Genomic DNA, 452,712 nt, shown 5'->3' with positions numbered 1-452,712 from the left:
CGATGGCGCCGGCCGGTACATCGTAGTGCCAGGTTTCGCCGAGCAAGGCGCGCAACACGCGTTGCTTGAGGTCGCGCAGATCGTTGGCGCGTTCGGCCAGTAACGGGCTGCCGAGTCGCTGGAGAATCTCGCATTGAGTGTCGATCGATTGGCTCCAGGCGTGGGTCGCCGCTGTGCCCTGTTCGATGGAAGCTTGCGCCGTGTCCAGCAGCGCCGGGTCTTCGAGCAAGGCAAGGTGCGCGGCGAAGATCGCTTCTTCGTCCGCGTTCCTGTGCTTTTTGGCTTGGGAGAGGGTGTGGTCGATTTCACTGCGCACCACGCTCAGCGCGGCATCTAGCGCCTGCAGTTGTTGCGCCGGATCGTGGTGCCCGGCATCCACCGGCAGGCTGATGGCGCTCAAGCGAAACAACGGCCCGGCCACCAGACCGGGTGCTGCACAAACACCGTGCAGCACGCCCGCTTCGGCCGTTCGATGGTGGCGGGTCATAAGGGCTGGCGCGGCTGCGTGCTTGTCCTCGGCCAGCGCTGTGGATAAGGCGATCAGCAATGCTTGCAGCGCCGCTTCGGCATCCGGGCCCTGGCAACTGACCTGAACGTCGTCCTGCTCGCCGATGGCCAGGCCCATTAGCCCGATCAGGCTGTTACAGGTCGCCGACTTGCCAGCGAAATGCAGCTGCGATGTGCTTTTGAAGCCTTGAGCGGTCTGGCGAATCAGCGCTGCTGGTCGAGCGTGCAGGCCACCACGGTGGGCGACGCGAACGTGGCCGACATGTTCTTCCCCTAAAAGCTCCACTTCGGCCTGCGCCCCCGAGCCCTGGCGACGAATGATGTGCAGCAACGGCTCGCCGACCTTTACCGACTTCAGCGTAATGGGCCGCGCCTGAAAGTCCTGGCTGTTGGTCAGGATCATCAGGCTGACCAGGCTTTTACACTGCTGCGCGACCTTGTCCAGGTCGTAGCGCAACAGCGGCTGACCATTGCTGACGCGCGCGCCTTCCTTGACCAGCATCGAGAAGCCTTCACCCTGCAATTCGACTGTATCCAGGCCAAGGTGCAACAGTAATTCGGCGCCGTTATCGGCGCGCAAAGTGACGGCGTGGCCGGTGCGAGCGACGTGCACCACCACCCCCGCGCACGGTGCATGGAGCGTGTCGTTGAGCGGGTCGATGGCGATCCCGTCGCCCATGGCGCCGCTGGCGAACACCGGGTCCGGAACTTTGGCGAGCGTCAGCACCGGGCCGCTGAGCGGGGCGCTGAGGGTCAGCTCTTTATTATTGTTGTGCATGGCTCGGTCTCATCAGAAAAACTACGGTTCGGATCAACTCGCCCCTGTAGGAGCTGTCGAGTGAAACGAGGCTGCGATCTTTGGATCTTGTTTTTTAAAATCTAAAATCAAAAGATCGCAGCCTCGTTTCACTCGACAGCTCCTACAGGGTTGCTCGTTCGGCCTTCGAGTTAGTGCGTGCGCGTCACTTTGCTCAAATGACGCGGCTGGTCCGGGTCCAGGCCGCGGGCCACCGCTAAACCGGCGGCCATGACGTAGAAACTCTGGATCGCCAGAATCGGATCAAGGGCCGGGTGTTCTGCGCGGGTCAGGGTGAGGTCGCGTTCGGCAATGTCATCCGGTGCGGCGAGCAGAACCCGGGCGCCGCGCTGGCGCATGTCGGCGGCGAGGCTCAGCAAACCAGCCTGCTCGGCACCGCGTGGGGCGAAGATCAGCAACGGGTAGTTTTCATCGATCAATGCCATCGGCCCGTGACGGACCTCGGCGCTGCTGAAGGCTTCGGCCTGAATCGCCGAGGTTTCCTTGAACTTCAGTGCTGCCTCCTGGGCGATGGCGAAACCGGCGCCGCGACCGATGACCATCAAGCGTTGGCAATCGCGCAGGGCGTCGATGGCCAGGCTCCAGTCCTGTTTCGCCGCCTCGCGCAAACCTTCGGGCAGGGCATTGCCGGCCTCCAGCAACTCCATGTCGTCTTTCCAATGAGCGATCAACCGGGCACTGGCGCTGAGGGTTGCGATAAAACTCTTGGTGGCGGCGACGCTGCTTTCGGTGCCGGCCAGCAGGGGCAAGCTGAATTCACAGGCAGCTTCCAGCGGTGAACTCTCGGCGTTGACCATCGAGATGCTCAGGGCGCCACGCTTGCGCAGCAAACGCAGGCTGTTCACCAGATCGGGGCTTTGCCCGGATTGCGAAAAGGCGAAGGCCACCTGGCCGCTGACCTTCAACGGCGCTTGCAGCATGGTTACCACCGACATCGGCAACGACGCCACCGGAAATCCCAATTGCTGCATGGTCAGGTAGGCGAAGTAACTGGCGGCATGATCGGAGCTCCCGCGAGCGACCGTCATCACCACTTGCGGTGGCTGGCGACGCAGGCGTGCGGCGATCTCGATCATCTGCGGGTCGAGTTGTTCCAGTTGGGCTTGCACGGCCTCGAACGAGGACAGCGCCTCTTCAAGCATTTTTGAAGTCAATGTCTTCTCCTTCGACCATGACGGCGGTCAGTGTGAGTGAGCGATCCAGCCGCACGCTGTCGGCCCAGCTGCCTGGCGCAAGGCGGCCACGTTCCTGGAGGCCGAGGTAGTCGGCGGGGAATTGCGAAAGACGTTGCGAGGCTTCGGCGACCGACAACCCGACTTTCACCAGATTGCGCAGCGCCTGATCCATGGTCAGGGTACTGCCGGCCAGCGTGCCATCGGGCAAGCGCACGCCACCCAGGCACTTGGTGACCGTGTGGCTGCCGAGCTTGTATTCACCGTCCGGCATGCCGGCGGCGGCGGTGGAGTCGGTGACGCAATACAGGCAGGGAATGGCGCGCAGGGCGACGCGGATGGCGCCGGGATGCACGTGCAGCAAGTCCGGGATCAGTTCGGCGTACTTGGCGTGAGCCAGTGCGGCGCCGACGATGCCCGGCTCGCGGTGGTGCAACGGACTCATGGCGTTGTAGAGGTGGGTGAAACTGCTGGCGCCGGCCGCCAGCGCGGCAACGCCTTCCTCATAACTGCCGAGGGTGTGGCCGATTTGCATGCGGATACCGCGCGCACTGAGGTCGCGGATCAAGGCGTCGTGGCCGGCGATTTCCGGGGCAATGGTGATCACCCGGATCGGTGCCAGGGCCAAATATTCTTCGACTTCGGCCATCAGCGCGGTGTGGGCGAAATTCGGTTGGGCGCCGAGTTTTCCGGGGTTGATGTAGGGACCTTCCAGGTGCACGCCGAGCACGCGGGCGCAGCCTTTCGGGCGTTGCTCGGAAAACTCGCCGATGGCCTTGAGCACGCTGGAAATCTCTTCGCTCGGCGCGGTCATGGTGGTGGCCAGCAGCGCGGTGGTGCCGAAACGTACGTGGGTTTTGCTGATGGTTTCGAAGGCGCTGGCGCCTTCCATGATGTCTTTGCCGCCACCGCCGTGAACGTGCAGGTCGATGAAGCCGGGCAGCAGGTAGGGCAAGTCGTTGTCGGCCGGATCGCACGGCACGCCTTCAATGGACACGACCTTGCCATGTTCGTGAATCAGCCGGCCGCGAACCCAGCCGTGGGCGGTGAGGATGTTGTCTTCGGACATGATCGGTTCTCGTTGCTCGATGAGCGGCAAAGCCTTTTAGTGGCGCAGCCTTTTATCTACGAAGCTCTTTATCTGCGAAGCTCTGCGACAAAGTCGTAGTAGTCGTTGCGGCAATAGGTGTCGGTGACTTCAATTGGCGTGTTGTCTTCCAGGTAGCCGACCCGGGTCATCAGCAGCATGGCGGTGCCGGGGGCGATGCCGACCAGGGCGGCGAATTCGTCCGAGGCGTTGATCGCCTGGATGTGTTGCAGGGCGCGGACGATCGGCTTGCCGATGCCGTCGAGGTATTCATAAAGGGAGTCGCCCACCGCTTGTGGTTTGGGAATGATCGAGGCGGGCAGGGTGCTCATCTCGATCGCCATGACGGTGTCGTCGGCTTTGCGCAGGCGTTTGAGCCGCGCGACCTTGTCGTTCGGTGAAAGACCGAGGCGGATCAGTTCTTCGTGGGTCGGCGGGGTGATTTCGCGCTCCAGCCATTGCGAGCCGGGGACGAAGCCCTTGAGGCGCAGCATCTCGCTGAACCCGGAAAGGCGCGACAGCGGTTGTTCGAGGCGTGGCGTGATGAACGTGCCGGAGCCTTGGTTGCGGCGGATCAGGCCTTGCTCGAACAGCACTTCCAGCGCCTTGCGCGCGGTGACGCGCGAAATGCCCAGCACTTCGCTGAGATTGCGCTCTGACGGCATGGCCTGTTCGGCTTTCCACTGGCCGGCATGAATCGCCGTTTCCAGATTGCGCGCCAGTTGCAAGTACAGCGGCGTTGGCTGTGTGTCGTCGGGACGTAAGGCCTGGAGGTCATTCATGTTGGGGTGTCCGATGCGGATATTGGAGTGTTGTTTCCCGCGAATGGCCGAAAAATTAATACCACTTGAATACCATGTCAATGCCAGTATTTTGCTGCAGGTGCAGCAAAGCATGGCCTGCCGGACAAGCTGGAGGCGGTGAGGTTTTAAGTGGTATTAGCGGTGGGGATTTTGAATGCAAAGATCGCAGCCTGCGGCAGCGCCTGGAGGGGGAATTGGTATCTCCCCGTCAGGCGCTGATGCGGCTGCGATCTTTTGAATTTATTTTTCGAGGGGCGACGGAAGGTCGTCGTTACGGGCGAATCTCGATCATCGTGCCATCGGGCACCAGGCCCCAGACTTCGCGCATGTCCATGTTGCGCATGGCGATGCAGCCGTCGGTCCAGTCCAGCGTGTGGAACAGGTCTTCGGGGGTGTCTTCGGTGTCTGGTGTGCCATGGATCATGATCATGCTCCCCGGCGCGACGCCTTCACGCCGGGCGCGGGCAGAGTCGCTGATGTTCGGGTAGGAAATGTGCATCGCCAGATTGAATTTGTCGCTGACCTTGCGCCAGTCCAGCCAATAGAAGCCTTCAGGCGTGCGTTTGTCGCCTTCCATCAGCTTCGGCCCCCTGGGGCTTTTGCCCAGGGAGATGCGATAGGTCTTGATCGGCTTGCCGTCGTTGATCAGCTGCAATTGATGGGCGGATTTCAAAACCAGAACTTTCTCGATGACTCTGCCGTTCAGGGTCTCCGCTACGGAAGCCTGTGACAGGGCAACGAAAGTCAAACAAAACACGGCAAGCAACCAGCGCATTGAAACGATATCCCTGAAAGGTGTCGCGACTATTTAGTTAGTTATAGGTGATTTTGGAGCCAGGAGCTTTAGGTGTTGGCAGGCTGAGCAAGCGGCGGGATCGATTCGGACCGCACAGGGTAGACCTCGGTCCGCCGGTCAGCGAAGAAGCATTCTAGGGTACGGCCCACCGTGCGGAAAGCCAGCTCGGACCACGGGATGTCGGCTTCGTCGAAAAGCTGCACCTCCAGGCTCTCGGGACCCGCGGAAAAATCCAGGTCCACCAGTTCGGCGCGAAAGAATACATGCACCTGACTGATGTGCGGTACATCGATCAACGTATAGATGCTCAGGTTGCGCACCCGGGCGCAGGCCTCTTCGGCCGTTTCGCGAATAGCCGCCTGCTCGATGGTTTCACCGTTCTCCATGAACCCGGCGGGCAGGGTCCAGTAACCGAGCCGAGGCTCGATGGCGCGTCGGCACAGCAACACTTTCGAGCCCCAGGTCGCCACGCAGCCGGCGACGATGTTGGGGTTTTGATAGTGAATCGTCTGACAGTTGTCGCAGACAAAACGCAGGCGCGAATCGCCTTCGGGAATGCGCTGGGTGACCGGGTTGCCGCACTGACTGCAAAATTTCATGCTTGGGTTCCTGAATGCTGCGCCTATCTTGGCGTGCGTCGGTGTCTGTCGGCAAGTTGTCGTTTAGCGACATGCAGCGGTTATGGGGTTGGGCGACAGGTTCGATTGGTGCATGATGCAAGGTAGCTAACAAGTCGAGAAGTCTCATGCTGGACGAGCTACTGCATCGAGTAAGCAACCACATCCCACGCACACTGGAAACCGACAAGCGTTTCCCCGAGGCCGCGGTATTGGTGCCCATCACTCGCAGTGACGAACCGGAACTGGTTCTGACCCTGCGCGCCAGCGGGCTCTCGACCCATGGCGGTGAAGTGGCCTTTCCCGGTGGTCGTCGCGATCCCGAAGATCCCGACCTGATTTTCACCGCGCTGCGCGAAGCCGAAGAAGAAATCGGTCTACCGCCAGGGCTGGTCGAAGTCATTGGCCCGTTAAGCCCGTTGATTTCCCTGCATGGCATCAAGGTCACACCGTATGTCGGCGTCATTCCGGACTTTGTCGAATACCTGGCCAACGATGCCGAAATCGCAGCGGTGTTCAGTGTGCCTCTGGAGTTCTTCCGCGAAGATCCCCGGGAACACACTCACCGCATCGATTACCAGGGGCGCAGTTGGTACGTGCCGAGTTATCGTTACGGCGAGTACAAGATCTGGGGCCTGACCGCGATCATGATCGTGGAGTTGATCAACCTGCTTTATGACGCTGACATCAGCCTGCACCACCCACCCAAAAGTTTTATCAATAGTTGAAGCCATCGTTCGTATGGCGAGAAACGCGGCTGCCTGAGCCTTGAGGAAAACAAGATGAAATACCGCCTGGGCGATGCCCGCGTCGAAACCCATCCGCAGAGTTGGGTTGCGCCCAATGCCGTGCTGGTGGGCAAGGTCAAACTGGAAGAGGGTGCCAACGTCTGGTTCAACGCCGTGCTGCGTGGCGACAACGAGCTGATCCTGATCGGCAAGAACAGCAACGTCCAGGACGGCACAGTGATGCACACCGACATGGGCTACCCGCTGACCATCGGTACCGGCGTGACCATCGGCCACAACGCCATGCTTCACGGCTGCACCGTGGGCGATTACAGCCTGATCGGCATCAACGCGGTGATTCTCAACGGCGCGAAGATCGGCAAGAACTGCATCATCGGCGCCAACTCGCTGATCGGAGAGGGCAAGGAAATTCCGGACGGCTCGCTGGTCATGGGCTCGCCGGGCAAGGTGGTTCGAGAACTGACCGAGCCGCAGAAAAAGATGCTGGAGGCCAGTGCCGCGCACTATGTGCACAACTCGCAGCGTTATGCCCGCGATCTGGTCGAGCAGGACGAATGAGTGCCAGTGAACGACCGGTCCTGTCGCCCTGCGTGAACATTTGCGCGCTGGACGAGGATGATATTTGCACCGGGTGCCAGCGCACGGTGGAGGAAATCACCCGTTGGAGTCGGATGGATAATGAAGAGCGCCGCAAGGTGCTGGGGTTGTGTCATGAGCGGGCAAAATCCAGCGGCCTTCTCTGGATGCTGGGCAAAACGCCTGATCTGTAGGAGCTGTGGAGGAGCTGTCGAGTGCAACGAGGCTGCGATCTTTTGACTTGGTTTCTTAAAAGACAAGATCAAAAGATCGCAGCCTCGTTGCACTCCTCAGCTCCTACGCTACTCTGTGCGCCAAATTGACAGGTATCCCACGTCCCCATGTTCTTCCTGATCGCCTACATCAGCAGCGTTGTGCTGATCAACTTCGCCTTTTCCACCGCCCCGCACCTGGACATCATCTGGTCCGCGTGGGGCGGGTTGGTGTTTGTCTTGCGCGATATGGTGCAAACACGCTTCGGCCACGGCGCGATTGCCGCAATGCTCGCTGCATTGGTCCTGTCCTACGTCACGTCCGATCCGTCCATTGCGTTGGCCAGCGCCACGGCGTTCGCGGTGTCCGAGTGCATTGACTGGCTGGTATTCAGCGTCACCAAGCGGCCCTTGCACGATCGCCTGTGGATAAGTTCGGCCCTGAGCATTCCCCTCGACACCTTCATCTTCTTCGGCATGATCGACGCGTTTACGCCAGGCGTGATCCTCACCGCCATGGGCTCGAAGTTCGTCGGTGTCACCGCCGTGTGGCTGATCATGGCCTGGCGCCTGCGCAAACAGGCCGTCGTCAGCTGAAGCCAAACCCTGCGGTTCATGTAAAATGCCGCGCTTTGGGGACGCGCGCACGTTGCTGCATCCCTCGATGATCCGCTTCTTGAGGACCTGAGATGACCCGTATCGGAACTCCATTGTCGCCAACCGCGACCCGCGTATTGCTGTGTGGCTGTGGTGAGTTGGGCAAGGAAGTGGTGATCGAGCTGCAACGCCTGGGCGTTGAAGTGATTGCCGTGGATCGCTACGCCAATGCGCCGGCCATGCAGGTCGCGCATCGCAGCCACGTAATCAACATGCTCGACGGCGCCGCCCTGCGTGCGGTGATCGAAGCCGAGAAGCCGCACTTCATCGTGCCGGAAATCGAAGCCATCGCCACCGCAACCCTCGTGGAACTGGAAGCCGAAGGCTTCACCGTGATCCCGACCGCGCGTGCCGCACAGCTGACCATGAACCGCGAAGGCATCCGTCGCCTGGCCGCTGAAGAGCTGGACCTGCCGACCTCGCCTTATCACTTCGCCGACACCTTCGAGGATTACAGCAAGGCCGTCGAGGACCTGGGCTTCCCGTGCGTGGTCAAGCCGGTGATGAGTTCGTCGGGTAAAGGCCAGAGCCTGCTGCGCAGCGCCGATGACGTGAAAACCGCTTGGGATTACGCGCAGGAAGGCGGTCGTGCCGGTAAAGGCCGCGTGATCATCGAAGGCTTCATCGATTTTGATTACGAAATTACCTTGCTGACCGTGCGTCACATTGGCGGCACGACGTTCTGTGCGCCAGTCGGCCATCGTCAGGAGAAGGGCGACTATCAGGAATCCTGGCAGCCACAAGCCATGAGCCCGATTGCCCTGGCAGAATCCGAGCGCGTTGCCAAAGCGGTCACCGAAGCCCTGGGCGGTCGCGGTCTGTTTGGTGTCGAGCTGTTCATCAAAGGTGATCAGGTGTGGTTCAGCGAAGTGTCGCCGCGTCCGCATGACACCGGTCTGGTGACGTTGATTTCTCAGGATCTGTCGCAGTTCGCGCTGCACGCACGGGCAATTCTCGGCCTGCCGATTCCATTGGTCCGTCAGTTCGGGCCTTCGGCTTCGGCGGTGATTCTGGTGGAGGGGCAATCGACCCAGACAGCTTTTGCCAATCTGGGGGCTGCATTGAGCGAGCCAGATACGGCGTTGCGTCTGTTCGGCAAGCCTGAAGTGAATGGTCAGCGCCGGATGGGCGTGGCGTTGGCGCGGGATGAGTCGATTGAGGCCGCTCGTGCCAAAGCGACCCGTGCTGCTCAGGCTGTTGTAGTCGAGCTGTAAACCGAGGCGCGCCTATCGCCAGCAGGCTAGCTCCCACAGGGTTATTGATTGGTCACAGATTTTGTGTACACCCAATTTCCATGTGGGAGCCAGCCTGCTGGCGATGCTTCTGCTTCAGGCCACCCGATTCAGGTCGTTATTTCGCGTTTCCTTCAGGCACAGCACAGCAATCAAGCTCAGCACCGCCGCCCCCGACACATACCCGCCGACATAACTCAAACCGCCCATTGCCACCAGTTTCTGTGCGAAGAACGGCGCCGCCGAGGCCCCGACGATGCCGCCCAGGTTGTAGGCTGCCGATGCGCCGGTATAGCGAACGTGGGTCGGAAACAGCTCCGGCAGCAACGCGCCCATTGGCGCGAACGTCACGCCCATCAGAAACAGCTCAATGCACAGGAACAGCGCAACGCCCCAGGTCGACCCCTGAGTCAGCAGCGGTTCCATCAGAAATCCGGACAGAATCGCCAGCACGCCGCCGATGATCAGCACCGGCTTGCGCCCGTAACGATCACTGGCCCAGGCCGATAACGGTGTGGCCGCCGCCATGAACAGGACGGCGAAGCACAGCAGGGCAAGGAAGGTTTCGCGCGTGTAACCAAGCGTCGACACGCCATAACTCAACGAAAACACCGTCGAAATGTAAAACAGCGCGTAGCACACCACCATCGAACCGGCACCCAACATCATCGGCGCCCAGTACTGGCTGAACAGCTCGATCAGCGGGATCTTCACTCGTTCCTGACGGGCCATGGCGTTGGCGAACACCGGGGTCTCGTGGAGTTTGAGGCGTACGTACAAACCCACCATCACCAACACGGCGCTGAGCAGGAACGGAATCCGCCAGCCCCACGAGCGGAACTGCTCGTCATTCAAGGTCATGGCCAATGTCAGGAACAGGCCGTTGGCGGCTAGAAAACCGATGGAAGGGCCGAGCTGCGGAAACATGCCGAACCAGGCACGTTTGCCCTTGGGCGCGTTCTCCGTCGCCAGCAACGCTGCGCCACCCCATTCGCCACCGAGCCCCAGGCCTTGGCCAAAACGCAGTACGCACAACAGAACCGGCGCCCAGGCCCCAATGCTGTCGTAACCCGGCAATACGCCGATTAACGTGGTGCACACGCCCATTAACAGGAGGGAGGCAACCAGTGTCGATTTGCGCCCGATACGGTCGCCGAAGTGACCGAACAGGGCCGAACCCAGCGGTCGGGCCAGAAAAGCGATGCCAAAGGTGAGGAACGCCGAGAGCATCTGCGCGGTGCCGGAAGTCTGCGGAAAGAACACCGGACCGATCACCAGCGCGGCGGCTGTGGCGTAGACGTAGAAGTCGTAGAACTCGATGGCAGTGCCGATAAAACTCGCCGTCGCTACGCGGGTGGCGGAGTTGGTCGGTTGCGCAGGTGTGGTGTCGCTGAAAGCGGTGCTGGTCGTCATGCAATGATCCCTGACAGTCATGCTCCAGTGGAGCGAATTATTATGGTCGAACACCCAGGGATGTGGGTTTGGAGCGGTGTGCGGGTAGCACGGGGGTAGGGCGAGGCTTGGGTAAGCGGCTCGATTATAGGAAGGCGGCTAACGATTCAACAAGGGGCTTGGGGTGCAAGGGCGCTCCCACAGGTTCTGGGCCTTGAACAACGGGATTGCGTCAGACCTGAGGGAGTGCCGGAACCGAACTGGTATGCCAGATCAGCACGCGCGTGACGCGGTTGTCCTCGGTCTCAAGAATCTCGAGGCGATAGCGCCCGATTTTCAGGCACACCGCGCTGTCGGGAATGGTCTCCAGCGCTTCGGTGACCAAACCGTTGAGGGTTTTCGGGCCGTCGCTGGGCAGGTGCCAGCCCAGGGTCTTGTTCAGTTCGCGAATCGACGCCGCGCCTTCGATCACCAGTCGCCCGTCAGGCTGCGGATGGATGTGCGGGTTGTCCAGGCTGTGCTGGCTCTCGAACTCACCGACGATTTCTTCAAGGATGTCTTCAAGCGTCACGATGCCCAGCACTTCGCCGTATTCGTCGACCACCATGCCCAAGCGCCGCTGCTGCTTGTGGAAATTCAGGAGTTGCAATTGCAACGGCGTGCTTTCAGGCACGAAGTACGGTTCGTGACTGGCGGCCAGCAGCGCCTCGAATGTCAGGCTGCCGTCGGGTAGCAAGTGCCGGATCTGTCGGGTGTTCAGCACCGCTTCGACCTGGTTGATGTCGCTGTGGAACACCGGAAGACGTGTGCGCTTGTTGTTGCGCAGCTGTTCGATGATTTCTTCAATCGGGTCGTCGAGGTTGATCCCGTCGACGTCACTGCGCGGCACCAGGATGTCGTTGACCGTGATGTTGTCGAGCGCGTGGATGCCCGCGAGCGGGTGTGGGCGGCAGACGGGCTGCTCGTGGTTGTCGTGCCGTTCGTTCGGCGACTCGTCTTCGCTCTGCTGCACGACTTTGGGTTTGCGGGCAAACGGCCGCATCAACAACTGGGCGATGGCATTGAGCAGCCAGGCGGCCGGATAGATGATTTTCAACGGCGCGCCGAGCAACGTGTTGCCCAAGGCGAGGATGGCGTCCGGATAGCGCACGGCCAGGCTGCGGGGCAGGTAGTCGGCGAACACCAGAAGCACGGCGCCGGCGACCGCGCAGGCAATCCAGGGGCCGTTTTGCGCCCAGGTGAAGATCGCCAGCAATGTACTGATGACCATGACCAGCGCACGGCACAGCGTATTGCACAAAATCAGGCTATTGATCGGGAAGCTCAGCTTCGCCACCGGTTTGTCGCTCGAACGCGAGGCGGTGCGCTGGGCCAGCAGGTGTTGTTGTGCCGTTTCGATGGCGGTAAACAACCCAGACCACAAAATCAGCAGGGCCAATACCGCGAGCATCGGCCCTATGGGCAAGTCGTCCATTATTGCCGCCCGTCAGATGTGCAAAATGTATTCACGGACCAGTTTGCTGCCGAAATACGCCAGCATCAGCAGGCAGAAACCGGCGAGGGTCCAGCGAATGGCCTTGTGTCCGCGCCAGCCGAGACGGTTACGGCCCCACAGTAGAACACTGAAGACGATCCAGGCCAGGCAGGCCAGCAAGGTCTTGTGCACCAGATGCTGGGCGAACAGGTTCTCGACGAACAGCCAGCCTGAAATCAGCGACAGCGACAGCAGGGTCCAGCCAGCCCAGAGGAAACCGAACAGCAGGCTTTCCATGGTTTGCAGCGGCGGGAAGTTCTTGATCAGGCCGGACGGATGCTTATGTTTGAGCTGGTGATCTTGCACCAGCAACAGCAACGCCTGGAAGACGGCGATGGTGAACATGCCGTAAGCGAGGATCGACAAGAGGATATGCGCAAGAATGCCGGGCTCTTCGTCGATGATCTGCACCGTGCCCGCAGGGGCGAACTGTGCCAGCAGTGCCGTGGCGGCACCGAGCGGGAACAGCAATACAAGCAGGTTTTCCACCGGGATTCGCGAGCAGGCCAGCAGGGTCAAGGCGATGACCGCCGCGGCAATCAGGCTGGCGGCACTGAAAAAGTCCAGGCCCAGGCCAATTGGCGTCAACAGGTGGGTAAACAGGCTGGCGCTGTGAGCCAGCACGGCCAGAACGCCGAGCGTGACCAGCAGACGCTTGTTCGCCTTGGCGCCAGTGGCCAGGCGAGTGCCTTGATAGAGGGTCGCAGCGGCATATAAGCAGGCGGCGGCGAGGGTAGTGAGCAAACTGGGTGACAAGGGGAGCATAAATCCTGTTAGGCAAGCCCGAAAGGCGCTGAGTTTGGCATAGAACCCCCGCAGCACGAAAGTGCGAGGTGTCCGCCAGACGCAGTCTTCGCTATAATCCGCGACCTGCCCACGCCGCAGGCTCGCCGAGCACATGTTTATTCCGGTCTGGGCCGCCATTATCCCGGTCTACACAGGGCCTGAAAGGATCGCGCAATGTTTGAAAACTTAACCGACCGTCTCTCGCAGACGCTGCGCCATGTCACCGGCAAAGCCAAGCTGACCGAGGACAACATTAAAGACACCCTGCGTGAAGTGCGCATGGCGTTGCTCGAGGCCGATGTCGCCTTGCCGGTGGTCAAAGACTTCGTCAGTTCGGTCAAGGACCGTGCCGTCGGCACCGAGGTGTCGCGCAGCCTGACGCCGGGCCAGGCCTTCGTGAAGATCGTCCAGGCCGAACTCGAAAGCCTGATGGGTGCGGCCAACGAAGATTTGAACCTGAGCGCCGTTCCGCCTGCCGTCGTGCTGATGGCCGGTCTGCAGGGCGCGGGTAAAACCACCACCGCCGGCAAACTCGCGCGCTTTCTTAAAGAGCGCAAGAAGAAGTCGGTCATGGTCGTGTCGGCGGACGTTTACCGTCCAGCGGCGATCAAGCAGCTGGAAATGCTCGCGGGTGAAGTCGGTGTTACCTTCTTCCCGTCCGACCTGAGCCAGAAGCCGGTCGACATCGCTCAAGCAGCTATAAAAGAAGCAAAGCTTAAGTTTATTGATGTGGTCATCGTCGATACCGCCGGTCGACTGCACATCGACGAAGAGATGATGGGCGAAATCAAGGCGCTGCACGCCGCGATCAACCCGGTCGAAACGCTGTTCGTGGTCGACGCCATGACCGGCCAGGACGCCGCCAACACGGCCAAGGCCTTTGGCGATGCGCTGCCACTGACCGGTGTGATTCTGACCAAGGTCGACGGCGACGCCCGTGGTGGTGCCGCATTGTCGGTTCGTGCCATTACCGGCAAGCCGATCAAGTTCATCGGTATGGGCGAGAAGAGCGAAGCGCTCGAGCCGTTCCACCCTGAGCGTATTGCTTCGCGCATCCTCGGCATGGGTGACGTGCTCAGCCTGATCGAACAGGCCGAAGCGACCCTCGACAAGGACAAGGCCGACAAACTGGCCAAGAAGCTGAAGAAGGGCAAGGGCTTCGACCTCGAAGACTTCCGCGATCAGCTGCAACAGATGAAGAACATGGGCGGCCTTGGCGGCCTCATGGACAAACTGCCGAACATCGGCGGTGTGAACCTGGCGCAAATGGGCAACGCCCAGGGCGCGGCAGAGAAACAATTCAAACAGATGGAAGCCATCATCAACTCCATGACCCCGGCCGAGCGCCGCGACCCTGAGCTGATCAGCGGTTCGCGCAAGCGCCGGATCGCCATGGGCTCGGGCACTCAGGTGCAGGACATCGGTCGCTTGATCAAGCAGCACAAGCAGATGCAGAAGATGATGAAGAAATTCTCCGCCAAAGGCGGGATGGCCAAAATGATGCGCGGCATGGGCGGTATGTTGCCCGGCGGCGGCATGCCGAAAATGTAAAAAATTCGCGCAAGGGCTTGCTCTTGCGCACCCCACACGGAAGTGGGATCTCCAGCAAACCCGCACTTGGCGGGAGCTGACTGGCCGTTTTCAACGACGGCTCTATAGCAAATCTGGATGGCGTCCGATAGGCCGCCGGAAAAAGTCATTTGCAAAAGTCCGGATATTCCTTAGAATATGCGGCCTTTCGGGCACCTATGCCCGCTGTGCCTTTAGATTTGCAGCACCGACTACAGGAACGATGTTCACATGCTAACAATCCGTCTTGCCCTTGGCGGCTCCAAAAAGCGCCCGTTTTACCACTTGACCGTAACCGACAGCCGCAACCCGCGCGACGGTTCGCACAAGGAACAGGTTGGTTTCTTCAACCCTGTTGCTCGTGGTCAAGAAGTCCGTCTGTCCGTGAACCAAGAGCGCGTAGCCTACTGGCTGAGCGTTGGTGCACAGCCTTCTGAGCGCGTTGCTCAGTTGTTGAAGGACGCTTCTAAGGCTGCGGCCTGAGCAATATGAACGCGACGCCAGCTGTTGCTGATGATTTGATCGTTATCGGCAAGATTTATTCTGTTCATGGCGTTCGCGGCGAAGTGAAGGTTTATTCCTTTACTGATCCGACTGAAAACCTGTTGCAGTACAAAACCTGGACGCTCAAGCGCGAAGGCAATGTCAAACAGGTCGAGCTGGTCAGCGGACGTGGGAACGACAAGTTCCTGGTCGCAAAGCTCAAGGGTCTTGATGATCGTGAAGAAGCTCGTCTTCTGGCCGGTTATGAGATCTGCGTGCCGCGCAACCTGTTCCCTGAATTGACCGACGGCGAGTACTACTGGTACCAGCTGGAAGGTCTGAAGGTAATTGATCAACTCGGGCAATTGCTCGGGAAAATCGACCACCTTCTGGAAACCGGCGCCAATGATGTAATGGTGGTCAAGCCTTGCGCTGGCAGCCTGGATGATCGCGAACGCCTGTTGCCCTATACGGAGCAATGCGTGTTGGCCGTCGACCTTGCCGCAGGCGAGATGAAGGTGGATTGGGACGCGGACTTCTAAGCGTGGCTAACTTGCGCGTAGAAGTGATCAGTTTGTTTCCCGAGATGTTCTCCGCCATCAGCGAGTACGGCATCACCAGTCGTGCGGTGAAACAGGGGCTCTTGCAGCTCACCTGTTGGAATCCGCGAGACTACACGACGGATCGACATCACACTGTGGACGATCGCCCATTTGGCGGTGGCCCGGGCATGGTGATGAAGATCAAGCCCCTGGAAGACGCTCTGGTTCAGGCCAAGGCAGCAGCCGGGGAGGCGGCGAAGGTGATTTACCTGTCCCCCCAAGGCCGTCAACTGAATCAGTCGGCGGTACGCGAGTTGGCGAATCTGGATGCATTGATCCTGATTGCCGGTCGTTATGAAGGCATTGACGAGCGTTTTATTGAAGCTCATGTCGATGAAGAGTGGTCGATTGGCGACTATGTACTGTCTGGCGGCGAGCTGCCGGCGATGGTCCTGATCGATGCGGTTACACGACTGCTGCCTGGAGCTTTAGGGCATGCGGACTCCGCCGAGGAAGATTCCTTTACGGATGGTTTGCTGGATTGCCCGCACTACACCCGACCGGAGGTGTATGCGGATCAGCGTGTTCCCGACGTATTGCTAAGTGGCAATCACGCGCATATCCGGCGTTGGCGTTTACAGCAGTCCCTTGGTAGGACCTTTGAACGACGCGCCGATCTTCTGGAAAGCCGCTCGCTTTCTGGAGAAGAGAAGAAGCTGCTCGAGGAATACATCCGCGAGCGGGACGATAGTTAACAACGTATCGATGGTAGATCCGACGATTTACCTTAGGAGCACAGCATGACTAACAAAATCATCCTTGCACTCGAAGCAGAGCAGATGACCAAAGAGATCCCTACCTTTGCCCCGGGCGACACTATTGTCGTTCAGGTGAAAGTGAAGGAAGGCGACCGTTCGCGTCTGCAAGCGTTCGAAGGTGTTGTTATCGCCAAGCGTAACCGCGGCGTAAACAGTGCTTTCACCGTTCGTAAAATCTCCAACGGTGTTGGCGTAGAGCGTACTTTCCAGACCTACAGCCCGCAAATCGACAGCATGGCCGTTAAACGTCGCGGTGACGTACGTAAAGCCAAGCTGTACTACCTGCGTGACCTGTCCGGTAAAGCAGCTCGCATCAAGGAAAAACTGGCTTAAGTCCAGCTTCCGATGCAGAAAAAAGCAGCCTACGGGCTGCTTTTTTGTTGGCTGCGATTTATGCGCGCAATGGTTCCGCAGCTGGGCGGGCTATGAAAGACTGTCCCATCGTTACTTGTCTTGCCTGAGCCTTTATGCCCGCCATCGATCACCCTCTGATAGACCAATTCCTTGATGCTCTCTGGCTGGAAAAAGGTCTTTCCGACAATACCCGCGATGCCTATCGCAGCGACCTGGCCTTGTTCAATGGCTGGTTGCAGGAAAAAGGCCTGGAGCTGATCAACGCCGGGCGCGAACTGATCCTCGATCACCTGGCCTGGCGCCTGGAGCAAAACTACAAACCCCGATCCACCGCGCGATTTCTTTCCGGCGTGCGTGGCTTTTATCGCTATCTGCTGCGGGAAAAGCTGATCGCCGTCGACCCGACGTTGCGTGTCGACATGCCGCAACTCGGTAGGCCGTTGCCCAAATCGTTGTCGGAAGCGGATGTGGAAGCGCTGTTGAAGGCGCCGGACTTGAGCGAAGCCATCGGCCAGCGTGATCGCGCCATGCTTGAGGTGCTTTACGCCTGTGGCTTGCGCGTGACCGAGCTGATCAGCCTGACGCTGGAACAGGTCAACCTGCGCCAGGGCGTATTGCGAGTGATGGGCAAGGGCAGCAAGGAACGACTGGTGCCGATGGGCGAGGAGGCGATTGTCTGGGTCGAGCGTTACATGCGCGATGCCCGTGGTGAGCTGCTCGGTGGGCGGCCCAGTGATGTGCTGTTCCCCAGCTTGCGTGGTGAGCAGATGACCCGCCAGACCTTCTGGCATCGCATCAAGCACCAGGCCAAGGTCGCCGGGATCGGCAAGTCGCTGTCGCCGCATACCCTGCGTCACGCTTTCGCCACGCACTTGCTCAACCACGGCGCCGACCTGCGCGTGGTGCAAATGCTGCTCGGCCACAGCGATCTGTCGACCACCCAGATCTACACTCACGTTGCCCGCGCACGCCTGCAAGACCTGCACGCCAAGCACCACCCGCGCGGCTGAATGTCATCCCTGTGGGAGCGGGCTTGCCCGCGAAGGCGATGTAACAGTCAACATCTTCTTCGAATGTTACGGCCTCTTCGCGGGCAAGCCCGCTCCCACAAGGGTCTAAGTCTCCCTCTATGTCTTGCGTCAGGCGCATTCGGCCACGCGGGCCTTATGTGGTAGGCTTTGCCGGTTTGCACGATGGGCGATTATGACCCGGTGTTTCGGCACGGGCGTTCTGATCGTCCCATTTGTCCGCCTTCAGGAGTTCTCATGCGTCTGACCCATATTTTCGCCGCCGCAGCCATTGCGTTGGTCAGTACCTTTGCCGTCGCCGATGACGCGGCCGACAAAGCCATCCGTAAGAGCCTGGAAAACCTCCAGCTCGATGTGCCTGTCGAAACCATCACCGCCAGTCCGCTGCCAGGCCTGTATGAAGTCAAACTCAAAGGCAGTCGTGTGCTTTACGCCAGCGCCGACGGCCAATATGTGGTTCAGGGCTATATGTTCCAGCTCAAGGACGGCAAGCCGGTCAACCTGACCGAGAAGACCGAACGCCTGGGCGTCTCGAAACTGATCAATGAGATTCCGGTCGCTGAAACCGTGGTCTACCCGGCCATCGGCGAAACCAAATCGCACATCACCGTGTTCACCGACACCACGTGCCCGTATTGCCACAAACTGCACGCCGAAGTGCCCGAGCTGAACAAGCGCGGCATCGAAGTGCGTTACGTCGCGTTCCCGCGCCAGGGCCTGGGCTCGCCGGGTGACGAACAGCTGCAAGCGGTCTGGTGCTCGAAAGACAAGAAAGCCGCCATGGACAAAATGGTCGATGGCAAGGAAATCAAGGCCGCCAAGTGCGATAACCCGGTTTCCAAGCAGTTTGCCCTCGGTCAGTCGATTGGCGTGAACGGCACACCGGCCATCGTTTTGGCTGACGGTCAGGTCATTCCGGGCTACCAGCCTGCGCCACAAGTCGCCAAACTGGCGCTGGGCGCGAAGTAAATTCGCATCGTCATGGCCAGCCCTTGACGATCATGGCCCGGCAGCAACATTTACCGGGTCATTAATAGAGAGTCGCGAACGTGCGGCTGTTTTCACGGCCGGCCTTGAGTCGGCCGTTTTATGGGGAGTTCACAGTGAAACCGGTCAAAGTAGGCATCTGTGGGTTAGGGACCGTCGGTGGCGGTACCTTCAACGTACTTCAGCGTAACGCCGAGGAAATTGCTCGTCGTGCCGGGCGTGGGATCGAAGTGGCACAAATTGCCATGCGCACGCCAAAGCCTCAGTTCCAAACGACCGGTATTGCGATTACCAACGATGTCTTCGAAGTGGCCACGAACCCTGAGATCGACATCGTCATAGAGCTGATGGGCGGCTACACCGTTGCCCGCGAGCTGGTACTCAAGGCCATCGAGAATGGCAAGCATGTGGTCACCGCGAACAAGGCACTGATCGCCGTTCACGGTAATGAAATTTTCGCCAAGGCTCGCGAGAAAGGCGTGATCGTGGCGTTCGAAGCGGCTGTTGCTGGCGGCATTCCGGTGATCAAGGCGATCCGTGAAGGCCTGTCCGCCAACCGTATCAACTGGGTCGCCGGGATCATCAACGGCACCGGCAACTTCATCCTCACCGAGATGCGCGAGAAGGGTCGCACCTTCGAAGACGTACTCGCCGAGGCGCAGGCCCTGGGTTACGCCGAAGCCGATCCGACTTTCGACGTTGAAGGCATCGATGCAGCCCACAAGCTGACGATCCTGGCGTCCATCGCCTTTGGCATCCCGCTGCAGTTCGACAAGGCTTACACCGAAGGCATCACCAAGCTGACCACCGCTGACGTGAACTACGCCGAAGCGCTGGGCTATCGCATCAAGCACCTCGGTGTCGCTCGCAGCACGGCAGCGGGCATCGAACTGCGCGTACACCCGACGCTGATCCCGGCTGATCGCCTGATCGCCAACGTCAACGGCGTGATGAACGCGGTGATGGTCAACGGTGACGCCGCCGGTTCGACGCTGTTCTACGGCGCTGGCGCTGGCATGGAGCCAACAGCTTCGTCGGTGATCGCCGACCTGGTGGACGTGGTTCGCGCCATGACCTCCGACCCGGAAAACCGCGTGCCGCACCTGGCCTTCCAGCCGGATTCGCTGTCCGCGCACCCGATTCTGCCGATCGAAGCCTGCGAAAGCTCGTACTACCTGCGCATCCAGGCCAAGGACCATCCGGGCGTATTGGCCCAAGTGGCGAGCATCCTGTCGGAGCGCGGCATCAACATCGAATCGATCATGCAGAAAGAAGTCGAAGAGCATGACGGATTGGTGCCGATGATCCTGCTGACGCACCGTGTGCTGGAACAGCGCATGAACGATGCGATCGCCGCTCTGGAAGCCCTGACGGGTGTGGTCGGTCCGGTTGTACGGATCCGCGTCGAACACCTGAATTAACAGCAGCTGCAAGCTTCAGGCTTCAAGCTGCAAGTGAGAGCAAAGCGCTGTTCACTTGTAGCTTTTAGCTTGCGGCTTGAAGCCAAAACCGAAGGTTTGCTCTTATGCGCTATATCAGTACCCGCGGCCAGGCACCGGCCCTGAATTTCGAAGACGTCCTGCTGGCCGGTCTGGCCACCGACGGCGGCCTGTACGTGCCGGAAAACCTGCCACGCTTCACCCAGGAAGAAATCGCTTCCTGGGCCGGCCTGCCGTATCACGAGCTGGCCTTCCGGGTGATGCGCCCGTTCGTGACCGGCAGCATTCCCGATGCCGATTTCAAAAAGATTCTTGAAGAAACCTACGGCGTGTTCTCGCACAACGCCATCGCACCGCTGCGTCAGCTGAACAGCAATGAATGGGTGCTGGAGCTGTTCCACGGCCCGACCCTGGCGTTCAAGGACTTCGCCCTGCAACTGCTCGGTCGCTTGCTCGACTACGTGCTGGCTAAACGCGGCGAGCGCGTAGTGATCGTTGGCGCTACCTCCGGCGATACCGGTTCGGCCGCCATCGAAGGCTGCAAGCACTGCGAAAACGTCGACATTTTCATCCTGCACCCGCACAACCGCGTGTCCGAAGTGCAGCGTCGCCAGATGACCACCATCTTCGGCGAGAACATCCACAACATCGCCATCGAAGGCAACTTCGATGACTGCCAGGAAATGGTCAAGAACAGCTTCGCCGACCAGAGCTTCCTCAAAGGCACGCGTCTGGTGGCGGTGAACTCGATCAACTGGGCGCGGATCATGGCCCAGATCGTTTACTACTTCCACGCAGCCCTGCAGTTGGGCGGCCCGGCGCGCTCAGTGTCGTTCTCGGTGCCGACCGGCAACTTCGGCGACATCTTCGCCGGTTACCTGGCGCGCAACATGGGCCTGCCGATCAACCAGTTGATCGTCGCGACCAACCGCAACGACATCCTGCACCGCTTCATGAGCGGCAACCAGTACGTCAAGGAAACCCTGCACGCCACGCTGTCGCCGTCGATGGACATCATGGTGTCGTCAAACTTCGAACGCCTGCTGTTCGACCTGCACGGTCGCAACGGCGCAGCCATTGCCGGCCTGATGGACACCTTCAAGCAGGGTGGCGGTTTCAGCGTCGAACAGGAACGCTGGACTGAAGCTCGCAAGTTGTTCGACTCGCTGGCCGTGGACGACGCGCAAACCTGCGAAACCATCGCCGAAGTCTACGAGCAAACCGGTGAGCTGCTGGATCCGCACACCGCCATCGGCGTGAAAGCAGCGCGCGAATGCCGCCGCAGCCTGGATATTCCGATGGTGATCCTGGGCACCGCCCATCCGGTCAAATTCCCGGATGCAGTGGAGAAAGCCGGTGTAGGAAAAGCGCTTGAGCTACCTGCACATCTTTCTGATTTGTTTGAGCGAGATGAGCGTTGCACCGTGTTGCCGAATGATCTGAAAGCCGTGCAGGCCTTTGTCAGTCAGCATGGCAACCGCGGCAAGCCTCTGTAACCGGCAAACGCTGTCACATTTTGAAGCCCGTCTCCTGACGGGCTTTCTCATTTCTGCATGCCACACTTGTCGGGTTTTCGCCCCAGGAAGGACGGGCGATCTGATCGCGAAGGAAGTGGCAATGCTGTTTTTCAGAGGGTTCAAACCAGCCGCGTGCTGGATGTTTTTGATCGCTGTCCTGGGCGTTGCTCATGGGGCGGCGGCAGCGCAACTGACGACTGCCGAGCCCAAGGGCGCGAGAGTCGGTGCATCCATCGAGCTGGATGCCGATGAATTGGCATGGCTCGCCGAGCACCCGCGAGTCGTTGTCGCATCGGTGCAGTATCCGTTGTATCTGTTCAAGGATGAGCACGGTCGATGGAGTGGTCTGAACAACGATTTGCTCAATCACATCACGGCCATGACCGGCTTGCAGTTTGTACACGAAGAGTCGTTTTCCACCGATCAATTGCTCGGGCGTCTGGAGAGTGGCGAAGCCGACATGAGTACCACGCTTGCAATGAATGACGATCGCAAGACGTTTCTGGATTTCAGCCATGCCTTCGGTGGCGCCGGGTGGGTATTTGTCGGGCGGGCTGATGCGCCTGTCGTGCGTTCCCTGGATCAGTTGGCGGAAAAAGTGCTGGTGTTACCCACTCGTCACGCACTCGAAAGCACTATTCGCCGCGACTACCCGACGATCGAATTGCGCGCGGTCAAAACCTACGCCGAAGCCAGGGCGCTGGTTGAAAGCGGTGACGCCTACGCCACCATCGAAAATGAAATCGGTGCGCAGCTCTATCCCTTGGGGCAACTGAAGGTCGGGCGTGCGGTGGAGGGTAAGTGGGAGGCTGATCACCTTGCGGTACGCCATGGTCAGCCGCTGTTGTTGAGCATTCTCAACAAGGCGCTTGAGGCTTTTCCTGCGGCAGAACTGCGTGCCATTCGCCTGAAATGGCTTAGAGGGGTAGCCCCTGTCGAGCCGACCTCTCGCTGGCCGCAGATATCTCAATGGTTCTGTTGGGGCATGTTCGTCATCAGCCTGTTCGGCCTGCTGTCCTTGCTCTGGAATCGCCGACTCGCGGCGTTGATCAAGCAGCGTGCCGACGCGGAAAAAAGCCTCGGTGATCAACTGTCTTTCCAGCATGCATTGATGGACGCCATGCCCGATCCAATGTTCGTGCGTGATCTGGAAGGGCGTTTGATCATGTGCAACAAGAGTTACGAGGAGGGGCTCGGTACCCGTTTCGATCAGATTCAGGGAAGGCAGCTGATTGAACTCGATGTGTTGCCCAAGGCAACCGCAGCGCTGCTGCACGCCGAGTTCATGGCTCAGCTTGAGACGCGAAAGCCGCGCTTCAGTGAACGTCAATTGATGTTCAACAACGGGGTCCGGGATATTTACCAATGGACGGTGCCGTTCTATGGTGCCGACGGCCAATTGCGCGGGTTGCTCGGGGGATGGACCGATATCGGTCGGCGCACAACATCAATGTGACGCGCTGTTTTTGCTCTGTCATCTTTGGCGTGCATGCTCTTTCGACCAGAGACGCTGTTGCGCCTGGAGCTGGAATTCAGAACTTTCTTCTCGGGCCAGTGGTCACTTATTGTAGACAGGCCCCAGGCACTTTGTTTTCGGACTATTGAGTGGTGATCGAGATGGAAAGTATCAGTCTATTGCTTGGTGAGGCGCTGAGCCCGTATCAGGTCACGCTGACTCCCTCGGGCGCGCATGGCGAATGCCTGGTGACGCTGAAGAGTACGACCGGCGCGATCATGGTCGAACGGCTGTTCAACCAGGCCCAGCTGGCCGATAAACGCCAGCTGACCGATGTGGTCGATGGTTTGCACCGCGATCTGCTGATTGCCGAAGGGCGACTGGAGCCCTGTGTGATTGCGGCGTTGCGCAATGCGGCTCAGGACAAGATCCTGGCCAGCCGCAATTGAATTGCGTTTTTGTGGGAACCTTCCTGCGCCCACGTCAGTCAGAGCATGTAACAGCAGGATCAAGCATTGTGCTCCGGTGCTTGTCGCTTGCTGCCACTGGTCTTTATGTAGGCCACGTTTAACCCCGAGTCGTCTCCCCACTTCTCGGGGTTTCTTTTGCCTGCGATTTGTCACTGCCCGGCTTGATGCTCGAAAAACGCCTTGGTTTCTTCCAGGTAATCCTTACGCCTTGGCGGATCGAGCCAGTCGGCATACAACCGGTCCAGTCCCTCGTGAGGCAAGGTGCGCAACAGCTGATTTATTTCGCTGATAGCCTGTCGGCCCTGGGGTGTACTGGAGCAACCGATGTGCCCGGACAGGTACTTGCCCGTACCCTTGATCGGATAAAACGCCAGCTCGTCATCGGCGATGTTCGCTTGTTGGGCCAGGTAGCGGATTTCTGGCCAGTAACCCAGCACCACCTGCAATCGGCCCAGACGCTGCATCTGCAACAGACTGCTCAGGGCATCGTTGCCGTAGTGAGGCATCAGGGCACCGTCCGGTGCCTGTTTGAGCAATGTGTCGAGCACCTCACCGTAACTGCGCTCGGCCACCACGCCGACTTTCTTTTGCCCATTGATCAGCAGCGCCGCCAGATCGACTTCTCCGTCGATCAAGAACGGCTCAAGCACCGATCGATCTTCCATGCGCACGACAAGCCCGTTGCTCACGGCACGGAAGGCCGGAATCGAGAACGTAATCCACTGTTCCCGCTCCTTGGTCCAGACCAGGGAGGGGTCGCAGGTAAACGATTCTTCGTGGAGCATTTGCATGGCCCGGGCGCGATTGACCCGCATCAGCGTGTGCTCGTATTGCGGCAAGCCGGCGATCAACAGCGGCAACATGTGATCGATAATCCCCTGACCTTTTTTTGGTCCTTCAAGGATCATCGTTGGCGGCAAATCGCGCAGCAACCAAATCAGCGTCTCTTTAGGCTGTGCCCAGACCGGAGATGCCAACCCGGCCGATAGCCCGACAGCCGCCACTGCGCACCAGTGGCGGGTGTTGTGACTGGCTGATGAGAGCAGGCGCCTCAGCTTAGATGGCCCCGTCTTCACGCAGCTTTGCGATCTGTTCCTTGTCATAACCAAGATCGTTCAGTACCTGCGCATTGTGTTCGCCCAACTGCGGCCCGACCCATTCCGATGTGCCGGGTGTCTCTGAGAGTTTCGGCACGATTCCCGGCATCTTGAAGTCTTTGCCATCCGGCAGCTTGGCCTGGAGGAACATTTCCCGGGCCAGGTATTGTGGATCGCTGAACATGTCTTCGGCGCTGAAGATCCGGCTGGCCGGCACATCGGCCTGATTCAACTGGGCAAGTACCGTGTCCAGCGGCAGCGAATTGACCCAGCGATCGATCACGCCATAAATCTCGTCACGACGACTGTCGCGCCCGTCATTGCTGGCCAGCACCGGGTCATTGGCCAGGTCTTCACGACCGATGATCAGCATGAAACGCTTGAAGATTGCATCGCCATTGGCGCCGATCTGCACATGTTTGCCGTCGGCGCTGGTGTGGATCGAGGAGGGCGTGATGCCCGGCATGATGTTGCCGGTGCGTTCACGGATAAAGCCGAAGACGTCAAACTCCGGGACCATGCTTTCCATCATGGCGAAGATCGCTTCATACAACGCAACGTCGACCACTTGGCCCTCGCCACCGTTAACCTCGCGATGACGCAGCGCCATCAGCGCGCCAATGACGCCCCACAGCGCGGCAATCGAGTCGCCGATGGAAATCCCGGTGCGCACCGGTGGCCGGTCTTCGAAACCGGTGATGTAGCGCAGACCGCCCATGGATTCGCCGACGGCGCCAAAACCCGGCTGGTCTTTCATCGGCCCGGTCTGGCCGAAGCCCGAGAGCCGCACCATCACCAGTTTCGGGTTCAGCGCGTGCAAGACTTCCCAGCCCAGGCCGAGTTTTTCCAAGACGCCAGGGCGAAAATTCTCGATGAGGATGTCCGCTTCGCTCAGCAGCTTTTTCAGAATCGCCAGACCGTCCGGGTGTTTCAGGTTCAGCGTCAGCGACTTCTTGTTGCGTGCCTGGACAAACCACCACAACGAGGTGCCTTCATACAGCTTGCGCCATTTGCGCAACGGATCACCGCCGTCGGGAGACTCGATCTTGATCACCTCGGCGCCAAACTCACCGCAGATGCGCGAGGCAAAAGGCCCGGCGATCAAGGTGCCCAATTCGATGACTTTAAGACCTGAAAGCGGTTTGGCGGTGAACGGCATGCTGGAACCTGTAGGACAAACGGTAAAGGGATATAGCCTTTTAACATAGCCCAACGTCAGACAAGCATGGTTGATCGCCTTCAATTCGTTGATTGCCTACCGCATCGGTTAGACTTGCCGCCTTTCCTCGTATCAAGAAGCCCGTTCATGGCCCAGCCGTCCACGACCTACAAGTTTGAACTGAACCTCACCGACCTCGACCGCAGCGTCTACGAGTCTGTGAAGCAGACCATTGCCCGTCACCCGTCGGAAACCGAAGAGCGCATGACCGTGCGGCTGCTGGCCTACGCCTTCTGGTACAACGAGCAGCTGTCGTTCGGTCGCGGTCTGTCGGACGTGGATGAACCAGCCCTGTGGGAAAAAAGCCTGGATGACCGTGTCCTGCACTGGATCGAAGTCGGTCAGCCAGACGCTGATCGCCTGACCTGGTGCTCGCGCCGCACCGAGCGCACAAGTCTGTTGGCCTACGGCAGCTTGCGTGTCTGGGAAACCAAAGTGATCCCGGCGATCAAGAACCTGAAAAACGTGCACATCGCCGCCGTGCCGCAAGACGTGCTGGAAACCCTGGCTAAAGACATGCCGCGCGTTATCAAGTGGGACGTGATGATCAGCGAAGGGACTATTTTCGTCACCGACGACCGTGGTCAGCACGAAGTCCAATTGCAATGGCTGAGCGGCGAACGCGGCTGATTATTCGTCGCTGGACCGCTTTGTCCGGTTTTATCCTACGTATTCAAGAGAAGCACCTGTCACCCCATGCGCATCGAACCTCGCCTGTTGCCCGACACCCTGCCATTCCTCGGTGATCTGCCGCCGCTGCTGACCCGCTTGTACGCGGCGCGTGGCGTGCAGTCGGAGGCTGAACTGGACAAAAGCCTGGCGCGGCTGATCCCGTTCCAGCAGCTCAAAGGCATCGATGCAGCGGTGGATTTGCTGGTCGTGGCGCTGGAACAGCGTCAGCGAATTCTGATCGTCGGCGACTTTGACGCCGATGGCGCCACCGCCAGTACCGTAGGCGTGTTGGGGTTGCGCCTGCTGGGTGCGGCGCATGTCGATTACCTGGTGCCAAACCGGTTCGAATACGGCTACGGCCTGACCCCGGAAATCGTCGAAGTCGCGTTGACGCGCACGCCACAGTTGCTCATCACCGTGGACAACGGCATTTCCAGTGTTGAAGGCGTCGCTGCGGCGAAAAAGGCCGGGCTCAAAGTCTTGGTCACCGACCACCACTTACCGGGCGATGAGCTGCCGCTGGCCGATGCCATCGTCAATCCCAACCAGCCGGGTTGCGGGTTTCCAAGCAAGGCGCTGGCCGGCGTCGGGGTGATTTTCTATGTGTTGATGGCGCTGCGCGCGCGTTTGCGCAGCCTCGGCTGGTACGAAAGCAAGCCGCAGCCGAACATCGGCGAATTGCTGGACCTGGTGGCGCTCGGTAGCGTGGCCGACGTGGTGCCGCTGGATGCCAACAACCGGATTCTGGTGCACCAGGGCCTGGAGCGCATTCGTGCCGGGCGCGCACGGCCGGGGATCAAGGCGATCCTCGAAGTCGCCAAGCGTGAGCCTGCGCGGATCACCTCGACTGATCTGGGCTTCATTGTCGGCCCGCGCCTGAATGCGGCGGGGCGCCTGGATGACATGAGCCTTGGCATCGAATGCCTGCTCACCGACGACGCAGGATTGGCCCGGGAAATGGCCGTGCAGCTCGACGGCATGAACCAGGACCGCAAATCCATCGAGCAGGGCATGCAGCGTGAAGCGCTGGCTCAGCTCAAGGACCTGCCGGTCGAGTCGATGCCGTTTGGCTTGTGCCTGTTCGATCCAGAGTGGCACCAAGGTGTCATCGGAATCCTCGCCTCGCGTATGAAAGAACGCTATTTCCGTCCGACGATTGCCTTTGCCGATGCAGGCGATGGCTTGCTCAAGGGCTCGGGACGTTCGGTCCAGGGTTTCCATATTCGCGACGCCCTGAGCGTGGTGGCGGCGCAGCATCCGAACCTGATCAGCAAATACGGCGGCCACGCGATGGCGGCCGGCTTGACGCTGCCGGAAGCAAATTTTCCGTTGTTCGCCGAGGCCTTCGACGCCGAAGTGCGCAGGCAATTGCGCGAAGAAGACCTGACCGGACGGCTGCTGTCGGACGGGGTGTTGGCGGTCGAAGAATTCCACCTCGAACTGGCCCGCGCCTTGCGCCATGCCGGGCCTTGGGGGCAGCACTTTCCGGAACCGTTGTTTCATGGCGTGTTCCAGTTGGTCGAGCAGCGCGTGGTCGGCGAGCGGCACCTCAAAGTGGTGCTGAAAAGCGAATGCGGCTCGGTGAAACTGGATGGCATTGCGTTCGGTATCGACCGTGATATCTGGCCGAATCCCACCATCAAGTGGGTAGAGCTGGCGTACAAACTCGACCTCAACGAGTTTCGCGGGAACGAGACGGTGCAATTGATGATTGCCCATATCGAACCTCGTTGAGCTCGTCGCGGGCAAACCCTGTGGAAGCGGGGTTGCCCGCGATAACGATCTACCTGACGCCAAATATCCCCGGAACCCTCCCTCATCCCGCGATGTCGACTAGGCTCTAAGCACTGCTTGATAATCCTTGTGACGTCTTGTCGAATTTTTTGCCCGCGGGGGCGGGTGCTCTACCTTTTTCCTGTCACTCGTCGACTTTTCAAACAGAACCCTGGAGCCTGCCCACTGATTCGAGAGGTGCCCCATGAGTCTGCTGCTTGAACCCTATACCCTTCGTCAATTGACCCTGCTCAACCGCATCGCGGTATCGCCAATGTGCCAGTACTCCTGCGTCGATGGACTGGCCAATGACTGGCACCTGGTCCACCTCGGCAGCCGCGCTGTCGGCGGTGCCGGGCTGGTGTTCACCGAAGCCACGGCGGTCACGGCCGACGGGCGCATCACCGCCGAAGACCTCGGTCTTTGGAACGATGATCAAATCGAACCGTTGCAACGCATCACCCGCTTCATCACCGCTCAAGGCGCGGTGGCCGGTATTCAATTGGCACACGCCGGACGCAAGGCCAGTACCCATCGGCCGTGGCTCGGCAAGCATGGCAGCGTCAAACCCGACGACGGTGGCTGGGTCCCGGTCGGTCCTTCACCGATTGCTTTCGACCCGCAGCACACACCGCCCAAGCAACTCGATGAGGGCCAGATTGCTGAGGTCATCCAGGCCTTTGTCGCCTCGGCCAAGCGAGCGTTGACCGCCGGTTTCAAAGTTGTCGAAATCCACGCTGCCCACGGTTACCTGTTGCATCAGTTTCTTTCGCCGCTGAGCAATCAGCGCCGCGACCAGTATGGCGGCTCGTTCGAGAACCGGATCCGGCTGGTGCTGCAAGTTACCGAAGCAGTGCGTGCGGTGTGGCCTGAAGAACTGCCGTTGTTCGTGCGGGTGTCGGCCACCGACTGGGTGGAAGACGGCTGGAACCCGGATGAAACCGTCGAGCTGGCGCGTCGTCTCAAGGATCTGGGCGTGGACTTGATCGATGTGTCGTCCGGTGGCACAGCGGCCAATGCCGAGATTCCTACAGGACCTGGTTATCAGACCCGCTTCGCCGAACGGGTGCGCAAGGAGTCAGGCATTGCCACCGGCACGGTAGGAATGATTACCGAGCCTGCGCAGGCCGAGCACATTCTGCGCACCTGCCAAGCCGACATCATCTTCCTCGCGCGTGAGCTGCTGCGCGACCCGTACTGGCCGCTGCATGCCGATGATGACCTGGGTGGCCGCAAGGCCACCTGGCCGGCGCAGTATCAGCGGGCGACGCATCGCGATCAGCCGATTCATGAGTCTGATTTGCGTGACTGAGTGATGCTGTAGAAGCAAAAAGCCCCGATCGAGTTGATCGGGGCTTTTTTTTTTGCGAAAGGGATATTCAGCGCTTGGGCTGGCCTCATCGCGAGCAGGCTCGCTCCCACACTGGATTTTCATAAGACACAGATTTTGTATCCAACGAAGATCACCTGTGGGAACGGGCTTGCTCGCGATAGGGCCGGCCCAGACACCGACTGACGATCAGCTGTACTTACGCTTATCCGGTGCCGGCGGGAAATACTGGTACAACCAGGTCTCACTCAACGTGCGGTCATTGGTGCGGATGAACAACCGCAGTTCCACTGGCGCCACGCTGTCATTGGTCGGGTACCAGTCGAAAGTGATCCGGTAACCCTTGATGTCATCGAGCAGCAGCACATTGAAGTCCTTGACCTCGCCGTTGGAGCACGTCACCACCGGCTCGATCCCCGCGCCTTCCGGCAAGCGGTCCAGACCGCCGCCTGTGAAGTCCACAGCAAACCGGCGCGCCCAGACCTCTGGGTAATGCTCGCCCGGCGCCCAGCCCTCGATGAAGCCGCCCATGCCCGAACGAGTCGCATTGACCCGCGCCAGCGGTGTGCCGACCGGCGGCAACGCGCTCCAGTAGAGCTTGTAGCCGTAGTTCAGGGAGTCACCGGCTGCGACCGGTTTTTTCGGGGTCCAGAACGCGACGATGTTGTCCAGGGTTTCGCCGGTTGTAGGAATTTCCAACAGATCGATAGAGCCTTCGCCCCACGCCGTCGTAGGTTCTACCCACAGGCTCGGGCGCTTGCTGTACCAGTCGACGGTGTCCTGATAGCTGGCGAACTCGTGATCGGTCTGCACCAGGCCGAAACCTTTCGGGTCGGTGTCGGCGAAGGCGTTGAATTGCAGGGTCGCCGGGTTGTTCAGTGGACGGCAGATCCACTCGCCGTTGCCACGCCACATCGCCAGGCGATCCGAATCGTGGATCTGCGGGTGAATGGTGTCGCACATGCGGCGCTCGTGGGTGCCGCAGCTGAACATACTGGTCATCGGTGCGATGCCCAATTGTTCGATGGCGGTCCGCGCATTGATGTGCGCGTCGATGCCCATGACCACCTGGCCGGCCTGGCAGTCAATGTCAAAACGGTACGCGCCGGTGGCACTCGGCGAATCCAGCAGGGCGTAGACCACAAAGCGGGTGCTGTCCTTGTCCGGCGTCTCGAACCAGAACTTGGTGAAGTCCGGGAATTCCTCACGCTTCTTGGCGTAGGTATCAACCGCCAGTCCGCGGGCCGACAAACCGTACTGGCCCGTGGCATCTACCGCACGGAAATAGCTGGCGCCGAGGAAGGACAGCACATCGTGGCGGTCCAGTTCCGGTGCCTTGAACAACTTGAACCCGGAAAACCCCAGATCGCCCGTGAGCTGCTTGGTGTCGACCGTGGTTTTTTCGTAGTTGAACAGGGAAGGGCGGAAATGCACTTCACGGGCCTGCCGCGTCTTTGGATCGACGCTGTACATGCGCACCGGTTGCTTGAAACCCATGCCGACGTGGAAAAACTGCACGTCCAGCTGACCGTTCAAGTCTTTCCACAACGAGTGGTTGCCGTCGTAGCGGATCGCATTGAAATTCTGCGGCGTCATGGTCGCCAGTGTCGGCGGCAGAACTTGCTTGGTGTCCTGATAGCGGTTGCCGGCGAGTTGCTTGGCCTGGATCTTCAGCGCCTCGAAATCGAACGCCTGGGCGTCGCCATCAGCGGTGCCATTGCTTGCCCAGGCACGCGCGGCCATCAGGCCAGAGGCCGATAAACCGGTGTAAGCCGCAATGGCCATGGACGCTTTGAGCAAATTCCTGCGATGCATAAGTACAACCTGTCGTGAACAATCCCGCGCCGTTCCTGGCACGTGCTGGATCAAAAATATCGGTTCGGACATGCCTTCGGCCAAACGCAACGGACTCTACACAGATAACAAATAGCTTAAACGGTTCGGTTACCGAGAAAAAATGATTGGTAGCACTTTGGACACACGGCAATGAAACAAGAGATGTCGGTGAAGTTTTCCCACAGTACTTTCTGATTCATAGGGCATTTCTGCTTTTTTTGACTAATTACTCTAAAAACCGCTTTTCAGCGCCGCGAATGTTCCTATTCTGTGTTCATGACCGGTTTCTGCCCTTCAGGCCGGCGACAAACAAAAAGGAGAGGGCGATGCGGTTTTTGAAGTTTTCTCGGGCTTATAGAAGGACATCGTCCATGACGAAAGTACAAGGCATCACCCAATTGCTGGGAATCTTTCCTTGCCTGGCGACCGAACGGCGAAGGCGCCGGCTCAGTACGGACGAAATGAAATTGTTGGAAAGGTATCGCGAGTTATCGGAGAGCGACCGGATTGCGATGCGGTATCTGGTGGATGCGATGCGGACTGTTTCGCGGTTTTGACTGTCGATGGTTACCGTGAAAGCCATTTGGCTTTTACGGTGGCCAGACTGATCAGTTTTCCTGCGTCGGCATCGGAGATACCTTCGTGGATTGTTTGGCGGCGAGCAGTGACGTTTTTTTGCTCGATGGTTTGTTGCAGATAGTTTTCTGTAAAGACTCCATCGCTTGGAATCATTTGGACGACGCTTTGGCTGAGGATGTGTAGCTTGCTCATGGCTGCGGATTACTCTTTCAGGAGATTGAGAAGGTGTACTCAAACCAAAGGGGGCGGACGGTGAGGTCCGCCCCCTTTTCATTTTTTCACTGCGTTCACATAAAGGTGCCCACGATCGTGAACGGTCGCTGTGCCTGCATCAGATCAGGCATGTCCCGCCACTTGATCCAGGCCTGATGCTGCCAATGCAGCAGCGGCACCGAGATCCCGGCCCACTGCAATGAACTCAGGCTTGGAATGTTATCCACAGACGTCGCTTTCGACTCGCGCAGCGTGGGTATGACTTCATTGCTCAGCCACTGACGCAGATTTCGGTTTTCCGGGACGAAATGATGGACTAGCAAGGCATACATTCCCGATTCGCTGACCATCAGTGATTCGACGGTTTTGCCATTCTTGAGTAGCCAGACGTAACGGCGTTGATCGGGGTCGAGTTTCAGGGTGAGGCGTTGGTCCAGCGGACGGCCCATCAAGCGACCGAGATCCTGGACGCAGAACCAGGCTTGGTTGTCTTGCATGAAAGCGTGTAGGAAGCGGTTGTGGCGGGTGAAGACTGATGGGATGAAATGAGGATGGGTATCAGACGGATTTAGCGTGTGCTTGAGCATTTTTCGACTCCATGTTGAAAAGGGAGCCGCCACTAATCCTTCGACAGATTATGGGTGGCGGACCGTGCGGCGTTCGAAGTCGGAACATTCTCGATCAACACGGAAAAGCCGAGAGGCCCGCGCCACACGGCCCACCATAAAGTGAAGCTGAAAGGCAAAAATTGCCCCAGTTCTTATGGGGGCGCGGATGCGCCATGTTGATGATTTACCGGCTTCGACCCCGGGTCGCTGATTTGGCAGCGACGAGGTAAAGCCTATCGTTCAGGCGCTCGCGGCGCCAAGTCTACTCTGGCGCCGCGTGTTGTAGGAATTGGAGCCTTTATCGGAAGGCTCGATCTGTAGGAATTTCCTGTTTTTGCTTGAAGTGCAGTGAAGCAGCGTTGCAGCCTTGGTTTTTCCTATAGTTTTTTCCGTATTCAGGAACGAACTGCAGGTTTGCTACATGTTGATTGAGTTTTCAGTTTCCAATTATCGCTCCTTCCGTGACAGGCAAACCCTGTCAATGGCTGCTACACCGCGCTTGAGCAAAAAGCGCAACATTTTCAAGTCGGTGGCAAATGGAGAGAAGCTGCCGGATTTGCTGAAGGTGGCTGCGATATATGGGCCGAATGCATCGGGTAAATCTTCGCTGATCAGGGCGATGGGCGTCATGGGGACGCTGCTTGCCTCACCGCCAACGTCAAATGATGAACCGCTACCTGTCTCACCGTTTCGGTTTGATCCGCAACTTCATGACGAGCCGAGCTGTTTCGAATACAACTTTATTCAAGGCTCACTTCGATATCGGTTTGTGTTGCGCATGACGGCACAACGAATACTTGAGGAGCACCTCGTTTCATACCCGAAAGGGAAGGAAACACTGTTGTATCGGCGTTTTTTGAGTAAGGAAGGCGAGGAGTATGTATTTGGCTCAAACCTTGAGGGAGGCAAAGAGGTTCACAATGCCTGGCGGCGTTTAACCAGCCCCAAGATGTTGTTCATTGCGCAAGCCATCGCGAACAGCAGCGAAGAGCTGACGCAACTGCGACAGCCATTTGCCTGGTTTCAGTCCGGTCTTCTCGTTATTGAGCAGAACAATTTGATGGGGTTGTCGGCGGCATCGATCAGGTTTCTTCAAATGGCATCCGACTACACGAGCGACTTGAGAGACTTTCTGAAGGCCGTTGATATTCCAGTCTCGCAAATTCAGCTCAATACGGATGCGGACGTTTTACCGGTCAGTAAAAAACTGACGCTTAAAGAGTTCTTTGCCGCAGCGCAAAAAGACAAGATAACCCTGACGCATACGAGTCATTTGGGGCGAGCGGAGTTTGATTTTTCAGAGGAGTCCGGGGGTACGAAAAACCTGATTGGATTTTGGTTGCCCTGGTTCATGATCAATCACACCGACGGTAGCGGAATACTGTCTGTCGATGAATTGGACAGTAGTCTTCACCCAACCATAGTTGCCGATTTGATTGAAAAACATTTGGACAGCGGGCTGAACACTCAGCTGATTTTTACGACTCACGATACGCATCTAATGAACGCTCGAACACTGCGGCGCGATCAGTTCTGGATCACTGAACGTGATACCAACGGCGCAACGTGCCTTTTCTCCGTTCACGACTTTGAAGGGCGCGAGGGCGAGGATGTTGAAAGGCGCTACTTCGAAGGCCGTTATCGTGGTTTGCCGCTGATCAAGAGGAGGTGATCATGGGGCGCTCGGTACGGTTATTTGATCGAAAAAAATCCCGATTCAAGCAGCAACCCAAGGTGCTCGTTCTCTGTGAGGACAGCAAGTCAGGAAAGCGATACCTGGAGGATGCGGCATTTCACTTTCGAGCGAATGCTCAGGTTGAAGTTGCCCATTGTGGCGTGACTCATCCAAGCGGAATTGTTGAAAGAGCCATTGCACGGCAAAAGGCTTTCGACAAAGTTTTTTGCGCCTTGGACCGCGATACTCACTTTTGCTTCAATCGGGCGATCGACTTGGCGAAGCCGCATCCCAAGATAAAAGTGATAGCGTCTTTTCCCTGTTTCGAATTTTGGTTACTGCTGCACTTTGGCTATAACAGGAAACCGTTCGCTGCTGTGGGTGGGAAGTCACCGGGTGAACTCGTGGCCAAGAGTCTTAGGTCTCAGCTTCTGATGGAAGGGTATGAGAAGGGTGAAAATGTCAGTCATTTTGATCTTTTAAAGGGAGTGCCTTTCAATACAGCAAGAACACTTTCCCCTCGAGTGCTTACCGATGCCGCTAACAGTGGCGAGCCCAATCCCAGTACTGAAATTCATCTGCTGATGAATGAGTTCGAAGCCCTTTCAGTACCTCAGTCGATTTAACGTCCTCACATTTCGCCCCGGTGCTGCAACCAACACCAGGGCGAAACTCAATTAGCGACTAACCTTCCAAGCATCCCCCGCAGGCGCCTTCCCGTGATCATACGGTTTGGCAATCCACATGTAGATCAACCCCAACCCGATAACGATCGCGGTACTCAACACCATCGCGTAGTTGATGTACCACGCCGCATCCGGCGTGCGTGGCCAGGCCATGTTGATGATGGCGCCGACGCCGTAGATCAGCGCTCCGATGTTGACCACCCAGCCCCAGGCGCCGAGGGTGAATTTGCCGCTGGGTTTCCAGCCTTTCAGGCGCGCATACAGCGCCGCGAGAACGATCATCTGGAAGGCCAGGTAGATGCCGATGGCTGCGAAGCTGACGATGGTTGCCACGGCATCTTGCAGGAAGAAGCCCAGGATGATGATCAGCGCCGGCAGGACGCCGGAGACGAACAGTGCCGCCACCGGAACCTGGGTTGTAGGCGAAATCTTCTTGAGCAGTGAACTGCCGATGACCATTTCGTCGCGAGCGTAGGAGTAGAGCAGACGACTCGCCGCCGCTTGCAGGCTGATAACGCAGGAGATGAACGAAATCATCACTACGCCCATCACCACTTTCGAACCGACCGGGCCGAACGCGTTGTTAAGGATGGTGGTGACCGGGTCCTTGTCGGTGCCGTTGATCACGGCTTGCATGTCCGGTACGGCGAGGATCAGCGCCAGGCAGGCGAACATCGCCGCGATGCCGCCGATGTAGATGGTCATGCGCATGGCCACTGGAATCTGCTTGCTCGGATTCGGGGTTTCTTCGGCGACATCGCCGCAGGCCTCGAAGCCGTAGTACAGGAACATCCCCGCCAGCGAGGCGGTGAGGAAGGCTGGCAGATACGAGCCATCAACGCTGATATCGAAGGTGTTGAACAGCACGCTGATTGACTGGTGACGCTCGAAGATCAGCAGGTACACGCCAACGATCACCGCGCCGACCAGCTCGCAGATGAAGCCGAACATGGCGATCCGCGCGAGTACTTTGGTGCCGCTGAGGTTGACCAGGGTGGCGAACAACGTCAGGAACAGCGCGATGACGATGTTGGTGTTGTTGCTTGGCTCAAAGCCCATCATCGCGGCCAGGTAAGGACCGGCACCGACGGCAACGGCGGCAATGGTCACGCACAATGCGATGGAGTAGATCCAGCCGACCATCCACGCCCAGCGTTTGCCCACTAAACGGCGAGCCCATGGGTAGACGCCACCGGAAATCGGGAATTGCGAAACCACTTCACCGAAGATCAGGCACACCAGCAACTGGCCGCAACCGACCAGCAAATAGGCCCAGAACATCGGTGGCCCACCGGCGGCCAGGCACAGGCCGAAGAGGGTATACACCCCGACGACCGGGGAGAGGTAAGTGAAGCCCAGGGCGAAGTTTTCCCACAGGCTCATGCTGCGATTGAAGTTGGAGGTGTAACCCAGTTTGCGTAGCTGCTCGGCATCGCTGTCGGCGACGGCTGCAGAGAGTTCGGGTAGTGCACTCATGGTGTGTAAGCTCCGGAAAATCGGCAGATTTCGGATGTCCGAAACCGTGGCGGGGCCGTGAGGCGCTGCCCGGATCGGTGGTTATTGTTTTGGTTTTCTGGCTTTGAAACCTGGTGGTGCGTGGTGCCGGTTTCTACCTTGAAACCGAAGTGACACCTTCGCGAGCAAGCCCGCTCCCACATGGAATGCATTTCAAATGTGGGAGCGGGCTTGCTCCGGGCGGCGTTCCGACGAAGCTTTAGTGTTTGAACATCACATGCCGAACGACGGTGTAGTCCTCCAGCCCGTACATCGACATGTCCTTCCCGTAACCGGACAGTTTCTGACCGCCATGGGGCATTTCACTGACCAGCATGAAGTGCGTATTCACCCAGGTGCAGCCGTACTGCAAGCGTGCCGAAAGGCGATGTGCGCGGCCGACATCCGAGGTCCAGACCGACGACGCCAAGCCGTAGTCCGAATCGTTGGCCCAACCCAATACCTGCGCTTCATCGGTGAATTTGGTCACCGAAACCACGGGTCCGAATACTTCGCGGCGTACGATCTCGTCGTCCTGCTGCGCGTCGGCCAACACCGTTGGTTCGAAGAAAAAACCATTGCCGTCGACAGCCTTGCCGCCAGTGATCAAGCGGATGTGCGGCTGAGCCACGGCGCGCTCGACGAAGCCGGCCACGCGGTCGCGATGTTGCGCAGTGATCAGCGGACCCAATTCGGTCGACGGATCATCCTGCAAACCGTACTTGATGCTGCTGACGGCCTCGCCAAGCTTCTCGACGAACTTGTCGTAGATGCCTTTCTGCGCGTAGATGCGGCAGGCGGCGGTGCAGTCCTGGCCGGCGTTGTAGAAGCCGAAGGTGCGAATGCCTTCCACGGCGGCGTCGATGTCGGCGTCGTCGAAGATGATCACCGGAGCCTTGCCGCCCAGTTCCATGTGCATGCGTTTGACGCTGTCGGCGGTGCTGGAAATGATGTTCGAACCCGTGGCAATCGAACCGGTGAGCGAGACCATGCGCACCTTCGGATGGGTGACCAGTGGGCTACCGACGGTAGGACCACGACCAAACACCAGGTTAAGCACGCCGGCCGGGAAAATTTCCGACGCCAGTTCGGCCAGGCGCAACGCGGTCAGCGGGGTTTGTTCCGACGGCTTGAGCACCACGGTATTACCGGCGGCCAAGGCTGGGGCGATTTTCCACGCGACCATCATCAGCGGGTAGTTCCACGGCGCAATCGAGGCGATCACGCCGACCGGGTCGCGGCGGATCATCGAGGTGTGGCCCGGCAGGTATTCGCCGCCTGCCGAACCGCTCATGCAGCGACTGGCCCCGGCGAAGAAACGGAACACGTCGGCGATCGCCGGGATCTCGTCATTGAGCGCTGCGCTGTAAGGCTTGCCGCAGTTGTCCGATTCCAGTTTGGCCAGCTCTTCACCGTGGGCTTCGATGGCGTCGGCGAGTTTGAGCAGCAGCAGCGAGCGCTCTTTCGGGGTGGTTTGCGACCAACTTTCGAAGGCGCTGTCGGCGGCGCGCACGGCGGCATCGACCTGGGCTTCGCTGGCTTCGTTGACTTCCACCAACACACGGCCCAGCGCCGGGTTGAATACGGGTTGGGCGGGGCCGTCGCCGTCGATCAGTTGGCCGTTGATCAAGAGTTTGGTTTGCATTGTCTTGTCCTCTTCAAAACTATTGTTGTTCTTCTGTGGAAACCAGGCCCTGTGGGAGCGGGCTTGCCCGCGATAGCGGTTTTACAGTCGACACATGTGTCGAATGTCAGTCAGTCATCGCGGGCAAGCCCGCTCCCACAGGGATAATTGTTGTCTGTGAGTTGTTTACTTCCCGCCACTGCCCGCCACGCTTTCACCGCCACGGGTCAGGTAATAGGCGCCGAGAATCGGCAGCATGGTCACCATCATCACCAGCATCGCGACGACGTTGGTCACCGGCACGTCCCTTGGGCGGCTGAGCTGGTTGAGCAGCCACAGCGGCAGGGTGCGTTCATGGCCGGCAGTGAAGGTAGTGACGATGATTTCGTCGAACGACAGCGCAAACGCGAGCATGCCCCCGGCCAGCAGCGCCGAGCCGAGGTTCGGCAGGACGATGTAGCGAAAGGTCTGCCAGCCATCGGCACCGAGGTCCATCGATGCTTCGATCAGGCTGTGGGACGTGCGGCGCAAGCGGGCGATGACGTTGTTGTAGACGATCACCACGCAGAAGGTCGCGTGACCAACGATGATGGTGAACATCCCGGGCTCGATGCCCAGTGTCTTGAAGGTCGCCAGCAACGCGATCCCGGTGATGATCCCGGGCAACGCAATCGGCAGGATCAGCATCAGCGAAATGCCTTGCTTGCCGAAGAAATCACGTCGGTACAACGCCGCTGACGCCAGCGTGCCGAGGACCAGCGCAATCATGGTGGCGACGGCCGCAATCTGCAGTGACAACTTGATCGCTTCCAGTACGTCCGGCCGCGCGAACGCCACGCCGATCCACTTCAGGGTGAAACCCTTGGGCGGAAAGCTGAAGGCCGCGTCTTCGGTGTTGAAGGCGTACATGAAGATGATCAGGATCGGAAAGTGCAGAAACACCAACCCGCCCCATGCTGCGATCCGCAAGCCCAGTGAAGCTTGATCTCCCTGCTTTTCAGGCTTTTGTTTTTTCACATCAGAGCGCATCGAAGGCCCCCAGTCGTTTGACGATGGTCAGGTAGATGGCGATCAACACGATCGGCACCAACGTGAAGGCCGCGGCCATCGGCATGTTGCCGATCGCGCCTTGCTGGGCATACACCATGCTGCCGACGAAGTAGCCCGGCGGGCCCACCAGTTGCGGCACGATGAAGTCGCCCAGGGTCAAGGAAAAGGTAAAGATGGAACCGGCGGCAATGCCCGGAATCGACAACGGCAGAATCACCTGCATGAAGGTCTGGCGCGGTTTCGCGCCTAGGTCGGCCGAGGCTTGCAGCAGCGACGGCGGCAAGCGTTCCAGCGACGCCTGGATTGGCAGGATCATGAACGGCAGCCAGATGTAGACGAACACCATGAAGCGGCCCAGGTGCGAGGTCGACAAGGTGCTGCCGCCCACGCCCGGAATACCCAGCACGAACTGCAACACCGGCTCCAGGCCGAGGTGTTGAACGAACCACTGCGCCACGCCACCCTTGGCCAGCAGCAAGGTCCAGGCGTACGCCTTGACGATGTAACTGGCCCACATCGGCATCATGACCGCGATGTAGAAAAACGCTTTGGTTTTGCCCGTGGTGTAACGCGCCATGTAATAGGCGATCGGGAACGCGACGATGGCGCTGGCGATGGAAACGACAATGGCCATGCTCAAGGTGCGCAGAATGATGTCGAAGTTTGACGGCTGGAACAGTGCGGTGAAATTCGCCAGGGTCAGTTCTGGCGAGACCGTCATGGTGAAGTCATCGAAGGTATAGAAACCCTGCCACAGCAGCACCAAAAGCGAACCGAGGTAGATCGCGCCGAACCATAGCAGCGGCGGCACCAGCAGCAGCGACAGGTAAAAGTTCGGCCGGCGATACAGCAGGTTGGAAAACCTGCGCAACGGCGAGCCGCTGGCCGGGGTTTGAGGGATAGCCACGCTGGTCATCTCACACCCCGCCGACAACGGTGTCGTGCAGTGGGATCATCGCTTCGCGCGCCCAGCGAGCATTGATGCGCTGCCCGGTCTGGTGCTGGGCGCTGACGTCCAGCCACTGCACGTTGGCCTGACTGATATTGAGGGTCTGGCCGTTTTCCAGCTTCAGTTCATAGCGCGTGGCGCTGCCTTGGTACTGAATGTCATGCAGCACGCCGCTGACTTCAATCTCATGACTGGCCAGCGGACCTTCGGCGAAACGCACGTGTTCCGGGCGAATCGAAAACGGCTGTGGATTGCCGCTCAGTTGCTTCGCCAGATCACCGCGAATCACGTTGGAGGTGCCGACGAATTCAGCGACGAAGGTGGTCGCCGGTTTCATGTACAGGTTGCGCGGTGTGTCGACCTGTTCAATGCGGCCCTTGTTGAACACGGCCACGCGGTCTGACATCGACAGCGCTTCGGTCTGGTCGTGGGTGACGAAGATAAAGGTGATGCCCAGTTGGCGTTGCAGCTTTTTCAGTTCGCTCTGCATTTGTTCGCGCAGCTTCAAATCGAGCGCGCCCAATGGCTCGTCGAGCAGCAGCACTCGGGGGCGATTGACCAGGGCGCGGGCCAGTGCCACACGCTGGCGCTGACCGCCGGACAGTTGCACCGGTTTGCGCTCGCCGTAGCCGCCGAGGGCAACCATGTCGAGGGCTTCTTCGGCGCGTTTCTGGCGTTCGGCTTTGCCAACGCCTTTGACTTTCAAACCGTAGGCGACGTTGTCGAGCACGTTCATGTGCGGGAACAGGGCGTAATCCTGAAACACCGTGTTGACGTCACGCTCATACGGCGGCAATCCAGCGGCCTCTTCGCCGTGGATTCGGATGGAGCCTGCGCTCGGTTGTTCAAACCCGGCGATCAGGCGCAAGCAGGTTGTTTTACCGGACCCGGAAGGGCCCAGCATGGAAAAAAACTCGCCGTCCTGGATGTCGATGGAAACCCGGTCTACGGCTTTCACTTCGCCGAATAGACGGGAAACGTTGGTGAACTGGACTGCAAGTGTCATGTTGCGGAACTCCGAAAATCTGAATCTTTAAAAGCATCGCGAGCAGTCTCGCTCCCACATTGGAATGCGTTTACATCTGGGAGTGAGCCTGCTCGCGATGAGGGCTTAGCGGCCGCCCATGATCGCGATGTAGTCTTGGGTCCAGCGGCTGTATGGCACGAACTTGCCGCCTTCGGCCTGTGGGGTTTTCCAGAAGGCGATCTTCTCGAACTGGTCGAAACCGTTGGTTTTGCAGCCTTCGGCACCGAGCAATTCGCTGCCGGTGCATGCCGCCGGTACCGCAGGCAATGAGCCGAACCACGCCGCCACGTCACCCTGGACTTTCGGGGTCAACGACCAGTCCATCCACTTGTAAGCGCAATTCGGGTGCTTGGCCTCGGCGTGCAACATCGTGGTGTCCGCCCAACCGGTGGCGCCTTCTTTTGGAATGGTCGAAGCAATCGGCTGCTTCTCGTTCATCAGGCCATTGACCTGATACGGCCAGGCACCGGAGGCAACCACGCCTTCGTTTTTGAAGTCGCTCATCTGCACGGTGGTGTCATGCCAGTAGCGGTGGATCAGCGGCTGCTGGGCGCGCAGCAGATCGAGCACCGCTTTGTACTGCGCTTCCGTCAGTTCATACGGGTTCTGGATACCCAATTCCGGCTTGGCGGTTTTCAGGTACAGCGCGGCGTCGGCGATGTAGATCGGGCCGTCATAGGCCTGCACGCGTCCCTTGTTCGGCTTGCCATCCGGCAGGTTCTGCGCGTTGAACACCACGCCCCAGCTGGTGGGCGCGGTCTTGAACACGTTGGTGTTGTACATCAACACGTTCGGGCCCCACTGGTAAGGGGTGCCATAGGTCTGCTTATTAACCACGTACCAAGGCGCATCTTTCAGACGCGGATCGATGTTTTTCCAGTTCGGAATCAACGCCGTATTGATCGGCTGCACACGCTTGCCGACGATCAACCGCAACGAGGCGTCCCCCGAGGCGGTCACCAGGTCGTAACCACCCTTGGCCATCAGGCTGACCATCTCATCGGAAGTCGCCGCGGTTTTCACATTGACCTTGCAGCCGGTTTCTTTCTCGAAACCGGTCACCCAGTCGTAAGCCTTGTCGCTTTCGCCACGTTCGATGTAGCCGGGCCATGCCACGATATCCAGCTGACCTTCGCCGGCACCGACCGCTTTCAGCGGTTCGGCGGCCTGCAGACTGGCGCTGGCCAGCAGCGCGGTGGTGATTGCACTGAACAGTGCGGTCTTGTGCACGAACATGGGATTTCCCTCTTCTTTAATTATGGTCGGGGCAGTTGTGAACGTGGTGAAGCATGCCGTTAGCGGCTTGTTATTAGCGTAGTCAGAGATGCTGTCCGTGGCGCGCCATGATGTGCCGCACCACGCTGTAGTCCTGGAGCGAATCGCTGGATAAGTCTTTGCCGTAGCCCGAACGTTTCAGGCCGCCGTGGGGCATTTCGCTGACCAGCATGAAATGGCTGTTGATCCAGGTGCAGCCGTACTGCAAGCGAGCCGCGACCTGCATCGCCTTGTCCAGGTTCTGGGTCCAGATGGAGGAGGCGAGGCCGTATTCGGAGTCGTTGGCCCAGTCCACTGCTTGTTCGAGTTCGTCGAAACGGGTCACGGTGACCACCGGCCCGAACACTTCGCGCTGGACGATTTCATCGCTCTGCTTGCAACCGGCCAGCAAGGTGGGCTGATAAAAGAACCCGGCACCGGAATGCACCGCCGCGCCGGTCACCCGTTCAATGTGTGGCTGGCCTAGGGCGCGTTCGACAAAACTGGCCACACGGTCGCGCTGGCGGGTGCTGATCAGCGGGCCGATCTCATTGTCGGCATCGCGTTTGCCGGCAAAGCGCAGGCTGCTGACCGCCGCGCCGAGTTCGGCCACCAGGCGGTCGTGAATCCCGGCTTGTGCATAAATCCGGCACGCGGCAGTGCAATCCTGGCCGGCGTTGTAATAGCCGTAAGTGCGCACGCCTTCGACCACTGCCTGAATGTCCGCATCGTTGCAGACGATCACCGGCGCTTTGCCGCCGAGCTCAAGGTGGGTGCGTTTAAGGGTTTTCGCAGCGGCCTGGAGGATTTTCTGCCCGGTAACGATATCGCCGGTCAAGGAGACCATGCGCACTTTGGGATGACTGACCAAATGGCTGCCGACGCCTTCACCGCCGCCGCAGACAATGTTGATCACCCCGCGCGGCAGGATTTCGGCCAGCGCGGGCGCCAGGGCCAGAATCGACAGTGGCGTGTGTTCCGAAGGTTTGAACACCAGCGTGTTGCCAGCGGCGAGGGCCGGGGCGATTTTCCACGCGGCCATCATGATCGGGTAGTTCCATGGCGCAATCGATGCGACCACACCAATCGGATCGCGACGGACCATGCTGGTGTAGCCCGGCAGATACTCGCCACTGAGCTGGCCGGTCTGGCAGCGTACGGCTCCGGCGAAGAAGCGGAACACGTCGACCGTCGCGCTCAAATCATCCTGACGGGCCAGGTGCAACGGCTTGCCACAGTTCAGGGATTCGAGGCGGGCAAGGAGGTCGGCTTGTTTTTCGATGGCGTTGGCGATGTCCAGCAACAGGTTCGAACGTTGTTGCGGCGTGGTCCGCGACCAACCGGCGAAGGCGCGGTGAGCGGCGTGAATCGCGGCTTCGACTTGCTCGGTGCTGGCTTCGGCAATGTGCGTCAGCACTTCACCGGTGGCCGGGTTGAGGATCGGCTCGACAAAACCCTGGCCTGCGACCAATTCGCCATCGATCAACAACGCGGTGAACAACGGGGTCTGCGCGCCAGCCATTTTTCGGGTTCTCTTTTCTTGTGTGGCCATGCTGCTCCCTGTGACTGGGGCGCGGCCGTCTTATAGATGTATCAAGACTAGTGCGCGGGCCCGAGGTCGACAAATTCTAAATACTGAAGGTGGCGTTCGATTAAATAGATGGCTTACGCCCGCCGTGAGGCTGCTCGCGAGCGACCGTCAGGAACGGGTCCACCAACGCCGGTCGCGCGGTGCCGCGACGCCAGGCCAGACCGACGTCGAGGGTCTGGCTCAGGTCGGCAATCGGCCGCGCTTCGATGATGTCGCCCTCCAGCGACCAAGGGCGGTAGGTCATGTCGGGCTGGATCGACACACCCAGACCGGCTGCCACCAGACTTCGCACGGCCTCCGTCGAGGCGGTTCTCAGGGTGATGCGTGGCTGCAGCGAGGCGGCGGACCACATGCGTTGGGCATTGCGGTCCATTTCATCGACGTTCAGCTGAATCAGCGGCTCGCGGGCCACATCGGCGAGATTGATGCTGTCGTGTTCCAGCAATGGATGCTGGGCCGGCAGCCATAGCCGATGAGGTGAGTGGGTGAGCACTTCAGTCTGCAAAGCGTGGCGGTCTTCGAGGTTGGAGAGGATCAACACACCAACATCGATCTCACCGCTGACCAGCAAATGCTCGATGTATGGCCGCTCGTCTTCCATCACGCGGATCTCGACGTTGGGGTAGGCGCGCTGGAAGCGGGTGAGCAGATCGGCGAGGTAATAACCTGCCACCAGGCTGGTTACGCCGATGATCAATTGGCCGGCGACCTGATCGGTGCTCTGTTGCAGGCTGCGTTTGGCGTTGTCCACGGTGGCCAGAATCAGGTGTGCCTGGCGCAGGAACTGATGGCCCTGGTGGGTCAGGCTCATGCCTTTGGCGTGTCGGTTGAACAGGCTGACGCCGATCTCCTCTTCCAGTTGCTGGATCGCCAGGGTCAAGGTCGACTGGGAAATGAATGCGGTTTGCGCAGCGGCAGAGATCGAGCCGGTCTCGGCCACAGCGATGAAATGGCGGATTTGACGCAGGGTCATCATGGGCAATACCCGGTGGGCGGTTTTTATAGATTTAATCGAGTGTATATCTTTTTAATCGATAGCCAGTTTTGACAAGGCAACATCCAGAAGCACTCTCGCCGGGAGAGGCGGGGCACTTTCGATCTAGGCTGGTGGCCTCAAGTGTCCGGTTAACCCGTTTCGTGGAGGCGGCAAAAATGAATACGCGTGGATTGCTCGATCAGCTCCTCAAGTCCGGCCAGGACCTGTTGCAGAACAAGGCCGGCGGCGCACAGAACAAGGTGTCCAGCGGTGGCCTGGGCGGATTGCTCGGTGGCAACGGTGGTTCGGGCGGCCTCGGCAGCTTGCTCTCGGGCGCGGGCGGTGGGGCGCTGGCGGCCGGCGCCATGGGGCTTCTGCTGGGTAACAAGAAGGTCCGCAAAGTTGGCGGCAAAGTCGCCATTTACGGCGGCCTCGCGGCCTTGGGCGTGATTGCCTACAAGGCGTATGGCAACTGGCAGGCCCAGCAGGGCACAGCCCCTCAAACCGAACCGCAAACGCTTGATCGGTTGCCGGCGGCACAAGTCGAACTGCACAGTCAGGCAATTCTCAAAGCGTTAGTGGCCGCCGCCAAAGCCGATGGCCATGTCGATGACCGCGAACGTGCGTTGATCGAAGGCGAATTCACCAAACTCGACAGCGATCAGCAATTACAGCAGTGGCTGCATGCCGAACTCGGCAAGCCACTCGACCCGGCCGAAGTCGCCCGCGCTGCCAGCACGCCGGAAATGGCCGCCGAAATGTACATCGCCAGTGTGATGCTGGTGGATGAAGAGAGCTTCATGGAGAAGTCCTACCTCGATGAGCTGGCGCGGCAGCTGAAGCTGGAGCCGGGGTTGAAGGTTGAACTGGAGAAGCAGGTACGTCAGGCGTTGACTTGAACCCTGTGGGTGCAACGGCTGGCACAGGGGTACTGAACGGGGTTTCGTCAGATTGAACAGTGGCATGACACCTGTCTTATAAACGCAACACCCTCGGCTATACTGCGCAGCATTTGAATTGTTCCGAGGACTGACTGTGAAGAACTGGACGTTGCGCCAACGCATCTTGGCGAGCTTTGCGGTAATCATCGCCATCATGCTGTTGATGGTCGTCGTCTCGTATTCCCGGTTGCTGAAGATCGAGACCAGCGAAGCCAGTGTTCGTGAGGACGCGCTGCCCGGGGTGTATTACAGCGCCATGATTCGTGGTGCCTGGGTCGACAGTTTCATCCAGACCCAGGAAATGCTTGGTTTCAGGGAAGGGCAGGGCATCAGCACTCAAGATGCCGCAGACTTCAAAACCTTTGAGGCGCGTCTGCACGAGCAGATGAGTAACTATCGCGGCACCATCACCACGGATGAAGACAAGGTCGAGTACGCCGAATTTGAAAAGCTCTATGACAATTACAACAAGGTCCTGGCCGCGGTGCTCGACTTGCGCAAGCGTAATCAGGACGCTGACGCCATTAAGATGTTCAACGAGCAATTGACCCCGGCCTGGACCGCAGGTCGCATGAAACTCAATGACATCATTCGGGAAAACAAAGTGGTGGCCGACCAGGACATCGCCAACATCGATGCCGCCGTCGTCACCGCGAAAGTCATCATGGGCATTTCCCTGTTGGTCGCGGTTCTGGCGGCGGGCTTCTGCGGGTTGTTGTTGATGCGCGCAATCATGGCGCCGATGAACCGGATCGTGGAGATCCTTGAAATCATGCGCACCGGCGACCTCAGTGGCCGCCTCAACCTGGAACGCAAAGACGAATTCGGTGCGGTGGAAACCGGCTTCAACGACATGATGACCGAGCTCACCTCGCTCGTGTCCCAGGCCCAGCGCTCGTCGGTGCAAGTCACCACCTCGGTGACGGAAATCGCCGCCACCTCCAAACAACAGCAAGCCACCGCCACGGAAACCGCCGCCACCACCACTGAAATCGGTGCGACGTCCCGTGAAATCGCGGCCACTTCCCGTGACCTGGTGCGCACCATGACCGAAGTCTCCACCGCCGCCGATCAGGCCTCGGTGGCGGCCGGTTCCGGGCAGCAAGGGCTGGCGCGTATGGAAGAGACCATGCACGCGGTGATGGGGGCGGCGGATCTGGTCAACGCCAAACTGGCGATCCTCAATGAGAAGGCCGGCAACATCAATCAGGTGGTCGTGACCATCGTCAAGGTCGCTGACCAGACCAATCTGCTGTCCCTGAACGCCGCCATCGAAGCCGAGAAGGCCGGCGAATACGGGCGCGGGTTTGCCGTGGTCGCCACTGAAGTACGGCGACTGGCGGACCAGACCGCCGTCGCCACGTACGACATCGAACAGATGGTGCGTGAGATTCAATCGGCGGTGTCGGCCGGGGTCATGGGCATGGACAAGTTCTCCGAGGAAGTGCGGCGCGGCATGTCCGAAGTGCAGCAGGTCGGCGAGCAGCTGTCGCAGATCATCCATCAGGTCCAGGCGCTGGCGCCGCGGGTGTTGATGGTCAACGAAGGCATGCAGGCGCAGGCCACCGGCGCGGAACAGATCAACCATGCGCTGGTGCAGTTGGGCGATGCCAGCAGCCAGACCGTCGAGTCCCTGCGTCAGGCCAGTTTCGCGATCGATGAGTTGAGCCAGGTCGCCATTGGGCTGCGTGGCGGCGTTTCGCGATTCAAAGTCTGATGAGCGAACTGGCGCTCAAGCGTGGCGCGGTGATGCCCGCGAAGCAGGTGTTGTTCCTGGTGTTTCGCATCGCCAGCGAGCGTTTTGCCTTGCAGGCGATCGAGGTGGCTGAAGTGTTGCCGCGCCTGCCATTGAAACCGATTGCCAAAGCGCCCGCCTGGGTCGCAGGGGTCTTTGCCTATCGCGGCGCAGTGGTGCCAGTGATCGACCTCAGTGCGCTGACGTTCGGCCAACCGGCGCAGCCCCGTACCAGCACGCGTTTGGTGCTGGTGCACTATCGGCCGGACGATGTGACGCCTTCGACCTTGCTCGGGCTGATCCTGGAGCAGGCGACCGATACCTTGCGCTGCAACCCGGCGGACTTTAAGCCCTACGGCCTGGACAATCGCCAGGCACCTTATCTGGGGCCGGTGCGTGAAGACGCGCAGGGTTTGATGCAGTGGGTGCGGGTGGCCGATTTGCTTGATGAACAGGTGCGCGCGCTATTGTTTCCCTCGCCACCGATGGACCTGGCGTTGCTTGAGGGGCGGCCATGAGCAGCGACCAGCGCTTTTTCGACTTCCTCAAAGAACGAATTGGCCTGGACGTGACGTCGGTGGGCCCGGCGATCATCGAGCGCGCGGTGCGCCAGCGCTGCACCGCGTCCCAGGCGCTGACGGCCGACGATTACTGGCACACGCTGCAAGGTTCGCAAGACGAGCAGCAGGCGTTGATCGAGGCCGTGATCGTCCCCGAGACCTGGTTTTTCCGTTACCCGGAATCCTTCGCCACCTTGGCGAAACTCGCGATCAAGCGGTTGGCCGAGATCAATCACATGCGCGCGCTGCGGATTCTCAGCCTGCCGTGTTCCACCGGCGAAGAACCGTATTCGATCGCCATGGCCTTGCTCGATGCCGGGCTAAAGCCGCATCAGTTCAAAGTCGAAGGCATGGACGTCAGTCCGCTGTCGGTGGAAAAAGCCAAGCGCGCGCTGTACGGTAAAAATTCATTTCGTGGTCATGACCTCGCGTTTCGCGAGCGGCATTTCACCGTGGAAAGCGACGGTTATCGCCTCAGCGAGCGAGTGCTGGAACAGGTGCGTCTGCAAGTCGGCAACCTGCTCGATCCGGCGTTGCTGACCAGCGAGCCGCCTTATGATTTTGTGTTTTGCCGAAACCTGCTGATCTATTTCGACCAGCCGACCCAGCAGCAAGTCTTTGAAGTCCTCAAGCGCCTGACCCATGTCGACGGCGTGCTGTTTATCGGACCGGCCGAAGGCAGTTTGCTGGGGCGTTTTGGCATGCGCTCGATTGGCATTGCGCAGTCGTTTGCCTTCAGTCGCCAAAACACGCCGGTGCGGGAGTCGCTGCCTGTTTTCGTTCCGACGCCATTGCCGGTGCGCCAACCCGTACGCAGCGTGACACCCGCGCCGGTGCGCAATCGTCCGTTCACCACCCTCACACCGCCGACCGTCACCCCGAAAGCCTCGGACGCTGCCGCGTTGCTGGCGAACATCGCCGCCCTGGCCAACGAAGGTAAAAGTGCCGAAGCACGTGATGCCTGTGAACGCTATCTGGATCAACATGAACCCGTGGCCCAGGTGTTTTACTGGCTGGGGCTGCTCAGCGATGTCGCCGGTAATGTCCTGCAGGCCCAAGGGTTTTATCGCAAAGCGTTGTACCTCGAACCGCAACATCCCGACGCGTTGATGCACCTGGCTGCCTTGCTGCAGTCATTGGGCGACACGGCGGGTGCCCGACGATTGCAGGACCGCGCCGCCAGAAACGGACGCGCCGACAGTGAGCGTAAACGATGAGCGCCTCCGACACCTTGAGCCTCACCCATGAAGATGCCCAGGCCATCGACGACTGCTGGAACCGCATCGGTATCCACGGTGACAAGTCCTGCCCGCTGCTGATCGAACACATTCACTGCCGTAATTGTGCGGTGTATTCCGCCGCGGCCACCCGCTTGCTGGATCGCTACGCCTTGCAGCAGGACGACCGCGAGCAGGTCCGGGCAGTGGTCGAAACCGACGTGAAAACCCGCTCGCTGTTGATGTTTCGTCTCGGCGAAGAATGGCTGGGCCTGACCACGCGCACGCTGGTGGAAGTCGCGCCGCTGCAAGCGATTCACTCCTTGCCGCACCAGCGCTCCCGAGCGTTGCTCGGCGTGGCGAACGTGCGCGGCGCGTTGGTCGCGTGCTTGTCGCTGGTGGAGTTGCTGGGGCTCGACGGCACCGGCATCGTCAACGTGGCGTCCGGCACGCGGGTGATGCCGAGGATGCTGATCATTGCCGCTCACGGCGGGCCCGTTGTGGTGCCGGTGGATGAAGTGGACGGGATTCACGCCATCGACGAGCGCATCCTTGATGCCGCGTCGGAGTCCGGCACCCAGGCCAGCGGCAAATACACGCGAGGCGTGTTGCCATTCAAGGGGCGCAGCCTGCGATGGCTGGATGAAGAACAGCTGTTGTCCGCCGTGACCCGGAGCCTCGCATGACCCCCGAGCAAATGCGTGATTCCTCTTTGCTGGAATTGTTCAGCCTCGAAGCTGAGGCCCAGACCCAGGTGTTGAGCGCGGGCCTGCTGGCGCTTGAACGCGATCCGACCCAGGCCGCTCACCTGGAATCGTGCATGCGCGCCGCCCACTCGCTCAAAGGCGCGGCACGGATTGTCGGCGTCGATGCCGGGGTCAGCGTCTCCCATGTGATGGAGGATTGTCTGGTCAGTGCGCAGGAAGGGCGCCTGTACCTGCGTCCCGAGCACATTGACGCCTTGCTGCAAGGCACCGATTTACTAATGCGGATTGCGACGCCGGCCCAGGCGCCCACCCCGGCGGAAATCGACGTGTACGTGACGCTGATGGCGGCATTGCTGGATCCGCTGGCGCTGGCTGCGCCCATGAGCACGCCAATCGCACCGTTCATGGCCGCGCCTGAGCCGCAAGCGGCCGCCGTCGAGGTGTTCGTTCCGGTCGTCGAGCCTGCATCGGTTGCCCCCGTCGATCCGCCGCGCAAGAACAGACGTACCACTGACAATGGCGAGCGCGTGCTGCGGGTCACCGCGGAACGGTTGAACAGCCTGCTCGACCTGTCGAGCAAATCCCTGGTCGAAACCCAGCGTCTCAAGCCGCACCTGGCCACGATGCAGCGCCTCAAACGCCTGCAGAACAACGGCCTGCGCGCCCTGGAAAGCCTGAATGTCCACCTCAAGGAGCATTCCTTGAGCCTCCAGGCCCAGGAAGCCTTGGATGATGCCCGTCGACTGCTGGCCGAGTCCCAGCAACTGCTGGTGGAAAAAAACGCCGAGCTGGATGAATTCGCCTGGCAGGCCAGTCAGCGTGCGCAGGTGCTGTACGACACCGCGCTGGCCTGTCGCATGCGGCCATTCGCTGACGTATTGGGCGGACAAGCGCGCATGGTCCGCGACCTCGGTCGCAGTCTTGGCAAGCAGGTACGACTGGAGATCGAGGGCGAGAAAACCCAGGTCGACCGTGATGTGCTGGAAAAACTTGAAGCGCCGCTGACGCATCTGCTGCGCAACGCCGTCGACCACGGCATCGAATCTCCCGAGCAACGCTTGCTGGCCGGTAAGCCGCCAGAAGGTTTGATTCGTCTGCGCGCCTCCCATCAAGCCGGTCTGTTGGTGCTGGAATTGAGCGACGACGGTCACGGCGTCGATCTGGAGAAGGTCCGGCGCAGCATCATCGAGCGTCAGCTATCTCCCGCTGAAACTGCCGCGCAATTGAGCGAGGAAGAGCTGCTGACGTTCCTCTTCCTGCCGGGTTTCAGCCTGCGCGACACGGTCACCGAAGTGTCCGGGCGCGGCGTTGGCCTGGACGCGGTTCAGCACATGGTCCGTCAGTTGCGCGGCGCAGTGGTCCTAGAACAGACCGCGGGCGAGGGCAGCCGTTTTCACCTTGAAGTGCCGTTGACGTTGTCGGTGGTGCGCAGTCTGGTGGTGGAGGTCGGCGACGAGGCCTACGCATTTCCGCTGGCGCACATCGAACGCATGTGCGACCTGGAGCCTTCGGACATTGTTCAGATCGAGGGGCGCCAGCATTTTTGGCATGACGGTCGGCACGTTGGGCTGGTCGCGGCCAGTCAACTGCTGCAGCGCCCGGCGAACCAAAACAGTCAGCAGACCGTCAAAGTGGTGGTGATTCGCGAGCGCGATGCGATTTACGGTGTGGCGGTCGAACGGTTCATTGGCGAGCGGACATTGGTTGTACTGCCGCTGGATGAGCGTCTGGGCAAGGTTCAGGATATTTCCGCCGGCGCCTTGCTGGATGACGGGTCGGTGGTGCTGATCGTCGATGTCGAGGACATGTTGCGTTCGGTGGACAAACTGCTCAACACCGGGCGTCTGGAGCGTATTGCCCGCCACGGCAGTCAAGCTGTCGAAGCGGCACGCAAACGGATCCTGGTGGTCGACGATTCGCTGACCGTTCGCGAATTGCAGCGCAAGCTGTTGCTCAATCGTGGATACGACGTGGCCGTTGCGGTCGACGGTATGGATGGCTGGAACGCCTTGCGTTCGGAGGATTTCGATCTGCTGATCACCGACATTGACATGCCACGCATGGACGGCATCGAACTGGTGTCTTTGTTGCGCCGGGATAACCGTCTGCAATCTCTGCCGGTGATGGTGGTGTCCTATAAGGACCGAGAAGAAGACCGGCGTCGTGGTCTGGACGCCGGAGCTGACTATTATCTAGCCAAAGCCAGTTTTCATGATGACGCCCTGCTTGATGCGGTGGTTGAGCTCATCGGAGGAGCGCGGGCATGAAAATAGCCATCGTCAACGACATGCCCATGGCCGTAGAGGCCCTGCGCCGGGCCTTGGCGTTTGAACCGGCGCACGAGGTGGTGTGGGTCGCCAGCAACGGGGCGGAAGCGGTGCAGCGTTGCGCCGAGAATACCCCCGACCTGATTCTGATGGACCTGATCATGCCGGTCATGGACGGCGTCGAGGCCACACGGCAAATCATGGCGCAGACCCCGTGCGCCATCGTCATCGTCACGGTCGACCGCCAGCAGAACGTGCACCGGGTGTTCGAGGCCATGGGCCATGGCGCGCTGGACGTGGTCGACACCCCGGCCCTCGGCGCCGGCAATGCGCAAGAGGCGGCGGCGCCGTTGTTGCGCAAGATCATGAACATTGGCTGGCTGATTGGTGACAAGGGCAATCGGGAGCGATCGGCTCCTAGCCCGTTGCGCAGTTCCGCCTCCCGCCAGCGCCTGATTGCCATCGGCTCGTCCGCTGGCGGGCCGGCGGCGCTGGAAGTGTTGCTCAAGGGCTTGCCGCGCGATTTTCCGGCGGCGATTGTCCTGGTCCAACACGTCGACCAGGTTTTTGCCGCCGGCATGGCCGAGTGGCTCGCCCGTTCCAGCGGCCTGAACGTCCGCCTGGCCCAGGAAGGTGAGCCGCCGCAGGCCGGCACCGTACTGCTGGCCGGCACCAACCACCATATCCGCTTGTTGAAAAACGGCACGCTGGCCTACACCGCCGAGCCGGTCAACGAGATCTATCGCCCCTCGATCGATGTGTTTTTCGAGAGTGTGGCCAATTACTGGAACGGTGACGCCGTAGGCGTTTTGCTCACCGGAATGGGGCGCGACGGCGCACAAGGGCTTAAACTCATGCGCCAACAGGGTTACCTGACAATCGCTCAGGACCAGAACAGCAGTGCGGTGTACGGGATGCCGAAGGCGGCAGCGGCCATCGAGGCGGCGATGGAAATTCGCCCACTGGAAAAGATAGCGCCCCGATTGCTGGAGGTTTTCTCGAAATGACGGCTTTTCACAGCAATCCTGGCCCAAGTAGTAATCAGGTGACTGCACATGACTGACTTACAGCTCGACGACTTCAAAACCGACGAAAACGCCGCCATGGTGCTGTTGGTAGACGACCAGGCGATGATCGGTGAGGCGGTGCGCCGAGGGTTGTCGAGCGAGGACAATATCGACTTCCACTTCTGCGCCGACCCGCATCAAGCCATCTCGCAGGCGGTCCGCATCAAGCCGACGGTGATTCTGCAGGACCTGGTAATGCCCGGCCTCGACGGCCTGAGCCTGGTGCGCGAATACCGCAATCACCCGGCGACCAAGGACATTCCGATCATTGTCCTGTCGACCAAGGAAGACCCGCTGATCAAAAGCGCGGCGTTTGCCGCCGGGGCCAATGATTACCTGGTCAAGCTGCCGGACAACATCGAGCTGGTGGCGCGTATCCGCTACCACTCGCGTTCCTACATGATGCTGTTGCAGCGCGACGCGGCTTACCGCGCCCTGCGGGTCAGCCAGCAGCAGTTGCTCGACACCAATCTGGTGTTGCAGCGGTTGATGAACTCCGACGGCTTGACTGGACTGTCGAACCGCCGGCACTTCGATGAATACCTGGAACTGGAATGGCGCCGTTCGTTGCGCGACCAGACGCAACTGTCGTTACTGATGATCGACGTTGACTATTTCAAATCCTACAACGATAGCTTTGGCCACCTGGAAGGCGACGAAGCCTTGCGCAAAGTCGCCACGGCGATCCGCGATGCCAGTGCGCGACCTTCGGACCTGCCGGCGCGTTATGGGGGTGAAGAGTTCGCCCTGGTGCTGCCCAATACCACGCCGGGCGGTGCACGACTGGTGGCGGAAAAACTGCGCCTGACCGTGGCCGGGCTGAAGATTCCACACATTGCCCCCACCGAAGGCTCAAGCCTGACTATCAGCATCGGCCTGTCGACCATGATCCCGCAGCCGGGCAGCGATTGCCGGCAACTGATTTCGGCGGCGGACAAGGGGCTGTATCGGGCCAAGAACAATGGGCGTAATCAGGTGGGGATCGAATAAGGATCGACTTGGTTCGAATTGTGGGAGCGGTACAAACCATTCGCCCCTAAAGCCGCCAGGCGGGCTGCTGTTACAGCCTGATTACGTTATACTCGCCGGCTTTCAAAAGTTCGCCAACGAGTGCTGCCCGCCATGGAAATCAACCCGATCCTTAACAGTATCAAGGACCTGTCCGAGCGCTCCGAAACTATTCGGGGGTATCTTTGACTACGATCAAAAGCATGAGCGTCTGACTGAAGTCAATCGCGAGCTTGAAGATCCGTCTGTCTGGAACAACCCGTCGTACGCTCAGGAACTGGGTCGCGAGCGATCGCTGCTGGCCCAGATCGTCGAAACCCTCGACGAAATGCATTCAGGCCTGGCCGACGCCAAAGACCTGCTGCTGATGTCCGCCGAAGAAGAAGACCAGGCCGCCGTCGATGACGTCGCTGCCGAAGTCGAGCGCCTGCGCGAGTCGCTGGAAAAACTCGAATTCCGTCGCATGTTCAGCGGTGAAATGGACGCCAACAACGCCTACCTGGACATCCAGGCCGGCTCCGGCGGCACCGAGGCCCAGGACTGGGCCAACATCCTGCTGCGCATGTACCTGCGCTGGGCCGACAAACGCGGTTTCGACGCCACCATCATGGAGCTGTCGGCCGGTGAAGTCGCCGGGATCAAGGGCGCCACGGTGCACATCAAGGGCGAATACGCCTTTGGCTGGTTGCGCACCGAGATCGGCGTGCACCGTCTGGTGCGCAAGAGCCCGTTCGACTCCGGCAACCGCCGCCACACCTCGTTCTCGGCTGTGTTCGTGTCGCCGGAAATCGATGACAACATCGAAATCGACATCAACCCGTCGGACCTGCGCATCGACACCTACCGCTCCTCCGGTGCCGGTGGTCAGCACGTAAACACCACCGACTCGGCCGTACGGATTACCCACGTACCGACCAACACCGTGGTCAGCTGCCAGAACGAACGCTCCCAGCACGCCAACAAAGACACCGCGATGAAAATGTTGCGGGCGCGCTTGTACGAGCAGGAAGTGCAGAAACGCAATGCCGCCTCCCAGGCCCTGGAAGACACCAAGTCGGACATCGGCTGGGGTCACCAGATTCGCTCTTACGTGCTCGATGCGTCGCGAATCAAGGATTTGCGCACTAACATCGAACGCAGTGACTGCGACAAGGTGCTCGACGGCGATATCGACGAATACCTGGTGGCGAGCCTCAAACAAGGGCTGTAAACCGTCAGTCAAGACCCTAAGTCCCCCACCATCGGTGGGGGCAACGAACCTGTGATGGAATTTTTAAAGACATGAGCGACCTAGAACTCGACCCGCAAGCCCTGCAACAGGAAGAAAACTCCCTGATCGCCCTGCGCAAGGAAAAGCTTGCTGCCGAGCGCGCCAAGGGCAATGCCTTCCCCAACGACTTCCGCCGCGACAACTACTGCCAAGACTTGCAGAAACAGTACGCGGACAAGACCAAGGAAGAGCTGGCAGAGGCTGCGATCCCGGTCAAGGTTGCCGGTCGCATCATGCTCAACCGTGGCTCGTTCATGGTGATCCAGGACATGACCGGTCGCATCCAGGTCTACGTCAACCGTAAAACCCTGTCCGAAGAAACCCTGGCCGCGGTAAAAACCTGGGACATGGGCGACATCATTGCAGCCGTTGGCACCCTGGCCCGTTCCGGCAAGGGCGACCTGTACGTTGAAATGACCGAGGTGCGCCTGCTGACCAAGTCGCTGCGCCCGCTGCCGGACAAGCACCACGGCCTGACCGACACCGAACAACGCTACCGTCAGCGCTACGTTGACCTGATCGTCAACGAAGACGTGCGCCAGACGTTCCGCGTGCGTTCGCAAGTGATTGCGCACATCCGCAGCTTCCTGATGAAGCGCGACTTCCTCGAAGTCGAAACGCCGATGCTGCAAACCATTCCTGGCGGCGCTGCGGCCAAGCCATTCGAAACTCACCACAACGCGCTGGACATGGAAATGTTCCTGCGGATCGCGCCTGAGCTTTACCTCAAGCGTCTGGTTGTCGGCGGCTTCGAGAAAGTATTCGAGATCAACCGCAACTTCCGTAACGAAGGTGTCTCGACGCGTCACAACCCTGAATTCACCATGTTGGAGTTCTACCAGGCTTACGCCGACTACGAAGACAACATGGACCTGACCGAAGAACTGTTCCGCGAGTTGGCGCAGCTGGTTCTGGGCAGCACCGACGTGCCTTACGGCGACAAGGTGTTCCATTTCGGCGAACCGTTCGTGCGTCTGTCGGTGTTCGACTCGATCCTCAAGTACAACCCCGAGCTGACCGCTGACGACCTGACCGACATCGAGAAGGCTCGCGCCATCGCCAAGAAGGCCGGCGCCAAGGTGCTGGGCTTCGAAGGTCTGGGCAAGTTGCAGGTGATGATTTTCGAAGAGCTGGTCGAGCACAAGCTGGAACAGCCGCACTTCATTACCCAGTACCCGTTCGAAGTTTCGCCGCTGGCCCGTCGTAACGACGAAAACCCAAGCGTCACCGACCGTTTCGAGCTGTTCATCGGCGGCCGTGAAATCGCCAACGCCTATTCCGAGTTGAACGACGCGGAAGACCAGGCCGAGCGCTTCATGGCGCAGGTGGCGGACAAGGACGCGGGCGACGACGAAGCCATGCACTACGACGCCGACTTCGTTCGCGCGCTGGAGTACGGCATGCCGCCAACGGCGGGTGAAGGCATCGGCATCGATCGCCTGGTGATGTTGTTGACCAACTCACCGTCGATCCGCGACGTGATCCTGTTCCCGCACATGCGGCCGCAAGCGTAAACGTTTCATTTAAAAAGCCGCCTAAAACAGGCGGCTTTTTATTGCCTGTCTGGTACAAACGTATCAAATGGTTACTTTTGAAATAAGTGAGGAATACCTGTCGTGAACCGTGCAATGGCTCAAGAGGGTGCAGCGGATGTCGCCACTGCAGTCGCTGAAAGTGTTCAGTACCAAGGCCGCAAGGCCAGCCGACAGGGCAGCGAGCAGCGTCGACAGGAGATTCTCGATGCGGCAATGCGCATTGTCGTGCGCGATGGCGTGCGGGCTGTGCGTCACCGCGCAGTGGCGGCCGAGGCCAATGTGCCGTTGTCGGCCACCACTTACTACTTCAAGGATATCGATGACTTGCTCACCGATACCTTCGCGCAATACGTGGAACGCAGCGCCGCGTTCATGGCCAAGCTGTGGGTGAACAATGAAGGCCTGCTGCGTGAGATGGTGGTCAGCGGCGACGGCAGCCCCGAGTCCCGCTCGCAATTGGCGGACGACATCGCACGGTTGATGGCGGACTATGTTCACCGGCAACTGATCAACCGACGCGAACACTTGATGGCCGAACAGGCCTTCCGCCAGGAAGCGCTGCTGAACCCGCGCCTGGCGCTGTTGGTGCGCTCGCATCAGCAAATTCTGTTGCAGGGAACGTGTCAGCTTTTCGAAGTATTGGGATCCCGTGAGCCACAACAGGATGCCAAAGTGTTGACGGCCATTATCGGACGGATGGAATATCAGGGCCTGCTCAACGACGCCGAGCCTGTGGCCGAAGCCGAAATGCTCGGTATCCTCACCCGGTACATGCACTTGGTATTGGCATCGGTGTAGGCAACTGATCGTTCCCACGCTCTGCGTGGGAATGCATCCCGTGACGCTCCGCGTCACGTCCAAAGCGGACGCAGAGCGTCCATGGCGGCATTCCCACGCAGAGCGTGGGAACGATCGCAGGGCGATGTGTGTTCATAGGGAGTGTTGAATGAAAGCCTGGCGCGTCGTAGTGATCGCCTTGTCGTTCCTGCTGCTCAGTGGCTGTCTGGTGACCTTCAAGGAGCCTGCGCCCACGAGCGAACCCGCGCCCAAAGGTCTGCTCGGCAAATGGACCAGCACCAACGCCTGGGGCGAGCCGATGAATCTGGAATTGACGCGCCTGGGCGACAATCGCTATCAGGCGGTGAGCTATTTCAAGGCCAAACCCAGTGAGCGCGAAGCCTATCCCTTCACCGTGACTCGCCATGGCAGCCGCTGGTACCTGTCGGCGAAGGTCCCGGCGCAGTTCGGCGGTCATTTCACGATTGCGGGTTTCGAGCTCAACGATAAGCACGAACTGGTGGTCTATAACCTCGACCTCGAGCAGATCAACCAGGCCCTCGGACAAAAAGTCCTGAGTGGCGAAGGCTTCCAGACCGACGACGGCGACGGCGTATTGATCGACAACAGCATGGACCAGGTCTTTGCTTACCTCGATGATCCGGCCAATTCCGATGTGTTCGTCGAGGCCGTGCGCTATCAGCGCCTGGCCAAAGCTAAAGTTAAATAAAACCAGCACGTAACGGTTTTTCTACAGGAGTTTCGGGTGGACGATTACCAGCAGACGATACGCATTTTGTCCGATCGCATTGTGCTGGCGCAGACACCGATTCGTGTCCTCGATGCGGTGAAGTGGGATGACAGCATCCGCAAGGGTTTCCTCAAGGCCAAGGGCAAGGAAATGCCGGCCGTGGATCGCGACTATTACCTCAACCGGCCGCTGACGTTCGATTCCAGCAAAGTGAAACTGGAATTCCAGAACATCGAACGCGACATCACCCGCCAGCTCGGCCAGTTCAACCCGGTCGGCCAGATCATGCGTCGCATGTGCAAGGAATACCGGATGGTGGTGCGCATGCTCGAAGCGCGCGGCACCGAGGATTTCGGCCTGATCTCACAAGAGTTGTACGGCGCTGCGTCCGACGCGTTCCACGCCGGTGACCCGACGCTGTCCGACCTTGGCCTGATGCTCTCCGACTACCTGAACAACATTGATGGCCGTGGAGACCTGAAGGACGAGCCGAAAATCCTCACCGCCAAGGACGCCGTGCAATTACTGCAAACCCGGTTGAGCAAGGTGTTTGGCGAGGCCGAGGAAACCATTCGGGTGTTCGAGTCCGATGGCATTGTTGCCGACGCGGCGGCCGGCGCCGACTACATCAAGATCCGCACCGACGCGATGTTCAACGAGCGTGACGTGCGCGCCCTGGAGGTTCACGAAGGGCTGGTGCATGTCGGCACGACGCTCAACGGACTGAACCAGCCGATCTGCACGTTCCTGTCCAAGGGCCCGCCGTCGTCGACGGTGACCCAGGAAGGCCTAGCGATCCTGATGGAAATCATCACCTTCGCTTCCTACCCGAGCCGCCTGCGCAAACTGACCAACCGCACCCGCGCCATTCACATGGTGGAGGAGGGCGCGGACTTCCTGCAGGTCTTCGAATTCTTCCGCGAGCAAGGCTTCGAAATGCCCGAAAGCTACGGCAACGCCAGCCGGGTTTTCCGTGGTTCGGTGCCCAATGGGCTGCCATTTACCAAAGACTTGTCCTACCTCAAGGGCTTTATCATGGTTTACAACTACATTCAGTTGGCCGTGCGTAAAGGCAAGCTTGAGCAGATACCGTTGCTGTTTTGCGGCAAGACTACGCTGGAAGACATGCGCACCTTGCGTCAGTTGGTGGATGAAGGGCTGGTAGTGCCGCCCAAATACTTGCCTGAGCAGTTTCGCGATATGAACGCGCTGTCGGCCTGGATGTGCTTCTCCAACTTCCTCAACCACCTGAGCCTGGACCGGATCGAAGCGGATTACTCGAACATCCTGTAACGATCACGCGGTCAATGTGGGAGCGGGCTTGCTCGCGAAAGCGGTTTAACATTCAACATTTCAGTTGTCTGACACACTGCATTCGCGAGCAAGCCCGCTCCCACATTTGGTCCGTATTCCAACCACACTTCGCGAGGTTTCAACGGATGAGAATCCTCGGCATTGTCTGCCTTATTCTGACCTTGAGCGGTTGCAGCTCCTTGCTGTTCTACCCCGAACCCGGCCAGCTGTTCACTCCGGAAAAAGCCAAGCTCGACTACCGCGAAGTGACCCTGACCACGGCTGATGGCCTCAAGCTGAACGCCTGGTGGCTGCCGGCGAAAAAAGGTGTCGAGGTCAAGGGCACCGTGCTGCATCTGCACGGCAACGGCGGCAATCTGCCGATGCACCTCGGCGGGAGTTGGTGGTTGCCCAAACAAGGCTATCAAGTGCTGCTGGTGGACTATCGCGGCTACGGTTTGTCCGAAGGGAAGCCGAGCTTGCCGGCGATCTATCAGGACATCGATGCTGCGTTCAAATGGCTCGATCAGGCGCCGGAGGTCAAAGGCAAGCCGGTGATCCTGCTCGGCCAGAGCCTCGGTGGTTCGATGGCGGTGCACTATCTGGTCCAGCATCCCGAACGTCAGAAACAACTCAAGGCGCTGGTCCTGGACGGCGTTCCCGCCAGTTATCGCGATATCGGCCAGTTCGCCCTGAGCCACTCCTGGCTGACCTGGGCTTTCCAGGTGCCGTTATCCTGGCTGGTGCCGGACGGCGACAGCGCGATCAACTCGGCGGCGCAGCTCAACGGCGTGCCAAAACTGATCTACCACAGCATCGACGATCCAATCGTGCCCCTTTCAAACGGCATCCGTCTGTATCAAGCTGCGCCGCCGCCGCGAGTGCTGCAGCTGACCCGTGGCGGTCATGTGCAGACGTTCGCCGACCCGGTCTGGCGCAAAGTCATGCTGCGCTATCTTGACGACCCGCAGCATTTCAACGGCCTGCGCCGCCTGGGTGAAGTTCCCAATTACCCGGCCACCCCGAATTCAGAAGATGAACCACCAGAGAGTCCGCAATGAGTGAAGAACGTAACGCCATCCCGCTGATCATCACCGGCATCTGCAGCATCCTCGGCACCGTCGGGGCCTTGTGGTTCTACGGTTATTTGCACTTCGCCAAACCCGAAGACGCGTTGCTGCTCAGCGATTTCACCATGCTCAAGACCGTGCCCGGCGAAGACTACAAGGTCTCCCTGGAACCGGCGGCGCAAATGGCCCAGTGCATCGATGGCGTGCTGGTGATGTTTGATACCGAACAGAAAGGCCTGACCGGCGTACTGGTCAACAATCAGAAAAAAGCCGTGCGCTGCATGGGCCAGGAAAAGCCGCAGCAACTTGAGCAGTAACCAGTCTGACTGCAACAGCGATCAATGTGGGAGCGGGCTTGCTCGCGAAAGCGGTGGGTCAGTCGACATCATCATTGACTGACACACCGCTTTCGCGAGCAAGCCGCTCCCACAGGATTTGGTGATCACCAGACATAAAAAGCCCCGCCTGATCGACTCAGGCGGGGCTTTTGTGTTTCAGCGGGTGACGCTTAGTTCGAGCTGACTGCCGAACGCGGGATCACTGGCTGGTTGTCGTTGGAAATGGTCACTTCCACCCGACGGTTCATCGCACGACCTGAGGTGCTGGTGTTTTCAGCAACCGGGTATTCCTTGCCATAACCCTGGGCAACGATGCGCGCTGGATCAACGCCCATTTTCACCAGGGCCATGCGCACCGAACCGGCACGACGTTCGGACAGCGACTGGTTGTGGTCAGCGGTGCCGGTGCTGTCGGTGTAACCCTCGACGATCACTTTGCGATCAGGGTTTTCCGAGAGGAACTGCGCCAGTTTGTTGATGTTCACCAGACCGCTGGATTTCAGGTCAGCACGGTCGGTGGCAAACAGCACGTCACCGAAGGTCACCACGGTGCCGCGATCGGTTTGCTTAGCGTTCAGGCTGTCCTGCAACTGCTTGATCTGCGCATCGCGGGCATCCAGGCGAGCCTGGGCACGTTGGGCCGATGCGTTTTTCAGGTTGGCTTCAGCGGTGCGCAGGGCGATGGTCTGCTTGGCCACTTCAACACGCTGATTGGTCAGGTAAGCCAGTTGGTCAACCTTGGCCTGGTCTTGCTTGTCCTGATAAGCCTTGTCGGCCTTATCCAGGTAATCGCTGGCGTCTTTGGTTTCCAGCGCCGCAACCTTGCTCGCTTGCGGATTGGCCTGCAGGCCGCTGTAGTTGGTGCGGGCCTGTTCCAGGTTCGGGTTAGGCGGGGTGGAGCAGGCAGCCAGTGCAACGCTTGCGGCCAGGAGTGCGGGGATCATCAGTTGCTTACGCATAATCATTCGTCCTTTTCTATCGATAAGAGCTTCAGTCTTTGGTCCGGATGCGCGCTTATTGCACAGTGCGCTGGCTTTCCTGACGCAGTTCCTGAACGCCTTTCTGAGAGTCCTTCACAGCTTGATCGGCTTTGACCGCCTGGGCTTTGCGTTCGGCTACACGAGCGTCCCACTCAGCCTGTTCGGCCAGAATTCTGGCTTCGTCATACTTTTTGTCGTGCATGGCGATTTCGGACTGTTTGAGCTTGTCTTGCGCGGATTTCATTTCCACAGCAGCGAACTCGGTGCCGCCGGCGCTGACCGCGCTATTCACGGCCGATTGCGTCACGGCGAATTGCTCGGTCGGTGGATTGCCGGCGCAGCCAGCCAGAACGAAGCTGGTGCCGATTGCCAGGGCAGCCAGTTTCAGACTGCGCAAATGATTGAACGAGGACTTGGCAGTGCTGATCTTCATGGTCTTCAACTCCATTGGTAAAACTCCTGAAAAACTGAAAAATCCATGCTGGGCAAGGAGCCGTAACCGTCAATTTCCGGGGTGTTTTGAAACGGCCGTCCCAGGCGTGGTTAATGGGTGTGACCCGAGTGGTTTTTTTAAAGTTCAGAAAAGATGGCCAATCGCCGAAAAAAACTTTGACCGATCGGACAAGGCTCTAGGTCGGGAACTTTGGCGAGATGCAGAGGTATCCCCGACCCTTTGCAAGCCTGGGAATACTCAATTTCTGGAGGGGATGACAACTCATGTGGGAGCAAATGTGCTCCCACATGTTCGGCGCAAAACTCAGTGTTTCTGCTTCTCGCTACCGGCCGATAAATCGTGCAGGTGCCGACGTGACAACGCGAGGAAACGCGGGGTCGGACCAATGTCTTCGTACAGCGGATCACCCTCTTCGTCAGTAGCCACCACGGTCGAGCCTTTCACATAGGGAAAGCTCTTTTCCAACTCTTCAAGCGCGGCGCCGATCAGCTCGCCAAGCAGTTCTTCGGGTTGGCGTTTGGGGTACATCTCGATAATGGCCGCCAGCCGTGCGGCGGCCTCCACATCCAGATGAATTCTGTAACCGGTATCGGTCAGTCGACCCTTGGCGTTTTCTTCCCAATGCTGAGCCAATTCACGGATTTTCATAAAAACCTCATTGCGCTCCTGCTCGTGGCAGGCTGTGTCAGTGTCCGGCAAAGGCCGGCCGAAGCCGTTGTGCGGCTTACACTTGAGACTAGCTTCTGCGCCCAAGGTTTAAAGTCCCTTCGTCGATTGCTTGTAAGAACCGCTTTAGAGCGGCACTCTTTAGGCTCTAGGCCGCCCGGAATTTTTGCTGGAGAACTGCTGATGACCGATATTGATGCACGCTTGCGCGAGGACGTTCACCTGCTGGGTGAGCTGTTGGGCAACACCATTCGTGACCAGTACGGGGACGGCTTTCTCGACAAGATCGAGCAGATTCGCAAAGGCGCCAAAGCTGACCGTCGCGGCTCGATGGATGCTGAACTGAGCGCCAGTCTCAACCAGTTGAGCGAAGCAGAGTTGCTGCCTGTAGCCCGAGCGTTCAACCAGTTTCTCAACCTCGCCAATATCGCCGAGCAATACCAGCTGATTCATCGCCGCGAAGAGTCGCAACCCGCACCGTTCGAAGCGCGCGTGTTGCCGGAATTGCTCGCGCGTCTGCGCGCCGAAGGCCACAGCGCCGAATCCCTGGCCCGTCAGTTGGGACGGCTGGAAATCGAACTGGTCCTCACCGCGCACCCGACCGAAGTGGCGCGGCGCACGCTGATCCAGAAATACGACGCCATCGCCGCGCAACTGGCAGCCCAAGACCACCGTGACCTGACCACCGCCGAGCGCGAGCAGATCAAGACGAAGTTGCAGCGCCTGATCGCCGAGGCCTGGCACACCGAAGAAATTCGCCGCACCCGGCCGACGCCCGTGGACGAGGCCAAATGGGGTTTCGCGGTGATCGAGCATTCGCTGTGGCAGGCGATCCCCAACTATTTGCGCAAGGCCGATAAAGCCCTGCATGACGCCACCGGCCTGCATCTGCCGCTGGAAGGCGCACCGATTCGCTTTGCTTCCTGGATGGGTGGCGACCGCGACGGCAACCCGAATGTGACGGCCGCCGTGACCCGTGAAGTCTTGCTGCTGGCACGCTGGATGGCGGCCGATTTGTACGTGCGCGATGTCGATCATCTTGCTGCAGAGTTGTCGATGCAGCAGGCCAGCGATGCGTTGAAAGCCAAGGCCGGGGACAGTGCCGAACCTTACCGTGCGGTACTCAAACAATTGCGCGAACGTCTGCGCGCGACGCGCAACTGGGCTCACGCCTCCTTGACCGCGACGACGCCTGCTCCCGCCGATGTATTGCAAAACAACCGCGACCTGCTCGATCCGCTGGAGCTTTGCTACCACTCGCTGCATGAGTGCGGCATGGGTGTGATTGCTGACGGTCCCTTGCTCGATTGCTTGCGCCGGGCGGTGACGTTCGGGTTGTTCCTGGTGCGCCTGGATGTGCGTCAGGACTCGTCGCGGCACGCCGCCGCCATGACGGAAATCACCGATTACCTGGGGCTTGGTCGTTACGAAGACTGGAGCGAGGAAGAGCGCATCACCTTCCTGATGAATGAGTTGAATAACCGTCGGCCGCTGCTGCCGGCGTACTTCAAACCGTCGGCCGACACCGCAGAAGTACTCGCGACCTGTCGGGAAATCGCTGCCGCACCGGCCGCTTCCCTCGGCTCTTATGTGATCTCCATGGCCGGCGCCGCTTCCGATGTACTGGCTGTGCAACTGCTGCTCAAAGAGTCCGGCGTGTTGCGGCCGATGCGTGTAGTGCCGCTGTTCGAAACCCTCGCCGACCTGGACAACGCCGGGCCGGTGATCGAAAAGCTGTTGCTGCTGCCGGGCTATCGCTCGCGCCTGCAAGGGCCGCAGGAAGTGATGATCGGCTATTCCGATTCGGCCAAGGACGCCGGCACTACCGCCGCAGCCTGGGCGCAATATCGGGCACAGGAACGTCTGGTCAATATCTGCCGCGAGCAGCAAGTGGAGCTGCTGCTGTTCCACGGTCGCGGTGGCACCGTGGGTCGCGGCGGCGGCCCGGCACACGCGGCGATCCTGTCGCAACCACCGGGTTCGGTGGCGGGGCGTTTCCGCACCACCGAACAGGGGGAAATGATTCGTTTCAAATTCGGCCTGCCGGACATCGCCGAGCAAAACCTCAATCTGTACCTGGCGGCGGTGCTGGAAGCGACGTTGTTGCCGCCGCCACCCCCGGAACCGGCCTGGCGCCATCTGATGGACGAACTGGCTGCGGACGGGGTCAAGGCCTACCGCGCCGTGGTGCGGGAAAATCCCCAGTTCGTCGAGTACTTCCGCCAGTCCACCCCGGAGCAGGAGTTGGGCCGTTTGCCGCTGGGCAGCCGCCCGGCCAAGCGCCGCGCGGGCGGTATCGAAAGCCTGCGCGCCATTCCGTGGATCTTCGGCTGGACGCAGACGCGCCTGATGTTGCCGGCCTGGCTGGGCTGGGAAGCGGCGCTGAGCAAGGCGCTGGAGCGCGGCGAGGGCGAATTGCTGGGGCAGATGCGCGAACAATGGCCGTTCTTTCGCACGCGCATCGATATGTTGGAAATGGTCCTGGCCAAAGCCGATGCCGACATCGCCCGATCCTACGATGAGCGTCTGGTCGAGCCGGATTTGCTCCCGTTGGGTGCGCATTTACGCGACCTATTGTCGCAGGCATGCGCTGTTGTCCTTGGGTTGACCGGTCAGTCTCAGCTACTGGCACATAGCCCAGACACCCTGGAATTCATCCGCTTGCGCAACACCTACCTCGACCCGCTTCATCTATTGCAGGCCGAACTGTTGGCGCGCTCGCGGCAACAGGACGTGGCCCAGGGCAGCCCGGTAGAACAGGCGCTGCTGGTGTCTGTGGCGGGGATTGCCGCCGGTTTGCGAAATACCGGCTAAGGTTTTCGTCGTGGGGCGAGGTCCTCGGCGCGAGCGTCGAGGGCCTGTGGGCGAGGGGCAAAAACGTGCGGCCAGGCGACAGTTAGTGATGGGGTTGCGACTTGGGGCACCCCGTCCCAGGGTCTCGTTGGGCGGGGGTTTCTCCGACTTTCGGCGGCTTGTGTGGTCCGGGCCTGCTGTGTATCTTGATCAGCCTCTGGCCGTTTGGGCGGCCACGACCCTATTTTTGAGATTGGCCCCACGAGGCGAATCTGACGTTATCCATATAAAAAATTGAGGAGCACATCGATGCGCGTCATTCTGCTGGGAGCTCCCGGGGCCGGTAAAGGTACTCAGGCTAAGTTCATCACCGAGAAATTCGGCATTCCGCAAATCTCCACTGGCGACATGCTGCGTGCAGCGGTCAAGGCCGGCACCGAGCTGGGCCTGATCGCCAAGAGCGTCATGGACAGCGGTGGTCTGGTTTCCGATGACCTGATCATCAATCTGGTCAAGGAACGGATTAGCCAGGCCGATTGCGCCAACGGTTTCCTGTTCGACGGTTTCCCGCGCACCATTCCCCAGGCTGAAGCCCTGGTGAAAGCCGGCGTCGAGCTGGACCACGTGTTGGAAATCGACGTTAAAGACGAAGACATCGTTCAGCGTATCGCTGGCCGTCGTGTTCACGAGGCCAGCGGTCGCGTGTACCACATCGTCTACAACCCGCCGAAAATTGCCGGTAAAGACGACATCACCGGTGACGAGCTGGTGCAGCGCAAAGACGACACCGAAGAAACCGTGCGTCATCGTCTGTCGGTCTACCACGCCCAGACCGAGCCTCTGGTGAAGTTTTACCAGGAGCTGTCCGCCGCTCAAGGCAAACCGAAGTACAGCCACGTCGAAGGCGTTGGCTCGGTAGAAGCGATCACCGGCAAGGTGCTTGAAGCACTGAGCTGAAAAGTCTGAATCGCTTCATCTTCTACGGCCCGCTTGCGGGCCGTAGTTGTTTATACTGGCGCACTTTTTCTGACCTCTCTTACGGATACATCGATGAGCACCTTGCTGGCCCTGGACACCGCGACTGAAGCTTGCTCCGTTGCCTTGCTGCATGAAGGCAAAGTCACGAGCCATTACGAGGTGATCCCGCGCCTGCATGCGCAGAAGCTGTTGCCGATGATCCAGCAATTGCTGGCCGATGCCGGGACCACGCTGCAAGCGGTCGATGCCATTGCATTCGGTCGCGGGCCAGGCGCGTTCACCGGCGTGCGGATCGCCATTGGCGTGGTGCAAGGCCTGGCGTTTGCGCTGGATCGCCCGGTGCTGCCGGTGTCCAACCTGGCGGTGCTGGCACAGCGGGCGTACCGCGAACACGGCGTGAGCCAGGTCGTGGCCGCCATCGATGCGCGGATGGATGAGGTGTATTGGGGTTGCTACCGCGAAACGGCCGGGGAGATGCGGCTGGTCGGCAAGGAAGCGGTATTGGCGCCGGAAGCAGCGGCATTGCCTGCCGACGCTAGTGGCGATTGGTTTGGCGCGGGCACTGGTTGGGGTTATGCCGAGCGCATTGCCGTCAACCTTACCGGGCAGGACGCGGGCATGCTGCCTCACGCCGAAGACCTGCTGACGCTGGCGCGGTTTGCCTGGGAACGCGGTGAAGCGATTGTGGCGGATCAGGCGCAGCCGGTTTATCTGCGCGATAAAGTGGCGACGCCCAAGGCGCGTTGATCCCTGAGATCCGTGTGGGAGCGGGCTTGCTCGCGAAGGCGGTGGGTCAGCCAATATCAATGTTGGCTGACCCACCGCCTTCGCGAGCAAGCCCGCTCCCACAGGTCAGTGTTCTGCCCACAATCAGCGTTTCAATTCAGCCAATCGTCGATTTTCTCTCCGGCGTTTAAACCTTTTTGTCTTTATGTGTTCTAGTTATCACTCGGCGGTTTGCGAAGTGGGTCATGCGCCACTAAACTGCCATCACTGATACCGGACATGTACTCATGCGTATAGACGGCCTTTCCTCCCAGTCGTACCCCATCAAGCGCAAACCCCGCAAAGGGCCAGTGGCGGATGACGACAACGTCGATATCGACGGCGAGCTGGAGATTCCGTCCGAAGAGCAACTGGCCGCCCGTGCTGCCAAAGCTTCCGCGCAACGCCTGAGCAATCTCCCGGCTCGTCAACAAGACATGATCTACCATCGCGCCATGAGCAAAAGCGTCGCCACGGCACTCGCCAGCTACCTGAGCACTGCCGGGTTCGTCGATTGGGATTCAGGTGTGCTGGGCCTCGACCTTTACATCTGATGCTGCTGCCTTACTACCTCGGCTGCCCGTCCTGGAGTGAAAACGCCTGGCGCGACTCTCTTTATCCGCCCGACGCCAAACCCGCCGAGTTTCTGAATCTTTATTCCCAAGTATTTAACGCCGTAGAGGGCAACACGACCTTCTACGCGAGCCCGGCTGCCAGCACCGTGCAGCGTTGGGCCGAGATTCTGCCCGAACACTTTCGCTTCACCGCCAAGTTCCCCGGCGACATCAGCCACGGCGGTGACCTGCGCGAACAACTGACCGCCACCGAAACCTTCCTGCAATTGCTCAGCCCGTTGGGCGAGCGGGTTTCGCCGCTGTGGCTGCAATTATCGAAAAGCTTCACGCCGCACCGATTGCCCGAACTCGCCGCCTTCATCGATGCCGTGGAGCGACCGTTGGCCGTGGAAGTGCGCCACAGCGAATTTTTCGCCAAAGGTGACAGCGAGCGAATGCTCAACCGCCTGTTGCGCGACCGTGGCGTCGAGCGAATTTGCCTTGATCCGCGCGCGTTGTTCAGTTGCACCTCAACCGATCCCTCGGTGCTGCACGCGCAATCGAAAAAGCCCAACGTGCCGCCGCGCCCGGCAGCGTTCACCCAATTCCCGCAGGTGCGCTTCATCGGCCATCCGCAGCTTGAAGCCAACGATCCGTTTCTGGTGCCGTGGGTCGAGAAAATCGCCCTGTGGATCGAAGAGGGCCGTACGCCCTACATCTTCCTGCACACCGCCGATAACCTGCTGGCGGCCAGGCTGGCGCAACGTTTCCACGCACAACTGATGCTGCGTTTGCCTGGCTTGGCGCCGCTGCCTGAGCTATACAGAGAACCCGCCGCCGAGCAACTTGGCCTGCTCTGAGGCGGATTCGTTCCCCTTTTCAGGAGCCTGCCAATGGATGCGCAAACCCTTCGAGCCCAGGCGTTCAAAGCACTGCACGAACGCGAGGGCGCTTTTGTCATTCCCAACCCGTGGGACGCCGGCTCGGCGAAAATGCTCGCCAGCCTGGGTTTCGAGGCGCTGGCGACCACCAGTGCCGGTTATGCCTTTTCCAATGCACGGCCCGATGGCGGATTGTCGCTGGAGGACACCTTGGCTAACGTTCGGGCGATTGTTGCGGCGACGGATCTGCCAGTAGCCGTGGACCTGGAAAACGGCTTCGCGGACGACCCGGCCGAATGCGCACAGAGCATTTTGCGGGCAGCCGAGGCCGGTGCCGTCGGTGGCTCGATCGAAGACGCCACGGGCCGCGAAGAGGCGCCGATCTACTGCTTCGAACATGCCGTGGCGCGTATCGAAGCGGCTGTCGCTGCGGCGCGCAGCTTGCCTTTCCCGTTCATGCTGACCGCTCGCGCGGAGAACTTCCTGCACGGCAATCCTGACCTCACCGACACCATTCGCCGCTTACAGGCCTTCGCCGAGGCCGGCGCCGACGTGTTGTACGCGCCGGGTTTGCGCAGTGCTGAGGATGTGTTGGCGGTGGTTCGCGCCGTGGCACCGAAACCGGTCAACGTGTTGATGTCCGGCGGGCTCAAGCTGACAGTCGAGCAGTTGCGCGAGATGGGCGTAAAACGCATCAGCGTCGGCTCGGCGCTGGCGTTGGCTGCCTATGGCGAGTTTTTCCGCGCAGCTGAAGAGATCAAGACGTCGGGTACGTTCGGGTTCACGTCGAGGTCCATGCCGTATGCGAAGGCCAATCAATTGTTCAAAGGCTGACGGTGCGGTTTCGGTGGTGACCTGCTCAGCGTGGTGTTGAGCCTAGACTGCAACGCCGCCCATCGCCTAACGGCTTGTCATTGAAAGTCAGGCGGCGATGCGCAGGTTCTGCAGCACGATCGGGCGAGCCCAGCCTATATCGAAATCGAAGTTTTTTTGTTGCTCGACCAGTTCTTCGGGCGAGAACGGCGGGAATGGCTTGTCCAGCAGGTCCATCTCGAATTCGGCGATTGGCAAGTGCAGCGGACGCGGTTGTGGCGCCGGGCCGGCTTCCGGGGCTTGCTGGCTGGCGGTGAGCACGATCGGACGAACCCAGCTGCTTTCGAAGTCTTGCTGTTTTTGCTGGGCGACGATTTCTTGTGGTGGGAACGGTGGGAAAGGCTTGTCGGCCAAGTCCATTTCGAACTCGGCAATCGGCAGGAACAGCGGCTCGGGTGGCTTGACCTCGGTTTCTTTCACATCGCATTCGCGCTGGCTGACGATGTGCGCCAGCAGTTCGCTGCCGACGGTCGGCTCGACCGGGCTCTCGAGGTCAACCGGTGGGAAGGTGCCACACGCTGGCACCACATCACTCGACTGATCGGCCAGGGCCTGGGCAAAAAAATCCTGCCACAGGTGACTGACGCCGCTCAGTGCTTGAGAGTTTCGCAGACCATAATCGCCATGACGCGAAATGTAGCCTACGGATGTGGATTGAATGCCTGACATTTTTCTCGGTCGACGCTCAGCTCTGGCAAAATGCTCGTTAGTTTTGTTATCGGCCGTTTTTGCCGATCATTAATTTTTTGAGCGTGTTTTCCCATGATTGAGCAACCTGCGGCCTGCCGCATCCATGTCGAGGCCTCGGCCCCGGCATTTCAGCCACAAGCCGAGCAATGGGCCGAACGCCTGGGCTTGCCTTTGCAAGTGGATGACGGCGAGTTCGTCTTGCAGGTGGGCGAGCAGGGATTGCAGCTGCAACAGCTCGGGCCGGACGCGCCGGGGCCGGTGCGGGTGGACTTCGTCGAAGGTGGCGCCGCGCATCGGCGGTTGTTCGGCGGGGGCACCGGGCAGATGATCGCCAAGGCGGTGGGCATCGCCCAAGGCGTGCGTCCACGGGTGCTGGATGCCACGGCGGGGCTGGGCAAGGATGCGTTTGTGCTGGCGAGCCTGGGCTGCGAGATGAGCCTGATCGAGCGCCAGCCGCTGATTGGTGCGTTGCTCGAAGACGGTCTGGCCCGTGGCGCGGAAGATTTCGACGTGGCACCGATCGTGGCGCGGATGAAGTTGCTCAAGGGCAATTCGATCGAGGTGATGCGCAATTGGGAAGGGGAGCCGCCCCAGGTGATCTACCTCGACCCGATGTTTCCGCACCGTGAGAAAACGGCGTTGGTGAAGAAGGAAATGCGCCTGTTCCGGCCATTGGTGGGCGATGACCCGGATGCGCCGGCACTGCTGGAAGCTGCGTTGGCACTGGCCAGCCATCGGGTGGTGGTCAAGCGTCCGCGCAAGGCGCCGTGCATTGAAGGGCCGAAACCGAGCCATGCGCTGGATGGCAAATCGAGCCGGTATGACATTTACCCGAAGAAAGCGCTCAAGCCCTGATTCAACACTGATCGTTCCCACGCTCTGCGTGGGAATGCCTCAACGGACGCTCCGCGTTCTGCTGTTGAAGGGACGCGGAGCGTCCCGGGCTGCATTCCCACGCAGAGCGTGGGAACGATCATCGCTAGGGTCGATAAGCCCGCATAAACAACCCCACCACTTCCCGCACATGTTCCTCGGCCGCATCCCCGGTCAACCGATCGCCGCAGCCATACAACAAGCGAAAATTCGCCGCGCCCTTGAGCAGGCAGAAAAAGTGTTCTGCCGCATTGCGCGGTTTATCGATGCGTAATGCGCCGCTCTGATCAACCTTGCTCAGTAACCGCTCCATGCCATGCAGCATGCGCTGCGGCCCGGCTTCGAAAAAGATCAGCGAGAGTTTCGGGTCCTGGCTGCCCAGGGCCATCATCAGCCGATGCAGGTTCACCGATTCATCGCTGTTGATCAGCTGATGAAAACCGCGCGCGATATTCAACAGCACCGTTTCCACGGCGATGCCATCCGGCAATTCGAAAAACAGCGTCGGCAGCTGCTCTTCGCACTTGGCCATCACGGCGGCTGAGAACAACGTCTCCTTATCGTTGAAATGGCTGTAGACCGTCAGTTTGGACACGCCGGCCTCAGCCGCCACGGCGTCCATGCTGGTATTGGCGTACCCCTTGCTCAGAAACAGAGTTTTCGCCGCGTCGAGGATGGCCTGGCGTTTGGCCAGATCCTTGGGGCGGCCCGGACCATTGGGTGCTGAAAGATTGTTCGACATTCTTCGCTTTAATACTGGACTGGTGAGTTTGCTATTAATAACATACTGGCAAGTATAATTATTCCAAGCACCATTAGCGAAAGGTCCTTCACCATGTTCCGCTATGCCTTGCCCCTCGCGTTGCCAGTCGCTCTGGCGTTTTTATTGTCTGCGTGTGGCCATGAAGAGGCGCCTCAAGTCACCATCCGCCCGGCCATGGTGGTGCAGCCGGAGCCTTCGGCCCAGGCAATGGAAAGTTATCCGGGTGAAGTGCGGGCTCGTTACGAGCCGGACCTGGCGTTTCGCATTGGCGGCAAAGTCAGCCGACGACTGGTCGAAGAGGGGCAGCGGGTCAAGGCCGACCAGCCGTTGGCGGAACTCGATCCACAGGACGTACGCCTGCAGCTGGAAGCCACCCGTGCCCAGGTCGCCGCCGCCGAGGCCAATCTGAATATGGTGCGTGCCGAGCGTGATCGCTACAAAACGCTGATGGACCGCCAGATGGTCAGTCGCTCGCAGTACGACAATGCCGAAAACCTTTACCGATCCGGTGAAGCGCGTCTCAAACAAATCAAAGCCGAATTCAACGTGTCGACCAATCAGGCCAGTTACGCGGTGTTGCGTGCGCCTCAGGATGGCGTGGTTGCCAAGCGCGCGGTGGAAGTCGGGCAAGTGGTGGCCGCCGGGCAAACCGTGTTTACCCTCGCTACCGATGGCGAGCGGGACGTGTTGATCAGCCTGCCGGAGCAGAGCTTTGGACGCTTCAAGGTCGGCCAGCCGGTATCGGTTGAGCTCTGGACCCAGCCTGATCAGCGTTTCGCCGGGCGCATCCGTGAATTGTCGCCAGCGGCCGACCCGAAATCGCGCACTTTCGCCGCGCGCATTGCCTTTACCGCCGGCAAGGTTCCGGCCGAACTTGGCCAGAGTGCCCGGGTGTATATCCAGGCCGCCGAGGCGGTGTCGCTGTCGGTCCCGCTGTCAGCCGTCACCGCAGAAAACGGTGCGACCTACGTCTGGGTGCTCGGCGCCAACAATACCCTGAAAAAAGCCCCGGTCCGGGTTGGCGCATTCGGTGAGAAAACCGTGCCGGTCCTCGAAGGCCTGAACGCCAGCGATTGGGTGGTGGCCGCCGGTGTCCATGTGCTTCATGACGGGCAGCAGGTGCGCCCTGTGGATCGCTCCAACCGCGTGGTCAAACTGGCGGACAAGGAGTAATCCCCGATGGGTTTCAATCTTTCCGAATGGGCGCTGCGTAATCGCCAGATCGTACTGTTCCTGATGATCCTGCTGGCGGTCGTTGGCGCACTTTCCTACACCAAGCTCGGCCAAAGCGAAGACCCGCCGTTCACCTTCAAAGCCATGGTCATTCGGACCAACTGGCCGGGCGCCACCGCGCAGGAGGTCTCGCGCCAGGTCACCGAGCGCATTGAAAAGAAGCTGATGGAAACCGGTGAGTACGAACGCATCGTCTCGTTCTCCCGTCCGGGTGAATCCCAGGTCACTTTCGTTGCTCGTGACTCCATGCACTCGGTGGAAATACCGGACCTCTGGTATCAGGTTCGCAAGAAGATCAGCGATATTCGCCAGACCCTGCCGCCCGGTATTCAAGGGCCGTTTTTCAACGATGAGTTCGGCACCACCTTCGGCAATATCTACGCGCTGACCGGCGACGGCTTTGATTACGCGGTGCTCAAGGATTACGCCGACCGCATCCAGATCCAGCTGCAACGGGTCAAGGATGTCGGCAAGGTCGACCTGCTCGGTTTGCAGGACGAGAAGATCTGGATCGAGCTTTCCAACGTCAAGCTCGCGACCCTCGGATTGCCATTGGCTGCGGTACAGCAAGCGCTCGAAGAGCAGAATGCGGTGTCCACGGCCGGGTTCTTTGAAACCACCAGCGAGCGATTGCAGCTACGGGTGTCGGGGAATTTTCAGACAGTCGACCAGATCAAGAATTTCCCGATCCGCGTAGGAGATCGCACCTTCCGCATTTCCGATGTCGCTGACGTGCGTCGCGGGTTCAACGATCCGCCAGCACCGCGCATGCGTTTCATGGCGGAGAACGCCATTGGTCTGGCCGTGGCGATGAAGGATGGCGGCGATATTCTGGTGCTGGGCAAGGCGCTGGAAATCGAGTTCGACCGTATCCAGAAAAACCTCCCGGCCGGCATGCAGCTACGCAAGGTGTCCGATCAGCCCGCCGCGGTGAAAACCGGGGTTGGCGAGTTCGTTCAGGTGCTGGTGGAAGCCTTGGCGATTGTGTTGCTGGTGAGCTTTTTCTCGCTCGGTGTGCGCACCGGCATGGTGGTGGCGCTGGCGATTCCGCTGGTGTTGGCGATGACCTTCGCGTGCATGTATTACCTGGGGATCGGCCTGCACAAGATTTCCCTCGGCGCGTTGGTGCTGGCGCTGGGCTTGCTGGTAGACGATGCGATCATCGCTGTGGAAATGATGGCGATCAAAATGGAGCAGGGCTTCGACCGCATCAAGGCGGCCAGTTATGCCTGGACCAGCACCGCGTTCCCGATGCTCACCGGCACGCTGATCACCGCTGCCGGTTTCTTACCGATTGCCACCGCGCAATCGGGCACCGGCGAATACACCCGATCGATCTTTCAGGTGGTGACCATTGCGCTGTTGGCCTCGTGGATTGCCGCGGTGGTTTTTGTACCGTACCTGGGGGAAAAACTCCTGCCGGACCTGGCGAAGATTCATGCCGCCAAACATGGCACCGATCAACCCGATCCGTACGGCACGCCGTTCTATCAGCGTGTCAGGCGCCTGGTGGAGTGGTGCGTACGGCGGCGCAAAACAGTGATCGTCTTGACCGTGGTGATGTTTGTCGCATCGGTGGTGCTGTTCCGTTTTGTGCCGCAACAGTTTTTCCCTGCCTCGGGCCGACTGGAATTGATGGTCGACCTGAAACTGGCGGAAGGCGCGTCACTGAGCAACACCGCCGACGAGGTTAAACGCCTTGAAGGTTTGTTGAAGGATCACGCCGGCATCGATAACTACGTGGCCTACGTCGGCACCGGATCGCCACGCTTTTACCTGCCGCTGGATCAGCAACTGCCAGCGGCGAGCTTTGCCCAGTTTGTGGTCCTGGCCAAGACCATCGAGGAGCGCGAAACCCTGCGCACCTGGCTGATCGAAACCCTCAACGAACAATTCCCGGCCCTGCGTTCACGGGTCACGCGTCTTGAAAACGGTCCGCCGGTTGGCTATCCGGTGCAGTTCCGGGTGACCGGCGAACACATCGAGGAAGTCCGGGCATTGGCTCGTAAAGTCGCGGCCAAGGTCCGTGAGAATCCGCACGTGGCCAACGTCCATCTGGACTGGGAAGAGCCGAGCAAAGTCGTTTATCTGAACGTCGATCAGGACCGCGCCCGGGCGCTGGGCGTGAGCACGGCGAACCTGTCGAAGTTCCTGCAAAGCTCCCTTACCGGTTCCAGCGTCAGTCAGTATCGCGAAGACAACGAATTGATCGAGATTCTGTTGCGCGGCACCGTGCATGAACGCACCGAGCTGTCCTTGCTGCCAAGCCTGGCGGTGCCGACCGACAACGGCCGCAGCGTGGCGCTGTCGCAGATTGCGACCCTTGAGTACGGTTTCGAGGAAGGCATCATCTGGCACCGAAATCGCCTGCCGAACGTGACCGTTCGCGCCGACATCTATGGCAAGGAACAACCGGCGACCCTGGTGCAACAAATCCTGCCGACCCTCGATCCGGTGCGTGCTGAATTGCCTGATGGCTACTTGCTGGAAGTCGGCGGCACCGTGGAAGATTCGGCCCGCGGGCAGAACTCGGTGAAGGCCGGCGTGCCGTTGTTCATCGTGGTGGTGCTGACCTTGCTGATGCTGCAATTGCGCAGTTTCTCACGCACGGTGATGGTGTTTCTGACCGCGCCGCTGGGCTTGATCGGCGTGACGCTGTTCCTGATGGTGTTTCGTCAGCCGTTCGGTTTCGTGGCGATGCTTGGGACCATCGCGTTGTCCGGCATGATCATGCGCAACTCGGTGATTCTGGTCGACCAGATCGAGCAGGACATCGCGGCCGGGCTCAAGCCGTGGCAGGCAATCATCGAAGCCACCGTGCGGCGCTTCCGGCCCATTGTGCTGACGGCACTCGCGGCGGTGCTGGCAATGATCCCGCTGTCGCGCAGTGTGTTCTTCGGGCCGATGGCGGTGGCGATCATGGGCGGGTTGATCGTGGCGACAGCGCTGACGTTGCTGTTTTTGCCGGCGTTGTATGCGGCCTGGTTCAGGGTCAAGAAAGAGCCGGTCTGATTTCCTACGATAATCTCGGACCTCTCTGATATTGAGTCAGCGAGGTCCGAGTGCTGTACTCAAGACTCGGTTTTATGAGTGTTTGAGACATCAATGATGAAAAAGCCACCCGTGCTGACTGGGAGGTCGGACCGGGTATTCGACCTGTTGGCACAAACACCCCATAGAGAGCGCCTCTCTGACTACCTCGCCTTGCTCAAACCGCTGGATGATCAGGGACGGTATCTGCCATTCGACGAGTTACGCTATCGCTGGGCGCCAGGAATGAATTCGGGTCTGTGCTGGGCGCTGGTGAAGAAGGCCCGGACCGCACAATATTCAAGCCTTCTTCCACTTGGCGAGCCGGTACAGTGGGGCAACTTTGTGCTGACGCCCTTGGCGCAAAAAACCATTTCGGCCGTCGACCGACAAGCCACCACGGCTTCGCTGGAGTACATGACCAGCCAGATTGGTGAGCATGCGCATTTCAGTTATCTGCTCAACGACCTGATCGAAGACGAAGCCATCAGCAGCAGTCAGCTGGAAGGCGCGGCAACCACCACCCGGGTGGCCAAGGACATGCTTAAGCGCAAACGTCTGCCGCGCACTCCGGATGAGCGAATGGTCGTGGGCAACTACAAAATGATGAACTTCGCTTGGGAAAAGCGCTATGAGCCGTTAAGTGCTGAACTGATGACGGCAATGCACCGGGTCGGTGTCGAGGGTATCGACGATGCGCAGTACTCGCCGGGGGCGTTCAGAAACAATGACGATGTGGTCGTGCAGGACGGTGAAGGCAACACCGTTCATACGCCGCCACCTGCGGCTGGGCTGGAGGCGCGATTACAAGTGCTGGCGAACTGGCTCAACCAGTCGCACGACGATCCCGAACGCGAGGGTTACGTCCATCCTTTGATCAAAGGCATCGCACTGCATTTCGCTCTGGGTTATGAGCATCCTTTTCGTGATGGCAACGGCCGAGTCGCGCGAGCGCTGTTCTACTGGTTCATGTTCAAGAATGATTTTTCGGCGTTTCGCTACATAGCGATCAGCATTTTGCTCAGGAATGCGCCGGTGAAGTATGGCCGGTCTTATCTTAATACCGAGGCTGATGATTTAGACCTGACGTATTTCATCGACTTTCAGTGTTCAGTGATTCTGCGCGCTGTCAGTGGTTTTACTGAGGCCTATCGGAAAAGTCTGGCGTATACGGAGCTTTTTGATCGCTGGCTGACCGAATCCGGATTTTTCGATCGATTGACCGAAAAGCAGCGCGCTATTTACCACGTAGCCAAGAGCGGGATGGCGAAGGAGTTTACGGCCTTCAACGTGAAGGAAAATCTGGACTGCTCGTATGGCGCCGCGTCAGCCACGTTAAACGGACTGGTTGAGTTGAACGTGTTTGAGAAAAGGAAGATGGGGCGTGAATGGGTATTCTTTCTACGGGTTGCGTCGACGACCTGATTTCTGTGGGAACAGGCTCGTTCCCACAGAAATCAGGTTTGAAGATTACAGCGTACCAAACACTTTCTTCGCCAAACTCGTCGCCGCAGCAGCCGGGTTCTCTCGGATGGTTTGTTCCTGTTTGCCGATCATCTTGAACAAACCATTCAGCGCCTGCTCGGTAACGTAGCCCTCGATATTGGCGTTCTTGGTATCCAGCACGCCCATGGTCGCTGCCTGGCCGGCAAACGTGTTGTATTGCTTGGCCAGGCCAACCTGGTCGGTGGCTTGCTTCACGATCGGCAGGAATTTCAGGCGGATCTGTTCGCGGCTGGTCTTGCTCAGGTACTGAGTTGCTGAGTCGTTGCCACCACTGAGAATGCCTTTGGCGTCCTCGACGCTCATTTTCTTGACCGCGTCCACCAGGATCGGCTGCGCCTGGGTCACAGCGGTTTCAGCTGCTTTGTTCATGCTGGTTTCCAGCTCAGTGACCTGATCGCCCATGCCGAATTGCTTCATTTTGCTGGCGACTTTGCCCAGTTTGCCCGGCAGTTCGATTTTCACGTCCGGGTTGTTGCTGAATCCGCCCGGCTTACCAAGTTGTTTGACGGCCAATTGCGCGCCTTGGGTCAGGGCATCCTTGAGGCCGCCGGTGGCGTCTTTTTGCGACAGGTCAGTGAGCGACAGCGCCAGGGCGCTGGCGGAAATCATCAAGCCTGCGCAGAGGCCGGTAAAGCGAAGGGTAGGGCGGAGCATGGCAGCTTCCTTGTACGAAAGAGGAAATTAGCGGACGGCGTCGATGCGAATTATCAGTGGTCACGGGTCGCTGTCGTCAAGCAGTACGGCATGAAGGGTTTTAATACTACGGCACGAGGATAGACTTCGATCGTATTGAGATAGTGGTTTTCAATGCCGGTCAGGGTATAGCGTTTTCCGGGGATGACAGTGTCCGGATCGTATTCCAGATAAAACGCCTCAGCCATCTGTTCGCTGATGTGTATTCGGGTCAGTTGCGCATTCGTGTCGTCGTGCTCATGCGCCACAATCGTCACCGCTTGTTCAGGCTTAACTTCCTGTGGCGTTTGCGCCTGAATGTAGAGGCGTCCGACAGGACTCAGATGCACGGTTTGTCGGTGCGGCGCAGCATGGACGATCACGAAGTAGTCCAGGTCAATCAGCAGTGGAATACCGTTGTGAGTCATGTTTACTGTAATGAGGTATTTAACGCTGATATCGGAATACTTATGTGCAAAAGAAAAATTCCAGCGTCCACTGCGCAAGGCGGGAATGCTTGATGTTGCCACACGGATGGGGAGCTTGGTGTTTGCGGTATAGATGCTTATCCGGGTTTCGCCTTCGCCACCTTCAGGGGGGAAATAGTCATCGGGCAAACTAAACGTCAGCGTGACATATTGATCGGTATTTTGGGCAGTGTTCATCGCGATGTCCTTATCGTGATTGTTTAAGTGGGGCTGTATTAGTTCATATCTGCACAACTAAAAGAACAAGGGTGTTCTTTTAGTTGTTGTCTGGAAGTGACAGGCAGATTAACTAAGCCTGATCCGCCGCATCTTCACTGCGGTGCAACGCCACTTGACGGATCGACAGCCGGATCTCCGCTGGCAGCACCCGTTTGGCCGCGCCTTCTGCCAGTTCACCGAGCAGTTCGTGATAGCTCAACTTGCCGGCCTCGTCACGCTTGAGCACGTCGAGGTCCAGCATCGTTTGAATGAAGTGTCTGAACAGGCTCTTGTCGAAGAACTCCGGGGCGTTCAAGCCATGCAGGATCGACAGGCGCTGGGCCATGACGGTGCACAGGTCTTCCAGTTCTTCGGCGCTGATACTGTTCTGACCGCTGTTGAGCAACAGCGAAACCGTCATGTAGAAACGCTGCAAGGTCTGGGCGATGCTTTTCGACAGTAAGGTCAGCAACACGAAATGTCGCGAGCTTGGCGCAGGACGCAGGTAGACGTCTTTCTCGAAACGCAGCAGGCCTTGTTCGACGAACGCTTCAAGCCATTGATCGATTACGCCATCCAGTTCGTCCAGCGACCAACGAATGAACAGTTCCGATTGCAGGTACGGATACAGCGCGCGGGCGTAGCGCAGGATTTGCTCGCGGCTCATGCGCGACGCGCTCTGGAAGAAACTCGCCAGTAGCGACGGCAGGGCGAAGATGTGCAGCACGTTGTTGCGGTAGTACGTCATGAGGACGGCGTTCTGCTCGCCCAGGTACAGGATTTTGCCCAGGGCATCACTCTGTTCCGACAGCAGGTCCATGTCCTTCACATGCTCGATCAGCGCGCGACCGTCACCTTCCGGCAACGTGGTGTGCGGCGAATAAGGGACTTTGCGCAATAGCGCCAGATACAGGTCGAGCACCCGCGCCATGGCGCGATCATCCAGCGCCAGGCGGCTGGTGGACAGCAAGGCCAGCGCCACGAGGTTGACCGGGTTGATCGCCGCCGCTTCGTTAAGGTGCTGCGCGACTTTCTCGCCGAGGCGGTTGGTGGTTTCGTTGAGCCACGCCGGTTTGAACTGCGGACCCAGTTCCTGTTGGCGCCAGTCTGGCTGTTCGCTGTCGAGGAATTCCGCCAGTTTGATCGGCTCACCGAAGTTCACCGCCACTTGGCCGAAGCGCTGCTTGAGGGCGCCGATGACTTTGAAGATGTCGAAGATCGATTCTTTCTTCTTGGTCGCCCCGCGCAGTTCGCCGAGGTAAGTCCGGCCTTCAAGCACTCGTTCGTAGCCGATGTACACCGGAATGAACACGATCGGCACGCGCGACGAACGCAGGAAGCTGCGCAGGGTGATCGCCAGCATCCCTGTTTTTGGTTGCAGCATGCGCCCGGTCCGCGAGCGGCCGCCCTCGACGAAATATTCGACCGGGAAACCTTTGGTGAACAAAGTGTGCAGGTATTCGTTGAACACCGAGGTGTACAGCGGATTGCCCTTGAATGTGCGGCGCATGAAGAACGCACCGCCACGGCGCAGCAGGCTGCCGATCACCGGCATGTTGAGGTTGATCCCGGCGGCGACATGCGGTGGGGTCAGGCCGTTGCGGAACAGCAGGTACGAGAGCAGCAAGTAGTCAATGTGGCTGCGGTGACACGGCACGTAGATCACTTCGTGACCTTGGGCGACGTTCTGCACGCCTTCGATGTGGTTGACCTTGATGCCGTCGTAGATTTTGTTCCAGAACCAGCTCAGCACCACTTCCAGGAAGCGGATCGCGGTGTAGGTGTAGTCCGAGGCGATTTCGTTGCCGTAGCGCAAGGCCTGGGCCTTGGCTTTGTCCAGGGAGATGTTTTCGCGCTCGGCTTCTTCGAGGATTGCCTGTTTGACCAGCGGTTGGTTGAGCAGGCCTTTGACCAGGTTGCGACGGTGGGAAATGTCCGGCCCGATCACTGCGGCTTTGAGGTTGCGGAAGTGGACCCGCAGGATCCGCTGGGCCATGCGCACTGTGCGCTCGTGGCCTTTGTTGTGATCGATCAGCTCACGCAGATTAATCGGCGCTGAGAACTGCACGCGGGTCTTGCGCCCCAGGACGATGATGCTCAGCAACCGGCGCAGGCGCCCGGTCACCGCCCAACTGTCGGCGAACAGCAGCTTCCACGGGCTGGATTCGCTGTCCGGCGATTGGCCCCAAAACACGCTGACCGGAATGATCTGTGCGTCCTCGGCAGCGTTCTGGCTCAGGGCACTGACCAGTCGGGTCAAGGTCGGAGGCGCGCCGCGTTTGTCCTGACGGCCGAGCCAGTCGGGTTCCGGTGTCAGGTAAAAGAATGCGGCGGGCTCCACCAGGTTCCCCACCGAGACCGGCAGTACCGGGCGAGGCAGGCCCGCTTTGGTGCATTCGGTGTCGACCACGGCCAGGTCAGTCAGCGAAGGGTTTTGCAGGACGTAAAACACCGGACGGCTGCGGTCGAGGTTGAGGGTGAACGACGACTGATTGATCGTCTCCGAGCGAACCCAGAGGTACAGCAGTCGGCGCAGGGTGCCAAACACAAGACGGCGGAACGGGGAGCGGGTCATACGGCTTCTGCTTGAGTGAGTAAAACCGAGCAATTGCTCGGGCGGCCGATAGTGTGCCGTATTCGCTTAAAATCGGCAAAAAAGCGCCTAAGTAAACTTGAGTTGAGAGTTTCGGCGGCTGTCATATACTCGCCCGTTCAAAATAAAAACAAGGGGGTACTGACATGGCAACGCGCGAAACCGGCAATGTGAAGTGGTTCAACGACGCCAAGGGCTACGGCTTTATTCAACGCGAGGACGGTGTGGACGTGTTCGTGCATTACCGCGCGATCCGCGGTGAGGGGCATCGTTCGTTGGCTGAAGGCCAGCAGGTTGAATATGCGGTGGTGACCGGCGAGAAGGGGTTGCAGGCTGAGGATGTGGTGGGGCTGTAACCTATTAAGGATCGTTCCCACGCTCTGCGTGGGAATGCAGCCCGGGACGCTCCGCGTCCGAGAAGCGGACGCAGAGCGTCCGTTGAGGCATTCCCACGCAGAGCGTGGGAACGATCAGTGTCTCAGGTGGTTTTCCAGGTGATTTCTTCTTCGCCGTCGGCGCTGATACGCATCCAGCGGTCCGCCGTTTCTTCACCTTCTTCCTCGATCCACGTCCCCGGCGCGCAGCGCACTTCAACGTTCAATGCGGCAAAGGCTGCGCGGGCACAGGCGATGTCGTCGTCCCACGGCGTTTGATCGCTGTCCAGGAACAGGCTGTTCCATTTGCCCACGGCTTTCGGCAGCCAGGTCACCGGCACGTTGCCGGCCTTGCACTTGTAAGTCTGACCTTTCTGGACCCAGTCGGTGCACGGGCCCAACGCTTGGCCGAGCCAGGCGGCAATGGCCTTGTAGTCGACGTCGGCGTCTTTAAGGTAAATCTCGATATCGGGTTGGCGCATGGATGTCCTCACTGCGGTCTTGAAAAATCCATTCGCGGATTTAGCCGGCCTCGAGCGTTTGCTCGACACCAAAAATTATTGAAGTACGAAATAATCGTAGCGCATCGAAACAGTGACCTCGAACGGCTCGGCCTGTTCGATCACCGCCGCCCGGCGTTCGGCACTGGCGCGCCAGCCGTGAGGCGTCATAGCCAAAAGGTTCGCCCGGTCCTGACCCTTTTCCAGCGTCAGTTTGAACGCCAGGGTTTCGCTGTGTTGCAGCGTCATGCCTTCGGGCACCAAGGCCAGGTGCTTGTCGTCGGTGTACTCGCGGACTTCGTCGTAAAGCCGCTCGCGCAACTCCATCAGATGACCGCTGGTAGGCCCGACTTTCATCAAGCCGCCCCCCGGGCTTAGCAAGCGCTTGGCTTCTTCCCAGTCCAACGGGCTGAAGACGCTGGCCAGGAACTGGCAACTGCCGGACGCCAATGGCACCCGCGCCATGCTGGCGATCAACCAGGTCAGCTGCGGATTGCGCTTGCAGGCACGTTTGACTGCTTCCCGGGAGATGTCCAGCGCGTAACCGTCAGCGTTGGGCAAGGCCTCGGCAATTTGCGCGGTGTAGTAACCCTCGCCACAACCGATGTCGAGCCAGCGCTGCGGCGCGTACTGCGCCGCCAATTCCGCCAGACGCTTGGCCACCGGCGCGTAATGGCCGGCATTCAAGAAGTCGCGGCGCGCTTCGACCATCGCCAGGTTATCCCCAGGGTCGCGGCTGTTTTTGTGCTGCACTGGCAACAGGTTCAGGTAACCCTGGCGCGCACGGTCGAAACGATGCCCGGCGGGGCAGGCCACGCCGTTGTCCACCGCGTTCAGCGGTTCGCTGCAGATCGGGCAGGCGAGCATCAGGCGAGCAACTTGATCAGGGTCTGGTAATAGATTTCGGTCAGCACATCGAGGTCGGCGGCCAGTACACGTTCGTTGACCTGGTGAATCGTCGCGTTGACCGGGCCCAGCTCAACCACCTGTGTGCCCATGGTCGCGATGAAGCGACCGTCGGAGGTGCCACCGCTGGTGGACGCCTTGGTTTCGCGACCGGTGACGTCCTTGATGCTCGAGGCCACGGCATCGAGCAGCGCGCCCGGCTCGGTCAGGAACGGCAGGCCGGACAGCGCCCAGTCGATGTGCCAGTCCAGGCCATGCTTGTCGAGGATGTCGGCCACGCGCTTTTGCAGGCCTTCAACGGTGGATTCGGTGGAGAAGCGGAAGTTGAACACTGCCACCAGATCGCCCGGGATGACGTTGGTCGCGCCGGTGCCGGAATTGACATTGGAGATCTGGAAGCTGGTCGGCGGGAAGAAATCGTTGCCGTGATCCCAGTGCTCGGCAGCCAGTTCGGCCAGCGCCGGCGCCGCGAGGTGGATCGGGTTCTTGGCGAGGTGTGGGTACGCCACGTGACCTTGCACACCGCGTACGGTCAGCTTGGCGCCGAGGGAACCACGACGACCGTTCTTGACCACATCGCCCACCAGCGTGGTGCTCGACGGTTCGCCGACGATGCACCAGTCCAGACGTTCCTTGCGCGCCGCGAGGCGTTCGACCACAGCCTTGGTGCCGTGGTGCGCCGGGCCTTCTTCGTCGCTGGTGATCAGGAACGCGACCTTGCCCTTGTGGTCCGGGTAGTCGGCGACAAAGCGCTCGGCGGCCACGGTCATCGAGGCCAGGCTGCCTTTCATGTCCGCGGCGCCACGGCCGCAAAGCATGCCGTGTTCATCGATCAGCGCGTTGAACGGGTCGATCTGCCAGGCGGTCACCGGACCGGTCGGCACCACATCGGTGTGACCCGCGAAGCACAGCACCGGGCCGTCGTGTTTGCCGTGAGTCGCCCAGAAGTTATCCACATCTTCGATGCGCATCGGTTCCAGCTTGAAACCGGCATCGCCCAGGCGCTGCATCATCTGCTTCTGGCAATCGGCGTCGACCGGGGTCACGGACGGACGGCGGATCAGGTCGATGGCGAGTTGAAGGGTCGGCGAAAGGTCGGCGTGGGCCGTCATGGAAAACTCCGGAGATCATGAATGTGGGCGCGGACTAAATGTGGGAGCCAGCCAGCTGGCGATGGCGGTGTGGCAGTCAACATAAACTGTGATTGTTACATTGCCATCGCCAGCAGGCTGGCTCCCACAGGGATGGAGATCACGCCAAGCCCTGCAAAATGGCGGTTATCTTAAAGCAAAACGGCGGCCATTGGCCGCCGTTTAGTGCATCTGCAAAGATTTAGACCGCTGGCGCCGTCTCTGTTTCGACTGCCGGTTTGGGCAGCGAAGACAGGAACGCCATGATCAGCGCCGCCAGGTACGGCAGCGATTGCACCAGCAACATGGTCACCCAGAAACGCATGTCGTTGCTCGGCAACCCGTTCACCAGGAAGATCCCCAGCGCCGCGCCCCACAACAGCAGCATGATGAACACCTCTTCACGCGCTTCCGAAATCGCCACCCAGAAACCGTGGTTGTCGGCATTTTTTGGTGTGCGGAAGAACGGAATGCTGCTGGTGAAGAAGCCGTACAGCACCGCTTTGGCGATGGTGTGCGACAACGCCAGCCCGGCCAGTGCCGCGCAGAATGCATCCTTGAGGTTGACCCCGACCGCGCGACGGTAGAGGAAGATGATCTTGCCGACCTTGAACACGAACAGCGCCAATGGCGGGATCGCGAAAATCAGCAACGGCGGATCGACCCGCTGCGGCACGATGATCATCGCCGCCGACCACAACAACGCGCCGACAGTGAAGAAGATGTTCATGCCGTCCGCGACCCACGGCAACCAGCCCGCGAGGAAGTGGTAACGCTGGCCACGGGTCAGCTCGGTGCCCTTGCCGCGCAGCAAGCTGGCGGTGTGACGCTTGATGATCTGAATCGCACCATAGGCCCAGCGGAAACGCTGTTTCTTGAAGTCGATAAAGGTATCGGGCATCAGGCCTTTGCCGTAGCTGGTGTGGTAATACGCCGCCGACAGACCTTTCTCGAACACGCGCAGACCCAACTCGGCATCTTCACAGATGCACCAGTCGGCCCAGCCGAGCTCTTCGAGCACCGAGCGCCGGGTCATGGTCATGGTGCCGTGCTGGATGATCGCGTCACGGTCGTTGCGGGTGACCATGCCAATGTGGAAGAAGCCTTTGTATTCCGCGTAGCAGAGCTTCTTGAAGGTGCTTTCGTTCTGGTCGCGATAATCCTGTGGCGACTGCACCACGGCGATTTTCGGGTCGGCGAAGTGCGGCACCATGTGCTTGAGCCAGTTCGGGTCGACGCAGTAGTCCGAGTCGATTACCGCGATGACTTCGGCATCCTTGGCAGTGTGCGGAATCAGGTAATTGAGCGCGCCGCCCTTGAAACCGGCCAGCGGTGCAACGTGGAAGAACTTGAAGCGCGGGCCGAGGGTTTCGCAGTAATCGCGAACAGGTTCCCAGACCGCCGGGTCCTTGGTGTTGTTGTCGATGATCAGGACTTCGAAGTCCGGATAGTCGAGATTGGCCAGGGCGTTGAGGGTCTGTTTGACCATCTCCGGCGGCTCGTTGTAGCACGGCACGTGAATCGAGACTTTCGGTCGGTAGTTCGACTCGCCGACCACCGGCAGGAATTCGCGCCGACGCTTGTGAGTCCAGACCGCTTCGGCCAGTTCATGCGCCTCGGTCAGCAGCACGATAAAGACCCCGAGTGCGCCCAGGGCGAGCAGGAAACCCACCGTCAGGCTGAACCAGGTGCTGTATTGCTGGCTGTAGTCGTAACCGATCCACACCAATACCGAACCGCAAAGGAACGCGATAAAGGTCAGGAAGGTGCGACCGCGTTGACGCAGGGCCGAGCCGTCGATCATCAGCAGCGTCAGGGACAGCAAGGCCAACACCGCCGAACCGATGGCCAGCACGCGCCATTGCGGGATCGCGACCACCGGGCCTTCGAAGTTGAATTTCTGCTGGCGGGCCGCGTTGAACACGCCCCAATAAGCGCCCACAGAACCTTCGTCGCTGGCTTTCCACGGCTGGTCAAACGCTTCGATCACGAAGTAGTTGAAGCCCTGGCGATTGAGTTTGTTAACCAATGTGCGCAGGTAGATCGCCTGATCCGCCGGGCTTGCATCGGTGCCGCCACGCATGCGGCCGTTGCTCGGCCAGCCAACCTCCGAGAGCAGCAGCGGTTTTTTAGGGAACATTTTTTTCAGGTCGCGGGCGCGGTCGAGGACGAATTGGCCGGCCTTGTCCACCGGGATAAATTCCCAGTAGGGCAGTACGTGGGCGGCGATCAGGTCGACGTGCTTGGCCAGTTCCGGGTGTTCTTCCCAGACGTGCCACTGCTCGGACGTGGTTACCGGCACCTTCACGGCTGCGCGGACGCGATCGAGGATCACGCTCAGGTCCTTGGCGGTGATTTCCTTACGGAAGATCGCCTCGTTACCGACTACCACGCGAACCACGCTGCGAGACGAGTTGGCAATTTCGATCGCGCGGGTGATCTCGCGTTCGTTGCGCTCCTGGTCCGGACTGATCCAGATCCCCAGTGTTACCCGCAAACCGAACTCTTCGGCCAGTTTGGGAATGTCTTGCAGGGTGCCGTCGACCGAGTACGTACGGATGTTGTCCGTCAGCTTACTCATGATCTCCAGGTCACGACGCATTTCATCGTCGGTCGGGTATTGGTCTTTCTGTGGGTACTGGCCTTGTTGGAACGGCGAGTACGAAAAACCGGAGATCTGTTCGGGCCAGTTGGGGGCGGTGACCGGGCGGTTGATCAGCGCCCAGAAGCCAGTAAACAAGGCTGCGATGGCGAGCACCACGACCAGGTTGAGTCCAAATTTACGCGATGACATAGCTATTTCAGGTTCCAAAGGCAGTGGAACGAAGGAACGGTCGGCTGTTGGCCAAGGGGCGCGCATCCTACACCGTGCTTTCACTTACCGTACAGCAGGCAGGGAAAAGCCTGACGTTGGGCAACCGGCTTTCACATAAGTTCTTACACTTGTCGCTTGTAGCTTAGAACTTGTGGCTGCGTAGCCCTATAATGCGCGCCGGTTTTTGGGGTAATGGTCATGAGTACAGAAGATCCGCGGTTTGCCGGCATCGCCCGCTTGTATGGCATCGAAGGCCTTGAGCGCCTGCGCGCCGCCCATGTGGCGATTGTCGGCGTCGGTGGCGTCGGTTCCTGGGCGGCGGAAGCGGTTGCGCGGTGTGGCGTTGGCGAAATTTCGCTGTTTGACCTGGATGACGTCTGCGTCAGCAACGCCAACCGTCAGTTGCATGCGCTGGACAGCACCGTCGGCAAGCCCAAGGTCGAGGTGATGGCCGAACGTTTGCGCGGGATCAACCCGGACTGCACGGTGCACGCGGTGGCCGATTTCGTCACCCGCGACACCATGGCCGAGTACATCACGCCGAACATCGATTGCGTGATCGACTGCATCGACAGTGTGAATGCCAAGGCTGCGCTCATCGCCTGGTGCAAGCGCCGCAAGATTCAGATTATTACCACCGGTGGCGCGGGCGGTCAGATCGACCCGACGCTGATCCAGGTCTGCGACCTGAACCGCACGTTCAACGATCCGCTGGCCTCGAAAGTGCGTTCGACGTTGCGCCGCGATTACAACTTCTCCCGCACCGTGACGCGCCATTACAGCGTGCCGTGCGTGTTTTCCACCGAACAACTGCGCTACCCGAAACCTGACGGCAGCATCTGTTTGCAGAAGAGTTTTGTCGGAGACGGCGTGAAGCTCGACTGCGCGGGCGGGTTTGGCGCGGTAATGATGGTCACGGCGACGTTTGGCATGGTCGCGGCGACCAAGGCTGTGGATAAGATTGTGGCGGGTGTGCGGCGCCCTTCGGATCGCGTGAAACCGGCTTGATCGATCGTTCCCACGCTCCGCGTGGGAATGCAGCCCGGGACGCTCCGCGTCCCTTCAACAGCCGAACGCGGAGCGTCCGTTGAGGCATTCCCACGCGGACGGTTCGACGCCTCGACGTGGGAACGATCATCGGTCACGTGGCGAGTTCTCGCATCCGCTGTAACACGGCATTGAGGCCATTACTGCGCGAAGGCGACAGTTGCCGCGAAAGCCCCAGCTGATTGAACCAGTCCGGCAAATCCACTTCTCGCAGCTCAGCCGCCGACAAGCCGTTGACCCGCGCCAGCAGCAACGCCACCAACCCGCGAATCAACCGCGCATCGCTGCTCGCCGCGAACTGCCAGTGATCATCCTCCAGCGAGCCCACCAGCCACACCTGGCTTTCACAGCCGTGCACACGGTTGGCGTCGACTTTATCCACAGCGCTCAACGCCGGCAGGCGCTCGCCCCATTGCATCAGCAATCGTGCGCGTTGCTCCCAGCTGGCGGCACTCTGAAAGGTTTTCAGCGCTGTAACGGCCTCGGCGGGTAGGCTCATCGCAGCAACTCCAGGGCCTGATCCAGCGCCTCGAAGAAGCGTTCCAGGTCTTCGGAGTCGTTGTACAGCGCCAACGACACCCGGATCGCTCCGGCCAGTTCAAAGCTTTTCAGCAGCGGCATGGCACAGTGATGACCGGCACGAACGGCGATCCCCTGTTCGGTGAGCAAATGCGCCAGATCAGAGTTATGCACACCCTCGACGACAAAACTGGCCAGTGCCAGCTGCGGTTTGCCGAGCAGTCGAATGCCTTTACGGGCTTTAAGACCTTTCAATAAATAGTCATGCAGCGCCGCCTCATGGGCGCACACCGCGTCCTGATCGAGCCCCGCCAGATAATCCAGCGTCGCTCCCAGGCCAATCACACTGGCAATCGGCGGCGTACCGGCCTCGAAACCCAGCGGGGCAGGGCGAAAGCGTGCGCTTTGGTAATCCGCATCCATCACCATTTCGCCGCCGAACTGCCAGTGACGCAGTTGTTTCAGCGCTTCATTGCGCCCGAACAACACGCCTAAACCGTCAGGGCCATACAGCTTGTGGCTGGAAAACACATAGAAGTCGCAACCCAGCGCCTGCACGTCATGGCGGCCATGAACCACGCCTTGAGCGCCATCGACCACGGTCAAGGCGTCATGCGCCTTGGCTATCGCCAGCAACGCCGGCAACGGTTGCCAGGCGCCGAGCACGTTGGACAGCTGACTGACTGCGAGCAAGCGGGTACGTGGATTGATCAAGTGCGTGGCGGCATCGAGGTCAATCAAACCGTCGTCGTCCAGAGGCAGAATCACCAGTTTCAAATCGCGACGGTGCGCCAGTTGCTGCCACGGCAGCAGGTTGGCGTGATGCTCCAGGGCGCTGATGACAATTTCATCGCCTGGATTGAATAAGTGCTCGAGGCCATAAGCCAGGAGGTTCAGCGCGGAAGTCGCGCCGTGGGTGAAGATGATTTGCCCGCAGTCGCCGGCATTCAGCCAGTGGGCGACCTTGTTGCGGCTGGCCTCGAACGCCTGGGTGGCGTGGGCGCCGGGCAAATGTTGCGCCCGATGCACGTTGGCCGCGCCATTGGCGTAGTAATGCGCCAGGGCATCCAGCAGGGCTTGAGGTTTTTGCGTGGTGGCGGCGTTGTCCAGATACGTCTGGTCTTGCCGTTGCAGAGCGGCGATGGCCGGGAAATCGGCGCGCCAGGGAGAGCGAATCAACATGCTATCGGGCCCTGTTAAACATGGGCGGATGTACGCCAAACCCTGTGGGAGCGAGCCGGGTCGCTCCCACAGTGGGTCATTCGACGCTTAGTTGTGAGCGTGCAGCGCTTCGTTCAGTTCGATCGCCGATTTGTGGGTTTTGCATTCCACTGCGCCGGTTTCCGAGTTGCGGCGGAACAGCAGGTCAGGTTGACCGGCCAGTTCACGGGCCTTCACGACCTTGACCAGCTGATTTTTTTCGTCCAGCAGCGCCACTTTGGTGCCAGCGGTCACGTACAGGCCCGACTCAACGGTATTGCGGTCGCCCAACGGGATACCGATACCGGCGTTGGCGCCGATCAGGCAGCCTTCGCCGACCTTGATCACGATGTTGCCGCCGCCCGACAGGGTGCCCATGGTCGAGCAACCGCCGCCCAGGTCCGAACCCTTGCCAACGAACACGCCAGCCGACACACGGCCTTCGATCATGCCCGGGCCTTCAGTGCCGGCGTTGAAGTTGACGAAACCTTCGTGCATCACGGTGGTGCCTTCACCCACGTAAGCGCCCAGACGAATACGCGCCGCGTCAGCGATACGCACGCCGGCCGGTACCACGTAGTCGGTCATTTTCGGGAACTTGTCTACCGAGAACACTTCCAGCAGCTCGCCGCGCAGGCGGGCTTCCAGTTGATGCTCGGCCAGTTCGGCCAAATCGATCGCGCCCTGGCTGGTCCAGGCCACGTTCGGCAGCAGCGGGAACACACCGGCCAGGTTCAGGCCGTGTGGCTTGACCAGACGATGGGACAGCAGGTGCAGCTTGAGGTAAGCCTCAGGCGTGGAGGTCAGTTGCGCGTCTTCGGCCAGGATCGTGGCGACCAGCGGCTTGTGGCTTTCGGCCAGGCGGGTCAGCAGCGCGGCTTGTGCAGCGTCGACGCTCTTCAGCGCTTCAGCCAGTTGCGAAGCCTGGGCTGTGCTGAATGCGATGGCCTGATTGCCTTCGGTGTAACCCAGGACCGGCGCGATAGCAGCAACCAGTTCAGCCGATGGATTGAGCAGCGGCTGCGCGTAAAACACTTCCAGCCATGCGCCTTGACGGTTTTGAGTGCCGACACCAAAGGCCAGGCTGAACGGAGTAGTGGACATGTTGATACCTCTAACAAAATGGAACGGGCTGCTTACTTGAGCGCGGCCGCGTAGATATCTGGCTTGAAGCCAATCAGGGTTCGGTCACCGAGATCAAGCACCGGGCGCTTGATCATCGAGGGTTGTGCGAGCATCAGTTCGATGGCCTTGCGCTGGTCGAGATCGGCTTTGCGTTCGTCGTCGAGCTTGCGAAAGGTCGTGCCTGCACGGTTCAACACCACTTGCCAACCGTGCTCGTCGCACCATTGGGTCAGGTGTTCACGGTCGATTCCGACCGTCTTGTAATCATGAAAGTCATAGCTGACAGCGTGTTCATCGAGCCAGGTGCGCGCCTTTTTCATGGTGTCGCAGGCTTTGATGCCGAAAAGGTGCAACGTTTTGCTTGAAACGGTCAAGGAATTGCCCCCCTTGCAGGTGCTGGAAATTAAAGGTGACGGATTATGCCATGACCCTTGAGTTAAAACCCAAAACCCTGTGGGCAGGAGCCTGCTCCCACAGGGATGTCATGTGGATCATGAGAACGTGCGACATTAGTGCAACGGTCAGCCCGCAGTCTAAGCGGCTAATATGGCACTTCGATGCTGTCGATTGCCTGGGAACCCACGCTTTATGCAAACCGCCTACACCGTCCTGATCCTGTTGATGCTGGTTAGCGTTTCACGCCTGATCGGACGGGTAATCCCGCTGCCATTGCCACTGGTACAGATTGGCGCGGGTGCGTTGCTGGCCTGGCCGACGCTGGGTTTGCATGTGGCCCTGGATCCCGAGTTGTTCCTCTTCCTGTTTCTGCCGCCGTTGTTGTTTTCCGATGGCTGGCGGATGCCCAAGCGTGAACTTTGGCGCCTGCGCGGGCCGATCCTGACACTGGCGGTGGGGTTGGTGTTGTTCACCGTGGTCGGTGCAGGCTATTTCATTCACTGGTTGTTACCCAGCATTCCATTGCCGGTGGCGTTTGCCTTGGCGGCGGTGCTGTCGCCCACGGATGCCGTGGCCGTCTCGGCCATCTCCCGGGATCGTCTGCCCACGCCGTTGATGCACATGCTGCAGGGCGAGGCGTTGATGAACGATGCCTCGGGCCTTGTGACGTTCAAATTTGCGTTGGCGGCAGCGGTGACAGGCGTGTTCTCGCTGACCAACGCCGGCGTGATCTTCGTGTTGGTGGCGGTCGGCGGCCTGGCCGTTGGCGTCGCATTGAGCTGGCTGGTGGGACGATTGCGTACATGGATGATCGCTCGCGGCTGGGATGATCCGGCGACTCATGTGGTGTTCATGTTGTTGCTGCCGTTCGCCGCTTATGTGGTGGCGGAACGTCTCGGTGCATCCGGCATTTTGTCCGCCGTGGCGGCGGGGATGATGCAGAGCTGGCTCGATCTGCTGCCGCGCCAGACCAGCACCCGATTGCTCAATCGCAGTGTCTGGTCGCTGCTGGAGTTTGCCTTCAACGGTTTGATCTTCCTGCTGCTGGGCTTGCAGCTACCGGACATCATCAAGGCCGTGGCCAGCCATGAAACGTCATTGTGGCCGACGCTGCTTTACCGTTGCCTGGACGTGGTCGCCATCTTTCTGGTGCTGCTGGTGTTGCGCTTCGTCTGGGTGCAGAGCATCTGGCGCCTGTCCGTTCTGCTGCGACGCTGGCGCGGAAGGGGCGAGATGACACAAGTGCCGACCGCGCGTTCCTGCTGGTTGCTGACGGTCGGTGGGGTACGCGGAGCCGTGACGCTGGCGGGCATACTGTCGGTACCGTTGCTGCTGGAAGGCAATGCGTTTCCCGAGCGCGATCTGCTGATCTTCATCGCCGCCGGCGTGATTCTGCTGTCGTTGATCTCCGCGTGCATCGCCTTGCCTCTGTTGCTGCGCGGCATCGAGAAAAGTCCCGACGACAAGCGCCGTAACGAAGTGCGTGACGCCTGGCGCAAGACTGCCGAAGCGGCGATCCATGCGCTGGAAATCGAGGAAGCCAAGCCTGTGGATGCGGCAGAGGCGGCGCTGGCGGCGGAACTGAAAGCGCGGATCATGTCCGAGTATCGGCATCAGCTGGAAGTGTTCAACGATTCGGCGGAAGCCCAGGCGCTGGCGTTTCAGATGGACTTGCTGGAGCGACGATTGCGCTTGAAGGCGCTGCGGGCGCAGCGCCTTGAACTGTACAGCTTGAGCCGTCATCACCAGATTGGTGATGACGTATTGCGCGAAGTGCTGGGGGAGCTGGATCTAAGCGAAGCGAACCTGGGCCAGGTGAAATAACAGCGCTGGCGCAGGGTTAAATCACTTGTGACGCTGGATGAAAGCGCGAATCCGCTCGGCCGCTTCCACACATTCCGCCAGCGGCGCAACCAATGCCATGCGTACGCGCCCGGCGCCCGGATTGAAGCCATCAACTTCGCGAGACAGGTAAGAACCCGGCACCACGGTCACGTGTTCCTCTACAAACAGATCACGGCAGAAGGCTTCATCGTCGCCTTCTACGTTCGGCCACAGGTAGAAGCCGCCATCCGGGCGCTGCACGTCCATCAACGGGGCAAGGATTTCCAGCACCGCATCGTATTTCTCGCGATACAGCGCGCGGTTGGCGCGTACATGCACTTCGTCGTTCCACGCGGCAACGCTGGCCAACTGGGTCTGAACCGGCATGGCGCAGCCATGGTAGGTGCGATAGAGCAGGAAGCCCTTGAGGATCTCGGCATCACCGGCCACGAAGCCCGACCGCAGGCCCGGCAGGTTCGAGCGCTTGGAGAGGCTATGAAACACCACGCAACGCTTGAAATCCTTGCGGCCCAGCTCGACGCAGGCGCTGAGCAAGCCGGCTGGCGGCGTTTGCTCGTCGAAGTACAGTTCGCTGTAGCACTCGTCCGCTGCGATAACGAAATCGTATTCGTCGGCCAGGGCGATCAGCTTCTTCAAGGTGTCGACCGGAATCAGTGCGCCGGTCGGATTGCCCGGGGAGCACAGGAACAGGATCTGGCAGCGTTTCCAGATGTCTGGCGATACGGCATCGAAATCCGGGTTGAAACCGTTTTCGTCCAGGCACGGCAGGTAGTGCGGCTTGGCCCCGGCGAGGAACGCCGCGCCTTCATAAATCTGATAGAACGGATTCGGGCTGACCACAAGGGCGTCGTCGCCACGGTTGACCACGGTCTGGGTGAAGGCGAACAGCGCTTCACGGGTGCCATTGACCGGCAGCACGTTGCGCGCCGGGTCGAGCCAGCCGCTCGGAACGCTGAAACGGCGCTCGCACCAGGCAGCAATGGCTTCTCGCAGAGCGGGAATTCCAAGAGTGGTCGGGTACACGGCCATCTGATCCAGATTGCTGGCCAGGGCTTCGGCGACAAAGCTTGGCGAACGGTGCTTCGGCTCGCCAATGGACAGCGCGATGGCGCGCTTGTCCGGGTTTGGCGTGACGCTGCCGAGCAGGGCGCGGAGCTTTTCGAACGGGTAGGGCTGCAACTGGTTCAAAGCGTTGTTCATGCGGGGCCTCGTTCAATGTGGGAGCGAGCTTTGTGTGGGCGTCGGGCTTGCCCGCGATTCAGGCGCCTCGGTGTGTCAGATGCACCGAGGTGATGCTATCGCAGGCAAGCCAGCTCCCACAGGGGCGCGTTCCCACAGGGGGAAATTTGTTAATTCAGATACTGAGTCGTGACAGCTTGATCTCGGGTTCGTTACTGACGGTCAGCTGTTCGACGATTGCATCCTGCAAACGGGTGCACAGCAGCGGGTCGGACAACGGCTGGTTGTTCGCGTCGGTAATAAAGAACACGTCTTCCACGCGCTCGCCAAGGGTCGCAATCTTGGCGTTTTGCAGCGACAGATCGAACTCAAGGAAGATCGTGCCAATGCGCGCCAACAAGCCCGGGCGGTCCGGCGCACTGAGTTCCAGCACGGTCACCGGACGCTGGGCGTCATTGTGGATGGTCACCTGTGGCGCGAACGCGAAATGCTTGAGCTGGCGCGGTACGCGGCGCTGGATGATCGTCGGGTAATCGTCGGGGTTGCGCAGGGCTTCAGTCAGGCCTTCACGGATCTGTTTGACCCGCGCCGGGTTGTCGCCGATCGAGTCGCCGTCGGTGTCGAGCACGATGTAGGTGTCGAGGGTGAACTGGCTGCTGGACGTGATGACCCGGGCGTCGTGAATGTTCAGGTTGAGCTGGTCCATCGCGGCCACGGTCACGGCGAAGAAGTCGTGTTGATCGGGGGCATAAATGAAGATCTGCGTGCCGCCCTCGAATTCGCGCTGGGTGGTTTCCTTGATCAGCACCAACGGCCCGCCACCGGCGGGTTGCTGGAGGATCGCATCGGTGTGCCAGGCCACGTCGCCGGCGGTATGACGCAGGAAGTAGTCATCGCCCAGTTGCGACCACAGCTGTTCGACATCGTCCGGGTCGGTCCCGCCACGTACCAGGATGTCCAGGGCCGCGCTCTGGGTCTGGCGGATCTGCATTTCCCGATCCACCGGGTTTTCCAGGCCACGGCGCAAGGCACGCTTGGTTTCGGTGTAGAGCTGGCGCAACAGGCTGGCGCGCCAGGAATTCCACAAGGTCGGGTTGGTGGCATTGATGTCGGCGACAGTCAGTACGTACAGGTAATCAAGACGGGTTTCGTCGCCAACAATCTGGGCGAAGTCGTGGATGACCTGCGGGTCGGACAAGTCCTTGCGCTGGGCGGTGGTCGACATCACCAGGTGGTTCTGCACCAGCCAGACGATCAGGCGGCTGTCCCACACTGGCAGCTGGTGGCGTTGGCAAAAGGCTTCGGCATCCACCGCGCCGATTTCCGAGTGATCGCCATGCCGGCCTTTGCCGATGTCGTGGTAAAGACCAGCAAGGTAAATCAGCTCGGGCTTGGGCAGTTTGCCCATGAGCTTGCTGGCCAGCGGGAATTTTTCCGACACCTGCGTGTACTGCAATTTACGCAGGTGCTTGATCAGATTCAGGGTGTGAGCGTCGACCGTATAGATGTGGAACAGGTCGTGTTGCATCTGCCCGACAATGAAGCCGAACTCCGGCAGGTAACGGCCGAGGATGCCGTAACGGTTCATTCGGCGCAGGTTGCGGTGGATGCCGATTTTGCACTTGAACAGCTCGATGAACAGGCTGGTATTGCGAATATCGTTGCGAAAATCGTCGTCGATCAGGTAGCGATGCTCGCGCAGCAGACGAATGGTGTCAGCGCGCACACCTTTGATTTCCGGCTGCTGGGCCATCAGCACGAAAATCTCGAGCATGGCGAACGGCGTGCGGCGGAATACGTTTTCGTTGCGTGCCTCGATGTAACCGTCGTGCAGCTGGAATCGCGAGTTGATCGGCTGCGGTGGCGTCTGATCTTCCGGGGCAAGAATGACTTCTTCGAAGTGCTGGATGATCAGGTCGCTGAGCTGGGCAATGCTCATGACCACCCGGTAATACTGCTGCATGAAGTTTTCGATGGCGTGCTTGGCGTCATCGCCCTCGAACCCCAACAGCCCGGCGATCGAGCGCTGGTGGTCGAACAGCAAGCGGTCTTCCGAGCGGCCTGCGAGCATGTGCAGCGCGTAGCGAACCTTCCACAAGAACTCCTGGGACGAGGCCAGCAGGGCGTTTTCGCTCTCCACCAGGAAGCCTTCGCCCGCCAGGGCTCGCAGGTTCAGAGTGCCGTACTCGCGACGGGCCACCCACAGAATCGTCTGGATATCGCGCAGGCCGCCGGGCGAGCCTTTGACGTTGGGTTCCAGGTTGTATTCGGTGTCGTTGTATTTGTGGTGACGAGCCTTTTGCTCGGCGCGTTTTGCCAGGAAAAAGTCCTTGCTCGGCCACATGTGCGCCGTGCTGGTGACGTCGAGCATGCGCTGGCGCAAACGCTCGGGACCGCAGATGGTGCGGCTTTCCATCAGGTTGGTGACGACGGTCAGGTCGGCGCGGGCCTCAACGGCGCATTCGTCCACGGAGCGCACGCTCTGACCGACTTCCAGGCCGATGTCCCACAACAGCGTCAGGAAACGCTCGATGGAATCACGGAAGATTTCGTGATCGGCGCTGTCGAGCAGGATCAGCAGGTCGATGTCGGAATAAGGGTGCAACTCGCCGCGACCGTAGCCGCCGACCGCGACCAGCGCGATGTCGGCGTCTTCGCTCCAGTTGAACTGCTCCCAGGCCTTTTGCAGGATGTTGTCGATGAACCAGGCGCGATCCTCGATCAACCGGCGAATGTCGCGGCCGCTGCGAAAGCGCCCGTCGAGCACCTCGCGGGCCTGACGGATCGCCTTCTTGAAGGCCGCGATCGGGCTTGCCTTCAGGGCCAGTTCAGCCTGGAACTGGCCGCGGTCGAAGAGTTCGGGATCCACCTGCGGCATCGATTGGCATTCCTGTCTATAAAGCTGAGAGCTGCGCGGTTCGGATCAGGCCGAAACGCGCGGGATGGTGTCGTCGGCGCGCAGGGTGAAGATCTCGTAACCGGTTTCGGTCACCAGCAGGGTGTGTTCCCACTGCGCGGAGAGCTTGCGGTCCTTGGTGATCGCGGTCCAGCCGTCGCCCAGTACCTTGGTGTCCGCCTTGCCCTGGTTGATCATCGGCTCGATGGTGAAGGTCATGCCCGCCTTGAGCTCCATGCCGGTACCGGCGCGGCCGTAGTGCAGGATCTGCGGCTCTTCGTGGAAAACTTTGCCGATGCCGTGGCCGCAGAACTCGCGAACCACCGAGAAACCGTTCTTTTCAGCGTGTTTCTGGATGACTTCGCCGATGTCGCCCAGGCGGCAGCCAGGCTTGACCAGTTCGATCGCCTTGTACATGCATTCCTGGGTGACCTGCGACAGGCGCTCGGCCCAGACCGGCACGTTGCCGACGTGGAACATGCGGCTGGTGTCACCGTGGTAGCCGTCTTTGATAACGGTGACATCGATGTTCAGCGTGTCGCCATCCTTGAGCGGCTTGTCGTTGGGGATGCCGTGGCAGACCACGTGGTTGATCGAGGTGCAGATCGACTTGGGGAAGCCTTTGTAATTGAGCGGGGCAGGGATGGCTTTCTGCTCGTTGACGATGTAGTCGTGGCAGATGCGGTCCAGTTCATCAGTGGTGATGCCCGGCTTGACGTATTCGGCAATCATTTCCAGCACATCGGCGGCCAGTTTGCCGGCGACACGCATCTTTGCGATGTCCTCGGGAGTTTTGAGGGTGACGGTCATACAGGCTCTCTCTGCGCTCGATGGCGCTCGTTAAAACGAAATGGGCAATGCGCGATCGATCTTCGCGACCCTTAAAAACGCAATTCTAACAGACGATCAGTGCAAATCTGAGCCTCTGTACGTCGCTTCTCTCTATAGTTTGGTGCAATCTTGAGCGATTCCAAGGGCGCGCATGAAGCTGCGCGTCACGAATTGAGAATCCGGGTTCCGTTTTTTGCTGCCCTGTGATATAAAATGCGCCGCTTTCCGGGGATACCCCGAAAGGCTTAAATCCACACACGTGTCGACACGATGACCTGGGTGCCTTCAGCTGATGCTGCTGGTTGGTCATTGGGATACGTGGAGGCCAAACCCGACTTATTAAGGAACTATCATGTCCCAAGTCAACATGCGCGATATGCTGAAGGCCGGTGTGCACTTCGGTCACCAGACCCGTTACTGGAACCCGAAAATGGGTAAGTACATTTTCGGCGCTCGTAACAAGATTCACATCATCAACCTTGAAAAAACCCTGCCAATGTTCAACGAAGCTCTGACTTTCGTAGAACGCCTGGCCCAGGGCAAAAACAAGATTCTGTTCGTCGGCACCAAGCGTTCCGCTGGCAAGATCGTTGCTGAAGAAGCAGCACGTTGCGGTTCGCCGTACGTCGATCACCGCTGGTTGGGCGGCATGCTGACCAACTTCAAAACCATCCGTGCTTCCATCAAGCGTCTGCGTGACCTTGAAGTGCAAGCCGAAGACGGTACTTTCGCCAAGCTGACCAAGAAAGAAGCGCTGATGCGCACTCGCGATCTTGAGAAGCTCGATCGTTCCCTGGGTGGTATCAAGGACATGGGCGGTCTGCCAGACGCACTGTTCGTTATCGACGTTGATCACGAGCGCATCGCGATCACCGAAGCCAACAAGCTGGGTATCCCGGTTATCGGCGTAGTCGATACCAACAGCAGCCCGGAAGGCGTTGACTACATCATCCCAGGCAACGATGACGCAATCCGCGCTATCCAGCTGTACATGGGTTCGATGGCTGACGCTGTTATCCGCGGTCGCAACCACGTTGCTGGCGGCACCGAGCAGTTCGCTGAAGAAGCTCCGGCAGCTGCAGCTGAGTAATTAGCGCCTAGGCGTTGACTCAGTAAGCAAAAAGGGGGCTTGGCCCCCTTTTTGCCACCTCGAAAACCGTTTGTCGGTAGCGCAGCTACAGCTTCTGTAACGTGCAGCGACTTACAAAGGTGTTTCGGGAAGAATTGATCGCCCGTTCGATCGGGTGGAATGGTTGAAAACCTATCCAAGAGGAATTTTGAAATGGCAGAGATTACTGCAGCGTTGGTCAAAGAACTGCGCGAGCGTACTGGCGAAGGCATGATGGACTGCAAAAAGGCCTTGACCAAGGCTGGCGGCGACATCGAGAAAGCCATTGATGACATGCGTGCTTCGGGCGCCATCAAGGCTGCCAAGAAAGCAGGCAACGTTGCTGCTGAAGGCGCTATCGCTCTGAAAGAAGACGGTAAGTCCGCTGTTCTGCTGGAAGTGAACTCGCAGACCGACTTCCTGGCTCTGCAGGATGACTTCAAGGCATTCGTTGCTGCCAGCGTTGAAAAAGCATTCGCTGACAAGCTGACTACCGTTGAGCCTCTGATCGAAGCTCAAGAAGCTGCTCGCCTGGTACTGGTCGGCAAGGTTGGCGAAAACGTCAACATCCGTCGCCTGGTTCGCGTTGAAGGTGATGTTGTTGGTGGTTACCTGCACGGCAACAAAATCGGTGTAGCGGTTGTTCTGAAAGGCGGCAACGTAGAGCTGGCCAAAGACATCGCCATGCACGTAGCGGCCAGCAACCCTGAGTTCCTGCTGCCTTCGGAAGTTTCGGCTGAAGCGATCGAGCGTGAAAAAGCTGTGTTCCTGCAGCTGAACGAAGAAAAAATCAAAGGCAAGCCAGAAAACATTGTTGAGAACATGGTCAAAGGCCGTATCAGCAAGTTCCTGGCCGAAGCAAGCCTGGTTGAGCAGGCGTTCGTCAAGAACCCTGAAATCAAGGTTGGCGAACTGGCCAAGAAAGCCGGTGCAGAAATCGTTTCTTTCACCTACTTCAAAGTAGGCGAAGGCATCGAGAAGCCGGTCGACAACTTCGCTGAAGAAGTTGCTGCCCAGCTGGCTGCCGCCAAGCAATAAGACAGTTTTCAACTGTCGCCCTGAAGAGGCTGCCCGCTTACGCGCGCAGCCTCTTTTCAGATGGGGCACCAATTTTTAATTGGTTTCCGTTTGGAACTGGCTTACAAAGCCATGTTCCGATGGCGCTGAAGCAGCGCCAAGCTAGAGTGAACGCCAGCTGTAAACAGCTCGCAAAGAATTTTTAAAATACGCCGCAGGAGAGATTCGCAATGGCTCAGCAGGGCAGTGGTTATCAGGCTCGCTATAAACGCATTCTACTCAAGCTTAGCGGCGAGGCCCTGATGGGGTCCGAAGAGTTCGGGATCGATCCCAAGGTGCTGGATCGCATGGCACTTGAAGTCGGCCAACTGGTCGGTATCGGTGTTCAGGTCGGCCTGGTGATTGGCGGCGGCAACCTGTTTCGCGGTGCAGCGCTGAGCGCGGCCGGCATGGATCGGGTGACTGGCGACCACATGGGCATGCTGGCCACTGTGATGAACGCCTTGGCCATGCGCGACGCGCTGGAACGTGCCAATATCTCGGCTATCGTGATGTCGGCCATTTCCATGGTGGGTGTGACCGATCACTATGATCGCCGCAAAGCGATGCGTCACCTGAACGCCAAGGAAGTTGTTATTTTCGCGGCCGGTACCGGCAACCCGTTCTTCACTACGGATTCGGCAGCCTGCCTGCGTGCAATCGAAATCGACGCCGACGTTGTGCTCAAGGCGACCAAGGTCGATGGCGTTTACACTGCAGATCCATTCAAAGACCCGCATGCCGAGAAGTTCGATCATCTGACTTACGATGAAGTGCTGGATCGCAAGCTGGGCGTGATGGATCTGACGGCCATTTGCCTGTGCCGAGACCACAAGATGCCGTTGCGCGTCTTTAACATGAACAAGCCCGGCGCCCTGCTGAACATCGTGCATGGCGGCGCTGAAGGGGCCCTGATCGAGGAAGGCCAACAATGATCAATGAAATCAAGAAAGACGCTCAAGAGCGTATGAAGAAATCCGTCGAATCGCTGCTGCACAACTTCGGCCGCATTCGTACCGGCCAGGCGCACCCAAGCATTCTTGAAGGCGTGATGGTGCCATATTACGGTTCCGACACCCCGATCAAGCAAGTGGCGAACATCACCGTCAAGGACGCCCGTACCCTGCAAGTCGTTGCCTTTGAGCGCAACATGCTGGGCGCCGTCGACAAGGCCATCGGTAGCGCTGGTCTGAACCTCAACCCGACCAACCTGGGCGAGTTGTTGCTGATCTCCATGCCGGCCCTGACTGAAGAAACCCGCAAGGGCTTCACCAAGCAGGCGCGTGATGTTGCAGAAGATGCCCGTGTTGCTGTGCGCAACATCCGTCGCGATGCAAACAGCTCGTTGAAGGATCTGGTCAAGGAAAAGGAAATCAGCGAAGACGAAGAGCGTCGTGCAGCTGGCGAGATCGACGATTTGACCAAGAAGTATGTGGCTGAAATCGATGCGAATCTGGCGCAGAAAGAAAAAGACCTGATGGCCGTATAAGGGTCTCGTTTTCATGGAAAAGACTAAGCAGACTGCACCGTCCGCGGTGCCGCGCCATGTCGCGATCATCATGGATGGGAACAATCGCTGGGCGAAAAAACGCTTTATGCCTGGTGTTGCCGGTCATAAAGCGGGCGTGGATGCCGTTCGTGCGGTGATTGAGGTGTGCGCCGAGGCCAAGGTCGAGGTGTTGACGCTGTTCGCGTTCTCCAGCGAGAACTGGCAGCGCCCCGCCGATGAAGTCAGTGCCTTGATGGATCTGTTCTTCAAGGCGTTGCGTCGCGAGGCCAAGCGCCTCAACGACAACAACATCAGTCTGCGCATCATCGGTGATCGCTCGCGTTTCCATCCAGAGCTTCAGGCTGCCATGCGTGAAGCTGAAGCGATGACCGCCGGAACCAACCGCTTTGTCTTGCAGATCGCCGCCAACTACGGCGGTCAGTGGGATATTGCGCAAGCTGCGCAGCGTCTGGCGCGCGAGGTTCAGGCCGGACATCTGCGTCCGGAGGACATCACTCCCGAGTTGTTGCAGACCTGTCTGGCCACCGGCGACTTGCCGTTGCCGGACTTGTGCATCCGTACCGGGGGCGAGCACCGCATCAGTAACTTCCTGCTGTGGCAACTGGCCTACGCCGAGTTGTATTTCTCCGACCTGTTCTGGCCGGACTTCAAACACGAAGCCATGCGTAACGCACTGGCCGATTACGCTTCTCGTCAGCGCCGCTTCGGTAAAACGAGCGAGCAGATCGAGGCTGGGGCCCGCGTTTAATGCTTAAACAACGAATCATCACCGCGCTGATCCTGCTGCCGATCGCTTTGTGCGGGTTTTTCCTGCTCGAAGGCACAGGCTTTGCGCTGTTCATCGGGCTGGTCGTGACCCTCGGCGCGTGGGAGTGGGCTCGCCTGGCAGGCTTCACCGCCCAGCCGATGCGCATCGCCTACGCGGTCGTGGTCGCATTCATCCTGTTTATCATGCACATCCTGCCGGGGCTCGCGCCCTGGGTCCTGGGCGCTTCGGTGCTTTGGTGGGGTGTTGCGACGTATCTGGTGCTGACTTACCCGCATTCCAGCGAGCATTGGGCCAGTGCCGCCTGCAAACTGGTGATCGGTTTGTTGATCCTGTTGCCGGCCTGGCAAGGTCTGGTCCAGATCAAGCAGGAGCCTTTGGGTAACTGGTTGATCATGGCGGTGATGGTGCTCGTCTGGGGGGCTGATATCGGCGCGTATTTCTCCGGTCGGGCCTTCGGCAAGCGCAAGCTGGCGCCGCAGGTCAGTCCCGGCAAGAGCTGGGAAGGTGTGTACGGTGGCTTGCTGCTGAGTCTGGTGTTGGCAGCGATCGTTGGCATAGCGCGGGATTGGAGTTTCGTACAGATACTGCTGGGTCTTTTGGGTGCGGCGGTAATTGTGTTCATCTCGGTGGTGGGCGACCTCACCGAGAGCATGTTCAAGCGTCAGTCGGGGATCAAGGACAGCAGTAATCTGCTGCCAGGGCACGGCGGCGTGCTGGATCGAATCGACAGCCTGACGGCCGCGATCCCGGTATTCGCCGTGCTGTTGTGGATGGCCGCACCGTGAGCCGCCCACAGCAGATTACCGTTCTGGGGGCCACGGGCTCGATTGGTCTGAGCACGCTTGATGTGATCGCTCGCCATCCGGAGCGCTATCAGGTTTTCGCCTTGAGCGGGTTCTCCCGCCTGAGTGAGTTGCTGGCCTTGTGCGTGCGTCATACGCCGCGATTTGCCGTCGTGCCGCAAGCGGATGCTGCCCGAATCCTGCAGGACGACTTGCGCGCTGCCGGTCTTTCGACCCGCGTGCTGGTGGGGGAGGAAGGCCTGTGTCAGGTCGCTGCCGATCCCGAGGTCGATGCGGTCATGGCGGCCATCGTCGGTGCGGCGGGCTTGCGTCCGACCCTGGCGGCGGTCGAGGCTGGCAAGAAGATCTTGCTGGCCAACAAAGAAGCGCTGGTGATGTCCGGTGCTCTGTTCATGCAGGCCGTGCGCAAAAGCGGTTCGGTGCTGCTGCCGATCGACAGTGAACACAACGCGATTTTCCAGTGCATGCCGCAGGATTTCGCCCGTGGGCTTGGCGCAGTCGGTGTGCGTCGGATTCTGCTGACAGCCTCTGGCGGTCCGTTCCGACAGACGCCGTTGGCCGAACTGGCGCATGTTTCCCCTGAGCAAGCGTGCGCTCACCCGAACTGGTCCATGGGGCGCAAGATTTCGGTCGATTCGGCCAGCATGATGAACAAAGGGCTCGAACTGATCGAAGCCTGCTGGTTGTTTGATGCCAGGCCATCCCAGGTCGAGGTCGTCATTCACCCTCAAAGCGTGATTCATTCTCTGGTCGACTATATCGATGGTTCGGTGCTGGCGCAGTTGGGCAACCCTGACATGCGCACACCGATTGCCAATGCCCTGGCCTGGCCTGAGCGGATCGATTCGGGTGTAGCGCCGCTGGATCTGTTCGCCATCGCTCGCCTGGACTTCCAGGCCCCCGATGAAGTGCGTTTCCCTTGCCTGCGCCTTGCGCGTCAGGCGGCCGAGGCTGGCAACAGCGCTCCGGCGATGCTTAATGCAGCCAATGAAGTGGCTGTGGCGGCGTTTCTCGACGGACGGGTTCGCTATCCGGAAATCGCGAGTATCATCGAAGAAGTGTTAAACCTCGAACCTGTTGTGGCGGTGAATGATCTCGAGGCAGTGTTCACGGCGGACGCGAAAGCGCGAGAGCTCGCCGGGCAATGGTTGAGTCGTCACGGGCGATAAGTGCTGAAATACGTTGCCCCATGCAGCACTGGATAGGATTGCGGAGAAAGTAGATGAGCGCGCTCTATATGATTGTCGGCACCCTGGTAGCCTTGGGCGTGCTGGTCACCTTCCACGAGTTCGGCCATTTCTGGGTCGCGCGTCGCTGTGGGGTCAAAGTGCTGCGTTTCTCCGTGGGTTTTGGCCTTCCACTGCTGCGCTGGCACGACAAGAAAGGCACCGAGTTCGTGGTGGCTGCCATTCCTCTGGGCGGCTACGTCAAGATGCTCGACGAGCGCGAAGGCGAAGTGCCGGCTGATCAGCTCGATCAAGCCTTCAATCGCAAATCCGTCCGGCAGCGCATTGCCATCGTGGCGGCTGGCCCGATTGCCAACTTTCTGTTGGCAATGGTGTTTTTCTGGGTGCTGGCCATGCTCGGCAGCCAGCAGGTGCGTCCGGTCATTGGCGCGGTCGAGTCGGGTAGCATTGCCGCGCAGGCCGGTTTGAGCGCGGGTCAGGAAATCATTGCCATCGACGGCGAGCCGACTTCCGGCTGGGCTGCGGTGAATCTGCAACTGGTTCGGCGCCTGGGCGAAAGCGGCTCTCTTCAATTGTTGGTGCGCGAGCAGGGCTCCACAGCGGATTCGCCTCGTGAGCTGATGCTGAACAAATGGCTCAAGGGCGCAGACGAGCCGGATCCCATCCGCTCGTTGGGTATTCGTCCTTGGCGTCCGGCGTTGCCGCCGGTGTTGGCCGAGCTGGATCCGAAAGGACCGGCGCAGGCAGCGGGCCTGAAAACCGGTGATCGGCTGCTGAGCCTTGATGGCAAGGCCCTCGATGACTGGCAGCAAGTGGTGGATACGGTGCGTATGCATCCTGATACCAAAATCATGCTGCGCGTCGACCGTGATGGTGCTCAAATCGACGTCCCAGTGACTCTGGCCGCTCGCGGCGAGAGCAAGGCACCCACCGGTTATATGGGCGCCGGGGTCAAAGCAGTCGATTGGCCACCAGAGATGATCCGCGAAGTCAGTTTCGGTCCTGTGGCCGCGATTGGGGAGGGCGCTCGGCGTACCTGGACCATGAGCGTACTGACCCTCGATTCACTCAAGAAAATGTTGTTCGGTGAGCTCTCGGTAAAAAACTTGAGTGGACCGATAACCATTGCTAAAGTGGCGGGCGCTTCTGCCCAGTCGGGCGTCGCTGATTTCCTGAATTTCCTTGCTTATCTGAGTATTAGCCTGGGGGTTCTGAATTTGTTGCCTATTCCTGTACTGGATGGGGGGCATTTGTTGTTTTATCTGATCGAGTGGACGCGTGGTCGTCCCTTGTCGGATCGGGTGCAGGGTTGGGGGATACAGATCGGTATCAGTTTAGTGGTCGGGGTGATGTTGCTTGCTCTGGTCAATGATTTGGGCCGTCTGTAACACTTCGCTGAATTGCGAATCTGCCGCATTTTGCGGCAGTTTGTTTATTGCCAGTTGGAATAAGAAAGGACTTCATGAAACGTCTGCTGCTAACTGCGGTTCTCACCGTATTGATGATCGCCGAAGTTCACGCCGAGTCCTTCACTATCTCTGATATTCGCGTCAATGGCCTCCAGCGGGTCTCCGCGGGTAGCGTCTTTGGTGCTTTGCCGTTAAACGTCGGTGAACAGGCGGATGATCGTCGCCTGGTGGAATCCACTCGTGCGCTGTTCAAAACCGGGTTCTTTCAAGATATCCAGCTGGGCCGTGAAGGCAACGTCCTGGTCATCACTGTAGTCGAGCGTCCATCGGTCGCCAGTATCGAGATCGAGGGTAACAAGGCGATCTCCACTGAAGACCTGATGAAGGGCCTCAAACAATCCGGTCTGGCCGAAGGCGAGATCTTCCAGCGAGCCACCCTCGAAGGTGTTCGTAACGAGCTGCAGCGCCAATATGTCGCCCAGGGGCGCTACTCGGCTACCGTCGACACCGAAGTGGTGCCGCAGCCGCGTAACCGCGTTGCCCTGAAGGTCAATATCAACGAAGGCACCGTTGCTGCTATCCAGCACATCAACGTGGTGGGTAACACGGTCTTCCCTGATGAGGACCTGATCGACCTGTTCGAACTCAAGACCACCAACTGGTTGTCGTTCTTCAAGAACGACGACAAGTACGCTCGTGAAAAACTCTCCGGTGACCTGGAGCGTCTGCGCTCCTACTATCTGGACCGTGGCTATATCAACATGGATATCGCTTCGACCCAGGTGTCCATCACCCCGGACAAGAAACACGTCTACATCACTGTCAACGTCAACGAAGGCGAGAAATACACCGTTCGTGACGTCAAGCTGAGCGGCGACCTGAAAGTCCCTGAAGACCAGGTCAAGTCGCTGTTGCTGGTTCAGAAAGGCCAGGTGTTCTCGCGCAAGCTGATGACCACCACGTCCGAACTGATCACCCGTCGCCTGGGTAACGAGGGCTACACCTTCGCCAACGTCAGCGGCGTGCCTCAGCCTCACGATGAAGACCACACAGTTGACATCACTTTCGCTGTCGATCCGGGCAAGCGTGCTTACGTCAACCGTATCAACTTCCGTGGCAACACCAAGTCCGAAGACGAAGTGCTGCGCCGCGAAATGCGTCAGATGGAAGGCGGCTGGGCTTCGACCTACCTGATCGACCAATCCAAGACCCGTCTTGAACGCCTGGGCTTCTTCAAGGAAGTCAACGTCGAAACCCCAGCGGTACCGGGCGTCGATGACCAGGTTGACGTGAACTACAGCGTTGAAGAACAAGCTTCCGGTTCGATCACTGCCAGCGTCGGCTTTGCCCAGAGCGCCGGTCTGATCCTCGGCGGTTCGATCACCCAGAACAACTTCCTGGGTACGGGTAACAAGGTCAGTATCGGCTTGACCCGCAGCCAATACCAAAGCCGTTATAACTTCGGTTATGTCGACCCGTACTGGACTGCCGATGGCGTCAGCCTGGGTTACAACGCGTTCTATCGCACCACCGACTACAAAGACCTTGATGTCAACGTAGCGAGCTACGCCGTAGACAGCCTGGGTGCAGGTGTCAGCGTTGGTTACCCGATCAGCGAGACGTCGCGTCTGACGTTTGGTTTGTCTGCACAACAAGACAAGATCAAGACCGGTCTCTACACCGTCGACGAAATCTTCGACTTCGTTAACCAGCAAGGTGATCAGTACCTCAACTTCAAGGCATCGGCCGGTTGGTCTGAATCCACCTTGAACAAAGGTGTACTGGCAACTCGTGGTCACTCCCAGAGCTTGACCGCGGAAGCCACGACGCCGGGCAGCGATTTGTCGTTCTTCAAACTCGATTACCGCGGTCAGTTGTTCCAGCCACTGTCTGAAAACTACACCATGCGCCTCCATACCGAGCTGGGTTATGGCGATGGTTATGGTGATACCGACGGCTTGCCATTCTATGAAAACTACTATGCTGGTGGTTTCAACTCGGTTCGTGGTTTCAAGGACAGTACCCTTGGGCCTCGTAGTACGCCGAGCCGGGGCGTGAACCCGGGCACCGCAGTCGACCCGGACCAGAAGCCACTGCCGTTTGGTGGTAACGTTCTGATTCAAGGTGGGGTAGAAGTTCTGTTCCCGATGCCGTTCGTGAAAGATCAGCGTTCCTTGCGCACTTCGGTATTCTGGGACGTAGGTAACGTGTTCGATTCGACTTGCAAGCAGAGCACTAACGCCGATGGCTCGAAGTCCAACACTCAGTGTAATGACGTCAGCTTGAGCAATATGGCCAGTTCGGTGGGTGTCGGTGTGACATGGGTTACCGCCCTTGGTCCGTTGAGCTTCGCCTTGGCGATGCCAGTCAAGAAGCCGGACAGCAATGCCGAGACTCAAGTGTTCCAATTCTCCCTCGGCCAGACGTTCTAAGCGTCTGACCCAAGATAACGACAATGGATTTTGTAGGAGTGCATCGTGCGTAAGTTGACTCAGTTGGTTCTCTTGGCAACCGTATTGGTAGCAGGTCCGGCTTTTGCCGACATGAAAATCGCCGTTCTGAACTATCAGATGGCGCTGCTGGAATCCGATGCTGCCAAGAAGTACGCAGTGGATGCCGAGAAGAAGTTTGGTCCGCAATTGACCAAGCTCAAGACGTTGGAAAGCAGTGCCAAGGGCATTCAGGATCGTCTGATGGCCGGTGGCGACAAGATGCAGCAAGGCGAGCGTGAACGCCTTGAACTCGAGTTCAAGCAAAAGGCCCGTGACTTCCAGTTCCAGTCCAAGGAACTGAACGAAGCCAAAGCCGTTGCCGACCGTGAAATGCTGAAGCAGCTCAAGCCGAAACTGGACAGTGCTGTGGAAGAAGTCATCAAGAAAGGTGCTTTTGACCTGGTCTTCGAGCGTGGCGCAGTGATTGATGTCAAACCTCAGTACGACATCACTCGCCAGGTTATCGAGCGCATGAATCAGCTGAAGTAATCCATGACAGCGACTATAAAGCTCGGCCAGTTGGCCGAGTTCCTTGGCGCCACGCTACGTGGCGACCCGGAGAAAGAAATTACTGGGCTAGCCACTTTGCAAGAGGCTGGCCCAGCTCAGTTGAGCTTTCTCGCAAATCCCCAATACCGTAAATACCTGGTGGACTGCCGGGCCGCAGCCCTGTTGCTGAAGGCCGCTGACGCAGAAGGTTTTGTCGGTGATGCCCTGGTGGTGCCTGATCCGTATCTGGCCTACGCGCGAATTTCCCATCTGTTCGATCCCAAGCCCAAGGCGCCTGCCGGTATTCACCCGACAGCCGTCGTGGCCACGGACGCAGTGGTTGATCCGGCGGCGAGCATCGGTGCTTTTGCCGTAATCGAAAGCCAGGCGCGTATCGCTGCGGGTGTGACCATCGGAGCGCATTGCTTCATTGGTGCCCGTTGCGAAATTGGCGAAGGCGGCTGGCTGGCTCCGCGGGTCACGCTGTACCACGACGTTCGTATCGGCAAACGGGTCGTGATTCAGTCCGGTGCCGTGCTCGGTGGCGAAGGCTTCGGCTTTGCCAACGAAAAAGGTGTCTGGCAGAAAATCGCTCAGATTGGCGGCGTTCTGGTCGGTGATGACGTGGAGATTGGCGTGAATACCGCTATCGACCGCGGCGCACTGGCCGATACCGTTCTGGGTAATGGCGTGAAGCTCGACAACCAGATTCAGATCGCTCACAACGTGCAGGTCGGTGATCACACTGCAATGGCGGCGTGCGTCGGGATTTCCGGCAGCACCAAAATCGGCAAGCACTGCATGCTTGCCGGTGGTGTCGGGCTGGTGGGGCATATCGAAATTTGCGACAACGTTTTTATCACCGGGATGACCATGGTGACCCACTCGATTACCGAAAAGGGTTCCTACTCTTCCGGTACGGCGATGCAACCAGCGGCCGAATGGCGCAAAAGCGCGGCCCGTATCCGTCAGCTCGACGACATCGCGCGACGTTTGCGACAGCTGGAAAAGCGTGTGGGGGAAGTGACCCCTGACGGTAATGCTTCATCAGATGGCTGATACCATTTCCATATCAAGTGTGCACAGCCGCTAGACTGCCTCCTTGATTTGCTAGAGGGGCGCGCGTCAGTCGCGCGCTTCCAATCTTTACATAGGCTTCCCCCCGAAATGATGGACATCAACGAGATTCGCGAATACCTGCCCCACCGTTACCCGTTCCTGCTGGTGGACCGAGTCGTGGAACTGGATGTGGAAGGCAAGCGCATTCGCGCCTACAAGAATGTCAGCATCAACGAACCGTTCTTCAATGGTCACTTTCCTGCGCATCCAATCATGCCGGGCGTGTTGATCATCGAAGCGATGGCTCAGGCTGCCGGTATCCTTGGCTTCAAAATGCTCGACGTGAAGCCCGCCGACGGTACGCTTTACTACTTCGTCGGTTCCGACAAGCTGCGTTTTCGCCAGCCCGTCACCCCAGGCGATCAGTTGATCCTCGAAGCCCGCTTCATCAGCTGCAAGCGTCAGATCTGGAAGTTCGAGTGCCAGGCTTCGGTCGATGGCAAGCCAGTCTGCTCCGCTGAAATCATCTGCGCGGAACGCAAACTATGAGTTTGATTGACCCTCGCGCAATCATCGATCCGACGGCCATTCTGGCCGACGACGTTGAGGTCGGCCCTTGGTCGATCGTCGGCGCAGGTGTGGAAATCGGCGAGGGTACGGTGATCGGGCCGCATGTAATTCTCAAGGGCCCGACCCGAATCGGTAAGCACAACCGCATCTACCAGTTTTCTTCGGTAGGTGAGGACACGCCCGATTTGAAATACAAAGGTGAAGAAACCCGCCTGGTCATCGGTGACCACAACGTCATCCGTGAAGGCGTGACGATTCACCGCGGAACCATTCAAGACCGCTCGGAAACGACACTGGGTGATCACAACCTGATCATGGCCTATGCCCATATCGGTCACGACAGCGTTATCGGCAATCACTGCATCCTGGTCAACAACACCGCGTTGGCAGGTCATGTGCACGTCGAAGACTGGGCGATCCTGTCCGGTTTTACCCTGGTTCACCAGTATTGCCACATTGGCGCCCACAGCTTTTCCGGCATGGGCACCGCCATCGGCAAGGACGTTCCCGCCTATGTCACGGTGTTTGGCAACCCCGCCGAAGCCCGCAGCATGAACTTTGAAGGCATGCGCCGTCGTGGTTTCAGCGAAGACGCGATCCATGCCCTGCGTCGTGCCTATAAGGTGGTTTACCGCCAGGGCCTGACGGTCGAGCAGGCGCTCGCCGAGCTGGCCGAGCCTTCGGATCAATTCCCGGAAGTCGCGGTGTTCCGTGATTCCATCCAGTCTTCGACCCGCGGCATCACTCGTTAATCATGGCCAATCTGCGTATTGCACTGGTGGCGGGTGAGGCTTCCGGTGACATTCTGGGCGCCGGTCTCATGCGCGCGCTCAAAGCTCGGCATCCGGCCGTGGAATTCATCGGTGTCGGTGGTCCGCTGATGCAGGCCGAAGGCCTGGTCTCGTATTTCCCGATGGAACGGCTTTCGGTCATGGGGCTGGTGGAAGTGCTCGGCCGGCTTCGCGAATTGCTCAAGCGTCGCAAGCAGCTGATCGCCGACCTGATCGCCGAGAAACCGGACGTGTTCATCGGTATCGATGCCCCGGATTTCAACCTCAATATCGAACTCAAGCTGCGTCAGGCCGGGATCAAGACCGTGCATTACGTCAGCCCGTCGGTCTGGGCCTGGCGGCAGAAGCGGGTGCTGAAGATTCGCGAAGGTTGCGACCTGATGCTGACGCTGTTCCCGTTCGAAGCCAAATTCTACGAAGAGAAGGGCGTACCGGTGCGATTTGTCGGGCATTCGCTCGCCGACGCCATCCCGCTGCAAGCCGATCGCGCCGCCGCACGGGCAGAACTCGGTCTGCCGGACGGGCCGCTGGTCGCGTTGATGCCGGGCAGCCGTGGCGGTGAGGTTGGCCGTCTCGGTGCGTTGTTCCTCGATACCGCCCAGCGCCTGCGTGCGATGCGTCCCGGCGTTCGGTTCGTCATGCCGTGCGCCAGTCCTGAGCGCCGCGCGCAGCTGGAAGCGTTGCTGGTTGGCCGCGATTTGCCGTTGACCTTGCTTGACGGCAAATCCCATCTGGCCCTGGCTGCGTGCGATGCGGTGTTGATCGCTTCCGGAACCGCGACCCTTGAAGCGTTGTTGTACAAGCGGCCGATGGTGGTTGCCTATCGTCTGGCGCCGCTGACGTTCTGGATTCTCAAACGCATGGTGAAAAGCCCTTATGTTTCCCTGCCGAACTTGCTGGCCCAGCGTCTGTTGGTGCCCGAGTTGTTGCAGGACGATGCGACGGTCGAAGCGTTGGCCCAGACCCTTTCGCCATTGATCGACGGCGGTGAAGAGCAGACGCGCGGCTTCGACGAAATTCACCGGACCTTGCGTCTGGATGCCTCCAACCAGGCTGCGGATGCAGTGCTGAAATTGATTGGCCAAGTACAATGAGTAAGACAAGCATGCAGATGGGGCTGGATTTCAACTTGGTCGCTGAAGTGGAAGATTTGGTTGCCGGTGTCGACGAAGTCGGTCGCGGTCCGCTCTGCGGTGCTGTGGTCACGGCTGCGGTGATTCTTGATCCGAATCGGCCGATTCTCGGCTTGAACGATTCGAAGAAGCTCACCGAAGCCCGTCGCGAAAAGCTCTACGACGAGATCTGCGAAAAAGCCCTGAGCTGGTGCATCGCCCGGGCCGAAGTCGAAGAAATTGACCAGTTGAATATCCTCCACGCCACCATGCTGGCCATGCAGCGCGCCATCGAAGGCCTGCACATTCAGCCGAAGCTGGCGATGATTGATGGCAACCGTTGCCCGAAACTGTCCATGCGCGCTGAAGCGGTGGTGCAGGGCGACGGCAAGGTGCCGGCCATCGCGGCGGCATCAATTCTGGCCAAGGTCAGCCGCGACCGTGAAATGGCGGCGTTCGAACTGATTTACCCGGGTTACGGGATCGGCGGCCACAAAGGCTACCCGACGCCCGTTCATCTGGAAGCGCTGGCCCGATTGGGGCCGACGCCGATTCACCGTCGCTCGTTCGCCCCGGTACGCCTGGCTTACGAAGCCCGTGAAAACCTGATCGAGAGTTAGTCGCAAGGCTGATGTTTTTGCCAAGGCCCGGTACAATCCGGGCCTTGTTGTTTTCACGTTACTGGACAGGATCACTATGCCGGCTTCATTCGTTCACCTACGCCTGCACACTGAATACTCCCTGGTCGACGGTCTGGTGCGGATCAAACCGCTGGTCAAGACCCTGGTCGGCATGAACATGCCTGCCGTGGCCGTTACCGACCAGAACAACATGTGTTCCCTGGTCAAATTCTACAAAGCAGCCATGGGCGCCGGCATCAAGCCGATTTGCGGCGCCGACCTGTGGCTGTCGAACAAGGATCCGGACAATGCCCTGAGCCGAATCAGCCTGTTGGCGATGAACGCTGTCGGCTACCGCAATCTCACCGAACTGATCTCCCGTGGTTTCATCGATGGCCAGCGCAATGGCTCGGTCATCATTGAGCGCGAGTGGGTGGCTGAAGCCAGTGAAGGCTTGATCATGCTGTCGGCGGCAAAAGAAGGCGAGATCGGTCTGGCCATGCTCAGCGGCAACCCCGCTGAAGCAGAAAAACTGGCGCGCGAATGGATGGAGGTGTTCCCGGATCGTTTCTACCTGGAGATCCAGCGCACCAATCGCCCCAACGATGAAGAACAGTTGCACGGCGCCGTGGCCCTGGCCGCGAAGATTGGTGCGCCGCTGGTGGCGACCAACGATGTGCGCTTCATCAAGCAGGAAGACTTTGCCGCTCACGAAACCCGCGTATGCATCGGTGAGGGCCGCGCCCTCGACGATCCGCGGCGTTCGAAGAACTACAGCGATCAGCAATACCTCAAAAGCGCCGAAGAAATGGCGGAGTTGTTCAGCGACATTCCCGAGGCGCTGGAAAACACCGTCGAGATCGCCAAGCGCTGCAACATTGAAGTGAAGCTGGGCACTCACTTCCTGCCCAACTTCCCGATCCCTGATGGCATGACCATCGACGAGTATTTCCGCAAGGTTTCGTTCGATGGTCTGGAAGAGCGCCTCAGTGTTCTGCTGCCCAAAGACACCACCGAAGACTACGAAGCCAAGCGCCAGGTCTACGTTGACCGGCTGAATTTCGAACTGGATATCATCATCCAGATGGGCTTCCCCGGTTACTTCCTGATCGTGATGGACTTCATCCAGTGGGCCAAGAGCAACGGCGTGCCGGTGGGTCCTGGCCGGGGGTCGGGTGCCGGCTCGCTGGTGGCCTATGTGCAGAAGATTACCGACCTCGACCCGCTTGAATATGACCTGCTCTTCGAACGTTTCCTTAACCCGGAACGGGTATCCATGCCCGACTTCGACGTCGACTTCTGCATGGACGGGCGTGACCGGGTGATCGATTACGTGGCCGAAAAATACGGTCGCAACGCGGTAAGCCAGATCATCACCTTCGGTTCCATGGCCGCCAAGGCTGTGGTCCGTGACGTGGCGCGGGTACAGGGCAAGTCCTACGGGCTGGCGGATCGTCTGTCGAAGATGATTCCGTTCGAAGTCGGCATGACCCTGGAAAAAGCCTACGAGCAGGAAGAGATCCTGCGTGACTTCATCAAGGTCGATGAAGAAGCCGCCGAAATCTGGGAAATGGCGCGCAAGCTGGAAGGCGTGGTGCGTAACGTCGGTAAACACGCTGGTGGCGTGGTTATCGCGCCGACCAAGCTGACGGACTTCTCGCCGATTTATTGCGATGAGGCCGGTGACGGCCTGGTGACCCAGTTCGACAAGGACGACGTTGAGGCTGCCGGTCTGGTGAAGTTCGACTTCCTGGGTCTGCGGACCCTGACGGTCATCGACTGGGCACTCAAAACCATCAACCGCGATCGCGCCAAGGTGGATGAGCCGCCACTGGACATCGCGTTCATCCCGCTGGATGACAAACCGACTTATCAACTGCTGCAAAAAGCTGAAACCACTGCGGTGTTCCAGCTCGAGTCGCGCGGCATGAAAGAGCTGATCAAAAAGCTCAAGCCCGACTGCCTGGAAGACTTGATCGCACTGGTGGCCCTGTTCCGTCCGGGCCCGTTGCAATCGGGCATGGTGGACGACTTCATCAACCGTAAGCACGGTCGCGCCGAACTTGCGTACCCGCACTCGGACTACCAGTACGAAGGCCTCAAGCCGGTTCTGGCACCGACTTACGGCATCATCCTGTATCAGGAACAGGTGATGCAGATTGCCCAGGTCATGGCCGGCTACACCCTCGGCGGCGCGGACATGCTGCGTCGAGCCATGGGTAAGAAAAAACCGGAAGAAATGGCCAAGCAGCGCGGCGGTTTCATTGAAGGTTGCAAGACCAACAATATCGACGCCGACCTTGCCGGTAACATTTTCGACCTGGTAGAGAAATTCGCCGGTTACGGCTTCAACAAATCCCACTCCGCCGCTTACGGCCTGGTGTCGTACCAGACGGCATGGCTGAAAACGCACTATCCGGCGCCATTCATGGCCGCGGTGCTTTCTGCGGATATGCACAACACCGACAAGGTCGTGACCTTGATCGAAGAAATTCGCACCATGAAGCTGCGTCTCGACGCGCCGGATGTGAATACCTCGGAGTTCAAGTTCACGGTGAACGACGAAGGCCGCATCATTTACGGCCTCGGCGCGATCAAGGGTGTGGGTGAAGGGCCGGTCGAGGCGATCACTGAGGCGCGTCAGGACGGGCCGTTCAAGGATCTGTTCGATTTCTGCGCCCGTGTCGACCTCAAGCGGATCAACAAGCGCACCCTGGACGGTTTGATCCGCAGCGGTGCACTGGATCGTCTGGGCCCGTGCTTCCACGACGAACCCAAAGCCTATCAAGCCAGCATCGACCAGAACCGCGCGATCCTGCTGAACGCGATGGAAGGGGCGATCAAGGCTGCCGAACAAACCGCTCGCACCCACGACAGCGGCCATGCCGACCTGTTCGGCGGACTGTTTGTCGAGGAAGACGCCGACGTCTACGCCAGTCACCGCAAGGCCAAGGAGTTGACGCTCAAGGAACGCCTGAAAGGGGAGAAAGACACCCTGGGCCTATACCTGACCGGTCACCCGATCGACGAATACGAGGGCGAAATCCGCCGCTTCGCCCGTCAGCGCATCATTGACCTGAAGCCGGCTCGCGATACGCAGACTGTCGCGGGGATGATCATCGCCCTGCGGGTGATGAAGAACAAAAAGGGCGACAAGATGGGCTTCATCACCCTTGATGACCGCTCCGGACGAATTGAAGCTTCGCTGTTCGCCGACGCGTTCCATTCGGCACAATCGCTGTTGCAGACCGATGCGATGGTGGTGGTCGAGGGCGAGGTCAGCAACGACGACTTTTCCGGCGGCTTGCGCCTGCGGGTCAAGCGGGTGATGAGCATGGAAGATGCGCGCACCAATCTTGCTGAAAGCCTGCGCCTGAAGCTGCAGACCAAGGATTTGAAGGGCGATCAGCTACGCTGGCTGGGTGAGCTGTTCAAGCGTCACCGCGGTGCGTGCCCGATCACCATGGAGTACACGAGCCCCGAAGCGAAGGCCTTGCTGCAGTTCGGCGAGACCTGGCGAATCGATCCGGCGGATGCGTTGATTCAAGCCCTGCGTGACCAGTTCGGGCGAGACAACGTCTTCCTCCAATACCGTTGACGGTCAGGTGCCGCTCTCCCGAAAAGGAGCCGCTCTGATCTCGACCCAATTTTTAATCTCGACCTGAACGCGCCTGTCCCTTAAGGTAGGGCGCGAATAGACAACCGGCCGGCCCAAGCTCACTTGGACGTCGACCCAAGACGGACGCCTATGAACCCGAATTTTCTAGATTTCGAACAGCCGATCGCCGACCTGCAAGCCAAGATCGAAGAGTTGCGCTTGGTCGGTAACGACAATTCGCTGAATATCGGCGATGAGATCTCCCGCCTGCAGGACAAAAGCAGCACGCTGACCGAAGACATTTTCGGCAAGCTGACCAGCTGGCAGATCGCACGTCTGGCGCGTCACCCGAAACGTCCATATACCCTGGACTACATCGAACACATCTTCACCGAGTTCGACGAATTGCACGGCGACCGTCACTTCTCCGACGACGCTGCAATCGTGGGCGGCATTGCCCGTCTGGACGATCAGCCGGTGATGATCATCGGTCACCAGAAAGGCCGTGAAGTGCGCGAGAAGGTTCGCCGCAACTTCGGCATGCCGCGTCCGGAAGGCTACCGCAAGGCGTGCCGCCTGATGGAAATGGCTGAACGCTTCAAAATGCCGATTCTGACCTTCATCGACACCCCGGGTGCCTATCCGGGTATTGACGCTGAAGAACGCAACCAGAGCGAAGCGATTGCCTGGAACCTGCGCGTCATGGCTCGCCTGAAAACCCCAATCATCGCCACCGTTATCGGTGAGGGTGGTTCTGGTGGCGCTCTGGCGATCGGCGTTTGCGATCAGTTGAACATGCTGCAGTATTCGACCTACGCGGTGATCTCGCCGGAAGGTTGCGCCTCCATTCTGTGGAAAACCGCGGAGAAGGCGCCGGATGCAGCGGAAGCGATGGGCATCACCGCCGAGCGCCTGAAAGGCCTGGGTATCGTGGACAAAGTGATCGGTGAACCTCTGGGTGGCGCGCACCGCGACCCGGCCGCCGCCGCTGCATCGATCCGTGCCGAACTGAGCTCGCAACTGGCGATGCTGAAGAAGTTCGACAACGAGGCGCTGCTGGCCCGTCGTTACGAGCGTCTGATGAGCTACGGTCTCTGATCTGACCTTGGCTTCAATGTGGGAGCGGGCTTGCTCGCGAAAGCGGTATAACAGGCAACTGAAATGTTGAATGTTTAATCGCTTTCGCGAGCAAGCCCGCTCCCACATTTGTTTTGTGCAAAGTGATCGATATGAGTCAGCCCATGATTGATCTTCCTGCCAGAGTTCTGATGAATCTTGCTGTGTGGCGCACCGCTCCGGCCTGGCACATCGCCTTCTCCGGCGGCCTCGACTCCACCGTCCTGCTGCACCTGCTCGCCCATCTCGCAAAATCTCAATCCCTGCCGGCGCTGAGCGCCCTCCATGTTCATCACGGCCTTCAGGCTGCGGCTGATGCGTGGCCGCAACATTGCCAATCCGTCTGTGATGCCCTGGGGGTGCCGTTACAGGTGGTTCATGTTCAGGTGCAACACGGCGCCAGTCTCGAGCGTGCCGCGCGGGATGCGCGATATGGCGCGTTCCTGGGGGCTACTCAAGCCAATGAGGTGATGCTGACCGCTCAGCATCGTGACGATCAGGCGGAAACCCTGTTGTTCCGGTTGTTACGCGGGGCAGGGGTGAGAGGTTTGTCGGGGATGCCTCGCGAGCGCGTGCTGGGCCGCGGGCACCTTGTTCGTCCATTGCTGGATGTGGCGCGCGCCGAGCTTGAGGCTTACGCGACCGAGCATCGACTGAGCTGGATCGAGGACCCTTCGAATCAGGATCGGCATTTCTCGCGCAATTACCTGCGGCATCAGGTGTTTCCGGTGCTGACCGAGCGCTGGCCGCAAGCGGTGACGACGATGGCGCGCAGCGCTGCGCACTTGAGCGAAGCACAGGGCTTGCTCGATGAGCTGGCAAATATCGACCTGGCCAGCGCCAGCACTGTCAGCGATTTCGATTGGCTGGGTTTACCGTCTCTGGAGCTGGCGCCGCTTGCTGCACTTTCCGCGGCGCGCCAACGCAATGCCCTGAGTCACTGGCTCGCCGCGCTCACGCAGATGCCGGATAGCGACCATTGGTCGGGTTGGGAAAATTTGCGCGATGCGACCGGCGATGCGTGTCCGATCTGGCGGCTGGGGCAGGGTGAGCTGCATCGGTCCGGCGGGCGGATCTGGTGGCTGTCGGGCTGCTGGCTTGGCCATCTGTCCTCTGCGGTCGAGTGGACTGATCCTTCAGCCGCACTGGATTTGCCGAATAACGGCACGGTGATGTTCACCGGTCTGAGCCCCGATGGCCCGCTGCAAATCCGCTATCGTAAAGGAGGTGAGGTCATGCACCTGCCCGAACGTGGGCACCGGGATCTCAAGCGTTTGCTCAACGAACGAGGTGTTCCGGCCTTCGTCCGTGGCAGATTGCCGCTGGTCTTTCGCGCCGGGCAATTGCTGGCGGTGGCCGGCGTGCCGGGCTTGAATGGCAGCGTGCAAGACGGCTGGGATTTGCATTGGCAGCCACCGCACGAAGATCAAGGTTTGAGCTGAAAGGGGCTTTCCGGTAGACTACGCTCCCTTCTTGATACAACTTCTGTGGATTCGCCTGAATTGCAGGAGTTGCCGATTACCAAGCAGTCTTTGCTGGGCGATTCCAAAAAATGTGTAGCGAGCAACGAACCGGTGTTTCATCTGCCGGTCTGTCCCAACGCGGCGGTTTTTTTGAAAGGTGCACTGTGATTAATGCAGGTGATCGGGGGCTTCGGCCTTCCTTCGCTTTCCCCGGCGGCTCGGACCGCTTTAACGCAGACTTCTAGGGTTTTTCATGACGCGCTACATATTCGTCACGGGCGGTGTTGTTTCTTCATTGGGGAAAGGCATTGCCTCGGCTTCATTGGCGGCCATCCTGGAGGCGCGGGGACTTAAGGTCACCATGCTGAAGCTGGACCCGTACATCAACGTTGACCCGGGCACCATGAGCCCGTTCCAGCACGGTGAAGTGTTCGTCACCCACGACGGCGCCGAGACCGACCTGGACCTGGGCCACTACGAGCGGTTCATCCGCACGACCATGACCCAGAACAACAACTTCACCACTGGCCGTGTCTACGAACACGTCCTGCGCAAAGAGCGCCGTGGTGATTACCTGGGCGCCACCATTCAGGTGATCCCGCACATTACCGATGAAATCAAGCGCCGGATCATCAAGGGCGCCGGCGATGCCGACGTGGCCATGGTCGAAATCGGTGGCACCGTGGGTGACATCGAGTCGCAACCGTTCCTTGAAGCCATCCGCCAATTGCGTTTCGAAGTCGGCGCCAAGCGCGCGATGCTGATGCACCTGACGCTGGTGCCGTACATCGCCACTGCCGGCGAAACCAAGACCAAGCCGACCCAGCATTCGGTCAAGGAACTGCGTTCCATCGGCCTGCAGCCAGACGTGCTGGTGTGCCGTTCCGATCACCCGATCGACATCTCGTCGCGTCGCAAGATCGCGCAATTCACCAACGTTGAAGAACGTGCGGTGATCGCGCTGGAAGACGCCGACACCATCTACAAGATCCCGGGCATCCTGCATTCCCAGGGCCTGGATGATTTCGTCGTCGAGCGTTTCGGCCTGCAATGCGGCAGCGCCGATCTGTCCGAGTGGGAAGCTGTGGTTGACGCCAAGCTGAACCCGGAACACGAAGTCACCATCGCGATGGTCGGCAAGTACATGGAGCTGCTGGACGCTTACAAATCGCTGATCGAAGCGATGAGTCACGCCGGTATCAGCAACCGTACCAAGGTCAACCTGCGCTACATCGATTCCGAAGACATCGAAAACCAGGGCACCGCGCTGCTCGAAGGTGTTGACGCGATCCTCGTACCGGGCGGCTTCGGTCTGCGTGGCGTTGAAGGCAAGATCACTGCCGTTCAATACGCTCGCGAAAACAAGGTTCCGTACCTGGGCATCTGCCTGGGCATGCAAGTGGCCGTGATCGAGTTCGCTCGTAACGTGCTGGGCTGGAAAGACGCGAACTCCACCGAGTTCGATCGTGCCAGCGGTCACCCGGTCGTGGGTCTGATCACCGAGTGGGAAGATGCCACCGGCGCCGTCGAGACCCGTACCGAATCGTCCGACCTGGGCGGCACCATGCGCCTCGGCGCACAGGATTGCCTGCTTGAGCAGGGCTCTCTGGTGCACGATTGCTACGCCAAGGACGTGATCGTCGAACGTCACCGTCACCGCTACGAAGTAAACAACAACCTGCTGCCGCAGATCATGGCTGCCGGTCTGAAAATCTCCGGTCGTTCCGGCGATGGTGCGTTGGTTGAAGTGGTTGAAGCACCGGATCATCCATGGTTCGTCGCTTGCCAGTTCCACCCTGAGTTCACTTCGACACCTCGTGACGGTCACCCGTTGTTCAGCGGTTTCGTTAAAGCAGCTTTGGTTCAACACCAGAAGAAGGCGTAAATACGATGGCGCAGAAGATCATCCGTGTAGGCGATATCGAGATTGCCAACGACAAGCCAATGGTGCTGTTCGGTGGCATGAACGTGCTGGAAAGCCGCGACATGGCGATGCAGGTCTGCGAAGAGTACGTAAAGGTTACCGAGAAACTCGGTATCCCTTATGTGTTCAAGGCCAGCTTCGACAAGGCCAACCGTTCCTCCGTGACTTCTTACCGTGGCCCCGGCCTGGAAGAGGGCATGCGGATCTTCCAGGACATCAAGCAAGCCTTCGGCGTGCCGATCATCACCGACGTCCACGAGCCTTACCAGGCCGCGGTCGTCGCTGAAGTCTGCGACATCATCCAGCTGCCGGCCTTCCTGTCGCGCCAGACCGACCTTGTGGTCGCGATGGCCAAGACTGGCGCGGTGATCAACATCAAGAAAGCCCAGTTCCTCGCGCCTCAGGAAATGAAACACATCCTGAACAAGTGCGTGGAAGCGGGTAACGATCAGTTGATCCTCTGCGAACGCGGTTCGAGCTTCGGCTACAACAACCTGGTCGTCGACATGCTTGGCTTCGGTATCATGAAGCAGTTCGAATACCCGGTATTCTTCGACGTGACCCACGCGCTGCAAATGCCTGGCGGTCGCTCCGATTCCGCTGGCGGCCGTCGCGCCCAGGTCCTCGATCTGGCCAAGGCTGGCATGAGCCAGTCCCTGGCCGGTCTGTTCCTCGAAGCGCACCCGGACCCGGACAACGCCAAATGCGACGGCCCATGCGCCTTGCGTCTGGACAAACTGGAGCCATTCCTGGCCCAGCTCAAAGCTCTGGACGAACTGGTGAAGAGTTTTCCGACGGTAGAGACCGCGTAAACCTCATTTCTCCGGTAAAGTACCGCACGATTTGTTGCTCAGGCCCTCGGGCCTGAGCCTTATCGTCCGCAAGTCTGCCCGCTGCACATCACTTGCCGACGGTAAAAGATTTCCTCTAGCTGCGTCGTTTTCGTCAACTTTGGAGTGTTTACAACAATGGCAAAAATCGTCGACATCAAAGGTCGTGAAGTTCTCGACTCCCGTGGCAATCCCACCGTGGAAGCGGACGTGCTTCTCGATAACGGCATCATCGGTAGCGCTTGCGCGCCGTCCGGTGCTTCCACTGGCTCGCGTGAAGCGCTCGAGCTGCGTGATGGCGACAAGAGCCGTTACCTGGGCAAAGGCGTGCTCAAAGCCGTCGCCAACATCAACGGTCCGATCCGCGACCTGTTGAAAGGTACAGACCCAAGCGACCAGAAAGCGCTGGATCACGCGATGATCAAGCTCGACGGTACTGAAAACAAAGGCTCCCTGGGCGCCAACGCGATCCTCGCCGTTTCCCTGGCCGCGGCCAAGGCAGCAGCACAGGACCAGGACCTGCCGCTGTACGCGCACATCGCCAACCTGAACGGCACCCCGGGTGTCTACTCGATGCCGGTTCCGATGATGAACATCATCAACGGTGGCGAGCACGCCGATAACAACGTCGACATCCAGGAATTCATGGTTCAGCCGGTTGGCGCCAAGTCTTTCTCGGAAGGTCTGCGCATGGGCACCGAGATTTTCCATCACCTCAAAGCTGTGCTGAAGGCCCGTGGCCTGAGCACTGCAGTTGGCGACGAAGGCGGTTTCGCACCGAACCTGGCCTCCAACGAAGACGCTTTGAAAGTGATTTCGGAAGCGGTGGCCAACGCTGGTTACAAGCTGGGCACCGACGTGACCCTGGCGCTGGACTGCGCGGCGAGCGAGTTCTACGAAGACGGTAAATACAATCTGTCCGGCGAAGGTCAGGTGTTCACCGCTGAAGGTTTCGCCGACTACCTCAAAGGCCTGACCGAGCGTTACCCGATCATCTCCATCGAAGATGGCCTGGACGAGTCCGATTGGGCTGGCTGGAAAATCCTCACCGACAAGATCGGCGAGAAAACCCAGCTGGTGGGCGACGACCTGTTCGTGACCAACACCAAGATCCTGAAAGAAGGCATCGATAAAAAGATCGCCAACTCGATCCTGATCAAGTTCAACCAGATCGGCACCCTGACCGAAACCCTGGAAGCCATCCAGATGGCCAAGGCTGCTGGTTACACTGCCGTCATCTCGCACCGCTCCGGCGAAACCGAAGATTCGACCATTGCCGACCTGGCCGTGGGCACCTCGGCTGGCCAGATCAAGACCGGCTCCCTGTGCCGTTCCGACCGCGTTTCCAAGTACAACCAACTGCTGCGTATCGAAGAGCAGTTGCAGGGTAAAGCCAAGTACAACGGCCGCAGCGAGTTCCGCGGTTAATTGCTACATGGTAAAAAGACAAAGGATTGTGTCGGAAATATCGCGACAGCGATGGATTTGCCACTAATCTGATGCCTTAAGAGCACAAGCCTGGTTCTTCCAGGCTTCGTGCTATCAGATGCTTCAAAGTTTTGGCATGGCTGTCTTTTTTCACTGGATACCCGATATTCGATGCGCAGTCCCAATTGGTTGTTCCTCGTCTTGCTCCTGCTGCTGGCTGGCCTGCAATACCGCCTGTGGGTGGGTAATGGCAGTCTGGCGCAAGTGGCCGAGCTGACTCAGCAGATCGCGGATCAACACGCTGAGAACGAAGGCTTGCTGGAGCGCAATCGGGTCATGGACGCCGAAGTCAGTGAGTTGAAAAAAGGCATGGAGACCGTTGAAGAGCGGGCCCGTCATGAGTTGGGCATGGTCAAGGACGGCGAAACCCTTTACCAGTTGGCCCAATGAACAACTCGTTACCGGCCTTCTGGGCCGTGATTCCTGCCGCGGGCGTTGGTGCCCGTATGGCCGCGGACCGTCCCAAGCAATACTTGCAACTGGGCGGGCGCACTATTCTCGAACACAGCCTTGGCTGTTTCCTTGATCATCCTTGCCTCAAGGGCTTGGTGGTCAGTCTTGCTGCAGATGATCCTTACTGGCCGAACCTGGCGTGTGCCTCCGATTCGCGCATTCAGCGTGTCGACGGTGGCGACGAGCGTTCCGGGTCGGTACTCAATGCGTTGCTGCATTTGAACGCCTTGGGCGCTGACGATGACGATTGGGTGCTGGTGCACGATGCGGCGCGGCCGAATCTTTCGCGTGATGATCTGGATAAATTGCTGCATGAGTTGGCGGACGATCCTGTTGGCGGACTGCTGGCAGTGCCTGCCCGCGATACGCTCAAGCGGGTCGACAGGCACGGTCGTGTCGTCGAAACCGTAGATCGCAGCGTGATCTGGCAGGCCTATACACCGCAGATGTTTCGCCTTGGCGCGCTGCATCGGGCGCTTGCTGACAGTCTGGTGGCCGACGCCGTCATCACTGACGAAGCATCGGCGATGGAGTGGGCAGGTCTTGCGCCACGCCTGATTGAAGGCCGGTCCGATAACCTTAAAGTCACGCGCCCTGAAGATCTGGAATGGCTTCGTCAGCGTTGGGTTAACCGCCGCTAAAAGATCGCAGCCTCGTTTCACTCGACAGCTCCAACATTGCCCGCGTTCACCGCAATAGCTTGTAGGAGCTGTCGAGTGAAACGAGGCTGCGATCTTTTGATCTTCAACCAAGGTACTCCGGCCTCAACGCCAACCCCTCTTTCAAATAGTCCACCAATTTGCGCACCTTGGGCGACAGATGCCGCTGCTGTGGATAAAGCGCCCAAACGGCCGTGTTCGGCGGTTGATGGGCTTCCAGCAACGAAATCAGCTCACCGTTTTTCAAGTGCTCCAGCACGTAGTAGTCGGGCAGCTGGCATAAACCGACACCTTGCAGCGCCGCGTCCAGCACCGCTTGCCCACTGTTGCAGCGCCAGTTTCCCTGGACCCGCTGGGAAAATTCCCGCCCGTTCTGTTCCAGTTGCCACATGTCCGAACTGCCGATGAGGCAGTTGTGGCGACTCAGCTCCGACAAACTGTGTGGGCGACCATACCGTTCGATGTAGGACGGAGATGCACACAGATACATGCGCCGTGGTGCCAGGCGTGTGGCGACCAACCTTGAATCCTGCAAGCGACCGAGACGGATCGCCAGATCCAGGCCTTCATGCACCAGGTCCAGCGGGCGGTTACTCAGTTCAATGTCTATACTGAGTTGCGGATAGAGCCCCATGTACCGCGTAACCAGCGGCACAATGAAGCGTTCGCCATAGGCCACGGCGCAGGTCATGCGCAACATGCCTTTGGGCTCGCTGGTCAGGTCGCCCACCGCACGCAAGGCTTCTTCGCGGCCATCCTGCAAACGCTGGCAATGTTGCAGAAAGGTTTGCCCGGCTTCGGTCAGCGTGACCCGGCGGGTGCTGCGGTACAGCAGCCGCGTCTGAAGTCGCTCTTCGAGGCGTACGATTTGTCTACTGATATGTGAGGACGAGACCCCGAGTCGTTCTGCGGCGGCGGTGAATTGGCTGCATTCGGCGACGGCGACGAACTCGTCTATCCCTTCCCAGCGGTTCTCGGACATCGATGATTATCCCTGTACAGCAATAATGTTTTGCTTTTGTCCGGATTATTCACCGTCAAGCGGTGTATTACACTCCCTGTCTCGTTTTTATTCACTGGAGAATCCACATGATCAAGTCGCGCGCTGCCGTAGCCTTCGAGGCCAAGAAACCCCTTGAGATCGTTGAAGTCGATGTCGCCATGCCCAAGGCCGGTGAAGTGTTGTTGCGAGTGGTGGCCTCCGGTGTCTGTCATACCGATGCCTACACGCTGTCGGGCGCAGACCCGGAAGGTATCTTTCCGTCGATCCTCGGTCACGAAGGCGGTGCAGTGGTCGAGGCGATCGGCGAAGGCGTGACCTCTGTCGCCGTCGGCGACCATGTGATCCCGCTGTACACCCCGGAATGCCGTCAATGCAAATTCTGCCTGTCGGGCAAAACCAACCTGTGCCAGGCGATTCGCGTGACGCAAGGCAAAGGCCTGATGCCGGATGGCACCACGCGTTTTTCCTACAAGGGCCAACCGATTTTCCACTACATGGGCACCTCGACCTTTTCCGAGTACACCGTGTTGCCGGAAATCTCCGTCGCCAAAATTCCAAAAGAAGCGCCACTGGAAAAAGTCTGCCTGCTGGGCTGCGGTGTCACCACCGGCATCGGTGCAGTCCTCAATACCGCCAAGGTAAAACCAGGTGATACCGTGGCCATTTTCGGCCTCGGCGGCATTGGTTTGTCAGCCATCATCGGTGCGGCCAAGGCCAAGGCCGGTCGCATCATCGCCATCGACATCAACCCGGCCAAATTCGAAATCGCCAAGCAGCTGGGTGCAACCGACTGCGTGAACCCGAAAGATTTTGATCGTCCAATCCAGGAAGTCATCGTCGACATGACTGACGGCGGCGTCGACTTTTCCTTCGAGTGCATCGGCAACGTCCAGTTGATGCGTGCCGCGCTTGAGTGCTGCCACAAGGGCTGGGGCGAGTCGGTGATCATCGGCGTCGCCGGTGCCGGCCAGGAAATTTCGACCCGTCCGTTCCAGTTGGTCACCGGTCGCGTCTGGCGCGGTTCGGCGTTCGGTGGCGTACGTGGCCGCACCGAGTTGCCAAGCTACGTCGAAATGGCCGAAACCGGCGAGATCCCGCTGGATACCTTCATCACCCACACCATGGGCCTGGAAGATATCAACAAGGCTTTCGACTTGATGCATGAAGGCAAAAGCATCCGCAGCGTCATCCATTTCTGAGGTCGCTCATGAGCCTGGAAAATATCTCCTGTCAGAAAAGCTTCGGCGGCTGGCACAAACGCTATAAGCACCGCTCCGATGTGCTCGGCTGCGACATGGTGTTCGCCGTGTACCTGCCGCCGCAAGCGGAGCAGGGCGGCAAGCTGCCAGTGCTGTATTGGTTGTCCGGCCTGACCTGCACCGATGAAAACTTCATGCAAAAGGCCGGCGCCATGCGCATGGCCGCCGAGCTGGGGCTGATCATTGTCGCACCGGACACCAGCCCTCGCGGTCCTGATGTGCCGGGTGATCCGGAGGGTGCCTGGGACTTCGGCCTCGGTGCCGGGTTTTACCTAAATGCCACGCAGGAACCGTGGTCGCGGCACTATCGGATGCATGACTATGTCGTGCAGGAATTGCCGGCATTGGTCGAAGCTCATTTCCCTGCTTCGGACAAACGCGGCATCAGCGGCCACTCAATGGGTGGCCATGGGGCGCTGGTCTGCGCCTTGCGCAACCCGGGGCGCTATCAGTCGGTATCGGCGTTCTCGCCGATCAACAATCCGATGGATTGCCCGTGGGGCCAGAAGGCCTTTTCTCGGTACCTGGGCGAAGACCGTTCGAAATGGCGCGAATGGGATGCCTGCGCATTGATCGCCGAGGCCGATGAGAAGTTGCCGCTGCTGGTCGACCAAGGTGATCGTGATGATTTTCTCGCTACCCAGCTCAAGCCTGAGGCGTTGCAACAGGCGGCCAAACTGGCCGGTCATCCGCTGACGTTGCGCCTGCAACCGGGCTACGATCACAGCTATTTCTTCATTGCCAGCTTCATTGACGACCACTTGCAGCATCATGGGCGTGCGCTAAGCGCCTAATGTCTGACAAAGCAGGTAGAATCACGCCCTGACAAAAATCGGGGCGTTTTTTTATGCGTATTGGCCACGGCTATGATGTGCATCGTTTCGCTGAAGGCGATTTCATTACTCTGGGTGGTGTGCGTATTGCACACGGCTTCGGGCTGCTCGCTCACTCCGACGGTGACGTCCTGCTGCACGCCTTGAGCGATGCCTTGCTTGGCGCGGCTGCGCTGGGTGATATCGGCAAGCACTTCCCGGACACCGACCCGACGTACAAGGGCGCCGACAGCCGGGTGCTGTTGCGTCACGTCGTCGCACTGATCCATGCCAAGGGCTGGAAGGTCGGCAATGTCGATAACACCATTGTTGCCCAGGCGCCGAAAATGGCCCCGCATATCGAATCGATGCGCGCGTTGATTGCCGCCGATCTTCAAGTTGAGTTGGATCAAGTGAACGTGAAAGCTACCACCACCGAAAAGCTCGGCTTTGTCGGTCGCGAAGAAGGCATCGCCGTGCATTCCGTTGCCTTGTTGCTGCGCGCATGAACGAGGTGCAATTGCTCGGCCCACGGGCTTACGGTGATGCCCTCGGCACCGCGGTATTGAAAGCCACGGCAGAAGATTTCCAGGTCGATGAGGTGCTCAACATCCCCCTCAGCGGCGATGGCGAACACCTGTGGATCTGGGTGGAAAAACGTGGCCTGAATACCGAAGAAGCGGCACGACGGATTGCCAAGGCCGCGGGTGTGCCATTGCGCACCGTCAGCTACGCGGGCTTGAAGGATCGTCAGGCGCTGACTCGCCAGTGGTTCAGCGTTCAGCTACCGGGCAAGGCCGATCCTGATCTGTCGGCGGCGGAAAACGACACACTGAAAATCCTCAAGACCGGTCGACACAAGCGCAAGTTGCAACGCGGTGCTCACTCGGCCAACGGCTTCACCTTGCGCCTGACGCAATTCGCGGGTGATAAAGACGCGATCGACGCGCGGCTGCAACTGATCGCCAAACAAGGCGTTCCCAATTATTTCGGCACCCAGCGTTTTGGCTTTGATGGCGGTAACGTCGTCGATGCCCGCGCCTGGGCTGCTCGTAAGGCCTTGCCGGAGCAGCGCAATGTGCGTTCGCGCCTGTTGTCCACCGCGCGCAGTTTTCTGTTCAACCAAGTGTTGGCGGCGCGCGTGGCCGATGGCAGTTGGCAGCGTGCCCAGGTCGGCGATCTGTTGGCCTTCACCGACAGCCGCAGCTTTTTCCCGGCAGGTGAAGCTGAATGCAGCGATCCGCGCCTGGCGATTCTCGACCTGCACCCGACCGGTCCTCAATGGGGCGAAGGTGACTCGCCGGCGACCGGCGCTGTCCATGTACTGGAGCAGGCAATCGCCGAGCGCGAAGCGGATCTGCGCGATTGGTTGATTAACGCCGGAATGAGCCACGAACGTCGCATCCTGCGGCTGCCCATTGGTGGGTTGACGTGGCATTATCCCGAGCCTGACATTCTGCAACTGGAATTCGTCCTCCCGGCCGGATGCTTTGCCACCGTATTGGTGCGCGAGCTTGTTGATCTGGTGCCGGTGGGGCAGACGGACAGCCCATGCGTATTCTGATTTCTAACGACGATGGGGTAGCCGCACCCGGTCTCGCCGCGCTTTATGCTGCGTTGGCGAATTACACCGAATGCGTGGTTATCGCCCCGGACCAGGACAAAAGCGGCGCCAGCAGTTCGCTGACGCTCGACCGTCCATTGCACCCGCAAACCCTGTCCAACGGCTTTATCAGCCTGAACGGCACACCTACCGATTGCGTGCACCTGGGCCTTAACGGCTTGCTGGAGTCCGAGCCGGATATGGTGGTTTCCGGTATCAACCTGGGCGCCAACCTGGGGGACGACGTGTTGTATTCCGGCACCGTCGCGGCAGCCCTCGAGGGACGATTCCTTGAGCGCCCCTCGTTCGCCTTTTCGTTGGTCTCACGGCAAGTGGAGAACCTTCCCACAGCCGCTTACTTTGCGCGCAAACTGGTCGAAGCCCACGCTGACCTCGATCTGCCGCCGCGCACGGTATTGAACGTGAACATTCCCAATCTGCCGCTGGATCACATTCGAGGCATTCAGCTGACCCGCCTGGGGCACCGCGCCCGTGCTGCGGCGCCGATGAAGGTGGTCGATCCGCGTGGCAAATCCGGTTACTGGATCGCCGCAGCGGGCGACGCTGAAGACGGCGGCCCGGGGACTGATTTCCATGCGGTGATGCAAGGCTATGTATCCATCACGCCGTTGCAACTGGATCGCACCTTCAATGATGCCTTTAGAAGTATCGATGGCTGGCTGGAGGGGTTGCGCTAATGGCTCGTGAACAAGACGATATTTTGCGTCGCGGCATCGGGATGACCTCTCAACGCACTCGCGAACGCCTTATTCAGCGCCTGTATGAAGAGGGCGTTTCCAACGCCAAGGTGCTCGAAGTCATCCGCCGTACACCGCGTCATCTGTTCGTCGACGAGGCGCTGGCGCACCGCGCTTATGAAGACACTGCACTGCCGATCGGACACAACCAGACCATCTCCCAGCCTTATATGGTGGCGCGCATGAGCGAGCTGCTGCTTGAGGCGGGGCCGCTCGACAAGGTGATGGAAATCGGTACCGGCTCCGGCTACCAGACAGCGGTACTGTCGCAGTTGGTCGAGCGGGTGTTCTCCGTGGAGCGCATCAAGGTTTTGCAGGACCGGGCCAAGGAACGCCTGGTCGAGCTGAACCTGCGCAACGTGGTTTTTCGCTGGGGTGACGGTTGGGAAGGCTGGCCGGCGCTGGCGCCGTATAACGGCATTATCGTCACGGCGGTAGCCACTGATGTGCCACAGGCATTGCTCGATCAATTGGCGCCGGGCGGAAGACTGGTCATACCGGTCGGTTCGGGCGAGGTGCAGCAATTGATGCTGATCATTCGTGAAGAAAACGGCTTTTCCCGACGCGTTTTAGGGTCGGTGCGCTTCGTACCATTGCTCAATGGACCACTGGCCTGAGCATTTATTCAGGAGCGCTGAATTCTCTTCGATTGCCCGGGTCTTACAGCGGCATCGAAATATTAAACGGAATTCAACGGCAGGCAGCAAACGTGTGCGCGAAGCCATTTCGCTTCATTAAAGGTAAAGCCTGTCGGGCCCGTTATACTTGCGATATTTCGTGCCGGAACACGGCAATCCACATTTTCAGCCACCACAAAGGGAGCGGCGGGTGAGTCTCACAGTCATTGCGCAGCGTATGGGTACAAAGAGCTTTCAGCGCCTGGTGACTGGCCTCGTCTTGAGCACCTTGCTGGTCGGTTGCTCCAGTTCCAAAACGAGTGATGTTCGCGTGGTCGATCGCAACAATGCCGTGCCTCAGCGTCCGGCAGTGACCACGGGGCAGTACGTCGTTCGACCGAAAGACACGCTGTTCTCGATCGCTTTTCGCTACGGCTGGGACTACAAAGCCCTCGCCGCACGGAACAATATTCCTACGCCGTATACGATCCATCCAGGTCAGACAATTCGCTTTGATGGTCGTACCGGTTCAACCCCGACGCCGGTAGAGAGTGCAACCGATTCAACGCCTTCGTCGTCGTTGAAAACCACGGTAATCCGACGTCAGGCTAACGGCACAACGACCAGCACAGCGGTGGTTGCACCGTCCGTCGCCACCAAGCCAGCCCCCGCTCCGATGCCTCCTGCCGGCCCGGCCCCGACCGGCTGGGGATGGCCATCTAATGGCATTCTGATTGGAAAGTTCTCCTCAAACGGTAGTTTGAATAAAGGAATTGATATCGCCGGAGATTTGGGACAGCCTGTTTTAGCTGCGTCTGATGGGACGGTGGTATACGCCGGGAGTGGCTTAAGGGGCTACGGCGAATTAGTCATCATCAAACACAGCGACACCTACGTCAGTGCCTACGGACATAACCGCAGGCTGTTGGTTCGGGAGGGGCAGCAGGTCAAAGTCGGACAGACAATTGCCGAAATGGGGTCAACGGGTACAGACCGGGTGAAGCTGCATTTTGAGATTCGCCGACAAGGTAAACCTGTAGATCCGCTGCAGTTCCTGCCACGCCGTTGATTTGTTGCCAGCCTGTTCCGTCACGTAGAGGGGACAGGCTCCAGCGTTGCCAAGGATAAAGGCGCCGCTTGAGCTTGGGGTCGAACTCACCAAAGGACTATAACAATGGCTCTCAGTAAAGAAGTGCCGGAGTTTGACATCGACGATGAGGTTCTCCTTATGGAGACCGGCATCGGTACGGATTCGATGTCGAATGATGAAGGGGCTGCTCCACCTTCCGTTCGTGCCAAATCCAAACACTCCGCTTCGTTAAAGCAACACAAGTACATCGATTACACTCGGGCACTCGATGCCACGCAGCTGTACCTCAACGAAATCGGCTTTTCCCCATTGCTCTCTCCGGAAGAAGAAGTTCATTTTGCGCGCTTGTCGCAAAGTGGTGATCCGGCCGGGCGCAAGCGCATGATTGAAAGCAACCTGCGGCTGGTGGTGAAAATCGCCCGGCGCTACGTCAATCGTGGGCTTTCACTGCTGGACCTGATCGAAGAGGGCAACCTCGGTCTGATCCGCGCAGTGGAGAAGTTCGATCCCGAACGAGGCTTCCGCTTTTCGACCTACGCAACCTGGTGGATTCGTCAGACCATCGAGCGCGCGATCATGAATCAGACCCGGACCATCCGGTTGCCGATCCATGTGGTCAAAGAGCTTAACGTGTACCTGCGGGCCGCACGGGAGTTGACTCAAAAACTCGACCATGAACCCTCACCCGAAGAAATCGCCAACCTGCTGGAAAAACCAGTGGCAGAGGTCAAGCGCATGCTCGGCTTGAACGAGCGGGTTTCTTCGGTCGACGTCTCGCTGGGTCCGGATTCGGATAAAACCCTGCTGGACACCCTTACCGATGATCGTCCAACCGATCCATGTGAACTGCTGCAGGACGACGACCTGTCTCAGAGCATCGATCAATGGCTTTCGGAGCTTACCGACAAGCAACGCGAAGTGGTGGTACGTCGCTTCGGCTTGCGTGGCCACGAGAGCAGCACACTTGAAGATGTAGGCCTGGAGATTGGCCTGACCCGGGAGCGGGTCAGACAAATTCAGGTGGAAGGCCTCAAGCGTCTTCGTGAGATTCTTGAGAAGAACGGCTTGTCGAGCGAGTCGCTGTTTCAATAAGCAATTGGCTTATATGGTCATAAAAGGCCCCGACTGGCTCGGGGTTTTTTATTGCCTGGAAGATGAGCGTGATCGCCTCTGCTTTGTAGTATCGCGTTGTAAGTTTTCGCTTACTCTTTCGTAAGTGTTCACTATTTTTACAGGTTGGAAGTCGCCCATGTTCCTACGTGAGTAAATTTATCTAATTGATTTGTATAGATATTTTATTGTGTTAACAGCATGTGACAGTCGATTTTGGCGATCTGGGTCAATTGCGCTTGGCAGGGATTTCTCTAGTATCTGAATTGTGTCGACGGATCGACACGCCCTTCAAGGAAGGGGGGAATGGACATCGCAGGAAGCGATTCATCAGGACGATGAAAAGGAATACAGGGAATAGGGAAAAAATGTGGGCGGGTCAAACCGCCCCTTTTTTTGTCTGCAGAAAAGCAAAAAGGCCCACGAGGGGCCTTTTCCAGAACGCGCGGGAAAATCAGCGTTCGAGTTCTTTAATCTTGTCTTTCTTGCCATCCCACTCTTCAGCGTCTGGCAGCGGATCTTTCTTCTCGGTGATGTTGGGCCAGATTTCGGCCAACTCAACGTTCAGCTGAATGAATTGCTGCATATCTTCCGGGACTTCATCTTCAGAGAAGATGGCCACGGCAGGGCATTCTGGTTCGCACAGTGCGCAGTCGATGCACTCATCCGGGTGAATCACCAGGAAGTTCGGGCCTTCGTAAAAGCAGTCCACCGGACAGACTTCTACGCAGTCGGTGTACTTGCACTTGATGCAGTTGTCGGTGACGACGAAGGTCATTCTAATTTTCTCCTCAGGCGGCGGCAGCGGAGCCCCTTCACGTTGGGGTCGCCAGGTTTGGGAGCGATAATCTGCAGGCCAGGCTATTAGCCAGCAGCATCCCAAACCGCGCGAGATTCTAACAGCTTGCAGGCAAGTGCGTTAGACCCGTGTCTTTAGTGTATAGAGCATTTCTAGTGCGCGACGCGGCGTCATGTCGTCCAGATCAAGTTTAGCCAGTTCATCGAGCACCGGATGCGGCAGACTGGCGAACATATCGCTTTGCTGCGGCGCGGCCGGTTTGCCTTTGGCGGGCTTGGGCACTTCGTGGGGCAGTGCGGTGGCTTCCAGGCGGCCCAAATGCTCACGAGCGCGCACAATCACTTCACTTGGCACGCCTGCCAGCTGCGCAACCGCCAGGCCGTAGCTCTGGCTGGCAGGGCCGGGCAGAACGTGGTGCAGGAACACGATGCGCTCGTTGTGCTCGGTGGCATTGAGGTGAACGTTGGCCACCAGTGGTTGCGCCTCTGGTAGCACCGTCAGCTCGAAGTAGTGGGTGGCGAACAGTGTGTAAGCGCGCAGATGCGCCAGACGTTCCGCCGCGGCCCAGGCTAGCGAAAGGCCGTCGAAGGTGCTGGTGCCGCGACCGACTTCGTCCATCAGCACCAGGCTGCGTTCGGTGGCGTTGTGCAGAATGTTCGCGGTTTCGCTCATTTCGACCATGAAAGTCGACCGTCCACCGGCCAGGTCATCGCTGGAGCCGATCCGGGTAAAGATCCGGTCCACCAGGGACAATTCGCAACTGGCCGCCGGCACGAAACTGCCGATGTGCGCCAGCAACACGATCAACGCGGTCTGGCGCATGTAAGTGGATTTACCGCCCATGTTCGGACCGGTAATCACAAGCATGCGCGTGTTGTCGTCGAGGCTCAGGTCGTTGGCCACGAACGGCGTGGTCAGTACTTGCTCGACCACCGGGTGACGACCCTGGGTGATACGCATGCACGGCTCATCAACGAAGCGCGGGCAGTTCAGGTCCAGGTTCAGCGCGCGCTCAGCCAGGTTGCTCAGCACGTCCAGTTCAGCCAGTGCCGCGGCAGTGTCCTGCAACGGTGGCAGTTGGGCGATCAAGTCTTCGAGCAGCGCTTCGTACAGCATCTTCTCGCGGGCCAGCGCACGGCTTTTGGCTGACAATGCCTTGTCTTCGAACGCTTTGAGTTCCGGCGTAATGAAGCGCTCGGCACCTTTGAGCGTCTGGCGGCGAATGTAATCGGCCGGTGCCGACTCGGCCTGCTTGCTCGGCAGTTCGATGAAGTAGCCGTGAATGCGGTTGTACCCGACCTTCAAGTGCGACAGACCGGTGCGAGCTTTCTCGCGTGCCTCCAGATCAATCAGGAACTGCCCGGCGTTCTCGCTGAGCGATTGCAGATCGTCGAGTTCGCTGTCGTAACCGGTCTTCAACACGCCGCCATCACGGATGACCGCAGGTGGATTGTCGATGATGGCTTTTTCCAGCAGCGCCGCGAGTTCCGGGTAGGTGCTGGTGGTCTTCGCCAGTTGAATGATGTGCGGCGCTTCGAGCTCGGTCATCGCCGCTTGCAGCTCTGGCAGTGCGCCGAGTGCATCGCGCAGACGCGCCAGGTCCCGGGGACGGGCGTTACGCAAACCGATCCGCGCCAGAATCCGCTCGATGTCGCCGATTTCCTTGAGCTGCGGTTGCAGTTTTTCGAAACGGTAACCGTCGAGCAGGCACGTGATCGACGTCTGGCGCGCCAGCAATACAGTGAGATCGCGCAGCGGACGGTTCAGCCAGCGAGTCAGCAAACGACTGCCCATGGCCGTCTGGCAGCGATCGACCACCGATTGCAGCGTATTGTCGCGACCACCGGCCAGGTTGGTGTCCAGCTCCAGGTTGCGACGGCTCGCGCCGTCCAGCACCACGGTGTCATCCAGGCGTTCATGGCGCAGGCTACGAAGGTGGGGCAGGGCGGTGCGCTGGGTTTCCTTGGCGTAACTGAGCAAGCAACCGGCCGCGCCGATGGCCAGGGTCAGGTTCTCGCAGCCGAAACCTTTCAGGTCCTGGGTGGAGAACTGTTGGCAAAGACTTTTCAACGCCGAGTCGCGCTCGAAATCCCACGGCGCACGGCGACGAACCCCACGACGTTTTTCCGCCGGCAAATCTTTCGGCCAGTCATCCGGGATCATCAGCTCCACCGGATTGACCCGCTCCAGCTCTGCCAGCAGGTTTTCCCAGCCTTTGATCTCCAGCACCGTAAAGTTGCCGCTGGTGATATCGAGCACAGCCAGGCCGAACAGACGCTCGTCACCCAGTACCGCCGCGATCAGGTTATCCCGGCGCTCATCGAGCAGCGCTTCATCACTGACCGTACCCGGCGTGATGATCCGCACCACCTGACGATCTACCGGCCCTTTGCTGGTGGCCGGGTCGCCGACCTGCTCACAGATCACCACCGATTCGCCCAGCTTGACCAGTTTCGCCAGGTAACCTTCAGCCGCGTGGTAAGGAATCCCACACATAGGAATTGCCTGCCCCGCCGATTGCCCACGGGCCGTCAGGGTGATGTCCAGCAACTTGGCGGCCTTCTTCGCGTCTTCGTAGAAGATCTCGTAGAAGTCGCCCATGCGATAGAACATCAGCTGATCGGGGTGCTGGTTCTTCAGGCGCCAGTATTGCTGCATCATTGGCGTGTGGGAGGACAGGTCGGAGAGGGCTTTATTCATCGGGAATTCAGGAAAACTCGTTCAAAGGTGTAGGGCAAAGGAAGAGGCATCGGCCGGCTTTTGCGCAATGGGCGCAAGATTAACATGGGCAGTCCGCTCGACGCAGGCATGAACGCTTTGCCTGTCTTTTCGGTTGGCTATGCATGATTTATGCAAAACAGCATTTGTCTTCGTAAAAAAGATCAAGCACTATGCGCGTTATGCAAAAACGCAATGTTTCTACCGTCTTAAGAGCGCTGCTCGATCAGCACGGGATCTCCCCCACGGAGCTTCACCGTCGCACCGGCGTGCCTCAATCCACGCTCTCGCGGATCCTCAGCGGGAAGATCGTCGATCCTTCGGATAAACACATCTCGAAAATCGCCGAGTACTTCGCCGTGAGCACCGATCAGTTGCGCGGGCGCGCGGATGTCGCGACCACCGCCAATGCCGGGCGCGATCAATTGCATTCCGAACTCAAGGACATAAGTCTGTGGGACGACGATACGCCCGTCGATGACGACGAAGTGTCCGTCCCCTTTCTTCGCGAGGTTGAATTGGCTGCTGGATCAGGAAGATTCGTCATCGAAGAGAGCGAGCGCTCTAGCCTGCGCTTCGGCAAGCGCAGTCTGCGTCACAACGGTGTGCAGTTCGACCAGGCCAAATGCGTGACGGTGCGTGGCAACAGTATGCTGCCGGTGTTGCGCGATGGTGCCACTGTCGGGGTGAATGCCGGCAAGTGCGCGATTGGCGACATCGTCGACGGCGATCTTTATGCCATCAACCACAACGGCCAGTTGCGGGTTAAGCAGCTGTATCGCCTGCCGACCGGCATTCGCCTGCGCAGCTTCAATCGCGATGAACACCCGGACGAGGACTACACCTTCCAGGAAATCCAGGAAGAGCAAATCGTCATCCTCGGTCACGTCTTCTGGTGGGGCATGTACGCCCGTTAACCTCATCACTGTCAGATAAACCCGCCATCGAGCGGGTTTTTTTTCGCCTTCCGAAAGCAATCAGTGCCTTTGTTTGCAGGCTTGTCATGCATCAACGCAATTCAAATGCATAAATAAATGCATTTGTGCATTGACTGTATATGCATCCATGCATATTCTTTGTCTCAAGCCGCTCAACAAAGCAGCTCGAAACGAAGCTCTTTAGTTCCACCAAAAAGGCAGCGATGAACCGGCCTCAACGGTTCAGAGGGTTGGCAACTGACCCGGGTGTGCAGCGTAAAGCACCAGAAGCAGTTATCCGGCGGGCAGGGACCGCGGTCGGAAAAACAATTCGAATGGACTCGTACCGCGCCAGTAGCGCCGAAAGGTCAGCAGGACCGCATTACTGAAAAGCCCGGAGTAATACCGGGCTTTTTGGAATGCCTACCTGTCGCCGATTTCTCAATCGGCACCGGTTCAAACACAAACACAACACTCATCAATCACCCCAGGAGGCGTGACATGACAAACGAGCAACAAGCGTTGCTGGACATGCCGATCTGGCTTGTCATCGTCCTCGCCCTGGTGGGCGGGGTGTCCGGCGAAATGTGGCGCGCCGACAAGGACGGCGCCCGAGGCTGGGCGCTGCTGCGGCGCCTGGCCCTGCGTTCCGGGGCCTGCGTCATCTGCGGGGTCTCGGCAATCATGCTGCTGTACGCCGCCGGCGTGTCGATCTGGGCTGCCTGCGCGTTTGGTTGCCTGACGGCGATGGCCGGGGCGGACGTTGCGATTGGCCTTTATGAGCGCTGGGCGGCCAAGCGGATTGGTGTTTGCGAAGTGCCGCCGCGCGAATCTCGCCCTGATCAACAGTGAGGCGACATCTCGAACCCTCACATTCAACTCTGACAGGAGGCCATTAATGCCGGTCGTCATTGAAAAACCTTCACAGCTGTTTTCCGCCATTGCCGAGGCATTGCGCATCGCCGTTCCCGGTTTGAATGTCGGGAGCCCTCAAGATTTCGACAACACAGATAATCTCGCTTGGGTTTTGATTGCACTCCAGCACGATGCGCCGGGCAGTCGGGCCAATGACGGGCGCATTGCTCATGCGCTGACGGTTTCGCTGCAAGTCGTGTCGCCCGTTTCCGGCCTGGCAGCCTGCGATCTGGGCAGCGAATTGAAAAACCTGGTCACTGATAACCGCTGGAAACTGCCCGGCGATCAGTGCGATCTGCCGTTGAACATCGATGGCATTGCCTCGACGTTCATCAGCGGCGCCCGGGAATACAACACCTGGACCGTTTCATTTACCCAGACTTTGTACCTCGGGCCATTGCTGCAGGACGACCCCGTGGGCACGCCTAAATTTGCCCGTACCTGGGAGGTGTCGAACATCGACGATCCAGACCAATACCAGGCACTGGAGGGGTAATCCATGTTCGATGTCCTTATCAGTCAGCACCTGGGCCCGATCATCGAACGTCTGGCGCAGATGCAAACCGAGATTGAAGACCTGAATCGGCGTACCGACAGTCTCTGCCGGATTGGCGTGTGCGAGGAAGTCGATGCGGCCAGCAACACGTGCAAGGTTCGCCACGGTGAACTACTGAGCCCCGCTATCAGATTCTTTAACCCGAGCGCCGGCTCACAAAGCGAGTCACGCATTCCCTCCATCGGTGAACAGTGCGTGCTGCTGAACCATGGCGGCGGCGATAGCAGCGGTCAGTCCGTTGCACTGTTCGGTCTCAATGGTGGTCAGTTTCCGCCGGCCTCAACGCAGGCTTCGCTGACGCGACGCCGCTATCAGGACGGCACCGAAAGTGGCTACGACGACGCCAGTCATGCTCTGCACTGGCAAAACGGCCCGACAACCTTCACCGGCTCTCGCGAATCGCTCGAACTTAGCATCGGCCCAGCCCGGTTGGTCATGACGCCTAAGGCGATCCAACTGCAACTGGGCGCGAGCGGTTTACTGCTCGACGCATCCGGTGTGCACCTGAGCGGCCCCTTGGTGGATCACCAGGGTCGAGTCATTAGCACTGCCTAAAGAGTTTTCCATGATAGGAATCGATAGAAACACCGGCGCATCAGTCGATGACTGGCCGCAATTTGTGCAGCGCGCGACCCGAGCGCTGACCACGCCTTTGGGCACTCGTCAGAAGCGTCCTTTGTACGGCTCGTTGATCCCGAATCTCTTGGGCCAAAACCTCGGCGACGACGTGCTGATGCTTGCCCAGAGCCATGCGGCGCAAGCGTTTTACAACAAGCAGAACGGCATCGGCGATTTTCAACCGCAAGTCATTGTGGCCAGCCGGCAGGGGGCGGGATTGTTGCTGCGCTTCGCAGGCACCTGGAAAAACCGTCAACAAACCTTCGAGGTGGTGACATGAGTATGTTGATCCCCGGCCAGAATCAGTTGGCCGAGCCGGCCATCGTCACCGTCGAGGCGTTTGAGGACCTGCTCGCAGAGTTCAAGACCTTCGTCGTTGAATACGTCGGCGCCCGTTCTCCCGAGAGCGCGGCGAAGCTCAAGGACAGTCTGGAAAATGAAAGCGAATTGCTGACACTGGCCCTCGAGGCCTTTTGTGTGCGGCTGCAGACCCACGAGCGCAAATACAACGCCCGGATCAAGCAAATGCTGGCGTGGTGGGCCACCGGCAGCAACCTGGATGCACGCTTGGCGGACATGGGGCTTGAGCGTCAATTGCTGGACCCGGGCGATCCGGCGGCGTTCCCGCCCGTCCCCGCGGTTTTTGAAAGCGATGACGACGCCCGGTTGCGTTATTACCTGGCACCCCATGCCCCGGCGGCCGGTTCACGGATGCAGTATCGCCGGGAAGTTTTCACCCTGGGTGAACGGCCTGCGGTGAAGGTCGAAACGGCGGCGGCGGGCGTGGTGACGGTCACGTACACCTTCAACCCGGACGACTATGCCGCGCAGGTCAAGGATGGCAACGGGCGTCGCACCGCGCCTGGCGAAGTGATGGTCACTGTGTTGGCGCGTGAGGGCGATGGCACGCCGTCCGGCGATCTGCTCAACGGCGTTCGCCAGCATTTCGCCCGGCCTGATGTGCGGCCTGAAACAGACTTGGTGACCGTCCAGGGCGCGCAAATCAAGACCTACAAAATTCGTGTGGTGGCGAAAATCAACGCCGGTCCCGATTCCGGGCTGACCAAGGTCGCCGTGCAGCAACAGTTGCAGGCCTATGCCGATTCCTGTCATCGCCTCGAAGGGCGAGTCGATCCGAGCTGGATCGACTACACGCTGCACAACGCCGGTGCGGTTCAGTTGCAAATCCTTGAACCGCTGGCGCCAATTGTGACGACAGCTTTCCAGGCGCCCTTTTGCACGGGGGTCGAGGTCGAGGTGGATACGTTATGAGTGACGACACACCTGGGCCGAGTCTGCTCCCGGCCAACAGTTCACCGCTGGAGAGGGCGCTGGATCTCGGGTTCGGCAAACTACTTGAGCGCATAACGCCGCCGTTTCCAGCGTTGATGAACCCCGGCGAAACACCATCGGCGTTCTTGCCGTACCTCGGCGCGGATCGCGGTGTCAGCGAGTGGAGCTCCGAAGCACCCGAAGCGGAAAAGCGTTTAACGGTAGAGCTCGCCTGGGCAACCGCGCGGCAGGCAGGTACTCGCAAAGCACTGGAAAACGCCGCCAAAGGTTTGCAGCTGCAGCCCGACGTGCGTGCCTGGTACGAGCAATCGCCACCCGGTCAGCCTTACAGCTTTTCCGTCAGGGCTTTTACCGAACAGCCTTACAGCGAAGAAATCGATGCGCGTCTTGATCGACGCCTGGCGGACGCCAAAAGCGAACGCGACACTTTGAAAATCTCTGTCGGCCTGAGCGCCTTCGGTCAACACGTCATCGGTGCCACCACTGTGTGCGGCGAGCTGGCCACGATTTATCCGATTGTCATCGAAGGGCTGGAAGCCTCAGGTCAGGTCTTTATGGCGGCCGGGCTCTACGCCGTCGAAACCTCCACTATTTATCCTCAGGGGTCCTAAATGGCCGACTATTACACCCTGCTTACCAATGCGGGGATTGCCTACGAAACTGCCTGCAAGGCGGCGGGCACACCGATCAAGCTGTCGCAGATTTCCGTCGGTGACGGCGGTGGTGCAGTTTACAACCCGGCGGCAACCGACACTGCGCTCAAGCGCGAAGTCTGGCGCGGGCCACTCAATGCACTGTTCCAGGATGAGAAGAATCCGAGCTGGTTGCTGGCTGAAGTGACCATCCCACCGGATGTTGGCGGCTGGTATGTGCGCGAGGCCGGAATCTGGACGGATACCGGGATTCTGTATGCCATCGTCAAATACCCGGAATCGTTCAAACCGGTTTTGGCGACGTCGGGTTCGGGGAAAGAGTTTTACATTCGCTCGATTTTCGAGACCAGTAATGCGTCGTTGGTGACGTTGTTGATTGATGACACGGTGGTGAAGGCGACGCGTGCGTGGGTGACTTCCTATGTCGCTGACGAACTCGCGAAGCTGGACACAAAGCAGTCGGTTCGAGTCGCGACCTCTGCGAATATCGTTTTAAGCAGCGCCCAAACTATTGATGCTGTTGCTGTAGTTTCTGGCGATCGGGTGTTGGTCAAGAACCAGACCTTAGCGAAAGATAACGGCATCTATATTGCCTCGGACGGTGTGTGGGTTCGTGCCAAGGATGCCGATACTGGTGTGAAAGTAACTTCCGGGCTGATTGTTTCAGTCGAGCAGGGGAGTTCGCAGGCAGATACGCGGTGGCAACTAGTCACGGATGGTTTGATTGTGCTCGGGAAGACAAATCTGGAGTTTCAGAATGTCAGCAACGGATTTGCCCCTCTTGCATCGCCTGTATTCGTTGACCGGCCTACAGCTCCGACGCCGAATGTGTTTAGCAATGACACAACTTTGGCAACCACCGAATATGTACAGCGGGCATTAGGCAGCTACGCAGGGCAAACCAATTACGGTGGTGATAAGCAACTTACTGTTTCAGATGTTGGCAAGCTTACTATCTTCACAGTGCCCGCTACTGCGACGCTTCCTGATTGGACAACGGTCCCTCCTGGTGGGGTAGTCACCATCTTCAGTACTGACGGAGTTACTGTAAAAGCCAGGAGCGGTGAAACGCTTGGTACTCAAAACGGTACACAGGGGGTTCTTCCAATAGCGGCACAAACGATGGCTGTCTTTAGACGTTTACTGCTTGCCCCAGGCTGGAGCCTGGATACCGGGGATGCAGCACTCAAATATTCGCCACTGTTCAAATCGAGTCTCAAGGCTAGTGGGTATCAAGCAAATCCTAGTGGAATGCTAGACCAGTGGGGAATAGGTCAATCTGATGCCAGTGGGAATGTTTATGTCACATTTCCCATTTCATTTCCTGTCGGGTTCAGTTCAATAGTCTGTACCCATGAAGGCGGTGACATCGCTGTCGTCATTCTAGTCTCGGGAAGTCAGACGAAGCAGGGGTGCACTTTAAAAATAAGAAACCTAGCCAACCAGCCGGGTGCTGTCTGGGCCGTTCATTGGCGTGCAGTGGGGTATTAAATGAGTGATCAAGTGATTTTTTTCAGTCCGAGTACCTGTGGCGCTTATCAACCAGGTCTTAATGGCGAAGATATTCCGGATGATGTTTTAGAAGTTCCTTTGGAATATTGGCAGGGCATCCTTCATGGCTTATCGATCAGTCCCAAGAAGGTAGCTGCACGTCAATCTGATGGTTACCCGATTTTGGTCGATCCGCCACTGCTGTCTGCTGAAGAGCTGTCAGGCTACGAACGAATTTGGCGAGATGCCCAGTTGACGAGAACTGACTCACTGGTTGTGCGGCACCGTGACGAACAAGAGGAAGGCATCGGGACCACACTTTCTACGACGCAGTATGCGGAGCTGCAAACCTATCGCCGTACGCTTCGAAATTGGCCGGAAGCTGGAGGGTTTCCATTGAGCGAGCACCGTCCTGCGGTTCCGTCGTGGCTTTGCGAACAAATCCAATAAACGCCCCGCACCGTCGGGGCGTTTTCTTATCCGCTATTTACACCCAACAGCCCCTTCTTAAAACCAAGGGGCTTTTTCGTTTATGGAGAAACCCAAAATGGCAGAACGCCAAACCTACACCGTCCTCGTCCCGTTCCCTGTCGGGCGTGGTCACTGGTCGACCGCTGGCCAGGAACTCGACCTGCTCGATGTCGAAGCCAACGCGCTGCTAAGTGCCGGTCGCCTGGAGCTGAAATCCACATCCACTCAGGCCGAACCGGCCGCTGCCAAGAAGGCTGAATAACCATGGCTGAGGTTTTGAACTTCGAGCACAACGGCATTACCGTCAAAGCTTCCGAATCCCCCGAGGCCATGGGTGGTCTCGGTGACAACGTCATTGGCTTGATCGGCACCGCGCCGAAGGCCGATCCGCTGATTCCGCGTAACTCCCCGTTCCGCATTAACAGCTTCACCACCCAGGCGCTGCTCGATCCGACCGGCACTGAATCGGGCACCTTGTTCCACGCGGTGTTCCAGATTCTGAAAGTGGTCAAGGTGCCGGTCTACGTGGTCATCGTCGAAGAGGGCGCGGCCCCGGCTGACACCATCAACAACGTGATTGGCGGCATCGAGCCAGTGACCGGTCGCAAACTCGGCCTGGCCGCACTGAGCGGTGTGCCGGAAGACCTGACCATCATCGGCGCACCAGGCTTCACCGGCACCAAAGCCGTGGCCAGCGAGTTCGCCTCGTTCGGCAAGCGCATCAAGGCGCGGGTGGTGCTCGACGGCAAGGACGCCTCGGTCGCTGATCAAGTGACTTACAGCCAGGAACTGGGCGGTGCAGACCTCGGTTTCGACCGCTGCCTGGTCGTGCACAACATGCCGGCCGTTTACTCCAAGGCGGCGAAGAAAAACGTCTTCCTGTCGCCATCGAGCCTGGCCATTGCCGCGCTTGCCAAGGTCAAGCAGTGGGAGAGCCCGGGCAACCAGGTGACCTACGCCGAAGACGTGTCGCGAGTCGTGGAATACAACATTCTCGACACCTCCACCGAAGGCGATCTGCTCAACCGCTACGGCATCAGCTACTACGCCCGCACTGTCCTCGGTGGCTTCTCGCTGCTGGGTAACCGCTCCATCACCGGCAAGTTTATCAGCTACGTCGGCCTTGAAGACGCGATCAGCCGCAAGCTGGTGAAGGCCGGCCAGAAAGCCATGGCGAAGAACCTGACCAAGTCGTTCATGGATCAGGAGGTCAAGCGCATCAACGACTGGCTGCAAACCCTGGTCGCCGACGAAACCATCCCTGGCGGCAGCGTGTACCTGCACCCGGAATTGAACAGCGTTGAGAAGTACAAAAACGGCACCTGGTTCATCGTCATCGACTACGGCCGCTACGCGCCGAACGAACACATGGTTTATCAACTCAACGCCCGCGATGAAATCATCGAGCAGTTCCTGGAGGATGTTCTCTAATGTTTACCAACCGTGTAAGACAGGCCATCGCGGCCACCCTGCAAGGCCTGCCGTTGTCGGCGACCGTGGAAGAGTTCACCCCGCCGAAGATCGAGTTCGATATGGAACCAATGACCGGCGGACGCTTCATCGCCGAGGAAATGGCCAAGAGCGGCAAAGTGCTGGGCGCGACCCTCATTCTGCAAGGCGCCGGTCCGGAAATCATGCTTGCCCTGGGAGTGAAACTGGGCGACGACATTCTGCTGAATGTGCGTGAAGCGGGACAGGATCAGGACGGCAACACCTGGTTCACCTATCACACCGTCGGCGGCAAGTTGAAATCTCTTGGAGAAGCTGCGCTGAAAATGGGCGATAAACCCAAGACCACCCTCGAACTCTCCTGCCGCACCTACAACCGTCTCGAAAACGGCATCCCGGTGATCGACATCGACGTGCGTACCCAGAAGTTCATGCTCAACGGCGTGGATATTCTCGGTGATGCCCGCCGCGCAGTGCTGATCACATAACCCCTCGCACTACCTCAATACAACTCGGTTAAACGCAGTCCCTGTGGGAGCCGGCTCGTTCCCATAGGTTGCACACCCAAGGAATTCATTTCATGTCCTGGACACCTCCCGTTCATGCCCTGTTGTCGCCGATCACCGGCGACGATCAGTCGGCCATCGAACAGATTCAACTCAAGCCGTTGTACTACGCCGCACAGAAAGAGGCCCTGGCCCGTGCCGGCGACGATGAGGACGACCAGTTTTTCGAACTGGCCAAATTAGCCACCGGTCTTTCGGTCAAGGAACTCGACCAGCTCAAACGCCCGGACTACGTGAGCATCGCGCAGTACGTGCATGAGATGTCGACCCGTCCGGCGTCATATTTTTTACAGCCGGATATCGAAGCCGTAGCCGTGGACGATCCCGATCAAGTTCAACTGCTGCAACCGCTCAATGCAGCGGGACGCAGCCTGACTTCGCTCACCCTGGAAATGCCGGTCCTGCGCGCCACCAAGGCGATGAAAAAACTGAAAACGGCCAAGGAACGCGCCGAGTTCATCACCGCCCATTGCACCGGCTTGATGCTTCCCGACCTGGATCTGTTGACCGTGCCTGACTGGACACAGCTTCAGGTACGCATCGACGATTTTTTAAACAAACCGGCGGACTTCTTTCGGAGCGCGACATCGAAGTAATCCTCGATGTCGTGCCGCTCATTTACTCGATAAGTGAGGCGGAAATTCTGGAATGGGACGCCGGCAAGGCATTGCGCCGATACGACATAGCGATCACTCGCCTTGGCGTGAAAAAGGAGTAGAGCGGGATGGCCGAGAGCAAATATTCGCCGCCCGGTGCGGAAATAAATCGAATTGAGCTGCCGCAACTCGGCAGTGCATCACAAATGTCGGGGCTTGCTGGTAGCGCAGATCCTTTGTCAGGTCTGAACGTGGCACTCACCACAGCGAGCCTCGACATCCATCTGTTGGTAGACGCGCAGGAAAAGCTGCGCGAAACCTTGGCATCGTTGAACAGCACCCTTTCGTCGCAGCAGTCGCTGCTCAAAACGAACGCATCGGCCCCTGCGTCACCCAGCGAGGCGAAGTCGAAGCTCAAGGCCGAGGTCGACCAGCGAGCCCCGCCAGCCATGCTCAAGTCTGCGATGGCGACAGAGTTCGCGATGGTCGAGCTTAATCAGGTACTGAAACTGGACGATGCCCAGTTACAGAATTTGTCGAAAGCCACTCAAGATATGGCCACTGACAAGCAGGTCGCCCCGAGTGGGGCAACGGCGGTTCAACTGGCTCAGGTCGAATTGGCGGCGGCGAAGTCGGGGGGCGGGCGTGGGCTTGAGCCATCCCAAAAACAGGAGGCATTGCTGAACTTCACTCGCGATAGCGCGGTGATGGCGTCGGCATTCAACCTCGATATCAAGGCCGCCAGCGAGATGCTGCTGGGTTGGCGCTCTTCGATGAAGCTGGATCGGGTCCAAAGCCAGAATCTGGCAGATGCGACCAACCACCTCGGCAACAGTGGTTTGAATGTCAATGCAGCCGATATCGGCTCAGTCGTGCAACAGAGTGGTGAAGCTGGCATTGCTTCGGGCTTGTTGCCTGAACAAGTAGCGGCCCTCGCTGCAGCGTTCTTGAATAGCGGTGTGGACAAGGCCGGCGCCGGTGTGGCTTTGAAGAGCTTCACCACCGGGTTGGCCAAAGGGGACACGGCTTCACCGGAGCAACGTAAGGCCTGGGCGGAACTTAACCCAAAATTCAGTCCCGCAATGATAGCGGACGGCCTGCGCACTGACGCCCTCGGAACGATCAATCAGGTACTTGAAGCTCTGAGCAGCAAATCCCCAAAAGAACAGCAGTCGCTGACTAAAACACTGTTCGACGATAACACGGGGATTCTTGAGCTGTTGAAGAAGCCGGAAGATGCCCGGAATGCTCTTTTGCTGGTGTCCGAGAGAACCAAAGACGGGACACTGCCAACGTTCACAGGCTCCGTCGCGAAAACCGCCGAAGCGCTGGGAGAAACCTCTCAAGGGCGGTGGAACGCACTCGATGCGAGTAACAACCGGATGTTGGCGGCGGGAGGCAATGCTCTCGCACCGTTGACCGACGGCTTGATGGTATCGCTAGGCGCGTTGGCCGATGGCTTGAGTAGCGTTGCTGAAGCACAGCCTAAAACCACAGCAGGATTGCTGGTGCTAGCCGGGGTGCTCGCAGTGGCGCGCGGCGCTGAAATCAAGGTCGCGATGGCCTCCGCCATCACCGCCGCGGCGACCAGGCTTTTGGCTCTGGCCGGTGCGCGACCGATTCCCGAGGTGTCTGACGCAACGATTGACGTGAAGGAGCGAGCTCGCAAGGGCAAAAGGAAGAATCTGGGTGCCAGTCAAGAAAAAGGCGGCACCCCAGGTAAAAGCTCGAGCAAACCTGCGCCAAAACTGCCACGCATGTCGACAAGAAGTCGCTTGCTGAGCGCCGCTAAAATGGGTTCGGCGGTCACTAAACGGATCGCACCACTGAGGCTACTCAGCGCTGGCTACGATGTCGTCAAAGGCCTGGAGGAGGGAAACACCAAAGCTGTCGGCGGGGCCCTGGGCTCCGCAGGTGGCGGGCTAGCGGGGACGTATGCCGGTGCCGCTGCCGGTGCAATGATCGGCAGCGTCGTGCCCATTCTGGGCACGGCAGTCGGTGGAGTGATTGGTGGTTTGTTGGGCGGCATGGCAGGCAGTTGGGGAGGGGAATGGCTGGGCGAAAAACTTGCCGCACCTGCCGACCAACTCGCCGCACCGGACCAGGTCAGCAAAGACCTGACTAGTGCCCAAACGAGCAGTCAGCAGAACTCGATGACGGCGAACATTTACATCAATGGCCAGGATCAGGCCAGCGCCAGTCAGTTGGCGAATCTGGTTGTGCAACAGATCACGGGCCAATTCGGACTTATGACCATGCCCAACTCACTCGCCATGCGAAGTGACGCGGCCCTGACCGATGGAGGTAGCTGATGCGTCAGCAAATGGTGTTGGGCAATTTCATTTTCGGCCTGTCCAGAAACTTCGCGTACCACAACTTGATACGTAATTCGGACGGTGGCTGGAAGGTTATCGAAACTGCCAGCAGTAAGCCCCTATCCAGTCAGACCGGCGAAGGCCTGCAAAAACTGAAGATAACGGGCAAATCGATGTACGCGACGGCCATGGAACGGCTTGACGAATTGCGTGCTATGCAGGCGCTGCACGCCGCGGTGCCATTGGTTGACGGCACCGGCCAAAATTGGGGGCAATGGCTGATCGTCTTGGTGTCCGAAACCCAGTCGTACGTGATTGATGACGGCACCGCGATGGTGGTCGATTGGGTCATCGATTTGATGGAGTACGCCAATGCGTAATGTTCGAAGTATCGCCGGTGATTCGGTGAATCTGCTGCTCTACCGTGCGCTTGAGCGCTGTGACGATGCCGCCGAAGAGTCGCTTTGGCGCCTCAATCCGGGGCTCGCCGAATATGGTCCGGTATTGCCGGCGGGTGTGCGGGTGCTCTTGCCCGAGCTGGACTCAAAACCCATTGCACCCAAGCTGGCTTCGGCCTGGGATTAAGGAGGCTGCATGTCACTTGGTTTCACACCCTCGGTGGAGATTTACGGCGCGAATGCTGCGCTGCTCAACGAGCGCTTGATTTCATGGCAGCACATCGATGCGGCGGGGATAGAGTCCGATCAACTGACGCTGACCATTAATCTGGATGGACTCGAAGGATTGCCGAGCCTGGGCGGAAAAATCGGCTTGCGAGTGGGCTATGTGGAGTCGGGCCTGGTTGATAAAGGCGAATTCGTGATCACCCGGCGCACGCCGACGCTGTTTCCCTTGCGTATGACGCTGGTGGCCACGGCGGCACCGTTCAGTGCTGCGGATGAAACCGGCTTCAAGCAACGGCGATCCGTCAGCCATGGTCCGACCACCGTGGGGACGCTGTTTCGCCAGTTGACGTCCAGGCACGGATTTTCACCGCGCGTCGCCCCTGAACTGGCGCAGATCCAGATTGAACACATCGACCAGTCCAACGAGACGGACATGGGGTTTCTGACCCGGTTGGCCACTCTCCATGACGGTGTCGCCAAGCCGATCAACGATTTGTATGTGCTGGCGCGACGTGGTCAGGCGAAGTCGCTGTCGGGCAATGTCATGCCGGACATAAAGCTCTCCGTGACGACTGACAATCGTCCGGGCGAGGAGGCTTTTATCGCGGCAACTCTCGAAGAAACCGCTCGGGCGAAATACCAGGGCTGCAAAACCAGTTGGTGGGATGCAGCCGCCGGGAAAGTGCGTGTCGAGGAAAGCGGCATCGCGCCGTTCAAGACCCTTCGTCAACGCTATCAAAGTGCAAACGACGCCCGGGCCGCCGCTGAGGGCGAGGTGCGCCGGATGATGCGTGAAGCATTGAAGGTGAAGATCGACTGTCCCGGCAATCCAGGTTTGTCCGCCGAAGGTCTGGTGCTGCTGGACAGTACGTGGCCCGATTTCATGCGCGGTCGCTGGTCAATCGACAAGGTTACGGCCAGTGGCAGTCGTCAGAACAGCTATCGCTGTTCAATCGAGGCGACCTGCCTGGACGCTCGGTCCTTGGCGCACTGAGTGCTTTGTGCCAATGGCGGCTGAGTAACTTTCCATCCTTTCCATGGAGGTCACCATGACTGTTACGCAACAAATGCTGGAAACCATCATGCCCAACGCCCGCCCCCAAGCGGGCGTTTTCATTTGCGCACTCAACAACGCAATGGCTCGCTTCAATATCAACACCCCGAAACGCATTGCCGCTTTCCTCGCGCAAGTCGGCCATGAATCCGGGCAGTTGCAGTACGTGCGCGAGCTTGGCAGCGAGCAATATCTAAGCAAATACGACACCGGCGCGTTGGCCGCCCGTTTGGGCAATACGCCCGCACCCGACGGTGACGGTCAAAAGTACCGCGGCAGGGGCCTGATCCAGATTACCGGCCGCGACAATTATCGTGAATGCAGTCTCGGACTGTTCGGCGACGACCGTTTGCTGTTTCTGCCAGAACTCCTGGAAAAACCCCAATGGGCCGCCGAATCCGCCGCGTGGTTCTGGCAAAAAAATGGCCTCAACGAACTGGCCGACCGCGACCAGTTCAACAGCATCACTCGTCGCATCAACGGTGGGCTTAACGGCCTGCAGGATCGTCTGTTGTTGTGGGCGCGGGCGAGGGCGGTGCTATGCCAGTCTTCGGTCTGACGCCGGTTTCCTGCCGGGCAATTGGTCTTGTTGTGTTTCTGGCTGTGTTGGCCGCAAGCTCGGCGGCGCTGGCCTGGCACTTCCAGGATTGGCGGTATGGCCGGCAACTGGCGGAACAGGCTCGCGTGCACGCCGAGGCGTTGAATCGGCTGGCGCAGGCTGCGGCAATGCAGCAACAGGCCGAGCAGGACAAGCGTCTGGCGCTTGAACAGCGTCTTTCAAACAGTGAACAAACCCATTTTCGAGCGCTTAGCGATGCCCAACGTGATCAAGGTCGCTTGCGCGATCGTCTTGCCACTGCTGATGTGCGCTTGTCAGTCCTCCTCGATGCCGATGACGCCGTCTCAGGCTGTTCAATGCCAGCCACCTCCCGCGCCAGCGGCGTGGATCATGGCGGTGCGCGAGCCCGACTTGACCCGGCGCATGCTCAACGAATTATCGCCATCACCGACGCCGGTGACAGCGGATTGATTGCCCTGCAAGCGTGTCAGGCTTATATCAGAGCCGTCACTCGCTAACATTTTGATCAACCCTGCGCCTTGCAAGCGCGATCTGCTCGTGTACGGTAGTTCCCATTCCGCTCGATCAGGAGAAGCCCGTGAAAGAAATCACCCAGCTGGCCGCTGAGCTTGGCAGGCGCATGCAGGTTCTCAATGCCCACGTCACCACCGCCGAGTCCTGCACCGGCGGCGGCATCGCCGAGGCGATCACCCGTATCCCGGGGAGCTCGGCGTGGTTCGAGGCCGGCTATGTGACGTACTCCAATCGCCAGAAAACCCAGCAGTTGAATGTGCCGACCGAGTTGTTCAATACGGTCGGTGCGGTCAGTCGCGAGGTGGTAGAGGCGATGGTCCGCGGTGCACAGGACAAAAGCCAGGCGCATTTTGCCGTGGCGGTCAGCGGCGTGGCAGGGCCGGATGGCGGTTCTCCAAGTAAACCGGTGGGCACCGTGTGGCTGGCCTGGGGCGTTGGCGAGCGGGTCTTCAGCGAGGAGCAACACTTCGCCGGTAACCGCGATGAGGTCCGCCGACAAACGGTTAAGGCCGCGCTAGAGGGGCTGCTGCGCCATGCCGCGGGAGAAATCTCAAATCAGGGGTAGGCGATCCTGAAACGCTGTGGAATAATACTGGCTACTTATACAGGTGTTGGCCGTCAGGCCTTATTGATTACGTGAGGACTTTAATGGACGACAACAAGAAGAAAGCCTTGGCTGCGGCCCTGGGTCAGATCGAACGTCAATTCGGCAAGGGTGCCGTAATGCGTATGGGCGATCAGGACCGTCAGGCGATCCCGGCTATCTCCACTGGCTCTCTGGGTCTGGACATCGCGCTCGGCATTGGCGGTCTGCCAAAAGGTCGTATCGTTGAAATCTACGGTCCTGAATCCTCCGGTAAAACCACGCTGACGCTGTCGGTGATCGCCCAGGCTCAAAAAGCCGGCGCGACCTGCGCATTCGTCGACGCCGAACACGCACTCGATCCTGAATACGCCGGCAAACTGGGCGTCAACGTCGACGACCTGCTGGTCTCCCAACCGGACACCGGCGAGCAAGCCCTGGAAATCACCGACATGCTGGTGCGTTCCAACGCGGTTGACGTGATCATCGTCGACTCCGTGGCCGCGCTGGTTCCGAAGGCTGAAATCGAAGGCGAAATGGGCGACATGCACGTGGGCCTGCAAGCCCGTCTGATGTCCCAGGCGCTGCGTAAAATCACCGGTAACATCAAGAACGCCAACTGCCTGGTGATCTTCATCAACCAGATCCGTATGAAGATCGGCGTGATGTTCGGCAGCCCGGAAACCACCACCGGTGGTAACGCGCTGAAGTTCTACGCCTCGGTACGTCTGGACATCCGTCGTACTGGCGCGGTGAAAGAAGGTGATGAAGTCGTCGGTAGCGAAACCCGCGTCAAAGTCGTGAAGAACAAGGTAGCTTCGCCGTTCCGTCAGGCCGAGTTCCAGATTCTCTACGGCAAGGGCATCTACCTCAATGGCGAGATGATCGACCTGGGCGTGCTGCACGGTTTCGTTGAGAAGTCCGGCGCCTGGTATGCCTATGAAGGCACCAAGATCGGTCAGGGCAAGGCCAACTCGGCCAAGTTCCTGGCAGACAATCCGGAAATCGCCGCCAAGCTCGAGAAGCAACTGCGTGAAAAGTTGCTGACTCCTGCGCCGGACGTCAAAGCATCGCCAGTCAAAGAGACTGCTGATGACCTGGCTGACGCTGATATCTGATTGATCCGATGACCGCCGTACTCGATACACTCGTCGCGGTGCGGCGAACCGCAATGGACCTGCTCGCGCGACGCGAGCACGGTCGAGTCGAGCTGACGCGTAAGTTGCGTCAGCGCGGCGCTCTCCCTGAAATGATCGACACCGCACTCGATCGTTTGACGGAAGAGGGTTTGCTCTCCGAATCCCGTTACCTCGAAAGTTTCGTTTCCTACCGCGCCCGCTCCGGCTATGGCCCTTTGCGTATTCGTGAAGAACTCAGCCAACGCGGCCTGCAGCGTGCAGATATTGAACTCGCTTTGCGCGAAAGCGGTATCAGCTGGCAGGAGCAACTGGAAGATACCTGGCGGCGCAAATTTGCCGGGCATCTGCCGATAGACGCCCGGGAACGTGCCAAGCAAGGGCGTTTCCTCAGTTATCGGGGATACTCCATGGAAATGATCAGCCGCTTATTCAGTGGTCGAGGAATGGATGATTAATAAAAACGGCCCGCTATTTCGATAGCGGGCCGTTTTTTTTTTGCCTCACGTCACCTTGGACGGTTCGCGCGTGCGCTGTTGCGGCTGGGGTTTTGAATGGGCCCAGTTTTCCGGCAGGTTGATGTAATCCACCAGTGCCCGCAGGCGGCCATGATCCCGAGCGTTGAAGTTGAAGGCCAGTCGCGCCAGATGACTGAACTGCGGTTCGTCATGCTCCTCGCCGCTATAAGCGTGCTGATGGAAATGATCGCTCAGGCACAGGTCGGCAAAGGCTTCCTGCATGTGTTCGAGCGCCCGGTCGCTGAGCTTATGGTTCATGCGAATCACGAACTGATGCTTGAGCCAGCGGCTGGAGTGGAAGTTGCTGTAGAACTGGTTGATCTGCTCCACCGCTTCTTCGGCGCTGTAGACCAGGCTCACCAGCTTCATGTCGGTTGGCAGGATGTAGCGATTTTCCTCCAGTTGATGGTGAATGAAGTCCAGCGCGCCTTGCCAGAAGGTGCCGCCCGGCGAGTCCAGCAGTACCACAGGCACCAGCGGGCTTTTACCGGTCTGAATCAGCGTCAACACTTCGAGCGCTTCATCCAGGGTGCCAAAACCACCGGGGCACAGAACCAGCGCATCGGCCTCTTTGACGAAGAACAACTTGCGGGTAAAGAAAAAGTGGAATGGCAGCAGGTTGGCGGTGCCCTGGACAGTGGGATTGGCGTGCTGCTCGAAGGGCAGGGTGATATTGAATCCCAGACTGTGTTCAAGGCCCGCACCTTCGTGGGCGGCGGCCATGATGCCGCCTCCTGCACCGGTAATGACCATCAGGTCCGAGCGCGCGAGTGCCGCGCCGAGTTCCCGGGCCAAGGCATACAGTGGATGTTCGATCGGTGTACGGGCCGAGCCAAAAACGGTGACCTTGCGCCGTCCCCGAAACTGCTCGAGCACCCGAAAAGCATGTTCCAGTTCGCGCAGGGTTTGCAGGGTGATCTTGGCATTCCAGCGGTTGTGATCTTCCTGGGCCATGCGCAGCACGGTCAGGATCATGTCGCGGTAAATCGGGGTGTTGGGGCTGTTGGGTGAAACCAGGTTGAGTTGTTCTTCGACCTTGCTGATGAGGTCGTGGCCGCTTTCTTCAAAATGACGGCTCAGGAGGTCATTCGGTTGGTAAGGCATTCAACTTCTCCTTCCATACAGGCTTTGTTGTTCCCTTGGAGAAAGAAACATTCGCACAATTTAGACGCAGGTCGGGCAGCCCCTTTTCTGCCACAAAAGATGATCGTTAATACTCTGAATCTAGACCCTTGCAGAGATTCTCGCTGGCTTGATGATTGCGCCGCAAAGTCTTTCCTGGCAACCGCTTATTGACGATTTGCAAAGTGATTTCACCGTTCGTCTGAACGTAAGCCAAGCGTCTGGCGCTCTGATTTACTAAATTACAGGCGTGACACGACAGCTTTGCGTCAAAGGCACGACGCATCGGTTGATGCAGTTCAAGGAATTTTTCGCTCGAAGGGGCGAGGTGCAGGGAGGCTGGAAGCGATGGCCAGAGTCATTCTGGAGATCGATACGCAACTGTATCGATTGTTGAAGGCATCCGCCGAGACCAATCATTTGAGTCTCGAGGAAGAGTGCTGCCGGCGTCTGGAAGGGGCCGACCGGCGCTCACGTTATCTGCAAGCGCTGTTGGCAGAACTGCGCGCCGAGGATGAACAACGGCGCGCCAATTCCCGATGATTACTTCTTCTTGGCCGGGGTCGCTTTCGGGCAATCCGATTCCTGATAACTGGCGGAGCCGACGGCGCGGTTGGTCTTCACTTCAGTGAAGTCGTAACGCATGACTGCGCCCTTGGCCATCAGTTTGCGGTACGAGGGGTTGTTGCACACAGAGGCGCCAAGCTGGAAATACACCGCTTTTGGGTCTGCGCGCATCTTGTCGGCGTGGCTGCTTTGCACGCTCAAGTGATTGATCAGCGTCTTGCCTTCAACGGTGTAGCCCTGATCAAGAATGTCTTCGTTGATCGCCCGTGGAGTGCCAACACTGCTTTGTACGGCGACATTTTGCAGCTCTCTGTTGAGATTCTGCTCACTCAAGGATGCAGCCTGAGCGCTAAAGGACGACGCCAGCAAAATGGCAGCGGTGGGAACGATAAGGCGCAGCATGAAACTCTCCTGGTTCAGTGACTGGTGATTCGACCCGTCACATGACTGTGCGTTCAGTGGCGCAGAATTATAGGGGAGGAGGCCTGGGCGGTACAGGCTTGCACCGGCTGCTCTGATAAACTGCCGCGACTTTTTGCCCTTGCGAGTGTTTTTCGTGTCGATTTTCCATCCCCAGCGGTTTTGCCTGCGATGAACACTGTCACCCTGCGCTTTGCCGCAAACGCCGTCGCCCGCTTGCGCGACCAGCGAGAGGAGGAGGGCATCAAGCCGATCCAGGCTCGAGGCTGGAGGGCGCCGCGATGCCGTGATTGCCGCGTGATTGAAAGTCATTGCCTGTGTGCCTGGCGCCCGTTGGTCGAAGCCCGCTCGGGCGTGTGCCTGATCATGACCAACAAAGAAGTGTTCAAGCCAAGCAACACTGGTTGGCTGATTGCCGATGTGGTGCGCGATAACCATGCGTTCATCTGGTCGCGTACTGAAGTCGATCAGCAACTGTTGGCGCTGTTGTCCGATCCGCAATGGCAGCCGTATCTGGTCTTTCCGGGGGAATACGTTGAACCCGAACGCGTCACCAACAGCGTCGAGACCGATAGCACCAAGCGTCCGCTGTTCATTCTGCTGGACGCCACCTGGACCGAAGCCCGCAAGATTTTTCGCAAGAGCCCGTATTTTGATCGCTTGCCGATCTTGAGCCTGCTGCCCGAGAAGCTGTCACGCTATCGACTGCGCCGTTCCACCCGCAGCGAACATTTGTGCACCGCTGAAGTGGCTGCACTGTGTCTCGATCTGGCCGGTGATACCGAGGCCGCGTCAGCGCTGGACGCTTATTTCGACGTGTTCAGCCAGCATTATCTGGACGCGAAAAACCAGCTGGACATGAACCTCGCCACACCGGCCCACGCCGAGCTGATGCCGTTTATTCATAACGACGTCCCCGCCGTGTCCTGATTGTCGCCCATACTGCAAAGAACTGTACCGGTTATGCATCTTGACCACCCCGGTTTCGCTGGGCATGCTTGGCGCCGATTAGGGCGCGGCCATCGTTTGATACGCCGTATTTTTACGTGAATAGCCATGTGATTGGCGTTGAACGTGCCCTGTTGGTGCATCTGCGTGGCTGCACCTGGAGTTGTTTGAAAAACAGGATCATTTGAAAAATGGCCACATACGAAATCCTGATTGCCGATGACCACCCTCTTTTTCGTAGCGCGCTGCATCAAGCGTTGACCCTGGGCCTAGGCCCGGATGTCCGTCTGGTGGAAGTGGCGAGCATTGCCGAGCTGGAAACCCGTCTGGATGAAAAGGCCGATTGGGATCTGGTGCTGCTGGACCTCAACATGCCGGGGGCTTACGGTTTTTCCGGGCTGGTGCTGTTGCGCGGCCAGTACCCGCAGATTCCGGTGGTCATGGTCTCGGCCCAGGAAGAGGCCTCGATCATGGTGAAATCCCGCGAATTTGGCGCCAGTGGCTTCATTCCCAAGTCCAGTGACCTGAGCGTCATCCAGAAAGCCGTTCGCGCGGTGCTCGACGGCGATGTGTTCTGGCCGCCTCAAGCGTTCGAAGCGGTGAGTGTTTCCGCAGAAGCCAAGGCCGCCAGTGAAGGCCTCGCCAGCCTGACGCCCCAGCAATTCCGGGTGTTGACCATGGTCTGTGAGGGCTTGCTGAACAAGCAGATTGCTTACGAGCTGAGCGTTTCCGAAGCGACGATCAAGGCGCATGTCACGGCGATTTTTCGTAAGCTGAATGTGCGTACCCGCACCCAGGCCGCGCTGCTTCTGCAACAACTTGAGTCAATTTCGAGCCACTAAGTATTGGCTTATTCACGCTTTTTTGACTTTGGTTGATCTAGTTTCCCCACTCTTTTTTTGGTCAGTTGCCCACCCTATGTCACCTTTCAAAGGCCAAACCGGCCTAAAACGTATCCTTAACGCCTCCGGTTACTCGCTGGACGGTTTGCGCGCAGCCTTCACCGGCGAAGCGGCTTTTCGGCAACTGGTGCTGCTGAATGCCATCCTGATCCCGCTTTCGTTCTTTCTGAACGTCAGCCGTGTCGAACAGGCGTTGCTGATCGCGGTCTGCCTGTTGGCGTTGATTGTCGAATTGCTCAATTCGGCGGTGGAAGCGGCCATCGACCGCATTTCCCTTGAGTTGCACCCGCTGTCCAAGAACGCCAAGGACATGGGCAGCGCCGCTCAGCTCGTGGCGTTGAGCATGATCGCGCTGGTGTGGGCGGTGATTCTGCTTTAAGCGATAGTGGGCAGGACGATCTCGTCGCTGCGCTGAACCCCGGCGGTGAACGCGCGGCACAGGTCGAGAAACTCGCGCATCGCCGAGGTCTGATATTTCTGTTTGTGCCAGATGAAGTAGAACTGTCGCGCCAGGTCCAGATCCGGCGTTTCCACCGGCACCAGGCTGCCACGGCGGAAGGCATCGCGCAGTGCCAATCTCGAAATACAGCCAATCCCCAATCCCGACTCTACCGCGCGTTTGATCGCTTCGGTGTGTTCCAGCTCGAGTCGGATATTGAGTGTGCTGCGATGGTGACGCATCGCCTGGTCGAAGGTCAGCCGTGTGCCAGAGCCTTGCTCGCGCAGGATCCACGCCTCGTGGGTCAGCTCCTCCATGCTCGCCTTCCCGCGCTTGGCCAATGGATGCTGAGGCGCACAAAAAACCACCAGTTCGTCCTCGACCCAACTTTGCACTTCGATGTCCGGGTGGCTGCAGTCGCCTTCGATTAGACCCAGATCAATTTCGTAGTGAGCGACTTGTTGCACGATATTGGCTGTGTTTTGTACATGCAGCTTCACCTGGCTTTCGGGATGGCGTTGCATGAAGCTGCCGATCAGCAAGGTCGCCAGGTAATTGCCAATGGTCAGGGTCGCGCCGACCGCCAGGGAGCCGAAACCGGACTTGCCGTTGAGCAAGTCTTCGATTTCCTTGGCCTGGTCGAGCAGCGCCACGGCTTGTGGCAATAGCTGCTTGCCCAAGGCGTTAAGGCTCAGCCGTTTGCCGGCGCGGTCGAACAGCTGGCAGCTGGACTGGCGCTCTAGCTCGGTGATCGAGGTGCTCGCCGCCGATTGCGAGAGGTTGAGCAAGCCCGCGGCACGGGATACGCTTTCCTGCTGGGCGACAGCGACGAATACTTGAAGTTGACGGAGAGTAAATCGCATATCTATATAACCGATAACCCTTATCTTAATAATCCATTTAACAGATATTGTCGCTGCCATTAGAATGCGATGCAATTGCGCACATCATCGGCGCAGGCAAATCTCCAGGAGTCCCACGTACATGAGCAACATGAACCACGAGCGTGTCCTCAGTGTTCACCACTGGAACGACACTCTGTTCAGCTTCAAGTGCACCCGCGATCCGGGCCTGCGCTTCGAGAACGGTCAGTTCGTGATGATCGGCCTGCAGCAGCCCAACGGCCGGCCACTCATGCGCGCGTACTCGATTGCCAGCCCGAACTGGGAAGAGCATCTCGAGTTCTTCAGCATCAAGGTGCCTGATGGCCCGCTGACTTCCCAGTTGCAGCATCTGAAGGAAGGCGACGAGATCATCATCAGCAAGAAGCCTACCGGCACCCTGGTGCTGGATGACTTGAAGCCTGGCAAACATTTGTACCTGCTCAGCACCGGTACCGGTCTGGCGCCGTTCATGAGCGTCATCCAGGACCCGGAAACCTACGAGCGTTTCGAAAAAGTGATCCTGTGCCACGGCGTACGGTACGTCAATGAAGTCGCTTACCGCGAGTTCATCACCGAGCACCTGCCGCAGAACGAGTTCTTCGGCGAAGCGCTGCGTGACAAGTTGATCTACTACCCGACCGTGACCCGCGAGCCGTTCGAGAACGAAGGTCGCCTGACCGACCTGATGCGCAGCGGCAAGCTGTTCAGCGACATCGGTCTGCCACCGATCAACCCGCAGGACGACCGCGCCATGCTGTGCGGCAGCCCGAGCATGCTCGACGAGACCAGCGAAGTGCTGAACAGCTTCGGTTTGAAGGTTTCGCCACGGATGCGCGAGCCGGGTGACTACCTGATCGAGCGTGCGTTCGTCGAGAAGTAAGCACAACGCCTGACGGCTTTGCTTTCCCTGTGGGAGCGAGCCTGCTCGCGATAGCGGTGTCTCAGTCAGCATTACTGTCGACTGACACACCGCTATCGCGAGCAGGCTCGCTCCCACAGTGGTTTCTGGCATTCAGGTGTTTGCGGGAATGACTTCCAGGACGCGGATCACGCCGGCTTCGGGATAATGCCAGCGCACATCCAGATCCCAGAATTGCGCCCCGTATTCGCGCTCCGGCGCAGGAATCTGGTACGCCGGTCGCGGGTCTTGCGCCAGACATTGCTCGATCAGTGCCACCAACGGCTCTTCAAGGCGCTGAGCATGGCTATGAGCCTGTTGCAGCGCTGAGTCCGTCCACTGCACGGGAATCAACGATGGTGCGGCGCTGGCGATGCTATTGGACGCTGTGTCGATGATGTCCGCGTAAGGCACATACGGTTTGATGTCCAGAATCGGCGTGCCGTCGAGCAGGTCTATTCCCGATATCCACAGTCGATTGGCTTCAACCTTGTCCAGCTTCACCACGGATTGACCGATGCCATTGGGTCGGTGTGTCGCGCGGGTGGCAAACACGCCCATGGATTTGTTGCCGCCCAGACGAGGCGGGCGGACTTTCAGGCGGGGTTTTTCTTCAAGGGCTTGATGAAACAGGAACAACAGCCAGACATGGCTGACCTGCTCCAGGCCATGCACCGCATCACCCTGATCGAACGGCGCTACCAGCTCCAGAACGCCGCGAGCGGCCGGGGCCAGTTGCGGCTGGCGCGGTATGGCGAATTTCTCCTTGAAACAGGAGCGCACGAAGCCGATAGGGGAAACGCTGTAGGTCATGGTCTGGGGTCGAGACGGGTAAGAGGCGGGCATGATAACCCACGCATTGATCGTTCCCATGCTCCGCGTGGGAATGCCTCATTGGACGCTCTGCGTCCGCCTTGGGACGCGGAGCGTCCCGGGCTGCATTCCCACGCAGAGCGTGGGAACGATCATTGGGGGAGATCAGAGACTAAACCCACCATCCAACGGAATGATATTCCCGGTCATATACGCGCCCGCCGTACTCGCCAGGCTGATCGCCAGTGCCGCCATCTCTTCCTCCCGGCCCCAGCGCTTCATCGGTATCAGTGCCGTATCGTCCGCCAGCGCCTGCTCGTCATTGCCAATGTGCTGGGTCATCTTGCTCGGGAAACGCCCCGGGGCAATGACGTTGACGTTGATGTGCTGGCTCACCAGTTCCCGGGCCAGGATTCGCGACAGTTGATGCAGGGCCGCTTTACTCGGGCCGTAGGCATACGCCTCTTCACCAAAGGAAGAAATCCCGGCGACCGAGCCGATATTGATGATTCGTGCGGGGTTCGCTGGCGAACCGGCCTTTCGCAGCAGCGGCAAAAACTGCTGGATGCAGTTGAACACCGACGTCACGTTGAGCTGCATGACCTTCTCCCAGCCCTTGACCGGGTAACTTTCAAGCGGCGCGCCCCATGTGGTGCCGGCATTGTTCACCAGAATGTCCAGCTGACCGATCTGCTCACTCAGGTGCGCCGCCAATTGCTGGACGCCTTCCTCATGAGCCAGATTGGCCGCTACCGCATGACACACCCCGAAGGCGCTCAGCTCATCGGCGGTTTGCCGGCAGGCCTCGGCATCACGGGCACACACATAAACGCTGGCGCCGGCCTCGACATAGGCCTTGGCGATCATTTTGCCGATACCGCGGGTGCCGCCGGTCACCAGAGCGGTGCGGCCTTGCAGGGAAAAATACGGGTGCATGGCGAGTCCTGAGAGCTGAGGGTCATAACACCCTAGTCGTCAGCCGCCGGAAGCGGAGCCACTATTTTTGCGAGGAATGGGGGGCCATTCGGCCCAGCTGCAAGCTACAAGCTTGCAGCTTGCAGCTTGCAGCTTGCGGCTGCCTTTAGGCTCTCACTCGAAGAGTGAGCCCCTTGAGGAAGTTGCGCAGCAACTGGTCGCCGCACGCCCGGTAATTGCTGTGGCCGACCTTGCGGAACAGCGCGCTCAGCTCGGGCTTGGACACCGGAAACTCGGAAGCCTTGAGGATGGCGTGCATATCGTCTTCTTTGAGTTCGAAGGCCACGCGCAGCTTTTTCAGGATGATGTTGTTGGTCACCGGCACTTCAATCGGTTGCGGCGGACGGCTTTCGTCCTTGCCGCGCTTGAAGATCACCAGGCCGTCGAGGAAATGCGCCATGACTTCGTCCGGGCAACGTACGAAGCCTTCTTCGTCTTCCTCTTTCTTGTCCAGGTATGTCAGCAGGTCTGCCAGGGTGACGTCCATGCCGCCGAGCTTGATGATCTCGATGACTTTCTTGTCGCTGATGTCGAGCATGTAGCGCACGCTGCGCAGTACGTCGTTATGGATCATGGTGTGCAGTCCTGATATTCAGCAGTGGGCGCCGCATAAACAGCGGCGCCGAAATGTATGGCGGCGTGAAAAGTCTTAGAACTTCTCTTTACCGGACAGGTAGCGCCATTGCCCCAGCGGCACTTTGCCGATGGACACTCCGCCAATGCGGATGCGGCGGATGGCGACGACCTTCAGGCCGACGGCCTGGCAAAACAGGGCGATCACGCCCGGTTGTGGGTTCTTCATCGCAAAGCGCAGGCGATTTTCGTTCTGCCAGCTGGCCTTGACCGGCGGCAGTTCCTTGCCCTTGTAAGTCAGGCCGTGGTTCAGGCGGTTGAGGCCGTGAGCCACCATGTCGCCTTCAACCTCGACCACATACTCTTGCTCGATCTTGGCGGAATCGGCAGTGAGTTTGCGCAAGATCTTCCAGTCCTGAGTGAACACCAGCAGACCGCTGGCGTTGGCTTGCAGGTCGGTGCTGGCGGTCAGTCGCAGGAAGTGGCCCTTGAGCGGACGTTTGCTGAAGCGGTGTTCTTCGCTCAGGGTCTCGGCGCTGATGGTGGCCATCGCCGTTTCCGCGTCCATCCCGGCCGGCACGTTGAACAGGATAGTCACCGGCTCTGGCGCGGTGGCCTTGGCTTCCGGGTCGAGCTCGACTTTCTGGGTGTCGACCTTGAACTGCGGCTCGTCGATGACTTCGCCGTCCACGGTGACCCAGCCGCCCTCGATGAACAGCTCAGCCTCCCGACGGGAACAGCCGACGAGTTCGATGAGGCGTTTGGAGAGACGAATCGGGTCAGTCATGACAGGGCCGTAACAAAAAAGGGGTGGGCATTGTACCTGCGTGGCGCCGGTTAATCCCGGCTCCATTTGCCGCATGTGCTTTTAATGTTGTGTCAGCCATTGCGCGTCAATGGGTGCGCCTGGCGCAAGCGCATATGCAACAACGGATAGGGCTGGCCCATGCCATCGAGTTCCGAACGACCGATCACCTCAAAGCCTTGCTTGAAGTAAAACCCCAGCGCCTGCGGGTTCTGTTCGTTGACGTCCAGCTCATCGGCGTTCAAATGTTCCATGGCATAGCGCAGCAACTGCTTGCCCAAACCCTGGCCGCGATGGGCCGGGTCAATGAAGAGCATTTCGATCTTGCCCGCTGCGACCCCGGCAAATCCGGTGATGCGCTGGCGCGTGTCCCTGGTGCAGATCAGCATCACTGCGTCGAGGTAGCGGGTCAGCACCAGGTTCCTCAGCAGTTCGATGTAGCTGTTTGGCAGGAAGTCATGGGTCGCGCGCACCGAGGCTTCCCAGACGCGCGTGAGTTCTTCGTAGTCGCTCTGTTTCGGCGTGTGGATGACCGAGTGTTGGCGCATGGCCGGCTGCCCCTTTTACCGTTGATTGTGCGAGTCCTTTCTTCCACAAAACGATAGACGTAAAAAAGCCCCGCATCTCGTGAAAAGAGCGGGGCTCTGTGTGTTTTTTACGTTTAGATCTGTTCAGCCCACAGGTCGTATTCGTCGGCGTCGGTCACTTTGCACCAGACCTTGTCACCCGGCTTGAGGTTGCTGCCGTTGTCGATGAACACGTTGCCGTCGATTTCCGGGGCATCGAAGAAGCAGCGGCCGACCGCGCCTTGCTCGTCGACTTCATCGACCAGCACTTCGATCTCGCGGCCGATGCGCAGTTGCAGGCGCGCCGAGCTGATGGCTTGCTGGTGCGCCATGAAGCGGTCCCAACGGTCTTGCTTGACGTCGTCCGGCACGATGGCCGCGTCCAGCAGGTTGGCCGGGGCGCCTTCGACTGGCGAGTACTGGAAGCAGCCGACGCGGTCCAGCTGCGCTTCGGTCAGCCAGTCCAGCAGGTACTGGAAGTCTTCTTCGGTTTCGCCGGGGAAGCCGACGATGAAGGTCGAACGGATGATCAGGTCCGGGCAGATCTCGCGCCAGTTCTTGATGCGCGCCAGGGTCTTGTCTTCGAAGGCGGGGCGTTTCATCGCCTTCAGGACTTTCGGGCTGGCATGCTGGAACGGGATGTCCAGGTACGGCAGGATTTTACCGGCGGCCATCAGCGGGATCAGCTCGTCGACGTGCGGGTACGGGTAAACGTAGTGCAGGCGAACCCAGACGCCGAGTGTGCTCAGGGCTTCGCAGAGTTCGGTCATGCGGGTTTTCACCGGCGCGCCGTTCCAGAAACCGGTGCGGTATTTCACATCGACACCGTAGGCGCTGGTGTCTTGCGAGATCACCAACAGCTCTTTGACGCCAGCCTTGACCAAGCGCTGGGCTTCGTCGAGCACGTCACCGACCGGACGGCTGACCAGTTTGCCGCGCATCGAAGGAATGATGCAGAAGCTGCAGCTGTGGTTGCAGCCTTCGGAAATCTTCAGGTAGGCATAGTGGCGCGGGGTCAGTTTGATCCCTTGCGGCGGCACCAGGTCGATCAGCGGGTTGTGATCCTGGCGCGGCGGCACGGCGTCATGCACCGCGTTGACCACTTGCTCGTACTGCTGCGGACCGGTTACGGCCAGCACGCTTGGGTGTACCTTGCGAATATTGCCTTCTTCGACGCCCATGCAGCCGGTCACGATGACCTTGCCGTTTTCCTTGATGGCTTCGCCGATCACTTCCAGGGACTCAGCCTTGGCCGAGTCGATGAAACCGCAGGTGTTGACCACCACGACGTCGGCGTCCTCGTAGGTGGACACGACGTCATAGCCTTCCATGCGCAGCTGGGTAAGGATGCGCTCGGAGTCGACCAGTGCTTTGGGGCAACCCAGGGATACGAAGCCAACTTTTGGATTGGCCGGCGCGGGAGTGGTGGACATGTCTAACCTCGGTATTTGGGACGCCTCCAGCCGAAGACGGCAAGGCGACAGACGGGCGCTATGTTGCGCCTCTGGTCAAAAAGTGCGCAATTCTAGCGATGAGAGGCGCACTTGACCAGCTTTATGCAGGGAAATACGACGAGTGCTGCGCTATGCTTCGCGCCGTTACGCTTTACCGAATTTTTACAGTCAATAAATCGTCTGTAACCTTAAGTAAAACAGCGCATGCTGCACGGCAAAGCATAGTGCTTCTTATAAGAAGTCCGGGTCTGAGTAGTAGGAGTTTTGGATGGGGCAGGCAAGTAGTCAGGCTGCAAGCGCTGAGCATTCGGCGGCAAAGCCGATCGGCATGCTGGTCGCGGCGGTGGGTGTGGTTTACGGCGATATCGGCACAAGCCCGCTGTACACCCTCAAGGAAGTGTTCTCCGGCGGCTATGGCGTACCCGTCAACCATGACGGCGTGCTGGGCATCCTGGCGCTGATTTTCTGGTCACTGATCTGGGTTGTGTCGTTCAAGTACATGATGTTCGTGCTGCGTGCCGACAACCAGGGCGAAGGCGGGATCATGGCCTTGACCGCGCTGGCGCGGCGGGCGGCGTCGGGGTATCCGAGACTGCGCACCTTGCTGGTGGTCTGCGGACTGATCGGCGCGGCGCTGTTTTATGGCGACAGCATGATCACCCCGGCGATTTCCGTGCTCTCGGCCATTGAAGGCCTGGGCCTGGCGTTCGATGGCATCGACCATTGGGTGGTGCCGCTGTCGTTGATCGTGCTCGTAGCGCTGTTTTTGATCCAGAGTCACGGCACCGCGCGCATCGGCATTCTGTTCGGGCCGATCATGGTGACGTGGTTTGTGGTCCTGGGTGCCCTGGGTGTCCATGGCATCTTCCAGCACCCGGAAGTGTTACAAGCGATAAACCCGGTCTGGGGCGTGCGCTTCTTCTTCGACCACCCGGGCATGGGCGTGGCCATTCTTGGCGCAGTAGTACTGGCGCTGACCGGCGCCGAGGCCCTGTACGCCGACATGGGCCACTTCGGCCGCAAGCCGATTGCCCGTGCCTGGTTCATCCTGGTATTGCCGGCGCTGGTGCTGAACTACTTCGGCCAAGGCGCGTTGCTGCTGGGTGATCCGGAAGCCGCTCGCAACCCGTTCTACCTGTTGGCACCGAGTTGGGCGTTGATTCCGCTGGTCGGCCTGTCGACCCTGGCCACGGTGATTGCCTCCCAGGCGGTGATTTCCGGTGCGTTCTCCCTGACCCGTCAGGCGATCCAGCTCGGTTACATTCCTCGCATGCACATCCAGCACACTTCCAGTGCCGAACAGGGCCAGATCTACATTGGCGCGGTGAACTGGTCGCTGATGGTCGGGGTGATCCTGCTGGTGCTCGGCTTCGGATCCTCCGGCGCCCTGGCGTCGGCCTACGGCGTGGCGGTGACCGGTACGATGCTGATGACCACCGTGCTGGTGTCGGCGGTGATGTTGCTGCTGTGGAAGTGGCCGCCGCTCATCGCGGTGCCGCTGTCGATTGGTTTCCTGTTGGTCGACGGCCTGTACTTCGCCGCCAACGTGCCGAAAATCGTTCAGGGCGGGGCCTTCCCGGTGATCGCCGGTATTGCGCTGTTTGTGTTGATGACCACCTGGAAGCGCGGCAAGCAACTGCTGGTCGAGCGTCTCGACGAGGGCGGATTGCCGCTGCCGATCTTCATCAGCAGTATCGCCGTGCAACCGCCGCACCGCGTCCAGGGCACCGCCGTGTTCCTGACCGCCCGCCCGGACGCCGTACCCCACGCGTTGTTGCACAATCTGCTGCATAACCAGGTGCTGCACGAGCAAGTGGTGTTGCTGACGGTGGTGTACGAAGACATCCCGCGGGTGCCGGCATCACGGCGTTTCGAGGTCGATTCCTACGGCGAAGGCTTCTTCCGGGTGATACTGCACTTCGGTTTCGTCGACGAACCGGACGTGCCGCAAGCGCTGAAACTGTGCCACCTCGAGGACCTGGACTTCAGCCCGATGCGCACCACCTACTTCCTCAGCCGCGAAACGGTCATCGCCTCCAAACTCGAAGGCATGGCGCGCTGGCGCGAGGCGTTGTTCGCGTTCATGCTCAAGAACGCCAACGGCAACCTGCGCTTCTTCAATCTGCCGCTGAACCGGGTGATTGAGCTGGGTACACAGGTCGAGATGTAAGCGACATCAAAAAGCCCCCGTTGCCGTGAAGGTAGCGGGGGCTTTTTTGTGCTCGAGTGCAAACCTTGATAGCAGGGAGAACCAATGTGGGAGCGGGCTTGCTCGCGAATGCAACCTTTCAGGCGGCATCGATGTTGAATGTGAAACCGCTTTCGCGAGCAAGCCCGCTCCCACAGGGGATTTGCGGTGTTATTTACTTTCGGGCTGCTCTTCTTCTGATTCAGTCTTCGTCCGCGCCGGTCGCGGCGTCAGCACCTTCACCACGTCATCAATCACGGCCTTACCCATCGCCGTCAGGTAATGCGCAGCCCAGGCGTGGCGGTCGGTGTCTTTTGCATAGGCGGCGTCCTCGGTAAACGATTTGGCGAGGAACAGCAGGTCGGAGGCTTGTGACAAGGCATCAACGATGGGCACGCCGGCGCGGACGTTGAATAACGCCTGATCCGAGCAGTAGATGAGTGGGGTGTAGCCTATGGTTTTTAATTCCGAAATCGCGGAAACATCAATTTTAGTCATGTTGTAATTCCTTGGTTTGAGGAGCCGCCACGTTCGTTTCCAAGCGAATGGGTGGCAGCTGTACGCAGGTTGGAAAACCGGGAACCAAGGAACCGGCACGCCCAAAGGCGTCCCACGCACAGCCGCCGTAACTCAGGATCGCAGGCGTAAAAACCTCTGCATTCATGATAGGGCGCTGGTGCGCTTTTGATTCGACGGGTTTCCAAGCCCGATCGCTGAATGGTCAGCGACGTCCGGAGACTATCCCGTCGAAGAAACGCGCAACAAGGCGGCAAAGTGCCCAAACACGAGATTCGGAGTTTGCCTACAAGGTGTGCGGGCGTCATCCGATATTGCGACACCAGAAGTAAACGAAACTAAACACTTGCCGTGTGCGAGAAAAGAACAGGGCGATAGAATCCAGTTTTTTTGCTGCTTGCTGTATGTCGAATTCAACGCAATACTCTGCGTAGAACTGTGTGTTCAAATTTGCACGAGTAGGTAGAGAGGTGAGTATGACGGCATTGTTAGAGCGTGCTGACCAAGCAATATCGGTGACTGCGATGGTCAGGGGGTTTAGTGCGAGGCTTAAAGAAATCTCCAGCCGAGCCACCGAGCGGCTGGTCATTTTCAAAGACAACCAACCCGCAGCGGTCATCATCAATGTCGAGGCGTATCAGGAAATGCTCGATGAGCTTGAGGACCTTCGCGTTGAAGCTGCTGCGCGGGAGCGATTGATCGGTTTTGATCAGGCCAAGGCCGTCAGTCACGACGATATGCGGGCACGGTACGCCAGGAAAGACTAAAGGAGCTGTGGATGGTTTGGGGCGTTATCTATCATCCGGAGGTCCAGAAGGATCTGGATCTGCTGGGAGCCGTGGCGGCGAACCGCATTCTTGATGTTATCGAAGAGCGGATTATCAATGGTGAGCCGGACAAGAGCGGCAAGCCCCTAAGAGCCAGTCTTGCAGGCTGTAGACGTATTCGGACAGGCGACACGCGCATTGTTTATCGAGTCGATGGCAAGGCTATTCAAGTATTGATCGTTGCAGTCGGGGCTCGACGTGACGAAGAGGTATACGGCGCCGCAGAACGTCGCCTCTAAGTAGGAAGCCCCCGTTGCCGTGAAGGCAGCGGGGGCTTTTTTGTGCCCAATGATTTTGAATCCACTGACCATCCCCTGTGGGAGCGAGCTTGCTCGCGATAGCGGTCTGACAGTCGATATCAATGATGGCTGCTCGTCCGTCATCGCGAGCAAGCTCGCTCCCACAGAGGAGCGTCGGTATTACCTTGTTCTTTCAGGTAGTTCTTCTTCAGATTCGGCCTTTGTCTCGGCTGGCCGAGAGGTCAGGACCTACCGAACGTTCTTGACGGCTCAATATTTCCAATGAAAAAAGTGTCCACGTTTTATGGAATGTGGACACTTGGAGTTTCTAACTTGATGAAGAGTCAAGACATTTTGGTTTTGTTCAGCAGCCTGCATGCCAAAAAAAACGGTTTAGGGGAAATGGAATCTGAGTCGAATTCGGCATAACGTCCGGCTAGCTGGAAGCGCTTCATATTTGCTCATATGAAAAAGCCCCCGCAACCAAACGGCTGCGGGGGCTTTTTCGTGGCTTAATTCAGATCACTCCTGAGCCGTCGCTCCGTCCTTGGCCTGCCGCTTGACGATGATGTCCACCAACCGCTGTGCCAGCGCCGGGTAGTTCTCGTCGAAGTGATGGCCTCCAGGCAGTTTCATCGCTTCGCCCACGGCGGTCTTGTCGGTGCAGCCGCTTTCGTCGACTTCTTCTGCACCGTAGATGCACACCACTTTCTCTGGAGGCAGCTTGGCCATTTCCGGGCCGGTGGCGGCTTCTTTGCCGGCGTTGCCGAGCCAGCCTTCGACTTCGATCTCGAAGCTGCCGGTGCGGGCGAAGGCGAGCAGGATGATTGCGTCGACGCGCTGCTGTTCCGATTCGGCCAAGCGGTTGTAGATCGCCGGCAGGACGTCGGCGCCAAACGAATAACCGGTCAGGATGAAGCGCTTGGTGCCCCATTTCTGCCGGTAGTGCTGCATCAGTTCGGCGAGGTCCAGCGCGCTTTGCTCCGGGCTCTTGTGCTGCCAGTAGTAGCGCAGGGTGTCGATGCCGACGACCGGGTAGCCGATCTTGGCCATTTCGCCCGCGACGTCGCGGTCCAGGTCGCGCCAGCCGCCGTCACCGGAAAGGAACAGGGTGACGGTGTCCTTGGCTTGACCTGCCGGCACTTCGACCACTGGAATCTGCAAGCCGCCAGCGGCTTTGTCGCCGCCGACGAGAATTTTGCGCAGTTCGTTATTCAGCACTTGCGGCAAGTTGATGTCGTAGTCGCTGATGCTGGTTTCGGCATTCGGTTGGTCGCGCACGAAGCCGGCACTGGTGTCATCCGGGTTGTCGTTCCACGCCACCAGCCAATGGCCGTGTGCAGCACTTTTCGGCAGCAGGTGCGTGCAGCCCGGTTTCTCCAGGGCCAGGTCCACCGAAACGGCCTGGGCCTTGTCGTTCTTCTGTTCGGACAACCAGCGCCAGGCCAGCACGGCACCAGGACCGATACCACTGACCAGGGTCGCCGGGCCTTTGAGTTCTCTAAGGCCCGATTGCAATGCGCGACTTTGCAGCAAGCAGTCCTTGGGCAAAATGACCTGAACAATCTGTGCCGACGCGGTGCGGCTCAAGGTCAGCAATTGCTGGTCGCTGAGCTTTTGTTCGTCGTTGACCGCTACCAACACCTGGGCGCGTGGCGTTTTCCCGGGAATGACGCGCGTGATCGCGGCGCCATCGGCGGGTGTCAGCCGTTCGAGAGTCGGTTCCGGTGCCGGACGTTTGAGGTACCAGTAACCGCCACCCAGAATCAGGGCCAGCACTACCAGTGTGGCCAGTACGTACCGCAAGGAGCGTCGAATCATCAGCGTTTCACCAATCCAGTCAAGCCGCCCGCAATCAGGGCAGCAGTATCGGCCAAGGCAACCAGCGGATCGAGTCCGGCGGGCACGGCCATATAACGGGGTTCCCAGTCTGGCTGGAATTTGTCTTTGAAGCGGCGCAAGCCTTGGAAGTTGTAGAGCTGCTCACCACGGCGGAATACCATCGAACCCAGGCGCTGGGTCAGAGGTGCGCCACGCCGGGGTTGCAACCCCGACAGCGGCACCATGCCCAGGCTGAAACGCGCGTATCCATGATTTTTATAATGTTGAATCAAGCCGATCATCATGAATTCCATGGTCAGCTTGGGGGCGTCCGGGTGCGCGCGCATCAGGTCGAGGCTGGCCAATTCATGGCCGTACGTCTCGAGCAGGTTGGCGAACGCCACCGGGCGTCCTTCGAAACGAATCACTGCCACCCGGAAATGCTTCAGGTAGTCGTCGCTGAAGCGGCCGAGCGAGAAACCTTTCTCGCGCACGTTCTTGCCGGTCAGCCAGGCGTCGGAAATCACCTTGAGCTCGTCCATCGGCGCTTGGCCCGGCTCGAAGATCTCCAGCGACAGGCCATCACGGGTGCCCCGGTTCCAGGTGTAGCGCAGGTCTTTCATCTCTTTGCCCTTGGCCTCGAGATCAAAGCGCTTGAGATCGACCCGGGCTTCTTCGCCCAGTTTGATTGCGGTCAGGCCGATGTCCATGTAGTACGGCAGGTTCTCGGCGCGTACTTGATAGAACACGGGGCGCGCATGGTGGAGGTCGCACAGGTCGCGGAACTGCCAGATCATCTCCGCCCGTTGCTGGGTCGGGCCGATCGGGTCGTACAAGGCCACCAGGCTGCGCCCACGGCGGGCGTACATTAGAAACGCCTGATCGTTAGGGTGGAACAGCAACGCCTTGTCGCCGGTCAGGGCCAGGCCGCCGTCCGGTTGCGCGGAAGCCATGAGGATTTTTACCGCGCGGTCCAGTTCATCCGGTGTCGGCAGATGGATCACCGGACGCGCGGTGCGCAGCAGCCAGGTCAGGGACACCACGACCAGCAGCACCGCGGCACCGAGCAGCGAGCGCAAGCCGCGCGGGGCGTCGGCGTCGAGGGTGAACTGCCACCAGAGTTGATGACTGTACGGAACGTCCTGATAGGCAAACAGCAGCAACCAGATCGACGCACCGAGCACGCACAGGCTGGACACCAGGTACAGCGGCGAGAATGGCAGTTCGGTCAGACGGCTTGGGCGATAGAACGAGCGGCGAAAGACCCCGAGCAGGCTCGCGATGAGGGTCATCAGGCAAGCTTCTTCCCAGTCGAAGCCTTTGAGCAGGGAGAGCAGGGCGCCCACCAGCAATAGAACGGTGGTCAGCATCCATGCGGCCGACAGTCGGCGGCGCAAGCCTTGGGCCAGCAACAGGCAGAGAACACCGACCAGGCTGGCGCCGAAGTGCGAGGCGTCGACCAATCGGTGCGGAATCAGAAAGCCGATATGTTCCAGGCGGGTGTCGATTTCCGGGGTCACGCCGGAGAACAGCAACACCACGCCCGACAGGAACACCAGCACCGACAGGATCGGCGCGGCCAGGCCGGAGGCGGCGCGCAATGATTGGCGCGTCTGGAACAGGCGCTGACCTTCATTGATCAGCAGCATCAGGCAAGCCACCAACAGCGGCAGAATCACGTAGATCAAGCGATACAGCAGCAGTGCGGCCGCCAGTGGCGCCGCGCCGAGTTTGTCGGCGAAGGCTGCCAGCAGAATCGCTTCGAACACGCCGACCCCACCGGGTACATGACTGAGCACACCGGCGGCCAGGGCCAGCAGGTACACCAGCATGAAGGCGCCGAACGGTGGGGCTTCCGGCAGCAACAGATACAGCACGGTGGCGGCGGCAGCCACGTCCAGGGCGGTAATGACCAGTTGCAGGAACGTCAGGCGACGGCCGGGAAGGCGCAAGGTGCGCCGGCCGACCTTGACCAACAAGTTGTCCGGATAGGGTTGTTCCGGCAGTCGACGGCGGTATATGCCGATGGCCAACACCGAAAAGAGCAGCAGCACGGCAGCGGCAATTGTCCCCAGTAACAGTTCGGACAGACCCAGGGCGGTAGAAGCGGCAGGAAGGTTGCTCAGCGTCGCCAAGGCCGCCAGCGGTGGCAGGGCGCAACCCAGCGAGAGGCTGGCGAACAAGGTCATGTGAGCGACGTCAGATGCCCCCAGACCATGACGCGCATATAAACGGTAGCGCACCGAGCCACCCGAGAGCATGGACAGGCCGATGGCATTGCCGATGGCGAACGCGGTAAAGCCGCCGAGCGCCAGGATGCGCGGCGCCAATTTCACACCGGCGTAGCGACTGGCCGACCATTCATATCCCAGCAGAATAATGAAGCCGGCCACGGTCGCACCCAGTGCCCCCAGCAGTGCAGGCTTGGGAACTTCAAGGATCGAGTCGTGCAAAGCGTACAGGTCGAGCTCGCTCAGCAGATGACGACAGGCAATCAGCGCGATAGCGAACAACAGCAGAGTGACCGCCAGACCAATGGGCTGACGATATTTGCTGACCAGATCCAGCAAGCGCAAACGCTCGGCCTTGATCGGTTGTGTCGCTGTGACGGTGTCTTGTGGATCAGACGAGTTGGCGCGCATCAATCACCTCTTGGATTGTGCGCGACAGGATGGAGGTATCGAGCCAAGTTACCAATCCCTGTAGAAAAAAATAATCACAAATATTAACGCCTCTCACCGGGTAGCGGTGATGGCATGTCATCAGTGGTAGAGGGTTCTGTCTGCGATTCAGCATAGTCTGGTCTCAGAGCTTCGTTGATCCGGAACGCTTCACTACACAGTGACAGGTCATTGTTGCGAAAGGGCTTTTTCAATAGATACAAAAAAGGCCACTCTTTCGAGCAGCCTTTTTTGATGTTTGGTTGCGGGAGCCGGATTTGAACCGACGACCTTCGGGTTATGAGCCCGACGAGCTACCAGACTGCTCCATCCCGCGTCTGTGTGGCGGCATTCTACAGGCGAACGCGTGGGTGTCAACCGTTAATCCCCAGAAGGGTCAAATAAGCGTAAATGAGCGGCGAACGGTCGCTGGCGAGCCTTAAGTTTCGGAATCAGAACGATTTCCTGGTTTCACCCGCGAAAGGAGGTTCCGTTCATTTAAGCGCTCAATTCACAAAATAGACGCGCACAAAAAAGGCCACTCTTTCGAGTAGCCTTTCTTGATGTTTGGTTGCGGGAGCCGGATTTGAACCGACGACCTTCGGGTTATGAGCCCGACGAGCTACCAGACTGCTCCATCCCGCGTCTGTGTGTCGGCATTCTACAGAGGAACGCCGGGGTGTCAACCTCAATCTGGAAAAAACCTGTGCATGTTCAATCGCTTAGCGGTTGAAACGGCCAGTTGGATCAGCCCGCAAGGCAGGTATCACAAGGCTTTCAGCTCTATTGGGTGATGCTTTTCGATTGAGAAAATAAATTCATCGGCACTTTTCCTACGTGTGGAAAAGAACATTCAGACTACTGGTGCTATATACAGGTGCCAGTGAGATACTGCCGGTCTGACGCGGCAACACTCCATTTCTTCACATGAACACCGCTTTTATATGACGCAGCGAAAAATCATCCACGTCGATTGTGATTGCTTCTACGCCGCCATCGAGATGCGTGACGACCCGCGCCTGGCGGGTAAACCGTTGGCAGTGGGTGGTTCGGCGGACAGACGTGGGGTTATCGCCACCTGCAACTACGAAGCGCGGGCCTACGGCGTGCGTTCGGCGATGTCCTCCGGGCATGCCTTGAAGCTGTGCCCGGACCTGACCATCGTCAAGCCGCGCATGGAAGCTTATAGAGAAGCATCGAAGGAAATTCACACGATCTTTCGCGATTACACCGACCTGATCGAGCCGCTTTCCCTCGATGAGGCCTACCTTGACGTGTCGGACAGTGCACATTTCGGCGGCAGCGCCACACGCATTGCTCAGGACATTCGCCGTCGTGTCTCTAATCAACTGCATATCACCGTTTCGGCGGGCGTGGCGCCGAACAAGTTTCTCGCCAAAATCGCCAGTGACTGGAAGAAGCCCAATGGTTTGTTCGTCATTACGCCGGATCAGGTCGAGGACTTTGTCAGCGGTTTACCAGTCAGCAAGCTGCACGGCGTCGGCAAAGTGACTGCCGACAAGCTGGGCCGACTCGGCATTGTCGATTGTTCGCACCTTCGGGAATGGGACAAGTTGGCGCTGGTGCGTGAATTCGGCAGTTTCGGCGAACGACTCTGGAGCCTGGCCCGTGGGATCGATGACCGGCTGGTGCACAACGACAGTCGTCGACAGTCAATCAGTGTTGAAAACACCTACGACGTGGATCTCCCGGATCTGGTGAGTTGCCTGGACAAGCTGCCCGAGCTGCTGGAAACCCTGGCGGGTCGCATGGCGCGTATCGATAGCAGCTATCGGCCCGGCAAGCCGTTCGTCAAAGTAAAATTCCATGATTTTACCCAGACGACACTGGAGCAGGCCGGGGCAGGGCGGACCTTGGGAAGTTATCAGTTGCTGCTGACGCAGGCGTTCAATCGTGGCGGCAAACCGGTTCGATTGCTGGGCGTTGGGGTGAGGCTGGAGGATTTGCGGGGCGGGTTTGAGCAGATGGAGTTGTTTGAGCGGTAGTGGCAGGGTTTTGGTGCTGTTGTGAATGTCGGGCCGCTTTCGCGAGCAAGCCCGCTCCCACATTAGACCGCATTCATCTGAACAACTCGGTCAACTGTGGGAGCGGGCTTGCTCGCGAAGCTTTTTGCTTTTAATTCGGTCCCGGATCCGCCACCAGACGCCCGCCATCCTTGGTCAAAGACTTGAGGAATTCGGTCTGCAACTCGGGATCGTTGCGAGTCAGTTCGATCAGGCTTTGTTCCAGCTCGCTGGCTTCTTCTTCCAGACCCAGGTCCGACAGGCGTTTGACCCGGTGCACCCACTGACTCACTTCGTCGTCTTCCAGGTCGTCGTAAATCAACCCGTGGGCTTCGAGCAACTTGCCGCGCAAGCCGCTGCTGACCGCCAGTGACGAGTCGGTGTGCACATCGTCCTGACCGTCTTCGACACTGATCAGCAGTCGAGTCAGATGATTGATGTCATGTTCGGCGAAAGGAGTGTCCAGCAGGTTCAGGCGCAAAACACCGTTTTTATCGGTGGTCAGCTCGAACGTTTCCTTGCCGGCCTTGACCTGCACCGGGCGCTCGCTCCAGGGCAGGCTTGAGTATTCGGTGCGCTTGTCGCGCTGAACCTCGTCGATACCCGCCAGGTTCTGCTGCGCTCGACCATGGGATGGCATGTTCATGAACGGGTTGAGCCCGGCGATACCGTAGCTCAGCCAGTCTTTCGTCACGCTGTCCGGTAGATTGCCGAGGGCGAACACGTTGACCACGTTCGCGCCGACGCCTGCGACCACGGCCACCGCGCCCAGCGGAATCTCGTAAACCTCCCGCCAGGGTTGATAAGGCGTATAGCGATCGTAGTGACGGGTGACTTCGAATTCCGTGACTTCGAACGTCTTCTGCTCGTGGATTTTCACCCGACGTTGCGGCAATTCGAGCACCTTGGGCTCGCCGACATCGATCTGCAGGCTGTGATCGAGCAACTTGCGCTCGACACGTTCCTCGTGCTCGCTGCGTTGTGACATGTGATTGGCACAGCCACTGACCAGCAGGGTGCCGCACAGGGCGGCACCACCGAGGCCTAAGGTGTTTCGCTTGAACATGACTTCTCTATCTGGTGTCAGCGGCGGATGCGGGCCTGGAGGAACGACAGCACTTCAGCGACCGGCAGCGCTTGCGCTTCAGGTTCGGTGCGGCTCTTGTATTCCAGATTGCCTTCGGCGAGGCCGCGGTCACTGACCACGATCCGGTGAGGAATGCCGATCAGCTCCATGTCCGCGAACTTGATGCCCGGGCTGGTTTTCTTGTCGCGGTCGTCGAGCAGCACTTCGAAGCCTGCGCCGGTCAGCTGCGCATACAGCTTGTCGGTGGCTTCGCGAACCTGTTCGGTTTCGTAGCGCAGTGGCACCAGAGCAACCTGGAACGGGGCCAGGGTGTCGCTCCAGATGATCCCGTTGGCGTCGTTGTTCTGCTCGATGGCCGCAGCCACCACGCGGGAAACGCCAATGCCGTAGCAACCCATTTCCAGGGTGACCGGCTTGCCGTTCTCGCCCAGCACTTCGCACTTCATCGCCTTGCTGTACTTGTTGCCCAGCTGGAAGATGTGCCCGACTTCGATGCCGCGCTTGATTTCCAGGGTGCCCTTGCCATCCGGACTTGGATCGCCAGCGACGACGTTGCGCAGGTCGGCAACGGTCGGAACAGGCAGATCACGTTCCCAGTTCACGCCGAAGTAGTGCTTGTCGTCGATGTTGGCGCCGATGCCGAAGTCGCTCATCAGTTCGACGGAGCGGTCGATGATGATTGGCAGTGGCAGGTTCAACGGACCGAGGGAGCCGGCACCGGCGCCAATGGCGTCGCGCAGTTCGCTTTCGGAGGCCATGACCAGCGGGCTGGCAACGCCAGGCTGGTTGGCGGCCTTGATTTCGTTCAGTTCGTGGTCGCCACGGATGATCAGGGCAATCAGCTTGCCTTTCTCTTCAGCGTGAACAACCAGGGTCTTGATGGTCTTCTCGATCGGCAGGTTGAAGCCTTCGACCAGTTGCGCGATGGTCTTGGCGTTCGGGGTGTCGACCAGGCGCAGCTCTTCGGCTGGCGCAGGGCGAGACGTTTCACGCGGTACGGCTTCTGCCTTCTCGATGTTCGCGGCGTAGTCGGAACCGTTGCTGAAGACGATATCGTCTTCACCGGATTCGGCCAGTACGTGGAACTCGTGGGAGCCAGCGCCACCGATCGAGCCGTTGTCGGCTTCAACCGGACGGAACTTCAGGCCCAGGCGGGTGAAGACGTTGCAGTAAGCCTGGTGCATGCGGTCGTAAGTGACCTGCAGCGATGCCTGGTCGGCGTGGAACGAGTACGCATCCTTCATGATGAATTCGCGGCCGCGCATCAAGCCGAAACGTGGGCGGATTTCGTCGCGGAACTTGGTCTGGATCTGATACAGGTTGATTGGCAGCTGTTTGTAGCTGCTCAATTCATTGCGCATCAGATCGGTGATCACTTCTTCGTGGGTCGGGCCGGCGCAGAAATCGCGACCGTGGCGATCCTTGAAGCGCAGCAATTCAGGGCCGTACTCTTCCCAGCGACCGGATTCCTGCCACAGCTCAGCCGGTTGGGTGCTCGGCATCAACACTTCGAGAGAGCCGGCGGCGTTCATTTCTTCACGAACGATGGCTTCGACCTTGCGCATCACTCGCAAGCCCATCGGCAGCCAGGTGTAGAGGCCCGAGGCGAGTTTGCGGATCATGCCGGCGCGCAGCATCAGCTGATGGCTGACTACAACCGCGTCGGAAGGCGTTTCTTTCTGTGTGGCGAGCAAAAATTGACTGGTGCGCATGGTTGGCCGTTGTCGGTTGCTGATGACGAGAAATGACGGAGCATTGTACGGGCGAGATCCGCTGGCGTACAGGCGTGCGGTCGGCGGTGTGGCAGGAGGGCGGGTTTCTCCGCGCCCTCTGCGAAATGTCTTACGATTCTTCGGCGACCTGAGTCGGCACCGGTTCGGGTGTCGGTGTCGGACCTGCGCGGCGGCTCTCCTGGAACCAGTGCAGGGCGATCAGCAGCACCGTCGGCACGCCCAGCAGGGCCGTGATCATGAAGAAATTGTGATAGCCGAATTTCTCCACCATGACGCCTGAGTAACCGCCGATCAGGCGAGGCAGCAGCAACATGATCGAGCTGAGCAGGGCGTACTGAGTGGCGGAGAATTTGAGGTTGGTCAGGCTCGACAGGTAAGCGACGAAGGCTGAGGTCGCCAGGCCCGAACTGAAGTTGTCCAGGGAAATGGTGAAGATCAGCATGTTCAGATTCGCGCCCATGTCGGCGAGCATCAGGAACAGCAGGTTGGTCCCGGCCGACGTAATACCGCCGATGAGCAGGATCGGCAAGATACCGAAGCGCACGATCAGCAGGCCGCCCATGCCGGCGCCGAGTAGCGTCATGATCAGGCCAAAGACCTTACTGACGCTGGCTATCTGGTCCTTGGTGAAACCCTGGTCGATGTAGAACACGTTGGCCATCACGCCCATGACCGTATCGGACATCCGATAGGTGGCGATCAGCCCGAGCAGCAGGAACGCTTGCCAGCGGTAACGCAAAATGAAGTCGTTGACCGGGGTCAGCACCGGCGCCAGACCGCGCCGGCCCATGGCTGAAAGGCACATCATCGTCAGAGTGGTGTAGAGGATTGCCCGCAGGAATGCACGGTCTTCAAGCAGCAGGTCGAGCAGGCTGACGCCTTTGAACAGCACGCTGGCGAAGTCGGTGTTGTAGAGTTGGGTGAACATGGCCGGTACCGAGACCAGCAACACAATCAGCACGAACACCGACACCAGTTGATGCACAAAGCTGTAGCGCCCGGCCTGGAGTTGGGTGCGCAGAGGTACGGGTGGCTCACGCATGAACAGGCTGGTCAGCAAGGCCGGAACCATCAGGGCACCAAACAGCACGTAAGTGCCGGTCCAGGCCGAGTGCTTGTAGTTGAAGCCGGTGGAGCCGAAGCCTTCAGCGAAGAACAGTGCGCCGGCCGTGGCCAACAAGGCGGCAATCCGGTAGCCAGACATATAGCTGGCAGCGAGCGCGGCCTGGCGAGTGTCGTCGGCGATTTCCAGGCGATAGGCGTCAACCGCGATGTCTTGTGTCGCCGAGGCGAAGGCGACGACCACGGCGATAGCGATCAGCCAGGACAGGTGTTTTTGCGGGTCGCAGAAACCCATCCCGATCAGGCCGAGGATGACCAGCGTCTGGGACAGTACCAGCCAGGAGCGTCGTCGACCGAGTTTGCCGAGAAATGGCAGGCGCCATTGGTCCAGCAGCGGAGACCACACCCATTTGAAGGCATAGGCCAAGCCGATCAGGCTTGCATAGCCAATGGTTTCGCGGGCCACACCAGCCTCACGCAGCCAGACGGAAAGCGTCGAAAACACCAGCATGTAGGGCATGCCGGCGGCGAAACCAAGCAACAACAACACAAGCGTCGAGGGGCTGGCATAGGCGGCGAGCGCGGCGCGCCAGGTTTTACGGGGCATGGGTTGGAGTCTGCCTCAAGAGTTACGGAAACAAAGCGCGCACTCTAACCGCTGTGCTCTACCGGACGCCAGCCATGGCGCAGAATATCAACACGATTATTCAGGACACTGATGCCTTCAGAGCGCAATCGCGCCCGCTGTTCGTCCCCTGAAGGACTGCCAACGGGCAAGCTGATCCGACCGCCGGCACCGAGCACCCGGTGCCAGGGCAACTTCGTGTCGCCGGGCAATTGGCTCAGTGTGCGTCCAACCCATCGGGCGGCTCGACCCAATCCAGCCAGCTCGGCCAATTGACCATAGCTCACCACTTTGCCCTCCGGTACCTGTGCAAGAGTCAGGTAGAGCGCCGTGCGTCGGATTTGCGCCGCGCTTTCGGTTTCAGTGGTTGAGTCGGTCACGTCCATGGTTCCTGAAAAAGTTCGTATTACCGGCTGTAGAGTAAATCCTGGATCGCCTGTTGAGAAATGAACTCATGAGAAATAGTTGGGTCAGTCGTTGTTGGGGTCTTATTCCAACGGATAATGCCGACTTTTTTCGCAATCTTGAGCCTATCTCTGCTTATGGTGTCCAGAACTCTGTTGTGCCTTGCTGTCTTGAGTGCTTCCTCACCCTTGCTCGCCGATACCGTCTGGTTGAAGAACGGTGACAAGCTGAGCGGCAAGATCACGCTGTTCGACGGCGGCAAATTGCTGATCCAGACCGAGTACGCTGGCGCGGTGCCGATTGACTGGAAGCAGGTCAAAACCCTGGAAAGTGATCAGGAGTTGCTGGTCAAGCAAGATGCCTACACCGGCGAAAAAGCCAAGTCGTTGCATCCGGCGGAAGACGGCAAGGTGACGCTGGAAAATGGCGAGGCGCCGAAGACAGTCGAGCTGGCCAGCATCCAGCAGATCCTCAAGCCCAGGCCGGTGGTCGAAGACCTGGTGTGGAAGGGCAATATCGACGCGGCTCTGGATTACCAGCGGGCGGAAAAAGACACCGATGACTATGACATCGACTTCAAGACTACCGCGCGCCATGGCAGATGGCGTCACATCGCGGAAGGCGAGTACAACCGCGAATTCCAGGATGACGTGGTCACCACCGATAACTGGCGCGCCGAGTACTCACTCGACCGCTTCTTGACCGAGAAATGGTACTGGGAAGGTCGAGCGGTCTATAAGCGTGACCATGTCGAAGACCTCTCTCGTCAGCGCACGGTCGGTACCGGTCCGGGTTACCAGTTCTGGGATGACGAGTTGGGCGCGTTCTCCCTGGGTTCGCTGCTTAACCGCACGGACTATGAATTCTCCGACGGCAGCAAGGAGAACTTCTATTCCTTGGCGATGAAGTGGGACTACAACCGCTACCTGATCGGCAAGAAGGTGGAATTCTTCACCAATGGCGAAGTGAGTAAGCCGTTGTCGGGCGTCGCCGATTACGCGCTCGATGCCGAAATGGGCTTGCGCTACAAAGTCACCGAATGGGCATCGCTCAACCTCAAGGCTGAGCGAGACATCATCAGCGGCACCAGCGAGGCTGACCTGGACAAGACGCGCTACACCGCAGGGTTTGGCGTGGCCTGGTAAGACATAAAAAAATCGCAGCCGGTGGCTGCGATTTTTTTTGCCTGCAAAACAGTCAGGCACAAAAAAGCCCCGCTTTTGAGGGCGGGGCTTTTTACTAAAGCAAGTACAAGTTAGATAACTTGAACTTCTTCAGCTTGCATGCCTTTCTGACCGCGGGTAGCGATGAAAGAAACCTGTTGGCCTTCTTTCAGGCTTTTGAAGCCGTCGGATTGGATAGCTTTGAAGTGAACGAACAGGTCGTCACCGGATTGTGGAGTGATGAAGCCGAAGCCTTTTTCATCGTTGAACCACTTAACGGTACCGGTTTGGCGATTAGACATGGTGTAACTCCTTGAACAAAGATAACTGCGACTCAGGAAGAACCCTGGCCGAGACTGAGTGCAAAGAGCAGGAAAAATTCTTGTAGATGGTTGGATCGAAATTCAACATATCGTGTAGAGATTCTCAGTGACACAAGCAGCACAGTGGCGCCACCTTAACCCTTTTTCAGGGACGTGCCAATGCTTCTTGCGAAGGTTTCTATGTTTTCGTGACTGACGGTGCAGCTTATTACGGCCAAAGCTCAATATTCACGGGGGATCGGCGAGAATTGCGCCCTGGACTTTGAACCCGGAGCGCGCGCCCGGTAAGATGCCGGACAGAATTTTTCCACCTCGCTATTCAGGACACCCGCCATGAGCATCAAATCGGACAAGTGGATTCGCCGCATGGCGCAAGAGCACGGCATGATCGAGCCCTTCGTTGAGCGCCAGATGCGCGGCGAAGGCGCCGAGCGCGTCATTTCCTACGGTGTTTCGAGCTATGGCTACGACGTTCGCTGCGCCGACGAATTCAAGGTGTTCACCAACATCAACTCGGCGACCGTCGATCCGAAGAACTTCGACGAGAAGAGCTTCGTTGACGTTAAAAGCGATGTCTGCATCATTCCGCCGAACTCGTTCGCCCTGGCACGCACCGTGGAATTTTTCCGCATTCCGCGCAACGTACTGACCATCTGCCTGGGTAAAAGCACCTACGCGCGTTGCGGCATTATCGTCAACGTGACGCCGCTTGAACCCGAGTGGGAAGGCCATGTGACCCTGGAGTTCTCCAACACCACCACCTTGCCGGCGAAAATCTACGCCAATGAAGGCGTGGCGCAGATGCTGTTCTTCGAATCCGACGAAGAATGCGAAGTCTCCTACAAGGACCGTGGCGGCAAGTATCAGGGCCAGCTCGGCGTCACCCTCCCGCGCACTTGATTGATTCATCTGAGAGGTAGCGGGAATTCTTGAGCGAGTAGACACTCTATTGGGTGTACTGCCCGGTTCGCGCACAGCGAACAGGGCCTTCGCTCAGGAGTGCTTTATGAAGATCGATCCGCGAATAAGTGCCGAACTGGCAAGGCTTGAGCCCAATCAGGTTGGCGTTTTGGCCTGGTCGTTGTTGGCACATCCACCCATCAGCATGGCAGGGGGCATCCCCGGTCAGCCTGATCCAGATACCCCCAATGAACAACCGACGGAACCCGGCGAGCCGACTTTGCCGGATGAGCCGCCTCCCGCGCCTGTTGCCTGACCTGCGCTGAAAAATGAATGGCCAGTCAGCTGATGTCCTTGAAGACGTCAGCTGACTGGCCATATTTCGTTGTCGCCAATGACAAAAATCCTGCAGCGCTCGTCCTGCTCGACCTGATACCCGCCGGTAAACGCGCCAAAGGCCGGTAACAGGCTTATCTCCACGCCCAGCTTGAAGCAGGCCAGTCGCAAGGTCTGCCGACCTCTGCCATTGAGTCGATACACCGGATGGACGTGTCCGGCGAGCACGTGCCGATCAGGATGTGGCTCAGGTTCGTGCTGCAAGGCGAATGGCCCCATCAGCAACGGCTCCGGCACGACTCGAATGTTTAACGAGGCCGGCGGGTCCCCCGCACGTTTGTCGTGGTTGCCGCGAATCAGCGTCATCGGCAAATCCGGGTGACGCATTCGCCATTCGGCCAGGGCGCTTAAGGTGGCTGTTGCGTGAGAGCCGGGCCCGTGTAGAAAATCTCCGAGGAAAATCAGCTGACGGCAGGGCAGGGCTGTCAGCAACCCGTCCAGCACCGCGACATTGCTCGCGGTGGTGCCATGAGGCACTGGCTGGCCAAGGGTGCGATAGGCCGCCGCCTTGCCGAAATGCACATCGGCGATCAGCAGCGCTTGTTGTGCTGGCCAGTAGATGGCTTTTTCGGGCAGTAGCCACAGTTCTTCTCCAGCCAATCGCACGGGATAGGGCGTGTTCATCAGCGTTTCCCGGTTTCGGCGGTTTTCTCAAGGTCGCTGACCATGCGGCGGATGCGATCAGCGAGTTTTTCCGAACTCATGCTCTCCCGCATGCGTTCGACCAGCAGCGGAAACCCCAGCGGGGTAGGACGTTTGATCTGATGCAGGTCCGCTGTCAGGCGGTTGATGCGCTCCAGTGTCTGCTCCAGGCGATGAATATCCAGTTCTTCGCGCAGGACTTCTTCCCCTGCCTGCGCCAGCAGCAAATTGCCGGCGTCGTACTGCTTGAATACTTCGAAGAACAACCCACTCGACGCTTGAACCTGGCGCGTGCTTTTCGGCGCGCCGGGGTAGCCGGCGAAGACCAGCCCGGCGATCCGCGCGATTTCCCGAAACCGGCGACGCGCCAGCTCGCCGGCATTCAAACTGGCGAGCACGTCTCGCAACAGATTGCCGGGACTCAGTAATTCGGCGTTCAGAGCCCGCGACCAATCCAGGTGAGTGGCGCTGAGCAACTCCAGCCCATAGTCGTTTACCGCAATGGAAAACGTCACTGGCTGAAGTTGGCTGACGCGCCAGGCCAGCAGGCTCGCGAGGCCCAGATGCACTTGGCGCCCGGCAAAGGGGTAAAGGAACAGATGCCAGCCTTCGCGGGATTTCAGTGTTTCGGCCAGCAATTTTGTCGAGGTTGGCAGGCCGGACCAGCGTTGTTGCAGCTCGAGCAGGGGCTGCAACGCCTGCATTTCCGGACCGACGAACTCACCATTCGCGGCCGCACTGAAACGCTCGACCACCGCCTGTGCCAGCTCGTTGGAGAGGGGCATCCGGCCACCATTCCAGCGCGGCACCGCCGCTTTTTTCACGGTGCTGCGTTTGACATAAGCAGTCATGTTTTCCACCCGCACAAATTCCAACAGGCGCCCCGCAAACAGAAAACCGTCCCCCGGCTTGAGTCGCGCGATGAACCCTTCCTCGACACTGCCCAATTGTTTACCGCCACCACCCTTGCTCCAGAACTTCAGCTGGATGCTCGCGTCGCTGACGATCGTGCCGATGCTCATGCGATGGCGCCGCGCGAGTCGCGCATCCGGCACGCGCCACACCCCGTGTTCATCCGGTTCGACCCTGCGGTAATCCGGGTAAGCCGTCAGAGAAAGTCCGCCATGGCGTACGAAAGCCAGCGCCCAGGTCCAGTCCGCCTCGGTGAGATCGCGATATGCCCAGGCGCCGCGGACTTCTTCGTACAACTCATCGGGCAAAAAACCACCGCCCAGCGCCATGCTGACCAGATGCTGGACCAACACATCCAGCGGTTTATGCGGTGACTCACGGGGCTCGATGCGTTGCGCCGCCACGGCGTCTTGCGCAGCGGCCGCTTCGATCAGTTCCAGGCTGTGAGTGGGCACCAGGGTCACCCGTGAAACCCGTCCCGGCGCGTGACCTGAGCGACCTGCGCGTTGCATCAGCCGCGCCACGCCCTTGGCCGAGCCGATTTGCAGCACCCGTTCGACCGGCAGGAAGTCCACGCCCAAATCCAGGCTGGATGTGCAAACCACCGCTTTGAGCTGACCGTCTTTCAATGCCCGCTCGACCCAGTCGCGGGTTTCTCGCGACAGTGAGCTGTGATGCAAAGCGATCAAGCCGGCCCAATCGGGTCGTGCCTCCAGCAAGGCTTGATACCAGATCTCCGATTGCGCACGGGTATTGGTGAAGACCAGGCTGCTGGGGCTGGAATCGAGTTCCGCGACGACTTGCGGCAACATCTTCAAACCGATATGCCCGGCCCAGGGAAACCGTTCGATGGCAGGGGGTAACAAGGTGTCGACGAGCAATGCCTTAGCGTTCTGGCCCTGCACGCTTATGCCGCCACCTTGTGGGATCAAGACCTGTTCAGCGTGGGCCTGATTACCCAGCGTCGCAGAAACGCCCCACACGATCAGTTCCGGGGTCCACCGGCGCAGACGCGCCAGGGCCAGTTGCAGTTGCACGCCGCGTTTGTTGCCGAGCAATTCATGCCATTCGTCGACCACCACCATGCGCAGGGTCGCCAGCGCCGTGTGCGCATCGGAACGGGCGAGCATCAGGGTCAGGCTTTCGGGGGTGGTGATCAGGGTGGTGGGCAGACGTCGACTCTGGCGGGCGCGCTCGCTGCTGCTGGTGTCGCCGGTACGCAGGCCGACGCTCCATGGTATGTGCAAATCAAGCAGCGGCGCTTCCAGGGCTCGGGCCGTGTCGGCGGCCAGAGCGCGCATGGGCGTGATCCACAACACGGCCAGTGGTTGGGCGAGCGGTTTTCGTTTGCGTGGTGTTTCAACAGGCGCGACAGACGCGGCGAAGCGATTGAGCGCGGCAAACCAGAGCGCGTAGGTTTTACCCGCGCCAGTGCTGGCGTGCAGTAATCCGGACTCACCGCGTTTAACTGCCGTCCACACCTGTTTCTGAAAGGCGAATGGCTTCCAGCCGCGGGCGGTGAACCATTGTTTTGCGAAGTCGGGGGAGGTTCCCATGCCGGCGATGTGCGCTCTGAAAGTGTTCTTTCAGTGACCGCGCCGCCATGGCAAAGGTTTAATGACACTGAGTAATCCGAGCGAACCGGAGCCTACTGTAGGAGCTGTCGAGTGAAACGAGGCTGCGATCTTTTGATTTGCTTTGAAAAAACAAGATCAAAAGATCGCAGCCTCGTTTCTCTCGACAGCTCCTACGGGGTTTTGTGTCCTGCCGTGGGTTATTTGAGGTTGCCGCTCAGGAACTGCTTCAACCGTTCACTCTTCGGATTGCCCAGCACGTCTTCCGGCGCGCCTTCCTCTTCCACCAGGCCCTGGTGCAAGAACAACACCTGGCTCGAGACCTTGCGGGCGAAGCTCATTTCGTGGGTCACCATGATCATGGTCCGGCCTTCCTCGGCCAGGCCCTGGATCACTCGGAGCACTTCGCCGACCAGTTCCGGGTCGAGCGCCGACGTCGGTTCGTCGAACAGCATGACTTCCGGTTCCATCGCCAGCGCGCGGGCAATGGCGACCCGCTGCTGCTGACCGCCGGACAGGAATGCCGGGTACTGATCCGCCACACGGGAGGCCAGGCCGACCTTGTCGAGGTAGCGTCGAGCGCGGTCTTCGGCTTCCTCTTTGCTGCAACCCAACACCCGGCGCGGCGCCATGGTGATGTTTTCCAGCACGGTCATGTGGCTCCACAGGTTGAAATGCTGGAACACCATGGCCAGGCGCGTGCGGATCTTTTGCAGCTCATTGGCGTCGGCCACGTGCATGCCGTGGCGATCCTTGACCATGCGGATATTCTGGCCGTCCAGGGTCATCGCACCGTCGTTGGGTTGCTCCAGAAAGTTGATGCAACGCAGGAAGGTACTTTTGCCCGAGCCGCTGGCGCCGATCAGGCTGATGACGTCGCCCGTGTTGGCCTTGAGTGAAACGCCTTTGAGCACATGATGATCGCCATAGCTTTTATGCAGGCCTTCAATGGTCAGTTTGTACATGGGGCATGCATCCTCAAGGCGAAAGTAGGTAGCCGCTGCGATAGGCTTCGGTGCCCGCGACGTGCGCGATCACCATGCCGGCAGTGGCCATGCGTCGCAGCGAACGGGCGTACATCAGCCCGGCGGCGGTGCAATGAACGGGAGTGACGAGATCGCTGATCGGATCAATGATTTCGGCGATCTGCTGCCCGGCTTCGAGGTATTCCCCCGGTAGCGCGGTGAACACCAGCAGCCCGCCCACCGGCGTCGCCACAGGTTCAACGCCGGCCAGCGGCGTGGCAGGGTAGGGCAGTTCAGGCAGCGGCGCCGGTTCGCCGGCAATGGCCCCGAAGTGAATCAGGTAATCGATCAGCGCCTGGCAATCGAGACTGGCCAGCGGGTGATTGACGTCACCCTGGCCGCGCAATTCGACGGTGACCGAAAAGCTGCCCAGCGGAATGTCGAATTGCTCGCCGAAGCGTTCTTTCAACTGCCACCAGAGCAGGGTGAAGCATTCATCGAACGACTGACCGCCGGAATCGGTGGCCAGCAGGCTCGCTTCGGCACCGATGTAACGGGCCAGCGGCTCGACCTGCGGCCAGGCTTCGGGCGTAGTGTAGAGGTGCGCCACGGCTTCGAAATCGCAATGCAGGTCCAGCACCATGTCCGCATCACAGGCCAGCCGTTGCAGGGTCAGGCGCTGGGATTGCAGTTGGGTGCCGGCAGTCTGTGTCGCCAGCGCATTGCGCAGGCTGCTGCGGATCAGTTCGAGGTTGTGCTGCGGATCATCGCCAAGCTTGCCGTCGATCTCGTTGCCGACGGCCTCGCTCAAATCGACGAACCAGCGGTTGAAGTTCTGCCCGCTTTCGAGCTCGTAGCGGCCCAGCGGCACATCCATCAACACTTGTTCCAGGCCAGCCGGGTTGGCTACCGGCACCAGCACGATCTCACTGCGCAGGTGGCCGGCGGCTTCCAGTTCCGCCAGGCGTTGCTTGAGGTGCCAGGCCACCAGCATGCCGGGCAATTCATCGGCGTGCAGGGATGACTGGATGTAAATCTTGCCTTTGGCCGACGAGGGGCCGAAGTGGAAGCTGTGAATCTGTCGCGCGGTCCCCGGCAGCGGGGCCAGCAGGTCATGAATCTGGTGGCGCATGTTTGTCTCTTTATCCCTAAAGCGGGTCCTAGTGGGTAGGCCCGAGGAAGGCCAGCCAGCGGCGTTCGGCGAGGCGGAACAGGCCGACGAGCGCGAAGGTCACGGTCAGGTAGATCAGCGCGGCGATGCCGAACGACTGGAAGGTCAGGAAGGTCGCCGAGTTGGCGTCCCGCGCGACTTTCAGGATGTCCGGGATGGTCGCCGTGAACGCCACGGTGGTCGAGTGCAGCATCAGAATCACTTCGTTGCTGTAATAAGGCAGCGAACGACGCAGGGCTGAGGGCATGATCACGTAGGCATACAGCTTCCAGCCTGTCAGGCCATAAGCCTTGGCGGCCTCGACTTCACCGTGATTCATGCTGCGGATCGCCCCGGCGAAAATCTCCGTGGTGTAGGCGCAGGTGTTCAGGGCGAATGCCAGGATGGTGCAGTTCATCGCATCGCGAAAGAATGCATCGAGTACGGGTTGCGCGCGCACGGCGGCCAGGCTGTAGATCCCGGTGTAGCAGATCAGCAGCTGGATATACAGCGGCGTGCCACGGAACAGGTAGGTGTAGAACTGCACCGGCCAGCGGACGTAGAAGTGCGGCGAGACCCGGGCGATGGACAGCGGGATCGAGACCAGGAAACCGAAGAAGATCGAGGCGCTGAGCAACCACATGGTCATGGCCAGGCCGGTGATGTTGTTGCCGTCGCTATAAAGGAAGGGCTTCCAGTATTCCTGCAGGAGTTCGATCATCGTACGGCCTCCCGGGAACCGGCGGCGTAGCGGCGTTCGAGCCAGCGCAGGACGACGTTGGAAGCACTGGTGATCGCCAGGTAAATCAGCGCGGCAAGCACCAGGAAGTAGAACAGTTGATAGGTGCTTTTGCCGGCGTCCTGCGCGGCCTTGACCAGGTCGGCGAGGCCGATGATCGAGACCAGTGCGGTGGCCTTGAGCATCACCATCCAGTTGTTACCGATACCCGGCAATGCAAAGCGCATCATCTGCGGAAACACCACGATCCAGAAGCGCTGGCCACGTTTGAGGCCATACGCGGTGGCGGCTTCGACCTGACCCCGGGGCACTGCGAGGATCGCGCCGCGGAAGGTTTCGGTGAAATACGCGCCGTAAATGAAGCCCAGGGTGATGACCCCGGCGCTGAATGGGTTGATCTCGATGTATTCCCATTCCATGAAGTCGGTAAACGTCGTCAACCAGGTTTGCAGGCTGTAGAAAATCAGCAGCATCAGCACCAGGTCCGGCACACCGCGAATCAGCGTGGTGTAGACCTGCGCGGGTATGCGCGCCAGTTTGACTTTTGACAGCTTGGCACTAGCGCCGAGCAGGCCGAGCAGAACGGCCACCAGCAGCGACAATGCCGATAATTTGATGGTCATCCAGGTGCCTTCCATCAGCAACGGGCCAAAGCCCTTGAGGCTGAAGGCTGAGAGCCCCAGATTTTGTAGTAGGTTTTCGAACATAAATCAGCAACCTGATCGGATGAAAAAAGCGCCCATCACGAGATGGGCGCCGGGCATTATTTGCCGCTGTACAGATTCAGATCGCCAAAGTGTTTCTTTTGAATCTCGGCGTATTTGCCATCATCGTGTAACGCTTTGATACCTTTATCCAAAAGCGCTTTCAGCTCGGTGTTACCTTTCTTAATACCGACAGCCGTTTTGGCCGGCAGCAATTCGTTGTCGACCGGCTTGCTGACTTCGTAATTGGCACCTTGTGGCGACTTCAAAAAGCCCAGTTCGGCCTGCAGCATGTCCTGGATGCCGGCGTCGAGACGACCGGAAGTCAGGTCGGAATACACCTGGTCCTGGTTGGCGTAGGCCTGGGTTTTCACGCCCGCCTTGTCCAGAACGGCTTTGGCATAGGCTTCCTGGATGGTGCCTTGTTCGTAGCCGACGGTTTTGCCCTTGAGCGAAGCGACGTCTGAGGTTATGCCAGAACCTTTTTTGGACACATAAGCGGTAGGGCCGGAGAACAGCTCGCTGGAGAAGTCGATGACTTTTTCGCGGGCCGGGGTGACGGTCATCGAAGAGATCACACCGTCGAATTTATTGGCCTTGAGGCCCGGAATCATGCCGTCGAAATCGCTTTCGACCCATTTGCACTTGACCTTCAGCTCGGCGCAGATCGCGTTCCCCAGATCGATGTCAAAGCCCACCAGGCTTCCGTCGGCCGCTTTGGACTCGAACGGAGCATAAGAAGGGTCAACGCCAAAACGCAGTTCTTTGTATTCCTTTGCCATGGCGGAGCCAGCAGCCATGCACAACGCCAGTGCAGAAAGGGTCAGCAATGCTTTTTTCATTATTCAATCCCTAAGAACCAATATGAGCGCTTGTGGCGCAGAATTATTGTTACTGGAAAGCGTAAGACCAAGTGAAAGTAGCAATTTCCGAACCAGAGTCCCGAACAAGCGTTTTAAAAGGTGATTCAAGAAATGGCAACAGGAGATTTATGCACGAAATCGGGCGTAGTGAAATAGCTGCACCAAGTTAGTTCGGATTGGCACAAAACCTTGTAGGAGCGAGCTTGCTCGCGATAGCGGAATGTCAGGAGAATTTATACCAACTGATACACCCTAATCGCGAGCAGGCTCACTCCCACAGGGGATAGGGGTTAGCCCAACAGGTCTTGCAAAGTTGCGAGGTTGTCGGCCTCTTCGACGGACTTGTCCTGGCGCCAGCGCAGCATTCTTGGAAACCGCACGGCGATCCCGCTCTTGTGGCGTTTGGACAGGGCAATGCCCTCGAACCCCAGTTCAAACACCAGACTCGGCCTGACGCTGCTGACCGGCCCGAATTTTTCTACCGTGGTCTTGCGCACGATGCTGTCGACCTGGCGCATTTCCTCGTCGGTCAGCCCTGAATAGGCTTTGGCGAAGGGCACCAGCGTTCGTTCGCGGGCATCGGGCGGGCCGTCCCAGACCGCGAAGGTGTAATCGCTGTAGAGACTGGCCCGACGGCCATGGCCGCGCTGCGCGTAAATCAACACCGCATCGACACTGAAAGGGTCGACTTTCCATTTCCACCAAGTGCCCATGTCCTTGGTCCGGCCGACGCCATACAGCGCATCCCGGGCCTTGAGCATCATGCCTTCGACGCCGCGGCTGCGCGAAGACTCGCGTTGTCGGGCGAGGTCGAACCAGTTTTCACCGGTGAGCACCGGCGAGGCCAGCAATACCCGGTTGTTGCAGGTGGCGATGACTTGCTCCAGCTGAGTGCGGCGCTTGTACTGAGGTTGATTGCGCCAATCATCGCCAGCCCATTCCAGCAGGTCGTAGGCGAGGATGGCCACCGGCACTTCTTCCAGGATTTTCCTGTCGAGGGTTTTGCGGCCAATCCGCTGTTGTAGCAGGGCGAAAGGTTGCACCGCAGGCGAGGCGGGTGATTGTGGATCGAAGGCATCCTGTGTGCCGGATTGCGCGGGTTTCCAGACAACGATTTCACCGTCGATGACCGTGCCGTCCGGCAGGCCATGCACCAGGCTGTCGAGTTCGGGAAACCGCTCGGTGACCAGCTCTTCGCCCCGGGACCAGATCCACAGGCGCCCCTCGCGCTTGACCACTTGGGCGCGAATCCCGTCCCACTTCCATTCCACCTGCCAGTTGCTGGCCGGACCCAACAGGCCTTCGAATTGCTCGACCGGTTGCGACAAGGCATGCGCCAGGAAAAACGGATACGGCTGACCGCCCCGTTGGGCATGTTCGTCGCTGGATTCGGCCGCGATCAGCTTCAGGTAACTGGCAGCACTCGGACGGTTGGACAGATCGGTGTAACCGACCAGCCGCTGGGCCACGCGTTTGCTGTCGAGCCCGGCCATGGATGCCAAGGCGCGAGTGACCAGCAGCTTGGACACACCGACGCGAAAACTGCCGGTGATGAGCTTGATGCAGAGCATCAGGCTATGACGGTCCAACTGCGCCCATAGCGCAGGCAAGCGTTGAGCGAGAACTTCCGGCGATTCGCCGCGCAGGGGCAGCAGTTTGTCTTCGATCCATACCGCCAGCCCGTCAGTGGAGCTGTGCAAGGCTTCCGGCAGGACCAGCGAAATGGTTTCTGCCAGGTCGCCAACCGCCTGGTAACTTTCTTCGAACAACCAGGGCTGGAGACCTGAAAACTCCACCGCCAACTCTCGCAGCACCCGCACTGGCACCAATTGCCGAGGCCGTCCGCCGGACAGGAAATACACCGCCCATGCTGCATCCTGTGGCGCAGCCTGAGCGAAGTAGGATTGCATCGCGGCCAGTTTGGCGTTGCTTGAAGTGGTCGCGTCGAGTTCGGCATACAGCTCGGCGAAGTCTTTCATGGCTGCACCTCGGCGGTGTCGGGTTCGGTTAACGCAGCGTCTTCCTCATCATCGCCGTACTCGGTGCTGAAGCTTTGAGCATCCAGGCCCTGTTCGCGCAGATGACGCACCAGCACGCCGACCGAACCGTGGGTGACCATCACCCGTTCCGCTCCGGTCTGTTCGATGGCCCAGAGCAGGCCGGGCCAGTCGGCGTGGTCGGAGAGTACGAAGCCACGGTCAACACCGCGTCGCCGGCGCGTGCCGCGCAAACGCATCCAGCCGCTGGCGAAGCCGTCGCTGTAGTCGCCAAAACGCCGCATCCAGGTGCTGGCACCCGCCGATGGCGGGGCGATGACTAGCGCCTTGCGCATGATCGGGTCGCTTTTTTGGACGTCGCCGGCATAGATCGTGGGCGGTATATAAACGCCGCTTTCACGATAAACCCGGTTCAGCGGCTCGACCGCGCCGTGCACCAGAATGGGGCCGAGGCTGGCGTCGATGCCGTGCAAGATTCGCTGGGCCTTGCCGAAGGAATAGCACAACAGCACGCTGGTTCTGTCGGCCGCCGCATTGGCCTGCCACCACTGATTGATCTCGGAAAAAACCTGCGCCTGAGGCTGCCAGCGATAAATCGGCAGGCCGAACGTCGATTCGGTGATGAATGTGTGGCAACGCACCGGTTCGAACGGCGCACAAGTGCCATCCGGTTCGATCTTGTAATCCCCGGAAGCGACCCAGACTTCACCGCCGTATTCCAGGCGCACTTGTGCCGAACCGAGTACATGGCCCGCCGGATGAAAACTCAAGGTGACGCCGTGGTGCAGCAACCGCTGGCCATAGGGCAGGGTTTGCAGGTTGATGTCCTGTCCCAGTCGCGCACGCAATATCCCTTCGCCGGGTGCGGCCGCCAGGTAATGCTGATTGCCACCGCGGGCGTGGTCGCCGTGGGCGTGGGTGATGACGGCACGCTCGACCGGCCGCCACGGGTCGATATAGAAATCGCCGGCGGGGCAGTACAAACCTTCAGGACGCGCGATAACAAGATCCATGTTGTTACCAAAATGGAGGGACTTGTTAGCTATGAGGTTTGCGCGAAGCCAGAAGTTCTATCGAAATTTCATGGGCGATGAAATGATCGTTCCCACGCTCTGCGTGGGAATGCCTCAAGGGACGCTCTGCGTCCAGTGACGCGGAGCGTCACGGGCTGCATTCCCACGCAGAGCGTGGGAACGATCAGTGGCAGGGGGAGGGGTTATTTCCCGGGTGTCAGGGTCAACCGGGTATTGCCGTAAACCTTGTCGAAGTTCTGCGGCTGCATCGGCAGGCTCATGTATTGCCCTTTGAGCCAAGGATCAACGCTGTTCAGGTAATTCGGGCTCGCCGGGTTGCCGGATTGCCCCGTGCCGTTCTGCCCCATCAACGGTTCGGCCTGGGCGAAATCGACGATAAAGCGCATGGCGGGCGCCAGCGTCGTATTGAAATCCTGGCCCCAAGCGAACGCCGACGTGTTCAGCGTGGTGTGATCGCCACCCGCTGCGAGAGGACCGCGTACGGTCTGGCCGCTGGCATTCTTCCATTCATAGCGGTGCAATTTGCCCCATTGCCAGGCCTTGTGATCGCCACCCAGTTGACTGTCACCGGCGCTGATCACCGCTGCCAGACTGCGGGCGAGGATGGTCGGCTTGTCTTCTTTTTGTGGCGTGCGCACGTCATCCCAGAACGGGCTGTCTTCACGCCCCAACAGGTGATCGGCCTGTGCCGCGTAGGACAACTTGCCGTTGGCGATAAAAGCTTTCCACGCCGGGCTGGTTTCCGGGCCCAGTTCGTCGAGGAAGATCTGCTTGGCGCTTTCCTGCAGGAACAGCTCGTAAATCGCCGCGTCGGCGGAGGTCTGGCTGAGTTTGCCGTCAAACGCAATCAGGCGCGTATAAGCCTCGTGCGCCTTGGCGCGATCGGCAACGGGCAACGCTTCGATGGCCTGTTTGAGCGGCTGGGCCATGCCCGGGGCTTCAAACATCTTTTTCAGTTTGGTGGCGAAGGTGGTGGTCTGGTCGTATTGCATCGCGATCATGCTGCGCGTGTCGTGTTTGCCCACGCCGGCCAGTTCGGCCATGCGTTCGCCACGCTCCGGCGCCGACCATGAATTGGACAGCTGCATGCCATAGCCATGGGGAATGACCCGCTGGTTGGCGGTGCCGAGCCAGCCTTGGGCCGGGTCCTGATCATACGGGTGCAGCATCGGGTCGGCGTAACCGTCCCAGTCGTAACGGCCTTCCCAGCCCGGCGACGGCAGCAGGCCTTCGCCTTCGCGACGGTTCGGGTAGCGACCGGTGACCTGCCAGCCGATGTTGCTGGCGTCGGCGAACACCAGGTTCAGGGCGATGGCGCGGATTTCCCGACTGGCGTCCGAGGCTTTCTCGACGGTTTGGGCGCGCGACAGATCGAAAAACGCGTCCAGGGTCTTGTCGTCAGTGAAGCTTGGCGTCTGCAGGGCCAGGCCCAGACCATTGGCCAGCGTTGTGCCTTGGGCGCTGTTGAGCAACGGCCCGTGGCGGGTTTCATACACCGCTTCGCGAATCGGCTGCCGGCCTTTGACGAAGTAGGTTTCGTTGCGCACGACCACTGGTTGCCATTTGCCGTTGACCTCATAGGTGAGGCCATTGCCCTGGCGTTTGATTTTTTCCAGGAACAGGTCCTGGTTGTCGCCCATGACTGCCGTCATGCTCCACGCCACTTTGCCGTTGAAACCGCCGAGGACCATCGGCAAACCGGCAACGGTCACGCCAGAGGCCTGGTATTTAGGGGCGCGAATCTGCACGTAACTGAATAATGACGGCACGCCCAACGGGCCATGAATGTCGCTGGCCAGCAGGCTTTTGCCACTGCGGCTGCGTTGCGGGCCGATGGCCCAGTTGTTCGACGAGGCGGCGCCCAGCAGGTTCAGGTCGGACAGTTGGCCGGTGGCTTTGCTGATCTCGGTCAGCCCTGGAATGGCGCTATTGAGTTTGATGCCTTGAAGTTTTTCGGCCTCAGCGACCGGCAGTTTTTCATCGGGCGCGGACGGCGTCAGCCACGGGAGCTTGTCGGTGGTGACCTTCTGGGCCAGCACCAGCGAGGCGATTTCTTCTGGCAGGTTGGCGGACTGGCTGAAGTTCAGCAGGCAAAAAATCAGCGCCGAGTCTTCCGGTTTCCAGTACTCAGGCTTGTAGCCCGTGGCCGCGAGGTCGGCTGGCAGCTTGTCGCGGTAGCGGAACAGGTAAGCGTTGACACCGCGGGCATAGACTTCAAAGAAGCGTTTCAGGCGCGGCGAAGAAGCCTTGTACAACTCACCGGCGCTTTTCTTCAGATTGACTGCACGCATGTAGCGGTCGGCATCGAGCAGGTCGGCACCGGACATTTCCGCCAGACGGCCTTCGGCCAGCAGGCGCAAGGTGACCATCTGCGTGATGCGGTCGCTGGCGTGGACGTAACCGAGGCTGAACAGCGCGTCGTGGAAGCTGTTGCTTTCGATCAACGGCATGCCCATGGCATTTCGGCGCACCGAGACGTTCTGTGCCAGGCCCTTGAGCGGTTGCACGCCGGTGGTCGGCGGGAGGGTGTCCTGAGTGTTCCAGGTCTGACAACCGGTCAGGCTCAAAACACTGGCTACTGCTGCGGCAACGCCGAACCGGGGAATGAAATGTGTAAGGGCTGGCGAGGCCATGGCAAAGCTCCTGCGGGGGTAGAGGCGCAATAAAGCCGCTACGTTAGTGAGCAGGAGGGGACCGCGCAAGCGGCGGCAGGGTTATTTCTTCACGATGATCGTTCCCACGCTCTGCGTGGGAATTCAGCTCGGGACGCTCTGCGTCCCAAAAGCGGACGCGGAGCGTCCGTTGCGGCATTCCCACGCAGAGCGTGGGAACGATCCTGGGTCAGGGTTTTGGTGGATTCACCTTGGCAGCCAGCGCGTAGGCCTTCACCGTCGCCGGACGATCCTGGATGTGGTTGAACCAGCGCAACACATTCGGGAAGTCTTCCAGGTTCTGGCTCTGCCATTTGTGGGAAACGATCCAGGGGTAAATCGCCATGTCGGCAATGCTGTATTCGCTGCCGGCAACAAACGCGTTGTTCGCCAGTTGCTTGTCCAGAACCCCATACAGGCGAGCGGTTTCGTCTACGTAGCGTTTGATCGCGTAGGGGATTTTCTCCGGCGCGAACTGGCTGAAGTGATGATTTTGCCCGGCCATCGGCCCCAGACCGCCCATTTGCCAGAACAACCACTGCAGCGCTAGCTGGCGACCACGCAAGTCTTTGGGCAGGAACTGGCCGGTTTTCTCTGCCAGGTACAGCAAAATTGCTCCCGATTCGAACACCGACAACGGTTCGCCGCCATCGACTGGCTCATGGTCGACGATGGCCGGGATCCGGTTGTTCGGGGAGATTTTAAGAAAATGCGGCTGGAACTGCTCATTTTTGCTGATGTTGATCGGGTGCACGTTGTACGGCAGGCCGGCTTCTTCCAGGAAAATCGAAATTTTGTGGCCGTTGGGGGTAGTCCAGTAATACAGGTCGATCATGCAGTACTCCAAATCAAGAGACGTCATTAGGGTCGGACAGCGACCGCGGGCATCAGGTCGTCCTGTTTGCGTTCGAGGGCTTGCCTGTAAGAGGAGGTGATGCTCAAGTGCGTGAAATTCAATGACCTTGTGTGAGAAAAGTCGGCATGGAGCTCAAGACCAACGCAGCGTTGATCATCATCGACCAGCAAAAAGGCATCCTGCAGCCCAGATTGGGTCGTCGAAATAATCTTCAGGCTGAGGAACGAATTCTCGATTTGCTCGCGTATTGGCGGCGCACCGGGCGCCCGGTGATTCATGTGCAGCACCTGTCCCGTTCACCGGATTCAGTATTCTGGCCTGAGCAATCGGGTGTGGAGTTTCAGGAGCGGTTCACCCCACAGAGTGGCGAGCAACTGATTCAGAAGCAGGTGCCGGATGCGTTTTGTGCCACAGGGTTTGCAGCGAGTTTGCGCGAGGCGGGGATCGATCAGTTGGTGATTGTCGGTGTTGCAACCAACAACTCGGTCGAGTCCACGGCGCGAACGGCCGGTAACCTGGGGTTTGACGCCTGGGTGGCGGAGGATGCGTGCTTCACGTTCGACAAGGCGGATTATTTTGGTCAGCTGCGATCAGCCGAGGACGTGCATGCGATGTCGCTGGGGAATTTGCATGGGGAGTATGCGACGGTCGTCAGCAGCACGCAGATTTTGATGGCTGGCTGAAAACCTGTGGGAGCGAGATTGATAGTGAGTGTGCCGACGTCATCGCGAGAAGGCTCGCTCCCACAGGGATCTTCGTCGTTCACAGAACCAGTGTGGGAGCGGGCTTGCCCGCGATAGCGATTCAACAGGCGAAAAAGAATTTCGCCCCAAGCATTACGCGCCGTGGCACTTCTTGAATTTCTTGCCGTTGCCGCAAGGGCAAGGGTCGTTGCGGCCAACGTCTTTCAGGGCGTTGCGCACCGGTTCCTGGTGAGCGTGGCCGCAGTTCGGGCCGTGGACATGGCCATGGTCGTGATCATGGTGGTCGTGATGGTCATGATCGTGGTTGCAGTCAGGACCATGGACATGGGGTTGCTGGGTCATCGGGTTTTCTCCGGAATTAAATCGGCGGGGATTATCACGCCATTGCGCGCCAGGTGCACGTAGTGCGCGATGAATAAGCCGGTTTCCAGTTCACCTTCCAGACGATAGGGGATCGGTTGATCGGGTTTTTTCAGCATTTTCACCAGATCCCGGACCTTGGGCCACAAGTTGGTGCGGATCGGCACCTTGAAGTAAGCGCTGTGTTTGGGGCCGACCGTGAACCAGTGTTCGTGTTCGCCTTCGGTCAGCAGCATGTCGCCCAAGTGAATGCGGTACTCAAGGCTGCGCACGGTCAGGTCGCTGTCGTTGGGGTTGTCGACGCGAAAGTGCAGGATGAATTTCTGCTCCAGCAGCTTGGCCCGCACGACTTCGACCTGGACAAGATGCACTTGCGGGTCCGGCTCATCGTTGCTGAACCACGACGCGCAGCCGCTGAGTCCTGACAGCAGGAACAAGGTGAACAGATAGCGTGCGAGTCGCTGGGTCATCATGGCGGTATTTCTCCCTTGAGCCCCAGTCTAGACGGAAAAGATCACCGCCTTCACCGCTGCTGAATGGGGCGGCGCACTACTGGCGATGCGCAGCGATCCTTTTAGCTCACCTCATGCGCCGAAATACCCTGCGCAACACTTCTTGAATTTCTGCCCGCTGGCGCACGGACAGGCGTCATTGCGCCCGGCCTTGAGTGGCACGGTGGGGTCGATGAAGTACCAGTGGCCGGCGTTCTGCACGAACGAAGAGCGCTCGCGATGGCTGTGTTCGCCAGTGCCGTCGTGCCAGCGCGCGGTAAAGGTCACGAACGCATGTTCCGGCTGGCCGCCAAATACCTCGGAGCTTTCCACCTCAAGACCCAGCCAGGTGCTTTGCGCGCTCCAGTCACTGATGGATTTGCGATCCAGGCCTGCCTGCTGCGCGGGCAGGGTGGTCGCCACCAGATAGTCGATCAGCCCCAGCACATAAGCGCTGTAGCGCGAGCGCATCAAGGCTTCGGCACACGGCGCCGGATGCCCGGCGTGGTAATGGCCGCAGCAGGCGTCGAGCAGGGTGCCGCTGCCGCAAGGGCAAATGGATGTACTCATTGCGGTTACCACCAGTATTTCCCGAAGTTTTCCGGATTGGCCCAGAACCTTGAATTGAGCCAGTCGGGCACCTGTTTGTAGTCAAGCAGATCGTAAGTAAACAGCGTCAACACTTGTTCGTCGCGCTGGAAGCGTTCGCTGGCTTGCAGGGCCAGGGAAAAAAAGTCCGTCTCCTGCCAGCCACTGGCCGGCAAATCCGCCAGCACTGCAATACGGCTGGCGTTGAGGTTGCGGATCCCTCCCAGCAAGTTCAGACCGTCGCGCTTGGGCAAGTGTTCGAGGCAATCGACCACCAGCGCAAGATCAAACCGTTGCGCCGCCAACTCGGTCGGCAACGGGCCGGGCGTGGCGTGCGCGACGCAACTTTCAGGGTGCGCCAGCTTGAAGGCTTCCAGGGCGGGGAACTCGCTGGCGCCAATCAACAGCAGACGCGCAGGGGCGTAACGATCAAGCAAAGCGGCCAACGCCTGCTGGGGCGTGCGCGAAGAAATACCTGCAATCATCGAAGATCCTCATTCAGAGTCGCCAAGACTAGCCTGCCCAAACGTCCGGGCCTAGAGCGGGTTTGCCCTAAAAGCTGTCATCTGACGTGAACACGGGGCGAAAAGAGCAATGGCCTATTGCTGGCGGAGATTAAAACTCCGGTCTTTACTCCCTGAATCGGTTCTAAGCCGATCCTTCAGGAGAAAACTAGATGAGCATAGTTCGGACAGCATTACCCTTGGTTCTGCTAACCAGTGTGTTAACTGGTTGCGCAGGTTTGCAGAAAACCGACTGGCCGACCTGTGCGGCGGTCGGCGGTGTCGTGGGTGCTGGTCTCGGCGCGACCGAGAGCTCGGCATGGGCTGGGTATGGTGCACTGCTGGTCGGTGGCACGGCAGCAGCCTATTGCTGGGTTCACGGTGATGGCGACGAAGACGGCGATGGTGTGCCGGATAGCCGCGACAAGTGCCCGGGTACTCCTCGTGGCGTTAAGGTCGATGCCAACGGCTGCCCTCCACCGGCACCTGCACCTGTGGTCGAAGAGGCAGCGGTGGTCAAGGAAGAAGTCATTGTCATCCGCGATGTTCACTTCCAGTTCGACAAGGCCACGCTCACGCCTTCCGATAAACAAGTCCTCGATAAAATCGCCACCCGCCTGAAACAGGAGGCACCTACCGCCAGATTGACCGTGACCGGCCATACCGACAGCGTGGGCAGCGATGCCTACAACCAGAAACTGTCGGATAAGCGTGCTCACTCGGTGGTTGAATACCTCATCCAGCAAGGCGTGCCACGCAGCAGCTTCGTATCGGTAACCGGTGCCGGTGAAAGCCAGCCGGTGGCTGATAACAAAACGGCTGACGGCCGTGCCATGAACCGTCGCACTGAAATCAAGATCGACCGCTAGGCCCCTTCCGCTCCGCGGCTTGTGCAGTCGCGGATGCGGGTCTTTACTCCTGTGTAACCGGTATGGACCGGTGACACAGGAGCTTTCAATATGAGCGTTCTCACAAGGACCGTCTTGCCGGTTCTGCTACTGGGTAGCCTGTTGACCGGTTGCGCAACTCACAGCGATGGCACCGCCCCCCTCAATCAACGTACCTGGCCGATCTGCAGCGTCATTGGCGGACTGGTCGGCGGAGGATTGGGCGCGCTTGAAAGTGGCGGCTGGGCAGGCGGTGGTGCGGCGCTCGGGATCTTGACCGGTGGCTTGATCTGTTACGCCCAGGATGGCGATGAGGACGGTGATGGTGTCTTCGATCGACGTGATCGTTGCCCCGATACGCCCGCCAACACACCTGTTGAACACCATGGTTGTCCGCTGCCGCAGTACCCGGCCAGCGTGAAACCTGTCGAAGTTGTGCAACCCGAAGTCATCACCCTGCCCAGCGATGTGCTGTTTGCCTTCAACAAATCTGACCTGAGTCCCTCTGCGAAGAGTCAGCTGGATTCAGTGATGTTTAAACTGCAACTTGCCGATGTGGTGAGCATCAAGGTAGTCGGTCACACCGACAGCGTCGGCTCAGCTGAATACAATCAGGCACTTTCGGAGCGTCGCGCCAGCAGTGTGGCGGCTTATCTGTTGAGCCAGGGCATTGCGCCGAGCAAGCTCACCAGTGAAGGCAAGGGCAAAAGCCAGCCGGTGGCCGATAACGATACTGACGAAGGGCGTGCGAAAAACCGTCGCGTGGAGTTGCACATTAATCGCTAAGCCGCGAAGTAGAGCCGTCGGGTGACAATGACAGTAAATCCGACGGCCATTCGGCGGCCTTCATGAAGAATTATCCGTTGCCCACTGGCGTATTCCTCGCGGAAGCCGTTACTGTGCGCGCAAAGAATAATTCTCAACGGGGGAGCGTATGAAGGTGTTTTGGGGCCTGGGGAAGTTATTGACCCTGCTGTTCTGGCTGGTGGTGCTGGTCAATCTGCTGACGCCGTTTGTCAATCCGCTGCACCTGTTGGTCAATATGGCCGGCAGTCTGTTGGCGGGACTTCATCTTCTTGAGGCGGTGTTCTGTTTCCGCAGCCTCAGGGGACGCGCTCATCCTTGGGGCGATCGCCTGCAGATCCTGTTTTTCGGCGTATTCCACCTGCAAACCCTCCCGGCTCCGACCGCATCGAAGGCTTCCCATGCGTAAACTCTGTCTGCTCGCCGCTCTCATCAGTCCATTGGCCTGCGCTCAGGTGGTCAGTGTCCAGACCAACTCGCTGATGCGCTTGCCCAACACCGCCAGCACCTTGCAGCTGGAGCGGCTGGAAGTCGCCGATTACGGCACTTTGCTGATTCCTTCAAACGTGACCGAGTTGACGGTTGGCGATTTGCATCTGGGGCGTGAAGCGCGGATCGCGATCGTGCCCAGTGAGCAGGCGCTGGAATTGAAAGTCAGTCGTGCCGAGCTGTCTGAGGGCAGCCAGATCACCGCGCGTGGCGCGCCGGGGACTTATCTCAAGGCCGCCCGCGCGGGACGTAACCTGAATTTGCAGATCAAGGCACTGAATGCGCCGCTCCTGTCGGTGGATGCTCGCGGTGGTGCGGGCGCGCCAGGGTTTGTCGGCCTTGACGGCGCCAACGGCGAGGCACCGGGATGCACCTGGGGCCAGGCAGGTCGCGGTGCCGATGGCAGCGACGGCAGTGATGGCCAGCCAGGAGCGCCGGGTGCGTTGGTCAGGCTGGAAGTGCCACGCGATTACCCGGCGCAACAGATCAAGGTTCAGGTGGCTGGCGGTGCCGGTGGCCTCGCCGGTCCCGGCGGCAAGCCGGGCGCTGGCGGCAAGGCCAAGGGCTGCTTCGTTTACAAGACCGATGGCGGCAAGAACGGGCATCCTGGCGTCGATGGACAACCAGGGCCTGCTGGCGCGGCGGGTTCGGTGACGGTTCAGCGGTTGTAAGCGCTGGCCGATAGTTCCCACGCTCTGCGTGGGAAATCAGTCCGTGACGCTCCGCGTCACTGGACGCGGAGCGTCCCTTGAGGCATTCCCACGCGGAGCATGGGAACGATCACGGCCGCGCGGCCGCGATCGCCACCAACGCCAGCCCGACGATCAGATTGATCCCCACCAGCTTGCGAATCTGCCCCAGCGTCGCTGCCCCGGCCGGCCAGTCCTGCGCCACGACCGCCGTGCGCAACTGCGGCAGCAGTAACGCCTGAATACGGATGAACAGCGCCGTCATCACCACGTACAACCCCATCATCACCTGCACATACCGTGGTGCTGTCTCAAACCCGGCGAACTGCAGATGAATCATGCTCACTCCGCTGATGGGCAAAAGCACCACCGCAACCCAGACCCAGCGAAAAAAACCTTGAAACACTTCTACCCACAGCTTCAACCGGGCAGGGCCCTCCAGCGCCTTCATTGCCGCGGGCCGCAGGACCATCCAGGCGAAAAACATGCCGCCGACCCACACCAGGGCGGACAGGACATGCAGGGTGTAAACGATGCCAAAAAGTGTCATTGGGGTACTCCGTTCTGCGCGGGATTAATTAGCGAGGTATGATAGCCGCCGAACCGAACCACTGAAAATTTATCCAGCGTTTTTTGCGCCCGACAATCCATGATCAGCACCGAACTCAAAACCACGATCCAGGGCGCCTATTCGCGTTTTCTTGAAGCCAAGAGCCTCAAGCCGCGCTACGGCCAACGCCTGATGATCGCCGAAATTGCCAAGGTCCTCGGTGACATCGACACCGACGATGAAGGCCGGCGCAGTGGCGACCCCGCGATTGTCGCGGTGGAAGCCGGCACCGGTACCGGCAAAACCGTGGCCTACAGCCTGGCGGCGATCCCCACCGCCAAGGCTGCCGGCAAACGCCTGGTGATCGCCACGGCCACCGTGGCCCTGCAAGAGCAGATCGTCTACAAGGATCTGCCCGACCTGATGCGCAACAGCGGGCTGAACTTCACCTTCGCGCTGGCCAAGGGGCGCGGGCGCTACATGTGCCTGTCCAAGCTCGATATGTTGCTCCAGGAAGGCCACGCACAAACCGCCACGGCGCAGTTGTTCGAAGAAGAAGGCTTCAAGATCGAAGTCGACGAGGCCAGTCAAAAGCTGTTCACCAGCATGATCGAAAAGCTCGCCGGCAATAAATGGGACGGTGACCGCGACAGTTGGTCGACGGCCCTCGAGGACGCCGACTGGGCGCGCCTGACCACCGATCACAGTCAGTGCACCAACCGTCATTGCCCGAACTTCGGCCAGTGCGCCTTCTACAAGGCCCGCGAAGGCATGGGCAAGGTCGACGTCATCGTCACCAACCACGACATGGTCCTGGCCGACCTGGCCCTCGGCGGCGGCGCGGTATTGCCCGATCCGCGCGACACCATCTACGTCTTCGACGAAGGCCATCACCTGCCGGACAAGGCCATCGGCCACTTCGCCCATTACACGCGCCTGCGTTCCACTGCCGACTGGCTGGAAACCACGGCCAAGAACCTCACCAAACTGCTCGCCCAGCACCCGCTGCCCGGCGACCTGGGCAAGTTGATCGAGCAAGTGCCGGAGCTGGCCCGTGAGATCAAGACCCAGCAGCAATTCATGTTCACTGCCTGCGAACAGGTCGCCGATTTCAAACCCGGCGAAGACGTCGAGGGCCGCGAGCGGCCGCGTCACCGATTCGTCGGCGGGGTAATTCCCGAGCACATGCGCGAGATGGGCGTCGAGTTGAAGAAGGGCTTTGCCCGTTTGACCGACCTGTTCACCCGACTGACCGAGCTGCTCAAGGAAGGCATGGACGGCGAGGTCAACATCGGCATCGCCAGCAATCAGGCCGAAGAGTGGTATCCGCTGTTCGGCAGCCTGTTGTCTCGTTCTTCGGGCAACTGGGAGTTGTGGGTCGCGTTCACCGCCGAAGACCCGGAAGACAACCCGCCCATGGCGCGTTGGCTGACCCTGGCCGAAAGCGGTTCGTTGTTCGACATCGAGGTCAACGCCAGCCCGATCCTTGCGGCGGAAATGCTCCGCCGCAATTTGTGGAACGTGGCCTACGGCGCTTTGGTGACGTCCGCGACCCTGACCGCGCTGGGCACCTTCGACCGCTATCGCATGCGCGCCGGGCTGCCGAAAAAAGCCGTGACCGCCGTGGTCCCAAGCCCGTTCCATCACGCCGATGCGGGCGTGTTGCGGGTGCCGGACCTCAAGGCCGATCCGCGTGACGCGCCGGCCCACACGGCGGCGATCATTCGTGATCTGCCGCAACTGGTCGAAGGTTCGCGCGGCACCCTGGTGCTGTTTTCCTCGCGCAAACAGATGCAGGACGTGTTCGACGGACTGGACCGCGACTGGCGCAAGCAAGTGTTCATTCAAGGCAACTTGTCCAAACAGGAAACCCTGAACAAGCACAAGGCGCGCGTTGATGGCGGGGACTCCAGCGTGCTGTTCGGCCTGGCGAGTTTTGCCGAAGGGGTCGACTTGCCCGGTGCTTATTGCGAGCACGTCGTCATCGCCAAGATTCCATTCTCGGTGCCGGACGATCCGGTTGAAGCGGCCCTGGCCGAATGGATTGAAGCCCGTGGCGGTAATCCGTTCATGGAAATCTCCGTGCCGGATGCTTCGCTGAAACTGGTCCAGGCCTGCGGCCGCCTGCTGCGTACCGAAGAAGACCGCGGCACCATCACCTTGCTCGACAGACGCCTGGTCACCCAGCGTTACGGCAAAGCGATCCTCAATGCGTTGCCACCATTCCGTCGTGAAATTTCCTGATACAGGGCTGGGCAATTTTGCCCAACCTGTTGTCTATCTCTCTACCATCGCTTTTCCACTGGCCATCGTTGGCCGTTAGGGAGAACCTCGTTCTTATGATCCGCCGTTCGTTGCCCGCTGTTTTTGCCCTGATGTTCGCAACCCCTTTGCTGGCGGCTCCGGCCGGCCAACAGACGTTGTTCAACTTTGTGCGCCCTGCCGATGTGGTTCAGGTGACGACTCAGGATGCCAGCCTGCCGCAGTCCAATGCTGAGCAAACAGCCGACGGAGAAGTGTTGCGTCGGGTGACATTCAACCCGGTCGCACAACCAAATGTGCGTCTGACCCCGCAAACGGGTGCCTGGGACTGGTCGCAGTCGGGCTTCATGAGCTTGCGGGTCCAGAGCGCAATGAGCTGGGCCTTGACCCTGTACGTGAAGATCCAGAGCAACGATGGCAAGACACTGATCAGCCGTGTCGACTTGCCGGCCGGGCCCGCGCAAACCCTGTTGGTGCCGCTGCAGCCGTTCTCGCCATTGAACCTGGGCATGAAAGCCGGTCCGCCGATGCCGATGACCTTCGACGGTCAACGCGTGTTGCTGGCCAGCAGCAGCGGTGAGCTGGATCGCAGTCAGGTGGTCTCTGTGACCCTCTCGATGGATCAGCCCAACGTGGCCCAAAGCATCCTGCTTGAGCGCTTCGGCGTGCAGGACGGTGACGCCGTGACCAAGGCCGCTTACGGCGGTCTGGTGGACGCTTACGGTCAATCGACCCGGGCCAAATGGCCGGAGAAGGTCAGCAGTGACGAGCAACTCAAAAGTGCCACCGCCAAAGAACAGCAACAAACCAAAACCTGGCTCGCCGAGCGCGAGAAGTCGTCGCTGGACAAGTTCGGCGGCTTGAACAAAGGCCCGACGTTCAAGGCCAGCGGTTTTTTCCGCACGGAAAAGCGTGACGGTCGCTGGTACCTGGTGACCCCTGAAGGCCATCCGTTCTATTCGCTGGGGGTCAATACGGTGACCCCGGACATCGATCAGACCTACGTCGAGGGTCGCGAGTGGATGTTCGAATCCCTGCCAAAACCCGGCGAAACGCTGGCCAGCCACTTTGGCGAAGGCGACAACCGTGGCGGCAATGGAGTTGATCAGGGCCGAGGCTACAACGCCGGTCGCTGGTACGACTTCTATGGCGCCAACTTGCAGCGCCTGTATGGTGAACCGTGCAAGCCGGGCCATGACACCAAGGCGGGTGTCGCAGAAGCCGCCAAGGCTGAAGCGGTTGAGGCGACGGCCGAGAAAGCTGCTGAGCCACCGGTCGTTCCGGCAACCACTGAATCCGGTGTCGCCGAAGCGGCCAAGAGCAGCGCGGTTGAAGCGAGCGCCGCGAACACGGCTGAACAGAAACCTGCCGAACCCTGCAAAGCCGTGGTTGATGAGCAGCGCTGGGCCGGCCACACGCTGGACCGTCTGCAAGCCTGGGGCTTCAACACCATCGGTAACTGGAGCGACCCGGTTCTGGCCAACGCTGATCGCGTGCCATACACCTTGCCGTTGTCGATCGTCGGCGATTACGCCAGCATCAGCACCGGCACCGACTGGTGGGGCGGCATGCCCGATCCGTTCGATCCGCGTTTCGCCATGGCGACCGAACGTGCCGTGGCCATCGCAGCCCGGGACCATCGCGACGATCCATGGCTGATCGGTTATTTCGCCGACAACGAACTGGCCTGGGCCGGTCCCGGCGACGATCCCAAGGCTCGCTACGCGTTGGCTTACGGCACCTTGAAAATGACCACTGACGTGCCAGCCAAACGCGCGTTCCTCAAGCAATTGCGCGACAAATACCGCAACCAGGCGGGCCTGTCCAAAGCCTGGGGCATTGACTTGCCGGCTTGGGAATTGATGGAAGACCCGGGTTTCGTGGCGCCGCTGCCAAGTGCCGATCACCCGGAAATCGAGGCCGACTTCAAATACTTCCAGAAGGTCTTCGCCGACACTTACTTCAAGACCATCTCCGATTCGCTCAAGTGGCATGCACCGAACCAGCTGTTGCTGGGCGGTCGTTTCGCCCTCAGCACCCCAGAAGCCGTCGAATCCTGCGCGCAGTATTGCGATGTGTTGAGTTTCAACATGTACACCCTGCAACCGCAGGACGGTTACGACTTTGCCCGGTTGCGCAGCCTCGACAAACCGGTATTGATCACCGAATTCAACTTCGGCTCGGCGGATCGCGGTCCATTCTGGGGCGGCGTGACGCAACTGGCGAAGGAAGAAGACCGTGGCCCGGCGTACGCCAACTTCCTCAAACAGGCGATGAGCGAGCCGTCGATTGTCGGGGTGCACTGGTTCCAGTACCTCGATCAACCGGTGACCGGTCGTCTGCTGGATGGCGAGAACGGTCACTTTGGCCTGGTCGGCATCACCGATCTGCCGTTCCAGGGCTTCGTCGACAGCGTGCGCAAGAGCAACCTGGCGATCGTCGATCAGTTGGGCAAAGAAGCCGAGAAGGCCAAGGCCGAGGCGGATAAAGCCAGTCACGATTCCGAAGGCGGCAGAAAAGGTGATGCCGGCAAAGGGGCGGGGCAGGGCGCTGGCCATGCGGGCGGGCATTCGGCGAACGGTCACTGAGTTCCGTCAGGTCGCGTTACCGTTCTTTGCAGCCTGACAGCCACATCAATGGTTGCCCACTCCATGGGCAACCGACCGCCGAGCCCGACCCTGTTCCCAAAACCCTCAAGGGCTGGAACAATGCGGACCACTTTGTAGAGCGTAAATCCAGGAGCGTTGCGGGTGCAGATTCAGGGTCATTACGAACTCCAGTTCGAAGCGGTGCGCGAAGCTTTCGCGGCGCTGTTCGACGATCCTCAGGAACGTGGTGCGGCGTTGTGCATCAAGGTAGGTGGTGAAACCGTCCTTGATCTCTGGTCCGGGACTGCCGATAAGGATGGCCTGGAGGCCTGGCATAGCGACACCATCGCCAACCTGTTCTCCTGCACCAAGACCTTCACCGCCGTCACCGCGCTGCAGTTGGTGGCCGAAGGCAAGCTGCAGCTGGACGCCCCGGTTGCGCGTTACTGGCCTGAGTTCGCCGCCGCCGGCAAAGCTTCGGTGACCCTGCGACAGTTGCTCTGCCATCAGGCTGGTCTGCCAGCGTTGCGCGAGTTGCTGCCACCTGAAGCGCTTTACGACTGGCAGACCATGGTCGATGCCTTGGCCGCCGAAGAACCGTGGTGGACGCCGGGCGAAGGCCACGGCTATGCGGCCATCACTTACGGCTGGCTGGTGGGCGAGTTGTTGCGCCGTATTGACGGTCGTGGGCCGGGCGAGTCGATCGTGGCCCGGGTCGCGAAGCCGTTGGGGCTGGATTTTCATGTCGGCCTGGCCGACGAAGAATTCCATCGCGTGGCACACATCGCCCGTGGCAAAGGCAACGTCGGCGATGCCGCGGCCCAGCGCCTGCTGCAAGTGACCATGCGCGAACCGACGGCCATGACGACCCGTGCCTTCACCAATCCGCCGTCGATCATGACCAGCACCAACAAACCCGAGTGGCGCCGCATGCAACAACCCGCCGCCAATGGCCACGGCAACGCCCGCAGCCTGGCCGGGTTCTACGCCGGTCTGCTGGACGGCAGCCTGCTGGAAAGCGAAATGCTCGATGAGCTGACTCGCGAACACAGCCTCGGTGAAGACAAGACTTTGTTGACCCGGACCCGTTTCGGTCTGGGTTGCATGCTCGATCAACCAGATGTCCCGAATGCAACCTATGGCCTCGGCCCACGGGCATTCGGCCATCCGGGCGCTGGTGGCTCCATCGGTTTCGCTGACCCGGAACACGATGTTGCCTTCGGCTTTGTGACCAATACCTTAGGGCCGTACGTCTTGATGGATCCGCGAGCGCAGAAACTTGTGCGAGTACTGGCCACTTGTCTGTAAATCCCGCTGAAGGGTTCCAGCGTCGGAACCTGAAAGCCTTTTCAGTTTCAAATCATCAGTTTATGCGGGCCGATCCGGTCAGATTTTTTCATTACTTCATTTTGCGGATATCCAATGTCATCCAATAAAACCCTCGCCTTGGCCCTGTGCTTCGCTATCACCGGTTGTGCACAGACTCCAAAAAATGATTCGGATGGCAGTAGCTGGTGGCCGTTCGGGTCTTCCGACAAAGTCGCCGCAAAAGACCCGGCTGCCCCGGCCCCGGCTCCAGCGCCGGTTCCCTTGAAGCCTGGCGCTACTGCACCGGTCGCCAAAACGGAAAGCGCCAGCCCTTGGTACTGGCCGTTCGGCTCTGATGACACTGCTGTCAAGACGCCAGCCAAGCCAGAAGTGAAACCTGAAGCCAAGCCTGTCGACGCCGCCAAGGCTCAAGCCGATGCGGGTGGCAAATGGTGGTGGCCGTTCGGTGGCAAAGAACAACCGACTGCCAAAGTCGTGCCGATGCCAGACCCTAAAATAACCCAGGCCTGGCTCGACGATTACGAGCCGCGCCTGCGCGAGGCCATCAAGGACAGCAACCTGCAACTCGAACGCCGTGAAAACGTGTTGGTCGTCACCGCGCCGGTAGAAGGCTCGTTCAACCCGGATCGCCCGGCCATGCTGCTGCCGGTGACCCTCGGTCCTTTCACTCGCGTCGCAAAAATCCTTGAAGCCGATCCGAAAACTGCCGTGTTGGTACTTGGTCACAGCGATACCTCGGGTGCCGCGCCAGCCAACGTCAAACTGAGCCAGGAGCGTGCGCAAGCCGTGGCTGCGATCTTCCGTCTCAGCGGCCTGCAGCGTGATCGTCTGATGTTGCGCGGTATGGGCGGTGAAGCGCCGCGTGCCGCCAACGACAGCAATGAGGGGCGTGCACTGAACCGTCGTGTGGAAATGCTGGTAACGCCGCAAAACACCATGGTAGCGCTGCTGAGCAAGTACAACATGCCAGCGCCAGCGCCTGTGACGATGGTTGCGTCCAAGGACATCAAGCCAGTAGTTGCGCCGGTCACTCCTGCGCCAGCGGCGAAGAAGGCTGCTGTGCCTGCGGCGAAAAAAGCGCCGGCCAAAAAAGCCACCGCGAAGAAAACACCGGCTAAAACTGCAACACCGGCGAAAAAAACGGCTCCCGCCAAAGCCGCGGCAGCTGACAAGAAAGTCGTTGCAGCCGATGCTGACAAGAAGTGATTCGTTAACTAAAAGGAATGCGCCATGACACAGGGCCTGGCTGATATGCGTCGTGACTACACCCGTGATGGCCTGACCGAGGCGCAAGCCCCGGCCGAGCCGTTCGGGCTGTTCCATCAGTGGTTTGGCGATGCGGTGAAAACCGAGCAACCGCCGGTGGAGGCCAACGCCATGACGCTGGCCACGGTCGATCAGGACGGTCGACCGCATTGCCGCATTCTGCTGCTCAAGGGGCTGGATGAGGAGGGCTTTACCTTCTTCACCAACTACGACAGCGCCAAGGGCCAGCATCTGGCGGCGAACCCGTTCGCCGCCATGACTTTTTTCTGGCCAACCCTGGAGCGTCAGGTGCGCATCGAAGGGCGGGTCGTGAAGGTCACACCTGAAGAGTCCGACGCCTATTTCCAGGTCCGGCCGCTGGGCAGTCGCCTTGGTGCCTGGGCATCGCCTCAGAGCCAGGTGATCGCCGACCGTGCCGAGCTGGAAGCGCTGCTCAAGACCACCGAGCAACGTTTCAGTGACACTCAGCCACACTGCCCGGAACACTGGGGCGGTTATCGCTTGCTACCCGAGCGCATCGAGTTCTGGCAGGGTCGTCCGAGCCGCCTGCACGATCGCCTCAACTATCGCTTGCATGACTCCCACTGGACACTTGAACGTCTGGCACCTTAAACAGTCTATCGATCGGGATAGCCTGCCGCAGCGGCCTCAAGCCACTGAGGCAGGTCCCGGCGCCTGATTTTCTGTGCATGCGCGTCTGCCAGTTGCTGGAGCATGAAGGCCCGTTTCTTCTCGTCTTTGCCCGCCAGGGCCAACGCCAGGTCGCGGTCCATCCAGCGTTTGATCCGCACGTATAGCCACCAGTGGAAGTACAAACCGGCGGCAGTGGTGACGACAATGATGAAATAATCCATGAAAATCCTAGGGGCTGCGGCGCAGTTTTTTCGATTTGCCGCTACTGTGTGGTGGGTTCCGGGGCGCCTGTACCGGGCCTGAATGAAACCAATTTTATCCGGGCGATGCCGTGACAGGCGTCAAGCTGCGGAGTTTAATGAATACCTGTCCTTTGGAGTTGATGCTATGCGTAAGTCTGTTCTGCTGGTTGCTTCCTTTTCCACGATGGCGATGTTGCTCACTGGCTGCCAATCGAGCCTGACCGGTGACTCCTACTCCCGTGACGAAGCGCGTCGTGTACAGACCGTTCGCATGGGCACCATCGAATCGCTGCGTCCGGTCAAAATCGAAGGCACCAAGACACCAATCGGCGGTGCTGCAGGCGCTGTTGTGGGTGGAGTTGGTGGTAGCTCCATCGGTGGCGGTAAAGGCAGCATCGTCGCTGCAGTGATCGGCGCCGTCGCCGGTGGCCTTGTGGGCTCGGCTGCCGAAGAAGGCCTGACCCGTACTCAAGGCGTCGAAATCACCGTTCGCGAAGACGATGGCAGCATGCGCGCCTACGTTCAGGAAGTTCAGCCAAACGAAGTGTTCCGTGTGGGCGAACGGGTGCGGATTGCCACTGTTAATGGGACTAGCCGCGTTTCGCACTAAGCGGGAACGAGCGGTAAAAGAAAACCCCGATCAGGTGACTGGTCGGGGTTTTGTTTTTTGAAGTGAGGATCAAACGGCGCTATTTCTAGACGTTGCAGGTGAGTTGAAATAGAAATGATGGGTTATAAATTTTCTTTCCGAGTATTTCTTCCAAGGAATTAAGCTGCTCGTTCGTGAGGTTGTATCCCTCCCAGCCTTGTTGATCCGCTTTCCATCCCATAATTGCTTTTAATTCTTTTTCGTAGCCGTTCGGTAACTCTTCTTCGAATGCGAGGAGTTCGGTTTTTTTATCAAATGCCTCTATAACGTAAATCATGGTTCTACTTTCCTAGTGTTATCCGCTGGTTTGGTCTGCTCGCCAGTAGTCGGATCATATTCACCGAGATGACGGCCACGTTTGTCGTACATCTCGACAGCCCCATGCTGTGCGTCCCATTCAAAAATTTTCCCATTTGGAGTTTTCCAGCGTTTTCTAAGGCCGCCACCACCTTTAATTGGGGTCTTACGAGTTGCTCTCGTAGCATCGGGAAAAGCGGTCAGTCCCTTTGGCGCCGGATAATATTTGTGGTTAGGAACACTGACCACAATATAAACCGGCAAAATCCCCGACCCCACCGGAAACACAAGAATGAAATCTTTGTAATCAGGCGGATAAACCGGATCGACGATCATGCTGTCAGCCTGTTTCGTCGGCGGATAAACCCAAACATGCGGCGCTTGCGGTGCAGCTTCCAGTGCTGGAATACCGAGGATGTCCGAACCATCCACTGCCGGTGTCCAGATCAGTTCAACGCCATCTCCCAGATCCGCCACCTGCTGACTGCCGCGCAATGTGAACTGCACAACATCAACCATTTCCCAGTCGCGGTTCTTGCCGGTATAGAAGCCGTAACCCTTGAGACTGCCGTCAGCGTGTTGCTCGACCTGTAGACGAACGCGGGTTCTGGCCTGTTTCAGGGCGCGTAGTTGATCTTCGTTATAGAGCGCGCTGTCGCCCAGGCCAGGCGTCCAGAACAGTGCGACCACGGTGGCCAATGCGGCGGTTCCAGCAGCGCCAATTGCGGCGACTGGAGCAGAGAGCACGGGGGCGCTCAGTGCAAGTCGGCCAATGCCGAGCGAGAGGGTGCTGCCGCTGATGGTTTCGAGGTTCAGCAGCCCGGCATTGTCTTTTTCGCGGGCGCCGAGCCAGGCGATTTCGCCGTAGTCCTTGAGGCTGTCGGTGGGCACCATGCCCGAAGGGTTCGAGTAGTCAATGATGGCGTCCGGCAGATTGCAGGACTTGGCGAAGACACAGCCCGCGCGAACGGGCTCAGGCTTTTTCGCGGAGACTCCGCGACTGCGCTCGAAGGCGTCTTGCCTGGCGAGCATGGCCTCGTAAGCGTTCTGTCGGGCCTCTCGCCCGGCCAGTTCGGTGGCCGTCATGAAGCGGTGAGTGACGTGATGTCCGTCGCCGGACGGTGGGTTCTGAACCCTGGGGACTTCCTTGTTGCCAGCCACTGATCTTCCTTGCGTTTCGTACGTCGACAGCCCTTTGAAAATGGGCTGTGCGACGTTAACGAACGAGGCTAATCGTGGCTGTAAGACGAATCCTGAATGTCGTTAGGAGTGTTCTCTAACGCTCAGGATTGCAGCGCAGTGCGCTTGCGGCTCGCCGCCGCCGTTACCGCATAACCGATCAGGGCGGCCAGAATCGAACCGGTCAAAATCCCCATCCGGTCCATCCCGGCGTACTCGCTGACGCCCGGCTCAAACGCCAGGGAGCCGACGAACAGGCTCATGGTGAAACCGATCCCGCAAAGGATCGCCACACCCAGGACCTGGCCCCAATTGGCGCCTTGGGGCAGGGCGGCGATGCCGATTTTCACCGCCAGCCAGGTCAGGCCGAACACACCCAGCGTCTTGCCCAACAGCAGGCCAACCGCGATGCCCATCGGCACATGGTGCGTGAAGCTCTCAGCGGTCACGCCGCTCAGGGACAGGCCGGCGTTGGCAAAGGCGAACAGCGGCAGGATGCCGTAGGCCACCCAAGGATGCAGGGCGTGCTCGAGGGTCAGCAGCGGCGACGGCTCGGCGTTTTTCGTGCGCAATGGAATGCAGAACGCCAGAGTCACGCCGGCCAGTGTCGCGTGGACACCGCTCTTGAGCACGCAGACCCAGAGGATCAAACCGATGATCATGTACGGTCCGAGCTTGACCACGCCGAGCCGGTTCATCGCGATCAACGCCACGATGCACGCCGCGGCCAATGACAGTGAAAGGGTCGATAGCGCGCCGGAATAGAAGATCGCAATGACGATGATGGCGCCCAGGTCGTCGATGATCGCCAGCGTCATCAGGAACAGTTTCAGCGATACCGGCACGCGCTTGCCCAGCAGGGCGAGGACGCCGAGGGCAAAGGCGATGTCGGTGGCCATCGGGATGGCCCAGCCACTCAGGGCGGCAGGATTGTCACGGTTGAGAAACCAGTACAGCAACGCCGGCACCACCATGCCGCCAATCGCTGCCGCGCCGGGCAGGACGATTTGCGAAGGTTTCGACAGCTGGCCGTCGAGGACTTCGCGCTTCACTTCGAGGCCGATCAGCAGGAAGAACAAGGCCATCAGGCCGTCGTTGATCCACAGCAGCGCCGGTTTGGCGATTTGCAGCGCGCCGATCTGAGCCACGACCGGCGTGTCCAGAAAGCTGCTGTAAAGCCACGACAGCGGGGAATTGTTGATGATCAAAGCCAGGGCTGCGGCGGCGATCAGTAACAGACCGCTGGCAGCTTCCAACTGAAAGAAACGCGTGAAAGTGCTACGCAGAGGCAAGGTCGCTCTCCATCGATAAATTCAAAAGGTGGCACACCCTAACCCGTACCGTTAGTTGTTAAAACAAAAGTTATATTCTTTTTTGTTATATGTCGTTACAACGTCAAAGGAGTCACGGACCAGAGCCTAGCAGTTGCCGGACGTATTGGGTCTCAGCTGTATCTGTGCGTGCTGTGGGATTTTTCCTAAGCTTGTTAGCTGAGCCTTGCAACAAGGCCGACCTGACGAGAAAAACCATCATGAACGACAACCGCCAGTGGGCTCGCGAAGCCATCCGGATCATTGAAGCCGATTTCCAGCGCAGCGCCGACACGCACCTGATCCCTCTGCCGCTGCCGGGTTTGCCGGGCATCGAGTTGTATTTCAAGGATGAGTCCAGCCATCCCACCGGCAGCCTCAAACACCGCCTGGCCCGCTCGTTGTTTCTTTATGCGTTGTGTAACGGCTGGCTAAAACCTGGCGCCCCGGTGATCGAAGCGTCCAGTGGTTCGACGGCGATTTCAGAGGCGTACTTCGCCCGATTGCTGGGCTTGCCGTTCATTGCCGTGATGCCAGCAACCACCTCCCGGGAGAAAATCGCGCAGATCGCTTTCTATGGCGGCAAGAGTCACCTGGTTGATGATCCGACGCAGATCTACGCCGAGTCCGAGCGCCTGGCGCGTGAGCATGACGGGCATTTCGTCGATCAGTTCACCTACGCCGAGCGCGCCACCGACTGGCGCGCGAACAACAACATCGCCGAGTCGATCTTCCAGCAAATGCGCTTCGAGCAGCACCCCGAGCCGAGCTGGCTGATTTCCAGCCCCGGCACTGGCGGCACCACCGCCACGCTGGGGCGCTACGTGCGTTATCGCCAGCATTGCACCCGCGTGCTGTGCGCCGACGCCGAACGTTCGGTGTTCTTCGATTACTACCAGACCGGCGATGCTACGCTGCGGCTGGATCACGGTTCGCGGATCGAAGGCATTGGCCGGCCTCGGGTCGAAGCGTCGTTCCTGCCCAAGGTGATCGATGCAATGGTCAAGGTGCCGGATGCGTTGTCACTGGCGGCCATGCATTACCTGGCGCAGCGCTTGGGTCGTCGGGTCGGCGGGTCGAGCGGCACCAACCTGATCGGCGCCTTGATGGCGGCGCAACAGATGGTGGCGGCGGGGGAGTCGGGGTCGATCGTGGCGATTCTGTGTGACGGCGGCGAGCGTTATGAGACCAGTTATTACGACCAGGACTGGCTCAAGGCTCAGGGGTATGAGTTGAGTGGGTTGATGGCTGCGGTGGCAGCAACGGTCGAGCGCGGCGAGCCGCTGCCAGACACCATACTGCGCGCCAATATCTGACCCGATGATCGTTCCCACGCTCTGCGTGGGAATGCCTCACCGGACGCTCTGCGTCCTCTTTTGGGACGCGGAGCGTCCCTGGCTGCATTCCCACGCGGAGCGTGGGAACGATCATCTCGGGATCAGGCTTCGAGGCCGAGGATATCCCGGGCCACCGCTTCAGCAATCCGAATCCCGTCGACACCCGCCGACAGAATTCCGCCTGCATAACCCGCGCCTTCACCCGCCGGGAACAAGCCCTTCACGTTCAGGCTCTGCATCGATTCGTTGCGGGTGATGCGCAGCGGAGACGAGGTACGCGTCTCGATCCCGGTCAACACCGCGTCATGCAGCGAATAACCGCGAATCTGCTTTTCGAAGGCCGGCAAGGCTTCGCGAATGGCTTCGATGGCAAACGCCGGCAAGGCCAGCGCCAAGTCGCCCAAGGCAACGCCGGGTTTGTAGGAAGGTTCGACACTGCCCAACTCGGTGGAAGGCTTGCCCGCAATAAAGTCGCCGACCAGTTGCGCCGGCGCTTGGTAATTGCTGCCGCCCAGCACATAGGCGTGGGATTCCAGGCGCTCCTGCAACTCGATACCGGCCAGCGGACCGCCCGGATAATCGACTTCCGGGGTGATCCCGACGACGATCCCGGAGTTGGCATTGCGCTCGTTGCGCGAATACTGGCTCATGCCGTTGGTGACCACGCGGCCCGGCTCCGAGGTCGCTGCGACCACGGTACCGCCCGGGCACATGCAGAAGCTGTAGACCGAACGAGCATTTTTGGCGTGGTGCACCAGTTTGTAGTCGGCCGCGCCGAGTTTCGGGTGACCGGCGTACTTGCCCAGACGCGCGCGGTCGATCAGCGATTGCGGGTGTTCGATGCGGAAACCCACCGAGAATGGCTTGGCTTCCATGTACACGCCACGGCCATGCAGCATGCGGAACGTGTCCCGGGCGCTGTGGCCGAGGGCCAGAATTACGTGCCTGGAGTGAATCTGCTCGCCGCCATCCAGCTCGACGCCGACCAGTTGGCCGTCCTCGATCAACACGTCGGTGACGCGCTGCTGGAAGCGCACTTCACCACCCAGGGCGCGAATCTGCTCACGCATGTTTTCCACAACGCCGGTCAGGCGGAATGTACCGATGTGCGGCTTGCTGACGTAAAGGATTTCTTCCGGCGCACCGGCCTTGACGAACTCGTGCAGGACCTTGCGACCGATGAATTTCGGGTCCTTGATCTGGCTATAGAGCTTGCCGTCAGAGAATGTCCCCGCGCCACCCTCACCAAACTGCACGTTGGATTCCGGATTGAGCACGCTTTTGCGCCACAGGCCCCAGGTGTCCTTGGTGCGCTGGCGCACTTCGGTGCCGCGCTCGAGGATGATTGGCTTGAAGCCCATTTGCGCCAGGATCAGGCCGGCGAAAATCCCGCAGGGTCCGAAGCCGACGACGACCGGGCGTTGTTGCAGATCGGCTGGTGCCTGGCCGACGACTTTGTAACTGACATCCGGCGCGACGTTGACGTTACGGTCATCGGCGAACTTGTGCAGCAGCGCGGCCTCATCCTTGGCGGTGAGGTCGATGGTGTAGATGAAGCACAGTTCGGAGGATTTTTTGCGCGCATCGTAGCTGCGCTTGAACAAGGTGAAATCGAGCAGGTCATCATTGGCGATGCCCAGGCGCTGCACGATGGCAGGGCGCAGGTCTTCATCGGGATGGTCGATCGGCAGCTTGAGTTCGGTGATTCGTAACATGACAGGATCCGGTTCGCGGGGCGCACAACTGCGCCAAGGCGTTTGAAGCCCGCGATTATAAGCCTCAAAGGATGATTCCAGTGAGGCTAAAACGATCAGTCGTTACGCGATCCGCCGAAATACCCGCAGCCGCGCTGCACCTGGCCATTGATGCGCAGTTCGGCGCTCATGTGGTTGATGGCGCCGGTGGTGCTGTCGACGCAACGTTGCGGCGCGACCCACAGTTCGATGTGCTGGTTATTGGCTTCGGTGCTGAGGTTGAAACGGCCATCGCCCAGTTGTTCTTCAACATAAGGCACGGCGAGTGGAGGTTGGCCTGCGCGGTCGATGACCATGCCCTTGCCGCTGACCTTGACGTTCCACTCGGGCGTGTGGCCGGCGGCACGCAGGATCAGCAATTTGAAATTGGGGTCGTCGCACGCGGTGCCCGAGCGCTCGACGCGGTACAACTGTTCGAGATCGAAGCGACTACCGTCAATCCGGCCACGCACGTCGGCAAACAGCTGGCCATGAGCATCGGCCAGGCTTGCGGCCTCTTGCAGGATGCTGGTGCCGCCAGTGTCGTTGACCACCAGGCTGCGCTGTTCATTGCACGGCTGGAACAGCAGCTTGCCGTCCGCCGCCGTCAATTGCCCCTGCAGGCGGGTCTGGCCCACGTGAGAGGCACTTTCACGCGAGCCATCAAACAATTGGCAGGCGGCAAACAACGGCAGCAGGGCGACAAGGACTAAGGAACGGGCAACACGCATCTTCGGTTCTCCAGACAAGTGCCGCCACGTTACGCAGCCTGACCGTTCATCACAAGGGTTTAGCCCACGTGAAAGGTCTGACCTGTTTGCAGGCCTTCCACACTTTTGGCGTAGGCCAATGCCACATCTACCGCAGGAACCGGCTTGTAGCCCCGGAAGTACGGCGCATAACTGCCCATCGCTTCTACCAGCACGGTCGGGCTGATCGAGTTCACCCGCAGGCCCCGAGGCAGTTCGATCGCCGCCGCTCGCACAAAGCTGTCCAGCGCGCCATTGACCAGTGCCGCCGAGGCGCCGCTGCGAATCGGGTCGTGGCTGAGCACGCCGGTGGTGAACGTGAACGAGGCGCCGTCATTGGCGAATTCGCGGCCGATCAGCAGCAGGTTGACCTGGCCCATCAGCTTGTCTTTCAAGCCCAACGCGAAGCTTTCTTCGGTCATTTCATCCAGTGGCGCGAAGGTGACATTACCGGCGGCGCAGACCAGGGCATCGAATTTTCCGGTCTTTTCGAACAGCTTGCGGATCGATGCGCTGTCGCTGATATCAACCTGCAAGTCGCCGCTTTTACGGCCGATGCGGATGACTTCGTGACGCTGGGATAATTCCTTGTCGACGGCCGAACCGATGGTGCCGCCTGCGCCTATCAAAAGAATTTTCATCGTGCTGTTCCTCGAAGTGGTTGAACGAGGTTGAAGTCTAGAGTGGTTTTTTCCATTGATAAGCGCACTAATAGGCAACCTTTGGTTTTCAAATGGAAACAATCCATGAGCGAGATGGATGATCTGGCGGCGTTTGCGGTGTTGATCGAAGCGGGGAGTTTTACCTTGGCGGCGCAACAATTGGGTTGCAGCAAAGGGCAGCTGTCCAAGCGCATCAGCTTGCTGGAATCGCGCTTTTCCGTGGTTTTGCTGCAACGCACCACGCGTCGCTTGAGCCTGACCGCGGCGGGTGCGGCGTTGTTGCCGCAGGCTCAGGCATTGGTGGTTCAGGTCGAAAAGGCCCGCCAGGCATTGGCGCGGTTGAAGGACGACATGGCGGGGCCGGTGCGCATGACGGTTCCGGTTTCACTGGGCGAAACCTTCTTCGATGGGCTGCTGCTGGAGTTTTCCAGCCAATACCCTGAGGTGCAGATTGAGCTGGACCTGAGCAACAACTACCGGGATTTGTCCCGCGACGGTTTTGACCTGGCGATCCGCTCTGATGTGAACAACGACGACCGCTTGGTGGCGCGTCCGTTATTGGCCTGGCACGAGATGACCTGTGCCAGTCCGGCCTACCTCGCACAATTCGGCGAACCGCAGACGCCACAGGCGTTGGCTGACCATCGCTGCCTGCTCAACAGCCATTACAGCGGGCGCGAAGAATGGCTTTACCACCAGCAGCACGAGTTGATGCGAGTGCGGGTTAGCGGCCCGTTCGCCAGCAATCACTACAGTCTGTTGAAAAAAGCCGCGCTGGCGGGCGCCGGCATTGCGCGGTTGCCGTCTTACCTGTTGCAGGCGGAATTGGCGGACGGTCGACTGCGCTGGCTCCTGCGCGATTATCAGACGCGAAGCATGCCGATGTACCTGGTGCACGCCTATCAGGGCGGTCTGCCGAAACGTACGCAAGTGCTGGCGGATTACCTGATCGACTGGTTCAAGCGCAGTGGCGAGGCGCTGGATCGGCTTCAGCGATAACGCTTGGCGATCAGGTGATCGATCGACAGCTTGCCCGGCCCGGTCGTCATCAGGTACAGCAACACCGCCGCCCAAGTGCCATGAGTCGGGTAAGCATCGGGGTACACGAACAGTTGAATGGTCAAGGTCATGCCTAGCAATGCCAGGGCTGAAAAGCGGGTGGCGAAGCCGATCAGGATCAGGATCGGGAAGAAGTGCTCGGCAAAGGCTGCCAGATGCGCCGCCAGTTCCGGTGACAGCAACGGCACGTGGTATTCGCTCTGGAATAGTGGGATGGTCGAGTCTGCCAGACGCGGGACACCCAGTTGAAAGGAACCGTCGAACAGGTCGATGGCCAAGCCTTCGACCTTGGTTTGCCCGGATTTCCAGAACACCGCGGCGATAGAGAAACGCGCGATAAAGGCAATCAGGCTGCGAGGGATCTTCTCCAGCAATACGATGGCGCGGTCGATGGGGTTCAGTGATTCAGTCCGAATGTTCATGGCAATACCTTGTTTTTGTGTAAGTGGGTGATGGCGTTGCGGCTGATCAGCAGCGCCAGGGTCTGGCCAAGGTCGAAAGACGGGGCGGCTTCCAGTGCCTGCATGAGTGACTGGCCGTTTTGCAGGTGCTGAATGAACACGCTCGTCCCGTGGTCAATGGCGAAGACTTCGACTTCCAGGCCGTTGCGCAGCACCAATGCGTGTTGCCCGAGGTTCAGATCAATCCCTGCCAGCGTTGCTTGCTGTTCATGCGCATGATGCGCAGCCCAGATCGCGACCACGGCAAAGGCTGAACTCAACAGGTGCAGTGAGGCATGAAGTGTGACGGTGAGGTCGCTCAGACTTTGCGGGTCGGCGAGTGCGGCAGCGATCCGTTCAGGGGCCAGGGGGTGCGCATCGGCGGCGTGATAAGCCATGACGCGCAGGCGCTCCAATCGGGCGATGTCAGCCAGATACGGCACGCTGGCGGCAGGCGCAAAGCCTTCGATGAACGTCGCCAGATCGTGGCCATAGCTGTTCATCACCGGGCTCGTCGGCGGGCTCTCTTGCACATGAATCCCGGCCATGGCCCTGAAGAACTCGTCGCCCACCAACTGCTGGACCACGGGGTAACTGTCCGCCAGCGCGTTGATCAACGAACTTTGCACATTGTTGCGATACACCGCGAAGCGGCTGGCCGGATCGGCGCCATTGGTGCTGATCAATCCGTCAGGGCAGGGCCGTTGCGGATCGAGCAGGGCGGCAGCGAAATCGGCTTGGCTGCTCATGACCAGACTCCGGCGCACTGCAACAGCCTGTCAGCCTGACGCACTTCGGCGTGCAACACGTTGAAGGCTGGCAGTTGATTGTCGCGCTCGATCAGCGTCGCCACCGGGCCCACTCGCTCCAGCACCTGCCTGTATAGCGCCCACACGGCGTTGTCGATGGGCGCTCCGTGATCATCGATCAGCAGGCGGTCACCGAGGCTGTCGGTGTCTTCGGCAAAACCTGCCAGATGAAGTTCGCCCACTGCGTGAAGGGGCAGGGCGTCGATATAGGCCAAAGGATCGCGTTGATGATTGATGCTCGAGACGTAGACGTTGTTCACGTCCAGCAGCAACCCGCAGCCCGTGCGATTGATGACTTCACGGATGAAGTCGGCTTCATCGATCGTCGAGCGCTCGAACGCCAGATATGTCGAAGGATTCTCCAGCAACATCGGGCGTTTAAGCGTGGTCTGCACCTGATCGATGTGCTCGCAGACGCGGTTCAGCGTCGGCGTGTCATAGGCCAATGGCAACAGGTCATTGAGAAATACCGGGCCGTGACTGGACCAGGCCAGGTGTTCGGAAAAGGCGTGGGGTTGATAACGCTCGATCAGACTGGCCAGGCGTTGCAAGTGTTGGGTGTCAAGCGGACCTTCGGCACCGATGGACAAGCCAACGCCATGCAACGACAGCGGATACTGCTCGCGGATCAACCCCAGGTAATGATGAAAAGGACCGCCGGCCACCATGTAGTTTTCGGCGTGTACCTCGAAGAAACCGATATCAGGTTGTGAACCGAGCACTTCACGGAAGTGCTCGGTCTTGAGCCCCAGCCCGGCGCGAGGCGGGAGCCCGAACGGTGAATTGTTCATGGTCGACACTCAGGCTGGGAACGGATCAGGCTTTGGTTTTGAACGCTTCGATCTGACCGAAACCGGTCGACGAAGTCTTGCTTTCGGTGGTGGTGCAGGTGCCTTTAGGGACGAGTTTCCAGGCGTTGCTCTGGTAGTCGGTTTTCGACGTGCCGGCGCACGTGGTGCCGGCACCGGCGGCGCAATCGTTATGACCTTTCATGGCCACGCCGAAGCACTTTTCCATGTTGCTGTCGGCGGCCTGGACGGTGGAGACGGCGGCCATGCTCAGCGCGGAACCGAGGGCCAGAACGAGGGCGGTAGCGGACAGGGTGCGGGTGGTAGCAGTCATGATGTTTCTCCGAAAGTGAGCTTGGGTCGGCAAGCGTTTGTGCTTGCTTGCCTCACTAGAGGAAGGTCATCGCGATGCGTTACAGCCCAATGCAAACTTTTTAAAAAAAACTCAAAGCACCCATGTCCCTGTGGGAGTGAGCTTGCTCGCGATAGCGGTGGGTCATCCAACATCTCAGGTGAATGTGATAAGCATCGCGAGCAAGCTCGCTCCCACAGGACTTCATCGTTAGAGGGTTTGTATCAGGCACAAAAAAACGGCCCGAAGGCCGTTTTCTGTTTACCGCAAAGAATCAACCACCCAAGTACGCTTCACGCACTTTCGGATCTGTCAGCAGCGCTTCGCCGGTGCCGGTCATCACTACCCGGCCGTTCTCCAGAACGTAGGCGCGGTCAGCGATTTTCAGTGCCTGGTTGGCGTTCTGCTCCACCAGGAACACGGTCACACCATCCTTGCGCAGTTGTTCGATGATGTCGAAGATCTGCTGGATGATGATCGGTGCCAGGCCCAACGATGGCTCGTCGAGCAGCAGCAGTTTGGGTTTGCTCATCAGCGCACGGCCGATGGCGAGCATTTGCTGTTCGCCGCCGGACATGGTGCCGCCGCGTTGGGCGAAGCGCTCTTTCAGGCGTGGGAAAAGTCCGAGAACCTTGTCCATCTGTTCCTCATAGTCGCCCTTGTCGGTGAAGAATCCGCCCATGGCGAGGTTCTCTTCTACGGTCAGACGGGCAAATACCCGACGACCTTCCGGCACGACCGCGATGCTCTTGCGCATGATCTGCGACGAGTCCTGGCCGACGAGTTCCTCGCCCATGTAGCGGATGCTGCCACTGTGGGCTTGCGGCGAACCGCAGAGGGTCATCAGCAGGGTCGACTTGCCGGCACCGTTGGCGCCGATCAGGGTCACGATCTCGCCCTGGCGGACTTCGACGTTGACGCTGTGCAGCGCCTGGATCTTGCCGTAGAAGGTGGAAACGTTTTCGAATTGCAGCATTTACGCTTCCCCCAGGTAGGCTTTGATCACTTCAGGATTGTCGCGGATCTGTTCCGGCGTGCCGTCGGCCAACGGCGTGCCCTGGTTGATCACGACGATGTGGTCGGAAATGCTCATGACCAGTTTCATGTCGTGTTCGATCAGCAGCACGGTGACGTTGTGCTCTTCACGCAGCACGCTGATCAGCGCCTTGAGGTCTTCGGTTTCCTTCGGGTTCAGGCCGGCGGCCGGTTCGTCGAGCATGAGGATGCGCGGGCGCGTCATCATGCAGCGAGCGATTTCCAGGCGGCGCTGCTGACCGTAGGCCAGGGTGCCGGCGGGACGGTTGGCGAACCCCTTGAGGTTGACCTTTTCCAGCCAGTACTCGGCGAACTCCATGGCTTCGCGTTCACTCTTGCGAAAGCCCGGGGTCTTGAACAGGCCCGCCAGGAAGTTGGTGTTCAGGTGACGGTGCTGGGCGATCAAGAGGTTCTCGACCGCTGTCATGTCCTTGAACAACCGCACGTTCTGGAAGGTGCGCACCACGCCTTTGAGGGCGATCTTGTGGCCGGGCAGGCCTTCGATCGGCTCACCGTCCAGCAGGATGCTGCCGCCGCTCGGTTTGTAGAAACCGGTCAGGCAGTTGAACACGGTGGTCTTGCCGGCGCCGTTGGGGCCGATCAATGCCACGACCTGTTTTTCCTTCACGCTCAGGGCTACGCCGTTGACCGCGAGCAGGCCGCCGAAGCGCATGCTCAGATTTTCTACTTTCAGGATCTCGCGGCTCATTTGCGCAGCTCCATGTGAGGACGTTGCATGGGCAGCAGACCTTGAGGACGCCAGATCATCATCAGCACCATCAAGGCGCCGAACATCAACATGCGGTATTCACTGAACTCACGCATCATTTCCGGCAACAGGATCATCACCGTGGCGGCGAGCACGACGCCCAGTTGCGAGCCCATGCCACCGAGTACCACGATGGCGAGGATGGTCGCCGATTCGATGAAGGTGAAGGACTCCGGTGTCACCAGGCCCTGACGCGCGGCGAAGAAGCTGCCGGCGAAACCGGCGAAGCACGCACCGAGGGTGAAGGCCGACAGCTTGATGACCGTTGGGTTGAGACCCAGCGCGCGGCAGGCGATCTCGTCTTCACGCAGCGCTTCCCAGGCACGGCCCAACGGCATGCGCAGCAAGCGGTTGATGACGAACAGGGCGAACAGCGACAACAACACCGCGATCAGGTAAAGGAAAATCACCTTGTTCACCGGGTTGTAGGTCAGGCCGAAGTACTCGTGGAAAGTCTGCAGGCCTTCCGCGGCGGTTTTATCGAAGGTCAGTCCGAAGAGTGTTGGCTTGGGAATGTTGCTGATGCCGTTCGGGCCGCCCGTGAGGTCGGTCAGGTTTCGCAGGAACAGGCGGATGATTTCACCGAAGCCCAACGTCACGATCGCCAGATAGTCACCGCGCAGACGCAGTACCGGAAAACCGAGCAGGAAGCCGAAGGTGGCCGCCATCAGGCCGGCAATCGGCAAGCAGATCCAGAAGCTCAGACCGTAGTAATGCGACAGCAGCGCGTAGCTGTAGGCGCCGACGGCGTAGAAGCCGACATAACCAAGGTCGAGCAGTCCGGCCAGGCCGACCACGATGTTCAGGCCCAGGCCGAGCATCACGTAGATCAACACCAGCGTTGCGATGTCCACCGCGCCGCGCGAGCCGAAGAACGGCCAGACCAGTGCACCGATGATCAACGCAATGATGATCCAGCGCTGAGTGGTCGGCAGGGTCAGGAAGTTACTGGCCTTGGCCGGCATCACCGGCATGTTGGGCGAGGACTTCCAGGCCGAGCTGATCTGCTGGTCGAACAGCACCCGCAGGAACATCAGCACCGAGCACACGGCGATGGTGATCAACGTACCCGTGCTGGTGCCATGGACTTCGAGGTTGATACCGACGATGGTCAGTTTCAGACCGAGTACCGGGTAGGCCACGGCCCACACCAGCAAGGCGCTGAACAACGCCTGTTTAAGATTCCTAGTCATACTTTCTCAACCTCCGGACGGCCCAGCAGGCCGGTTGGCCGGAACAACAACACCAGAACCAATAGGCCGAACGCCACGACGTCCTTGTACTGGTCGCCGAAGATATCGGCACCAAAGGCTTCCGCCACACCCAGCACGATCCCGCCGAGCATGGCGCCGGGGATGCTGCCGATGCCGCCCAATACTGCGGCGGTGAAGGCCTTGAGGCCGACGAGGAAACCGGCGTTCGGGTTGATCACGCCGTATTGCATGCTCAGGAGCACGGCCGCGATAGCCGCCAATGCGGCACCGATGACGAAGGTCAGGGCGATGATGTTGTTGGTGTTGATACCCAGCAGGTTGGCCATCTTGATGTCTTCGGCACAGGCGCGGCAGGCGCGACCCAGACGAGAGCGGGAGATGAACAGCGTGAGGCCGAGCATGGCGACCAGGGTCACCACGAACACCACGATTTGCATGTAGGAAATCAGCACTTCATGTGCACCACCTGGCCCGATGGCGAAGTTGCCGGGGATCAGGTTGGGGATGGATTTGTCCTTGGAGTCTTGCGCCAGCAGAACCGTGTTCTGCAGGAAGATCGACATGCCGATGGCGGAAATCAGCGGGATCAGACGGTTGCTGCCGCGCAGGGGACGGTAGGCAATTCGTTCGATGCTGTAGCCGTAGGCACTGGTCACGACGATGGTCGCGAGGAAAGCGGCGGTCATCAACAGCGGAACACTGTCGAGTCCCATCATGGACAGGCCCGCGATGGCGATGAACGCCACGTAGGAACCGATCATGTACACCTCGCCGTGGGCGAAGTTGATCATTCCAATGATGCCGTAAACCATCGTATAGCCGATGGCGATCAGGGCATACGTGCTGCCAATGGTCAGGCCATTAACCAGCTGTTGGAAGAAGTGATAGATGTCAGGCATTACAGCGCTCCTAAAAACCTGATACGCATTTCACTGGTGGAGTCATTTTCCCGCTCGAGCCCCGTGGATCTGCATCCACTTCGAACGCGAGGTTTGCCAGCGAACCGCTGATGACGGTTTTGAGATTTTCAGGTGGGGAGACTGGCGGATCACGCCAGCGCGGCCCAATACGTTCGTAAAACAAAGCCCACGGCACGCCGTGGGCTTTGTTGGCAGTCAGTTCGGCAAGGCCTTACTGAGGCGAAGCTTCAGTTTTTGGTTTGCCGAAGTGCCACTCGTAAACCACAAATTTGAAGTCTTTCAAGTCGCCCTTGGCGTCGAAGCTCAGGTCGCCAGTCGGGGTCTTGAAGGTGCCTGCGTGGATGGCAGCAGCCACTTTCGCAGGGTCTTCGCTCTTGGCGGCAGTGATACCACCGGCGATGACTTCAACAGCCGAGTAGGCCGGGAACACGAACGGACCGCTTGGGTCTTCTTTCTTCGCTTTGAACGCGTCAGCCAGTGCAACGTTGGCCGGATCCTGGTCGAAAGACTTCGGCAGGGTTACCAGCAGGCCTTCGGAAGCGTCTTTGGCGATCTGCGAAATGGAGTCGTTACCCACGCCTTCCGGACCCATGAACTTGGCTTTCAGGCCTTTTTCCTGTGCTTGACGCAGGATCAGGCCCAGCTCTGGGTGGTAGCCGCCGTAGTAGACGAAGTCAACGTTGGCTTGCTTGAGCTTGGAGATCATCGAGGAGAAGTCTTTGTCGCCGGCGTTGATGCCTTCGAACACGGCAACCTTGACGCCTTTGCCTTCCAGGGTCTTCTTCACGGCGGTGGCGATGCCTTCACCGTATTGCTGTTTGTCGTGCAGCACAGCAACGATTTTCGGTTTTACGTGATCGGCAATGTAGTTACCGGCGGCAGGGCCCTGGGCGCTGTCCAGACCGATGGTGCGGAACACCATTTTGTAACCACGGTTGGTGATGTCCGGGCTGGTGGCAGCCGGAGTGATCATGATCACGCCTTCGTCTTCGTAGATATCCGAAGCCGGTTGGGTGGAGCTGGAGCACAGGTGACCGACCACGAACTTGACGCCGTCGTTGACGACTTTGTTCGCGACCGCTACCGCTTGTTTTGGATCACAGGCGTCATCGTATTCAACGGCTTCGAGTTTCTTGCCGTCTACGCCGCCTTTGGCGTTGATCTGTTCGATGGCCATTTTGGCGCCACTGAACTGCATGTCGCCGTATTGGGCTACAGGACCGGTTTTAGGGCCGGCGATGCCGATCTTGATGGTGTCAGCTGCGAACGAATGGCTGGCAACCCCGGCCAGAACCATAGCGGCAAACAGTTTGGAAATCTGCTTAGTAGCCTTAGTCATAGTGCTCCACTCTTACTGTTGTAGTTTTTATAGTCCTGGCGCCGTAGCAGCAGAACCGGGTCAGATATCTTCGATATCCTCCGGAAAATGCCCCCGGCAACTGTACCGGTACAGTGTAGAGCGCCAATTGTTAGCCTGGGAAGCTGGCGCCAGGGGGCAAAACCTGAGGGTGTCGCTTTATTGAAAGAAAAAGACAGAATTGCGGCGGGATGTTAGCTGGCTAATTGCTTGATTCAGCGGCATTCCCTGGCGCTCCTGTTCTTTTCAATCGGTGACTCAATTGCATCCGGGTTTTTCTGGCGGACCACCGACGTTATCATTCGCGTCGATTTCTTTTCCGGACAGGACCCATGACTCAAGAACCTAGCACCCTCTATGCCAAGCTGCTTGGTGAAACCGCATCTATTACCTGGAAAGAGTTGGAGCCGTTCTTTGCCAAGGGTGCCCTATTGTGGGTCGACCCGGGTCTGGATTTGATCGCCGCGGCTGAAGCGGTGGCGACGGACGAAGGCGAGAAAGTGGCTGCCTGGCTGGCCGCCGACAAAGTCGCCAAGCTGTCTGAAACGCGGGCGCTGGATCTTTTCGAACGTGACCCCGAGCTGTGGGCCGTGGTCGTTTCGCCGTGGATTATGATCCAGGAAAGGGCGACGAACTGAAGTCGTGCACTTTGTTGGTGCGTCGGTTGATCGCGCAAAAGTGTGTAGGCGAGTAGCGTGATGGCATGTTGCCGTGGAGAAAGGCCACAGGCGTGGCCAGCATCACGGTGACGTAAACGTAACGGGAACAGTTTATTGAGCAGCCGTCGGGCTGCTTAATTGTTTCTGGATGTGATCGTTCCCACGCTCTGCGTGGGAATGCAGCCCGGGACGCTCAGCGTCCCAAACTGGACGCAGAGCGTCCATAGAGGCATTCCCACGCAGAGCGTGGGAACGATCGAACGCGGTTTTCAATCAGACCGAAAACGTCTTGCCCGTATGGTTATTCAGCGAAATAACCTTGGTCTTGCCAATGCGGTGACGGTAGATCTCGCGCAGGTACTTGATCGCCTTCTTCACGCAATCGCGCGACAGGCGAATGTCGTTGATCGAGACAAACTTGTCCTTGTCATTGATCAGCTCGCGGTACTTCTTCTCGTACATCGGTTTGATCGCGTACCAGTTGGTGTCGAGGATCTTCGCCGGGTTTTCGAATTCATTGAGCAACTCGTCAATCCGGTCCTCATCGAATTCTTCATTGATGATGAAGTCCAGGATCGAGTTATCCAGCGTTTCGTCGAAGCGGTACGGGGTTTTCGCGAAGCAACGCTTGATGAATGCCACGATCAGGGTCAGGAAGTCGTCCGACAGGCATGGGCTCTTGGCGATCAACGTAGTCAGCGACAAGTTGGCCGAGGCGCCGATCACCAGCGCGTAGCGCTTGAGCGTCGTGTTCGGGAACAGGCTGTTGAGGTGCGTCTTCAACCGGTTCAGGTCCATGTAGGACAGCTTGTAGTCTTTCGGTAGCGAAACGATCGAGACCACCGACGAGCAGTTCTTGAAGAAGTGCAGGTCGTGCAACGCGGCCGCGTCGTAACCGGAATTCTTGTACTGCTCCAGGGACGCACGATAACGCTTGGACTCGATCGGCAGCAGGCTGATGCCTTCGATTGCTTGCGTCACTTTGTTGAAGTGGGGCAGGTCGATGGAGCGGAAGAACAGATCATCGATGTTCAGGCGCTGTGGCTCTTTCTCGAATACCTTGAATTTGTCGCTGCTCGGCGGCGGGCTTTCCGGTACCACGGATTCGGCATAGGCAATCGCCACCGGCCCGGCCAGACTCATGAACAGGTCGTTGGCGTCGAGGCGAATGGTTTCGCCGATGTCGATACCGGCACGACGGAAATAGTTTTGGTCGTAGTCAGTCGTGACCGCCTGCGCCGTCAGAATGTTGAAGATCTGCTGCGAGATGTACTGGTTGGCGTGCTTTTCCATCGCGTTGACGTCGATGTTCTGAATGTTGCCGTCATCGCTTTCTTCGGCGTAGCGCATGATGTCGTTGGAGATCAGCATCATCGCGTTCCATGGGCGGATACGGCCCATGACGCTGGCTTCGCTGCTGTCTTCGTTGGCGAAGTTGTAGGAGAAATCCCACTCTTCCGACAGGTACTTGCACAGCAGGCGACCGGCGTTGATGTGCAGCGCCTCGGACATTTCGCTGCGGTGATCGGAAATGTTCGGCAGCACACAGATGCCGCTGGTGAAGATTGGCTCGAAGACGAACGAATGACCGCTCTTGCCGTCGTGCTCGTCCATCGGCTTGGTGTCGAACGTCTTGTTCATGTACGAGTGCTGCTGGGCCAGGCCGAACTCTGAGGCCATGCCCGAACCGGTACCGCCGCCGGCACTGAAAATCGAGAAATACAGGCGCGACTGGTTGGCCTTGATGCCGCAGCTGTCGATCAGGTACGAGTGAATCATTTTCCAGTCGGGGCTGGAGAAACGCTGGGTGTCCTTGTTCAGGATAATCTTGGCCAGGTACTGACCGAGGATCGGCGCGTTACCGGCGCCACCGGCGTGGACTTCCGATAAGTCCATGATTTTCATTTTGCTGTAGTCGCGCAGGAAGCCGCTTTTTTCGCCCTTGCGCGAGAAACGGATGCGACCGGCGATGTCTTTGTCCAGGTCGCCGAGCATTACCAGAGGCTCGACCAGGAACACCGGCTTGGTGGCTTTGTTCGGCCCCAGGCGCAGGTTGTTGCGGATCCACTGCGCCGGGCTGTAACCCTTTTCCGCGTAGCGTTTATCCGCCGAGGGACGATCTTCGTTGTTGAATTCGTTGAGGTAGAACTTGCGGGCGTTGTACACCAGCTCCGCGACGTCCAGCGCAATGTTGGAACCGCAACGGCCCAAGCCGATCAGGCACACCGATGGGAATTCCTGATCGCTATGCTGTTCGCTGTCGCCATCCAGGTGGGGAGGGCGCGGGAACACCATGTCGCGCAGCCCGTCGAGGTTGTCGAGAATGCGGTCGGTGTTGGTTTCGGTGAAATACAGGTATTGCTGACTGGCCAGCGGGCGTGATGCAACCAATGGCTTCGACGATGAAGGGCTGTTTGCCGCGGGGCTCAGTGTCAGATCGGAAACCGCAGTGGCCGGATTATTTTTAGAAGTCATTGGGCGCCATGTACCTGGGCTGATGGGGCCCGGCGACACGCTGTCGCCGGACCTTCACGGAATAGTTACTCGCGACTTTTTCAGCGCGTATTTCGCCCAAGCGTCATGGCCGAAGCCTGAGCATCGCTCGGGGGGAATCCTTTCCTTAGTCATGATGAATCGGCCAGTATTCAACGATCTTTAATCAAAAGGAGGCTAAATGATGTCAACGCAACCTTCGTTGGGGTTCGCCGGAATCGGCCTGATGGGATTGCCCATGTGCCGGCGTCTGTTGGCTGCGGGGTATCCGCTGACGGTGTGGAATCGCAATCCGGCCAAGTGCGCGCCCTTGGTCGAGGCCGGCGCCCGGCAAGTGGCGACAGCGGCCGAGCTGTGCCAACACGCTGATGTGGTGATGCTGTGCCTGGCGGACACGTCGGTGGTGCGCGAGGTGGTTTTCGGCCCCGGCGGCATCGCCAGTGGGGCGAAAAGCGGTCAGTTGCTGGTGGATTTTTCCAGTCTGGAGCCCACCGCGACGCGGGAAATGGCCTCGGCGCTTGCCGACCAGTGCGGCATGAATTGGCTGGATGCGCCGGTGTCCGGCGGCGTGGTCGGTGCCGAGGCGGGTAGCCTGGCGATTATGGTGGGCGGTGCGGCAGCGGACCTTGAGCGGGTCAAGCCGATCCTGTTGAACCTCGGTCAACGGGTGACGCACATGGGCGGCGTCGGCGCCGGGCAGGTGACCAAGGCCTGCAACCAGATGATCGTCGCCTGCAACGCGCTGGTGATCGCCGAAGTGGTAGCTTTGGCCGAGCGTTCCGGGGTCGACGCAGGTCTGATCGCCGAAGCCCTGGCCGGTGGTTTCGCCGATTCCAGACCCTTGCAGATCCTGGCCCCGCAAATGGCCGAGAGCCGTTTCGAGCCCGTGAAGTGGCATGTCCGCACGTTGCTCAAGGACCTCGACACCGCTGTGAAGTTTTCCCGCGAACAGGGCTCATCCACGCCGATCAGCGGATTGGCTGCACAACTGATGCGCCTGCATGGGGCGCAGGGTTTTTTGGAAAAAGATCCGTCGACGCTAGTGCAAATGTACCGCGCGCCAGGGTCAGAGGACTGACGGGGCAGGCGTGTTTGCGCTGATTGATTTCGTTCAGCACCGGATGCAATTCAGCCAGCGGCACCGGGCGGCTGAGCAGGTAGCCCTGAACGAAGTCGCAGCCCTGGCGTTCGAGAAAGTCATATTGCTCGAACGTTTCGACGCCTTCGGTGACCACCTGTAAATGCAGGGTATGGGCCATGGCAATAATGGCCTGGACGATTTCCATGTCCTGGGTCGCCCTGGGAATGTCCTGGATGAACGAGCGGTCGATCTTGAGTGTGTTCAGCGGCAGACGCTTGAGGTAGGCCAATGATGAATAGCCGGTGCCGAAATCGTCGATCGACAGGGAGACCCCGAGAGCACGGATCTGGCGCAGCAGCGCCAGGGTGTCGGAGAGGTTGCCCATCAACGCGTTCTCGTTGACTTCCAGTTCCAGCCGTTGCGGCGCGACCCCGCAGATGCGCAGGGCTTGTTCGATTTCATTGGCCAGGTCTTCGCGCGCCAGGTTCAGCGGTGAGCAGTTCACGGCAATCTTCAGTTCTTCGCAGCCCTGACGGGACAGTTCGCCAAGGTCCTCGCAAGCCTGGCGCAGTACCCAGTTGTCCAGTTCGGCGATCAGGCCGTTGGCCTCGGCAATGGCGATGAATCGATCCGGCGCCAGCAGCCCGTGAACCGGGTGTTGCCAGCGAATCAGCGCTTCGAGCTTGGTGACCTGGCCGGTTTTCAGGTCATAGATGGGTTGGTAAAACAGCAGCAGCCCATCATCGTTGCGCAAGGCGTGCCGCAGTTCTTCTTCGACTTGCAGTTCCAGCGTGGCGCGAGCCTTCATGTGCGGGCTGAAAAAATGCAGGCCGTTGCGCCCGTTGCCCTTGGACTGATACAGCGCAAGGTCAGCGTTTTTCAGCAGTTCTTCGCAGGTCTTGCCGTCTTGCGGGAACAGGCTGATGCCGATGCTGGTGGTCATGACCATGCTGCGACCGGCCAGCTCGATAGGCTCTTTCATTTTCAACATGATGCGCTGAGCCATGTGCCGCGCTTCTTCGGGGTCATGCAGACCGATGAGGATGCAAAATTCGTCACCGCCGAAACGCGCGACCACATCTTCGTGGCTGCGAACCGAACTCTTGATGTGGCTGGCCAGGACCTTGAGCATCAGGTCCCCGGCGTCATGGCCAAGGCTGTCGTTGATCCGCTTGAAGTGATCGATGTCGAGAAACATCACCGCCAGCATCCCGCCTTCGTTGGTTTTCTCGCTCAGCTTTTCGGCGAAGAGCTGGTTGAAACCACGGCGGTTGATCAGGTTGGTCAGTGCGTCGTAGTGCGCCACCTGTTGCAACGACAGGCGCGCCTGGTCGAGCTGACTGAGCAGGGCATTGACCCGTTGCAGGTCGCTTTCCTTGTGCTGAAGTTTTTTGTCGGCCATGGCCGCGCTGATGCTGCTGCCGATGATCAGCAACATCATGACCGCCACTGTCACGCCCAATTGCAGATGATTGTTGTCGTCAGGCAGCGGCTGGAGGCTGCCTTCGGGAAGCGCCAGTTTGAGCGCCGCCATGCTGGTGAAATGCATGCTGACGATACCGGCGCCGAGCACCAGGCTGGCGGTGTATTTGAGCAGTTGATGAACCACGCCGCTGCCCTCGCGCAGGTGCCTGGACATCAACAGCGCAGCCAGGCTGGCGCCGATGGCGATCGCGATGGAGAGGGCGAACAGCGTCGGGTCGTAATAGGCCGTCGCCGTTGAGCGCATCGCGGCCATGCCCACGTATTGCATGGTTGCGATGCCAAGGCCGATCCACACCGACGCCCGCAGGTGTTGCCAGACGCTCAGATGAGCATGGCTGAGGGTCTGCATCGCCAGCCACGAGGCGGTCAGTGCGAACAACAACGAAATCAGGGTGACAGGGAGTTGATAGTGGATTTCGATCGGCGCCTGGAACGCCAGCATACTGATGAAATGCATGGCCCAGATGCCCCCCGCCAGGCACCCGGCACCGACCCAGCGCCAGATGCGTTGGGAGGTGGACTTTTCGGTATGACCGATCCGTTCGGTGATGCCCAGGGTGGCGAACCCGGCCGCGCACGCCACCACGTAGGCCAGCAGCACCAGGAACGGGTTATGTGTGCAATTGAGAATGACCTGACCGCTTTCTGGCAGCTGGGTAGTGAAATACACATCAGGCCACTGCATCCGTTCGCCCCGTATTGTCCAGCCTGCCAACACCATGAACATTGGTTAATGCGTTGGAGTATAGAGGCCATACAAGGAGTGCAAGCGGTAGTGGCACATTGATGCCGATGATTTTGGAATGAGCTTTATTGCTGTCAGTACTAAGCCTCAGGCGATCTGCTCGTAAGGCACTTGGAATTCAGGCTGCAGGGCCGGCAGTCCGAACGCGGCCCGCGCCGCGTCACAGTCTGCGTTCGCTTCGCCATTGGCCCAAGAGGCATCGAATTCGCGACAGGTGCTGGAACGCTGATCGTAAATCGAGCATTGCACGGTGCTGCCAACTTCGCCTGACAGGGCGATGCAGCGCGTGGGTTTGCAGTCCGTGCCGAGCATCGCCACACGGCTGGGGCTGATCGGCGCGACAAGGTCGTCAGGCACCGTTCCCCCGGACGAGGCGCATTCACCCCAGAAAAAGGACACGCGAAAATGGGAACAGCAGGCACCGCAATTCAGACACGGACTGGCTTCGGACATGGGCGATAGTCAAAGAGGGATGGGGGGAACGGTGGGGCAGCAAGGTCGCTATTCTAGGCTTCGCCTTGGGCTTGGGAAGGGGGGCACAGAGGTATTTTTCAGCAGCCGGTCGGGTAATGAAAAACGCGGCTCCCATAGTGCCTTTTGGTGTTTGCACAGGGGCGGCTGCCATGGGCTGATATCAGTCTTGCGAATAATGACAGACAGCTCTGGCAGGCCTGACTAGATTGGCAGCTCCGGGGACAGTGAAAGCCCCAACAACAATAAAAAGAGACGGACCCCATGCAGAACTCGACCCAAGCGGCGAATGCCTGGCGCATTCTGTTCCTGCTGTTCCTGGCGAACCTGTTCAACTTCTTCGATCGCACCATTCCCGCCATCATCATCGAACCAATCCGCATGGAGTGGCACCTCAGCGACTTTCAGCTGGGGATCATCGGAACGGCATTCACCATCGTTTATGCGATTGCCGGCTTGCCGCTGGGGCGGATGGCCGATACCGGTTCGCGCAGTAAATTGATGGGTTGGGGCCTGGCTGTCTGGAGCGGCCTGACGGCGGTCAACGGGCTGGTGGGCAATTTCTGGGCCTTCCTGATCGTGCGCATGGGCATCGGCATCGGCGAAGCCAGTTACGCACCGGCGGCCAATTCGCTGATCGGCGACCTGTTTCCGGCGCACCGCCGGGCACGGGCGATGGGCATTTTCATGCTCGGCCTGCCATTGGGCCTGCTGCTGGCGTTTTTTACCATTGGCGCGATGGTCAAGGCATTCGACAGCTGGCGGGCGCCGTTCTTCATCGCTGCGGTGCCGGGGCTGATCCTGGCGATCTTCATGTTCTTCATTAAAGAGCCTAAACGCGGTGCCGCGGAAAGCGTGCAGGTGTCCCAGGAACGCGTCGACCGGCCGATTCGTCGAGTGCTGGCGGTGCCGACTTTCCTGTGGCTGGTGTTGGCGGGGCTGTGCTTCAACTTTGCGACCTATGCCTGCAACTCGTTCCTGGTGCCGATGTTGCAGCGCTATTTCCTGATGCCGTTGCAGGAAGCGGCAGTGGCGACCGGCGTGATTGTCGGCGTGACCGGCTTGTTTGGCCTGACGCTCGGTGGCTGGGTTGCCGACAAGATTCACCAGCGAGTGGCCAATGGGCGACTGCTGTTTGCGGCATTCAGCCTGATCGTTTCGACCGTGTGCACCGCTTGGGCGTTGCATGCCGGGCGGATCGAGATCGGGGTGTTTGTGGCGGTGTTCAGCCTGGGCTGGCTGTTTGCCTATAACTTCTACACCTGTGTCTACACGGCGATTCAGGACGTGGTCGAACCCCGTTTGCGGGCCACGGCGATGGCGTTGTTCTTTGCTGGCTTGTACTTGCTGGGCGGTGGTTTAGGCCCGGTGGTGGTGGGTGGCTTGTCCGACCACTTTGCGCATACCGCGATGTTCGCCGCCGGTGCCGAACAGATGACCGAGGCGTTCAAGGCCGTGGGCTTGCACGACGCGATGTACTTGATCCCGGTTGCGCTGTTTTTCACCATGGTGTTTCTGTTCTTGGCTTCGCGGTGTTTTGTAAGGGATGCCAAGCGGATGAAGGACGGGTTGGTGGCGGTGGTCGAGCCTGTGGGTTCTGCGGTGACTGCTTAATCGCCATCGCGGGGATTGATCGTTCCCACGCTCCGCGTGGGAATGCCTCAAGGGACGCTCCGCGTTCCAGCTCTCGAAAGGGACGCAGAGCGTCCCGGGCTGCATTCCCACGCAGACGGTTCGACGCCTCGACGTGGGAACGATCAGAATCAAGCAAATAAAAAAGGCCCGCATCGCTGCGGGCCTTCTTTTTAACGGTGGAGCAGGGGGCTTAACCCGCCACCAACACCCGGATCGCTTCCAGTCGTAGCGCCGCCTTGTCGAGCATGGCCAGCCCTTGCTCGCGCTGTTTGCGCAGGGCAACCAGTTCACTGTCGCGTACGGTCGGATTGACCGCTTGCAACGCGGTCAGGCGCGCCAGTTCTTCGTCGGTATCGGCTGCCAGGCGACGTTTCGCTTCAGCAACCCGCTCGGCGTGACGCGGGAAGATTTTCTCTTCGCCGGCGTTGATCCGCGGCGTCAGCTGATCGCGCTGAGCCTGAATGAACTTGTTGGCGCTGGCACGCGGCACGCTTTCCAGTTGATCGTTCAAGGTCTCGAACGACACCCGGGCCGACAGGTCGTTGCCATTGGCATCCAGCAGGCAGCGCAGGGCGGCCGGCGGCAGGTAGCGGCCCAGTTGCAGCGAGCGCGGGGCAACCACTTCACTGACGTAGAGCAGCTCCAGCAACACGGTGCCGGGTTTCAGCGCCTTGTTCTTGATCAGCGCCACGGCCGTGTTGCCCATGGAACCGGACAAGACCAGGTCCATGCCGCCCTGCACCATCGGGTGTTCCCAGGTGATGAATTGCATGTCTTCGCGAGACAGCGCCTGGTTGCGGTCGTAGGTGATGGTCACGCCTTCGTCGTCGCCCAGCGGGAAGCTGGCGTCGAGCATTTTTTCGCTCGGCTTGAGGATCAGCGCGTTTTCCGAATGGTCTTCGCTGTCGATACCGAAGGCGTCGAACAGGGTTTCCATGTAAATCGGCAGGGTGAACTGGTCGTCTTGCTCGAGGATGTCCTCGACCAGCGCATCACCTTCGCCAGCGCCGCCGGAGTTGAGTTCCAGCAGGCGGTCACGGCCAGTGTGCAGTTCAGCCTCCAGACGCTCACGCTCGCTGCGGGCTTCGTCGATCAGCGCTTGCCACTCGCCGTCGTCGGCGTTTTCCAGCAGCGGCAGCAGGCGCGGGCCGAACTGATGCTGCAAGGCGTTGCCGGTCGGGCAGGTGTTGAGGAAAGCGTTCAGCGCTTCGTGGTACCACTGGAACAGGCGCTCTTGCGGGCTGGTTTCCAGGTACGGCACGTGCAGTTCGATGATGTGCTTCTGGCCGATCCGGTCCAGACGCCCGATACGCTGCTCCAGCAGGTCCGGGTGGGACGGCAGATCGAACAGCACCAGGTGGTGCGAGAACTGGAAGTTGCGACCTTCGCTGCCGATTTCCGAACAGATCAGCACTTGTGCGCCAAATTCTTCATCGGCGAAGTAGGCGGCGGCGCGGTCACGCTCGAGGATGTTCATGCCTTCGTGGAACACCGTGGCCGGGATGCCGGAGCGCACGCGCAGGGCGTCTTCCAGGTCCATGGCGGTTTCGGCGTGGGCGCAGATCACCAGCACTTTGGTGCGCTTGAGCATCTTCAGCGTGTCGATCAGCCACTCGACACGCGGGTCGAATTTCCACCAGCGTTCTTCTTCGTTGGCGTCCGGCTGGGCCTGGAAGCTGACTTCCGGGTACAGCTCGGCGTGATCGCCCAACGGCAGTTCGAGGTATTCGTCCGGGCACGGCAGCGGGTACGGGTGCAGCTTGCGCTCCGGGAAACCCTGTACGGCGGCGCGGGTGTTGCGAAACAGCACGCGGCCGGTGCCGTGGCGGTCCAGCAATTCGCGAACCAGGCGGGCGCTGGCTTCGGTGTCGCCATCGTTCACAGCGGTCAGCAAGGCCTCGCCTTCGTTGCCGAGGAAACCGTGAATGGTCTTGTGCGCTTCAGGCGACAGGCGCCCCTTGTCCAGCAGCTCCTGAACGGCTTCGGCCACCGGGCGATAGTTTTCGCTCTCGGCGCGGAAGGCGTGCAGGTCATGGAAACGGTTTGGGTCGAGCAGGCGCAGACGGGCGAAGTGGCTGTCCTGACCCAGTTGTTCCGGGGTTGCGGTCAGCAGCAGCACACCGGGAATGACTTCGGCCAGTTGCTCGACCAGCGAATATTCAGGGCTGGCCTTTTCTTCGTGCCACACCAGGTGGTGCGCTTCGTCGACGACCATCAGGTCCCAACCGGCGGCGAACATTGCGTCCTGGGCTTTCTCGTCTTCTACCAGCCACTCCAGAGCCACCAGCGCGAGCTGAGTGTCTTCGAACGGGTTGGCGGCATCGCTTTCGATGAAGCGTTCTTCGTCGAACAGCGCGACTTGCAGGTTGAAACGGCGGCGCATCTCGACCAGCCACTGGTGCTGCAGGTTCTCCGGAACCAGGATCAGCACGCGGTTGGCGCGGCCCGAGAGCAGTTGGCGATGGATCACCAGACCGGCTTCGATGGTTTTACCCAGGCCTACTTCGTCGGCCAGCAATACCCGTGGGGCAATGCGGTCGGCGACTTCACGGGCGATGTGCAGCTGGTGCGCGATCGGTTGCGCACGCACGCCACCCAGTCCCCACAGCGAGGATTGCAATTGGCGACTGGTGTGTTCCAGGGTGTTGTAGCGCAGTGAGAACCAGGCCAGCGGGTCGATCTGCCCGGCGAACAGACGGTCGCTGGCCAGGCGGAACTGAATGAAGTTCGACAGTTGGGTTTCCGGCAGGGTGACCACTTCGTTTTGCGCGTTGAGGCCGTGGTAGACCAGCAGGCCATCGACGTCGTCGACTTCCTGGACGGTCAGTTTCCAGCCTTCGAAGTGAGTGATCGAATCGCCCGGCGAAAACCGCACACGGGTGAGGGGCGCATTCCGTAGCGCGTACTGGCGAGTCTCGCCAGTGGCCGGATAGAGCACGGTCAACAAGCGGCCGTCCTGTGCCAGAACGGTGCCTAAACCCAGCTCGGCTTCGCTGTCACTGATCCAGCGTTGCCCCGGTTGATACTGCTGCGCCATGCTGCCTGACTCCCACCTTGAAAAAGCGGGCTATCTTAACGGAATGAGGGCTTCAGGGCCAAAGGACTCTCATAAATACTCGCAGACTTACGTTAGCCCAATGATGCGGCGTGTGTCGGTTCGGGCACCAATCTGTGCCAAACCGGTCACAGTTTGCGACCGATGGCTCAAGTCGCCATCCCCTCAGCCGACAGCCTGCTGACAGGAGACTACTAATTATGCTGCCACCGATGCTCCCCTTGAGTGCCGTGCCGATCACCTCACAGCAGGACCCGATCCGCCAGCGCCCGGATATTCCGCCTGTCGTGCCGGTGCAGGAAAGCTCCAACGAAAGCACGATCGACCTGCAACAACGCGATCCCGAAGAGGCGGCTTTTCAGCTGCGCGAGGAGCAGCGCCGCAAGCTTGAGCGTGACCGGCGTCGTCGTGAGGCTGATGAGGATCCGCAGGAGCACCTCGCGGTTCCCGGTGATGAGCTTAATGCCGACAATACTGTGCCGGTGGCGCCATTGATGGAAGATCAGCCGCGCCAGGGGTTGTGGGTCGATATTCAGATTTGAGGTTGCGGCTGGTCAGCGCTGGCGCCAGGCCGCATTATTGCGATAAACCTGCCGAACGATGTATTGAGCACCATGAGCCAAGATGACAAGTTGATCGATCTTAATTCTGAACGCGCCAAGCGGGTTCATGACCTTAATGAAAAGCGTCTGAATGAAGTGCGTCAGGCGTTTGAGCAGGCGATGCCGTTGGGCAAAGCCAAGAAAAAGCCGAAGAACAAACCGAAAAAGCGTTGAAGTACCCTGCATCTGTTGATGCAGGTCAGTTATTTCCCCTCCTTTACGCCCTGTCTTGGGCGACATTGATCCCGGTCAATTTTCTCTTCTGTCTGATTGGTTAACTTAGCCCTATCGCAACAGGGCAGGTGCAGGAGGGACGTCATGTTTTTCGATAACGTGGTGATCGCCGGAGTGCTGACGGTTGGCCTCATGGTTCTGTTTTTTGCAGGGTTTGGATTTTTTATCTGGAAGGATTCGCATAAGCGTAAGCCGTAGGTCTTTCTGGGTGTAATGAGCACGCAAGGCATTTTGGGCGACTTCGGTTGCCCTTTTTTTTTGGTTGTAGTGGCGGCCTTTGGGCCGACCATGTTCTCTTGGTTGTACCTGGGCTAGTTGTGGGAGCGAGCTTGCTCGCGATGGCGGCCTGACAGCCGACCAGTCTCTTTCATGTGTACATATCCGTTGCTGCGGTAACGGCCACTTAGGGTTTCGCCCTGACGGCGACTCCCTTTGGCAAACGCCCCAAAGGAAGCAAAGGTCTTTGCCCCGGCGTTCGGCCCCTCGCTTAGGCTCGGTGTTCCTTCGCTCCGGCATTCATCTGGGGGCATCGCCTCCGGTCGGCTTCGCTTCGACCTCCTCTCGATGTGTTCGACTTCGTCGAACGGCGCTACGCGCCTACCCCCCAGATGAACGCCTCCACTCAGCCTGCCGAAGGGGCGGGTGGATCAAGATCAAAAGCAGGCGAGCTACCGCTCGGCCTATTGAGTGGTGAGGAGCGAAGCGGGTACGCCGATTTATTGTGGGAGCTGGCCTGCCGGCGATGGCGGCCTGACAGCCGACCAATCTCCTGCAGATGTACACCGAACCCTGTGGGAGCTGGCCTGCCAGCGATGGCGCCCCGCCGGCCGACCAATCTCCTGCAGATGTACACCGAACCCTGTGGGAGCTGGCCTGCCAGCGATGGCGCCCCGCCAGCCGACCAATTTCCTGCAGATGTACACCGAACCCTGTGGGAGCTGGCTTGCCAGCGAAGGCGGCCCGCCAGCCGACCAATCTCTTGCAGGTGTAAACCGAACCTTGTGGGAGCTGGCCTGCCAGCGATGGCGCCCCGCCAGCCGACCAATCTCCTGCAGATGTACACCGAACCCTGTGGGAGCTGGCCTGCCAGCGATGGCGTCCCGCCAGCCGACCAATCTCCTGCGGATGTACCCATTCCCCTGTGGGAGCTGGCCTGCCAGCGATGGCGCCCTGCCGACCGACCAATCTCCTGCAGATGTACACCGAACCCTGTGGGAGCTGGCTTGCCAGCGATGGCGCCCCGCCAGCCGACCAATCTCCTGCAGATGTACACCGAACCCTGTGGGAGCTGGCCTGCCAGCGATGGCGCCCCGCCAGCCGACCAATCTCATGCGGATGTACCCATTCCCCTGTGGGAGCTGGCCTGCCAGCGATGGCGCCCTGTCAGCCGACCAATCTCCTGCAGATGTACAGAACCCTGTGGGAGCTGGCTTGCCAGCGATGGCGCCCCGCCAGCCGACCAATTTCCTGCAGATGTACACCGAACCCTGTGGGAGCTGGCCTGCCAGCGATGGCGCCCCGCCAGCCGACCAATTTCCTGCAGATGTACACCGAACCCTGTGGGAGCTGGCTTGCCAGCGAAGGCGGCCCGCCAGCCGACCAATCTCTTGCAGGTGTAAACCGAACCTTGTGGGAGCTGGCCTGCCAGCGAAGGCGGCCCGTCAGCCGACCAATCTCTTGCAGGTGTAAACCGAACCCTTTGGGAGCGAGCCTGCTTGAGATGGCCAGCCCATCATTTTCGGTAGATCACTGAGACCGAATTGCAGGCATTAAAAAGGCGCGAACCTCACGGGACGCGCCTTTTCGTTGTAGCTATATATCAGCTGCCCAGTGCCTTCGAGGCCAGCCAGAACAGGCCGGCCGACAGGGCCACTGTTGCGGGCAGGGTCAGGACCCAGGCCAGCAGGATGGTTTTGACGGTGCCGCCTTGCAGGCCGCTTTTATTGGCGACCATGGTGCCGGCGACGCCGGAGGACAGGACGTGGGTGGTGGAGACCGGCAGGCTGAAGATGTTTGCCAGGCCGATCATGCACGCGGTGGTGATTTGTGCCGACATGCCTTGGGCGTATGTCATGCCTTGCTTGCCGATCTTCTCGCCGATGGTCAGTACCACGCGTTTCCAGCCCACCATGGTCCCGAGGCCGAGGGCCAGGGCGACGGCCAGAATCACCCAGAACGGGGCGTATTCGGTGGTGGTGGTCAGGTCTTTGCGCAGTTTGTCCAGGTCAGCTTTTTCACGGGCTGCCAGGGTAGGCAATTTGCTGACTTTCTTTGCAGTGTCGTCCAGGCAAAGCAGGTAGCGACGCACTTCGATGCGGCTTTCCGATGGCAGCGAATGGTAGTCCGCTACACCTTTAAGGGTGCCGAGCAGGGCAGTGATGGTCGGTTCGGTCTGTTGCGGGTTGCAACGGAATTTCTCCGGCAGATCGCCTTCCACACTTTTGCCCAACGCCAGGAACTCGCCCAAGGTGTCAGAGTTGCGTTTGTAGAACTGGCTCAGGTGCAAGGTCGCATCGCGGGTGCGCTCGATCTGGTAAGTCGTGCTGCTCAGGTCGAGTACGAACTGCGCCGGCACGATACCGATCAGTACCAGCATGATCAGGCCGATACCTTTCTGACCATCGTTGGAACCGTGCACGAAGCTCACGGCCATGGCCGAGATCACCAGTACCAGGCGGTTCCAGAATGGTGGGTGCTTTTTGTCGTCGAGCTTGCGGCGCTGGTCCGGTGTCTTGTGCATCTTGGACAGGGGACGCCACCATTTAAGGCCGACCAGCACCAGCGCGGCGACGATGAAACCCGCCAGCGGCGAGAACACCAGGGATGCACCGATATCGATCGCCTTCTGCCAGTTCACGCCATCGGCCAACGGAATATCGTTGATCAAGGCGTTCGCCAGGCCGACACCGAGGATCGAACCGATCAGGGTGTGGGAGCTGGAGGCGGGGATACCGAAGTACCAGGTGCCCAGGTTCCAGGTGATGGCGGCGGCGAGCAACGAGAACACCATGGCCAGTCCGTGACCGGTGTTCACATTGATCAGCAGTTCTACCGGCAGCAGGTGGACGATGGCATATGCCACGCCAACACCGCCCAGCAGCACGCCGAGGAAGTTGAACACACCGGAAAAGAACACCGCCAGATGAGGCGGCATGGCTTTGGTGTAGATAACAGTGGCCACCGCGTTAGCGGTGTCATGAAAGCCGTTGATGAACTCGAAGGCGAGGACAAAGGCCAGGGCGAGCAAGAGGCTCACAAGCACCCAAGCATCTAGTCCGCTGAATAAATCGATCATGAAGGTTTTCTGACCCGGTCATAAGGGGGCGCGATTATGCCAGAAAAGACTGCTAATCGATGCACTTGCTGCTCATCGGTAACATTCTTCAATGAATTAGTTTGCGCTGATAGCTTATGACCCAGCTTTTTTCGGGGTTTTGCAAGTCATTGAATTGTTGAGGAAAGGCCACAGCCACAAGGGTTTCGCTCGGGAAGCCGAGAGGCTTGAACGCTTGTGTGAAATATCTGAAAAGAGGGTCAGGTATGCGCCATTTGCCTCAACCGATGATGAGGCGGCCGCTGCCCGCTTGTAGCGGGCGCGAAAGGCACCATCCCTGCAACCCGCTTTTAACAGGTGCAGATGCAGACCCTTGGAGGGATTCAGGCCGAGGCAATCATGGCTCTTCGGCTTTGAGTTCCTTTTCCATCTTTTGCAATTCCTGGCTGAACGCCTGATCCTGAACGGTGGCGCGTTTACGCCAAGGCTTGCGCTCGGGTTCGGGCTGAGCGGCGTAGGTGGTGACTTCCCCGCCGTAAACTTCCTTGTAACGTTGTTCCTGGCGCTCAAGTTCCGCGCGCAGTTCGTCTTTCGTCACAGTGCTACCTGTATGAGTTGAGATAAATTCTGGTGAAACGCACTGCATGGATCTATCGACCACGTTTGCCGAAAGGGCATGCCGGACAAGGCATCGTTTTACGGCAGGTGAACAATACTTCCATGTTGCAGGCGGCCACGGCACCAGAGAAAAACAGCTGACGTAGCATCAGTTACCTGTTTCAGCACGCGCGTTGGTCGAGCATATGAAATGAGCGTCAAGCGTTTGCTGCGGGCAGCGACGGTAGAGTACCGGGCTGTCGAGTGGCGGCGTCGGCACGTAAAAAACCGGCCACCACTGAGATGCATTATAGCGGTCGAACCGAATAACACTATCTCCGTAGAGTTAAAAGTAGTTCACCGTGTGTGATTGTTTTGTTAATAGCAACTTTTGCTGTAACTACGCGCCGATGAAGTCGCTGGGCACCGATGTCTTTCTGGCGCCATAAAGCCGAACAAGTTACGCCAATTACTACATCGCACCTTAAAGTCCGCGCTCCAACAGGAATAAAGACATTTAGTGTCGACGTTAACATCAGCGTCAGGCATTGCCTGGCGCCAATTGCGATTATCGGTCGATGGTTCGATAATCGCCCAATCTTGGCGGCCGGTGGCTTGTGTGCAGAACCGGTAGCCGCTTGTAATAGCCGCTGATCCGTGTAGGAAAGGACCTGATATGAACGATCAAATGCGCAACTCCTTCGCTTCGGTGGCACCGCCAATCGTGGCCTCGCCCGCCAAGCGCATCCAGGCCCTGACCGGCGACCCGGATTTCATGACGTCCCTGGCGCGGGGCCTCGCGGTGGTGCAAGCGTTCCAGGAGCGCAAGCGCCACCTGACGATTGCCCAGATCAGTCACCGCACGGAAATTCCCCGCGCTGCGGTGCGACGTTGCCTGCATACCCTGATCAAACTCGGCTATGCCACCACGGACGGTCGCACCTATTCGCTGCTGCCCAAGGTGTTGACCCTGGGGCATGCCTATTTATCTTCCACGCCACTGGCGGTGTCCGCCCAGCCGTATCTGGACCGCATGAGTGAACAGCTTCACGAGGCGTGCAACATGGCGACGCTGGAAGGCGACGACATTTTGTACATCGCGCGCTCGGCCACTACCCAGCGCCTGATTTCCGTGGACCTGTCGGTGGGTGGACGACTGCCCGCCTATTGCACGTCCATGGGCAGGATTCTTCTCGCTGCGCTGGACGACACTTCGCTGCGCGAGTACCTCGACCATGCGGATTTCCAGGCCAAGACCAGCCGAACCCTGCACACCCCCGAGGCGCTGCTTGAGTGCCTGCAAGAAGTGCGGCAGCAAGGCTGGTGCATTGTCGATCAGGAGCTGGAGCAAGGCCTGCGTTCCATTGCCGTTCCGGTGTACGACGCTTCCGGTCAGGTCGTGGCCGCGCTGAACGTCAGCACCCACGCCGGACGGGTCAGCCGCAATGAACTGGAGCAGCGTTTCCTGCCAGGTTTGCTGAGTGCCAGCCGCGACCTCAGCGCGCAACTGTTTGCCTGAATCTTCTAAGCTGTTCGATAAACGCACAGAGTCGCGTTTATCGAATTGACGCTCTTTCCCCGGGATCATTACTGTCGCGGCAGCGCCAGCCTTGGCTGGCACCTGTCCGACTGCGTTCTTGCGTGGAATAAAAATAATGAACCAGCCTCAGTCTGCTGTAGGAAACTGCCTCGATGTGCAGTCCTTCATCAATGCTCAACCCATTTCGCGCTATCAGTGGCGAGTGGTGATCCTATGTTTTCTGATTGTCTTTCTCGATGGCCTCGACACCGCGGCGATGGGTTTCATCGCACCGGCCCTGTCCCAGGATTGGGGGATCGACCGCGCCAGTCTCGGCCCGGTGATGAGTGCCGCGTTGATCGGCATGGTCTTTGGCGCTCTGGGCTCCGGCCCGTTGGCTGACCGCTTCGGGCGAAAAGTCGTACTGGTCGGCGCGGTTTTGCTGTTCGGTGTCTTCAGCCTGGCGTCGGCCTACAGCACTAACGTTGATCAATTGCTGGTGCTGCGATTCCTGACCGGCCTGGGTCTGGGCGCCGGCATGCCGAACGCCACGACGTTGCTGTCGGAATACACCCCGGAGCGCAAAAAATCCTTGCTGGTGACCAGCATGTTCTGCGGCTTCAACCTCGGCATGGCTGGCGGCGGGTTTATCTCGGCCAAACTGATTCCTGCATTCGGCTGGCACAGCTTGCTGTTGATCGGCGGGATTCTGCCGCTGATCCTTGCCGTTGTCTTGCTGTTCTGGTTGCCGGAATCGGCGCGCTACCTGGTCGTGCGCAATCGCGGTACCGACAAAGTGCGCAAGACCCTGGCCCCCATCGATCCGACCATCGTCGCTCAAGCCTCGAGCTTCAGCGTGCCGGAACAAAAAACCGTGAAGGCGCGCAACGTGTTTGCGGTGATTTTCTCCGGCACCTACAGCACCGGCACCTTGTTGCTGTGGCTGACCTACTTCATGGGCTTGGTGATCGTTTACCTGTTGACCAGCTGGCTGCCGACGCTGATGCGTGACAGCGGCGCGAGCATGGAGCAAGCAGCGTTCATTGGTGCGTTGTTCCAGTTTGGCGGTGTGTTGAGCGCCGTGGGTGTGGGATGGGCGATGGACCGCTTCAATCCGCACAAGGTCATCGGCATTTTCTACCTGCTGGCTGGTGTGTTTGCCTACGCGGTAGGGCAGAGCCTGGGCAACATCACGCTTTTGGCGACGCTGGTGCTGGTCGCCGGGATGTGCGTCAACGGCGCGCAGTCGGCGATGCCGTCGCTGGCCGCGCGGTTTTACCCGACTCAAGGGCGGGCGACCGGTGTCTCGTGGATGCTGGGGATTGGTCGTTTCGGCGCGATCCTTGGGGCCTGGATGGGCGCGACGCTGCTGGGCCTGGGCTGGAACTTTGAACAAGTGCTGACGGCGCTGGTGATTCCGGCGGCTGTGGCGACCACCGCCGTGGTGATCAAGGGCATGGTCAGTCATGCGGATGCGACCTGACGGTATATGAGCGTTACCTGATCGTTCCCACGTCGAGGCGTCGAACCGTCCGCGTGGGAATGCCTCAAATGGGCGCTCTGCGTCCGCTTTTGGGACGCGGAGCGTCCCGGGCTGCATTCCCACGCAGAGCGCGGGAACGATCAAGTCGACGATCGGTAGCTGAACAACAATCTGTTCGATAAACGAACACTCAGTCGATTATCGGATTGTTTGACGTTTTGTGCAGGCTTAATCTTCAGTCATTCCGGCGCAGCGCATCGCGCCTTTTTCTTCCACTGTCGGTTAATAAAAACGGGAGCCTGCCCCATGGCTGAAATCCTTTCGCTGCACGACGCGGTGAAGCAGTTCGTTAACGACGGCGATACCGTCGCGCTCGAAGGCTTCACTCACCTGATCCCTACGGCGGCGGGTCATGAAATCATTCGCCAGGGTAAGAAAGATCTGACGCTGGTGCGAATGACGCCTGACCTGATCTACGACCAGTTGATCGGCGCCGGGTGTGCTCGCAAGCTGATTTTCTCCTGGGGCGGCAACCCTGGCGTCGGCTCGCTGCACCGTCTGCGCGATGCGGTCGAGAAACAGTGGCCGCATGCGCTGGAAATCGAAGAGCACAGCCACGCCGACCTGGCCAATGCCTACGTCGCGGGCGCCTCCGGCCTGCCGTTCGCGGTGCTGCGTGCTTACGCCGGCTCCGACCTGCCGAAGGTCAACCCGCTGATCAAAACCGTAACCTGCCCATTCACCGGTGAAGTGTTGGCCGCCGTGCCTTCGGTGCGCCCGGACATCACCGTGATCCACGCGCAGAAAGCCGACCGCAAAGGCAACGTGCTGTTGTGGGGCATTCTCGGTGTGCAGAAAGAAGCTGCGCTGGCCGCCAAGCGTTGCATCGTCACCGTTGAAGAAATCGTCGACGACCTCAATGCACCGATGAACTCCTGCGTGCTGCCGACCTGGGCCTTGAGCGCGGTCTGCCACGTCCCTGGCGGTGCGCATCCGTCCTACGCCCACGGGTACAACGAACGCGACAACCGTTTCTACCAGGCTTGGGACCCGATTGCCCGCGACCGTGAAACCTTCACCGCGTGGATCAACGAATACATCCACGGCTGCGCTGACTTCAGCGAGTTCCAGGCCAAGCTGGCCGCTGCTTCGGAGGCCAAGTAATGACTTACACCACCAATGAAATGATGACCGTCGCCGCCGCCCGCCGCCTGAAAAACGGTTCAGTGTGCTTCGTCGGCATCGGCCTTCCATCAAAAGCGGCCAACCTGGCGCGCCTGACGTCGTCGCCGGATGTCGTGCTGATCTACGAATCGGGTCCGATCGGTGCCAAGCCCAGTGTATTGCCGCTGTCGATCGGTGATGGCGAACTCGCGGAAACCGCCGACACCGTCGTCCCGACCGGTGAGATTTTTCGCTATTGGCTGCAGGGCGGGCGCATTGACGTCGGTTTCCTCGGCGCCGCACAAGTCGACCGCTTCGGCAATATCAACACCACAGTGGTCGGCGATTACCACGCGCCGAAAGTCCGTCTGCCAGGGGCTGGCGGTGCGCCGGAGATCGCCGGTTCGGCTAAAAGCGTGCTGATCATCCTCAAGCAATCGGCGCGTTCCTTCGTCGACAAACTCGACTTCATTACGTCGGTCGGCCACGGCGAGGGCGGCGATTCACGCAAGCGTCTCGGCCTGCCGGGCGCTGGCCCGGTCGGCATCATTACCGACCTGTGCATCATGGAACCGGAAGCTGGCACCCATGAATTCGTGGTTACCGCATTGCACCCGGGCGTGACCCGCGAGCAAGTGACCGCCGCCACCGGCTGGGCGATTCGCTTTGCCGAAACCGTGGAAAACACCGCCGAGCCGACCGAGGTCGAATTGAAGGCGCTCAGGGATCTGGAAGCCCGTACTGCCGCCGCCCATGGCCAAGCACCCGGAGAAGCGTGATGCGTGACGTTTATATCTGCGACGCGATTCGCACCCCCATCGGCCGTTTCGGCGGTGGCCTGTCGGCGGTACGCGCTGACGATCTGGCCGCCGTGCCGATCAAGGCGCTGATGGAGCGCAACCCCTCGGTGGACTGGAACGCGGTCGACGAGGTGTTCCTCGGCTGCGCCAACCAGGCCGGTGAAGACAACCGCAACGTGGCGCGAATGGCGCTGCTGTTGGCGGGGCTTCCGGAAACCATTCCGGGCGTGACCCTCAACCGTCTCTGTGCTTCGGGGATGGATGCCATCGGCACCGCGTTCCGCGCCATCGCCAGCGGTGAAATGGAGTTGGCGATTGCCGGCGGCGTCGAATCGATGTCCCGCGCGCCGTTCGTGATGGGCAAGGCTGATGCGGCGTTCTCGCGCAACATGAAGCTGGAAGACACCACCATTGGCTGGCGCTTCATCAATCCGTTGATGAAAGCCCAATACGGTGTCGATGCGATGCCGCAGACCGCCGACAACGTGGCTGACGATTACCAAGTGTCTCGCGAAGATCAGGACGCTTTCGCACTGCGTAGCCAGCAACGGACAGCCGCCGCGCAAGCTGCAGGATTTTTCGCTGAAGAAATCGTTGAAGTGCGCATTGCCCACAAGAAAGGGGAAACCGTCGTCAGTCAGGATGAGCATCCTCGCGCCGACACCACCTTGGAAACCCTGGCCAAACTGAAACCGGTCAACGGTCCCGATAAATCGGTCACTGCCGGCAATGCATCGGGTGTGAACGATGGTGCCGCGGCGCTGATCCTGGCTTCGGCCGAAGCGGTGAAAAAACACGGACTGACTGCTCGCGCCAAAGTGCTGGGCATGGCGAGCGCCGGTGTAGCGCCTCGGGTCATGGGCATCGGCCCGGTCCCGGCGGTACGCAAATTGACCGAGCGCCTTGGTCTGGCCGTCAGCGATTTCGACGTGATCGAACTCAACGAAGCGTTCGCCAGCCAGGGCCTGGCGGTGCTGCGTGAGTTGGGGCTGGCGGATGATGCGGCTCAGGTCAACCCGAACGGTGGCGCCATTGCCCTGGGCCATCCGCTGGGCATGAGCGGTGCGCGCCTGGTGCTGACTGCGTTGCATCAGCTGGAAAAAACCGGTGGAAAGAAAGGTCTGGCGACCATGTGCGTTGGCGTCGGCCAGGGTCTGGCTTTGGCGATCGAACGCGTCTGACGCGCAGCAGTGACAATAAGAACTGAGGAAAGTGAAATGACTGACAAGCCTGGTTACCGCCGTCCGCAGGAAGGCACCCAGCCGGACTACCTGCACCCGGCCTATCAATCCACCAACCGTCGCTCGCCGTCCAAGCCGTTGGTGTTTTTGCCCCATTCGTTGTCGGAAATCACCGGCCCGACAATCGGTGCAGAGCGCGTCAACGAGCTGGACAACGATCTGACCGCCCAGCACAAGGGCGAGCCTTTGGGCGAGCGCATCATCATTCATGGCCGTGTGCTGGATGAAAACGGTCTTCCCGTGCCGGGGATTCTGGTGGAGATCTGGCAGGCCAATGCCGCCGGTCGCTACAACCATGACCGCGACCTGCACGATGCGCCGCTGGACCCGAACTTCACCGGGACCGGCCGCACCGTGACCGACGCCGATGGCTGGTATCAATTCCAGACCATCAAGCCCGGCGCCTATCCGTGGGGTAACCACCACAATGCATGGCGTCCGGCGCACATCCATTTCTCGCTGTTCGGACCGAGCATCCTGACGCGTCTGGTCACGCAAATGTATTTCCCGGGCGATCCGCTGCTGGCTTACGACCCGATCTATAACTGCGTGCCCGATACCAGCGCCAAAGAACGCTTGATCGCCAGTTTCGACCTGGAAAAAACCATCCCTTCCTATGCCCTCGGTTATCGCTGGGACATCGTCTTGCGCGGCCGCGATGCCACGCCGATGGAGAAATAAGATGACGCTGACTGCGACCACGTCCCATACCGTCGGACCTTACTACCACATCGGCCTGACCTGGCTGAACCGCGAAAACCTTACCGTCGAAAACACCCTGGGCGAGCGCGTGGCGATCACCGGGCAAGTCATCGATGGCAATGGCGATATCGTCAACGACGCGATGCTGGAAATCTGGCAGGCCAATGCTGCCGGCAAGTACGACCACCCGGAAGACGATCAGGACAAACCCCTGGACCCGAACTTCGAAGGATTTGGCCGGGTGCCGGTGGATGCCGAAGGGCGCTTCCGTTTCACCACGATCAAGCCTGGAACCGTGGAGGGTCTGAAAGGCTCGACTCAGGCTCCGCATCTGGTGGTGCTGGTGTTTGCTCGCGGGTTGGTCAAGCACCTGCTGACGCGGATTTATTTTGACGGCGAGCCGGCCAATGTGGCCGATCCGCTGCTCGAATGTGTGCCGGCTGAACGCCGCGGTACGTTGCTGGCGAAGCAGGATGCGAGCGGTGTTTACCAGTGGAACGTAATCCTGCGGGGCACCGACGCCGAGACGGTGTTCTTCGATTATTGACTCCACCTGATCGTTCCCACGCTCTGCGTGGGAATGCATCCCGTGACGCTCTGCGTCACAGTGGACGCGGAGCGTCCATGGCGGCATTCCCACGCAGAGCGTGGGAACGATCGGAATGTGTTGCTGATCTATCTGCGGAACGGGACTGTTGCGAAGTATGTCTAGACTCTCACTGTCCCCATTGAGTAAAAAAATAATGACAACACCTACGACTGCCCCCGTTCATTACACCGGCGAAGAGCGCAGCAAGCGGATCTTCGCCATTGTCGGTGCCTCGTCCGGCAACCTCGTGGAATGGTTCGACTTCTACGTCTATGCCTTTTGCGCGATCTATTTCGCCCCGGCCTTTTTTCCGTCTGATAACCCGACGGTGCAACTGGTCAACACGGCGGGCGTGTTCGCCGCCGGGTTCCTGATGCGGCCCATCGGCGGCTGGATTTTCGGCCGGGTGGCGGATAAGCACGGGCGCAAGAATTCGATGCTGATCTCGATTCTGATGATGTGCTTCGGTTCGTTGCTCATCGCCTGCCTGCCGACCTACAAGGACATCGGTGTCTGGGCACCGGTCATGCTGTTGTTCGCGCGTCTGATCCAGGGCCTGTCGGTAGGCGGCGAGTACGGCACCACCGCGACTTACATGAGTGAAATCGCCCTCAAGGGCCAGCGTGGGTTCTTCGCCTCGTTCCAGTACGTGACGCTGATTGGCGGCCAACTGTTGGCGGTGTCGCTGGTGGTGATCCTGCAACAGTTCCTCACCGAAGATGACTTGCGTGCCTACGGCTGGCGGATCCCGTTTGTGGTCGGTGCGGCGGCGGCGCTGATTTCGCTGTTCCTGCGTCGTTCGCTCAAGGAAACCACGAGTAAGGAAATGCGTGAAAACAAGGACGCCGGCAGCATCGCCGCTTTGTTTCGCGATCACAAGGCAGCCTTCATCACCGTGCTCGGTTACACCGCCGGCGGCTCGCTGATTTTCTACACCTTCACGACTTACATGCAGAAGTACCTGGTGAACACCGCCGGCATGCAGGCCAAGACCGCCAGCTACATCATGACCGGCGCGCTCTTCCTTTATATGTGCATGCAGCCGCTGTTCGGCATGCTCGCGGACAAGATCGGCCGTCGTAATTCCATGCTCTGGTTCGGCGCCCTCGGGACGCTGTTCACCGTGCCGATCCTGCTCAGCCTGAAAAGTGTCAGCAGCCCGTTCCTGGCCTTTGTACTGATTACCGTGGCGCTGGCGATCGTCAGTTTCTACACCTCCATCAGTGGCCTGGTAAAAGCCGAGATGTTCCCGCCCGAAGTGCGTGCACTGGGTGTCGGCCTGGCGTACGCGGTGGCCAATGCGATCTTCGGCGGTTCGGCGGAATACGTGGCCCTGAGCCTCAAGGCCGGCGGTATGGAGAACTCCTTCTACTGGTACGTCACGGTGATGATGGCGGTGGCGTTCCTGTTCAGCCTGCGCTTGCCGAAACAGGCGAAATACCTGCACCACGACCTTTGATCTATCCGCGTGGGCCACATCGGCCCACGCCTTCAGGGATTGTTTATGAACCAGCGACCGGGCAATCAATTGTTCGATGCCTATTTCACTGCCCGCGACATGCGTGAAGTGTTCTGCGATCAGGGCCGGGTTCAGGCCATGCTCGATGTCGAAGCGGCATTGGCGCGAGCGCAAGCACGCGTCGGCTTGATTCCGCACACCGCTGTCGCGCCTATTGAAGCGGCCTGTCAGGCCGGGTTTTATGATTTTGCCGCACTGGGCGAGGCGATTGCCACGGCCGGTAATTCGGCGATTCCGCTGGTCAAGGCATTGGGCAAGCACATTGCCGCCAGCGATGCCGAGGCCGAGCGTTACGTGCATTTGGGCGCCACCAGTCAGGACGTGATGGACACCGGTCTGGTGCTGCAACTGCGCCAGGCACTGGTGTTGATCGAACGAGATCTGGCGCAGCTGGGCGAAACGTTGGCGACCCAAGCATTGCGCTACGTCGCCACGCCGCTTGCTGGCCGCACGTGGTTGCAACATGCGACACCCGTCACCCTGGGCATGAAAATCGCCGGATGGCTGGGCGCTGTAAGCCGCAGCCGACAACGGCTGCAAGAACTCAAACCGCGCCTGTTGGTGCTGCAATTCGGCGGCGCTTCCGGGACCCTTGCGGCCCTCGGCGACCAGGCAATGCCGATTGCCGAAGCCTTGGCCGGTGAACTGCAACTGACGTTGCCGGAGCAACCCTGGCACACCCAGCGTGATCGGCTGGTGGAGTTCGGCTCGGTGCTGGGTTTGATCGCCGGCAGCCTCGGCAAGCTCGGCCGTGACATCAGCCTGTTGATGCAGACCGAAGCGGGGGAGGTGTTCGAACCTTCGGCACCGGGCAAGGGCGGTTCCTCGACCATGCCGCACAAACGTAACCCGGTGGGCGCGGCGGTGCTGATCGGCGCGGCCACTCGCGTACCCGGTTTGCTCTCGACCCTGTTCAGTGCGATGCCTCAGGAACACGAGCGCAGCCTGGGCTTGTGGCATGCCGAGTGGGAAACACTGCCGGAGATTTGCTGCCTGGTGTCGGGCAGCCTGAAACAGGCGTTGCTGGTGGCCGATGCTCTGGAAGTGGACGCCGAGCGCATGGCTCGCAACCTCGACCTGACCCAAGGCCTGGTGCTCGCCGAAGCGGTGAGCATCGTCCTGGCCCAGCGGGTCGGCCGCGATACTGCACATCATTTGCTGGAACAGTGCTGCAAACGCGCCGTGGCGCAACAACGTCATCTGCGTGCGGTACTGGGCGAGGAACCGCATGTGACCGCGCAGCTTTCCGCCGCTGAACTGGATCGTCTGATGGACCCCGCCAACTACCTCGGCCAGGCCCATACCTGGGTCGAGCGAGCGGTGGCTGAACATTCTGCATTGACTGCCTGAAGGAGACTGCTGTGGCTTTCGTGAAACTCGCCGATGGCGAACTGCACTACCAAATTCAAGGGCCGGTCGACGCGCCCGTACTGGTGCTGTCCAACTCCCTGGGCACCGACCTGCACATGTGGGACGCGCAGATCGCGGCGTTCGCCGAGCATTTTCGCGTGCTGCGTTTCGACACCCGGGGGCACGGCAAATCGCTGGTGACGCCGGGGCCGTACAGCATCGAGCAACTGGGGCATGACGTGCTGGCGCTGCTGGATGCGCTGAACATTGAACGCGCACATTTCTGCGGGTTGTCGATGGGCGGTTTGATCGGCCAGTGGCTGGGGATCAATGCCGGCGAGCGCCTGCATAAACTGGTGGTGTGCAACACCGCCGCGAAAATCGGCGATCCGTCGGTGTGGAATCCACGAATCGAAACCGTGTTGCGTGACGGTCCGGCCGCGATGGTCGCTTTGCGCGATGCTTCGATTGCGCGCTGGTTCACCGCCGATTTTGCCCAAGCCAATCCAGCGGTGGCAAAGCAGATCACCGACATGCTCGCGGCCACTTCTCCTGAAGGCTACGCGGCCAATTGCGCCGCTGTGCGCGACGCGGATTTCCGCGAGCAGCTGTCTTCGATCAAGGTGCCGCTGCTGGTCATCGCCGGCACCGAAGATGCGGTTACGCCGCCGTCCGGTGGGCACTTCATTCAGGAGCATGTGCAGGGCGCCGAGTACGCCGAGTTCTACGCTGCTCACTTGTCCAACGTCCAGGCCGGTGACGCTTTCAGCGCGCGGGTGTTGGCATTTCTGGCAGGCCACTGAGGATTTTCTTTTGGACGAGAAACAACGTTACGACGAAGGCCTGAAAGTTCGCCGCGCGGTGTTGGGCGATGCCCACGTCGACCGCAGCCTGAACGCCCTGACCGAGTTCAACTCGGAGTTCCAGGAGATGATCACCCGCCATGCCTGGGGCGACATCTGGACCCGTCCGGGCCTGCCGCGCCACACCCGCAGCCTGATCACCATCGCCATGTTGATCGGCATGAACCGCAACGAAGAACTCAAGCTGCACCTGCGCGCCGCCGCCAACAACGGCGTGACTCGCGGCGAGATCAAGGAAGTGATCATGCAGAGCGCGATCTACTGCGGGATTCCGGCTGCCAACGCCACGTTCCACCTCGCGGAGTCGGTGTGGGATGAGTTGGGAGTCGAATCGCGGGAGTGATCCTTCGGATTTATGTTGCTTGATCTGCCGCCTTCGTCGGAAGGCGGCCCGTCAGCTTGCATCAATGCTAAGAGTCAAACCGTGGCGACAATGAAAATCCGCTTGAACGGAAACAGCGTTCGCCCATCGGGCTCATGCGGGTAGCGCGCATGCACCCGCATCATGAAGTGATAGATGAAGCGAGCCTGTTCGTTCCCCTCCAACGCTTGCATCACCGAGCGCAAAGCCGACACCTTGATCCAGTCGTAGATCGGCGACTTGCCATCGACGACCTGCAGCTGTTCGGTCTCCCAGATATCCAGCGTGCGGGTGATGGGCGAGAGCAACCGATAGTAATTTTCCAGCGAGAGCAATGGGCGCGCAGCCAAGTTTTTGCGCAGTTGAGGGGTGCCCAGCGTTTTGCCGTCGGGGCCGCCATCATCAAGGGTATCGAGCATCAGCTGATACCACACCGCATCCCGCCAGTCGGGCATGTGCGCCGCCAGACAGCCACCCGGATTGAGATAACCCAGCAGCCGCGGCAGCAAGTGTTCGTGATCGTCGATGAAATGCAGTACAGCGGCGGCAAAGAGCAGATCGGCGGGTTGCTCCGGTTGCCAGGTTTGTAGATCGCACTGCTTCCATTGCGCCTTGATCGGCAGGCAGCCTGCCTCCACGAGCATTTGCTTCGAACTGTCGATACCCATCAGGTGCGCTCGGGGCCAGCGCTTGGCCAGGACTTGGGTGGCGATGCCAGTGCCGCAACCCAGGTCGTATATGCGTTTGGGGAATTCCAGGTCGACACGCTCGAGCAACTCGTTCACCGGTCGTTGTCGAAGCCTTGAGAATTGTTGATAGGCCTTGGCGTCCCAGTCGGGTTTGGCATTGCTTGTTGCCTTCAGGTCGGTGCTCATGAGGTTGTCCTCTCTGGCGATTCAAAGTTGTCTTCCAATGACGTTGAGGGTTTTAAGTAAAAACCCCACACCTCTTCGCGTATCGGGCTCGCGCAACAGTTTCAGCAGTTGATAAAAGCCGGGGGGCTGCTCGTTTTCTGCACTGTCGGCTTTTGCCACACGCACGGCGTTGCTGACCGTCCAGGTGGCTGCTGTGGCGTTCTCGAAAAGCTGAGCCAGCTTTTCCACCATCGGGGCGTCCAGCAAATCGACGATGTCGCTGACCAGTGACAGCAGGTCTATCAGGTTGTCTATCCGACCACCGTCAATCAGTGGTTTGAGTTTCGCCATCAGTGCGGACTCATTGGCTACGTCCATCGCATTCACTCCTCCCTGTGCAGGGTCAAAGCATTCCACGGGCGACCGCCCAGTACAGACCGCGATTGAAGCCGTTTCTGAGCAAACCGCCGAGTTTGGTGGGCGGTGTCGGCAGAACATCGTGGCAGTAGTCATACCAAAGCGGCATTCCTGCATTCAGGCCCATTTGCGCCACGGCCTGGACGCGTCCGTCATACACGGCGATGGTGGTGCCCAGACGAATTTCGCCTGCGATGTTGTTGGCGATCACGGGTGCCTGGTTATGGCAGGCGCCGCCGGCTTTGCTGACGGGCAGGTCGACGGTGTCACCGATGACATAGACGTTTTCCAGGCCGTAAACCTGCAACGTTTCATGGTTGGTAGGCAACCAGCCTTCGTTGTTGGCGGCGTGTGATGCGCCACACTCCAACACGGCGTCTACCGCCCGGATCGGTGGGGTCGCCATGAGAATGTCGAACGGTTGTTCCTCACCTTCTTCGGAGTAAGCAATTTTCTTGTCAGGATCGACTCGCTTCAGGGTGAAGCCGCGCTGGAAGCGAATGTTTTTCTGCTCGAAGAGCCCCGGCAGAATTTCCCCGGTGGGCCGTTGCAGGAACAGACAGTTGCGCATTAATTGCGCGGTTGTCGGGTAGGTGTAGATGATCTCTACATGATCGCGCACGCCCCTGCGTCGCAAGTAGTCATCCAGCATCAAGGTGGTTTCCACGGGGGCGATTCCGCATTGATGCGGGACATTCGGCGTTTGCGGGAACGACACCGTGATAAAGATGCGGCCTTTCTCGATCGTGCTCAGGCGTTGCGCCAGTTGCCGGGCAGGCTCGTACTGATAGAAATGGTCACCCGCTTGCTTCAGTCCTTCGATGCGCTCTGGCGCCGGTATGCAGCCGGTGGCAATGACTAAAAAATCATAGCCGTACTGCTTGCCGCTGCGGGTGTACAGATGTTGGCGGTAGAAATCGAAACGAATGACTTCTTCAACGTGAAAGTCGATTTCCGGACGCAGCAGTGAACGTTCCGGGCGCTTGAGTTCTTCCTGAAAAAACAGGTTGAACGCCACATACATGAAGGCAGGTTTATAGAAGTGATCGGGAGAATTGGACAGCAGTGCAATCGAGACTTCGCCGCGCAGGATTTCTGGATACAGCTTGCTGGCCAGCTGATTGGCCAACATGGTTCCACCGACGCCGCCACCGACGATAACTATTCGCTTGCTCATACCTGACCTCCGAGGTCATGGCAGCTTCGCGTACAGCATCCGGAGATAACGGAAGGAAACAGGGGCTCCTACATCAGGGCTGGAGAATTAAACACGCAAGTTGACTGTATCTGTCAGCGTGCAAATCACCAGCGCCTACCGACAAACGGTGAGAGGCAGGCGACCGTTTTTCGTCTGCGGTCGCTGCCTGAATCTCGTTACAAGAGGCTGATCGGATAGCTGACGATCAACCGATTCTCGTCGAACTCGTTATTGCTGTAGTCGCGGCGCATGGTCGAGTTGCGCCATTTGACGTTCAGGTCCTTGAGCGCGCCGCTTTGTACGGTGTAGCCCAATTCGCTTTCACGGCCCCATTCCTTGCCATCGGTGATGTTGCCGGTGTGCACGTTGTCGCCGCTGATGTAGCGGTTCATCAGGGTCAGGCCGGGAACACCGAGGGCGACGAAGTTGTAGTCATGACGCACCTGCCAGGATTTTTCCCGGGCGTTGTCATAACTGGAGTTGTAGCTGTCGTTGGCCAGCGTGCCGCCGCTGGTGCCGTTGACGCGCATCCAGGCGCTGTCGCCGGTGAGTTTTTGCAGACCGACATAAAAGGTGTTGCCGCCGTACTTGGCCGAGAACAGGCCATAAAAGGTTTTGTTGTCGAGGTCGCCGGCCCGGGCGCTGCCGTCGTCCTTGCCGTAGAAGAAACCGAGGTTGGCGCCCAGGGTCCAGTCGCCCAGTGGCTGGCTGTGAATCAGGTTCACGAACTGCTGGCTGTAGATGTCCTTGAGTTCGGCATTCCACAGACCTATCTGCGTGCGCTTGTCATTAAACACGTATTCGCCGCCCTGGAAGTTGAAGCGGTCGGAGGTGAAGGCGGGTTTTCCGGTCATCGACATGTCGTTCATGCTGCTGTCGTCGCGCGGACTGTTGGCGCGGAATTGGCCGCCGTAGAGCGTCAGGCCGGTGATTTCCTTCGAGGTGATCTGGCCGCCACGGAAGGTTTGCGGCAGCGAACGGCCGTCGTCCGAGCGCAGAATCGGTAGTACCGGCATCCATTCACCGACTTTCACTTCGGTCTGCGACAGCTTGGCCTTGAACGCCACGTTGGTGCGGCCGAAGTTGTCGGCCGGGCGCCCATCGTGGTCCAGCGGCAGCAACTGCGTTCCACCGGTGCCTTTACCGCCGTCGAGTTTCACCGAGTACAGGCCCAGCACGTCCATACCGAACCCTACGGTGCCTTGGGTGAACCCTGACTTGGCGTCGAGAATGAAACTTTGTGTCCACTCTTCCGCCTTGCCTTGAGCCTTGGTCGGGTTGGTGAAATTGCGGTTGATGTAGAAGTTGCGCAGGTTCAGGTTGACCTTGGCGCCGTCGACAAACCCCGATTCCTCGGCCATGACAGGCAGGGCAGCGCTGGCCAGGGCGATGGCGATCATGCCGGGAAAATAATACTGCGCGGTGGAAGGCGTCATGGGGCGGTCTCTCTAATTGTTAGGGATGAAACAGGGCGCTGCCGCAACGGTGGGGTTGCAGACAAAGGATTCGAAGTTGTGAGAATCGGAACGGATCAGCCGGACAGGGCGGGGCGCGGGGGCATGGTGTCGAACCTGATGTTATTGGTCTTGTGGGGGCAGATGGTGAGGGGAATGAACCAGATGGTTCAATTGGCAAAAGCGGGTTTTGGGCGATTATCGAACGTAAATTGGTTTGGATTTTGTGGTGTTTGTGCGGGCTTCATCGCGAGCAGGCTCGCTCCCACACTGGTCATTTCGGGTACATGCAATTTGTAGCGAACACAAATCCCCTGTGGGAGCGAGCTTGCTCGCGATGAGGCCAGCGCTGACAACACGGCTTTCCCGCAGACAACAAAAAGCCCACCAAAAGGTGGGCTTCTTGTTTACAGCGCGATCAGAACAACTTCATCTTCGGCGCGTCTTCTTTCAGCGGTTCGACTTTCGCCGTCTGCTCATTCCAGCCACCGCCCAAGGCCTTGTACAGATTGACCGCGCTGACCAACTGCGCCAGACGATCAGTGATCAGCACTTGTTGCGCGTTGAACAGCTGACGCTGGGCGTCGAGGAAGGTCAGGTTGCTGTCGACACCAATGCGGTAACGACGCTCGGCCAGGCGGTAGTACTCCTGGTTGGCGGTGACGTTGTCACGCTGCGCCTGCAACTGGTCGGTGTAGGTCAGGCGGGCAGCCAGGCCGTCGGCGACTTCCTGGAAGGCCGTCTGGATGGATTTCTCGTAGTTCGCCACGCCGATGTCTTTCTGGATTTTCGAGTAATCCAGGCTGGCGCTCAGGCTGCCGGCGTTGAAGATCGGCAGGTTGATCTGCGGCGAAAACAGCCAGGTGCCCGAACCGCCCTTGAACAGACCGGACAAGTCCGGGCTCAGGGTGCCGGCGTTGGCCGTCAGGCTGATGCTCGGGAAGAACGCAGCCCGTGCCGCACCGATGTTGGCGTTGGCAGCTTTCAGGTTGTATTCGGCCTGGAGGATGTCCGGACGACGTTGCAGCAAGTCCGATGGCAGACCGGCGGGCACGTCACTCAGCAAATCTTCAGACAGCGGTTTGGCGGCTTGCAGGTTGGCCGGAAGGCCGGTGCCGAGCAGCAGCACCAGGCTGTTTTCATCCTGGGCAACCTGGCGGGTGTACTTCGCCAGTTGAACCCGGGCGGTTTCCACCGAGGTGCGCGACTGGGCCAGGTCCAGCGCCGAAGCCACGCCGACCTCGTTGCTGCGCGCGGTGAGCTTGTAGCTCTCCTCGAACGCAGCGAGGGTGTCCTGGGTGACTTTCAGCAGTTCCTTGTCGGCTTGCCAAGCCAGGTAAGCGTTGGCCACGCTCGCCACCAGACTGATCTGCGTACTGCGACGACCTTCTTCGGTCGCGAAGTACTTCTGCAGCGCTTCTTCGCTGAGGCTGCGAACCCGACCGAACATGTCGAGTTCATACGCGCTGATACCCACGGTGGCCGAATAGGAACTGCTGATCCCCGCTTCGCCAGTCTGCGAGGCCCTTGCCGGGACGCGCTGACGGCTGCCGGTGCCATTGGCCGAAACGGCCGGGTACAGATCGGCGCGCTGGATGCGGTATTGAGCCGCGAACGCATCGATGTTCAGGGCCGCGACGCGCAGGTCACGGTTGTTTTCCAGCGCGACCTGGATCAGCTGTTGCAGCGCCGGGTCATGGAAAAACTGCTTCCAGCCTTGTTCGGCGGCAGCCTGGGCAGGCGCCTGGGCCGGCGAATACGCCGGACCTTGCGGGTATTGCGCGGCCACCGGTGCTGCGGGCTGCTGATAGTCAGGAATCAGCGAGCAGCCACCGAGCACGAAGGCGGCGACGGCTAGGGAGAGTAGCGACTTGCTCATTGGCCAGCCTCTTTAGTAGGTTCAATAGCGTCATCCTGGTCGGCGATTTTGCGCTGGCCCATGGACGACACGGTGACGAAGAACAGCGGGACCCAGAAGATCGCCAGAATCGTGGCGGTGAGCATACCGCCAATTACCCCGGTACCGATCGCATGCTGGCTACCCGAGCCTGCGCCTGTGGAGATTGCCAGGGGCACCACACCAAGAACGAACGCGAGCGAGGTCATGATGATCGGTCGCAAACGCATGCGGCAGGCTTCGATCGCCGCATCGCGCAGGCTGCGCCCCTGTTCATGCAGCTCCTTGGCAAATTCGACAATCAGAATGGCGTTTTTCGCCGCCAGACCGATAGTCGTCAACAGGCCCACCTGGAAGTACACGTCGTTGGACAGACCTCGCAGGCTGGTGGCCATCAGCGCACCGATGATCCCCAGCGGCACGACCAACATCACCGCGATCGGAATCGACCAGCTTTCATACAGCGCCGCCAGACACAGGAATACCATCAGCAGCGATAGCGCATACAACGCTGGCGCTTGCGAACCGGACAGGCGTTCCTCGTACGACAGACCGGTCCAGGAAATACCGACACCTGCCGGCAGTTTCTGGGCGATGGCTTCGACTTCGGCCATCGCTTCACCGGTGGAGTAGCCAGGCGCCGGGGCACCGAGGATTTCCATCGCCTCTACACCGTTGTAACGGGCCAGTTTCGGCGAACCGTAGATCCATTCACCCTTGGCGAAGGCGGTGAACGGCACCATCGCGCCGTCGCGATTGCGCACGTACCACTTTTTCAGGTCTTCAGGACTCATGCGTGCGCCGGGCTGGCCTTGTACGTAAACCTTCTTCACCCGACCACGGTCGATGAAGTCGTTCACATAGCTACTGCCCAGGGCAATCGATAGGGTGTTATTGATGTCGGCGATGGTAATGCCCAGTGCACTGGCCTTCTCGTCGTCGATTTCCAACTGGTATTGTGGCTCGTCGTTCAGACCGTTCGGGCGCACTTGCGACAGCACTTTGCTTTGCGCTGCCATACCGAGGAACTGGTTGCGGGCCGCCATCAGTTTTTCGTGACCGATACCGGCACGGTCTTGCAGGAACACGTCGAAACCGGTGGCGTTACCCAGTTCCAGAACCGCCGGTGGCGCGAATGCGAACACCATGGCGTCACGGAAGGTGAAGAAGTGCTGCTGGGCGCGGGCCGCAACCTTGAACACGTTGTTGTCGGCGTTACGCTCGTCCCACGGCCGCATCATGATGAACGCCATGCCCGAGCTCTGGCCACGGCCGGCGAAGTTGAAGCCGGTCACGGTAAACACCGAGTTCACTGCATCGCCTTCACCGCCATCCTTGCTTGGACGCAGCAGGAATTCACGCATCTGGTCCACGACCACCTGGGTGCGCTGGGAAGTCGAACCGGCCGGGGTCTGCACTTGAGCGAACAGTACGCCCTGGTCTTCTTCCGGCAGGAACGCCGTTGGAATACGGGTGAACAGCCAGATCATGCCGACCAGGATCAGAAGGTACGCCAGCAGGAACGGAATCTTGTTCGCAAGCATGTTGCCCACGCCACGTTCGTAGCTGCGTACGCTTCGGTCGAAGTTGCGGTTGAACCAGCCGAAAAAGCCGCGTTTCGGTACGCCGTGTTCACCTTTCGGAATGGCCTTGAGCATGGTGGCGCACAGTGCCGGGGTGAAGATCAACGCGACCATCACAGACAACGCCATGGCCGAAACGATGGTGATCGAGAACTGCTTGTAGATCACGCCAGTGGATCCGCTGAAGAACGCCATCGGCAGCAGTACCGCCGACAGCACCAGGGCGATACCGACCAGTGCACCCTGGATCTGCCCCATGGATTTCTTGGTGGCCTCCTTGGGTGACAGGCCTTCTTCGCTCATGACCCGTTCGACGTTTTCCACCACGACGATGGCATCGTCCACCAGCAAGCCGATGGCCAACACCATGCCGAACATGGTCAGGGTGTTGATGCTGAAACCGAACGCCGCGAGGATCCCGAATGTACCAAGCAATACCACTGGCACTGTCATCGTAGTGATGACCGTGGCGCGGAAGTTTTGCAGGAACAGGAACATCACCAGGAACACCAGCACGATCGCTTCGACCAGGGTTTCAACCACACCCTTGATCGACTCGGTCACCACGGGCGTGGTGTCGTACGGGAACACCACTTCCATCCCTTGCGGGAAGAACGGCTTGAGGCTGTCGATGGTCTTGCGCAGGGCTTTTGCGGTGTCGAGGGCGTTGGCACCGTTGGCCAGTTTCACCGCGAGACCGGAAGCCGGGGCGCCGTTGAACTGGGCGTTGATGCTGTAGTTTTCGCCACCCAGGCCGACGTCGGCGACATCCTTCAAACGAACCTGGGAACCGTCCTTGTTGACCTTGAGCAGGATTTTGTTGAATTGCTCAGCGGTCTGCAGACGGGTCTTGCCGATGATCGTCGCGTTCAGCTGTGTATCGGGCATGGCCGGCAGGCCGCCGAGCTGGCCGGACGAGATCTGCACGTTTTGTGCGGCAATGGCAGTCTTGACGTCAATCGGGGTCAGGCTGAAGTTGTTCAGCTTGGCCGGGTCGAGCCAGATACGCATGGCGTATTGCGAGCCGAACACCTGGAAGTCGCCCACGCCGGCTGTCCGCGAAATCGGGTCCTGCATGTTGGACACGATGTAGTTGGACAGGTCGTCCTTGGTCATGCTGCCGTCACGCGAAACCACGCCGATCACCAGCAGGAAGTTCTTCACGGCCTTGGTGACACGGATACCTTGCTGCTGCACTTCTTGCGGCAGCAGCGGGGTGGCCAGGTTCAGTTTGTTCTGGACCTGAACCTGCGCGGTGTCGGAGTTGGTGCCTTGCTCGAAGGTCGCGGTGATCGTCATGGTGCCGTCGGAGTTACTTTCCGACGAGACATAACGCAGGTTGTCGATACCGTTGAGCTGCTGTTCGATGACCTGAACCACGGTGTCCTGCACGGTTTGTGCGGAAGCGCCCGGGTAGGCCACGGAGATCGCAATCGCCGGAGGCGCAATGCTCGGGTATTGGTTGATCGGCAGTTTGAGGATCGATAGTGCCCCGACCAGCATGATCACCAGGGCGATTACCCAGGCGAAAATCGGACGGTCGATAAAAAATTTCGACATGATTTACTCCCCTTTGCCGCTGGAAGCCTTATCAGCTGCCTGTGCGGGGGCCGGGTTCTTTGCGCCAACGTTAGTCGCTTCACTGGCTTTGACTTCGACGCCAGGTTTGACGTATTGCAACCCTTCGGTGATCAGGCGATCGCCGGCTTTCAGGCCGTCCTCGATCAGCCATTGGTTGCCGACGGTGCGGCTGGCCTTGAGCTGACGCAATTCGACCTTGTTGTCCGCACCGACGACCAGTGCCGTCGGCATGCCTTTGAGGTCACGCGTCACGCCTTGTTGCGGGGCCAGGATCGCGGCGCTGTTCACACCAGACTGCAACTGGGCGTGAACGAACATGCCCGGCAGCAAGGTGTGATCAGGGTTGGGGAACACGGCTCGCAGCGTTACCGAACCAGTGGTCTGGTCAACCGAGACTTCGGAGAACTCGAGCTTGCCTTCCAGCTTGTACAGGCTGCCATCTTCGAGGGTCAGCTTGACGGCGGCGGCGGTGTCGCCGGCCTTTTGCAGACGACCGCTTTCCAGCTCACGGCGCAGCTCAAGCAGCTCGACGGACGACTGGGTGACGTCGACGTAGATCGGGTCCAGTTGCTGAATCACGGCCATCGGATCGGCCTGGCCGCTGGTGACCAGCGCGCCTTCGGTCACATTCGAGCGGCCGATGCGGCCGGAGATCGGTGCGTAGACCTTGGTGTAGCGCACATTGATCTGCGCGTTTTGCAACGCGGCTTCCGACTGCAAGCGGTTGGCGACGGCTGTGTCGTATTCCTGACGGCTGACGGCTTGCTCGTTGACCAACTGCTTGTAGCGATCGGAGATCGACTTGGTCTGTTGCAGGTTGGCTTCGGCGCTTTTCAGGGTGGCTTCGTAAACGGCCGGATCGATCTGATACAGCTGCTGGCCGGCCTTGACGTCGCCGCCTTCCTTGAACAGACGTTTGAGAATGATGCCGTTGACCTGAGGGCGGACTTCGGCGATGCGGAACGCGCTGGTGCGGCCTGGAAGCTCGGACGTCAGGGTGAACGCTTGAGGTTGCAGGGTAACTACGCCGACCTGAGGGGGTGGGGCGGCTTGTGCCGTCTCTTCCTTTTTGCAGCCGCTGAGCAGCGATGCCAGGGCGAGGGCAGTGACCAGAGCGGTAACAGCTGGCTTGAATTGCATGAAGATCCTCGGGTCAGGCGCGCTAGAAACGCACTAGAAATGTGAAAGGTAAAAAATCGGTACCGGGTGGATAAGTAGCTTGCTAAGGAATATACTTACGTTCATGGTTGTTTGTAAATACCTTGGCTGCGTACCCACTCCGTTACAAAAGCCGTTCAAAGGTTGGAATTGTATGGCGGGGACGATGCCCAAGAGCGCTCGCCCCACTTTTATTCAGCGGATATTCAGGCATTGCCGAAGCATCCTGATTGAGGTTTTACTGCCATGGTCCGTCGTACCAAAGAGGAAGCTCAAGAAACCCGCAGCCAGATACTCGAAGCGGCAGAAAAAGCCTTTTTTGAAAGGGGCGTGGCGCGCACAACGCTGGCGGACATCGCGACGCTGGCCGGCGTGACCCGCGGCGCCATCTACTGGCATTTCAGTAACAAGGCCGATCTGGTGCAAGCGATGCTGGACACCTTGCAAGAGCCGCTGGATGAGATGGCCCGGGCCAGCGAAAGCGAAGATGAGCTCGATCCTCTTGGGTGCATGCGCAAGCTTCTGATTCATTTGTTTCATCAAGTTGCACTGGACCCGAAAACCCGACGCATTAATGAGATTTTGTATCATAAGTGCGAATTCACCGATGAAATGTGCGACCTGCGTCAGCAGCGCCGAACGGTCAGCCTCGATTGCAACGTGCGAATCGCCCTGGCCTTGAGTAATGCGGTGAATCGCGGGCAAATGCCCGAGGACCTCGATACGGCCCGCGCGGCGGTCAGCCTGCACGCCTATATCGACGGCATGCTTTATCAGTGGCTGTTGGCGCCGGACAGTTTTCTATTGCACACCGACGCCGAACGTTGGGTCGATGCAGGGTTGGACATGCTGCGCTTGAGCAACAGCCTGCGCAAATGAAACAAAATGCGTAATTGGATCCGTTCCTGTCAACCAAATAAGACAGGCCTGACCCCCATCAGCGCTAACGCCTTTGCAATGGGGTGCTTTTATATACGCACACTCGCCAGGTTGAAAGGTAGCGAGCTACGTAATTTGTACTGATTTTGTGACGCGGTTATGAATCGGCTGAACCGTTTTACCGCTCAGTCGCAGGAGGTCAGCACTCGCTGCACCTCCTGGCTGAGTCAGTTAACCGGACGGTGTATTCGCAATCATCAGCCCAAGGTGATTTCCACCTCGAAGTTAAACGGTGCCTCGTCACTCATGTGGGTGATTTTGGTTGAACAGTTGACCCGGGAGGTGCCAATCGAGGTGACGGTGTTTTTTACGCTCGGTTTATGTGTCGGCGTCAGCACACCGAAGGAAGTGTTCATAATCATGCCCAGATCAAAACGCACCCCGATCGTCTTATCGCCGAAGTCTACAAACTGATTGAACATGATTTTGTTTTTCGGCCAAGGGTACGCGTAAGTGTAGGCAAACTCCGACTTGAAGGCTGTTTCTTCTTGTGGTTTAAGTTGGAACGACTCACGCTCCGATTGGCGCAACGGCAAACTGGTTTGTGCCATATTGAACGTGTGGGAAGTATTGTTGATGATCTTGATAATGACCCGGGTTTGTTTCGGGTCTGCCTTCTGGTTTCGCCATTGCTCGATCTGTTGTTCCAGGGCGAGCCTCGACTCGGTCCGGTCCAGAAAGCCAATCAGTTCGACCTTGGCCTTACCCACCAGATCATCCAGCAACGCCTGATTTTCCTTGCTGAGCAGGAACGGTGAAAGCTGATAAAGAATGCCGATCGACGTAGCGCTGAAGAAGGAGAATATATCGCTGTAAGCGTCGGGAGTTTCGTTATTGATGTTTTCAATATTGGTCATGTCGATTCCTTTCGATAGAAGTGTTGTAGAACAGGAGTTTGTTGTTGCTTGTCGAAGGGCGAGTATCTAGGTTAGTGGTGAATATCGAAAGCGAGGGATAGTGTCTTGATGTGTTTTATTGAAGGGGTTGTTGTTGATTGAGTTTATAAAGAAGTTGCTGTAAGTCAGTAAAACTAAAAAGCCCCGGCTCGCGAGAGTCGGGGCTTTTTGATTACAGCGAGTGGAACTTACAACGTTGGATAGTCGATATAACCGACCGGTCCCTTGGCATAGAACAACTCAGGACGCGCTTCATTCAGCGGCGCATCGGCCTTCAAGCGCGCCGGTAAGTCCGGGTTGGCAATGAATGGCACGCCGAAGGCGACCGCATCAGCCTTGCCGCTCGCCAGCCAGGCGTTGGCGCTGTCCTTGGTGAAGCGTTCGTTGACGATGTAAGGGCCGCCAAAGGCTTCTTTGAGTTGTGGACCGAGGCTGTCGGCACCTTCTTTCTCGCGTGAGCAAATGAACGCGATGCCGCGTTTACCCAGTTCACGAGCGACGTAGGTGAACGTCTCGGCCAGGTTATCGTCGCCCATGTCGTGGGAGTCGGCGCGGGGTGACAGGTGCACACCGACGCGGCCGGCGCCCCAGACTTCGATGGCAGCGTCGGTCACTTCCAGCAACAGGCGAGCGCGGTTTTCCAGGGAGCCGCCGTAGTTGTCGGTGCGCTTGTTGGTGCTGCTTTGCAGGAACTGGTCGAGCAGGTAACCGTTGGCGCCGTGGATTTCCACGCCATCGAAACCGGCGGCCTTGGCGTTCTCGGCACCGGTGCGATACGCGTCGACGATGTCGGCGATTTCAGCGGTTTCCAGAGCACGCGGGGTTGGGTAGTCGGCCAATGGACGCACCAGGCTGACATGCCCTTTGGGCTGGATGGCGCTCGGTGCGACAGGTGCTTCACCGTTCAGGTACGACTCGTGGGACACCCGGCCAACGTGCCACAGTTGCAGGAAAATCTTGCCGCCCGCGCCGTGGATCGCCTTGGTCACGTTGGACCAGCCACGCACCTGGTCATTGGACCAGATGCCCGGGGTGTCCGGGTAGCCGACGCCCATCGGCGTGACCGATGTGGCTTCGCTGAGGATCAGGCCGGCCGAGGCACGTTGTACGTAGTATTCGGCCATCAGCGCGTTCGGCACACGGCCTTCGTCGGCGCGGCAGCGGGTCAGCGGCGCCATGATGATGCGGTTGGCCAGCTCGATATCACCGAGTTTGATTGGATCGAAAATAGTCGTCATGAAGTACAACCCTCGTGAGGTAATGGTTATTTAGTGGGTAGCAGGAGCCAGTTCGGGATCGCCGCTCTGGCGGAAAGTAATCAGGGTCACCAGCAGGGCAAGTACCGCCAGCGCCGCTGCAGCGAGAGGAACGCTGGTCAAGCCATAGCCGTGGGCGATGACGCTGCCGCCGACCCAGGCACCGAGTGCGTTGCCGATGTTGAAAGCGCCGATGTTCAGGGTCGACACCAGGTTCGGCGCGGCCTTGCCATAGGTCACCACGTTCACTTGCAGGGCGGGTACGGCGGCGAAGCACGCGGTGGCCCAGAGGAACAGGGTGATTTCGGTCGGGATCAGCGCGATGCTGGTCCAGGTCAGTACGGTGGAGATCACGGCCATCGAGATGAAGACGCCGATCAGCGTCGCGGCCATGCCTTTATCGGCCAGTTTGCCGCCGATGATGTTGCCGACGGTCAGGCCCAGGCCGATGAGCATCAGGGTCCAGGTCACGCCGCGCGGCGAGACACCGGTGACTTCGCCCAGCAGCGGCGCAACGTAGGTGAACAGCGTGAACACCGACGCGGCAAACAATGCGGTCATGCTCAATGACAACCAGATGCCGGCGCCTTTGAGGGCGCGCAATTCGGCGCGCATGTCGAGTTTCTCTTCATCGCGCTTGGCCGGCAGGAAGCGGATCAGGCCGATCAACGCGATCACACCAATCACGGTCACTGCCCAGAAGGTCGAGCGCCAGCCGGCTTGCTGACCGAGCGCGGTGCCCAACGGCACGCCGAGGACGTTGGCCAGGGTCAGGCCGGTGAACATCAATGCCACGGCCGAAGCACGTTTGTTGGCGGGCACCAGGCCTGCCGCCACCACCGAACCGATACCGAAAAACGCACCGTGGCAAAGGGCGGTGACCACACGGGCAAACATCAGCACGTTGTAGTCAGTGGCCAGGGCACAGAGCAAGTTGCCAATGATGAAGATGCCCATCAACGCGACCAGTGCGGCCTTGCGCGGCAGTCTGGAGGTGGCCAGTGCCATGAACGGCGCACCGATGGCCACGCCCAGGGCGTAACCGGTCACCAGCCAGCCGGCGCCGGGGATCGACACACCGAGGTCAGCCGCCACGTCGGGCAGCAAGCCCATGATGACGAACTCGGTAGTGCCGATGGCGAAGGCACTCAAGGCCAGGATGAGTAGCGAGAGGGGCATTGTCGATTCCTTGTCGGCTGACTGACGTCGGGGGGCGTTCTCGATTGGTTTTCCCAGCGCTGCGTGAAAACCAATTGAGAACGCCCCCACAGGGTCAGAGCTCTTTGCTGAAGGTGCGGAGGAATTCCTGGATGGTTTCCTCATTGCGTTTGAAAAAGTGCCATTGGCCGACTTTGCGGCTGCTGATCAGGCCGGCGCGTTGCAGGGTCGCCAGGTGGGCTGACACTGTTGATTGCGACAAACCACACCGTTGATCGATCTGCCCGGCGCAGACGCCGTGCTCGTGGCTGTGGGACTGGTCGGGAAATTCGACGTCCGGGTCTTTTAGCCAGTGCAGGATTTCTCGCCGTACCGGGTGCGCCAGGGCTTTTATTATTTCGTCGAGATTGAGAGTCATGGTGTGGGCTCGTGATGAGTAAAACGTTATATCGCGATGGAGCGAACTTTAAATCGGTATTTCGCGATATACAAATACGATTTGGCTCTGAGCTGATCGTAATTCGGTATATCGAGTTATAACGATACGCTGCGTGTAAAAGTACAGGGAGGCAATGCTAAGCTGCGCCCATGAACTATCTCGCTCATTTGCACCTCGGTGGCCAGCGCCCCGGTCAACTGCTCGGCAGCCTGTATGGCGACTTCGTCAAAGGACGGCTGCAAGGGCAGTTCGATCCGGAAATCGAGGCGGCCATCCAGTTGCATCGCAGCATCGATGTCTTTACCGACCGCCATCCGTTGGTGGACGTTGCGTTGTCGCGGTTTTCCATGACGCGCCGGCGCTATGCCGGGATCGTGCTCGATGTGTTTTTCGACCATTGCCTGGCGCGGGACTGGACGCTTTACGCCGATCAGTCGCTGGAGTTATTCACTTCGGATGTGTATCGGGTGCTGTCGGCCGAGCCGCAGTTGCCGGAACGGCTGGCGCGGATCGCGCCGCACATGATGGCCAATGACTGGTTGGGTTCTTACCGGGAATTCGAGGTACTGGAGCAGGTATTGCGCGGGATTTCTCGGCGGCTGACCAAGCCGGAGGAACTGGCGGCGGCGATGCAGGAATTGCGAGTGCTGTATGAGCCGTTGAGCGAGGACTTTCGGTTGTTCTATCCACAGCTTCAGGATTTCGCGCAGAACTATTCCACACCATAAATCCCTTGTAGGAGTGAGCCTGCTCGCGATAGCGGTCCTTCATCCAACACTGATGTCGACTGATACACCGCTATCGCGAGCAGGCTCGCTCCCACAGGGAAAGGTGTTTAAGCGGCAATTGCGGGGCGCAGTGGCTCCGGTTGCGCATGCGGTATCGCGCCAAACAACGCCTTTTGCACCGCCTGCTGCGCCTCGAACGCCAGCGCCGCACGCTCGCGGCCTTCGCAGGCGATCGGCTTGAGCAGATGAATCTCCACCTCACCCCGATCATTGGCGAACAGGCGCATCAGGTGCGAGAGCAAATCATCATCGCCAATGAACGGCGCCAGCGAATCGAGCTCACCGTTGCGCAGATAACGGATGGCCACGGGCTGCAGAGCCACTTCGGAGTCGATTGCCGCTGACAGCAAGCGACCGTGGAAGGTGCGCAACGAGCGACCATCGGTGGTGGTGCCTTCCGGGAACATCAGCAGCGGGTGTTGTTGCTCCAGATGACGGGTCATCTGCTTGCGAATCAACTGGCTGTCACCCGAACCGCGACGTATGAACAAACTTCCCGCCTTGGCCGCCAACCAGCCGGCGACCGGCCAGGTGCGCACTTCGGCCTTGGACAGAAACGACAGCGGCGTGAGCATGCCAAGCAGCGGAATGTCGGTCCAGGACACGTGGTTGCTGACCCAGAGCATCGGCGCCTTCGGCAGTTCACCGTGGACGGTTACGCGAAAGGGCAGGGCATTGCTCAGGCGTGCCATGAAAAATCGCGACCAGCGCTGGCGACGCACCATCGAATGAGCAATCCCCAGCCGCTCGAACAAGCCGAACACACCGGCCATGCTCAACCCCAGCGCCACCACCACCAGCACTCGCGCAATTCGCGCGTACACCCGTAAGCGGCTCATCACATGGCCGCCTTGAAGTGCTTGGCGTAACGCGGGCAGAGTTCGTCGCGCTTGAGCAGGATGAACACGTCGGCGACCTGGAAATCTTCGTCCCAGCACGGCTCGCCGCAGATCTTCGCGCCCAGACGCATATAGGCCTTGAGCAGCGGCGGCATTTCGGCGATGACGTTGGACGGGATATCCAAAGTGGGCAGCGGTTTTTTCGGCTCGGCCCGCAGGTGTTCGGTGCACAGGTAACGTTCGCGCAGGCGCTGCATGATCGCGTGGGCCTGGATGCCGCCGTCCTGCATCGGGATGCTCGCGCAACCCATCAGATAGCTGTAGCCGCCCTGATTGAGGACTTCGGCCAGTTCACCCCAGAGCACGGCGATGGTGCCGCCGTTGCGGTACGCCGGGTCGACGCAGGTGCGGCCGATTTCCAGGATCGGGCCCTTCAGATGAACCAGGCCATGCAGGCTGAATTCTTCTTCGCTGTAGAACTTGCCCAGGCTGCTGGCAGCCGTGTGATCGAGCAAGCGGGTAGTTGCTACCAGGCGGCCGGTGTTCAAGTCACGCACGCCGATGTGGGCGCAGTGAACATCATAATCATCCATGTCCAGCCCCAGTTCGGCGCCTTTCAGCTTGGCGTTGAATTCGCCGCTGAACACGTTGAAGCGCAAAGCCTGGGCTTCCTGCAAGGCCTCGGCGCCCACCAGGCGTTCGGCTTGCAGACGGCGTTCATTGCCGGTGTCGCTGATGCGGGCGATCTGAGTCATTGCGAATCTCCGTGCGGGCTGGTCACCCGTCTTGGGTTAGAGCCAATCGACTTTCTTTATGCGGCCGTGTTGTGCAAAGTCAGGCTATGTAGCCCCGGTGTCATCGCCATGAAGCTTTGGTGATGCTTGTATGACAGTCCCCAAGGAGCCTCTTATGCCCTGGCAAAACCTGCTCGATCGCCGCGACCGAATACCCGCGAATCCGGACCTGGCGGAGGGTTTCGCAACGTTGTTGCATCAATTGGGCACAGTCACACCGTTTGAGCTGGCGACGGTGGGTGGGCGGTTGATGGCGACGCCGGGCCTGGCGTTTCTGGTGGGTTATCAGGCGGCGCTGCGCATGCTTTGGCCAAGCGCACCGCCGAGCCTGGGTGCGTTGTGCGCGACCGAACAGCGCAGCCTGCGAGTCGCGGAGATGCAAACGCGCCTGAGCGGTCTGCGCGTCAGTGGACGCAAGGATTTCGTCACCGCCGGTGATGCGGCGGACTGGCTGCTGGTTGCTGCCCGCAGCGAAGAATCCGGTGAAACTGCGCGCCTGAGTCTGGCGGTGGTCTATCCCGGTGAACCGGGCGTGCGTGTGGAAAAACTGCCGGCGATCCCGCTGATGCCGGACATCAGTCACGGTCGCTTGTTTCTGGACAACGCACTCTGCGAATTGCTGGCGGGGGATGGCTGGGATGCCTACGTCAAACCGTTCCGCACGCTGGAAGACATTTATGTGCTGAGCGCGATGACGGCGTGGCTGTATGGCGTCGGTCACGACAGCGCCTGGCCGCAGGCCTTGCAATTGCGTTTGCTGGCGCTGCTGGCCGGGTGCGCTGAAGTCAGTCGGCAAGCGCCGAACAATCCGGTGGGGCATATATTGCTGGGGGGATTGTTTGCGCAGTTCGACGGGCTCAAGGCTGAGATCAATCAGGCGCTGGCCGAGGGGCCGCAGCATTGGGCGGCGATGTGGCAGCGGGACCAGGTCGTGATGGATCTGGCGGCAGGTGCGCGGGGCAAGCGGTTGGCCAAGGCGCTTGCGGCGAATTGACGGACGTCATCGCGAGCAAGCTCGCTCCCACATTTGAAGTGCATTCCCCTGTGGGGGCGGGCTTGCCCGCGATGGCGGTCGCAGGAGCGACACGAATTCTCGAACTGTCATCAACCTCAACTAGGCTCAGTAGGATAACCTCGCCGAGCCGCTGCCATGTCCAAAGGCTTGTCCCTGTTTTTCCTGCTTCTGCTCAGCGTGACCGCTCACGCCGAGTATTGGCCCGCCGAGCAATGGTCGACCGCTCCGGCAATCTCCGGGCCGGCGCTTCAAACCCTGGAAACCTACGCCTTCCCACCTCGCGATGACGCCACCCGAAAGGGCATTCGCACCGATGCCTTGCTGGTGATCCGCGACGGCCAATTGATTTACGAACGCTACGCCGGACCGACCACGGCCCAAACGCCGCACCTGACCTGGTCGATCAGCAAAAGCCTGATGGCCACGGTCCTCGGTGTTGCTTATGGCGAGGGCCTGTTCAAGCTCGAGGACCCAGCGCTGAAATTTTATCCGCCACTGCAAAAACACCCGGCAATCACCATGGCCGACCTGCTGCATTGGGCTTCGGGCCTGGACTGGCAGGAAGCCTATGAATACTCCCCGTTGAAGTCCTCGGTGGTGGCCATGCTCTACACCCGGGGTCATCAGGACATGGCTGCGTTTACCACTGGCCACGAGGAGTACGCCCAGCCGGGGCAGGCGTTTCGTTACTCCAGCGGTGACAGCAATCTGTTGGCCGCCGCACTGAAAAACATCGTCGGCCCGGCACGTTATGCGGACTATCCGTGGACCGCACTGTTTGAGCCGCTGGGGATCCGCAAGGCCGTCTGGGAAACCGACGCCACGGGCACTTTTGTCGCCTCGTCCTACGCCTACCTCACCGCCCGCGACCTGGCGCGGATCGGTTGGTTGATGGCGCGCGACGGTCGCTGGCGGGACCGACAACTGCTGCCCAAAGACTGGGTGGCCTTCAACCGCGAACCGTTCGCGCACTATCGTGCCCATCAGGATGACACGGTGCCCGGTGGGCAGTGGTGGCTCAATCGCGCAGCGGATGGCGCGCCCAGGCCCTGGCCCGATGCCCCCGACGATACCTTCGCCGCACTGGGCCATTGGGGCCAGGCGATGTACGTGATTCCCAGTGAACACCTGGTGATCGTGCGCTACGGCGATGATCGCGACGACAGTTACCAACACAACGAATTGCTCAAGCTCGCGATCAAGGCCTTTGCCGGGAAGGTGCAGCCATGAACCGTGTTGTTCGCCGCCGACCGTTCAGCACGTTGTTGCTGGTGCTGCTGCTCGCCGTGTTCGGCTGGGGCTGGCACGAGCGAGTGGCGTTGTGGGCGTTTCCCGACATCATCAGCGCCTACACCGCGAAGGAATATTGCTCATGCCGGTACGTGATGAATAACGCCGCCGAGTATTGCCATGGCTACGTGAAGCAATGGTTGCCGACCAGCGGCTTTACCGATGACCCCGCCGGCAAACGCGTGACGGTCAGCGGCATGGGCCGCAGCAATAGCGCCGTTTGGGTTGGCGAACACCAGGGCTGTCGCCTGAATCCCTGAACAGGTTTCACACAGTCGAAGCCCATTCGATTGTCCTCACGCCAAGCGCAGTTATCTGATGCCGAGCGCGACGAATTACTCAGCGCCGGCGCGGTGCACGGCAACACGAAGCCTTGCAATTGGCCCACGGGCGGTTAAGGTTCGTGCAGGTTTATCGGCACACGAGTCTCTATGTTCAACCGCTCCTTCTGCAAAACCCTCGCCTTCGCGCTGCTGGCCGGCGCTTCGTTGTCGGCCCAGGCTGATTGGTATCTGGACGGAGAGTCTTCGCGGCTGTCGTTCATCAGCACCAAAAACGCCAACATCTCCGAAGTGCAGCGCTTTCTGGTGCTGCACGGCAAGGTCGATTCCAAAGGCGTGGCCGAGGTGGAAATCGAGATGGACTCGGTGAACAGCGGCATCCCGTTGCGTGATGAGCGGATGCGCAAGGAGCTTTTCGAGATCAAGACCTTCCCCGAGGCGCTGATCACCGCGCAGATCGATCTGCGCCCGATCAACGACCTCGCTCCCGGCGCACAACTGGAGTTGCGGTTACCGGTGACCGTCAATCTGCATGGCAAACAACACCCCTACAACGCCGAACTGCTGGCGACCCGTCTTGATGACCGGCGCTTTCAGGTGGTGACCCTGGAGCCGTTGGTGATCAACGCTGAAGACTTCGACCTGGCCCCGGGGCTGGAAAATTTGCGCAAGCTCGCCGGCCTGTCGGCCATCAGTCTGTCAGTGCCGGTGGGTGCGGTACTGATTTTCACGGCGCGCTGACATGGCCGGCGCGATTTTCCCGTGGCGTGAAGGCAACCACTTTGAGCTGCTGATCGATGGGCCGCAGTTTTTCCCCCGCATGCTGGTCGCGATTGCCCGTGCCCAGGAGCAGGTTGAACTGGAGCTGTACCTGGTGGAGGCGGGTGCCTGTGCCGAGGCGATGGTTCAGGCGTTGGTCCTGGCCGCCGAACGCGGCGTGCGGGTGCGATGCCTGTTCGATGATTACGGCAGCCTCGCCTTCACTCTGACCTTGCGGCAGCGCCTGACGGCGGCGGGCGTGGAACTGCGTTTCTACAATCGCCTGAGCTGGCGCCGCTGGGTCGGCAATTTCTATCGCGATCACCGCAAACTGCTGTTGGTCGATCAAAGCCTGGCGGTGGTCGGCGGCACCGGGGTCACCGATGAGTTCTGGACGCCGGGCGAAGACACCAGCGAATGGCACGAAGTGATGGTGGAAATCACCGGTCCGCTGGTGATCGACTGGCAGTTGCTGTTCGACCGCCAGTGGATTGCCAACCGTCATCGCCGCGCCTGGAAGCCGGCCTCGCACTTCGGCTTGCCGCGACTGCCGCGTGTACCGTCAACGGGCGAGGGCATGGGCCGGGTGGCATATGCCGACGCCCGTCAGCACCGCGACATTCTGCAATCACTGGTCCGTGCGCTGAACAGCGGGCAGCAGCGGATCTGGCTGGCCACGCCGTACTTCCTGCCCACCTGGAAAGTCCGGCGCTCGTTGCGCCGGGCGGCGGGGCGAGGCGTCGATGTGCGCCTGCTGCTGACCGGGCCGCGCACCGATCACCCGTCGGTGCGCTACGCCGGGCACCGTTACTACCCGCGACTGCTCAAGTCCGGGGTACAGATTTTCGAATACCAGCCGTGTTTCCTGCACCTGAAAATGGTCCTGATCGATGATTGGGTGAGCATCGGCTCGTGCAATTTCGATCACTGGAATCTGCGCTTCAACCTGGAAGCCAACCTTGAAGCGCTGGACCCCGCGTTGACGCAGGCGGTGGTGGCGAGTTTCGAGAAGGATTTCATGCAGAGCCAGGAAGTCAGCCTGGAGGCATGGCAACGCCGGCCGCTGTGGCGGCGGGTGAAGCAAAGGATTTGGGGATGGGTGGATCGGCTGGTGGTGAATCTGCTGGATCGACGGGGATAGTCAGCCTGATCGTTCCCATGCTCTGCGTGGGAATGCAGCCCGTGACGCTCCGCGTCACTGGACGCGGAGCGTCCCTTGAGGCATTCCCACGCGGAGCGTGGGAACGATCAGTCCGCGGGGATTACAGCAATTCGAAGCTCTGCTGCGTCACGCTCTCGGAATCCAGGCCGATCTGCACGTTGAACTTGCCAGGCTCCGCCGCGTACTTGAGCTGGGTGTTGAAGAACTTCAGGTCGTCTTCAGTGATGGTGAAGTGCACGACTTTCTGCTCGCCGGCTTTCAACATCACTTTCTGGAAGTTCTTCAGTTCCTTCAGCGGCCGGATCATCGAGCCGGTTACGTCCTGGATGTACAACTGCACCACGGTTTCGCCGTCACGCTTGCCGGTATTCTTCACCATGACGCTGGCGTCCAGCTTGCCGGTCTTGTTCAGCGTGGTCGACGACAGGGCCATGTCGCTCAGGCTGAAATCGGTGTAGCTCAAGCCGAAACCGAACGGGAACAGCGGGCCAGTGGTGTCATCGAAATACTGCGAGGTGTAGTTGCCCGGTTTGCCCGGCGTGAACGGCCGGCCAATGCTCAGGTGGTTGTAGTAGGTCGGAATCTGACCTACCGAACGCGGGAAGGTGATCGGCAGTTTGCCCGACGGGTTGTAGTCGCCGAACAACACATCAGCGATGGCGTTGCCGCCTTCGGTGCCGCTGAACCAGGTTTCCAGAATCGCGTCGGCCTGGTCTTTCTCTTCGAGAATCGTCAGTGGACGGCCGTTCATCAACACCAGCACCAGCGGTTTGCCGGTGGCTTTCAAGGCCTTGATCAGCTCGCGCTGGTTGGCCGGAATGTTGATATCGGTGCGGCTCGACGATTCGTGGGACATGCCACGGGACTCACCGACCGCTGCCACCACCACATCGGCATCCTTCGCGGCTTTCACCGCTTCGTCGATCAGCACTTGTGCCGGGCGCGGATCGTCCACCACTTCCGGGGCATCGAAGTTGAGGAAGTTGAGGTAATCGAGCACCTTCTTGTCGCTGGTGATGTTGGCGCCACGGGCATAGATCAGCGTCGCCTTGTCGGCCACAGCGGCGTTCATGCCATCAAACAGCGTCACCGATTGCGCGGGTTTACCGGCAGCGGCCCAGCTGCCCATCATGTCGATTGGCGCCTTGGCCAACGGACCGACCAGCGCGATTTTCGCGGTTTTCTTCAGCGGCAGGGTTTCGCCCTGGTTCTTCAGCAACACCATGCTGCGGCGCGCGACGTCACGTGCCTCGGCGCGGTGCAGGCGGCTTTCGGCGTAAGTGTCGGCCGGATCATCCTCAGCCTTGCCGATGCGCAGGTACGGGTCCTTGAACAGGCCCATGTCGTACTTGGCCGCGAGCACTTCACGCACGGCGTTATCGATGTCTTTCTGTTCGATCTCGCCAGCCTTTAACAGCCCCGGCAGCTCTTTGCCGTAAAGGGTGTCGTTCATGCTCATGTCGATGCCGGCCTTGATCGCCAGTTTCGCGGCTTCGCGACCGTCGCGGGCCACGCCGTGCTTGATCAGCTCGAAAATCGCCCCATGGTCACTGACCGCCAGGCCTTTGAAGCCCCATTCCTTGCGCAACAGGTCGTTCATCAGCCAGGTGTTGGCCGTGGCCGGCACGCCGTTGATCGAGTTCAGCGCAACCATCACCCCACCCGCACCGGCGTCGATGGCGGCGCGGTACGGTGGCAGGTAGTCCTGGTACATCTTGACCGGGCTCATGTCGACGACGTTGTAGTCGCGACCGCCCTCGACCGCGCCGTACAAGGCGAAGTGCTTGACGCTGGCCATGATGCTGTCGGCCGCGTTCGCGCCCGAGCCCTGGAAGGCCCGGACCATGACGCCGGCAATGCGCGAGACCAGGTAAGTGTCTTCGCCAAAGCCTTCGGAGGTGCGGCCCCAGCGCGGATCGCGGGAGATGTCGACCATCGGCGCAAAGGTGATGTCGAGGCTGTCAGCCGCTGCCTCTTTGGCAGCGATGCGCCCGGACAGGCCGATGGCGTCCATGTCCCAGCTCGAGGCCAGGGCCAGCGGGATCGGGAAAATGGTGCGGTGACCGTGGATCACGTCATAGGCGAAGAACATCGGGATCTTCAACCGGCTGCGCATGGCCGCGTCCTGCATCGGACGGTTTTCCGGGCGGGTGATCGAGTTGAACGTGCCGCCGATGTTGCCGGCGGCGATTTCCTTGCGGATCAACTCCCGAGGCATTTCCGGACCGATGCTGATCAGGCGCAACTGGCCGATCTTTTCATCGAGGGTCATTTGCTTCATCAGGTTACTGATGAAAGCGTCCTTGTTCTCCAGAGGTGCGGGCGTCGTGGCGGCCAATACGGTATGACTGGCCAGACTGACGAACAGGCCCAGCAAACACAGCTTCTTCATGAATAGTTTTCTCAAAGGCCTAAACGGCAGTGAATACGCGCCGGTCAGCCAAAATTTAGGGAGCGACTATTGTTGTTCAGGTAAATGCAGCACACTTCTGTCGTGTTTTAGCGCTGGGGCATCTTTTAGCCCATTGGCTCGATGCAATCCAGTGGCGGCGGCAGATTATGCCCCAAGATTCCGGTCAGAGGGTTGCAGGTTGCTTATCAACGGAATGTGCAAGGGAGCGTCAACCAGATGAATGTACGACACCACTATCGGTCGAGCCTGCAGGTGGCAGCCTTGATGTTGCTGACCACGCTGTTGGCCGGTTGCGGCATCAACAATATTCCGACCCTGGATGAACAGGCGAAGGCTGCCTGGGGCCAGGTACAGAACCAGTATCAGCGCCGCGCCGACCTGATTCCCAATCTGGTGGAGACCGTCAAGGGCTACGCCAAGCACGAGGAAGAGACCCTGACTGCGGTGATCGAAGCCCGGGCCAAGGCCACCTCGATTCAGGTGGACGCCAACACGCTGGATAATCCAGAGAAACTCAAGCAGTTCCAGCAGGCGCAGGATCAACTCACCGGTGCCCTGAGCCGTTTGATGGTGGTGTCCGAACGTTACCCGGACCTCAAGGCCAACCAGAACTTCCTGGCGTTGCAGTCGCAGCTTGAAGGCACCGAGAACCGCATTGCCGTGGCGCGTCGCGACTTCATCCTCGCGGTGCAGAAGTACAACACCGAAATCCGCACCTTTCCGGGGCGTCTCTGGCACACCGTGCTGTACAGCGATTTGCCGATCCGCGAAACCTTCGAAGCCACCAGCCCCGGTGCCGAAAAAGCGCCTGAAGTGAAGTTCTGATCGGCAAAAGGGCCAAGCGTCACCACGGATGAGGTTGCCAATGCGCGTGTTGAAAGTGGGCCTGGTGCTGTTGCTCTGGGTGTTTGCCCTGACGGCCCAGGCCGAATTGAAATTTCCGGAGTTGACCGGGCGGGTGGTCGATAACGCCCAGATGATCGAGCCGGCGGTGCGCGAGCAGCTGACGCAACAGCTTCAGGCCCACGAAAAAGCCACCGGCGAGCAGTTGGTGGTGGTGACGTTGCCGAACTTGCAGGGCACCGACATTGCGGACTTTGGTTATCAACTTGGTCGAGCCTGGGGTATCGGCCAGAAGGACAAGAACAACGGCGCATTGCTGATCGTTGCGCGCGATGAACGCAAGTTGCGGATCGAAGTCGGTTATGGCCTGGAAGACCGGCTGACCGATGCGCAGAGTTCGGTGATCATCAATCAGGTGATCACGCCTGCGTTCAAGACCGGTAACTTCAGCAAAGGCATCAGCGACGGGGTCGCGGCGATGCTGGTGGTGCTGGGAGGCAATCCACTGGACGAACCGTCGACGGTCTATGAACCGCGAGGCGACGAGAGCAGCGACTTCGTGTCGCGTCACCCGGGCGTATTCGTGTTTCTGGTGATGCTGTTCATCCTGACGATTTTCGTCTGCCAGATGCTTGGCATCCTGCCCAGTGGTGGCGGCGGTCGCGGCAGCTCGGGAGGCGGTTTCGGCGGCGGAGGATTTGGCGGCGGCGGTGGAGGCGGGGGCTTCAGCGGCGGCGGTGGCAGTTTCGGGGGCGGCGGTTCGTCGGGCGGCTGGTGATAAAAACAATAGCGAGCAGGCATTCAAAAACATGGCATTACTGACTGAACACGAACAACGCAAAGTCGCCGAGGCGATTGCCCGGGTCGAGCGCGACACCGACGCGGAACTGGTGACCGTGCTCGCGGCCCGCGCCGACGACTATGCGTACATCCCGCTGCTGTGGGCCAGCCTGCTGGCCCTGATGGTGCCGGGCATCGTGCATTACCTTACCGGCTGGCTGACCTTGCACAGTTTGCTGCTGGTGCAGTGGATCGCCTTTATCGTGCTGTGCCTGGTGTTTCGTCTTCCCCGCGTCACCACGCACCTGGTTCCGCGTTCGGTGCGGCATTGGCGAGCGTCCAACCTGGCGCGCCGGCAATTCCTGGAGCAAAACCTGCACCATACAGTCGGCAGCACCGGGATACTGATCTTCGTTTGCGAGGCTGAACGTTACGTGGAGATCCTGGTGGATGAAGGGATTTCCAAGCGGCTGGACAACAAGAACTGGGACGCGATTGTGGCGGCATTTACCGAGCAGGTTAAGCAGGGGCAGACCTTGCAGGGTTTTGTGACGTGTGTGGAAGCCTGCGGCGAATTGCTGAAAGTGCATGTGCCGGTGACCCAGGTGCGCAATGAATTGCCGAACCGGTTGGTGGTTTTAGGCTAACGCTGATCCCATGTGGGAGCGGGCTTGCCCGCGATAGCGGTGTTTCAGTCGCCATCAATGTTGGCTGATACACCGCTATCGCGAGCAGGCTCGCTCCCACAGGGCCGCGCTAGATCTACAGATCGCACCGTTCGGGAAATTAGCCGTGCCCTCGATCCCCATCCCCCCTAAAATACCCGCCATTCCCCGTTTCGCACCGTCCGAGGCCGTTTTTCCATGTCTGTCACCGCCATTCCCGCCAGCCTCGCGCCGGATCACCACGCCCAGTTCATCGACTTGTTGCAAACCAGCCTCGACCAGAACGCCTTCATCAAACTGGTCCTGGCCAAGTACGTCGGCACCGAAGCCGATTTGCAGCGGCTGATCATCAAGCAGCTCACCGTCAAGGATCAGCCTTGCCTGTCCTTCGTCTACCGCTACAAGACGCGCGACATCACCAAGAACCTGCCGATTGCCGAGGGCGTGGCGACCATCGCCGCGTTGCTGCCGGCCTCGTTCAAAAATGCGCATTTACTCTCGCTAACGGATGAAGCCCAGCTCGAATACAGCAAAAAGGGCAAATCTTCACTGTTCAAGAGCAAACCTCAGCAATTGCGTGAAGTGCCGTCCGCCGAACACAACCGCGAAAAAAACCGCTTTCTCGATCTGAACCGTCCGTTCCTCGCCGACCTGGGCGTGACGAACAGCAAGCACGAGCTGATTCCGGCGATGTCGCGCAAGTGGAAGCAGATCAACAAGTTCATCGAAGTCTTCAGCCATGCGCTGACCACTTCCCCGCTGGCGCTGGACAAACCAGTGCAGGTGGCGGATTTCGGTTCGGGCAAGGGTTACCTGACGTTCGCCATTCACGACTACCTGCGCAACACTTTGAACGCCGAAGCCGTGGTGACCGGAGTCGAGTTGCGCGAGGAAATGGTCAACCTGTGCAATGCCGCCGCGGCAAAACTTGAGCACCCGGGGCTGGTGTTCAAGTGCGGCGATGTGCGCAGCGTGGCGCCGAGCGAGCTGGACGTGATGATCGCGCTGCATGCCTGTGACATCGCCACCGACTATGCGATTCACACCGGCATCCGTTCCGGCGCTTCGATCATCATGTGTTCGCCGTGCTGCCACAAACAGATCCGCCTGCAAATCCAGAGCCCGGCGCTGCTCAAGCCGATGCTGCAATACGGCCTGCATTTGGGTCAGCAGGCAGAAATGGTCACCGACAGTTTGCGCGCGCTGTTCCTGGAAGCCTGCGGTTACGAGACCAAGGTGTTCGAGTTCATTTCACTGGACCACACCAACAAGAACAAAATGATCCTGGCGGTCAAACGCGCCGAGCCGGTGGACCCGGCCCAGCTTTTGGTGAAGATTCAGGAACTGAAGGATTTCTACCACATCAGCGAACATTGCCTCGAAACCCTGCTGCGGACCGACGGCTACCTCTGACCCCCTGCGATCCTGTGGGAGCTAGCCTGCTAGCGATGGCGGATCTACATTCTGCATAAATGTTGAATGTTACGGCCCCTTCGCGAGCAGGCTCGCTCCCACACTTGGTTTGATGGCGGTCTTGCGCCCCAGCATCACCGTCACGATCACCCCGGCCGCAAACAGCCAGGTGATCGGCTCGATGTGTTCACCGAAGAACAACGCCGAAAACGCGATGGTGAAAAAGATCTGCAGCAGCTGGATCTGACTGACCCTGGCGATACCGCCCATGGCCAACCCGGCATACCAGGCAAAGAACCCGATGAACTGTGAAAACAGCGAGACGTAACCGAACGCCCACCAGGTCTTGGCCGAAATCGCGCCCTGATGTTGCAGCGCCAAATACACCACTGGCCCGATCAACAACGGCGTCGACAACACCAGCGCCCAGCAGATCACCTGCCAGCCGCCCATTTCCTTGGCCAACCGGCCGCCCTCGGCATAACCCAGGCCGCCCACGGCAATCGCCCCGAGCATCAGCAAATCACCAGCCTGAATACTGCCGGCTCCGCTGATCAACGCATAACCGAGCACCAACGCACTGCCCAGCGCGGCGCAGGCCCAGAAGGCTTTCGACGGTCGTTCGTGGGACAACCACGCGGCGTACAGCGCGACGCACAACGGCTGCAAACCGTTGACCAGCGCCCCGTGGGAGGCCGGCAAGGTTTGCATCGCCCAGGCTGACAACACCGGAAAACCGAGGATTACACCGGCGATCACCAGCGTCAGGCCTTTGACCTGTTTCCAGGTCGGCCATTTTTCCCGGCGCCACAGCAGCAACATCGCCGCCGGCACTGCCGCGAACAGCGCCCGGCCCAGGCCATTGAGCAGCGGATGGAGTTCCTGCACGACGATCCGTGTGAAGGGCAGGGTGAGGCTGAAGATCACAACCCCGAGCAGGCCGAGGGCCATGCCGGTGTTTTCGCGCGAGGACATGATGGGGACCAGAATAGGGTGACGGGACGAGCCTCCATATAGCCATAAACCGGGGGCGTAGCGCTGTTACAGCTAGGCGTAGAGTTATCCGTACAGTTTTCGGACGCCATCGCGGGCAAGCCACGCTCCCACATTGAAATGCGTTCCCCTGTAGGAGTGAGCCTGCTCGCGATGAACGATAACTCGGTAGTAGCTGGTTATTACCCGACCCCGCGGATAAGGACTACCTTGAATACTCCTAAGCATTTCCCCAGAGGAGCTCTCCCCATGGCTGCCAAGAAAATTCTGATGCTGGTCGGCGATTACGTCGAAGACTACGAAGTGATGGTGCCTTTCCAGGCGCTGCTGATGGTCGGCCACACGGTGCACGCTGTTTGCCCGGATAAATCCGCCGGCCAGACCGTGCGCACGGCCATCCATGACTTCGAAGGCGACCAGACCTACAGCGAAAAACCCGGCCACCTGTTCGCCCTGAACTTCGATTTCGCCAAGGTCGCTGAAGGCGATTACGACGCGCTGCTGATCCCTGGTGGTCGTGCGCCGGAATACCTGCGCCTGAACGAAAAAGTCCTGGAACTGGTTCGCGCGTTCGACAAGGCCGGCAAACCGATCGCCGCCGTGTGCCACGGTGCGCAACTGCTGGCCGCAGCCGGTGTTCTCGAAGGTCGTGAATGCAGCGCCTACCCGGCCTGTGCCCCGGAAGTCCGGCTGGCCGGCGGTACGTTCATCGATATCCCGGTGACGGAAGGTCACGTTCAAGGCAATCTGGCCACTGCTCCGGCCTGGCCGGCACACCCGAGCTGGCTCGCTGGTTTCCTCGGGTTGCTGGGCACCAAAATCACGCTGTAACGAGGGACATCTGCATGTGCGAGCTCTACGTCAAAGCCGATCCGATTCTCTACGAATCGCGCTCCCGCTCGCTGCGCATCTGCGGGGTGGTCACCACCCTGCGCCTGGAAAACCAGTTCTGGGACATCCTCAGCGAAATCGCCGAGGTCGACGGCATGACCACCAACCAGTTGATCGCCAAGCTGTATGAAGAGGTGATGGACTACCGCGGCGAGGTGGTGAATTTTGCCTCGTTTTTGCGGGTGAGCTGCACTCGGTATCTGAGTCAGCGGCGGGTGCAGACGCCGGAGTTGTCGGTGGTTCGCGCGGGCGTGAAGTAGGGCGATTTACGCTGTCCTTACTGGCCTCATCGCGAGCAAGCTCGCTCCCACAGGTGAACGCATTCCACTGTGGGAGCGAGCTTGCTCGCGATGCGGCCGGTACAGGCGACAGAAATCCCGGCGTGGTCTTTACTCTGAAGCGCAAAGCCTCTCAATCGCCAAGGAGAACGAGCATGTCCGGATGGTACGAAGTGAGCAAAAGCAGCAATGGTCAGTTCAAATTTGTGCTGAAAGCGGCCAACGCCGAAACCATTCTGACCAGCGAGCTGTACACCACCCGCAGCGCCGCCGACAAAGGGATTGCCTCGGTTCAGGCCAACAGCCCACTGGATGCGCGCTACGAAAAGAAAACCACCAAGGATGGCCATCCTTACTTCAATCTGCGGGCCGCCAACCACGAGATCATCGGCAACAGCGAGGCTTACTCTTCCGCGGCCGCGCTCGATAAAGGCATTGCCAGCGTCAAGGCCAACGGGCCGACCACCGTGATCAAGGACAAGACCTTGCCGGTGCTCTGAACACCCCCCTTCGAGATCGTTCCCACGCTCTGCGTGGGAATGCAGCCCGTGACGCTCCGCGTCACTGGACGCGGAGCGTCCCCAGAGGCATTCCCACGCAGAGCGTGGGAACGATCTTCAGACCTCGACGGGAACCGTCAGCTTCGGACTGCCCAACGCATGCGTCTTCGAATCAAAAAACCGCAACTCACTCCCGGTTCCCTCAAACACCTTCGCGTAATGCCGCTTCTGATGCTGGATGAACGCCTTGCTGCGCGGGTAAATCGAGATCGCCACGACCTTGGGTTTCGCCTGGCGCAGCGCATGGATGATGTGGCTGTCCTGCTCACCCAACGCATGACCAAACAGGCACAACCCCTCACCATGACCCAGTAACTGGTCATAGCAGAACGACAAATAGTCCGAGCTGCGAATGGTCTTGAGCTTGTCCTGCGCCGGCCCTTCATTCACGAACAACGGCACATCATCCAGGGTCTTGATCGTGTTGTTGATCGCAAAACTGCCGAGCAACGTGCCTTCGGTCGACATCAATTTGCGTGCCGTGCCGTCCTGATTGCGCACCAGGTGCAGGCCACCGTGGAGGTACAGCAAGCGGGTTTGGTCGGTGGCTTTGGCGCTCAAATCGAAACCCGGTTCGGCACCCTGGAACAAATCAGTGATCGCCCCAGGCTGATGCTGGATCGCCCAGTAGTTGAGCAAGTCGTAGTTGGTGGTGAACACCGTCCGATAGGTGCCCAGTTCCTGACTGATCGTCGCCAGCGTCGAAGGCACCACCAACCGCCACGGGATGTGCACCGCGTGAACGGTGTTGATCAGCGCTTCCTTGATCGCGTAATAGCGATTGCGCGGCGCGGCGGAGCTGACGGCCAGCGCCTTGTTGACCCGGCTGGTGGTTTTCAGCGCGCTCAGCACTTGTTCGAAACTGCGTGTCTGCAGGGCGTCGAACACGCTTAGCTCGGACTGGCTCAGGGGTTTTTCTTCGACGGTGCGGGCGTTTTCGAACAGCGAGTCGTAGCCGAAGTCGTCCCACACCGCACGGCTGGCGCCGTTGCCCACCAGCAAGCCGCTGATCGAGGCGGTGCTGCGCAAGGCGTTCCAGTCTTCAAGTTGGGCATCAACATCCTGGAAATCGGTCATTGCGGTCAAAGTCTCAAGGCAAAAGGTCAGATGGGCGGCGACTTTATCACGACCAACCCTTGAGCCAGATCAAGTTACTGCGTGAGCGATGGGACGATCCTGTGGGCATCCGCTGAATCGGCGCCACCGATTCGGCCCAGCCTGGAGAGTCGCTCATGAGCAGCACATTTTTCACCCCCGCCGTGAACATCATGGGCACTGGTTGCCTGGATGAAGCCATGGTCGCCATCGGCAAATACGGTTTTCGCAAAGCCCTGATCGTCACTGACGCCGGGCTGGCCAAGGCCGGCGTGGCGAAGATGATTGCCGAAAAACTGGCAATACTGGATATCGATTCGGTGATCTTCGACGGTGCCAAACCGAACCCGAGTATTGCCAACGTCGAACGAGGCCTGGGCCTGCTCAAGGAAAGTCGCTGCGATTTTGTGGTCTCGCTCGGTGGCGGCTCGCCGCATGACTGCGCCAAAGGCATCGCGTTGTGCGCGACCAACGGCGGGCAGATCCGCGATTACGAAGGCGTCGATCAATCTCAAAAGCCACAATTGCCGTTGATTGCCATCAACACCACCGCCGGCACCGCCAGTGAAATGACCCGTTTTTGCATCATCACCGACGAGTCGCGCCATGTGAAAATGGCCATCGTCGACCGTAACGTCACACCGCTGCTGTCGGTCAACGATCCGGCGCTGATGGTCGCCATGCCCAAAGGCCTGACGGCCGCCACCGGCATGGACGCCTTGACCCACGCTGTCGAAGCGTACGTCTCCACCGCTGCAAACCCGATCACCGATGCCTGCGCACTGAAAGCCATCACCCTGATTAGCGACAACCTGCGCCTGGCCGTCCGCGATGGCAGCGATATGAATGCGCGGGAAAACATGGCCTACGCGCAGTTCCTCGCCGGCATGGCGTTCAACAACGCCTCTCTGGGTTATGTCCACGCGATGGCTCACCAGCTGGGCGGGTTCTACGACTTGCCACACGGTGTGTGCAACGCGGTGCTGTTGCCCCATGTACAAAGTTTCAACGCGCTGGTCTGCGCGCCGCGCCTCACCGACGTCGCCCATGCGATGGGTGCCGATGTCCGTGGTCTCAGCCCGGAAGAGGGCGCTCAAGCGGCCATCGCGGCCATCCGCAGCCTGGCCCAGGACGTGGACATTCCCGCCGGGTTGCGTGAACTCGGCGCCAAGCTCAACGACATTCCGATGCTCGCCACCAATGCACTAAAAGACGCCTGCGGCCTGACCAATCCTCGAGCGGCGGATCAGCGCCAGATCGAGGAGATTTTCCGCAGCGCGTTTTAATGGCAGCACGGTTCGGGCGTAAAGGACGCTATGCTGCGGCCACGCCCGAGCCGACATTGCCGAGTCCCTGATGCTGCAAAAAAGCCTGATCCGCCGCCTCGACCTGATCACTCTCCAGCTGTTCGTCGCCGTCCACGAGGAAGGCACGTTGACCCGTGCCGCGACGCGTGAAGCGATTGCGGTGTCGGCGGCCAGCAAGCGCCTGATGGAGTTGGAGGAGGCGTTCGGGATCAGTCTGTTTGTGCGCCAGGCCAAAGGCATGACCCTGACGGCGGCCGGTGAAACCCTGCTGCATCATGCCCGGCAGATGTTGTTCAACGTCGAGAAAATGGGCCTGGAACTGGGCGAGCACAGCCACGGTATTCGCGGTTATGTGCGGATGCTCGCCAACCTGTCGGCGATCATCCAGTTTCTGCCCGAAGACCTGCGCGACTTTTCCGCGCGTCATTCCCAGGTCAAGACCGACCTCGAAGAACGCCCCAGCAGCGGGGTGATTCAAGGGGTACTCGATGGCGTGGCCGACCTCGGGATCTGCTCCAGTGACAGCGACGTCAAGGGCCTGCACAGCGTCCTGTATCGCCAGGACAAACTGGTGGTGCTGATGCCGCCCGATCATCCGTTGGCCAGTCGTTCCAGCCTGGCCTTCACCGACACGCTGGACAGCGATTACGTCGGCCTGCATGCCGCCAGTTCGATCAACATGCGCACCCACGCCGCCGCACGCAAGGCGGGCAAGGTGCTGCGCCTGCGGATTCATGTGCCGGGGTTCGATGCGATGTGTCGCATGGTCCAGGCCAACATGGGCATCGGCATCCTGCCGCAAAAAGCCTATGAACTGTTTGGCCGGGCGCTGGGTTTGCATGCGGTGCCGCTGACGGATGACTGGTCGGATCGGGCACTCATCCTGGTCGTGCGTGATGAAGCGGCGTTGTCGCCGGTGAGCCGGATGTTGTTTGAGCATTTGCGCGGGCCGGTCTGACGGTTCTCTGCTGACTGGTCCGGCAGGCTCGCTCCCACAGTGGATGTGTGACGTTCATAAACTCCTTGTGGGAGCGAGCCTGCTCGCGATGACTGACCTGAGTTCGCGCAAATGTCAGGGCGTTCGCGTTTCGCGAACGAAGGTTGCCGATTGAGGGTTGGATTCATCGCCCCCGGGTCCTCTAGCCTTGGTTCATATTCCAAGAACAACATGAGGTACCCCGCGATGACTGCCCCGTTAAGTGCAATCAAAGTGATCGAGATCGGTACGCTGATCGCCGCGCCGTTCGCCGCGCGCATGCTCGCCGAGTTCGGTGCCGAAGTGATCAAGATCGAAGCCATGGGCCAGGGCGACCCGCTGCGCAAATGGCGCAAGCTGCACGAAGGCACGTCGCTGTGGTGGTACTTGCAATCGCGAAACAAGAAGTCCCTGGCGCTGAACCTGAAATCCCCCGAAGGCATTGAACTGGTCAAGCAATTGGCGAGCAGCGCCGACGTGTTGATCGAAAACCTGCGCCCCGGCGCCCTGGAGAAACTCGGCCTGGGCTGGGACGTGCTGCACGCCCTTAATCCCAACCTGACGCTGGTGCGTATTTCCGGTTACGGCCAGACCGGTCCGTACCGCGACCGTCCGGGGTTCGGCGCCATCGGCGAGGCCATGGGCGGGATTCGCTACACCACCGGCACCCCCGGTTCTCCACCGGCGCGGGTCGGCGTCAGCCTCGGCGACTCCCTGGCATCGCTGCACGCGGTGATCGGTGCGTTGATGTCGCTGCTGCGGGTCAAGACCGGGCAGGGTGGCGGGCAAGTGGTCGATGTGTCCCTGGCCGAAAGCGTGTTCAACGTGATGGAAAGCCTGGTGCCGGAATACGACATGCTCGGCCATGTTCGTGAGCGCAGCGGCGGCGCCTTGCCAGGCATCGCGCCGTCCAATACTTACCTGACGGCCGATGGTGCCTACGTGGTGATCGCCGGCAACAGCGACCCGATTTACAAGCGCCTGATGGAGGTGGTCGGTCGCCGTGATCTGGCCGAAGCAGCAGAATTTGCCCATAACGATGGTCGTGCATTGAAAAGCAACGTGCTCGATGCGGCAATCACGCACTGGACCAGCAGCCTGCCGATCGACCAAGTGTTGGCCGCGCTGGAAGCCGCCGAAGTGCCGGCCGGGCGCATCTACTCGGTGGCCGATATCGTCGCCGATCCGCACTATCAGGCGCGGGACATGCTGCTCAGCGCCGACTTGCCTGGCGGCGCCACGGTGAAAATGCCCGGCATCGTGCCGAAAATGTCCGAAACCCCCGGCGGCGTGAACTGGTCCGGGCCAAGTCTGGGCCAGCACACCGACGGCATTCTCGCGGAACTGGGCCTTACGGCATCCGACATCGAACGCCTGAAAACTGCAGGGGTGGTGCAATGATCACTGATTTTTCCGAGACACTGATCGTTCAGGAAGTCTCCCCCCGCGACGGCTTGCAGATCGAGCCGACCTGGGTCGAAACCGTCGACAAGATTGCTTTGATCAATCAGCTGTCGCTGGCCGGTTTCAGCCGCATCGAAGCTGGTTCGTTCGTGTCGCCCAAAGCCATTCCGGCGTTGCGCGATGGCGAGGAGGTGTTCAAGGGCATTGCCCGGCAACCGGGCGTGATCTACGTTGCGTTGATCCCCAACCTCAAGGGTGCGCAACGGGCGCTGGCGTCTAGCGCCGATGAGCTCAACCTGGTGATGTCCGCCAGCCAGACGCACAACCTGGCCAACATGCGCATGCGTTGCGAAGACTCGCTGGTGGCGTTCGGCGAAATCGTGCACTACGTGGGCGGTACGCAAGTGCGGCTCAACGGCAGCATCGCCACCACTTTCGGTTGCCCGTTCGAAGGCAAGATCGATGAGGATCGCGTCCTGCAAATCGTCGAGGCCTATCAGGAACTCGGGATTCAGGGCATCACCCTGGCCGACACCACCGGCATGGCGAATCCGCGCCAGGTAGATCGTCTGGTGCGGCGGGTGTTGCAGCGGGTCTCACCGGCGGATCTGACCCTGCATTTCCACAACACTCGCGGGCTTGGGTTGTGCAACGTGCTGGCGGCCTACGAGGCTGGCGCGCGGCGCTTCGACGCGGCCCTCGGCGGGCTCGGTGGCTGTCCGTTCGCGCCGGGTGCCTCGGGCAATATCTGCACTGAAGATCTGGTCAACCTGTGCGATGAAATCGGCATTCACACCGGCATCGACCTGCCGCTGTTGCTGAAACTGTCCCGAGGATTGCCGGCGCTGCTGGGCCATGAAGTGCCCGGCCAGTTGGCCAAGGCCGGACGCAATTGCGATTTGCATCCAACGCCATCCTGATCACACCGCATCCCCCTGTGGGAGTGAGCCTGCTCGCGATGACTGTGTTACATCCGAAAATGATGTCGACTGACCCACCGATATCGCGAGCAGGCTCACTCCCACAGTAAAAGCATCCATATCGTTCCATTCAACCAGACAACAAAAACAATCGGACACCCACGGGAAGTCCGCCTGGAGAAAGCACCATGAGCCTCAATGTACTGGAGGCGGGCGCGAGCCCGTCCGTTAGCCACGACGAAGAAAAAGCCTTGGTCAGCAAAGTCGCCTGGCGCCTGATGCCGCTGATCATGGTTTGCTACCTGTTCGCCTTTTTCGACCGCATCAACATCAGCTTCGCCAAGTTCCAGCTGCAAACCGACCTGAGCCTGAGCGACACCGCCTACGGTCTCGGCGCCGGGCTGTTCGTGGTCGGTTACGTGATCTTCGAAGTGCCGAGCAACATGATGCTGTACAAGGTCGGCGCCCGACGCTGGATCGCCCGGATCATGATGTCCTGGGGCCTCGCAACGGCGGCCATGGTCTTCGTCAACAGCGAATGGCAGTTCTACGCGCTGCGCTTCGTGATCGGCGCGATGGAAGCCGGTTTCGCCCCAGGCGTGCTGTATTACCTGACGCTGTGGTTCCCGCAGCACTATCGTGGGCGCATCACCTCGATGCTGTTTCTGTCGTCGGCGTTTGCCGGGCTGGTCGGCGCACCGTTCTCCGGGCTGGTGCTGCAACACCTCGACGGCTTCCTCGACATGCGCGGCTGGCATTGGCTGTTCCTGCTCGGCGGCGTGCCGTGCATCGGCCTCGGCTTGTTGGTGCTGACCTTGCTCAAGGATCGCATCGAAGACGCCCATTGGCTGACGCCGTCCGAGAAGACCTTGCTGGCCAGTCGTATCGCGCACCATGAACCGCACAAGAGCGGCGGTTCGTTGCTCGCCGCGCTGCGGATTCCGGGGTTCCTGACGTTGGGGCTGATCTACTTCCTGATTCAGGTGGCGTCCTATGGCTTGAATTTCTGGGCGCCGCAACTGATCCGCAGCGCGGGCACCGAAAGCCCGGTGATGATCGGCTTGCTGACGGCCATCCCCTACATTTGCGGCGCGATCAGCATGGTGGTGATCGGGCGGTTGTCGGACTCGACCGGTGAACGACGCAAGTTTGTCGCCGGCCTGGTTGCGGTGGGGGCGGTCGGGTTCTTCTGTGCGGGGATCTTCGCCAACCACACGACTTTCCTGATTGTCGCGCTGGGCCTGCTCGGTGCCGGGATCATCGCGTCCATCCCAAGCTTCTGGACCCTGCCACCCAAACTGCTGGCCGGTGCGGGTGCAGGGGCCGCGGGCGGGATCGCGGTGATCAACACCCTCGGACAGTTCGGCGGCATCGTCAGCCCGGTCATGGTCGGGCGGATCAAGGACTTGACGGGCAGCACCACGCCGGCGCTGTACGTCATCGGTGTCTGCGCATTGATCGCGGTTGCGTTGCTGTTGTGGGGGTTGCCGCAGAAGCTGCGCACACTCGACAAGTTCTAAAATCTGCGGCGCTGTTCAGGCCGTCATCGCGAGCAGGCTCGCTCCCACACTCGATCTGTGCCACGCCGCCGATCAAACTGTGGGAGCGAGCCTGCTCGCGATGGCGGCCTGACAGTCAACTTCTATCTATCGGTTATCGTTCAACCTGACATCACCAAACCCTTCGCCAGCGCAGCACTGAACTGAATCAACGCCACTCCCGCCTTCAGCAACACCGCCCCGAATACGCTCGGCAAGGGGCAGGTGTACGGTCCCACTTGCAGTAACAAACGGTTGAGCGGATGTCTTGAGCCGAGGATAGTGCGCGCCTGAAGTAATCTGTTTTTAGACCCAACTAGGAGCAAGGAATGACATTGAGGTCACGTTGGATGAGCTGTGCGGCGTTGTTCGGGGTGATGATGACGATGCAAGCGATGGCTGAATGTGAGAAACCGTTCCTGGCGGGTGATTTCGGCTATTCGGTTTGCAAAGACTGGCCGGCGTATCCGGGGCTGACGATTACGGCAATATCGCAGTTCGAATCGGGGCTATCGGCAAGTGATTATGGCCCTCAAGGCAAATATGATCTAAATCTTGCGATTCTATCGGCTGGTGATTCGAAAGCTCTGGCGACGTATCACAAGGCATCGGCTTTTGAATCGGATGCCATCGCCTTTGAAGATCTGCAACTCGATACTGCTCGTTACAAGCTCGCACCCGATATAAGAGCGTTTGGCGTCCTCGCCACATTCAATGGTTCGTCACGGATCAATCCTGCGAATGAAAAGTTGCTCTCGCTGTATGTGAAAGAGGGCGAGAGGTTGCGTCCGGTTCTGGAGCAGTTCATCACCTATCAGTACAGCGGCGAATGGGATGGCAATTGTGCCGGTGAGCGCTCTGAAGTCGTTCGAACCATCGAAATCGGAAAAACCAGCTCCCATGGTTACGCAGACCTGATCGTTAAATCCTTATCTACCGCTACGATTGGGGAAGGCGAGGGAGAAGCATGTCAATCCAGATCGACGACAGCAAAACCTGTGCTATCTACTTTGCGGTACGACGGTAAACAGTATGTCGTCCCCGAAGCACACAAAGGTTTTTGACTCATGCTCACCGGCCTCAACCACCTGACCCTCGCCGTCACCGACCTGAACCGCAGCGTGGCGTTCTATCAACATCTGCTACAAATCCGCCTCGAAGCCACGTGGGACAACGGCGCCTACCTCTCGCTGCCCGGCTTGTGGCTGTGCCTTTCCCTGGATCCTCTGCGCAAGAGCGAACCCGCCGCCGACTACAGCCACTACGCGTTCAATATTGATGCCGCTGATTTCCCGGTGTTCGTCGAACGTCTGCGATCCGCTCATGTGCAGGAATGGCGTGACAACCGTAGCGAGGGCGCCTCCTTCTATTTCCTCGATCCGGACGGCCATAAGCTTGAAGCCCATGTCGGCGACCTGGCATCACGGCTGGTCGCCTGCCGTGAGCGGCCTTACGCGGGAATGAAGTTCTTCGACGATCAGTCAGCCGATATTTCAGTGACCTGATATAGACTTGCGCCCATTCACCAAATAGTTCAAAAGGATTTCCGATGACCCCATCGCTGCTCATGGCGGTTCTTGCCTCGGGCTTCATCTATGGCATAACGCCGGGGCCGGGTGTGTTGGCGGTGTTTGGCATCGGTGCCGCGCATGGCAGGCGGGCGGGGGCGGGTTTTTTGTGCGGGCATTTGTTGGGGGACGTGGTCTGGTGCAGCACCGCACTGATCGCGATTGTGGGGGCGCGAGAAATCGGCAGCACCGCGTTCGATGTGCTGGGGCTTCTCAGTGGGATGTACCTGTTCTGGCTCGGGTTGCGCGCCGTACGGGCCAAGCGCAGCCATGGCGAGGCGCCTCAAGGCCCGGCTCGCCAGCCATTCTGGCACGGCATCCTGTTCGGACTGACCAATCCCAAGGCTTATCCCGTGGCGGTGGCGACATTTACCGCGCTGTTGTCCAGTCGTGCGGAGTTGTTGCATTGGTCAATGTTGCCCTGGTTGATCGTTCTGAGCTTCGTCGGTGGCCTGATGGCCTACGCTATCCTCATTGGCATCGTCGGTGCGCGGCAGGTTCGCACCTTGTATCAACGCCATGAACTGGCGATCACCCGGTTGTGCGGGGTGATGTTTATCGGTTTTGCCATCAATGCCCTCGCTCATGCGCTGCCGGGGTTGATGCCGAACAAGGCTTGAGACTGGCCGCCCGGATGCGCCGGTTTTTTGATCAGTCAGGGATGTTTCTTTTTTGCTGCATTGTCAGGACTCGCACATCGCACCATGGCAACCAGAAATTCCGCGCCGTTGGCGAGCTATATCGATCTCTTGCTGGATGCCGTCTGTGCGGTGGATAAACAAGGTCGCTTCGTATTTGTCAGTGCGGCCTGCGAACGTATTTTTGGCTACACACCGGACGAGCTGATCGGCCAGCAGATGATTGACATGGTGCATCCCGCCGATCGGCAGCGCACCCTGGACGCTGCACGCGAAATCATGGGGGGCGACCCCAAGCTCAACTTCGAAAACCGCTACCTGCGCAAAGACGGTGGTGTGGTGCATATCCTGTGGTCGGCGCGCTGGTCTGAAGTCGATCAATTGCGCATCGCAGTGGCTCGGGATATCACCGAGCGCAAGCAGGCCGAGTCCCGGCAAGCGGCGTTGTACGCGATCTCAGAAGCGGCCCACGCAGCGGAAGATTTGCTGGCGCTGTTCAAACGCGTCCACTTGATCATTGGCGAATGGCTGCCCGCATTGAATTTTTCCGTCGCGCTGTTTGACGAACATTGCGCGCAGCTCAATTTCCCCTATCACGTCGACGACCATGAACTACAACCCGACAAGCCGGGGACCATGACCGGGCTTCTGTGCGCCGAAGTGGTTCGCAGTGGCCAGCCGATTCTGCTGACACCGGACCAGGACAGTCCGCTTGAAGGATTTGAATGGCTGGTCGCAGGCAAGGAATCGCCGTGCTGGCTAGGTGTGCCGTTGAACTCGCAAAACGGCACCATCGGCGCGCTGATCGTCAAAAGCATACCGGGCGGCGAGCGCTACACCGAGCAAGACAAAGAACTGCTGCAATTCGTCTGTGCCCAAGTCGCGACCGCGATCGAGCGCAAGCAATTGCACGCCCGACTGCAGCGCATGGCGCAATACGACCCGCTGACTCAACTGCCTAACCGGGAGTTGCTGCGCGAGCGACTCAAAGCCTCGCTGATGCTGGCCCGGGCCGATTGCGGGCGGATGGCGTTGCTGTATGTCGACCTGGACCGTTTCAAGGAAGTCAACGACACCCACGGCCATGCAGTCGGCGACATGCTGTTGCAAGCGGTCGCCAACCGGCTCAAGGGCTGTGTGCGTGAAACCGACACGGTGGCGCGCATCGGTGGCGATGAGTTTGTGGTGTTGTTGCACAGCATCCATGCGTCGGAAGATGCCGATAACGTCGCAGGAAAAATCCGCCAAGTGTTAGCTCAGCCACTGCGCCTGGACGGGCATAACGTCAACATCCAGCCGAGCATTGGCGTTGCGCATTACCCCGAACATGGCACCGAGGAGAAGCAGTTGTTCCGGCATGCCGACGAAGCCATGTACGCGGCCAAGCGCCAGCATCACCAGCGTCTCGGCGTCTGAAAAAACTGCCGCCATTCGTCGCGCGAACTTCAATTTCTCTAAACCTTTGCGGTGATCGCAATTCAGATTCTATGCGGGCTCCTGCTCGCCGCGATCATTACCAAGAGGTAGAGAATCATGCCTAATTCAAGAAACTCGAACTCGGGAAACTTCGCCAACGATCGAACCAAGGCGTCGGAAGCCGGTCGCAAAGGTGGGAAAACTACCACCACGACGGTCGACAAAGACTCTGCGAAACCAGAAATGGGCCGCAAAAGTGATCAGAAGTCGAAGTAGTCGGTGAAAGGTAGTTTTGATTGAGAGGCGGGGGCGAAAGCTCCCGCTTGAATTTTTTTATAAGGAGGGCGCGACCATGAACCGGATGGCCACCCGATTATGCACTGCCGGTTTTGCCACGTTGCTGGGGCTGTTCACCCACTGTGCCTTCGCCCAGTCGCCCGCAGAATTCATCAATGATGCATCGGCCAAAGGCATTGCCGACATCGAAGCCAGTCGCCTGGCGCACCAGAAAACCGAATCCAAAGAGATCAAGGATTACACCATCGTCGTCATTAACGACCGCACCACCGCCAACCAGCATCTGGCGAAAATTGCCAAGCAACTGGACCTGCCGGTGGCCCCTCGGGAGGAAGTGGTCGACAAAGCCAAGGCCCTGATGCCGCCAGTGCCGGACGGCGAGAGTTTCGACCAGGCCTATGCCGCCAGTCAGGTGAAAACCACTCAGGAAGCCATTGACCAGCTTCAGCAGGAAGCACAGACCACCGATGTCCCGGCGATCAAAGCCTTCGCTGAAGAAACCCTGCCCAAACTGCAAAATCATCTGCAAATGGCCAGGGCGCTGCAAGCCGGTCGCTGACCAGCGTTTATTTATCAGGGGTTAAAGAAAACGGCGCGTGATCCACATCACGCGCCGTTTTTGTTTGCACTCAGCATTTATTCAGATCGGGCTTGTGCTTGCTCGATGTCGCCAGCCCCGCCAGGCCATGCACATCCTTTTCGCCCATGGCGCGATAGTGCCTGCGCAGCGCCTCCAGTTGCTTGAGGTCCAGGGATTCCAGCCCGAGCATCGCGTTCTGCGCTTCTTTGTTCACCCGCAGCAACTCATCGATTTTCAAGTGCAGGATGTCGGTATCGCGGTTCTGCGTGTTCTGGATCAGGAACACCATCAGGAACGTGATGATCGTGGTCGAGGTGTTGATGATCAGCTGCCAGGTGTCATTGAAGTGAAAAATCGGGCCACTCAACCCCCACAGAGCGATCAGGATCAACGCGCCCATAAAGGTCTTGGGGCTACCGGCCCACAAAGCGAGTCTTTGCGAGATTTTTGCGAATTTCATTACCGTGTTCCTTAAAGGGATGCGCCTGATTTTCAGACAGCGACGGCGTATTGAAAATTCTAATTAAAACCCCTAATTCTGCGACGCCCCGATGTACCCAGCTCTTACCGAGCGCTGGCACCCATCGCTCAATGGGTCAGCTTCACCTCAACCGCCCAACTGAAATACCCCAACGCCTCGCAGTTTTTATCGATCAGCATGAAATTCAGTACGCACGCCTCAACCCCGGCGGCCAGTTGCGTGAAATGCCAATAATGATCATCCGCTGTGTGGCTGCCCGGTTTAGTCGGGTTTGCCGGATCGGGTGCGGGCACGGTCAGCTTGCTGTGGACCACCAGTTCAGGGGGCGACAGTACGCCGGCATCACCTACCGACATCTCGTAAAACACCACGCTGTGCTCGGCGAGCAAGCTGACGGTTCTGCCGCGCAGATGGAAGTTTTTTCCGTTTATGGCGGACAGATTCAATTTGCTGTCATTTATTGCATTTTTATTGGTGTGCGTGCCGCTGATGGCGAAGATGAAACCTTCCTCGATCACGGTCGGGTTTTGCGGTTCAAGACTGGGTTGCGGATAGCGTGACAGCAATGATTCGGCATCGACGATCAGCAGCACATTGTTGGCTTGCGCGATGCTGGATTCAGCGGATTTGATCGGTTCGGAAGTCATCATGGATTCCTTTCATGATGTTGGCTTAAAACGGCAACCGCTTCGGTTCATGCAGACATCCTGTTCCTGTCGAAGCGGCAACGTATTGGGCGAGCCCCTTGTCACCAAGGGGCCCGCTTCAGGTCAATTACGGATGGTAATGAACGGGTCCCACGAACAGCAGCCGACGATCTTGCAATCGCGATCCACGATCAGGAAGTGGAAGTGGTAGGTCACGCTGCCGCACGAAAGGGTTTCCGAGGACCAGTAATGGTTATCGACTTTCTGGCAGCTCGGCACCGAAGGATTGCTGGTGTTGGGGACGGCGACACAGGCGGTAGCCTTGCGCGGCGTGGGGGTGGAGATCAATTCGTTGCCGACGTTGCCGATGAATTTGTAGAAAATGACCGCCGTCTCGAAGCTCTGCGACAGGCTGGTTTCACGCCAGCGAATCAGGTCGCCCACCTGGGCCTTCAAGTTGAGTTCGCCACCGGCCTGGCCATTGATGACGTTGTCCCGATTGGTCACCATGTACACATGATTGACGTCGATGAGTGTGGGCGAAGCAGGGTTTTTGCTGATGTTCGGGTAGTTTTTCAGAATGGTTTCGGTGTCGATGGAAACCAGTACATCCGTGACTCGAGACATAGTAAAGCTCCTTGTTCATAGTGAATGCCTGGCTTCTTTCCAGGCAAAACAACGTTTGCTTGCCTTGCGGCCGTTGCGCAAACACTACGGGCGGAACCCACCTGTCACGGGCATGAGCTGGCCTGGCTCCTTGCGTGAAAACTAACGGGTCGGGTTCCTTCCGACGGGCCGCGATTAGGACTATAGGTGCGAAATACAGGCTGTCAAAATTGCTGGCCTTGTCGTTCGACGAACGGTCAAAAAAGTGATGGCTTGCGATGATTTGGCGATAAGGAAACACTCATTCAAACTCCCTTGTGCCGTCTGCGCCAAGTGAGGCCAGTTCAGGCAATAGACAGATATGACCTGTTAAAAAAGCAGTGAGCCAGGCAGGAGCAGGGCAGGAAAAAGGGGGCAACTTTTTGCTGGTTCACTCGATGTGGCGGTCAAGCCTGAGGAGGCAGCATGTGGTTACGTTACATGGCGTTAATGGCGGTGATGTTCACAGCTTCCGGCTGTGTGCAGGAACGGGTGGTTCATGAGCGGCGTCCAGTGCCGCGTGAGTACGTCGAAGTCATTGCGCCGCAGGCACCGCCTGAGCGCGTGATCGAGGTCGAGCCGATGCCGCGTCCGGGGTACGTTTGGTCCCGGGGTTACTGGCGTTGGGACGGTGGGCGCTACGCCGCGGTTCATGGTCACTGGGTTGCGGAACGACCGGGCTATCGTTATGTGCATCCGCACTGGGAGCGGCGTAATGATGGCTGGTATTGGCAACGCGGAGGTTGGGTAAACTGATTGCTTGCGCCATAGGTTGGATAGGGCGGAGCGCAAGGACCGGAGTATCGTAGCGATCCGGTTGTGCGCCTCCGGCCACATCTACACACCGACAGGAGAACGCAATGAGTTGGTCCGCCAGACAATACGTCGCTTTTGAAGATGAACGCACACGCCCGGCCCGTGACTTGCTCGCGGCGATCCCGCCCGTGGACGCGCGCTTGGCCATCGACATCGGGTGCGGCCCCGGCAATTCGACTCAACTGCTGGTCGAGCGCTTCGCCAATGCCACGGTGCGCGGCCTGGACAGTTCGGTCGACATGATCGAAGCCGCCCGCCAGCGCTTGCCTCAAGTGCGCTTCGACACCGCTGACATCGATACCTGGAACGAACCGGGTCCGTTCGATGTGATTTTCGCCAACGCGGTGCTGCAGTGGCTGCCTGATCACGCAACGCTACTGCCGGCGCTGGCCTCCCGACTGACACAGGGCGGTAGCCTGGCGATTCAGATGCCCGACAACCTCAACGAGCCGTCGCACCGTTTGATGCGCGAAGTCGCTGCCGATGGCCCTTGGGTCAGCAAGTTGGCGGACGCCGCCGGGCAACGCACGGAAATGGCGAGCGCCAGCGATTACTACTCGATGCTGCGACCGCACTGTGCGCGAGTCGACGTGTGGCGCACCACCTACCATCACCCGCTCGCAGGTGGCGCGTCGGGGGTGGTCGAGTGGTTCAAGGGCAGCGGTTTGCGGCCGTTTCTCGATCCGCTGGATGAGGCGGAAAAAGCCCACTACCTCAAGCAGTATCAAACGGCGATCGAGCGGGCTTATCCGGCCTTGGCCGATGGTTCAGTGCTGCTGCCGTTCCCTCGGTTGTTTATCGTTGCGACGCGTTGATGCACTCATGGAGGGACAGCCCGAGTTCTTTTCGTCTGTCCCTTTTGCGCACTGATTACCGACTTTCCCGTCGTAGCTAATCAATCTGTTGATCAATCAAAACCGCATTGCTGTAGATCAAGCTACCGTCGCTTGCTCGATGCCCCACCAAATGAAACTGCCCGCGCTCGAAGTGTATATAGACGCGCATCTGGCAGTCGGACAACGGGCCGTATCCCTCGGGCAAGATCAAATCCAATGTGTCCATGTCGACGTCGACCATAGCCTCAGGTTCATGGGTCTTCTGCAGACGTTCTTCAGCTTCCTCCAGTCTCAGACGGAGGGGGCCATCGACGTAAAAATGTATTTCACCTATTGGTTCCGACTTTTCCGCACCGTTGAGTTTGCACCGGCCTTCGATCGTCAAGGCACTCATGACGAAATCTCCGTTGTGGACGGCTGGGCTCTATAACGCTCCGCCGTCACTTGTCTGACCGCACTGCATAGGCAAGGATCTTTGCGGGCGCTTTAGCTGATCTTTGCCCTCCGTTATCAGACTGTAATTATAGCTGGCCGCCGGGCATCGTTTGCCCAAGCGGACTGTGTGCATATTCGGTCGTTAGTGAGCTGGCCGGATAACCAGTTAGTCCGAGTTAGATGTGTTACTCAGGAGTTACAGTCAGATATAGCGATTGGATTTTAAGTGCGCAAGTTGATGAGGAAGTTGGAATATTCAAACCTTTGGTAGGGGGTCGTGAAAAGCGCCGGTTCTGCCCGTGAACTATACTTCCTGCGGACTTTGCCACTAAGAGAAGTGGTCGTTTTCTGGCCTGTTTTGGCGTCAGATCCTGTGGCGATGCTCAGGCATGGCAATGAGTAACAGGAATAGGACAAAGGCAAAATGGCAATAGCAATTGTTCTTGTACTGATCGTTATTGCCTCCGTGCTATTCCACCTGTTAGCGCCTTGGCACGCGGCGCCGCCGGCATCCAACTGGGCATCGATAGACACCACGCTGTTCATCACCCTGGTCATTAGCGGGATATTTTTCATTGCTATCGTCGTCTTCATGGCGATAGCTATCCTACGTTTCCGTCATAAAAAAGGTTCCAGGGCTGCTTACCAGCCCGAAAGCAAACGGTTGGAATTCTGGCTGATTGTCGTGACGTCGATCGGCATTGCGGGAATGTTGGCGCCAGGTCTGGTTGTTTATAACGATTTTATCCGGGTGCCGAAAAATGCTTTTGAACTTGAGGTTGTCGCCCAGCAGTGGCAATGGTTTTTTCGTTTCCCGGGCAAGGACGGAAAGTTGGGGAAGTCGGACGTCAAGTTTGTGGATTCGGCCAATCCCCTCGGTCTCGATCCCAAGGATCCTGTTGGCCAGGACGATGTAATAGTCAGAAGTAGTGAAGTTCGTCTTCCGATCAATCAGCCGGTGAAAGTCTTATTACGTTCGAAAGACGTTCTGCACGATTTTTATATACCGCAAATGCGCAGCAAGATGGACATGGTGCCGGGGATGGTGTCGTACTTCTGGTTTACGCCGACGGTCATCGGCAAGTATGAAATCCTGTGCGCCGAGTACTGCGGTATCGGCCATTACAATATGCGCGGCGATGTGATCGTCGAGGACCAGGCCGCTTTCGCCCAGTGGCTGAGCGCCCAGCCGACTTTTGCCCAGACAATGGCGACCGCGGCCAAGCCCAGCCGAGACAGTCTGCTGGAAAAAGGCCGCCAGTTGGTTGAACAATATGGCTGCCGTGCCTGCCATAGCCAGGATGGCAGTGCCAGCCTCGGCCCGGGATGGAAGGGCCTGTACGGTCGCACTAAACAACTGGCCGATGGCACCAGTGTGCAGGTCGATGACGCCTACCTGAAAGAGTCGATTCTCGATCCAAAGGCCCGCCTGGTGCAGGGCTACCCGCCAGTGATGGTGGCCTATACTCTCAATGACGATGAACTGGGTGCTGTCATTGCCCTGATCAAATCGCTGGGTGCCGGGCAGCCAGCCGAAGAACCCTCTTCCGGCGAAGCATCGGGCCCGGGTGACGACCTCGCGACACAGGGCCAACGGCTGGCGCAGTCGCTCGGTTGTCTGGCCTGCCACAGTGTCGATGGCAGCAAGGGCATTGGCCCCAGTTGGCAGGGTTTGTATGGCAGGACGGAAACCCTTTCCGACGGTACGAGCATCAAGGTCGACGAGAACTACTTGAAAGAATCGGTTCTCAATCCAAGTGCCAAGATCGTCAAGGGCTATGCTCCGGTCATGCCGCCCTTTACGCCAAGCGACAAGGAGCTGAGCGCCCTGATCGCTTTCATCAAATCCAAAGCGAACGCTGACGCTGATGCGAGCAAGGCTGAGCCAGGGAAGTCGCCGTAAAGCAGCCAGACACTCACTGAAACTTCGGCAGGAGGATGATGTGATGGCCTATGCGGAGCAAGCCGAAACAGAAGCACTGCACGAGCCTAAAAGTTTCCTGACCAAATATATCTGGAGTCAGGACCACAAGGTCATTGCCATTCAGTATTCGCTGACGGCGCTGTTCGTGGGGCTCGTCGCGCTGGTGTTGTCCGGCTTGATGCGCATACAGATAGGTTTCCCCGGCAGTTTGGCGTTCATGGATGCCAGTACTTATTATCAGGCGATGACCATGCACGGCATGATCATGGTCATTTATTTGCTGACGGCGTTGTTCCTGGGGGGCTTCGGTAACTATCTGATCCCGTTGATGGTGGGCGCCCGCGACATGGTCTTTCCCTACGTCAACATGCTGAGTTACTGGTTCTACTTGTTGGCGGTAGTGGTGTTGCTCGCCGGTTTCTTTGTGCCGGGCGGCCCCACGGGTTCGGGCTGGACGCTTTACCCACCGCAGTCCATCACCCAGGGCACACCGGGGGTTGAGTGGGGCATCGTCCTGATGCTCGTCTCACTGGCGATTTTTATCGTCGCGGCCACCATGGGCGGGTTGAACTACGTCACCACGGTGCTGCAGGCGCGCACGCACGGCATGACATTGTTTCGCATGCCACTCTCGGTCTGGGGCATCTTCATGGCCTCGATCATGGCGTTGCTGGCGTTTCCGGCGTTGTTCGTCAGTGCAATCATGATGCTGTTCGACAAACTGTTGGGCACCAGCTTTTTTATGCCGGCGATCGTCTCCTTGGGGCAGCAGCTCAATCACCAAGGCGGCAGCCCCATCTTGTTCCAGCATCTGTTCTGGTTCTTCGGCCACCCTGAGGTCTACATCGTTGCGCTTCCGGCGTTCGGCCTGGTCTCCGATTTGATCAGCACCCATGCGCGCAAGAATATCTTCGGTTATCGGATGATGGTGTGGGCCATTATTGCGATTGGCGTACTCAGTTTTGTGGTGTGGGCGCACCATATGTATGTCAGCGGAATGAACCCTTACTTCGGCTTTTTCTTCGCCGTCACCACGTTGATTATTGCGGTGCCAACTGCACTTAAAGTTTATAACTGGGTGCTGACCCTATGGCACGGCGACATTCATCTGACCGTGCCGATGCTGTTTGCCCTGGCCTTTATCGTGACCTTTCTGGTCGGAGGCCTGACCGGGTTGTTTCTCGGTAATGTGATCGTGGATATTCCGCTCTCGGACACGTATTTCGTGGTGGCCCATTTTCATATGGTGATGGGTGTCGCACCGGTCCTGGTGGTATTCGGCGGCATTTATCACTGGTTCCCGAAAGTCACCGGGCGCCTGTTGAATGACACCCTGGGCAAGTTGCATTTCTGGATTACCTTCCTGGGCACTTACGCCATCTTCTTTCCCATGCACTACCTGGGTTTCCAGGGCATGCCACGCCGTTACTACGCGTATGACAACTACGCGTTCATTCCACAATCGGCGCACGAGTTGAATGCCTTTATAACGGTGGTCGCGTTGACCGTTGGCGTTTCCCAGTTGCTGTTTGTGTTCAACCTGGCCTGGAGTGTCTTTAAAGGCAAGCCCGCAGGCAGTAATCCCTGGGGCGCGGCCAGCCTGGAATGGCAAACGCCAAACACCCCGCCCGTACACGGCAATTGGGGCGCGAAACTGCCGGTCGTGCATCGCTGGGCCTATGACTACAGCGTGCCGGGTATCGAGCAGGATTTCGTTCCGCAAACAGTCTCCGACGAGGAGCTGGAGCAGATGCGGCAACGGGATGCCGGAACCCGGATAGCGGACGTTAAAACATGAGCAGGCTGCTATTAAAAAACGCCGATGACGCTGACCCCGGCGGCAGTTGGAATCGCGATCCGCAGGGTGCTGAGGCGGGCGAGGGTGCCGATCGAGAACAGATCGCCAAAACAGGCCTGCGCTTGTTTCTGGTGGTGGTCAGCTCGTTGTTTTTTTTGTTCTTGCTCGCCTTTATCGCTCGTTCACAGATGACCGACTGGTTACCCCTGACAGATCCCCTGGCACCGCTGGCCAACCCATGGCAGCTCTGGGTGAACTCGGCATTTCTGGTGTTGAGTTGCATCGCATTGCAGTGGGCGCGCATGGCCGCTCGTCGAGGCCGCTTGAACTCAACGGTCATGGCTTTTTTGTTGGGAGGCGTATTTGCAATTGTCTTTCTGACGGGGCAGTTGCGGGTCTGGCAGCAGTTTGTCGCCTGGGGTTATTTTGTCGCCGGCAACCCGGCCAACAGCTTCTTCTACCTGTTGACCGGTGTGCACGGGCTGCACTTGCTGGGCGGGTTGATTGCCTGGGGCAGAACCGTCGGTAAATTCCTGTCTCGCGTGCCGTTGCCGCAACTCAGCACTAGCGTGGAACTCTGCGCCATTTATTGGCATTACTTATTGGCGCTTTGGTTCGTCCTATTCGCCCTGCTGACCAGCACGCCACAAACCTATGAAGCCCTCGCCAGACTCTGCGGCTTGAGGTGATCAGCCATGGCATCGCACCCACCAGTTCCCATCGAGTCAAGTTCAGCCAATCCCCTCGGATCGTCACTGGCACCCGGATGGCAAGGCATCGCCAGCGACTGGGCCTCGGATAAGGAGGCCTTCAAGCAGGTGCCCTGGGGCAAGGCGATGATGTGGATATTCCTGCTCAGCGACACGTTTATCTTCACCTGTTTTTTAACCGGCTACATGTCGGTACGCATGACCATCACCACGCCTTGGCCAAACCCCAGTGAAGTGTTCGCGTTGACCATCGGCGGCCGGGAAATCCCGCTGATTCTGATCGCCATCATGACGTTCGTGCTGATCAGCAGCAGCGGCACCATGGCCATGGCCGTCAACTATGCCTATCGCCGTGATCGTGCGAAAACCACAGCGCTGATGCTGGCGACCGCTGCTCTGGGCGTGACCTTCGTCAGCATGCAGGCATTTGAATGGACCAAGCTTATCGGAGAAGGAGTCCGTCCCTGGGGGAACCCCATGGGCGCTGCGCAATTTGGTGCCTGCTTTTTCATGATTACCGGGTTTCACGGGCTGCATGTGTCAATCGGCGCCCTCTACCTCAGCATTGTGGCGAGGAAAGTATTGCGCGGCGATTACGAGCAATCCGGCAACTATCAGAACGTCGAGATAGCCGGACTTTACTGGCACTTCGTGGACTTGGTCTGGGTGTTTATTTTTGCTTTCTTCTATTTATGGTAGAGGAGCACTGGTGATGGCGCATGCTCAAGGTCAACAACATCCAATCAGCTTGTACCTTAAAATCTGGGGGCTGTTATTTGTCCTCAGCACCCTGTCGTATCTTGTCGATTACTTCCACTTCCACGGCTACCTTCGCTGGTTCCTGATCATCACGTTCATGTTGTTAAAGGCCGGTTTGATTGTTTCCATCTTCATGCACATGGCCTGGGAACGATTGGCCATGGTCTACGCGATCCTGGTGCCACCGTTGTGTTTGCTGGTGCTTGTCGGACTGATGGCCACCGAGGCCGATTATGTTTTTCTCAGCCGGGTGATTTTCTTCGGACATTAAAAAACGCCCGGACGCTTTTAGCTTCCAGGGACTGACTGATAACGAATGCCGCTATATCGTTCGCTTGAACTGATGCCACCGATGCAGCCAGGCGACTGTCCAGTGAGGGGCTGCCGCTCCCGTACCGGCGATCTCCAGCAGTGGATGATGTTCAATAACGCCGTCCAAAACCGGCTCCTGATTCGGCTCGACATCCACGAAGAAGATATGTTTTCCCTCGGCCACGACCTGTTTAAAACTGCGGAAGTGAGCGTTCGGCACTTGTATGCCAAAGAAGCCGCCTTCCCAGATGCAGAAGCCAAGTACAACAAGGGCAAGAAATACAAAAGGCATCCAGCCGGCAGCGGATTCGGTCCAGCCCAACCAATAGGCCGCGCCAAGAACCAGTGCCGCGAGCGGTATTCCAACCAGCGCACCAATTTCCCCGGAGTGGACGACATCCTGCTCCATTAACGAGTTGATCTCGTGAAGGTGATGTTGTTCGACTTCGGCTATGTGTTCGCTGAGCACATGGATTTGTTCGGAGTTGATGCCGCTGGCTTCCAGTTCGTTTTCAACGGCTTCAAGATCGTCGAGGTTGTTGCTGATGTAATAGTGACGGTTCATGCCACACCTCCTATCCCGTGCTTGCCCAAGACCCCCCTCTGTCTTGAAGCTGTTCGCCGAGATTTGCAGTCGGTATCAGTACCCGTGGGCAACGTTTCACGCTTGTTTCAGGCCTAAAAAAGTATAGCACCGCATATTGGGCAGGCATGGGGGCGGGGGGAGGTGGCCCGGGTTCACAGCAAGCCAATCCAGACCCCTTGCTGGCCCTATAAACGCAAAGGACGCCTCGAAAGGCGCCCCATTCAACTATTCCGCATCCATGCGTCGAGCAATGACATCCAGCACATCGCAACCGTCGCGCAAGGGCACGCAGCAGAGCAACGCAAAGTCGCTGAGGATCACCGAGTCAGACGTGATGTCGCCTCGCATCGCGAGGTTTTCAAGAAGCTGCGTGACAGCCCGGATTCTGTAGCTGGCGGTGCTGAGCAGTGAATGCAGCGGTTGGGTGGTGTTGACGTAGAGCGAGGGAAGGTCGTCGGCGTTGCTGGTTAAAGCCATGTATTCGTTCATGAGTGATTACCATGTTAGAGGAGGACCTACCACTCAATCGTCGCCAAACAATAGGGTGGTAGCTGTACGCGGGTTGGCGAACCGGACCATGGTAAAACCGGCAGACCCTGAGGTCTCCCACGCACAGCCACCAAAAAAAGAGGCAGCCGAGTGCGTTCAAAAGCGCTCCGAGAAATCCTCGGAGGCTTCCGTACCATGGCATCGAGTCGCCAAACCCGATACGCCATTTTTGGCGCGGGTCGACTATAGACTTCATGGTGAAAACACAGCAATGCGCAAGTCTACGGACAATTCCCACCGTAGTGTAGGACCTTGCCTTTTCGAAAATTGGCCACTTTCGTGCCACTAGCGAATGGGGTCTCGAACGCTAATGACGGGCGTTGATTGATCATCCAGGATGAAAAGTCAGCGGTTCACTGAATCCTGTTCTCAACGAGTCAGGCCTTGCTGATCCATACGGAATTTAAGAGCCTCAATCGGATCGGACGGCGGCATCGGGTAATGCTCGTCTTCGTACTTTTCGATGAGCAGCGCCAGAGTTTCCAGATCATCACCTTCAGGCGAACCAATGCCTGCCCCCCACAGCTGCTCCACACGAGCAAATGTAGCGTTCAGGTCTTCTTGGTTGAGAATTAGCTTACGGTTCATTCCACGGTCTCCGCGTTGATCTGGTCATACAGGGTAAAGGGTGCAGAGAAAACCGTTACCTGGGCAAGAAAAACGCTAACAAAACACCGGTTTTGCGCCAAAACGTTAATTTCCGCCCTTGAAACACAAACCCCAGACATAAAAAAACCGGCCATCAAGGCCGGTTTTTTCTTTACCTGCATCCCCCGTCAAAAAACAACGTGAGACCTAAATTCGATTGGAGCGGGTGAAGGGAATCGAACCCTCGTTATCAGCTTGGGAAGCTGGAGTAATGCCATTATACGACACCCGCTCAGAGCGGCTGACTTTGTACCAGATGTGCGCGTGGAAATGAAGTTTTTCTTTGCGCGCGATGCGTTGGGTGCAGGTGAAACGGTCTATCACGGGCAAGCCTCGTGCCTACAGGAATGCTTTCAACACTGTGGGGCGAAGCTTGCTCGTGATGACGCTGTTTCAGATGGCCAATGCATGTTGGTCCTGGACGTAGTGGTAACGCGGTCGGCTGGTGTGCTGCGCCGGTTTCAGGAAGCCCAGCAGTGCCTCGCGGCTGTCTCGGCAAGCGGCTTTGTGTTCCATGTCGAGAAAGTGCCCGGTGGCCTGCAAGGTGCTGAAGGTGGCGTGTTGCACGTGGTTGGCGAACAACCGGGCGCCATCGGCGGCGGTGTATTCGTCCCATTCGCCGTTCATGAACAGCACGGGCACGTTGATTTTCTCAGCGGCTTTGAGGAAGCACTGACGATCGCTGTGCAGCAGGTCGCTGATGTGGAAGTGCATCTGACCGTATTCATGTTCGGCCAGGCTGCTGACGTGGCGATAGTTGAAGCGCTTGAACAGCGTCGGCAGGTGTTTGCCGATGGTGCTGTTGACCAGGTTGCCGACCCGGTCGCCGTCCCGGCTGCCAAGGTAGTCGATGCCGCGCTCGAGGTAGTCGAGCATGTGCGCATTGATCTCCGGAGAGAACGAGCTGATCACGGCTTTTTCGATGCGTCGTGGCTGGTGAGCAAGAGCGACCAGGGTCGCGGCGCCTCCCCAGGAAAACGACAGCACGTGTTCGGCGGCGAAGTGGTCAATCAGCTCCAGGAGGATCTGCCCTTCGACTTCCTTGGTCAGCAATTTTTCATGCAGGTTGTGGGCTTTCGACTTGCCCGCATAGGGCTGGTCGTAGCAAACCACGTTGAACTGCGGGTGAAGGTTTTTCACGGTTTGTGCAAACGACGCAGTCGTGGCCATCGAGCCGTTGACCAAGATAATGGTCTTCTCTGCGGCGTCTGCGCGATAGAACTCCGTGTAAACCCGATACTGACCCTGTATATCCAGCACAGCGATTTCTGGCCTCATGTCATAAGACTCCTGGCAAGCGGGTATGCGCGCAAATGAGATTGCACGAGCTTTGTGACAGGTAGGCATACGCCTGGAATTTGGAGGCCCATGTCGATCCGTACTGCAGGTCGACGGGTATTATTATTGGCGGGCAGTCTGCCGGTCTGAGGCGGAACCTGAGGGTTCTCTAACCGGCAAAAAGTTTCTTAGAAGTATGTTGTGACTCGTCAGTCACATTTCGGCTGACGACCTGATTCAAGCAGGGGAGACGGCATCACGCAAGTGCCTTTCGTAAATTGTTCGACAACTTCTGCTGAGCGGTAGGCTGCTTAGATCAATTGAATCTCTTCGGTGCGCAACGGGCGGTACTCGCCCGGTTTTAGCGCGTTGTCGAGCACCAGCGGCCCCATGCTTTCACGGTGCAGGCGCAGCACTTTGTTGTCGAAGTGGCCGAACATTCGCTTCACCTGGTGGTAACGACCTTCGACGATGCTCAGTCGAGCGGACGTGGGGCCGAGCACCTCCAGCACGGCCGGCTGAGTGGTCAGATCCTCGAAGGCGAAGTACAACCCCTCAGCGAATTTCAACGCATATTCCGGGCCGATCGCTTGCTCGGTCTCGACGTAGTAAATCTTGGGCAGCTTGGTCTGCGGCTGGGTCAGGCGTCGCGACCAGCTGCCGTCATTGGTGATCAGCATCAGGCCGGTGGTGTTGAAATCCAGGCGGCCGGCGATGTGCAGGTCTTCCTTGTCCGGCTCCTGGATCAGGTCGAGGACAGTCGGGTGTTGCGGGTCGCGGGTGGCGCTGACGCAGCCGGGCGGTTTGTGCAGCATGAAATAGCGTGCGGGCTTGCCGACTTGCAGTACATCCCCATCGACCTCGACGCGGCTGAACTCCAGCACTTGGGCATGCGGGTCGCTGACGACTTTTCCGTCAATCCGCACGCGCTTTTCCACCAGCAACAGGCGGACCTGTTGACGGTTGAAACGCGGCAGATTGCTGAGGAAACGGTCGACGCGCATGACGAAGGATCAGTGGTGAAAGGGCGCGTATCTTACGTGATCAGCCGAGCGGGTGCTTACAACTGCGCCTCGACCTCGGCACAGCGTGGGCACAGGCAGGATTTATTGCGCAGTTCCGCGGGCAACGCTTCGAGCACCGCCGGGTCGATGCTGACGCCAAAGCACCAGCACGTTTGATCGACGGTTCGCGGGTCCGCCAGGGTGCAGGCGTTGGAGGCGCCGCAGGCCGGGCACAGGTCAGGATTATTCATATAGGACTGTATTCATAACTGGAGTGAGGCATTTCCACGCACGTTCGGTTGCGGCCGGCTTGCTTGGCCCGGTACATCGCATGATCGGCCCGAGAGAGCAGGGTGTGCAAGGTTTCATCGACTTGCAAGGTGGTCAGGCCGATGCTGACTGTCAGCTGCAGTTCATTTCCGTTGTAGGCATAACGCTGCTGTTCGACGTGCTGGCGAATTTTCTCGGCGATCATCAGACCGGTCTCACCGTCGGTGTCCTTGAGCAGCACGATGAACTCTTCGCCACCCCAGCGGCAGACAATGTCGGAGTGTCGCAGACAACTCTCCAGGTCCCGGGCGAAGCCGATCAGCACCTGATCGCCGGCCAGGTGACCGTAGGTGTCGTTCAAGGCCTTGAAGTGATCCAGGTCCAGCAACAACGCCGTCAGCGGCTTGGGCTCGCGTTGGGCCTCGTGCATGGCTTGCGCAGCCAGGAGGTCGAAGCCGCGACGGTTCGGCAATTCGGTCAGGCTGTCGAGTGTCGCTTGCGCCTGGATCTTGCCCTGATAGCGCTTGATCACCCGGTTGAGCAGGGCCAGCACGATCAGCGTGACGAGCAGGCAGATCAGCAGGTTGAGGTACAGCGACTGACGGATTTCATTAAGCGCGCCGTCTTCACGTTTATCGACAAACAGGTACCAGTTCAATTCCGGAATGAACCGCACATTGAGGAAATGCCCCTGGCCGTGGACGGAGTATTCGTAACTGCCGCTGTGGGGTTTGGGTAGCTGGCTGACCAGCCCCTTCATGCTGTCCAGTTCGTCGAGTTTCTGGCCGATATGCGCGCCTTGTGGACCGCCCTCGGCGCCGGTGAGCACCAGGCGTCCGAAGTTGTCGACAAAGTAAACACTGCGCTGGTAACGCTGCTGGTATTTGTCGATCAGCTTGATGACCGCATCGACCGTCAGGCCGACGCCCGCCGCGCCAATGAAGCGGTTGTTGTAGTCGTAGACCTTGTAGTTGATGAAGAAGGTCAGGTTGTCCTTGTTGGCGAGGTCCGGGTCGACATTGATCTCGTAGGGATCGGCCATGTCGCGTACGCGGAAATACCAGGCGTCGCGCGGCTCAGTGGATTTGACCTGCTTGAGTACGCCCTTGGCGTGGTAGTACGTGAGGCTGGTGTTGGAAACGAAAAAGGCGGTGTAGGCGCCGTAGTGCGTCATGACCTCGTTGAGGTAGCGGGTCATTTTATCGGGGTCTTGCTCGCCGTTTACCACCCAGTCACGCATGAAGGTGTCGCGGGACATCATCGAGGAAATCAGGATCGGTCTGACGAGGTCTTTCTGGATTTCCGAGTAGACCGTGTCGGAGGTCAGCGGCAGCTCGGTGTTGACGATGTTGTCGCGGATCGACGCGCGCGAGGCGTAGTAGCTGAGGAAGGACGTGGCCAGGAAACCTGCGCCCAACAACGCGATGAGCGTGAGGACCAACGAGCGTTGTGAATACAGCGACGAGCGAAGCGGCATGACGTTTCCGTTGGCAGTAACCCGATGGCAGGCATTCTAATGGCACTGCCGGAAAATAACTGCTCCATGTGCGCCGAGCGCGGTCCTTGTAGGAGTGAGCCTGCTCGCGATAGCGTCGCATGAGTCGACATCTGTGTTGGATGTGCTGACGCCATCGCGAGCAGGCTCACTCCTACAGGGGGGGCGGTGGTTAGCTCAGGGATTGCAGATACGCACGCCATCCGCCTAGATGACTGATATTGACGGCCCCCTCCAACCCATACGCCTCACAGATAAACCCGCTCTCCCAGCGCCCATCCGCCAGCTGCACTTTGCCCAATCCCAGCGGCGCTGGAATCCCGGTCAGGAACGAGCCCAGTTCACTGCTCGGCAACTCCCAGACCTCCACTGCAATGGCCACGCCGCCATCCTTCACCCGAACCATCCCCGGACGAAACGGCGGCCCACCGGCCAATGCATACAGTTGATAGTCCGGTGAGCTCAACGTGGTCTCGACCAACCGAGCCCCGCGCCGCTTCAGTTGCCAGTTCAAGGCCAGCCCGTCCAGATGCGCGCCGCACACCACCAGGCGTGCACGGTCATTGCGGGCGACCGTTGTCGGTGCTGGCTCAGCCGAAGGACGCTGAAACGCATCCGCCACGCTCAACAAATACTGATCGGTAAACGCCCGGCCAAACAGCGTCACGCCCCACGGCAAGCCATTGCCCATGAAGCCGCTTGGCACCGCAACGGCGGCGTAATCGAGCAGGTTCATGAAGTTGGTGTAGTAACCCAGTTCCGAATTGCGCAGGACCGGTTCGGCGGCCAGTTCCGCCAGCGTAACCGGGCGGCCGATGGTCGGCGTGACGACGCAGTCCAGTCCTTCCAGCGCCTTGTCGCAAAGCGCCTTCAAGGCTTGCAGTCGATACTGGGCGCGGAAGGTCTGCACGCCCGTCACCGCCGGAGCCTTGGCCAGCACGGCGCGGATCACGGGCAACACGGCTTGCGGATTTTGCTCCATCAACTCGCCGGCCACGCTGTAACGCTCGGCCACCCACGGACCTTCATAGAGCAGGCGCGCTGCCTCAAGGAACGGCGACAGATCGAGTTCCACCGCTTCGCCGCCCAACGCCTTGAGCTGATCGATAGCGTCACCGAACAGCAGTGGCCCTTCAGGGCAGCCGAAGAATTCCAGATCCTGTGCACGGGGCACGCCGAAACGGAAAGGGCGCGGTGCGCCGAACGCCGAGCCGTCATTCCACAGCGGATTGCTGCGGCTGTATTCGTCTCGTGGGTCAAGGTGCGCGGTGAGCGCGAGCAACTGACTGGCTTCCCGAGCCGTCGCGGTAAACGTCGTCACGCAATCGAGGGTGCGACAGGCTGGCACCACGCCCGCCGTCGAGATCAACCCTTTGGTCGCTTTAAGGCCGACCAGATTGTTCAGCGCCGCCGGGACTCGCCCGGACCCCGCCGTGTCCGTGCCCAGCGAAAAACTCGCCACTCCCAGCGCGACCGCCAGCGACGAGCCGGCGCTCGAGCCGCCCGACGGATACTCCGGCAACACACTGTTGGGGCAGGCGCCATACGGCGAGCGGCTGCCGTTCAGCCCGGTGGCGAACTGGTCAAGATTGGTCTTGCCCAGAGGAATTGCGCCCAGTGCCAGCAGTTGCTCGACGATGGTCGCCGAACGTTCCGGCACATAAGCAAAATCAGGACACGCTGCGGTCGTCGGAATGCCCGCCAGGTCGATGTTGTCCTTGATTGCGAACGGCACGCCGTACAGCGGCAGGTTGTCGAGTTCGCGGCCGTCGAGGGCCGCCAGATACGGTTCCAGTTCTTCAACACTGAGCAAATGGATGAACAGGTGATAGTCCGGGTTCAGCGCCGCGGCTTTGTCGCGCAGGCTCAGTAGCAGTTGCCGAGGTGTGGTGCTGCCGTCGCGGTAAGCGCTGCGCAGGGCGTCGAGTTGCAAATTGACGTTCATGGCTTGATCCTTTTCAAAATGGCTTCAGTCGAGTTCCAGCACCACGACGCGCTGTCCGGCGCGCACCGCCGAACCCGGTTGCACACGAATCTCGCGCACCACGCCGGCGAGGGGCGCGAGCAGCGGAATTTCCATCTTCATCGACTCCAGAATTACCAGCACATCGCCGGCTTCCACGCGGCTGCCGGTCTCTACCTGCACCTGCCAGAGATTGCCGGCGATGTGGCTGTCGACGCTCATTTCACCGCTGGCCAGCGGCGCGTCTTCGGTCACTTGCGCGATCAGTTCTTCACTGTCGAAATGCGCCTGGCCGCTGGCGATCCAGCGTTCGCGTTCGGCGTTGAACGCGCCTTGTTGTTGATCGCGAAAGGCGGCGATGGTCTCGGCTTCTTTTGCCAGGAAGGCCTGGTAATCCGCCAAATTTAACTGGCTGTGCTCAATGTTCAGTTCGAAGCGCCCAAGGGGAAAATCACGACGGATGCGCAGCAACTCATCGGCACTGACCGGGTAGAAACGGATCTGGTCAAAAAAGCGTAGCAGCCACGGTTTGCCATCGAACGCCGCGACTTCGCGGTAGCGGTTCCACATCTGCAACGTACGACCGACGAACTGATAACCACCGGGGCCTTCCATGCCGTAGACGCACATGTAGGCGCCCCCGATGCCCACCGAGTTTTCGGCGGTCCAGGTGCGAGCCGGGTTGTACTTGGTGGTGACCAGCCGATGGCGCGGATCGAGCGGGGTGGCGACCGGCGCGCCGAGGTAAACGTCGCCTAGGCCCATCACCAGATAGCTGGCGTCGAACACCGTGCGCTGCACTTCGTCGAGGTTCGGCAGGTCGTTGATGCGGCGGATGAACTCCAGGTTGCTCGGGCACCACGGCGCGTCCTTGCGCACGGTGGTCATGTATTTTTCGATTGCCAACTGACAGGCCGGATCATCCCAGGACAGCGGCAAATGCACGATGCGAGAGGGCACTTGCAGGTCTTTGGCGGCGCACACGGCGTCCCATTCTCCGGCAACGATGCCGAGCAGATCGGCCAGCGGCAGTTGCTCGGGTTGGTAGTGCACTTGCAGCGAGCGAATGCCGGGAGTGAGGTCGATGACGCCGTGCAGGTGTTTGCCTTCCAGCGCTTGCATCAGGGCATGGGCGCGGAAGCGCAAAACAAGATCAAGTTCCGGCGCGCCGATTTCCAACAGCAGGTGAGTATCACCCGACAACCTGGCAACCAGCCGCGTATCCCCCTGACCCAAATCCAACACCACGGGCGACACAATCTCCTGTGGGAGCGGGCTTGCTCGCGAAAGCGGTATGTCAGATACATCAGTGTTGACTGGCCCGGCCTCTTCGCGAGCAAGCCCGCTCCCACAGGGGGTATTCCATTTCAAGGCGAGGTTGCGGGCGGTCTTTAGATCGACCGGTAGGAATTGCACTTTGTCCCCAGCCTTGAGTTGCCCCAGCTGCCAAAGGTCCGCCTCGATCACCGTCACCGGGCACACAAACCCGCCCAGGCTCGGGCCATCCGGCCCCAGGATCACCGGCATGTCACCGGTGAAATCCACCGCGCCAATGGCATACGGATTGTCATGGATGTTCGACGGATGCAGCCCGGCTTCGCCACCGTCGGCACGCACCCATTCAGGCTTGGGTCCGATCAAGCGCACGCCAGTGCGGCTGGAATTGAAATGCACTTCCCACTGGGTCGCGAAAAACGTGCCGATGTAGTTTTCGGTGAAGTATTCCGGCGCGCCATGGGGACCGTAGATCACCCGGATCTGCCGCACGGCAGGTAATTCGGTGACGTGTTCCAGTTGTTGAACGACACCACGATTGATCAACGCAGGCACGTGCAACACGTCACCCGCGCGCAGCGCACGACCGCCGTGCCCGCCAAACTGTCCCAGCGTGAACGTGCTTTTGCTTCCCAAATAATCCGGCACTTGCAGGCCACCGCGCAGGCACAGGTAGCTGCGTGCGCCGGCACCGGCAATCGTGCCGAGGCTTAACGTGGCGCCGGCCGGAATCAGCAACGCCGTGTTCATCGCGACGGCTTCACCGTTCAACGTCAGTGGAATCACCGCTCCGGTCACCGCCACCACCGCATCGCAATTGAAGCGCAGCAGCGGTCCACTCATGGTGATTTCAAGCGCGGCGGCGCCTTCGTCGTTGCCCAGCAAAAGGTTGCCCAGGCGCAAGGCGCGACTGTCCATCGGCCCTGACGGCGGTACGCCCACCGCCCAGTAGCCGAGACGGCCGGGATAGTCCTGGACGCTGGTCTGTGTGCCGGCGCTGAGCACCTCAAAGGTGTTGGCCTGATACACCAGCCCTTCAAGGCAACGGGTCCACGGCTGACCGCTGGCGAACGGCACATCCTGCAGAATCTGCCGCAGGTAATCGCGATTGGTTTCCACGCCATAGAGCAGGCTGTCACCCAATGCCTGATGCAAATCGGCGCGGGCTTCTTCGCGGGTCGGCGCCCAACTGATGACCTTGGCGATCATCGGATCGAAGTAAGGTGGAATCTCGCAACCGGCCTCGACCCAGGTGTCGATGCGCAGCTGTTTGCCGTCGGCGGCCGGGAAATTCACAGCGGTCAGCAACCCCGGGCTCGGCTGAAAATCCCGGCCCGGGTCTTCGGCGTAGAGCCGTGCCTGAATTGCATGACCGTCGGCCTTCAGGCCCTGGCTCAACTCGCTCAATGGCGGCAAGTCACCCGCCGCCAGTTCCACCATCCAGCGCACCAGGTCCACGCCCCACACTTGCTCGGTGACACCGTGTTCCACTTGCAGGCGAGTGTTCACTTCCAGGAAATAAAAGCACTGGTCTTCGCTGTCGAAGACAAATTCCACGGTGCCGGCGCTGCGGTAGTTGACTGCTTTTGCCAGCTTGATCGCCGCCGCACACAACTCATCGGCCATGCCCTCTGGCAGGTTCGGCGCCGGGGTTTCTTCGAGGACTTTCTGGTTGCGTCGTTGCACCGAGCAGTCGCGCACGCCGAGGGCAATCACTTCGCCGCGACCGTCGCCGAACACTTGGACTTCAAGGTGCCGGGCGCGCTGGATGTATTTCTCGATGAACACACCGGCGTCGCTGAAATTGTTCTGGCCGAGGCGCTTCACCGCTTCAAAGGATTCGCTCAACTCGGCTGCGCTGCGGCACACGCGCATGCCGATGCCGCCACCGCCGGCGGTGCTCTTGAGCATCACCGGATAGCCGACCTGTTCGCCGGCGATCAAGGCCGCGTCGAGGCTGTCGAGCAGTTCAGTGCCTTCGAGCATCGGCACGCCGTGTTGTTTGGCCAGGGCGCGGGCGGTGTGCTTGAGGCCGAACACCCGTAGCTGCTCCGGGGTCGGGCCGATGAATGCGATGCCAGCCGCTTCGCAGGCTTCGGCGAACGCGGCGTTTTCCGAGAGAAAACCGTAGCCGGGGTGGATCGCGGTGGCGCCGGTAGAAGTGGCGATGGCAAGAATTTTATCGATCGCCAGGTAGGTGCCGGCGGCGGCGCCTTCACCGAGGCTGTGGGCTTCGTCGGCTTGCAGGATGTGCAAGCTGGCGGCATCGGCTTCGGAGTAAACGGCGACGCCCTTGACCTGCAATTCGCGCAGCGTGCGCAGGATGCGGCAGGCGATAGCGCCACGGTTGGCAATCAGGACTTTTTCGAACATGGCATAACCCCTGAAGGGGATGCGGGCCGTCCCGCAGTTTTTCGATGAGCGCCGGGGTCGTCCCCGACGGAAAAATCACTTCACTCAAAAACACCACTGAACCCTTGTAGGAGTGAGCCTGCTCGCGATAGCGGTGTATCAGTCGACATCAATGGTGAATGTGCTGACGCCATCGCGAGCAGGCTCGCTCCCACATTGGATTTAGGGTGTTTTACTTCTTGAGGCACTGGCCCGAACGCGCCTGGCACAGCGCAAACAACCAGCGGCGCAAACGTACGAATTTCAATTCCATACCAGCAACTCCGCAGGGGTCGGGTTGTAGGCATTGCACGGGTTGTTCAACTGCGGGCAGTTGGAGATCAGCACGATCACGTCCATCTCGGCCCGCAGGTCGACGTATTTGCCCGGCGCCGAAATGCCGTCTTCAAACGTCAGCCCGCCGTCCGCCGTGACCGGTACGTTCATGAAGAAATTGATGTTCGGCCCGATGTCGCCCTTGCCCAGTCGTCCGTCGTGAACGCAGGCGCGCAGGTAGTTGTCGCGGCAGCTGTGCATGTAGCGTTTTTCCAGTGCGTAACGCACGGTGTTGCTCTCCTGCGCGCAGGCGCCGCCGAGGGTGTCGTGACGTCCGCAGGTGTCGGCGACGATGGTCAGCATCGGTTTGCCGAGGTTGGAATACAGCACGCTGCCGGTGCTCAAATAGACGCTGTTCTGCCGGCGCAAGGTGCGCTGCACGTCGTAGCGTTCCTTCGGGTTGGCGACGCTGTAGAACAAGGTGTCGACGGCCTGGTTGCCTTCCAGATCGAGGATGCGCAGGGTCTGGCCGGCCTTGACCTCCATCAGCCAGGGTTCGCCAGCGGGGATGGTGGCGCGGTAGACCGCCGTTTCTGCATGCTTGTGCGTGGTAGCGATGGCGAGTGACATGGCAGCGATCCTCAGGCGAACAGACGGTCGGTGTTGATGAAGCCGCGCTCGTTTTCCGGGCGCGAGGTGCGGCAATGTTCGGCGACGCTGGCGTCGGCGTTCATCCAGCTCAGCTTCAATGGTTTCGGTGCGTATTCCGGCGACGGGTCCATCGGGTGTTGCAGCGCGGTGAGCACCACCAGCGTGTCCATTGGCGCGTACAACTCGATGTAGTCGCCTGCTTTGGAATTGCCTTCGACGAAATGGAAACGTCCGGCTTCATCGACATTGACGCGGCTGAACAGGTTGAGGGTCATCAGCAGATCCGACAGGCCCAGGCCCCACTTGCCCAGTTCCACCAACAGGTTGTCGGTGCCGTTGCGGAAGAAGCCGTTGCGCAGTTCCTGGTAGCGGCCGGCGCCATACTTTTCAGCGACTTCTTCGGCGCAGAGCACGCCGCCGAGGCTGTCGCTCCAGCCGCAGGTGTCGGTGGTGATGGCGGCCAGGACGCGGCCCATGTCCGAGTACAGGCAATGGCCAGTGGTGAGCTTGGCGGTGTGTTGGCATTTGAGGCTGTCGGGCAGGTTCAGGCGTTCGGTTTTTTCGTTGGCGTTGAGCAGCGTCAGGCTAACGTTGGCGCCGCCGCGCAGGTCGGTCAGGCGCAGCAATTGGCCGCGTTTCAACACGAACGAGCGATGACCGCCGCCGGGGAGCATTTCTTCGGCGAAGGGTGGGAACAATTGAGTCGAATCCGTCATTTCAAAATTCCTCTAAGCGATACGAAGCGTGCCTGCCAGGGCTTGCGGCAGGGCGTCGACGGCGGCGCGATTGACGCGGCGGTCGCTGTTCAAAGGGATGTCGTAGGTGATGCGCGCGCCATAGGCGCCGGGGGCGTGCGGGTCGACGCGGACCTTGTCGAACACCAGCAGGCGCGTGCCGAGGCTGAAACCTTCGGACAGATCATGGGTGACCATGAACACGGTCAGTTGCGTCTCGCGCCACAGCTCCAGCAGCAGGCCGTGCATGTCTTTGCGGATGCCCGGATCGAGAGCGCCGAACGGTTCGTCGAGCAGCAACACCCGGGGTTTCATGATCAGCGCTTGGGCGATGGCCAATCGTTGCTGCATACCGCCGGAGAGCTGTGCCGGGTATTTATCCAGCGAATGGCCGAGGCCGACTTTGTGCAGCAGCACCGAGGCCTGTTCCCGGGCCTCGCGTTTGGCGCTGCCGAACAAGCGTCCGAGCAGCGGTGAGCGTGGCAGTTCGAGGCCCAGAGCGACGTTGTCCAGCACTGTCAGGTGCGGGAACACCGAGTAGCGCTGAAATACCACACCACGGCTTGAATCCGGCTCGCCGGCCAGGGCGTGGCCGTCGAGCAGAATCTCACCGCGACTGGCGCGTTCCTGGCCGAGCAACAGCCGCAGGAAGGTCGACTTGCCGCAACCCGAGGCGCCGACCAAGGTGCAGAATTCACCCTCGTTGACGCTCAGGTTCAGCCCTTCGAGCACCACCTGATCGGCGTACTGCTGCCAGACGTTTTTGACTGTGATGAAGCTCATGCGCGAGCCCCCTCATACCAGGGAAAGGCACGCTGGGTCAGGCGTTTCAGACCCCAATCCATCAGCCAGGCGAGCAGCGTGATCCAGACCACGTATGGCAGGATCACGTCCATCGCCAGGTAACGGCGTACCAGGAAAATCCGATAGCCAAGACCGTCGGTGGAGGCGATGGCTTCGGCGGCGATCAGGAACAACCAAGCCGAGCCCAGCATCAACCGCAGCGAGATCAACAGGCGAGGTAACAGCTGTGGCAGCACCACGCGCAGCATCAGTGTCCAGGTCGAGGCGCCGAGGGTCTGCGCCTTGATCAGCAACTCGAGCGGAATTTCCCGGGCGCGCTGTTCCAGATCACGGGCCAGTGCCGGGGTGATACCGATCACGATCAGCATCACTTTCGACAATTCCCCCAGCCCGAACACGATGAACAGAATCGGCAGGATTGCCAGTGGCGGCACCATCGACAGCACGGTCAGCAGTGGCGACAACGGTGCGCCAAACAGCGGCAAGGTACCGGCGGCAATGCCCAGGCACAGCCCGGCCAACGCACTGATGCCGAGGCCGATGGCCAGACGTCGCAGGCTGGATGCGGTGTCTTGCCACAGTACGTATTCACCGGTGCGGCTGTCGGCGGTGAACGCCAGGCGTTGGACCGCGTCGGTCATTTGCACGGCGCTCGGCAGCAGTTTGTCGTTGGGGTTGTCCGTCAGTCGCTCGGCCGAGCCCATGAAGTAGGCGAACAGCACCAGGGCGAACGGCAGGATCACCAACAGCAAGCGACTCGGGCGATCCGGGTGGCGATTGATCAGGCGCATGGCCAGTCCTCCTGTTTACAGCTTGGCGTCGGCTGCCATCTGCACGTAGGTCGGGTCGAAGCGCAGCTTGAGGTTGCTCTTGTCGCCGCTGGTCACGCCATTGGCGAAGGCCATGCCCACCGCGCTGGTGTCTTTGGCGCCTTCACCGAGCAAACCGTGCTGGAAAGAAAACTCTGCGACCTTGCGCATGGTTTCCGGCAGTTGCTTGCTGGTGGAGAAGTCGAGGGCTTCCTTGGGCGTCGCGAACAATTTGGTGGTATCGAGTTGCGCCTGGAAACCGGCCAGGTCGGTGCCGGACGCTTTGGCCATGTGTTCGAGGGCCGTTTTGCTGGCGGCGTTTTTCTCGTTCATCAACGCGACCACTTCAAACCAGGCGCCGGTCAGCGCTTTGCCCAGGGCCGGGTTGTCTTTGAGGGTGGCGCTGTTGACCACCATCATGTCCATGATCTCGCCAGGAATCTGGCTGGAGTTGAACACTTCGGTCACCGCAGGCTTGGCCTTGATGTCCGAGAGCATCGGGTTCCAGGTGGTGACGGCTTTCACCTGATCGGTGTTGAAGGCGGCCGAGATGTCGGCGTCGGAGGTGTTGACCACTTTCAGGTCTTTCTCGGTGAGATCGACCGAATCCAGCGCGCGGGCCAGCAAATAGTGGGAAACCGACAACTCGACCAGATTGACGTTCATGCCCTTGAGGTCGGTGACTTTCTTGCCATCGCCCTTGAGCACGATGCCGTCGTTACCGTTGGAGAAGTCGCTGACGATCAGCGCGGTGCTGTCGACGCCACCGGCGGCCGGAATGGTCAGTGCATCCATGTTGGTCATGGTGCAGCCGTCGAACTGGCCGGCGGTGTACTGGTTGATGGATTCGACGTAATCGTTGAGCTGCACCACATCGATCTTGATGCCGTACTTTTTCGCCCATTTGTCGACGATGCCTTGGCTGCCCGCGTATTCCCAGGGCATCCAGCCGGCGTAGATGGTCCAGCAAACGCTGAAGTGGTCTTTCTGTGCGGCTTGGGACGAGACGCTCACGAGGGCTGCGAAAGCAGCGGCGAGCAGGGCGGGTAAACGAAGCTTGAGCATGGGTGGTTCTCCAGTTGATCAAGGGCGGGCAGGAGTCAACGCGGCACCGCGAACGGTGGCTTGTCTCCCGGGCTTTTGTCCCGCCGTGTAACCTCAACTGGAGGTCGCCAACTCTCGGACCAGCTACTCGCTTAAGCGAGCCGGAACCCTAGTCAGCCATTGCAAATTGTGGTGCCGCGAACCTGTGATGACTCCTGCACGGGTTCACTAAAGCGAGAGCCGTGCCAAGTCGGCTCAAGCGCTCTAGTGTGCGGGGTTACGCGATTGGCGCGGTCAAGAGGGCGAGGAGGGTGCTTTGTGATGGTGCGTGGACGCACCGCAATGGACCGGGCAGGCCGCTGATCCGAAGGTCTGCGCCGCTCGGCACTCGGCCCGGCATCGCCAGTCAAAAGTGGTATCAGCCGGCGAGTTCCGGTTGAGGGTCTTTCAGGAGGCCGTGATGTTTCGCCGACTGTTGTTAGGTATGGTTCTCGGTCTGGGGTTGGCCGGCTGCTACTACTACGCCGGCGGCTACGATGTGTATTCCGCGCCTTATTACTACCCCGGCTATGGGGCCTATTACTACCCTGGCTATTCGCCCTATTACTACTATTACGGCCCCCGTTATTACTACGGCCCACGCTTTTACGGCGGCTATCGCTATTACTACTGGCGCGGGTACGGGCCACGTCATTACGGCGGTGGATACCACGGTGGGCACCACTAATCAGCGCATGAATAGGTGAAAAACCTTTCATCGGCTACTTGTTTCAATGTGTTTCAGAAACGCACCAGATTTCGAAATCGATGTCTGATCTATCGACAGTCACCGAATAATTGACTGTCGCCTGCCAGCGTCGCTGGTATGGCTCACTCGCGGTCCAGGAGGCCGCCATGCTCTGTCGAAAACGGGTCAAACTAATTCTTCTGATGGCTGTATTGGGATTATCTCTTGGTGCGTGCGTACCCTATTCCGATGGAGGAGGCAGCTACTACAGTTCCGAGGTCTACACCTCACCGGCGCCGGTCTATTACTCCGGTGGCGACGGCTACTACACCCAGCCGCGTCGTTACTACGCGCCACCGGCCCGGTATTACCAGCCAACCCCACGGTATTACTACCAGCCGCGGGTTTATCAACCGGCTCCCCGCTATTACCAGTCGCAACGAGGCGACTACCGGGGCCATCAGAATCACGATTGGGGCGGCGGTAACCGTGGCGGCTGGAACAACGACTACCGTGGCGAGGGTGGACGCAATCACGGCGGACGAGGCGACCATGAGGGTCGCGGCGATCATGGTGACCGAGGTGACCGGGGTGGTCGCTGGTAACTCTGACGCAAACCTTTAGAAAAGCGGCGCATCGTGCGCCGCTTTTTTTGTGCCTGAATTTCAGTACTCGGAAAGGTCCGCCAACGGATGCCGACCTTCCCAGACCTTGTGAAAATGTGCTTCCACAACTGCTTCAGGCACATTGATGTCTTGCCAGTGCCAATGCGGTTTCTGGTCCTTGTCGATCAATCGCGCTCTAACCCCTTCACTGAACTCCGGATGTCGGCAGCAATTGAGGCTGATCGTGTATTCCATCTGGAAAACCTGCGCCAGCGACATATAACGGGCGCGGGCGATCTGTTCCCACACCAGATGGGCGGTCAGGGGCGCGCCTTCGCTCATGGTTTTCGCGGCGCGGCTGAACAGCAGGTCCGTGCTGTCACGCAGATGGCTGATGGCTTTCCAGGCGCAACGCACATCGGCAACGTCCAGCAGTTCGTCGATTTGCTGGCGTCGCGGCAACCATTGCGCTTCGGGCAATTGCGCGACGGCTTCCTGTTGCAGGGCCTTGAGCAGACTGTTGAGCTGCATCGGTATCTGTTCCTGCCAGTTCAATTGCAGCAAGCCTTCGATCAACTCTGGTTGCTGTTCATCGAGCAGGAAACGATCGGCCAGGTCCAGATCGATCGCATCACGACCGTTCATGTGAGCGCCGGTCAACCCCAGAAACAACCCAAGCTTGCCGGGCAGCCGTGACAGAAACCAACTGGCGCCGACATCCGGATAAAGTCCGATACTGATCTCAGGCATCGCCAGGCGACTGCTCGGCGTGACAATGCGGATGCTCGCGCCTTGCAGCAACCCCATGCCGCCGCCCAGCACATAGCCATGCCCCCAGCAGATCAGCGGTTTGGGATAGGTGTGCAGATTGAAGTCCAGGCGATATTCCGCGGCAAAAAAGTGCGCAGCCAACGGCGGGACTTCCCCCGGATGCGCGCGACAGGCTTCCACCAGGCTGCGCACTTCGCCGCCGGCGCAGAAAGCCTTGGCGCCGTTGCCGCGCAGCAGGACGCAGACAACTTGCGGATCCTTGGCCCACGCGTCCATTTGATCGCGCAGGGCGTTAATCATCGGCAAAGAAAGCGCGTTAAGGGACTTTTCGGCATCCAGGCTGGCGATGCCGATGCGAGCGCCGTCGGTGCCGGTGAGTTCTTCGAAGTGCAGATTCATCGTGACCTCGATAGGGAAATTAAGCGTTCAGTATGATCGCTGTACAGGAAAGTGGCGGATCTGCGTCAGATCAATTGACAAGCATGGTCAGCTTTCCTAGGGTTCGCCCCATTGTTTTTGCCGGATGTAACCATGACTGCTGACGACCGTATCAAACTCGAACCGAGCTGGAAGGAAGCGCTGCGTGCCGAATTCGACCAGCCTTACATGGCAGAGTTGCGTAATTTTCTGCAGCAGGAGCGCGCGGCGGGCAAAGAAATTTACCCACCTGGACCGATGATTTTCAACGCGCTCAACTCGACGCCGCTGGATAAGGTCAAAGTCGTCATTCTCGGCCAGGACCCGTACCACGGCCCGGGCCAGGCCCATGGGCTGTGCTTTTCGGTGCAACCGGGCGTGCCGGCGCCGCCGTCGCTGGTGAACATCTATAAAGAGTTGAAACGCGACCTGAACATCGACATCCCCAACCACGGTTGCCTGCAAAGCTGGGCCGACCAGGGCGTGCTGATGATCAACACCACCATGACCGTGGAGCGCGCCAACGCCAACGCCCATGCCGGAAAGGGCTGGCAACACTTCACCGACCGGATTATCGAAGTGGTCAGCGAGCATCAACCGCATCTGGTGTTTTTGCTGTGGGGCGCGCATGCCCAGAGCAAGCAGAAACTCATCGATGCCACCAAGCATCTGGTGCTGACTTCGGTGCATCCGTCACCGCTGTCCGCCTATCGCGGCTTCCTCGGTTGCGGGCATTTCAGTCGGACCAACAAGTATCTCGAGCAAAATGGCGAGACGCCGATCGAGTGGCGGTTGCCGCCGCTGGCATAAAGATTGTTCCCACGCTCTGCGTGGGAATGCCTCAACGGACGCTCCGCGTTCGGCTTTGGATGGACGCAGAGCGTCCAAGGCTGCATTCCCACGCAGAGCGTGGGAACGATCAGTGGTCTATCAGTCTGAATCGGGCTCGCGGTTCCAATACCTGAACAATGGCTCCGCCAGAAACAACACAAACAATAGCCGCATCACCTGCATCGCCGTTACCAGCGGGACGGACAATTGCAGGGTTTCTGCCGTCAGGCTCATCTCCGCAATCCCGCCGGGCATCATGCCCAGGGTCAGCGAACGCAGATCCAGATGGGTCAGCGCACTCAAACCCAGTGCCGCCGCTGTGGCGATCAACATCGTCAGCACCGTGCCAATCAATGTCCGCCCCATGAACGAAGGTGCGCGCCGGAAAAACTGCCGATTGAAGTGGCAACCCAACCCGCTGCCGATCAGCCATTGGCCGATCTGGCTGCCACCATTGGGCAAGCCGATGTGCAAATCCCAACCAATGCTCACAGCCGCACTCACCAGCAACGGCCCGAACAGCCAGGGATTGGGTTGGCGCAGACGTTCCCAGATCCAGGCCGCCAACGCGCCGGCCGGGAACAGCAGGGCCAGCAGCCACCAGTTGACCTCGGTGGGATGCAAGACCGGCGCACCGTAACCCAATAAATACTTGAACGCCGCCGGCACACACAGCACCACGACCAATACCCGCAGACTTTGTCCCGCCGCAACCCGGCTAAGCACCGCGCCATTACGCGCGCCGAGGTTGACCATCTCCCCGGAGCCGCCCGGCATGCTGGAAAAGAAGGCGGTGGCGCGATCTTCACCGGTGCGCCGCATCAACCAGACCCCGACCACGGCGGACAGGCTGGTGATCAACGCACCGCAGAAGATCAGGCCGAAATGACTCAGCACCTGCTCCATTACGACCGGGGTGAAATGCAGGCCGATGCCGATACCGACGATCCACTGGCCGCACTTGCGGCCGCCAGGGATTTCCGCCAATTGCCAGGGTGTCAGGCAACGCACCAGGATGATCGCCAGCAACGAGCCGACCATCCATGGCAACGGCCAGCCGACGAGGCTGGCCAGGTAACCGCCCAGCGCGCCGACCAGCGGCGTACCCCACCAGGCGTTGACGGGTGTTCGATCAGACATCGGCGATAGCGCGACGAGCAACCGAACGTTTGCGCCAGATCCGCAGAATCGGCATCAACAGCATGATTGCCGTCAGCACCCAGACACCGAACGTGATCGGGCTCGACCAGAGGATTTCCAGCGCACCGTTGGAGATCGACAGGGCGCGACGCAGGTTCTGTTCCATCAAGCCGCCGAGGATGAAGCCCAGCAGGACCGGCGACAACGGGAAGTCCAGCTTGCGCAGGATGTAACCGAAGATACCGATACCGATCATCAGGAACAGGTCGAAGGTGGTGGCGTGCACCGCGTAGACGCCGATCCCGGTAATGATCGCGATCACCGGCACCAGCGCCCAGTTCGGCACGGCGAGGATGCGGGTGAAAATGCGGATCATCGGGATGTTGAGGATCACCAGCATGACGTTGGCGACGAACAACGAGGCGATCAGGCCCCAGACGATGTCGGGTTGTTGCTGGAACAGCAGCGGGCCGGGGGTGATGTTGTACAGCGACAGCGCGCCGATCATCACCGCCGTGGTGCCCGAACCAGGAACGCCGAGGGTCAGCATCGGTACCAGTGCACCGCAGGCTGCACCGCCGATGGCGGTTTCCGGGGCGGCGAGGCCGCGCATGTCACCTTGGCCGAAAGTGCCCTTGGCGCCGGCGATACGCTTCTCGGTCATGTAGGCCACGGCGCTGGCGAGGGTTGCGCCCGCACCCGGCAACACGCCCATGATGAAGCCCAGCAAGCCGCAACGGATGTTCACCACGAAGACCGCCGAAGCTTCCTTGAAGTTGAACATCATGCGCCCGGTGGCTTTCACCGCTTCCTGGCCGCGATGGGTCTTTTCCAGCAGCAGGAGAATTTCGCTGATGGAGAACAGGCCCAGCACCAGCACCACGAACTGAATGCCGTCAGTCAAATGGATGTTGTCGCCAGTGAAACGGTAGACGCCACTGTTGGCATCGATCCCCACGCTCGACAGGAACAGACCGATCAGCGCTGCGATAAAGGTTTTCAACGGTCGGTCCCCGGCCATGCCGCCGAGACAGACAATCGCAAATACCATCAGCACGAAATATTCCGCCGGGCCGAAGGCAATCGCCCACTTCGCCAGCAACGGCGCGAACAGCACCATGCCGCACGTGGCGATGAACGCACCGATGAACGAGCTCCACGCGGACAGCGATAAAGCCACGCCGGCCAGGCCTTTGCGGGCCATTGGGTAACCGTCCAGGGTGGTCATGACGGTGGAAGCTTCGCCGGGGATGTTCAGCAGGATCGAGCTGATACGACCGCCGTATTCGCAGCCCAGGTATACCGCCGCCAACAGGATCAGCGCCGACTCCGGTGGCAGGCCCAGGGCGAACGCAATAGGAATCAACAACGCCACGCCATTGATCGGGCCCAGGCCCGGCAACAGGCCGACAACGGTGCCGATCAGGGTGCCGCAGAGCGCGGTCACCAGGTTGTACGGGGTCAGCGCGACGCCGAAGCCCTGACCCAAATAGCCAAGAGTATCCATATCAGTTCTCCAGAACGTCGAGTACGCCCAAGGGCAGAGGCACGTCCATCAACTTGTCGAACAGCAGGTAAAGACCGATGGCCATCAGGCTGATGATCACTGCGCTCGGCAGCCAGCGGCCACCGTACAGGCGAGCCATGGGAACGCCGATCAGGATGCTGGCGACGATGAAACCAAGGGGTTCGAAGGTGCCAGCGAATACCAGCAACAGCACCACGCAGATGCCGATCTTGATCAGCGTTTCACGGTCCAGTTTCGGGTCGTCGTCGCTGTGGATGATCGGCGTTGGCCGAAACACCATGTAGAGCAAGCCGAGCCCCATCAGGCCCAGCATCAACAGCGGAAACGCGCGAGGGCCCACCGGTTCGTAGGAAAAAGCGGCCTGGTACGGCCATGCCATCAGCGCCAGGCCAACACAGGCCAATAACAGCACCGAAGCAAAAATGCGTTGTAAGAGCATGGTGAACTCCTGTGCCACGACCCCGCAGGAAGGGGGCCGCAGCCGCTAGACAGAGACGATCACTGAATCAGGCCGAACTCTTTGGCCAGCACTTTGTAGTCCGCGACCTGCTTCTTCACGTAGGTGTCCAGCTCCGGGCCGGTCATGGCGAACGGGAAGAGCTCGCGCTGATCGCGCAGCTTGGCAAAGTCTTCGGACGCCAGCAGCTTGTCGAAAGCGTTTTTCCACCAGGCGTAGTCTTCGTCGCTGACTTTTGGCCCGAGGTAGAAGCCGCGAACCACTGGCCAGACGATGTCATAGCCTTGTTCCTTGGCGGTCGGAATGTCTTTCATTTCCGGCTCGTCCAGGCGTTTTTCTGCGAACACGGCCAGCAAGCGCATGTCGCCGCTCTGGATGTGCGGCATGGAGTCGGAGATGTCGGTGCTGCCGACCTGGATGTGGCCACCGAGCAGGGCGGTAGCGATTTCGCCGCCGCCTTCGAGGGCGACGTAACGCAGGTCACGCGGGTTGATCCCGGCGGCCTTGGCGATCAGTGCGGTTTGCATCCAGTCCTGGCTGCCGACGGTGCCGCCGGAACCGATCACCACTTTGCTCGGATCTTTCTTCAGCGCCTGAACCAGATCGTCCAGGTTCTTGTAGGGCGAATCGCTTTTCACCGCGATGGCGCCATAGCTGGTGCCGACGGCGGCCAGCCAGCGCACGTTGGTTTCATCGAAACGACCGAACTTGCCCTGGGCCAGGTTCAGCAGCGAACCGCTGGACCACGCCACCAGCGTGCCGGCGTCTGCCGGGCGCTGTGCAACCACCGCGTTGTACGCCACCGCGCCGACACCGCCGGGCATGTAGGTCACGCGCATCGGTTTGGTCAGCAGCTTTTCGTTTACCAGCGCGCTTTGCGCCAGTTTGCAGGTCAGGTCGAAACCGCCACCTGGCGAGGCAGGGGCGATACATTCCGGGCGTTTTGGCTCGGCCATCAGTTGGCCGGCGAACAGCATGCAGCTGGCGGCGAGGGCGAAACGGCGCAGTGATCGATTCATTGTTGTCTCCACGGGAGTTTTTGTTTTTGGGGATGTTTCAGATGCGGCGGTTTCGCGTCGTGCAGCCGGCAACGGCGCTGGCAAGCGTCAACGATGGGAATCGAGAGGAAGGGTGGGGCGGGTAGGTCTCAAGCGCGATGCGCGGCATGGTGCAGTACCTCGGTTTATTGTTCTTATTGGCGAAAACGCTTCGAGGCGTTTTTCGGGAGCTACGTTTCAGGCACGTTTTCAAACTAGGATTGGACGGTCTGCAGTCGAAACCCTCCGTGGGCTGACTCTAACGGCCCAACCTTTCGCTAACCTTTCAGTGGACTTTCACCGTTTTGCGGCTTCACAGCAGCGGATGCGGCTGTAAACTCCGCGCCAAAGAATGGCGTCGACCATCCCTGAATGAGGTAAAGATCCATGCGTGTTCTGCTCGTCGAAGACCATCTGCAGCTCGCCGAAAGTGTCGCCCAGGCGCTCAAGAGCACCTGTCTGACCGTGGATGTGCTGCACGACGGCGTGGCGGCCGACCTGGCCTTGGGCAGCGAGGAATACGCCATGGCGATCCTTGATGTCGGCCTGCCGCGCATGGATGGTTTCGAGGTGCTGGCGCGCCTGCGGGCTAGGGGCAAGAACCTGCCAGTGTTGATGCTGACCGCTCGCAGCGACGTCAAGGATCGGGTGCACGGCTTGAACCTGGGCGCCGACGATTACCTGGCCAAACCGTTTGAGCTGACGGAGCTCGAAGCGCGGGTCAAAGCCTTGTTGCGACGCAGTGTGCTCGGTGGTGAGCGCCAGCAACGCTGTGGCGTGCTGGCGTATGACCTGGACACGCGACGCTTCACCCTCGGCGAAGAGTTGCTGACCCTGACCTCACGCGAGCAGGCCGTGCTCGAAGCATTGATCGCCCGGCCTGGTCGTGTGATGAGCAAAGAGCAACTGGCCTCTCAGGTGTTTGGTCTGGATGAAGAAGCCAGTCCCGATGCGATCGAAATCTACGTCCACCGTCTGCGCAAGAAACTCGACGGCCAGCCGGTCGCCATCGTGACGTTCCGCGGCCTTGGCTATTTGCTGGAAAGCCGCGATGCATAAGCCCAGCAGCCTGCGCTGGCGGTTGCTGTGGAACCTGGCGCTGTTGTTGGTGGTGTTAATGCTGGCCAGTGGTTTGAGCGCGTACTGGAATGGTCGCGAAGCCGCGGACACCGCCTATGACCGCACGTTGCTGGCCTCGGCGCGGACCATTGCCGCCGGCGTGTCCCAGCGCGACGGCAGCCTCAGTGCCGACGTGCCTTACGTGGCCCTCGATACCTTCGCTTACGACAGCGCCGGGCGGATTTTCTACCTGGTCAACGACATCAATCAGAAGCTGATTTCCGGCTACGAAAACCTGCCGCCACCGCCGCCGGGAACCCCGCGCACCGATGACTACCCCGCACTGGCGCGTTTCTACAACGCCAAGTACCAGGGGCAGAACGTGCGCGTGGTGAGTTTGCTCAAGCCGGTGAGCGAGCCGAACATGAATGGCATGGCCGAAATCCGTGTGGCAGAAACCGATGAAGCGAGGGTGGCGATGGCCCGCAGCCTGGCCGCTGACACGTTGCTGCGCCTGGGCATGTTGGCCATCGGTGCTTTGTTGATGGTGTGGTTTGCGGTCAGCGCGGCGTTGCGTCCACTGGAACGCTTGCGCACGGCAGTGGAAGAGCGCCAGCCGGACGACCTGCGGCCGTTGCCACTGGTGGAAGTGCAACACGAGTTATGGCCGCTGGTGCGGGCCCTCAATCACTTTACCGAGCGCCTGCGTGGGCAATTCGAGCGACAGGCGCAGTTCATCGCCGATGCCGCCCATGAATTGCGCACGCCGTTGGCCGCTCTGAAAGCGCGACTTGAGCTGGGTTTGCGTTCGAACGAACCCGATACCTGGCGCGATACCCTGGAAACTGCAGCCCAAGGCACTGACCGTCTGACGCATTTGGCCAATCAGTTGCTCTCGCTGGCACGGGTAGAAAACGGTGCTCGGGCGATCGCCGAGGGCGGCGCGCAATTGCTGGACCTGAGTCAGTTGGCTCGAGAGCTGGGCATGGCGATGGCACCCCTGGCTCATGCGCGCGGCGTGGCCCTGGCGCTGGAGGCGGACGAGCCGGTGTGGTTGCGCGGGGAGCCGACGTTGTTGAACGAACTGCTGAGCAATCTGGTGGACAATGCGCTGGCGCATACACCGCCGGGTGGCAATGTGATTCTGCGGGTGACGGCACCCGCGGTGCTGGAGGTCGAGGATGACGGACCAGGTATTCCCATTGATGAGCGGGATCGGGTATTCGAGCGCTTTTACCGGCGAAATCAGCAGGTCGCCGGTTCGGGGCTGGGGTTGGCGATTGTCGGTGAGATTTGTCGCGCACACCTGGCGCAGATCAGTCTGCACGATGGTGAGTCGACGGGGTTGAAGGTGCGGGTGAGTTTTATTGCGGGGGAGTGATGGCGCCTGTTATGGCCCCATCGCGAGCAGGCTCCCACACTGGATTGATTAACACCGAAGATACCCTGTGGGAGCGAGCCTGCTCGCGATTGAAGCGCCGCAGTCCCGCCTAGTAAAACATCGACCGCGACTCTTCCAGACTTCGGCATACAGCCTCGTTCTGCGGATCGATCCCCAATTTCTTGAAAGCTGGCACGCTGAACGCATCGATGTGAGCGATGGGGTGGTCTGTGTCTTTATGGCAATACAGGCTCGCAACCTGGACCAGATCGACATAATCGATCCGTTCGGACTCGCGTTTGAAGTCCAGATACAAACCCGGCAACTGCACCAACATTTCCGGAAACTCCCAGACCCTGAGTAGTTTGTCGCCGATGAGCGGATGAATCTGGTCAATCACATGGTTGAGGCTGACCGAGTCCGACAGCAGTTCATAATGGTCTTCGGCGTAGGTCAGGATCGGCAGTACGCCGATCTGATGCACCAGCCCGCCGAGGGCCGCCTGATCAGGTTTGAGTTGTGTGTATCGGCGGCACAGCGCATAGCTGACACCAGCGATTTCCAGGCTTTTGCGCCAGACATCGCGCATTTTCTGCTCTACGACTTCGGATCGGGCATGGAAAATCTGCTCCATCACCAGGCCGATCGCCAGATTGCTGCTGTAGTTAACGCCCAGACGCGTGATTGCCGTGTGCAGGTCAGTCACTTCTTGAGTCGCGCGCAGCAGTGGGCTATTGACCACTTTGATCAGGCGCGCAGACAGCGCCGTATCGCGACCGATCACTTTGCTCAGGGTACTGACACTGACTTCCGGGTCTTCGGCGGCCTTGCGAATCTGCAGGGCCACTTCCGGTAAAGTTGGCAGAACCAGGTCATCATTATCGATGGCCTCAACCAAATCCTGTTGGACCTTATCCGCCAGCTCGCTCATCTATTTTCTCTAGGGTGTTGCAACAAGTGCTGCAGTTAGCGCTGGATTTCGCGATCGCGATCCAGTTGATAAGGCAGGTCAAGCAGGTGCAGGGCAGGCCCTTCGAGCGCGCCCAGATGAATATCGCCACCTTCAGCTGCTTCGGCTTGCAGCACCGCCAGAAGTTCAATGTTTTGCTCGGCGGTGGCGGCCAACACCACTTCGCCGATGGAACTACCGTGGGTCGGTGAAAATAGTGGCGTGCCAGGCTCGGGCAATTCGCTGGCATCCAGTGTCAGACGATACAAGCGACGCTTGAGTTTGCCCAGGTACTGCATGCGCGCAACGATTTCCTGACCGGTGTAGCAGCCTTTCTTGAAGCTGACGCCACCGACGGCCTGCAGGTTGAGCATCTGCGGGATGAACAGCTCACGAGTACTCGGCATGACCTGGCCGATCCCTGCGCGGATCTGGCCCAGCAGCCATTGATTCAGATTGCCTTCGGCCAGCTGTGCGGACAACTTGCCCTTGATCGCATCGGCTTGATCGGCGGCAACCCACAACTCGGCGCGTTCCGGCGAGACACGAATGGCGATCAGACCGTCGTTGCGCACGACGCTGTCGGTGTCGGCCGGCAGCTCAAGTCCCAGGCTGATCAACGCGGCGTCTGCATTCTCAAGGCCGAAGCGGACCCAGGCGGCGCTTTCATCCGTCAACTTGGACTTGGAGAACACGGCGTATTTTTTCAGGTCCGCAAGCTGCGGCTCCAGCAGTTCGGTGGCCATGGCCATCAGCACGCCATCGCCTTCGAGCAGGATGCGGAAACTGGACTGCATGCGCCCTTTTTGCGTGCAGCGAGCGCCAAGACTGGCTTGGGTATCGCTGAGGTAATTGAGGTTGCAGGTCAATTGGCCTTGCAGGAATTTGCTCGCATCCGCGCCGCGGACGGCAAGAACGCCTTCATGAGACAGGGTGCAGAAAAAAGCAGAATCGGCCATGGGTCATCGCAGGGTAAAGAGTCTGGGGGACATCATAAGGGGGCGCTCTTGAAATGGGTAGTTCACAAAGGCTTGAACATGCCCGACCAAAGCCGGCTGTTCGAGCGTGCCCGGGGCTGTATACTTGCCGCCTATTTGAGGAGCGCTCCATGGTCGAAGATGTTGAACTGAATCGCCTCTACTGGCATAGCCGCCGCGGCATGCTCGAGCTTGACGTGTTGCTGGTGCCGTTCGTGAAAGAGGTCTACCCGCACCTCAATGATGTCGACCGCGATTGCTACCGCAAGCTGCTCGAATGCGAAGATCAGGACATGTTCGGCTGGTTCATGGAACGCGCCGAGTCCGAAGATCCGGAGCTTCAGCGCATGGTTCGCATGATCCTGGATCGTGTCCAGCCCAAGTAACGCGTTCGAATGCCGCTGGCATGCCTCACGGCAATTGCTGGCGGCTTATGTCTTGGCCCAGCTGTTCGCGCTGGGTTCGCTGTTTCTTCTTTCGATACCCGTCTGGGCCAGTTTGCCTGCCTTTGCGCTGTGCCTGGCGCATGGCGTTTGGCTGCTGCCGCGACAGATCCTGCTGACACATCCACAGGCGTTTCGCGGTTTGCGTCGCGATGCCGATGGCTGGCAATTGTGGAATCAAGTGGCGGGTTGGCAGTCAGTGCAGCTGCGACCGGACAGCCTGGCATTGCCATTGATGGTGGTCCTGCGATTTCGTCTGCGAGGCGAGCGTCACGTCAGATCACTCTGCGTCCCCCACGATTCGCAGGCGGCGGATGTCCATCGCCGCCTGCGGGTTCGACTCAAGTTCAGTCGACGTAGGTGGGCGGCACCAGAATAGTGTCCAGGGCGACGGGCAGCATGTTCGGGTAGTCGAGGGTGTAATGCAGGCCGCGGCTTTCCTTGCGCTCCATCGCTGACTGGATCATGAGCTCGGCGACCTGGGCCAGGTTGCGTAACTCGATCAAATCGCGACTGACCTTGTAGTTGCTGTAGAACTCGTCAATCTCGTCCAGCAACAATCGCACCCGGTGTTGCGCGCGTTGCAAGCGCTTATTGGTGCGCACGATGCCGACGTAGTCCCACATGAACCGTCGCAATTCGTCCCAGTTGTGCGCAATGATCACGTCTTCATCGGAGTCGGTCACCTGGCTCGCATCCCAGACGGGAAGGGCGGCAGGCGCCGAAACCTGCGGCAGTTGTTCAAGGATGTCCGCCGCCGCCGAGCGGGCGTAAACGAAGCACTCCAGCAGCGAATTGCTGGCCATGCGGTTGGCGCCGTGAAGACCGGTGAAACTGGTTTCGCCAATGGCATACAGGCCGGGCACGTCGGTGCGACCGTTCTGATCGACCATCACGCCGCCGCAGGTATAGTGCGCCGCCGGAACCACCGGGATCGGTTGCTTGGTGATGTCGATGGAAAACTCAAGGCAGCGTTCATACACCGTCGGGAAGTGCGACTTGATGAATGCTTCGGGCTTGTGGCTGATGTCCAGGTAGACGCAGTCGACCCCCAGGCGCTTCATTTCATGGTCGATGGCGCGGGCGACGATGTCCCGTGGCGCCAGTTCGGCGCGCGGGTCGAAGCGCTGCATGAACCGTTCGCCATTAGGCAGCTTCAGGTGAGCACCTTCACCGCGCAGGGCTTCGGTGATCAGGAAGCTCTTGGCTTGCGGGTGATAAAGACAGGTCGGATGGAACTGGTTGAATTCCAGGTTTGCCACCCGGCACCCCGAACGCCAGGCCATTGCGATGCCATCACCGCAGGCGCCGTCAGGGTTGCTGGTATAGAGGTAGACCTTGGCCGCGCCGCCGGATGCGAGGATCACGAAACGGGCACCATAGGTGTCGACCTCACCGGAACCGCGATTCAGCACATAAGCGCCCAGGCAACGATCGCCTTCAAGGCCAAGGCGTTTTTCGGTGATCAGGTCAATGGCGACCCGCTGTTCCAGCAACTCGATATTCGGCCTCAGTCTGGCCTGGGCGAGCAAGGTTCTGAATATCGCCGCGCCCGTGGCGTCGGCGGCATGAATGATGCGCCGATGACTGTGACCGCCTTCGCGAGTCAGGTGAAATTCGAATCCACCGTCTTCGGTGCCGGATTGTTCATCGCGGGTAAAGGGCACGCCTTGGTCGATCAGCCACTGAATCGCCTCTTTACTGTGCTCGACGGTAAAGCGCACGGCGTCTTCGTGGCAGAGGCCACCGCCGGCATTGAGGGTGTCGTCGACGTGGGATTCGACAGTGTCGGTGTCATCCAGAACGGCGGCGACACCGCCCTGGGCCCAAAACGTGGAACCGTTGGCAAGGTCGCCCTTGCTCAGTACGGCGATACCCAAATGACCGGGTAAAGTCAGCGCAAGGCTCAAACCGGCAGCGCCGCTGCCAATGACCAGAACATCATGTTGAAACTGTTGGCTCATTTCAGGATTCCGCTCAAAGCGACCCGGGTCGGGGTTGGCGCAAGACTCCTGGAACGGCGAGTCGAGGCAGCCACACAGCCCACTAGTATATAGAGGGGGGGAGCGGCACAATACCCGAGCGCATATGGCATTGTGAAACTACTGTGACGGAAAATATCTGACGCTTCGTCGGATGGTTTTTTCGCCGGGTTGGCGACAACGCGACTGTATCAGCGATTTAACATTCTTTTTCTATTCACGGTTGCACAATGTCGCATTCGCCCGGCTATAAATATTTGGAACTTTTGCGGAAGGCTCAAGATCAATAGACGGTGCCTGAAAAGAAGGACAGTGTCGGCTTCAGGATGGGACGTGCGTTTGGTCCTTCCTGGCGGATCCGATGACAAGATTATTCGCGCAGCCGGGTCATGCCGAGCTGCGCTTTTCGTGCGTGCCAAATCAGAGCCCGCAGGAAACTTGCTTGGAGGGGGAGAACTTTTGCGAAAAGCCCGAGTCTATGTTTGCAAGCCTGGTCGTTTAGTTATGCAAGCCTCCTCCGAGCTTATCGAGGAGTGTTCATGCTAACCCAGGAAGAGGATCAGCAGCTCGTCGAGCGCGTTCAACGCGGCGACAAGCGAGCTTTCGATCTGCTAGTGCTGAAATATCAGCACAAAATTCTCGGGTTGATCGTGCGTTTCGTGCACGACACCCATGAAGCCCAAGATGTGGCACAGGAAGCCTTTATCAAGGCGTACCGCGCACTTGGAAATTTTCGCGGAGACAGCGCGTTTTATACGTGGCTTTACCGCATCGCCATCAACACGGCGAAGAACTATCTGGTTTCACGCGGCCGTCGGCCGCCGGATAGCGATGTCAGTTCCGAAGATGCAGAGTTCTACGATGGCGATCATGGCCTCAAGGATCTCGAGTCGCCAGAGCGTGCATTGCTGCGGGATGAGATCGAAGGCACCGTCCATCGAACCATCCAGCAACTGCCAGAAGATTTACGTACGGCGTTAACTTTACGTGAATTCGATGGTCTGAGTTACGAGGACATTGCAGCCGTCATGCAATGTCCGGTGGGTACCGTGCGCTCCCGGATTTTCCGCGCTCGGGAGGCCATCGATAAAGCCCTGCAGCCGTTGTTGCAGGAAAACTGAGACAGCGGCGATAGCCAAGAGAGGAACGCCATGAGTCGTGAAGCCCTGCAGGAATCGCTGTCCGCAGTGATGGATAACGAAGCGGACGAACTGGAATTGCGTCGGGTGTTGAATGCCTTTGACGATGTCGAAACCCGTGAAACCTGGGCTCGTTATCAAATCGCTCGGGCAGTAATGCACAAGGATTTGCTGCTTCCACGCTTGGACATCGCTGCGGCAGTTTCTGCTGCGTTGGCTGACGAAGCCGTACCGGCAAAAGCATCTCGCAGTCCATGGCGCAGCCTGGGTCGACTGGCCGTTGCCGCTTCGGTAACCGTTGCCGTACTGGCTGGTGTTCGTCTGTATAACCAGGACGAGATCGCTGGTGTTGAGCTGGCACAGCGTTCCAGTCAACAAAGCCTGGTTGCTCCTCAAGTTAAAGGCCCAGCCGTATTAGCAGGCTACAATGAGAGTTCGGATGCCACTGGCCCTATGGCCAACGGCGTATTGCAAGGTCAGCCAGGCTGGCACGATCAGCGTCTGCCAGGCTACTTGCGCCAACATGCTCAACAGGCTGCACTGAAAGGTACTGAAAGCGCTCTGCCTTACGCTCGTGCAGCGAGCCTGGAAAACCGTTAAGGAGGATCATGCGCGCCATACCTCTACTTTCGCTTCTGCTCGGTGGCTGGTTTGTTGTTCCAGCCTATGCTGATGAAGCCCAGGACTGGTTGACACGCCTGGGCCAAGCCGAGCAACAGCAAAGCTTTCACGGCACTTTTGTTTACGAGCGTAACGGTAGTTTTTCTACCCATAACATCTGGCACCGCGTCCAGGATGGCAAGGTCCGAGAGCGTTTACTCCAGCTCGACGGCTCAGCGCAGGAAGTCGTGCGCATTGATGGTCATACTCAATGTGTCAGCGGCACCCTGATCGCAGGGCTTGGGGATTCCCCCAGCTCCGCTGCTCGTTCACTCGATCCACAAAAGCTGAAGAATTGGTACGACCTTGCCGTGATCGGCAAGTCGCGCGTGGCTGGGCGGGCGGCAGTGATCGTTTCACTGGTACCCCGTGATCAGCACCGATACGGTTTTGAACTGCATCTGGATAAAGAAACCGGCCTGCCCCTCAAGTCATTGCTGCTTAATGAGAAAGGGCAACTGCTGGAGCGGTTCCAGTTCACGCAACTGGACACCGATGTACCGCAGGAAAGTGAATTGCAGCCGGGCCCCGACTGTAAAGCTATCGCCCTCGATAGTGACAAGGCGTCTGCCGCCAAGGTTGCGCAAGTCTGGCATTCGGACTGGCTACCGCCAGGTTTCGAGTTGACCAGCAGCAATGCCCGCAAGGATCCTGAGACCAAAACCCAGGTCAACAGTCTGATGTATGACGATGGTCTGGCGCGTTTTTCGGTGTTTCTTGAGCCGTTGAACGGTGCGACTGTCACCGACACTCGCACACAGCTAGGACCAACCGTTGCTGTTTCTCGACGCTTGACGACTCCTCAAGGCGAAATAATGGTGACTGTGGTCGGCGAGATTCCAATAGGTACTGCTGAACGGATTGCGCTGTCCATGCGCACCGATGCCACTGCAACCAAGTAGTGAGCTGATGCCGAAATGTTTGGTGAGCATTTCAATTTGCAAAAAAACCTGAATTTTTCTATAGGTCAGAGCCTCACGGCTCTGGCCTTGTTTTGTTGTTCCCGGAACAAAAATACCGGCGTATCTTTCCCGGTGTTCCTTGCTCCATATCGCTTAACCATGCTCGTCGTAACGGGAGCCGTATGTCGATACCACGCTTGAAGTCTTATCTCTCCATTTTTGCCACCGTGCTGGTGCTCGGTCAGGCGGTCGCTGCTCAAGCAGTCGAATTGCCTGACTTCACGCAACTGGTCGAGCAGGCTTCGCCTGCGGTGGTAAACATCAGTACCACGCAAAAACTGCCAGATCGTAAAGTTTCTGGCCAGATGCCTGATCTTGAAGGCTTGCCGCCCGCGCTGCGTGAGTTCTTCGAACGGGGCATGCCGCAGCCGCGCTCGCCTCGTGGTGATCGCCGTGAAGCGCAGTCCCTGGGTTCGGGTTTCATCATCTCGCCTGATGGTTACATCCTGACCAACAACCATGTGATCGCAGATGCTGACGAAATCCTGGTTCGTCTTGCCGATCGCAGTGAGTTGAAAGCCAAGCTCATCGGCACAGATCCACGTTCCGACGTGGCATTACTGAAGATCGAAGGCAAAAACCTGCCGGTACTGAAACTCGGCAAATCCCAAGACCTGAAAGCCGGCCAGTGGGTTGTTGCCATCGGCTCGCCGTTCGGCTTCGATCACACGGTGACCCAAGGCATCGTCAGTGCCATCGGTCGCAGCCTGCCGAACGAGAACTATGTACCGTTCATCCAGACCGACGTGCCGATCAATCCGGGTAACTCCGGTGGCCCGCTGTTCAACCTGGCCGGTGAAGTGGTCGGGATCAACTCACAGATCTACACCCGCTCCGGTGGGTTCATGGGCGTGTCGTTCGCGATTCCCATCGACGTCGCGATGGACGTTTCCAACCAGCTGAAAGCCGGTGGCAAAGTCAGCCGCGGCTGGCTGGGCGTGGTGATTCAGGAAGTGAGCAAGGATCTGGCCGAGTCTTTCGGTCTTGAAAAACCGGCCGGTGCGCTGGTGGCTCAGATCCAGGACGACGGTCCGGCAGCCAAAGGTGGTCTGCAGGTGGGCGACGTGATCTTGAGCATGAACGGTCAGCCGATCATCATGTCTGCCGATCTGCCGCATCTGGTCGGTGCACTGAAAGAAGGCGCCAAGGCCAATCTCGAAGTGATCCGTGAAGGCAAACGCAAAAATGTCGAGCTGACTGTGGGGGCGATTCCTGATGAGGGTTCGGAGCTGAATTCACCGCTTAAATCCGGTGCTGAAGCCAGCAGCAATCGTCTGGGTGTTGCCGTCGGCGATTTGACCGCTGAGCAGAAGAAGACCTATGACCTCAAGGGTGGGGTGGTTATCAAGGAGGTTCAAGAAGGTCCAGCTGAACTGATCGGCTTGCAACCTGGCGATATCATTACTCACCTGAACAACCAGGCCATCAGCGACAGCAAGCAGTTCACTGAAATTGCCAAGGCGCTGCCGAAGAACCGCTCGGTTTCAATGCGTGTTCTGCGTCAAGGTCGTGCCAGCTTCATCACCTTCAAACTGGCTGAATAAACCAGTAGATGGCTGAATAAGAAACCGCCTCGAAAGAGGCGGTTTTTTTGTGCGCGGAATTCAGGTTCCTTGTGAGCGTCAGCCCATCATGTCCTTGATCATGCGCTCCTGCTCCATCAGCTCGCGTTGGCGCGCATCGATGCGCGAAGACAACGGGAAGTTGGTACCCGCCTTGCGTTTGGCGAAGTCCAGTTGCTGGATGGCCTGACGGTAATCCCCAACCAGAGCAAAGTACTCTGCACGTGCCTGATGCAGGCCAATGATATTGCCCGACAGACCGCGAGTTTCGGCCACCTGATACCAGACATCTGGATCGTCGGGACGCGACTTGAGCAGGCCTTCTAGGGCCTTTTCAGCGTCGGCGGTGCGGTTCTGTTTCAGCAACAGATCTACACGCACCTGGTTCAACGGATAGTTGCCGGGATACTGGGTGAGCATCCGGTCGACCCGCGTCTGCGCATCGGGCAGGCGGTTGTTGGTGATGTCCAGATCGACCTGTGCCAGGTTGTAGATGATCTCGTTCGGCGACTTGGCCAGTAGCAGCTTGAGGTTTTCCCGAGCTTCATTGAGCTGGCCGCCTTTGATCTGGGCAATCGCCAAACCATATCGGGCGACGTCGCTGCTCGGGTTCTCATCGAGTTGCGCGCGGAAACGTTTGGCGCCCAGTCCCGGGGTTTCTTCATAGATCAGTTGGACGCGCGCACGAATCAGCTGATAGCGCATCGTATCTTCGATACCGCCCGGTTTAGCTTGTTCGGCCCGGTTGCGGGTGTCGGCGATACGCGATTCGGTTACCGGGTGAGTCAGCAGAAATTCAGGTGGTTTGGCATCGAAGCGGTATTGGCGCATCAACCGCTCGAACATCGTCGGCATCGACCGTGGGTCGTAACCGGCCTTTTCCAGATTGAGGATACCGATGCGGTCGGCTTCCTGTTCGTTCTGGCGCGAGAAACGTCGCTGTTCCTGAATGGCTGCTGCCTGAGTACCGGCAATCGCCGCGATCCCCGCGTCACCAGCGCCTGCCGCTGCAATCACGATACCAGCCAGCAGGGCTGCCATCATCGGTACTTGCATGCGCTGTTGCGCTTCAACGCCACGGGCAAAATGGCGTTGCGACAAGTGAGCCAATTCGTGGGCCAGTACCGACGCATATTCGCCCTCGGTCTGCGCGTTGAGGAATAGTCCGCCGTTGACCCCGACGATCCCGCCCGGCGCCGCAAAGGCGTTGAGTTGCGGGCTGTTGATCAGGATGAACTCCAGGCGCCGGTCATTGACCTGGCTGGTCTCCACCAGGCGGTAAACGCTGGATTCGACGTAATCCTTGAGCTGCGGATCGTTGAGCTGTTTAACCTGGCTGCGCAGCAGCGCCAGCCATGCGCGGCCCAGTTGGTATTCCTGTTGCGGCGAGACGATGGCAGAACTGGCGTCGCCGAGTGACGGCAAGTCGTCAGCGAAGCCCGGTGAGGCGAGCAGGCAAGCGAGCGTCAGCAGGGTAGGGCGCAAAAAAGTCATGCACAAAGCCTTAGTCGACAAAGAGCTTACTGTAGCCGGACACTTGGCTTGGGACCAGATATTCTAGGCAACTCCCCCACCTGACCCGGAGTGACGCAATGACCGATGCTGTAGCCCATGACGCCGAACTGGACGCCAGTGGCCTCAATTGCCCTTTGCCCTTGCTCAAGGCCAAGCTGGAACTCAATCAGCTGGCCAGTGGCGCTGTGCTGAAGGTCACCGCGACAGATGCCGGCTCCCAACGCGACTTTCGCACCTTTGCCCGATTGGCCGGTCATACGCTGCTTCGCGAAGAAGATGAGGCGGGTGTTTACCGCTATTGGTTGAAAAAAGCCTGAATCTGCTGCGTTCATTTCTAAGGATTATTGATGTTCAAGGTGTTACGCGACTGGATTCAGCGCTACTTTTCCGACGAAGAAGCCGTGGTGTTGGCGGTTCTGCTGTTTCTGGCATTTACCGCCGTACTTACGCTGGGTGGCATGCTCGCGCCAGTGCTGGCCGGGATGGTGCTTGCGTATCTGATGCAAGGCCTGGTCCTCACGCTCGAGCGTTTGCGCGTTCCGGGCGCTGTCGCGGTAGGGCTGGTCTTTGCATTGTTCATGGGCGTTTTGCTGGTCTTCATCGTTGTCGTGGTGCCGTTGCTTTGGCATCAACTGATCACGCTGTTCAATGAACTGCCCGGCATGCTTGCCAAGTGGCAATCGCTACTGTTGCTGCTGCCTGAGCGCTATCCGCATCTGGTGTCCGATGAGCAGGTGTTGCAGGCCATCGAATTGGCGCGGGGCGAGATCGGCAAGTTTGGCCAGTGGGCGCTGACCTTCTCGCTGTCGAGTCTGCCGCTGCTGGTGAACATCATGATCTACCTGGTCCTGGTGCCGATCCTGGTATTCTTCTTCCTCAAGGACCGGGAGATGATCGGCCAGTGGGTGCTTGGTTACCTGCCGCGTGAGCGTACGCTGATCACAAGGGTTGCCCATGAGATGAACCGGCAAATCGCCAACTACATTCGCGGCAAGGTCATCGAGATTGTCATTTGCGGTGGCGTGACTTACATCGGTTTCGTCGTTATGGGGCTCAACTACGCGGCGCTGTTGGCGTTGCTGGTGGGCGTGTCGGTGGTGGTGCCGTATGTCGGGGCGGTAGTGGTGACGGTTCCGGTGATGCTGATTGCGTTGTTCCAGTGGGGCTGGAGTGACCAGTTCATCTATTTGATGGCGGTCTACGGAATCATTCAGACCCTGGACGGCAACGTGCTGGTGCCGCTGCTGTTCTCGGAGGCGGTCAACCTGCACCCGGTGGCGATCATCTGCGCAGTGTTGTTGTTTGGCGGGTTGTGGGGTTTCTGGGGGGTATTCTTTGCGATTCCCCTGGCGACGCTGTTCAAGGCTGTGCTCGACGCGTGGCCACGCAAGGAGCCGATAGTGGCGCCCCTGCTCTAACGCTCAGCCCTGATTCTTCAGTGAGGCTGAGCGTCTCTTTGCGGGCTTGCCCGCGAAGGCGTAATAACAGGCAACAGATGAATCAGGCCTTGTTCAGTGCCTGAGCTGCAGCCAAAACCGCATCCACATGCCCTGGGACCTTCACGCCACGCCATTCCTGGCGCAGCACGCCATTCTTGTCGATCAGGAAGGTGCTGCGATCCACACCCATGTATTCCTTGCCATACAGCTTCTTCAGCTTGATCACATCGAACAACTGGCACAGCGCTTCTTCCTTGTCGCTGATCAGCTCGAAGGTAAACGCCTGTTTGGCCTTGAAGTTTTCGTGGGATTTGAGGCTGTCACGGGACACACCGAATACTTCGGTGTTGGCCGCTTTAAAGGCTTCAAGTTGATCGCGAAAGCCTTGACCCTGAGTCGTGCAGCCTGGCGTGCTGTCCTTCGGATAAAAGTAGATCACCACTTGCTTGCCCTTGAGGCTCGCGAGGCTGATGGTCTGCCCGCTGGTGGCGGGTGCTTCGAAGTCGGCAACCGGTTGGTCGATGGCAACGGCCATGAAAGCTTCCTTACATTGGGTTTTGTGGGCGCCACGGTTCGATCAGGGCGTCGAGGTTCAGCGCGTCGGCGAAATCCAGGAACTGATCACGTAGCCAGCTGATTTGCACGCCGGCAGGCAAGGTCACGGTAAACGTGGCATTGAGCATGGTGCCGCCGGTTTGCGGCGCCTGGTACGTGTCGCACGTCAGGTTTTCCAGTTCAACGTTGTGGTCCATGAAGAACTGGCACAGCTCGTTGATGATGTCCGAGCGATAGGCCGAGCTGACATAAGCGACGTACGGCAAGGCCTGTGGACGGTTCTCCAGGGCTGCGCTGCGCACCACGTTAACGGTGAAGGCGTGCTTCTTGGCAAGGCTCGACAGACTGCCTTCCAGGCGCGCCAGGGCGTCCCAGCTGCCGGAGATCTCAAGGACCAACGCGCTGCACTCGCCATGACGGGTCAGGCGAGAGGTGACCACGGCGCAGCGATTTTCATGGCTGGCGCGGCACAGGACGTTAGTCAGCTCCATGGGGTTGGCGCCGAGGGCACTGATGACAAGGAATTGTTCGCGAACTGTGGGGGTGGACATGCAGCATTCCTAAAGCGATGAGCGGTCGATACCTTAATGGGCTTTTTTACCGGGGACGAGCCTGCGGATGCGAATTCAGAAAACCCGAGCCGGAAGGTTGCAACCTGCTCCAGAGTGGCAGGAACGAGGGGTGGCAACGCTGGATCGGGGCTTGTGATGCCGAAAATGAAGGCTGGAACCCGGCGTACGAGCTTATCAGTACCGATCAAAGTCTGAAGGGTAGCGAAAAGCAGCGCCAAGGGGAATGGCAGCAGCGCAGTACTTCGCTTGTACAAGCATCTTGGCGCCAGTACCATTACGGCTCTCTTTTTCCGGCAGGAGCGGTTGCATGATTGCGGGCAGTATGGTGGCACTGGTCACACCCATGGATGCACAAGGTCGTCTCGACTGGGACAGCCTGAGCAAACTGGTGGACTTTCACCTGCAAAACGGCACCCACGCCATCGTGGCGGTCGGCACCACAGGTGAATCGGCCACCCTTGACGTGAACGAACACATCGAAGTGATTCGTTACGTGGTGAAGCAGGTTGCAGGGCGCATTCCGGTGATCGCCGGTACCGGCGCCAACTCGACTCGCGAAGCCATCGAGCTGACCACTAATGCGAAGACCGCCGGCGCCGACGCTTGCCTGCTGGTCACTCCGTATTACAACAAGCCGACCCAGGAAGGCTTGTACCAGCACTTCAAGGCCATCGCCGAAGCCGTCGACATTCCGCAGATCCTGTACAACGTGCCGGGCCGCACGGCGTGCGACATGCTGGCTGAAACCGTGATCCGCCTGTCTACCGTGAAAAACATCATCGGCATCAAGGAAGCCACCGGCGACCTGAGCCGTGCCAAAGCCATCATCGATGGCGTCAGCAAGGACTTCCTGGTTTTGTCTGGTGACGACGCCACCGCAGTCGAACTGATCCTGCTCGGCGGCAAAGGCAACATCTCGGTCACCGCCAACGTTGCCCCGCGCGACATGGCCGACCTGTGCAACGCTGCCCTGAAAGGCGACGCCGTTACTGCCCGCGCGATTCACGAAAAGCTGATGCCGCTCAATAAAACCCTGTTTATCGAATCCAACCCTATCCCCGTGAAATGGGCTCTGCATGAAATGGGCTTGATGCCGGACGGTATCCGTCTGCCGCTCACCTGGCTCAGCCCTGCCTGTCACGAACCGCTGCGGCAGGCCATGCGCCAGTCCGGCGTACTGGTTTAATTGAGGAAGCACTACGCATGAAGCGATTGGCCGGACTTTCCGCACTTGCCTTGATTATCTCCAGCACCAGTGGCTGTGGATGGGTCTGGGGCCCGGAAGGTTATTTCCGTGACCGTGGTAGCGATTACCTGGAAGCGCAACAGACTGCACCCATGCAATTGCCGCCGGACGTCAGCACCGCCAAACGTCTGGACCCGCTGCTGCCTATTCCGCGTAACGTCGCTGATGACACCGTCAAGGGCGAATACGTCGTGCCGCGTCCGCAGCCGTTGTCGGCAGGGGCCGACGCTACCGGGTATTCCCTGCAAAAGACCGGTGATTCGCGCTGGATCGTTGCCCAGAATCCACCCGCTGAAGTCTGGCCAGTGGCCGTGCAATTCTTCCAGGACAACGGTTTCCGTCTGGACGAACAGCGCCCGCAAACCGGTGAATTCACCACCACCTGGCAACATTCCGACGAACTGTCCGCAGCGATGGCCAAGCGCCTGAGCGCAGCCGGCGTCGCACCCGACAGCGAAACCCGCATTCGGGTGCGTATCGAGCCGGGCGTGCAACGCAACACCAGTGAAGTCTATGTGGTCAGCGCCGAGCGTCCTGCCGGCAGCACCGCCGATGTGGCTTTCACCAACCGTTCGGTCAACACTGGCCTGGACGCAGCGTTGGTCGACGACATGCTCGCGAGCATGAGCCGCACTTCTGAGAAGGGCGGTTCGGTTTCGATGCTGGCTTCGCGTGATTTCGATACGCCAAGCCGGGTCAGCCTGAGCGAAGACGGCAGTGGCAACCCTGTTCTGAACGTCGGCACCGACCTGGACCGTGCCTGGTCAAGCGTCGGTCGTGCGCTGGAACAAGGCGAATGGCGCGTTGAAGACATCAACCGCAGCCTGGGCCTGTACTACATCAACCTTTCCGAAAAAGCCGAGAAGAAAGACGAGAAGCCTGGCTTCTTGAGCGGCCTGTTCGGCAGTGCGCCGAGCAAGGAAGAAGTTGAAGCCCGTGCCGAGCGTTATCAGGTTCGTCTGAGCAAAGTGGGCGAGAACGTACAGGTCACCGTCGAGAAAAACATCAACACCGTGGCGCCGGCAGAAGTGGCGCGCAAAGTGTTGAGCGTGATTCAGGACAACCTGGGCTGATCACATGCGTTTTGCCGTTCTCGGCAGCGGTAGCCAAGGGAACGGCACGCTGATAGCCAGCGCTGACACGTATGTACTGGTCGATTGTGGTTTCTCCCTGCGGGAAACTGAAAAACGCCTGCTGCGACTGGGTGTGAACCCGGCTCAGCTGAGCGCGATACTCGTGACCCACGAACATGCCGACCACGTGCATGGCGTGGGTTTGCTGTCTCGGCGCTACAATCTGCCTGTCTACCTCAGTCGCGGTACCCTGCGCGGGATGCGCAAACCGATCGAACCGGCTGGCCTTTTGGCTGGCGGCGAGCAACTGCAGATCGGAGCACTGAGTATTGGGGTCATTGCCGTGGCCCACGACGCTCAGGAGCCGACGCAGTACGTCTTCAGTGACGGTGAGCGGCGCTTCGGCCTGCTGACTGACTTGGGCTCGTATTGCGACAAGGTGCTGGACGGCTATCGGGACCTCGATGCGTTGATGATCGAGTCCAACCATTGCCGTGACATGCTCGCTCGTGGTCACTACCCGTACTTTTTGAAGCAACGGGTGGGCGGTGAACTGGGACATTTGAACAACCATCAGGCGGCATTCCTGGTGGCCGAGTTGGGCTGGCAAGGCCTGCAACACCTGGTCCTGGCCCATCTGAGCAGCAAGAACAACCTGCCGCAGCTGGCCCGGCAATGTTTTGTCGACACCCTCGGGTGCGACCCGGACTGGCTGCAATTGGCCGATCAAGATTCAGGGCTCGACTGGCGACACATCGCCTAGCCCACCTACTTAGCAAGCGGAGCCCATCATGGAAAAACGTGAAGAACTCTACCGCGGCAAAGCCAAATCGGTTTTCAAGACCGACGACGCTGACCGCTTGATCCTGCTGTTTCGCAACGACACCTCGGCGTTCGACGGCAAGCGCATCGAGCAGCTCGACCGCAAAGGCATGGTGAACAACAAGTTCAACGCCTTCATCATGCAGAAACTCGAAGCGGCCGGCGTACCGACCCAGTTCGATAAACTGCTGGGCGACAACGAATGCCTGGTGAAAAAACTCGACATGATCCCGGTCGAGTGCGTCGTGCGTAACTATGCCGCTGGCAGCCTGGTCAAGCGCCTGGGCGTCGAAGAAGGCATGAAGCTCAACCCTTACACCTTCGAACTGTTTCTGAAGGACGACGCCAAGGGCGACCCGTTCATCAACGAATCTCACGTCGTGGCCTTCGGTTGGGGCACCGCCGAGCAGCTGGTTCGCATGAAAGAACTGTCGCTCAAGGTCAACGAAGTCCTGAGCAAACTGTTCGACGACGCCGGCCTGCTTCTGGTCGACTTCAAACTGGAATTCGGCGTGTTCTCCGACGGCTCCATCGTCCTGGGCGACGAATTCAGCCCGGACGGCTGCCGTCTGTGGGACAAGGCCACCGGCAAGAAAATGGACAAGGACCGCTTCCGTCAGGGCCTCGGTGACGTCATCGAAGCCTACGAAGAAGTCGCCAATCGTCTGGGCGTACCGCTTTAATCGACGCAAGCATCTGATAGCACGGAAAAATTTCGCTTAGGGGGTTCGCTTCCGGCAAAAGTGTTGTTATGATGCGCGCCGTTGGAGAGATGCCAGAGTGGCCGAATGGGACGGATTCGAAATCCGTTGTACCTTCACCGGTACCTAGGGTTCGAATCCCTATCTCTCCGCCATACATAGAAAAAGCCCCGTAACTGAAAAGTTACGGGGCTTTTTCGTTTCTGGCGATTTGGTTATTCATCTCGACGGGCGGTCAGGGAAGAGCAGGCGGATCCCCCTCATTAGCTATCATGCATAAAGAGCTAATTCACCGGATGGCGGGGCAGACCATGAACAGATGGCGACGGCTTTGGTTGATTATCAAGCTGATGGCAGCCGTTGCGGCCTTTGTCGCCGTCGCTATTCAGGCTTTTCTCTACATGCTGGATAGCCCCGACGCGGCGCAAATTCATCCTTTGAGCATTGTGGTTGCCGGGCTGATCTTTGGCTTCATCACCTTTGGAATTCTTTCACTGATTGAAATCGGGTTCTTGGGGCTTGTAGGCTTTTTCCTCCCCAGCACTCCTCCAACTCCAGCAACACCTGAGAGCGATGAAGGGCTTTCGCCGCAAGGCCCTCTGGCTCTGCAATCTGACGACCCGGCTCATCAGAAAAATCTGTGAAGCCGACGATTTTCAGCCTCAGAAAAAAGCGTTGTGGACGGATCCTACAAAGAGAATTCCGGGCTTACGCAACGGTGCGAATCTTCTTACTTCGTACGCAGATACGTCCGAGATTGATCGAGCGTATATTCGATTTGTAGCGAAGGCCCGGATATTGACATCGCGGTCACGCAAAAAACCGAACGTGGCACACCATCTGATGGTTGTTCGTTTAATCGAAGATTTATTCCCTCAAGGAAGAGGTGGCGATGTACAACGGCGGTGAAGAAGAGTTTCAGAATGGCGATCAGCCCGGGGATGTCGCGAGGTTAGCCAATGCCTAGGGATATTCATCTGGATACGGGGCGCTTAGCCAATATATTCAAGGCGCGAATAAAAAATACCGGGTGCCCATTCTGTGAGCACGATGAGTGGGAATTGCCACTCCAGGCCGGTGCAACCGGTGTCGGATTGCCTTGGGCGCGAGGTCAGGAGTATTTACGTTTCGGCACGCCAGCGGTGATGCTTAACTGCAAGCATTGTGGGTTTGTACGTCTGCACTCGCTCAATGCGCTGGCAAATATCATCGTTCAGGACGAGTGCAAAACCAGTGTGCTGGAGGTCAGCGATGAGTGAGCCTTTTGTGCTGGTAAATCTTGATGAGCATTACCCTGACCGTTTCCCAGGCAGCAAAAAGAACGGCAGTGACGATAATGGAAGAAGACCACCAGGTCCTCCAGGAGAAAACCCGATGGAACCGCGTGTATCCCAACTTGAGACACATATCGAATACGTGCGGCGGGACCTCGGCGACCTTCGCGTGGAGTTTCGTGAGCATCGTAAAGAATCTCGAACGGATTTTTGTGAGCACCGCAAAGAAGCTCGTACGGATTTTCGTGAGCACCGCAGAGAGGCCCGTACGGATTTCCGTTTACTGTTCAGCGCGTTGATCACTACGGCGCTGGGCTTGGCAGCCATGATGGGAAAAGGGTTTGGGTGGTTGTAAACGAACGCGAAAAGAAGACCGGCGAAACGCCGGTTTTTTTTTCGCAATTTTTTCAGGCCGCTGAGTCTTTTAGCTTTAAAGGTCGACTGAGCCTCAGAACGAAGGTGGGGTGATCACCCAAATGACCACTGCGTCCACCTCCCCGGGATTCCCATACCGATGCGGCTCCTGGCTGGAAAAGCTGAAACTGTCGCCTTCACTCAGCTGAAAATGCCGCTCTCCTACCCACAACTCAAAACTCCCGGACAGCAAATACCCAGCCTCTTCACCTTCATGGCTATAGCTCTGCTGACTGTAAGTCCCCGGCGGAAACCTCGAGTGCAGCATCTCCAGCTGCCGATTTGGCTGTGGTGTCAGCAGCTGATCCACAATCCCGTCTTCGTAATGCACGCTCATTCGCGTGTTCTTGCGCACCACTACCCCATTGTCCTCAGGCGCGGTATTGCCTTCACTGGCGAAGAACCACTGAATGGTCACGCCCAAACTACGAGCGATGTTGAACAGCGCCGGAATAGAGGGATAAGCCAGATTCCGTTCCAGCTGACTGATATAGCCCGCCGTCAGCTCACTCATCTGCGCCAGTTCCGCCAGGGTCATGCCCCGACGTTTACGCAACCCACGAATCCGTGTGCCGAGAAAATGCGGTTCTGCCGCCGCGTTGTCCTGTGTGGGCGCGCTGCTGGCAGGCGGCATCTTGCTGCTGTTGCTCATGGCGTGCTCCAAACCGGGGTCTGTAAAAGCCCCGGAGTATAAAACAGCCTCAAAGCTCCCAGGCGACTTTCAAACCTTCGTAGATGGCTTCTTCGGCGGTGCGTGGGGCGAGACAGTCGCCGATGCGCCGGAACTCCACCAGGCCTTGCAGCTCGGCGCCCAGCGTATCGACCGGTTGATGGCCTTGGCAGAGCACGAGTGTGTCGATGTTTTCGAAGAGCATCGGCTCGCCGCTGGCGGTGTGCTGCAGGTAGACGGTGTTGTTGTCGCAGCCATACAGGCGCGCGTAAGGCGTGATCGGAATGCCAAGTTTGTGCAGTTCGCCAGCCAGGTGATCACGCACATACAGCGGCAGGTTTTCCCCGCAATGGGTACCGTTGACGGCCAGTTGTACCTGGTGCCCGGCGCGGACCAGACGTTCAGCGATGCCGGGGCCGATCCAGTCGCAACGCCAGTCGACCACCATCACGGACCGGCCGATCTGCACTTCATCGCGCAGTACCTGCCAGGCGTCCACTACCTGCAACTCTCCGCCGCGCTCGAATGCTGGCCAATACGGTTCGGCACCGGTGGCGACGATCACCATGTCCGGTCGTTCGCGTTCGACCAGCGCCCGGTCCACGCGGGTGTTGCGCACGATGCGCACGCCAGCCAGTTCCATTTCCCGTTGCAGGTTGGTGCTGGCACCACCGAATTCAGCACGTCGGGGTAACAATTGCGCGAGTAATACCTGGCCACCGAGTTGTGAGTTCGCTTCGTATAGCGTCACGTCATGTCCGCGCTGAGCAGCGACGGCGGCAGCTTTCATCCCCGCCGGGCCGCCGCCAGCGACCATGATGCGTTTGCGTTGCTTCGTCAGTTGCCGCTGGCCAAAGATCAGTTCGCGCCCGGTTTCCGGATGCTGGATGCAGGAGATCGGCAGGCCTTTGTGAAAGTGGCCGATGCACGCCTGATTGCAGGCAATACAAGCGCGCACATCTTCGACGTGGCCGGTGTCGGTTTTGTTGGGCATTTGCGGGTCGCAGATCAGGGCGCGGGTCATGCCGCATACATCGGCCTGACCGCGCGCCAGAATCAGTTCGGCTTCCTGCGGTTGGTTGATGCGCCCGGTAACGAACAGCGGTATCGACAGACTGGCCTTGAAAGTGCCGGCTTCCTTGGCCAGATACGCCGCTTCGATCGCCATCGGCGGCACGATGTGTACGGCGCCACCCAATGAAGCCGAGGTCCCGGCGACGATGTGCACGTAATCAAGCATCGTTTGCAGCGATTGCACGGCAGCCAGGGATTCGTCTTCGGTCAGGCCTTCAGGGTCGCGTTCATCAGCGGAAATACGCAGGCCGATGATGAACTGGTCATCAGTGTTGGCGCGCACCGCCGCGATCACTTCACGCAGGAAACGCAGGCGCTGGTCCAACTCGCCGTTGTAGCCATCGGTGCGACGGTTGACCCGCGGGTTGATGAATTGCGCCGGCAGGTAACCGTGACTGGCGACCACTTCCACGCCGTCGATTCCGGCTTGATACAAGCGTCGGGCCGCTGCGCCGTAACCGGCGATGATCTCATCGATCATCGCTTGATCGAGCGCACGCGGCATCACTCGAAAGCGTTCATTGGGTACCGCCGAAGGCGAGTAAGCGACGGCCAGCAGACCATCGCTGGACTCCATGATCTCCCGCCCCGGATGGAAGATTTGCGACAGCACCACCGTGCCATGCGCGTGGCAACTCTCGGCGATTTTGCGATAGCCCTCGATGCAGGCATCGTCAGTGGCCATCAGCACATGCGAGGTGTACCGCGCGCTGTCATGCACACCGGCCACTTGCAGCACGATCAGCCCGACGCCGCCTTCGGCCCGCGCAGTGTGGTAGGCGATCAGTTGCTCATTGACCAGATTGTCAGTGGGCATCGAGGTGTCGTGTCCGCTGGACATGATGCGGTTTTTCAGCCGTTTGCCACGCAGCTGCAAGGGTTCGAACAGGTGCGTAAAAGCGGGGGACGAGGTCGGCATGGTGCGGGTACTCCAGGCGGGCTGAAGCCGAAAGGCCGGGTTTTCGGCGTTGTTATTATTTACCTATAGAAATTTACCTGTAGTAAAAAATCAACTTGTTTTTTTACTGAGGCTCGCAGTAGATTCATTTGGCGCCCGCACCTGGGGCGAACCTCACAACAATAAAAAGGGTCACGTCGGCGTTCAGTCGAGTAGCACCTGCAAGAGGAACCACTGATGAAATCGAACACGCTCAAGCACGGTTTCTTGTTGCTGTCCCTGGCCATGGGCAGCGTTCAGGCAGCACCGGACATGGTAGTGGTGGGTTACGGCGGAGCCGGTCAGAAAGCCCAGGATGTGGCGTTTTTCCAGCCGTTCAGCGCAGCGGATCACAGCAAGCTGATCCAGAGCGAATACAACGGTGAGATGGCCCGTATCAAAGTGATGGTCGACACTGGCAACGCCGATTGGGACGTCGTGCAGATTGAAGGCCCGGACCTGATGCGCGGTTGCGACGAAGGTATGTACGAAAAACTCGACTGGAAAACCCTTGGGCGCGCCGAGCAGTTGATTCCCGAGGCGGCGCAGGCGTGCGGTTCGGCTGCGCTGGTGTGGAGCGTGGCGATTGCCTACGACACGCAGAAATTGGCGCAGGCCCCGACCTCGTGGGCCGACTTCTGGGATGTGCAGAAAATCCCCGGCAAACGTGGGCTGCGCAAACGCGCGGTGTACAACCTGGAATTTGCCTTGCTGGCCGACGGCGTGAAGGTCGAGGACGTGTATTCGGTGTTGAACACGCCGCAAGGTGTCGACCGCGCCTTCGCCAAACTCACCGAACTCAAGCCCTACATCCAGTGGTGGGAAGCCGGCGCGCAACCGGCGCAATGGCTGACGGCCGGGGATGTGGTGATGACCTCCACTTACAGCGGGCGGGTGGCGGCTGCTGCGCAAAATGGCAGCCACCTCGGGCTGGTCTGGCCGGGCAGCCTTTATGGCATGGATTATTGGGCAATCATCAAGGGCTCCAAACACGTCGATCAGGCCAAGCGCTTTATTGCCTTCGCCAATCAGCCAGATGCGCAGGTCAAGTACGTCGAGCAGATCCCCTATGGCCCGACCAATACCGAAGCCGCCGCCAGACTGGACGCCAAGCTCGCGCAATGGGTGCCCACTGCGCCGCAAAACCTCAAGGGCGCATTGTCGATGGACGTGGCGTTCTGGGTCGATCACGGCGAAGAACTTGAAGAGCGCTTCAACGCCTGGGCCAGCAAGTAGGCGCAAACGGCTGGACGTTTGAAAGCGTCCAGCCTTACTGTCTTGCGCAGTCGATTAGCCTGGAGAACCAAAACAATGAACGAGATCGCTACCCCTCTGCGCAGCGCCACGGAACAAAAGCTGCGAGAAGAGCTGGCCGCCTGTTACCGATTGATTGCGCACTTTCGCATGACTGATCTGATCTTCACCCATATCTCGGTGCGAATTCCGGGGCCTGAGCATCACTTCCTGATCAATCCATACGGGCTGATGTTCGATGAAATCACCGCGTCCAATCTGGTGAAGATCGGTCTTGATGGCCGGGCCGTCGAATCGTCGCCGTACCCGGTGAATCCCGCAGGGTTTGTGATTCACAGCGCCATTCACGGTGCGCGTGAAGATGCGCAGTGCGTGCTGCACACCCACACCAAGTCCGGTTGTGCCGTCGCTGCATTGAAATGCGGATTGTTGCCCGTGAACCAGATTTCCATGGAGTTCTACGGGCGGGTTGCTTACCACGACTATGAAGGCGTGGCGCTGGACATGAGCGAGCAGCAACGTCTGGTACAAGACCTTGGCGACAAACCGGTGCTGATGCTGCGCAACCACGGTTTGCTGACTGTCGGAGAGACCGTGAGCCAGGCGTTTTTGCGCATGTATTATCTGGAGAAATCCTGCGAAATCCAGCTCGCCGCGCAAGCCGCCGGTGAGTTGGTATTGCCGCCCGCCGAGGTGTGCGAACACACCGAGCGTCAATTCAACGACCCCGGCCGTCCGCTGGACGAAGGCGAGTTGAACGACCCGGGCGCCATGCAACTGGCCTGGGCGGCGCTGTTGCGATTGCTGGATCGGGTCGCGCCGGGTTATCGGGATTGACTGCTGGAGACTTGCCACACTCTTGCTGTACAGTCGTTCAGCCCGGGCGCTTTACCGCCGCGTCCCTAACGATTGATCCACAGAGAGTATCGCGCATGAGTCAGGAAGCCCGTTTTTCCCGCATGGAGCCGGAGTTGCGCAAGGCCAACCTGATCGAAGCGACGCTGGTGTGCCTCAAGCGTCATGGTTTTCAGGGCGCTTCAATCCGCAAGATTTCTGCCGAGGCCGGGGTTTCGGTCGGGCTGATCAGCCACCACTATTCCGGCAAGGATGAACTGGTCGCCGAGGCCTATCGAGCGATTACGGGGCGGGTAATGAGCCTGTTGCGCGACGCGATGGAACAGGCTGCGCCGACGGCCCGCGAACGATTGTCAGCGTTTTTTCGCGGTTCGTTTTCCGCCGAGTTGCTCGACCCGCAACTGATCGACGCCTGGCTGGCATTCTGGGGCGCGGTGCGCACGGCCGAGTCGATCAACCTCGCGCACGAACATTCCTACGGCGAGTACCGTGGGATCTTGCGCAAGGTGCTGACCGAGTTGGCGCAGGAAGAGGGCTGGGAAAACTTTGACGCCGACCTGGCCGCCATCAGCCTCAGTGCATTGCTCGACGGCTTGTGGCTGGAGTCGGGCCTCAACCCCGGCACCTTTACCCCGGAGCAAGGCATCCAGATTTGCGAAGCCTGGGTCGATGGATTGCAGGCCGGCGGTCGTCAACGGTTTTGCGTCCAGACGACGGGCTGTTGATCACTCGTTCAGCTGTCGCTACTCTCTGGCGCCAAGGCAACAAAACACTCTAATAAGAAACACGCCTTCGGGCATTTGCGGGACACCTAGCGATGACTCCTCGGGTACTGATCGTCGATGACGATCCGCTGATTCGCGAACTGCTGCACGCCTACCTGTCCCAGGAAGGTTACGAAGTGCATTGCGCCGCCACGGCCGAGCTGGCCGACACTTTCCTGGCGAGCCAGACCGTCGATCTGGTGATGCTCGATATCCGCCTGCCGGGCAAGGACGGCCTGACCCTGACCCGGGAGCTGCGAGTGCGTTCCGAGGTCGGGATCATTCTGATCACCGGGCGCAACGACGAAATTGATCGCATCGTTGGCCTGGAATGCGGCGCCGATGACTACGTGATCAAACCGCTCAATCCTCGCGAACTGGTGTCCCGGGCGAAAAACCTGATCCGCCGGGTTCGCCACGCGCAGACACCGCAAGCGGTTGCAGCCATTGCCAAGCCCGTCAAACAATTCGCCGACTGGGCGCTGGACACGGACCGCCGCCGTCTCATCGACGCCACGGGCAGCGAAACCCTGCTGACCCACGGCGAGTATCAGTTGCTCAGCGTGTTCCTGCGCAACAGCGGGCACACCTTGAGCCGCGATCAACTGATGGACCAGATCCGCAATCGCGAATGGGTGCCCAACGATCGCTCCATCGACGTGCTGGTCGGTCGCTTGCGGCGCAAGTTGCACGATGACCCGGCCGAGCCGCAACTGATCATCACCATCCATGGCGCCGGGTATCTGTTCACCGCCAGCGTGGCGGCCTGAGTCTGATGTGGCAGGTGTTTGCGCTGTTGCTGGCGCTGGTCGCCAACAGCACGATGGCCGCCGAGAACATTCGCTACTGCGACTATCCGGTGTACCCACCGATTTCCTGGAGCGACGGCAAACAAGTGCGTGGCCTGGCTCCAAGCGTGGTGAAAAACCTCTTCGGACGTTTGGGCTATGACGTCGAAATAGTCGTGCTGGGCAACTGGAAACGTTGCCTGCTCGACGTCGCCGAAGGCCGGGTCGATGTGGCCCTGGCCTACAGCACCGCGCAACGGGAACAGAGCATGATTTTTTCGACGGTGCCTGTGCTGCGCGAAGAAGTCGCGCTGTTCATCAACCGTCAGCACCCGGTGAAATTTGATCGTCTGCAAGACCTGGCCAATTACCGGGGCGGGTTGTTGTTCGGAGAAAGTTACGGCGTCGAATTCGACCGCCTCGTCGCCCAGCAGCAGAACATCGAATGGGTTTCGGACAGCCGCCAGAACTTCGGCAAACTGATTCGTGGGCGCATCGATTTCATCACTTCGGAACGGCGCACCGGTCAGTTGTACGTCGAAAACCTGCCGGGCGCGCAAGACATTGTCGCGTTGCCCAACGCCTTGAGCGTCGATTACCTGCGGGTTGCGGTTTCGCGCAAATCCCCGCTCGCCAGTCGCATGCCGGAGATCGACGCGCAATTGCAACGCATGGTCAGCAGCGGGGAGGTCGAGCGCTTGCTCAACGAAAGCGAAGTCACCTACCGCGACATGATCAACCTGCCGGTCAATTCCAAATGATCCGCGCCCGGCCCGGTGGACTGTTGCGGCGTCTGCTGCTGTTCATTCTGTTGTTCAGCCTGTGCTTCACCGTGCTGGCGAGCACCGTGCAGTTGTACTTCGAATACCGCCGCGAGATGCGTGACATCGACTCGCGCATGGAGCTGATCCGCGCCGGTTATCTGGCCAGCCTGGAGCGCAGTCTCTGGGACTTGAACCAGGAACAATTGAATGTGCAATTGCGCGGTCTGGTGGACTTTTCCGACGTGGCGCGGGTGCACCTGAGCAGCCCCGATTTCGATCTGCTGCAAGGCAACGCCGACCCGGTCGGGCCGCTGCGCATCGAGCGTTTCGAGCTGGACTATCAACCGCCGTCCGGGCCTTTGCGGCATCTGGGGCAATTGGAGGTCAGCACCGATCTGGGCGCCGTGCATCAGCGTTTGTACGCCACTGGTTTGACCAGCCTGCTGTGGATGAGCGTGTTTCTGTGCGGTTTGGCGGTGGCGCTGTCGGGGTTGTTTTACCGCTTGGTCACGCGGCACCTGCAAGTCATGGCCGAATTCGCCCGGCGCATCGCTGCCGGTGACTGGCTCGAGCCCTTGCATCTGGACAAGCGCCGCAGCGCGAACGAAGACGAAATCGACACCGTGGCCCATGCCCTGGACGACATGCGTCGGGCGATCCTCAGTGACATTGAGCGACGGGAAACCGATCGACTGGCCTTGCAGAACAACCGCGATGAGTTGCTGCGAATGGTCGAACGGCGCACCGCCAGCCTGATGCGCGCCAAGGACGAAGCCGAGGCCGCCAACCTCGCCAAGTCGCGGTTCCTGGCGACCATGAGCCACGAATTGCGCACACCGCTCAACGGCATTCTTGGCATGGCCCAATTGCTGCGCGGCGCGAATCTGGATGAGCGTGACGGCAAACGTCTGGATGCGCTGTACAAGGCCGGCGAAGGGTTGTTGTCGATACTCAATGAGGTGTTGTATTTCGCTCGACTGGAGGAGGGCGTCAGTCACCCGGAACCGGTGAATTTCTCGCTCAGGCATTTGCTCGACGAGGTGCTGACGCTGCTCGAGCCGCGCGCGCTGAGCAACGATACGACGCTGCACTGCCGAGTTGAGCCGCGTGTCGCTGACAGGCATCACGGTGCCGAGCAATTCCTGCGTCAGGTGCTGAGCAATTTGCTGGCTAACGCGATCAAGTTCACCGAAGGCGGCGAGGTTCGCGTCGATGTGGCGTTGCTGACGTCTCTCCCCGGGCAGACCGGGCAGCGGCTGCGATTGAGCGTGACGGACAACGGCATCGGCATTGCTGAGGCGGTGCAGGAAAAGATTTTCGAGCGCTTCACCCAGGCCAGTGAAGAGGTCGCGCAACGCTTTGGCGGAACCGGTCTCGGGTTGGCCATCAGCAAGCATCTGGTGGAGCAGCTGGGCGGGCAGATCGGTGTTGAAAGTGAGGTCGGGCAGGGCAGTTGTTTTTGGTTCGAGGTGACGCTGCAACCGGGCATCGCCGATTTGGCCGACGTGGCGATCCACAGTAAGCCCGATCACGCGCTCAATGTTCTGGTTGTTGAAGACGTGGCTCTGAACCGTGAAGTGGTCAGCGGTTTGTTGCAAGGGGACGGGCATCGGGTCTGGCTTGCAGAGGAGGGCGAACAGGCGCTGATGCACTGCGCTGCGCAGACCTTCGATTTGATTTTGCTCGATGTGCATCTGCCGGGCATCAGCGGTGTCGAGTTGTGCAAACGGATTCGCAACACCGAGGGGCCGAATCGTCACTGCCGCATTTTCGCCCTGACCGCCAGCGTGCAGCCGGCATTGGTACGCGGATATCTGGATGCCGGGATGGATGGCATCCTCGCCAAACCCCTGAAGCTCGACAATTTGCGCCAGGCCTTGGCCGGACAAGCGCTTTTGCCTGCGCCGCAAAGGGCGGATGAGGTGATGGACTGGCCGTTGCTGGACACGCATCGCACCTTGCTCGGCGAACAAAAACTTCAGGGCTTGCTGGCAGTGTTGCGCGACGCGATCACGCAGCATCGCGATGCACTCAAGGAAGCGATCGAGGCCGACGATTGCACCGAAGTCGCTCACCTTGCCCATCGCCTGGCCGGCAGCAGCGACTCATTGGGTTTTCGGGCATTGGCCAATGTGCTGCGTGCCTTGGAAGAGGCTGCGCGGATCAACGATGAGTTGGCCGTGCGGGCATTGGCGACGCAGGTTCAGGTGCATTTGCAGCGTTCGCAACAGACGCTGGCCGAGCTGCTGCACACCTGACGTACAAGTTCGTTACGACTTTTTACAACTTCGATCTTTACGGTTAACCGGACCTTACATGGTCTTCCAATAATCGACGCAACCGCCACCGCGCGGTCTTCGAAGCTTATTGGAGATAATAATAATGAACTGCCGTAAAGCTGATCCTTCTTTTTGCCTTTCGCACCTTGCTGAATATTGAGGTGCGGATATGAACGAATCTACCGAACGTAAAGGCATCCAACTGACCCGCGCCCTCAAGAGCCGGCACATTTTCATGTTGTCGCTGGGCGGCGTGATCGGCACCGGGCTGTTCATGGGCTCCGGCGTGACGATCAACCAGGGAGGACCGGTGGGGGCGATTCTGGCCTACCTGGTCGCCGGCTTCCTGATGTACCTGGTGATGGTGTGCCTGGGCGAATTGTCCGTGCAGATGCCGGTCTCCGGTTCGTTTCAAACCCACGCCACCAAATTCATCGGGCCAGCCACCGGTTTCATGATCGGTTGGGTGTACTGGATGAGTTGGGCGACCACCGTAGGGCTGGAGTTCACGGCGGCCGGCATGCTGATGGTGCGCTGGTTTCCGGCAGTGCCGATCTGGTACTGGTCGGCGTTGTTCGTGGTGGTGCTGTTCGGCCTGAATGCGTTGGCGACGCGCGCTTTCGGTGAGGCAGAATACTGGTTCTCCGGGATCAAGGTCGCGGCGATTCTCGGTTTCATCGTGGTCGGTGTGCTGGTGATTTTTGGCGCGATCCCGCTGACCAGTGGCGCACCGGCGCCAATGATGACCAACCTGATCGGCGACTCACTGTTCCCCAACGGCCTGTCGGCGGTGTTCGCGGTGATGATGACCGTGGTCTATGCCTTTCAGGGTTGCGAGATCATGGGCGTGGCCGCCGGCGAAACCGATCAGCCGGAAAAAAGCATCCCGCGCGCGGTGCGCAATGTGGTGTTTCGCGTATTGATTTTCTATGTGCTGGCGATCGTGGTGCTGTCGGCGATTGTGCCGTGGCAGCAGGCCGGGTTGATGGAAAGTCCGTTCGTGCAGGTGTTCGACATGGTCGGCATTCCCTATGCCGCCGACCTGATGAACTTTGTGATTCTCACGGCGATTCTTTCCGTCGGTAACTCGGGCCTGTATGCCTCTACGCGGATTTTGTGGGCGATGTCGAAGACGGGTATGGCGCCAAAAAGCCTGTCTCCGCTGAGCAAGCGCGGGGTGCCGCTGCGGGCGCTAAGCATCACGTTGTGTTTTGCGTTGGTGTCGTTGATGACCAGTTTTGTTGCGGCAGACACGCTGTTCATGGTGCTGATGGCGGTGAGCGGGATGTCGGGCACGGTGACCTGGATTGTGATTGCGCTGGCGCAGTACAAATTCCGCAAGGCTTATCTGCGTGATGGCGGCAAGCTCAGCGATCTGAAATACCGCGCGCCGTGGTTTCCGCTGTTGCCCCTGACGTGCATTGCGTTGTGCTGTTCGTTGTTTGTGTTTTTGGCGCTGGATGAGACGCAGCGGCCTTCGTTGTATTGGGGGTTTGGGTTTATTGCGCTGTGTTATGGGGCGTATTTCCTGATTCATCGCAAGCGTGGGGTGGTTTTGGCGCCGAGAGCTGTTTGATTGATTGATTGATTGATTGATTGTGTGTACATCCGTTTGATCATTCCCACGCTCCGCGTGGGAATGTATTTGGTGACGCTCCGCATCACACGCGGTGGCGAATTCTGGACAGGATAGTGGCTAGTTAGTAGCATCCGCGGCATACGGATTTTCTACTGCGCGTCGATTGACGTGGGCCTATCAAGGAATCGAAATGCACAACTTCACTCATGGCGATAAGCGCGTTGTTTTCACTGTCTTGAGCGGTGAAGTAGTGGGCAGCGAGAAGCTCAGTGAGACGCGTGTGACGACCACGGGTGGCGTTCCTGTAAACGGTAAAGACGGGGATCTGACGCCCGTTCGTGTGAGTTCGGTGTCGATCATCAATCATGAGTTCTGGGTCAAAACCGCGGACGGCGTCGAGCACGATGTGAAGTTGCGTGGCGTGGATGTTCCATTGCGCACCGGTCAGGATATCTCGTTGATCAGCGCCGTGAAAAAAGACGGTTCTCCTCTGCACGCGATCCTGCTGAACCACTCGGCGTCCAAGCGCTGGGTACTGCGCGACGCGAGTGCGTTGAATACCGAGCTGGAATTGACGCCCTTCAACTGGAAGACCGTGCTGATCGTGTCTGGCTTGTGTGTTGCCGGTGTTGCCACCGCCGGACTCGGCCTTCTGGCGGCCGGCGGTTACCTTTGCTACGCGTTGTATCAAGGTTCCCAGCGCAAGAAACTGCTGATCAGCGACCTGAACGCCTACCTCGAGAAGCTGGACACCCTGGTCGCCAGTCGCGGCCGGGCGCCAAGCCCTGTTCAAGCTGAAAGCCTGGTCGAGGCCGAACTCTCCTTCGAACTCGACAGCCCCGCACCCGCGCAAAGCGCTGCCGAACCTGAAAGCCCTGCGCTCAACAGCGACAGCGTGCGCAGGGCGCTATCGCGCAAGCTCTGAAAGACATGTCCTGAGATCCTCTGTGCAAAACACAAGTTTTGCATCGACCGTGGAACGCAGAGCGTCCCTGGCGGCATTCCCACGCAGAGCGTGGGAACGATCCCATTCTTGCCCTTGCCCTTGCCCTTGCCCTTGCCCTTGCCCTTGCAGTTGCTTCGGCTTTTGATCTTGATCTGTCTGCCCCTTTCCCAGAGGCCGAACGCAGGCATTGCGTAGGGGGCCCCGCGGCATGGATGCCGCGGTAGCCGCCCCCGGAGCAATGCCGGAGAGAGGGCATGCCGAGCCTAGGCGAGGCACCGAATGGAGGGGCAAGACTTTTTGGTTACTTTTGAGGCGTACCGCGTTTGTCAAAAGTGACTCGCTGTAAAAGCGAAACCGCCAGCCGCCGTTACCGCAGAAACGGATATGCCCCCAATCCAATCCCAATCCCAATCCCTTGTCCCCAGTTGTTCAAAGTTGTAACAGCCCCATTCCTATAACGCCCCTCATAAAGAATAAACCGTTTAAAACCAATAACTTAAATTGAATTTAAGGTTGTTACAGCCAAGTCGACCACGGATTGCCGCCTTGCTGAACACTCGTTTAGTATGGCCTCAAGTCGCATCACCTCATGCCAAACACAATAATTCGAGGATTCGCATGACTACTCACTCCTCTCTGCTCAGCCAAGTCGAAGCCGGCGTGGCCTGGATCACCCTCAATCGCACCGCCCAGCGCAACGCGCTGGACATCCCGACCCTGAAAAACCTGCACGCCTTGCTCGACCAGTTCAACACCGATCCAGCCGTTCGAGTCGTCGTACTCACCGGCAGCGGCCGCAGCTTCTGCGCCGGCGCCGACCTCGCCGAATGGGCCGAAGCCGAAGCCCGTGGCGCCCTCGAAACTTACGGCTGGACCGAAACCGCCCACGCGCTGATGGGCCGTTTGTACAGCCTGGAAAAACCCACCATCGCCGCCATCAACGGCACCGCCGTCGGCGCCGGCATGGACCTGACACTCTGCTGCGACCTGCGCATCGCCGCGCAATCGGCGCGATTCAAGGCCGGCTACACCAGCATGGCCTACTCGCCGGACGCCGGAGCCAGTTGGCACCTGCCACGCCTGATCGGCACCGAACAAGCCAAACGCCTGCTGTTTCTCGACGAGTTGTGGGGCGCCGACCGCGCCTTGGCGGCCGGCCTCGTTGGCGAAGTCTGCGCCGATGAGCAACTGCTCGAAGTGACGACTGAACTGGCAGCGCGCTTGGCCAGCGGTCCGACATTCGCCTTCGCCCAGACCAAAAAACTCATGCGCGAAGGTGCCCAGCGCAGCCTGCCGGAGCAACTGCAAGCAGAGCTTGCCGCCGGTCTGCTCTGCGGTCGCAGCGAGGACGGCGCCGAAGCCTTGCGCGCCTCCATCGAAAAACGCCCGGCGAAGTTTGCCGGCAAATAAGCTCGCCGCTCCCCAACCCGTGAACGAACAACAGGTAGCCCCATGAATTTCCAACTGACCCAAGAACAAGAAATGTTGGTGGACGCGGTACGCAGCTTTGTCGCCAAGGAACTGCTGCCGCATGAGGAAGCGGTCGACCGCGCCGACGAAGTCTCTCCGGAGCTGGCTGCGCAGATTCGCGGCAAGGCCATCGCCGCCGGTTTCTATGCGTTCAACATGCCGGAAGAAGTGGGCGGTGGTGGTCTGGATTATGTGTCCCAGGCGCTGATCGAACGTGAGCTGTCGAAGGTGTCATGGGCGCTGCATGTTTTCGTTGCGCGGCCGTCGAAAATCCTCATGGCCTGCACCGGCGATCAGATCAAGGACTACCTGTTGCCGTGCATCCAGGGCGAGAAAATCGATTGCTTCGCGCTGACCGAGCCGGGCGCCGGTTCCGATGCCAACGCGATCAAGACCCGCGCCGTGCGCGACGGTGATGATTTCGTGCTCAATGGCAGCAAACACTTCATCAGCCACGCCGGGCACGCCGATTTCGCCATCGTGTTCGCCGTCACCGACACCTACGAACACAACGGCAAACAGCGCAACGCCGTGACCTCGTTCCTGGTCGATCGCGACACGCCGGGCATGACCATTCGCCGGGGGCCCAAGTGCGTGAGCAACCGTGGTTACCACACCTTTGAAATGTTCTTCGATGACTGCCGCGTGCCGGCCAACAAAGTGTTGGGCGAAGTCGGCAAGGGCTGGGACGTGGCCAACGCCTGGCTCACCGCCGGGCGCGTAATGGTCGCCGCCAACTGTGTCGGCCAGGCGCAACGTGCACTCGACGTGTCGCTGCAATGGGCGGCGGATCGCAAGCAATTCGGTCAGCCAATCGGCACCTATCAGGGCATCTCGTTCAAGCTCGCCGACATGGTCACGCAGATTCGCGCCGCTGAACTGCTGACTCTGCACACCGCCTGGAAAATGGACCAGGGCAGCATGACCGATGGCGAGGCCGGCATGGCCAAGCTGTTCGCCAGTGAAGTGCTCGGCAAGGTCGCCGATGAGGCGGTGCAGATCTTTGGCGGCATGGGCCTGATGGATGAATGCCCGGTGGAACGCATCTGGCGTAACGCGAGGATCGAGCGGGTCTGGGAAGGCACGTCGGAGATCCAGCGCCACATCATTTCCCGTGAATTGCTGCGGCCGCTGTTGCGCTGACCGGTCTGGAGATTACCCATGTCGCAGATGATTCGTGACAACCTCAAGCGCCTGCTCGCGCCGCGCCACCTGGCGTTTGTCGGTGGCCGCAGCATGGCCCGTGCGCTCAAACGCTGCGCCGAAGGCGGCTACCTCGGGCAGATGTGGCTGGTCAATCCGCAGCACGACAACCTTGAAGGCGTGCCGTGCGTGCGTAGCATCGCCGAACTGCCGTGCGGCCCGGACGCGGTATTCATCGCGACCAACCGCGAGCTGACCCTGACCTGCGTCGCCGAACTGGCCGCGAAAAGCGCGGGCGGAGCGATTTGCTACGCCTCAGGATTCGCTGAAACCGGCGCCGAAGGCCAGGCCTTGCAGCAGCAGTTGCTCAACGCCGCCGGTCACATGGCGCTGCTCGGTCCCAACTGCTACGGCCTGCTCGACTACCTGCACAGCGCCGCGTTGTGGCCGGTGGCCCATGGCGGCAAAGCGGTGGAGAAGGGCGTCGCGGTGCTGACCCAGAGCGGCAACTTCGCCTACAACCTGTCGATGAGCGACCGCTCCTTGCCGGTGGCCTACATGGCGTCGGTCGGCAACCAGGCGCAACTGGGCATCGCCGAATTGATGGACGTGCTGCTCGATGAGCCACGCGTCACCGCCATCGGCTTGCACCTTGAAGGTTTGAAGAATGTTCCAGGTTTCGCCCGCGCCGCACACAAGGCGCTGGAAAAGGGCATCCCGATCATCGCCCTGAAAACCGGCGTGTCGCAGATCGGTGCCGAGCTGGCGCTCAGTCACACCAGTTCGCTGTCGGGTTCGGACGCGCTGTACGACAGTCTGTTTGCGCGTCTGGGCGTGATCCGCGTCAGCGGCCCGGTGAGCTTTGTCGAAACCCTGAAAGCGGCAGCGTGCGGCAAGCTACCGTCGGGCAACAGCCTGATCGCGCTGGCCTGTTCCGGCGGTGACGCCGGGCTGATTGCCGACTATGCCGAACGCAACGAACTGAGCTTGCCCAAACTCGACGAAGGCCAGCGTGAAGAGCTCGCGCAGGTGCTGCCAAGCTACGCCAACCTGGTCAATCCGCTGGATTTCACCACCGCGATCTGGGGCGACGGCGAGGCCCTGAACCGCATGCTCGACAGCGCCCTGCGCACGGAAGCGGATGCGGCGATGCTGGTGCTCGATTACCCGTCGGAATACACCGGCGAACGCAAGGAATGCGACCTGCTGCTGGAGCTTTACTGCGCCGCCCTGGTCCGTCACGGCAAGACCGGTTTTGTCACCTCGGCGTTCCCGGAACTGCTGCCGGCCCACGCTCGCGAACGCTTGCATGCCCAAGGCGTGGCGGCGCTGCAAGGTGTCGAAGACGGCTTGGCCGCGTGGGGCCGGATTGCCGGCTATCAGCGCAATCGCCAGGCGTTGCTGGCTCTCGGTGAATCAGCGCTGGTGCCACATTGTCCACAAGCGTTGGCCGGCGAAGGTCGTTTGCTCAACGAGTGGGATTCGAAAACAGCGTTGCGCGCTTTTGGCCTGCCCACGCCCAACGGCGTGTTGAGCACGCCGGACAAGGCATTGGCCGACGCTAACGCCTTGGGGTATCCATTGGTGCTCAAAGCGGTGAGTGCGCAACTGCCGCACAAAACCGAAGCCGGCGCCGTGGCGTTGAATCTCAAAGATGAAGCGGCCCTGAGCGCGGCGCTGACAACAATGCGCGCCAGCATTGCCGCGTACGCGCCAAAGGTGCCGTTCGATCAGGTCCTGCTGGAGCCGATGGCGACACCGCCCTTGGCTGAATTGATTGTCGGCATCAAACGCGAAAACGACTTCGGCCTGGCGCTGGTAATCGGAACGGGCGGGATTCTGGTGGAGTTGCTCAAGGACAGTCGCAGCCTGCTGTTGCCGACCACCGACGGTGCCATTCGCAATGCCGTTTCGAGCCTGCGCAGTGCGGCGTTACTGCAAGGTTTTCGCGGGCGCGAAAGGGCGGATCTGGACGCGTTGGTCACGGCGATCCGCGCGGTGGCCGATTACGCCTGCGAGAACGCCGCGCAATTACTGGAACTCGATGTGAACCCATTGTTGGTCGGTGCCCATGGCACGACTGCGGTCGATGCGTTGATTCGCCTCGGCCACGAGTGAGGAAGTGAACATGCAAACCACGACATTTACTGGCGGCCAAGCCCTGGTGCGTCTGTTGGCCAACTACGGCGTCGACACCGTGTTCGGTATTCCGGGCGTGCACACGCTGGAACTGTATCGCGGCCTGCCCGGCAGCGGCATTCGCCATGTGCTGACCCGTCACGAGCAAGGCGCGAGTTTCATGGCGGACGGCTATGCGCGCGTCAGCGGCAAACCGGGCGTGTGCTTCATCATCACCGGCCCCGGCGTGACCAATGCCGCGACCGGTATCGGCCAGGCGTATGCCGACTCGATTCCGATGCTGGTGATTTCCAGCGTCAACCACACGGCCAGCCTCGGCAAGGGGTGGGGTTGCCTGCACGAAACCCAGGATCAGCGCGCCATGACCGCGCCGATCACCGCGTTCTCGGCGGTTGCGTTGAGCACAGACGACTTGCCTGAACTGATCGCCCGCGCCTACGCGGTGTTCGACAGCGAGCGTCCGCGGCCGGTGCATATCTCGGTGCCGCTCGACGTGCTGTCGGCGAAGGTCAGCCGCGACTGGAGCAACGACGTGGTGCGTCGCCCAAGCCGTGGCGCCGCCTCAAGCGACGCGTTGGATGAAGCCGCAGGCAAACTGCAAAACGCCAAACGGCCGATGATCCTTGCCGGTGGCGGTGCGCTGAATGCGCAACATGCCTTGCAAGAAATCAGTACCCGACTCGCCGCGCCGCTGTTCACCAGCGTCGCGGGTAAAGGCCTGTTGGCGCCGGATGCACCGCTGAACGCCGGTTCGACCCTGTGCGTGGAACCCGGCTGGCAAATGATCGCCGAGGCCGATGTGGTGCTGGCAGTGGGCACCGAAATGGCCGACACCGATTTCTGGCGCGAGCGCCTGCCGCTGAATGCGCAGCTGCTGCGCGTCGACATCGATCCGCGCAAGTTCAACGACTTCTATCCCTGCGCAGTGGCGTTGCATGGTGATGCACAGCAAACCCTCGCCGGATTGCTGGAGCGCCTGCCGCCCGCTCATCGAGATGCCAGCGCTGCCATCGCCGCCGTCTCAGCACTGCGTCAAGCCGTAAGAAACAGTCACGGCCCGTTGCAGTCGATCCACCAGGCGATTCTCGAACGCATTGCCGCCGAACTGCCGGAAAACGCGTTCATCAGCACCGACATGACCCAACTGGCCTACACCGGCAACTACGCCTTCAACAGCCTGGCGCCGCGCAGCTGGTTACACCCGACCGGCTACGGCACATTGGGTTATGGCTTGCCGGCCGGCATCGGCGCCAAGTTCGGCGCGCCGCAACGGCCAGGGCTGGTGCTGGTGGGCGATGGCGGTTTCCTTTACACCGCGCAGGAACTGGCCACCGCCGTCGAAGAGCTGGACAGCCCGCTGGTGGTGTTGCTGTGGAACAACGACGCGCTCGGGCAGATCCGCGACGACATGCTCGGCCTCGATATCGAGCCGATTGGCGTGCTGCCGCGCAACCCGGATTTCGCTGCCCTCGGCCGCGCCTTCGGTTGCACCGTGAGCCAGCCGCAAAGCCTGGCCGAGTTGCAAACCGACTTGCGCCACGGCTTCAAGCGCAATGGCGTGACCCTGATCGAACTCAAGCATGCGTGCGCGCACTGACTTTCAATTTCTGGCTGAGGTATCGCCATGCGCTTTTCCGATCTGACTCAACGTATCGCCGGTGATGGTGCTGCGGCGTGGGACATCCATTACCGCGCCCTGGCATTGCAGGAACAGGGCGAAGACATTTTGCTGTTGTCAGTCGGCGACCCGGATTTCGACACGCCGGTGCCGATTGTGCAGGCTGCCATCGATAGCTTGTTGGCGGGCAACACCCATTACGCCGACGTGCGTGGCAAGCGCGCGTTGCGTGAAAGCATCGCCCGGCATTACGGCCAACGCAGCGGCCAGCAGGTCTCGGCGGATCAAGTCACCGTTCTGGCCGGCGCGCAATGTGCGTTGTTCTGCGTCGCCCAGTGCGTGCTCAATCCGGGCGATGAAGTGCTCGTCGCCGAGCCGATGTACGTGACCTATGAAGCGGTGTTCGGTGCGTGCGGCGCGGTGGTCGTGCCGGTGCCGGTGCGCTCCGAGAATGGCTTCCGGGTACTGCCCGAAGACGTCGCCGCCCGCATCACGCCGCGTACTCGGGCGCTGGCGCTGAACAGTCCCCACAATCCTTCGGGCGCCAGTTTGTCGCGCGCCACCTGGCTCGCCCTATCGCAGTTGTGCATCGCCCACGACCTGTGGCTGATTTCCGATGAGGTCTACAGCGAATTGCTGTTCGACGGCGAACACGTCAGCCCGGCGAGTTTGCCGGGCATGGCCGAGCGCACCGCGACGCTCAACAGCCTGTCGAAATCCCACGCCATGACCGGTTGGCGGATCGGCTGGTCGATTGCGCCGCCATCCCTGGCCGCGCACCTGGAAAACCTCGCGCTGTGCATGCTTTACGGTTTGCCGGACTTTGTTCAGGGCGCCGCTGTGGTCGCGCTCGAAAGCAATCTGCCGGAGCTTGAAGCGATGCGCGAAGCCTATCGCCAGCGCCGTGATCTGGTCTGTGAATGCCTGGCCGATTGCCCCGGTGTGCGCGCCTTGAAACCCGATGGCGGAATGTTCGTGATGGTCGATATCCGCGACACCGGTCTCAGCGCCCAAGCGTTTGCCGACCGCTTGCTCGACCGTCACGGCGTGTCCGTGTTGGCCGGTGAAGCGTTCGGTCCGAGCGCCGCCGGGCACATCCGTTTGGGCCTGGTGTTGGGTGAGGAACCGTTACGTGACGCTTGCCAGCGCATCACCCGTTGCGCCACTGAATTGCTGGAGGCTCAGGTCTATGCATAACCACAAGACGCTGTTTATCGATGGCCGCTGGCAAACTCCGTCAGGGCAGGGCATCGCCGAGGTGATCAACCCGGCCACCGAAGAAGTGACCGGCTCGGTGCCCTTGGGCGATGAGCGCGATGTCGACAACGCGGTGGCTGCCGCCCGCCGTGCTTTCGGTCCTTGGTCACGGACGCCATCAAGTGTGCGCGCCGGCTACATCCGCGCGCTTGCCGAGCAGTTGCGCGTGCGGGCCGACGAGATGGCCGCAGTAATCACCGCTGAACTGGGAATGCCGGTGCAATGGTGCAGGTCGGTGCAGGTCGACGGGCCGATCCTCGGACTTGAGCAATACGTCGAGCTCGCAGGCCTGATGGACGAAGTGCGCGAGGTCGGCAACTCGCTGATCATTCGCGAAGCGGTCGGCGTTTGCGCGTTCATCAATCCGTGGAACTACCCGCTGCATCAACTGATCGGCAAGCTCGCCCCGGCGCTGGCCGCCGGCTGCACCGTGGTGGTCAAGCCGAGCCAGGAAACCCCGCTGCATGCCTTTTTGCTGGCGCAGATGATCGAGGCCATCGGCTTGCCGGCCGGCGTTTTCAATCTGGTCAGTGGGCCTGGTTCGAAGGTCGGCGAAGCGCTGGCCAAACACTCGGACGTGGACATGGTGTCGTTTACCGGTTCCACCGGCGCCGGGGTTCGCGTGGCGCAAGCGGCGGCGCCTTCGGTCAAACGCGTGTGCCTGGAGCTGGGCGGCAAGTCGCCGTTACTGATTGCCGAGGACGCCGACCTGGCCGTCGCCGTGCGCTACGGCGTGCAGGACGTGATGATCAACTCAGGACAAACCTGCACCGCGCTGACCCGCATGTTGTTGCCCGCCAGTCGTTACGCCGAGGCCGTGGAACTGGCCATCGCCGAAACCCGAAGCCTGCGCGTGGGCGATCCACTGGACCCGCAAAGTTTCCTCGGGCCGATGTGTTCGGCAGCGCAACGGCGCACCGTGCGTGACTACATTCAGGTCGGCCAGCAGGAAGGCGCCCGCCTGGTGTGTGGCGGCGACACGGCCGACGAATTCGAGCGGGGCTATTACGTCAACCCGACGCTGTTCGCCGCCGTCGACAACCGTATGCGCATCGCTCAGGAAGAAATCTTCGGCCCGGTGCTGTGCCTGATTCCTTACGCCGATGAAGCGCAGGCGATCCAGATCGCCAACGACTCACCGTTCGGATTGTCCAGCGGCGTGTGGGCCGGCAGCCCTGAGCGTGCCTTGCAGTTGGGGCGGCAGTTGCGCGCCGGACAGTGCTTCCTCAATGGTGCGGCGTTCAATTATCAGGCGCCGTTCGGCGGCTACAAACAATCGGGCAATGGCCGTGAATGGGGCGAAGAAGGGCTCAACGAGTTTGTTGAAGTGAAGGCGATCCAGGTGTGACCGTAAACGATTCAAACGATCTGTGCACCGGGCCTTGGCCCGGTGTTTTACGTGGTTTCAAACCGGTAATTCATTACTCACTCTGCTGTTGATCAGGGGCCATGCAATGAGCGATAACAAAAACAACATTACTCAAGCGAACCATGAATTCAGTTTCCACCGTCGGGACTTCCTGAAGTACAGCGCGGCCGCCGCTGCTGTAGCCGGGGCGTTTTCCATGGGGCTGCCGTTGGGCACATTCGCCCAGGACGCAACGCCAAAACCGGGAGGCGTGCTGCGCCTGGGCCTGGCGGGTGGCAGCACCACCGATTCGAAAGACCCCGGCTCCTGGAGCGACACCTTCACTTTTGTCGGCTTCTCGGCGGTCTATAACACCCTCACCGAAATCGCCGTGGACGGCACCGCGATTCCGGAATTGGCCGAGAGCTGGACATCGACCCCGGACGCGCGCATCTGGACCTTCAAACTGCGTCAGGGCGTGACCTTCCACAATGGCAAAACCCTGACCGCCGACGACGTGGTGGCCTCGATCCAGCATCACCTCGGTGACAAGTCCACGTCAGCGGCCAAGACCGTGTTGGGCGACGTCGCCAAGGTCAGCGCCCAAGGCCCTGACAGCGTGGTGTTCGAGCTGCATTCGGGCAACGCCGATTTCTCCTATGTGGTCGCCGATTACCATCTGGTCATCATGCCAGCCAAGGACGGTGTGGCGGACTGGCAGGCTGGCGTCGGCACCGGCGGCTACCGGCTCAAGGACTTCGAACCGGGCGTGCGCATGGGCCTGGAACGCAGCCCCGATTATTGGAAACCGGGCCGCGCGCATTTCGCCAGTGCCGAGCTGATCGCGATCTCCGACGGTGCGGCGCGGATCAATGCGCTGGTCACCGGGCAGGTCGATGTGATCAACAAGGTCGACTTGAAAACCGTGGCCTTGCTCAAGCGCAATCCGAACCTGGTGATCGAAGAAACCAAAGGCGCCCAGCACTACACCTTCCCGATGTTGTGCGACAGCCAGCAGTTCCAGAACAGCAACATTCGCCTGGCGATGAAGCACGCAATCAATCGCGAAACCCTGCTGGCCTCTGTGCTGCATGGTTACGGCCTGGTGGGTAACGACCACCCGATCCAGCCGGGCAGCCGCTTCATCAACACGGCGCTGGAACAACGCGCTTACGACCCGGACAAGGCGCGTTTTTACTTGCGCCAGGCCGGTGTCGAATCGCTCAAGGTCAAGCTGCAAGCGTCCGACGCGGCGTATGCCGGGGCGGTGGATGCGTCTGTGCTGTTCAAGGAGCAGGCGCGTCAGGCCGGGATCGACATCGATGTGGTGCGCGAGCCGGCTGACGGGTTCTTCTCCAATGTCTGGATGAAGCAGCCGTTCACCACCTCGTTCTGGTACAGCAGCCTGACCGCCGACCGGATGTTCAGCATCGGTTACGCCAAGGGCGCGGCGTGGAACGAAACCCATTGGGACAACCCGCGTTTCAATCAGCTGCTCAACGCCGCTCGAGGTGAGATGAACGATCCGTTGCGCCGCGAGATGTACAACGAAATGCAGGCGCTGTGCCGGGACGATGGCGGGGCAATCGTGCCGTTGTTTGCCAGCTCGGTGGCGGCACGCTCGAATCGCGTCGCACACGGCGGGCAAACCGCGCCGTATGGCGAACTCGACGGGCTGCGCGTCATCGAGCGCTGGTGGCAGGCCTGATCGGAAAACGGTGGTGATCGATCGTTCCCACGCTCTGCGTGGGAATGCCTCTAGGGACGCTCCGCGTCCAGTGACGCGGAGCGTCACGGGCTGCATTCCCACGCAGAGCGTGGGGACGATCATCAATGGGGCCCAATTCGAGGAACCGCATGATGAACAGTATTTTCAAATTGCTCCTGCAGCGCCTGGCCCTAGGCCTGCTCTCGCTCTTCGCGGTATCGGTGATTATTTTCCTGGCCGTCGGCATGCTTCCGGGCGACATCGCCCAGGCCATGCTTGGCCAGTCCGCCACCCCGGAAACCGTCGCGGCATTTCGCACTCAGCTCGGTCTGGACCTGCCGCCGCTGACCCGCTTCGGGCACTGGATCGCGCACTTGCTGCAAGGTGATCTCGGCGTCTCGCTGGCCAACCAGCGGCCCATCGCCGAACTGGTCGCCTCACGCCTGGGCAATACCTTCAGTCTGGCGGCGTTGGCGGCACTGGTTTCGGTGCCGCTCGCCTTGTTGCTGGGCATGCTGTCGGCGCTGTATCGCAACAGCTGGTTCGACCGCTTGCTCAACACCACAGCACTCAGTGCCGTTTCGTTCCCGGAGTTTTTTGTCGCCTACATCCTGATCCTGGTGTTCGCGGTGAAACTCGACTGGTTCCCGAGCATTTCCAACCTCGCGCCGGATGCGTTCTTCGGCACGGTGCTGGAGCGTTCGGTATTGCCGGTCGCCACCCTGAGCCTGGTGGTCATCGCGCAGATGATGCGCATGACCCGCGCCTCACTGATCAACCTGCTGGCCAGCCCCTACATCGAAATGGCCCGGCTCAAGGGCATCAGCCAGTCGCGCATCATTTTCCACCACGCCTTGCCCAACGCGCTGGCGCCGATCGTCAACGTGGTGGCGCTGAACCTCGCCTACCTGGTGGTCGGCGTGGTGGTGGTCGAGGTGGTGTTCGTCTACCCGGGGCTGGGCCAGTTGCTGGTGGACTCGGTGGCCAAGCGCGACATCCCGGTGGTCCAGGCCTGCAGCCTGATTTTCGCGGCGACCTACATCCTGCTCAATACCACGGCGGATGTGCTGTCCATCGCCAGTAACCCACGCTTGATGCATCCGAAGGGGTAGACCATGAGCCTGCTCAAACTGTTGGTCCGGGCACCGCTGAGTGCGAAGTTCGGCATGCTGGTCATTGTCCTGTACATCCTCGTGGCGCTGTTTGCCCCGCTGCTGGCGCCGTATGGCGAAACCCAGGTGGTGGGCGAAGGCTTCGCGCCGTGGAGCGGCGAGTTTCTGCTGGGCACTGATAACCTCGGTCGCGACATGTTCAGTCGCCTGGTCTTCGGCGCGCGCAACACCTTGGGCATTGCCTTCCTGACCACCGTGCTGGCGTTTCTGCTCGGTGGCTTGAGCGGTTTGATCGCTGCGATCAAGGGCGGCTGGGTCGATCAGGGATTGTCGCGGCTCGTCGATATCCTGATGGCGATCCCGCAGCTGATTTTCGCCTTGCTGATCCTCAGCGTGGTCGGCACCACCGCCACGTCGCTGGTGTTGGTGATCGCGTTGCTGGACGCGACCCGGGTGTTTCGGCTGTCGCGGGCGGTGGCGATGAACGTGGTGGTGCAGGACTTCGTCGAAGCGGCACGCCTGCGCGGCGAGGGCCTGTGGTGGCTGGTGACCCGCGAAGTGCTGCCCAACGCTGCCGCGCCACTGATTGCCGAGTTCGGCCTGCGTTTTTGCTTCGTGTTTTTGTTCATCAGTGCGCTGTCGTTCCTCGGCCTGGGCATTCAACCGCCCACCGCCGATTGGGGCAGCATGGTCCGCGACAACGCGGTGCTGATCACCTTCGGCGACATCAGCCCGTTGCTGCCCGCCCTGGCCGTGGCGTTGATCACGGTCAGCGTCAACTTCGTCGTGGACTGGATGCTGCACAAATCCAGCGGCCTCAAGGAATGCTGAACATGAGCGTGCTCAACCATGAAAAACCATTGCTGGAAATCCGTGACCTGCACATTGAAGGTCATTACGAAGACGCCTGGCATCCGCTGATCAAGGGCATCGACCTGACGCTGCAACGCGGCGAGGTGCTGGGGCTGATCGGTGAGTCGGGAGCCGGTAAATCGACCCTCGGCCTGGCGGCGATGGGGTATACCCGCGACGGTTGCCGGATCACTGGCGGCTCGGTGCAGTTCGACGGCATTGACCTGCTGCGCGCCAAACCCGAAGCGTTGCGCAAACTGCGTGGCCTGCGCATCGCCTACGTCGCGCAAAGTGCTGCCGCCTCGTTCAATCCCGCGCATCGGCTGATTGATCAGCACGTGGAAACAGCGGTGAAAAACGGTGGCATGAGCCGTGCCCAGGCGATGGCGGAAGCGGTGGAGTTGTACCGGGTGTTGCGCTTGCCCAACCCCGAACAGATCGGCCAACGCTACCCGCATCAGGTGTCCGGCGGGCAGTTGCAGCGGGTGATGACCGCGATGGCCATGGCCTGTCATCCAGATTTGATCATCTTCGACGAACCGACCACCGCCCTCGACGTCACCACGCAAATTGAGGTGCTGGCGGCCATTCGCGACGCGGTGGCGACTTACGGCAGCGCGGCGATCTACATCAGCCACGACTTGGCCGTGGTCGCGCAAATGGCTGACCGGATCATGGTGCTACGCCACGGCAAACTTGTGGAAGAAGCCGAAACCCGCAAAATGCTCGGTGACCCGCAAGAGGACTACACCAAGTCGCTCTGGGCGGTGCGCAGTTTCCGCACCGAACCCAAGCCGTGCCCTGCGCAGGGAAAACCCTTGCTGGAGTTGCGCAACAGCTGCGCCAGCTACGGCCATCAACCGGTGTTGCACGACGTCTCGTTGCGCCTTCATCGCGGTCAAACCCTGGCAGTGATCGGCGAGTCCGGCAGTGGCAAGAGCTCGACCGCGCGCTTGATCACCGGCCTGCTGGCGCCGACATCGGGTCAGGTGCTGTATGACGGCGAGGCGCTGCCGGCGGACTTTCGTCAACGCAGCAAAGAGCAACTGCGGCGCATCCAGATGATTTACCAGATCCCCGACACGGCGCTGAATCCGCGTCAGCGCATCGTTGATATCATCGGCCGGCCGCTGACGTTTTACCTCGGTCTCAAGGGCAAGGCCATGCGTGCACGGGTGGCTGAGCTGTTGGAAATGATCGAACTCGACCCCGCGACGTTCATGGAGCGCCAGCCCCGCGAACTGTCAGGCGGGCAGAAGCAGCGCGTATGCATCGCCCGCGCGTTGGCGGCCGATCCGCAACTGATCATTTGCGATGAAGTGACCTCGGCGCTGGATCAACTGGTCGCCGAAGGCGTGCTGAAACTGCTCAACCGCATTCAGCAGCAACTGGGCGTTGCCTACCTGTTCATCACCCACGATGTCGCCACGGTGCGGGCGATTGCCGATGAAGTGCTGGTGATGCAGCGGGGCAGGGTGGTCGACCACGGCTCGCGCAGCGCCATTTTTACACCGCCGCATCAGGATTACACCGCGCTGCTGTTTTCATCCGAACCGCAAATGGACCCGGACTGGCTTGACCGGTTACTGGTCTCGCGAACGTTACCGTCTTCAAACTCCACGCTTGTAAACGTTTAAGGAATTGTCATGAAAGTACTGATTGTCCACGCTCACCCGGAGCCGAAATCCTTTACTGCCGCCTTGCGTGACCAGGCTGTCACAACCCTGGAAGCTCAGGGGCACGAGGTTCAGGTCAGCGACCTGTATGCGATGAACTGGAACCCGGTGGCCAGCGCCGATGATTTTTCTTCGCGGGAAAACCCGGAGTACCTGGTGTATGCGCTGGAACAGCGTCTGGGGGTGAAAAGCCAGTCGCTGGCGCCGGACATCCAGCAGGAACTCGACAAACTGTTGTGGGCCGACCTGTTGATTCTCAATTTTCCGATTTTCTGGTTCTCGACCCCGGCCATCCTCAAGGGCTGGATTGATCGGGTGCTGGTATCCGGTGTCTGCTACGGCGGCAAACGCTTTTACGATCAGGGCGGATTGAGCGGCAAGAAGGCGCTGGTGTCCGTAACCTTGGGCGGACGCGAGCATATGTTCGGTGATGGCGCGATTCATGGTCCGCTGGAGGACATGCTGCGCCCGATTCTGCGCGGTACGCTGGCGTATGTCGGTTTTGATGTGCTGGAGCCATTCGTGGCGTGGCATGTGCCGTACATCAGCGACGAAGCGCGCAAGGATTTCCTGGTGGGTTATCAGGAGCGTCTTGAGCACTTGAGTGATGACCAGCCGATGCAGTTTCCGCGGTTGGCGCAGTTTGATGAGGCGTTGTATCCGTTGCCCCGTTGAAAAAGGCTTTTGGCCATAGTTTGATGGTGTTTTTTCGGGCCCTATCGCGGGCAAGCCCGCTCCCACAGGAATCTTGGATGAACACACGATTGTGTGGCCCCAGTAGATCCCTGTGGGAGCGGGCTTGCCCGCGATGGGGCCAGTGAATTTAACCTTAGATTTCTTTCACCGGAGTCTCACACTCAACCCCCTTGATCAACCCGATGACGTGCAGGCAATCCGCCTTGTTCACATACGATTCGCCACTGGCGATCGTTTCGTGATTCCCGGCCCTCAGGCGCCAGCGCCATTGTCCTTTTCCGGTGCTTGGGGTGCCTTTGGATTGTCTATAAATCTCGAAATACATACTGCTCGCTCCATGCGTTGGGTAATTGCGACAACCTGTGTGGCGCATCGAAGCAAGCCTAGCGGAGCAGGATTTTTTGGCCATCAGGTATGTGTTTCCAATAGTTTGAAGGCTTTTCCTACGCTGCAACCGGCCGCGACTAAATGGCCAGAACCCCCGCAGTTTCGCCCTTGCATCACCACTCCCGGTCCTGCTTAATACGATTCGGCTCTCGGTGTCGAACATCGCCGTCGACCCCGGATTGTAGAAAAATCACTATAAAAAAAGAGCAATCAGTTGACTCATCAGCACGGACCGCAACTGACCGGGCCTTTGGCGCTTTCTCTCGTCATCCCGGTCTTCAATGAAGCCGCGACCCTTGACGTGTTCATCGCGCGGATCACTGATGTCTTCAGGGATCAGGCGCTGATCGCGCTGGAGATCGTGTTCGTCAATGACGGCAGCACTGATGCAACGCTGGAGGTGCTGCTGGAGCGACAGAAGAGCGACTCGCGTATTCGTATCGTCGACCTGAGTCGCAATTTCGGCAAGGAAGCGGCGTTGACCGCCGGTTTGCAGGCGGCGACCGGCCAGGCCGTGGTGCCGATCGATGCCGATTTGCAGGATCCCCCCGAAGTTATCCTTGAAATGATCGCCCGTTGGCGCGAAGGCTATGAAGTGGTGCTGGGCCACCGTGTGAGTCGCAAGACCGACTCCTGGGCCAAGCAAACCTCGGCCAACTGGTTTTACCGCCTGCACAACAGAATTGCCGAACAACACCTGCCAGAAAATGTCGGTGATTTCCGGCTGATGGACCGTTGCGTGGTCGATGCCTTGCAAACGTTGCCGGAATCGCGGCGATTCATGAAAGGCCTGTTCGCCTGGGTCGGGTTTCGCACCACTTACGTGGACTATGAGCGCCCGGAACGTGTGGCCGGGACGACCAAATTCAACGGTTGGCGCTTGTGGAATTTCGCCCTCGAGGGCATCACCAGTTTCAGCACGGAGCCGCTGCGCATCTGGACGTATCTGGGACTGTTCGTTTCACTGATCTCTTTTTCGTTCGCCATCTTTATTGTGCTGCGCACCCTGATCTCCGGGGTCGATCTGCCGGGTTATGCCTCGCTGATGGTTGCCGTCACCTTTCTCGGCGGCCTGCAATTGATCGGCATCGGAGTGCTGGGTGAATACCTGGGGCGAACCTACATCGAGTCAAAACGTCGCCCGGTATATGTGGTGCGGCGTGTCTATGATCCCAAGGACTGAACCATGGATCTCAAGGAAACCGACATCCTCGGTTCAAGCATCGATCGGCATTGGTATTACGCCTCCAAGGCCGCAGCGACCATGCGGTTGCTGGGCACTACGCCGTACAGGCGAATTCTCGACGTGGGTGCCGGTTCGGGGTTCTTTTCCCACCATTTGCTGACTCATTCATCGGCGAGTGAGGCGTGGTGCGTGGACATCAGTTATGACGCCGATTCGGACGCCACAACCGACGGTAAACCGGTGCATTACCGTCGCAGTATCGAGGCGGTGGACGCCGATCTGGTGTTGCTGATGGACGTGCTGGAGCATGTCGATGACGACGTCGGATTACTCAAGGCCTACGTCGAGAAGGTCCCGTCCGGCAGCCGTTTCCTGATAACTGTGCCGGCGTTTCAGTTTCTCTGGAGCGGGCACGATGACTTTCTTGAACACAAACGTCGCTACACCCTTGCGCAACTGGAAGCGGTAGTGCGCAATTGCGGTTTGACCGTGAAGCAGGGCGCCTATTACTTCGGCCTGGTGTTCCCGATTGCGGCGACCCTGCGCTTGTTGCCCAGAGGTGCACAACCGTCGCCCCCGCGCTCGCAACTCAAGCAGCACCATCCACTGGTGAATACGATTTTGAAGACGCTGTGCAACATCGAGCTACCGTTCATGGGTTCGAATCGTCTCGCCGGGTTGACGGTGTTTGTCCTGGCGCAAAAGCCGTGACGCCAGGCGAAAAATCCGCCTTGATCCAGCGCGGCTTGCGTTTTGCCGTGACCGGGTTGTTCGTCACGGCTTTGCATGCGCTGGTGGCCGTGTTGTTCATCAACTATGTAGCGCCGTTGCCGCCCATTGCCAACGGCGTCGCATTTGCCGTGGCGACCGTGGTGTCCTACCTGATCAATACCACCTGGAGCTTTTCCGCGCGGCTGCACGGCCGAACGTTGCTGCGCTTCATGATGGTATCGGGGGCAGGTTTTCTCCTGGCGATGCTGGTGGCCTGGGCCGCGCAAATGGCCGGGCTGCATTACTTACTGGGTATTTGCGCGGTGGCGCTGACCATTCCGGCGTTCACCTTTGTATTGCATAACTTCTGGACGTACCGATGACCGACTCAGTCAAACGCCTGGCGATCAACCTGTTGCCATTGTTGATCGGTGTCATGGCCTTTTTCATTGTCATCGGTCCTCGGGCGCTCAATCCGCAGAACATTGCGTGGCTGGGCAACGGAGACCCGGCAACGCATTATCTGGGATGGGTATTTTTCCGGCATTCGCAGTGGACCTTTCCGATAGGGCTCAACCCTTCCTACGGATTGGAATTGAGCAACGGCATCATCTTTTCTGATTCCAATCCGCTGTTGGCCTTCCTGTTTAAACCGTTCGCCTCGCTTTTACCGACGCCTTTCCAGTATTTCGGCCTGTGGTTCCTGGCGTGCTTCGTTTTGCAGGCTTGGTTCGCCTGGAAAGTGGTGGGGCTGATGACCTCAAATGTGGCTGTGCGCGCGGTGAGTACTGCGTTGTTTCTTTTTGTTCCGCCGATGCTCATGCGCCTGCCGTTCCATTTGTCCCTGGGCGGGCATTTTCTGGTGCTGGCCTCGTTGTACCTGGGCCTGCACCCGCAATTGCACCGTCGGCGATTGGCTTGGGGCTCGTTGCTGGCGGTGGCTGCGTTGGTCCATGCGTACTTTCTGGCAATGGTTGCCGCGATCTGGATCGCAGACCTCGCTGCCGGCTACTTCAGGAAAAAACTGACGTTACAGTCTGCGGCCATCGAATTGATCGGGCTGTTTTCACTGGTCAGTTTGTGTTGCTGGCAGGCGGGTTATTTTTCGGTGGGCGGCGGCGCGGTATCGGATGGTTTTGGCATGTACGCCATGAACCTGCTGTCACTGTTCGATCCGGGCAATTGGTCTGGGCAGTGGTCCTATGTCCTGAACGATATACCGGGTGTTCAAGGCTACGGTGACGTTGAAGGGTTTCTCTTTCTGGGGCTCGGACTGATCACCCTGGGGATTTGTGCGCTGGTGGGGCTGCTTCAAGGCAACACCGGATTTGCTCGGCGACTGGGGCGCAGACCCATTTTACTGGCGGCGCTGGTGGGGCTGAGCCTGTTCTCGATCTCGAATAACTTGGCGCTAGGCTCACTCGAATGGACCTATCCACTGCCGGCGTGGGTGATTTCGGTGGCCAATATTTTCCGGGCTTCAGGACGAATGTTCTGGCCGGTGTACTACGCGATCATCATCGCCATCATTTTCCTGGTCATTCGCGCCAACACGCCGCGCACAGCCTTGAGTCTGTTGTCACTGGCGCTGTTCATCCAGGTGCTGGACACACATGCCGGCTGGGTCGGCGTTCGCAAGCAATTGATGGTGGCGCCGGCGTCGGAATGGGCGTCGCCCATGGTCGATCCGTTCTGGGAAAGCGCCGCGGCCCATTACCGCAAGATTCGCTGGATCGTTCCGCAGAACCTGTCCCCGAAGTGGATGGCGGTGGCCGATTTTGCCGGTGCCCATGGCCTGGCGACAAACGCGGTTTACCTTGGGCGGATGGACACTGCCAAATGGATTGAATCCGAGCAGGAAACGGCTCGGGCCATGGCGTCGGGCAAATATGACGCCGACTCGTTGTACCTGCTCGACGAGCGTGCGCTGATCCAGTCGGTGAGAAACATCGATACCCCAAAGGACCTCTTCGCCAGGATTGATGGCTTCACAGTGCTGGCCCCGGGGTGGAAACAGTGCGGCACTTGCCTGCAGGCGGCCTCGCAGATCAATCCCCTGGAGCTGGTTCCCGCTATCGAGCCCGGGCAAAAAACGTTGTTCAATGACGCCAGCCTGGGTGGCACGCTGCTGGCCAATGGCTGGTCCGAAACCGAACCCTGGGGCACCTGGTCGAAAGGATCGGACGCCGAAGTCATGTTCCGGGTTCTGGCGCCCGTGCGTTCGCTGCGTCTGGAAGCCATGGCGTTTCTTCCCCCTGGTCACGCGTGTCAGCGTGTCGTCATCAGCATCAATGGCATGCCGGCCATGTCCGCCCAACTTGAGCAGGCCGATGGCAACGTCATCGAGGTTCCCCTCACTGCCGGGATGCAAGAGCGGGTGTCGAGTCAGGGCGTCTTGAGGCTGCAAATGCAGTTCGCCGATGCCGTCAGCCCAAAACAGTTCGGGCTCGGTGCTGACGTTCGGCAACTGGCGCTCGGATTGAAGGCGTTGACGGTCAATTGAGGAGGGCTGCACGTAGACGCCTTCCTCGGGCCTTTCTACACTGCCGCAAGTATCGGGGACCGGGGACAACGAATGAATCGCAATGAACTGCGCAAGGCTGACATCAACCTGATGGTGGTGTTCGAAACGCTGATGCTCGAACGCAACGTGACGCGGGTGGCAGAAAAGCTGTTTCTTGGCCAGCCGACCATCAGTGCGGCACTCAACCGATTGCGCACGATGTTCAACGATCCCCTGTTCATTCGGGTCGGTCATCGCATGGAACCGACGGCGCGGGCCGAGGAAATCATCCTGCACTTGTCGCCGGCGCTGGATTCATTGTCGGTGGCGTTGAGCCTGACCCACGACTTCGACCCGGCCAGCAGCACCATGACCTTTCGCATCGGTTTGTCGGACGACGTTGAGTTTGGTCTGCTGCCACCGCTGCTACGGGCCTTGCGCCAGGAAGCGCCCAAGGTGGTATTCGTGGTTCAGCATGTCGATTACTGGCGTATTCCCGACTTGCTGGCGTCCGGCGACATCACCGTAGGTATCAGCCAGACCCGCGGTTTGCCGGCCAATGCCAAGCGCAAGTTGTTGCGGCACATCCAACCGAGCATTTTGCGCGCCGATGCGTCCGACACGCCGCTGACCCTTGATGAATATTGCGCACGGCCACACGTATTGGTGTCACACACGGCCAACGTCAGTGGCTACGCCGATGAATGGCTCGCGGAGATTGGCCGCACGCGTCAGGTCGTGCTATCGGTGCCGCAATACAGCTCGTTGCCGGCCTTGCTTGCCGGCACCGACCTGATCGCCAGCCTGCCGGATTACGCCGCCGAGGCGATGGCCGCATCCGGTCAGTTGTTCTCAGAGCCCTTTCCGTTCAAGACCCCGACGCTGGACCTGTCGATGGTCTGGCTCAGCCACGTCGATACCGACCCGGCCGAACGCTGGTTGCGTTCAAGGCTGGAGGCGTTCATGAGTGAGCGCCATGAGTCGCCTCTCTGAAATGTGTCATGCGAGGGCGATGACTCATTCGGCCAGAGAGGCAAGTGATCAAGCCAGCGGAATATGGATTTCCTCTGACTGACACGCTTCCCCGATTTGCAACTTTTGATCTTCGGTGTAAGGCCGGCCATGCCGATCGATCAGAAAGAACACTTCGAATAAATATTGTTTTTTGTCGTGGCTGGCGCAACGAAAAGAGGCATTGGCTGGAAACAGTGATTTCAACTTTTCCAGATCCAGGGATTTACCCTGATACTGGTTGAACGCCTGATTGTATTTGACCACGCTGCGCAAATTCACAAAGTCCTCGAAATATTGAATTTGGCTGGTGCCATAGCAAGTGCCATGCTTTTTCCATTCATGTTTCATCAGTTTTTCGGGTGACTCGGTGACCATTTCAGAAAAATCGGGGTATGCCTGTGCCTGCTTCTGGTCCTTGTCGGTGAGCTCGCAAACGGCCCCGGCCTGATCACACCCGACTGACTTGGTGCAGAAAGAAGGGTGACGATTCGCCGATTGGTCGGTGCTCTTGTAATAGGGCCAGATACCGTGGGTGTTAAAGACGTTTTTTGGTTTGTCGCAACCTGCAGTGGTTGGATTCAATAGGCAGAACGTTGGTTGCCAGGTGACGGCATATGCGCGGTAGTCAAATTGAGCGCTAGGTGCTCCCTCCAGGCTTTCTTCACCTTGGTCCAGAGCGTGTGCACAGAGGGAGAGAACGGACAGGGCCATTGAGGCGTAAAGACGTTTCATCGTGTTCGATCCTTGATGTCGTAGTTTTCGGGTTACCTCCTCACTGCTTGAGAGGACGCTTGCAGTTTCAGCGTCATGATCAATTAACTGCGCACTTCTAAATTTCAGACCTGATCCAGAAACCCTAGTACATTACGTATCTTTGGGAAGTCCAACTGGATGTACGGTTATCGTCGTCATTTGTTGGGCTACTGCAATTCAATCAGGAGCCAAACCATGCCCCACCTGCACATGGAATATACCGCCAACCTGCCCGGACTGAATGCCGATCTGGCGTTGCTCCGGCTCAACAATACGTTGGTGGCTTCCGGTCAGTTTGCTGCGGAGTTCGACATCAAGAGTCGCGCCGTGAAGGTCCAGACGTTCAAGGTCGGCACCGCGTTGGCCGAGCGGGCATTCGTGCATGTGAAGCTGGCGTTGTTGAGCGGTCGCTCGCCGCAGATCAAAAAGCAGTTGTCCGAGAGTCTGCTGGCCGTGGTGCAGGACCTGTGTGAATGGCCGGCTGGTGTTGAAGTCCAGGTGTGTGTGGAGATCCTCGACATCGATCGAGAGTCCTACACCAAGACGGCCATTGGCCACTGAGTTTCAGGCCATTTCCTGCCCGGCACAGGCCTTGATCACTTGTTCGCGCAGCCAGGTGTTGGCGCTGTCCTGATCGGCGCCTTGGCTCCACAGCATGTCGAGGGTGAATCCCGGCAAGCCGTTGGGCGCTTCGCAGTGATTGAAGATCGACTCGTTGGCCAGCAATTGCTGGACACGGCGGGGCAGGGTCAGGATGAAGTCGGTGCCGGTGATCAATTTCAATGCCGCGCTGTAGCTGTTGGCGCGGGCGACAATCTGCCGTTTGTGCGCCTGCTGCGCCAGCCAACCGTCGACCATGTTGGTGGTGGAGGTCCACGGGGTGGGAAACACATGCCGGCGCTCGACGAACGCTTGCAAGCTTAAACGTGGCTGCAATGGCGTGGCGCGTTTGTCGAAGACGCAGACCAGATCATCTTCCAGCAGTTGTCGGGATTTGAAATCGCTGTGGCTGCGATGAAAGTGGGGGCCGAAGCAAATCACCAGGTCGAGGCTGCCCTCGCGCAATTCTTCCGCCGGGATGTCGGTTTCGAACTTGTGCATGTTGACCATCACTGGCAGGTCGGCGAAATCGAAGCTTTTCAACAGTCGCGGCAGGATCAACTGTTCGAAGTATTCCGGCGCGCAGATGTTGAACGTCACCGGTTGCAAGGTCGGGTCAAACGTCTGGGCGCCCGCATGGCACAAGTTGATGCTTTCGAGGATTTTCAGCACATGCGTGTACATGGTGCCGGCTTTGTAGGTGGGACGCATGCCCGTGCGGGTGTTGATGAACAACTCGTCTTCAAAACTGGTCCGCAGTTTTTTCAGGCAGTAACTGACGGTGGACTGACTGACGCAAAGCGCCTCTGACACACCGGTGACACTGCTTTGCTCATACACGGCGACAAACACCATGAGGTCCTGCATGTCTAGCTTTCTTAGCAAGTTACTGTTCAGCATCCGTTCTGTCTCGCTGTGCTCCTTGCGCTGACAGTGCGCAAACTTGTGCGAAAGATCCTAACGGAACGATGGTGCCAGGAGAATGCCCCGTAGGAAGTTTCACAGTCAGTTGTGGGACAGAAAATGTTCCGAACACGACTGACGCCATGTTCCCGAAGACCTTATGGTGGATTGTGCGTCAGTGAATGTGTCGAGCGTAATGCCGCGGATTGAAGCGCAACACCATCAGTATCATCAGCGCCATGACGCCGGTCAGGCACCACCAGGCCCATTCGAAGCTGCCCAGTCGATCGCGGACCATGCCGGCCATCAGAGGCGAGAGGCCGGCGATCAGGTAGCCGATGCCCTGCACGAAAGCTGTGAGTCCGCCAGCGCGTTGCGGGTTGTCCAGGTGATCGAGCGACACAATCAGGCTCATCGGGAACAGTCCGCCAATGCCCAGGCCCAACAGACACGGCCACAGTAAGCTCAAATACAGCGGGTCGAGAATCAGCCCACAGAAACCGGCCATGATCAGCGCCAGCAACACCACCAGCACCCTGCGCCGGTCGCGGCTGCGGTTGGCGATGGCGGGTGTGATCAGTCCGGACAACACTTCCATGGCCGTCAAAAAGCCCAGCAACAAACCGGCGTCTTGTTCACTCCAGCCTTTTTCCACGTAGTACGGTGCCAGCCAGGCCAACACACAGGTGTAGGACGCGGTGCCCAAGCCGAAGAAGATCGCGAGTAGCCAGGCGCGGGAATTGGCGAAGAAGGATTCGGTGCGGGATGCTGGCGCATTGAGTGTCGGCGTTCCCGGGCGCCCGGCCGTCCAGAACAGCAGCGCGACCACCGCCAATGCCGCCCAGATTGCCAGCCCCACGCGCCAACTGCCGGTGCGGGTCATCGCCAGCGGGGCAAACGATGCCGCCATCGCCGCGCCGCCCATGATCGACGTCACGTAGAGCCCCATGCCCATGGCGACGTTATCGCTGAAACGGGATTTGATCAGCGCCGGCATCAGTGCCTGAATCAGCGCAATGCCGATGCCGGCCAGCATGGCGCTGAGGATCAGTTCGACGGCCGAGTCGACGAACAGCCGCGACACCGTGGCCAGGCCAATGATCACCAGCGAAATCACCACGGTGCGCTGTTCCCCGAACCGTTGGCTGACCCTCAAGCCGAAGAACATCGCCAGCCCCATCGCCATGACCGGCAGCATCGTCAGCTGCGAGGCGAGGCTGAAACTCAACGGAATGTCTGCGCGGATGGCCGACAGCAACGGCCCGACAGCGGCCATCGAGGGGCGCAGGTTCAGGGCGACGAGAATGATGCTGACCATCAGCCAGAGGGCGGGGCGGGCAGTGGCGCGAACGTTTTCCATCAAGCGGACCTTGGATAATCAAGGGGCCGATTAAGCGCGCGAGGCTTGAAGGCGGCAAATCAGATAATCCGCACAGGCATTTAAAAATTAAATACCCGTGCCGCACCACAGATCCCCCTGTGGGAGCGAGCCTGCTCGCGATTACGGCGTATCAGTCGCCATGAATGTTGAATGTCAGTCCGCTATCGCGAGCAGGCTCGCTCCCACAGGGGATTTGGGGTGATTTGGGAATTGAATGTTTAGCCAAGCTGCACCCAAAGTTCTTCAAATCCCGATTTAACGACCTGACCTGCCGTGTGACGCTGCAATTCATCTGTTTTCTTCGGTTTTCGCTATGGACGGTTGTTCCGTCGCACTTCCCTCCGAATTAGCCTTTTGGGCGCTGTGGCACTGCCGTCACGCGCGTCCACCGGATTCCTGCCTTTCCCGTTGATTGTTCCTACGGGTCCTGCGCTGTGCGCCAGGATCGAATCGGCGACGCCTGCGCGTTCGCCTGACGCGGAAAAAGAGAATCCCCATGAGTCGTGCCACGAATTCCTTCGCTCCCCTGCAAGAAGCCCTGACCTTTCTCGAACAGAACCCGGATATCGAGATGTTCGAGTTATTCATCCTCGACAACAACGGCGTGCCCCGGGGCAAGTTGTTGCACCGCGATGAACTGCTGGCGGTCTACGAGAGCGGGCGGCCTTTGCCGAGCACCATCCTGGGCTTGACCATTAATGGTGATGATGTCGAGAACTCCGGCCTGGTCTGGGACGTCGGCGATATCGATTGCCGGGCGTACCCGATCAGCGGCAGCCTGACGCGCATGCCCTGGCGGCTGATGCCCACGGCAGCGGTGCAGGTCAGCATGCACCCGAAGGAAGGCCTGCCGGCGACGATTGCCGACCCCCGGCACTTGCTGGCGAAAGTGATCGAAGGCTTGCAGGCCGACGGCTATTACCCGGTCATGGCGGCGGAGCTGGAATTTTATTTGCTGGATCAGCAGCGCGACAACAACGGTCGGCCGCAGCCGGCACGGGATGTCGACGGCGGCCGGCCGCGTGGCACTCAAGTCTATGGTTTGCGTGAGCTGGAGCAGATAGAGCCGTTCCTGGCGGACCTCTACAACGCCTGCAAACTGCAGGGGATTCCGGCGCGCACAGCGATTTCCGAATACGCGCCGGGACAGGTGGAAATCACCCTCGAACACCGCACCGACGCCCTGCAGGCGATGGACGAAGCGGTGCGCTACAAACGGCTGGTCAAGGGCGTGGCGCACAAACACGGCATGACGGCCTGCTTCATGGCCAAACCGTTCGATGACCTGGCGGGCACCGGCATGCACATGCACGTCAGTCTTGCGGACAAGGAAGGCAACAACCTGTTCGCCAGCGAAGCCCCGGACGGCACGCCGCTGCTCAGACACGCGGTGGGCGGCATGCTCGGGACATTGCTCGATTCATTGTTGCTGTTCTGCCCGAACGCCAATTCCTACCGTCGATTCCAGACCAACAGTTACGCGCCGCTGGCGGCCACGTGGGGCGTGGACAACCGCACCGTGAGCCTGCGCGTGCCTGGCGGGCCGGCATTCTCCCGGCACATCGAACACCGCATCTGTGGCGCCGATGCCAACCCGTATCTGGCGGCCGCGGCGATCCTGGCCGGCATTCATCGCGGTATTCGCGAGCAACTCGACCCCGGTGCACCGGTGCAGGGCAATGGATACGCCCAGGCCACGAAATTGTTGCCGACCGATTGGCTGACCACATTGCGCGCGCTGGAAGGGTCGACCTGGGCGCGGGAGGCGTTCGGCGACGAATTCCTTGGCGTTTACCTGGCGGTGAAGCGCGCCGAATACCGACAGTTCATGGGCGAGGTAGGGGAGCAGGACTGGCGATGGTATCTGCACCAGGCCTGAACGAAGGCTGAATCTTCCTCAAATAAATACAAAGTTATGGGTTGAATTTTTGAGCAAACTATTCGTTGGCTTGATTTTCACAAAAAATTGATGGTTGACTGGTTACAGTTAGTGACGCCTCGGTCAATGAATTTTTCACATTGGCCGAAGACGCTTCTCTTCAGGACCCGCCGATCATTATGTTGAAACTCAAACCCGTGCGCCCCGAGTGGGTGACACTGATTGTCAGTGCCTTCTTACTAGCCGGCTTCAATTTAGTGCTTTGGCAGCACCTGTTTGAAATCACCGCATCCGATGGCAAGGGCCTTGTCATGCGCGTCGCGTTCGGCGCGATGGTTCTGGCGGCCTTCAACATTGTGCTGACCTTCATGGCGTTTCGGCGCGTGATGAAGCCGGTGTTGATATTGATGTTCATGATCAGCGCCGGGGTTGCGTATTTCATGAGCCAGTATGGCGTGCTGATTGACACCGGCATGTTGCGTAACTTTGCGCAAACCAACGCGACCGAAGTGCGTGACTTACTGTCGTTGAAGTTACTGGCCTATATTGTGTTGCTCGGTGTTTTGCCTTCATGGTTATTGTGGAAAACCCCGGTCAATTACCGGCGCTGGCACCGTGAATTGTTGAGTAAGGCGCTGGTGACTGTCGCCTCGGTCGCGGTGATCGGCGGTGTCGCGCTGGTGAATTATCAAGGCTTGTCCTCGCTGTTTCGCAATCACCATGAGCTGCGACTGATGGTGGTGCCAAGCAACTACATCGGCGCCTCGTTCGGCTATTTGCGTGAGCAAGTCGTCTCCGCGCGGCAGCCCTTCTTGAAAATCGGTGAAGATGCCCAACTCGATGCTTCATGGCAGGCCCATGGCCGTAAATCCCTGACGGTATTGGTGGTTGGCGAAAGTGCCCGGGCCGAGAACTTCGGCATCCTCGGTTATGCCCGCGACACCACACCCAAACTGAATAAAGAAGCTGGCCTGATTGCCTATACCGACGTGCACTCCTGTGGCACGGAAACAGCCGTCTCGGTGCCGTGCATGTTCTCGGACATGAACCGCAAGGACTACGACGCCAGCAAGGCGAAAAATGAAGAGGGCCTGCTGGACGTGCTCAAACGTGCCGGTCTGGACGTGATCTGGCGTGACAATCAGTCAGGCTGCAAAGGCACGTGCGACAGGGTCACCCTCGATGACGTCAGCAATCTGAAGGACCCGGTGTTGTGCGCCGACAGCGAATGCCGCGACGAAATACTCCTGCAAGGTATGCAGCACTTCATCGATAACCTGAATAAAGACACGGTCCTGGTCTTGCACCAGATGGGCAGCCACGGTCCGGAATACTTCAAGCGCTATCCGAAGGAGTTCGAACGCTTCACTCCGGTCTGTGAAAGCAATGCCCTGAACAATTGCAGTCGCGACAGTATCGTCAACGGCTATGACAACACGCTGGTCTACACCGACCACGTACTGTCGACCCTGATTGATCTACTGCGCAAAAACCAGGGCAAAGTGGACACCGCAATGCTTTATCTGTCGGATCATGGTGAGTCGCTGGGCGAATACAACCTGTACCTGCATGGCACGCCGTACGTGCTGGCGCCGGAACAACAGAAGCACGTAGCCATGCTCGCGTGGTTCTCCGACAACTATCAAAAGTCGTTCTCGGTCGACACCCAGTGCCTGCAACAGAATCGTGACAAGCCATTGAGCCAGGACAACCTGTTCCATTCGATGCTGGGCTTGCTGGCGGTCAACAGCAAGGTCTACGACAAGGGGCTGGATATGTTCGCGGGTTGCCGTGGGGTGGCTGACGGCGTGTTGGCTAAAAAGTGAGTGTATCGACCTTTTTCACGCACCGGCCGCTAACCAGCGGCCTGTAGTTCCTCCAACAAGAGTCATTGCACATGTCTGCGCAACCTCCATCAGCCATTGAACTTGAGTTCGCACGGCGCTACGACCAGGAACACACTCGCGTCTGTCTTCAGCCGCGACCGCGTGGCTTGGCGGGTCGCTGGGCGTTCTGGCGCGATGAGCAGTTGGTGCGCAGCGCGCTCAAGGTCGCCGGCGAGCCAGGCTTGATTCTGGATGTGGCTTGCGGTGCCGGGCGTTTCTGGCCGGTGTTGGCCGAGCACGCGAACCGCGTGATCCTCGCCTCCGATCCGTCGCAGGACATGCTCAATCACGCCCAGACTCACCATCCGCAGAGTCTGCTCAAGCGGATCAAGACCTTTCAGAGCTCGGCCTTCGACATTGGCTTGCCGGAGAATGCGGTCGACTGCATTTTTTGCATGCATCTGTTTCAAGACATCGATAGCGCCGAACATCGGTTGGCCATGCTCAAGGAATTCCATCGAGTCAGCCGCGACACGGTGATTGTGGCGGTACGGGTCGATGCGTATTTCAAGCTCCAGCGCTCGGGCGCGGTGGGTGCTCAGCCCCAGTATCTGGCCAGCAAGGCCGAGGTCGAAGCTGAATTCAAGCGTGCGGGATTCTGCTTGCTCAGCCATCAGGATTTCCTGCCGGGCTGCGCGCGGACGCGCGTCTATGTTTTGCGTAAGGCAGGCTAGCCTCCACTTGTCAGACATTTCTTGCCGTCTGGCAGGCCTTTTCGCTAAAGCTCTTGTTCAGTGGATGCGCGGAAATCGCCGGGGGCGATATATACTGCGCGCCATTCTTCAAGGGAGAGCCGTGTGGCCATCGATATTCACTGGATTCGCGACAACGAAAGCCTCGGTCAGTTTTGCGCCGAGTGGCAGCAACTGCCGTTCGTTGCCCTCGACACCGAATTCATGCGGGTCGACACCTTTTACCCGATCGCAGGCCTGCTGCAGATTGGCGATGGCGTACGCGCTTACCTGATCGACCCGCTGACCATCGATAACTGGCAGCCTTTGGCCGCATTGCTGGAAAACCCGGCGGTGGTCAAAGTCGTCCATGCGTGCAGTGAAGACCTCGAAGTCTTGTTGCGCCTGACCGGCAGTCTGCCGACGCCGCTGTTCGATACTCAACTGGCCGCCGCTTACTTGAACCTCGGTTTCTCCATGGGGTATTCGCGGTTGGTACAGGAGGTGCTCGGCATCGACCTGCCTAAGGGCGAGACCCGTTCCGACTGGCTGCAACGTCCGCTTTCCGACACCCAAATCAGCTACGCCGCCGAAGATGCCTTGCACCTGGCGGAAGTTTTCGTACAGCTTCGTCCGAAGCTTTCTGACGACAAATACGCCTGGGTCCTGGAAGACGGCGCTGAGCTGGTCGCCAACCTGCGCCGCGAGGTCGATCCGTACGAGGTCTATCGCGAAGCCAAACTGGCCTGGAAGCTGTCCCGCGCCCAACTGGCCGTATTGCGTGAACTCTGCGCCTGGCGTGAGCGTGAGGCTCGCGCCCGTGATTTGCCACGCAATCGCATCGTGCGTGAGCATTCGCTGTGGCCGTTGGCGCGGACTCAGCCGGACAACCTCGCAGCGTTGGCGAAAATCGAAGACATGCACCCGCGTACCGTGCGTCAGGACGGCGAATTTCTGCTTGATCTGATCAAGCGCTCTGGCAGTGTGTCGCCTGATCAGTGGCCGCCTGCGGTGCCGGAGCCTTTGCCGGTGGACGCTGCGGCGCTGGTCAAACAGCTGCGAGCGATCGGCCAGGCTGAAGCAGAGCGCCTGAACATTGCGCCGGAGCTGATGCTGCGCAAGAAAACCCTGGAAGCGCTGCTCAAGAGCGGCTATCCCAACGGTCCATACCAATTGCCTGATTCGCTGCGTGGCTGGCGCCGCGAATTGATGGGCCAGGCGCTGCTCGATAGCCTGGCCACCGCCGGAGAACAGCCTTGAAACGTATTTGTTCCATCTACCGAAGCCTGAAGAAAAACGAGATGTACCTCTATGTGCTCAAAAGCGATGCACTGGAGCGCGTCCCGGAAAGTCTGATGGCCGCTTTCGGCAAACCCCATCACGCTTTCGACCTGGTCTTGACCCCCGAGCGCAAACTGTCGCGCGAGGACATCACCGTGGTCCTGGAAAACCTTGAGAAGCAGGGTTACCACCTGCAAATGCCGCCGGCGGAAGACGAATACATCGAACACTTGCCGGAAGAGTTGCTGCGACGCAACGACCCGATGTGAGCCGCAGACAGGCGCTGTTCAGCGTCTGTGTGAAAAACTGGAATAATTTTTGGCAATGGCCAGGACGATGGGGGAATTCTCCGTCGGTGGCCGTGTGCACTGTTTTTGAAAGGTTTGAACCATGCGCGTTCTGATTGCTGAACACGATCACCCTGTTTATGCCCAATTGCTGCGTCAGGCCGCGCCTGAGCTGGAAGTGCTGACCAGCGGTGACTCCGCCGAACTGGCCCGCCAGGCCGCCGACTGCCCGATCTGGCTCGGCCAGCCGGACCTGCTGGCCACCCTGCTGCGTCAGGGCCATCAGCCGCAATGGCTGCAATCGACCTGGGCGGGCATCACGCCATTGTTGGCCGACGGCTTGCCGCGCCACTACCGCCTGACGCGTGCCGTGGGGATTTTTGGCCAGGTCATGGCCGAATACGTGCTGACCTACATGCTTGGCCACGAGCGCGAAGTGCTGCCGCGTCTGGTCAGCCAGGTCGAGCGCAAGTGGGACAGCCGTCAGGGTCAAAGCCTGGCGGGACGCAAAGTGTTGATCGTCGGCACGGGCGACATCGGCCGCACCGTCGCGCAATTTTTGCTGCCGTTTGGCGTCGAGTTATACGGCATCGCCAGCGAAGCCCGCGAGCAGGCGCCGTTTGTCGAAGTCGGCGCGCTGGCGGACTTGCCGCGTCTGGTCGGTGAAGTGGACTACGTGATCAACCTGCTGCCGAACACCCCCAATACCCATGACTTGTACGATGCGGCACTGTTCAAGCAGTTCAAGCCGACCGGGGTGTTCATCAACGTCGGGCGCGGTGTGGCGGTGGTCGATGCAGACCTGGTTGAGGCTTTGAAGGAAGGGCACCTGGCGGGTGCGGTGATCGACGTCTGCCGTCAGGAGCCGCTGCCGCAGCGCCATCCATTCTGGACTGCCTGGGGCTTGTTGCTCACAGGGCACAGTTCCGCGCCGACCTCACCACCGATGATGGTCAACCTGTTCGTCGAAAACTTGCGGGCGTATCAGGCGGGTGAAGCGCTGCGCGGGGAAGTGGATTTCAATCGCGGGTATTGAAATCACCACCCATCAAAAATGTGGGAGCGAGCCTGCTCGCGATAGCGGCATATCAGTCAGTTCCTCTGTCACTGATACACCGCCATCGCGAGCAGGCTCGCTCCCACATTGGTTTTGCAGTGTGGCTTAGAGGGTGAAATCGCCTTCTGCCGCCAGCTCGCTCAGCGGGCGGCGCGGGCTTGGTTCTTCACGGGCTTGCAGGTAATCGGCGAGCGTCGCCTTGTCACCCAGTTTGCCCACCGCTACCGCTGCGTGCAGCGCATAACCTTCAGGGATGTTCAGCTCCTTGCGGGTCAGTTCCTGATCGAAACCGGCCATGCCGTGGGTGTGCCAGCCGCTGATGCTTGCTTGCAGCGCCAGATGGCCCCATGCCGACCCAGTGTCGAAGGTGTGCCACAGGGCCGGGGTTTCTTCGGTGGCACCCGGCGCCGTGAAGGTGGTTTTCGAGATCACGATCACCAGCGCCGAGGCATGTTGTGCCCAGGAACGGTTGAATTCATTCAGCAAACCCAGATAACGCTCCCAGTTTGGCGTGTCGCGGCGCGCGTACAGGAATCGCCAAGGTTGCGAGTTGTATGCCGATGGCGCCCAGCGTGCCGCTTCGAAAAAGCTCAGCAGGGTTTCTTCCGGAATGGTTTCGCCGGTGAAGGCGCGGGGAGACCAGCGATCGGTGAACTGAGGATGGATCGCATAGTCGGCAACGCGTTGATTTGCACTCATCAAGAGATTCCTTGCAACATTTGAAAGTGAGGGTCGTCTGAAACCTGCGGGCGCAGTTGAGCTGGGCGTTAAGGTTTGTCGAGAGCCGGGCAGTTCACCTGAATGCAACGCGGTCGAGCGTTAATGGCATCCGGGCATGGCTCCTTGCGACTGGCAAAGCTACGTGGCGGCGCAAAAACTGACAAGCCCGTTCTACCGGCAGTCGCCAATGCTTGGCCCGCAGGGGCCTTGGCACTAGACTGGCGGCCTTTTCACCACCTGATATTGATGCTTGAGCCATGGCCGCCAAAGTCGAACCGTTCTGGATACGCAAAACCCTCGATCAACTCGATCAAGAGGAATGGGAATCGCTGTGCGATGGCTGTGGCCTGTGCTGCCTGCAAAAGCTCGAAGATGAAGACGATAACTCCGTCTATTACACACGTATCGCCTGCAAACTGCTGGACCTGAAAACCTGTCAGTGCACCGATTACCCGAACCGGCGCGACTTTGTGCCCGATTGTATCCAGCTCACGCCGGGCAAGGCTGACGAGTTCAAATGGCTGCCGCCAACCTGCGGCTATCGCCTGGTCAGCGAAGGCAAGGACCTGCCGCTTTGGCATCACCTGGTGTGCGGTGATCGCGATGCGGTGCACCACGAACGTATTTCCCAGTCCGGGCGCATGCTTGCCGAAGGCAGCGTGGCCGAAGACGACTGGGAAGATCATCTGATCTTCCGGGCGGGCTAAGCGCTTTCGGTTTTAACGTGTCACGAAGGAGTGTGTATGGCTGTGGGATTGCGCCGAGCGTTGGCCGTTGGGCTGTTGCTCCTGAGTTCGTCCGTGTGGGCGGCGAAGAAGGTCGATCTGGACTACCACGTGCGCCTGTTGCCGCAAAGTGACCAGGCTGAGGTGCGACTCACCCTGGCTAAGGGCTCTGCGGTGCGCAGCCTGGATTTTGACCTGGGCGATGGCAGTCTTTACAGCGACTTCAAGGCCGACGGCCAATGGCAACTCACCCCGGGCAAACCGGCGCGCGGTGTCTGGCGTCCGGCCGCCGACAAGGCCAGCCTGACCTACCGCGTGCGCATCAGTCACGGGCGCAAGAACGGCAGCTTCGACACCCGCATGACGCCGACCTGGGCGCTGATGCGAGGCGAAGACCTGGTGCCGCCCGCCAAACTCGATCAGCAGGACGGCATCGAACTGGTTTCACGCCTTGAATTCGAATTGCCCAACGGCTGGAAAAGCGTCGAGACCGCGTGGCCGCGAGTCGGCAAGAACAAGTTCCGCGTGGATAACGTCTCTCGACTGTTCGACCGGCCCACGGGCTGGATGCTCGCCGGTCACCTGGGCAGCCGTCGCACCCGGCTTGGCGAAACCGAAGTCACCGTGGCCTCGCCTCGGGGCCAGGGCATGCGCCGCATGGACGTGCTGACCTTGCTGACGTTTGTCTGGCCGCAAGTGCAGGCGGTGTATCCCCGCCATCCGACCAAGCTGCTGATCGTCGGCGCCAACGACCCGATGTGGCGCGGCAGTCTGGGCGCCCACGAATCGATCTACCTGAACTCACGCCTGCCGTTGGTGAGCGAAAGCGGCACCAGTGCGGTAGTGCGGGAGTTGGCGCAGGTGTTCGGGCGGATCAACGATCAACAGCGCAGCGACTGGATCAGCGAAGGGTTTGCCGAGTATTACGCCATCGAACTGGTGCGTCGCGCCGGCGGCATGAGTGATGAGCGGTATGAGGGATTGCAGAAGAAACTGGCCAGGGACGGCCAGAAAGTCACGACGTTACGGGGCGAGCAGATCAACCCGGCGCAGGTGTCGAAAGCGGTGCTGTTGCTGCAGGAGCTGGATCGCGAGATTCGCTTGAAAACCCGCAACAAGCGCTCGTTGGATGATGTATTGCGCGGGGCGATGCACCTGGAGAGTGTGGACACCAAGGAATTCGTCCAGCTCGCGGAAAGTGTGATCGGCGAGTCTTCCAAAGTCCTCGATACCGAGTTGCTGCAATAGAAAATCAAAAGATCGCAGCCTCGTTTCACTCGACAGCTCCTACATTGGAATGTGTATCCCTGTAGGAGCTGTCGAGTGAAACGAGGCTGCGATCTTTTTATCCTAAGAAGTCAAACCCCGGTTTCAGGCGATTTCAACGAATCGTTCCCGGTCACGGTAGCGGTTTTGGTCGCTGCCTCGGCATTGGCCTTCAACTGGTTCAACTCTTCACCGGCACGCTGAATCTTTGCCCGCACGTTGTTCATGTCCTGACGGCTCTTTTCCAGCAGGCTCTTGACCGAGCTGTGCCCGGTAATGCCACGGGCCAGTGCCACGCCGCCGATCGCCACTTGAATCAAGCCGAACACACCGCCGCGACGCAGCCCTTTACCCATCATCACCACGCCACCGGCCAGGGAGCCGATGCGCTCCCAACCCTGTACGTTCTGATCGGAATGAGTCTGGAACGGGGTGGATTCGATGCGTTCTACGCGTTTGAGTTCGTTCATGATCTGTCTCCTGGCGGAATCGCTGCTTCAAGAATAGATAGTTAAGCTGACTGCCAGGGCGGTCGGCTTGTTCCATCGAATGTCGGGTGATTCAGCGGAATTTCGATCCGGAACGGGTGTTGAGTCCCTTGGACATGCGGTCGTACAGCACGACGTTAACGGTGGCGGCGAGGTTCATGCAACCGGTGGTCGGGATATAGACCACGTCTTCGCACCAGTCGCGAATCTCTTTATCCAGCGAGCCGTCTTCCGGGCCGAAGATGTACAGCGCGCGATCCGGGTGCGTGTATTCCGGCAGCGAGCGAGCGCCTTCGACCAGCTCCACCGCGACGGGCACGCAGCCCAGGGGCAGGATTTTCTTCAGGTCGTCGATGCCGATCAGCGGAATGTCGTAGTGGACGCGCTTGGTGTCAGTGACAAAATCAGCGGCGCGCTCATAGCGCTTGCCGGTGTAGAACACGGACGCCACGCCATAGCAGCCGGCGGCGCGCATCACCGAGCCGACGTTTTCCGGTGATTTGGGGTTATACAAACCAATGCAGCTGTACCGTTTATCTGCCACGAGCGAGGTGCCTTCGGGGAAAAAACGGCGATTATACGGGGATTGGGGGAGGGCGGGCAGTGATCGTTCCCACGCTCTGCGTGGGAATGCCTCAACGGACGCTCCGCGTCCGGCTGTGAAGGGACGCGGAGCGTCCCGGGCTGCATTCCCACGCAGAGCGTGGGAACGATCAGCATCAGGCAACTAAAATTTCAGTCGTCTTTCTTCATCAACCCAGCCAACGCCGCAAACGGGTTGTGCGTCGCCTTGGCGATTTTCGGGCTGCTGAGCGAGCCTTCGTCGAAATACTGTTGGTCGGTGTACCGCGAGTGTTCGTTGTCATGGCAATACAGGCACAACAATTCCCAGTTCGAGCCGTCCTGCGGGTTGTTGTCGTGGTTGTGGTCGCGGTGGTGCACGGTCAGTTCACTCAGGCGTTTGCCAGAGAACTCGCGGGCGCAACGGCCACACACGTGCGGGTACATTTTCAGGGCCTTGTCGCGGTAACCCATTTCCTTGTCGCGCTGGTTGTCGGCAAGGATGCGGTCCAGCTTCGACGTGTTGGACGGAGGCGTTGACGAACTCATGGGTTCACCTTTGTAAAAGACTAATGACGGTATAGGAGCAGTTTAGCTCAGCCCTTGAGCTTCTCGGCAATCCAGATGGTGTGACGTGTGCCTTTGTTGCCGTGGGCGAAGACCTGGACTTCTTCGGCCTTGAAACCGGCCTTTTTCAGCTTGTCGGAAAACTGCCGGTCCGCACTTGCCGACCACACGGCCAGCACGCCTTTGGGCCGCAGCGCCTTGGCGCAAGCGCTCAAACCACCGGCGGAGTAGAGCCAGCTGTTGGCCTTCTGGGTCAAGCCTTCGGGACCGTTGTCGACGTCGAGCATGATCGCGTCGAAACCTTGTGGCTCGGCTTGCAGGACCTTGGCCACATCCTCCATGCGGATCACCGTCCTCGGGTCGAGCAGCGGATTCCCGGATTTCTCGCCCAGTGGACCACGGTTCCATTCCACAACGCCGGGCACCAGTTCGGCGACCACCACTTGCGCGGTCTTGCCCAAATGCTTGAGGGCCGAGGCGAGGGTGAAGCCCATGCCCAGGCCGCCAATCAGCACGCGCGAGTCGGGCCGGCCCGCCACCTTGCGGCACGGGATCTCGGCCAGGGCATCCTCGGAACCGTGCATGCGAGTGTTCATCAACTGCCCGCCATCGCCACCCTGGATCTTGATGACGAAATCCTCGCCATACTCGAACAGGCAAAGGGCGCCGCCGTTCTCGGGGATAGGGGCGGTGTCGAGCAGAACAAAACGTTTCATGGAAATCTCAAATTGGGGGAAGGCAAACAGAGGCAGTTGGGAGTAGCCTGCCAATGACAACAAGGCCAACGGAGCCATTGATGAAGCGCACCATTCTAACGGTCATTGCCTTGGCCGCGCTCTCGATAACTGCAGTGCAGGCCCAGCAATTGCAAACCCTTCCAACCAGCCCCGCGCCGCTGCCGGGGTCGCCCGGCACCGCAACACCTACGCCTTACCCGCAAATCACTCCGACGCCCCTGCCCAGGACCGGGCAGGGCAGCGGTGGTCCACCGTTGGTGCCGATCGAGATGCCCAGTCCGCCGACCAAGGATCAGCCGGTACCGGGCATTGAGCCCAACAACACAAAGGACAAGTCGCCCGGCGGTTAGATCTGCTGCGAGATCAGTTGCCCGTCGGCCATGCGCAAGCGTTTGGAGAGGGCGACGGCGAGGGCGCGGATAATCTTGGCGGCGATTTTCGGCGCCTCGTTGATCATCTTTTCCAGAGAGTCCTTGCCCAGGTTCAGCAGCTGGCAGTGACTGGCGGCCACGCAACTGGCCGAGCGCCGTTCACCATCGAGCACGGCCATTTCGCCGAACGAGCGACCGCTGCGCAAGGTGGCCATGGTCACCAGTTGCCCGTCGCCGTTAGTCTTCTGCACCGACACCTGGCCGGTATGGATGATGCACATGAAACTGCCAGCATCGCCCTCATGGAAAATCTCTTCGCCCTGGGCAATGGTGCTGATGCTGAAGTAGCCCGAAGCGGCCGCAAAGTCTGCCGGCAGCAATTGATCGAAAAGGCCGCAATCCATCAGCCAGTCGCGGATTTCGTTGTTCAGTAAGGTCGGTTCTGACATGTCGGCACGGTCTTTTTTTCTTGTGTCTGTCTGGTTCTGTTCAGGATCTGGACTCACCACAAACCCATTGTGGGAGCGGGCTTGCCCGCGATGACGGTGTCACAGCCAACGTTGATGTTGAGTCTGATTGCCTCATCGCGGGCAAGCCCGCTCCCACAAGGATATGCGTGTATCGGGTCCCGGCGTCTGGTCTTAAGACCAAAACGCCGGGCCAAGTTCCTCAGGCAATTCCCCAAACCTTGAAAACAAATGCGTATTCGAGTGCTACGTCACGCAATCCCTGATAACGGCCGCTCATCCCGCCGTGGCCAGCACCCAATTCGGTCTTGAGCAGCAGCGGATTATTGTCGGTCTTGGTCGCGCGTAATTTCGCCACCCACTTCGCCGCTTCCCAGTACTGCACGCGACTGTCGTTGTAGCCGGCAATCACCAGCATCGCCGGATAGGCTTGCGCGGTGACGTTTTCGTACGGGGCGTAGGCCTTGATCCGATCATAGACGTCCGGCTCTTCGGGATTGCCCCACTCGTCGTATTCGGTAACGGTCAACGGCAGGTCCGGGTCGAGCATGGTGTTGAGCACATCGACGAACGGCACCTCGGCAATCGCCGCGCCGAACAGGTCAGGACGCTGATTGAGCACCGCACCGATCAGCAAGCCACCGGCGCTGCCGCCGCTGATCGCCAATTGAGGGGGCGTGGTGAAACCGTTGGCGATCAAGTGTTCGGCACAGGCGATGAAATCGCTGAAGGTGTTGTGCTTGTGTTCCTGCTTGCCGGCGCGGTACCAGGCTTCGCCGAGCTCGCCGCCGCCCCGCACGTGAGCGATGGCAAACGCGACGCCGCGATCCAGCAGGCTCAAACGGGCGTGGGAGAACCACGGGTCGAGGCTTTCGCCGTAAGCGCCGTAGCCGTAGAGATATAGCGGTACAGGTTTTCCGAGTGCTTCACGTTTGACCACCAGGCTGATCGGCACCTGAGTGCCATCGGGCGCAGTGGCCCACAAGCGTTGGCTCACGTAGTCATCGGCGTCGAACGGACCCAGTACCGGGGTTTGCTTGAGGACGGTCTGTTCGCCGCTGGCCAGGTCCAGCTGGCGGATTTGCGCCGGACGGTTCAGCGCCTCGTACCGCAGGCGGATCTTGCCGCTGACAAACTCCAGGCTGTTCTGCACATGCAGGCTGTAAGCCGCATCCGGCAGTTGCACGCGGTAATGCGGCAGCTCCTGTGGGTGAACCTCGATGATTGGCAAGCCACCTTCACGCAGGCTCAGGGTCATCACGCCGAGGTTAAGGCTCATGCCCTCGATCATCGTGGTGTCGCTGTGGGGGATCAGGTTCTGCCAGTCGGCTTCGGTCGGCGCCATGCCGGTATCGACGGCGGTGTACAGGGCAAAATTGATACCGTCGCGGTTGGTGCGAATGAACCAGGTCCATTCACCGTTCAGCGTGCCGTGGTCGACGTCGTACTCATGGTCTTCCACCCGTGGCGCAATGCAGGTGAACGCCTGATGCGGCTGCGAGGCGTCGAGGACCCAGACTTCGCTGGTGGTCTTGCTGCCCAGCGACAACAGCAACTGCTGCTCGGAACTGGAACGGTAGCAATGCAGGAAGAACCGTCCGTCGGGCTCATTGAAGACTTCTTCGGCTGCGGTGCCGTCCAGTCGATAGCGCAACAGTTTGTGCGGACGGTGGGTGTCGTCCAGTTCGCCGAAAAACAGTGTCAGGCTGTCGTTGGCCCAGGTCATGCTGCCGTCGCAGTTCTGGAACTCCAGTTCGCTGACACGACCGCTGGATAATTCCTTCACGAACAGCGTGTAAATCTCATCGCCGGTGGAATCGATGCTGTAGGCCAGGCGTTGGTGGTCCGGGCTGATGCTGAACGCGCCGAGGGAAAAGAAGCCGCCCTTGGCCAGTTCGTTCGGGTCCAGCAGCAGTTGCTCCCGGGCTTCGTCGAGCTGCAGGCTGTCATCGGCCGGGCGAGGGCAGCGGTAATGGCGGGCGTATTCGTCACCGGCCGTGGTGCGGGTGTAATACAGGTATGGGCCCCAAGGGGAGGGCAGCGACAGGTCGGTTTCGAGAATCCGGCCCTTGATCTCTTCGAACAGGGTTTCGCGCAGCCCGGCCTGATCGGCGGTTTGCGCCTCTTGATAGCTGTTTTCAGCCTGGAGGTAGTCGAGCACCGCGTCGGTGTCGCGCTCCTGCAGCCAGGCATACGGATCATCCCCGTTGGCCTTGCGGGCAATGGGCGCGTCGGAAACGTTGACGGATAGGGGCATGAAGGGCTCTCGGGCGTTGTACGAAATAGGGTTTTGCAGGCGCAATGCAAATCTTGATGTCTCGGTCGGCCTTGTGTCTTGACCGACTGGCATTGGGACAAGCCTGATGTGCGAAAAGTCGTTACTATAAGCGCCTCTTTGCCTGCCTTGCCATGGACACCATGACCGAGAACGACTATCTGATCGCTTGGGGCCTCTACGCCTTTGCCGCTTTAGGCTGCCTGCTGGTGTGGATGCGCATGACCCGCTGGATGTGGCGCTGGTTGCGTGAGCCGCTGCAACTGTTGGTCGCCGTGCTGCTGTTCAGCCCGACCATCATCGACCCGGTGAAGGAAAAAGTGGCTCCGGCCATCGCCATCACCACGCTGGACCTGGCTTTCAAGGTCGGCAACAACGCCTGGCGCGCGATTTCTGACCTGTTGATGTACGCCATGATCGCTTTCGGCCTTTACCTGGTGGTCGTGGCGATCCGTTTTCCGATCGAACGCGCGTCCAGGGCTCGCAAGGAACAGGCGGCTGCCGCCAAGGCCGCGGCCCGGGCCGACGAACCGGAAGACGATCAGCCCTTCGGCGGGGCTGGCGATGATCGGTACGGTCGTCCACCCGTTCCGAGCAACCCTCAGCGTTTGCGGGTCGAACCGCGTTTGTAATCCGGCCTTGAAGCGAGAATCCGAGCATGTGTGAGTTATTGGGCATGAGCGCCAATGTGCCGACCGATATCGTGTTCAGCTTCACCGGGCTGATGCAGCGCGGCGGCCGCACCGGTCCGCACCGTGATGGTTGGGGCATCGCCTTCTACGAGGGACGTGGCCTGCGGCTATTCCAGGACCCGGCCGCAAGCTGCGAGTCGGAAGTCGCCAACCTGGTGCAACGCTATCCGATCAAGAGTGAAGTGGTGATCGGCCACATTCGCCAGGCCAATGTCGGCAAGGTTTGCCTGTCCAACACCCATCCGTTCGTGCGGGAACTGTGGGGGCGCAACTGGTGTTTCGCCCACAACGGTCAGTTGGCCGATTTCAATCCGACCGCCAGCTTCTATCGTCCGGTCGGCGATACCGACAGTGAAGCGGCATTCTGCGATCTGCTCAACCGTGTTCGTGCAGCGTTCCCGGAGCCGGTTGAAGTCGAAGATTTGTTGCCGGACCTGGTGGCCGCCTGCGCCGAGTACCGCAGCAAAGGCGTATTCAACTGCCTGCTCAGCGACGGTGACTGGTTGTTCTGCTATTGCTCAACCAAATTGGCACAGATCACCCGTCGTGCGCCTTTCGGCCCGGCGCGTCTGAAAGATGTCGATGTGATCGTCGATTTCCAGGCCGAAACCACGCCCAACGACGTGGTCACGGTGATCGCCACCGAACCTCTCACCGAAAACGAAACCTGGACCCGCTACGAACCGGGCCAATGGAGCCTCTGGCGACGCGGCGAATGCGTCAGCCAAGGCAAGACCGAATAAGGACTCACCCCTCATGTTGCTCAGTTATCTACGGCTGGTGTTGTTTGCGGCGGGCCTGTTGATTGGCGTTCAGGTGCCGGGGTTTATCAGCGATTACGCGAAACGGGTCGAAGCGCATCTGATCGAGGCCCAGACCGGCTTGAATGGTTTCCAGGGCACGGCCAATGAGTTCTTCAAGGGCGATATGCAGGCGCTGGTCGCTCATTATCGTGAAAGCGAAGACCCGATCTTTCGCAGCGACGCCGACAGCCTGAGCACCATGCTCACCCGCCAGCTGGCGCTCGACAAGCAGTTCCAGGCCATGCAGGGCCCGTGGTACATCCGCTTCCTGCAAGTGGCGCTGGCCGCTGACCCGGATATTCGCAAGGAAACCTGGTACGGCTACAGCTACCAGATCCTGCTGACGCCGGAAGCGATGATCTGGGGCATGAGCGGCGCGTTGCTGTTGTCGTTCGGGATTGAATGCCTGTTCCGTCTGATCGACTGGGTGGTGCTGGGCGGCAAACGCCTGCGCCAGAGCCGGCCGATCGTAGACCGGGATGTGCGTGGCCTCTAGGCCGATGATCGTTCCCACGCTTTGCGTGGGAATGCAGCCCGGGACGCTCCGCGTCCCATCCAAAGCCGAACGCGGAGCGTCCGTTGAGGCGTTACCACGCAGAGCGTGGGAACGATCATCTTCAACGACTCAACGTGATGTACTCCTCGCCCACCTTCTGCGCATACCCCTCCAGCACGTGCTGACACAGCGTCACAATCTCCTCGACCCATTCCACCCCAACCCGCCACGACACCACCACCTGCAAATTCGGTGGCCGTTGATCGATGGCCAGCAAGGTCAGTTCCCCCCGCGCCAGCTCCTCGGCCACCAATACCGGCGGCAATGCGCCAATGCCAAATCCGTCGCGCAGCAACCGGGTAATCGCCGACACCGAATTCACGCAATTGAGCCGGGGCGTCAGTATCCCGTTCGCCTGCATCAGGCTCAGGATGTCCTGATGCGGATGGGAGTTTTTCGAGTAAGTAATGATCCGTTCGCGCGCTAGGTCGGCAATGCCTGAATACTCGCGGTTGTAGATCGAGCTGCTTGCCACGATCCAGCCCATCGGGTGGCTCGCCAGCTCCAGGCTGCGCACGCTTTCCTGGCGCATCAGGTCAGTCTGCAGGATCAGATCGAGGAAGCCTTTTTGCAGCTGATCGCAGAGGTTCAGCGCGGTATCGGCTACGAGTTCGATTTCCACCAATGGGTAGTGATCCATCATCTGCGCCACCAACGGACTCAGCCAGGTGTGGATCACCGTGTCCATCACGCCAATCCGCACACGCCCGACTTTGCTCGAGCGCGTCTCGATCGACTGCTTCAGCGCCTGCATGGTGTCCATCATCTGCTCGGCGTATTCGAGCACTTTCAAGCCTTCGGGCGTCAGGCTCACACCGCGAGAATCGCGCAGGAACAGCTTCACGCCGAGCTCGCCTTCGAGCACCGCGATTCGGCTGGAAATCGACGCCTGGGTGGTGAACAGCTTGTCGGCCGTCAGGCGAAAACTCTTGAGGCGGGCGACCCAGACAAAGGTCTCAAGAAACTTCAGGTTCATGGGATAAAGTTTTTCTTATGTCTAGGGCGGGGTTTTATTAGTTGGACGCAGCAGGGCCGGCAGCCCAAAAATCAGGCCATCCGGTTCCCACGATAGGCGTCGTCGGGGCTCAGAACAATACCAATAAAATTTGTACGGAGAGTTGCCATGAGTGCGCCCGACACGCTCGACATCCCCAAGGCCACGGCTCGCCCGGGACCTTTCGACTGGTACCGCAACATCAATCAGCAGGAACGCCGGACCTTTTGGAGCTGCAAGATCGGCTATGGCCTGGACGGCATGGACACCCAGATGCTCAGCTTCGTGGTCCCGACCCTGATTGCAATGTGGGGCATCACCACCGGTGAGGCCGGGCTGATTCATACCAGCACGCTGATCGCCTCGGCCATCGGTGGTTGGGTGGCGGGGATTCTGTCCGACCGCATCGGTCGCGTACGCACCTTGCAACTGACGGTGCTGTGGTTCGCCGGCTTCACTTTCCTCTGCGGCTTCGCGCAAAACTACGACCAACTGTTGATCAGCCGCACCTTGATGGGGTTCGGCTTCGGCGGCGAGTGGACGGCTGGTGCCGTGCTGATGGGCGAAGTGATTCGCGCCAAGGACCGTGGCAAGGCGGTGGGCATGGTGCAATCGGGCTGGGCGCTGGGCTGGGGACTGACGGCAATTTTGTACGCGCTGCTGTTTTCGGTGTTGCCGCCGGAAGACGCCTGGCGTGCGCTGTTTATCCTGGGCATCGTGCCGGCGATTTTCGTGATATTCGTTCGTCGGTTGGTCAAGGACCCGGAAATCTACCGCAAAGCCAAGGCCAAACAGGAGCCAGGCAATCCGGCGAAGTTCTACGAGATTTTCGCCCCCGGCATCCTGTTCACCACGATTCGTGCGTCGGTGCTGACCACGGGCGCGCTGGGCGGCTACTACGCGATCACTTCCTGGTTGCCGACTTTCCTCAAAAACGAGCGGGGATTGAGCGTACTCAACACCAGTGGTTACCTGGCGATGGTGATCGTCGGTTCCTACATCGGCTACGTCATCAGCGCGTATCTGACTGACATCCTTGGCCGCAAGAAGAATTTCATTCTGTTCGCGGTTGGCTCGTTCACCATTGTTTTGCTCTACACCCAATTGCCGGTCAGTAACGCTGTGATGCTGTGGCTGGGCTTCCCGCTGGGCTTTTTTGCCTCGGGAATTTTCAGCGGCATGGGCGCCTTTCTGACTGAGTTGTTTCCGACGCGAATTCGCGGCTCGGGCCAGGGTTTTTGCTACAACATCGGTCGGGCACTGGCGGCGCTGTTCCCGCTGCTGATCGGCTTGCTCAGCCAAAAGGTGCCGTTGAGCGTAGGCATCGGGGCGTTTGCGGCGGTGTCCTACGGCGTGGTGATTCTCGCGGCGCTGAGCTTGCCGGAAACCCGTGGCAAACAACTGGATGCCCAATAACAAAAACGGCAGCAACTGATAATCTGCGGGGTATCTGCCCGGCAGTAAAAAAAGAATATGCCTACAGGAGTGTTCACCGTGAGCCGCCTGCTATTGAACTGCGACATTGGCGAAAGCTTTGGCAACTGGACCATGGGTCTGGATGCCGAGGTCATGCCCTTCATCGATTGCGCCAACATCGCCTGCGGCTTTCATGCTGGCGACCCGAGCATCATGCGCAAGACCGTCAGCCTGGCCCTGAGCAATGGCGTAAAGATCGGCGCGCATCCGGCCTATCAGGATCTGGTCGGTTTTGGCCGTCGTTCCATGGCGTACACCGCCCAGGAGCTTCAAGACATTCTGCATTACCAGATCGGTGCCCTCGACGGCATCTGCCGGGCTCAGGGCGGGCAGGTGAGTTACGTCAAGCCGCACGGCGCGATGTACAACGACATGATGGCCAATCCAGCGCAGTTGCGCGCCGTGCTTCAGGCCGTGGCGGCGTATGACCGGACCTTGCCGCTGATGCTGATGGCGACCCGCGACAACAGCGCCGCCCAGCAGTTGGGCGATGAATACGGCGTGACGTTGTGGTTCGAAGCCTTCGCCGATCGCGCCTATGACAGCGCGGGCATGCTGGTCTCGCGGCAACTGCCGGGCGCGGTGCATCACGATCCCGAGACAATCATCGAGCAAGCCCTGACCATTGCCCGTGGCGACAACCTGACAGCCAGCGACGGCAGCGCCTTGTTCCTGCAAGCCAATACCCTATGCGTGCACGGCGATAACGCGAGTTCGGTGGCGGCCGTGCGCCGGATCCGCGCAGCCCTCGATCAGCAGAGCGCACCATGAAACCGCGGGTAGAAGTGGTGGCGCTGGATTGCCTGATGGTGCGTCTGTTTGACCAGATCGCCGAGGCAAACATGCCGTGGATGCTGGCTGCCAGCGAGAGCCTGCGTGCGGCCTTCGCCGGGCATCTGATCGATCTGGTGCCGTCGTACACGACGTTGATGGTGCATTACGACCTGAGCGCGTTGAGTCCGTCCCAGGCTCGGGAATTGATCGCCGAAGCCTTGATCGACCTGTCACCGAATGCCCGCACCGGCGGCAAATGCCATGTGCTGCCGGTCTGGTATGACCTGAGCGTCGGCCCGGAGCTGAGCCTGTTGTCCCGGCGCAGCGGATTGACGGTGGAGGAGGTGATCCGCCGACACAGCGAACACGAATATCAGGTGTTCGCCTTGGGCTTCGCGCCAGGGTTCGCCTTTATGGGATTGGTGGAAGAAGTGCTCGCTGCACCGCGTCTGAATACGCCGCGTAAAAAGGTTGCGGCTGGCAGCGTGGGCATCGCCGAACGGCAAACCGCTGCTTATCCGGTGGTGTCACCCGGCGGCTGGAACCTCATCGGTCGCACGCCGGCCAAATTGTTCGACCGCGAACGTGACGGTTACAGCCTGATGCAACCGGGCGATACGGTGCGCTTTGAAGCGGTCAGCCATGCCGAGTTCATCAATCTGGGTGGTGACGACACACCGCTGGAGGTGCAGGCATGAGCCATCTGTCGATTGAAGCGAGTACGCCGCTGTGCCTGTTACAGGACGCGGGCCGTTTCGGCGTGCGGCACCTGGGCGTGACCCAGGGCGGGGCGCTGGATTGGCGCTCCATGTCGTGGGCCAACTGGTTGCTGGGCAATGAGTTGGATGCAACGGTGGTTGAAATCACCCTGGGTGGCTTCACCGTGGTGGCTGAGGATGATTGTGTACTGGCGTTGGCCGGCGCGGACCTGGGCGCGCAAGTGGACGGCGAGGCCTTGGCGCCGTGGCGCAGTTTCCGGCTGAACAAAGGCCAGCGCTTGCAATTCACTCAACCGTTGCTCGGGGCGCGGGCCTATCTCGCCGCACCGGGTGGGTTTGAAGCCCCCAAAGTGTTGGGCAGCAGCGCCACGGTGGTCCGCGAAGAACTCGGTGGCCTGGATGGCATGGGCCGGGCACTGGCCAAAGGTGCGCAGCTGAGTTATCGCGGCAGTTCGCTGCTGTTGCTACGAGAGTTGCCGGAAGAGCATCGCCCGGATTTCAACGTCGATTTACCGCTGGATGTGGTGCTCGGTGCACAGATTGGTGAGTTCAGCGGACAAAGCCTGTTCGATGCCTTCAACAGTTTCTGGACGCTCGACAGCCGCGCCGACCGCATGGGCATTCGCTTGCTGGGAACGGCGTTGCACTATCAGGGCAAACCAATGATTTCCGAAGGTATCCCACTCGGCGCGGTCCAGGTGCCGCCGGATGGACAACCGATTGTGTTGCTCAACGATCGGCAGACCATTGGCGGTTATCCGCGCTTGGGCGCGTTGACGCCGTTGGCGTTGGCGCGTCTGGCGCAGTGCCTGCCGGGGGCGAAGGTGCGATTGAAACCGGTGGTGCAGGACGTGGCGCATCGGGAGCAAGTTGAGTATTTGCGGCGGTTTTCTTCGCACTGATCGTTCCCACGCTCTGCGTGGGAATGCCGCCCGGGACGCTCCGCGTCCCTGTGACGCGGAGCGTCACTTGATGCATTCCCACGCAGAGCGTGGGAATGATCGGTGTTCTACTTGGAAAGAAACCGCATCCCTTCCTCCAACCCCCGCAACGTCAGCGGGTACATCTGGTCGTCAATCAAGTCGCGCACGATATTGGTCGACGACGTATAGCTCCACGTATCTTTCGGGTACGGGTTGATCCAGATGAGCTTCTTGTACTTCTCCTTGAACCGCTGCATCCACACGTAACCGGCTTCTTCGTTCCAGTGTTCGACGCTGCCGCCGGCCTGGGTGATTTCATAGGGCGCCATCGCGGCGTCACCGATGAAGATCACTTTGTAGTCGGCGCCGTACTTGTGCAGCAGGTCCTGGGTCGCGGTGCGCTCGGAGGTGCGGCGCATGTTGTTCTTCCACACCGATTCATAAACGAAGTTGTGGAAGTAGAAGTACTCCAGGTGCTTGAACTCGGTCTTGCAGGCCGAGAACAATTCCTCGCAAATCTTCACGTGCGCGTCCATCGATCCGCCGATGTCGAACAGCAGCAACAGCTTCACGGTGTTGCGCCGCTCCGGACGCATCTGGATATTCAGCAATCCGGCATCTTTGGCGGTGTGGTCGATGGTGCCATCGATGTCCAGCTCTTCCGCCGCGCCCTGACGCGCAAACTTGCGCAACCGGCGCAGGGCAACCTTGATGTTGCGGGTGCCCAGTTCCACCGAGTCGTCGAGGTTCTTGTACTCGCGCTGATCCCACACCTTGACCGCTTTGCCTTGGCGTTTGCCGGCATCGCCGACCCGGATGCCTTCCGGGTTGAAGCCGCCAGAGCCGAACGGGCTGGTGCCGCCGGTGCCGATCCACTTGTTGCCGCCGGCGTGACGTTCTTTCTGTTCTTCGAGGCGCTTCTTGAACTCTTCGATCAGCTTGTCCAGGCCCCCGAGGGACTGGATCGCCGCTCGCTCTTCGTCGGTCAGTGACCGCTCGAATTCCTTGCGCAACCAGTCTTCGGGAATCAACGCCTGAAGGTGATCGTCGAGTTTTTCGAGGCCGTTGAAGTAAGCCCCGAACGCCCGGTCGAACTTGTCGAAATGCTTTTCGTCCTTCACCAGAATCGCCCGGGACAGGTAATAGAACTCGTCCATGTCGGCGAAGGTCACGCGCTGTTTCAACGCGTTGATCAGGTCCAGCAGCTCACGCACCGAGACCGGCACTTTGGCGGCGCGCATTTCATTGAACAGGTTGAGCAGCATGGCGTTGGCCTCTATCTAATGGAGCTTAGCGAGTGCCACGACGGCTCATGAACGCCAGGCGCTCGAGCAATTGCACGTCCTGTTCGTTCTTCACCAGCGCGCCGGCCAGTGGCGGGATGGCCTTGGTCGGATCGCGTTCGCGCAGTACGGCTTCGCCGATGTTGTCGGCCATCAGCAGTTTGAGCCAGTCCACCAGTTCGGAGGTCGACGGTTTTTTCTTCAGGCCCGGGACCTTGCGCACATCGAAGAACACGTCCAGCGCTTCGCTGACCAGGTCTTTCTTGATGTCCGGGTAGTGCACGTCGACGATCTTCTGCAACGTCACGCGATCGGGGAACGCGATGTAGTGGAAGAAGCAGCGACGCAGGAAGGCGTCCGGCAGCTCTTTCTCGTTGTTGGAAGTAATGATGATGATCGGGCGTTTCTTGGCCTTGATGGTCTCGTCGATCTCGTAAACGTAGAACTCCATCTTGTCGAGTTCTTGCAACAGGTCGTTGGGGAACTCGATGTCGGCCTTGTCGATTTCGTCGATCAGCAGGATCACCCGCTCTTCAGACTCGAAAGCCTCCCAGAGCTTGCCCTTTTTCAGGTAGTTGCGAACGTCGTGGACCTTCTCGGTGCCCAACTGCGAGTCACGCAGGCGACTGACCGCGTCGTACTCGTACAGGCCTTGGTGCGCCTTGGTCGTGGACTTAATGTGCCAGGTGATCAGCTTGGCATTGAAGGACTCGGCCAGTTGCTCGGCGAGCATGGTCTTGCCCGTGCCCGGCTCGCCCTTGACCAGCAGTGGACGCTCCAGGGTAATGGCGGCATTGACCGCCAGCTTCAGGTCATCGGTGGCGACGTAGGCCTGGGTGCCTTCGAACTTCATCTGCTAATCCTCGAACGGTAACGCCGACCTGAACGGGGCAGGGCGGGGCGCAATAATTGTAGTTCCCGACTATAACGCGCAGGCCGGTCGACTGTGAACGCAGACGGCTTATTCAGTCTCTGAATGGAGCGTCACATCTTGACTCAGTCTCGGCTGCTAGCCAGCATTGAGCTATCGCCATATTGGCGATAGGTTGCAAACGCCGCTGATTATCAAGGAAGCACTGGAGTGGGTCAGAGCCCACCAAGAGCAACTGCTGGAGGACTGGAAACGATGTTACCCATGAAACGACCACGGCTGGCGTCTGTGCAGGCGTTGCCGGATTATCGCCTCGAATTGACCTTTATCGATGGCCAGCAGCTAACCCTCGATTTGAGTCGCGACCTTCGCGCCTTTTCGGGACTGCAGCCGTTGCTGGAGGGAAGCGCCTTCGCCGGGGTAACCCTGGGCGACGATGGCTGGAGCGTCGAGTGGCCTGAACTGGATATCCAGATCGGCGCAGACACCCTCTATCTGGATGCGCTGGCGCAAAACGCATCGGACGAAAACACCCGGATCTTCATCGACTGGCGCGCTCGCACCGGTTTACCCCTGAGTCAGGCGGCCGAGGCGCTGGGCGTCAGCGCCCGCAGCATCACGCGCTACAGCAGTGGCCGTGAAGCGGTGCCACGTTCGTTGGCACTCGCCTGTCTGGGGTGGGACTTCCTCCAGCAGAAATCAAGCCCGGCGCGGGCTGCCGAAGACACCGGTCGCTACACCGTGACCCGCAAGCCTTAACCAGCTTCCGGCTTCGGCCGTTCATACCGGGCATTGAATGCCTGAATGAAACCATTGCGTAAAATCTGCAAAAACGCATTGAACGCGCTGATATCTTGCCGATGTACATTGCCGCTCAGTTCAACCCGTGTTGCGAATTGGTTCTTGCCCTGATTTTTCAACACGGTTTCGGAGCCACCGACAATGGCCTCCCAGATTGAACGGAATAGCCCTTTGTCCTTGTTTTCCACGTCCTGATGCCAATTGAACACGTCGACGTCCTTCAATAGCGGTTTGATGTAGCCGGTCAATTTGGCCTTTTTGGCTTGCGCTTCAATCACTACGTCGCCATGACCGGCATTGAAGTCGAACTTGCCGTAGGCCGAGGCAAAGTCGTTCATGCGTCTGAGTTCGATGTTCTTGGCCCGCAGGCGGAAATCGAAGTCTTCGAAATTACTCAACGGGTCGAAGGTGGCACTGGTTTCCAGAGGCGCGTGCCCCAGCAACAGCGCCTTACCCTCGAAGCGGGCATCGCGTTTGCCTTCGGTATCGACCACGTTGGTCAGATTGAAAATGCTGGCGTTGACTTGAGTGGCGTTCATGTTGACTGGGGGAGTGGAGCTGAAATTGTGGAAACTGATCTTGCCGTCGTAGATGCGCACCTCGTTCAGGGTGATCGGCGCCAGTTTGCTCAACTGCGCGCGCCAGTCCGTGCCTTTACCGGTTTGGGAGTTCTGTTTGTTGGCGCCGCCGTCGACGAAGTTCACCTCGGGGTTGAAGAACTTCACTTCGGCCACCACGGCATGGTCATAGATCAGCGAATGCCAGCTGACAGCGAGGTCGATCAGTGGCGCGTTGACGAACGGTACTGGCACCTTGCCTTCTACCTTGACGATTTTCAGTCCGTTGATTTTGTAGGCGCCGCGCCACCAGGCCAGGTCCACGTCGGTCACCTGACCTCGGTAATCGCCCATGTTCGCCAGTTTGTCATTAAGGTAATCACGCACCAGGTACGGCAGGGTGATATGCAGGGCAATCAGTACCAGAGCAAGGCCGGCGAGTGTCCACAGAGGCCAACTGTATCGACGTTTCATGGTGGCATACCTCTGGCTATGTAAAGGATTGACTGCGCCGGACAGCGGACGTTCGACCTGACTGGACGACCAGCGGCAACAGGCATACCTTTGGGAGCTAATTCAACGCTGTACAAGGACCCAGCCATGAGCCGTATTTACGCTGACAACGCCCATTCCATCGGCAATACACCGCTGGTGCAGATCAACCGCATTGCCCCGCGCGGCGTGACCATCCTGGCCAAGATCGAAGGGCGCAACCCCGGCTATTCGGTCAAGTGCCGGATCGGCGCGAACATGATCTGGGACGGCGAAAGCTCCGGCAAACTCAAACCTGGCATGACCATCATCGAACCGACGTCGGGCAACACCGGTATTGGCCTGGCGTTCGTTGCGGCGGCTCGTGGTTACAAATTGATGCTGACCATGCCGGCCTCCATGAGTATCGAGCGTCGCAAGGTGCTGAAAGCCCTGGGCGCAGAACTGGTGCTGACCGAACCGGCCAAGGGCATGAAAGGCGCCATCGAGAAGGCGAGCGAAATCCTTGCCAGCGACCCGTCCAAATACTTCATGCCGGCGCAGTTTGAAAACCCGGCCAACCCGGCGATTCACGAGAAAACCACCGGCCCGGAAATCTGGAACGACACCGACGGCGCGGTAGACGTGCTGGTGGCCGGGGTCGGAACGGGTGGAACCATTACCGGGGTCTCGCGGTATATCAAGAATACGCAGGGCAAACCGATTATCTCGGTGGCGGTAGAGCCGGCGGTATCGCCGGTGATCAGCCAGGCGATGGCCGGTGAAGAGATCAAGCCAAGCCCTCATAAAATCCAGGGCATTGGTGCCGGTTTTGTCCCGAAAAACCTGGACTTGTCGATGGTCGACCGCGTTGAGCTGGTGACCGATGAGGAGTCCAAGGCCATGGCACTGCGCCTGATGCAGGAAGAAGGGATTTTGTGCGGGATTTCCTGCGGTGCAGCAATGGCGGTTGCGGTTCGCCTGGCCGAAACTCCGGAAATGCAGGGCAAGACGATTGTGGTCATCCTGCCGGACTCCGGCGAGCGCTACCTGACGAGCATGTTGTTCAGCGATCTGTTTACCGATCAGGAGAATGAACAGTAACAAGGCGCTACGTACGCGCGGATAGTCGGCGGCTGAACAGGAGCTGATCCAGATCAGCCCCTGTTCAGGAGCCCTATGTTAATAAGTGCTTTGTTGCACAATGCTTAATACTGAATGTTTGGTTTTGCGGGTTTTTCTCGAGGCCGGTAATGTTTATCATGGCCGGCTGCCACGTCGGGTAAGAGGCGTTGCGCATAGAGCCTATTCTCAAGGAGTCATTAATGACCTTTTCCTTAGCCGCGAAAGCGTCAGTGTTGTTGCTGTTCCTCGGCAGCACTCTCTATGTGCATTTGCGTGGCAAGGCGCGGTTGCCGGTCTTGCGTCAGTTCGTCAACCACTCAGCGTTGTTTGCGCCTTATAACGCCTTGATGTACCTGTTCTCGGGTGTGCCGTCCAAGCCGTATCTGGACCGCAGCAAGTTCCCGGAGCTGGACGTGCTCAAGGACAACTGGGAAGTCATCCGCGACGAAGCCATGCACCTGTTCGACGAGGGGTATATCCGCGCCGCCGAAAAGAACAACGACGCCGGTTTCGGTTCGTTCTTCAAAAAGGGCTGGAAGCGTTTCTACCTCAAGTGGTATGACAAACCGCTGCCTTCGGCTGAAGCCTTGTGCCCGAAAACCGTGGCGTTGGTCAGCAGCATTCCCAATGTCAAAGGTGCCATGTTCGCGTTGCTGCCGGGCGGCAGTCACCTCAACCCGCACCGCGATCCGTTCGCAGGTTCCCTGCGTTATCACCTGGGGCTGTCGACGCCGAATTCCGATGATTGCCGCATCTTCGTCGACGGCCAGGTTTACGCCTGGCGCGATGGCGAAGACGTGATGTTCGATGAAACCTACGTACACTGGGTCAAGAACGAAACCGAGAAAACCCGCGTCATTCTGTTCTGCGACGTCGAACGGCCGCTGAGCAATCGCGTCATGACCCGCATCAACCGCTGGATCAGCGGCCTGCTCGGTCGCGCCACCGCCCCGCAGAACCTTGATGATGAACGTGTCGGCGGGATTAACCAGGCTTACGCCTGGAGCAAGAACTCCAGCGATAAGTTCAGTGGCGTCGTCAAACGCTGGAAACGCCGTAATCCCAAGGCCTATCGCGTATTGCGGCCAGTGTTGGCGGTGGTGGTGTTGACGTTGTTGGGGTATTGGTTGTTTGGGTGAAACCGGACACGAAATGAAAAACCACTCCTGAAGAGTGGTTTTTTTATGAGGAAAATTTAAATGACTTGCCCGCGAGAACACCGGCAGGTTCATCGGCTACGGGGTTTGTCAGCGTATCTCGGATACGACGCAAGACACTTTCAGGCAACTCTGTAGATGGACGTTTCCGATTTATCTTGATGGGCTGCCCATCAGAAGCATTTTTTTCAGCGAGCGCTTTCATTGCGTCTCCAGCAGTGATCATTAAATGAACAGTGATTCGATACTAATCGCACTCAACAAGCATCACAAGGCGACCCTGTATGTCGAATTTGAAACCAAGTTGCTGATAGGTTGGGATAGCCCCTTCCACGGGTTCCTGAATTTCGATCTGCTTGCTGCCAATGATTTGCGCATAGTGAGTCACGGCGGTCAGTGACAGCGATGCGATGAGACTCTTCAGGGGATGACACTTGGCTGAACTTCCTTCAAGACGGACTATTTTTACGCGTTGCCGACTCTGGTTCGGATTTGCGAAACACAGCCCGCATAGCTCCAAATCAAACCAGATCGCTAAATCGAAACACATTGGCTCTCTTGTTTTCCATCCTGCGACCTCGTTCCATGAAAAGTGCGGGTCATTCCAGTGTCGGAAAGCGTTCATTGCCTGGGGCGTGATCGCTTCGAAACGAACTCTGGATAAGTCCACATAGGCTAACCCTTTCTGTTCCAGTTCATGGTGAAGCCGAGTGATAGTGACAGTGGCCAGTTTTCGAGCCTTTGACCTGTACAACTGATACCGAAGTTGAGTCCGTTCCCTTGGCATGTGATCTCTTGCATTCCATGTCCCCACAATTGGGCGTTTGTTCACCTCCAAGGTAGATTGTGCGGTACGCGCTGTCGCTGCTGGCCCTTTGTCCAAGTCATTGCAATCCATGTCAGTCGCTGGTTATAGTCGGCGCTCGGTGATTTCCAATTCACCGTTCACCCCATCAAAAAAGATCAGCCCATGCCAGCTTCCCTCATCAATGCGGTCCTCGATTCAGCGCTCAACGCTGTCGTGGTGCCGTGCGGGAATCAGCAGCCTGCGCAGATCAGTCACTACCCCCCGCCTGTTCGTAGCACGCCGGTGTGCGCAGTCGTATCACCGCCAGACGTTGGCTTCTCGGGCTGATCAGCTGCTTCACTGCTGTTCCCCATGCCCGTCTGAAAAAACTACTGAACTTCAGCTTCGGCTGAGTTGGCTTTTTGCCTGATGACAGGTGGTATTCATGTTTGTCCTTTCGAAACAATCCGCGCTCGCGGCGGCGTCCACGAGCCTGTTCGTTCTGCTGTGGAGCAGCGGGGCGATCTTCTCCAAATGGGGCCTGGCCCACGCATCGCCCTTTGCGTTTCTGCTGATTCGCTTCGTCATCGCCTTGTGCGGATTGATGCTGCTGGTGCCGTTGCTCAAGCTGAAACTGCCCAAGGGCGGCAAACCGATGTTGTATGCGATGGCCACGGGCGTGGTGCTGCTGGGGGCTTATCAGATTTTCTATCTGTTGGCCCTGGACCTGAAGGTGACGCCCGGGGTGATGGCCACGATCATGGGCGTGCAACCGATTCTCACGGTGGCGATCATGGAACGTCAGCGCTCAGCCAGCAGAATGTTCGGTCTGATGCTGGGGTTGGCCGGGCTGATCATGGTGGTTTACCAGGGCATCGGTCTGGCCGGCATGTCGTTGGCCGGAATGCTCTTCGGTCTGCTGGCGCTGGCGAGCATGACGTTCGGCTCGATCATGCAGAAACGCATCACTGACAATCCCCTCGGCACGCTGCCGGTGCAGTACCTGGCGGGGTTGTTGCTCTGCGGGATATTCGTGCCGTTCCAGCCGTTTCATTTTGAACACAGCACCGGGTTTTTCGTGCCCGTGCTGTGGATGGGATTGGTGGTGTCGGTATTGGCGACGTTGTTGCTGTACCGCTTGATCGCCCGGGGCAATCTGGTGAATGTCACCAGTCTGTTTTACCTGGTGCCGGCGGTGACGGCGGTCATGGACTATCTGATTTTCGGTAATCGGCTGGCGGCATTGAGCCTGCTCGGCATGCTGCTGATCATCATCGGTCTGGTGTTCGTGTTCCGTAAAACCGCTTGAAGCAAATCAAGGCCCGGGGCATGCGCTCCGGGCCTTTTTCATTTGGCCAGCGCATGCTCGGCCCGCACCGAATTCATGAACGCCTGCATCGCCGACGATTGAATGCGATGGCGACGGGTGATCAGTCCATATGGCGGCAACCGTGCCTCGAACTTGATCGGCAACACCGCCAGCAAATCACGCCCCGGATAGTCCTCGACCACCGATACGGGCGTTACGCCGAGCATGTCGGTCTGCTGGATCAACGAGAGCAAAGTCATGATCGAGGTGGTTTCAACGATGCTGCTGGGGATGTCGACCCGCGCGTTGTGGAACACCTGATTGATGATCGCGCGCATCGGACTCGGGTGCTGTTGCAGCACCCAGGTCATGTTCTGCAATTCTGCCCAGCTCAGCTGTTTTTCCTTCGCCAGCGGATGTTGCGCGCCAGCGATCACGCACAAGGCTTCTTCACCGAGGCTGTCGAAGAGCAATTCTTCGGCCCGCGCACCGGCCGGAATCCGCCCCAATACGATATCCAGTTGATCCTGCAACAGCGCTTGCACCAGCACGTCGCTGGTGTCGACCTGAATGCTCATGGACAACCGCGGGTGGCTTTGTTTCAAGGTCGCGATGGTGCGGGTCAACAGCCCCGAGGCCAGCGCCGGAATCGCGCCGACCGCTACCCGGCCGAGGTTGCCGGATTCCAGTGCAACCAGTTCTTCGCGCATGCCGCTGAGTTCGGCAAACACCATGCGCGCGTAATAGATGACGGTTTCCCCGAACGGGGTAGAGCGCATGCCCCGAGGCAGACGCTCGAAGAGCTCGACGCCGAGCAAGTCCTCGGCTTCGTGCAGCATCTTGGTCGCAGCCGGCTGGGTCATGCCGATGTGATCGGCGGCGCGGCGCAACGAACCGAATTCCTGCAACGCCAGCATCAGCCGCAATTGGCGCAGACGCAGTCGGCTGTGGATCACATTGGCAGCAGGAATTCGGGTCATGGGCCGTGCTCGCAAAAAGGACTGCGGCAAGCCTGACAACAAATGTCAGGCGTTGCCAGCATTGCTGTGTCACAGCACCGATTTGGTCTTGGCGATGTGGGGTTTGCGCAGGCCCGTCAAGGTGCCCAGTGCCTTGGAAATCAACGGCCAGAACAGCATCAACAGCGCTGCCGTGGTCAGGCTGCCGACCAAGGGGTTGGACCAGAAAATACCCAGGTGCCCGTCGGAGAACAGCATCGACTGACGGAACGCATCTTCGGCCTTGTCTCCCAGCACCGCCGCCAGCACCAGAGGCGCGATCGGGTAACCGAGTTTCTTGAACAGATAACCCAGCGCGCCGAAGCCCAGCATCAGCACCACGTCGAAGAACGAGTTGTGCACCGAGTAAGCGCCGATGGCGCAAACCATGATGATGATCGGCGCAATGATCGAGAACGGAATGCGCAGGATCGAAGCGAACAGCGGCACGGTGGCCAACACCACGATCAGGCTTACCACGTTGCCGAGGTACATGCTGGCGATCAGGCCCCAGACAAAATCATGTTGTTCCACGAACAGCGTCGGGCCGGGGTGCAGGCCCCAGATCATCAAGCCGCCAAGCATTACTGCTGCGGTGGCTGAACCGGGAATACCGAGCGTGAGCATCGGCAACAGCGCACTGGTGCCTGCCGCGTGGTCGGCGGTTTCCGGGGCGATCACGCCTTCGAGTTCACCCTTGCCGAAGTTCTCGCGGTTCTTCGAGAAGCGCCGCGCCAGGCTGTAGCTCATGAACGAGGCGGCCGTCGGACCGCCCGGCGTGATGCCCATCCAGCAACCGACCAACGTGCTGCGCACAATCGTCCACCAGTAACGCGGCAACTTGGCCCAGGTGCGCAGGATGACCATCGGCGTGATGCGCGCATGTTCGCCGCGAAACACCAGGCCTTCCTCGACGGTGCAGAGGATTTCGCCGATGCCGAACAGGCCGATCACCGCTACTTCGAAGCTGATGCCGGTCATCAAGATTGGCTGGTCGAAGGTCAGACGCAGGTTACCGGAGACGGTGTCCATCCCCACCGCAGCCATGGCGAAGCCAATCATCATTGCCACCACGGTTTTCAGCGGCGGGTTCTTGCTCATGCCGACGAAGGTGCAGAACGCCAACAGGTACACCGCGAAGAACTCCGGCGAGCTGAACGACATGGCGAACGCGGCAATCCGGGTCGACAGGAACGTCAGCAGCAACACCCCGGCCAACGCGCCGATCAGTGCCGAGCTGAACGCGGCGGTCAGGGCTTCGGCGGCGCGACCTTCGCGGGCCATCGGGTAGCCGTCGAATGTGGTCGCCACCGATGAGGGCTCGCCGGGGATATTAAACAGAATCGAGGTGATCGAGCCGCCGAACAGCGCGCCCCAATACATGCACGACAGCAAAATGATCGCCGACACCGGCGACATGGTGAACGTCAGCGGCAGCAGCAACGCCACGCCATTGGGGGCGCCGAGGCCGGGCAATACGCCGACCAGAATGCCCAGCAGCACGCCGATCACCATCAGGCCGATATGGCCCGGAGTCAGGATCAGGTTCATGCCTTGCAGCAAGGAATCGAACTCACTCATTTGAAAGATCTCCCGGCCAGGCTAATCCAGTCGCCCATCGGGCCGGCATCCAGCGGGACCTTGAACCACAGCGCGAAAATCAGGTAGCTGGCGAGTACCGCGCCGAGGGATACGGTGCCGATCATCCACTTGCCATAGGGTTTGACGCGGACCTTGTCACGCCACATGAACCAGGCGATGAAACAGGCCGAGGCCACGTAGATGCCGGTGAACGGCATGGCGCCGACGAACAGCGCAATCGGAATGAATACCGACAGCACTTGCTTGAACGCACTGCGGCTGACAAATGAAAGGCTCAGGGCCTGCCAGCGCACCACGGTCAACACGCCGTTGCCGACACTGGCGGCGCTCAACAGCAGGCCAATATAGAAGGGGAAGTAACCCGGCTCGGGTCCGGAATCGCCCCAGCCAATACCTTGTTCGACGCTGCCGAACATCACCACCACGCCGATCAGCGTGGTGAAGAGTGCCAGGCCGAGCTCGACCCAGCGGGTGCCGACCAGCGCCGGTGAATCCGAAGAATGGGACATCAAAACACCTCCAGAGGTGACGGCCGTGCGCAAGCGGACGGCCGAGAACAACTCAGTTTTTCAGCCAGCCGGCTTCTTTGAACACCGGGGTGACGCGGGCGGTGTCTTTCTCAATGTAGGCGGTCAGTGGCTCGCCTTCGAGGAAGGTCGGCACCAAAGCGTTCTGCTTGACGTAGGCCTTGAACTCCGGGGTCTCGGTGACTTTGCGCATCAGTTCGACATAGAACGCGCGCTGTTCGGCGGTGACTTCGCCCGGCATGAATACGGTGCGCGGGAAGCGATACTGATCGATGCCCAGGCCTTGTTCGTGGCAGGTCGGCACATCGGCCCAGGATTTGTCGCCGGCCACTTTCTCGGTGTAGCTCATGCGCTCTTTACTGAACACACACAGCGGCTCGACCTGGTCGCCGCGCCATTGGCTGATGCTTTCGCTGGGGTTGTTGACGTTGGCGGCGATGTGCTTGCCGGCCAGCTGGGTCGCGGCCTCGCTGCCGCTCTTGAACGGGATGTACACCAGTTTGCTGTTGTTGGTCTGGTTCAGCAGCAGGGTCAGGGTCTGGTCGACATCCTTGGACTGACTGCCGCCCATGCGCAGGTTCGACGGGTCGGCCTTGACCGCTTCGTAGAAGCCTTTGGCGTCCTTCCAGGGGGCGTCTTTGTAACTCCAGAGGATGAAGTCATCTTCGGCCACGGCCGCCACAGGGGTCAGTTCCTGCCATTGGTAGCCGAGCTTCGATACCAGCGGCAACAGGTAGATATTGTTGGTGCCGATCACCAGTTTTTCCGGATCGCCCTTGTTCATTTTCAAGTCGAGAAAGGCTTCGGCGCCATTGCCGCCGCCCTTGTTGAGGACGATGGTATTGACGTCGAGAAACTTGTGGGTGGTGATGATCGACTGGATCAGCCGGCCGAGCTGATCAGTGCCGCCACCGGGCCCGCCAGCGACAACGATTTCGACGTTTTTGTCCGGCTGCCAGGCGGCGCTGGCCAATGCGGGGAGGGCGCCGGCGGCGACCAGAGTGCAACCAAGAAACAGACGGGATGTGCGACGGACGAATGCATTTCGCATGGAAGGGCCTCGTTTTTGTAGTTGTTATGAGTGGCTTGTCAGAGCGGTAAAGCCGCAAGCCTGGAGTGAGTGTGTGAAGCCTCGGTCCCCGCGTCTAGTCAAAACAATACATACACCGATAGCCTGGAGTTATACGTCGCGCCGGACAATGTGGCGGTGATGGCTCAAGACTCTGCCCCAGAGCCTTTTTCATTGAAATCCGATGGCAGGGCCATCGGCTGAAAGCTCAATGAAAGCAGGGCATGCCATAACCCGAGGCTATCGCCTTATTTCAAGTTTTGATTAGACGGTTATCACTGAGCCTTCGATAGTGCTCACCAGCGCCGCCCAGAAGCTGCGTTTTGCATCCACAAAAATAATAAATGAGGTACGCACCATGGCTCGTCCCAGTGCTTCCCTGCATCTGCCCGGCGCAGTTGCCCAACCGATCACAGCGGCCGCACCGCTGACCGGCACCACCAAGGCCAGCAGCGTGCGCTGGCGGATCTTCGCGATCATCTTCGCCTTGACCATGGTCAACCTGATCGATCGGGTGTCGCTGTCGATTGCGATGCCGACCATCGCCCATGAATTTTCCCTCTCGCCGAGCATGCAGGGGTTGATCCTCAGCAGCTTCTTCTGGGCATACGCGCTGTTGCAGATTCCCGGCGGCTGGATGATCGACCGCTTCGGACCGCACCGGGTGATCAGTTGGTCCACCGGGTTGTGGGGGACTTTCCAGGTGATCGCGGCATTTGCCACGGGCGGGTTGTCATTGCTGTTCGCCAGGGTCGCGCTTGGCGCCGCAGAGGCTCCGTTGTTTCCATCGGGCGGCAAACTGATTTCGTTGTGGCTGGCGCCGAGCGAGCGCAGTCGCGGTGCGGTGCTGATGGACAGCGGCAGCCCGTTGGGCGTGGCATTGGGCGGATTGATCATTGCGTACCTGATCGCCTCGCTGGATTCATGGCGCCTGGCGTTTGTGATCGCCGGTATCGCGACCCTGGTGCTGGCCTGGCTGGCGCGGCGTTACCTGCGTGACGACCCGGCCACTCACCCGCAGGTGAACGCCGAAGAACTCGAAAAGATCAACGCCGGGCGCGCAACGCCAGCGGCTGAAGCCGCCCGTTTGCCGGTCAAGGGCCTGGGCATCGCGGCCCGGTCGCTGAGCGGTTTGCTGATCGGTCGCGCCAGTTGGGCGATGGTCTATTTTGGCTTGCTGACCTGGGGCCCGAGTTATCTGGCGCAGGCTCGCGGTTTTGATATCAAGGGCATTGGCGCGGCTACGTTCGTGATTTTTGTGTGTGGTGCGTTGGGTTCGTTGACCGGCGGTTTCCTCTGCGACGGCCTGATCCGCAAAGGCGTCAGCCGTGGGGTGGCGGTCAAGAGCCTGCTGGCGTTTTCCGGTCTGGTGGCCCTCGGCGCCTTCCTGTTGCTGCCGACCCTGAGCAATCCTTTTGCAGCCGTGGCGTTGTTGGCCATGACCGCATTTTTCCTTATGTGGGGCAGCCTCTACTGGAGCTTCCCGGCGTTGCTGGCGGCACCGGCGCGGGTCGGGTTGATCGGTGGCGTGATGAACATGGCCGGCAGCACCGGCGGCATCGCGGTGCCGATTCTGGTGGGAGTGATTGTGCAAATGGCCGGTGGGTTTGCGCCGGTGCTGGGATTCTTCGCGGCGTGCTCGGCAGTGTTTGTGCTGGCGACGTTGTTTATCAGCCTGGATGAGGTGCGTCATGACTAAGTTGTGGAACGGCCCGATCGTAGATGCCCATCACCATTTCTGGGACCCCGCGATCAATGTCCATCCGTGGCTCGCGCCCGAGGCCAACATACCGTTTCGCTACGGTGACTACAGCGCGATCAAGCGTCGCTATTTTCCCGATGACTACTTCGCCGATGCCGGTGCCCATAACGTCGTGCAAACGGTGTACGTCGAGACCGAATGGAACCCGAAAGACCCGATTGGCGAAACCCGTTTCATCGAGGCGCTGGCCGCTCGCTACGGCGTGCCGAACGCCATCGTCGCGCAAGCCTGGCTCGACCACCCGGACGCCATAGCAGTGCTGTCCGAGCAAGCAAGTTTCAAGTGCGTGCGCAGCGTGCGCCACAAACCCGGCGGACCGATCGCGCCGGAGCAGGTCGGGCACCTGCGTAGCTTGATGAGCGACGAACACTGGCGCCGCAGTTACGCCGCGCTCGAAGGCCTGGGCCTGCATTTCGACCTGCAAACACCTTGGTGGAATCTGCACGAAGCCGAGCGCCTGGCCCGGGATTTCCCCGGCACCACGCTGATTCTCAACCACGCTGGCTTGCCCAACGACCGCAGCGCCGAAGGCCTGGCGGGTTGGCGCCTGGCGATGGCGCGGCTGGCGCAGTGGCCGAACGTGCGGGTGAAAATTTCCGGCCTCGGGCAGGGCGGTCAACGCTGGCGGGCCAAGGACAACGCCTGGATCGTGCGCGAAGTCATCGCCATGTTCGGCAGCGACCGGGCGATGTTCGCCAGCAACTTTCCCGTGGACAGCCTGTGTGGCTCGTTCGACGACATCTACAGCGGTTTCAAATCCATCGTTGCCGATTTTCCGAGTGCCGATCAGCAACGACTTTTCTACAGCAACGCGAAGCAAGTCTATCGCTGCGAGCCTTGCGCCATTGACCGGGTGCGGCCTGAATCCTTGAGGAGTGAAGCATGAACAAAACCACCATTGCGATGGTCCTGGGTGACCCGGCGGGCATCGGTCCGGAACTGATCGCGCGCCTGCTTGCAGAGCCTTCGGTGCGCAGTCAGGCCAACGTGATCCTGATTGCTGACGAGGCCGAAATGCGCCGGGGCATGCGCATCGCCGGGACGGAATTTCCATACCGTCGCGTGGAGTCGCTGGAGCAGTTGTCATTTGTCGATGACACGCCGTTGTTCTATGACTTTCGCGGCGACACGGTGGGTGAGTTCCCGCGCAGTGAAGCCAGTGTCATTGGTGGTCGCTATAGCCTCGACACCCTGGAGCAAGCCCTGCGCCTGACCGAGGCCGGGACCACCGACGCGGTGCTGTTCGGCCCGTTGAACAAGACCTCGTTGCACATGGCCGGCATGGCCCACAGCGACGAGCTGCACTGGTTCGCCGAGCTGTTGGATCTCCACGGCCCGTTTTGCGAATTCAACGTGCTCGACAACCTCTGGACGTCACGCGTGACCTCCCACGTGGCGCTGGCCGAAGTGCCGGGCATGCTCAGCCAGACGCGAGTGGTGGAAGCGATTCAGCTGATCGACACCGCGCTCAAGCGCAATGGCCTGGAAAAACCGCGCATCGGCGTGTGCGGGCTGAATCCGCACAACGGCGATAACGGCTCGTTCGGCCGCGAAGAACTGGACATCATTGGCCCGGCCGTGCGTTCGGCCCAGGCACTGGGGATTGCGGCTGAAGGGCCATACCCCGCCGACACGATCTTCCTCAAAGTGCAGGGCGATGCCAGTGCGTTCGACGCGGTGGTGACCATGTATCACGACCAGGGACAGATCGCGATCAAGTTGATGGGCTTCTCCCGTGGGGTGACCGTGCAGGGCGGGTTGCCGATCCCGATCACCACGCCGGCACACGGCACCGCGTTCGATATCGCGGGGCAGGGCAAGGCCAACGTCGGCGCGATCCGCCAGGCATTCGAAATCGCCTGCCGGATGGGCACCAACAACTACTGAAAACAACACAACTTCCCTGTGGGAACGGGCTTGCTCGCGATGACGGCGGTTCAGTCACCCTTTCAGTGACTGACAAACCGCTATCGCGAGCAGGCTCATTCCCACAGGGTTTTGTATTGAACACAAAATCCAAGTAACACCAACAACCACTGTGGGAGCGGGCTTGCTCGCGATGGCGACAGTACAGACACCTTGAAGTGACTGTCAGACCGCCATCGCGAGCAAGCTCGCTCCCACATTTGTTTTGTGTTGGGGCTGATAACCCGATCTAACGGATATCGCGTTTTTGCGATCACCCCAGGTTATCGCCGGATACGCATAAGTGATTATCCGCACGCCCCGGGCGCTGGCTAAAGTCGCTCCATCGAATGCCCGGAGCCGGCGGCACGAACGGCTCTGCGCAGCGACCCAACAACTACAAAAAGCCGGTAGCGCAAGGAACTGTATTCATGAAAATCAAAGCCATCCGTACCCGCGTTTTCGAGTGGAAAGGTAAAGTCGTTCCCCCGCAAGCGCACTTCTGCACCAACGCCAGCGACATCCTGTTCGAGCGCGGCGATGCCATGGGCTCGTTCCGTTTCCACGGCTGGCTGGTGGTGGAAGTCGAGACCGACACCGGTCTTGTCGGCATCGGTAACTGCGCCCTGGCACCGCGTGTGGCCAAGGAAATCATCGACACTTATCTGGCGCCGATTGCGATTGGCGAAGACCCGTTCGACAACGAATACATCTGGCAGAAAATGTATCGCCAGAGCCACGCCTGGGGCCGCAAAGGCATCGGCATGGCGGCGATCTCGGCGATCGACATCGCCATCTGGGACATCATGGGCAAAGCGGTGAACAAGCCGGTGTTCAAACTGCTCGGCGGGCGCACCAAGGAGAAGATCTGGACCTACGCCTCCAAGCTCTACGCCAACGACAACCTCGACCTGTTCCTCGAAGAAGCCCAGGGCTACCTGAACCAGGGTTTCACCGCGCTGAAAATGCGTTTCGGCTACGGCCCCAAAGACGGCCCGGCGGGCATGCGCAAGAACATCGAGCAAGTGCGGGCGCTGCGTAACCTGGCCGGTCCCGACATCGACATCATGCTCGAATGCTACATGGGCTGGACCCTGGAATATGCCCGCCGCATGTTGCCCAAACTGGCCGAGTTCGAACCGCGCTGGCTCGAAGAACCGGTGATTGCCGACGACATCGAAGGCTATATCGAGCTGAAAAAAATGGGAATCATGCCGATCTCCGGCGGCGAGCACGAGTTCACTTCCTACGGCTTCAAAGACCTGCTGGAGCGCCGTGCCGTCGACGTGATCCAGTACGACACCAACCGTGTCGGCGGCATCACCGCGGCGCGCAAGATCAACGCCATGGCTGAAGCCTGGTCGGTGCCGGTGATCCCGCACGCCGGGCAGATGCACAACTATCACCTGACCATGTCCACCACCGCCTCGCCAATGGCCGAGTTTTTCCCGGTGTTCGACGTCGAGGTTGGCAACGAACTCTTCTACTACGTGTTCAAGGGCGAGCCGCAACCGGTGAACGGCTACATCCAGCTCGACGATAACAAGCCCGGCCTGGGCCTGGAAATCTCTGATGAGTACCTGAGCGATTTCAACATCATCGAGTGATCTTGAGGCGCCGCACACAAGGCGGCGCCATTCACGACTTTCTGGAGGCCGTCATGCGCTTGATTCAATTTGAAAACACTGCCGGTGAACGCCAGGTGGGCCTCGTCGAGGGCTCTCAGATCCAGGTGCTCAAAGGCATTCGTAGCACCCGTGAACTGGCACTCGCGGCCATCCGCGCGCAACGTAGCCTGCAAGAAGAAGTCGCCCGATGCGGCACCGCGCCAGGCCCGGATTACGCGCAACTGTTGCAGCAGGGCCGCGTCCTGCCGCCGCTGGACCACGAAGACCCGGCCCATTGCCTGATCAGCGGCACTGGCCTGACCCATTTGGGCAGCGCATCGGCCCGGGACAAAATGCACCAGCACGATGGAGCGGTCGAAGCCGGCATGACCGACACCATGCGCATTTTCAAATGGGGGCTGGAGGGCGGAAAACCGGCGGCTGGCCAGGTCGGTGCTCAACCGGAATGGTTCTACAAGGGCGACGGCAGCATTGTCGTGCGCCCCGGCGCAGACTTCCCGGTACCGCCATTTGCCGAAGACGCCGGTGAAGAGCCGGAGCTGACCGGCCTCTATGTGATCGGCGACGACGGCCAGCCGTACCGCGTTGGTTACGCCTTGGGCAACGAGTTCTCCGACCATGTGATGGAACGGCGCAATTACCTGTACCTCGCGCATTCGAAACTGCGCTTCTGCGCCTACGGTCCGGAGCTGCGCGTGGGGGAGTTGCCCAAGCATCTGGCCGGCACCAGCCGCATCATGCGCAACGGTGAAACGCTCTGGGAAAAAGAGTTTCTCAGCGGCGAGGACAACATGTGCCACAGCCTCGCCAACCTCGAATTTCACCACTTCAAATACGCTCAGTTTTTGCGCCCCGGCGATGTTCACGTGCATTACTTCGGCACCGCCACGCTGTCGTTTGCCGACGGGGTGAAAACCCAGCCGGGTGACCGCTTCCAGATCTGCCTCGATGAGTTCGGCGCGCCCCTGGAAAACGGGATTGGCGAAAGCGCCCAGCCGTTGGCCATCGGCCAGGTCCGCGCGCTTTAAGTCTTCAATTACCGGCCCTGTTCGCCGGTCAAGGAAAACCTCATGACCACGCTACTTGGACACAACTACATCGGCGGTCGTCGCAGCGCCGAAGGCACCGTGCAGCTGCAAAGCCTCGACGCGACCACTGGCGAGGCGCTACCTGGCAGCTTTTTCCAGGCGTCCGAAGCCGAAGTCGACGCGGCTGCCAACGCTGCGGCGGCTGCGTACCCGATCTATCGCAACCTGAGGGCGGAAAAACGTGCGCAATTCCTCGATGCCATCGCCGATGAAATCGATGCACTGGGCGATGATTTCGTCGCCACCGTGTGCCGCGAAACCGCTTTGCCGGCCGGGCGCATTCAAGGCGAGCGCGGTCGAACCAGCGGCCAGATGCGCTTGTTCGCCAAGGTCCTGCGTCGCGGTGATTTCTATGGGGCGCGCATTGATCGGGCACTGCCGGATCGCCAACCATTGCCGCGTCCGGACCTGCGTCAATACCGCATCGCGTTAGGGCCTGTCGCGGTGTTCGGCGCCAGCAACTTTCCCTTGGCGTTTTCCACCGCCGGCGGCGATACCGCCTCGGCACTGGCCGCGGGTTGCCCTGTGGTATTCAAGGCACACAGCGGGCACATGGCGACGGCCGAGTGGGTCGCGGATGCGATCATTCGCGCGGCCCAAAAAACCGAAATGCCCGCCGGTGTGTTCAACATGATCTTTGGCGGGGGCGTCGGCGAATGGCTGGTCAAGCACCCGGCGATTCAGGCTGTGGGCTTCACCGGCTCACTCAAGGGCGGCAATGCCCTGGCCCACATGGCCGCCACCCGGGCGCAACCAATCCCGGTGTTTGCCGAGATGTCGAGCATCAACCCGGTGTTCCTGCTGCCCGAAGCGCTCGCCGTGCGAGGCGAGCAGATCGCGGCACAACTGGCCGGTTCGGTGACGTTGGGCTGCGGTCAGTTCTGCACCAATCCGGGCTTGGTGATCGGCCTGCGTTCACCGCAGTTCAGCCGGTTCCTGGAAACGTTTTGCGCCAACATGGACCAGCAACCGGCGCAAACCATGCTCAATGCCGGCGCGCTGGTCAGCTACCGCCAAGGCCTGGCCGAGCTGCACGAACACCCGGGGCTGACGCACCTGGCGGGCAAACCGCAACAGGGCAATCAGGCCCAGCCGCAAGTGTTCAAGGCTGACGTCAGCCTGTTGCTCAAGGGCGATGAACTGCTGCAGGAAGAGGTTTTCGGGCCCACCACCATCGTTGTCGAAGTCGAAGTCGAGGGCCGGGCGCAGCTGGCAGCGGCATTGCAGGGGTTGCGCGGGCAGCTGACGGCGACATTGATCGGTGAACCGGATGAATTGCTGGAGTACCGTTGGCTGACCGAGTTGCTTCAGGAAAAGGTCGGGCGGATTCTGCTCAATGGTTATCCGACCGGGGTCGAGGTGTGTGAGGCGATGGTGCACGGCGGGCCGTATCCGGCAACGTCCGATTCACGGGGCACATCGGTGGGAACGCTGGCCATCGATCGTTTCCTGCGGCCGTTGTGCTTCCAGAACTATCCGGATGCACTGCTGCCCGAGGCACTGCAAAACGCCAACCCGCTGGGGATTCGGCGGTTGGTGGATGGGGAGGTGAGTCAGTCGGCTTTGTAGCGCCTGACCTACCGCCATCGCGAGCAGGCTCGCTCCCACATTTGACCTGTGTGAATACAAACTGTGTGTCCACTTCAGATCCCCCTGTGGGAGCGGGCTTGCCCGCGAAGGCTTAAGTAGCAGCACCGCAGAATTAGCGGGCAACTGCCTCTTTCGGCTTCACCACCGCAGGCTTCAACACCAGCCACAACGCCGCCGCTATCAACACCCCACCATACAGATGCGCCATCGACAGCGGTTCATCCAGCAGCAACGCCCCCCACAGCACCCCGAACGGCGGGATCAGGAAGGTCGTGGTCATCGACTTCACCGGTCCGACCGAGCTGAGCAGACGGAAGTAAACAATGTACGCCAAGGCCGTGCACACCAGGCCCAACCCCATCAGCGACAGCCAGACATTCCAGCCACCCCAGCTTGCCGGTGGCTGGGTAATCACGCTGTAACCGAACAGCGGCAGCAAAAACAACGTGGCCCCCATCATGCTGCCCACCGCCGACAGGCGACTGTCCAGACCGCCAGCGTGATCGAGCCAACGGCGCGCCAGGAAGCCGGCGAAGCCGTAACACGTGGTGGCGAGCAGGCAGGCGAGGGCGCCCATCAGCAATTGCAGGTCGAACGCCACCGGACCTGCACGGGTTAGGATGCCGACCCCCATCAGGCCGAGCAGCACCCCGCCCAGCTTGGCGGCCGTGAGTTTTTCATGAAAGAACAGACCGCCGATCAGCACGCCCATCAGCGGCGTGGTGGCGTTGAAAATGGCCGAGTAACCGGCTGGCAATACCTGGGCGGCCACCGAATAGAGCGTCGCCGGAATACCGGAGTTGATCACCCCCAGGAGCATTACTGTCTTGAGTTTGCCTTTGAAGTCCCAGCTTATGCGCATCAACCCCAGAATCACCAGCAAGCCGACGGCGGCAATCGACACACGGAAAAAAGCCGTGGGGATCGAGCCAATCACCGGGGCGATGATGCGCATGAACAGAAAGCTCGCACCCCAAATCGCCGCCAGTGACAGTAAACGGAAAATATCGACGGGGTTCACGGTGTGCTCCTTGCTGGATGGGGACGAGAGTGTTGCCGAGCGCCTGATCGATGGCAACCGGAAAACGAGCAAATAATTCTGCTCGAAAATTACGCTTCTCCTGCACCCGGTTCACTGGCTAAGCTCAGGGCTTCCGAATTCCCGCAGAGGTCTCACCATGCCGCAGCAATGGCCAGCCGCCGACATCGCCCGAATGATCCTCGATGGCTTTGACGATTACCGCGAGCATTTCCGGCAGATCACCGACGGCGCCCGGGCCCGCTTCGAGCAGGCCAAGTGGCAAGAGGCACAGGTTGCCTCGGCCGCGCGGATCAATCTGTACGAAGAGAAGGTCGGCGAAACGGTAGAACGCCTGCACATCGCTTTTGACGCCGACACCCTGGACGTCAGCTGCTGGCCGTTGGTCAAAAACGCCTACATCACCCTGATCGACCTGCGTTTCGACGATGAACTGTCCGAAACCTGGTACAACTCGATTTTCTGCGGACTGTTCAGTCATGACCTGATCAGCGACGGCTGCATGTTCATCCACACCACCCGGCCGAGCCTGCGCCGTGCCCGCGCCGCGCAAACCCGCACCTACAAGCCTCAGGGCCAGTTGTCCGGCATGCTCGCGAGCATTTTTGCCGACTACCGGTTCAGCGAAGACTACGCCGACCTTGCCGGCGACCTGCGCCGCCTCGAAGCGCAACTGCGCGAAAACCTGCCGGACTGGGTCTGCAAGGACCCGGAACTGAGTGTCGAGTTGTTTTCCTCGGTGTTGTACCGCAATAAAGGCGCGTACCTGGTGGGTCGCATCTATACCCAGGATGAACAGTGGCCACTGGTGATTCCGCTGCTGCACCGCGAAGGCCGCGGGATTCAGATCGATGCGCTGATTACCGATGAAGCAGACGTGTCGATCATCTTCTCGTTCACCCGCTCGTATTTCATGGTGGATGTGCCGGTGCCCGCGGAGTTCATCGGCTTTCTCAAGCGCATCCTGCCGGGCAAGCACATCGCCGAGCTGTACACCTCGATCGGTTTCTACAAACACGGCAAGTCCGAGTTCTACCGCGCGCTGATCAATCACCTGGCCAACACCGACGACCAGTTCATCATGGCGCCGGGTGTGCGCGGGATGGTGATGAGCGTGTTTACCCTGCCGGGTTTCAACACCGTTTTCAAAATCATCAAGGACCGTTTCTCACCGTCGAAAAACGTTGACCGCGCGACGGTGATCGAAAAATACCGACTGGTGAAAAGCGTCGACCGGGTCGGGCGCATGGCCGACACCCAGGAATTCGCCGACTTCCGTTTCCCCTTGAGCAAATTCGATCCGGCGTGCCTGGAAGAACTGCTCGAAGTGGCGGCGTCCACCGTCTCGGTGGAAGGCGATACGGTGCTGATCCGTCACTGCTGGACCGAACGGCGGATGACACCGTTGAACCTGTACCTGGAAAACGCCAACGACGCACAGGTTCGCGAGGCTTTGGAAGATTACGGCCTGGCGATCAAGCAACTGGCGGCGGCGAACATTTTTCCGGGCGACATGCTGCTGAAGAACTTTGGCGTGACCCGTCACGGCCGCGTGGTGTTTTATGACTACGACGAGATCTGCTTTCTGACCGAGGCCAATTTCCGCCACATCCCGCAACCGCGCACCCCCGAAGACGAGATGGCGTCCGAGCCGTGGTACTCGATCGGGCCGCTGGACGTGTTCCCCGAAGAGTTTCCGCCGTTTTTGTTTGCCGATGCCGGGCAGCGCAAGTTGTTCGATCAGTTGCATGGCGAGTTGTACAACGCCGATTACTGGAAGAGCCTGCAAGAGGCAATTCGGGCGGGGAAGATCATTGATGTGTTCCCGTATCGGCGTAAAAGCTTCGATAACGAATAACGCACCGATCGTTCCCACGCTCCGCGTGGGAATGCAGCCCGGGACGCTCCGCGTCCCAAGAGCGGACGCAGAGCGTCCATTGAGGCATTCCCACGCAGAGCGTGGGAACGATCACTTGGCGGCGCAAATCTGCGACAATCGCACCCCTGCGCCACTAGACGACTGAATTGCGTACCTGATGACCGACGAATCGCCCTCCATCGACAAACTGCTGAAAAACCTCGATCACGCCATGCTTGCCGACCGCCACCGGCTGCGGCGGCAGTTGCTTGAGCTGCGCAAGAAACCCGACGAGGCCAAGCTGGCCCAGTGGGTGACGCGCATGCAGGCGTCCTGTGATCAGGTGTTGGCGCGGCGTGCCAGCCTGCCGGTGATTCGTTACGACGACAGTTTGCCGATCGCCGCCAAACGCGATGAAATCAAGGAGGCGTTGCTCAAGCACCAGGTGCTGATCATCGCCGGCGAAACCGGCTCGGGTAAAACCACCCAGTTGCCGAAGATCTGCCTGGAAATCGGTCGTGGCCAGCATGGCCTGATCGGCCATACCCAGCCGCGCCGAATCGCGGCGCGCAGCGTGGCCAGCCGCGTTGCCGAGGAATTGGCGACGCCGTTGGGCGCGCTGGTCGGTTATCAGGTGCGGTTCGAGGACCAGAGCGATTCCAACACCCTGATCAAACTGATGACCGACGGCATCCTGCTGGCGGAAACCCAGAACGACCGCTACCTCGAACGCTACGACACGATCATCGTCGACGAAGCCCACGAACGCAGCCTGAACATCGACTTCCTCCTGGGTTACCTGAAAACCCTGCTGCCCCGTCGTCCGGACCTGAAAGTCATCATCACCTCGGCAACCATCGATCTTGAGCGCTTCTCCAAGCATTTCGATGATGCACCCATCGTCGAAGTCTCTGGCCGCACGTTCCCGGTGGAAACCTGGTATCGCCCGCTGACGCTGGAGCAGGACGAAGAGGGCAATCGGGTCGAGGATGACTTGACCGTCGATCAGGCGATCCTCGCCACCCTCGACGAAATCGCCGCGTTCGAACGCAGCGAGCGCAAGAGCCCTGGCGATGTGCTGGTGTTCCTGCCCGGCGAGCGCGAGATTCGCGACGCGGCGGACATGCTGCGCAAGGCCCAGCTCAAGCACACCGAGATTCTGCCGTTGTACGCGCGCTTGTCGCCGGCCGAGCAGCAGCGGATATTCCAATCGCACCCGGGCCGTCGCGTGGTGTTGGCGACCAACGTCGCGGAAACCTCGCTGACTGTGCCAGGCATCCGCTACGTGATCGACAGCGGCACCGCGCGCATCAGTCGTTACAGCTACCGCGCCAAAGTCCAGCGCTTGCCCATCGAAGCGATTTCCCAGGCCAGCGCCAACCAGCGCAAAGGCCGTTGCGGACGGGTCGAGCCCGGTATCTGTATCCGCTTGTACGCCGAAGAGGACTTCCTCAGTCGCCCGGAATTTACCGACCCGGAAATCCTCCGTACCAACCTCGCGGCGGTCATTTTGCAGATGCTGCATCTGCGCCTCGGCGAGATCACCGACTTCCCGTTTATCGAACCGCCGGACGGCAAGGCGATCAGCGACGGATTCAACCTGCTGCAAGAACTCTCTGCAGTCGACCGCAACAGTCAACTGACACCGCTCGGTCGCCAATTGGCGCGCCTGCCAGTGGACCCGCGCATGGGCCGCATGCTGCTGGAAGCGGCGAAACTGGGCAGCTTGCAGGAAGTGCTGATCGTCGCCAGCGCCATGTCGATTCAAGACCCGCGCGAACGTCCGCCGGAACGCCAGCAAGCGGCGGATCAGGCCCACGCGCAGTGGAAAGACGTGGACTCGGACTTCGCCGGGTTGGTCAATCTGTGGCGTGGTTTTGAAGAACAACGCCTGGAACTGACGGCCAGCCCGCTGCGTAACTGGTGTCGCAAGAATTTCCTGAATTATCTGCGTCTGCGCGAATGGCGCGATTCTCACCGCCAACTGAGCCTGATCTGCCGCGACATGCAGCTGAGCATCAACAAAGAGCCGGCGGATTACCCGAAGCTGCACAAAGCCGTGCTGTCGGGCCTGCTCAGCCAGATCGGTCAGAAAACCGATGAAGGCGATTACCTTGGCGCCCGTCAGCGGCGGTTCTGGATTCACCCGTCCTCGGGGCTGGGCAAAAAACGCCCGCAATGGCTGATGACCGCCGAACTGGTGGAAACCACCAAGCTTTACGCACGGATGGTCGCCAAGATCGACGCCGACTGGATCGAGCCGCTGGCCGGGCACTTGATCAAGAAGAACCATTTCGAACCGCATTGGGAAAAGAAGCGCGGGCAAGTGGTGGCGTTTGAGCAGATCACTTTGTTCGGGCTGATCATCGTCGGTCGCCGCCCGGTGCATTACGGGCCGATCGATCCGGTCGTTTCCCGTGAGTTTTTCATTCGCGAAGGCCTGGTGCGCGGCGAGATTCAATCCAAGGCCAAGTGCCTGACTGCCAATGCTCAGTTGCTCGAACAGCTCGACGAACTGGAAGCCAAGGCCCGCCGTCGCGACATTCTGGCCGACGAAGAAACTCTTTACGCCTTCTACGATGCGCGACTGCCGGCGGAGATTCACCAGACCGCCACCTTCGACAGCTGGTACCGGGTCAACAGCCAGAAAGACCCGCAGCTGCTGATCATGCGCGAAGAAGACGTGCTGGCCCGCGAGGCCAGTGAAGTCACTGCGTTGCATTACCCGGACACGTTGCACATCGGCGATCTGGAGTTGGCGCTCAGTTACCACTTTGAGCCTAACCACCCGCGCGACGGCGTGACCCTGCGCGTGCCGGCGCCGTTGCTGCCGATGCTGCCGCCGGAACGCCTGGAATGGCTGGTGCCGGGCGTCATCGAGGCCAAGTGCATTGCCTTGGTCCGTAACCTGCCTAAAGCCCTGCGCAAGAATTTCGTGCCGGTGCCGGACTTCGTCAAAGCCGCCTTGCAGCGCATGACCTTCGCCGAAGGTTCGTTGCCTCAGGCCTTGGGCCGTGAACTGCTGCGCATGACCGGTGCGCGGGTCAGCGACGAAGCCTGGGCGGAAGCCGCGCAACAGGTCGACAGCCATTTGCGCATGAACCTGGAAATCGTCGATGGCCAAGGCAAGTTTCTCGGCGAAGGACGGGATCTGGCGGAACTGACTGCACGCTTTGCCGAAGCCAGTCAGGCTGCGTTGGCCGTGCCGCAAACCGCGAAGAATCAACAGCCGGTCGAGCCGAAAGTCTTTGCCGCGGTTGCCGAGAAAACCCAGCAGAAGATCGCCGGGCTGTCGATGACGGTGTATCCGGCGCTGGTGGAGGAGAGCGGCACGGTCAAGGAAGGGCGTTTTTCGACCCCGGCCGAAGCCGAGTTCCAGCATCGTCGTGCGTTGCAGCGTTTGCTCATGCAACAACTGGCCGAGCCGGCGAAGTTCTTGCGCGGCAAGTTGCCGGGGCTGACCGAGCTGGGGTTGATGTACCGCGAGCTGGGGCGCATCGATGCGCTGGTGGAAGACATCCTGCTGGCTAGCCTCGACAACTGCATTCTCGATGGCGAAGACTCGTTGCCTCGCGATGGCGCCGGGTTGGCGTCGCTGGCCGAGCGCAAGCGCGGCGGCTGGACCGAGCACGCCGAACGCCTGGCGAAGCTGACGCTGGAGATTTTGAAGCTCTGGCATGGCCTGCAAAAACGCTTCAAAGGCAAGATCGACCTGGCGCAAGCCGTGGCCCTGAACGACATCAAGCAGCAGCTCAGTCATCTGGTGTATCCGGGGTTCGTGCGGGAAACCCCGATGCAATGGCTCAAGGAACTGCCGCGTTATCTGAAAGCGGTCGAGCAGCGCTTCGAGAAAATCGGCGCTCAGGTACAAAGGGACCGGGTCTGGAGCGGCGAATTGTCCGGTCTCTGGACGCAATACCAGACCCGTGCCAACAAACACGCCCAGGAAGGCAAGCGCGATCCGCAGCTGGAGCTTTACCGCTGGTGGCTGGAGGAATACCGGGTTTCGCTGTTCGCCCAGCAATTGGGGACCAAGGTGCCGATCTCCGATAAGCGCCTGAACAAGCAGTGGACCCAGGTCGAACCCTGAATCCAAGGCTTGCGCAATACCCTGTGGGAGCGAGCTTGCTCGCGATGAGGCCGTCAGCTTCAACATCAATGTTGACTGACACTCCGCTATCGCGAGCAAGCTCGCTCCCACATTTGGTATGTGTTTGATCCAGCAAATAGGGCCAAACCACGAGGTTTATGGCAAACTTCGCGCCTATAAACGCCGGTCCCGCGGTTTTGAGCCCCTTCAGGTTCGGGCGGTACGGAATAAAGCGATGCCAGGTGTGCTTGCCGTGACGGAAGCAGACCCTTTGTGTGTTGGTACGTCGGTGCCAATACTTTCTGCCTGAACAGATTAGAGAAACGACCATGCATAACGTCGTCATCAGCGGCACCGGCCTGTACACCCCGGCCAACAGCATTTCCAACGAAGAGCTGGTGCAGTCTTTCAACGCTTACGTCGCGCAGTTCAACGCCGACAACGCCGAGGCCATCGCCCGTGGTGAAGTCGAAGCGTTGACCGAGTCCAGCGCTGCGTTCATCGAAAAAGCGTCTGGCATCAAAAGCCGCTTTGTCATGGATAAGGACGGCATCCTCGACCCGAAACGCATGGCGCCACGGCTGCCTGAGCGTTCCAACGACGAATGGTCGGTGCTTTGCCAGATGGCCATCGGTGCCGCCGAGCAAGCCTTGCAGCGCGCCGGCAAGACCGCCGCGGACATCGACGGCGTAATCGTCGCGTGTTCCAACCTGCAACGGGCTTACCCGGCCATTGCCATCGAAGTTCAGGAAGCGCTGGGCATCCAGGGTTTCGGTTTCGACATGAACGTGGCGTGCTCCTCGGCGACTTTCGGTATCCAGGCAGCCGCCAACAGCGTGCAACTGGGCCAGGCCCGGGCGATCCTGATGGTCAACCCGGAAGTCTGCACCGGTCACCTGAACTTCCGCGACCGCGACAGCCACTTCATCTTCGGCGACGCCGCCACGGCAGTGATCATCGAGCGTGCTGATCTGGCGACGTCCAAGTATCAGTTCGATGTGGTCAGCACCAAACTGCTGACCAAGTTCTCCAACAACATCCGCAATAACTTCGGCTTCCTCAACCGCGCGGCGGAAGAGGGTATCGGCACCAAAGACAAGCTGTTCGTCCAGGAAGGCCGCAAGGTATTCCGCGACGTCTGCCCGATGGTTGCCGAGCTGATCGCTACCCACCTGGAAGAAAACAAGCTCAACATCGGTGACGTGAAACGCTTCTGGTTGCACCAGGCCAACCTGAGCATGAACCACCTGATCGTCAAGAAACTGCTGGGGCGCGAAGCCACCGAAGAAGAAGCGCCGGTGATTCTGGACACCTACGCCAACACCAGTTCGGCCGGTTCGGTGATTGCGTTTCACAAGAATCAGGACGATCTGGCCGCGGGTTCGCTGGCCGTGCTCAGCTCGTTCGGTGCCGGCTACTCGATTGGCAGCGTGATTCTGCGCAAGCGTTAAGTGAGCGGTTGTCGCACTTTCCTTTGGCTCTCGAAGACTTTTCCTACATTCGAAGTCGTCAGGACGTTGTAATTTTCGGACATGACAGCAGGACTTTGCTTACGGCAAGATCCTGCTGGCTCATATTCGAGGTCGGGACAAGGGGATTTGCAAATGGCGGCTGACGACGCGCAACTGCTGGAGCGGTTACTGGCAGGTGAGCAACTGGCTTTCAAAGAGTTGGTCAGCACTTACCAGAGCGCCATGCGCGCAGTGGCGTACGCCATTGTGGGTAACCGGCATGCCGACGAAGTGGTGCAGGATGCCTGGCTGTCGGTGGTACGTAGCCTGAAAGGGTTCGAGGGGCGTTCCAGCCTCAAGACCTGGTTGCTGACCATCACCGCAAACTCGGCCAAGGGTCGCTACAAGCAAAATCGTCGGGAAGTCTTGCTCGATGACCTTCCATCGCCTCACGGCACCCTCGATGACGATCGTTTTTCACCCGGAGATGGCCACTGGCTGATCGCCCCGTTCGCCTGGCATCAAGACACTCCTGAGGCGCTGTTGACCGAAAACGAGTTGCGCGAGTGCCTTGAGCACACCTTGCTAAGCTTGTCGGAACTGCAAAGCAGTGTTCTGTTACTTCGCGAGCGTCAGGGACTGGAGCTGGAAGAGATCTGTAATCTTCTGGAAATCTCTCTCTCCAATGTTCGCGTGCTGCTGCATCGGGCACGGTTGAAGGTCTTTGCGACCGTAGAACATTTTGAGGAAACCGGCGAATGCTGACCTGCAAGGAACAAGTGGCACGCTCCAGCGACTACCTCGATGGCCAACTGAGTTTTCGTGAGCGACTGATGGTGCGCCATCATCTGATGTTCTGCCCCAATTGTCGGCGGTTCATTCGGCAGATGCGGTTGATGCAGGCAACGTTGCGTATTTTGCCGCAGAAGGTTGTGCCGGATATCGATGCGCTCGCCGAGCGTCTCGCCGCGGAGCGTCGCAAGGACATTCCGTAGATCGATGAAGTTGTCGCGGGGGAGGAGAAGCAGGCCGGCGTGGATGCACCGAACGGATGATGGGGATCGATCCATCCAGGCCAGACTGTAAAAGCGCCTCAAGCGTCCATGACCTGAGGCGTATGGCGGTGGTGCTTAGAACTTGGCTTCGGCATCCAGTTGCAGGGTGTTGATGTCCGAATCTTTCTTGTTGATGTTGGCGTTGGTTTGGTCAGACGTCGCCAGGAAGTACGTCGCGCCCAGGTTGAAGTTCTTGTCCAACTCGTAGCTCACTTTCAACTTGCTGCCGCGCGAACCGGTGAAGCCGTTGGCGAAGTCGGAGTCGGTGAAGGCGCCGACAACCGAGTTACGCTGTACATCGCGGTAGTTGTAGTCCACTGCGAAGCCGTAGATCTTGGACTTGACGCCGGCCAACCAACCAGTGTCCTGATCGTTGCTCGCGTCTTTGTTGTTGACGTACTGACCGTACAACGAGAGCGGTACTGGCAGGTTGCTGAAGTCGAGTTGACCAAAGCCTTCATACAGTTTGAAGCGTTCGTTCGGGCTGTTGCCGTTGACGGCCAGGGCGCATGGCGCGGTGACAGTGCCGGTGGTCGGGCAGGCGCTGTTCGCGTCGTTGTCGTACGAATAGATACTGCCGCCCAAGGTCATTTTCATGCTGTCGGTGATGGCGAAGCGCGCACCCAACTGGCCAGCGTACAGACGCAGGTCGTGTTTGAACTGCACGCCTTCGCCGTCGACGTTGTCCTTGAGGGTGTAGTGACCGGCGCTACCGAACAGCTCGGTGCTGCCGCCCAGCGGGTATTTGTAAGTCGCTGCCAGGCCTTCCGGGTTGATGTCGCTATCCCAGATGATGTCGCCCATGCTCACCCATTGTTGCGGCATCTTGCCGCCGACGAGGTGCAGGTTCTTGATCGCGTCCGGATGGTAATCGACGTAACCCTGGTCCAGCCAGATCGACTTCTTGTCGAAGTAGTTGTTCAGGTCCTGGTTGGTGGAGCGGGCATCATCGTTGCTGCCGGTTGCAATGCGAATGCCGGTGTCGACTTGCGGGTTGATTTCGCTGTAGGCACCCAGGCGGGCACGAATGCGCTGGCGATCCTGGTCTTTGTTGTTTGGAACGCCATCGTTTTTCACGGTTTCCTGACGGAACCGCACGTCGCCCTTGAATTGGGTCTTGGCGGCCCAGGCGAGTTTCTGGTCGAAGGTGCTCAGTTCCGTGGTCTTCTTCGCGGTGGCTGCGATTTGCTCGTTGGCCTCTTGTTGAGCCTGACGGGCGATTTGCTGGTCTTTCTGATCCCTGGCCAGCTCGGCTTGCAGTTCGGTGTACTGAGAAGGCGTGATGGAACCGTTCGCCTTGAGCATGTCGAGCAGTTTGGCGTCGACTGCGGCGCTGGCCGGAACGCTCATGGCCAGCAGCAGACCGCCACACAGGGCTGCCGCAGTTTTCGTGGAAGCAAGACGCATATCAATCTCCGAAGATGTAAGGGGATGACAAAGCCATCCAGGACACAACCGACCATTGATGGACGGAAACAGGGAAAGGTTTAGAACCCGGCGCTATAAAAACTGGCGCCAGTATCGCGATGGTTTATGACAAACCAGTGGCAAAGTAATGGCGGGTCGATGACGATACAAAGCGCGAGTGAACTTTCTATTCCGGGCTTTGTCAGCGAATCGCGAGTGTGGATTGCGCCGCGATAAGCGATACTCGCGGGGCTGTCGCGCCAAGAAGTGGAGAGGAAGTTGATGCCGTTGCAACGCCTGGAAAGTCTGTCCGATGTCTCACCGCGCGCCTGGGATGCCTTGGTGCCGCAGGCTCAGCCGTTCCTGCGCCATGCTTTCCTCAGTGCGCTGGAAGACAGCGCCAGCCTCGGCCCGCATTCCGGCTGGCAGCCCGAGCATTTACTGCACACCGAAGGCGGGCGGCTGATCGCGGCGTTGCCCAGTTACCGAAAATGGCATTCCTACGGCGAGTATGTGTTCGACCACGCCTGGGCCGATGCCTGCGAGCGTGCCGGTATCGACTATTACCCCAAGCTGCTGACCGCCGTGCCGTTCAGTCCGGTCAGCGGGCCGCGCTTGCTGGCGGCCAGTGTCGAAGACGGTTTCGAATTGCTGAAGAGCCTGCCGGGCTACCTTGAGATCGAAGAACTTTCCAGCGCTCACATCAATTTCACCGACCCGTTCACCGACGCCGCATTGGCCGAACAGCCAGGCTGGTTGCAGCGAGTTGGCTGTCAGTACCATTGGCAGAATCGCGGTTATCGGGATTTTCAGGACTTTCTCGATGCGCTCAGTTCTCGCAAGCGCAAGCAGATGCGCAAGGAACGCGAGCAGGTGGCGGGGCAGGGCATTGAGTTTGAATGGCTTGAAGGTGGGCAGCTGGATCAGGCGCAGTGGGATTTCGTCTACGCCTGTTACGCCAATACCTACGCGGTGCGTCGGCAAGCGCCGTACCTGACGCGCGAGTTTTTCAGTCTGCTGGCCGAACGCATGCCCGAATCCATTCGCGTGGTCCTGGCCAAGCAAGGCTCACGGCCGGTAGCAATGGCTTTCAGCCTGGTGGGCGGCGACAGCTTTTACGGGCGTTATTGGGGTTGCCTGGCGGAGTTCGACCGCCTGCACTTCGAGACCTGTTTTTATCAGGGCATGGACTACGCGATCGCCAATGGCTTTCAGCGTTTCGATGCTGGCGCCCAGGGCGAGCACAAGCTGATTCGCGGCTTTGAACCGGTCATCACCCATTCCTGGCATTACCTGCGCCATCCTGGCCTGAAAGCTGCGGTCAAAGACTTCCTGCAACAGGAACGCCTCGGGGTGTTGGCCTATGCCGAGGAAGCGAGGACCGCCTTGCCTTATCGACAAGACTGATCCTCGCCGAGAGGCATCAAGTGCTTGCCTTGCCCAACCAGCGATAGGTCGCGCCGCCAATCACCGCACCCAGCAGCGGCGCCACCCAGAACATCCACAATTGCGCGATGGCCCAGCCGCCGACGATCAGCGCCGGGCCTGTGCTGCGTGCCGGGTTGACCGAGGTGTTGGTGACGGGAATCGAGATCAAGTGGATCAGCGTCAAGGCCAGGCCGATGGCGATAGGGGCAAGCCCGGCGGGCGCGCGGTTGTCGGTGGCGCCGAGGATGATCAGCACGAACATTGCGGTCATCACCAGTTCACAGACAAAGCCTGTGGCCATCGAGTATTTACCCGGAGAATGTTCGCCGTAGCCGTTGGAGGCCAGTCCGGCCGAAAGGTCGAAGCCTTCCTTGCCGCTGGCGATGTAGTAGATCAAAGCGGCGGCGATAATCGAGCCAATGACCTGGGCGATGATGTAGGCGGGCAGCTCGTTGGCCGGGAAGCGACCCCCGACGCACAATCCGACCGAGACGGCGGGATTAAGGTGACAACCGGAGATATGGCCAATGGCGAACGCCATGGTCAACACGGTGAGGCCAAACGCGATGGCCACGCCCAGCACTCCAATCCCAAGCGGAGAAGATGCAGCGAGGACTGCACTGCCGCAACCTCCCAACACCAGCCAGAACGTACCCAACAACTCAGTGACTGAACGTTTGAACAGAGACATGAGAGCGTCCTTGATAGGCGGACCTATCATTGAGTGATGCTTCCTGCAGTTACGACAGGCTCGGATCCAGAACCTTGGCTGAGTACAGCAGGATTTTTGCGGATTTCCAGTGGAGATAAAAAACCGCCAGAGCCCGTGGTTGACGGGTTGTGGCGGCTTTTCAAGTTGTCGTAGACCCCTGTGGGAGCGAGCCTGCTCGCGATGGCGGCGTGCCAGTCGGCACACATGTCGGCTGTTACACCGCCATCGCGAGCAGGCTCGCTCCCACAGGGGGTAGGTGGTGAATCAGTCGATCCCGACAAAGCCGCCCGTCTGGTGCTGCCACAGCCGTGCATACAATCCGCCATGGGCCAGCAGCTCAGCGTGGCTGCCGGTTTCGGCGATCTTGCCGTTTTCCAGCACTACCAGCCGGTCCATCCGGGCGATGGTCGAGAGCCGGTGGGCGATGGCGATCACGGTTTTACCCTTCATCAAGGTTTCCAGGCTTTCCTGGATCGCCGCTTCGACTTCCGAGTCCAGCGCCGAGGTGGCTTCGTCCATGATCAGGATCGGCGCGTCCTTGAGCAGCACGCGAGCAATCGCAATCCGCTGACGCTGGCCGCCGGAGAGCTTCACCCCGCGTTCACCCACGTGCGCATCGAAACCGGTGCGGCCTTCGGAGTCCGTCAGCAAGGGAATGAACTCATCGGCCCGGGCCTTGTGCACCGCTTCCCAGAGTTGCGCGTCAGTGGCGTCCGGTTTGCCGTACAGTAAGTTGTCGCGGATCGAGCGGTGCAGCAGCGAAGTGTCCTGAGTGATCATGCCGATCCGTTCGCGCAGGCTTTCCTGGCCGACGTCGGCGATGTTCTGCCCGTCGATCAGAATCTGTCCGCCCTCGACGTCATACAGGCGCAGCAGCAAGTTGACCAACGTCGATTTACCGGCACCGGACGGACCGATCAGGCCAATCTTCTCACCCGGCTTGATGTCCAGATTGAGGTCGCCAATGATCCCGCTCTTCTTGCCGTAGTGGAAATTCACATGCTCGAAGCGCACTTCGCCACGGGCGACAGCCAGCGGTTTGGCCTGATCGCGATCGGTGACACTGACCGGCTGCGAGATGCTCTGCAAACCGTCCTGGACCATGCCGATGTTTTCGAAAATGCCAGTGACCACCCACATGATCCAGCCTGACATGTTAACGATGCGGATCACCAGACCGGTCGCCAATGCAATGGCGCCGACCGTGATCAGCGACTGTGTCCACAGCCACAGGGCCAGGCCTGTGGTAGTGACGATCAGCAAGCCGTTCATGGTGGTAATGACCACGTCCATGCTGGTGACCACGCGGCCGGCCAGTTGGGCTTTGACCGTCTGTTCCTCGATGGCTTCCTTGGCGTATTGCTGTTCGAAATTGGTGTGGGCAAACAGCTTCAACGTGGTGATGTTGGTGTAGCCATCGACAATGCGCCCCATCAGTTTTGAGCGCGCATCCGAGGACACCACCGAGCGCTCCTTCACTCGTGGCACGAAGTAATACAGCGCACCGACGTAGGCGGCGATCCAGCTCAGCAGCGGAATCATCAGGCGCCAGTCGGCTTCGGCAAACAGCACCAGCGAACTGATCGCATAGATCAGCACGTGCCACAGCGCGTCCACCGCTTGTACGGCGGAATCGCGCAACGAGTTGCCGGTCTGCATGATGCGCTGGGCGATACGCCCGGCGAAGTCGTTCTGGAAGAAATTAAGGCTCTGTTTGAGCACATAACTGTGGTTTTGCCAGCGGATCATGCTGGTCATGCTGGGGCTCAGCGTCTGATGCACCAGCAGGTCATGCAAACCCACGAACACCGGGCGCAGGATCAGCGCCACGACGGCCATCCATGCCAGTTCGATGCCGTGTTCCTTGAAGAAGTTGACGTCGGGCGCGCCTTGGGCGAGGTCAATGATGCGGCTCAGGTAGCTGAACAGCGCCACTTCGATCAGTGCACCAAACAGGCCGACGATCAGCAGGGCGGCGAAACTCGGCCAGACCTGCTTCAGGTAATAGGTATAGAAGGGGAGAACCCGATCCGGCGGAGCCGCCGTCGGTGCATCACGGAAAATGTCGATCAGTTTTTCAAAACGGCGATAAAGCATCAGTTCTCCGCCCGCTCGCGGGCTTTCCTTTGAACGAAATGAGCGGCGCCGGACACGGCAGCCGCTCAAGCACTCCTGTGCAGTTTAGTTGATGACTTTGGCGGACTTGATGAATACCGGGTCAGCCGGAACATCTTTCATGCCGCTCTTGGTGGTGGTCGGGGAGTTGACGATGACGTCAACCACGTCCATGCCCTTGACCACTTTGCCGAACACGGCGTAACCGTCACCGCTGTCGAGGAAATCGTTGTCCTTGACGTTGATGAAGAACTGGCTGGTGGCCGAATCCGGATCGGAAGTGCGAGCCATGGACAATGTGCCACGTACGTTATGCAGACCGTTCTTGGACTCGTTCTTGATCGCTGCCTTGGTTTCTTTTTGCTGCATTTGTTGGGTAAAACCGCCGCCCTGGACCATGAAGCCCGGGATCACACGGTGGAAAATCGTGTTGTTGTAGAAGCCGCTGTTCACGTAATCAAGGAAGTTCTTGGTACTGATCGGCGCCTTGACCGGGTCCAGTTCGATCTCAATAGTGCCGTTGGTGGTGATCAATTCAACGTGCGGCGCCTTGGCTGGCGTGGCAGCCATCAGGTTGGCGGCAAACAGTACGGAGCCAGCGACGAGGGCAATTTTTTTCAGCATGGGTCAGTGATCCTGAGTGGGGTGGTGTCAACTGCGGTGAGAAACTCGAGCAGCGTTTGGTTGAAGCGTTCCGGTTGATCCAGCGGGGTGGCGTGGCGCGAATCGGCGATCACCACCAGCCGCGCATCGGGCAGCAATTTTACGTACGCCTCTTTCAGCGAGACCGGTGTGTAGTCACGGTCGGCACTGATGATGAGGGTTGGACAGGACACCTTTGAAAGTCGTTCCTGAACCCCCCAGCCAACGATCGCATCGAAGCTGGCGAGATAAGCATGTTTGTCGTTTTTTGCCCAGCGCTCAGCCATCTTTTGACGCAAATGGGCCTGTTCCGGTTTAGGGAACAGTTTGGCGCCCAAGGCTTTGCCAATGGTGCCCAGACTGAGGACGCGCATCAGGCTCCAGCGCTTGAACCATTGCCAATAGTCGTCACGGCTGCGCAATTTGACCTCGGGCGCACTGTTGACGATGGTCAGGCTTTTGAGCAATTGCGGCTGATCCACGGCCAGTTGAAAGCCGATCATGCCGCCCATCGAAAGTCCGACATAGTGTGTCGGCCCCAGATTCAGATGCTCGATCAGGGCGACGAGGTCGGCGCTGAACCCGGCGATGCTGTAGCGCTCGCGGGGTTTGTCAGAGCGGCCATGGCCGCGCACATCCGGGACGATGACCCGGTAACGGGCCGACAGCGCCGGGATCTGTTCTTCCCAGTCCAGGGTGCTGGAACCCAGGCCGTGGACCAGCAGCAGCGGCGTGCCGTGGCCGTATTCCTCATAGTGCAGGTTGCAACCTTCGTGTTCGAAATAGGCCATGGGTTCACTCCGTGTCAGGCTTGTTCAGGGGCGGCAAACGCTGCATCCAGCGGCGCGGTATCAAAGGTACGCAGCAGTTCGATGAGAATCTGCGTGGCCGGGCCCAAGGGTTTTTCCTTGTTCGAATACAGGTAGAAGCTCGGATTGCGGCTGCCACCCTGGTCCAACGGTAGCAGCTTGAGCGTGCCTTCCTTGAGTTCGCGTTCGATCATGTGTCGGGGCAGCCAGGCGAAACCCAGGCCGCTGCTGACAAAAGTTGCCGCGGTGGCCAGGCTGCCGACGGTCCAGCGCTGCTCTGCGCCGAGCCAGCCGACGTCCCGAGGTTGCTGGCGACCGGAATCTCGGATCACCACTTGTAGCTGGCTTTCAAGGTCCTGGAAATTCAATTCGCGGTTGAGGCGATGCAGGGCATGTTCGGGGTGGGCGACCGCGACGAATTCAACGTCGCTCAACTCCGCCCCCAGGTATCCCGAAATGCTGAAGCTGCTGATGGCCAGGTCAGCCACGCCTTCGAGCAACACTTCCTCGACGCCCGACAACACTTCTTCACGCAGGCGCACCCGGCAACCGCGGCTTTGCGGCATGAACGCCGTCAGGGCGCGCACAAGGCGGGCACTCGGGTACGCGGCGTCGACCACCAGCCGTACTTCCGCTTCCCAGCCTTGCTCCATGTGGTGGGCCAGGTCTTCCAGTTGACTGGCCTGTTTCACCAGTTGTCGCGAGCGACGCAACAACACGCCGCCGGCCTCGGTCAGCACCGCCTTGCGGCCGTCGATGCGCAACAGCGGTACGCCAAGCTGGTCCTGCATGCGCGCCACGGTGTAGCTCACCGACGATTGCGAGCGGTGCAGCGCTTCGGCGGCCTGGGCGAAACCGCCGTGGTCGACCACGGCCTGCAACGTTCGCCATTGATCAAGGGTCACGCGGGGCGCTTTCATGAATAGCTCCTCTTGTCCTAAGCTGGCAGTCCTTATTGGAGACTGCTGAATGAAAAAGCTTTGTTGTGTGGTATCGGGTTGCATGCTGCTGGCGATGCTGCCGCTGACGGCGTTTGCTTATCCGGTCGATGTTCAAAAAAAGCTGAACGGCATGAGCATCGACTACAACGCGTATGACACGGATAGCGACATCGCCTCCATACAGGTGAACAACTACGGCACCACCGATGCGAACTGTACGGTGGTGTTCAACAATGGCCCGGAAGCGCCGCGCACCCGCAAGATCGAAGTGCCCGCCGGCAAACACAAAAACGCCACCGCCAAGTTCACCCGCACCATCATCAAGATGCGCATCGACCTGACGTGCTCGCCTAAATGACACCCGGCGGAGCACACCCACACGGCATGCTCCGCTTATAAACGAAATTGTTGATGGGTTATAGCAGTTATTTGCGCTTTTTCATCGATATGACTCTGTTTAACCTTCACTCCATCGCCTTACAGCATTCTCAGATGGAGCCTACATCCCATGTCACGCGTTCTGATCATCGAAAGCAGCGCCCGTCAGCAAGACTCGGTTTCTCGTCAACTGACCCAGACCTTCATTAGCCAGTGGCAAGCCGCCCACCCCGCCGACCAGATCACCGTGCGTGACCTTGCGGTGAACCCGGTGCCGCACCTGGACATCAACCTGCTCGGCGGCTGGATGAAACCTGCCGACCAACGCAACGACATCGAACAGGTTGCCCTGGATCGCTCCAATGCGTTGACCGACGAACTGTTGGCTGCCGACGTGCTGGTCATGGCCGCACCGATGTACAACTTCGCCATCCCAAGCACCTTGAAAGCCTGGCTCGACCATGTGCTGCGTGCCGGTGTGACCTTCAAGTACACCGAGACCGGCCCGCAAGGCCTGCTCAGCGGCAAGCGCGCCTACGTGCTGACCGCTCGCGGCGGGATCTATGCCGGCAGCGCCTCTGATCACCAGGAACCGTACCTGCGTCAGGTAATGGCTTTCATCGGGATCCACGACGTGACCTTTATTCACGCCGAAGGCATGAACCTGGGCGGTGACTTCCAGGAGAAAGGTCTGAACCAGGCCAATGCCAAACTTTCCCAAGTGGCTTGAGGCTTTAATCGCCAGATAATCCCTTGATGTTCAAGTGACCTGGCGCAACCCCTTCAAGGCTTTACGCGTATCGAACCTCCCTTTGCACTTGTTGCTCCTGAGTGCTGTAGCCCGATTGAACGCTTTAGCGAGATCGGGCTTTTTTTTGCCTGCGATTTGACGGGCATACCCATAACCCTGTGGGAGCGGGCTTGCCCGCGATAGCGGTGTATCAGGCTGCATTGAAGTCGAATGACACACCGCATTCGCGGGCAAGCCCGCTCCCACAGGGGATGTGTGTGTTGGCGGACTGTTCGCGATAACGAAAAAAACCCGCTATCGTCGCCGCCATTCGAAACGAGGCGAGCATGGGCTATCTACTTTTTGTCACGCTGATCCAGGCGTTTTCCTTCAGTCTGATCGGCGAATACCTGGCCGGTCACGTCGACAGTTACTTCGCGGTGCTGGTGCGGGTGTTGCTGGCGGGGCTGGTGTTCATTCCGCTGACACGCTGGCGTTCGGTAGAACCGGCGTTCATGCGCGGCATGCTGCTGATCGGCGCCTTGCAGTTCGGCGTGACGTACGTTTGCCTGTACCTGAGCTTCCGGGTGCTGACCGTGCCGGAAGTGTTGCTGTTCACCATCCTCACGCCGCTGCACGTGACCCTCATCGAAGACGCGCTGAACCGACGCTTCAATCCGTGGGCTCTGGTCGCGGCATTGGTGGCGGTGATGGGCGCGGCAGTGATTCGCTACGACCGGATCAACCCGGACTTCTTCATGGGCTTCCTGCTGTTGCAACTGGCCAACTTCACCTACGCCGCCGGGCAGGTGCTTTACAAGCATCTGGTGGCGCGACATCCGAGCGATCTGCCGCATTATCGACGGTTTGGCTATTTCTATCTGGGTGCCTTGGCGGTGGTATTGCCGGCGTTCCTGCTGTTCGGCAAACAGAACTTCCTGCCTGAAGCACCGCTGCAATGGGGCGTGCTGGTATTCCTCGGCCTGGTCTCGACCGCGTTGGGGATGTACTGGTGGAACAAGGGCGCGTGCCTGGTGAATGGCGGGACCTTGGCGGTGATGAATAACCTGCACGTCCCTCTGGGGTTGCTGATCAATCTGCTGATCTGGAATCAGCATGAGGAGTTGGGGCGATTATTCTTTGGTGGGGCGGTGATTCTGGCGGCGGTGTGGATCAGTCGGTTGGGCATCCGCAAACCTGCAATCGCTCACTAAACCCGGCGTTATTTCTCCGATAACTGCTCCACCAAAAACTCAATGAACGTCCGGGTTTTCTGCGGGACCTTACGTGCCGAAGGGTACACCGCGTTGATCGTGATCGCGGGGGCCTGCCATTCACACATCACCGGCACCAGGCGACCAGCCGCCAGTGCATCCTCGACAATGAAGTTTGGCAACAGGGCGATGCCCATGCCGGCTTCGGCGGCCTGAGCGAGCAAGTCGCCATTGTTGGCGTGTAAAGGGCCGGTCACGTTGACCCGTTGAGTTTCCGTGCCGTTACACAGCTGCAAGCTGACGCCACTTTGCAGGTACCCGTAGTTGAGGCACTGATGGGCGCGCAAGTCTTGCGGGGTCTGCGGTATGCCTGCGCGCGCCAGATACGCCGGGGACGCCACCATGATGCGCGGAGCCGGCGCCAGCTGCCGGGCGATCATCGTCGAGTCCGGCAGGCTGGCGATGCGGATGGTCACATCGAAACCACCACGTACCGGGTCTACCTGCTGGTCGCTGAGCACCAGTTGCAGCTCGATGTTCGGGTGCTGCTCATGGAACAGCGGGATCAGTGGCCCCAATCGGCGCAAGCCGAAGGACATCGGCGCATTGACCCGCAACACTCCGCGCAATTCGCCGATGCCATTACGCGCGCGCTGTTCGGCATCGTCCAGTGCGGCCAGCACTTCGCGGGCGGCGTCGAAGTATTCGGCGCCAGCCTCGGTCAAGTGCAGGCTGCGGGTAGTGCGCTGCAGCAATTGCACACCGATGGCTTCCTCCAGCGCCTGAATCTGTTTACTGACTTTTGATCGCGGCACATCCATTGCCCGTGCAGCCGCGGCAAAACCATTCTCGCCGACCGTGACGACAAAGGCGCGCATACATTCGATGCGATCCATGATTGTCCCTATTTTAGAATCAATGATTCTCGATTTTATGGGATTGTCCCTTTTTGTGCCAGCTTCTAAAGTGACATCCAAGCCGACGACAAAGCCGCTGACGGCAACT

430 protein-coding genes, 4 tRNA genes, 3 pseudogenes and 1 riboswitch (1 of these 438 only partly in view) are annotated in these 452,712 nt (G+C 59.5%); of the genes and pseudogenes, 259 read left to right on the top strand and 178 right to left on the bottom strand.

The window, feature by feature from the left end:
* The 6 genes from ptsP to HNR03_RS07220 form a co-directional block, all read right to left on the bottom strand.
* Positions 1–1,285, bottom strand: partial view of a phosphoenolpyruvate--protein phosphotransferase gene (gene ptsP, locus HNR03_RS07245; protein WP_259151926.1) — the 5' portion only. The gene continues 1,232 nt to the left of window position 1, outside the view; the window shows 1,285 of its 2,517 coding nt (coding positions 1–1,285); its start codon is at positions 1,283–1,285; its stop codon lies off the left edge, out of view.
* 170 nt (positions 1,286–1,455) lie between these two features.
* Positions 1,456–2,478: an SIS domain-containing protein gene (locus tag HNR03_RS07240; protein ID WP_222589898.1), complete on the bottom strand. Its 1,023-nt coding sequence runs from the start codon at positions 2,476–2,478 to the stop codon at positions 1,456–1,458.
* On the bottom strand, positions 2,459–3,565 hold the full coding sequence (nagA, locus tag HNR03_RS07235; RefSeq protein WP_259151924.1) for an N-acetylglucosamine-6-phosphate deacetylase: 1,107 nt from the start codon (positions 3,563–3,565) through the stop codon (positions 2,459–2,461). The genes HNR03_RS07240 and nagA overlap by 20 nt, the downstream gene beginning before the upstream one ends.
* A 68-nt stretch (positions 3,566–3,633) precedes the next feature.
* A complete protein-coding gene (locus tag HNR03_RS07230) occupies positions 3,634–4,365 on the bottom strand; it encodes a GntR family transcriptional regulator (protein ID WP_090188044.1) in 732 nt (243 codons plus the stop codon).
* A gap of 292 nt (positions 4,366–4,657) precedes the next feature.
* Complete coding sequence (locus HNR03_RS07225; RefSeq protein ID WP_222589901.1) at positions 4,658–5,161, bottom strand: murein L,D-transpeptidase family protein; 504 nt, start codon at positions 5,159–5,161, stop codon at positions 4,658–4,660.
* A 68-nt stretch (positions 5,162–5,229) separates the two neighbouring features.
* Positions 5,230–5,781: an NUDIX hydrolase gene (locus HNR03_RS07220; protein ID WP_222589902.1), complete on the bottom strand. Its 552-nt coding sequence runs from the start codon at positions 5,779–5,781 to the stop codon at positions 5,230–5,232.
* A 146-nt stretch (positions 5,782–5,927) separates the two neighbouring features.
* Here HNR03_RS07220 and HNR03_RS07215 point away from each other — a divergent pair, with 146 nt between their 5' ends.
* The 5 genes from HNR03_RS07215 to purT all read left to right on the top strand — a co-directional run bounded on the left by HNR03_RS07215 (position 5,928) and on the right by purT (position 9,207).
* On the top strand, positions 5,928–6,527 hold the full coding sequence (locus tag HNR03_RS07215; protein WP_090188037.1) for a CoA pyrophosphatase: 600 nt from the start codon (positions 5,928–5,930) through the stop codon (positions 6,525–6,527).
* Between the two features lie 54 nt (positions 6,528–6,581).
* Positions 6,582–7,106, top strand: a complete 525-nt coding sequence (locus HNR03_RS07210; protein WP_090188034.1) for a gamma carbonic anhydrase family protein — start codon at positions 6,582–6,584, stop codon at positions 7,104–7,106.
* Positions 7,103–7,318 (top strand): DUF1289 domain-containing protein, encoded by a 216-nt coding sequence (locus HNR03_RS07205; protein ID WP_208669864.1) that lies wholly within the window; start codon positions 7,103–7,105, stop codon positions 7,316–7,318. The genes HNR03_RS07210 and HNR03_RS07205 overlap by 4 nt, the downstream gene beginning before the upstream one ends.
* A gap of 147 nt (positions 7,319–7,465) precedes the next feature.
* Positions 7,466–7,933 carry a preQ0 transporter gene (locus HNR03_RS07200; RefSeq protein ID WP_259151916.1) on the top strand — a complete coding sequence of 156 codons (468 nt, stop codon included), beginning with the start codon at positions 7,466–7,468 and terminating at the stop codon, positions 7,931–7,933.
* A gap of 92 nt (positions 7,934–8,025) precedes the next feature.
* Entirely contained in the window at positions 8,026–9,207 is a 1,182-nt protein-coding gene (gene purT / locus HNR03_RS07195; RefSeq protein ID WP_222589906.1) for a formate-dependent phosphoribosylglycinamide formyltransferase, read from the top strand.
* Positions 9,208–9,321: 114 nt separating this feature from the next.
* On the opposite strand, the gene HNR03_RS07190 is transcribed toward purT, so the two are convergent.
* The 3 genes from HNR03_RS07190 to HNR03_RS07180 all read right to left on the bottom strand — a co-directional run bounded on the left by HNR03_RS07190 (position 9,322) and on the right by HNR03_RS07180 (position 12,916).
* Positions 9,322–10,638: an MFS transporter gene (locus tag HNR03_RS07190; protein WP_259151912.1), complete on the bottom strand. Its 1,317-nt coding sequence runs from the start codon at positions 10,636–10,638 to the stop codon at positions 9,322–9,324.
* A gap of 211 nt (positions 10,639–10,849) precedes the next feature.
* Entirely contained in the window at positions 10,850–12,091 is a 1,242-nt protein-coding gene (locus HNR03_RS07185; RefSeq protein ID WP_259151910.1) for an HlyC/CorC family transporter, read from the bottom strand.
* 12 nt (positions 12,092–12,103) lie between these two features.
* Positions 12,104–12,916, bottom strand: coding sequence for an inner membrane protein YpjD (locus HNR03_RS07180; protein WP_222589909.1), 813 nt, complete (start codon positions 12,914–12,916; stop codon positions 12,104–12,106).
* A 195-nt stretch (positions 12,917–13,111) separates the two neighbouring features.
* Between HNR03_RS07180 and ffh the strand changes: the two genes are divergently transcribed.
* The 11 genes from ffh (at position 13,112) to HNR03_RS07125 (ending at position 23,579) form a co-directional block, all read left to right on the top strand.
* Complete coding sequence (gene ffh / locus HNR03_RS07175) at positions 13,112–14,488, top strand: signal recognition particle protein (protein WP_259151907.1); 1,377 nt, start codon at positions 13,112–13,114, stop codon at positions 14,486–14,488.
* A gap of 249 nt (positions 14,489–14,737) precedes the next feature.
* On the top strand, positions 14,738–14,989 hold the full coding sequence (gene rpsP / locus HNR03_RS07170) for a 30S ribosomal protein S16 (RefSeq protein WP_010463010.1): 252 nt from the start codon (positions 14,738–14,740) through the stop codon (positions 14,987–14,989).
* A gap of 5 nt (positions 14,990–14,994) precedes the next feature.
* The gene (gene rimM / locus HNR03_RS07165; RefSeq protein ID WP_007944873.1) at positions 14,995–15,531 is read left to right on the top strand and encodes a ribosome maturation factor RimM; all 537 of its coding nucleotides are present in this window, start codon (positions 14,995–14,997) and stop codon (positions 15,529–15,531) included.
* Positions 15,532–15,533: 2 nt separating this feature from the next.
* Positions 15,534–16,286, top strand: a complete 753-nt coding sequence (gene trmD, locus HNR03_RS07160) for a tRNA (guanosine(37)-N1)-methyltransferase TrmD (RefSeq protein ID WP_090188015.1) — start codon at positions 15,534–15,536, stop codon at positions 16,284–16,286.
* A 45-nt stretch (positions 16,287–16,331) separates the two neighbouring features.
* Entirely contained in the window at positions 16,332–16,682 is a 351-nt protein-coding gene (gene rplS / locus HNR03_RS07155; protein WP_003175895.1) for a 50S ribosomal protein L19, read from the top strand.
* Positions 16,683–16,816: 134 nt separating this feature from the next.
* Positions 16,817–17,713, top strand: coding sequence for a site-specific tyrosine recombinase XerD (gene xerD / locus HNR03_RS07150; RefSeq protein ID WP_063342599.1), 897 nt, complete (start codon positions 16,817–16,819; stop codon positions 17,711–17,713).
* A 255-nt stretch (positions 17,714–17,968) separates the two neighbouring features.
* Entirely contained in the window at positions 17,969–18,700 is a 732-nt protein-coding gene (gene dsbC, locus HNR03_RS07145; RefSeq protein ID WP_222589910.1) for a bifunctional protein-disulfide isomerase/oxidoreductase DsbC, read from the top strand.
* A gap of 134 nt (positions 18,701–18,834) precedes the next feature.
* Positions 18,835–20,139 carry a homoserine dehydrogenase gene (locus tag HNR03_RS07140; protein WP_222589911.1) on the top strand — a complete coding sequence of 435 codons (1,305 nt, stop codon included), beginning with the start codon at positions 18,835–18,837 and terminating at the stop codon, positions 20,137–20,139.
* A 104-nt stretch (positions 20,140–20,243) separates the two neighbouring features.
* A complete protein-coding gene (gene thrC / locus HNR03_RS07135) occupies positions 20,244–21,653 on the top strand; it encodes a threonine synthase (protein WP_259151798.1) in 1,410 nt (469 codons plus the stop codon).
* Between the two features lie 121 nt (positions 21,654–21,774).
* Positions 21,775–23,130, top strand: a complete 1,356-nt coding sequence (locus HNR03_RS07130; RefSeq protein WP_259151797.1) for a transporter substrate-binding domain-containing protein — start codon at positions 21,775–21,777, stop codon at positions 23,128–23,130.
* A gap of 161 nt (positions 23,131–23,291) precedes the next feature.
* Positions 23,292–23,579 carry a DUF3509 domain-containing protein gene (locus HNR03_RS07125; protein WP_259151796.1) on the top strand — a complete coding sequence of 96 codons (288 nt, stop codon included), beginning with the start codon at positions 23,292–23,294 and terminating at the stop codon, positions 23,577–23,579.
* Between the two features lie 170 nt (positions 23,580–23,749).
* Here the strand turns inward: HNR03_RS07125 and HNR03_RS07120 are convergent, their stop codons facing one another.
* Both HNR03_RS07120 and HNR03_RS07115 read right to left on the bottom strand, forming a co-directional pair.
* Positions 23,750–24,676 (bottom strand): TIGR02285 family protein, encoded by a 927-nt coding sequence (locus tag HNR03_RS07120; RefSeq protein ID WP_405046039.1) that lies wholly within the window; start codon positions 24,674–24,676, stop codon positions 23,750–23,752.
* Positions 24,657–25,856 carry a CaiB/BaiF CoA-transferase family protein gene (locus HNR03_RS07115; RefSeq protein WP_222589915.1) on the bottom strand — a complete coding sequence of 400 codons (1,200 nt, stop codon included), beginning with the start codon at positions 25,854–25,856 and terminating at the stop codon, positions 24,657–24,659. Before HNR03_RS07115 ends, HNR03_RS07120 begins: the two co-directional genes overlap by 20 nt.
* Before the next feature lie 147 nt (positions 25,857–26,003).
* On the opposite strand from HNR03_RS07115, the gene HNR03_RS07110 reads away from it, so the two are divergent.
* The 3 genes from HNR03_RS07110 (at position 26,004) to HNR03_RS07100 (ending at position 29,673) form a co-directional block, all read left to right on the top strand.
* Positions 26,004–26,546 carry a YaeQ family protein gene (locus HNR03_RS07110; RefSeq protein ID WP_008151638.1) on the top strand — a complete coding sequence of 181 codons (543 nt, stop codon included), beginning with the start codon at positions 26,004–26,006 and terminating at the stop codon, positions 26,544–26,546.
* A 66-nt stretch (positions 26,547–26,612) separates the two neighbouring features.
* Positions 26,613–28,322 carry a single-stranded-DNA-specific exonuclease RecJ gene (gene recJ / locus HNR03_RS07105; protein WP_259151794.1) on the top strand — a complete coding sequence of 570 codons (1,710 nt, stop codon included), beginning with the start codon at positions 26,613–26,615 and terminating at the stop codon, positions 28,320–28,322.
* Positions 28,323–28,566: 244 nt separating this feature from the next.
* Positions 28,567–29,673, top strand: coding sequence for an NADH:flavin oxidoreductase/NADH oxidase (locus HNR03_RS07100; RefSeq protein ID WP_259151793.1), 1,107 nt, complete (start codon positions 28,567–28,569; stop codon positions 29,671–29,673).
* A gap of 207 nt (positions 29,674–29,880) precedes the next feature.
* Here the strand turns inward: HNR03_RS07100 and HNR03_RS07095 are convergent, their stop codons facing one another.
* On the bottom strand, positions 29,881–31,506 hold the full coding sequence (locus HNR03_RS07095; RefSeq protein ID WP_259151792.1) for a glucan biosynthesis protein D: 1,626 nt from the start codon (positions 31,504–31,506) through the stop codon (positions 29,881–29,883).
* A gap of 392 nt (positions 31,507–31,898) precedes the next feature.
* Between HNR03_RS07095 and HNR03_RS07090 the strand changes: the two genes are divergently transcribed.
* Entirely contained in the window at positions 31,899–32,084 is a 186-nt protein-coding gene (locus HNR03_RS07090) for a hypothetical protein (protein ID WP_259151790.1), read from the top strand.
* A gap of 10 nt (positions 32,085–32,094) precedes the next feature.
* Here the strand turns inward: HNR03_RS07090 and HNR03_RS07085 are convergent, their stop codons facing one another.
* Both HNR03_RS07085 and HNR03_RS07080 read right to left on the bottom strand, forming a co-directional pair.
* Positions 32,095–32,298 carry a hypothetical protein gene (locus tag HNR03_RS07085; protein ID WP_259151789.1) on the bottom strand — a complete coding sequence of 68 codons (204 nt, stop codon included), beginning with the start codon at positions 32,296–32,298 and terminating at the stop codon, positions 32,095–32,097.
* 95 nt (positions 32,299–32,393) lie between these two features.
* A complete protein-coding gene (locus tag HNR03_RS07080; protein WP_259151788.1) occupies positions 32,394–32,906 on the bottom strand; it encodes a Bro-N domain-containing protein in 513 nt (170 codons plus the stop codon).
* Between the two features lie 442 nt (positions 32,907–33,348).
* Here HNR03_RS07080 and HNR03_RS07075 point away from each other — a divergent pair, with 442 nt between their 5' ends.
* Positions 33,349–34,599 carry an ATP/GTP-binding protein gene (locus tag HNR03_RS07075; protein ID WP_222589922.1) on the top strand — a complete coding sequence of 417 codons (1,251 nt, stop codon included), beginning with the start codon at positions 33,349–33,351 and terminating at the stop codon, positions 34,597–34,599.
* Positions 34,600–34,601: 2 nt separating this feature from the next.
* The gene (locus tag HNR03_RS07070) at positions 34,602–35,228 is read left to right on the top strand and encodes an RloB family protein (protein ID WP_259151787.1); all 627 of its coding nucleotides are present in this window, start codon (positions 34,602–34,604) and stop codon (positions 35,226–35,228) included.
* Between the two features lie 51 nt (positions 35,229–35,279).
* Here HNR03_RS07070 and HNR03_RS07065 read toward each other — a convergent pair whose 3' ends face one another.
* The 8 genes from HNR03_RS07065 to HNR03_RS07030 form a co-directional block, all read right to left on the bottom strand.
* The gene (locus HNR03_RS07065) at positions 35,280–36,764 is read right to left on the bottom strand and encodes an APC family permease (RefSeq protein WP_259151786.1); all 1,485 of its coding nucleotides are present in this window, start codon (positions 36,762–36,764) and stop codon (positions 35,280–35,282) included.
* Positions 36,765–37,002: 238 nt separating this feature from the next.
* Entirely contained in the window at positions 37,003–38,427 is a 1,425-nt protein-coding gene (locus HNR03_RS07060) for a gamma-aminobutyraldehyde dehydrogenase (RefSeq protein WP_259151785.1), read from the bottom strand.
* A 165-nt stretch (positions 38,428–38,592) separates the two neighbouring features.
* Entirely contained in the window at positions 38,593–39,435 is an 843-nt protein-coding gene (locus HNR03_RS07055; protein WP_259151784.1) for an ABC transporter permease, read from the bottom strand.
* Entirely contained in the window at positions 39,425–40,372 is a 948-nt protein-coding gene (locus HNR03_RS07050) for an ABC transporter permease (protein ID WP_222589927.1), read from the bottom strand. Before HNR03_RS07050 ends, HNR03_RS07055 begins: the two co-directional genes overlap by 11 nt.
* A 1-nt stretch (position 40,373) precedes the next feature.
* Positions 40,374–41,411: an ABC transporter ATP-binding protein gene (locus HNR03_RS07045; protein ID WP_090187970.1), complete on the bottom strand. Its 1,038-nt coding sequence runs from the start codon at positions 41,409–41,411 to the stop codon at positions 40,374–40,376.
* Positions 41,412–41,516: 105 nt separating this feature from the next.
* Positions 41,517–42,668 (bottom strand): putative ABC transporter substrate-binding protein YdcS, encoded by a 1,152-nt coding sequence (gene ydcS, locus HNR03_RS07040; RefSeq protein WP_259151783.1) that lies wholly within the window; start codon positions 42,666–42,668, stop codon positions 41,517–41,519.
* Between the two features lie 82 nt (positions 42,669–42,750).
* Entirely contained in the window at positions 42,751–44,238 is a 1,488-nt protein-coding gene (locus HNR03_RS07035; RefSeq protein WP_259151782.1) for a gamma-aminobutyraldehyde dehydrogenase, read from the bottom strand.
* Positions 44,239–44,338: 100 nt separating this feature from the next.
* A complete protein-coding gene (locus tag HNR03_RS07030; RefSeq protein WP_090187962.1) occupies positions 44,339–45,253 on the bottom strand; it encodes a LysR family transcriptional regulator in 915 nt (304 codons plus the stop codon).
* 176 nt (positions 45,254–45,429) lie between these two features.
* On the opposite strand from HNR03_RS07030, the gene HNR03_RS07025 reads away from it, so the two are divergent.
* From HNR03_RS07025 to HNR03_RS06955, 15 genes are all read left to right on the top strand, one after another.
* Positions 45,430–46,152: a tellurite resistance TerB family protein gene (locus HNR03_RS07025; protein ID WP_259151781.1), complete on the top strand. Its 723-nt coding sequence runs from the start codon at positions 45,430–45,432 to the stop codon at positions 46,150–46,152.
* Between the two features lie 136 nt (positions 46,153–46,288).
* A complete protein-coding gene (locus HNR03_RS07020) occupies positions 46,289–47,911 on the top strand; it encodes a methyl-accepting chemotaxis protein (RefSeq protein ID WP_259151780.1) in 1,623 nt (540 codons plus the stop codon).
* Entirely contained in the window at positions 47,911–48,447 is a 537-nt protein-coding gene (locus HNR03_RS07015) for a chemotaxis protein CheW (protein ID WP_259151778.1), read from the top strand. The genes HNR03_RS07020 and HNR03_RS07015 overlap by 1 nt, the downstream gene beginning before the upstream one ends.
* The gene (locus HNR03_RS07010) at positions 48,444–49,706 is read left to right on the top strand and encodes a CheR family methyltransferase (protein WP_259151777.1); all 1,263 of its coding nucleotides are present in this window, start codon (positions 48,444–48,446) and stop codon (positions 49,704–49,706) included. The genes HNR03_RS07015 and HNR03_RS07010 overlap by 4 nt, the downstream gene beginning before the upstream one ends.
* Positions 49,703–50,392, top strand: coding sequence for a chemotaxis protein CheW (locus HNR03_RS07005; protein ID WP_259151776.1), 690 nt, complete (start codon positions 49,703–49,705; stop codon positions 50,390–50,392). The genes HNR03_RS07010 and HNR03_RS07005 overlap by 4 nt, the downstream gene beginning before the upstream one ends.
* On the top strand, positions 50,389–52,680 hold the full coding sequence (locus tag HNR03_RS07000) for a hybrid sensor histidine kinase/response regulator (RefSeq protein WP_259151775.1): 2,292 nt from the start codon (positions 50,389–50,391) through the stop codon (positions 52,678–52,680). Before HNR03_RS07005 ends, HNR03_RS07000 begins: the two co-directional genes overlap by 4 nt.
* Positions 52,677–53,687 (top strand): chemotaxis response regulator protein-glutamate methylesterase, encoded by a 1,011-nt coding sequence (locus HNR03_RS06995; RefSeq protein ID WP_259151774.1) that lies wholly within the window; start codon positions 52,677–52,679, stop codon positions 53,685–53,687. The genes HNR03_RS07000 and HNR03_RS06995 overlap by 4 nt, the downstream gene beginning before the upstream one ends.
* A gap of 48 nt (positions 53,688–53,735) precedes the next feature.
* Positions 53,736–54,737: a diguanylate cyclase domain-containing protein gene (locus HNR03_RS06990; RefSeq protein WP_222589937.1), complete on the top strand. Its 1,002-nt coding sequence runs from the start codon at positions 53,736–53,738 to the stop codon at positions 54,735–54,737.
* Positions 54,738–54,869: 132 nt separating this feature from the next.
* Positions 54,870–55,965, top strand: a protein-coding gene (gene prfB / locus HNR03_RS06985) for a peptide chain release factor 2 (protein WP_095920368.1) whose coding sequence is annotated in 2 segments (ribosomal slippage) — positions 54,870–54,941 and positions 54,943–55,965 — 1,095 coding nt in all. Because the reading frame shifts where the segments join, the coding sequence is not laid out codon by codon here.
* A gap of 71 nt (positions 55,966–56,036) precedes the next feature.
* Positions 56,037–57,539 carry a lysine--tRNA ligase gene (gene lysS, locus HNR03_RS06980; RefSeq protein ID WP_222589938.1) on the top strand — a complete coding sequence of 501 codons (1,503 nt, stop codon included), beginning with the start codon at positions 56,037–56,039 and terminating at the stop codon, positions 57,537–57,539.
* A gap of 102 nt (positions 57,540–57,641) precedes the next feature.
* Entirely contained in the window at positions 57,642–58,358 is a 717-nt protein-coding gene (locus HNR03_RS06975) for a TetR/AcrR family transcriptional regulator (protein WP_222589939.1), read from the top strand.
* 148 nt (positions 58,359–58,506) lie between these two features.
* Positions 58,507–59,067 (top strand): hypothetical protein, encoded by a 561-nt coding sequence (locus tag HNR03_RS06970; RefSeq protein ID WP_259151773.1) that lies wholly within the window; start codon positions 58,507–58,509, stop codon positions 59,065–59,067.
* A gap of 36 nt (positions 59,068–59,103) precedes the next feature.
* Positions 59,104–60,381, top strand: coding sequence for a flavohemoglobin expression-modulating QEGLA motif protein (locus HNR03_RS06965; protein ID WP_259151772.1), 1,278 nt, complete (start codon positions 59,104–59,106; stop codon positions 60,379–60,381).
* A 146-nt stretch (positions 60,382–60,527) separates the two neighbouring features.
* Complete coding sequence (locus HNR03_RS06960) at positions 60,528–61,442, top strand: alpha/beta hydrolase (RefSeq protein ID WP_259151771.1); 915 nt, start codon at positions 60,528–60,530, stop codon at positions 61,440–61,442.
* Positions 61,439–61,768 (top strand): hypothetical protein, encoded by a 330-nt coding sequence (locus tag HNR03_RS06955; RefSeq protein WP_259151770.1) that lies wholly within the window; start codon positions 61,439–61,441, stop codon positions 61,766–61,768. The genes HNR03_RS06960 and HNR03_RS06955 overlap by 4 nt, the downstream gene beginning before the upstream one ends.
* A 191-nt stretch (positions 61,769–61,959) precedes the next feature.
* Here HNR03_RS06955 and HNR03_RS06950 read toward each other — a convergent pair whose 3' ends face one another.
* The 3 genes from HNR03_RS06950 to HNR03_RS06940 all read right to left on the bottom strand — a co-directional run bounded on the left by HNR03_RS06950 (position 61,960) and on the right by HNR03_RS06940 (position 63,871).
* Complete coding sequence (locus HNR03_RS06950; RefSeq protein WP_222589944.1) at positions 61,960–62,748, bottom strand: OmpA family protein; 789 nt, start codon at positions 62,746–62,748, stop codon at positions 61,960–61,962.
* A gap of 55 nt (positions 62,749–62,803) precedes the next feature.
* Positions 62,804–63,217 (bottom strand): DUF4398 domain-containing protein, encoded by a 414-nt coding sequence (locus HNR03_RS06945; protein ID WP_259151769.1) that lies wholly within the window; start codon positions 63,215–63,217, stop codon positions 62,804–62,806.
* Between the two features lie 309 nt (positions 63,218–63,526).
* Complete coding sequence (locus HNR03_RS06940) at positions 63,527–63,871, bottom strand: pilin assembly protein (RefSeq protein WP_222589946.1); 345 nt, start codon at positions 63,869–63,871, stop codon at positions 63,527–63,529.
* 201 nt (positions 63,872–64,072) lie between these two features.
* Here HNR03_RS06940 and ppc point away from each other — a divergent pair, with 201 nt between their 5' ends.
* From ppc to HNR03_RS06910, 6 genes are all read left to right on the top strand, one after another.
* Complete coding sequence (gene ppc, locus HNR03_RS06935; protein ID WP_259151768.1) at positions 64,073–66,703, top strand: phosphoenolpyruvate carboxylase; 2,631 nt, start codon at positions 64,073–64,075, stop codon at positions 66,701–66,703.
* 288 nt (positions 66,704–66,991) lie between these two features.
* Entirely contained in the window at positions 66,992–67,639 is a 648-nt protein-coding gene (gene adk, locus HNR03_RS06930) for an adenylate kinase (RefSeq protein ID WP_027924949.1), read from the top strand.
* Positions 67,640–67,732: 93 nt separating this feature from the next.
* Positions 67,733–68,407 carry a tRNA (adenosine(37)-N6)-threonylcarbamoyltransferase complex dimerization subunit type 1 TsaB gene (gene tsaB / locus HNR03_RS06925; protein ID WP_259151766.1) on the top strand — a complete coding sequence of 225 codons (675 nt, stop codon included), beginning with the start codon at positions 67,733–67,735 and terminating at the stop codon, positions 68,405–68,407.
* 266 nt (positions 68,408–68,673) lie between these two features.
* On the top strand, positions 68,674–68,979 hold the full coding sequence (locus HNR03_RS06920; RefSeq protein WP_222589948.1) for a hypothetical protein: 306 nt from the start codon (positions 68,674–68,676) through the stop codon (positions 68,977–68,979).
* Positions 68,979–69,839, top strand: a complete 861-nt coding sequence (locus HNR03_RS06915) for a DUF72 domain-containing protein (RefSeq protein WP_259151765.1) — start codon at positions 68,979–68,981, stop codon at positions 69,837–69,839. Before HNR03_RS06920 ends, HNR03_RS06915 begins: the two co-directional genes overlap by 1 nt.
* Before the next feature lie 33 nt (positions 69,840–69,872).
* On the top strand, positions 69,873–70,694 hold the full coding sequence (locus HNR03_RS06910) for an isocitrate lyase/phosphoenolpyruvate mutase family protein (protein WP_259151764.1): 822 nt from the start codon (positions 69,873–69,875) through the stop codon (positions 70,692–70,694).
* Positions 70,695–70,781: 87 nt separating this feature from the next.
* On the opposite strand, the gene HNR03_RS06905 is transcribed toward HNR03_RS06910, so the two are convergent.
* Positions 70,782–71,402: an energy transducer TonB gene (locus HNR03_RS06905; protein ID WP_259151763.1), complete on the bottom strand. Its 621-nt coding sequence runs from the start codon at positions 71,400–71,402 to the stop codon at positions 70,782–70,784.
* A gap of 93 nt (positions 71,403–71,495) precedes the next feature.
* Between HNR03_RS06905 and HNR03_RS06900 the strand changes: the two genes are divergently transcribed.
* Entirely contained in the window at positions 71,496–72,278 is a 783-nt protein-coding gene (locus HNR03_RS06900) for a class I SAM-dependent methyltransferase (protein WP_405046038.1), read from the top strand.
* A gap of 124 nt (positions 72,279–72,402) precedes the next feature.
* On the opposite strand, the gene HNR03_RS06895 is transcribed toward HNR03_RS06900, so the two are convergent.
* Entirely contained in the window at positions 72,403–73,038 is a 636-nt protein-coding gene (locus tag HNR03_RS06895) for a TetR/AcrR family transcriptional regulator (RefSeq protein ID WP_259151761.1), read from the bottom strand.
* Between the two features lie 93 nt (positions 73,039–73,131).
* Here HNR03_RS06895 and HNR03_RS06890 point away from each other — a divergent pair, with 93 nt between their 5' ends.
* From HNR03_RS06890 to HNR03_RS06880, 3 genes are all read left to right on the top strand, one after another.
* On the top strand, positions 73,132–74,232 hold the full coding sequence (locus HNR03_RS06890; protein WP_259151760.1) for an efflux RND transporter periplasmic adaptor subunit: 1,101 nt from the start codon (positions 73,132–73,134) through the stop codon (positions 74,230–74,232).
* Between the two features lie 6 nt (positions 74,233–74,238).
* Positions 74,239–77,304, top strand: coding sequence for an efflux RND transporter permease subunit (locus HNR03_RS06885; protein ID WP_259151759.1), 3,066 nt, complete (start codon positions 74,239–74,241; stop codon positions 77,302–77,304).
* A gap of 96 nt (positions 77,305–77,400) precedes the next feature.
* Positions 77,401–78,747 carry a Fic family protein gene (locus HNR03_RS06880; RefSeq protein WP_259152098.1) on the top strand — a complete coding sequence of 449 codons (1,347 nt, stop codon included), beginning with the start codon at positions 77,401–77,403 and terminating at the stop codon, positions 78,745–78,747.
* A 45-nt stretch (positions 78,748–78,792) separates the two neighbouring features.
* On the opposite strand, the gene HNR03_RS06875 is transcribed toward HNR03_RS06880, so the two are convergent.
* From HNR03_RS06875 to plsB, 3 genes are all read right to left on the bottom strand, one after another.
* On the bottom strand, positions 78,793–79,482 hold the full coding sequence (locus tag HNR03_RS06875; protein WP_259151758.1) for a DUF4197 domain-containing protein: 690 nt from the start codon (positions 79,480–79,482) through the stop codon (positions 78,793–78,795).
* Between the two features lie 53 nt (positions 79,483–79,535).
* Entirely contained in the window at positions 79,536–80,165 is a 630-nt protein-coding gene (locus HNR03_RS06870; RefSeq protein ID WP_259151756.1) for a hypothetical protein, read from the bottom strand.
* Positions 80,166–80,277: 112 nt separating this feature from the next.
* Positions 80,278–82,761 carry a glycerol-3-phosphate 1-O-acyltransferase PlsB gene (plsB, locus tag HNR03_RS06865; protein ID WP_259151755.1) on the bottom strand — a complete coding sequence of 828 codons (2,484 nt, stop codon included), beginning with the start codon at positions 82,759–82,761 and terminating at the stop codon, positions 80,278–80,280.
* Between the two features lie 164 nt (positions 82,762–82,925).
* Here plsB and HNR03_RS06860 point away from each other — a divergent pair, with 164 nt between their 5' ends.
* Positions 82,926–83,135 (top strand): cold-shock protein, encoded by a 210-nt coding sequence (locus HNR03_RS06860; protein WP_010462862.1) that lies wholly within the window; start codon positions 82,926–82,928, stop codon positions 83,133–83,135.
* A 122-nt stretch (positions 83,136–83,257) separates the two neighbouring features.
* Here the strand turns inward: HNR03_RS06860 and HNR03_RS06855 are convergent, their stop codons facing one another.
* The 4 genes from HNR03_RS06855 to HNR03_RS06840 form a co-directional block, all read right to left on the bottom strand.
* Positions 83,258–83,635 (bottom strand): hypothetical protein, encoded by a 378-nt coding sequence (locus HNR03_RS06855; RefSeq protein ID WP_222589958.1) that lies wholly within the window; start codon positions 83,633–83,635, stop codon positions 83,258–83,260.
* A gap of 75 nt (positions 83,636–83,710) precedes the next feature.
* Positions 83,711–84,520, bottom strand: a complete 810-nt coding sequence (locus HNR03_RS06850; protein WP_222589959.1) for a putative RNA methyltransferase — start codon at positions 84,518–84,520, stop codon at positions 83,711–83,713.
* Entirely contained in the window at positions 84,520–85,671 is a 1,152-nt protein-coding gene (gene dapE, locus HNR03_RS06845; protein ID WP_222589960.1) for a succinyl-diaminopimelate desuccinylase, read from the bottom strand. Before dapE ends, HNR03_RS06850 begins: the two co-directional genes overlap by 1 nt.
* A 220-nt stretch (positions 85,672–85,891) precedes the next feature.
* Entirely contained in the window at positions 85,892–88,483 is a 2,592-nt protein-coding gene (locus tag HNR03_RS06840; protein ID WP_222589961.1) for a glycosyltransferase, read from the bottom strand.
* Positions 88,484–88,696: 213 nt separating this feature from the next.
* Between HNR03_RS06840 and tcdA the strand changes: the two genes are divergently transcribed.
* The gene (tcdA, locus tag HNR03_RS06835; protein ID WP_405046037.1) at positions 88,697–89,512 is read left to right on the top strand and encodes a tRNA cyclic N6-threonylcarbamoyladenosine(37) synthase TcdA; all 816 of its coding nucleotides are present in this window, start codon (positions 88,697–88,699) and stop codon (positions 89,510–89,512) included.
* Between the two features lie 133 nt (positions 89,513–89,645).
* On the opposite strand, the gene HNR03_RS06830 is transcribed toward tcdA, so the two are convergent.
* The 4 genes from HNR03_RS06830 to HNR03_RS06815 all read right to left on the bottom strand — a co-directional run bounded on the left by HNR03_RS06830 (position 89,646) and on the right by HNR03_RS06815 (position 92,769).
* Positions 89,646–90,050, bottom strand: coding sequence for a SufE family protein (locus tag HNR03_RS06830; protein ID WP_259151753.1), 405 nt, complete (start codon positions 90,048–90,050; stop codon positions 89,646–89,648).
* Positions 90,047–91,252: an aminotransferase class V-fold PLP-dependent enzyme gene (locus HNR03_RS06825; protein WP_259151752.1), complete on the bottom strand. Its 1,206-nt coding sequence runs from the start codon at positions 91,250–91,252 to the stop codon at positions 90,047–90,049. The genes HNR03_RS06830 and HNR03_RS06825 overlap by 4 nt, the downstream gene beginning before the upstream one ends.
* Before the next feature lie 87 nt (positions 91,253–91,339).
* On the bottom strand, positions 91,340–92,374 hold the full coding sequence (dapD, locus tag HNR03_RS06820; protein ID WP_090187854.1) for a 2,3,4,5-tetrahydropyridine-2,6-dicarboxylate N-succinyltransferase: 1,035 nt from the start codon (positions 92,372–92,374) through the stop codon (positions 91,340–91,342).
* A gap of 32 nt (positions 92,375–92,406) precedes the next feature.
* Positions 92,407–92,769, bottom strand: a complete 363-nt coding sequence (locus tag HNR03_RS06815) for an ArsC family reductase (protein ID WP_222589966.1) — start codon at positions 92,767–92,769, stop codon at positions 92,407–92,409.
* A 214-nt stretch (positions 92,770–92,983) separates the two neighbouring features.
* Between HNR03_RS06815 and HNR03_RS06810 the strand changes: the two genes are divergently transcribed.
* Positions 92,984–94,615: a Na+/H+ antiporter gene (locus HNR03_RS06810; RefSeq protein ID WP_259151750.1), complete on the top strand. Its 1,632-nt coding sequence runs from the start codon at positions 92,984–92,986 to the stop codon at positions 94,613–94,615.
* 21 nt (positions 94,616–94,636) lie between these two features.
* Here the strand turns inward: HNR03_RS06810 and dapC are convergent, their stop codons facing one another.
* The 3 genes from dapC to map all read right to left on the bottom strand — a co-directional run bounded on the left by dapC (position 94,637) and on the right by map (position 99,521).
* Positions 94,637–95,836, bottom strand: a complete 1,200-nt coding sequence (gene dapC / locus HNR03_RS06805; RefSeq protein ID WP_259151749.1) for a succinyldiaminopimelate transaminase — start codon at positions 95,834–95,836, stop codon at positions 94,637–94,639.
* Between the two features lie 154 nt (positions 95,837–95,990).
* On the bottom strand, positions 95,991–98,693 hold the full coding sequence (locus tag HNR03_RS06800) for a [protein-PII] uridylyltransferase (RefSeq protein ID WP_222589969.1): 2,703 nt from the start codon (positions 98,691–98,693) through the stop codon (positions 95,991–95,993).
* A gap of 45 nt (positions 98,694–98,738) precedes the next feature.
* Positions 98,739–99,521: a type I methionyl aminopeptidase gene (map, locus tag HNR03_RS06795; protein ID WP_222589970.1), complete on the bottom strand. Its 783-nt coding sequence runs from the start codon at positions 99,519–99,521 to the stop codon at positions 98,739–98,741.
* A gap of 373 nt (positions 99,522–99,894) precedes the next feature.
* Between map and rpsB the strand changes: the two genes are divergently transcribed.
* From rpsB to ispD, 23 genes are all read left to right on the top strand, one after another.
* Positions 99,895–100,632: a 30S ribosomal protein S2 gene (gene rpsB / locus HNR03_RS06790; protein ID WP_090187835.1), complete on the top strand. Its 738-nt coding sequence runs from the start codon at positions 99,895–99,897 to the stop codon at positions 100,630–100,632.
* A gap of 192 nt (positions 100,633–100,824) precedes the next feature.
* Positions 100,825–101,688 carry a translation elongation factor Ts gene (tsf, locus tag HNR03_RS06785; RefSeq protein ID WP_181079258.1) on the top strand — a complete coding sequence of 288 codons (864 nt, stop codon included), beginning with the start codon at positions 100,825–100,827 and terminating at the stop codon, positions 101,686–101,688.
* Positions 101,689–101,897: 209 nt separating this feature from the next.
* The gene (pyrH, locus tag HNR03_RS06780; RefSeq protein WP_259151747.1) at positions 101,898–102,641 is read left to right on the top strand and encodes a UMP kinase; all 744 of its coding nucleotides are present in this window, start codon (positions 101,898–101,900) and stop codon (positions 102,639–102,641) included.
* Positions 102,638–103,195: a ribosome recycling factor gene (frr, locus tag HNR03_RS06775; RefSeq protein ID WP_090187830.1), complete on the top strand. Its 558-nt coding sequence runs from the start codon at positions 102,638–102,640 to the stop codon at positions 103,193–103,195. Before pyrH ends, frr begins: the two co-directional genes overlap by 4 nt.
* Before the next feature lie 13 nt (positions 103,196–103,208).
* Complete coding sequence (gene uppS, locus HNR03_RS06770; RefSeq protein ID WP_222589971.1) at positions 103,209–103,964, top strand: polyprenyl diphosphate synthase; 756 nt, start codon at positions 103,209–103,211, stop codon at positions 103,962–103,964.
* The gene (locus tag HNR03_RS06765) at positions 103,964–104,770 is read left to right on the top strand and encodes a phosphatidate cytidylyltransferase (RefSeq protein WP_222589972.1); all 807 of its coding nucleotides are present in this window, start codon (positions 103,964–103,966) and stop codon (positions 104,768–104,770) included. Before uppS ends, HNR03_RS06765 begins: the two co-directional genes overlap by 1 nt.
* Positions 104,767–105,957: a 1-deoxy-D-xylulose-5-phosphate reductoisomerase gene (gene ispC / locus HNR03_RS06760; protein WP_259151744.1), complete on the top strand. Its 1,191-nt coding sequence runs from the start codon at positions 104,767–104,769 to the stop codon at positions 105,955–105,957. Before HNR03_RS06765 ends, ispC begins: the two co-directional genes overlap by 4 nt.
* Positions 105,958–106,010: 53 nt before the next feature.
* On the top strand, positions 106,011–107,363 hold the full coding sequence (rseP, locus tag HNR03_RS06755; RefSeq protein ID WP_259151743.1) for a sigma E protease regulator RseP: 1,353 nt from the start codon (positions 106,011–106,013) through the stop codon (positions 107,361–107,363).
* Positions 107,364–107,437: 74 nt separating this feature from the next.
* Complete coding sequence (gene bamA / locus HNR03_RS06750; protein ID WP_222589975.1) at positions 107,438–109,816, top strand: outer membrane protein assembly factor BamA; 2,379 nt, start codon at positions 107,438–107,440, stop codon at positions 109,814–109,816.
* Positions 109,817–109,861: 45 nt separating this feature from the next.
* Positions 109,862–110,365: an OmpH family outer membrane protein gene (locus tag HNR03_RS06745; RefSeq protein WP_008028980.1), complete on the top strand. Its 504-nt coding sequence runs from the start codon at positions 109,862–109,864 to the stop codon at positions 110,363–110,365.
* A gap of 3 nt (positions 110,366–110,368) precedes the next feature.
* Positions 110,369–111,424 carry a UDP-3-O-(3-hydroxymyristoyl)glucosamine N-acyltransferase gene (gene lpxD / locus HNR03_RS06740; RefSeq protein WP_222589976.1) on the top strand — a complete coding sequence of 352 codons (1,056 nt, stop codon included), beginning with the start codon at positions 110,369–110,371 and terminating at the stop codon, positions 111,422–111,424.
* A 108-nt stretch (positions 111,425–111,532) separates the two neighbouring features.
* The gene (fabZ, locus tag HNR03_RS06735) at positions 111,533–111,973 is read left to right on the top strand and encodes a 3-hydroxyacyl-ACP dehydratase FabZ (RefSeq protein ID WP_017336708.1); all 441 of its coding nucleotides are present in this window, start codon (positions 111,533–111,535) and stop codon (positions 111,971–111,973) included.
* Positions 111,970–112,746 (top strand): acyl-ACP--UDP-N-acetylglucosamine O-acyltransferase, encoded by a 777-nt coding sequence (gene lpxA / locus HNR03_RS06730; protein WP_090187807.1) that lies wholly within the window; start codon positions 111,970–111,972, stop codon positions 112,744–112,746. Before fabZ ends, lpxA begins: the two co-directional genes overlap by 4 nt.
* A gap of 2 nt (positions 112,747–112,748) precedes the next feature.
* A complete protein-coding gene (gene lpxB / locus HNR03_RS06725; protein ID WP_259151739.1) occupies positions 112,749–113,879 on the top strand; it encodes a lipid-A-disaccharide synthase in 1,131 nt (376 codons plus the stop codon).
* A gap of 11 nt (positions 113,880–113,890) precedes the next feature.
* Positions 113,891–114,517 (top strand): ribonuclease HII, encoded by a 627-nt coding sequence (gene rnhB / locus HNR03_RS06720; protein ID WP_222590344.1) that lies wholly within the window; start codon positions 113,891–113,893, stop codon positions 114,515–114,517.
* A gap of 76 nt (positions 114,518–114,593) precedes the next feature.
* Positions 114,594–118,115: a DNA polymerase III subunit alpha gene (dnaE, locus tag HNR03_RS06715; protein ID WP_259151737.1), complete on the top strand. Its 3,522-nt coding sequence runs from the start codon at positions 114,594–114,596 to the stop codon at positions 118,113–118,115.
* Positions 118,116–118,265: 150 nt separating this feature from the next.
* Positions 118,266–119,213, top strand: a complete 948-nt coding sequence (locus HNR03_RS06710) for an acetyl-CoA carboxylase carboxyltransferase subunit alpha (protein ID WP_010462799.1) — start codon at positions 118,266–118,268, stop codon at positions 119,211–119,213.
* Between the two features lie 131 nt (positions 119,214–119,344).
* Complete coding sequence (tilS, locus tag HNR03_RS06705) at positions 119,345–120,673, top strand: tRNA lysidine(34) synthetase TilS (protein ID WP_259151729.1); 1,329 nt, start codon at positions 119,345–119,347, stop codon at positions 120,671–120,673.
* A gap of 274 nt (positions 120,674–120,947) precedes the next feature.
* Entirely contained in the window at positions 120,948–122,579 is a 1,632-nt protein-coding gene (locus HNR03_RS06700) for a CTP synthase (protein ID WP_259151727.1), read from the top strand.
* A 5-nt stretch (positions 122,580–122,584) separates the two neighbouring features.
* A complete protein-coding gene (kdsA, locus tag HNR03_RS06695) occupies positions 122,585–123,430 on the top strand; it encodes a 3-deoxy-8-phosphooctulonate synthase (protein WP_222589981.1) in 846 nt (281 codons plus the stop codon).
* A gap of 156 nt (positions 123,431–123,586) precedes the next feature.
* Positions 123,587–124,876 carry a phosphopyruvate hydratase gene (gene eno, locus HNR03_RS06690; RefSeq protein ID WP_090187791.1) on the top strand — a complete coding sequence of 430 codons (1,290 nt, stop codon included), beginning with the start codon at positions 123,587–123,589 and terminating at the stop codon, positions 124,874–124,876.
* A gap of 171 nt (positions 124,877–125,047) precedes the next feature.
* Positions 125,048–125,326 carry a cell division protein FtsB gene (gene ftsB / locus HNR03_RS06685; RefSeq protein ID WP_008028992.1) on the top strand — a complete coding sequence of 93 codons (279 nt, stop codon included), beginning with the start codon at positions 125,048–125,050 and terminating at the stop codon, positions 125,324–125,326.
* On the top strand, positions 125,323–126,030 hold the full coding sequence (gene ispD / locus HNR03_RS06680) for a 2-C-methyl-D-erythritol 4-phosphate cytidylyltransferase (RefSeq protein WP_259151708.1): 708 nt from the start codon (positions 125,323–125,325) through the stop codon (positions 126,028–126,030). The genes ftsB and ispD overlap by 4 nt, the downstream gene beginning before the upstream one ends.
* Before the next feature lie 103 nt (positions 126,031–126,133).
* Here the strand turns inward: ispD and HNR03_RS06675 are convergent, their stop codons facing one another.
* Positions 126,134–127,030, bottom strand: a complete 897-nt coding sequence (locus tag HNR03_RS06675) for a LysR substrate-binding domain-containing protein (protein WP_222589983.1) — start codon at positions 127,028–127,030, stop codon at positions 126,134–126,136.
* Positions 127,031–127,137: 107 nt separating this feature from the next.
* Between HNR03_RS06675 and HNR03_RS06670 the strand changes: the two genes are divergently transcribed.
* The 8 genes from HNR03_RS06670 (at position 127,138) to rpoS (ending at position 134,282) form a co-directional block, all read left to right on the top strand.
* Positions 127,138–128,250 (top strand): S-(hydroxymethyl)glutathione dehydrogenase/class III alcohol dehydrogenase, encoded by a 1,113-nt coding sequence (locus HNR03_RS06670; RefSeq protein ID WP_259151706.1) that lies wholly within the window; start codon positions 127,138–127,140, stop codon positions 128,248–128,250.
* A gap of 8 nt (positions 128,251–128,258) precedes the next feature.
* Positions 128,259–129,104 (top strand): S-formylglutathione hydrolase, encoded by an 846-nt coding sequence (gene fghA, locus HNR03_RS06665; RefSeq protein WP_222589985.1) that lies wholly within the window; start codon positions 128,259–128,261, stop codon positions 129,102–129,104.
* Between the two features lie 53 nt (positions 129,105–129,157).
* Positions 129,158–129,631, top strand: a complete 474-nt coding sequence (ispF, locus tag HNR03_RS06660) for a 2-C-methyl-D-erythritol 2,4-cyclodiphosphate synthase (protein WP_008154023.1) — start codon at positions 129,158–129,160, stop codon at positions 129,629–129,631.
* Complete coding sequence (gene truD / locus HNR03_RS06655) at positions 129,628–130,686, top strand: tRNA pseudouridine(13) synthase TruD (protein ID WP_259151703.1); 1,059 nt, start codon at positions 129,628–129,630, stop codon at positions 130,684–130,686. The genes ispF and truD overlap by 4 nt, the downstream gene beginning before the upstream one ends.
* A complete protein-coding gene (surE, locus tag HNR03_RS06650) occupies positions 130,674–131,423 on the top strand; it encodes a 5'/3'-nucleotidase SurE (RefSeq protein ID WP_259151701.1) in 750 nt (249 codons plus the stop codon). Before truD ends, surE begins: the two co-directional genes overlap by 13 nt.
* A gap of 41 nt (positions 131,424–131,464) precedes the next feature.
* Positions 131,465–132,100, top strand: coding sequence for a protein-L-isoaspartate(D-aspartate) O-methyltransferase (locus HNR03_RS06645; protein WP_197678969.1), 636 nt, complete (start codon positions 131,465–131,467; stop codon positions 132,098–132,100).
* Positions 132,101–132,311: 211 nt separating this feature from the next.
* Positions 132,312–133,169: a peptidoglycan DD-metalloendopeptidase family protein gene (locus HNR03_RS06640; protein ID WP_259151698.1), complete on the top strand. Its 858-nt coding sequence runs from the start codon at positions 132,312–132,314 to the stop codon at positions 133,167–133,169.
* Between the two features lie 105 nt (positions 133,170–133,274).
* Positions 133,275–134,282 carry an RNA polymerase sigma factor RpoS gene (gene rpoS, locus HNR03_RS06635; protein WP_056856224.1) on the top strand — a complete coding sequence of 336 codons (1,008 nt, stop codon included), beginning with the start codon at positions 133,275–133,277 and terminating at the stop codon, positions 134,280–134,282.
* 472 nt (positions 134,283–134,754) lie between these two features.
* On the opposite strand, the gene fdxA is transcribed toward rpoS, so the two are convergent.
* Both fdxA and mutS read right to left on the bottom strand, forming a co-directional pair.
* Positions 134,755–135,078: a ferredoxin FdxA gene (gene fdxA, locus HNR03_RS06630; protein ID WP_208669789.1), complete on the bottom strand. Its 324-nt coding sequence runs from the start codon at positions 135,076–135,078 to the stop codon at positions 134,755–134,757.
* A gap of 141 nt (positions 135,079–135,219) precedes the next feature.
* Entirely contained in the window at positions 135,220–137,799 is a 2,580-nt protein-coding gene (mutS, locus tag HNR03_RS06625) for a DNA mismatch repair protein MutS (RefSeq protein WP_222589989.1), read from the bottom strand.
* 200 nt (positions 137,800–137,999) lie between these two features.
* Between mutS and HNR03_RS06620 the strand changes: the two genes are divergently transcribed.
* The 22 genes from HNR03_RS06620 to recX all read left to right on the top strand — a co-directional run bounded on the left by HNR03_RS06620 (position 138,000) and on the right by recX (position 154,607).
* Positions 138,000–138,734, top strand: a complete 735-nt coding sequence (locus tag HNR03_RS06620) for an XRE family transcriptional regulator (protein ID WP_222590345.1) — start codon at positions 138,000–138,002, stop codon at positions 138,732–138,734.
* Positions 138,735–139,235: 501 nt separating this feature from the next.
* On the top strand, positions 139,236–139,586 hold the full coding sequence (locus HNR03_RS06615; protein WP_222589990.1) for a phage holin family protein: 351 nt from the start codon (positions 139,236–139,238) through the stop codon (positions 139,584–139,586).
* A gap of 46 nt (positions 139,587–139,632) precedes the next feature.
* Positions 139,633–140,145 (top strand): hypothetical protein, encoded by a 513-nt coding sequence (locus tag HNR03_RS06610; protein WP_259151682.1) that lies wholly within the window; start codon positions 139,633–139,635, stop codon positions 140,143–140,145.
* A 3-nt stretch (positions 140,146–140,148) separates the two neighbouring features.
* Complete coding sequence (locus HNR03_RS06605; protein ID WP_259151680.1) at positions 140,149–140,760, top strand: phage baseplate assembly protein V; 612 nt, start codon at positions 140,149–140,151, stop codon at positions 140,758–140,760.
* 10 nt (positions 140,761–140,770) lie between these two features.
* Positions 140,771–141,103, top strand: a complete 333-nt coding sequence (locus HNR03_RS06600) for a phage baseplate protein (RefSeq protein ID WP_222589993.1) — start codon at positions 140,771–140,773, stop codon at positions 141,101–141,103.
* Positions 141,100–142,095: a baseplate J/gp47 family protein gene (locus HNR03_RS06595; protein ID WP_259151679.1), complete on the top strand. Its 996-nt coding sequence runs from the start codon at positions 141,100–141,102 to the stop codon at positions 142,093–142,095. The genes HNR03_RS06600 and HNR03_RS06595 overlap by 4 nt, the downstream gene beginning before the upstream one ends.
* Entirely contained in the window at positions 142,092–142,727 is a 636-nt protein-coding gene (locus tag HNR03_RS06590) for a phage tail protein I (protein ID WP_259151678.1), read from the top strand. The genes HNR03_RS06595 and HNR03_RS06590 overlap by 4 nt, the downstream gene beginning before the upstream one ends.
* Complete coding sequence (locus tag HNR03_RS06585; RefSeq protein WP_259151677.1) at positions 142,728–144,260, top strand: phage tail protein; 1,533 nt, start codon at positions 142,728–142,730, stop codon at positions 144,258–144,260. It abuts the gene before it with no gap.
* The gene (locus HNR03_RS06580; protein ID WP_259151676.1) at positions 144,261–144,710 is read left to right on the top strand and encodes a phage tail assembly chaperone; all 450 of its coding nucleotides are present in this window, start codon (positions 144,261–144,263) and stop codon (positions 144,708–144,710) included.
* Between the two features lie 97 nt (positions 144,711–144,807).
* Complete coding sequence (locus HNR03_RS06575) at positions 144,808–144,993, top strand: hypothetical protein (RefSeq protein WP_222589998.1); 186 nt, start codon at positions 144,808–144,810, stop codon at positions 144,991–144,993.
* 2 nt (positions 144,994–144,995) lie between these two features.
* A complete protein-coding gene (locus HNR03_RS06570) occupies positions 144,996–146,162 on the top strand; it encodes a phage tail protein (protein WP_259151675.1) in 1,167 nt (388 codons plus the stop codon).
* Entirely contained in the window at positions 146,162–146,668 is a 507-nt protein-coding gene (locus tag HNR03_RS06565) for a phage major tail tube protein (protein WP_259151673.1), read from the top strand. Before HNR03_RS06570 ends, HNR03_RS06565 begins: the two co-directional genes overlap by 1 nt.
* A 92-nt stretch (positions 146,669–146,760) precedes the next feature.
* Complete coding sequence (locus HNR03_RS06560) at positions 146,761–147,342, top strand: phage tail assembly protein (protein ID WP_222590001.1); 582 nt, start codon at positions 146,761–146,763, stop codon at positions 147,340–147,342.
* A gap of 128 nt (positions 147,343–147,470) precedes the next feature.
* Positions 147,471–149,654, top strand: coding sequence for a phage tail tape measure protein (locus HNR03_RS06555; RefSeq protein WP_259151672.1), 2,184 nt, complete (start codon positions 147,471–147,473; stop codon positions 149,652–149,654).
* Positions 149,654–150,037: a phage tail protein gene (locus tag HNR03_RS06550; RefSeq protein WP_259151671.1), complete on the top strand. Its 384-nt coding sequence runs from the start codon at positions 149,654–149,656 to the stop codon at positions 150,035–150,037. Before HNR03_RS06555 ends, HNR03_RS06550 begins: the two co-directional genes overlap by 1 nt.
* Complete coding sequence (locus tag HNR03_RS06545) at positions 150,030–150,242, top strand: tail protein X (protein WP_259151670.1); 213 nt, start codon at positions 150,030–150,032, stop codon at positions 150,240–150,242. The genes HNR03_RS06550 and HNR03_RS06545 overlap by 8 nt, the downstream gene beginning before the upstream one ends.
* Before the next feature lie 9 nt (positions 150,243–150,251).
* Positions 150,252–151,277, top strand: coding sequence for a contractile injection system protein, VgrG/Pvc8 family (locus tag HNR03_RS06540; RefSeq protein WP_259151669.1), 1,026 nt, complete (start codon positions 150,252–150,254; stop codon positions 151,275–151,277).
* Between the two features lie 55 nt (positions 151,278–151,332).
* Complete coding sequence (locus HNR03_RS06535) at positions 151,333–151,896, top strand: glycoside hydrolase family 19 protein (protein WP_259151667.1); 564 nt, start codon at positions 151,333–151,335, stop codon at positions 151,894–151,896.
* Entirely contained in the window at positions 151,878–152,414 is a 537-nt protein-coding gene (locus HNR03_RS06530) for a lysis protein (protein ID WP_259151666.1), read from the top strand. The genes HNR03_RS06535 and HNR03_RS06530 overlap by 19 nt, the downstream gene beginning before the upstream one ends.
* Before the next feature lie 80 nt (positions 152,415–152,494).
* A complete protein-coding gene (locus tag HNR03_RS06525) occupies positions 152,495–152,995 on the top strand; it encodes a CinA family protein (RefSeq protein WP_222590008.1) in 501 nt (166 codons plus the stop codon).
* 83 nt (positions 152,996–153,078) lie between these two features.
* Complete coding sequence (recA, locus tag HNR03_RS06520; RefSeq protein WP_259151664.1) at positions 153,079–154,131, top strand: recombinase RecA; 1,053 nt, start codon at positions 153,079–153,081, stop codon at positions 154,129–154,131.
* Between the two features lie 8 nt (positions 154,132–154,139).
* Complete coding sequence (recX, locus tag HNR03_RS06515; RefSeq protein WP_222590009.1) at positions 154,140–154,607, top strand: recombination regulator RecX; 468 nt, start codon at positions 154,140–154,142, stop codon at positions 154,605–154,607.
* Positions 154,608–154,652: 45 nt separating this feature from the next.
* Here recX and HNR03_RS06510 read toward each other — a convergent pair whose 3' ends face one another.
* Positions 154,653–155,771: a TIGR00730 family Rossman fold protein gene (locus HNR03_RS06510; protein ID WP_222590010.1), complete on the bottom strand. Its 1,119-nt coding sequence runs from the start codon at positions 155,769–155,771 to the stop codon at positions 154,653–154,655.
* Between the two features lie 366 nt (positions 155,772–156,137).
* Between HNR03_RS06510 and HNR03_RS06505 the strand changes: the two genes are divergently transcribed.
* A complete protein-coding gene (locus HNR03_RS06505; protein ID WP_090187710.1) occupies positions 156,138–156,332 on the top strand; it encodes a hypothetical protein in 195 nt (64 codons plus the stop codon).
* Here the strand turns inward: HNR03_RS06505 and HNR03_RS06500 are convergent, their stop codons facing one another.
* Positions 156,333–156,758, bottom strand: a complete 426-nt coding sequence (locus HNR03_RS06500; protein ID WP_259151663.1) for a quorum-sensing-regulated virulence factor family protein — start codon at positions 156,756–156,758, stop codon at positions 156,333–156,335.
* Positions 156,759–156,947: 189 nt separating this feature from the next.
* On the opposite strand from HNR03_RS06500, the gene HNR03_RS06495 reads away from it, so the two are divergent.
* The 3 genes from HNR03_RS06495 (at position 156,948) to HNR03_RS06485 (ending at position 159,005) form a co-directional block, all read left to right on the top strand.
* Positions 156,948–157,706 (top strand): tRNA-uridine aminocarboxypropyltransferase, encoded by a 759-nt coding sequence (locus HNR03_RS06495; RefSeq protein WP_259151662.1) that lies wholly within the window; start codon positions 156,948–156,950, stop codon positions 157,704–157,706.
* Between the two features lie 209 nt (positions 157,707–157,915).
* Complete coding sequence (gene erdR / locus HNR03_RS06490; protein WP_052966391.1) at positions 157,916–158,566, top strand: response regulator transcription factor ErdR; 651 nt, start codon at positions 157,916–157,918, stop codon at positions 158,564–158,566.
* Between the two features lie 76 nt (positions 158,567–158,642).
* Complete coding sequence (locus tag HNR03_RS06485) at positions 158,643–159,005, top strand: diacylglycerol kinase (protein ID WP_019580981.1); 363 nt, start codon at positions 158,643–158,645, stop codon at positions 159,003–159,005.
* Here HNR03_RS06485 and HNR03_RS06480 read toward each other — a convergent pair.
* Positions 159,002–159,928, bottom strand: coding sequence for a LysR family transcriptional regulator (locus tag HNR03_RS06480; RefSeq protein ID WP_222590013.1), 927 nt, complete (start codon positions 159,926–159,928; stop codon positions 159,002–159,004). The genes HNR03_RS06485 and HNR03_RS06480 overlap by 4 nt on opposite strands.
* Before the next feature lie 121 nt (positions 159,929–160,049).
* Between HNR03_RS06480 and fpr the strand changes: the two genes are divergently transcribed.
* Complete coding sequence (gene fpr / locus HNR03_RS06475) at positions 160,050–160,829, top strand: ferredoxin-NADP reductase (RefSeq protein WP_003443014.1); 780 nt, start codon at positions 160,050–160,052, stop codon at positions 160,827–160,829.
* A 132-nt stretch (positions 160,830–160,961) separates the two neighbouring features.
* On the opposite strand, the gene tsaA is transcribed toward fpr, so the two are convergent.
* The 6 genes from tsaA to rimO all read right to left on the bottom strand — a co-directional run bounded on the left by tsaA (position 160,962) and on the right by rimO (position 166,012).
* Entirely contained in the window at positions 160,962–161,660 is a 699-nt protein-coding gene (tsaA, locus tag HNR03_RS06470; RefSeq protein WP_259152093.1) for a tRNA (N6-threonylcarbamoyladenosine(37)-N6)-methyltransferase TrmO, read from the bottom strand.
* A gap of 165 nt (positions 161,661–161,825) precedes the next feature.
* The gene (locus HNR03_RS06465; RefSeq protein WP_259151660.1) at positions 161,826–162,596 is read right to left on the bottom strand and encodes an SDR family oxidoreductase; all 771 of its coding nucleotides are present in this window, start codon (positions 162,594–162,596) and stop codon (positions 161,826–161,828) included.
* Positions 162,597–162,741: 145 nt separating this feature from the next.
* Positions 162,742–163,209, bottom strand: coding sequence for a DUF1456 family protein (locus tag HNR03_RS06460; protein ID WP_090187687.1), 468 nt, complete (start codon positions 163,207–163,209; stop codon positions 162,742–162,744).
* 75 nt (positions 163,210–163,284) lie between these two features.
* Complete coding sequence (locus HNR03_RS06455; RefSeq protein WP_090187685.1) at positions 163,285–163,995, bottom strand: rRNA pseudouridine synthase; 711 nt, start codon at positions 163,993–163,995, stop codon at positions 163,285–163,287.
* A gap of 92 nt (positions 163,996–164,087) precedes the next feature.
* Entirely contained in the window at positions 164,088–164,561 is a 474-nt protein-coding gene (locus tag HNR03_RS06450; protein WP_222590015.1) for a GNAT family N-acetyltransferase, read from the bottom strand.
* Between the two features lie 113 nt (positions 164,562–164,674).
* Complete coding sequence (gene rimO, locus HNR03_RS06445) at positions 164,675–166,012, bottom strand: 30S ribosomal protein S12 methylthiotransferase RimO (RefSeq protein ID WP_059181533.1); 1,338 nt, start codon at positions 166,010–166,012, stop codon at positions 164,675–164,677.
* A 289-nt stretch (positions 166,013–166,301) separates the two neighbouring features.
* On the opposite strand from rimO, the gene HNR03_RS06440 reads away from it, so the two are divergent.
* Positions 166,302–168,203 (top strand): potassium transporter Kup, encoded by a 1,902-nt coding sequence (locus tag HNR03_RS06440; protein ID WP_259151659.1) that lies wholly within the window; start codon positions 166,302–166,304, stop codon positions 168,201–168,203.
* A 189-nt stretch (positions 168,204–168,392) separates the two neighbouring features.
* Here the strand turns inward: HNR03_RS06440 and HNR03_RS06435 are convergent, their stop codons facing one another.
* Positions 168,393–168,719 (bottom strand): DUF3077 domain-containing protein, encoded by a 327-nt coding sequence (locus HNR03_RS06435; protein WP_259151658.1) that lies wholly within the window; start codon positions 168,717–168,719, stop codon positions 168,393–168,395.
* A 494-nt stretch (positions 168,720–169,213) separates the two neighbouring features.
* On the opposite strand from HNR03_RS06435, the gene HNR03_RS06430 reads away from it, so the two are divergent.
* Both HNR03_RS06430 and HNR03_RS06425 read left to right on the top strand, forming a co-directional pair.
* Positions 169,214–169,504, top strand: a complete 291-nt coding sequence (locus HNR03_RS06430; RefSeq protein WP_259152092.1) for a type II toxin-antitoxin system Phd/YefM family antitoxin — start codon at positions 169,214–169,216, stop codon at positions 169,502–169,504.
* A gap of 11 nt (positions 169,505–169,515) precedes the next feature.
* Positions 169,516–169,803 (top strand): type II toxin-antitoxin system RelE/ParE family toxin, encoded by a 288-nt coding sequence (locus tag HNR03_RS06425; RefSeq protein WP_111450975.1) that lies wholly within the window; start codon positions 169,516–169,518, stop codon positions 169,801–169,803.
* A 522-nt stretch (positions 169,804–170,325) separates the two neighbouring features.
* Here HNR03_RS06425 and HNR03_RS06420 read toward each other — a convergent pair.
* The 4 genes from HNR03_RS06420 to HNR03_RS06405 all read right to left on the bottom strand — a co-directional run bounded on the left by HNR03_RS06420 (position 170,326) and on the right by HNR03_RS06405 (position 174,929).
* A complete protein-coding gene (locus tag HNR03_RS06420; protein ID WP_259151657.1) occupies positions 170,326–171,624 on the bottom strand; it encodes a virulence factor family protein in 1,299 nt (432 codons plus the stop codon).
* Positions 171,624–174,266 carry a bifunctional lysylphosphatidylglycerol flippase/synthetase MprF gene (gene mprF / locus HNR03_RS06415; protein ID WP_259151656.1) on the bottom strand — a complete coding sequence of 881 codons (2,643 nt, stop codon included), beginning with the start codon at positions 174,264–174,266 and terminating at the stop codon, positions 171,624–171,626. Before mprF ends, HNR03_RS06420 begins: the two co-directional genes overlap by 1 nt.
* Before the next feature lie 278 nt (positions 174,267–174,544).
* Positions 174,545–174,621: transfer RNA gene (locus HNR03_RS06410), tRNA-Met, on the bottom strand.
* Between the two features lie 231 nt (positions 174,622–174,852).
* Positions 174,853–174,929 (bottom strand) — tRNA-Met (locus HNR03_RS06405).
* A 299-nt stretch (positions 174,930–175,228) separates the two neighbouring features.
* Between HNR03_RS06405 and dinB the strand changes: the two genes are divergently transcribed.
* On the top strand, positions 175,229–176,290 hold the full coding sequence (gene dinB, locus HNR03_RS06400) for a DNA polymerase IV (protein WP_222590020.1): 1,062 nt from the start codon (positions 175,229–175,231) through the stop codon (positions 176,288–176,290).
* A 130-nt stretch (positions 176,291–176,420) separates the two neighbouring features.
* Here the strand turns inward: dinB and HNR03_RS06395 are convergent, their stop codons facing one another.
* The 4 genes from HNR03_RS06395 to HNR03_RS06380 all read right to left on the bottom strand — a co-directional run bounded on the left by HNR03_RS06395 (position 176,421) and on the right by HNR03_RS06380 (position 181,201).
* Positions 176,421–177,374 (bottom strand): hypothetical protein, encoded by a 954-nt coding sequence (locus HNR03_RS06395; RefSeq protein ID WP_222590021.1) that lies wholly within the window; start codon positions 177,372–177,374, stop codon positions 176,421–176,423.
* Positions 177,375–177,391: 17 nt separating this feature from the next.
* Entirely contained in the window at positions 177,392–179,107 is a 1,716-nt protein-coding gene (locus tag HNR03_RS06390; RefSeq protein WP_222590022.1) for a proline--tRNA ligase, read from the bottom strand.
* A 130-nt stretch (positions 179,108–179,237) separates the two neighbouring features.
* Positions 179,238–180,797: an AmpG family muropeptide MFS transporter gene (locus HNR03_RS06385; RefSeq protein ID WP_222590023.1), complete on the bottom strand. Its 1,560-nt coding sequence runs from the start codon at positions 180,795–180,797 to the stop codon at positions 179,238–179,240.
* A 44-nt stretch (positions 180,798–180,841) separates the two neighbouring features.
* A complete protein-coding gene (locus HNR03_RS06380; RefSeq protein ID WP_259151655.1) occupies positions 180,842–181,201 on the bottom strand; it encodes an MGMT family protein in 360 nt (119 codons plus the stop codon).
* Positions 181,202–181,357: 156 nt separating this feature from the next.
* Here HNR03_RS06380 and HNR03_RS06375 point away from each other — a divergent pair, with 156 nt between their 5' ends.
* The gene (locus tag HNR03_RS06375) at positions 181,358–182,365 is read left to right on the top strand and encodes a DUF481 domain-containing protein (protein WP_259151654.1); all 1,008 of its coding nucleotides are present in this window, start codon (positions 181,358–181,360) and stop codon (positions 182,363–182,365) included.
* A gap of 110 nt (positions 182,366–182,475) precedes the next feature.
* Here the strand turns inward: HNR03_RS06375 and HNR03_RS06370 are convergent, their stop codons facing one another.
* Entirely contained in the window at positions 182,476–182,685 is a 210-nt protein-coding gene (locus HNR03_RS06370) for a cold-shock protein (RefSeq protein WP_002554837.1), read from the bottom strand.
* Between the two features lie 354 nt (positions 182,686–183,039).
* Here HNR03_RS06370 and dcd point away from each other — a divergent pair, with 354 nt between their 5' ends.
* Both dcd and HNR03_RS06360 read left to right on the top strand, forming a co-directional pair.
* Positions 183,040–183,606, top strand: a complete 567-nt coding sequence (gene dcd / locus HNR03_RS06365) for a dCTP deaminase (protein WP_090187649.1) — start codon at positions 183,040–183,042, stop codon at positions 183,604–183,606.
* A gap of 106 nt (positions 183,607–183,712) precedes the next feature.
* Entirely contained in the window at positions 183,713–183,922 is a 210-nt protein-coding gene (locus HNR03_RS06360; protein WP_017336784.1) for a hypothetical protein, read from the top strand.
* Positions 183,923–183,969: 47 nt separating this feature from the next.
* Here the strand turns inward: HNR03_RS06360 and pdeM are convergent, their stop codons facing one another.
* The 11 genes from pdeM to HNR03_RS06305 all read right to left on the bottom strand — a co-directional run bounded on the left by pdeM (position 183,970) and on the right by HNR03_RS06305 (position 198,068).
* Positions 183,970–184,626 (bottom strand): ligase-associated DNA damage response endonuclease PdeM, encoded by a 657-nt coding sequence (pdeM, locus tag HNR03_RS06355; protein WP_259151653.1) that lies wholly within the window; start codon positions 184,624–184,626, stop codon positions 183,970–183,972.
* Positions 184,626–187,112 (bottom strand): ligase-associated DNA damage response DEXH box helicase, encoded by a 2,487-nt coding sequence (locus tag HNR03_RS06350; RefSeq protein WP_259151652.1) that lies wholly within the window; start codon positions 187,110–187,112, stop codon positions 184,626–184,628. The genes pdeM and HNR03_RS06350 overlap by 1 nt, the downstream gene beginning before the upstream one ends.
* 218 nt (positions 187,113–187,330) lie before the next feature.
* Positions 187,331–188,095 carry an ABC transporter ATP-binding protein gene (locus HNR03_RS06345; RefSeq protein ID WP_259151651.1) on the bottom strand — a complete coding sequence of 255 codons (765 nt, stop codon included), beginning with the start codon at positions 188,093–188,095 and terminating at the stop codon, positions 187,331–187,333.
* A 13-nt stretch (positions 188,096–188,108) separates the two neighbouring features.
* Positions 188,109–189,227, bottom strand: a complete 1,119-nt coding sequence (locus tag HNR03_RS06340; RefSeq protein ID WP_259151650.1) for a succinylglutamate desuccinylase/aspartoacylase family protein — start codon at positions 189,225–189,227, stop codon at positions 188,109–188,111.
* Positions 189,228–189,255: 28 nt separating this feature from the next.
* The gene (locus tag HNR03_RS06335) at positions 189,256–189,966 is read right to left on the bottom strand and encodes an ABC transporter permease (RefSeq protein ID WP_259151649.1); all 711 of its coding nucleotides are present in this window, start codon (positions 189,964–189,966) and stop codon (positions 189,256–189,258) included.
* Entirely contained in the window at positions 189,963–190,691 is a 729-nt protein-coding gene (locus HNR03_RS06330) for an ABC transporter permease (RefSeq protein ID WP_259151648.1), read from the bottom strand. The genes HNR03_RS06335 and HNR03_RS06330 overlap by 4 nt, the downstream gene beginning before the upstream one ends.
* Positions 190,692–190,747: 56 nt before the next feature.
* Positions 190,748–191,530 (bottom strand): transporter substrate-binding domain-containing protein, encoded by a 783-nt coding sequence (locus HNR03_RS06325; RefSeq protein ID WP_259151647.1) that lies wholly within the window; start codon positions 191,528–191,530, stop codon positions 190,748–190,750.
* Between the two features lie 311 nt (positions 191,531–191,841).
* Positions 191,842–193,530 (bottom strand): ATP-dependent DNA ligase, encoded by a 1,689-nt coding sequence (locus tag HNR03_RS06320; protein WP_259151646.1) that lies wholly within the window; start codon positions 193,528–193,530, stop codon positions 191,842–191,844.
* Entirely contained in the window at positions 193,527–194,561 is a 1,035-nt protein-coding gene (locus HNR03_RS06315) for a ligase-associated DNA damage response exonuclease (RefSeq protein ID WP_222590032.1), read from the bottom strand. The genes HNR03_RS06320 and HNR03_RS06315 overlap by 4 nt, the downstream gene beginning before the upstream one ends.
* Before the next feature lie 203 nt (positions 194,562–194,764).
* Complete coding sequence (locus HNR03_RS06310) at positions 194,765–197,215, bottom strand: penicillin acylase family protein (protein ID WP_259151645.1); 2,451 nt, start codon at positions 197,213–197,215, stop codon at positions 194,765–194,767.
* A 208-nt stretch (positions 197,216–197,423) separates the two neighbouring features.
* Positions 197,424–198,068, bottom strand: a complete 645-nt coding sequence (locus HNR03_RS06305; RefSeq protein ID WP_222590034.1) for a glutathione binding-like protein — start codon at positions 198,066–198,068, stop codon at positions 197,424–197,426.
* Between the two features lie 146 nt (positions 198,069–198,214).
* Between HNR03_RS06305 and HNR03_RS06300 the strand changes: the two genes are divergently transcribed.
* Positions 198,215–198,772, top strand: coding sequence for a cysteine hydrolase family protein (locus HNR03_RS06300; protein WP_259151644.1), 558 nt, complete (start codon positions 198,215–198,217; stop codon positions 198,770–198,772).
* A gap of 153 nt (positions 198,773–198,925) precedes the next feature.
* On the opposite strand, the gene HNR03_RS06295 is transcribed toward HNR03_RS06300, so the two are convergent.
* From HNR03_RS06295 to HNR03_RS06280, 4 genes are all read right to left on the bottom strand, one after another.
* On the bottom strand, positions 198,926–199,135 hold the full coding sequence (locus tag HNR03_RS06295; RefSeq protein ID WP_007906737.1) for an SEC-C metal-binding domain-containing protein: 210 nt from the start codon (positions 199,133–199,135) through the stop codon (positions 198,926–198,928).
* Positions 199,132–199,626, bottom strand: a complete 495-nt coding sequence (locus HNR03_RS06290) for an LEA type 2 family protein (RefSeq protein WP_222590036.1) — start codon at positions 199,624–199,626, stop codon at positions 199,132–199,134. The genes HNR03_RS06295 and HNR03_RS06290 overlap by 4 nt, the downstream gene beginning before the upstream one ends.
* A 111-nt stretch (positions 199,627–199,737) precedes the next feature.
* The gene (locus HNR03_RS06285; RefSeq protein WP_222590037.1) at positions 199,738–200,214 is read right to left on the bottom strand and encodes a YchJ family protein; all 477 of its coding nucleotides are present in this window, start codon (positions 200,212–200,214) and stop codon (positions 199,738–199,740) included.
* A gap of 5 nt (positions 200,215–200,219) precedes the next feature.
* Positions 200,220–200,717 carry a DUF6231 family protein gene (locus HNR03_RS06280; RefSeq protein WP_222590038.1) on the bottom strand — a complete coding sequence of 166 codons (498 nt, stop codon included), beginning with the start codon at positions 200,715–200,717 and terminating at the stop codon, positions 200,220–200,222.
* Positions 200,718–200,908: 191 nt separating this feature from the next.
* Between HNR03_RS06280 and HNR03_RS06275 the strand changes: the two genes are divergently transcribed.
* From HNR03_RS06275 to HNR03_RS06260, 4 genes are all read left to right on the top strand, one after another.
* Complete coding sequence (locus HNR03_RS06275; protein WP_222590039.1) at positions 200,909–201,604, top strand: OmpA family protein; 696 nt, start codon at positions 200,909–200,911, stop codon at positions 201,602–201,604.
* A gap of 90 nt (positions 201,605–201,694) precedes the next feature.
* The gene (locus HNR03_RS06270; protein WP_259151640.1) at positions 201,695–202,408 is read left to right on the top strand and encodes an OmpA family protein; all 714 of its coding nucleotides are present in this window, start codon (positions 201,695–201,697) and stop codon (positions 202,406–202,408) included.
* 148 nt (positions 202,409–202,556) lie between these two features.
* Positions 202,557–202,835, top strand: a complete 279-nt coding sequence (locus HNR03_RS06265) for a DUF1145 domain-containing protein (protein WP_222590041.1) — start codon at positions 202,557–202,559, stop codon at positions 202,833–202,835.
* Positions 202,828–203,586: a collagen-like protein gene (locus tag HNR03_RS06260; RefSeq protein WP_222590042.1), complete on the top strand. Its 759-nt coding sequence runs from the start codon at positions 202,828–202,830 to the stop codon at positions 203,584–203,586. The genes HNR03_RS06265 and HNR03_RS06260 overlap by 8 nt, the downstream gene beginning before the upstream one ends.
* 109 nt (positions 203,587–203,695) lie before the next feature.
* Here HNR03_RS06260 and HNR03_RS06255 read toward each other — a convergent pair whose 3' ends face one another.
* The gene (locus tag HNR03_RS06255) at positions 203,696–204,154 is read right to left on the bottom strand and encodes a CopD family protein (protein ID WP_259151639.1); all 459 of its coding nucleotides are present in this window, start codon (positions 204,152–204,154) and stop codon (positions 203,696–203,698) included.
* A 99-nt stretch (positions 204,155–204,253) separates the two neighbouring features.
* On the opposite strand from HNR03_RS06255, the gene dinG reads away from it, so the two are divergent.
* From dinG to pdxH, 5 genes are all read left to right on the top strand, one after another.
* On the top strand, positions 204,254–206,398 hold the full coding sequence (gene dinG / locus HNR03_RS06250) for an ATP-dependent DNA helicase DinG (protein WP_222590044.1): 2,145 nt from the start codon (positions 204,254–204,256) through the stop codon (positions 206,396–206,398).
* A 95-nt stretch (positions 206,399–206,493) separates the two neighbouring features.
* Complete coding sequence (locus HNR03_RS06245; protein WP_259151637.1) at positions 206,494–209,004, top strand: beta-agarase; 2,511 nt, start codon at positions 206,494–206,496, stop codon at positions 209,002–209,004.
* A 162-nt stretch (positions 209,005–209,166) separates the two neighbouring features.
* Positions 209,167–210,312, top strand: a complete 1,146-nt coding sequence (locus tag HNR03_RS06240; protein ID WP_259151635.1) for a serine hydrolase domain-containing protein — start codon at positions 209,167–209,169, stop codon at positions 210,310–210,312.
* A gap of 114 nt (positions 210,313–210,426) precedes the next feature.
* A complete protein-coding gene (locus tag HNR03_RS06235) occupies positions 210,427–211,539 on the top strand; it encodes an OmpA family protein (protein ID WP_259151633.1) in 1,113 nt (370 codons plus the stop codon).
* Between the two features lie 24 nt (positions 211,540–211,563).
* The gene (gene pdxH, locus HNR03_RS06230) at positions 211,564–212,211 is read left to right on the top strand and encodes a pyridoxamine 5'-phosphate oxidase (protein ID WP_259151632.1); all 648 of its coding nucleotides are present in this window, start codon (positions 211,564–211,566) and stop codon (positions 212,209–212,211) included.
* Positions 212,212–212,216: 5 nt separating this feature from the next.
* Here the strand turns inward: pdxH and HNR03_RS06225 are convergent, their stop codons facing one another.
* On the bottom strand, positions 212,217–212,453 hold the full coding sequence (locus HNR03_RS06225; protein WP_222590049.1) for a hypothetical protein: 237 nt from the start codon (positions 212,451–212,453) through the stop codon (positions 212,217–212,219).
* 166 nt (positions 212,454–212,619) lie between these two features.
* On the opposite strand from HNR03_RS06225, the gene HNR03_RS06220 reads away from it, so the two are divergent.
* Entirely contained in the window at positions 212,620–213,084 is a 465-nt protein-coding gene (locus HNR03_RS06220; protein ID WP_259151631.1) for a glycine zipper 2TM domain-containing protein, read from the top strand.
* A gap of 85 nt (positions 213,085–213,169) precedes the next feature.
* Here HNR03_RS06220 and HNR03_RS06215 read toward each other — a convergent pair whose 3' ends face one another.
* The 3 genes from HNR03_RS06215 to nhaA all read right to left on the bottom strand — a co-directional run bounded on the left by HNR03_RS06215 (position 213,170) and on the right by nhaA (position 215,891).
* Positions 213,170–213,400, bottom strand: coding sequence for a hypothetical protein (locus HNR03_RS06215; protein ID WP_222590051.1), 231 nt, complete (start codon positions 213,398–213,400; stop codon positions 213,170–213,172).
* On the bottom strand, positions 213,397–214,581 hold the full coding sequence (locus tag HNR03_RS06210; protein ID WP_259151630.1) for a colicin E3/pyocin S6 family cytotoxin: 1,185 nt from the start codon (positions 214,579–214,581) through the stop codon (positions 213,397–213,399). The genes HNR03_RS06215 and HNR03_RS06210 overlap by 4 nt, the downstream gene beginning before the upstream one ends.
* 122 nt (positions 214,582–214,703) lie before the next feature.
* Positions 214,704–215,891 carry a Na+/H+ antiporter NhaA gene (gene nhaA, locus HNR03_RS06205; RefSeq protein WP_222590053.1) on the bottom strand — a complete coding sequence of 396 codons (1,188 nt, stop codon included), beginning with the start codon at positions 215,889–215,891 and terminating at the stop codon, positions 214,704–214,706.
* Between the two features lie 236 nt (positions 215,892–216,127).
* Here nhaA and HNR03_RS06200 point away from each other — a divergent pair, with 236 nt between their 5' ends.
* Entirely contained in the window at positions 216,128–217,225 is a 1,098-nt protein-coding gene (locus HNR03_RS06200) for a PLP-dependent cysteine synthase family protein (RefSeq protein WP_259152091.1), read from the top strand.
* Between the two features lie 122 nt (positions 217,226–217,347).
* On the opposite strand, the gene HNR03_RS06195 is transcribed toward HNR03_RS06200, so the two are convergent.
* From HNR03_RS06195 to HNR03_RS06185, 3 genes are all read right to left on the bottom strand, one after another.
* Complete coding sequence (locus HNR03_RS06195) at positions 217,348–218,961, bottom strand: NAD(P)/FAD-dependent oxidoreductase (protein WP_259151628.1); 1,614 nt, start codon at positions 218,959–218,961, stop codon at positions 217,348–217,350.
* A gap of 95 nt (positions 218,962–219,056) precedes the next feature.
* Positions 219,057–219,710 (bottom strand): COG3650 family protein, encoded by a 654-nt coding sequence (locus HNR03_RS06190; RefSeq protein WP_259151626.1) that lies wholly within the window; start codon positions 219,708–219,710, stop codon positions 219,057–219,059.
* A gap of 59 nt (positions 219,711–219,769) precedes the next feature.
* Positions 219,770–220,369 (bottom strand): short chain dehydrogenase, encoded by a 600-nt coding sequence (locus HNR03_RS06185; RefSeq protein WP_208671605.1) that lies wholly within the window; start codon positions 220,367–220,369, stop codon positions 219,770–219,772.
* Positions 220,370–220,474: 105 nt separating this feature from the next.
* Here HNR03_RS06185 and HNR03_RS06180 point away from each other — a divergent pair, with 105 nt between their 5' ends.
* Positions 220,475–221,389: a LysR family transcriptional regulator gene (locus tag HNR03_RS06180; protein WP_259151625.1), complete on the top strand. Its 915-nt coding sequence runs from the start codon at positions 220,475–220,477 to the stop codon at positions 221,387–221,389.
* Here HNR03_RS06180 and HNR03_RS06175 read toward each other — a convergent pair.
* From HNR03_RS06175 to HNR03_RS06135, 9 genes are all read right to left on the bottom strand, one after another.
* A complete protein-coding gene (locus HNR03_RS06175; protein WP_222590056.1) occupies positions 221,380–221,871 on the bottom strand; it encodes a DoxX family protein in 492 nt (163 codons plus the stop codon). The genes HNR03_RS06180 and HNR03_RS06175 overlap by 10 nt on opposite strands.
* Positions 221,868–222,638, bottom strand: a complete 771-nt coding sequence (locus HNR03_RS06170) for a DUF2063 domain-containing protein (protein ID WP_259151624.1) — start codon at positions 222,636–222,638, stop codon at positions 221,868–221,870. The genes HNR03_RS06175 and HNR03_RS06170 overlap by 4 nt, the downstream gene beginning before the upstream one ends.
* The gene (locus HNR03_RS06165; protein ID WP_259151623.1) at positions 222,635–223,489 is read right to left on the bottom strand and encodes a DUF692 domain-containing protein; all 855 of its coding nucleotides are present in this window, start codon (positions 223,487–223,489) and stop codon (positions 222,635–222,637) included. The genes HNR03_RS06170 and HNR03_RS06165 overlap by 4 nt, the downstream gene beginning before the upstream one ends.
* A 25-nt stretch (positions 223,490–223,514) precedes the next feature.
* Positions 223,515–223,820: a DUF2282 domain-containing protein gene (locus HNR03_RS06160; protein WP_222590059.1), complete on the bottom strand. Its 306-nt coding sequence runs from the start codon at positions 223,818–223,820 to the stop codon at positions 223,515–223,517.
* 292 nt (positions 223,821–224,112) lie between these two features.
* The gene (locus tag HNR03_RS06155) at positions 224,113–224,814 is read right to left on the bottom strand and encodes an ABC transporter ATP-binding protein (RefSeq protein WP_222590060.1); all 702 of its coding nucleotides are present in this window, start codon (positions 224,812–224,814) and stop codon (positions 224,113–224,115) included.
* Positions 224,815–225,582, bottom strand: coding sequence for a high-affinity branched-chain amino acid ABC transporter ATP-binding protein LivG (gene livG / locus HNR03_RS06150; RefSeq protein WP_090180937.1), 768 nt, complete (start codon positions 225,580–225,582; stop codon positions 224,815–224,817).
* Entirely contained in the window at positions 225,579–226,835 is a 1,257-nt protein-coding gene (locus HNR03_RS06145; RefSeq protein ID WP_259151622.1) for a high-affinity branched-chain amino acid ABC transporter permease LivM, read from the bottom strand. Before HNR03_RS06145 ends, livG begins: the two co-directional genes overlap by 4 nt.
* Positions 226,832–227,755 carry a high-affinity branched-chain amino acid ABC transporter permease LivH gene (gene livH, locus HNR03_RS06140; protein ID WP_090180942.1) on the bottom strand — a complete coding sequence of 308 codons (924 nt, stop codon included), beginning with the start codon at positions 227,753–227,755 and terminating at the stop codon, positions 226,832–226,834. The genes HNR03_RS06145 and livH overlap by 4 nt, the downstream gene beginning before the upstream one ends.
* A 232-nt stretch (positions 227,756–227,987) precedes the next feature.
* The gene (locus HNR03_RS06135; protein ID WP_090180945.1) at positions 227,988–229,115 is read right to left on the bottom strand and encodes a branched-chain amino acid ABC transporter substrate-binding protein; all 1,128 of its coding nucleotides are present in this window, start codon (positions 229,113–229,115) and stop codon (positions 227,988–227,990) included.
* Between the two features lie 350 nt (positions 229,116–229,465).
* On the opposite strand from HNR03_RS06135, the gene HNR03_RS06130 reads away from it, so the two are divergent.
* On the top strand, positions 229,466–229,771 hold the full coding sequence (locus HNR03_RS06130) for a DUF2288 domain-containing protein (RefSeq protein WP_222590062.1): 306 nt from the start codon (positions 229,466–229,468) through the stop codon (positions 229,769–229,771).
* Between the two features lie 294 nt (positions 229,772–230,065).
* Here the strand turns inward: HNR03_RS06130 and HNR03_RS06125 are convergent, their stop codons facing one another.
* Positions 230,066–232,267 (bottom strand): hypothetical protein, encoded by a 2,202-nt coding sequence (locus tag HNR03_RS06125; RefSeq protein ID WP_222590063.1) that lies wholly within the window; start codon positions 232,265–232,267, stop codon positions 230,066–230,068.
* A 199-nt stretch (positions 232,268–232,466) separates the two neighbouring features.
* On the opposite strand from HNR03_RS06125, the gene HNR03_RS06120 reads away from it, so the two are divergent.
* Positions 232,467–233,363 carry an NAD(P)-dependent oxidoreductase gene (locus HNR03_RS06120; RefSeq protein WP_259151618.1) on the top strand — a complete coding sequence of 299 codons (897 nt, stop codon included), beginning with the start codon at positions 232,467–232,469 and terminating at the stop codon, positions 233,361–233,363.
* On the opposite strand, the gene HNR03_RS06115 is transcribed toward HNR03_RS06120, so the two are convergent.
* Together HNR03_RS06115 and HNR03_RS06110 are read right to left on the bottom strand one after the other, a co-directional pair.
* Positions 233,254–235,536: a bifunctional diguanylate cyclase/phosphodiesterase gene (locus HNR03_RS06115; RefSeq protein ID WP_259151617.1), complete on the bottom strand. Its 2,283-nt coding sequence runs from the start codon at positions 235,534–235,536 to the stop codon at positions 233,254–233,256. The genes HNR03_RS06120 and HNR03_RS06115 overlap by 110 nt on opposite strands.
* A gap of 147 nt (positions 235,537–235,683) precedes the next feature.
* The gene (locus HNR03_RS06110) at positions 235,684–236,049 is read right to left on the bottom strand and encodes a YkgJ family cysteine cluster protein (protein WP_259151616.1); all 366 of its coding nucleotides are present in this window, start codon (positions 236,047–236,049) and stop codon (positions 235,684–235,686) included.
* Positions 236,050–236,331: 282 nt separating this feature from the next.
* Here HNR03_RS06110 and HNR03_RS06105 point away from each other — a divergent pair, with 282 nt between their 5' ends.
* On the top strand, positions 236,332–237,681 hold the full coding sequence (locus HNR03_RS06105; RefSeq protein ID WP_259151615.1) for an MFS transporter: 1,350 nt from the start codon (positions 236,332–236,334) through the stop codon (positions 237,679–237,681).
* 211 nt (positions 237,682–237,892) lie between these two features.
* On the opposite strand, the gene rapA is transcribed toward HNR03_RS06105, so the two are convergent.
* Positions 237,893–240,739 carry an RNA polymerase-associated protein RapA gene (gene rapA / locus HNR03_RS06100; protein WP_259151614.1) on the bottom strand — a complete coding sequence of 949 codons (2,847 nt, stop codon included), beginning with the start codon at positions 240,737–240,739 and terminating at the stop codon, positions 237,893–237,895.
* Between the two features lie 218 nt (positions 240,740–240,957).
* Here rapA and HNR03_RS06095 point away from each other — a divergent pair, with 218 nt between their 5' ends.
* The 3 genes from HNR03_RS06095 (at position 240,958) to ccoM (ending at position 241,791) form a co-directional block, all read left to right on the top strand.
* The gene (locus HNR03_RS06095) at positions 240,958–241,299 is read left to right on the top strand and encodes an aspartate-semialdehyde dehydrogenase (protein ID WP_222590069.1); all 342 of its coding nucleotides are present in this window, start codon (positions 240,958–240,960) and stop codon (positions 241,297–241,299) included.
* Positions 241,300–241,371: 72 nt separating this feature from the next.
* Positions 241,372–241,533 carry a hypothetical protein gene (locus HNR03_RS06090; protein WP_007935839.1) on the top strand — a complete coding sequence of 54 codons (162 nt, stop codon included), beginning with the start codon at positions 241,372–241,374 and terminating at the stop codon, positions 241,531–241,533.
* Between the two features lie 144 nt (positions 241,534–241,677).
* A complete protein-coding gene (gene ccoM, locus HNR03_RS31735; protein WP_010462558.1) occupies positions 241,678–241,791 on the top strand; it encodes a cytochrome c oxidase subunit CcoM in 114 nt (37 codons plus the stop codon).
* Between the two features lie 1,621 nt (positions 241,792–243,412).
* Here the strand turns inward: ccoM and HNR03_RS06085 are convergent.
* Positions 243,413–244,888: an inorganic phosphate transporter gene (locus HNR03_RS06085; protein ID WP_222590071.1), complete on the bottom strand. Its 1,476-nt coding sequence runs from the start codon at positions 244,886–244,888 to the stop codon at positions 243,413–243,415.
* Between the two features lie 376 nt (positions 244,889–245,264).
* Entirely contained in the window at positions 245,265–245,465 is a 201-nt protein-coding gene (locus tag HNR03_RS06080; RefSeq protein WP_007903846.1) for a hypothetical protein, read from the bottom strand.
* 675 nt (positions 245,466–246,140) lie between these two features.
* On the opposite strand from HNR03_RS06080, the gene pcaR reads away from it, so the two are divergent.
* The 11 genes from pcaR to pcaC all read left to right on the top strand — a co-directional run bounded on the left by pcaR (position 246,141) and on the right by pcaC (position 257,037).
* Positions 246,141–246,983 carry a pca regulon transcriptional regulator PcaR gene (pcaR, locus tag HNR03_RS06075; protein WP_222590072.1) on the top strand — a complete coding sequence of 281 codons (843 nt, stop codon included), beginning with the start codon at positions 246,141–246,143 and terminating at the stop codon, positions 246,981–246,983.
* A gap of 136 nt (positions 246,984–247,119) precedes the next feature.
* Positions 247,120–248,466: an MFS transporter gene (locus tag HNR03_RS06070; RefSeq protein ID WP_222590073.1), complete on the top strand. Its 1,347-nt coding sequence runs from the start codon at positions 247,120–247,122 to the stop codon at positions 248,464–248,466.
* Between the two features lie 306 nt (positions 248,467–248,772).
* The gene (locus HNR03_RS06065; RefSeq protein WP_007947285.1) at positions 248,773–249,630 is read left to right on the top strand and encodes a CoA transferase subunit A; all 858 of its coding nucleotides are present in this window, start codon (positions 248,773–248,775) and stop codon (positions 249,628–249,630) included.
* On the top strand, positions 249,630–250,409 hold the full coding sequence (locus tag HNR03_RS06060) for a CoA-transferase subunit beta (RefSeq protein WP_017336838.1): 780 nt from the start codon (positions 249,630–249,632) through the stop codon (positions 250,407–250,409). The genes HNR03_RS06065 and HNR03_RS06060 overlap by 1 nt, the downstream gene beginning before the upstream one ends.
* Positions 250,406–251,611, top strand: coding sequence for a 3-oxoadipyl-CoA thiolase (pcaF, locus tag HNR03_RS06055; protein WP_259151610.1), 1,206 nt, complete (start codon positions 250,406–250,408; stop codon positions 251,609–251,611). The genes HNR03_RS06060 and pcaF overlap by 4 nt, the downstream gene beginning before the upstream one ends.
* Before the next feature lie 36 nt (positions 251,612–251,647).
* Positions 251,648–252,352, top strand: a complete 705-nt coding sequence (gene pcaH, locus HNR03_RS06050; protein ID WP_259151609.1) for a protocatechuate 3,4-dioxygenase subunit beta — start codon at positions 251,648–251,650, stop codon at positions 252,350–252,352.
* Position 252,353: 1 nt separating this feature from the next.
* Complete coding sequence (pcaG, locus tag HNR03_RS06045; RefSeq protein WP_259151608.1) at positions 252,354–252,920, top strand: protocatechuate 3,4-dioxygenase subunit alpha; 567 nt, start codon at positions 252,354–252,356, stop codon at positions 252,918–252,920.
* 196 nt (positions 252,921–253,116) lie between these two features.
* Entirely contained in the window at positions 253,117–254,421 is a 1,305-nt protein-coding gene (locus HNR03_RS06040) for an MFS family transporter (protein WP_259151607.1), read from the top strand.
* 45 nt (positions 254,422–254,466) lie between these two features.
* Positions 254,467–255,831, top strand: coding sequence for a 3-carboxy-cis,cis-muconate cycloisomerase (locus HNR03_RS06035; RefSeq protein ID WP_259151606.1), 1,365 nt, complete (start codon positions 254,467–254,469; stop codon positions 255,829–255,831).
* 11 nt (positions 255,832–255,842) lie between these two features.
* Entirely contained in the window at positions 255,843–256,634 is a 792-nt protein-coding gene (gene pcaD, locus HNR03_RS06030; RefSeq protein WP_259151605.1) for a 3-oxoadipate enol-lactonase, read from the top strand.
* 10 nt (positions 256,635–256,644) lie between these two features.
* Positions 256,645–257,037 carry a 4-carboxymuconolactone decarboxylase gene (pcaC, locus tag HNR03_RS06025; protein WP_008147336.1) on the top strand — a complete coding sequence of 131 codons (393 nt, stop codon included), beginning with the start codon at positions 256,645–256,647 and terminating at the stop codon, positions 257,035–257,037.
* Between the two features lie 74 nt (positions 257,038–257,111).
* On the opposite strand, the gene HNR03_RS06020 is transcribed toward pcaC, so the two are convergent.
* The 7 genes from HNR03_RS06020 to HNR03_RS05990 all read right to left on the bottom strand — a co-directional run bounded on the left by HNR03_RS06020 (position 257,112) and on the right by HNR03_RS05990 (position 267,179).
* Positions 257,112–257,930, bottom strand: coding sequence for a methyltransferase domain-containing protein (locus HNR03_RS06020; RefSeq protein ID WP_259151604.1), 819 nt, complete (start codon positions 257,928–257,930; stop codon positions 257,112–257,114).
* A 21-nt stretch (positions 257,931–257,951) separates the two neighbouring features.
* On the bottom strand, positions 257,952–258,287 hold the full coding sequence (locus tag HNR03_RS06015) for a DUF1641 domain-containing protein (protein ID WP_259152090.1): 336 nt from the start codon (positions 258,285–258,287) through the stop codon (positions 257,952–257,954).
* A 25-nt stretch (positions 258,288–258,312) separates the two neighbouring features.
* Entirely contained in the window at positions 258,313–259,503 is a 1,191-nt protein-coding gene (locus HNR03_RS06010) for an FAD/NAD(P)-binding oxidoreductase (protein ID WP_259151603.1), read from the bottom strand.
* A gap of 197 nt (positions 259,504–259,700) precedes the next feature.
* On the bottom strand, positions 259,701–260,960 hold the full coding sequence (locus HNR03_RS06005; RefSeq protein ID WP_259151602.1) for an OprD family porin: 1,260 nt from the start codon (positions 260,958–260,960) through the stop codon (positions 259,701–259,703).
* A gap of 436 nt (positions 260,961–261,396) precedes the next feature.
* The gene (gene emhC, locus HNR03_RS06000) at positions 261,397–262,857 is read right to left on the bottom strand and encodes an efflux RND transporter outer membrane subunit EmhC (protein ID WP_222590086.1); all 1,461 of its coding nucleotides are present in this window, start codon (positions 262,855–262,857) and stop codon (positions 261,397–261,399) included.
* Positions 262,854–266,018: an efflux RND transporter permease subunit EmhB gene (gene emhB, locus HNR03_RS05995; protein ID WP_222590087.1), complete on the bottom strand. Its 3,165-nt coding sequence runs from the start codon at positions 266,016–266,018 to the stop codon at positions 262,854–262,856. The genes emhC and emhB overlap by 4 nt, the downstream gene beginning before the upstream one ends.
* 3 nt (positions 266,019–266,021) lie before the next feature.
* Positions 266,022–267,179 (bottom strand): efflux RND transporter periplasmic adaptor subunit, encoded by a 1,158-nt coding sequence (locus HNR03_RS05990; RefSeq protein WP_222590088.1) that lies wholly within the window; start codon positions 267,177–267,179, stop codon positions 266,022–266,024.
* A 264-nt stretch (positions 267,180–267,443) separates the two neighbouring features.
* Between HNR03_RS05990 and emhR the strand changes: the two genes are divergently transcribed.
* A complete protein-coding gene (gene emhR / locus HNR03_RS05985; protein WP_259151600.1) occupies positions 267,444–268,076 on the top strand; it encodes an efflux system transcriptional repressor EmhR in 633 nt (210 codons plus the stop codon).
* Positions 268,077–268,333: 257 nt separating this feature from the next.
* Here the strand turns inward: emhR and HNR03_RS05980 are convergent, their stop codons facing one another.
* From HNR03_RS05980 to HNR03_RS05965, 4 genes are all read right to left on the bottom strand, one after another.
* Positions 268,334–268,993: a hypothetical protein gene (locus HNR03_RS05980; protein ID WP_222590090.1), complete on the bottom strand. Its 660-nt coding sequence runs from the start codon at positions 268,991–268,993 to the stop codon at positions 268,334–268,336.
* Positions 268,994–269,220: 227 nt separating this feature from the next.
* Positions 269,221–270,270, bottom strand: coding sequence for an alkene reductase (locus HNR03_RS05975; RefSeq protein WP_222590091.1), 1,050 nt, complete (start codon positions 270,268–270,270; stop codon positions 269,221–269,223).
* A 30-nt stretch (positions 270,271–270,300) separates the two neighbouring features.
* Entirely contained in the window at positions 270,301–271,467 is a 1,167-nt protein-coding gene (locus HNR03_RS05970) for an MFS transporter (protein WP_259151591.1), read from the bottom strand.
* 94 nt (positions 271,468–271,561) lie between these two features.
* Positions 271,562–271,864 (bottom strand): helix-turn-helix transcriptional regulator, encoded by a 303-nt coding sequence (locus HNR03_RS05965; RefSeq protein ID WP_090181020.1) that lies wholly within the window; start codon positions 271,862–271,864, stop codon positions 271,562–271,564.
* 170 nt (positions 271,865–272,034) lie between these two features.
* Here HNR03_RS05965 and HNR03_RS05960 point away from each other — a divergent pair, with 170 nt between their 5' ends.
* Positions 272,035–272,613: an ACP phosphodiesterase gene (locus HNR03_RS05960; RefSeq protein ID WP_259151590.1), complete on the top strand. Its 579-nt coding sequence runs from the start codon at positions 272,035–272,037 to the stop codon at positions 272,611–272,613.
* A 107-nt stretch (positions 272,614–272,720) separates the two neighbouring features.
* Here the strand turns inward: HNR03_RS05960 and HNR03_RS05955 are convergent, their stop codons facing one another.
* Together HNR03_RS05955 and olsB are read right to left on the bottom strand one after the other, a co-directional pair.
* On the bottom strand, positions 272,721–273,512 hold the full coding sequence (locus tag HNR03_RS05955; RefSeq protein ID WP_259151589.1) for a 1-acyl-sn-glycerol-3-phosphate acyltransferase: 792 nt from the start codon (positions 273,510–273,512) through the stop codon (positions 272,721–272,723).
* Positions 273,512–274,267: an L-ornithine N(alpha)-acyltransferase gene (gene olsB, locus HNR03_RS05950; protein ID WP_222590095.1), complete on the bottom strand. Its 756-nt coding sequence runs from the start codon at positions 274,265–274,267 to the stop codon at positions 273,512–273,514. The genes HNR03_RS05955 and olsB overlap by 1 nt, the downstream gene beginning before the upstream one ends.
* 154 nt (positions 274,268–274,421) lie before the next feature.
* Here olsB and HNR03_RS05945 point away from each other — a divergent pair, with 154 nt between their 5' ends.
* The 5 genes from HNR03_RS05945 (at position 274,422) to HNR03_RS05925 (ending at position 278,792) form a co-directional block, all read left to right on the top strand.
* Positions 274,422–275,300: an acyl-CoA dehydrogenase family protein gene (locus HNR03_RS05945; protein WP_259151586.1), complete on the top strand. Its 879-nt coding sequence runs from the start codon at positions 274,422–274,424 to the stop codon at positions 275,298–275,300.
* 156 nt (positions 275,301–275,456) lie between these two features.
* Positions 275,457–276,551: a serine hydrolase gene (locus HNR03_RS05940; RefSeq protein ID WP_259151585.1), complete on the top strand. Its 1,095-nt coding sequence runs from the start codon at positions 275,457–275,459 to the stop codon at positions 276,549–276,551.
* The gene (locus tag HNR03_RS05935; RefSeq protein WP_259151582.1) at positions 276,548–276,871 is read left to right on the top strand and encodes an amidase; all 324 of its coding nucleotides are present in this window, start codon (positions 276,548–276,550) and stop codon (positions 276,869–276,871) included. Before HNR03_RS05940 ends, HNR03_RS05935 begins: the two co-directional genes overlap by 4 nt.
* A 171-nt stretch (positions 276,872–277,042) precedes the next feature.
* A complete protein-coding gene (locus tag HNR03_RS05930) occupies positions 277,043–277,633 on the top strand; it encodes a YceI family protein (RefSeq protein ID WP_222590099.1) in 591 nt (196 codons plus the stop codon).
* A gap of 1 nt (position 277,634) precedes the next feature.
* Positions 277,635–278,792, top strand: a complete 1,158-nt coding sequence (locus HNR03_RS05925) for a phosphatidylserine/phosphatidylglycerophosphate/cardiolipin synthase family protein (protein ID WP_222590100.1) — start codon at positions 277,635–277,637, stop codon at positions 278,790–278,792.
* A 121-nt stretch (positions 278,793–278,913) separates the two neighbouring features.
* Here HNR03_RS05925 and bglX read toward each other — a convergent pair whose 3' ends face one another.
* Positions 278,914–281,205: a beta-glucosidase BglX gene (gene bglX, locus HNR03_RS05920; protein WP_259151577.1), complete on the bottom strand. Its 2,292-nt coding sequence runs from the start codon at positions 281,203–281,205 to the stop codon at positions 278,914–278,916.
* 237 nt (positions 281,206–281,442) lie between these two features.
* On the opposite strand from bglX, the gene HNR03_RS05915 reads away from it, so the two are divergent.
* From HNR03_RS05915 to HNR03_RS05895, 4 genes are all read left to right on the top strand, one after another.
* The gene (locus tag HNR03_RS05915) at positions 281,443–282,051 is read left to right on the top strand and encodes a LemA family protein (protein WP_259151576.1); all 609 of its coding nucleotides are present in this window, start codon (positions 281,443–281,445) and stop codon (positions 282,049–282,051) included.
* A 40-nt stretch (positions 282,052–282,091) separates the two neighbouring features.
* Entirely contained in the window at positions 282,092–282,847 is a 756-nt protein-coding gene (locus HNR03_RS31730) for a YgcG family protein (RefSeq protein ID WP_285430153.1), read from the top strand.
* 31 nt (positions 282,848–282,878) lie between these two features.
* Complete coding sequence (locus HNR03_RS05900; protein WP_222590104.1) at positions 282,879–283,496, top strand: TPM domain-containing protein; 618 nt, start codon at positions 282,879–282,881, stop codon at positions 283,494–283,496.
* 216 nt (positions 283,497–283,712) lie between these two features.
* Entirely contained in the window at positions 283,713–284,927 is a 1,215-nt protein-coding gene (locus HNR03_RS05895; protein WP_259151571.1) for an SAM-dependent methyltransferase, read from the top strand.
* Positions 284,928–284,996: 69 nt separating this feature from the next.
* On the opposite strand, the gene HNR03_RS05890 is transcribed toward HNR03_RS05895, so the two are convergent.
* Positions 284,997–285,902, bottom strand: coding sequence for a DMT family transporter (locus HNR03_RS05890; RefSeq protein WP_259151570.1), 906 nt, complete (start codon positions 285,900–285,902; stop codon positions 284,997–284,999).
* A gap of 267 nt (positions 285,903–286,169) precedes the next feature.
* Between HNR03_RS05890 and HNR03_RS05885 the strand changes: the two genes are divergently transcribed.
* The 3 genes from HNR03_RS05885 (at position 286,170) to HNR03_RS05875 (ending at position 287,589) form a co-directional block, all read left to right on the top strand.
* Entirely contained in the window at positions 286,170–286,751 is a 582-nt protein-coding gene (locus tag HNR03_RS05885) for a DJ-1/PfpI family protein (protein WP_090181073.1), read from the top strand.
* 14 nt (positions 286,752–286,765) lie between these two features.
* Entirely contained in the window at positions 286,766–287,071 is a 306-nt protein-coding gene (locus tag HNR03_RS05880; RefSeq protein WP_222590107.1) for a ribbon-helix-helix domain-containing protein, read from the top strand.
* A 173-nt stretch (positions 287,072–287,244) separates the two neighbouring features.
* Positions 287,245–287,589 carry a YegP family protein gene (locus HNR03_RS05875; protein ID WP_090181076.1) on the top strand — a complete coding sequence of 115 codons (345 nt, stop codon included), beginning with the start codon at positions 287,245–287,247 and terminating at the stop codon, positions 287,587–287,589.
* A 117-nt stretch (positions 287,590–287,706) separates the two neighbouring features.
* On the opposite strand, the gene HNR03_RS05870 is transcribed toward HNR03_RS05875, so the two are convergent.
* Complete coding sequence (locus HNR03_RS05870; protein ID WP_259151562.1) at positions 287,707–288,726, bottom strand: DUF4917 family protein; 1,020 nt, start codon at positions 288,724–288,726, stop codon at positions 287,707–287,709.
* 155 nt (positions 288,727–288,881) lie between these two features.
* Between HNR03_RS05870 and yiaY the strand changes: the two genes are divergently transcribed.
* The 11 genes from yiaY (at position 288,882) to HNR03_RS05815 (ending at position 299,367) form a co-directional block, all read left to right on the top strand.
* Positions 288,882–290,030, top strand: a complete 1,149-nt coding sequence (gene yiaY, locus HNR03_RS05865) for an L-threonine dehydrogenase (protein WP_259151560.1) — start codon at positions 288,882–288,884, stop codon at positions 290,028–290,030.
* Between the two features lie 70 nt (positions 290,031–290,100).
* Complete coding sequence (locus HNR03_RS05860) at positions 290,101–291,009, top strand: LysR substrate-binding domain-containing protein (protein ID WP_222590110.1); 909 nt, start codon at positions 290,101–290,103, stop codon at positions 291,007–291,009.
* 225 nt (positions 291,010–291,234) lie between these two features.
* Positions 291,235–292,428 carry a CaiB/BaiF CoA-transferase family protein gene (locus tag HNR03_RS05855; protein WP_259151557.1) on the top strand — a complete coding sequence of 398 codons (1,194 nt, stop codon included), beginning with the start codon at positions 291,235–291,237 and terminating at the stop codon, positions 292,426–292,428.
* Positions 292,425–293,351, top strand: coding sequence for a hydroxymethylglutaryl-CoA lyase (locus HNR03_RS05850; RefSeq protein WP_259151554.1), 927 nt, complete (start codon positions 292,425–292,427; stop codon positions 293,349–293,351). Before HNR03_RS05855 ends, HNR03_RS05850 begins: the two co-directional genes overlap by 4 nt.
* 188 nt (positions 293,352–293,539) lie before the next feature.
* Positions 293,540–294,871, top strand: coding sequence for an MFS transporter (locus HNR03_RS05845; protein ID WP_222590113.1), 1,332 nt, complete (start codon positions 293,540–293,542; stop codon positions 294,869–294,871).
* 347 nt (positions 294,872–295,218) lie between these two features.
* Positions 295,219–295,953 (top strand): hypothetical protein, encoded by a 735-nt coding sequence (locus tag HNR03_RS05840; RefSeq protein ID WP_259151551.1) that lies wholly within the window; start codon positions 295,219–295,221, stop codon positions 295,951–295,953.
* Between the two features lie 3 nt (positions 295,954–295,956).
* A complete protein-coding gene (gene fos / locus HNR03_RS05835; protein WP_259151550.1) occupies positions 295,957–296,394 on the top strand; it encodes a fosfomycin resistance glutathione transferase in 438 nt (145 codons plus the stop codon).
* A 44-nt stretch (positions 296,395–296,438) separates the two neighbouring features.
* Positions 296,439–297,077: a LysE family translocator gene (locus HNR03_RS05830; RefSeq protein WP_259151549.1), complete on the top strand. Its 639-nt coding sequence runs from the start codon at positions 296,439–296,441 to the stop codon at positions 297,075–297,077.
* Positions 297,078–297,161: 84 nt separating this feature from the next.
* Positions 297,162–298,511, top strand: coding sequence for a diguanylate cyclase domain-containing protein (locus HNR03_RS05825; protein WP_259151548.1), 1,350 nt, complete (start codon positions 297,162–297,164; stop codon positions 298,509–298,511).
* Positions 298,512–298,628: 117 nt separating this feature from the next.
* Positions 298,629–298,787, top strand: coding sequence for a KGG domain-containing protein (locus HNR03_RS05820; protein ID WP_222590116.1), 159 nt, complete (start codon positions 298,629–298,631; stop codon positions 298,785–298,787).
* A gap of 76 nt (positions 298,788–298,863) precedes the next feature.
* The gene (locus HNR03_RS05815) at positions 298,864–299,367 is read left to right on the top strand and encodes a DUF4142 domain-containing protein (protein WP_259151545.1); all 504 of its coding nucleotides are present in this window, start codon (positions 298,864–298,866) and stop codon (positions 299,365–299,367) included.
* A 70-nt stretch (positions 299,368–299,437) separates the two neighbouring features.
* On the opposite strand, the gene HNR03_RS05810 is transcribed toward HNR03_RS05815, so the two are convergent.
* From HNR03_RS05810 to HNR03_RS05800, 3 genes are all read right to left on the bottom strand, one after another.
* The gene (locus HNR03_RS05810) at positions 299,438–299,848 is read right to left on the bottom strand and encodes a low affinity iron permease family protein (protein ID WP_259151544.1); all 411 of its coding nucleotides are present in this window, start codon (positions 299,846–299,848) and stop codon (positions 299,438–299,440) included.
* A gap of 128 nt (positions 299,849–299,976) precedes the next feature.
* Entirely contained in the window at positions 299,977–300,516 is a 540-nt protein-coding gene (locus tag HNR03_RS05805; RefSeq protein ID WP_259152089.1) for an inclusion body family protein, read from the bottom strand.
* 123 nt (positions 300,517–300,639) lie between these two features.
* Entirely contained in the window at positions 300,640–301,143 is a 504-nt protein-coding gene (locus HNR03_RS05800) for an inclusion body family protein (protein ID WP_090181110.1), read from the bottom strand.
* Between the two features lie 444 nt (positions 301,144–301,587).
* Here HNR03_RS05800 and HNR03_RS05795 point away from each other — a divergent pair, with 444 nt between their 5' ends.
* The gene (locus HNR03_RS05795) at positions 301,588–301,917 is read left to right on the top strand and encodes a YXWGXW repeat-containing protein (RefSeq protein WP_259151540.1); all 330 of its coding nucleotides are present in this window, start codon (positions 301,588–301,590) and stop codon (positions 301,915–301,917) included.
* Positions 301,918–302,021: 104 nt separating this feature from the next.
* Positions 302,022–302,792 carry a trans-aconitate 2-methyltransferase gene (tam, locus tag HNR03_RS05790; protein WP_259151538.1) on the top strand — a complete coding sequence of 257 codons (771 nt, stop codon included), beginning with the start codon at positions 302,022–302,024 and terminating at the stop codon, positions 302,790–302,792.
* A gap of 76 nt (positions 302,793–302,868) precedes the next feature.
* On the opposite strand, the gene HNR03_RS05785 is transcribed toward tam, so the two are convergent.
* Entirely contained in the window at positions 302,869–303,207 is a 339-nt protein-coding gene (locus HNR03_RS05785; protein ID WP_222590121.1) for a hypothetical protein, read from the bottom strand.
* A gap of 465 nt (positions 303,208–303,672) precedes the next feature.
* On the opposite strand from HNR03_RS05785, the gene HNR03_RS05780 reads away from it, so the two are divergent.
* Genes HNR03_RS05780 through HNR03_RS05760 form a run of 5 tightly spaced genes read left to right on the top strand, consistent with a single transcriptional unit; the run spans position 303,673 to position 308,710 of the window.
* Entirely contained in the window at positions 303,673–305,151 is a 1,479-nt protein-coding gene (locus tag HNR03_RS05780) for a cytochrome c oxidase subunit II (protein ID WP_259151533.1), read from the top strand.
* A gap of 43 nt (positions 305,152–305,194) precedes the next feature.
* Entirely contained in the window at positions 305,195–306,970 is a 1,776-nt protein-coding gene (gene ctaD, locus HNR03_RS05775) for a cytochrome c oxidase subunit I (RefSeq protein WP_259152087.1), read from the top strand.
* Positions 306,967–307,659 carry a cytochrome c oxidase subunit 3 gene (locus tag HNR03_RS05770; RefSeq protein ID WP_259151530.1) on the top strand — a complete coding sequence of 231 codons (693 nt, stop codon included), beginning with the start codon at positions 306,967–306,969 and terminating at the stop codon, positions 307,657–307,659. The genes ctaD and HNR03_RS05770 overlap by 4 nt, the downstream gene beginning before the upstream one ends.
* Before the next feature lie 6 nt (positions 307,660–307,665).
* The gene (locus tag HNR03_RS05765; protein ID WP_259151528.1) at positions 307,666–308,379 is read left to right on the top strand and encodes a heme-copper oxidase subunit III family protein; all 714 of its coding nucleotides are present in this window, start codon (positions 307,666–307,668) and stop codon (positions 308,377–308,379) included.
* Between the two features lie 13 nt (positions 308,380–308,392).
* Positions 308,393–308,710: a cytochrome C oxidase subunit IV family protein gene (locus tag HNR03_RS05760; RefSeq protein WP_259151527.1), complete on the top strand. Its 318-nt coding sequence runs from the start codon at positions 308,393–308,395 to the stop codon at positions 308,708–308,710.
* Positions 308,711–308,761: 51 nt separating this feature from the next.
* On the opposite strand, the gene HNR03_RS05755 is transcribed toward HNR03_RS05760, so the two are convergent.
* The 15 genes and pseudogenes from HNR03_RS05755 to HNR03_RS05685 form a co-directional block, all read right to left on the bottom strand.
* Positions 308,762–309,316 (bottom strand): magnesium transporter, encoded by a 555-nt coding sequence (locus tag HNR03_RS05755; RefSeq protein ID WP_222590126.1) that lies wholly within the window; start codon positions 309,314–309,316, stop codon positions 308,762–308,764.
* Between the two features lie 246 nt (positions 309,317–309,562).
* Positions 309,563–309,826 carry a short-chain dehydrogenase gene (locus tag HNR03_RS05750; RefSeq protein ID WP_222590127.1) on the bottom strand — a complete coding sequence of 88 codons (264 nt, stop codon included), beginning with the start codon at positions 309,824–309,826 and terminating at the stop codon, positions 309,563–309,565.
* Positions 309,827–310,261: 435 nt separating this feature from the next.
* Positions 310,262–310,474, bottom strand: a pseudogene (locus HNR03_RS05745) (type II toxin-antitoxin system HigA family antitoxin); the annotation flags it as partial.
* Positions 310,475–310,692: 218 nt separating this feature from the next.
* Positions 310,693–310,766, bottom strand: a tRNA-Gly gene (locus HNR03_RS05740).
* A 161-nt stretch (positions 310,767–310,927) separates the two neighbouring features.
* Positions 310,928–311,812: an alpha/beta fold hydrolase gene (locus HNR03_RS05735; protein ID WP_259151525.1), complete on the bottom strand. Its 885-nt coding sequence runs from the start codon at positions 311,810–311,812 to the stop codon at positions 310,928–310,930.
* Between the two features lie 311 nt (positions 311,813–312,123).
* Positions 312,124–312,816 (bottom strand): pseudouridine synthase, encoded by a 693-nt coding sequence (locus HNR03_RS05730; protein WP_259151523.1) that lies wholly within the window; start codon positions 312,814–312,816, stop codon positions 312,124–312,126.
* A 56-nt stretch (positions 312,817–312,872) separates the two neighbouring features.
* Complete coding sequence (locus HNR03_RS05725; protein WP_208671676.1) at positions 312,873–313,067, bottom strand: cysteine-rich CWC family protein; 195 nt, start codon at positions 313,065–313,067, stop codon at positions 312,873–312,875.
* Positions 313,064–314,563, bottom strand: a complete 1,500-nt coding sequence (locus tag HNR03_RS05720; protein ID WP_259151520.1) for a diguanylate cyclase — start codon at positions 314,561–314,563, stop codon at positions 313,064–313,066. Before HNR03_RS05720 ends, HNR03_RS05725 begins: the two co-directional genes overlap by 4 nt.
* Before the next feature lie 190 nt (positions 314,564–314,753).
* Complete coding sequence (gene atzF / locus HNR03_RS05715; protein WP_259151518.1) at positions 314,754–316,526, bottom strand: allophanate hydrolase; 1,773 nt, start codon at positions 316,524–316,526, stop codon at positions 314,754–314,756.
* Between the two features lie 24 nt (positions 316,527–316,550).
* The gene (gene uca / locus HNR03_RS05710; protein WP_259151517.1) at positions 316,551–320,192 is read right to left on the bottom strand and encodes an urea carboxylase; all 3,642 of its coding nucleotides are present in this window, start codon (positions 320,190–320,192) and stop codon (positions 316,551–316,553) included.
* Between the two features lie 282 nt (positions 320,193–320,474).
* A complete protein-coding gene (locus tag HNR03_RS05705; RefSeq protein WP_259151514.1) occupies positions 320,475–321,116 on the bottom strand; it encodes an urea amidolyase associated protein UAAP2 in 642 nt (213 codons plus the stop codon).
* Between the two features lie 11 nt (positions 321,117–321,127).
* On the bottom strand, positions 321,128–321,853 hold the full coding sequence (locus HNR03_RS05700) for an urea amidolyase associated protein UAAP1 (protein WP_259151512.1): 726 nt from the start codon (positions 321,851–321,853) through the stop codon (positions 321,128–321,130).
* Positions 321,854–321,865: 12 nt separating this feature from the next.
* Complete coding sequence (locus tag HNR03_RS05695; protein WP_259151511.1) at positions 321,866–322,654, bottom strand: ABC transporter ATP-binding protein; 789 nt, start codon at positions 322,652–322,654, stop codon at positions 321,866–321,868.
* On the bottom strand, positions 322,651–323,466 hold the full coding sequence (locus tag HNR03_RS05690) for an ABC transporter permease (protein ID WP_222590134.1): 816 nt from the start codon (positions 323,464–323,466) through the stop codon (positions 322,651–322,653). Before HNR03_RS05690 ends, HNR03_RS05695 begins: the two co-directional genes overlap by 4 nt.
* Positions 323,467–323,481: 15 nt before the next feature.
* Positions 323,482–324,549 (bottom strand): putative urea ABC transporter substrate-binding protein, encoded by a 1,068-nt coding sequence (locus tag HNR03_RS05685; RefSeq protein WP_222590135.1) that lies wholly within the window; start codon positions 324,547–324,549, stop codon positions 323,482–323,484.
* 62 nt (positions 324,550–324,611) lie between these two features.
* Positions 324,612–324,712, bottom strand: a riboswitch (guanidine-I (ykkC/yxkD leader).
* Positions 324,713–324,988: 276 nt separating this feature from the next.
* Between HNR03_RS05685 and HNR03_RS05680 the strand changes: the two genes are divergently transcribed.
* Complete coding sequence (locus tag HNR03_RS05680) at positions 324,989–325,255, top strand: hypothetical protein (RefSeq protein ID WP_222590136.1); 267 nt, start codon at positions 324,989–324,991, stop codon at positions 325,253–325,255.
* A gap of 167 nt (positions 325,256–325,422) precedes the next feature.
* A complete protein-coding gene (locus tag HNR03_RS05675; RefSeq protein ID WP_222590137.1) occupies positions 325,423–325,860 on the top strand; it encodes a hypothetical protein in 438 nt (145 codons plus the stop codon).
* A 60-nt stretch (positions 325,861–325,920) separates the two neighbouring features.
* Here HNR03_RS05675 and HNR03_RS05670 read toward each other — a convergent pair whose 3' ends face one another.
* Positions 325,921–327,030, bottom strand: a complete 1,110-nt coding sequence (locus tag HNR03_RS05670; protein ID WP_259151504.1) for an enoyl-CoA hydratase/isomerase family protein — start codon at positions 327,028–327,030, stop codon at positions 325,921–325,923.
* A 132-nt stretch (positions 327,031–327,162) separates the two neighbouring features.
* Here HNR03_RS05670 and ung point away from each other — a divergent pair, with 132 nt between their 5' ends.
* Positions 327,163–327,858, top strand: coding sequence for a uracil-DNA glycosylase (ung, locus tag HNR03_RS05665; protein WP_259151502.1), 696 nt, complete (start codon positions 327,163–327,165; stop codon positions 327,856–327,858).
* Between the two features lie 120 nt (positions 327,859–327,978).
* On the opposite strand, the gene HNR03_RS05660 is transcribed toward ung, so the two are convergent.
* From HNR03_RS05660 to HNR03_RS05645, 4 genes are read right to left on the bottom strand one after another with little or no spacing between them, the layout of a single operon-like run.
* Positions 327,979–329,019, bottom strand: coding sequence for an AbrB family transcriptional regulator (locus HNR03_RS05660; protein ID WP_259151499.1), 1,041 nt, complete (start codon positions 329,017–329,019; stop codon positions 327,979–327,981).
* Positions 329,012–330,526 (bottom strand): tripartite tricarboxylate transporter permease, encoded by a 1,515-nt coding sequence (locus HNR03_RS05655; protein ID WP_090181158.1) that lies wholly within the window; start codon positions 330,524–330,526, stop codon positions 329,012–329,014. The genes HNR03_RS05660 and HNR03_RS05655 overlap by 8 nt, the downstream gene beginning before the upstream one ends.
* A 1-nt stretch (position 330,527) precedes the next feature.
* Positions 330,528–330,986: a tripartite tricarboxylate transporter TctB family protein gene (locus tag HNR03_RS05650; protein ID WP_010462287.1), complete on the bottom strand. Its 459-nt coding sequence runs from the start codon at positions 330,984–330,986 to the stop codon at positions 330,528–330,530.
* Between the two features lie 59 nt (positions 330,987–331,045).
* Complete coding sequence (locus HNR03_RS05645) at positions 331,046–332,023, bottom strand: tripartite tricarboxylate transporter substrate binding protein (protein ID WP_208671691.1); 978 nt, start codon at positions 332,021–332,023, stop codon at positions 331,046–331,048.
* A 405-nt stretch (positions 332,024–332,428) separates the two neighbouring features.
* Here HNR03_RS05645 and HNR03_RS05640 point away from each other — a divergent pair, with 405 nt between their 5' ends.
* Both HNR03_RS05640 and HNR03_RS05635 read left to right on the top strand, forming a co-directional pair.
* Positions 332,429–333,100 carry a response regulator gene (locus tag HNR03_RS05640; RefSeq protein ID WP_259151494.1) on the top strand — a complete coding sequence of 224 codons (672 nt, stop codon included), beginning with the start codon at positions 332,429–332,431 and terminating at the stop codon, positions 333,098–333,100.
* A complete protein-coding gene (locus HNR03_RS05635; RefSeq protein ID WP_259151493.1) occupies positions 333,093–334,481 on the top strand; it encodes a sensor histidine kinase in 1,389 nt (462 codons plus the stop codon). Before HNR03_RS05640 ends, HNR03_RS05635 begins: the two co-directional genes overlap by 8 nt.
* Before the next feature lie 109 nt (positions 334,482–334,590).
* Here HNR03_RS05635 and HNR03_RS05630 read toward each other — a convergent pair whose 3' ends face one another.
* Both HNR03_RS05630 and HNR03_RS05625 read right to left on the bottom strand, forming a co-directional pair.
* Complete coding sequence (locus HNR03_RS05630) at positions 334,591–335,412, bottom strand: HDOD domain-containing protein (RefSeq protein ID WP_259151490.1); 822 nt, start codon at positions 335,410–335,412, stop codon at positions 334,591–334,593.
* A gap of 35 nt (positions 335,413–335,447) precedes the next feature.
* Positions 335,448–336,389 (bottom strand): folate-binding protein YgfZ, encoded by a 942-nt coding sequence (locus HNR03_RS05625; RefSeq protein ID WP_259151488.1) that lies wholly within the window; start codon positions 336,387–336,389, stop codon positions 335,448–335,450.
* A gap of 149 nt (positions 336,390–336,538) precedes the next feature.
* Between HNR03_RS05625 and HNR03_RS05620 the strand changes: the two genes are divergently transcribed.
* Both HNR03_RS05620 and HNR03_RS05615 read left to right on the top strand, forming a co-directional pair.
* Positions 336,539–336,793: a succinate dehydrogenase assembly factor 2 gene (locus tag HNR03_RS05620; protein ID WP_007944081.1), complete on the top strand. Its 255-nt coding sequence runs from the start codon at positions 336,539–336,541 to the stop codon at positions 336,791–336,793.
* A complete protein-coding gene (locus HNR03_RS05615; protein ID WP_259151484.1) occupies positions 336,777–337,229 on the top strand; it encodes a protein YgfX in 453 nt (150 codons plus the stop codon). Before HNR03_RS05620 ends, HNR03_RS05615 begins: the two co-directional genes overlap by 17 nt.
* On the opposite strand, the gene nadB is transcribed toward HNR03_RS05615, so the two are convergent.
* Positions 337,198–338,814 carry an L-aspartate oxidase gene (gene nadB, locus HNR03_RS05610; protein ID WP_259151482.1) on the bottom strand — a complete coding sequence of 539 codons (1,617 nt, stop codon included), beginning with the start codon at positions 338,812–338,814 and terminating at the stop codon, positions 337,198–337,200. The genes HNR03_RS05615 and nadB overlap by 32 nt on opposite strands.
* A 557-nt stretch (positions 338,815–339,371) precedes the next feature.
* Here nadB and rpoE point away from each other — a divergent pair.
* From rpoE to HNR03_RS05590, 4 genes are all read left to right on the top strand, one after another.
* On the top strand, positions 339,372–339,953 hold the full coding sequence (rpoE, locus tag HNR03_RS05605; protein WP_007944079.1) for an RNA polymerase sigma factor RpoE: 582 nt from the start codon (positions 339,372–339,374) through the stop codon (positions 339,951–339,953).
* Positions 339,954–339,983: 30 nt separating this feature from the next.
* Entirely contained in the window at positions 339,984–340,571 is a 588-nt protein-coding gene (locus HNR03_RS05600; protein WP_222590146.1) for an RseA family anti-sigma factor, read from the top strand.
* A gap of 8 nt (positions 340,572–340,579) precedes the next feature.
* Entirely contained in the window at positions 340,580–341,533 is a 954-nt protein-coding gene (locus HNR03_RS05595) for a MucB/RseB C-terminal domain-containing protein (protein ID WP_222590147.1), read from the top strand.
* Positions 341,534–341,715: 182 nt separating this feature from the next.
* The gene (locus HNR03_RS05590; protein ID WP_259151473.1) at positions 341,716–343,137 is read left to right on the top strand and encodes a DegQ family serine endoprotease; all 1,422 of its coding nucleotides are present in this window, start codon (positions 341,716–341,718) and stop codon (positions 343,135–343,137) included.
* A 78-nt stretch (positions 343,138–343,215) separates the two neighbouring features.
* Here HNR03_RS05590 and HNR03_RS05585 read toward each other — a convergent pair whose 3' ends face one another.
* Positions 343,216–344,649: a M48 family metalloprotease gene (locus HNR03_RS05585; protein WP_222590149.1), complete on the bottom strand. Its 1,434-nt coding sequence runs from the start codon at positions 344,647–344,649 to the stop codon at positions 343,216–343,218.
* Positions 344,650–344,747: 98 nt separating this feature from the next.
* On the opposite strand from HNR03_RS05585, the gene HNR03_RS05580 reads away from it, so the two are divergent.
* Both HNR03_RS05580 and HNR03_RS05575 read left to right on the top strand, forming a co-directional pair.
* On the top strand, positions 344,748–344,987 hold the full coding sequence (locus HNR03_RS05580) for a sulfurtransferase TusA family protein (RefSeq protein ID WP_222590150.1): 240 nt from the start codon (positions 344,748–344,750) through the stop codon (positions 344,985–344,987).
* Between the two features lie 30 nt (positions 344,988–345,017).
* The gene (locus HNR03_RS05575; protein WP_259151471.1) at positions 345,018–346,088 is read left to right on the top strand and encodes an AI-2E family transporter; all 1,071 of its coding nucleotides are present in this window, start codon (positions 345,018–345,020) and stop codon (positions 346,086–346,088) included.
* An 82-nt stretch (positions 346,089–346,170) separates the two neighbouring features.
* Here HNR03_RS05575 and HNR03_RS05570 read toward each other — a convergent pair whose 3' ends face one another.
* Together HNR03_RS05570 and HNR03_RS05565 are read right to left on the bottom strand one after the other, a co-directional pair.
* Entirely contained in the window at positions 346,171–346,644 is a 474-nt protein-coding gene (locus tag HNR03_RS05570; RefSeq protein ID WP_222590152.1) for a peroxiredoxin, read from the bottom strand.
* A 10-nt stretch (positions 346,645–346,654) separates the two neighbouring features.
* A complete protein-coding gene (locus tag HNR03_RS05565; RefSeq protein WP_019692529.1) occupies positions 346,655–347,215 on the bottom strand; it encodes a glycine cleavage system protein R in 561 nt (186 codons plus the stop codon).
* Positions 347,216–347,543: 328 nt separating this feature from the next.
* Here HNR03_RS05565 and dapA point away from each other — a divergent pair, with 328 nt between their 5' ends.
* The 8 genes from dapA (at position 347,544) to HNR03_RS05525 (ending at position 352,707) form a co-directional block, all read left to right on the top strand.
* Positions 347,544–348,422, top strand: a complete 879-nt coding sequence (gene dapA, locus HNR03_RS05560) for a 4-hydroxy-tetrahydrodipicolinate synthase (protein ID WP_259151467.1) — start codon at positions 347,544–347,546, stop codon at positions 348,420–348,422.
* Between the two features lie 17 nt (positions 348,423–348,439).
* On the top strand, positions 348,440–349,555 hold the full coding sequence (gene bamC, locus HNR03_RS05555; RefSeq protein ID WP_259151465.1) for an outer membrane protein assembly factor BamC: 1,116 nt from the start codon (positions 348,440–348,442) through the stop codon (positions 349,553–349,555).
* A 4-nt stretch (positions 349,556–349,559) separates the two neighbouring features.
* On the top strand, positions 349,560–350,318 hold the full coding sequence (locus tag HNR03_RS05550) for an MBL fold metallo-hydrolase (protein ID WP_222590155.1): 759 nt from the start codon (positions 349,560–349,562) through the stop codon (positions 350,316–350,318).
* A gap of 28 nt (positions 350,319–350,346) precedes the next feature.
* A complete protein-coding gene (gene purC / locus HNR03_RS05545; RefSeq protein ID WP_008034929.1) occupies positions 350,347–351,060 on the top strand; it encodes a phosphoribosylaminoimidazolesuccinocarboxamide synthase in 714 nt (237 codons plus the stop codon).
* An 83-nt stretch (positions 351,061–351,143) separates the two neighbouring features.
* Positions 351,144–351,233 (top strand) — tRNA-Ser (locus HNR03_RS05540).
* Between the two features lie 117 nt (positions 351,234–351,350).
* Positions 351,351–351,722, top strand: a complete 372-nt coding sequence (locus tag HNR03_RS05535; protein WP_259151463.1) for a hypothetical protein — start codon at positions 351,351–351,353, stop codon at positions 351,720–351,722.
* Positions 351,723–352,037: 315 nt separating this feature from the next.
* Entirely contained in the window at positions 352,038–352,337 is a 300-nt protein-coding gene (locus HNR03_RS05530) for a hypothetical protein (protein ID WP_222590160.1), read from the top strand.
* A complete protein-coding gene (locus HNR03_RS05525; RefSeq protein WP_222590161.1) occupies positions 352,330–352,707 on the top strand; it encodes a hypothetical protein in 378 nt (125 codons plus the stop codon). Before HNR03_RS05530 ends, HNR03_RS05525 begins: the two co-directional genes overlap by 8 nt.
* A gap of 93 nt (positions 352,708–352,800) precedes the next feature.
* On the opposite strand, the gene HNR03_RS05520 is transcribed toward HNR03_RS05525, so the two are convergent.
* Entirely contained in the window at positions 352,801–353,400 is a 600-nt protein-coding gene (locus HNR03_RS05520; RefSeq protein ID WP_259152086.1) for a cupin domain-containing protein, read from the bottom strand.
* 67 nt (positions 353,401–353,467) lie between these two features.
* A complete protein-coding gene (locus tag HNR03_RS05515) occupies positions 353,468–355,429 on the bottom strand; it encodes an FAD-dependent oxidoreductase (protein ID WP_259151462.1) in 1,962 nt (653 codons plus the stop codon).
* Between the two features lie 216 nt (positions 355,430–355,645).
* Here HNR03_RS05515 and HNR03_RS05510 point away from each other — a divergent pair, with 216 nt between their 5' ends.
* The 19 genes from HNR03_RS05510 to HNR03_RS05420 all read left to right on the top strand — a co-directional run bounded on the left by HNR03_RS05510 (position 355,646) and on the right by HNR03_RS05420 (position 379,674).
* Positions 355,646–356,683 (top strand): ABC transporter substrate-binding protein, encoded by a 1,038-nt coding sequence (locus tag HNR03_RS05510; RefSeq protein ID WP_259151460.1) that lies wholly within the window; start codon positions 355,646–355,648, stop codon positions 356,681–356,683.
* A 75-nt stretch (positions 356,684–356,758) separates the two neighbouring features.
* Positions 356,759–357,538: a class II aldolase/adducin family protein gene (locus tag HNR03_RS05505; RefSeq protein WP_259151458.1), complete on the top strand. Its 780-nt coding sequence runs from the start codon at positions 356,759–356,761 to the stop codon at positions 357,536–357,538.
* 95 nt (positions 357,539–357,633) lie between these two features.
* A complete protein-coding gene (locus HNR03_RS05500; protein WP_259151457.1) occupies positions 357,634–358,281 on the top strand; it encodes a TetR family transcriptional regulator C-terminal domain-containing protein in 648 nt (215 codons plus the stop codon).
* A gap of 92 nt (positions 358,282–358,373) precedes the next feature.
* Positions 358,374–359,090: a response regulator gene (locus HNR03_RS05495; RefSeq protein ID WP_222590165.1), complete on the top strand. Its 717-nt coding sequence runs from the start codon at positions 358,374–358,376 to the stop codon at positions 359,088–359,090.
* Positions 359,091–359,095: 5 nt separating this feature from the next.
* Positions 359,096–359,869: an ABC transporter substrate-binding protein gene (locus tag HNR03_RS05490; RefSeq protein WP_259151456.1), complete on the top strand. Its 774-nt coding sequence runs from the start codon at positions 359,096–359,098 to the stop codon at positions 359,867–359,869.
* Positions 359,866–362,130 carry an ATP-binding protein gene (locus HNR03_RS05485; RefSeq protein ID WP_259151455.1) on the top strand — a complete coding sequence of 755 codons (2,265 nt, stop codon included), beginning with the start codon at positions 359,866–359,868 and terminating at the stop codon, positions 362,128–362,130. The genes HNR03_RS05490 and HNR03_RS05485 overlap by 4 nt, the downstream gene beginning before the upstream one ends.
* Positions 362,131–362,320: 190 nt before the next feature.
* Positions 362,321–363,727, top strand: a complete 1,407-nt coding sequence (locus tag HNR03_RS05480) for an amino acid permease (protein WP_259151454.1) — start codon at positions 362,321–362,323, stop codon at positions 363,725–363,727.
* Between the two features lie 193 nt (positions 363,728–363,920).
* Positions 363,921–364,655, top strand: a complete 735-nt coding sequence (locus tag HNR03_RS05475; protein WP_259151453.1) for a hypothetical protein — start codon at positions 363,921–363,923, stop codon at positions 364,653–364,655.
* 639 nt (positions 364,656–365,294) lie between these two features.
* The gene (locus HNR03_RS05470) at positions 365,295–366,086 is read left to right on the top strand and encodes an enoyl-CoA hydratase/isomerase family protein (RefSeq protein WP_259151452.1); all 792 of its coding nucleotides are present in this window, start codon (positions 365,295–365,297) and stop codon (positions 366,084–366,086) included.
* 42 nt (positions 366,087–366,128) lie between these two features.
* On the top strand, positions 366,129–367,289 hold the full coding sequence (locus HNR03_RS05465; protein ID WP_090181263.1) for an acyl-CoA dehydrogenase family protein: 1,161 nt from the start codon (positions 366,129–366,131) through the stop codon (positions 367,287–367,289).
* A gap of 27 nt (positions 367,290–367,316) precedes the next feature.
* Positions 367,317–369,407, top strand: coding sequence for an acetate--CoA ligase family protein (locus HNR03_RS05460; protein ID WP_259152085.1), 2,091 nt, complete (start codon positions 367,317–367,319; stop codon positions 369,405–369,407).
* 10 nt (positions 369,408–369,417) lie between these two features.
* Positions 369,418–371,025 (top strand): 5-guanidino-2-oxopentanoate decarboxylase, encoded by a 1,608-nt coding sequence (locus HNR03_RS05455; protein ID WP_259151451.1) that lies wholly within the window; start codon positions 369,418–369,420, stop codon positions 371,023–371,025.
* A 27-nt stretch (positions 371,026–371,052) separates the two neighbouring features.
* On the top strand, positions 371,053–372,243 hold the full coding sequence (locus HNR03_RS05450; RefSeq protein WP_259151450.1) for a pyridoxal phosphate-dependent aminotransferase: 1,191 nt from the start codon (positions 371,053–371,055) through the stop codon (positions 372,241–372,243).
* Entirely contained in the window at positions 372,236–373,651 is a 1,416-nt protein-coding gene (locus HNR03_RS05445; RefSeq protein ID WP_259151448.1) for an aldehyde dehydrogenase family protein, read from the top strand. The genes HNR03_RS05450 and HNR03_RS05445 overlap by 8 nt, the downstream gene beginning before the upstream one ends.
* 106 nt (positions 373,652–373,757) lie before the next feature.
* Positions 373,758–375,359: an ABC transporter substrate-binding protein gene (locus HNR03_RS05440; protein ID WP_259151446.1), complete on the top strand. Its 1,602-nt coding sequence runs from the start codon at positions 373,758–373,760 to the stop codon at positions 375,357–375,359.
* 152 nt (positions 375,360–375,511) lie between these two features.
* On the top strand, positions 375,512–376,471 hold the full coding sequence (locus tag HNR03_RS05435; protein WP_259151445.1) for an ABC transporter permease: 960 nt from the start codon (positions 375,512–375,514) through the stop codon (positions 376,469–376,471).
* A gap of 3 nt (positions 376,472–376,474) precedes the next feature.
* Positions 376,475–377,302 carry an ABC transporter permease gene (locus HNR03_RS05430; protein WP_222590176.1) on the top strand — a complete coding sequence of 276 codons (828 nt, stop codon included), beginning with the start codon at positions 376,475–376,477 and terminating at the stop codon, positions 377,300–377,302.
* Positions 377,303–377,304: 2 nt separating this feature from the next.
* A complete protein-coding gene (locus HNR03_RS05425; RefSeq protein WP_259151442.1) occupies positions 377,305–378,960 on the top strand; it encodes an ABC transporter ATP-binding protein in 1,656 nt (551 codons plus the stop codon).
* Between the two features lie 9 nt (positions 378,961–378,969).
* A complete protein-coding gene (locus tag HNR03_RS05420) occupies positions 378,970–379,674 on the top strand; it encodes an NAD(P)H-dependent oxidoreductase (RefSeq protein ID WP_222590178.1) in 705 nt (234 codons plus the stop codon).
* A 154-nt stretch (positions 379,675–379,828) separates the two neighbouring features.
* Here HNR03_RS05420 and HNR03_RS05415 read toward each other — a convergent pair whose 3' ends face one another.
* Positions 379,829–380,020, bottom strand: a complete 192-nt coding sequence (locus HNR03_RS05415; protein ID WP_090181275.1) for a DUF1508 domain-containing protein — start codon at positions 380,018–380,020, stop codon at positions 379,829–379,831.
* Positions 380,021–380,296: 276 nt separating this feature from the next.
* On the opposite strand from HNR03_RS05415, the gene HNR03_RS05410 reads away from it, so the two are divergent.
* From HNR03_RS05410 to HNR03_RS05390, 5 genes are all read left to right on the top strand, one after another.
* Positions 380,297–381,265: a glycosyltransferase family 2 protein gene (locus HNR03_RS05410; protein WP_259151441.1), complete on the top strand. Its 969-nt coding sequence runs from the start codon at positions 380,297–380,299 to the stop codon at positions 381,263–381,265.
* 3 nt (positions 381,266–381,268) lie between these two features.
* Positions 381,269–381,979, top strand: coding sequence for a bifunctional 2-polyprenyl-6-hydroxyphenol methylase/3-demethylubiquinol 3-O-methyltransferase UbiG (locus tag HNR03_RS05405; RefSeq protein WP_259151439.1), 711 nt, complete (start codon positions 381,269–381,271; stop codon positions 381,977–381,979).
* Entirely contained in the window at positions 381,976–382,362 is a 387-nt protein-coding gene (locus tag HNR03_RS05400) for a GtrA family protein (RefSeq protein WP_259151438.1), read from the top strand. Before HNR03_RS05405 ends, HNR03_RS05400 begins: the two co-directional genes overlap by 4 nt.
* Positions 382,359–384,482: a DUF6311 domain-containing protein gene (locus tag HNR03_RS05395; protein WP_259151437.1), complete on the top strand. Its 2,124-nt coding sequence runs from the start codon at positions 382,359–382,361 to the stop codon at positions 384,480–384,482. The genes HNR03_RS05400 and HNR03_RS05395 overlap by 4 nt, the downstream gene beginning before the upstream one ends.
* 72 nt (positions 384,483–384,554) lie before the next feature.
* On the top strand, positions 384,555–385,475 hold the full coding sequence (locus HNR03_RS05390; RefSeq protein ID WP_259151435.1) for a LysR family transcriptional regulator: 921 nt from the start codon (positions 384,555–384,557) through the stop codon (positions 385,473–385,475).
* Positions 385,476–385,523: 48 nt separating this feature from the next.
* Here HNR03_RS05390 and HNR03_RS05385 read toward each other — a convergent pair whose 3' ends face one another.
* Positions 385,524–386,228, bottom strand: coding sequence for a ribonuclease T2 family protein (locus HNR03_RS05385; RefSeq protein ID WP_259151434.1), 705 nt, complete (start codon positions 386,226–386,228; stop codon positions 385,524–385,526).
* Positions 386,229–386,444: 216 nt separating this feature from the next.
* Here HNR03_RS05385 and HNR03_RS05380 point away from each other — a divergent pair, with 216 nt between their 5' ends.
* Positions 386,445–386,810 carry a 5-carboxymethyl-2-hydroxymuconate Delta-isomerase gene (locus tag HNR03_RS05380; RefSeq protein WP_259151432.1) on the top strand — a complete coding sequence of 122 codons (366 nt, stop codon included), beginning with the start codon at positions 386,445–386,447 and terminating at the stop codon, positions 386,808–386,810.
* Between the two features lie 3 nt (positions 386,811–386,813).
* Here the strand turns inward: HNR03_RS05380 and HNR03_RS05375 are convergent, their stop codons facing one another.
* Positions 386,814–387,749, bottom strand: a complete 936-nt coding sequence (locus HNR03_RS05375) for a LysR family transcriptional regulator (protein ID WP_259151430.1) — start codon at positions 387,747–387,749, stop codon at positions 386,814–386,816.
* Between the two features lie 178 nt (positions 387,750–387,927).
* A complete protein-coding gene (locus HNR03_RS05370; protein WP_259151427.1) occupies positions 387,928–389,112 on the bottom strand; it encodes a cyanate transporter in 1,185 nt (394 codons plus the stop codon).
* A 517-nt stretch (positions 389,113–389,629) separates the two neighbouring features.
* On the opposite strand from HNR03_RS05370, the gene HNR03_RS05365 reads away from it, so the two are divergent.
* From HNR03_RS05365 to HNR03_RS05340, 6 genes are all read left to right on the top strand, one after another.
* Complete coding sequence (locus tag HNR03_RS05365; protein ID WP_259151426.1) at positions 389,630–391,012, top strand: glutamine synthetase family protein; 1,383 nt, start codon at positions 389,630–389,632, stop codon at positions 391,010–391,012.
* Positions 391,013–391,191: 179 nt separating this feature from the next.
* Positions 391,192–392,838 (top strand): phosphoethanolamine transferase, encoded by a 1,647-nt coding sequence (locus HNR03_RS05360; protein ID WP_259151421.1) that lies wholly within the window; start codon positions 391,192–391,194, stop codon positions 392,836–392,838.
* A gap of 71 nt (positions 392,839–392,909) precedes the next feature.
* The gene (locus HNR03_RS05355) at positions 392,910–393,572 is read left to right on the top strand and encodes a class I SAM-dependent methyltransferase (RefSeq protein ID WP_222590189.1); all 663 of its coding nucleotides are present in this window, start codon (positions 392,910–392,912) and stop codon (positions 393,570–393,572) included.
* 123 nt (positions 393,573–393,695) lie between these two features.
* On the top strand, positions 393,696–394,829 hold the full coding sequence (gene rnd / locus HNR03_RS05350; RefSeq protein ID WP_222590190.1) for a ribonuclease D: 1,134 nt from the start codon (positions 393,696–393,698) through the stop codon (positions 394,827–394,829).
* Positions 394,826–395,119, top strand: coding sequence for a YcgL domain-containing protein (locus HNR03_RS05345; RefSeq protein ID WP_007898694.1), 294 nt, complete (start codon positions 394,826–394,828; stop codon positions 395,117–395,119). Before rnd ends, HNR03_RS05345 begins: the two co-directional genes overlap by 4 nt.
* A gap of 121 nt (positions 395,120–395,240) precedes the next feature.
* Complete coding sequence (locus HNR03_RS05340) at positions 395,241–396,173, top strand: D-2-hydroxyacid dehydrogenase (protein WP_259151407.1); 933 nt, start codon at positions 395,241–395,243, stop codon at positions 396,171–396,173.
* A 126-nt stretch (positions 396,174–396,299) separates the two neighbouring features.
* Here HNR03_RS05340 and HNR03_RS05335 read toward each other — a convergent pair whose 3' ends face one another.
* A complete protein-coding gene (locus tag HNR03_RS05335; RefSeq protein WP_222590192.1) occupies positions 396,300–396,893 on the bottom strand; it encodes a nitroreductase family protein in 594 nt (197 codons plus the stop codon).
* A 278-nt stretch (positions 396,894–397,171) separates the two neighbouring features.
* Here HNR03_RS05335 and HNR03_RS05330 point away from each other — a divergent pair, with 278 nt between their 5' ends.
* Together HNR03_RS05330 and HNR03_RS05325 are read left to right on the top strand one after the other, a co-directional pair.
* Positions 397,172–397,621, top strand: coding sequence for a YcgN family cysteine cluster protein (locus HNR03_RS05330; RefSeq protein ID WP_007898698.1), 450 nt, complete (start codon positions 397,172–397,174; stop codon positions 397,619–397,621).
* 36 nt (positions 397,622–397,657) lie between these two features.
* Positions 397,658–398,887 carry a hypothetical protein gene (locus tag HNR03_RS05325; RefSeq protein WP_259151395.1) on the top strand — a complete coding sequence of 410 codons (1,230 nt, stop codon included), beginning with the start codon at positions 397,658–397,660 and terminating at the stop codon, positions 398,885–398,887.
* Between the two features lie 110 nt (positions 398,888–398,997).
* Here HNR03_RS05325 and HNR03_RS05320 read toward each other — a convergent pair whose 3' ends face one another.
* From HNR03_RS05320 to HNR03_RS05305, 4 genes are all read right to left on the bottom strand, one after another.
* A complete protein-coding gene (locus tag HNR03_RS05320; protein WP_222590194.1) occupies positions 398,998–399,375 on the bottom strand; it encodes a DUF2892 domain-containing protein in 378 nt (125 codons plus the stop codon).
* Between the two features lie 91 nt (positions 399,376–399,466).
* Positions 399,467–399,937: an RNA methyltransferase gene (locus HNR03_RS05315; protein WP_090181306.1), complete on the bottom strand. Its 471-nt coding sequence runs from the start codon at positions 399,935–399,937 to the stop codon at positions 399,467–399,469.
* 191 nt (positions 399,938–400,128) lie between these two features.
* Positions 400,129–400,503, bottom strand: coding sequence for a YajD family HNH nuclease (locus HNR03_RS05310; RefSeq protein WP_090181308.1), 375 nt, complete (start codon positions 400,501–400,503; stop codon positions 400,129–400,131).
* Positions 400,504–400,550: 47 nt separating this feature from the next.
* Positions 400,551–401,237 (bottom strand): spermidine synthase, encoded by a 687-nt coding sequence (locus HNR03_RS05305; protein WP_259151389.1) that lies wholly within the window; start codon positions 401,235–401,237, stop codon positions 400,551–400,553.
* An 80-nt stretch (positions 401,238–401,317) separates the two neighbouring features.
* On the opposite strand from HNR03_RS05305, the gene HNR03_RS05300 reads away from it, so the two are divergent.
* Positions 401,318–401,608 (top strand): hypothetical protein, encoded by a 291-nt coding sequence (locus tag HNR03_RS05300; RefSeq protein WP_259151387.1) that lies wholly within the window; start codon positions 401,318–401,320, stop codon positions 401,606–401,608.
* On the opposite strand, the gene HNR03_RS05295 is transcribed toward HNR03_RS05300, so the two are convergent.
* Together HNR03_RS05295 and HNR03_RS05290 are read right to left on the bottom strand one after the other, a co-directional pair.
* The gene (locus HNR03_RS05295; protein WP_222590197.1) at positions 401,605–402,078 is read right to left on the bottom strand and encodes a cyclic nucleotide-binding domain-containing protein; all 474 of its coding nucleotides are present in this window, start codon (positions 402,076–402,078) and stop codon (positions 401,605–401,607) included. The genes HNR03_RS05300 and HNR03_RS05295 overlap by 4 nt on opposite strands.
* Positions 402,079–402,298: 220 nt before the next feature.
* Complete coding sequence (locus tag HNR03_RS05290; protein ID WP_259151385.1) at positions 402,299–404,353, bottom strand: S9 family peptidase; 2,055 nt, start codon at positions 404,351–404,353, stop codon at positions 402,299–402,301.
* 152 nt (positions 404,354–404,505) lie between these two features.
* On the opposite strand from HNR03_RS05290, the gene HNR03_RS05285 reads away from it, so the two are divergent.
* From HNR03_RS05285 to HNR03_RS05275, 3 genes are read left to right on the top strand one after another with little or no spacing between them, the layout of a single operon-like run.
* Positions 404,506–405,003: an MFS transporter gene (locus tag HNR03_RS05285; RefSeq protein WP_222590199.1), complete on the top strand. Its 498-nt coding sequence runs from the start codon at positions 404,506–404,508 to the stop codon at positions 405,001–405,003.
* Between the two features lie 26 nt (positions 405,004–405,029).
* Positions 405,030–405,806, top strand: coding sequence for a class II glutamine amidotransferase (locus HNR03_RS05280; protein ID WP_090181320.1), 777 nt, complete (start codon positions 405,030–405,032; stop codon positions 405,804–405,806).
* A 13-nt stretch (positions 405,807–405,819) separates the two neighbouring features.
* On the top strand, positions 405,820–406,362 hold the full coding sequence (locus HNR03_RS05275) for a DUF2937 family protein (protein ID WP_222590200.1): 543 nt from the start codon (positions 405,820–405,822) through the stop codon (positions 406,360–406,362).
* Positions 406,363–406,483: 121 nt separating this feature from the next.
* Here the strand turns inward: HNR03_RS05275 and HNR03_RS05270 are convergent, their stop codons facing one another.
* Entirely contained in the window at positions 406,484–407,398 is a 915-nt protein-coding gene (locus HNR03_RS05270; RefSeq protein ID WP_259151380.1) for a LysR family transcriptional regulator, read from the bottom strand.
* Positions 407,399–407,545: 147 nt separating this feature from the next.
* Between HNR03_RS05270 and HNR03_RS05265 the strand changes: the two genes are divergently transcribed.
* From HNR03_RS05265 to HNR03_RS05250, 4 genes are all read left to right on the top strand, one after another.
* Entirely contained in the window at positions 407,546–408,832 is a 1,287-nt protein-coding gene (locus HNR03_RS05265; RefSeq protein WP_259151378.1) for an MFS transporter, read from the top strand.
* Between the two features lie 78 nt (positions 408,833–408,910).
* Complete coding sequence (locus HNR03_RS05260) at positions 408,911–409,663, top strand: 5-oxoprolinase subunit PxpA (RefSeq protein WP_259151377.1); 753 nt, start codon at positions 408,911–408,913, stop codon at positions 409,661–409,663.
* On the top strand, positions 409,660–410,364 hold the full coding sequence (locus HNR03_RS05255; protein ID WP_259151376.1) for an allophanate hydrolase subunit 1: 705 nt from the start codon (positions 409,660–409,662) through the stop codon (positions 410,362–410,364). Before HNR03_RS05260 ends, HNR03_RS05255 begins: the two co-directional genes overlap by 4 nt.
* A complete protein-coding gene (locus HNR03_RS05250) occupies positions 410,361–411,287 on the top strand; it encodes a biotin-dependent carboxyltransferase family protein (RefSeq protein ID WP_259151375.1) in 927 nt (308 codons plus the stop codon). Before HNR03_RS05255 ends, HNR03_RS05250 begins: the two co-directional genes overlap by 4 nt.
* A 107-nt stretch (positions 411,288–411,394) precedes the next feature.
* Here the strand turns inward: HNR03_RS05250 and HNR03_RS05245 are convergent, their stop codons facing one another.
* Both HNR03_RS05245 and HNR03_RS05240 read right to left on the bottom strand, forming a co-directional pair.
* On the bottom strand, positions 411,395–412,573 hold the full coding sequence (locus tag HNR03_RS05245) for a VWA domain-containing protein (protein ID WP_259151374.1): 1,179 nt from the start codon (positions 412,571–412,573) through the stop codon (positions 411,395–411,397).
* A 25-nt stretch (positions 412,574–412,598) separates the two neighbouring features.
* Positions 412,599–413,444 carry a MoxR family ATPase gene (locus tag HNR03_RS05240; protein WP_222590206.1) on the bottom strand — a complete coding sequence of 282 codons (846 nt, stop codon included), beginning with the start codon at positions 413,442–413,444 and terminating at the stop codon, positions 412,599–412,601.
* A gap of 202 nt (positions 413,445–413,646) precedes the next feature.
* Between HNR03_RS05240 and HNR03_RS31725 the strand changes: the two are divergent.
* Both HNR03_RS31725 and HNR03_RS05235 read left to right on the top strand, forming a co-directional pair.
* A pseudogene (locus HNR03_RS31725) lies at positions 413,647–413,730 on the top strand (DUF4160 domain-containing protein); the annotation flags it as partial.
* Positions 413,718–414,221, top strand: a complete 504-nt coding sequence (locus HNR03_RS05235) for a DUF2442 domain-containing protein (RefSeq protein WP_259151373.1) — start codon at positions 413,718–413,720, stop codon at positions 414,219–414,221. The pseudogene HNR03_RS31725 and the gene HNR03_RS05235, both read left to right, overlap by 13 nt.
* Here HNR03_RS05235 and HNR03_RS05230 read toward each other — a convergent pair.
* Positions 414,218–415,294 (bottom strand): DUF748 domain-containing protein, encoded by a 1,077-nt coding sequence (locus HNR03_RS05230; RefSeq protein WP_259151372.1) that lies wholly within the window; start codon positions 415,292–415,294, stop codon positions 414,218–414,220. The genes HNR03_RS05235 and HNR03_RS05230 overlap by 4 nt on opposite strands.
* A gap of 126 nt (positions 415,295–415,420) precedes the next feature.
* Here HNR03_RS05230 and cysK point away from each other — a divergent pair, with 126 nt between their 5' ends.
* Together cysK and HNR03_RS05220 are read left to right on the top strand one after the other, a co-directional pair.
* Complete coding sequence (gene cysK, locus HNR03_RS05225) at positions 415,421–416,395, top strand: cysteine synthase A (RefSeq protein WP_259151371.1); 975 nt, start codon at positions 415,421–415,423, stop codon at positions 416,393–416,395.
* A gap of 221 nt (positions 416,396–416,616) precedes the next feature.
* Positions 416,617–417,555, top strand: a complete 939-nt coding sequence (locus HNR03_RS05220; RefSeq protein ID WP_259151370.1) for an aspartyl/asparaginyl beta-hydroxylase domain-containing protein — start codon at positions 416,617–416,619, stop codon at positions 417,553–417,555.
* A gap of 43 nt (positions 417,556–417,598) precedes the next feature.
* On the opposite strand, the gene HNR03_RS05215 is transcribed toward HNR03_RS05220, so the two are convergent.
* Both HNR03_RS05215 and HNR03_RS05210 read right to left on the bottom strand, forming a co-directional pair.
* The gene (locus HNR03_RS05215) at positions 417,599–417,778 is read right to left on the bottom strand and encodes a hypothetical protein (protein ID WP_222590210.1); all 180 of its coding nucleotides are present in this window, start codon (positions 417,776–417,778) and stop codon (positions 417,599–417,601) included.
* 42 nt (positions 417,779–417,820) lie between these two features.
* Complete coding sequence (locus HNR03_RS05210; protein ID WP_310504352.1) at positions 417,821–418,471, bottom strand: hypothetical protein; 651 nt, start codon at positions 418,469–418,471, stop codon at positions 417,821–417,823.
* Positions 418,472–418,805: 334 nt separating this feature from the next.
* On the opposite strand from HNR03_RS05210, the gene HNR03_RS05205 reads away from it, so the two are divergent.
* The gene (locus tag HNR03_RS05205; RefSeq protein ID WP_259151369.1) at positions 418,806–419,669 is read left to right on the top strand and encodes a DMT family transporter; all 864 of its coding nucleotides are present in this window, start codon (positions 418,806–418,808) and stop codon (positions 419,667–419,669) included.
* A 38-nt stretch (positions 419,670–419,707) separates the two neighbouring features.
* Here HNR03_RS05205 and HNR03_RS05200 read toward each other — a convergent pair whose 3' ends face one another.
* The 4 genes from HNR03_RS05200 to HNR03_RS05185 all read right to left on the bottom strand — a co-directional run bounded on the left by HNR03_RS05200 (position 419,708) and on the right by HNR03_RS05185 (position 423,847).
* Positions 419,708–420,649: a LysR family transcriptional regulator gene (locus HNR03_RS05200; RefSeq protein WP_208671748.1), complete on the bottom strand. Its 942-nt coding sequence runs from the start codon at positions 420,647–420,649 to the stop codon at positions 419,708–419,710.
* Positions 420,650–420,718: 69 nt separating this feature from the next.
* Complete coding sequence (locus HNR03_RS05195; RefSeq protein WP_222590212.1) at positions 420,719–422,248, bottom strand: tripartite tricarboxylate transporter permease; 1,530 nt, start codon at positions 422,246–422,248, stop codon at positions 420,719–420,721.
* Positions 422,245–422,778, bottom strand: coding sequence for a tripartite tricarboxylate transporter TctB family protein (locus tag HNR03_RS05190; RefSeq protein ID WP_259151366.1), 534 nt, complete (start codon positions 422,776–422,778; stop codon positions 422,245–422,247). The genes HNR03_RS05195 and HNR03_RS05190 overlap by 4 nt, the downstream gene beginning before the upstream one ends.
* A 52-nt stretch (positions 422,779–422,830) precedes the next feature.
* Positions 422,831–423,847, bottom strand: coding sequence for a tripartite tricarboxylate transporter substrate binding protein (locus tag HNR03_RS05185; RefSeq protein WP_259151365.1), 1,017 nt, complete (start codon positions 423,845–423,847; stop codon positions 422,831–422,833).
* A 376-nt stretch (positions 423,848–424,223) separates the two neighbouring features.
* Here HNR03_RS05185 and HNR03_RS05180 point away from each other — a divergent pair, with 376 nt between their 5' ends.
* The 6 genes from HNR03_RS05180 to HNR03_RS05155 all read left to right on the top strand — a co-directional run bounded on the left by HNR03_RS05180 (position 424,224) and on the right by HNR03_RS05155 (position 431,817).
* On the top strand, positions 424,224–425,564 hold the full coding sequence (locus HNR03_RS05180) for an MFS transporter (protein ID WP_259151364.1): 1,341 nt from the start codon (positions 424,224–424,226) through the stop codon (positions 425,562–425,564).
* Entirely contained in the window at positions 425,557–426,513 is a 957-nt protein-coding gene (locus HNR03_RS05175; RefSeq protein WP_259151363.1) for an amidohydrolase, read from the top strand. The genes HNR03_RS05180 and HNR03_RS05175 overlap by 8 nt, the downstream gene beginning before the upstream one ends.
* The gene (locus HNR03_RS05170; RefSeq protein ID WP_259151360.1) at positions 426,510–427,514 is read left to right on the top strand and encodes a 4-hydroxythreonine-4-phosphate dehydrogenase PdxA; all 1,005 of its coding nucleotides are present in this window, start codon (positions 426,510–426,512) and stop codon (positions 427,512–427,514) included. Before HNR03_RS05175 ends, HNR03_RS05170 begins: the two co-directional genes overlap by 4 nt.
* 449 nt (positions 427,515–427,963) lie before the next feature.
* The gene (locus HNR03_RS05165; RefSeq protein WP_140677315.1) at positions 427,964–429,139 is read left to right on the top strand and encodes an L-rhamnonate dehydratase; all 1,176 of its coding nucleotides are present in this window, start codon (positions 427,964–427,966) and stop codon (positions 429,137–429,139) included.
* Positions 429,140–429,192: 53 nt separating this feature from the next.
* Positions 429,193–430,188 (top strand): AraD1 family protein, encoded by a 996-nt coding sequence (araD1, locus tag HNR03_RS05160; RefSeq protein WP_259151353.1) that lies wholly within the window; start codon positions 429,193–429,195, stop codon positions 430,186–430,188.
* Between the two features lie 42 nt (positions 430,189–430,230).
* The gene (locus HNR03_RS05155) at positions 430,231–431,817 is read left to right on the top strand and encodes an aldehyde dehydrogenase (NADP(+)) (RefSeq protein WP_259151352.1); all 1,587 of its coding nucleotides are present in this window, start codon (positions 430,231–430,233) and stop codon (positions 431,815–431,817) included.
* A gap of 133 nt (positions 431,818–431,950) precedes the next feature.
* Here HNR03_RS05155 and HNR03_RS05150 read toward each other — a convergent pair whose 3' ends face one another.
* The gene (locus HNR03_RS05150) at positions 431,951–432,859 is read right to left on the bottom strand and encodes a DMT family transporter (RefSeq protein WP_259151350.1); all 909 of its coding nucleotides are present in this window, start codon (positions 432,857–432,859) and stop codon (positions 431,951–431,953) included.
* 157 nt (positions 432,860–433,016) lie between these two features.
* Between HNR03_RS05150 and aceK the strand changes: the two genes are divergently transcribed.
* The 5 genes from aceK to HNR03_RS05125 all read left to right on the top strand — a co-directional run bounded on the left by aceK (position 433,017) and on the right by HNR03_RS05125 (position 441,271).
* On the top strand, positions 433,017–434,735 hold the full coding sequence (gene aceK, locus HNR03_RS05145; protein ID WP_259151348.1) for a bifunctional isocitrate dehydrogenase kinase/phosphatase: 1,719 nt from the start codon (positions 433,017–433,019) through the stop codon (positions 434,733–434,735).
* A 178-nt stretch (positions 434,736–434,913) separates the two neighbouring features.
* On the top strand, positions 434,914–438,825 hold the full coding sequence (hrpA, locus tag HNR03_RS05140; RefSeq protein WP_259151345.1) for an ATP-dependent RNA helicase HrpA: 3,912 nt from the start codon (positions 434,914–434,916) through the stop codon (positions 438,823–438,825).
* A gap of 329 nt (positions 438,826–439,154) precedes the next feature.
* A complete protein-coding gene (locus HNR03_RS05135) occupies positions 439,155–440,276 on the top strand; it encodes a beta-ketoacyl-ACP synthase III (protein ID WP_222590222.1) in 1,122 nt (373 codons plus the stop codon).
* Positions 440,277–440,429: 153 nt separating this feature from the next.
* Entirely contained in the window at positions 440,430–441,041 is a 612-nt protein-coding gene (locus tag HNR03_RS05130) for an RNA polymerase sigma factor (RefSeq protein ID WP_222590223.1), read from the top strand.
* Positions 441,035–441,271 carry an anti-sigma factor gene (locus HNR03_RS05125; RefSeq protein ID WP_222590224.1) on the top strand — a complete coding sequence of 79 codons (237 nt, stop codon included), beginning with the start codon at positions 441,035–441,037 and terminating at the stop codon, positions 441,269–441,271. Before HNR03_RS05130 ends, HNR03_RS05125 begins: the two co-directional genes overlap by 7 nt.
* 135 nt (positions 441,272–441,406) lie before the next feature.
* On the opposite strand, the gene HNR03_RS05120 is transcribed toward HNR03_RS05125, so the two are convergent.
* Positions 441,407–442,738: a putative porin gene (locus HNR03_RS05120; protein ID WP_259151337.1), complete on the bottom strand. Its 1,332-nt coding sequence runs from the start codon at positions 442,736–442,738 to the stop codon at positions 441,407–441,409.
* A 282-nt stretch (positions 442,739–443,020) separates the two neighbouring features.
* On the opposite strand from HNR03_RS05120, the gene HNR03_RS05115 reads away from it, so the two are divergent.
* Positions 443,021–444,145 carry a GNAT family N-acetyltransferase gene (locus HNR03_RS05115; RefSeq protein WP_259151335.1) on the top strand — a complete coding sequence of 375 codons (1,125 nt, stop codon included), beginning with the start codon at positions 443,021–443,023 and terminating at the stop codon, positions 444,143–444,145.
* 16 nt (positions 444,146–444,161) lie between these two features.
* Here HNR03_RS05115 and aqpZ read toward each other — a convergent pair whose 3' ends face one another.
* The 5 genes and pseudogenes from aqpZ to HNR03_RS05090 form a co-directional block, all read right to left on the bottom strand.
* Complete coding sequence (gene aqpZ, locus HNR03_RS05110) at positions 444,162–444,857, bottom strand: aquaporin Z (protein ID WP_259151334.1); 696 nt, start codon at positions 444,855–444,857, stop codon at positions 444,162–444,164.
* A 285-nt stretch (positions 444,858–445,142) separates the two neighbouring features.
* A complete protein-coding gene (locus HNR03_RS05105; protein WP_222590228.1) occupies positions 445,143–446,975 on the bottom strand; it encodes an ABC transporter ATP-binding protein in 1,833 nt (610 codons plus the stop codon).
* 84 nt (positions 446,976–447,059) lie between these two features.
* Complete coding sequence (locus HNR03_RS05100; protein WP_259151330.1) at positions 447,060–447,617, bottom strand: peptidylprolyl isomerase; 558 nt, start codon at positions 447,615–447,617, stop codon at positions 447,060–447,062.
* A gap of 3 nt (positions 447,618–447,620) precedes the next feature.
* A pseudogene (locus HNR03_RS05095) lies at positions 447,621–448,426 on the bottom strand (alpha/beta fold hydrolase).
* 14 nt (positions 448,427–448,440) lie between these two features.
* Complete coding sequence (locus tag HNR03_RS05090; protein WP_259151324.1) at positions 448,441–449,364, bottom strand: LysR family transcriptional regulator; 924 nt, start codon at positions 449,362–449,364, stop codon at positions 448,441–448,443.
* A 49-nt stretch (positions 449,365–449,413) separates the two neighbouring features.
* Between HNR03_RS05090 and HNR03_RS05085 the strand changes: the two genes are divergently transcribed.
* The 3 genes from HNR03_RS05085 (at position 449,414) to HNR03_RS05075 (ending at position 451,707) form a co-directional block, all read left to right on the top strand.
* Positions 449,414–449,743 (top strand): 3-phosphoglycerate kinase, encoded by a 330-nt coding sequence (locus HNR03_RS05085; RefSeq protein ID WP_259151322.1) that lies wholly within the window; start codon positions 449,414–449,416, stop codon positions 449,741–449,743.
* Between the two features lie 150 nt (positions 449,744–449,893).
* The gene (locus HNR03_RS05080) at positions 449,894–450,493 is read left to right on the top strand and encodes an FMN-dependent NADH-azoreductase (RefSeq protein WP_259151321.1); all 600 of its coding nucleotides are present in this window, start codon (positions 449,894–449,896) and stop codon (positions 450,491–450,493) included.
* A 347-nt stretch (positions 450,494–450,840) separates the two neighbouring features.
* Complete coding sequence (locus HNR03_RS05075) at positions 450,841–451,707, top strand: carboxylate/amino acid/amine transporter (RefSeq protein ID WP_222590234.1); 867 nt, start codon at positions 450,841–450,843, stop codon at positions 451,705–451,707.
* Between the two features lie 8 nt (positions 451,708–451,715).
* On the opposite strand, the gene HNR03_RS05070 is transcribed toward HNR03_RS05075, so the two are convergent.
* Positions 451,716–452,603: a LysR family transcriptional regulator gene (locus HNR03_RS05070; RefSeq protein ID WP_222590235.1), complete on the bottom strand. Its 888-nt coding sequence runs from the start codon at positions 452,601–452,603 to the stop codon at positions 451,716–451,718.
* Positions 452,604–452,712 lie beyond the last annotated feature (109 nt).

It is taken from the genome of Pseudomonas sp. JAI111 (genome assembly GCF_024809425.1).
Lineage (GTDB): Bacteria > Pseudomonadota > Gammaproteobacteria > Pseudomonadales > Pseudomonadaceae > Aquipseudomonas.
The sequence above is the reverse complement of the archived record's forward strand: the minus strand, read 5'-3'. Positions and strand labels throughout refer to the sequence as shown.

What these genes read in the sequence shown, in the direction of transcription:
- nagA (WP_259151924.1), bottom strand. Translation starts at nt 3,565, where the DNA reads ATGTCCGAAGACAACATCCTCACCGCCCACGGCTGGGTTCGCGGCCGG.
- HNR03_RS07230 (WP_090188044.1), bottom strand. Translation starts at nt 4,365, where the DNA reads ATGAATGACCTCCAGGCCTTACGTCCCGACGACACACAGCCAACGCCG.
- HNR03_RS07225 (WP_222589901.1), bottom strand. Translation starts at nt 5,161, where the DNA reads ATGCGCTGGTTGCTTGCCGTGTTTTGTTTGACTTTCGTTGCCCTGTCA.
- HNR03_RS07220 (WP_222589902.1), bottom strand. Translation starts at nt 5,781, where the DNA reads ATGAAATTTTGCAGTCAGTGCGGCAACCCGGTCACCCAGCGCATTCCC.
- HNR03_RS07215 (WP_090188037.1), top strand. Translation starts at nt 5,928, where the DNA reads ATGCTGGACGAGCTACTGCATCGAGTAAGCAACCACATCCCACGCACA.
- HNR03_RS07210 (WP_090188034.1), top strand. Translation starts at nt 6,582, where the DNA reads ATGAAATACCGCCTGGGCGATGCCCGCGTCGAAACCCATCCGCAGAGT.
- HNR03_RS07205 (WP_208669864.1), top strand. Translation starts at nt 7,103, where the DNA reads ATGAGTGCCAGTGAACGACCGGTCCTGTCGCCCTGCGTGAACATTTGC.
- HNR03_RS07200 (WP_259151916.1), top strand. Translation starts at nt 7,466, where the DNA reads ATGTTCTTCCTGATCGCCTACATCAGCAGCGTTGTGCTGATCAACTTC.
- purT (WP_222589906.1), top strand. Translation starts at nt 8,026, where the DNA reads ATGACCCGTATCGGAACTCCATTGTCGCCAACCGCGACCCGCGTATTG.
- HNR03_RS07190 (WP_259151912.1), bottom strand. Translation starts at nt 10,638, where the DNA reads ATGACGACCAGCACCGCTTTCAGCGACACCACACCTGCGCAACCGACC.
- HNR03_RS07185 (WP_259151910.1), bottom strand. Translation starts at nt 12,091, where the DNA reads ATGGACGACTTGCCCATAGGGCCGATGCTCGCGGTATTGGCCCTGCTG.
- HNR03_RS07180 (WP_222589909.1), bottom strand. Translation starts at nt 12,916, where the DNA reads ATGCTCCCCTTGTCACCCAGTTTGCTCACTACCCTCGCCGCCGCCTGC.
- ffh (WP_259151907.1), top strand. Translation starts at nt 13,112, where the DNA reads ATGTTTGAAAACTTAACCGACCGTCTCTCGCAGACGCTGCGCCATGTC.
- rpsP (WP_010463010.1), top strand. Translation starts at nt 14,738, where the DNA reads ATGCTAACAATCCGTCTTGCCCTTGGCGGCTCCAAAAAGCGCCCGTTT.
- rimM (WP_007944873.1), top strand. Translation starts at nt 14,995, where the DNA reads ATGAACGCGACGCCAGCTGTTGCTGATGATTTGATCGTTATCGGCAAG.
- rplS (WP_003175895.1), top strand. Translation starts at nt 16,332, where the DNA reads ATGACTAACAAAATCATCCTTGCACTCGAAGCAGAGCAGATGACCAAA.
- xerD (WP_063342599.1), top strand. Translation starts at nt 16,817, where the DNA reads ATGCCCGCCATCGATCACCCTCTGATAGACCAATTCCTTGATGCTCTC.
- dsbC (WP_222589910.1), top strand. Translation starts at nt 17,969, where the DNA reads ATGCGTCTGACCCATATTTTCGCCGCCGCAGCCATTGCGTTGGTCAGT.
- thrC (WP_259151798.1), top strand. Translation starts at nt 20,244, where the DNA reads ATGCGCTATATCAGTACCCGCGGCCAGGCACCGGCCCTGAATTTCGAA.
- HNR03_RS07130 (WP_259151797.1), top strand. Translation starts at nt 21,775, where the DNA reads ATGCTGTTTTTCAGAGGGTTCAAACCAGCCGCGTGCTGGATGTTTTTG.
- HNR03_RS07125 (WP_259151796.1), top strand. Translation starts at nt 23,292, where the DNA reads ATGGAAAGTATCAGTCTATTGCTTGGTGAGGCGCTGAGCCCGTATCAG.
- HNR03_RS07115 (WP_222589915.1), bottom strand. Translation starts at nt 25,856, where the DNA reads ATGCCGTTCACCGCCAAACCGCTTTCAGGTCTTAAAGTCATCGAATTG.
- HNR03_RS07110 (WP_008151638.1), top strand. Translation starts at nt 26,004, where the DNA reads ATGGCCCAGCCGTCCACGACCTACAAGTTTGAACTGAACCTCACCGAC.
- recJ (WP_259151794.1), top strand. Translation starts at nt 26,613, where the DNA reads ATGCGCATCGAACCTCGCCTGTTGCCCGACACCCTGCCATTCCTCGGT.
- HNR03_RS07100 (WP_259151793.1), top strand. Translation starts at nt 28,567, where the DNA reads ATGAGTCTGCTGCTTGAACCCTATACCCTTCGTCAATTGACCCTGCTC.
- HNR03_RS07095 (WP_259151792.1), bottom strand. Translation starts at nt 31,506, where the DNA reads ATGCATCGCAGGAATTTGCTCAAAGCGTCCATGGCCATTGCGGCTTAC.
- HNR03_RS07090 (WP_259151790.1), top strand. Translation starts at nt 31,899, where the DNA reads ATGACGAAAGTACAAGGCATCACCCAATTGCTGGGAATCTTTCCTTGC.
- HNR03_RS07085 (WP_259151789.1), bottom strand. Translation starts at nt 32,298, where the DNA reads ATGAGCAAGCTACACATCCTCAGCCAAAGCGTCGTCCAAATGATTCCA.
- HNR03_RS07080 (WP_259151788.1), bottom strand. Translation starts at nt 32,906, where the DNA reads ATGCTCAAGCACACGCTAAATCCGTCTGATACCCATCCTCATTTCATC.
- HNR03_RS07075 (WP_222589922.1), top strand. Translation starts at nt 33,349, where the DNA reads ATGTTGATTGAGTTTTCAGTTTCCAATTATCGCTCCTTCCGTGACAGG.
- HNR03_RS07070 (WP_259151787.1), top strand. Translation starts at nt 34,602, where the DNA reads ATGGGGCGCTCGGTACGGTTATTTGATCGAAAAAAATCCCGATTCAAG.
- HNR03_RS07065 (WP_259151786.1), bottom strand. Translation starts at nt 36,764, where the DNA reads ATGAGTGCACTACCCGAACTCTCTGCAGCCGTCGCCGACAGCGATGCC.
- HNR03_RS07060 (WP_259151785.1), bottom strand. Translation starts at nt 38,427, where the DNA reads ATGCAAACCAAACTCTTGATCAACGGCCAACTGATCGACGGCGACGGC.
- HNR03_RS07055 (WP_259151784.1), bottom strand. Translation starts at nt 39,435, where the DNA reads ATGCGCTCTGATGTGAAAAAACAAAAGCCTGAAAAGCAGGGAGATCAA.
- HNR03_RS07050 (WP_222589927.1), bottom strand. Translation starts at nt 40,372, where the DNA reads ATGACCAGCGTGGCTATCCCTCAAACCCCGGCCAGCGGCTCGCCGTTG.
- HNR03_RS07045 (WP_090187970.1), bottom strand. Translation starts at nt 41,411, where the DNA reads ATGACACTTGCAGTCCAGTTCACCAACGTTTCCCGTCTATTCGGCGAA.
- ydcS (WP_259151783.1), bottom strand. Translation starts at nt 42,668, where the DNA reads ATGTTCGTGCACAAGACCGCACTGTTCAGTGCAATCACCACCGCGCTG.
- HNR03_RS07035 (WP_259151782.1), bottom strand. Translation starts at nt 44,238, where the DNA reads ATGGCCACACAAGAAAAGAGAACCCGAAAAATGGCTGGCGCGCAGACC.
- HNR03_RS07030 (WP_090187962.1), bottom strand. Translation starts at nt 45,253, where the DNA reads ATGATGACCCTGCGTCAAATCCGCCATTTCATCGCTGTGGCCGAGACC.
- HNR03_RS07025 (WP_259151781.1), top strand. Translation starts at nt 45,430, where the DNA reads ATGAATACGCGTGGATTGCTCGATCAGCTCCTCAAGTCCGGCCAGGAC.
- HNR03_RS07015 (WP_259151778.1), top strand. Translation starts at nt 47,911, where the DNA reads ATGAGCGAACTGGCGCTCAAGCGTGGCGCGGTGATGCCCGCGAAGCAG.
- HNR03_RS07010 (WP_259151777.1), top strand. Translation starts at nt 48,444, where the DNA reads ATGAGCAGCGACCAGCGCTTTTTCGACTTCCTCAAAGAACGAATTGGC.
- HNR03_RS07005 (WP_259151776.1), top strand. Translation starts at nt 49,703, where the DNA reads ATGAGCGCCTCCGACACCTTGAGCCTCACCCATGAAGATGCCCAGGCC.
- HNR03_RS07000 (WP_259151775.1), top strand. Translation starts at nt 50,389, where the DNA reads ATGACCCCCGAGCAAATGCGTGATTCCTCTTTGCTGGAATTGTTCAGC.
- HNR03_RS06995 (WP_259151774.1), top strand. Translation starts at nt 52,677, where the DNA reads ATGAAAATAGCCATCGTCAACGACATGCCCATGGCCGTAGAGGCCCTG.
- HNR03_RS06990 (WP_222589937.1), top strand. Translation starts at nt 53,736, where the DNA reads ATGACTGACTTACAGCTCGACGACTTCAAAACCGACGAAAACGCCGCC.
- lysS (WP_222589938.1), top strand. Translation starts at nt 56,037, where the DNA reads ATGAGCGACCTAGAACTCGACCCGCAAGCCCTGCAACAGGAAGAAAAC.
- HNR03_RS06970 (WP_259151773.1), top strand. Translation starts at nt 58,507, where the DNA reads ATGAAAGCCTGGCGCGTCGTAGTGATCGCCTTGTCGTTCCTGCTGCTC.
- HNR03_RS06960 (WP_259151771.1), top strand. Translation starts at nt 60,528, where the DNA reads ATGAGAATCCTCGGCATTGTCTGCCTTATTCTGACCTTGAGCGGTTGC.
- HNR03_RS06955 (WP_259151770.1), top strand. Translation starts at nt 61,439, where the DNA reads ATGAGTGAAGAACGTAACGCCATCCCGCTGATCATCACCGGCATCTGC.
- HNR03_RS06950 (WP_222589944.1), bottom strand. Translation starts at nt 62,748, where the DNA reads ATGCGTAAGCAACTGATGATCCCCGCACTCCTGGCCGCAAGCGTTGCA.
- HNR03_RS06945 (WP_259151769.1), bottom strand. Translation starts at nt 63,217, where the DNA reads ATGGAGTTGAAGACCATGAAGATCAGCACTGCCAAGTCCTCGTTCAAT.
- HNR03_RS06940 (WP_222589946.1), bottom strand. Translation starts at nt 63,871, where the DNA reads ATGAAAATCCGTGAATTGGCTCAGCATTGGGAAGAAAACGCCAAGGGT.
- ppc (WP_259151768.1), top strand. Translation starts at nt 64,073, where the DNA reads ATGACCGATATTGATGCACGCTTGCGCGAGGACGTTCACCTGCTGGGT.
- adk (WP_027924949.1), top strand. Translation starts at nt 66,992, where the DNA reads ATGCGCGTCATTCTGCTGGGAGCTCCCGGGGCCGGTAAAGGTACTCAG.
- tsaB (WP_259151766.1), top strand. Translation starts at nt 67,733, where the DNA reads ATGAGCACCTTGCTGGCCCTGGACACCGCGACTGAAGCTTGCTCCGTT.
- HNR03_RS06920 (WP_222589948.1), top strand. Translation starts at nt 68,674, where the DNA reads ATGCGTATAGACGGCCTTTCCTCCCAGTCGTACCCCATCAAGCGCAAA.
- HNR03_RS06915 (WP_259151765.1), top strand. Translation starts at nt 68,979, where the DNA reads ATGCTGCTGCCTTACTACCTCGGCTGCCCGTCCTGGAGTGAAAACGCC.
- HNR03_RS06910 (WP_259151764.1), top strand. Translation starts at nt 69,873, where the DNA reads ATGGATGCGCAAACCCTTCGAGCCCAGGCGTTCAAAGCACTGCACGAA.
- HNR03_RS06905 (WP_259151763.1), bottom strand. Translation starts at nt 71,402, where the DNA reads ATGTCAGGCATTCAATCCACATCCGTAGGCTACATTTCGCGTCATGGC.
- HNR03_RS06900 (WP_405046038.1), top strand. Translation starts at nt 71,496, where the DNA reads ATGATTGAGCAACCTGCGGCCTGCCGCATCCATGTCGAGGCCTCGGCC.
- HNR03_RS06895 (WP_259151761.1), bottom strand. Translation starts at nt 73,038, where the DNA reads ATGTCGAACAATCTTTCAGCACCCAATGGTCCGGGCCGCCCCAAGGAT.
- HNR03_RS06890 (WP_259151760.1), top strand. Translation starts at nt 73,132, where the DNA reads ATGTTCCGCTATGCCTTGCCCCTCGCGTTGCCAGTCGCTCTGGCGTTT.
- HNR03_RS06885 (WP_259151759.1), top strand. Translation starts at nt 74,239, where the DNA reads ATGGGTTTCAATCTTTCCGAATGGGCGCTGCGTAATCGCCAGATCGTA.
- HNR03_RS06880 (WP_259152098.1), top strand. Translation starts at nt 77,401, where the DNA reads ATGAAAAAGCCACCCGTGCTGACTGGGAGGTCGGACCGGGTATTCGAC.
- HNR03_RS06875 (WP_259151758.1), bottom strand. Translation starts at nt 79,482, where the DNA reads ATGCTCCGCCCTACCCTTCGCTTTACCGGCCTCTGCGCAGGCTTGATG.
- HNR03_RS06870 (WP_259151756.1), bottom strand. Translation starts at nt 80,165, where the DNA reads ATGAACACTGCCCAAAATACCGATCAATATGTCACGCTGACGTTTAGT.
- plsB (WP_259151755.1), bottom strand. Translation starts at nt 82,761, where the DNA reads ATGACCCGCTCCCCGTTCCGCCGTCTTGTGTTTGGCACCCTGCGCCGA.
- HNR03_RS06860 (WP_010462862.1), top strand. Translation starts at nt 82,926, where the DNA reads ATGGCAACGCGCGAAACCGGCAATGTGAAGTGGTTCAACGACGCCAAG.
- HNR03_RS06855 (WP_222589958.1), bottom strand. Translation starts at nt 83,635, where the DNA reads ATGCGCCAACCCGATATCGAGATTTACCTTAAAGACGCCGACGTCGAC.
- HNR03_RS06850 (WP_222589959.1), bottom strand. Translation starts at nt 84,520, where the DNA reads ATGCTCGCCTGCCCGATCTGCAGCGAACCGCTGAACGCGGTGGACAAC.
- dapE (WP_222589960.1), bottom strand. Translation starts at nt 85,671, where the DNA reads ATGACGGCCCACGCCGACCTTTCGCCGACCCTTCAACTCGCCATCGAC.
- HNR03_RS06840 (WP_222589961.1), bottom strand. Translation starts at nt 88,483, where the DNA reads ATGTCATCGCGTAAATTTGGACTCAACCTGGTCGTGGTGCTCGCCATC.
- tcdA (WP_405046037.1), top strand. Translation starts at nt 88,697, where the DNA reads ATGGTCATGAGTACAGAAGATCCGCGGTTTGCCGGCATCGCCCGCTTG.
- HNR03_RS06830 (WP_259151753.1), bottom strand. Translation starts at nt 90,050, where the DNA reads ATGAGCCTACCCGCCGAGGCCGTTACAGCGCTGAAAACCTTTCAGAGT.
- HNR03_RS06825 (WP_259151752.1), bottom strand. Translation starts at nt 91,252, where the DNA reads ATGTTGATTCGCTCTCCCTGGCGCGCCGATTTCCCGGCCATCGCCGCT.
- dapD (WP_090187854.1), bottom strand. Translation starts at nt 92,374, where the DNA reads ATGTCCACTACTCCGTTCAGCCTGGCCTTTGGTGTCGGCACTCAAAAC.
- HNR03_RS06810 (WP_259151750.1), top strand. Translation starts at nt 92,984, where the DNA reads ATGCAAACCGCCTACACCGTCCTGATCCTGTTGATGCTGGTTAGCGTT.
- dapC (WP_259151749.1), bottom strand. Translation starts at nt 95,836, where the DNA reads ATGAACAACGCTTTGAACCAGTTGCAGCCCTACCCGTTCGAAAAGCTC.
- HNR03_RS06800 (WP_222589969.1), bottom strand. Translation starts at nt 98,693, where the DNA reads ATGCCGCAGGTGGATCCCGAACTCTTCGACCGCGGCCAGTTCCAGGCT.
- map (WP_222589970.1), bottom strand. Translation starts at nt 99,521, where the DNA reads ATGACCGTCACCCTCAAAACTCCCGAGGACATCGCAAAGATGCGTGTC.
- rpsB (WP_090187835.1), top strand. Translation starts at nt 99,895, where the DNA reads ATGTCCCAAGTCAACATGCGCGATATGCTGAAGGCCGGTGTGCACTTC.
- tsf (WP_181079258.1), top strand. Translation starts at nt 100,825, where the DNA reads ATGGCAGAGATTACTGCAGCGTTGGTCAAAGAACTGCGCGAGCGTACT.
- pyrH (WP_259151747.1), top strand. Translation starts at nt 101,898, where the DNA reads ATGGCTCAGCAGGGCAGTGGTTATCAGGCTCGCTATAAACGCATTCTA.
- frr (WP_090187830.1), top strand. Translation starts at nt 102,638, where the DNA reads ATGATCAATGAAATCAAGAAAGACGCTCAAGAGCGTATGAAGAAATCC.
- uppS (WP_222589971.1), top strand. Translation starts at nt 103,209, where the DNA reads ATGGAAAAGACTAAGCAGACTGCACCGTCCGCGGTGCCGCGCCATGTC.
- HNR03_RS06765 (WP_222589972.1), top strand. Translation starts at nt 103,964, where the DNA reads ATGCTTAAACAACGAATCATCACCGCGCTGATCCTGCTGCCGATCGCT.
- rseP (WP_259151743.1), top strand. Translation starts at nt 106,011, where the DNA reads ATGAGCGCGCTCTATATGATTGTCGGCACCCTGGTAGCCTTGGGCGTG.
- bamA (WP_222589975.1), top strand. Translation starts at nt 107,438, where the DNA reads ATGAAACGTCTGCTGCTAACTGCGGTTCTCACCGTATTGATGATCGCC.
- lpxD (WP_222589976.1), top strand. Translation starts at nt 110,369, where the DNA reads ATGACAGCGACTATAAAGCTCGGCCAGTTGGCCGAGTTCCTTGGCGCC.
- fabZ (WP_017336708.1), top strand. Translation starts at nt 111,533, where the DNA reads ATGATGGACATCAACGAGATTCGCGAATACCTGCCCCACCGTTACCCG.
- lpxA (WP_090187807.1), top strand. Translation starts at nt 111,970, where the DNA reads ATGAGTTTGATTGACCCTCGCGCAATCATCGATCCGACGGCCATTCTG.
- lpxB (WP_259151739.1), top strand. Translation starts at nt 112,749, where the DNA reads ATGGCCAATCTGCGTATTGCACTGGTGGCGGGTGAGGCTTCCGGTGAC.
- rnhB (WP_222590344.1), top strand. Translation starts at nt 113,891, where the DNA reads ATGCAGATGGGGCTGGATTTCAACTTGGTCGCTGAAGTGGAAGATTTG.
- dnaE (WP_259151737.1), top strand. Translation starts at nt 114,594, where the DNA reads ATGCCGGCTTCATTCGTTCACCTACGCCTGCACACTGAATACTCCCTG.
- HNR03_RS06710 (WP_010462799.1), top strand. Translation starts at nt 118,266, where the DNA reads ATGAACCCGAATTTTCTAGATTTCGAACAGCCGATCGCCGACCTGCAA.
- tilS (WP_259151729.1), top strand. Translation starts at nt 119,345, where the DNA reads ATGAGTCAGCCCATGATTGATCTTCCTGCCAGAGTTCTGATGAATCTT.
- HNR03_RS06700 (WP_259151727.1), top strand. Translation starts at nt 120,948, where the DNA reads ATGACGCGCTACATATTCGTCACGGGCGGTGTTGTTTCTTCATTGGGG.
- kdsA (WP_222589981.1), top strand. Translation starts at nt 122,585, where the DNA reads ATGGCGCAGAAGATCATCCGTGTAGGCGATATCGAGATTGCCAACGAC.
- eno (WP_090187791.1), top strand. Translation starts at nt 123,587, where the DNA reads ATGGCAAAAATCGTCGACATCAAAGGTCGTGAAGTTCTCGACTCCCGT.
- ftsB (WP_008028992.1), top strand. Translation starts at nt 125,048, where the DNA reads ATGCGCAGTCCCAATTGGTTGTTCCTCGTCTTGCTCCTGCTGCTGGCT.
- ispD (WP_259151708.1), top strand. Translation starts at nt 125,323, where the DNA reads ATGAACAACTCGTTACCGGCCTTCTGGGCCGTGATTCCTGCCGCGGGC.
- HNR03_RS06675 (WP_222589983.1), bottom strand. Translation starts at nt 127,030, where the DNA reads ATGTCCGAGAACCGCTGGGAAGGGATAGACGAGTTCGTCGCCGTCGCC.
- HNR03_RS06670 (WP_259151706.1), top strand. Translation starts at nt 127,138, where the DNA reads ATGATCAAGTCGCGCGCTGCCGTAGCCTTCGAGGCCAAGAAACCCCTT.
- fghA (WP_222589985.1), top strand. Translation starts at nt 128,259, where the DNA reads ATGAGCCTGGAAAATATCTCCTGTCAGAAAAGCTTCGGCGGCTGGCAC.
- ispF (WP_008154023.1), top strand. Translation starts at nt 129,158, where the DNA reads ATGCGTATTGGCCACGGCTATGATGTGCATCGTTTCGCTGAAGGCGAT.
- truD (WP_259151703.1), top strand. Translation starts at nt 129,628, where the DNA reads ATGAACGAGGTGCAATTGCTCGGCCCACGGGCTTACGGTGATGCCCTC.
- surE (WP_259151701.1), top strand. Translation starts at nt 130,674, where the DNA reads ATGCGTATTCTGATTTCTAACGACGATGGGGTAGCCGCACCCGGTCTC.
- HNR03_RS06645 (WP_197678969.1), top strand. Translation starts at nt 131,465, where the DNA reads ATGACCTCTCAACGCACTCGCGAACGCCTTATTCAGCGCCTGTATGAA.
- rpoS (WP_056856224.1), top strand. Translation starts at nt 133,275, where the DNA reads ATGGCTCTCAGTAAAGAAGTGCCGGAGTTTGACATCGACGATGAGGTT.
- fdxA (WP_208669789.1), bottom strand. Translation starts at nt 135,078, where the DNA reads ATGACCTTCGTCGTCACCGACAACTGCATCAAGTGCAAGTACACCGAC.
- mutS (WP_222589989.1), bottom strand. Translation starts at nt 137,799, where the DNA reads ATGAATAAAGCCCTCTCCGACCTGTCCTCCCACACGCCAATGATGCAG.
- HNR03_RS06620 (WP_222590345.1), top strand. Translation starts at nt 138,000, where the DNA reads ATGCAAAAACGCAATGTTTCTACCGTCTTAAGAGCGCTGCTCGATCAG.
- HNR03_RS06615 (WP_222589990.1), top strand. Translation starts at nt 139,236, where the DNA reads ATGACAAACGAGCAACAAGCGTTGCTGGACATGCCGATCTGGCTTGTC.
- HNR03_RS06610 (WP_259151682.1), top strand. Translation starts at nt 139,633, where the DNA reads ATGCCGGTCGTCATTGAAAAACCTTCACAGCTGTTTTCCGCCATTGCC.
- HNR03_RS06605 (WP_259151680.1), top strand. Translation starts at nt 140,149, where the DNA reads ATGTTCGATGTCCTTATCAGTCAGCACCTGGGCCCGATCATCGAACGT.
- HNR03_RS06600 (WP_222589993.1), top strand. Translation starts at nt 140,771, where the DNA reads ATGATAGGAATCGATAGAAACACCGGCGCATCAGTCGATGACTGGCCG.
- HNR03_RS06595 (WP_259151679.1), top strand. Translation starts at nt 141,100, where the DNA reads ATGAGTATGTTGATCCCCGGCCAGAATCAGTTGGCCGAGCCGGCCATC.
- HNR03_RS06590 (WP_259151678.1), top strand. Translation starts at nt 142,092, where the DNA reads ATGAGTGACGACACACCTGGGCCGAGTCTGCTCCCGGCCAACAGTTCA.
- HNR03_RS06585 (WP_259151677.1), top strand. Translation starts at nt 142,728, where the DNA reads ATGGCCGACTATTACACCCTGCTTACCAATGCGGGGATTGCCTACGAA.
- HNR03_RS06580 (WP_259151676.1), top strand. Translation starts at nt 144,261, where the DNA reads ATGAGTGATCAAGTGATTTTTTTCAGTCCGAGTACCTGTGGCGCTTAT.
- HNR03_RS06575 (WP_222589998.1), top strand. Translation starts at nt 144,808, where the DNA reads ATGGCAGAACGCCAAACCTACACCGTCCTCGTCCCGTTCCCTGTCGGG.
- HNR03_RS06570 (WP_259151675.1), top strand. Translation starts at nt 144,996, where the DNA reads ATGGCTGAGGTTTTGAACTTCGAGCACAACGGCATTACCGTCAAAGCT.
- HNR03_RS06565 (WP_259151673.1), top strand. Translation starts at nt 146,162, where the DNA reads ATGTTTACCAACCGTGTAAGACAGGCCATCGCGGCCACCCTGCAAGGC.
- HNR03_RS06560 (WP_222590001.1), top strand. Translation starts at nt 146,761, where the DNA reads ATGTCCTGGACACCTCCCGTTCATGCCCTGTTGTCGCCGATCACCGGC.
- HNR03_RS06555 (WP_259151672.1), top strand. Translation starts at nt 147,471, where the DNA reads ATGGCCGAGAGCAAATATTCGCCGCCCGGTGCGGAAATAAATCGAATT.
- HNR03_RS06550 (WP_259151671.1), top strand. Translation starts at nt 149,654, where the DNA reads ATGCGTCAGCAAATGGTGTTGGGCAATTTCATTTTCGGCCTGTCCAGA.
- HNR03_RS06545 (WP_259151670.1), top strand. Translation starts at nt 150,030, where the DNA reads ATGCGTAATGTTCGAAGTATCGCCGGTGATTCGGTGAATCTGCTGCTC.
- HNR03_RS06540 (WP_259151669.1), top strand. Translation starts at nt 150,252, where the DNA reads ATGTCACTTGGTTTCACACCCTCGGTGGAGATTTACGGCGCGAATGCT.
- HNR03_RS06535 (WP_259151667.1), top strand. Translation starts at nt 151,333, where the DNA reads ATGACTGTTACGCAACAAATGCTGGAAACCATCATGCCCAACGCCCGC.
- HNR03_RS06530 (WP_259151666.1), top strand. Translation starts at nt 151,878, where the DNA reads ATGCCAGTCTTCGGTCTGACGCCGGTTTCCTGCCGGGCAATTGGTCTT.
- recA (WP_259151664.1), top strand. Translation starts at nt 153,079, where the DNA reads ATGGACGACAACAAGAAGAAAGCCTTGGCTGCGGCCCTGGGTCAGATC.
- recX (WP_222590009.1), top strand. Translation starts at nt 154,140, where the DNA reads ATGACCGCCGTACTCGATACACTCGTCGCGGTGCGGCGAACCGCAATG.
- HNR03_RS06510 (WP_222590010.1), bottom strand. Translation starts at nt 155,771, where the DNA reads ATGCCTTACCAACCGAATGACCTCCTGAGCCGTCATTTTGAAGAAAGC.
- HNR03_RS06505 (WP_090187710.1), top strand. Translation starts at nt 156,138, where the DNA reads ATGGCCAGAGTCATTCTGGAGATCGATACGCAACTGTATCGATTGTTG.
- HNR03_RS06500 (WP_259151663.1), bottom strand. Translation starts at nt 156,758, where the DNA reads ATGCTGCGCCTTATCGTTCCCACCGCTGCCATTTTGCTGGCGTCGTCC.
- HNR03_RS06495 (WP_259151662.1), top strand. Translation starts at nt 156,948, where the DNA reads ATGAACACTGTCACCCTGCGCTTTGCCGCAAACGCCGTCGCCCGCTTG.
- erdR (WP_052966391.1), top strand. Translation starts at nt 157,916, where the DNA reads ATGGCCACATACGAAATCCTGATTGCCGATGACCACCCTCTTTTTCGT.
- HNR03_RS06485 (WP_019580981.1), top strand. Translation starts at nt 158,643, where the DNA reads ATGTCACCTTTCAAAGGCCAAACCGGCCTAAAACGTATCCTTAACGCC.
- HNR03_RS06480 (WP_222590013.1), bottom strand. Translation starts at nt 159,928, where the DNA reads ATGCGATTTACTCTCCGTCAACTTCAAGTATTCGTCGCTGTCGCCCAG.
- fpr (WP_003443014.1), top strand. Translation starts at nt 160,050, where the DNA reads ATGAGCAACATGAACCACGAGCGTGTCCTCAGTGTTCACCACTGGAAC.
- tsaA (WP_259152093.1), bottom strand. Translation starts at nt 161,660, where the DNA reads ATGACCTACAGCGTTTCCCCTATCGGCTTCGTGCGCTCCTGTTTCAAG.
- HNR03_RS06465 (WP_259151660.1), bottom strand. Translation starts at nt 162,596, where the DNA reads ATGCACCCGTATTTTTCCCTGCAAGGCCGCACCGCTCTGGTGACCGGC.
- HNR03_RS06460 (WP_090187687.1), bottom strand. Translation starts at nt 163,209, where the DNA reads ATGATCCATAACGACGTACTGCGCAGCGTGCGCTACATGCTCGACATC.
- HNR03_RS06455 (WP_090187685.1), bottom strand. Translation starts at nt 163,995, where the DNA reads ATGACTGACCCGATTCGTCTCTCCAAACGCCTCATCGAACTCGTCGGC.
- HNR03_RS06450 (WP_222590015.1), bottom strand. Translation starts at nt 164,561, where the DNA reads ATGCGCCAACACTCGGTCATCCACACGCCGAAACAGAGCGACTACGAA.
- rimO (WP_059181533.1), bottom strand. Translation starts at nt 166,012, where the DNA reads ATGTCCACCACTCCCGCGCCGGCCAATCCAAAAGTTGGCTTCGTATCC.
- HNR03_RS06440 (WP_259151659.1), top strand. Translation starts at nt 166,302, where the DNA reads ATGGGGCAGGCAAGTAGTCAGGCTGCAAGCGCTGAGCATTCGGCGGCA.
- HNR03_RS06435 (WP_259151658.1), bottom strand. Translation starts at nt 168,719, where the DNA reads ATGACTAAAATTGATGTTTCCGCGATTTCGGAATTAAAAACCATAGGC.
- HNR03_RS06430 (WP_259152092.1), top strand. Translation starts at nt 169,214, where the DNA reads ATGACGGCATTGTTAGAGCGTGCTGACCAAGCAATATCGGTGACTGCG.
- HNR03_RS06425 (WP_111450975.1), top strand. Translation starts at nt 169,516, where the DNA reads ATGGTTTGGGGCGTTATCTATCATCCGGAGGTCCAGAAGGATCTGGAT.
- HNR03_RS06420 (WP_259151657.1), bottom strand. Translation starts at nt 171,624, where the DNA reads ATGATTCGACGCTCCTTGCGGTACGTACTGGCCACACTGGTAGTGCTG.
- mprF (WP_259151656.1), bottom strand. Translation starts at nt 174,266, where the DNA reads ATGCGCGCCAACTCGTCTGATCCACAAGACACCGTCACAGCGACACAA.
- dinB (WP_222590020.1), top strand. Translation starts at nt 175,229, where the DNA reads ATGACGCAGCGAAAAATCATCCACGTCGATTGTGATTGCTTCTACGCC.
- HNR03_RS06395 (WP_222590021.1), bottom strand. Translation starts at nt 177,374, where the DNA reads ATGTTCAAGCGAAACACCTTAGGCCTCGGTGGTGCCGCCCTGTGCGGC.
- HNR03_RS06390 (WP_222590022.1), bottom strand. Translation starts at nt 179,107, where the DNA reads ATGCGCACCAGTCAATTTTTGCTCGCCACACAGAAAGAAACGCCTTCC.
- HNR03_RS06385 (WP_222590023.1), bottom strand. Translation starts at nt 180,797, where the DNA reads ATGCCCCGTAAAACCTGGCGCGCCGCGCTCGCCGCCTATGCCAGCCCC.
- HNR03_RS06380 (WP_259151655.1), bottom strand. Translation starts at nt 181,201, where the DNA reads ATGGACGTGACCGACTCAACCACTGAAACCGAAAGCGCGGCGCAAATC.
- HNR03_RS06375 (WP_259151654.1), top strand. Translation starts at nt 181,358, where the DNA reads ATGGTGTCCAGAACTCTGTTGTGCCTTGCTGTCTTGAGTGCTTCCTCA.
- HNR03_RS06370 (WP_002554837.1), bottom strand. Translation starts at nt 182,685, where the DNA reads ATGTCTAATCGCCAAACCGGTACCGTTAAGTGGTTCAACGATGAAAAA.
- dcd (WP_090187649.1), top strand. Translation starts at nt 183,040, where the DNA reads ATGAGCATCAAATCGGACAAGTGGATTCGCCGCATGGCGCAAGAGCAC.
- HNR03_RS06360 (WP_017336784.1), top strand. Translation starts at nt 183,713, where the DNA reads ATGAAGATCGATCCGCGAATAAGTGCCGAACTGGCAAGGCTTGAGCCC.
- pdeM (WP_259151653.1), bottom strand. Translation starts at nt 184,626, where the DNA reads ATGAACACGCCCTATCCCGTGCGATTGGCTGGAGAAGAACTGTGGCTA.
- HNR03_RS06350 (WP_259151652.1), bottom strand. Translation starts at nt 187,112, where the DNA reads ATGGGAACCTCCCCCGACTTCGCAAAACAATGGTTCACCGCCCGCGGC.
- HNR03_RS06345 (WP_259151651.1), bottom strand. Translation starts at nt 188,095, where the DNA reads ATGTACAAACTGACCATTGAAGGCCTGCATAAAAGCTATGGCGATCAT.
- HNR03_RS06340 (WP_259151650.1), bottom strand. Translation starts at nt 189,227, where the DNA reads ATGCGCCACCAGATTCATGACCTGCTGGCCCCGCTGCCGGGGACCGCG.
- HNR03_RS06335 (WP_259151649.1), bottom strand. Translation starts at nt 189,966, where the DNA reads ATGATCGAACTCCTGCAGGAATACTGGAAGCCCTTCCTTTATAGCGAC.
- HNR03_RS06330 (WP_259151648.1), bottom strand. Translation starts at nt 190,691, where the DNA reads ATGTTCGAAAACCTACTACAAAATCTGGGGCTCTCAGCCTTCAGCCTC.
- HNR03_RS06325 (WP_259151647.1), bottom strand. Translation starts at nt 191,530, where the DNA reads ATGAAAAAAGCATTGCTGACCCTTTCTGCACTGGCGTTGTGCATGGCT.
- HNR03_RS06320 (WP_259151646.1), bottom strand. Translation starts at nt 193,530, where the DNA reads ATGAAAGACTTCGCCGAGCTGTATGCCGAACTCGACGCGACCACTTCA.
- HNR03_RS06315 (WP_222590032.1), bottom strand. Translation starts at nt 194,561, where the DNA reads ATGGATCTTGTTATCGCGCGTCCTGAAGGTTTGTACTGCCCCGCCGGC.
- HNR03_RS06310 (WP_259151645.1), bottom strand. Translation starts at nt 197,215, where the DNA reads ATGGCCTCGCCAGCCCTTACACATTTCATTCCCCGGTTCGGCGTTGCC.
- HNR03_RS06305 (WP_222590034.1), bottom strand. Translation starts at nt 198,068, where the DNA reads ATGATCGACCTGTATTACTGGACTACCCCCAACGGCCACAAAATTTCG.
- HNR03_RS06300 (WP_259151644.1), top strand. Translation starts at nt 198,215, where the DNA reads ATGGAGCTCAAGACCAACGCAGCGTTGATCATCATCGACCAGCAAAAA.
- HNR03_RS06295 (WP_007906737.1), bottom strand. Translation starts at nt 199,135, where the DNA reads ATGACCCAGCAACCCCATGTCCATGGTCCTGACTGCAACCACGATCAT.
- HNR03_RS06290 (WP_222590036.1), bottom strand. Translation starts at nt 199,626, where the DNA reads ATGATGACCCAGCGACTCGCACGCTATCTGTTCACCTTGTTCCTGCTG.
- HNR03_RS06285 (WP_222590037.1), bottom strand. Translation starts at nt 200,214, where the DNA reads ATGAGTACATCCATTTGCCCTTGCGGCAGCGGCACCCTGCTCGACGCC.
- HNR03_RS06280 (WP_222590038.1), bottom strand. Translation starts at nt 200,717, where the DNA reads ATGATTGCAGGTATTTCTTCGCGCACGCCCCAGCAGGCGTTGGCCGCT.
- HNR03_RS06275 (WP_222590039.1), top strand. Translation starts at nt 200,909, where the DNA reads ATGAGCATAGTTCGGACAGCATTACCCTTGGTTCTGCTAACCAGTGTG.
- HNR03_RS06270 (WP_259151640.1), top strand. Translation starts at nt 201,695, where the DNA reads ATGAGCGTTCTCACAAGGACCGTCTTGCCGGTTCTGCTACTGGGTAGC.
- HNR03_RS06265 (WP_222590041.1), top strand. Translation starts at nt 202,557, where the DNA reads ATGAAGGTGTTTTGGGGCCTGGGGAAGTTATTGACCCTGCTGTTCTGG.
- HNR03_RS06260 (WP_222590042.1), top strand. Translation starts at nt 202,828, where the DNA reads ATGCGTAAACTCTGTCTGCTCGCCGCTCTCATCAGTCCATTGGCCTGC.
- HNR03_RS06255 (WP_259151639.1), bottom strand. Translation starts at nt 204,154, where the DNA reads ATGACACTTTTTGGCATCGTTTACACCCTGCATGTCCTGTCCGCCCTG.
- dinG (WP_222590044.1), top strand. Translation starts at nt 204,254, where the DNA reads ATGATCAGCACCGAACTCAAAACCACGATCCAGGGCGCCTATTCGCGT.
- HNR03_RS06245 (WP_259151637.1), top strand. Translation starts at nt 206,494, where the DNA reads ATGATCCGCCGTTCGTTGCCCGCTGTTTTTGCCCTGATGTTCGCAACC.
- HNR03_RS06235 (WP_259151633.1), top strand. Translation starts at nt 210,427, where the DNA reads ATGTCATCCAATAAAACCCTCGCCTTGGCCCTGTGCTTCGCTATCACC.
- pdxH (WP_259151632.1), top strand. Translation starts at nt 211,564, where the DNA reads ATGACACAGGGCCTGGCTGATATGCGTCGTGACTACACCCGTGATGGC.
- HNR03_RS06225 (WP_222590049.1), bottom strand. Translation starts at nt 212,453, where the DNA reads ATGGATTATTTCATCATTGTCGTCACCACTGCCGCCGGTTTGTACTTC.
- HNR03_RS06220 (WP_259151631.1), top strand. Translation starts at nt 212,620, where the DNA reads ATGCGTAAGTCTGTTCTGCTGGTTGCTTCCTTTTCCACGATGGCGATG.
- HNR03_RS06215 (WP_222590051.1), bottom strand. Translation starts at nt 213,400, where the DNA reads ATGATTTACGTTATAGAGGCATTTGATAAAAAAACCGAACTCCTCGCA.
- HNR03_RS06195 (WP_259151628.1), bottom strand. Translation starts at nt 218,961, where the DNA reads ATGTTACGAATCACCGAACTCAAGCTGCCGATCGACCATCCCGATGAA.
- HNR03_RS06190 (WP_259151626.1), bottom strand. Translation starts at nt 219,710, where the DNA reads ATGCGTGTTGCCCGTTCCTTAGTCCTTGTCGCCCTGCTGCCGTTGTTT.
- HNR03_RS06185 (WP_208671605.1), bottom strand. Translation starts at nt 220,369, where the DNA reads ATGAAAATTCTTTTGATAGGCGCAGGCGGCACCATCGGTTCGGCCGTC.
- HNR03_RS06180 (WP_259151625.1), top strand. Translation starts at nt 220,475, where the DNA reads ATGAGCGAGATGGATGATCTGGCGGCGTTTGCGGTGTTGATCGAAGCG.
- HNR03_RS06175 (WP_222590056.1), bottom strand. Translation starts at nt 221,871, where the DNA reads ATGAACATTCGGACTGAATCACTGAACCCCATCGACCGCGCCATCGTA.
- HNR03_RS06170 (WP_259151624.1), bottom strand. Translation starts at nt 222,638, where the DNA reads ATGAGCAGCCAAGCCGATTTCGCTGCCGCCCTGCTCGATCCGCAACGG.
- HNR03_RS06165 (WP_259151623.1), bottom strand. Translation starts at nt 223,489, where the DNA reads ATGAACAATTCACCGTTCGGGCTCCCGCCTCGCGCCGGGCTGGGGCTC.
- HNR03_RS06160 (WP_222590059.1), bottom strand. Translation starts at nt 223,820, where the DNA reads ATGACTGCTACCACCCGCACCCTGTCCGCTACCGCCCTCGTTCTGGCC.
- HNR03_RS06155 (WP_222590060.1), bottom strand. Translation starts at nt 224,814, where the DNA reads ATGCTGCAATTCGAAAACGTTTCCACCTTCTACGGCAAGATCCAGGCG.
- livG (WP_090180937.1), bottom strand. Translation starts at nt 225,582, where the DNA reads ATGAGCCGCGAGATCCTGAAAGTAGAAAATCTGAGCATGCGCTTCGGC.
- HNR03_RS06145 (WP_259151622.1), bottom strand. Translation starts at nt 226,835, where the DNA reads ATGACTAGGAATCTTAAACAGGCGTTGTTCAGCGCCTTGCTGGTGTGG.
- livH (WP_090180942.1), bottom strand. Translation starts at nt 227,755, where the DNA reads ATGCCTGACATCTATCACTTCTTCCAACAGCTGGTTAATGGCCTGACC.
- HNR03_RS06135 (WP_090180945.1), bottom strand. Translation starts at nt 229,115, where the DNA reads ATGACTAAGGCTACTAAGCAGATTTCCAAACTGTTTGCCGCTATGGTT.
- HNR03_RS06130 (WP_222590062.1), top strand. Translation starts at nt 229,466, where the DNA reads ATGACTCAAGAACCTAGCACCCTCTATGCCAAGCTGCTTGGTGAAACC.
- HNR03_RS06125 (WP_222590063.1), bottom strand. Translation starts at nt 232,267, where the DNA reads ATGACTTCTAAAAATAATCCGGCCACTGCGGTTTCCGATCTGACACTG.
- HNR03_RS06120 (WP_259151618.1), top strand. Translation starts at nt 232,467, where the DNA reads ATGATGTCAACGCAACCTTCGTTGGGGTTCGCCGGAATCGGCCTGATG.
- HNR03_RS06115 (WP_259151617.1), bottom strand. Translation starts at nt 235,536, where the DNA reads ATGCAGTGGCCTGATGTGTATTTCACTACCCAGCTGCCAGAAAGCGGT.
- HNR03_RS06110 (WP_259151616.1), bottom strand. Translation starts at nt 236,049, where the DNA reads ATGTCCGAAGCCAGTCCGTGTCTGAATTGCGGTGCCTGCTGTTCCCAT.
- HNR03_RS06105 (WP_259151615.1), top strand. Translation starts at nt 236,332, where the DNA reads ATGCAGAACTCGACCCAAGCGGCGAATGCCTGGCGCATTCTGTTCCTG.
- rapA (WP_259151614.1), bottom strand. Translation starts at nt 240,739, where the DNA reads ATGGCGCAGCAGTATCAACCGGGGCAACGCTGGATCAGTGACAGCGAA.
- HNR03_RS06095 (WP_222590069.1), top strand. Translation starts at nt 240,958, where the DNA reads ATGCTGCCACCGATGCTCCCCTTGAGTGCCGTGCCGATCACCTCACAG.
- HNR03_RS06090 (WP_007935839.1), top strand. Translation starts at nt 241,372, where the DNA reads ATGAGCCAAGATGACAAGTTGATCGATCTTAATTCTGAACGCGCCAAG.
- ccoM (WP_010462558.1), top strand. Translation starts at nt 241,678, where the DNA reads ATGTTTTTCGATAACGTGGTGATCGCCGGAGTGCTGACGGTTGGCCTC.
- HNR03_RS06085 (WP_222590071.1), bottom strand. Translation starts at nt 244,888, where the DNA reads ATGATCGATTTATTCAGCGGACTAGATGCTTGGGTGCTTGTGAGCCTC.
- pcaR (WP_222590072.1), top strand. Translation starts at nt 246,141, where the DNA reads ATGAACGATCAAATGCGCAACTCCTTCGCTTCGGTGGCACCGCCAATC.
- HNR03_RS06070 (WP_222590073.1), top strand. Translation starts at nt 247,120, where the DNA reads ATGAACCAGCCTCAGTCTGCTGTAGGAAACTGCCTCGATGTGCAGTCC.
- HNR03_RS06065 (WP_007947285.1), top strand. Translation starts at nt 248,773, where the DNA reads ATGGCTGAAATCCTTTCGCTGCACGACGCGGTGAAGCAGTTCGTTAAC.
- HNR03_RS06060 (WP_017336838.1), top strand. Translation starts at nt 249,630, where the DNA reads ATGACTTACACCACCAATGAAATGATGACCGTCGCCGCCGCCCGCCGC.
- pcaH (WP_259151609.1), top strand. Translation starts at nt 251,648, where the DNA reads ATGACTGACAAGCCTGGTTACCGCCGTCCGCAGGAAGGCACCCAGCCG.
- pcaG (WP_259151608.1), top strand. Translation starts at nt 252,354, where the DNA reads ATGACGCTGACTGCGACCACGTCCCATACCGTCGGACCTTACTACCAC.
- HNR03_RS06040 (WP_259151607.1), top strand. Translation starts at nt 253,117, where the DNA reads ATGACAACACCTACGACTGCCCCCGTTCATTACACCGGCGAAGAGCGC.
- HNR03_RS06035 (WP_259151606.1), top strand. Translation starts at nt 254,467, where the DNA reads ATGAACCAGCGACCGGGCAATCAATTGTTCGATGCCTATTTCACTGCC.
- HNR03_RS06020 (WP_259151604.1), bottom strand. Translation starts at nt 257,930, where the DNA reads ATGAGCACCGACCTGAAGGCAACAAGCAATGCCAAACCCGACTGGGAC.
- HNR03_RS06015 (WP_259152090.1), bottom strand. Translation starts at nt 258,287, where the DNA reads ATGGACGTAGCCAATGAGTCCGCACTGATGGCGAAACTCAAACCACTG.
- HNR03_RS06010 (WP_259151603.1), bottom strand. Translation starts at nt 259,503, where the DNA reads ATGAGCAAGCGAATAGTTATCGTCGGTGGCGGCGTCGGTGGAACCATG.
- HNR03_RS06005 (WP_259151602.1), bottom strand. Translation starts at nt 260,960, where the DNA reads ATGACGCCTTCCACCGCGCAGTATTATTTTCCCGGCATGATCGCCATC.
- emhC (WP_222590086.1), bottom strand. Translation starts at nt 262,857, where the DNA reads ATGAGCAAGTCGCTACTCTCCCTAGCCGTCGCCGCCTTCGTGCTCGGT.
- emhB (WP_222590087.1), bottom strand. Translation starts at nt 266,018, where the DNA reads ATGTCGAAATTTTTTATCGACCGTCCGATTTTCGCCTGGGTAATCGCC.
- HNR03_RS05990 (WP_222590088.1), bottom strand. Translation starts at nt 267,179, where the DNA reads ATGCAATTCAAGCCAGCTGTTACCGCTCTGGTCACTGCCCTCGCCCTG.
- emhR (WP_259151600.1), top strand. Translation starts at nt 267,444, where the DNA reads ATGGTCCGTCGTACCAAAGAGGAAGCTCAAGAAACCCGCAGCCAGATA.
- HNR03_RS05980 (WP_222590090.1), bottom strand. Translation starts at nt 268,993, where the DNA reads ATGACCAATATTGAAAACATCAATAACGAAACTCCCGACGCTTACAGC.
- HNR03_RS05975 (WP_222590091.1), bottom strand. Translation starts at nt 270,270, where the DNA reads ATGACGACTATTTTCGATCCAATCAAACTCGGTGATATCGAGCTGGCC.
- HNR03_RS05970 (WP_259151591.1), bottom strand. Translation starts at nt 271,467, where the DNA reads ATGCCCCTCTCGCTACTCATCCTGGCCTTGAGTGCCTTCGCCATCGGC.
- HNR03_RS05965 (WP_090181020.1), bottom strand. Translation starts at nt 271,864, where the DNA reads ATGACTCTCAATCTCGACGAAATAATAAAAGCCCTGGCGCACCCGGTA.
- HNR03_RS05960 (WP_259151590.1), top strand. Translation starts at nt 272,035, where the DNA reads ATGAACTATCTCGCTCATTTGCACCTCGGTGGCCAGCGCCCCGGTCAA.
- HNR03_RS05955 (WP_259151589.1), bottom strand. Translation starts at nt 273,512, where the DNA reads ATGAGCCGCTTACGGGTGTACGCGCGAATTGCGCGAGTGCTGGTGGTG.
- olsB (WP_222590095.1), bottom strand. Translation starts at nt 274,267, where the DNA reads ATGACTCAGATCGCCCGCATCAGCGACACCGGCAATGAACGCCGTCTG.
- HNR03_RS05945 (WP_259151586.1), top strand. Translation starts at nt 274,422, where the DNA reads ATGCCCTGGCAAAACCTGCTCGATCGCCGCGACCGAATACCCGCGAAT.
- HNR03_RS05940 (WP_259151585.1), top strand. Translation starts at nt 275,457, where the DNA reads ATGTCCAAAGGCTTGTCCCTGTTTTTCCTGCTTCTGCTCAGCGTGACC.
- HNR03_RS05935 (WP_259151582.1), top strand. Translation starts at nt 276,548, where the DNA reads ATGAACCGTGTTGTTCGCCGCCGACCGTTCAGCACGTTGTTGCTGGTG.
- HNR03_RS05930 (WP_222590099.1), top strand. Translation starts at nt 277,043, where the DNA reads ATGTTCAACCGCTCCTTCTGCAAAACCCTCGCCTTCGCGCTGCTGGCC.
- HNR03_RS05925 (WP_222590100.1), top strand. Translation starts at nt 277,635, where the DNA reads ATGGCCGGCGCGATTTTCCCGTGGCGTGAAGGCAACCACTTTGAGCTG.
- bglX (WP_259151577.1), bottom strand. Translation starts at nt 281,205, where the DNA reads ATGAAGAAGCTGTGTTTGCTGGGCCTGTTCGTCAGTCTGGCCAGTCAT.
- HNR03_RS05915 (WP_259151576.1), top strand. Translation starts at nt 281,443, where the DNA reads ATGAATGTACGACACCACTATCGGTCGAGCCTGCAGGTGGCAGCCTTG.
- HNR03_RS31730 (WP_285430153.1), top strand. Translation starts at nt 282,092, where the DNA reads ATGCGCGTGTTGAAAGTGGGCCTGGTGCTGTTGCTCTGGGTGTTTGCC.
- HNR03_RS05900 (WP_222590104.1), top strand. Translation starts at nt 282,879, where the DNA reads ATGGCATTACTGACTGAACACGAACAACGCAAAGTCGCCGAGGCGATT.
- HNR03_RS05895 (WP_259151571.1), top strand. Translation starts at nt 283,713, where the DNA reads ATGTCTGTCACCGCCATTCCCGCCAGCCTCGCGCCGGATCACCACGCC.
- HNR03_RS05890 (WP_259151570.1), bottom strand. Translation starts at nt 285,902, where the DNA reads ATGTCCTCGCGCGAAAACACCGGCATGGCCCTCGGCCTGCTCGGGGTT.
- HNR03_RS05885 (WP_090181073.1), top strand. Translation starts at nt 286,170, where the DNA reads ATGGCTGCCAAGAAAATTCTGATGCTGGTCGGCGATTACGTCGAAGAC.
- HNR03_RS05880 (WP_222590107.1), top strand. Translation starts at nt 286,766, where the DNA reads ATGTGCGAGCTCTACGTCAAAGCCGATCCGATTCTCTACGAATCGCGC.
- HNR03_RS05875 (WP_090181076.1), top strand. Translation starts at nt 287,245, where the DNA reads ATGTCCGGATGGTACGAAGTGAGCAAAAGCAGCAATGGTCAGTTCAAA.
- HNR03_RS05870 (WP_259151562.1), bottom strand. Translation starts at nt 288,726, where the DNA reads ATGACCGATTTCCAGGATGTTGATGCCCAACTTGAAGACTGGAACGCC.
- yiaY (WP_259151560.1), top strand. Translation starts at nt 288,882, where the DNA reads ATGAGCAGCACATTTTTCACCCCCGCCGTGAACATCATGGGCACTGGT.
- HNR03_RS05860 (WP_222590110.1), top strand. Translation starts at nt 290,101, where the DNA reads ATGCTGCAAAAAAGCCTGATCCGCCGCCTCGACCTGATCACTCTCCAG.
- HNR03_RS05855 (WP_259151557.1), top strand. Translation starts at nt 291,235, where the DNA reads ATGACTGCCCCGTTAAGTGCAATCAAAGTGATCGAGATCGGTACGCTG.
- HNR03_RS05850 (WP_259151554.1), top strand. Translation starts at nt 292,425, where the DNA reads ATGATCACTGATTTTTCCGAGACACTGATCGTTCAGGAAGTCTCCCCC.
- HNR03_RS05845 (WP_222590113.1), top strand. Translation starts at nt 293,540, where the DNA reads ATGAGCCTCAATGTACTGGAGGCGGGCGCGAGCCCGTCCGTTAGCCAC.
- HNR03_RS05840 (WP_259151551.1), top strand. Translation starts at nt 295,219, where the DNA reads ATGACATTGAGGTCACGTTGGATGAGCTGTGCGGCGTTGTTCGGGGTG.
- fos (WP_259151550.1), top strand. Translation starts at nt 295,957, where the DNA reads ATGCTCACCGGCCTCAACCACCTGACCCTCGCCGTCACCGACCTGAAC.
- HNR03_RS05830 (WP_259151549.1), top strand. Translation starts at nt 296,439, where the DNA reads ATGACCCCATCGCTGCTCATGGCGGTTCTTGCCTCGGGCTTCATCTAT.
- HNR03_RS05825 (WP_259151548.1), top strand. Translation starts at nt 297,162, where the DNA reads ATGGCAACCAGAAATTCCGCGCCGTTGGCGAGCTATATCGATCTCTTG.
- HNR03_RS05820 (WP_222590116.1), top strand. Translation starts at nt 298,629, where the DNA reads ATGCCTAATTCAAGAAACTCGAACTCGGGAAACTTCGCCAACGATCGA.
- HNR03_RS05815 (WP_259151545.1), top strand. Translation starts at nt 298,864, where the DNA reads ATGAACCGGATGGCCACCCGATTATGCACTGCCGGTTTTGCCACGTTG.
- HNR03_RS05810 (WP_259151544.1), bottom strand. Translation starts at nt 299,848, where the DNA reads ATGAAATTCGCAAAAATCTCGCAAAGACTCGCTTTGTGGGCCGGTAGC.
- HNR03_RS05805 (WP_259152089.1), bottom strand. Translation starts at nt 300,516, where the DNA reads ATGACTTCCGAACCGATCAAATCCGCTGAATCCAGCATCGCGCAAGCC.
- HNR03_RS05800 (WP_090181110.1), bottom strand. Translation starts at nt 301,143, where the DNA reads ATGTCTCGAGTCACGGATGTACTGGTTTCCATCGACACCGAAACCATT.
- HNR03_RS05795 (WP_259151540.1), top strand. Translation starts at nt 301,588, where the DNA reads ATGTGGTTACGTTACATGGCGTTAATGGCGGTGATGTTCACAGCTTCC.
- tam (WP_259151538.1), top strand. Translation starts at nt 302,022, where the DNA reads ATGAGTTGGTCCGCCAGACAATACGTCGCTTTTGAAGATGAACGCACA.
- HNR03_RS05785 (WP_222590121.1), bottom strand. Translation starts at nt 303,207, where the DNA reads ATGAGTGCCTTGACGATCGAAGGCCGGTGCAAACTCAACGGTGCGGAA.
- HNR03_RS05780 (WP_259151533.1), top strand. Translation starts at nt 303,673, where the DNA reads ATGGCAATAGCAATTGTTCTTGTACTGATCGTTATTGCCTCCGTGCTA.
- ctaD (WP_259152087.1), top strand. Translation starts at nt 305,195, where the DNA reads ATGGCCTATGCGGAGCAAGCCGAAACAGAAGCACTGCACGAGCCTAAA.
- HNR03_RS05770 (WP_259151530.1), top strand. Translation starts at nt 306,967, where the DNA reads ATGAGCAGGCTGCTATTAAAAAACGCCGATGACGCTGACCCCGGCGGC.
- HNR03_RS05765 (WP_259151528.1), top strand. Translation starts at nt 307,666, where the DNA reads ATGGCATCGCACCCACCAGTTCCCATCGAGTCAAGTTCAGCCAATCCC.
- HNR03_RS05760 (WP_259151527.1), top strand. Translation starts at nt 308,393, where the DNA reads ATGGCGCATGCTCAAGGTCAACAACATCCAATCAGCTTGTACCTTAAA.
- HNR03_RS05755 (WP_222590126.1), bottom strand. Translation starts at nt 309,316, where the DNA reads ATGAACCGTCACTATTACATCAGCAACAACCTCGACGATCTTGAAGCC.
- HNR03_RS05750 (WP_222590127.1), bottom strand. Translation starts at nt 309,826, where the DNA reads ATGAACGAATACATGGCTTTAACCAGCAACGCCGACGACCTTCCCTCG.
- HNR03_RS05735 (WP_259151525.1), bottom strand. Translation starts at nt 311,812, where the DNA reads ATGAGGCCAGAAATCGCTGTGCTGGATATACAGGGTCAGTATCGGGTT.
- HNR03_RS05730 (WP_259151523.1), bottom strand. Translation starts at nt 312,816, where the DNA reads ATGCGCGTCGACCGTTTCCTCAGCAATCTGCCGCGTTTCAACCGTCAA.
- HNR03_RS05725 (WP_208671676.1), bottom strand. Translation starts at nt 313,067, where the DNA reads ATGAATAATCCTGACCTGTGCCCGGCCTGCGGCGCCTCCAACGCCTGC.
- HNR03_RS05720 (WP_259151520.1), bottom strand. Translation starts at nt 314,563, where the DNA reads ATGCCGCTTCGCTCGTCGCTGTATTCACAACGCTCGTTGGTCCTCACG.
- atzF (WP_259151518.1), bottom strand. Translation starts at nt 316,526, where the DNA reads ATGAACGTCAATTTGCAACTCGACGCCCTGCGCAGCGCTTACCGCGAC.
- uca (WP_259151517.1), bottom strand. Translation starts at nt 320,192, where the DNA reads ATGTTCGAAAAAGTCCTGATTGCCAACCGTGGCGCTATCGCCTGCCGC.
- HNR03_RS05705 (WP_259151514.1), bottom strand. Translation starts at nt 321,116, where the DNA reads ATGTCACTCGCCATCGCTACCACGCACAAGCATGCAGAAACGGCGGTC.
- HNR03_RS05700 (WP_259151512.1), bottom strand. Translation starts at nt 321,853, where the DNA reads ATGACGGATTCGACTCAATTGTTCCCACCCTTCGCCGAAGAAATGCTC.
- HNR03_RS05695 (WP_259151511.1), bottom strand. Translation starts at nt 322,654, where the DNA reads ATGAGCTTCATCACAGTCAAAAACGTCTGGCAGCAGTACGCCGATCAG.
- HNR03_RS05690 (WP_222590134.1), bottom strand. Translation starts at nt 323,466, where the DNA reads ATGCGCCTGATCAATCGCCACCCGGATCGCCCGAGTCGCTTGCTGTTG.
- HNR03_RS05685 (WP_222590135.1), bottom strand. Translation starts at nt 324,549, where the DNA reads ATGCTCAAGCTTCGTTTACCCGCCCTGCTCGCCGCTGCTTTCGCAGCC.
- HNR03_RS05680 (WP_222590136.1), top strand. Translation starts at nt 324,989, where the DNA reads ATGTTTCGCCGACTGTTGTTAGGTATGGTTCTCGGTCTGGGGTTGGCC.
- HNR03_RS05675 (WP_222590137.1), top strand. Translation starts at nt 325,423, where the DNA reads ATGCTCTGTCGAAAACGGGTCAAACTAATTCTTCTGATGGCTGTATTG.
- HNR03_RS05670 (WP_259151504.1), bottom strand. Translation starts at nt 327,030, where the DNA reads ATGAATCTGCACTTCGAAGAACTCACCGGCACCGACGGCGCTCGCATC.
- ung (WP_259151502.1), top strand. Translation starts at nt 327,163, where the DNA reads ATGACTGCTGACGACCGTATCAAACTCGAACCGAGCTGGAAGGAAGCG.
- HNR03_RS05660 (WP_259151499.1), bottom strand. Translation starts at nt 329,019, where the DNA reads ATGTCTGATCGAACACCCGTCAACGCCTGGTGGGGTACGCCGCTGGTC.
- HNR03_RS05655 (WP_090181158.1), bottom strand. Translation starts at nt 330,526, where the DNA reads ATGGATACTCTTGGCTATTTGGGTCAGGGCTTCGGCGTCGCGCTGACC.
- HNR03_RS05650 (WP_010462287.1), bottom strand. Translation starts at nt 330,986, where the DNA reads ATGCTCTTACAACGCATTTTTGCTTCGGTGCTGTTATTGGCCTGTGTT.
- HNR03_RS05645 (WP_208671691.1), bottom strand. Translation starts at nt 332,023, where the DNA reads ATGAATCGATCACTGCGCCGTTTCGCCCTCGCCGCCAGCTGCATGCTG.
- HNR03_RS05640 (WP_259151494.1), top strand. Translation starts at nt 332,429, where the DNA reads ATGCGTGTTCTGCTCGTCGAAGACCATCTGCAGCTCGCCGAAAGTGTC.
- HNR03_RS05635 (WP_259151493.1), top strand. Translation starts at nt 333,093, where the DNA reads ATGCATAAGCCCAGCAGCCTGCGCTGGCGGTTGCTGTGGAACCTGGCG.
- HNR03_RS05630 (WP_259151490.1), bottom strand. Translation starts at nt 335,412, where the DNA reads ATGAGCGAGCTGGCGGATAAGGTCCAACAGGATTTGGTTGAGGCCATC.
- HNR03_RS05625 (WP_259151488.1), bottom strand. Translation starts at nt 336,389, where the DNA reads ATGGCCGATTCTGCTTTTTTCTGCACCCTGTCTCATGAAGGCGTTCTT.
- HNR03_RS05620 (WP_007944081.1), top strand. Translation starts at nt 336,539, where the DNA reads ATGGTCGAAGATGTTGAACTGAATCGCCTCTACTGGCATAGCCGCCGC.
- nadB (WP_259151482.1), bottom strand. Translation starts at nt 338,814, where the DNA reads ATGAGCCAACAGTTTCAACATGATGTTCTGGTCATTGGCAGCGGCGCT.
- rpoE (WP_007944079.1), top strand. Translation starts at nt 339,372, where the DNA reads ATGCTAACCCAGGAAGAGGATCAGCAGCTCGTCGAGCGCGTTCAACGC.
- HNR03_RS05600 (WP_222590146.1), top strand. Translation starts at nt 339,984, where the DNA reads ATGAGTCGTGAAGCCCTGCAGGAATCGCTGTCCGCAGTGATGGATAAC.
- HNR03_RS05595 (WP_222590147.1), top strand. Translation starts at nt 340,580, where the DNA reads ATGCGCGCCATACCTCTACTTTCGCTTCTGCTCGGTGGCTGGTTTGTT.
- HNR03_RS05590 (WP_259151473.1), top strand. Translation starts at nt 341,716, where the DNA reads ATGTCGATACCACGCTTGAAGTCTTATCTCTCCATTTTTGCCACCGTG.
- HNR03_RS05585 (WP_222590149.1), bottom strand. Translation starts at nt 344,649, where the DNA reads ATGACTTTTTTGCGCCCTACCCTGCTGACGCTCGCTTGCCTGCTCGCC.
- HNR03_RS05580 (WP_222590150.1), top strand. Translation starts at nt 344,748, where the DNA reads ATGACCGATGCTGTAGCCCATGACGCCGAACTGGACGCCAGTGGCCTC.
- HNR03_RS05575 (WP_259151471.1), top strand. Translation starts at nt 345,018, where the DNA reads ATGTTCAAGGTGTTACGCGACTGGATTCAGCGCTACTTTTCCGACGAA.
- HNR03_RS05570 (WP_222590152.1), bottom strand. Translation starts at nt 346,644, where the DNA reads ATGGCCGTTGCCATCGACCAACCGGTTGCCGACTTCGAAGCACCCGCC.
- HNR03_RS05565 (WP_019692529.1), bottom strand. Translation starts at nt 347,215, where the DNA reads ATGTCCACCCCCACAGTTCGCGAACAATTCCTTGTCATCAGTGCCCTC.
- dapA (WP_259151467.1), top strand. Translation starts at nt 347,544, where the DNA reads ATGATTGCGGGCAGTATGGTGGCACTGGTCACACCCATGGATGCACAA.
- bamC (WP_259151465.1), top strand. Translation starts at nt 348,440, where the DNA reads ATGAAGCGATTGGCCGGACTTTCCGCACTTGCCTTGATTATCTCCAGC.
- HNR03_RS05550 (WP_222590155.1), top strand. Translation starts at nt 349,560, where the DNA reads ATGCGTTTTGCCGTTCTCGGCAGCGGTAGCCAAGGGAACGGCACGCTG.
- purC (WP_008034929.1), top strand. Translation starts at nt 350,347, where the DNA reads ATGGAAAAACGTGAAGAACTCTACCGCGGCAAAGCCAAATCGGTTTTC.
- HNR03_RS05535 (WP_259151463.1), top strand. Translation starts at nt 351,351, where the DNA reads ATGCATAAAGAGCTAATTCACCGGATGGCGGGGCAGACCATGAACAGA.
- HNR03_RS05530 (WP_222590160.1), top strand. Translation starts at nt 352,038, where the DNA reads ATGCCTAGGGATATTCATCTGGATACGGGGCGCTTAGCCAATATATTC.
- HNR03_RS05525 (WP_222590161.1), top strand. Translation starts at nt 352,330, where the DNA reads ATGAGTGAGCCTTTTGTGCTGGTAAATCTTGATGAGCATTACCCTGAC.
- HNR03_RS05520 (WP_259152086.1), bottom strand. Translation starts at nt 353,400, where the DNA reads ATGCCGCCTGCCAGCAGCGCGCCCACACAGGACAACGCGGCGGCAGAA.
- HNR03_RS05515 (WP_259151462.1), bottom strand. Translation starts at nt 355,429, where the DNA reads ATGCCGACCTCGTCCCCCGCTTTTACGCACCTGTTCGAACCCTTGCAG.
- HNR03_RS05510 (WP_259151460.1), top strand. Translation starts at nt 355,646, where the DNA reads ATGAAATCGAACACGCTCAAGCACGGTTTCTTGTTGCTGTCCCTGGCC.
- HNR03_RS05505 (WP_259151458.1), top strand. Translation starts at nt 356,759, where the DNA reads ATGAACGAGATCGCTACCCCTCTGCGCAGCGCCACGGAACAAAAGCTG.
- HNR03_RS05500 (WP_259151457.1), top strand. Translation starts at nt 357,634, where the DNA reads ATGAGTCAGGAAGCCCGTTTTTCCCGCATGGAGCCGGAGTTGCGCAAG.
- HNR03_RS05495 (WP_222590165.1), top strand. Translation starts at nt 358,374, where the DNA reads ATGACTCCTCGGGTACTGATCGTCGATGACGATCCGCTGATTCGCGAA.
- HNR03_RS05490 (WP_259151456.1), top strand. Translation starts at nt 359,096, where the DNA reads ATGTGGCAGGTGTTTGCGCTGTTGCTGGCGCTGGTCGCCAACAGCACG.
- HNR03_RS05485 (WP_259151455.1), top strand. Translation starts at nt 359,866, where the DNA reads ATGATCCGCGCCCGGCCCGGTGGACTGTTGCGGCGTCTGCTGCTGTTC.
- HNR03_RS05480 (WP_259151454.1), top strand. Translation starts at nt 362,321, where the DNA reads ATGAACGAATCTACCGAACGTAAAGGCATCCAACTGACCCGCGCCCTC.
- HNR03_RS05475 (WP_259151453.1), top strand. Translation starts at nt 363,921, where the DNA reads ATGCACAACTTCACTCATGGCGATAAGCGCGTTGTTTTCACTGTCTTG.
- HNR03_RS05470 (WP_259151452.1), top strand. Translation starts at nt 365,295, where the DNA reads ATGACTACTCACTCCTCTCTGCTCAGCCAAGTCGAAGCCGGCGTGGCC.
- HNR03_RS05465 (WP_090181263.1), top strand. Translation starts at nt 366,129, where the DNA reads ATGAATTTCCAACTGACCCAAGAACAAGAAATGTTGGTGGACGCGGTA.
- HNR03_RS05460 (WP_259152085.1), top strand. Translation starts at nt 367,317, where the DNA reads ATGATTCGTGACAACCTCAAGCGCCTGCTCGCGCCGCGCCACCTGGCG.
- HNR03_RS05455 (WP_259151451.1), top strand. Translation starts at nt 369,418, where the DNA reads ATGCAAACCACGACATTTACTGGCGGCCAAGCCCTGGTGCGTCTGTTG.
- HNR03_RS05450 (WP_259151450.1), top strand. Translation starts at nt 371,053, where the DNA reads ATGCGCTTTTCCGATCTGACTCAACGTATCGCCGGTGATGGTGCTGCG.
- HNR03_RS05445 (WP_259151448.1), top strand. Translation starts at nt 372,236, where the DNA reads ATGCATAACCACAAGACGCTGTTTATCGATGGCCGCTGGCAAACTCCG.
- HNR03_RS05440 (WP_259151446.1), top strand. Translation starts at nt 373,758, where the DNA reads ATGAGCGATAACAAAAACAACATTACTCAAGCGAACCATGAATTCAGT.
- HNR03_RS05435 (WP_259151445.1), top strand. Translation starts at nt 375,512, where the DNA reads ATGAACAGTATTTTCAAATTGCTCCTGCAGCGCCTGGCCCTAGGCCTG.
- HNR03_RS05430 (WP_222590176.1), top strand. Translation starts at nt 376,475, where the DNA reads ATGAGCCTGCTCAAACTGTTGGTCCGGGCACCGCTGAGTGCGAAGTTC.
- HNR03_RS05425 (WP_259151442.1), top strand. Translation starts at nt 377,305, where the DNA reads ATGAGCGTGCTCAACCATGAAAAACCATTGCTGGAAATCCGTGACCTG.
- HNR03_RS05420 (WP_222590178.1), top strand. Translation starts at nt 378,970, where the DNA reads ATGAAAGTACTGATTGTCCACGCTCACCCGGAGCCGAAATCCTTTACT.
- HNR03_RS05415 (WP_090181275.1), bottom strand. Translation starts at nt 380,020, where the DNA reads ATGTATTTCGAGATTTATAGACAATCCAAAGGCACCCCAAGCACCGGA.
- HNR03_RS05405 (WP_259151439.1), top strand. Translation starts at nt 381,269, where the DNA reads ATGGATCTCAAGGAAACCGACATCCTCGGTTCAAGCATCGATCGGCAT.
- HNR03_RS05395 (WP_259151437.1), top strand. Translation starts at nt 382,359, where the DNA reads ATGACCGACTCAGTCAAACGCCTGGCGATCAACCTGTTGCCATTGTTG.
- HNR03_RS05390 (WP_259151435.1), top strand. Translation starts at nt 384,555, where the DNA reads ATGAATCGCAATGAACTGCGCAAGGCTGACATCAACCTGATGGTGGTG.
- HNR03_RS05385 (WP_259151434.1), bottom strand. Translation starts at nt 386,228, where the DNA reads ATGAAACGTCTTTACGCCTCAATGGCCCTGTCCGTTCTCTCCCTCTGT.
- HNR03_RS05380 (WP_259151432.1), top strand. Translation starts at nt 386,445, where the DNA reads ATGCCCCACCTGCACATGGAATATACCGCCAACCTGCCCGGACTGAAT.
- HNR03_RS05375 (WP_259151430.1), bottom strand. Translation starts at nt 387,749, where the DNA reads ATGCTGAACAGTAACTTGCTAAGAAAGCTAGACATGCAGGACCTCATG.
- HNR03_RS05370 (WP_259151427.1), bottom strand. Translation starts at nt 389,112, where the DNA reads ATGGAAAACGTTCGCGCCACTGCCCGCCCCGCCCTCTGGCTGATGGTC.
- HNR03_RS05365 (WP_259151426.1), top strand. Translation starts at nt 389,630, where the DNA reads ATGAGTCGTGCCACGAATTCCTTCGCTCCCCTGCAAGAAGCCCTGACC.
- HNR03_RS05360 (WP_259151421.1), top strand. Translation starts at nt 391,192, where the DNA reads ATGTTGAAACTCAAACCCGTGCGCCCCGAGTGGGTGACACTGATTGTC.
- HNR03_RS05355 (WP_222590189.1), top strand. Translation starts at nt 392,910, where the DNA reads ATGTCTGCGCAACCTCCATCAGCCATTGAACTTGAGTTCGCACGGCGC.
- HNR03_RS05340 (WP_259151407.1), top strand. Translation starts at nt 395,241, where the DNA reads ATGCGCGTTCTGATTGCTGAACACGATCACCCTGTTTATGCCCAATTG.
- HNR03_RS05335 (WP_222590192.1), bottom strand. Translation starts at nt 396,893, where the DNA reads ATGAGTGCAAATCAACGCGTTGCCGACTATGCGATCCATCCTCAGTTC.
- HNR03_RS05330 (WP_007898698.1), top strand. Translation starts at nt 397,172, where the DNA reads ATGGCCGCCAAAGTCGAACCGTTCTGGATACGCAAAACCCTCGATCAA.
- HNR03_RS05325 (WP_259151395.1), top strand. Translation starts at nt 397,658, where the DNA reads ATGGCTGTGGGATTGCGCCGAGCGTTGGCCGTTGGGCTGTTGCTCCTG.
- HNR03_RS05320 (WP_222590194.1), bottom strand. Translation starts at nt 399,375, where the DNA reads ATGAACGAACTCAAACGCGTAGAACGCATCGAATCCACCCCGTTCCAG.
- HNR03_RS05310 (WP_090181308.1), bottom strand. Translation starts at nt 400,503, where the DNA reads ATGAGTTCGTCAACGCCTCCGTCCAACACGTCGAAGCTGGACCGCATC.
- HNR03_RS05305 (WP_259151389.1), bottom strand. Translation starts at nt 401,237, where the DNA reads ATGAAACGTTTTGTTCTGCTCGACACCGCCCCTATCCCCGAGAACGGC.
- HNR03_RS05300 (WP_259151387.1), top strand. Translation starts at nt 401,318, where the DNA reads ATGAAGCGCACCATTCTAACGGTCATTGCCTTGGCCGCGCTCTCGATA.
- HNR03_RS05295 (WP_222590197.1), bottom strand. Translation starts at nt 402,078, where the DNA reads ATGTCAGAACCGACCTTACTGAACAACGAAATCCGCGACTGGCTGATG.
- HNR03_RS05290 (WP_259151385.1), bottom strand. Translation starts at nt 404,353, where the DNA reads ATGCCCCTATCCGTCAACGTTTCCGACGCGCCCATTGCCCGCAAGGCC.
- HNR03_RS05285 (WP_222590199.1), top strand. Translation starts at nt 404,506, where the DNA reads ATGGACACCATGACCGAGAACGACTATCTGATCGCTTGGGGCCTCTAC.
- HNR03_RS05280 (WP_090181320.1), top strand. Translation starts at nt 405,030, where the DNA reads ATGTGTGAGTTATTGGGCATGAGCGCCAATGTGCCGACCGATATCGTG.
- HNR03_RS05275 (WP_222590200.1), top strand. Translation starts at nt 405,820, where the DNA reads ATGTTGCTCAGTTATCTACGGCTGGTGTTGTTTGCGGCGGGCCTGTTG.
- HNR03_RS05270 (WP_259151380.1), bottom strand. Translation starts at nt 407,398, where the DNA reads ATGAACCTGAAGTTTCTTGAGACCTTTGTCTGGGTCGCCCGCCTCAAG.
- HNR03_RS05265 (WP_259151378.1), top strand. Translation starts at nt 407,546, where the DNA reads ATGAGTGCGCCCGACACGCTCGACATCCCCAAGGCCACGGCTCGCCCG.
- HNR03_RS05255 (WP_259151376.1), top strand. Translation starts at nt 409,660, where the DNA reads ATGAAACCGCGGGTAGAAGTGGTGGCGCTGGATTGCCTGATGGTGCGT.
- HNR03_RS05250 (WP_259151375.1), top strand. Translation starts at nt 410,361, where the DNA reads ATGAGCCATCTGTCGATTGAAGCGAGTACGCCGCTGTGCCTGTTACAG.
- HNR03_RS05245 (WP_259151374.1), bottom strand. Translation starts at nt 412,573, where the DNA reads ATGCTGCTCAACCTGTTCAATGAAATGCGCGCCGCCAAAGTGCCGGTC.
- HNR03_RS05240 (WP_222590206.1), bottom strand. Translation starts at nt 413,444, where the DNA reads ATGAAGTTCGAAGGCACCCAGGCCTACGTCGCCACCGATGACCTGAAG.
- HNR03_RS05235 (WP_259151373.1), top strand. Translation starts at nt 413,718, where the DNA reads ATGTTACCCATGAAACGACCACGGCTGGCGTCTGTGCAGGCGTTGCCG.
- HNR03_RS05230 (WP_259151372.1), bottom strand. Translation starts at nt 415,294, where the DNA reads ATGAAACGTCGATACAGTTGGCCTCTGTGGACACTCGCCGGCCTTGCT.
- cysK (WP_259151371.1), top strand. Translation starts at nt 415,421, where the DNA reads ATGAGCCGTATTTACGCTGACAACGCCCATTCCATCGGCAATACACCG.
- HNR03_RS05220 (WP_259151370.1), top strand. Translation starts at nt 416,617, where the DNA reads ATGACCTTTTCCTTAGCCGCGAAAGCGTCAGTGTTGTTGCTGTTCCTC.
- HNR03_RS05215 (WP_222590210.1), bottom strand. Translation starts at nt 417,778, where the DNA reads ATGAAAGCGCTCGCTGAAAAAAATGCTTCTGATGGGCAGCCCATCAAG.
- HNR03_RS05210 (WP_310504352.1), bottom strand. Translation starts at nt 418,471, where the DNA reads ATGGATTGCAATGACTTGGACAAAGGGCCAGCAGCGACAGCGCGTACC.
- HNR03_RS05205 (WP_259151369.1), top strand. Translation starts at nt 418,806, where the DNA reads ATGTTTGTCCTTTCGAAACAATCCGCGCTCGCGGCGGCGTCCACGAGC.
- HNR03_RS05200 (WP_208671748.1), bottom strand. Translation starts at nt 420,649, where the DNA reads ATGACCCGAATTCCTGCTGCCAATGTGATCCACAGCCGACTGCGTCTG.
- HNR03_RS05195 (WP_222590212.1), bottom strand. Translation starts at nt 422,248, where the DNA reads ATGAGTGAGTTCGATTCCTTGCTGCAAGGCATGAACCTGATCCTGACT.
- HNR03_RS05190 (WP_259151366.1), bottom strand. Translation starts at nt 422,778, where the DNA reads ATGTCCCATTCTTCGGATTCACCGGCGCTGGTCGGCACCCGCTGGGTC.
- HNR03_RS05185 (WP_259151365.1), bottom strand. Translation starts at nt 423,847, where the DNA reads ATGCGAAATGCATTCGTCCGTCGCACATCCCGTCTGTTTCTTGGTTGC.
- HNR03_RS05180 (WP_259151364.1), top strand. Translation starts at nt 424,224, where the DNA reads ATGGCTCGTCCCAGTGCTTCCCTGCATCTGCCCGGCGCAGTTGCCCAA.
- HNR03_RS05175 (WP_259151363.1), top strand. Translation starts at nt 425,557, where the DNA reads ATGACTAAGTTGTGGAACGGCCCGATCGTAGATGCCCATCACCATTTC.
- HNR03_RS05170 (WP_259151360.1), top strand. Translation starts at nt 426,510, where the DNA reads ATGAACAAAACCACCATTGCGATGGTCCTGGGTGACCCGGCGGGCATC.
- HNR03_RS05165 (WP_140677315.1), top strand. Translation starts at nt 427,964, where the DNA reads ATGAAAATCAAAGCCATCCGTACCCGCGTTTTCGAGTGGAAAGGTAAA.
- araD1 (WP_259151353.1), top strand. Translation starts at nt 429,193, where the DNA reads ATGCGCTTGATTCAATTTGAAAACACTGCCGGTGAACGCCAGGTGGGC.
- HNR03_RS05155 (WP_259151352.1), top strand. Translation starts at nt 430,231, where the DNA reads ATGACCACGCTACTTGGACACAACTACATCGGCGGTCGTCGCAGCGCC.
- aceK (WP_259151348.1), top strand. Translation starts at nt 433,017, where the DNA reads ATGCCGCAGCAATGGCCAGCCGCCGACATCGCCCGAATGATCCTCGAT.
- hrpA (WP_259151345.1), top strand. Translation starts at nt 434,914, where the DNA reads ATGACCGACGAATCGCCCTCCATCGACAAACTGCTGAAAAACCTCGAT.
- HNR03_RS05135 (WP_222590222.1), top strand. Translation starts at nt 439,155, where the DNA reads ATGCATAACGTCGTCATCAGCGGCACCGGCCTGTACACCCCGGCCAAC.
- HNR03_RS05130 (WP_222590223.1), top strand. Translation starts at nt 440,430, where the DNA reads ATGGCGGCTGACGACGCGCAACTGCTGGAGCGGTTACTGGCAGGTGAG.
- HNR03_RS05125 (WP_222590224.1), top strand. Translation starts at nt 441,035, where the DNA reads ATGCTGACCTGCAAGGAACAAGTGGCACGCTCCAGCGACTACCTCGAT.
- HNR03_RS05120 (WP_259151337.1), bottom strand. Translation starts at nt 442,738, where the DNA reads ATGCGTCTTGCTTCCACGAAAACTGCGGCAGCCCTGTGTGGCGGTCTG.
- HNR03_RS05115 (WP_259151335.1), top strand. Translation starts at nt 443,021, where the DNA reads ATGCCGTTGCAACGCCTGGAAAGTCTGTCCGATGTCTCACCGCGCGCC.
- aqpZ (WP_259151334.1), bottom strand. Translation starts at nt 444,857, where the DNA reads ATGTCTCTGTTCAAACGTTCAGTCACTGAGTTGTTGGGTACGTTCTGG.
- HNR03_RS05105 (WP_222590228.1), bottom strand. Translation starts at nt 446,975, where the DNA reads ATGCTTTATCGCCGTTTTGAAAAACTGATCGACATTTTCCGTGATGCA.
- HNR03_RS05100 (WP_259151330.1), bottom strand. Translation starts at nt 447,617, where the DNA reads ATGCTGAAAAAAATTGCCCTCGTCGCTGGCTCCGTACTGTTTGCCGCC.
- HNR03_RS05090 (WP_259151324.1), bottom strand. Translation starts at nt 449,364, where the DNA reads ATGAAAGCGCCCCGCGTGACCCTTGATCAATGGCGAACGTTGCAGGCC.
- HNR03_RS05085 (WP_259151322.1), top strand. Translation starts at nt 449,414, where the DNA reads ATGAAAAAGCTTTGTTGTGTGGTATCGGGTTGCATGCTGCTGGCGATG.
- HNR03_RS05080 (WP_259151321.1), top strand. Translation starts at nt 449,894, where the DNA reads ATGTCACGCGTTCTGATCATCGAAAGCAGCGCCCGTCAGCAAGACTCG.
- HNR03_RS05075 (WP_222590234.1), top strand. Translation starts at nt 450,841, where the DNA reads ATGGGCTATCTACTTTTTGTCACGCTGATCCAGGCGTTTTCCTTCAGT.
- HNR03_RS05070 (WP_222590235.1), bottom strand. Translation starts at nt 452,603, where the DNA reads ATGGATCGCATCGAATGTATGCGCGCCTTTGTCGTCACGGTCGGCGAG.